The sequence below is a fragment of the Terriglobus tenax genome, assembly GCF_025685395.1.
Taxonomy (GTDB): domain Bacteria; phylum Acidobacteriota; class Terriglobia; order Terriglobales; family Acidobacteriaceae; genus Terriglobus; species Terriglobus tenax.
Genome location: NZ_JAGSYA010000004.1, coordinates 281,214 through 742,586, shown reverse-complemented (window position 1 = coordinate 742,586; position 461,373 = coordinate 281,214). Strand labels below are relative to the sequence as shown.

Genomic DNA, 461,373 nt, shown 5'->3' with positions numbered 1-461,373 from the left:
GGAGGCCTGGTTGGCGTAGATGCGGTCACAGGCGGAGGCGATGTAGTAGGCGCCGGAGGCACCGACGGACTCGATGCTGGCGATGATCTTCTTGTGTTTCTCCTGCCGGACGCGCAGGACCTCGTGATAGATCTCCTGCGATGCGGCTGCGCCGCCGCCGGGGGAGTTGATGTGCAGGATGATGACCTTCACGTCGTCATCGTCGGCCATCTTACGGAGCTGCTCGTTGAACTTATCGGCGGAGAGAATCACGCCGCCCAGGTCAATGACGCCGACCTTTCCGCCGGAACCGCTACCGCCGGAGGATTCCGTGTCGCCGCTCTTCATCATGGCGTAGATAAAGAAGGAGAAGAGGCAGACCAGGACGACGGCGGCACCGCCGATGATGCCCAGCCAGAACCACGGCGAACGGGGCCGGTGCGGCGGGGGTGGCGCAGCGTAATAGCTATACGGAGATTGTGCAGGCGGAGGCGGCGGCGCATAGCGGTAGGCCTGTGCTGCCGGGGCAGGTTGGGACTGCGGCTGCGGTGCTTCCTGGGGCGGCTGGGGCTGGAACTCATCCTGCATGATGAGGTTGAGTGTACACCGCAAAAGTCCGTCTTAAGACGTTTCGCCTGCGTCTAAAAGGAGGAGTATGATGAACGGCGGCACCCCTGTTCCGCGCGAGAGTGAAGAAGTAGATGCAGCACCCGAAGATCAGTATTGTGATTCCGGCCTATAACGAACAGGCCCGGATTGAGCACACGCTCGACCGGGTACTGTCCTGTGTGAACGACCGTGGCTGGGATGCCGAAGTGCTGGTGGTTGACGATGGCTCCACCGACCAGACCACCGAGATTGTAAAGCGCTGGATGGAACATCATTCCCGCCTGCAGTTGATCCACAACCAGGGAAACCGCGGCAAGGGCTACAGCGTTCGCAACGGACTGCTGCAGGCCGCCGGCGAGATGGTGATGTTTACCGATGCCGACCTGTCGGCTCCCATGGAAGAGGCGGAGTTGCTGTTTGCCTCACTTGAGGCCGGGGCGGATGTCGCCATCGGCTCGCGCTGGCTGGAGCGCCAGCGGCAGACGATCCATCAGCCGCTCTACCGCCGCTTCTTTGGACGCTGCTTCAACGCGATGACCCGGCTGGTGATGGGTCTGCCTTACAAGGACACGCAGTGTGGCTTCAAGGCCTTTCGCCGCAGCGCCGCGCAGGTGATCTTCCGGCTGCAGCGCATTGAGCGCTGGGGCTTTGATCCGGAACTGCTGTTTATTGCGCGCAAGCTGAAGTACAGCATCCGCGAGGTGCCGGTGACCTGGGGCCATGATGAGCGGTCGCAGATGAGCTACCTGAAGGACGGCGCGAAGATGCTGGAAGAGCTGGCGATCATCCGCTGGAATTCGCTGGTGGGCCGCTATGACAAAGACATTGCCGCGATGAAGGACACCAGCAGCATGGTCACGCCTCCGGTCGAGCGGCCGGTCCAGGCGGAAGCGGCGCGGCGGTAGATTTAACTTTTCAGCGGATAAAAGAAGAAGGGCTTTAGACCTGGGCTTTTTGCAAAGTGCCAGGGCTAAAGCCTTTCCATTTTCGAGGGCTATTTCAGTGGCCTGAAGGCCCCTGTTTAATCCGTCAGAAGATCTGACTAAACTTGCTCAAATAAGAGTATGGCTTAGCGCGACTTGCGCCAGCGGTTCAGGGCGAACAGGAAGTAAGCGGCCTGGATTCCGATGACAAAGCTGTAGATGAGGATGAGGTGGCGATGGGCCATTAGAGGATCTCCTCCTGCAGTTCGGCGAGGCGTTCACGACGGGCGCTGACGTAGCGGAAGCCGATGACAAAGCAGCCCCAGAGGAACCAGCCGAGCAGGTTCCAGTAGAAGGCGGGCTTCATGGACGGGTCCATGCCGGAACCGTCTCCGCCGCCGAAGACGGGGGATGGATGCTGCGTGCGCCACCAGCGGATGGAGAAGTAGACGATGGGCACATCGACAGCGGCGAAGACCGAGAGGACCGAGGACAAGGTCGAGGTCTGCCCGGGCTGTGCGAAGCGGCGCAGCAGAAGATAACTGACGTAGAGCAGCCAGAGGATGAGGAAGGTGGTCAGGCGTTCGTCCCATGTCCACCAGATGCCCCAGGCGACGCGTCCCCACAGGGAACCGGTGACCAGACCGATGGAGCAGAAGACGACGGTGACTTCAGCGGCGGCGAGGGCCAGTGCGTCCCATGCGGCGGCTTTGGCGGTGTCCTTCGTACGGAAGAAGAGGTAGCCGAGCGCTCCAGCGAGGTTCACGTAGGGGAAGCAGAGCGCGATGATCGCGTTGGGTACGTGATAGTAGAACGCGCGCGAGATTTCGCCCTGCAGGGCGTCTTCCGGAACAATGAAGAGCGCAAGGCGGAAGCCATAGATCAGGACGCCGATGGTCGCGAGCAGGTAAAGAATCGCGAGGGGTTTCTTAAGGGCTTGCACAGTGCTTTTAGTGTATCGAATCGCTACGGAAAGGCTGTGCGGATATCGATTCGAGCAGCCGGCGGCCAGTCTACTCGGCGGAGAGGATGGAATCGAAGAGCAGCAGGGAGACTGTGGTGTAGGCGGCGTCGTAGGCCGCCAGAATGCGAAGTCCCGTGGTGGGTTCTGCATCGCCGGTCAGGATGCCGGTAGCGGCCTGGATCATGGCCAGCAGGGCGGGCAGAGCAATGGGGAAAAGAATAAGCGGCAGAAGAAGTTCGCGGCTGCGGGAGCGGAGGCCCAGCGCGGCGAAGAAGGTGCCGTTGACGGTAATCGCCCACGTCCCTAGAGGAAGCAGAAGAAGCAGGGCAGAGGCCTGGCCGAGAATGTGGAGATTGAAGAAGAGAAAGAAGATGGGGGCCAGGATGGCCTCGATCACGGTAAGGAAGAGAAAGTTGGCGATGGCTTTGCCCAGAAAGAGCGCCGAGGGCGCGGAGGGCGACATGCGCTGGGCGTCCAGGACGCCGTTTCTCATCTCGCGGGACCAGGACTGGTTCAGGGCGGTGGTGGAGGCGAAGAGGAGGCCGGTCCACAGCAGGCCGCCGGCGATCTGCCGGGCCAGCGTTGGCTGCGATGTGGGGTCGAAGGCCAGTGAAAAGACCACGACGATCAGCAGGGTGAAGAAGGCCATACCCAGCAGGGCATCGCGGGAGCGCAGTTCAAGGCGGATTTCCCGTTGAAGGTGCAACCAGGTAGTGCGGAGATAGTTCATGGCTGCACCGGAGCTTTCGTGAGGTCAACGACCTCGGCTTCGCTGGCGCGCAGGTAGTCTGCGGGCGAGAGCAAAATCTGCATGCCGCGCTGGCCGGCGGAGACGGAGATGGTGTCCCACAGCTCCAGGGTCTCATCGGCAAAGGCGCGGAAGGCCTTCTTTGCGCCCATGACGGTGACGCCGCCGCGGATGTAGCCGGTCAGCGGCTCGACGTCTTTGAGCGAGGCCAGTTCGGCCTTTTTTTCTCCCGCCGCTGCGGCCAGCTTCTTCAGGTCAAGTTCGGAGTCGCCCGGGACGACGGCGAAGACATACTCACCCGAGTGCAGGCGAGAGAGCAGCGTCTTGAAGACCTGTTCCAGCGGCATATCGATCTTCTTGGCGACGGAGATGGCGGTCAGGTCCGCCGGATCGACCTCGTAAGTGCGAATCTCATATGGAATGCCAAGCTGATCGAGGATGCGTGCGGCATTGGTTTTGCTGACAGGCTTCATGCGGAGACGGTGGCCTCCATGGAGACGAACTCCCCGGCCTGAAGACGGAGCACGTGGTCGCAGAGCGGCATGGCTAGCTCGGCCTGGTGGGTGGTCAGCACAATGGTGCGCGCGTTGCCGTTGGCCAGCGGCCAGGTGCGGAAGTCCTTGAGCAGATCGAGCATCTGGGCGACGGACTGGACGTCGAGGTTCGAGAAGGGTTCATCGAGCAGCAGGAGTTCGGGATCGGCGGCGAGCACGCGGGCCAGCGAGACGCGCTGGCGCATGCCCTGCGAGTATTCGCTGACCGGCTTCTTCAGGTGCGGGTCGAGACCGACGGCGCGCAGGGCCATCTCCGGCGAGCCGGCACACTCGCAGTCGCCGGCGCCCTTGCGCAGGCCGGTGTAATAGGTCAGGTTCTCCATGCCGGTCAGCTCGTCATACAGCATGGTGGCGTGGCTCATATAGGCAACACGCTTCTGCTGGCGATTGGCTTGTCCGCCAAGCACGGTGAGCTTGCCACGCGTGGGTGTGGAGAGCCCGGCCAGCATCCGCAGAAGTGAGGACTTGCCAGCGCCGTTCTCGCCCAGGACGAGATAGACCGCGCCTGCTTCGAGCGAGAGGGAAAGATTCTTCAGCGCGGCGAAGCGGCCGTAGAGTTTGGTGACGTTGGTGAGTTCCGCTGCTGACATGCGCTAAAGGAAAGTATAGGGGTTCGCCGGGCAGGTGTGGTTAGCTTGGAGGCACGAGGTCGCGAGAATGAAGATTGCTGCAGGCGTGTTGTTGTGTGTGGTGAGTGTGGCCGGTATGGCCCAGACGGCGGAACAGAAAGAAGCGCGCGCGATCTTCAAAGAGCTGATCGAGATCAATACGACGCACACGCATGGCATCACCCAGGCATCGGAAGCATTGCGGAAGCGTTTTCTGGCTGCGGGGTTTGCGGCTGAGGGTGTGAAGCTGCTGGGGCCGACACCCACGACGCAGAACCTGGTAGTGCGTTATCCGGCCAGGGCAGGAGGCACGCTGCAGCCGATGCTGATCATCTGCCACCTGGATGTGGTGGAGGCGAAGAAGGAAGACTGGGCGGATACCGATCCGTTCGAGTTTACGGAGAAGGACGGATACTTCTACGGTCGCGGCACGATTGATATGAAGAACTCGGACGCGGCGGCGGTGGCGGCGTTTCTGCGCATGAAGCGCGAGGGATATGTGCCCGGTCGCGAGATCATTCTGGCACTGACGGACAACGAAGAGGGAGGCGGCACGATCAACGGTGTGGAGTGGCTGCTGAAGAACCATCCCGAGGCGATGAAGGCGGAGTTCGTGATAAATCCGGATGCGGGCGGCCTGATGACGGACAAGGGCAAGCCGTTTCTGCTGGGTGTGGAGGCCACGGAGAAGACCTATGCGGATTACATGGTATCTACCACCTCGCCGGGAGGGCACTCGTCGGAGCCGATGCCGGGCAACGCGATTTATCGGCTGGCGAAGGCGCTGGAAAAGATTGAGAGCTACGAGTTCCCGTTTGAGTTGAACGAAGTGACCCGCGCCGAGTTTGCGGCGACGGCGAAGCTGGAGAAGGGGCAGGACGCGGTGGACCGGCTGGCGGTGCTGAAGACTCCTCCGGATGCCGCGGCGGTGAAGCGGTTGAGCGCGAAGCCGTCGATCAATCCCAGTCTGCGGACAACCTGTGTGGCGACGATGATTCACGGAGGACATGCTCCGAATGCACTGCCGGGCAGTGCGGAGGCGAATGTGAACTGCCGCATTCTGCCGGGGCATACGCAGGAGGAGGTGCGGATGGCGCTGATCAGGGTGATTGGGGATAAGGATGTAACGGTGAAGTACAAGAGCGATAACGGTGTAGTGAGCGATACAGCGCCGGATCGGAAGAGCACACCGCCGCCACCGCCAATGCCTGCTGTGTTTGGGCCGCTGAAGGAAGTGACCGAGCAGATGTGGCCCGGGTTGCCGATTGTTCCGGGAATGGTGGCGGGTGCGAGTGACTCGATTTACACGACCGCGGCGGGCATGCCGAGCTACGGCATTGCGGGGATGGGAATGGACCGCGATGAGAACCGCGCGCATGGCCGAGATGAGCGCATCAAAGTGGTGGATTTTGATGCGGGTGTGGAGTTCTTCTACCGGTATCTGAAGGCTGTAGCGAAGTAGTTCACTCCGGTCGAGCAAAAAAGCAAAGGCAGCCGGGCTGACCGGATGGGTGGGTAACGCGCCTGTAACGGAGACGCTTTAGCGTGAGTACACTGCTTCTTTTCCCGAAAGGTCTCTCCAGAAATGATCGTCTCTCGTCGTGCGTTTCACCAGATGGCTGCTGCTGCTGCAGGTGGGCTTATAGTTACTCCCTCAGCGCGTGCACTGACTCCTGCAAAGCCCGGAACCTTCCGCTTCGCCCTGATTACCGACACGCACATCATTGATGACTTCTATCGCGGCCCGGAGGGAAGTCCGGAGGATACGAAGACGATCTTTGAGGCGAATGGGAACCTGCTGAAGACACGGGAGACGATTAACGCGATTACCCCGGCGGTGGAGCAGGTCTTTCACGCCGGCGACTTCTTCCATAATTATCCGTCGGCGGATTACGACTTCTACTTCAAGAACAAAACGCGCATCGATATTGCGTACGAGATGGTGCAGGGTTTCAAGGCGCCGGTTCACATTGGCTTTGGCAACCACGACTACGACGAGCACCAGACGCCGGGCGTGTCGCGCGAGATGTCGAACCGGCTGTTTGAAGCCAAGCTGAAGACCAGGCCCTACTACGCGGTGGACTACAAGGGTTTTCGCTTCCTGCAGCTGAACAACTTCCTGGGCGAGACCTGGGGGCCGAAGGCGACTCCGAAGATGAAGCAGCTGGGATCGCTGGGCGAAGAGCAGTTGAACTGGGCGGAGGCGCAGCTGGCCGAGCGCAAGCCGACCGTGATTTTCATCCACTATCCGCTGTGGCTGCAGTCGCCCACCGAGGTGAAGGACTATGGCCTGCACCCGATGCTGCGCAAGTACCAGGACAATATCCAGATGGTGGTTGCCGGTCACTGGCACAAGTGGGTGGACTTTGCGCATACCTACGGCCCGCGCCATATTGTGTCCGGAGCGACGCGGTATGACCCGAATGCGTTCATGCTGTTTGAGGCAGATCCGAAGAGCGGCAGGATTGCGTGGCTGGACGAGTCGCGAACGCAGTGGTCCACGCATTACTCCACCCCGTTCAAGGGGTAGTTGGACGGCGCTTCTGGAACATGATGGAACCGGAAGCGCCAGTCTGCGTACTCCGCTGCATGAAAACAACGTGGTGGGTAGGCCTGGCGCTTTTATGCACTGTGGCTGTGCCGCATGGCGCAGCGCAGGACGCAGATGTGCCGCATCCGCGAGGCGTTCGTTGGGCGAAGGTCACGGACGCGGCGGCAGTGGACGGGCAACGGCTTGAAGCACTCTATGCCGGTCTGGAAAAGGACGAACACCGCGATCTGAAGGGCATCGTTATTTTGCGGAACGGGCAACTGGTGAGCGAGCGCTATTTCAATGGCGACTCAGCGGCTTCCTTGCACGATATCCGTTCGGCGACCAAGAGTATTACGTCGTTGCTGATGGGGATGGCGATCGACAAGAGACTGGTTCACGGTGTGGGTGATTCGATTGCCCAGTACCTGCCCGGCCTTCCGAAGGACGGAAAAGAGAAGATCACCATCCAGGACCTGCTGAATATGCGGTCTGGCCTGGACGCGGACGATGACGACCCTGCAACGGCCGGCAATGAAGACAGGCTGGACGAGTCGCAGGACTGGATGAAGACGGTGTATGCCGTGCCGTCGCGAGGCAGGCCAGGTGAGCTCTATCTGTACTGCTCTCTCAACGCGTTTCTGACGGGCGCGATTGTTGAGAATGCGAGTGGTATGTCATTGGACACCTTTGCCCAGGCGAATCTCTTCCGTCCATTGGGCATTTCCAGGTACGAATGGCGGCATGTGCCGGTCAACCGGACGACAGGTCAGGGAAATCTCTCTATCACCGCACGGGATGCGGCCGCTATCGGGGAGATGGTTCGCAAGGGCGGCAGGGTGGATGGCAAACGGATCGTTGCCCAGAGTTGGATTACGAGGAGTATTGCGAGCCAGGTGGCGATCGGAAAGAGTGATCCGTACGCGGATGCCTATGGCTATATGTGGTACACGCGGGCGGAGCCGGTTGGCGACCAACGCGTCGAGGTCCATTTCGCGTCCGGCAATGGCGGGAACAAAATCTACATCGTTCCGTCGCGGCACATGGTCGTAGCGATTACGTCCAGCGCCTATGGACACGGATATGGCCAGCGGCGCTCGCAGGAGATTCTGCTGAAGGTTCTTGCTGCAACCCGGTAGGAAGCGGTGCTTACTGCGCCGGAAGAATCGCCGCGGTGGTCTTGGGGGCTGCACCTGCCGGTGCCTGTCCCGGCTGGGCGGGGGCGTACTTGCTGGCGCACTTGGCCTGGATCTGGGTGGCGTGGAAGACGCCGTCGCGGCCGTAGGTGCCCATGGCGAGCGCCTGGGCGTCGTCCTTGAAGGTGTCCGGCAGCGGTTCCATGCCCTGATAGCTGACGCGGATGGTCTTATCGAGCTCTACCAGCGTAAAGTCTGCGTGGGTGCCGGAGCGGGTGACCGAACCGGGCTGCACGTTGCCGGCCACACGCAGGTGGCGTGTGTAGGCCTTGTTTCCCAGCTTTTGCAGCTCGCTGATGGTGACGTAGTAGCTCTTCGAATCTCCAATGCCGGAGACGGCAAGGTAGACGACGGCAGCAATCACAACAGCGCAGGCAAGACCGATACGGGTAGTGCTGTTCATAGCAAAATCATTTTACCGCTTTCCTGGAGTTGCTGTTTACCGTTTCCCCGGGGTTGCGGGGCGGTGCTTCGCGGCGTGGGCGGGGGTATACTCGGAGTTTAATACCTAGTCACTTGCAGGAGAGGTTCACAAGACGATGAGCGCAAACGGAAACGGCCATCACGGACACGCGAACGGCAATGATTACACGGTCCCCAAGCCGCGGGCGGAGTGGATTGTGAACCGCAAAAAGGAAGCGGAGCGCACTGGCGACTGGAACATGAGCCAGATGCACTTTGCGCGCAAGGGCCTGGTGACGGAAGAGATGAGCTACGTCGCCCACAAGGAGAAGCTCTCCGCCCAGTTTGTGCGCGATGAGATCGCCAAGGGAACGATGATTATCCCGGCGAACATCAACCACCCGGAGCTGGAGCCGATGGCCATCGGCGTGGGTTCGCTGTGCAAGATCAATGCGAATATCGGCAACTCCGCCATTACGTCGAACGTGGACGAGGAGCTGCGCAAGCTGCACACCGCCGTCCACTATGGGGCGGACACGGTGATGGACCTCTCCACCGGCGGCGATATTCCGATGATTCGCGAGGCGATTCTTCGCCATTCGCCTGTGCCGATTGGCACGGTGCCGCTGTACGAGGCCCTGAGCCGCGTAAAGAAGGTTGAAGACCTGAACATCGATCTCTACCTCGAAGTCATCGAGGAGCAGGCGCAGCAGGGAGTCGATTACTTCACCATCCACGCCGGTGTTCTGATCCAGTACGTGCCCATGGTGTCCAAGCGCATCACCGGCATTGTCAGCCGTGGCGGCGCCATTATGGCGCAGTGGATGACCAGCCACCACAAGCAGAACTTCCTGTATGAGAACTTCGACCGCATCACCAAGGTCATGGCGAAGTACGACGTCAGCTACTCGCTGGGCGATGGTCTGCGCCCGGGCTCAGTGGCGGACGCTTCCGACGAGGCACAGTTTGCCGAGCTGAAGACGCTGGGCGAGCTGACCCGCCAGGCGTGGAAGGACGACGTGCAGGTGATGATCGAAGGTCCCGGCCACGTGCCGATGGACAAGATCAAGGAGCAGGTCGACAAGGAAGTGGAGATGTGCGACGGCGCTCCGTTCTACGTGCTGGGGCCGCTGGTTACAGACATCGCTCCGGGCTACGACCACATCACCAGCGCCATCGGCGCGGCGATGATCGGCTGGCACGGCGCGGCGATGCTTTGCTACGTCACTCCGAAGGAACACCTTGGCCTGCCCAACGAGAAGGACGTGAAGGACGGCATCATCGCGTACAAGATCGCTGCCCACGCGGCCGATATTGCACGTCACCGGCCCGGCGCTCGCGACCGCGACGACGCCATCTCGCACGCGCGTTACACCTTTGACTGGGACAAGCAGTTTGCACTCTCACTCGATCCGGATACGGCTCGTGCGATGCATGATGAGACGCTTCCGGATGACTACTACAAGGAAGCGGCCTTCTGCTCCATGTGCGGACCGAAGTTCTGCAGCATGAACTGGTCGAGCAAGGTGGACAAGTACAACGAAGAAGTCCACGGTCTGAAGAAGCCGGAGCTGACACAGATCCTGACCGACCAGATGGCTCTGCGCAGCTAAACACCAGCCTGCAAGGCAAAAAAAGAGGCCGCTCCGGATGGGGCGGCCTTTTACCGTTGTAAAGACGTTCTGGAGTGTTTAGATATCGTTCTCCGGCTCAGTCTCAGGACGCACGAGAAGTGCGGGAACCCAGACCAAGGCCAGTATCACGATGCCGAGGATGAGGGTGTGAGACATGGCCGGGATACTCCTTAAGGTAAGGATTGGCCATATTCACTGCGATCTGTATCCCCAGGTGGCGGCAGAGCGATGACACGAAGGTGGCATTGCTATTGCGCGGTGGCGCGCTGCAGGTAAGTCTTCGGCTGGTCGTCTTCGCTGCTCCATACAACATAGGTGGCTCCGTCCTGCGCGATGGCAGCGGCGGGATAGCGTCCTCCGGAGAGGACGGAAGGCAGGGTGGCGGCGCGGGAGAGCGCGCCCTTTGCGTTCACGCTGTACAGGTAAGGCACCAGCGGCGACCATGTGCCGGTCTGACCGGCGGCGCGTCCGGAGAAGGAGATGGCGATGGAGCCATCCTCCCGCTGCGAGAGATAGGGGTGATTGGCGGAGAGAATGCCTTCGCTCACCTGCCGTGCCGGGCCGAAGGTGCGGCCACCGTCGGTTGAAGCGGCGAAGCGGATGCCGGGCTTCTGCTCGGAGGCGGTGTACCAGCTCACCAGAGGCTGGTTATTCTGCACAGCGACGACCGGGCCGGACTCCGGGCAACCGAAGAGCTTCCAGCGGTCGGTGGAGACACGAACCGGCTCGCCAAAGTGCTGGCCGCCGTCGTGCGAAGTGACCAGGGCGATGTCGCGCTCGTTGTCGTCATAGACATGGCGATAAGCGACATAAACAGTGCCGTCTGGCGCAATGGCCGCGGCGGGGCGGCAGCAGGGGCAGGAGGTGGTAGCGACCCGCACATTGGGCTGGAAGCTCATGCCCTTGTCGGTGGAGCGGGCCAGGTAGACCGAGAAGGTTCCGGGAGCGGATGCCGGGGCGCGGCCGTCCAGCCACACGGCATAAATGTCGCCGTTGGGAGCGACGGTAAAGCTGGCAAAGCCCGTGTAGCTGGTGTCGGTCGCGGGTTTATCGACGGGCGAGGCGATGTGCGGCGGATGCGACATGGCGGGCATGGACCGCGCGAACTGCAGCGTGGTGGCTCCTGCGGCGTCGCGCTGCTGCCACAGGGCGTAGGCGTACATGCCGCGCGCAGCTACCTGCGGAGCGTTTTCCGCGGAGGTGGAGATGGTGGTGCCGTCCGGGTTCAGCACTGCTGGCTGGCCCCAGTGGTCGCCGGAATCGTTGCTGACAGCGAGAGCAAGCTTCGAGGCGCCGCCGGAGCGGTCGACGCCCAGCAGGTAAAGATCGCCATTGACGCCGGAGGCCACCACTGGACGCACCAGCGTGAGGGGCAGGACGTGAGCCTGCGGCTCAAAGTGGAAGGGCGAGGCGACAGGGGCGGTTCCCGCACCGTGCTTGCACGCGGTTGCGGCAAGGCAAAGGAACAGGGCTGAGGGCGGCCCGATACGGCGATACATCATGGTTACTGCCCGGCTCCTTCCAGGATCTGCGCGGCCTTGTTCAGAGACTCCGTCAGGGTGCCGAGCTGGATCTGCGCGGTGGCTGCATCCGGCCTGGTATTGATGCCGCCTTCCATGGCCTCGTTGACGCCGGGAATGACCACGGCGGCGTAGCCGGTGTACTCGCCCGGAGCGTAGATCAGGTGCTTGTACCACGGACGGTTGGGCAGGCCCTGCGGCGGGGCGAAGGCCCCTTCTACGGAGCGGAGGCTGTCGTTCAGCGCCTTCAGGTTGCCGGTGAAGCTGTTCTGCCGCGTGCGGATCGCCGAGCCTGCATTCTCGAAGCGCCTGGCTGCGGCGGCTGCCGCAGCAAAGTTCAGTGTCAGGCCGTCAGTAAGAGCCTTCTTCTGCGCGGTGGCAATGTACTCGCCCACGGAGCGCCCATAGGCCTGGTAGTCGTAAGGAAGAACGTCCGCATCGGCCATGTGCAGAATCTCAAGACCGAAGACGCGGGCCTGCTGCTGTTCATAGACGAAGTTCGGGTCAGCGTTCTTGATGAACCATGCATAGTTATCGAAGACCGAGTGGTAGACGCCATAGCGGCCGCTGGAGCCAATGTCGGTCGACGGCACGCCGATGTGCTGGATGAAGGGCGTGTAGTCGGAGCCGGAGCCAAGCGCGTCCACCTTCACATCGTTATCCACTGACGTAACCACATCGCTGGCGCTGGTGGAGGAGCCACGGCCAAGGCCTTCGGCCTGGTCGCGCTTCCACTGCTCGTAGACGGTGCCGCCCTTGGGGCTGGGTACCTGCTTGGTTGCCTCGCGTACGAACTGCTGCAGCGAGGGCACAGAGGCCGCGCCGAAGTTTGGGCCGCTGACGCCCACATCGGTGTTGAAGTAGGCGACGGCGTGCTGCAGCTCGGCGGCGTGGTCTTCCACCCACTCGGTGGAGCCGATAAGGCCTTCTTCTTCCGCGTCCCAGCTGCCGATGACGATGGTGCGCTTGGGCTTCCAGCCCTGCTTCAGCAACTCTCCCAGGCCGTGGACAGTTTCAAGCATGGCGGCGGTGCCGCTGTTAGGATCGACCGCGCCGTAGACCCAGGCATCGCGATGGTTCCCGGCGATGACCCACTCATCCGGAGCATCGGTGCCGGGGATCTTGCCGATTACGTTCCAGATGGTGCGAACGGCGTAGTCCTGTTCCAGGTGCATGTGGACCGTCGCACCTTTGCCTCCCAGGTGGTAGGTGAAGGGCAGGGCCCCCTGCCACGGACGGGGTGTCTCCGGCCCGCCCAGCGACTGCAGGATCGGCCATGCGTCCTGGTAGCTGATGGGATTGGAGGGGATGCTGGGCTGATCGTCCTGCAGCTTGTTTGCGGTCAGGCGGGCAGAGTCGGGCAGCTTCTCGGTGGAGGCGACGCCCGGCGTCTCCGGGTCGCCGGTGTACTTGGCGATGAACTGCACGCTGCCGCGCTGCACGGCGTTGTCCGGGCGGAAGGCCCCGACGGGGTACTTGTCACCGCGCACCCAGCCGTCATCGGCAGGGTCAGAGTAGATGAGCACGCCGGCGGCGCCCATCTGCTGCGCGATATAAACCTTCACGCCGCGGAAGTTCTGCCCGTAGCGCACCAGGGCAATCTTGCCGTGCATGTCGATGCCGAGTTCCTTGATCTTGCGGAAGTCAGCCAGCGTGCCGTAGTTGCAGTAGATGACCTCGCCGGTAACGTCACCCGAGGGGGAGGAGCCGTTGAAGGCGGGCAGAACGCGCGGATCGTCCTGGAAGGGGTCGCCGTCGACGTGTTCCTTCGTCGGGCCGGACATGATCTTTTTACCCTTGTGGTCAAAGGCCTCAATACTGATCTTTTTTGGCTTATTGAGCAGGACGCGGTAGGGGACGATCTCGGTCTGCAGACCCGCTTCTTTGAACTTGCCGGCGACGTACTGCGCGGTCTTCAGGTCTTCGGGGGAACTGGCCCAGTGGGGCTCGGCGGTCAGGATTTTCAGGTGCTGGCCGGCCAGCTTGGGGTCCGGCACGGCAAGGAAGGTGGTATCCCACTTCTGCTGCTGCGAGAAGTCACGATATCCGAAGACGGACGGAGACTGAGCAGCGGCGGCGACGCTGACGAAGACAAGAGAGACGGCTGCGGCCTGGGTGCGATGCACTCGTGAGGGTCCTTCCTGTTGTTAAAGCTTTGTGAAGGACAGAGTACCGCACCTCGGCCGGTTGTGCCGGACTACGGGGCAGGAAGCAGAAAACAGGGCATGACCGAAGTCATGCCCTGTTAGCGCGAAAAAGTTCTCATGCAGGTCTCTTCACCGCGCTGCGTTTCGGTCGAGAGGGTGGTATGCCCTACGAGGCCGAAACCGGCTGCGTGCAGAACTTGCAGCGGGTGGCGGTCATTGGAATATCGCTCTTGCACTCCGGGCAGGCCTTGGTGTCGGCCGGCGGCGGCGGGTTGAACTTCTTCAGCAGATAGGTCGTGGGAACGACGACGAAGAAGTAGACAACGGATGCGATCAGCAGGAAGGAGATGGCGGCATTGAGGAAATTGCCATACTTGATGATGCCTGTTCCGACGTGCCACTCAAGATACGAGAAGTTCGGTTTCCCCACGGTGGCCGCGAGCAGCGGAGTGATGACATCCGTGACGAGAGAGGTAGTAATGGCGCCAAAGGCCGCACCGATGATGACGGCGACGGCAAGATCGACGACGTTGCCGCGAAGAATAAAGTCGCGAAATCCTTTGAGCATGTGCTGGTCTCCTTACCCGTGGTTCGATGCGCGCTGTGTCAGCGCGAACTTGTTAACCAATGGGCATAAGGATACAGAAGAAAGAAGAGCAACAGAGTGAGAACCATCAGGTCGGCGTAGATGATCAATAACACTCCGCCGTGGTACCAGGACCATGTGCGTTGCATGCAGCGGATACAGTCCACGGTTCCGATCAGCGCCACGAGATTGGGCAGGAGCAGCCACAGGGTCGCGCGATTGTTGGGGAAATCGGAGAGCCACGCACCTGCTACCAGCGCCGCGATGGGGAGGATGAGTCCGCGCAACAGAGACTTCCGGCGAAGGTCGAACAAGGCGGGTACTGCCATAGATCTATGGTACCGCCGCGGAGAAAGGCTTGATTAGGACGAAAGTGCGTTTTGATGCCATCACCACGCGGCGCGGGTCAGCCAGTGGGCATACGGGTAGACGAGGAAGAGCAGCAGCATCATGATGACCATCAGGTCGGCGTAGACCAGGAACAGGACGCCGCCGTGATACCAGTCCCAGCGGCGCTTCATGCAGCGGGCGGTCTCCCACGTGCCCCAGCAGGAGCCAAGAAGGGGAAGGATGATCCAGGGCGACGGACGGCTGTTCGGGAAGCCGGAAAGCAGAATCCCTGCCGTGAAACTCGCCATGGACAACAGCGAGCCTCGCAGCAGGGATTTGATACGGGGCTGGAACAGGGCAAAGACGGTTGCCTCACTCCGGGTATAGCTAATTGGCTGGTACGGCAGACTCCGCATCACGCATCTCCTTCATGGACACCTCATAGGGTGCCCGAAGGACGCCGCGCTCCGTTATGATCGCCGTCACATACTTTGCAGGGGTGACGTCGAAGGCCGGGTTCTCAATTCCGGCTCCGTTGGGGGTCATCTGCTTGCCGTTTGAGTGCGTCACCTCGTAGGCCGAGCGCTGCTCAATCGGAATCAGGTCGCCATGGGCGGTGTTCATATCCACCGTCGACCACGGAGCGGCCACGTAGAACGGGATCCCGTGTTCCTTGGCCAGAACGGCGACCGAGTAGGTGCCGATCTTGTTGGCCACGTCGCCATTGGCGGCAATGCGGTCCGAGCCCACAATGACAGCCTGGATGCGGCCCTGACGCATCAGTGCGCCTGCCATGTTGTCGCACAGCACCGTGGTGGGAATATTGTCATACAGCAACTCCCACGCCGTTAGACGGGCACCCTGAAGGTAGGGCCGGGTCTCGTCGGCCAGAACGTCAATCTTGTGTCCGGCCTCAACTGCCGCACGAATCACTCCCAGCGCGGTGCCGTAACCGCAGGTGGCCAGGGCCCCGGCGTTACAGTGGGTCAGAACAGTACCTTCCTTTGGCAGCAGAGCGGCGCCGTGCGCGCCCATCCGCTTGCAGGCGGCAATGTCTTCGTCGTACATGGCCTGGGCTTCGGCGATGAGGGCAGACTTGATCTCGGGGATGGTGATGCCGGGCTTAGCGATCAACGCCTTGTAGACATCGTTCATGCGGTCGATGGCCCAGAAGAGGTTGACGGCGGTGGGGCGCGTTGCGGCCAGCACCTTGCTCATCTCTTCGACCTCGGCGGTCAGGGCACCGAGAGTGGTGGCGGAACTGCGGTCAACGCCAAGCGCAATGCCCATGGCGGCGGAGACGCCGATGGCAGGTGCTCCGCGAACGATCATGTCGCGGATGATGGTGGCGACGTCCTGGTAGCTGGTGGCGGTGACGTAGATTTCATCGAGCGGCAGCTTCGTCTGGTCGATGAAGCGGACGCCTTCGGGGGTCCATTCGAGGGTAGGAATCATCGCCTTTTATTCTATCGAAGGTCGTCGGCGTGGAGGTAAGATGCCGATGTGAACTCCCAGACGATCCTGACAATAAGCCGCACTTGGTGGTTTGCTCCCACACTACATGTCGTATTGTTTGCAATTGCTTTTCTGGGAGCAGGTACCTCAAGAGCCTTACTTGGATGGGCCGAAGGGATGGCTTGTCTGCATCCTCTTCTTCGTAGATATTCCCGTTGCACTCGTGGCTTTTTCGGCCATGTGGGATGGGAAGTTGGCGTTCGGAATCTTGTTGTGGGGGATTGGCGGGAGCGCCTGGTGGTTGTTTCTGGGCTGGGTGATTCGCTTGATCTACGATTCGATCCAGACTCATAAGAAAATGAGTCTGGATATCTAGAAACTGCTACTGCAACGCCACATGCGCTGCCCGCACATCATTCGCAGTGAAGGCCGCGATAAACGGTGCTCCCGCAGCTGCGGCTTCGATGTTGGCGCGTCCGCCCTGCTCGCGATCCACCAGACAGAGGATGCCGATGATCTCCATGCCTGCGGCTTTGACGGCCTCAATTGCGGTGATGGTGCTGCCGCCGGTGGTGCAAACATCGTCCACAATCACAACCTTCGCACCCTGCTTCAGGAAACCCTCCACCTGGCGACCCGCTCCATGCCCCTTGGGTTGCTTGCGGACAAGAAAGCCGTTCAGCAAGGGATGGCCGGGGTGATCTTTGGCGTACCAGGCGGAGGCGCTGGCGGTGTTGGAGACGACCGGGTCAGCGCCCATTGTCAGCCCACCCACAGCCTCGGCCTCCGGAAAGTTCTCGCGGATCAGGTCATAGAGCACCAGGCCGGTCAGGCGGCCACCCTCGGCGTGCAGCGTAGTGATGCGGCAGTCGATGTAGTAATCGGACTTCGCTCCCGACGACAAGGTGAAGTCGCCCAGGCGGAAGGAGAGGGTGGCGATCAGATCTAGAAGGTCTTGCTTTTCGGAGGCGGCGTTACGGTCGGTCATCTCAGGATTGATTTTAGTCAGGATGAGAAGGAAAAACAGGAAGGAATGCTTACTGCTGCAGCTTATCCAGATGCCGGTAGCCGCCGGTCGCAATGAAGGTCAGCAGGAACAGCGTGCCGTTGTAAGCGGCGTGCAGCAGCGTGGAAGCCGCCAGCGAGCGCAGGCGGACGCGGACGGTAGTCAGCACGCAACTGACGCAGAACAGCAGTGCAACGGCGCCCCAGGTGTCTGCCAGTTGCGAGGCATGCAGGGACGCGAAGCCAATGCTGGTGACGATGCCTGAGAAGAGAATGGCCTGCAGGCTGAGGGTATCGGTCGATTCCCAGTGGGCGCGGGCGGTATCGGACCGCTCCATACGCAGCCAGTCAAAGGCGATGGCGACGCCCGGCAGAAGGTAGCCGCGGAAGATCATCTCCTCAAAAAACGGGGCGATGGTCGAGCCGAAGATCGTGATCAGCCACAGGTCCAGCGGATTCTTGAAGAAAGCGTTCATCGGGGCCGTGTCCGGCACGGTGACAAAGCGCTCCGCAAGGCCGGCAGCGGCGGAAAGGCCAACGCCGCCCAGCAAAAGCAGGCGCCAGTAACGGCGCACAGCGGCGAAGTTCCACTGCAGTACGTCGAAGTAGGGCCGCTGCCAGAAGCGCGGATAGAGGAAGAAGGCCCAGGAGAAGGTGCCCGCGTAGGCGATGCCCATGGCGTAGACCGAGATGCGCGGCAGGTTGGCGATTTTCTCCAGAGCGTCCTTCTGCAGCTTGTGGTCGTGCAGGCCAACAAGGAAAACCAGCGCCGAGGTGGCGACGAGCAGTAGTAAAAAGGCGGAGGCGGCAAAGACAACGCCATAGCCCAGGTGCGGCTGCCGCCGTATTGGCTGGCTGGACTGCAACGCCTCTTCCAGGCGGCGAAAGTTCTCTTCCGCGCGCTCCTGGTCGATCTCGAAGCCGTTGTTGTTCTCGCTCACTTCTTCGCCTTCTTAGCCGGTCTGGCGGGTGTTTTTGTTTCCACGAAGTAGCGGCTCAGGAACTCCGCGGTATGCGAGCCCTTGACCTTCGCCACCTCTGCCGGGATGCCGGCAGCAACCACCGTACCACCGCCGGAACCGCCTTCGGGACCCATGTCGATAATCCAGTCGGCGTTGCGGATGATGTCAAGGTTGTGCTCGATGATCAGCACCGTATTGCCCAGGTCGGCCAGCTTGTGCAGCACGTCCAGCAGCTTGCGGACGTCGTCAAAGTGCAGGCCGGTAGTGGGCTCGTCCAGCATGTACATGGTGCGGCCCGTCTGCCGCTTGCTCAGCTCGCGGGCCAGCTTCATGCGCTGCGCCTCGCCGCCAGAGAGCGTCGTGGCCGACTGCCCCAGGTGAATGTAGCCAAGGCCGACATCCACCAGCGTCTGCAGCTTTACCTTCACGTTGGGAATGTCTTCGAGGATGGGCAAAGCGTCTTCGATGGCGAGTTCCAAAATGTCCGCGATGGAGTAGCCCTTGAACTTTACGGCCAGCGTCTCCTGGTTGTAGCGGCGGCCGTTGCAGACCTCGCACAGCACATAGACGTCCGGCAGGAAGTTCATCTCAATGCGCCTCTGACCGTCGCCCTGGCAGGCCTCGCAGCGTCCGCCCTGTACGTTGAAGCTGAAGCGGCCGGGCTTGTAGCCGCGTTCGCGACTTTCGGGCAGCATGGCGAACAGGTCGCGGATGGCGGTGAAGACTCCGGTGTAGGTGGCCGGATTCGAGCGCGGGCTGCGTCCAATGGGTGACTGGTCAATCTGGATGACCTTGTCGAACTCCTCAAAGCCCTTGATGGACTTGTAAGGCTCGGGCTCCTCGCGGCTGCCGTAGAGCTCCTTCGCCAGCGCGCGGTAAAGAGTGTCGTTGATCAGCGTCGACTTGCCGGAGCCCGAGACGCCGGTGACCACCGTCATGATGCCGACAGGGACCTTGGCCGTGACGTCCTTCAGGTTGTGGCCTTTTGCTCCGTCAATCGTGACCCATTTGCCCGTCAGAGGACGCGGCTCGGTGCGGGCGGAGATGGCGATCTGGTTCGACAGGTAGAGCCCCGTGAGCGAGTGCGGGTCCTCCATCATCTGCTGTGGCGTGCCCTGCAGCAGCAGGTGGCCGCCGTTCTTGCCGGCGCCGGGGCCGATGTCGATGACGTAGTCGGCCTTGCGGATGGTGTCTTCGTCGTGCTCCACCACAAGGACGGTGTTGCCCAGGTCGCGCAGGCTTTCCAGCGCGGTGATCAGGCGCTGATTGTCGCGCTGGTGCAGACCGATGGAGGGCTCGTCCAGCACATAGAGCACACCGCGCAGGCGGGAGCCGATCTGCGTAGCGAGACGGATGCGCTGACCTTCACCGCCGGATAGGGTCGCCGCGGAGCGATCGAGGGAGAGATAGCTGAGGCCAACGGCATTCAGGAACTCGAGGCGCTCGATGACTTCGCGTTGCAGGCGGTCGGCGATGATCTGCTCGCGGCCGGTGAACTTGAGGGTGCGCGCAGTGTCGAGCGCGATGTCCAGCGCCATGGAGGTGAAGTCGGCGATGGACTTGCCATCGACACGAACGGCGAGCGACTCCGGGCGCAGGCGTGCTCCTTTGCAGGCGGGGCACAGCGAAGCCGACATGTACTGCATCATGTATTCGCGGTAGCCGTCGGACTTGGTCTCTTCCAGCGAATCGCGCAGGTAGCTCAGGATGCCGTGGAAGCCGGTACGGCTGGTCTCGCCCTTTGGAGGACCGTACAAAAGCAGCTTCTGATGCGCGTCTGAAAGCGACTCGAAAGGCTTCTTCAGGTCGATCTTGTACTTCTCCGCCGCCAGCTTGATGAGCTTGAGCAGGTATTGCGAGGCAGAACCCGGACCCATGGCGCCGTCGAGCAGGGGCTTGGACCAGTCGGTGATGGTCTTGGCGGGGTCGAAATCGTAGATGCTGCCCAGGCCGTGGCACTCCGGGCAGGCGCCGTAGGTGGAGTTGAAGCTGAAGCTGCGCGGCTCCAGCTTGGGCACATTGATGCCGCACTCCGGGCAGGCCATGGACGAGGAGTAGAGCGTCTCGTCCATGCCCGCGATGCCGATCAGAACCAGACCGTTGGCCATCTGCAGAGCCTTGGCGACGGAGGCCTCCAGGCGGCGGGTGTCCGGCTTTCCGTCCGCGCCAAGCTTCAGAATGACGCGGTCGACGATGGCCTCGACGGTGTGGTTTTTGCGCTTCTCCAGGCGCATGCCCTCGGTGATCTCAGTAACTTCGCCGTCGATGCGGGCTCGGAAGCCCTGCTGGTCCAGCGCTTCGAGTTCTTCGCGGAACTCGCCCTTGCGTCCGCGGACGATGGGGGCGAAGACGGTGATGCGTTCGCCGGGGGAGAGGGCGACGATGCGCTCGACAATCTGGTCGGCGCTCTGTCGGCTGATGGGGCGTCCGCAGTTGGGGCAGTGCGGCTGGCCGACCGAGGCATAGAGCAGGCGCAGGTAGTCGTAGATCTCCGTGATGGTGCCAACGGTGGAGCGCGGCGAGCGCGAGGTGGTCTTCTGCTCGATGGAGATGGCCGGGGAGAGTCCCTCGATGGCGTCGACGTCCGGCCGCTCCATCTGGTCCAGGAACTGGCGGGCGTAGGCGGAGAGCGTCTCGACGTAGCGGCGCTGGCCCTCGGCGTAGATGGTGTCAAAGGCGAGTGAGGACTTGCCCGAACCGGAGAGGCCGGTAACCACCGTCAGCGTGTTGCGAGGAATGGAGACGGAGATGTTCTTCAGGTTGTGCTGGCGGGCACCGCGGACCGTGATGTGAGTAATGCTCATAGGCAAGCAATCGCGGGCTGGCCGCAAAACTCTAGAGTACATCCTTTGTCACCCCCGGTAGGGCGACGGGTGAGGCAACACGGCGCGGAAAGACTGTATCTGAAGCATCAACAGATGCCGCTAAGTCATGCTTGCGCAATGCGGATGTGTTGAAATAATAAGAACGCCGGGCAGTGATCCCGGCGGGGAGTTGGCGTGGTGACATCAGTCATGATTCTGAGTGCGGTTCTGGCATCGCTGGCGGCAGGTGTTCTGCTGGCTTATGGTGTTTGCCAGGCGCTATTCGCCATCTTCCGTGTCCATGCGCGTTCGGTGGCGGCCACACGGGTCGCCTCGGCGCCGGCGCGGACGATTGCGGGCTAGTGATTTTCCAAGGTATTCGATCAGAAAGAGAACGGGAGCCCTTAGGGGTTCCCGTTTCTTATTTGCCGTTCTGCTGCTGGCGCATCTGCATCAACTGCTGCAGTAGCTGTTCAGGAGTCTTCACACCGTTGGGCGACTGTTGCTGATCCTGTTGCTGGTTGTTGTCGCCGTTGTCATTGCCATCGTTCACCTGTTGAGACGGCTGGGAGCCATCGGCCTGCGCTGGCGGGCCAAAGGAGCCGATGGGAACACCACCCTGCTGCGGTGGAGGCGGCGAAGCAGGCCTGGGAACATTGTTCTGCTCCGGTGGCGTGGAACGGATGAAGGAGTCTTCCTGGTCGCGGCGCTGGTTGGCGGCGAAGACGCTGGGCGGCGTGGGAGAGCCTTGGCGAGCGCTGAGCGTCAGGTGTGCGGCCTGCGTGGCCGTCGCCTCCTGGAAGAGCATGTTGCTGGTTGTGCCGTCGAGCAGTTGGCGCAGTACCGCGCCCGTCTTGGCCGGGCCATAGCTTCCGAAGATGCGTTCTTCGTTGACTCCACCGGTAATGTTCATGCCGGTCTTGCGGGCGATCTCGCGCAGGGTCTGGTTCAGGCTGGAGTTGTCCGTGGTTACAGTGAGGATGCCATTCTGATAGGTCACCTGCGGCGGAGTGGTAGCGGGCGCAACCGGTGCCGGTGCGGTGGGAGCCAGGGCTGTCGGAGGCGTGGCCGGCAAGGCAGCCGAAGGCTTCTGCTGGGCGTGGAGTGCGAGGCCGGACAGAAGGAGGCAAACTCCGAAGACGATGGTTTTGCGCTGCATACAAAGGATTAGACGCTGGTTGAGCCGGAAACGAGCGCAGACTGCGTCTATCTCAACTAGACTAATCAATGCCGCGAGGGGTTGGCAGGTGCAAAGCCCCGGAATTTCGCGGCCGGGGTTCCGGAATGAAGCGTTTGTCTGCCGTGTTTGCTGTTCTGTTAGCTGCCGGTCCGCTGGCGGCGGAGACATGTACCACCCAGTCGCAGATGCAGGCCATTGACCGCGATGGAATTGCGCAGGCGGCGCGGACGCTGGCGCTGGCGATGCAGGCCAACGATCCGGCGGCAATTAAGGCTCAGAGCAGCGCAGATCTGGCGAGCAACTTCGCCGCGGTGGCCTCGCTGACCGGCGATACGTCTCCAAAGCTGAAGGGATCTCCTCTGGCGGTGGAGAGCGTGTGGCTGCTGGATGCGACCGGCCTGAAGCCCAATACGGACGGCTCACCCGCGACCGGGCAGTTTTTCTGCACCCTGAATCAGAGTTCGACAGAAACGGATTTCATCATCGACGGCCTGCCGGCAGGCAAGTACGCCTTTGCCATTGTGAATGCCGGGGGAGCGAACCCGTGGCGTATCAGCATGCTGCTGCGCAACGAGGGCGGATGGAAGCTTGCGGGTATCTACCCCAAGGCGACGACCTCCGCAGGCAAAGACGGGCTGTACTACTGGACGACGGCGCGCACCATGGCCAGGCAGAACCAGCCGTGGAACGCATGGCTGTATTACCAGCAGGCTGCGGAACTGCTGCAGCCCGTTGGGTTTGTAGGCAGCACGCACCTGGAAAAGCTGCGTACGGAGGCCTCTGCCGCCGCGCCTCCGGTGGTACAGAAGGGGCTTTCCGCGGAGCAGCCGCTGGTGCTGCGCGCTACGGATGGCAGCGAGTACCGCATTACAGGTTTTGGCTTCAATGACAGCGTCAGCAAAGACAAGGTGGACCTTGTGGTTCATCTGAAGGTAGAGACGATGGGCGACTCCGTGGCGGCCCGCAAACGGAATACCGAGGCTGCACGAACGCTTGTCCTCGCGTATCCTGAGCTTCGTTCAGCCTTTCATGGAGTCTGGGTGTCGTCGGAGGCCGCAGGTGCGTCTGCCTTTGCGACGGAAGAGCCCATGGAAAACCTGCGCTGAGCGGGTACGGGCCACGGCCACGTTTTGAAGGAGCAAGGTAAAGCAACGAATGAGCCGCGCCGAAATCAAATCGCTCGCACAGGCAATTCGCGAGCGTCGTGCAAGCCAGAGCTTTGACGGCGAACCCATGCCGCAGGATGATCTGCGCAAAATTTTAGAGGCCGGTCTGCAGGCTCCCAGCAGCTATAACCTGCAGCCCTGGCGCTTTGTAGTGGTGCAGCAGCCGGAACAGAAGCGCCGCCTGCGCGGAGCCTGTTTCAACCAGGCCAAGGTGGAAGAGGCAAGTGCCGTGATTGTGGCCTGCGGCGATGTGGATGCCTGGCGCAAGGACCTGGACGATGTGATTGACTCCGGCCTGAAGGGCGGCATGAGCGAGAGCTTTGCCGCGGCCTCGCGCGAGAGCATTCCGCAGTACTTTGCTGAGTTCAACTCTGACCAGATGCACGGCTGGCTGAACAAGCAGGTGATGATCGCCTTTACCCACATGCTGATGATGGCTGAGGTGCTGGGCTACGATACGGCTCCGATGGAAGGCTTTGAGCAGGACAAGGTGCATGAGGTGCTGCGCCTTCCCATGAGCTACTGGGTCGTGGCGTTGCTGGCGGTTGGAAGCGCGCATGGGCAGGAGAAGTTCAATGGGGGACGTTTTCCGTTTTCGCACACGGTCTTCTGCGAGGAGTTTGGCAAACCGCTGAAATGAGCGATAACCGCGAATATCCCAGCGCCCCCATCGTCGGAGTGGGGGCGATTGTCTTTCAGGACAACAACGTTCTGCTGGTGCGTCGTGGCCGCGAACCGCTGAAGGGCGAGTGGAGCCTGCCGGGTGGCCGCCTGGAACTGGGCGAGAGCCTGCAGGAGGGCGTTGCCCGCGAGGTCAGAGAAGAGACCGGCCTGACCGTGGTGCCGCTCAGGCACGTTGAGACCCTGGACCGGGTTGTCCGCGATCGCGACGGGCGGGTTCTCTATCACTATGTGCTGGTGGACTACCTGTGCGAATTGCGCGGCGGTGTGCTCGAATGCGATGACGATGCCATGGATGTCGCCTGGGTGCCGGTTGCTAACCTTCGCAGCCCTGAGATCGCAATCGCGGAGTTCACGCTGACGGTACTGGAGAAGGCCTTGCTGTTACGCTAGTGCCGCGCGTTGCTGCGCCTGCTGCTTGTGCTGAGAGGGAACGATGGGAGCGGTTAAGGAAAGCATCTTTGAGATTCCGCTGCTGCGGGAGTATTGGGAACATCTATCCGAGAGGCGCCCGGCGCCTGCCTGGGATCTGCAACAGGCGTTGTTCAGTGCGCTTGGGGTAAACGGGCTGGAGGTCAGCCGGTTCGTCCTGGAGAAGCGGCCTGCCTTCGATGCGTTTGAACAGTGGATTCTCGATGGCCATAACGGCCAGATGGACGAGGGCGAGTTGGAGCGCCTGCGCCGCGCGCTTGCCGGTGAGACCGTCGGATCGGCTGCGGGAAACCTGGACAATGTCGAAGGGCTTTCTGAGGAGGACCTGCGGCACTGGGATGAGTACGGCTATGTGATCCTGCGCAATGCGGTCTCGCCGGAGCAGGCCGCCGCCGCCGCGGCAGCCGTGTATGAGCATCTTGGGGCCGTCCCGGATGACCCCGGGAGCTGGTACCGCAATCCGCAGGGACATAGCATCTGGGTACGCACGCTGATGAATCCTGCGTTTGTGGCGAACCGGAAGACTCCGCGTGTGGTGAAGGCGTTTGCGCAGCTCTGGGGACGCGAGGACCTGTGGCCCACCATCGATCAGGGCGGCCTGAATCCCCCGGAGAAGCCGGGATGGCTGTTTCCGGGGCCGCATCTCCATTGGGATTATTCGCTGGCGCGGCCGCACACACTGGATATCCAGGGAATTCTCTACCTGACGGACACACCGGCGCACCAGGGAGCGTTCTGCTGCATCCCGGGGTTTCATCGCACGCTGGGCGACTGGCTGGATGCACTGCCGGAGGGAAGTCATCCGCGCGAGGCAATTCTCGGTCATGCGGGAGCGCAGCCCATCGCAGCCGGCGCTGGCGACCTGGTGATCTGGCACGCAATGCTGCCGCACGGCAGCAGCCCAAATAGGGGCGTGCTGCCAAGGGTGGTGCAGTACCTGTCCATGCGGCCCACGCGGTGGGAGCGTACGGAGACGTGGCTGTAGGCGCTATTCGACCGGCTTGACGGTGATCGCTGTCAGGTTGCGGACCCAGCGCGCCGGGCGTTTTTCTTCCGTGCTGATCAGTTTGAAGGCTCCGTCCTTGTCGATCGGTTTGCCGTCCACCTGGTCGGCGATCAGCACGTCACCCGTGTGATTGGCAGGATCGGTTTCGGCCAGGGAGTAGAGCACGCGGTAGTGGTCAGCGCCCTCGGCAATAACGCCAAGCAGGTAGAGTTTGCCGCGCAGCTTTTCGCCGGTGGGGGCATCAACCTGCTTCAACAGATCGGAGAGTGGCACGCCGGAGTAGCTTTCCTTGGCCTTGGCATGCTCGTTGAAGACCTCGGCGGTCTTGTGCGGCATGGCTTTCAGATCTTCGGGCGATAGCTTCAGCACTTTACCGCCGGGGCCGGTGATGGTGAGCGAGGTGGAGGCGCTGGCGGGGGCATGCGCCATGGGCTGTGCACTTTGCGCCAGGACGGGAAGGGAAGCAAGAGTGAGGACGAGGGCAAGGCAGCTGTCGCGCATGGTGGTTACCAGCCTAGCCCACCTGTGTCATATACTCAAAGCATGTCCATCGTCAGCAACGCAGCCGCGATCGCCAAAGGTATGAGCATCACCCTGAAGGAAATGTTCCAGCCCACCGAGGTTGAGAACTACCCTGACGGGAAGGGGCCGATGCGTGGCGCGCAGTTCCAGGAGCGTTTCCGCGGCAAGCACCAGCTGCAGCGCGATGAAAACGGCCTGGAGAAGTGCGTTGCCTGCTTCCTGTGCGCTGCGGCATGCCCGTCGAACTGCATTTTTATTGAAGCGGCGGACAATACGGAAGAGAAGCGCATCAGCTCGTCGGAGCGTTACGCGAAGGTCTACAACATCGACTACAACCGCTGCATCTTCTGCGGTTACTGTGTCGAGGCATGTCCGACCGACGCCATCACGCACGGTCACGGCTTTGAGCTGGCCAGCCTGAATGCGACCAGCCTGGTGATGCGTAAGGACGATCTTCTGGTGCCCTCGCAGATCCTGCCGGCGCGTGCGGCATCGTCGACCGAGAAAGCTGAAGTTCTCGCTTAGGACAGCGTAAAATAGGGGAAGCGATTCCCCATATGTCTGCACCTCACAAGAAAACGATTCTCCATTTCTGCAAGCGGGACATGCTGCGTCCCCTGCGGGACCAGATTCTGCGTCTCTCCGGCTATGACGTCGACTCCGTTATGGATCTGGCCGAGGGGCGGGTTGCGTTCTGGCAAAGGCACTATGACCTGGTGCTGATCGATGTCGAAGGCGAAAGCGGCGTGCATGACGCCGAAACGCTGTGCAGCGAGATCAAGACAGCCCAGCCGGAGCAGATGGTGGCCTTTGTCTGCAACTGGCGCGTAGCTCTGATGACCGACTGCCCGGATGAGATCCTGCGGACGGAGTTTGACCCGGCGCGGTTCGTCGAGGGCGTAAAAGAGATGGTCCAGCCCGAGTAGAACCTCCATGAGGTCCGGCGGGAGCCGATTTCCACATGTTTGATGCCATTCACTGCGCCCAATCCCCATTGGCTGCACTCCAGGTTGTGCCGCCGGGCAGCGCGGTGATACAAACAATACATTCAAGCTGGGTCGCAAGGTCCAGCGCGAATTTCATGAAGAGTGGTTGAGGGACGAGCCCTGTGACGCCACGACAACCGGACAGAACAAAGGCGTACCGGTGTCAACTCTCTCCTGGCGACAGGGAACATGAGATTCGGAGTAAGGAACGTTTTCAATTCCTTCCCCGTGCCTCCTCGTTCCAGGGTCTGAGGCCAGCTTCCAGAGAGACAACGTCACCGGACCGGACTTCCTCCGCCATGGGGAGTAAGAACGTATGTCCGATGGTGCGTGTGTCACGTACGTATTGAAGTGCAAGAGCTGCGGCAAGAACTATGGCAACCAGCCGCTGTCTGCCTGTGACGAGTGCTTCTATCCGCTGGAGCTGGAGTATGACCTGGATGCCGTGAAGGGCAAGGTCACCCGTGAGTCCATTTCCTCTGGCCCGGCCAGCATCTGGCGCTATCGCGCTCTGCTTCCCATTCCCGAGGGCTTTCAGCCCGACCTGCCGGTTGGCTTTACGCCGCTGGTGAAGGCAAATAACCTGGGCAAGCGCCTGGGTGCGGCGAATCTGTATGTCAAGAACGACGCGGTGTGCTTCCCGACGCTGAGCTTCAAGGATCGTGTTGTCGCCGTGGCGCTGGCGAATGCCCGTTTCTTCGGCTTTGAGACGGTGGGCGCAAGCTCAACCGGCAACCTGGCCAACTCCGTGGCGGCGCAGGCGGCGCGCCTTGGACTGAAGAGCTGCATCCTGGTGCCGGCTGACCTGGAGCCGGCGAAGATTATCAACACGCTGGTGTATGGCGCGCGCCTGGTGCGGATCGATGGTAACTATGACCACGTGAATCGCCTGTGCTCGCAGATTGCCGATGAGTACAACTGGGGCTTTGTAAACGTGAACCTGCGGCCGTACTATGCCGAGGGCTCAAAGACCGTGGGCTATGAGATTGCCGAGCAGCTGGGATGGAAGCTGCCGGATAACGTTGTCGTTCCGATGGCCGGCGGCTCACTGATTCGCAAGATCAAGAAGGCCTTTGACGAGCTGGTGTACCTGGGGCTGGTCGAGGCAAAGCATGTGAAGTTCTTTGGAGCGCAGGCCACGGGCTGCTCCCCGATCTCGCACGCGGTAAAGAACAACCTGGACCGCCACGAGCCGCAGAAGCCGGACACGATTGCCCGCTCACTGGCGATTGGCAACCCGGCTGATGGCCCGTTTGCAGCAAAGCTGTGCCGCGAGAGCGGTGGCTGGGCTGAGGATGTTTCGGACGTGGAGATTGTCAGCGGCATGCAGGAACTGGCGGAGACGGAAGGCATCTTCACGGAGACGGCCGGCGGCGTCACCACTGCCGTGACGGCGAAGCTGATTGCCGAGGGCCGCATCGACAAGGACCAGACGACGGTGGTTTGCATTACCGGCAATGGCCTGAAGACGACCGACGTGCTGACCAGCCGCTATGACTTTGGACGCGCAGTAAAGCCGAAGCTGGCCGAGTTCGATGCGTATCTGAAGGAGATCAACGGGGTTGCGGCGGAAGAAGCCGAACTGGTAGCCCGGTAACAGTTGTTAGCTCTTAGTTGTCAGGAAAAGCAGATTCCTCCGCTGCGCTGCGGAATGACAAATAAAAGCGCATGAGAAGAAGGGAAGTACGCGATGTCTATAAAAGTATTGTTGCCGACTGCGTTTGTTCGTCACACGGATGGTGTTAAGAAGGTTGATTCGACCGCTGCCAATCTGCCCGCACTGGTGGAAGATCTTGGCGTGAAGTTCCCGGCGCTGGGATCGCACATCAAGGACGAGAGCGGCAAGCTGCGCCAGTTCATCAACGTGTATGTGAACGATGAGGACATCCGCTTTCTCGGCGGAGAGTCGCATACGTTTGAAGATGGCGATGAGATCATGCTGATCCCGAGCATTGCCGGTGGGTGCTGCTAGTTCACAGTGCTCGGTTGTAAGTTGTCAGAAAAGCCCGCCGGTTGGCGGGCTTTGTTTTTTGTTCCCTATCCCATAGGGATCTGCTATATCTTGCGAAGCGGATTTCTCCGCTTCGCTCCGAAATGACAAACAGAAAAGCTACAGCGACCTGAGTCTCCGGCAGGCCTCATCCAGAGCATCATCCTTCTTCGCATAGCAGAACCGCAGCAGGTTCTCGCCATGTCCGGGGCGGAAGAAGGCGGAGCCTGCGACGGCGGCTACGCCAACCTGCTTCAGCAGGTTACGTGCCTTCTCTTTGGCGGTCGTACCTTCAACGCGGGTGACGTCGGCGAGGATGTAGTACGCGCCCTGCGGGATGGTCGGTGTTAGACCGGCGTCTGTGAGGGCGGTGACGGTCTTGTCGCGTTTGGTGGCATACTCGGCCAGCATGTCAGTGTAGAAGCTGTCAGGCAGGTCGCAGAGGCCAGCGGCGACACCATGCTGCAGCGGCGCTGGCGCTGAGATGAAGAGCAGATCGTGGAAGTAAGCAATCGACGGCGTCCAGCGCTTGCTGGCGTGCAGGTAGCCAAGCCGCCAGCCGGTCACAGAGAAGGTCTTCGAGAAGCCGGCGATGGTGATGGTGCGTTCGGCCATGCCAGGCAACGTTGCGGGCGAGATGTGCTCGCGGCCGTCGTAGAGGAAGTACTCATAGATCTCGTCGGTGATGACGAACAGGTCGTTGTCGACGGCGATCTGCGCAAGAGCTTCCAACTCGGTGCGTGTGAAGACCTTGCCCGAGGGATTGCCCGGCGTGTTCACGATAATGGCGCGCGTCTTTGGCGTGATGGCAGCGGCGAGGGTTTCGGGATCGAAGTCCCAGCGCGGCGCGGAAAGCGGGACGATGACCGGCTTCAGGTTCAGACCAATGAGCATGTTGACGTGGTAGCCGTAGAAGGGCTCAAAGACGATGATCTCGTCGCCGGGATCAAACAACGCCATGCAGGTGGCGAGCATGGCTCCGGTGGTGCCGGTAGTGACCAGGATCTCGCCGTCAGGATCAGCGGTAAGCGCGTTGTAGTGCGCGAACTTGCGGGCGATGGCGTGGCGCAGGCTGTCGATGCCGTCCATGCGGGCGTAGATGTTGAAGCCGTTGCGCATGGCCTCCACCGCGCCTTCAATGACGGGATGCGGCGGGTCAGTGTCGCAGACACCCTGGCTCATGTTGATGCCGTCGATGGCGTTGCAGGCGATGGTCATCGCGCGAATCTCAGACTGCACGATGGACGGCGCCAGCTTGCTGAGACGCAGGGACGAGGTGGTGGAAGCGGTAGGCATCGAAGGCAATCTCCGGCAGAGGATTGCCTTCGATGATAACAAGGGGAAGAGAGGCGTCCCATCCATCGTTTTGCGATGGATGGGACACCCAGAGCCGGAATGATTTTAGACGCCGCGCGTCAGCAGCAGCACCAGGACGATGAGAACGATCAGGCCGAGTCCGCCGGTGGGGTAATAGCCCCAGCCGCGGCTGTAGGGCCAGGAAGGAAAGGCACCGAACATCAGGAGAAGCAGAATAATCAGCAGGATCAGCATAGGGAACCTCCGTGAAAGCGCGTGACTGAAATCGTGCGTCGGGAAAAGTAGATGCGGCGCGATCGATTTCGGCTGCCCGGAGACGTATCCGCCAGAATGCACAGACGGCGAGGCAACGAAATTGCCGGTTTGCGCCTCCTATTTCTCCGTAAGGCGCACTACGATGCGTACCTTGTCGCGAAAGGAAATACGATTATGTTTCTGCTTCTGGCAATCATTCTGGTTCTTGCATGGCTCGGCGGTTTCACGCTGATGCATGTCTCCAGCCTGCTGATCCATCTGCTGCTGATCTTCGCGGTGATCTCCCTGATCATGCACTTTATCGGCGGGCGGAAGACCGCATAGAGTTTCTTCCGTAATCGAATGAGGGCGGATGTGAACATTCCCGCACTCTTTCATGGGGAAGAGAAAATGACAAAGGCCCAACGCTCGCGTTGGGCCTTTGTCATTGATGTTGCCGACGAAAGCTTACTGGTGGGTGACCACGGTCTGTACGCTTCCGGTCAGAGGGACGCCGATGGCTTCCGGGGTCTCTTCCTTCAGTTCAGGCAGCTTGCCTTCGAGCGCAATCTGCAGCACCTCGTCCATGTTCTCGACAAAGTGCAACTTCATGCTGCTCTTCAGCAGCTCCGGCAGGTCGGCCAGGTCCTTGCGGTTGTCCGCGGGAAGAATGGCTTCAAAGATGCCGGCGCGATGGGCCGCGAGCAGCTTCTCCTTCAGTCCACCGATGGCAAGTACCTTGCCGCGCAGCGTGACTTCGCCGGTCATGGCGACCTCGCGGCGGACAGGAATCTTGGTCAGGGCCGAGGAGAGCGCCGTGGCCAGCGTGATGCCTGCCGAGGGGCCGTCCTTGGGGATAGCGCCTTCGGGAACGTGGACGTGGATGTCGATGTTGCGGTAGAAGTCCTTACCCAGGCCGAGGTGGTGCGCACGCGATCGGACGTAGCTGAGAGCGGCCTGCGCCGACTCCTGCATCACGTCGCCAAGCTGGCCGGTGGTGGTCAGCTTGCCCTTGCCATCCAGCACCTGGACTTCCGTCTGCAGAATGCTGCCGCCGACTTCGGTCCATGCAAGGCCGGTAACCAGGCCGACTTCGCTCTTCTCGTGCACCTGCGAATCGCGGAAGCGAGCCACGCCGAGGAAGTCCGCAAGATTGTCCTTGGTGACCTCTTCCTTGTGCTTCGGTCCGTTCTTCACCACGCGACGGGCGACCTTGCGGCACACGTTGCCGATCTCCCGCTCCAGGGAGCGGACGCCGGCTTCGCGCGTGTACGAGCGGATGATCTCTCTGAGCGCATCGTCGGAGAAGACGATCTGCTTTTCGGTCAGGCCGGTACCTTCCAACTGCTTCTTCAGCAGGTACTGCTTGGCGATCTCCAGCTTCTCAATCTCGGTGTAGCCCGAGAGGCGGAGGATCTCCATGCGGTCCTGCAGCGGGCCGGGGATGGTGTGCAGCACATTGGCCGTAGCAACGAACAGGACCTGCGACAGGTCGTACTCCACGTCGAGGTAGTGGTCCTGGAAGCTGTTGTTCTGCTCCGGGTCCAACACTTCAAGCATGGCCGAGGCCGGATCGCCGCGGAAGTCCGAGGCCATCTTGTCAATTTCGTCGAGCATGATGACCGGGTTCTTGGTTCCGGCCTTCTTCATCGACTGGATGATCTGTCCGGGCAGGGCGCCAATGTACGTCCGGCGATGGCCGCGGATCTCAGCCTCGTCGCGCACGCCGCCCAGCGACATGCGGACGAACTTGCGGCCGGTGGCCTTGGCGATCGACATGCCAAGCGAGGTCTTGCCGACGCCCGGAGGCCCGACGAAGCAGAGGATCGATCCCTTGGGATTCTTGACCAGCTGACGCACGGCCAGAAACTCGAGGATGCGGTCCTTGATCTTGTCCAGGCCATAGTGGTCCAGGTTCAGCACCTTCTCGGCGTGCTCAATGGAGCGGATCTCCTTGGACTTCTTCTTCCACGGCACGGCCAGCAGCCAGTCAAGGTAGTTGCGGCTGACGGTGGACTCGGCCGACATGGGTGGCATGGCCTCGAGCTTCTTCAGCTCCTGCATCGCCTTGTCGAAAGCTTCCTTGGGCATGCCGGCGGCTTCGATCTTCTTCTTCAGATCGTCGAACTCGTTCTTCTCGCCGCGGCCCAGTTCCTTCTGGATGGCCTTGATCTTCTCGTTGAGGTAGTACTCTTTCTGCGCGCGCTCCATCTGGCGCTTCACGCGCGACTGGATGGTGCGGTCCATGTTCAGCTTCTCGATGGCGGTCTCAAGCGTATCGGCAACGCGCGACAGGCGCTGTTCCGGAGCGAAGACCTCCAGCAGCTCCTGCTTCTCGTCAATTCGGAGCTGCAGGTTGGCGGCGATCATGTCGGCCAGCTTCGCGGGCTCGTCCAGGCGGACGCTGGCGGCCATCGTCTCGTAGTTGAGCGACTGCTGCAGCTTCACGTACTGCTCAAACAGGGAGTGCACCTTCTGGACCAGCGCCTCGACCTGCGGCGTCATCTCCAGCAGGGCGCTGCCGGTGCGAACGGAGGCGACGAAGAATCCATCCTCATCGTTCAGTTCGGTGGCACGGGCGCGTTCCACGCCTTCCACCAGAACCTTGATGTTGCCGTCTGGCATCTTCACGCTTTGCACGATGTTGCCGATGGTGCCGACCTGGTAGATATCGTCGGTGCCCGGGTCGTCTACCGTAGCGTCATGCTGCGTTGCCAGAAAGATACGGCGGTCGCCGTTGAGGGCCTCTTCCAGAGCGCGTACGCTCGACTCGCGTCCGACGACAAACGGCGTCATCATGTGCGGGAAGATGACCATATCGCGGATGGGCATCATGGGCAGCTTTTGCACTTCGCTGCTCAGGGCTTCTTTTGAGCTCATATCTGTCATTCCTCCCATTAGACGCCCCAGCGTGCTGCTTCGATGCGGGGCGGCTCCGCCAACTTTCCGATGATTGTAATTCGCTTTGCCAGGCTATGCGGGGCGAGTGCACGATTTGCGCCGGCAAAGAAAATCGCCGTAGCCCAAACTGAGGCCACGGCGATGGTGTCGTTGCGTGGAAGCGCGGAACTAGCCTGCTTTTTCCAGCGGAACGGAGGTCGAAAGATCGCGGTTTTTCACCATTTCGGCGGTGATTTCGAAATCCTTGATCTTCTTGTTGCCCGGAACGTTGTACATCAGGTCCAGCATCAGCTCTTCCAGGATCATGCGCAGGCCTCGGGCGCCTACTTTGCGGGTGAGAGCCTCATGCGCGATCGCCTGGGCGGCTTCCGTGGAGAAGGTAACCTTGACGCCCTCGTACTCAAACAGCTTGGAGTACTGCTTCAGGATCGCGTTGCGCGGCTTGGTCAGAATCTCGATCAGCGCGGCCTCGTCCAGTTCGTCCAGAATGCCGAGAACCGGCAGACGACCGACGAACTCCGGGATCAGGCCGTACTTCAGCAGATCCTGCGGCTCGGCCTTGCGGAGCAGTTCGGTATCGCGCTGGGCGCGGATCGGGGTGATCTCGCCGTTTGCGGCCTCCGGTTCCGCCAGGGTCTTGAAACCGAGCGCTTTTTTGCCGATGCGACGTCCGATCACACGCTCCAGGCCGACGAATGCGCCACCGCAGATGAACAGAATGTTCGTTGTATCAACAGCGGTGAACTCCTGGTGAGGGTGCTTGCGTCCGCCTTGCGGAGGAACGTTGGCGACGGTGCCTTCCAGGATCTTGAGCAGCGCCTGCTGCACGCCTTCGCCGGAGACATCGCGGGTAATGGATGGGTTCTCGTCCTTGCGGCCGATCTTGTCGATCTCGTCGATGTAGATGATGCCGCTCTGCGCGCGCGCCACATCGCCGTCAGCCGCCTGCAGCAATTTCAGGATGATGTTCTCAACATCCTCGCCCACGTAGCCGGCTTCGGTCAGCGTGGTCGCATCGACGATGGCGAAGGGAACATCCAGCATCTTGGCCAGCGTCTGCGCCAGCAGCGTTTTGCCGGAGCCGGTGGGGCCAACGAGCAGGATGTTGGACTTCTGCAGCTCCACTTCGTTACCGCGCGTGCGGTTCATCTGGATGCGCTTGTAGTGGTTGTAAACCGCGACGGCAAGCTTCTTCTTTGTAAGGTCCTGTCCGATGACGTACTCATCAAGGAAGGCCTTCACTTCGTGCGGCTTGGGCAGGTGTGCTGGTGCGGCGCCCTGCTGCTTCTCACCACGGTCGTCCTCAAGGATTGAGTTGCAGACGGCGACGCACTCGTCACAGATATAAGCGCGCGGGTAATCCGAGGGGGATGAGATCAGCTTGGCGACGGCGTCCTGCGACTTATGGCAGAACGAGCAGCGGAGGGATTCGTCTGAGCCCCGTGACGTTTTCATCGGTAAGGCTACTCCTGGTTACAAACGGGACGTGCTGGAAATCTTGCTCCAAGTTTACACCCGTTCCCATGTCCCTTATGAGAGGGGTATCGGCCGCGTTTCCCACATCTGTTGTGATGTGAGAACGCCCGGGGAGTTTGTCCCCGGGCGTTTCAATGTACGCCGATTGTCCCGGCAATTCAAATCAGCTGCGTGTGCGATCGATGATGTCGTCGATAATGCCGTAGTCCTTGGCCTGTTGTGCGCTCATGGTGAAGTCGCGGTCGGTATCGCGTTCGATCTGCTCGAAGCTCTGACCGGTGTGGCTCGCCATGATGATGTTCATGCGCTCACGCAGACGCAGGATCTCGCGGGCATGGATATCAATCTCCGTCGCCTGTCCCTGAATACCGTGGCCCATGATCAGCGGCTGGTGGATCAGGATGCGCGAGTTGGGAAGAGTGAAACGCTTGCCCTTGGTTCCGGCCATCAGGAGAAACGCGCCCATGCTGGCCGCCTGGCCGATGCACAGTGTCTGCACGTCGTTCTTGATGTACTGCATCGTGTCGTAGATCGCCATGCCGGCGCTGACGGAGCCGCCCGGCGAGTTGATGTACAGCATGATGTCCTTCTCCGGGTCCTCGCCGGAGAGAAACAGCAGCTGAGCAATGATCACGTTCGCGATCTGGTCATCAATCGGAGTTCCCAGAAAGATGATGTTGTCGCGAAGCAGACGGCTGTAAATGTCGTAGGCGCGCTCGCCACGACTCGTCTGCTCAATCACCATGGGTACAAGTCCCATACTTCTCCTCTTCTCACCTGTAGCGGCGCCATTGGCGCGGGTTGATTGCGCTTACGAAGTCAGCTTCTCGTAGAGCACGTTTCCGGTCTTTTCGCGACGAAGTTGTTCCCGGATTCTATTGAGGCCGCCATCCGCCGTCAAACGCTCCTTCAGCGCTTCCAGCGGCTCGCGCGACTGGATCGACAGGATCAACAGCTCACGATCCACATCCTCATCGCTGACCTCAATATTCTCGGTTGCGGCAATCTTGTCCAGGATCAGCGAGGCCTTCACTTCGCTGACGGCCTGGTCGCGCTGTGCCTCGCGCAGGCGGCCGAAGTCCAGCTTGCGCATGTCCTCAGCCTTCATGCCCTGCTGCGCCAGAGCGCGGAGACCGCGATCCAGGCGGGCATCGATCTGCTGCTGCACAAAGGACTCGGGAACCGGGAAGGTGAACTTGGCGATCAGCTCTTCGACCAGCTTCTCCTTGGCCTCGCCCTCGAGCGCGCTCTTCTTGCGGTCGGCAACGTGTTCACGCAGCTTGGCGGTGAACTCATCCCAGGTCTCGTAGTCGCCCATCTGCTTGGCCAGCTCGTCGTTCTGCTCCGGCAGGGTCTTCTTCTTGATCGCCTTGACGGTGACGTCGTAGGCGACGGTCTTGCCGGCCAGGCGGGGCTCGCCGAACTCGGCGGGGTAGTCGACCTCGAGGGTCAGCTCGTCGCCGGGCTTCTTGCCCTGCAGGGCATCGCTGAAGGCGGGCAGGGTGTTCTTGCCGCCCAGCTCCACGGGAACATCCTCGCCGGTGATCGGCTCAGACTGCTCGGCGTTCTCCAGACCCTCTTCGCCGACGGTCTGCGCCACAGGCTTGACGGTGCCGGTGAAGCTGATCTCGGCCAGGTCGCCCGTGGTCAGCGTGCGGTCTTCGGTGACGGGCTCGATGGTGGCCTGCGAATCCAGCGTGCGGTCCAGCTCGGACTGATACTCTTCCTCGGTCACTTCCACGTTCGGCTTCTCCACCTTCACGGTGTCGTAGCCGGTGATGTCCAGCTCCGGCAGAACTTCAAAGGCGGCCTTGAACTTCAGCGGCTGGCCTTCGAACAGGGTCAGCTCCACGATCTGCGGCTGCGAGACCGGGTTGACCTTCTGCTCTTCCAGGGCGGCGCGGAAGCGCTCGCTGACCAGCGACTCCATCACTTCCTGGCGAACATCCTGCGCGAACTTGCGCTTGATGACCGCGGCCGGAACCTTGCCGGGACGGAAGCCCGGAATGCGAGCCAGCTTCTGGAACTTGCGGACCACCTTATCGAACGCGGCATCCACGGCTTCAACCGGCGCTTCGACCTGGATCTCACGCGTCAGCTCGGGGTTCAGGACCGGGCCGTGGTGGTGATGCGCGTGGTCATGGTCATGATCGTGGTCGTGCGTGTGCTCATGCGCAGCAGCTTCGGTGGTCGGGGTCTCGCTCTGGGGCGTCTCCGCCGGGGTCAACTCATTGGTCTCAGTAGGGGTCAAAACAGTGCCTTCCAGGGTTGAAAATCTCACGTCGTGGCGCGGGTCATAAGGACCGGTCGGCGCACAGAAACGACTCTCTCTATCCTATGGCCGCGCCGGAGCCGGGTCAAACGGCGAGGGGGCTGTTCCGGGCTTTGCCTGTGCAGAAGGGGAGAACAGTTCCAGGCGGACGCGCCACTGCATGGTTTTTCCAGGAGCCAGCATCAGGTCGTCGGCTTTGTCGTTATCCAGGGGTTTGCTGGCGAGGTCAGTCAGGTTCGCGACCGGGGCAATCACGATCCAGGGCTTATCGGTGGGTGCCGAAACGAGGATTCCGTTCACCGAGGTCGACATGCCGACAATCTTCAGGCCGTAATCGGCCGCAGGATCACGGATTTCCACCGTAGGACCATTGTCGAAGAGCGCAGGCCTCAGGTGAACCAGGGTGGCGTCGATATCCTGCGCTCCGAGCTCGCTTCCTCCACGAAGGTTCAAGCCGGTTTCAGCCTTGATCTCGTTTCCGGAAGTGGCTGACGAGCCTTTGGAGGCGGTATAGGGCCGCATTGAGACGGACATGGGTAGCCGCAGACGGGCCTGCGCCCGCTTTCCGCTCGGAATCGCAAACCGCGGGTACCAGCCAAGGCTGACCGGGACAGCTTCCTGGCCATTATTGGTGGCGGTCATCACCAGGTCGATCGCACGTCCGCTCAGCAGCGTGGAGACGGTGAACTCGAGTTTTCCGGGCCAGCGGCCATGGAAGCCCTCGCTCTCAAAGGTCGCTTTGAATTCGCTTCCGTCCGGCATGTTGTTGAACTGCGTCTGCGTCGCCGCAAGGGGGCCAAGCAGGCCAAAACGAGCCAGGGGCGGAGCGGATGGACGGTCCGGATCGCCGACGACGGGCAGGGTGACCGACTTGCCGCGGGGGCCAAGGGTCACGGCGTTTCCGTCTGCGCTCACTGTTCCGGAAAGAGGGTTGGCGAAGGGTGCCATAAAGACCCCGCCCGCCAGCGCGCTGGCTGCTCCCTGGCTGCTGATGCCGGTGCCCGACATGCTGGCGGAAAGTTTATCCAGGGGCGGAACGCTGAGAATCTCTGTCTCCCCGCGACCGGGAAGGTAGGCCTTGATGGAAACCACGTCCATGCCTCGGCCCGGAAGAACGGTCATCCCGGTAAACTCCGGAACTTCGCCGCTGTAGGTCTGCAGGCGCTTCAGAACGATCGCTTCTTTGCCGCCAAAGGTAGGAGGAGGAGGGGCCGTGGTTGCTGGAGCGTCGGAACTGGTCTGCTTGCATCCTGCCACGGAGAGCAACATCGCACCGCAAAGGACAAGCAAAACTCCTGACCGCATACGGTCCCAAACGGGCTGGGGGCAGGCAGCGTCTATCCGCAAATCTTCAGGCAAAGGTTGCACTCCTCATGGTATGGCCAATCTTCCCGCTAGTATACGCAGCGCCGCGACTCGTGCCGTCCCCGCTATCCTGTTAGAGCCATGTCTTCACGCGCGCCCCTCACGGTGCTGGATCAGGTTGTGCAATCGATCATCGACTGCGAACAGTGCGAACGGCTCCGCACCTACTGCAAGGGAATCGGCGAAACCCGTCGTCGCGCCTACCGCGACCAGGAGTACTGGGCCAGACCGGTGCCCGGGTTTGGTGACCCAGGCGCACGCATCCTGATCCTCGGTCTTGCTCCGGGAGCCCATGGAGCGAACCGCACGGGGCGGCCGTTTACGGGCGATGGTTCCGGCGATTTTATGTACCCGGTGCTGCATTCCCTGGGGCTTGCCTCGCAGCCCACGGCGGTGCATCGCGACGACGGCATGAAGCTGAAGCACAGTTACATTGCGTCGGTGGTGCGTTGCGCGCCTCCGGGGGACAAGCCGACACCGCAGGAGATCCGCAACTGCTCGCCTCACCTGACGGCGGAGATTGCTGCTCTGACGCAGGTGAAGGTAGTTGTGTGCCTGGGGAAGATTGCCTTTGACGGCTACCTGGCGCACCTGGTGAACGCGGGTGAGCTGCCCAACAAGCGTGGCTTCATCTTTGGCCACGGCGCGGAGTACACGTTGCCCAGCGGCATCCGACTGCTGGCCAGCTACCATCCATCGCTGCGCAACACGTTGACCGGACTGTTGAATGCGGCCATGTTTGCGAAAGTCTTTGTGCGAGCCAGGGAGCTGGCGGGGCTCTAGCGCCGCAGCGTGGTGATGCTATGCCGCGTCAACGTACTTTTCCGGGTAGGCCTCGGCCTGGGCGTAAGTTGCATGCTTTCCAGGCTGGGAAGGTTCGCATCCGCGGGGCCCTTACCGGATTTCTCCTGGGTGCAGCGAGTGGCAATGATGACGGGGAGCAGAATCAGCACGAGATAAACTGCCACCTGCACGAGGTCGAGCATGGTTGCACTTTACTTTGCCGGGTTGGCTGTTGCCAGATGGTTCTGCGTGGGAGGCACTCGCGCGGATATTGGCGAGAAAGATGCTAACTCTTGTCGCTGCTACGCAAGGCGACGAAGGCCGGGCCGATCAGCATGAGAAGGAAGATTGCGCCAAGAATGAGGTCGTGCATCATGGTGGTGGATCCTTTCGGGCTGGGTTTCCCGGTGAGTCTGATTGTCGGTTGCAGGCTCAGAATCAAGGCTGTCGCACTGTGCCGCCATCCCACCTTTGGGGCACACCCGCCCCAAACGCATTCTTTGCGGATATTTCTTTAGAACCAACCCCTGAGAAGCTTCATCCATCACACTAAGCAGAGAGAATGGGATTTAAGACGTTCCCGCATAATTTGCTAGAGAGGGCAATGGATATGAGCGCGAAAGGTATCTGGATCGCTTTTGGAGTAGGTGTCGCGGCAGGCGCAACGGTGGCGCTGCTGTATGCTCCGCAGTCGGGAGAACGCACCCGCCGCCAGCTGAAGAAGGGAATTGACGAGGCAGGGGACTACCTGGAAGACGCAGCCGATTCGCTGAAAAAGCAGGCTGACAAGGTCGCCAAGGAGTCCCAGAAGCTGTACAAGAAGACCCGCTCGCAGGTGGAAGATGCGATTGAAACCGCTGGCGATGCCGTGAACTCCGCGGTGAAGTCCGTACAGACCCTGATGTAAACACACTTTGCTTCCGCAGTTGAGAAAGCCCCGGTTATGCCGGGGCTTTCTTTATTCCGGCGGCCCGACCGTGACGACAAAGTACGAGACGCGTGTGTCGCCCGCGTTCGCGACAAAGTGCTTGTCTCCGGCCACGCACAGGCCCACATCGCCCGCCTTCAGCAGGTGGGGTGTGCCGTTGAGGTTCAGCTCCAGCGTGCCTTCGGTCACCAGCCACATCTCGCTGTGCAGGTGCGTGCCGACTGCCTCATGCTCCGATCCCGGCTCAATCGAGGTGTAATGGCTCTCCAGACGGATATTGCCGGCCTTGAGCATTCCCGCGCTCAGGATAGGGCCGGAGGTGCGCCCCTTCTGTGGCGTGGGCTTGAGCGTGCCCTGTTTGTAGCCGCCGCTGGTCAGTTCTTTCAGCTCCGCGGCACTGGCGGTTTCTGTGAGGGCCAGGCCGGCCATCAGGGCGGGCAGCAAGGTTCCAAATTCCCGTCGGTTCATGATTTTCTCTCCGGTCAACCACGCTAGCAGAAAAGCAAAAGCCCCGGAGTTCTCCGGGGCTTCTGGTCTGATGTCGACGCAATGTGGTTACAGGATGGAGAGTGCTTCACCGGAAAGCTTCTCTTCGCCTTCTGACGAGACCGGGCGGTAGAACAGCTTGTCGCCATCCAGGTAGACCTCGAGGAACGCCGGACGCGCCGTGATGTTGCCGGCGATCAGCGCCTCTGAGAGCGGGTCCTCAATGTAGCGCTGCAGTGCGCGGCGCAGAGGACGTGCTCCGTAGGTACGGTCGACCAGGGTCTTGTCGAGAATCCACTTTTTGGCCTCGTCGTTGACCGAGATGGTGATCGCCTTGTGCACCAGGTTGGTGTTCAGCTGCTGCACAAGCAGTTCCAGGATCTGCATCAGGTCGCTGTCCGAGAGCGCCGTGAAGACGATGATCTCGTCCAGACGGTTGAGGAACTCGGGGTTGAAGGTGCGCTTCACCTCGTTCTTCACCAGCTCTTCCATCTTCTCGAGCACGACATCTTCCTTGCTCGACTGGAAGCCAAGACCTTCACGCTTCATCAGGTGCTTGGCGCCAATGTTCGAGGTCATGATGAGGATCGTGTTCTTGAAGTCGACCGTGTTGCCGAGACCGTCAGTCAGCTGGCCGTCTTCAAACACCTGCAGAAGCAGGTTGAAGACGTCCGGGTGAGCCTTTTCGATCTCGTCGAGCAGGACGACGGAGTAGGGCGAGCGCTTGACGCGCTCCGTGAGCTGACCGCCCTCCTCGTAGCCCACGTATCCCGGAGGCGAACCGATCAGCTTGCTGACGGAGTGCTTCTCCATGAACTCCGACATATCGAAGCGGATTAGTGACTTCTCGCTGCCGAAGAGGAACTGGGCAAGCGTGCGAGCCATTTCGGTTTTACCAACGCCGGTCGGTCCAAGGAACAGGAAGCTTCCGATGGGGCGGCCGGGGTTCTTGAGGCCTGCACGCGAGCGGCGAATGGCGCGGGCGAGGGCGCTGATGGCCTTCTCCTGCGAGATAACGCGCTTGTGCAGCTCGGCTTCCACTCGGAGCAGCTTCTGCGTCTCTTCTTCCTTGATGGCCGTAATCGGCACGCCGGTCCAGCGGCTGACCACGTCCTCAATATCTTCCTTGGTCACGATGCCGGCCGAGGAGTCGTCGAGGTGGTACTTATCGCGCAGGGTGCGCAGGTTCTCGCGCTCCTTGCGTTCTTCGTCGGAGTAGAAGCGCGCCTTCTCGAATTCGTGGTTCGCAATGGCATTTTCCATGCGGTGCACGATGAACTTGATGCGCTTCTGCACCTCGGTGATCTCGTCGGGCAGTGAGGTCTGCTTCAGCTTCACGCGTGCGCCCGCCTCGTCGATCAGATCGATGGCTTTGTCGGGCAGGAAGCGGTCCGGAATATAACGGTTCGAGTGCGAGACGGAGAAGTTGATCGCCTCGTCGGTATAGCTGACGGCGTGGAACTTCTCGTACTTCTCCTTGATGCCCATGATGATCTTGATGGCATCTTCCTCGTTCGGCGGCGGAACCTTGACAGCCTGGAAACGGCGCTCAAGCGAGCGGTCCTTTTCGATGGACTTGCGGTACTCCGCGGGGGTGGTGGCTCCGATGCACTGAATCTCGCCACGGCTGAGCGCGGGCTTCAGGATGTTAGCGGCGTCGAGCGATCCCTCGGCAGAGCCGGCGCCTACAAGGGTGTGCAGCTCGTCGATAAAGACGATGGAGTTCTGGTTCTCCATCAGCTCTTTCATGATGGTCTTCAGGCGCTCTTCAAACTGGCCGCGATACTTGGTGCCGGCCACGATGAGCGACAGATCGAGAGACAGGACGCGCTTGTCTGCCAGGAAGCTGGGGACTTCGCCGTCGGCGATCTTCTGGGCCAGGCCCTCGACGATGGCGGTCTTCCCCACGCCGGGTTCGCCGATGAGCACCGGGTTGTTCTTGGTGCGGCGGCACAGGATCTGAATGACACGGTCGACCTCGCCGTCGCGGCCGACCAGCGGATCAAGCTGCTGGTCCATGGCGGCCTGGGTCAGGTCGCGGGAGAACTCCGCCAGCATGGACTGTTCGCGCTGCTGCTGCTGTCGCTGTTGCGGCTTCTCCTGGGTGGTGCGCTGCAACTCCTCGCGGATGGCGGGGAGGCGCAGACCGCGCTCCTGCAGAATCTCCGCGGCGAAGCACTTTTCTTCGCGAAGGAGACCGAGGAGCAGGTGCTCCGTGCCGATGTGCTTGTGCGATAGGCGCTCCGCCTCTTCGGCGGCGTAGGCCAGCACACGCTTGCATTCGTTGGAGAGAGGCAGGTCGACCGAGGTCGAAACCTTCTCGCGAATGGTGGTATGTCCTTCAATCTGCTTGCGAATCGACTCGACAGAGGCGTGCGACCGCAGGAAGCGGTTGGTCAGCGCCTTGTCCTCGCGGAGCAGGCCCAGCAGCAGGTGCTCCGTCTCGATGTAAGGTGACCCGAACTGACTGGCCTCGTACCGGGCGAAAAAGATCACCCTGCGCGCTTTTTCCGTATACCGTTCGAACATGTTCCCCCTGCAGCCCACCAGACGTCCCGGCAACTTTCCGCCGGAATATGCGGTGCCTTCGGTACGTTTGACCGTCCCTGCTACAGATTTGATGCAGGGACACTCAGGTTGGGTGCCGCTCAAACGCCGGATCACCGCCCACAACCACTACTTCCAGTAGTGTATCCGTTCACCGGAAACCCTACTGGCTGGAAAACTTACCGCCAAACATACCAGCAAACGGCTGCACCATCCACTGTGAAAATCATGGCACCGAAATGCTGTTCGAACAGTGTTTCCCGTCACAGGAATATCTGGCTGTTGCAGGGTTGGACGAGTCACCACGGCAGAATGTGACCAAAAGATAGCTGGATTTGATTTGACAGAAAATTCACTCCAATGGCACCATCTGGTCATCACCACAATACAAAGAGGTTCCTGAGGGAGCTTTCGCCGTCCTGGCGAAGTGTCTTCCCGGAGACCCGAAGCTGTGCCCCGGGCCCATACCGGACTGTTGTGACCGCTGTACGGAAGTAGGCCGTGTCCTTTGGCAGGATGCGGTGCCGTTTCGAGCATTAGGCCAAGCAGTAAGTTGTTCCCAGCTTTTATCTGTACAAACGAATTTTTTTGCGTGAGGGCATCAGCGCCTTCGCCCCGTGGTGTATCTGGCCTCTGCGGCGCGAAGAAGCGGGTTTTCACGCTTTCGCCGACGCGCGTCCGCGCAGCGCCACAGCCGAAGTGTCTGGCTGGGAGCATCCGCAGACGTGTCTTAACGCTTCGCCAGGAGGATCCCGACGTGTCTGTGCATCCGTTTCGATTCCGTATCTTACTTGCGATACTTGCTGTCGCTTTGATGAGTACCTCTGCGCTGTTGGCGCAGACTAACTATGGTGGTGTCCGCGGTCTTGCTACGGACGCGACAGGAGCTGTTGTCTCCGGCGCCAGCGTAACGCTGACCGATGAAAGCACGAACATCTCGCGTACCGCGGTAACCACCAGCGCGGGTGAATACACCTTCACCGCGGTTGATCCGGGCACCTACACGGTGACGATCGTGGCTCCCGGATTCACCAAGCTGAGCAAGACGCACGTTACGGTAACCATTGGCGTCACGTCGACGGCGGACATGCCGCTGACGACCGGTTCCACGGCAGAAACGGTGGAAGTCACCGCCGAAGTTCCGCTGATTGATAACGCGTCGGCCTCCAACGGCCAGACCTTCGACCAGCAGAAGCTGCAGACACTGCCCAACATGGGCCGCAACCCCTTCCTCTTCGCCAAACTCGATACCAATGTGACCTTCACCGGCGATCCGCGCTTTGTGCGCTTCCAGGATCAGTCGGGATCGTCGCAGATCTCCATTGCCGGCGGCCCCACGGGCACCAACAACTACCTGCTGGACGGCGTGCCGATCACTGACTCGACCAACCGCGCCGTAATCATTCCCTCGCTGGAAGCGACGGGCGAAATGAAGATCCAGGCCAACACCTTCGACGCCGAAATGGGACGTACCGGCGGCGGCATGTTCAACACGTCGTTGAAGTCGGGTTCGAACACCCTGCACGGCAGCCTGCTGGGTCTGACCCGCCAGACCAACTGGACGGCGAACAGCTGGGCCTACAACCGCACGCCCTATGTCGTGAATGGTGTAACAGTCGCTCCGCAGACTCCGCGCGGCGCCGCTGAGTGGTACAGCTATGCCGGTTCGCTGGGGGGACCAGTGCGGATTCCGTTCCTCTACAACGGCAAGGACCGGACCTTCTTCTGGGTTACGGAAGAGGGCTACCGCCAGCGTTCGCCTCTGTCAAGCACCGGCGCTCACTTCCCGACAGCACTGGAGCGCACCGGTGATTTCAGCTTGAGCGGCGTCACTCTGTATGACCCATATGCGGCTCCGATCACGGTGACCACAACGACCAACGGAGTCACTACGACTACGCAGCAGCGTGCGGTAATTATCTCCAGCGGCGGTGTACAGAACCGAATCCCAACGTCTTACCTTTCGCCTGCAGGCTTGAAGATTGCCAATGCGCTTCCTTTGCCCACGACGATCTCTCAAACCGGTAACAATACCTTCGGAAACGATACTCTCGGCGACCGAGCCGATGAGTTCAGCCTTAAGCTCGATCACCAGATCACCAAGTGGTGGGGAGCTTCAGCTTCTTACCTGCACTACGGATCGAAGGAGCCTTCGGGCAACGTGTACCAGATCCCGTATTCGACTGCGAACCTGCTGTACCGTAAGGTCGATGCGGTCAACGTCACTAGCGTCGTAACGCTGAGCCCCACGATGATTCTGAACGCCGGATGGGGCTTCAACCGCTTCCCGAATGAAACTCGCCGTATCCACACCGGCTATGACCAGACGCAGTTGTTTCCATCCGCGTATGTATCGCAGCTCTCTTCGAAGACATTTCCAACAATCACCACCAATGGAGGTACGACCAGTGTTCTTGGCGGCAGCGACTCCGGTCCCTCGAATTACTGGTCGCGCAGCTTTGTTGTGGGTCTCTCCAAGAGCTACGGCAAGCACACCTTCAAGACCGGTTATGTCTTCCGCTCTATCTCAAACATCATCTGGAGCACCAGCTCGGGTGGCGGTACCTTTGTCTTCAACGGAGGGTACACAAACCTCACAAACACATCGAGCACCCTCACGGGAGCGAGAGGCTCTGATGTGGCTGATATGCTCATGGGACTGCCCACCACCGCCTCTCTTGGCGTCACACCGGGCTCCTTCCAGTTCAATACCAAGTACAACGCGGTCTATTTTCAAGATGACTTTCGTGTAAACCAGCGCCTTACGGTGAACGCCGGCGTCCGCCTGGAGATGGAACCCGGCTTCCATGAAGCAAACAATAAGCTGACTATTGGTCTTGACCCCCTGGCTGTCTATAACTATGGTGCGCTCTCCGGTCTTCGCGGCGGTGTGCAGTACGCAGGCATCAATGGCGCCAAGACTTATACCAGCAACTACAGCTCTCTGAAACTTGCTCCTCGTATCGGTGTTGCTTACGGCATCCTGCCGAAGATGACGGTACGTGGCGGCTTCGGTATCTTCTTCGCACCGTCCAGCTTCAGCCCATCAACCACCTACTCGCCGGGCTACGCTCCGTCGGCGTCCTATTCGGGTCCTTCGGGCGTCGCTGCTCTTCCGGTCAACTCCCATCCTCTGGACAATCCGCAGAATCTGTATAGCGCTTCGGCGCTGGTTCCCTCGGGTAACTCGCTGGGATATGCTGCCGGCATCGGCGGTTCACTCAGCTTCATTGACCCGGCCCGTCGCTCACCGTTCGTCTATCAGTACTCGGCCGATCTGCAGTACGAGCTGCCTGCTGGCTTCGCTCTGAAGATCGGTTACGTGGGAGCCCACGGTCGTAACCTGGCCAACAGCTTCAACTACAACCAACTCTCAACCCAGACGCGTGCAGCCAATGGCTATAACTATGTTTCTGGACCTTCGGCAGGCGTTACGACTGCAGCTCGTAATCCAGGAGTCGGCGGATGTGCGGCGACGGCGGTTAATGGGTGCGCAGGTGTTTACAGTGACACATCAACTGGTCTCGGAACCCAGGTAACGAATCCTGTCTATTCCTCCGGTGGCAACAATATTCTGAACCAGACCACCGTGCGCCGTGCTCAGACCCTTCGTCCGTTCCCTCAGTTCACGGACATCACCTACGCTTCCTCGCTGGGCGGTACCCGCTACAACTCCATGGCCGTCAAGCTGCAGAAGCGCTTTACCAACGGTCTGAACATGATGGCGACCTATACCTGGGCGTCTTCGTGGGACAACCTGTGGGGCGCGAGCAGCTCGCTGACCAACTCGGGAGCAGGTCCGCAGGACACTGGCAACCTAGCACAGGAGTGGGCACGTTCCACGACTGGTTCGCCGCGGCGCTTCACGCTGAACGGAAGCTATGAGCTTCCGTTCGGACGTGGACGCAAGTACCTGGCTTCCAGCCGCCTGCTCGATATTGTGATCGGCGGATGGAACTACAACCACGTCATGATCCTGCAGTCGGGTTCTCCCCTGGCTGTAACCCAGACCAGCACCAGCAACGATGCTGGTTATGGCGCGCAGCGGCCGTCGTTCGCTCCAGGGGAAACACCCTACAGTGTTTGCCAGGGTGCAACTCTGCTGCAGCGTCTCGACCCGAAGAAGTTCTACACAACAGGCGCCTATGCGTATGGCAACGTGCCCCGCACGCTGCCCTGCCAGGGACCGGGCTACTTCAACAACGACATCTCGGTCAACAAGGCATTCCACGTCACCGAGCGTGTCAAGGTGGAGTTCCGGGCGGAAGCTCTGAACGCCTTCAACACGGTGCAGCTCGCGGCACCTGGTTCCAGCAACATCACCAACAGCAGCTTCGGAAACATCAACTCGCAGATCGGCTTCAACCGCCTGATCCAGATGGGTGGAAAGGTCACATTCTGACGCTTCTGTAGCCAACCTCAACCAGAACAGCCTCCGGTAACCGCCGGAGGCTGTTTTGCTTTAGCTGCCGCGTAGGCTGTGTAAAGATGGTTCCACCATGGGGCTTCTGCTGAAGAACGGTGAGATTGTGACGGCGACCGAGCGTTATGTCGCCGATATCTATATTGAGAATGAGACCATCACCCGCATCGGTCAAAAGCTGGATACGCCAGATGGTACCGAGGTGATCGACTGCACGGGCAAGTTTGTCTTTCCGGGTTTTATTGATCCCCACGTCCATATCTATCTGCCGTTCATGGGAACCTTTGCGCGCGACACGTATCAGACGGCCTCGGTCGCCGCGCTGACCGGTGGAACCACAACGCTGATTGAGATGTGCTGCCCATCGCGCGGAGAAGACGCTCTGGAGGGCTACAAGCTCTGGAAGTCGAAGGCCGAGGGACAGTCGGCGTGCGACTACACCTTCCACATGGCCGTAAGCCGCTTTGATGAGCAGACGGAGGCCCAGCTTCGTGAGATCGTCGCGGACGGCACAGCGAGCTTCAAGATCTTCCTCTCCTATAAGAACTTCTTCGGCGTGACCGATGACGAAATGTATCAGACGCTGAAGCTTGCCGCGGAGCTCGGCGTGACTGTCACCGCGCATTGCGAGAATGCGGAGCTGGTAGGGCGTCTGCAGCAGCAGCTTCTCGCCGAAGGCAAGACCGGACCGGAATGGCATGAGCCCAGCCGTCCGGAGACGGTGGAGATGGAAGGCACGACGCGCTTCTGTACCTTCCTGGAGACAACGGGGGCGACGGGGTATATCGTGCATCTCTCCTGCGAGCCGGCGCTGAAGGCTGCGGTCGACGCAAAGAAGCGCGGTGTGAAGGTTTCGGTGGAAACCGTGCTGCCGCACTTTCTGTTGGACAAGACGATGGCCGAACGTGAAGGTGTGGAGGGGATGAAGCATGTGATGTCTCCTCCACTGCGCCACAAGCGCAACCAGAAGGTGCTTTGGAAGGCGCTGGAGCAGGGCGAGGTCGATACCGTCGGCACCGACCATTGTCCGTTCACAACGGAGCAGAAGTGGATGGGCAAGGATGCCTTTACCGCCATCCCGAACGGCATCCCCGGCATCGAAGAACGTGTGCCACTGATCTATACCTATGGCGTCAGCCGCGGAAGCCTTGGGCTGCACCGTTTTGTGGACGCGTTGAGCACGCGCGCCGCGAAGCTCTTTGGGCTGTATCCGAAGAAGGGAACCATTGCACTGGGTTCGGACGCTGACCTGGTCGTCTATGACCCTGCGTATTGTGGTGTAATCTCCGCCAAAACGCACAAGACGAATACCGACTACAGCGGTTTTGAAGGCTTTGAAGTCGATGGCCGCGCGTCTGTCGTGACGGTGCGGGGACAGGTACAGGTCCGCGACGGTGAGTTTGTTGGCACGATTGGCCGGGGCGAATTCCTGCGCCGCAAGCCGGAGGCCGTGCATGCCGATTGATCCGAAGCGCATGGTTGCGGACCTGAACGAACTGCGTGCGCTGACCGGCGATAGCAACGGAGCGCAGCGCGTCGCGTGGACTCCGGTGTGGCTGAAGGCGCGGGAGTGGTTCTACGGCAAGCTGAAGAGCCTCCCGGTCACGCAGCATCTGGATGCAGCCGGCAACAACTGGGTAACACTGAAGGGTAGAAGTGAGAAAGCTCTGGTGCTGGGCAGTCACCTGGACTCGGTGCCGAACGGCGGCTGGCTGGATGGCTGCCTGGGCGTATTGTGCGGGCTTGAGGTGCTGCGCGCGCTGAGTGAAGATCACGACGGCAATCCGCCGTTCACCGTGAAGCTGGTGGACTGGGCCGATGAAGAGGGCGCGCGTTTTGGCCGCAGCCTGTTCGGTTCATCGGCCTTCGCCGGCACGCAGTCGATTGAAGCCGACCGCGTGCGCACGGACCGCGATGGCGTCACGCTGGAAGCTGCCCTTCGACAGTGTGGTGTTGAGGTAGAAAAGGTGGGCGATGCGTCGGTGGAACGCGCGAACCTTGCCGCCTATCTGGAACTTCATATTGAGCAGGGCCCCGTGCTGGAACGGCTCGGGCTGCCGCTGGGCGTGGTGCTCGGAACCAAGGGTGTGGAGCGGCATGCCATGACCTTTCATGGCCAGGAGGCGCACTCCGGCTCAACCCCGATGGGCGATCGCCGCGATGCCCTGGCGGCCGCCGCGAAGCTGGCGCTGGAGATTCGCTCCATTGCGGGCAAGCATCCGGATGCTGTCTGCACGATGGGCAGCGTAAAGACCTTCCCGGGAATCGTCACGGCGGTCGTAGGCCGCTGTGAAGCCACGCTGGACCAGCGCGATCTGGATGCCGGAGTTCTGGCGCAGATGTACGCCGAGGCGAAGTCCGCCAGCGAGCGCTTTGCAGCGGAAGAGAAGTGCACGGTCGAGTGGTCGCGCATCTGGAGCATTGAGCCGATCCCATTTCATCCGGAGCTGGTGAATCTGTGCGACGAGGCCGTTCGAGAGGTGGCAGGGACATCGCACCGCCTTCCTTCCGGCCCTCTGCATGATGCCGCCGAAGTAGCGCGGCTTGGCATTCCAACGGTGATGATGTTCGTGCAGTCGTTGCACGGCATCAGTCACAACAAGATTGAGGACACGAAGGTGGAGCACCTGGAACTGGCCTGCCTGGCCTTTGACCGGCTGGCGCGCAAGACTCTGGCATGGATGGCAAGTGCGTGAGATTCGAACTCTTCATCGCATCGCGATATCTGCGGGCCAAGCGGCGGCAGGCGGTCATTGGCGTCATCACGGGCATCTCGGTCGCGGGTGTCGCGGCGGGCGTGGCCTCGCTGATTATCGCCCTGGCCATTACCAACGGTATGCGGCGCGACCTGCAGGAGCGCTTGCTGGGTTCCACCGCGCATGTGGAGCTGATGCGCATTGCTTCGGACGGTATTCAGGACTGGCAGCCACTGCTGGCGAAGCTGAGGCAGCAGCCACACGTTACGGCCGCAGCTCCCGGTCTGTATGGGCAGGTGCTGGTCTCGCGTGGAGCGAAGTCCGGCGGCGCTCTTATTAAAGGAGTGGTCCCGGCCGACGAGCGCACGGTCAGCGACCTGCTGCAGCAGGTGAAGCAGGGGTCGGCGCAGGCTCTTGAGAAGACCGGACCGCTTGCCGTGCCGCCCATCGTCATCGGCAAAGACTTGGCGGAGACCATCGGTGCCGGTGTAGGGGATACGGTGCTGGTCACCAGCCCGCAGGGAGAGCTGACGCCGATGGGCCTTGTCCCGAAGTACCAGCGGTACACAGTGACGGGCATCTTCCACTCGGGCTTCTACCAGTACGACTCCAGCTACTCCTTTCTGCGGCTGGCCGACGCGCAGCGGCTCTTTTCGGAGCCGGACCTGGTCTCGGTCATCAGCTTCAAGGTGGACGACCTCTATAAGGCAGATCAGGTGGGACGCGAGATTGAATCTGCCGCCGGGCAGGGCTTCCAGACCACCAACTGGATGGAGCAGAACCGCGAGCTTTTCCGTGCGCTGAAGCTGGAGCAGGTGGTCACCTTTATTGTGCTGGGGCTGATTGTCTGCGTTGCCGCGCTCAATATCCTGATTGCGCTGACCATGATGGTGATGGAGAAGACCAAGGACATTGCCGTCCTGATGAGCTTTGGTGTGCGTGCCGATCAGGTACGGCGTATCTTCCTGCTGCAGGGGCTGCTGATCAGCGTGCTGGGCACAGTGATCGGACTGGTGCTGGGCTATGGCGTGTCGTTGATCGGCGGCCATTACCGTTTCATTCATCTGGATGCCTCGGTCTATTCCATCGACTACCTGCCGTTTGCTCCGAGCCTGCTGGACGGCCTGATTGTGGCTGGGGTGTCGCTGGGAGTTTCGCTGCTGGCGACGATCTATCCCTCCACCTCGGCGGCGCGGGTGCTGCCTGCGGAGGCGTTGCGCTATGAGTAATGCGATGTTGAGTGTGCGAGCGCTTTCGAAGTCCTACAGCACGGGCCGTGGCCGCCTGGAGCTCTTCCGCGAGCTTTCGTTTGAGGTAGCCACGGGCGAGATGATTGCGATCGTCGGCGAGTCCGGGGCGGGGAAGTCGTCCCTGCTGCATCTATTGGCCGCTCTGGATAAGCCGGATGCCGGCGAAGTGTACCTGGGTGGCCGTCGCGTGGATCAGTTGACCCTGCGCGAGCAGGCGGAGTTCCGCAACCGCGAGATCGGCTACGTCTGGCAGTTCCACTACCTGCTGCCGGAGTTCACCGCGGAAGAAAATGTGGCTATGCCACTGCTGGCGCGGGGAGTCGCCCGGGCCGCTGCATTGGCTACTGCCCGCAAGTGGCTGGCGGAGGTGGAGCTGGCCGACCGCGCTTCGCACCGCACCGGAGAGCTTTCCGGGGGCGAGCAGCAGAGGGTCTCGCTGGCGCGGGCCCTGGTCACCGAGCCCAAGCTTCTGTTTGCCGACGAGCCGACCGGTGATCTGGACAACCGTACCGCGGAGGTCGTCTTTGGCCTGATCCAGCGTCTGCACCAGGCGCATGGGCTTACCTCCGTCCTGGTGACGCATAATCTTGAGTTCGCCGGACGCTGTGACCGCCTGCTGCGGCTGCGTGACGGCGGCCTGAATCCGGACACAATTTAAGTCGGGAACGGCTGCCGGCTGGGGTAAGGTTGTTCCACGGGTCGCACGGAGGGAAAGAGATGCTTCTGTTGCAGGCGTTTGCAATTGGACTGGTGGCAGGCATGCGCACCATGATGCCGCTGGTGATGCTGAGCTGGGCCGTGAACCTGGATATTCTGCCGCTGAAGGGTACGAGCCTGGCATTTCTGGGCCGTCCGTGGGCAGTCGTGTTTTTCACCGTGGCGGCTTTGGCGGAGCTGGTAGCGGACAAGCTGCCGGTGACCCCCAGCCGCAAAACGCCGCCGCAGTTTGGCGCACGTATTATTACCGGCACCTTCGCCGGCATTGCGCTGGGGCTGGCGAGCGGTTCCGTGGCGCTGGGTCTGTGTGGTGGCCTGGCGGGCGCCATTGCGGGCACGCTGCTGTTTGCCTGGGCCCGCGGCAAGCTGGCCGGGGTGTATGGAAAGGATCTTCCGGCGGCGCTGACGGAGGATGTGGTCGCGATTGCGCTGGGATTGGTGGCGAGCGGTCTGCTGCGCTGATCTTCCCTGTAAATTTGCGGCATTCGGCGGCTTGCGCCGCCTGATTTATACTTGTTGCTTGCCCTGCCAAATGCCGAATAACGGCGCGTAGCAAATTCCGGGCAATGCGCCTCAGACCAGAGGCTGCGTGTGAAGTGAAGGTTTAGTCACCAGGCATGATCCGCATTCTTCAAAAAGACAATCGCCTCACGAAAGCTCTCTTCGCCATCATTATTGGCGCCGCCGTTGTCACCATGGTCATTACCCTGGTTCCGGGTATCTTTGACAACGATGCAACCACCAGCGGTGTGTACGCCAGCGTCCGCCGTCCTGGCATCTTCGGCCGCCTCGGTGAGTCGGAAGACATTCCCACCGCACAGGTCAACTCAATTGCCGAGCGTCAGCTCCAGTCACAGCGTCTGCCGGACTTCGCTCTGCCGTTCATGGCACAGCGCGTGGCCCAGGGCCTGATCCAGCGCGCCGTCCTGAAGCAGGAGGCGAACCGCCTGCACCTGGAAGTAACGCAGCAGGACGTTCGCAACGAGCTGCGCACGCGCTACGCCCAGATCTTTTTCCCCGGCGGCAACTTCATCGGAGAAGAGAAATACAAGCAGCTGATCACCTCGCAGGGCATCTCGGTGCAGGATTTCGAGAAGGACGTTCGTGACGGCCTTCTGCTGGATCGTCTGCAGTCGATGATCACCGGCGGAGTCTCTGTCAGCGACAACGCCGTGCGCGAGGCGTATCGCAAGCAGGGCGTGAAGGTGAAGTTCGACTACGCAGTGGTTGACGGCGAGGAGATCAAGAAGAGCCTGAATCCCTCCGACAGTGAACTGGAGTCGTTCTTCAAGAACAACGCTGCCCGCTATGCTTCGGCCGTACCTGAGGCTCGCAAGCTGAGCTACATTGCCTTCGACGCCTCGAATCTGCCCGGCGGACGCCCGCAGATCTCCGACGCGGACATCCAGAGCTACTACAACCAGCACCTGGCCGAGTACAAGGTTGAGGCGCAGGTGAAGGTTCGCCACATCCTGATCGCCGTGCCGCAGGGCGCGGATGCCAAGACGGATGCCGCAGCCAAGGCCAAGGCCGAAAGCCTGCAGAAGCAGGTAAAGGGTGGAGCGGACTTCGCCAAGCTGGCCAGGGAAAACTCGGACGACCCGGGCAGTAAGGAAAAGGGCGGCGATCTGGGCATGGTTCGCAAGGGCCAGATGGTTCCCGAGTTCGAGAAGCAGTCGTTCTCGACGGCTGCCGGTCAGACCTCCGATGTCTTCAAGACGCAGTTCGGTTACCACTTCCTGCAGGTAACGGAGAAGCAGGATGAGCGCACCCGGCCGCTGGCCGAGGTGAAGGACTCGATCCGTCCGCTCCTGGAGCAGCAGAAGGTGGGCGGCGCCATGCAGGACTTCGCTAACAAGCTTTCGGCTGAGGCCGCCAAGCAGGGCCTGGCTGCTACCGCATCCGCGCACGGTCTGAAGGTTCAGACCACGGATTACCTGGGCGCCGACGGCGTCATCGCCGGTGTTCCCGATGGTTCGTCCATGCTGAGCAAGGCTTTCTCCGTCAAGAAGGGCGACGCTCCGGCTTCGGTTGCAACCGGCGACGGCTTCGCGGTCTTCCAGGTGGACGACATCCGCGCGGCGCATGCTCCAGCCTTTGCAGACTGGAAGTCGCATGTTGCCGATGACTTCAAGTCCGAGCGCGCTCCGCAGGTCGTGAATGCCAAGCTGAAGCAGCTTGCTGATCGCGCCAAGGTGCTCAACGACCTGAAGAAGGCCGCGGCTGAGGAGAAGGTCACCGTCAAGACCAGCGAACTGGTGGGCGCAACGGGTACGGTTCCGGATATCGGCAGCATGAGCGGCCCGGCATCGGTAGCCTTTACCCTGCCGCAGGGCGGTGTTTCGGGTCCCATCAACCTTGGACCCAACGGCGTTGTCCTGGTCATCCTGGACAAGCAGGAGCCCTCGGCTGAGGAGATCGCCAAGAACTTCACCAAGACCCGTGATGCCATGCTGAACCAGCAGCGTCAGGAGGTCTTCGCCGTCTACGTCACCAAGCGCGTGGAGGAGTATGAGAAGGCCGGCGCCATCAAGCTGAATAAGCAGGCAGCCGCACCGGTTCAACCGTAAACCAGGAAATAAATCACCGAGAAGGGCCGGGAATTCTCCCGGCCCTTTCGCTTTTCGTTGGGATTTCATCCGCCAAAGCGGCATGATGAAGGCGGGGTGCATCAGATTGAGTGTGGACCGTACACAGAGAATTTCAGGAATCCTGCTTCATCTCACATCGCTTCCATCGCTGGGCGGTATCGGCGACATGGGGCCTGCTGCCTATGCTTTTGTTGACTTCCTGCACGGCGCCAAACAGCGCCTGTGGCAGGTGTTGCCGCTTAGCCCGGTAGGCTATGGCAACTCGCCGTATGCGGCGCTGTCGGCCTTCGCGGGCAATCCTCTGCTTATCAGCCTGGAGAAGCTGGCCGAAGACGGCTGGCTGCCGTGGGAACGCCTGCAAGGGCTTACTCCGGCGGGCGGCCCGGTGGACTTTGGTGCCGCGGAGCAGAAGCGCCATCTGCTGGCGGAAGCCGCCGCTCATTTTCTGGATGCGCCGAAAGGCCAGGCATGGCAGCTTTTTGAAGGCTTCTGCGAAGAGCACAAGGACTGGCTGAACGACTGGGTGATGTATGCCGTCCTGCGTCTGCGTTATGACTATGCCTGCTGGAATGACTGGCCGCAGGAGCTGGCTACGCGCCAGCCGGAGGCGCTGGCCCGGTTGCGGGCAGAGAGTGGCCGCGAACTGGCCATTGAGCAGGTGATCCAGTTCTTCTTCGCCCACCAGTGGGGGCAGTTGCTGGCCTACTGCCATGAGCGCGATGTGCGTGTGATGGGCGATGTCGCCATCTTTGTGAACTACGACAGCGCCGATGTCTGGACACATCCGAAGCAGTTTGCCCTGGACAAGGATCTGCGCCCGGTAGAGGTCTCCGGTGTGCCGCCGGACTACTTCTCCGAAACGGGGCAGAAGTGGGGCAACCCGCTGTATGACTGGGAAGCGATGGAGAAGGACGGCTTCTCCTGGTGGGTGGATCGCGCCCGCCGCGCAACGCAGCTCTATGATCTGATCCGCCTCGACCATTTCCGCGGGTTTGAGGCCTACTGGTCGGTTCCCGCAAAGGATGAGACGGCGATCAACGGCCAGTGGGTGGAGGCTCCGGGCGATGCCTTGTTTACCGTGCTGCGGCGTGAGCTGGGTTCGCTGCCGTTTGTGGCGGAAGACCTCGGCATGATCACGCCGGAGGTCGACGCGCTTCGTATGAAGTTCGACATGCCGGGCATGAAGATTCTGCAGTTTGGCTTCGGCGATCGCGGAGCGCATGGCTACCTGCCGCACCTCTATGAAGAGAACTCGGTGGTCTACACCGGCACCCATGACAACAACACCACGCTGGGCTGGTGGCTGGAAAACGTTGGCGACGAAGAGAAGCAGCATGTGCAGACGTACCTTGGCGGCTTCACCCACGATGCGCAGATCGTGTGGGCGATGATCCGTGCGGCGGAGGCATCGATCTCGCGTATTTGCATTTTGCCGCTGCAGGATGTGCTGCACCTGGGCAGCAGCGCACGCATGAACACGCCGGCGCTGCCGGACGGCAACTGGAGCTGGCGTTACGAGCCGGATGCTCTGCACCCTGACTTTGTCAGACAGCTTGCGGCGTTGATGGAGATGACCGACCGCGATGGATGGGTGGACCCTGAGACACTGGGGCCTCCGGAAGAGCAGGGCACCGAGGATTGACGTAGACTGTTGGTGAGAGATTCACCAGGAGAAGTCAAAGACATGCCTCTGTCCGGCGAAGCCATCCGCACCATGAACTACGTTGACGATATTGCTGTAACCCTGCGCCGGATTCTGGCCGTGCTGCCGACGCTGAATGCGGAGGAAAAGCAGCGCCTGGCGGACCACTTTGCCAAGTCTGAGCCGAGCTTTGAATCTGTTCTGAGCGCCGTCAAGGCCAAGTAAGATGCAGCCGTTACGTGTGGCCGTGATTGGAGCCGGACGCCTGGGACCCAGCTTTGCGCTGGAGTGCGCCCGCGCCGGCTTCTCCACGGTGCTGGAAGACGTAATGCCGCACAAGCTTCGCCGTGCCGGGGAGCAGATTGAGCAGGCCGGGCTCGAAGTAGAGCTGGTCAGCACGGTGGAAGCTGCAGTCCGCGAAGCCGATATCGCCATCGATTTTGTGCCCGATGAACTGGAGTCGAAGCTCGAGATCTTCTCACTGATCGACCGCATGGCTCCCCCAAAGACCATTATTTGTACCCCCTCCGATGCGCTGAGCATCAGTGATCTGGCCAGTTGCACCTACCGCTCGGAGCGCTGTGCCGCCCTGAAGGGGCTTGGCGGCGGCGATGTCACGCTGGTGCGCGGAACTGACTCCTCTGACGAGACCATTGCCCTGGTTCAGGGATTGCTGGAACGCCTGGGCCGCACCGTCCGTCTCGAAACGGACACCATGGCTCCCATGCTGACCAAGAACCTGTAAACTACGGAACTCTTTTACTGGGATTTGCGTAGAGTTTTTTATTCGTCCTTGGTATGGGTTTATTCGGTGACATTGTCGGGCAGGTCTTTCGTGCTATCTGGGCGCACAAGCTGCGTTCGTTCCTCACCATGTTCGGTATTGCCTGGGGCGTCGCCTCGCTGCTTCTGCTCATCGGCATGGGAGAGGGCTTTCGTTCGGGCCAGCAGCGGCAACTGAAGAGCCTGGGTGAAAACATCATCATGATGTGGGGAGGCACGCTGCTCTCCAACCAGGGAAACCTGCGGCCCTATAAGCTCACTCTGGAAGACGAAGCCGAGATCCGTACCCAGGCGCCGGATGTGGCCAATGTCACCGGCTTTTTGCAGCGCGGCGACCTGAAGCAGCAGAGCCAGTTCCAGAGCGCCGGCGGCACGGTGATGGGCATTGAGGCCAACTATCCCACGGTGCGCGCTCTGCCGCTCGGCAAAGGCCGTTACCTGAACGAAGCCGACATGAAGGAACGCCGCATGGTGGCGGTGATCGGCAAAAAGAGTGAGACACTGCTGTTTCCCAACGGCGGCAACGGGCTGAACGAGTTCATCACGATCAACGGCTACCGTTTCCAGGTGGTCGGCGTGGCGCAGTGGATCGGCCGCGGCAACCGCGACGGCGATAATCAGCGTGTCTATATCCCCTTGTCCGTAATGCAGAACATCTTCCCGATGAAGGGCGAGAACATTCCGCAGGACGCGTTGACCTCGATCCAGTACCAGCCTTTCGATCCTTCGCGGAACACGGAAGCCAAGACCGAAGTGCGGCGCATCGTCGCGGAAAACCATAATTTTGACCCCACCGATGAAGAGTCGATCGAGGAGTGGGACACCATCAAGAGCCAGCAGACGGTCGGCAAGATCTTCACCGCCATGGATGTCTTTCTGGGCGGTGTTGGCATTGTCACGCTGGCGCTGGGCGCGGTGGGCATCGTGAACATCATGCTGGTCACAGTCTCCGAGCGCACGCGCGAGATTGGCCTGCTGAAGGCGCTTGGAGCGACGCGCTCCAGCATCCTTGGCCAGATCATGATGGAGGGGCTGGTGCTCACCGGTGTCAGCGGTTTTGTTGGTATCACTGGCGCGGCGATCTTCATGGGCGTACTTGGATTGATGATGGGCGACAGTCAGATCGGCTTTGACCCGCCACGGATCGTTCCGTGGTCGGCTGCTCTGGCGATGGGGACCTTGACGCTGTGTGGCGTGCTGGCCTGCCTGTACCCGGCGCATAAAGCGTCGATGCTGGAGCCGGTCGAGGCTCTGAGGAAGGATTAGCCCATGTTGCGAGATATCTTTGGACAGGCCGTGGAAGCGATGCGCCATAACCTGCGGCGCACCATGATCACGATCATCGGCATGGCATGGGGCATTGCCACCGTGGTGCTGCTACTGGCCTATGGCAACGGCTTCGGCAAGGCGATTGAGGCCATATTCTCGCAGTGGGGAACCAACATCATGGGCACCTTCCCCGGCAAGACCAGCGAGCAGACCGGCGGTTCCAAGGCAGGCGTCATCATCAAGTTCCACCTGGACGACGTGGAGCGCATCATGGAGACCGTCCCCGGCGTGCTGCGCGCTACACCCGTGCTCTGGAAGCAGGTTCCCGTAAAGAACGACCTGCATATCTTCACCTGGGAGACCGACGGCGTGATGCCGGAGATTGCCGACGTGCAGAAGTGGGAGATTGCAGAAGGTCGGTTCATCTCTGCCGACGATGTAAACGCTCGCGCCCATGTGGCCGTGATTGGCCCGGAGGCGAAGGACAAGCTCTTCGGGGGAGTGGACGTGCTGGGGCAGACCATCCGCGTCAGCGGCATCGGTTTTCAGATCGTCGGAGTGTTGAAGCCGAAGATGCAGGAGGGCGACGACAACGTCAACCGCATCATCAATATCCCGTACTCGACGATGTCCGATATCAAGGACATCAAGTACCCGGACGGCATCTGGATGAGCTACCAGGGCAACCATACCCAGGTGGCGCAGGCGCTGCGTAAAACCCTGGGGCAGAGCCATGGCTTTAAAGCCACGGACAAGACCGCCATCTACGTTGCCGACATCATGGAACAGCTCGCGCAGTTCCAGATCATCACCATCGCGCTGCAGGTACTGCTCACGTTCATCGGAGCGCTCACGCTTGGCATCGCAGGCATTGGCCTGATGAACATCATGCTGGTGAGCGTGCAGCAGCGGACCAAGGAAATTGGCGTAGAAAAAGCACTGGGCGCGCGGCGGCGTGACATCCTGCTGCAGTTCCTGTCCGAGGCCATGGTGATTACCGGTGTCGGCGGAGCGGGCGGCATGCTGCTGGCATGGCTGGTCAGCGTCTGCGTGCCGCGCATCACCTTCTACTCGGCCATTGCCAAGGGCGGAGAGGCGGCGGACATTCGCCTGATTCTCTCCCCCACCATTGTGATCGTCTCGACCAGCATCCTGGTTTTGGTCGGTCTGGTGAGCGGTCTGGTGCCGGCGCTGAAGGCTTCGCGGCTGAACCCGATTGATGCCCTGCGGTACGAGTAGGGAACACGTTCGCTAACGCTCTAGCTCCCAATCCCGGTAGCAGGCCTTGATGGATCGCATGGATGGCAAATAGACCTTGGGTAAATTGAGCTGCTGAAAATATCTCTGCGTAGCGTTTTCGATTTTTGGGTGTAACCATCGCGATGTGATGAATCATTGCCAGCTTAATGCTGTCGTGCCCCCCATCCAGTGCGCCAATCCAATTTTGTTCAAACAGCGTCCGTCGACCGTATCGAAACAGACTCGCAAGCGTAGAGACATCCAGCAGGATCACCCCGGTGGCGCGTTGCAAACGTTCGGGAAAATACCTGGAGTAGTTTCCGTCCATCACCCATTGGTTGCCGCTGATTGCTTTGTCATGCAATGCCCGGAACTCATCTTCAGGACGTTTTTGCCAATTGGTGTACGGAGCATGATGGAGTTGATCCAGGTGAATCGCCGTGAGCCCGCGTTTGCGTGCAATAGCATTGGCGAGCGTCGATTTTCCGCTGTTCGATGGCCCCCAAATACAGATGCGTTCACCCAGGTCTGATAACTGCATGGAGATGCGATATACGTTCGCTTCTTATGGAGGTACAGTTTACTCGTCAGCCTTCGGCCGCTTGTACGGCGAAGCCATGCGAGCGCGGGCCTCGTTGACAGCGCCCTGCGTATTGTCGTTGGTCTGGATAGCCAGGCGGTACTCGTTGACGGCGCGGTCGCGCTGCCCGGTTACGTCAAAGATGTTGCCCAGCTTGATGTGGCTCCACACTTCCACCCACTTCGGGTCGCCGTCGCCGCGCAGGGAATCGCGGAAGGAGTTGGCTGCCGACTGGTAGTTCTTCTGCAGGAAGAAGATTTCACCGATACGGTAGTTGGCCAGCGAGGAGTTCTTATTGGCGTCCAGCGCCTTCTGATACTCGTTCAGCGCGGCAATCAGGTCACCCTGGGCGGCCTGCTGCTGTCCGCGCAGAACGGCAACGCGGACGGCGAGGTCGGGCGTGGACTTCAGCACCCAGTTGTCAGGATCGATGGTGACGCGGCGCGGACGACCGAAGGTTTCCACCGTGTACTGTGACTCGGAACCGGAGACGTCAATGCGGCGGATCTCCGTCTTGCCGTCGGTTTCAATGCGAAGCTCAATCGGCATCCGGAACAGGTCCAGGTCCTGCGTAATCTGGCCGATGGTGCGGAAGCCCTTGGAACTGCCCAGGCGGAAGACGGTGTACTTATTCTGGAAGGCCGGAGCACCGGTGCCGTCAATCCACTGCGCGAAAAATGCCTCGAGCGTGGTCGCCTGGGGATTCATCTTTCCGGCCAGCGATTCCATATCGTCGGATCGGACGCTCTTGTCCGTATAGACCGACAGCAGGTTGCGCAGGAACTTGGTGAAGTTCTCGTCGCCAATCTCCCAGCGGAGCATGTGGTAAACCATCGCGCCTTTTTCCAGCGACATGGACTGGAACTGCGGTGAGAACGGGTCCAGGCGGCCAATCGACGAGATCGGCACCGTGTCATAGGCCAGTGCACCGGCGGAGATGTCCGGGATAGCCGTCTGCAGCGAGTTCTTGCCGTTGGCGTCTTCCATGTACATCAGCTCGGCATAGCGGGCCATGCCGTTGGTGATCCAGGCGTCGTTCAACGTAGCGGGGGAGATCTCCGAGCCCCACCACTGGCGAGCCAGCGTATTGGCCAGCAGGCGATAGCTGTTGCGGTCGGGCCAGCGGCTGCCTGCAATGGCCGCCAACTCCGGGCCCCACGACGAGCTGACGGCATCATCCGGCAGTTCCACCAGGTTCACGCGCGTCGATTCGGGCCGGCCGAAGGTCGACTGCATGAACTCGAATTCCTTGGAGGCGGTTTCGCCATAGGCGGTGGCGTCGGTCGTGTGCTTTTCCGTGGTGTAGGTGCGGATATTGCCGACGGTCTTCTCGGTAAACTTGCCTGCGATGACCGTGCCGGGCAGGCCGGGCCTGGTCCAGTTGAAGTCGAACTGCGTTTTGCCGCCCGCAATGTCTTTATGGCTGCCCGCGCCGCTGGCCACGACTGTCTCGCCCTTGGGCACAACAATGTGCATCTCGGCGGTAAAACGGTCGGTGTACAGGCCGCTCATGGGGAACCAGCGCCCCGGGTACAGCAGGATGGAGATAGGGTCGGCCACGGCGGCCATCTTGATGCCTTCCACCGGGCTGGTATCGGCGTCCTTCAGAATGCCGGCGTACTCAAAGATGTAAGTGGCGGAGGTCCCCTTCGCCAGCGGCCTGGCTGGCGTAATGTGAACCGTTGAATCGGTGGCGACTCGGTCGGCGGAGAGGGACGCGCCTGTGCTGTCCGTCAGCTTCGTGATCTTCAGTCCGTTGTTCAGCTCCAGCGTCACGCTGGAAAGATCCTCCAGCGCTGTAAAGGTCACCTTCGCCGTGGCGGTCAACTGGTTCTGGGACGGGTCAAGCTCGGCAGTGATCACGTACCCGGTAACGTCGACCTGGGGGCGGAGAGGAGCAGCGTAAGCGCTGACAGAAAGGGCGGCAAGTGCAAGCAGAGAACGGACGCGGCCGGACATTCTTTTCGATATCCCTCTTCGAGATGGTACTCCCATCAGGGAATTAGACGCAGTTTGCGCCAAGTAGTTGGAGCACAGCCATTTTTACCCGGTCAATGGCGGTTTCACCGGGCTTTTGCGCCTCAAGTCCACGGCGCAGCGCATGCAGGTCCTCGCGGACGTCCGCGAGCTTTGCCGGGTCCGACAGCCAGGATTGCAGCAGCACCGCCAGCTTTTCCGCGGTGAAGTTCTCCTGCAGCAGCTCCGGCACGATTCTGCGGCCGGCAATCAGGTTGGCCATGGCGATGGGCAGGTTGCCATGCTCGTCGACGGGTGCGGGAATCTCTGGCGGGTAGGAGACCAGCTTCTTCGCCAGCCTGAAGGTGAGCGGAGAGACCTTGTAGACCACCACGAACGGATTGCCGATCACCGCCGCCTGCACGGTCGCGGTTCCACTGGCCACCACGCTGACCGCGGCATGGTGCAGCGCCTCGCGGGCATCGGAGACAAGGTGGACGGCGGGATAGTTGGCTTGTTGGAGGACTTCCTGGACGTCCGCAGGCTTCAGTGTTGAGGCCACCGGTAAGAGGAACTCATAGCCATCGTTCTCTGGAGAGAGCAGCTTCGCCGCCTGCAGCATGGTGGGCAGGTTGGCGTGCAACTCTTTCCGGCGGCTGCCGGGCAGCAGGGCGATCCAGCGTCGATTGGCATCCAGGCCATGCTGTACGGCGTACTCTGCACGCGTGGAAGAGGGCAGCGGCAGCTCCGCCAGCGGATGGCCGACGAACTCGGCATCCACACCGCGTGCCTGGTAGAACGGTTGTTCGAAAGGGAAGATGACCATCATCTTCGTGATGCGTTCCTGCACCCAGCGCAGCCGGCTCTTCTTCCATGCCCACAGCTGTGGACTCACAAAATAGACCACCGGAACGCCCTGGCGGTGCAGCTCTTTCGCCAGACGGAAGTTCACATCAGGGAAGTCGATCAGCACGGCGATGTCCGGTTTCTGCTCGCGGATGGCGCGGATGAGCTGGCGGTATTTTGCGTAGATGGTGGGGATGTGCCGCAGGATCTCGGTAATGCCCATGTGCGCGACGTCTTCAGCGCGGACGACGCGCTGTTGTCCGGCGGCCTCCATCTCCAGCCCGCCCAGGCCGAGGAAGCGCGCCTGGGGCAGTTGAGCTTTGAGGGCCGAAATCAGTTGTGCGCCATAGTGGTCGCCGCTGGCCTCACCGGCAGAGACAAAGATCGTCGGATTGGAGTTGGCAGCGATGCCTTAAGCCTACTAGGCTAAGGCGGCGCTGTGCCACCCCGTGCAACGCTGCGTTAATCTTGGGGCTGCATAGTGGTGTGCATGATGAAGCGTACGATTGCCTGCATGATCCTGATGAGCGGTGTCGCCATGGCTCAGAACGACCCTTTCCTGACGTTGATGAAAAAGGCCGGCGAACACGCGAAGGCCAGGGGGGCAAAGCATACGCCCGTGCTCTCGCCGGTGGACTCCACCGTTCTTGGCGCCAAGGCCACGGTGCATGTGGATACACTGCACGCCGCCGGCTTCCAGGTTGTGCCCTGGACGACCAATGACGCCGAAAAGATGAAGGCGCTCATCGACCTGGGCGTCGACGGCATCATTACCGATCGCCCGGACATTCTGCACAAGGTCATCCTGGAACAGCGCGCCGCCGGCAAGGCCCTGAAGGGCTTTGATAACTCCGCTCACCGCGGTGGACGCGGTCTGCGCCCGGAGAATACGCTGCCTTCCTTTGAGAGCGGCATGGACGAAGGCGCGACGACGCTTGAGACCGACACGGGCGTGACCACCGATGGTGTCTCCCTGTTGTGGCATGACCAGTTTCTGAACCCGGAGAGCTGCCGCAAGGCGGATGGCTCGGCGTACACCATGGAAAACCGCGCATATATCAACACGCTGTCGATGGCCGAGGCGCAGAAGAGCTTCATCTGCGACAAGCTGCACTTCGGCGGTGACCAGAAGAACGATCTGGCCCTGTCGCCGGTGGCTGTGGCCTTTGCGAAGCTCGAAAAGATGCCCAGTCCCTACTCGCCAACCAATGCCGCCCAGCTCTTCCGCTTCGTGAAGTTCTATACGGAGTACTACAAGTCCGGCGCGGGTAAGAGCACGCCCCACGCATCTGAGCGCGCCGCGACCGGCGCAAGTGTTCGTTTCAATCTTGAGACCAAGATCATGCCCGACCGTCTGCCCCCCTCGGTGGCCGGAGCACAGAACACCAACGTTCCTGCCGACCTGTACAAGAATCACTCCGTCGGCCCACAGGAGTTCGTGAAAGCGCTGTGCGGTGCCATTGTCAGTGAAAAGATGACCGCTCGTGCCGAGGTGCAGAGTTTTGACTTCCGCACGCTGCAACTGGTGGAAGAGCAGTATCCCGAGATTCCCACCTACTACCTGACCAACAACGCGAAGCTGCTGAGCAGCGATTTCGTTCCGGAAGGTCTTCGTCTTTCGTTAGACGAAACCAAGTAGTCGACATGAGTCGCAGGCCGCGCCCGCTGGTTTACATGGGCGCGGCTTTTTCCTGTGGAAAGCCCGGTCTGCAACACTTTCTTCACAATGCAGTCATCGGGCTGCAATGTTTACTGCCTAACTTCCCAGACATGCGATCCATAGCGAGACTACTTCTTGCGGTATACGTGTGTTTTGGTTTGACGTTGATCTCCCACGCGCAGTATGAGAACGGCAGCATCCTCGGAACGGTTCGGGATGCCTCTGGGGCTGTGATTCCCAACGCAACAATTACTGTTACGAACACCGCGACCGGTGTTGTCTCCACGCGCACCACCAATGACAGCGGCGACTACGAAGTCCCTGCGCTGCGCGTCGGTACGTACAAAGTAGAAATCGCACGCGAAGGCTTTTCTTCGACCACGGTCCCCAGCGTCGCCGTCAGCATTGCTGCACGTCAGCGCGTGGATGCCACACTGACCGTCGGCGGAACCTCGCAGGTGGTGGAAGTGACCGCTGCCGCCCAGTTGCTGGAGACCGACACCAGTCAGCGCGGCCAGATTGTCACCAACTACCAGACGGCTGCCCTGCCGCTGGTGAGCCGCAACTACTCTGACCTGATCGGTCTTTCGACCGGCGTCCGCGCCGCGGCGAACAGCCTGTCCTCCACCTCGAACACCGGCCTGGTGCGCGAGGGTTCGTTCAACGTGAACGGACAGCGTTCCATCTTCAACAACTTCCTGCTCGACGGTATGGATAACAATGCCTACGGCTCGTCGAACCAGGGCTTCTCGAACCAGATCATCCAGCCCGCGCCAGACTCCGTTGCACAGTTCCAGGTCGTCACCAACAACCAGACTGCCGAATATGGACGTGCCTCCGGCGCCGTCATCAACGTTGCCTTCGCGCAGGGAACCAACAAGCTCCACGGCCGCGTGTATGAGTTCGCCCGCAATACCGCGTTGAACGCAACCGGATTCTTCCGTCCGGCCGGTGGGCAGAAGCCGCAGTTCAACCGCAACCAGTTCGGCGGCAACATCAGCGGTCCGATCCTCAAGGACAAGCTCTTCTTCTTTGTCGATTACGAAGCCTTCCGCCAGGTGCGCAAGCAGGCTGCAACGGCGACGCTGCCGCAGATCAGCCAGTTGAACGGCATCTTCTCGCGCACCGTGATCAATCCCTATAACGGGACGCAATACGCTGCCGGTACCAGCATCCTGAACGACCCGAACATCTCCACCGCTTCCCGCACCATTGCCGGCTTGATGCGGAACCTGAATCCGGGTACGGCGCTGACGAACAATTACTCCACGTTGCAGCGCTCGCGTAACTACTCGGACAAGGGCGATCTTCGTCTCGACTTCATTCCGGACCAGAAGAACTCCTACTTCGTGCGCGTCAGCGTCCTGAAGCAGAATGCGATCGATTATCCGATCTTTGGTCTGCCGCTGGACGGTGGTTCGAACGGCGCACAGCGTATCTTCAACAAGCAGATTGCGGTTGGATACAACCGCGTGATCGGCTCCAACCAGTTGCTCGATGTGCGTCTTGGGTTGTCGCAGACCACCGCCGGCAAGTACTCGCTCTCCATCGGTACCAACCCCGGCTTCACCTTCCCTGGCCTGCCGACCGATCCTACCGTTGCCGGTGGTATTCCCTCTATCTCCATCACAGGCTTTACCGGCATTGGCCGTCAGTCGACGAATCCGCAGTTCCAGAACCCCATCATGCTCGATCCGAAGGTCAACTATTCGTGGGTAGTGAAGCGTCACTCACTGAAGGTTGGGTATGAGTACCAGAAAATCTGGATGAAGGTGCAGGACACCAATCCGCTGTACGGCGGTTTCAGCTACGCGGGCGGCTTCAGCCGCGATGCCTCTACCGCTTCGGCGAACTCTGACAACTACGTGGCCGACTTCCTGTTCGGTGCGACCAATATCTACACGCTCTCCAGTTACTTCGTTGCCCGCCTGCGCAACCAGTCCAACTTCGCTTATTTCCAGGACGACTGGAAGGTCAGCCCGAAGCTGACGCTGAACATGGGCGTCCGCTACGAGTACACGACGCCTTACTACGACGCTCTGAACCGTCAGTCGAACTTTGATCCCTCAACGCAATCGATGGTCACGGTAAACCAGAGCGGCAACCGCTACGGCTACCAGCCGGACAAGAACGACTTTGCTCCGCGCTTTGGCTTCGCGTATGACCTTGGCCACCAGACCGCTCTGCGCGGCGGCTATGGCATCAGCTACTCGCACTATGACCGCGCCGGTTCGGGTAACCTGCTGGCCATCAACGCTCCGTATGCACTGTTCGTAACGGTTTCTCAGACGCCCCGTACCAATGGCGCGGCGAACCCGAACTACGTTCGCATGGACCAGGGCTTCCCGCAGGGAACCCTGAGCTTCAACCCGGTTACAGCGAATGTTACCTACATCGACTCCAACCGCTTCCGCGACAGCTATGTGCACAACTACTACCTGGATGTGCAGCATGTGCTGCCGTACGGCGCTCTTGTGGATGTGGCTTACGTTGGCAACCGCGGCCTGAAGCTGCTGCAGTTTGCGAACTCGAACCAGAAGAACCCGGCAAACAACTTTGCCCGTCCCATCCCGACGTGGGGCGACATCACCATCGCGCTGCACTCTGCCTACTCCAACTACAACTCGCTGCAGGTGCGCTACGAGCAGCACAGCAAGGCCGGCCTCACGCTGTTGAACTCCTTCACGTGGTCGCACGCGATGGACAACGCGGGTGCATCGCTCGAATCCAACACGCCGTCGCCGCAGAACTTTTACGACCTGCGCGCGGACTACAGCCAGTCGGAGTACAACCAGCCCATCTACAACGTCACCTCTCTGGTCTACGAACTGCCCTTCGGCAAGGGACGCCGCTGGATGAACTCCAGCAGCTTCCTGGACGAGGTGCTGGGACAGTGGCAGATCTCGGCCATCAACACGGCGTCGAGCGGCTTCCCCTTCCAGATCAACTACACCCCGGCAGCGGCAACGCAGGTATCGGGTATCGCGGCCAGCTTCCGTGGTGCGAACCTGTACCGTCCGAACCGTGTTACGGGCGTACCTCTCACCAGCCTTGATAAATCGCGGTCGACCGGTACGGCGCTGCAGTACACCAACCTTGCCGCAATCCAGCTGCCTGCGGCTGGCGGCAACCCCTTCGGCAACATGGGCCGCAACCCCGGTCGCGGACCAATGTTCACCTCGCTCAATCTCGCCATCAACAAGCGCTTTGCCACACCGCTTGAGAGCCTGAAGGTAGAGTTCCGCGGCGAGCTGTACAACGCCCTCAACCGCACAAACTTCACCACTCCCGGCAGCGGCATCAGCGCAAGCGGTGCTAACCTGGCAGGCGGCACCATCACCAGCACCTTCGACCCGCGTATCGTGCAGTTCGGTGCGAAGATACTGTTCTAACAAGTGGCAAGGAAGCAGGGCGGCAGATGCGGGTTCCGCGTCTGCCGCTTTTGTTTGTATGTATGCTTTGTACGAGAGGATTTTCCAGAATGCGTTGGTTCGGTAAAGCAGTAGCGGCAATGGCCATGACGGTGTGTGTTTCGGCAGTGGCTGATGAGTATCACGCCAAACCCAAGCTGGTTGTCATCCTGGTGCTGGACCAGATGCGTGGCGATTATCTTGACCGCTATCGCGACGACTTCAAGACCGCCAACGGCTTCAACCTGTTCCTGAAAAAGGGCGCTCACTTTACGGACTGCTATTACGACTACGCCAACACGCATACCGCGCCCGGTCACTCCACCATCGGTACCGGAGCCTACACCGATGGTCACGGCATCCAGGCTAACCAGTGGTGGGATTTCTCGCGCTCGACCGATCATGTCTACTCCTCCGTCGACGACGATGATTACAAGGTCGTTGGCGCCCCTACCGGATCTCCCATCACGCCCGGCCAGTCGCCGCGCAACCAGATGGCCTCCACACTTGGGGACGAGATTGTGCTGGCCACGCATGGCCAGGCAAAGGTCTTCGGCATCTCGCTGAAAGACCGCGCCGCGATTCTTACCTCCGGACATGCCACGCAGGGTGCTTTCTGGATCGATGCAAAATCCGGCAAGTTCATCACCTCCACCTACTGGATGCAGGAACTGCCCGCCTACGTGGCAAAGTTCAACACCAGCGGCAAGACCGAGGAAGCCATTAAGGAAGTGGGCGGCAAGGGGCTGAACTTCTACAGCGAGGTCGGTTCCACCACGACCGGCGTGCGCTATGAACTGGAGTTTGCCGAATCTGTCATCGAAGCCGAGCAGCTGGGCAAGCATGCCGTCACCGACATGGTGACCATCAGCCTGTCGTCGACCGATATTCTCGGTCACGCCGTCGGGCCGAACGACCCGAAGCAGCGTGCGCTGCTGGACGGAGCGGATATTGAACTGGACAAGTTCTTTACCTGGCTGGACAAGCATGTGGACGGTGGCATGGCCAATGTGTGGGTTGCCATGTCGGGCGACCACGGCGTTGCTCCCGCTCCCGGCGAAACGCAGAAGCTGGGCATGCCGGCCAATGCATTCTCCTACGCTGGCCTGATCGATGCCATGAACGAGGAACTGACGAAGAAGCTCTCGCCGGGTGACCCGCAGAAGTTCCTGCTGCAGGGCGGGGAATACGCCTGGTTCCCGCTGGACCAGCGGGTCTTTGAGAAGCTGAAGATAAGCGAAGTAGACGCGGAAAACATGGTTGCCGCCATGCTGCCGGAGGTGATGGCGAAATCGCAGCCGGGCCTGCCGGGTTCCAGGCCCGCATCGAAGCCCCTCATCCGTCAGGTCTTCACCAAGGTCCAGATGGCCAAGGGTGATCTGCCCAATAACGATCTAGGCCGCCTTCTGCAGCACAGCTACTCGCCCAACGGCGGATGGCAGGTCTTCGCCATCTTCGGTGAGTACCAGATGCCGGGTGCGGCCACGGGTACGACGCACTACTCTTCTTATTCGTATGACCGTCACGTCCCGCTGGACTTCTACGGTTCGGCCTTCATTCCCGGCACCTATCATGACCGCGTCGCGCCGGTGGATATTGCCGCCACCTTCGCGTCGCTGCTCAGGATCAACCAGCCCTCAGCCTCTGTCGGTCATGTGCTGACGCAGGCCATTAAGCCCGAGATTGAGGCGCCATCTAGGACAAAGTGAGGATGCGCGGACAGGGAGACTCTTGATAGGCTTCTAGCCGTGATTACACGGCGCAGCTTTTTAGGTTCTCTGTCCGCGGTCTCCGCAGGTCTTGCGGTAGCCGATGCTCTCCCCCTCAAAGCGTTCGCAAAATCTGCCTCGTCCAGCGACGTTACCAGGTATGTGAAAATCGCCATCGGTACCGGCGGTCACGGACACACCTACCCCGGGGCCTCCATGCCGTGGGGCGCCGTGCAGCTTAGCCCGGACACCGGCGTCAAGGGCTGGGATCACTGCTCCGGCTATCACTACGACGACAAGACCATCCTCGGCTTCAGCCACACTCACCTCAGCGGCACCGGCGCGTCGGACATGCTGGACTTCCTCGTTGTTCCGCACGTCGGCCCGGTCAAGCTGGCTGCATCGGACTACCAGCAGGCCTTCTCGCACGACGACGAAGTCGCCCGCCCCGGCTACTACTCCGTCAAGCTGAAGGACTCCGGCATCCTGGCCGAGCTGACCGCGACCGAGCGCTGCGGTGTGCACCGTTACACCTTCCCGCAGTCGGATTCGGCCACCCTGATGCTCGACATGACCCACCTGATCGACGGCGACCCTACAAAGATCAACTGGGCCAGGCTGAAGGTGGAAGGCCGCCGCACCCTGACCGGAGGCCGCAGCACGCAGCTCTGGTCGCCCGGTCGCGAGATCTACTTCGCCATGCAGTTTTCCCGCCCGGCTGATGCCGTGCAGATCTTCGTCGACGATAAGCCCGTCGCGGGCGACACCTCCTCGCAGCCGCGCATCAAGTGCGTTGCCCGCTTCAAGACCAAGGCCGGCGAGAAGATCCTGGTGAAGACCGGCATCTCCGGCATCAGCACAGAGGGCGCCATGGCCAACCTGAACGCCGAGGTTCCCGGCTGGGACTTCGACGCCGTTCAGCACAAGGCCCATCAGGCATGGGAGCAGGCGCTTGGCGCCATCCAGGTGGAGAGCAGCAACACGCGCCACAAGGAGATCTTCTACACGGCGCTCTACCACACCATGCTGGCGCCCACGCTCTTTGACGACGTCACCGGCAAGTACGCCGGCATGGACGGCAAGGTGCACGATCTGCCCGCCGGCATGCGCAACTACTCCACCTTCTCGCTGTGGGACACCTACCGTGCTCTGCACCCGCTCTACACGCTCATCGCCCCGCAGAAGGTGCCTGACCTGGTCAACTGCCTGATCCGCGAAGGTGAGCAGAGCCCCGGCGGCGTTCCCATCTGGCCGCTCCAACAGAAGGAGACCTTCTGCATGGTCGGCTACCACTCGGCTCCGGTTGTGGCGGAGGCGCTGGTCAAGGGCTTCCAGGGCATTGACGCCAAGGCGGCATACAAGATCTTCCGCAAGCGCGCCATGGAAGACGACTACCGCGGCCTCGGCGGCTATCGCAAGTACGGCTATGTGCCCTGCGATGTCAGCGACGAGAACGCCTCGAAGACGATGGACTATGCCTACGACGACGCCGCCGTAGCGGCCATCGCCAAGGCGGCGGGAGAGACGCAGGAGTCCGAGATGCTGCTGAAGCGCTCGCGCAATTACAAGAACCTGTACGACAAGGAGTCGGGCTTCATCCGTCCGCGCTACTCCGATGGCCACTGGGCCGGCCCCTTCGCTCCCAACGCCATCAACGTCAGCCGCAAGTGGCGCGACTACACCGAGTCCAACGCCTGGGTCACCACCTTCAGCGTGCAGCACGACCCCGAAGGCCTGGCCGAGATGCTGGGCGGCAAAAAAGCTCTCGAGAAGAAGCTGGACGACCTGTTCTCAGCCGACCCGACGCAGCCCGCGGACATGCCGCCCGACGTCGCCGGACTGGTGGGCCAGTACGCCCACGGCAACGAACCCAGCCATCACATCGCCTACCTGTACAACTACGCCGGAGCACCGGAGAAGGCGCAGAAGCGCCTCCGCAGCCTGATGGAGACCATGTACGACAACCAGCCCAACGGCATGCAGGGCAACGAAGACTGCGGCCAGATGTCAGCCTGGTTCATCCTCAGCGCCCTCGGCATCTACCCCGTCGACCCGGTCAAAGCCAAGTGGGACATCGGCACGCCAATCTTCGACAAGGCCACGATCCACGTCGGAGAAGGGAAGACGCTGACCATCGAAGCCAAACGCAAATCCGCCGAAGACGCACTGGTCAAGCAGGTCCACTTCAACGGCAACAAGCACGAAGAGCTAACCTTCGACCATGCGGAGTTGGTGAAGGGCGGCAAGATTGTGTTTGAGATGGCGTAAGCAACCACTGATCGTGACTGGCTTTACCGGACGGTGAGGCCAGCACCCGTCAGGGCATGGCTTTAGCCGTGCCGCTAGAGATGCAGCTACAGCGGGCTTTAGCCCCTGAGGGGAGTATTACCGCAGGGGCTGAAGCCGCAGCTTTTTGTCGCCGCTATAGACACGGCTAAAGCCGTGTCCTGACGTGAGGCTCGATTTGACGCCCTACCCTCCGCATGGTGCGATGAAAGAGTGAAAGCAGCACTTCAACTTCCGGTCGATCTCATCCTGCCGGAGGTCCTCGAACATCTCAAAGCCTCTTCCTCCCTCGTCATTGAAGCCGCACCCGGCGCAGGCAAAACCACGCGCATCCCACCCGCCCTCCTGAATATCGTTCCCGGCGAGGTTATCGTGCTGGAGCCACGGCGCATCGCGGCCCGCATGGCCGCTCGCCGCGTGGCGCAGGAAATGGGCCAGCCCCTCGGCGAGACCGTCGGCTACCAGGTGCGGTTTGAAGAGGTATCCTCCGCGAAGACCCGCCTGCGCTTCGTCACCGAAGGCGTCCTCACCCGCCGCCTCCTCTCCGACAGCGCCCTCACCAACGTCAGCGCCGTGGTGCTGGACGAATTCCACGAGCGCCACCTCGATGGCGACCTCGCGCTGGCCCTGCTGAAGAAGCTGCAGGCCACGACGAGGCCCGACCTGAAGATCGTCGTCATGTCGGCCACGCTGGACGCCGCGCCCATCGCGCGCTACCTGGACAACTGCCCCATTGTCACCAGCGAGGGCCGCGCCTTTCCCATCACCATCGACTACGCCGGTTACTCCGCCACCCCGCTGGAACAACAGGTCGCCCGCGCCGTGGAGACCCTGCTCTCCGAGGGCGAGACCGGCGACACCCTCGTCTTTCTTCCCGGCGTCGGCGAGATTCGCCGGGCACAACGGGAACTGGAACCTCTGGCCCGCCGCCGCGACCTGCTGCTGACGCCGCTCTACGGCGAACTCACCCCCGCCGAGCAGGACCTCGCCGTCACCAGACAGCGCCAGCAGAAGATCATCCTCTCTACCAACGTGGCCGAAAGCTCGGTGACGGTGGAAGGCGTCACCGCCGTCATCGACAGCGGCGTGGCGCGCATCGCCGGGCACTCGCACTGGACCGGTCTGCCGGTGCTGGAGATTCAGCGCATCAGCCAGGCATCGGCCAAACAGCGCGCAGGCCGCGCCGGACGCACGGCTCCTGGCCGCGTCATCCGCCTGTACGCCGAGGAGGACTTCCGCCGCCGTCCCGAGGTAGCCACCCCGGAGATTGCCCGCGAGGATCTGAGCGGCCTTCTGCTGGGCCTGCGCGCCATGCATGTTCGTGCCGACGAAATTCCATGGCTCGATGCGCCTCCCGAAGAAGCGCTTGCTGCCGCGAATGCACTGCTTGACCGTCTGGGCGCTACCGGCGACTCGGCAAAGCAGCTTGCGCGTCTTCCGGTCGAGCCGCGCCTAGCCCGTGTCGTACAGGAAGCCATCATGCGCGGTGTAGGAGAGAGCGGATGCGCGCTGGCTGGCCTGCTGGCTTCCGGCGTTCGCATCGAAAAGGGGGACATCCTCGAGGCGCTCGACCAGCCGATGGACGACCGCGTCCGCCGCCAGGTCGACCAGCTCAAGCGCACGGCACGTCCTCCAAAGCAGGCGAAGCACGATGACGACGCGTTGCTGATCAGCGTGCTCGCGGGCTTTCCGGATCGTGTTGCCCGCCGCCGCACGGGCAACACCGTACTGCTGCCGGGTAACCTCGGCGCGGAGGTGAACGGGCATCCGCGACCGTATGAGTTTCTGGTCGCGCTCGACGCGGAAGACCGCAAGGAGCGCGGTGCTCCGCTTATCCGCCTGACGGCGCGCATGGAGCCGGAGTGGCTGATCGATCTCTTCCCGGAGCGTGTGGAGGAAAAGCGCGAGGTCGTCTGGAACCGCGAGGGCGAGCGCGCCGAGGCCATCAGCTCGCTGAGCTACGACGGCCTGGTGCTGGAGGAGTCACGCGGCCCCGCCACTGCGGAAGAGGCCGCCGCCACACTGGCTCACGAAGCCATTACGCTCGGTGTGGAACGTTTCGTCGATCCCGAAGCTCTGGCCGAACTGCAGGCGCGCGTCGCCTTCGCCGGCAACGGCGAGCTGCAGATCGAACCCGCCCTGCGCGAGCTCTGCTACGGCCTGACGCGATTCAGCGAACTCCGCAAGACCGCCGCAACCGGCCTGCTGCCGCTGCTGGAGCAACGCGCCGGGCGGCTGGATGATCTCGCCCCCGCGAAGCTGAAGCTCTCCGGCGGTCGCTGGGTGAAGGTGCATTACGACCAGGGAAAACCGCCATGGATCGAGTCGCGCCTGCAGGATTTCTTCGGGATGAAGGAGACCCCGCGCATCGGCCGCGAGAAGACGCCGGTAGTTGTCCATCTGCTGGCGCCCAACCACCGCGCGGTGCAGACAACAACGGACCTTGCCGGCTTCTGGCAACGCCTCTATCCGGAGGTGCGCCGCGAGTTGATGCGGCGCTACCCGCGCCACCAGTGGCCGGAAAATCCGCTTTAGGTCGCCCGTACCCTGTCATTTCGACCGAGCAGGGCGGTTTTATCGTCCCTCCACCGCGGCACTATGCGCCTTCGGTCGGAATGACAATGGCTATTAGCTGGCTGGTTCGTGCTGCCAGTAAACCTGGCCACGCGCATTGATCACAAACCAGTAAAAGAGCGTCCCCACCAGCAGGAATCCGCTTGCGATGGAGAACGCCGCTCCAAAGCTGTGCGTCGCCGCCAGCGTCACGCCCGTCAGCCAGGCTGAGAGTGTCGCGGACAGGTTGGCGAACAGGTTCTGCAGGCTGGTCCACTTCGCGGCGGCCCTGGGGCCTGCCAGCAACTGCGTCAGCGCCCAGTTGTTGCTGGTGAAAAGTCCTAGCCCGAAGCTGGCCATCATCATGGCGCTGATGCTGACGGTCTGCTGGTTCGACGCGACTACGACGATCAGCGAAATGGCTGCGACCACGCAGCCGATGCAGACCGTGCTCTTGCGGACCATCACCGGGTTGCGTCCGCTTTGCACCAGCCGGTCAGAAGCAACGCCCGCCACAATCGAGGCCAGCGACAGGCACCAGAAGGGCAACGAACTGATCCAGACCAGTTGCGCCGCCGTGAAGTGGTAGCGCTGTTCAAAGTAGTAGGGCAGCCAGCTGACGAACATGCTCCAGGCATAATTGCTGCCAATGTGGCCAATGGCTGCGCCCCAGAACTGCCGTTGCGCGGCCACCTGCAGGTAGCTGGGCGACCAGGCGCGTTCAGCCTGCTTCGCGACCTTGATGGAGTGCGTCGCCAGGAACCACGGCGGAATCCACAACATGCTGCCCAGGCCAAGCACCAGGAACATGGCCCGCCATCCATGCGAGGCGACGATGGCCGTTCCGGCCATGATGCCCAGCGCCGGGCCGATCTTGGTGCCCACATCGATCAGGCTGTTGGCCGTGCCGCGCAGCGACTCCGGAAACAGCCGTGTGATCAGCGCTGACGTGGCAGGGAAGCTGACCGACTCGCCACAGCCCAGCACCAGCCGCAGCGCGAACAATACGGCAAAGCTCGAAAAGGTGATGCCAAACAGGTGGAGGTCGCGCGTCAGTCCGGTGGCCGCTGTAGCCAGTGACCAGATGGCAAAGGCGAAACCGAAGACCTTCGCCGCGTCGAACCACTCCAACAGCTTGCCGACGGCCAACTGCATCAGCGTGTAGGAAAAGAAGAAGGCTGAGCTCAGCAGACCCAGCTGCCGCTCATCCAGCCGCAGATCACGCTTCAGGCTGGTCAGTGCAATCGACAGGCTGCCGCGATCAATAAAGCAGATGCCCATGGCCGCGACCAGCAGCAGCAGGACCTGCCATTCTTTCGATCGCTTCAGCACGGAGTTATGGCCTGCCTTTCACGGCAAGTTGCAGCATGGTCTCCGCCACGCGGTCGTAATCGTGACGCAGCACCGTGCCCTCAAAGAGAAAGTTGCCCGTCACCGGTTCCACGCCCAGCGCGCGAATGGCTTCCAGGTCGGCGGCAATCGGCGTCTGTCCCTCGCGGGCGTACTGTTCCAGCAACTGCGGGCTAATGGGCGCAGTGTTCACAAGCGCGTAGTCGAACAGGCGCCGCTCGCCGGAGTGCTGCATGATCTTCTGGATATGTTGCGAGGCGGTCAGCCCCAGCGATTCATTGGCCTGCGTCATCAGGTTGCAAATGTAGATGCGCGTCGCCCTGGAGGTCTCAATCGCCTCCGGAATGCCGCGTACCAGCAGGTTGGTAATCAGCGAAGTGTACAGCGATCCCGGCCCCAGGCTGATCAGGTCTGCCTGTTGAATGGCGGCAAGTGTTTCCGGCAGTGGATGCGCCTCCTCGGGCTCCAGGTACAGCTCCTGGATACGGCGCTTGCTGGCGGTGATGCGGGTCTCGCCATGGACATGGCTGCCGTCGTCCATCAGCGCGGCAAGCGAGACATTGGCCGTCGTCACCGGATAGATCCGTCCGCGCGTGGCCAGAATCTGCGAAGAGTGCTGCACCGCCTGGGCGAAGTCGCCGCACAGGTCGTCCAGCGCGGCCAGAAACAGGTTTCCCAGCGAATGGCCCTCCAGTTCACCCTGTCCGAAGCGGTACTGGAACAGGCGGGAGAGCATGTGCTCGTCCTCGGAGAGAGCAACCAGGCAGTTGCGCACATCGCCCGGGGGGAGCATGTTGAAGTCCTCGCGCAGACGGCCGGAGGAGCCGCCGTCGTCCATGACCGTGACAATGGCCGCAAGGTCGGAGAGACGGCATGGGCCACCCGGGCAGGCCGGAGCGGGGGCTCCGGGCAGGGCGACATACCGCTTCAACCCGCGAAGCAGGGTAGAAAGCCCGGTACCACCGCCAATGGCAACGCCTCTCAGGGAAATGGGGGGAGCAAACGACATTCCCGCCAGTGTACGGGAAAGAAGGAAGCACCCGAACCATCCTTCTGAGAATCTGCGGCATCCCAGAATGGAACAAATTGTGTCTAGTAACTTCCTGGATACGCTCCTTGAGTTACTTTGGTTTGTTTGCAATGATGACTTCTGGCTAATAAGCTTGATCAGCTCTGACCGTCGAAGGATTCCAGAAAAGAACGGCAGAAGTGGCATGAGATGGAGCGTCGTTCATGAAAGACCTGATTGTTTTAGTTGCCTGCCTCGGCGTTGTCCTGATTCCCGCCGCAATGTTGTCGTTCCGTGGAGGGAAAGCAACGCAGGAAGACTGACTCCCGGCTGTGGTAGCATCGGGCCACCGTGAAAAATCCCCATAGCGCCCCACAGCGTCTGACGCCGTCGCAGAGGAATGCGTTCATCGCATGCTTCCTGGGCTGGTCGCTGGATGCCTTTGATTTCTTCATCTTCAACTTCTGCATCACGGCCATTGCCACCGACTTTCACGTCAAACGCGCCGTCATCGTGGAGGGCACCTTCTGGACGCTGGCCATGCGCCCGCTGGGAGCGCTTCTGTTCGGTGCGCTTGCGGAACGGTGGGGCCGCCGTAAGACGTTGATGCTCAACGTCATCAGCTTCTCCATCTTTGAAGTGGCAAGCGCTTTCGCGCCAACTATCGGGGTGCTGATGGTGACGCGCGCCCTGTTCGGGATCGCGATGGGCGGCGAATGGGGCGTCGGCGCGGCGCTCGCCTTTGAGTCCATCCCGAAGGAGCGTCGCGGCTTCTTCTCGGGCCTGCTGCAGGAGGGCTACGTGACCGGCAACCTGATCGCCGGCCTGGTCTACGCCCTGATCTTCCCGCACCTGCACGTCGGCGGCGCGCTGGCTCCGTGGCGCATCATGTTCCTCATCGGCGCTGCTCCCACGCTGCTGGTCTTCTACATCCGCAGCAAGGTCGAAGAAAGCCCCGCCTGGGTGGCCAGCCGTGGCCAGACGACGGCTGCTCCCTCCAAGGGCCTTACACTGGCGGACATCAAGACCTACCTGCCGTCGCTCGTCTTCCTGGTGCTGTTGATGACGGCCTTTACCTCCTTCAGCCACGGCTCGCAGGACCTGTACCCGACCTTCCTGCAGGCCGACCGCGGCGCCAGTGACTTCTGGAAGGGCATGATCTCGAATGTCTCCAGTATTGGCGCCCTGGCGGGTGGCATCACCTTCGGCACTCTGTCAGAGAAGATCGGCCGCCGCAAGGCCATCATCCTGGCCGCATTGCTGGCGATCCCCATGATTCCGCTCTGGGCATGGACGCATCACTTCGTCCTCATCGCGCTGGGCGGCTTCCTGATGCAGTTCGCCATCCAGGGAGCGTGGGGCGTGGTGCCGGCTTACCTGAATGAGATGGCTCCGTCGGCTGTACGCGCCACCTTCCCCGGACTCGCCTACCAGCTTGGCAACCTGCTCTCCTCCAGGAACGACGTCTTCCAGGAAAAGATCGCCGAGATCCATTTCGGCGGCGACCTGACCGTGGTTCTCAGCGCAACCGTGGCCATTGTCGCGGTAGTCCTGGCCATCATGACCGCCCTGGCCAAGGAGCGCAAAGGTCTGGATATGTCGCAGGCGCTTTAATGCTTCTTTGCAGCAAACAGAACGGCCCGGCATCACCGGGCCGTTCTGTTTTGAAGTGAGACGTTACTTCTTCGGCTTGAAGCTGCGAATCACCTTCAGCAGCTCGTCGATCTGGGCATCGTTGAAGCTCGATCCGAACTTGGGCATGCTTCCGTTGCCGTTCTTGATCACGTCCTTGATCTTGTCGTCGGTCATGCTCTGGATTTCGTCCGAGGTCAGGTCCTTGACCTTGAGCATCTTGCCCATGTCAGAGCCCTTGCCGTCGGCGCCATGGCACATCTCACAGCTCTTCTTGAAGTTCTCTTTGCCGGCGGCCGGCGGATCCTGGGCCAGGGCGGCGGTGGAAAGGGTTGCGGCGAGGGCGACGAGAGAGAGTGCGCGACACAGGGAAGACACGATGACGTAGGCTCCGTGAAAGAACATTGGCTTGCGTTTGGGGTTATCCGCATGACCTCGGAAATGCAGTGCGGATGCAATGGAACGATACACGTTTCGATTGTTGGTTCGCTAGTCGCGACGCTACTTTGGCGGAACGTGTAAGCTGCCGCCATGGCAATTCGTGTGCAGTTCTGGGGCGCGGCCCGTACGGTTACAGGTTCTTCTCATCATCTGGAGTGTGCAGGACAGAACATCCTTCTGGACTGCGGACTCTATCAGGGGCATCGCCAGGAAGCCCGCGAAATCAACACGAACTTTGCCATGGAACCTGCTGATATCAATGCAGTTGTTCTTTCTCATGCGCACATTGACCATTCCGGAAATCTTCCCGGGCTGGCGCGCCAGGGATACCGCGGACCGATCTACGCCACCCCGGCGACGATCGACCTTTGCGACCCCATGCTGAAGGACTCCGCCCACGTGCAGGAGATGGATGCCGAGTTCATTCGCAAGCGCACCCGTCGCCGGTTGTCCGTCGGGCAGGATCATCCGGAAAAGCCCGTGGAGCCGCTGTACGGTACGGAAGATGCCCAGGCGGCGCTCGGACTGTTCCGTCCGATGCAGCTCCATGAGCGCAAAACGCTGGAAGGTTCTTCGGAAAGCTCCGGCTTCAGCGTTACACCGTATGGCGCGGGGCACATGCTGGGCTCTACCTGCGTGCTGGTGGAGGGAACCGAGCAGGGCAAGACGGTCCGCGTACTCTTCTCCGGCGACGTCGGGCGGAACTCCCTGCCCATCATTAAGGACCCTGAAACGGCGCCAGCCGCCGATTACCTCATCATGGAGAGCACCTACGGCAACCGGCTTCACCAGCCGATGGGACCGGTGAAGAACAAGCTGGCCGCGCTCATCAACCGGACGATCAAGCGTGGCGGACATATTGTGATGCCCGCCTTTGCCGTCGGACGGTCGCAGCAGGTGGTGATGATGCTGCACGAGCTGGTGCGCGAAAAGAAGATTCCGGCGATTCCGGTCTTTCTGGACAGCCCGCTGGCCACCACGGTGACGAAGGTCTTTCAGCAGCACACGGAGGAGTGGGACAACGAACTGACCGCCTTCGCCGAACTGACCGAACCCTTTGCCTGGCAGCAGATGACCTACACGCAGACGGTGGAGGAGAGCAAGGCGTTGAACCTGATGCACGTGCCGTACATCGTCATCTCCGCCTCCGGCATGTGCGAGGCCGGCCGTGTGCTGCATCATCTGCGCAACTCCATCGGCGACCCGCGCAACCTGATCCTGATGACCGGCTTCCAGGCGGAGAACACCCTGGGCCGCCGCCTGGTTCGCAAGGAGGAGGAGGTTCGCATCTTCGGCGAGTGGATGCGCCTGCGCGCCGAGGTGGACTCCATCGGCGAACTCAGCGGCCACGCCGACCAGCGCGAGCTGCTGGACTGGATGGAGCCGGTGGCGAAGACGCTGAAGAAGGTCTTCCTGGTGCACGGCGAACCCGATGCTCAACAGGAACTGAAGCTGGAGATTGAGAAGCGGTACAAGCTTCCGGTGGAGTGTCCCGCGCGCGGCGACGAATACGTGCTTGAATAAGAAGTACCTGTCGGTTTGAATAGAAAGCAGAGGTCCACCGCGTGCCGCGCATCCATTTTCACCAACAACTTGCCGCGCTGAAGGACAAGCTGCTGGCCATGGCCGCGCTGGCCCACCAGGTGCTGGAGTACTCGGTCACTGCCTACGTCAACGGCGACATGCAGCTCTGCGAGCATGTGCTGGAGATTGAGGCCGCCATCAACGCCGCCGAACGCGAAGTGGACGAGATGGCCTACGAGCTGCTCAGCCGCGAGCAGCCCATGGCCATCGACCTGCGTTTCATCCTGTCGGTCATCAAGATCAATGGCGACCTGGAGCGCATCGGAGACCAGAGCGTGAACGTGGCCCAGCGGGCCCGCTCGCTGGCCGGGTTGCCGCCGGTGGACCTGCCGGTCAACATGACGCGCATGGGCGAGCGTGCCGGAAAGATGATCCGTCTTGCCATCCAGGCTCTGGTGGAAGGCGATGCGGTGGTCGCCGACCAGGTGCTGGCCATGGACGACGAGATGGACCTGATGAACCGCGAGGCGCAGGATCTTCTGGTGGAGCTGATGATGCTGAAGCCGGAGACGACCGATCACGCCCTGAATGCCATCATCATTGCCCGTAACCTGGAACGCACCGGTGACCACGCGACCAACATCGCGGAAGACGTCATCTTCTGGGTGCGCGGGTCGGACGTGCGGCACAAGATGACGCTGGCTGAAGCCGAGTAAGCATCTCTGCAGACATCAAAAGCCAAAGGGGTGCCCTCCTGGAAAGAGCACCCCTTTGTTCTGTAGCTGACAGATCTACTGCTCTGATTCGCCCCATTCCAGATCCTGCGGCAGCTTGAAGTCCAACGGAAGTGTGCGCTGCTGCTCCCAGGCCCGGAAGGTGGTTTCCAGAATCGCCATGACGGCGAGAGCGTCCCGCGCGGAGACCGGTGCGGGGGAGTGCTGGAGGATGGCATCGCGCACGCCTTCATAGAAAGGCAACTGGTTGCCGCGCGGGACGGGCCATTCCGTGGTTTCTCCGGTGCCGGCGTAGAACACAGCCGGTTGAGGATCGATGCCGAACTCCGGCGCAAGGGGAGACATGCCTGCCTGCAGCTGCGCCTCCTGCGTATCCATGCCGTACTTCACCCAGGTGCCCAGCGTTCCGTGCAGCACAGAGCGGGGCAGCGATCCGGAGGCGATGTTCGTGGCTTCGAGAACCACGCGTTTGTCCGGGTAGTGGAGGATGACGTGTACCCAGTCGTCCGTCTGTCCACCTTCGCGCAGTACCGCGAAGGACGCGGTGATCTGCTGCGGAAGACCGAAGAAATGTACGGAGAGGTCAATCAGGTGTGGCCCAAGATCGAACCAGAGCCCTGCGCCGGCGCCAGGAGTCTCCCTCCACCTTTGTCGCACCGTGGGACGATACCGGTTCATGCGGCAGTCAAACTGTGCCACACGGCCCGTTACGCCCTGTCGCAGAGCCTCCTTGATTCCTAGAACTTCGCTCTCCCAGCGGCGGTTATGGAAGACGGTCAGCAGCCGGTCGTTGCGCAGTGCCGCGGCGCGCAGCTTCTCCGCCTCGGCTAGGTCGAGCGTAAAGGGTTTGTCAACCACGACATGCTTGCCCGCTTCCAGCGCCGCCAGGGCCAGTGGAAAATGCTCGGTGTTGGGCGTGGCAATCACCACCAGGTCTACCTGTGGGGCGACCACCAACTCCTGCGGAGAGCACACGCGCACGTCGCCCAGCGCCGCTCGCACCTCCTCTGGTCTGGAGGTGGCGATCGTACTGAGACGCAGGCCGGGGACTGCCTGAATCAACGGGGCATGTAAAACGCGACCCGCGTATCCGTAACCGATAAGACCGACGTTGACACTCTCACTCATCTCTTCATCATCGCGCATCATCCAGGTTGGTTGACCGGACAGACGTCCTAGAGGAGAGAAGCAGCGTGCCCTGAATTGCCGGGAAACTTGACTCATTTCCTCCACCCCGCTAGCCTTTAAGCCATGCAGACAGTGCAAAATGCGTGTTGTTGTACGGCCGTTGGCCGCTGCGCGTAATTGTCTCTGAGCAAGTTTTTGAGCAGCCAGCGCCCGCGTACTCTTCGCGGGCTTTGTACTTAACAGCAGCATTGCGTAAACACCTCCCAATCAAAAGGATTCCAGCAACGCCATGATGTCGCCCGATGCACCGCAGACCGCGCCCGTAAAAGAGACCAAGGCCCAGAAGTCTGAACGCCTGAAGATTGAGAAAAATCCGTGGGACAACTGGTCTGACGTGGAAGGCTACGCCAAGGGCGGCCGTGAGGCCGTGGCCTCGGAGTGGGCAAACCTCTACTTCAAGTGGTGGGGCATTTACACGCAGGGTGACGGCATTGGAGCCGTTGGCGGTGTTGGCGGCGAGGGCAAGGCCAGCGAGTACTTCATGATGCGTATCGCCGTCCCTGGCGGCTTCATGACCAGCAAGCAAGCCCGCGTTGTGGCTGACCTGACCAAGAAGTACGCGCGCAACCTGTGCGACGTCACCACGCGCCAGGCCATCCAGCTGCACTGGCTCACCATCGAGTCGCTGCCCATCATTGTCGAGGAGCTCGAGAAGGTCGGCATGTCTCCCAAGGGAGCCTGCGGCGACGTGGTCCGCAACGTGACCGGCTGCCCGCTGGCCGGCATTGATGCCGAAGAGATTACCGACGCCAGCGAGATGGCCAAGGCCGTCGCGGCCGAGCTGAATGGTAACTCCGACTATTACAACCTGCCGCGCAAGTTCAAGATCAGCGTCAGCGGCTGCCCGGTCTGGTGCACCTACCCGGAGATCAATGACCTGGCGCTGACCGCCATCAAGCGTGGCGATGAGATTGGCTACAGCCTGCGCGTCGGCGGCGGCCTGTCGAAAGAGCCGCACATGGCCGTGCGCCTGCCTATTTTCCTGAAGCCCGAGCAGTGCATCCCCGCCATCCGCGGCGTGCTCGAGATCTACAAAGAGCAGGACGCCCTGCGCCAGGACCGCGCCAAGGCCCGCATCAAGTACATGTTCAGCAAGCTGGGCTGGACGGCCGAGAGCTTTACGGCAGAGCTGGAGAAGCGCGTCGGCTTCAAATTCGATCCCGCCGTTGAGGAAGTGCAGCCTGAGGATGTTCTGCGCGATCACTGCGGTATCCGCAAGCAGAAGCAGGAAGGCCTCAGCTCCGTTGGCATGACCGTTCTGCGCGGACGCCTGAGCGGTGAGCAGCTTGAGAAAGTCGCCGACCTCGCCGACGAATACGGCAACGGCGAAGTCCGCACCACCATCATGCAGAACCTGCTGATCCCCAACGTGCCGACAGAGAAGGCCACCGCTCTGGCCGAAGAGTTGGGCAAGCTGGAGTTGCGCGTTGAGGGCTCAACCTTCTGGCGCGGCACGGTGGCCTGCACCGGCACCGAGTTCTGCAAGCTGGCCATCAGCGAGACCAAGGGCTTCGCCAAGTGGCTGGTCGGCGAGATTGAAGACCGTATGCCGGAGTTCGATCAGCAGATCCGCATCAACGTCACTGGCTGTCCCAACAGCTGCGGCCAGCACTGGATCGCCGACATCGGCCTCGAAGGCAAGAAGGTGAAGGTCGACGGCCAGATGGTTGACGCCTTCCAGTTCGCAGTGGGCGGAGCCGTGGGCAAGTACCAGCGCCCGGCGCGCACCATCGGCTATCGCGCCGCCGCAACCGATGTCCCTGAGGCAATCGAGCGCCTGCTGCGCGGCTATCTGGCCACGCGCGAGACGGGTGAAAACCTGCGCGCCTACTTCGCACGCACGCCGGACGAGGTGCTGCGCGGTCAGCTCGCTGGCGCTGGACCGGCCGAGATCGGCGAGTAAGCTACCACTCTGGGTTCCCCATCCACGCAACGCGTGGGTGGGAATCACTTAGCAAGGAAACACCATGAGCAGTCTCTTCCCCATGTTCCTGAAGCTCGACGGCCGCCGCTGCCTTGTCATCGGCGCAGGCCGCATCGCGGATGGAAAAGCGGAAGGCTTGTTGCGCGCGGGAGCTACCGTTACCGTCATCGCTCCGGAAGCCAATGACAAAGTGCACGCACTTGCAGCCGCGGGCCGCATTACGTGGCTTGAGCGTGAGGTACAGCCGGGAGATACGGCTGGCTACTTCCTCGTCGTCGCCGGAACCAACGTCGCCGCCGTTAACCGCGCCGTTGTAGACGAGGCCCGCGCCGCCGATATCCTGGTCAACGCGGTCGACGATCCGCCCTACTGCGACTTCTACTACGGCTCCATCGTCGAGCGCGGTCACTTGCAGATCGCCATCTCAACCGCTGGAGAATCTCCCGCGCTGGCGCAGCGTCTCCGCAAGGAGATCGATGCGCAGCTTCCCGCCGATGTCGGCGATTGGCTGGCGCAGGTCGGCCAGCTCCGCCGCGAAGTGATCGAACTGGAGCCCGAGCCCAACGAAGACCGTAAGTGGATCCTCCACAAGCTGGCCCAGCGCGAGACCTGCGGCAAGGACGACTGCCCCTCGCGCATCATCGCGCGCGAACACGCCGCCGAGGTGGCCCAGAAATGACCTCCGCACAGAAGGGCGTTGTCTATCTCGTCGGTGCAGGCCCGGGTGATCCGGAGCTGCTGACCGTCCGTGCGCTGCATCTGCTGCAGACCGCCGACCTGGTGCTGCATGACGATCTGGTGCCCGACGCCGTACTCGCTCTTATCCACGAAGGCGCTGCAATCGAATCCGTCGGCAAGCGCTGCGGCCGCGCCCGCATCACGCAGCAGGGCATCAACGCCATCCTGATAGAGGAGGCACGCAAAGGCCTCTCCGTCGTTCGCCTGAAGTCCGGCGACCCCATGGTCTTTGGCCGCGCCGCCGAAGAGCTGGACGCTCTGCGCGCAGCGGGCATTGAAGCCGTCGTCGTGCCGGGAGTCTCGGCCGTCTTCGCCGCTGCCGCCACGCTGCAAACTCCGTTGACAGACCGTCGCACCTCGTCGCGGCTTATCCTCGCAACCGGTTCGCATGCCGAAGGCAAAGAGGCTCCGCCGCTATGGCAGGGAACATTGAATGACGAAGCAACGCTGGCCGTCTATATGCCTGGCCGCGACTTCGCCGGCACGGGCGCGCAGTTGCTGGCGAACGGCATGGATGCGTCCATGCCAGTGGTTGCGGTCTCGCGTGCTGGCCAGCCGGAGCAGAGCATAGTGACTGGGCGCGTCGGCACCATGCACACGCTGCATCCGGGCCACGCTCCGGTGTTGCTGCTCATCGGACGCGCGCTGGAGGCAATCGTTTCAGGGCAGATAGCCCGCGAAGCCCCGTCAGGGCAGATAACTATAGATCAGGGCCTTCGCCCGCTTCTCGCGGAACTCGGTTAGTCCCGGCTCCCACATCGCCGTGATGTCGTGCGGGTCCTTGCCTGCCTTGATCGCATCGACTGTAGCCTGGTTCACGATCAGGCGGTTGGCGCGGTCCAGCCCCATCTGTTCCGGGTAGAAGTGATAGAGCGCGGAGAGTATCTCCAATCCCAGCGCAGGCCCGTCCAACCGCGTGCGGTCGGTCACAGTCATCTTCACGCCGGGAATCGACTGCCCATGAAACGGATACTTGTGTTCGTCCTCGGTCACCTTCATGGTCACCGCTTCAAACTGCACCTGCGTGATCTTGCGCGCGTTCAGATACGCGACCACCTCATCCGCCTTGATCCACGGAGCGCCGAACTGCTCAAACGGTGCGTCGGTGCCACGCCCGATGGACGCTGACGAGGTTTCGACCAGTCCCAGCGCGGCGTAGAGCGTCACCGCATTCATCGTCCGCAAATTAGGGCTGGGGTTCTGCCAGGGCAATCCGGTCTGGTCAAACCACAGGCCGCGGATGTAGTTCTGCACGCGGATCACGGTCAGCGGAGCCTCGAGCGGCTTACCGTCCGCACCAAGCTTGTTCTGGTTGAAGTACTGCGCCACCTCGCCCAGCGTCATGCCGTTCTGCGAAGGCAACCCGGCCATGTAGTTGGTGTAGGCATCGTGCCCCGCATCCGACAGCGGCCCGCCAACAGTTGTGCCCGCAGGCATCGCCGGACGATCCAGGATCACGATGTCCAGCCGGTGGTGATACTGCTTCTCCTCGTTGGCCGCGGCTTCCAGAAAGTAGCCAACCTGCGCTTCATAGGTGTAGTAGCGAAAGCCCGCGTCCTGCAGGTCGATAAAGACCGCGTCCAGGTTGGCAAGGTCTTCATGCTTCGGATGCCGTGCGGCGACGGAACTATAAAGCGAGACGATGGGAATGCCGGTGGCTTTGTCCTTGCTCGACTCGATGCCTTCGCGGTCTTCCGCACCGTTGATGCCGTGTTCGGGAGAGAAGAGGGTAGTGAGCTTGAAGCCGGGAACCTTCGCGCTTGTGAGGATGTCGATGGTGCGCTTGCCCGTGCGGTCGGTACCGGTGTTGTTGGTGAGCAGGCCGATGTTGAGATGTTTTTCGTGATGAGCGGCGAGTGTCTTCAATTGGGCGAAGCTCTCAGCTTCGAGCGAATCGATACCTGGAAGAACAGGCTCTTCGTATCTCACATAATCTGATCTGATTTCAGAACGAAGTGTCTTTGGTGCCGGGGGGACAGTTGGAATCTCGCCAGACGCGCTTGAGACAACGACATCGTCGCAGATTGTTCCGCGAGGGCAGCGACTAGTTTCGGAAATGCGATACAATCCAAGCGCCTTCGCCGCAGCCGTAGCAATCTTCCCCCGCAATGGCGTCACCGGAGCGCGCCCCCTTGGATGGATCGCATTCGCCAGCAGGATGACGTACGTATTCGAGCGCGGGTCCATCCACAGGCTCGTTCCCGTAAAGCCCGTATGCCCAAAGCTGCCGACAGGGAACAGGTCGCCGCGCGGACGCGAGTAAGGCGAATCGATATCCCACCCATACCCGCGCAGATACTTTGCTCCCACCGGCTGCTCAGGCTGCGCCATCAGCCTCAGCGTCTCGGTCTTCAGCGGGAAGTTCGACGGACGTCCGGCTAGCTTGTCCAGCAGAGCCTGTGCGTAGAGGGCAACGTCAGCAGCGGTGGAGAAGACTCCGGCATGGCCAGCGACTCCACCCATGCGGCGTGTCGTTGGGTCATGCACCGTGCCGCGCAGAAGATGGTCGAAGTTGGGATTCACCTGCGCGTTCAGTTCGTCGTCGTGCGCGGTGGGAGCGGTGTTCGCGCTATCGATGGTGTACCAACCGCTTGGATTGCAGATAACTGAGACCGGGTAGCCATCCGCCGTTCTCAGTTCACGAGCAGCACCGCTGACGATAGAGGGGCCACAGGCGCGGTCAAAGCCGTGAAAGCGCGTATGCGTCATCTTCAAAGGCGAAAAAACATGCTCGTACGCATACACATCCAGGGACTCACCGCTGAGCTTTTCCACCAGTGCACCGGCGGTGATGAAGTTGATGTCCGAATAGACAAACTTCACGCCAGCCGGGCCAGCAGGTACAGACTCCATCGCCCGCCTGATGCCTTCGGCTTTATCAGGCTTTGCCAGTCCCCACGGATCTTTCAACGACACATCCGGCGCAAGGCCTGAGTAGTGCGTCAATATCTGCCGGATGGTGATGTTGCCTTTGCCGTTCGCTGCAAACTCAGGCAGATACTTCGCTACCGGATCATCGAACTGGAACTTGCCCTGCTCGTACAACTGCATCATCGCCGTCGAAGTGGCGATGCACTTGGTCAGCGATGCCATGTCGAAGATCGTGTCCTCGGTCATAGGCTCGGCGACGGTGGAGCCGTTGGGGCTCACCTCGCCTGCAACCTTGCGGTCGCCATAGGCCTTGTGGAAGACAACCTTTCCACCGTGACCGATCAAGACCACGCCACCGGGAAGCTGGTTGGCCTTGATGCCATCGGCCATCAGCGTATCGATGGAAGAAAAATCCTGCGCACATAGGGGAAGCGCGGTGACGACGAGAGCAAGTGTGGTAGCCAGGAACTTACGCATGTGGTTGCCAATCAAGGTATATGAATTTGGTGTCATCCTTTGCTGCGTTCAGAATGACACGTTTGTGACTTACTCCAAACTCGTACGAGAAGAGATCATGCTCACCATCGAGCCAACGCCCACCGTCACAGCCGACCCAATCAACACGTACCACGTATACGCAATCGGCGGCAGCCAGGAGATGGAAGGCAGCAGCTTGATGCTGATCAGCCACAGCGTCAGGTTCACCGCGAAGCCGCATATCATGCCTGCAATCGCTCCGGCCTGCGTGGCGAACTTCGTCAGTGTGCCCAGAAGGAAGACGCCCAGCAGCGCGCCATAGGCGACCGATGCGATCGACAGGCCCATCTCCACCACATGCCCCTTGCCGCCCACAAATACGGAATACACCGCGATAGCGAAGAGCACCACCGCCCACACGCCGGTCGACACACGCGAAAGGCTGGTGCGCTCCTTGTCGGTCGCGTTGGGACGAAGCCGCATGTAGAAGTCGACGACGGTGGTCGATGAGAGCGAGTTCAGCGCGGCCGACAGGTTTGACATCGCCGCTGCAAGAATCGCTGCAATCAGCAGACCGGCGATGCCGGTGGGCATCTCGCGCACGATGAAGCTGGGGAAGATGCGGTCAGCCGAGGTGAAGCCCGGTGTCGCGCCTCCAATGGGCATGCCGTAGAAGACCCACAGGCCCGCACCGATGATGAGGAAGAGCAGGAACTGCACGAAGACCACGCCGCCGGAGGCCAGCAGGGCCAGTCGCGACTCCTTCAGGTCTTTTGCAGCGAGCAGGCGCTGCACCATCAGCTGGTCAGTGCCATGCGATGCCATGGTGAGGAAGGTGCCGCCCAGAATGCCCGCCCAGAAGGTATATGTCTTCACCAGTGAGAAGCTGAAGTCGAGCATGTGGAACTTGCCCGCAGCGCTCGCGACCTCGTGAATATGCGACCATCCGCCGGGAACGTGCGTGCCCAGTGTGATCAACGCCACCAGCGTTCCTGCAATGTAGAGCGTCATCTGCACCACGTCGGTCCATATGACGGCGGTCATGCCGCCTTCAAAGGTATAGAGCAGCGTCAGCGCGGAGATGATCGCGATCGACAGAATGTCGTTGGTGCCGATGGCAAGGCCCACAACAATCGAGATCGCAAAGACGCGAACGCCTTCTGCTGCGGCGCGTGTGATGAGGAACAAGCCTGCGGTGACGGTTTGCAGCGTCGACCCGAAGCGGTTGCGGATGAGCTGGTAGGCAGTGAACAACTCGCCATGGAAGTAGCGCGGCAGGAAGAGAATGCAGATGATCAGCCGCCCGATCATGTAGCCGATGACCAGCTGCAGGAAGCCGAAGTTCGATGTAAACGCCACACCCGGAATGGAAACAATAGTCAGCGTGCTGGTTTCCGCCGAAACAATCGACAGCGCGATGGCCCACCAGGGAATCGTCTTGCCGCCCAGGAAGTAACTGGAGAGCGACTTGTCCTGCGACCGGAAGCGCAGGCCGAACAGGGTGATGCCGATGAGGTACGCGGCGACGATAGCTAGGTCGATCGGATGGAGGCGGGTCATCTGAATTTGAGTGTAAGGGTAGCGTATGATCACTGGCTATGGCGTTTTATCTCGGAATGGATGCTGGCGGTTCCCGCACCCGGATTGCTGTCGCGGATGACACACGCGAACTGGCCCGGGTTGAGGGCGAGAGCGTGAAGACGTTGCGTGTCTCCGAAGGCGACGCCGAGGCGCGTTTTGGTGCGCTGTTAAGCCAGTTGGAAGCGCAATCTGGAGTCAATTTACGCGAAATTAAGCGCGTTTGCGTCGGATTAAGTGGAGTTTCTGTGCCGGCGGTTTGCCACTTTGTGGCAAATACGCTTTCACACCATGTCGGCGGAGAGGTGGAGATCATCGGCGACCAGGTGATTGCGCTGGATGCTGCCTTCCATGGCGGCGACGGCATCCTGGTCATTGCCGGAACGGGATCGAACGTCGGCGGACGATTTGGCGAGCAGATGTTCGGAGCCGGCGGATGGGGGCCGATGCTGGGTGACGAGGGGTCGGGCCACTGGATCGGTCTGGAGGCGTTGAAGGCTGCGCTGCGTGCGCGCGATATCTCCGGCGAGGAGTTTCCGGTGCTGCGCGAGGCAATGCGGGTTTGGGGCGTGGAAAGTCTCGGTGACCTGGTCGCTGTCGCGCATCGTCCGGGGACGCGGTTTGCCGCGCTGGCTCCGGTAGTGGTGGCGTGTGCCGCGCAGGGCGATGCGATTGCGGGTGAGGTGTTGGACCGCGCGGGGGAAGAACTGGCAGTGCAGGTGGTGGCGGTCTACAGCAAGATGAGGTTGGCGGGTTTCCGTGCGGAGCGTTGCGGTGTGGCGTATACGGGCAGCGTGCTTGAGAAGATCGAACGTGTGCGGCAGCGGTTTACCGAGGTGCTGACGACGCGGGTGATGGGCGGCGGATTGTTTGTGGTGGGCGCGGTCGATCCGGTGGATGGCGCGTTGTGGCGGGCTCGGTCGTTGGCCTCGAACCCTGCCTAGCGTTTTACCCCAGCGACGAAGTAGGCGCCCAGTGGAGTACGCAGATTCTGAGACGCCGCCCATCGAGGCCGGCGTCGGTTTTTTGGGGAGATGGCTACGGCACGGCTGAAGCCGTGCCGTAACGAGATGGATCGCTCTCCCATTCATCGCTTTGCGATGAATGGGGCACCCGGCAACCTGAGTTGTGGTTAGTTGAGGAACTGGCCGTTCAGGCAGGTGGCCTGCAGTTTGCCGTCTTCGGTGAAGAGGTTGAAGCTGGCGGGCTGGCCTTCAGCGAGGGTTGGAGCTTGGAGGCCAAGCATGTGGGCGGGGTTGGTGCTGGCCAGGCCGATGGCGGTTGCCAGGGAGGCTCCGGTGAAGTGCTTCAGGTTCTCGATGGCCTTGTCCAGTGTGAGCACGCTGCCGGCCAGGACGCCACGGGCGGTAGCGCGGCCGTGGGCGACGGTGACCTCGAAGTCGCCCAGCATGTAGGTGCCGTCGGGCATGCCGGTGGCGGACATGCCGTCGGTGACCAGGATGCCGCGGTGTGGGCCCTTGGCTTTGAGCCAAAGGCGGATCAGCTCCGGTGCGACGTGGATGCCGTCGCAGATGATCTCGGCGAAGAGGTCATCACGGTCGAGCACGGTGCCCAGGATGCCAGGCTCGCGGTGGTCCAGGGCGCGCATGGCGTTGAAGGTATGCGTTGCGGAGACGGCTCCGGCCTCGATGGCAGCTACTGTCTCTGCCCTGGTGGCGGTGGAGTGGCCAACGGAGATGCGTACGCCCTTTGAGGTGGCGTGGCGGATGACTTCGATGGCTCCGGGAACCTCGGGAGCGATGGTCATCAGGCGGATGTGCCCGCGCGAAGCTTGGTAGAAGCGGTCGAAGATCGCGATGGAAGGCTCGAGGATCAGCTCATCCGCGTGGACGCCGCGCTTGCCGTGGGAGACGAAGGGGCCTTCCAGGTGAATGCCTACAGGTCGTGCCTGGCGTGAGGCAGTACCGCCTTCGATGATGTCTGCCAGACCTTCCAGGGCGTGCAGCGTCGCGTCCACCGGTGCGGTGACAGTGGTGGGCAGATACTGGCCGACGCCGCGGCTGGCCAGAAAGCCGGAGACAGCGGAGAGCGCCTCCGGGGTGCCTTCCATGATGTCGTGGTTCGCCGCGCCATGCAGGTGAATGTCGAAGAGCGTCGGCGTAAGGGTCGCGCCGGGGAAGTGCCGTGTATTGGCCGGAGCTTCGGCATGGTCGCGGCTGGTGATGGCTGCGATGTAGCCGTCCTCGAGGGAGAGAAGGGGGTTTTCAACGATGCCCTTCGAGGTAAGGGCGCGTGCGGCACTGAGAGTCGTAATCACTTCGTTGACTATGCTAAACCCGCAGTCTTCGGCGCGGGTGGAGCAAGTGTCTCTTGTCCTAATAGATGTGCCGTGTTAAGCGCAGACAAGAACGCCGGCCATCGCGGCCGGCGCTCTTGTTTCCTGGGTGGATTTTCAGGGGTCGAGGGAGAGGGTTACTTCGTTGCCGGTGGCGGAGCGGGAATGCCAAGGTCGCTGGCCGGCGGGATGGTGTGGTCGTTGGTCCATTGGCGCTGGGCTGTACGGACCTTGTCGATGCGGGAGAGCCAGAGCTGGATGGTGAGGTCGTAGCGCTCCAGGTTGTTGCGCAGGAAGTAGGGGCGGTTGGACTTGAGCCATGCGGCCTCGTACAGGTCGCGCAGCAGGGAGTAGTTGTTGCGCAGGTCCTGGAGCTTGCCGTTGACGGCATTGATCAGGTTCAGCTCGTGGGCCACTTCGATGCGGTCTTCGCGCACCTTCGATCCCTGCAGGCTGTAGGCGTGCTGGTAGCCGAGCGCCATCTCGTCGGCGATCTGGAACTTCAGGCCGATGAGGTCAAAGCGGCGAGCGCCGAGTTCGAGTGCGTCAATGGCATCGGTCTCACGCAGCCCCGGATTCATGTTGCGTGCCTTGGCGATCAGCACCATGGCGGCCTCGGCGTGCAGGCGCAGGTCGCGCAGCACGGGGCGAAGCTGTACGGCCTGCTTCTGTCCGTCGGCGGACCACGGGTCGATCCAGAAGAGCAGGTCGCTGCCGTCGGACTTGTAGTCGGAGTCCTTCAGCAACTGGTGGCAGAGCATCAGCTCCTTCTGCGCCTGGTCAATGGAGCCGGTGGAGTCGCCGTGGAAACTGCGGCCAAAGCTGGACTGGAAGGCCGGGATGGAGGCCTGTCCCTGGTGCCATGCGGCTTCGGCGCCGAAGAGGATGCCGTACCAGTCGTTGTTGGGGATGGCTTCGCCGTCGTCGCGCCAGATGGTGTTGAGCTGGCCGGTGGCGCCAAGGCGCTGGCCAGCGGCGGTAAAGCTTTGGATGTTCGACAGGCCATAGTTGTAATTGGGATAGGGGCGCGACCAGTTGTTGATGCCGGGTGCAACCCATGTCTCAAAACCCGCGTTGGTGAAGGGCGTAATGTACTGGTCGAAGCTGGGGTGCGGGTTGTACTCCCAGGCTACGGCGAGCGTGTCCTTCTTGAACTGCGCGGGCATGGCCTTCAGCAGCGCGGGTTCCTTGTAGGCGATGTCTCCCCAGAAGAGCAGGCGGCGATTGAGCGGCTTCAGATCGGTGACGATCTTCTGCATGAAGTCGAGGTAGACGGGGCCGAGGCCACGCGCGTCGACTTCGGGCTTGGTGGCTCCGCGGCCCAGGTCGACGGTCTCGTCCGCGCCGATGTGGAGGAAGGGGCCGGGGAAGATGTTGGACAGCTCGGTGAACATCTCGCGGATGAGCTGGGTGGAGCCGATGGAGCCGGGAGCGAGGACGTGTCCGTGCGGTGTTTCCGCAAGTGGTGTGTACTGCTCGTAGTTGAGCAGGTAGTGCAGATGGCCGAAGGCCTCCTGCTCGGGGATGACGAGGATGTGCAGCCTGGCGGCATAGGCTTGCAGCTCGCGTGCTTCGGCCTGTGTAAGGTGGCCACCGGGCGGCTGCATCAGCGGATGCCCGGTGTACTGCATGGTGTGCTCAAAGTAAGGCGAGTAGATGTTGACCTTGTAGGCCGCCAGTACGTTGAGCTGGTGCTTCATGAAGTCGAGCGTGGGGAAGGGGCCGCGGGAGAGGTCGTCATGCAGGCCGCGGTACTTGAGTGCCGGCCAGTCGCGGATGGTGGCCGTATGCAGTACTGCCTGCGTCCCGTTGCCTTCGATCATCTGCTTGGCGGTTTGCAGGGCGTAGAAGACGCCGCTGGCGGTGAAGCCGGTGAGGGCGATGCCTTGCTTGTCCGGGATGATGGCATAGCCTTCGGGTTTGATGGCATCAGTGGGTTCCTGCGGAGAGCCCTTGGGCAGCGCGTCGGTATAGATGGACTTTGCGTTGGAACTGGTACCGTAGCGTGTGACGAAGATATGGACCGGAGCGCTGGTCTGTACTGGAATGGAGCGTGCGGCAAGAAAGGCCTTGAAGTCTTCCACCGCAAAGGTATCGTCTGCGTCACAGGGAGAGGCGCAGGTGACTTCGATGCCCTGCGTAAGGGGATAGGTCTCTGCCGGTGCGGCTTCGCGCGGCATGGGAATGATGGCGAGCTTCGCGGGGGAGGTATTCGCGGAGGACTGAGCCGTGAGCGACGGAACAAGCAGGGAAGCGGTGCAGCCGAGCAGGAGCGCTGCTGTAAGACGATGTGCCATGCAGACCAACGTACAACAGCAAGGTGGAAATGAAAACGTTGGGAATGCGACGATGGGTGATCGATCAAAATTTATGACCGAAGGGAAGTCCGCATGCGGATTTGGCGTATCTGGCTGATGGGCGTTGCCCTGCTGCTGAGTGGTGGCGGAGCAATGGATGTTGAGGCACAGGAGGCAAAGGCTGAGAGTGACGAGGTGAAGGCGCTGCGGGAAGAGATGGCTGCCATGCGCAAGGAACTGCAGGCGCAGATCGACCTGTTGAAGACCCAGCTTATTGCGAAGAGCGCTCCTGCGGTTGTGGCTGCGCCGACGACGGCGGTCGGCCGCGATGTGGAAGAGTTCCAGGAAGCGGTTGGACCGTTGCCGGTGAAGCCGAGTGTGAAGGCCGCGACGGCTCCGGTACCTTTGCCTGGTGTTTCCGCCTCGGGTGCTCCGGCTGCCACGGTGGCGGCCTCGACCAAGTCAGCCGCAGGCACCACGCAGCCGCCGGTTACGACGGATGGGCCGGGAAGCTTCCGCTTCAAGGGCGTGCAGATTACGCCGGGCGGGTTCTTCAGCCTGGACTCGATCTATCGTTCGAGGGCGATGGCGAATGAGGTCAATACGATCTTCAGCCAGTTGCCGTATTCGGGTGCGGGGCTGGCGCATGTCAGCGAGTGGTTTGCCAGCGGACGCCAGTCGCGTTTTCAGTTTCTGGCGGAGGGCAATACGAAGTTCGGCAAGCTGACGGGATACTTTGAGACAGACTTTATCGGCGCGGGCATTACGTCGAATAACAACCAGTCCAACAGCTATGTTCTTCGGCAGCGGCAGCTGTGGGGACAGGCCAGTTTCAACTCCGGGTGGAGCTTTGCGGGGGGGCAGATGTGGACGCTGGCGACGGAGCATCGTCGTGGCGTGGAGCCTCGCTTTGAGAGCCTGCCGACCGTGATCGACGCATCGCAGCACATTGGCTATACGTGGGGCCGGCAGGGTTCGGTGCGTGTGACGAAGAAGCTGGGAAGCGCGGTGCAGGCGGCGTTTTCGCTGGAGCAGTCGCAGGCGTTGTTCAGTGCGACGAATGCGCCGAACAACTTCTTCCTAGGGTCTCCGGGGGTTCCGCTGGGAGCGTTGAATCCGACGTTTAACTACACCAATAACCCGGCGCCGGATGTGCTGACGAAGGTGGCGTACGATCCGGTGAAGGGTGGCGTGTGGCGGGGCCATTATGAACTGGGCGGCATGGTGCGGTTCTTCCGCTCGCGGTACTATCCGACGGGTTCGGCGACTCCGCAGAGCGATACGAAGGCGGGCGGATCGTTCTTTGCAAGCGCGCGTGTGCCGGTGACCCAGAGGTTGGAGATTGGCGCCAAGGTGCTGGCTGGCCGCGGCGTGGGCCGCTATGGTGCGGCGACTCTGCCGGATGTCACGGTGCATCCGGATGGAACGCTGGCTCCTTTGACCGGAGCGCAGGGATTTCTTCGCGCGGAGTTCAAGGCGACCAAGAACCTGGACCTGTTTACCTACCACGGGTGGGAGTACATGGGCCGGCTTTACTATCGCGCCGGCGATGGCACGCTGGTGGGCTACGCTCCGCCCAGCATGGTGAACACCGGCTGCGAAACGGAGGCTGCGCCGACAAGCAACAACGGCTTCAGCCCGGGGACTCCGTCGAACTGCGTGGGCGCTACCCGCCTGCTGTCGGCGCATTCGTTTGGGTATACGTACCGCTTCTATGAAGGTCCGGCGGGCAGGTTCCAGATCTCGGCGCAGTACAGCCATTTGAGGCGGAATGGCTGGACCGGTGTGGGCGGAACGCCGCAGGGGATCAACCACTTTGTGTATACGAGTGTGCGGTATTACCTGCCCTAAGGGCAGTTCTCAGTTGTTAGTTGTCTCAAAGCAAAAAGGGGCGCGAATGCGCCCCTTTTTGCTTTGAGAAGCGGATGACAAAAGACAAGAAAAACAAAAGCGTTCGTGTTTTGAGATATCCCATCCATGCTTCGCATGGATGAGAGTTACTGCTTCAGGCCTTCGAAATAGCAGCGTTCGGTCATGGCGCAGTAGACGTGTTCGAGCGCGAGATGGCATTCCTGGATGTGGGCGGTGATGGTTGCCGGGATGATGACGGTGTAGTCGCACAGGCCCACCATGCGGCCGCCGTCCTTGCCGGTGAAGCCAATAGTGATCATGCTGAGCTTCTTGGCTTCTTCAATGGCGGTAAGGATGTTGGGTGAGTTGCCGGAGGTGGAGATGCCGAAGAAGACATCGCCCTTCGAGCCCAGGGCTTCCACCTGGCGGGAAAACAGGCGGTCGAAGCCGAGGTCGTTGCCGATGGCGGTCAGGTTGGAGCTATCGACCGTCAGCGCGATGGCGCGCATGGCGGCGCGGTCGTGGACCAGGCGGCAGACAAATTCCGCTACAAGGTGCTGCGCGTCGGCGGCGGAGCCTCCGTTGCCCGCGACCAGAAGCTTGCCGCCTTTCAGCATGGAAAGGGCGGTGGCCTCGGCGGCGGCGGCAACGGTAGAAAGAATGGATTCGTCGGCCAGAACCTTCTGGATGGTGGCTGCGGTGCCGTTCAAATGTTCGCGAACGAGGGAAGTCATGTGCCTAGTTTCAAGGGCATAGGTGTGCTGCGCAAGTTAATCCTCGTAACGACGGTTTTGCCATGTCTTGATAGGCTGTTTGTTGTGAGGATGAACAAATGCTGAACGAAGCACGTTTGTTCCCGGCAGAGCCGGGTGTACGCAAGATTGCCGAAGCGCTGTATGAGACGGTGAAGAACCTTCCCATCATTTCGCCGCACGGGCACACGGACCCGCGCTGGTTTGCCGAAGACTCGGCCTTTCCCGATCCGACAGCCCTGCTGATCCAGCCGGACCATTACGTCTTCCGCATGCTGTACTCGCAGGGTGTGAAGCTGGAGAGTCTGGGTGTGCCCCAGGTGGACGGCAAGCAGAAGGCCGATTCGCGTGAGGCCTGGCACATCTTTGCCAAGCACTACTACCTGTTCCGCGGAACGCCGACCCGCATGTGGCTGGACTATACCTTCGAGAAGCAGTTCGGCCTGACCGAGCTGTTCAGCGAGAAGAACGCGGACCTGTTCTACGACACCATTGCGGCCAAGCTGCAGACGCCGGAGTTCCGCCCGCGCGCGCTGTTTGAGCGCTTCAACATTGAGACGCTGGCGACGACCGATTCGCCGCTGGACTCTCTGGAGTATCACCAGCAGATCAAGGACTCCGGCTGGAAGGGCCGTGTCATCCCGACCTTTCGCCCGGATGCCGTTGTCGACGCCGAGTATGCCGACTTCCAGAACAACCTGAAGAAGCTGGGCGAGCTGACCGGAGAGGACACGACCCACTACAAGGGCTACCTGGCAGCCCTGCGCAAGCGCCGCCAGTTCTTCATCTCACTGGGTGCGACGGCGACCGACCATGGTCACCTGACGGCGATGACCGCCGACCTGGGTGAGGCCGCGGCCAGCGCGCTGTATGCGAAGATCTACGCGGGCACGGCGGACCACAAGGAGATCGAGCTCTTCCAGGCGCAGATGCTGACCGAACTGGCCGGCATGAGCGTGGAAGACGGCCTGACCATGCAGCTGCATCCGGGCTCTGTCCGGAACCACAACAAGGTGGTGTACAACAAGTTTGGCCGCGACAAGGGCGCCGACATCCCGTCTCCGACGGAGTATGTGCGCAACCTGCGTCCGTTGCTGGATAAGTACGGCAACGCTCCGGGTTTCACGCTGATCCTGTTTACGCTGGACGAAACGACCTACAGCCGCGAGCTGGCACCGCTGGCCGGACATTATCCGAGCCTGCGGCTCGGCCCGTCGTGGTGGTTCCATGACTCGCCGGAGGGCATGATGCGTTTCCGCGAGCAGGTGACGGAGACGGCCGGCTTCTACAACACGGTCGGCTTCAATGACGACACCCGCGCCTTCCTGTCGATTCCGGCACGCCATGATGTGGCCCGCCGCATTGACTGCGCCTTCCTGGCGCGGCTGGTTGCGGAGCACCGCATCGGTGAGGACGAGGCCTTTGAGGTGGCGCAGGACCTGACCGTGAACCTGGTGCGCAAGGCCTACAAGCTGTAGCCTGATCAACTGGAAGTGAAGGGGCTGGCGATTTCGTCAGCCCCTTTTGCTTTTTGTCCCACGGTGGAAGCAAAGGCAAAGAGAGGCAAAAGCGAAATGCAGGTCTTTTTGCGGCACACCTTCCAAGTGCAACAGGTTCGTTGATATGCTGGTTGCTAGCAAAATTGGTTCGACCAGTTTGGGATTGTGAGGATTTAGTTCGATGAGTGACGTATTGCGGATTCCGCGGTTTTCGATCGGTACTGGCGACCGGTTCGCCCACCAGGCAAAGGCTCAGCTGCAGGCCTGCGTGAACGCGGCCAAGGCCGGTGTGGAGGTTGTTCCGGTGTGGAACAAGTCCAACCGCGAGCACACGATCATCGGCAGCGAACCCACGCAGACCCGCGCCGCGGCGGATGCCGCTGTGAAGGCGCTGGGCTGGGACAAGCCGTACTTCCTGGACGCGGACCACATCAACCTGAAGACGATGGGCCGCTTTGTGGCTCCTTGCGATTTCTTCACGATCGACGTTGCCGACAACATTGGTGAAGCGGCTGCCCCGGCGGATGTGGATGCCTTTGTTGCGCGCCACCCTGAGCTGGTGGGTACGGTCAGCATCCCGGGCATTGCCGAGCCGTTCAAGACGGACGAGGCGTTTGTGAAGGGCGTTGCCAACAAGTTCCTGGCAGCTGTGCAGGAGGCGGGCAAGATCTATCGCGCCGTGCTGGAAGTGAAGGGCGAGGGCAAGTTCGTTCCGGAGATCTCGATGGACGAGACCGACCTGCCGCAGACCCCGGTGGAGCTGCTGATTATCCTGGCGGCGATTGCCGATGAGAAGGTGCCGATCCAGACCATTGCGCCGAAGTTTACCGGCCGCTTCAACAAGGGCGTGGAGTACGTGGGCGATGTGGCCAAGTTCACCACCGAGTTCGAAGAGGACCTGGCGGCGATTGCGTTTGCCGTGAAGAACTACGGCATGGAGCCGAACCTGAAGCTGAGCGTCCACTCGGGATCGGACAAGTTTTCCATCTACGCTCCCATTCACCAGGCGGTGACCAGGACCGGCGCTGGCGTTCACCTGAAGACGGCCGGAACCACCTGGCTGGAAGAGGTGATTGGCCTGGCGGAGGCCGGTGGATCGGGCCTGGAGATTGCCAAGGAAGTGTATGCGGAGGCCTTTGGCCATGCCGATGAACTGATGGCTCCGTATGCCACGGTCATCGACATCAAGAAGGAAGAGCTGCCGACGGTTGCTGCCGTAAATGGCTGGACCAGTGAGCAGTATGTGGGCGCCCTGCGCCACGTGCAGAGCAATCCTCTGTACAACGCAAACTTTCGTCAGCTGATCCACGTGGGCTTCAAGGTGGCGGCGAAGATGGGACCGAAGTACCTGGAAGCGCTTGAGGCGAACGAGGAGATCGTGGCCAAGAACGTGACCGAGAACCTGTGGGAGCGCCACATCAAGCCGGTGTTCCTGGGCCAGTAATAGAGTGGTAGTGCAAAGAAGAGCGCGGCAGGGATGTGCCGCGCTCTTTGCTTGAGGCAAAGAATGATTCTGGTGTTGATGGGAGTATCGGGTTCGGGCAAGTCAACAGTGGGCACGCTGCTGTCTGAGCGTTTGCACTGCGTCTTTGCGGATGCGGATGACTATCATCCGGCGGCGAACAAGGCGAAGATGGCCGCGGGCCATGCCCTGAACGACGATGACCGCCAGCCGTGGCTGGAGCGGTTGAATGAAGTGATGCGTGGCTGGCACGAAGCGGGCAGCAATGGCGTTCTGGCCTGCTCCGCACTGAAGGACAAGTACCGTGTGACGCTGCGGCAGGGAATGCCCGAAGGCACGGTGCAGTTTGTGCTGCTGGATCTGCCGAAGGAAGCGATTGCGGAGCGGCTGGCGGCGCGCAGCCACGAGTTTATGAACCCCGGCCTGCTGGACAGCCAGCTGGCGACGCTGGAGCGTCCGACGGACGCGATCATCGTGAAGAACGACCGCCCGGTGGAGCAGGTGGTGGACGAAATTCTAAGCAAGGCAACGAAGTAGGGAGGAAGAGATGGGTCACAAGCTGTTTGATCTGACGGGTAAGACCGCGGTTGTAGTGGGTGGAACTTCAGGCATCGGCCTGGCGATGGCGCTGGGACTGGCCGAGGCGGGCGCGGATGTGGTGGCGAGCTCTCGCCGTCAGGAGCAGGTGGACGAGGTAGCCGCGAAGATTGAGGCGCTGGGCCGCAAGACGCTGCGTATTGCCACGGACGTGAATGATCGTGAGACGCTGCAGGTGCTGGCGGACAAGACGCTGGAGACCTTCGGCAAGGTCGATATCCTGATCAACTGCGCCGGCAAGATCAAGCGTGAGCCCACGCTGACGGTTCCGGAAGAGACCTGGAACGACATCTTCAATACCAACGTGAACGGCACGCTGCGCGCCTGCCAGATCTTCGGCAAGCACATGCTGGAGCGCGGCTACGGACGCATTGTGAATATCGCCTCGCTGAACACCTTCGTGAGCCTGAAGGAAGTGACGGCGTATGCGTCGAGCAAGGCCGCCGTGGGCGCGCTGACGCGTTCGCTGGCGGTGGAGTGGTCCTCGCAGGGTGTGACGGTGAACGCGATCGCTCCGGGTGTGTTCCGCACGGACCTGAACGCGAAGCTGCTGGATGAGTCGCCGCGCGGGCAGGAGCTGAAGATGCGTACGCCGATGGCTCGCTTTGGCAAGACCGAGGAGCTGGTGGGTGCGGCGATCTTCCTGTCGAGCGATGCGGCTTCGTTTATCACCGGAGAGATCCTGGTGGTGGATGGCGGCTTCCTGGCGAGTGGTGTGAACCAGTAAGAGTGTTTAGAGACGAGAAAACGGAGCGCCCTTGGGCGCTCCGTTTTTGTTTAGGGAACGATCCCATGTCCGAATCCGGGCATGGGCACCCGGAGTTGCGGTTCTTTTAGCGGGCCAGCCAGCCGCCGTCGACGTTCAGCACGGTCCCGGTGATGTAGTTGGCCGCGGGGCTGGAGAGGAAGACGGCGGTGGAGGCGATGTCTTCGGGGTCGCCCCAGCGGCCGGTGGGGATGCGTTCGAGGATCTGACGGTTGCGGGTCTCGTCGTTGCGCAGGGCCAGCGTGTTGTCGGTGGCGATGTAGCCCGGCGCGATGGCGTTGACCTGAATGCCTTTTGGCGCCCACTCGTTGGCCAGGGCCTTGGTGAGCTGGGCTACCCCGCCCTTGCTGGCAGCGTAGGCGGGGACGCGGATGCCGCCCTGGAAGCTGAGCAGTGAGGCGATGTTGACGATTTTTCCGGGTGCTCCGCGTTCGATCAGCGCACGGCCTACGAGCTGCGAGAGCTGGAAGACCGAGTTCAGGTTGATTTGGATGACCTTCTGCCAGTCTTCAAAGGGGTAGTCGACGGCCTCGTGGCGGATGATGGTGCCGGCGTTATTGACGAGGATGTCGACGTGTCCGAACTTCGCGATGACCTGGTCGAAGAGGTGCTTTGCGCCTTCGGTGGAGGAGAGGTCAGCCTGAAAGGCCGCGGCGTTGCCGCCGATGGCGGCTGCTGTAGCCTCTGCCGGGCGTGAATTGCCATGGCAGGCGACGGTGGCGCCGGCCTGAGCCAGTGCCTGGGCGATGGAAGCGCCGATGCCTGCGGAGGCGCCGGTGACGAGAGCGATCTTGCCATCAAGACGGAAGGAGTCGAGGATGTTCATCTTTTTTGACGATAGCATTTTGCAGGTGGCGTGGCCTGCCGATCGCTTGAAACAGGAGACAGGCCACAGGTGTCAGCGTGGCAGCGGCTTCAGGTTGACGGTGTGTCCGGAGTTTGCAGAGGTTCGTGCGGCGTCGAGGATCTGCATGACGGTCACATTGGTGTCCAGGGAAGTCAGGTCTCCCAGGTCCTTCACCTCCCCGTGCAGCACCGCGGCAAGATACTTCAGCGAAGTCGATTCCTGAGCGGGTAAAGCAGGTGCGGTGGGGGAGCTTTCCTCCTTCTCTCCCTGGAAGCGTGTTCGCAGGCCGGACGGGCCTACCGTGAGCGCCATGCCCTGTGTGCCGTAAAGCTCCATATCCTTGCGTGCGAAGCTCCAGTTCCACGAAGGCATGAGGACGGCTTGCATTTTGGGGTAGCGCACGATGATGGTGGCATCGTCATCGACCTTGGGATAGATGCCGGGCTTGTCTGTCTGTGTCACCGCTGTGACCGAAAGCGGTGTCTGGCCGTGCATCAGGACGGTGATGAGGTCCGCGCCATAGCATCCGAAATCAAAGAGCGAACCTGCGCCATTCTTGACCGGATCGGTAAGCCACGGGAGCCATTCCGGACCGACTCCGATCTCCCTGGGGCCTTCGTGGCCGTCGTGAACCACGACTTTGCGGACGTCGCCGAGTTTGCCGTCTTTGGCGAGACGCAGTGCCTGCGCATTGGAGGAGTACCACGTCGTCTCGTAATTGACCAGGACATGCACACGGTACTTGCGGGCAGCATCGCGAATCGCCAGTGTGTCCGGCATGGTGGTCGCGAGCGGCTTCTCCACCATGGATGAGATGCCGTGCTTCGCGGCCGCTTCAATCACGCGCCGATGATCGAGGATGGTCGTGTAGACCAGGACCGCGTCTGGATGCGTGCTGTTCAGCGTTTCTTCCAGGTCTGTATGAAAGAGGGAATGGTCGAGCGAAAATTTCTTCTCGTACCGTGCGGCCAGTGCGGTATCCGGTTCCACGATCGCAACCAGCGTCGCGTCCTGCGATTTTTGAAAATCCCGCAGAAAACCCTGAACGTGTCCATGCACAAGGCCAACGATCACGACCCGGATGGGAGCTTTTGCAGACTGAGCCTGCAACGTGGAGACGGCCAGCAGAAGGAGGAGGAGAGAGCGGCTCAGCTTCAACACGATGGGTTCCTTTTTCCCCGTCTGCCAGTGTCAGGTGGCCAATGGAATCCGGTCAAGCGAGGAGAGTTCGAGGAAACCGGCCCTGCTTGTTCTCGATGAAAACCGGGAAATGGTAGAACCAGTTCTGGTATGGTGGGGTGGTCTAAAAAAGGATTCCGGTCATGAAGCGTACAGGATGGGCAGCGTTGGCGCTGTGGATGGTGATCCCTGCCATGGCGCAGGAAGCGACGGTCGACCCCGCAAATGTGCTGGCGGCGCGCGGCAAAGAGTTTCTTGAGATGGCAAAGGCCGCGGACAGCGGCAGCTACAGCGAGACGCTGAAAGACTATGGCAACCACAAGGTGATGCTGGCCGCCCGCGCGAAGACAGGTACGCCGGAGTATCACACCGAGTGGGCGGACATCTTCGTCGTGCTGGAGGGCGAGGTGACCATGGTGGTGGGTGGCACGCTGAAGGACCAGCATGCGATTGAAGGCAAGCCCGGCGAGCTGACCGGCTCCGGCATTGAAGGCGGAACGAAGATCGTTCTGCATAAAGGAGATGTTTTCCACCTTCAACCGAAGTCGCCGCACCAGGCCCTGCTGACTCCGGGTAAGACGCTGCTCTACTATGTGATCAAGGTGAAACAGGAATGAAGCTGCTGCAGGTTGCGGATGCTGTGCGCTACGAGCGCATGACGACGGACGAGATTCGGGAAGCGTTTCTCGCGGATGGATTGGCGGTACCGGGCTCGCTTGAGCTGACATACATTGACCTTGACCGTACCGTGGTGGGCTTTGCCGTTCCCACGGCAGGTGCGCTGGAATTGCCGTGTCCGGCGGAGCTGCGCGCGGAGTATTTCTGCGAGCGCCGCGAGCTGGGCGTGCTGAATGTGGGCGGCGCGGGCGTGGTGACGGTCGACGGCAAGGAGTTCGCGCTCGACAAGCTGGACGTACTGTACGTGGGCCGCGGGGCAAAACAAGTGAGCTTTGCAAGCAAGAGCGCCGAGACTCCGGCTGCGTTTTACCTGCTGAGCTATCCGGCGCACGCGGAGTGGCCGACGGCGATGGTGAAGTTTGCCGATCTGAAGCCGGTGGAACTGGGATCGCTGGAGACCTGCAACCATCGCAAGATCTACAAGGCGATCCACCTGGAAGGCCTGCGGAGCTGCCAACTGGTGATGGGCTTTACGCTGCTGGAGCCGGGATCGAACTGGAACACCATGCCGCCGCATACGCACATGCGCCGCAGCGAGGTGTACATGTACTTTGACGTGGACCCCGCGCACCGCGTTCTGCACCTGATGGGGCCTGGCGATAAGACGAAGCACCTGGTGCTGGCGGACCGCGAGATTGTGGTTTCTCCGGGCTGGTCGATCCACGCCGGTGTGGGCACCAAGAGCTATGGCTTCTGCTGGGGCATGGGTGGTGAGAACCAGCGCTACGACGACATGGATGCACTGACAATTGCAGGCCTGAAATAAATGATTCTTTCGATCAAACCGGTGCAAGAGACCGGACATGACCTGGTGTCGCTGGGTGAGGTGATGTTGCGCTTCGATCCCGGCGAGACCCGCATTGCCCGCACGCGCAACTTTACGGTGTGGGAGGGCGGCGGCGAGTACAACGTGGCGCGCGGCCTGCGCCGTTGCTTCGGCATGAAGAGCGCCATTGTGACGGCACTGGTGGATAACCCCGTGGGACGCCTGGTGGAAGACCTGATGCTGCAGGGCGGAGTGGACCTGAAGCATGTGCTCTGGTCGAAGTTTGATGGTATTGGCCGCGAGGCGCGCAATGGCATCTACTTCCTGGAGCGGGGCTTTGGGCGTCGTGGCGCCGTGGGCATGATGGACCGCGGGCATACGGCGATTGCGCAGTTGAAGCCGGGCGATATCGACTGGGCGGCGATCTTCGCGCATACGCGGTGGTTTCATACCGGCGGCGTGATGGCAGCGCTGAGCGAGGACTCCACGGCGCTGGTTCTGGAAGCCATGCTCGAGGCCAAGCGTCATGGTGTGATCGTTTCGTTTGACGCCAACTACCGTCCTTCGCTGTGGAAGGAACGCGGCGGCCGCCGTGGATCGGTGGAGGTGAACCGCATGCTGGCAGAGCATGTGGATGTCTTCTTTGGTCATGAGGGCGATCTGAGTTCTGACCTGGGGCCGGCATCGCAGGGACCGGCCTGGCATACAGCGGAGAGCTTTGCTGAGATGGCCGGGCGCGTGGTGAAAGACTTCCCGAACATCAAGGTGCTGGCGACGACGATGCGCAAGGTGCATTCGGCCAGCAGCAATGACTGGGGAGCGTTTGGCTACGCGAACGGCACCGCGGTTGAGGGGTTGCGGTTTGACCGGCTGGACATTCTGGACCGTGTCGGCGGCGGCGATTCGTTCGCCTCAGGTCTGATCTACGGCTTGTTATCAGGACGTGACCTGAAGTGGTCCATTGATTGTGGAGTGGCGCATGGTGCGCTGGCCATGTTGACGCCGGGCGACAGCTCGATGGCAACACTGGCCGAGGTTGAGGGAATGATGTCCGGCGCGGGTGCCGGCGTACAGCGCTGAGCAAGCGCGGGAGAAGAGGATTTATGTCGTCGAAGCAGGAGATTCTGAGCCAGATCAAGGAAGCATGCCTGGTGCCGGTATTACGTGCCAGCAGCCCGGAGAAGGCAGTGCGTTTGGCGCGCGCCGCGGCCGAAGGCGGCGTCTTCGTAATGGAAGTGACCATGACGGTGCCGGACGCTGTCAGCGTGATTCGCACGCTGGTCAAGGAAGATCCGGAGATGCTGATTGGCGCGGGCACGGTGCTTGACCCTGAGACCGCGAAGGCCTGCATTGCCGAAGGCGCGAAGTTTATCGTGAGCCCGGCGCTGAACCTGCGCACGGTGGAGTACTGCCGCGAGATGGACATTGCCGTGTTTCCGGGATCGCTGACGCCGACCGAGATTGTGACGGCGTGGCAGGCGGGCGCGGATGTGGTGAAGGTGTTTCCGGCTGGAGCGATGGGCGGAGCCAAGTATCTGAAGAGCCTGAAGGCTCCGCTGCCGCAGATTGAGATGATTCCCACGGGCGGAGTGACCGTGGAGACGGCACATGAATTCCTGGCTGCGGGTGCGTTTGGCCTGGGCGTCGGCGCGGACCTGATGGATGAGAGCAAGCTGGATAATGGCGGTGTGACGGCCAAGGCTCGTGAGTATATGGCCGCGGTGAAGGCTTTTCGCGAGAAGAAGTAAGTCTGTTCTTTTGATCGTTGTAGTTGTATGAAGAGACGGGACGCCGGCCATTGAGGCCGGCGTTGGTTTTTACATCAATCTTTGCGGCACGGCTGAAGCTGTGCCCTGACGAAAGACAAAAGCAGATTCCTTTGCTGCGCTGCGGAATGACAAACAAGAAAGGCAAAGGCGGTCGAGCTTTGTTCGATGCCAACATCTGGCTTTGCCCGATATGGGGCACACCCGGGTTGTGGCTGGGATGACAGGTCGTCAGACGCCCGGCACGCGTCGGGACCAGAGCAGCGGTTGCCGCATGGGATAGATTCTCAGCACGGCCAGGTTGTCGAGATCTTCCGGGTCGGGTGACAGAGTCTTCCAGATGGCGGTGTATTCGGGGCGCTGGTAGGCGCGGCCTGCAAGGTAGAGCGAAAGCGGACGCAGAGGGTGCTGGCGGAAGTTCTGCGCATCGGACCGGTAGCGCCACCGCATCTTGTCTTCCAGCGAGGGGGCGAGGAAGGCGACGGCGGATCGCAGTCCCTTGCCGTCGCTGGTCTGGAAGGTCCATTGCGATTCGAAGGGGGTGGAGAGCACCTCGCAGGCCAGCGAGAGGCTCTCCAGGTGAAAGATGGAGTTGGCATAGGGCGCGGGGCTGGCCAGGGCTGCCGGGAAGTTGCCGTCGAGCGATAGCAGAGACAACAGGACATCGCGGAAGCGCCGCAGGCAGTAGCCGGAGATGGTGGCGATGTTGGCGAAGCGGGCGTATTCGGCCGCCTGTGCCACCCAGCCGATGCCGTGGATGGAGCGGGTGTCTCGTTCTCCCTGGCCGAGCACGGAGTCATACATCCAGTGTGCGTAGTCGCCGATCCATGCTTTCAGGCCCTTGAGGTCGGCTTCGGAGAGGTCTTCCGACGCGGAGAGGAAGCTGAGGGCGCGGACGACCTCGACCAGGAAGATGGTTTCCAGGATGCCGGTGGCGCGTCCGGCGGCGACGCCAGGGATAGCCTGCGCGTAGTTGAGTGAGGGGTTCATGCGCGTCTCCGGTGCGAGGAACCAGGCGCGGAGATGGGCGATGGCGGCGGTGGAGTACTTCGCGTCCTTGGTGATCATCCACGCGGAGACGAGCGCGGGGATGATCTGCGCCATGCGGAGCACTGCGTCGCCGTGCGCGTGGAAGGCATCGGAGTTTTGTTCGCCGGGGTGGCGTGTCCAGGGCCTGGCGGGGTCTGATCCGGGGAACCATTCTGGATCTTCGGAGTAGAAGTCGTTGGCTGTGCCCGTGGAGCGCGGTGCGGGGAAAGCCGTGATGGTGGTGGGCTTGCGCGTGAGATAGACGCCGGCCACACGCAGGATGCGGTCATGGTCGATGGCAGCTACGTCAGGCCGCGTGCCGCCAACGGGCGCGCCGAGAGAACCGGGTGTCTGCGCGTGCAGGGAGAGCCCGAAGGCGCCTGCGGTGGCGAGGAAGTGGCGGCGGTCCATGGCAGGAAGCATACCCGATATCGGAAGCGAAGATCAGGGCAGGTTGAGGAGGCTGCGGTAGACATCCTCGGTCTGGTCGATGATGTGTTTCCAGTCCATGTGGTCGAGCACGTACTGCCGATTGAAGCGCGACATGGCGGTGCGGCGGGCAGGGTCGTCCAGCAGCGTGTTGATGGCGGTGGCTAGCGCGGGAGCATCAGAGGGCGGAACCTTGATGCTGCCCTGATCCGGGACATAGTGGCCAAGCCCGCCGGCGCGTGTGACGATCAGCGGTCTTCCGCAGGACATGGCTTCGAGAGCGGCCATGCCGAAAGGCTCGCCGAGTGAAGGCATCAGGAAGAGAGTGCAGTCGCGGTAAAGAGCAATGGCCTCCTCGCGCGGCTTCCATCCCAGTGGATCAATGGCATGGGCTACGCCAAGCTGCTGCGCCAGTTGCATGACCTGGCTCAGTTCGGGGCTTTCGCCCACCAGCTTCAGGCGTGCTCTGGGATGTTTTGCGAGCACAGCGGGCAGGGCTTCTATGAGCGGATAGATTCCCTTGCGCCGGTTGGGGTTGGCGAGGAAGAGCAGGGACGGAGCGTCCTGCTCCGCCCGTGCGCTTTCGACCATGTCATAGCCGGCGCGTGGTGTGAACTGGCTGGCGTCAATGCCGTAGGGGATGTAGTGCAGCTTGCCGTCCAGCAGCTCCGGCAGGGGCAGAAGATCTCGGCTGGCCGGTGAGCTCAGCAGCAGGGCATCCGCGTGAAGCTGCTGCAGGGCCGCCATGGAGTCGCGCACCACGCGTGCGATGCGGCTGCCCGCGATGGAATTCGGATCTGCCGGCCAGCGTGCGGAATAGATGCCGAGCGCAAGGGGAAGATTACAGCCCAGCAGCGCCAGCGAGATGCCGGAGTAGACCGGGTTCACCTGGTGGACCAGGTCGAAGTCGACGGTCTTGCGCAGGCGCTGGAACAAGGGCCGCAACTGGCGCATGTAGCGCAGGCGCGCGGAGAAGTTGTCTTCCTGGATGGGCAGCAAGTGCAGGTGCAGATTGGGCGGCACGCTGCCCTTCAGGTCAATCTGCTGGCAGACGGCGTGGAGGGTATGGCCACGTTCGGCAAGGCGCGTCAGGTAGCTGTGCGCGATCAGGCCGTCGCCGTGCGGGCGGTAGTCGGTGAAGAGCTCCGACGAGTGCGGGACGAAGATATTCAGTGGCCTCATGCGTGGGCCTCGCGGCGCAGGATGCGCGAGAAGAGGGCGATGAGATAGCGGATGTCTTCCGCGGTGGCGACGACACGCGGCATGGGCAGTTTGAGGAAGATGGGGAAGCCCACCATGACCAGAAGGAAGCGCGTGGTGGTGGAGAGCAGAAGCGCGATACCGGCGCCCAGCAGTCCATACTTCGGTGCCAGAAGCAGAAGCATGGGCACGGTGAGCAGAAGGCCGACAATCTGGAGGAAGGTGATCACACCGGGGCGTCCCAGCGCCATGAAGGCCTGGGAGAGGACGGTAGTGGCTCCTGCCAGGATGACCTCAAGAACGAGCACACGCAAGACCTGTGTTGCGCTGCGGTACTGTGCTCCGTAGAGCAGCGTGAGCGCCTGTGGTCCAAGGATGATGATGCAGGTGCCGGCGGCTGCGGTCAGAAGGGTGGAGAGGCGTGTGGAACGCGAAGTCATCTCGCGTACGGCATCGGGTTCCTGCGCGACGGCGCGCGGGAACAGCACCATGACCACGGAGAGATGGAAGGCGTTGAGCATGCGGGAGAGGGAAAGCGCGACGACATAGATGCCGAAGCTCTCCGGCGACAGCAGGCGGACAACCAGCGCCTGATCCACGTACAGCGCCATGGTGCCGCAGAGGTCAATGCCGTAGGAACGGATGCCGTAGGAAAGCAGCATGCGGCAGGAAACGAACACATGCACAAAGCGCGGGTGGAAGGCCTTCCATAGCAGCGCCAGCATCCAGAAGGTGGGCACAACCCCGACCACCACGTAGGAGAAGGCCGCGCGCAGCGGCGTCATGGTGTGGGTCAGCCGCAGAACCACCAGGCAAACCAGCGTGAGCAGTGGCGAGGCGACCAGCATCTTGTTGCTGGCGACAAAATTGCCACGACTTTCAAGCGCGGCGCGACCCGCCAGGCCCAGCGACTGCAGGGGAGCGCTGATGACGAAGATGCGGGCCCAGAAGATGGTTTCCGCGCCATATTGAGGGATCCAGTATGGGAGGAACAGGACACCCACCACGATGGCCAGCAGGCTGGTGACAAGGGAGATCAGCAGGCCGGAGGCCATGAGCGAGGAGTGTTCTTCCTCACGGCTGCGCAGTTGATAGGTCAGCGAACTGGGCAGGCCAAGCGTCAGGGCAGAGGCGAGAAAGATGGGCCACAGGATCAGCGTGGCCAGAATGCCGCGGCCTTCCGGAGCAAGCGTACGTGCCGTAAGGATTCCGGTGGCCGCATTGACCATGAGGATCAGCAGCTTGGCGCCCACGGACTGAGCGACGGCGGCTGCGGAGGAGAGTTTGCGCTGCGGTTGCGGCGTCGTAATTTTGCTGGCAGAGATTGTCATGCAATAGGGGCAACACGATTTGCCGGACGCAGTGGAGATCGCCGCGCAGGCGTTGGTGGTACGTGATCCTGGTTCCAGCGCTCGGCGGCAAGCGCAACTCCGGCGAAGGTCCAGAAGAAAGTGCCTGTGGAACCTACAAACAGGTTACTGCCGATGATCTGCGCAAGGAAGGCAATGCAGATGACCTTGGCGGTCCAGGCGAAGGTGTCGTCTTCCGCACGCTGTGTCTTGTGCAGTATGAACCATCCCACGCCGGTCAGATAGAAGGCCGTTCCCAGCCATCCCAGCGAGAAGAGCATGGTCAGGATACCGGAGTCGACGACAAGATTGCCGATGACCTCCTGGTTGCGCAGGCCGTGGCCGAAGGGATCGCTCTCCACCTTCTTGATGAGCGTGGCATACATGTCCTGACGCTCGTTGAAGCTTTCATCGCGGCCAAGGTGGTTGAAGGTGGAGAAGCGCTGCTGAAGGAACGGCCCAAGCAGAGGGCTGGCGGCCAGGGGAATGAGAGCTAGGCCGATGAAGATGAGCGTGGACATGCTCTTGAGCATGACCTTGGCGCGAACGCCCTTCAGCAGGATGACCAGGCCGATGATCCAGGTAAGCCATGCCGTGCGCACCACGGTCAGCAGAAGGGCGAGGAAGCCGGCCACGGTAAAGATGGATTTGCCACGTTGTGGAGCGATGAGCAGAAGCAGAAGGCCGGCAACCAGCAGGTTGGCGAAGGGGCCGGCGGAGTTCATGGTCGACCAGATGCGGTAGCCCATCGGCTCGGGCGTTCCGAACGAAGGATCGATCAGGCCCTGGGTGATGTTCTGCAGCCAGTAGTTGTCCCACTCGGGGGCTGTAAAGAACTGGTAGATGCCATAGGCGCTGAGCACCAGCGTTCCCCAGGCAAAGGTGGAGAAAAGAGCGCTGCGATGCTGCGGATAGCTCTTCCACTGCGTGGCGACGTGGTAGCCCAGAAGGATAGGCGAGCCCCAGTTGAACAGGCCATAGACCACTTCCATGGAGGGATGCAGAAAGAGTCCGACGATCAGGCCATACAGTACCGCGCCACCGCAGAGGGCGAACGGGAAGATGGAGGTCTTCTCTTTCACGCCGGGACGAAGGATCGTGATGATCGAGATACCGGAGGCAAGCAGGGGAGCCAGCAGCGTGAGGTTAGGTTCAGCCCAGCCCGCGCGGTAGTCGACCATGCGGCGGACAAAGGGCGTGACAAACCAAATCCAGAGAGTGAACTGCAGGTAGAGCACGGGACGCTTGAGCAGCAGGTTGACCGCAATCAGAACAGTAAGAGCCGGATACGCAAGCCGCAGAATGGAGCCTGCGCCCGCGGCGAAGAGTGCGAGCAGCACAGCCGCGGAGGCTGCGGCCAGGACGGCGGTCGAGGTCAGCGATGCGGACGGCAGCTCGGGTTGTTGCTGTTCCGGCTCAGCCGGCCGTTCCAGTGTCGCGTTGAGGATCATGTGCGCGGCTCCCTGGAGAACTGCGCGAGGGTGCGGCGATACAGATCTTCATGAGCGGCCACCAGCTTGCTTTGCGGAAAGCGCTCGATCATGCGGCGGCGGCCTTCGGCGCCCATCTGCTGACGGAGCGCGGGGTCACGGGCAAGGCGATGGATGGCAGCGACGAGCGTGGAGGCATCCTCGGGCGACCCGAGCAGGCCGGTCTGCTGGTCGTCGATGATCTCAAGAAAGCCATCGAGCGCCGGAGCGACGGCTGGAATGCCGGTGGCCAGGGCTTCCGCGACGGCAAGGCCAAAGGGCTCGACCGAAGAGTTCAGCGCGACCATGTCCATGGCGTTGAGCAGCGCGGGGACGTCCTGGCGTGCGCCCAGCCATGTGACCTGCGGGGTGAGGTTGTGTTGCGCGAGAAACTGCTGGAGTTGTTCGGCATAGGCCTGGTTCTCGGCGGTGAACAGAGCTGCTCCGACGAGGAACAGCCGGACGTTGGGCATCTGTTGGCGCGGCGCGGCGAAGGCCTGCACCAGTTCCAACTGGCGCTTGCGGGGTGTGATCTGGCCGAGAATGGCAACGGCCACTTCGTCCGGTGCAAGCTGCAACTCGGCGCGCAGGCGATCGCGCGCGGCGGCGTCTGGGGCAAAGCGTTCGGTGTCGACGCTGTTGTGGATCACCGTGATGGGGAGATGCCGGATCTGCTTCTCTGCATCGTCGTCACGGAAGCTCCGCTCGCTGGCGTGTGAGACCGCGATGGCCGAGATGCGACGGTTGCGGTATGCCATGCGGCGGATCAGCTTGCCCAGAACATTGCGCGGCAGCATGTCGTGCAGATGCCACAGTACCGGGATGCCGGTGCCGATGTTGGCGAAGGTGGTGATCAGCGCGGCGCGGATTGTGTTGGCGTGAATCAGTGCGGGACTGGTCTGAAGGATCGCGCGGCGGTAGCCAAGAACGCTGGAAAGGGATGACACAATGGAACGCGCGAGCTTGATGGGGTTGGAGCTGAAGCGCGAGTTGATGGAAGGAAGCGTGATGACGGGAACATTGAGAGCAGCGCAAGCGCCCTGCAGTGGGCCTTCCGGGCAGGCGAGCACGGGCCGGAACTGTGTCCGGTCAAGGTCGCGCAGCAGGTCCTGCAACACACGTTCCGCGCCACTGACGGGCGCGGTGTGGTTCATGTACAGGATGGTGGCCGGTTGGCGGGCTGCATTCATGCGTCAGGGAATACGATCCAGCGGGTTCATGTAGACCCCCACGTTGGCCAGCTTGATGAAGCGCGAGATGCGCGAGATGCGGTCGCGCGGCACCATGATCATGTCGCCGGACTGCAGCGGCATATCGTTCTCCAGGTACTGCGTCTTGTCCAGTTTACCGAGCTTGAGGATGTGGACCTCCGCGAGATCGTTATTCACCTTGCGGAAGAGGATCACCTGGCCCGCCCTGGCGTTCTCGGTCCATCCGCCGGCAAGCATGATGGCGGCCAGAGCGGTGGAACCTTCCTGGAGATCGACCTTGCCGGGTTTGGCGACCTCGCCCGACACCACGGCGAAGGGCTTGTGGAACTCGCGCAGGACGATGGTGATTTCAGGATCGTTCAGACGTTCGGCAACGGACTTCAGGATGGTGTCGTGCACGTGGTCGACGGTCATGCCTGCAATGTGGATGTTGCCCACAAGGTTCAGGTTGATGAAGCCGTCCGGCTGCACGGTGACCGTCTGGTCGAAGCTGGGGCTGTAGCGGTAGTGAATCTCAAGGACGTCGCCGGGCAGAATGCTGTACTGCGGATGCTTCTGCAGCGTGGGCGTCTGCGCGCCGAGCACGGGAAGAGCGAGGAAGAGGAGAAGAAGCGTGCGAAGGGCTTTCATGTCCGTTACACTCCCATCGCTTCCAGCCGGCGGAAGATCCATCCGGGCACGGGGTAGTTTCGCTTGTTCAGAATGTGGCCGAAGATGTTGCCGCCAGCGGCCTGTATGGTGCGCTCGGTGTAAAGAATCTGCCGCTTCTGCGTGCGGTCGGCTTCGATGACGATGATGACGCCATCCACCAGCGGAGCAAGGCCGGTGACAAAGTGTCCGTCCTTAACGGAGGGGCAGTCGACCAGAACGTAGTGAAAATTGGCGCGCAGTTCGTACAGCACTTCCGAGCGACGGTTCAGGCGGTCCATCTTTTCAATCGATTTCTGAAAGTCCTCTGAGAGCGGCAGTCCGGTTCCTTCTTCCAGGGCGCTGGCCTGCACACGAGCGGCGGTTTCGCCAAGACGTTCTGCGAGCATCTCTGTGATGTAGGTAACGCCCGCGCCGGAGTGGGGTGCTGTGATGGCGATGACGAGACCCCTAGGCAGATTTGCCGTGGCCTGGCGCTGCACAAACAGCTGGTCCACCAGGCCATCGCAGGCCATTGCCAGGCGTTCGTCCAATTTTCTGGGTCCGGATGGCATGATTAGAGCCGCTCCTTACGGTGGATGAGGAGCGAAGTGTTGGGCGTTCGCGGCAGGGTTGGCGGCATCAGCGTGGCCTCGTAAATCCTGGAGGCTACCGGCAAGGTTGCCAGCACGGGATGGCGGGAGAGCGACTCAAGCTCACGCGGCGTGGAGATAGTGGTGCGCGTCATCTCCGCAAAGTAGACGCAGGCCAGCGCGATGAAGACAGCGGAGGCCAGTCCCAGCGCCAGGTTCGTGAGCGGCTTCGGTTTGACCGGCATGTAGGAGAGCGTGGGGCTTTCCGCAATGGCCACGTTCAGCAGCTTGCGCTCGTCCATGGCATCTTCAATCTGTGCCTGGTCACGCTTCTGCATGTAGAGCGTGTAATTCTCTTTCAGGTTCTCGGCGCGGCTCTGCAGCAGGTTGAAGGGAACCGTAAGACCCTGTACCTCGCCCATCTTTTTGTTGAGCGAAGCAATCTGCTGGATCAGTGCGTTCTTCTGCTGCACGGTGGCGGCATGCTTGATCTCGTCCTGCACATAGACCGTGCGAAGCTGCTGCCAGGTAGGATCGACATCGCTGGTCAGCTCTTCGGCGCTGCTGCCGATGGCATTGTTCAGGGCCTCGCGCGTCTGCATCAGCTGCTGGTCGATCTCCTTCACCAGGCGATCGTCCGAACGGAACTGCGTGAGCAGCGCGGTGCGCTTGTTCTCAAGCTCGACCACCAGGCTGGAAAGCTGCTGGATGGACTGCTGGTTCGGGACGGTCTTCCGGGTTGTCACCTGCCGCTGCGGCGTCTGAGACAACTTGCGCGAGTCGGCCTTCATACGTGCTTCCAGTTCATGCAGGCTGACGTCGGTGTCGCGCAGGTTCGTCTGCGCGGTGGCAATGTCTTTCTCCAGCGATGTCTGCTGGTCAGCGGTGGTAACCAGTTGGTGCTGCTGCTGGAACTCCACCAGCTTCTGCGTTGCTTCATCCCAGGCCTTGCGGTAGCGGTCGGCTTCGTTGGAGAAGAAGTCTGAAGCTCCCGGGGGACGCTGCAGCTTGCGGTGCTCCGCCAGGTAGGCGGTGGAGAGCCGCTGCAGGGTCGCCTGTGCCATGGCGGGGCTATCGGCCGTCAGCGATACGTTGATCACGTTTGACTTGCGTGTGGGCTCGGCGCTGAGGTGACGCTGAAAATCCGAGACCAGCTTTTCGTGCTGGCGCACCTCCTCCGGGCTGCGGGTGGAGGCGTAGCGGGGGTCCCAGGCAGGATCGGCCACCGGCTCGAGCACGTCGCGCGAATACAGAATCTCGAGCTCGGAGTTGATCTGCTGCTCGGTTACGTCGTTGGCGGCGGTCGTGGCCGCGGTCTTCTCGGCGGAGATGATGACGTTGCCGCGCGAGTTCTGCACAAGGAACTTCATCTCCGACTGGAAGACGCGATGGGTCAGCGCTGTAATGACGATGGCAAACATGGTCACCAGCGGAATGATGGTGAAGATCATCTTCTTACGGCGGAAGGCGATCTCGATCACATCTCTGAGAGAGAAAGAGCTCTTGGGTTCTGTCATGGACGGCCTGCTTTCCCGCTGCCCGCGGCAGCAAGTTCAGGGATTTCCAGGGCAGGAATTGGGTCAGGGGACAACTGGGCAAACTCCTTGGAGGCACTGCGCACTACGTCCAACAACCGGCGGCGGAAGACCGTGGTGTCGTAGCCCTCTGCGTGGCTGCGAATGCGCTGTGGGTTAAAGGTCATCGACTCAAAACGCAGGATGGCTTCGGAGAGCGAATCGGCATTGGCTTCGCGGAAGAAGACGCCGGTCTCACCATCGAGAACGGTCTCCATGGCTCCGCCACCGTAAAAAGCAATCACAGGGCGGCCGGAGGCGTTGATCTCCAGGGGCACCATGCCGAAGTCCTCTTCGCCGGGGAAGAGCAGGGCGCGGCAGCGCGAGGCATGGCGGTTCACCACCTCGTCCGGGGCGCGGCCAAGGAAGGTCACGGTCGGTCCGGCCATGGCTTCCAGGCGTGCGCGGTCAGGGCCATCGCCGATGACGACCAGCTTGCGGCCAAGCCGCGTGCAGGCTTCCACCGCAAGATCGATGCGCTTGTACGGCGTCAGTCGCGTGAGAACGAGGTATGAATCATCCACCTCTGCCGAAAGCTGAAAACGCGAGGTCTCAATGGGAGGAGGAATGACGATGGACTCTCGTCCGAAGGCGAAGCGGATGCGTTCGGCCACGGCGTGCGAGTTGGCGATGAAGATATCGGGCTGTCGTGCGGCACGCATCTCCCAGGCCTTCAGCGGCTTGAGCAACAGGTTCAGAAGGGTGCGCTTCCAGGCGCTGAAGCCCTCGCGGGCAACGTAGTCCGCCGTGCGCCATACCCAGCGCATGGGTGTGTGGCAGTAGCAGACATGCACCGCACCCTTCCGCTTACGGACGCCCTTGGCATAGCCAAAGCAGGAGGTGACGATCAGGTCGTATGCGTCGAGCTTGGCTCCTTCTACCGCGAAGGGATAAAGCAGGAAGTAATAACGGAAATACTTCGCTTTGCCTGGCAGGGACTGCATCCACGTGGTGCGGATGCCTTGCTGGCGGGCATAGGCAGACAGGCGCTCCGGCGCGTACAGCGTCGACCACAGGTCGGCGGGGGCAAGCGTGCGGTGAATCTCTTCCGCGACCTTCTCCGCGCCGCCAGCCTGTGCGAAGTTATCGTGGAAGACCGCGATCCGGAATGGGGCGGTGCCGTGGTTCATGAGGCTCCACGGCCTTTGACGACGGCCGGAACGGTCAGGGCCAGAATGCGCAGGTCCAGCATCAGGGTCCAGGTATCGATGTAGCGCAGGTCAAGTGCGATCCATCCATCGAAATCCAGGTTCGAACGGCCGGAGACCTGCCACAGGCCGGTCATCCCCGGCTTGACGGAGAAGCGGCGCATCAGGCTCAGCTCCGAGAAGCGGTTGACATCGCGGGTCGGCAGCGGACGAGGGCCGACGAGGGACATCTCGCCGCGCAGAACGTTGAACAGTTGCGGCAGTTCGTCGATGGAGGTCTTACGGATGAAAGCGCCGATGCGGGTGACACGGGGGTCGCTCTTGATCTTGAAGACCGGGCCGGAGGTCTCGTTCAGGTGCTCCAGCTGTGCCTGCAGCTTTTCGGCGTCCACCACCATGCTGCGGAACTTGTACATGGAGAAGGGGCGCTTATTCAGGCCGTAGCGAGTCTGCTTGAAGATGACCGGGCCCTTGCTGGAGAGCTTGATCGCGATGGCGACCGCCAGGAGGATGGGCGAGATGAGCAGGATGCCGAGCAGCGATGCCGTGAAGTCAAAGGCGCGCTTCAGGAAACGGCGGCTGTCATGGTGCACCATGCGCAGCACAATGCGGTCTTCGTCGCGATGCAGGTTCTTGGTGACGGAGGTCGTAAAGATGTTGGACAGGTACTGCGACTGCACGCCCGCGGCCTCGCACAGGTCGATTGCGCGCTGAATCTCCTCATACTGCGACTTGAGCGGGAGGGCGATGAAGACCTCATCGACCGGCTGGCTCATCAGCAGATCATGCAGCGTATCCATACCGCCCAGGTAGGTCATGGGCATGTGATCGTCGGCAAAGGGTTGCGGTTCTGAATCCACGTAGCCGAGCAACCGGTAGTCCCACTCCGGATGCCCTGGCAGTCCCTGCACAAGCTTTTGCGCCAGCGAACCGCTGCCGATGATCAGAGCGGTGCGGACCTGGCGCGTGTAGCTGTGGATATACCCGGCGAAGAGGGTCGCTATGCCTCTGCAGGCATAGAGCGAGGTGATGGTGAGGATATAGAACAGGGCCGTTGGGCGGACGATGCCGCCGCCGGTCGAGCGCGCCATCAGGGCAAGCGAGGCTACCGGCGTGCACAAAAGTGAGGCCAGGAAGATGCGGCTGGCAAGATGGCGGAAAGAAACGGCACGGTAGACGCCGGAGGCCCACAGCACCAGCCTCCAGGCCATCAGGCACGCGACCAGCAGGCCAAGATTGCGCAGAGAGATGCGCAGGCCCAGAAAGGTGCCGAGGTTTGAGCGGTCAATCGAGGTGGGGTAGCAGGCAACCGCCGTAACGGCAAGGCTGAAGGTCAGCAGGGCAAGATCAAGCCAGGCAACGACAGAGCTGGAAAAGAGACGCGCTGCCGCCTTGCGTTCAGACATGCTGAAGCCCGGGGCCGGACGCCCGGAGGCAGGACGGACGGCAGTATGACCGCCGGAGTACACTCGCGGTGTTGTCGACATTCAATCGATTCCTCATGGCAGCTCGGGGGAGCCTTCTCAACTTAGGGCAACGAGTGCCGTGCAGTACTTTCAGATTGACGGGAGACCACTCTCCGCCACATTAGCTTGAGTTGAGATTAGCACCGCAACTCTTTGATTTATATTGACTTGCCTTACAACTTTGGTGGAATGCCAGGGCGGTTTCCAAGCTCAGGCTAAACGGTAACCAGGCCTCAGGGTTACCCTCATTGTGCTCCGGACAACAAGGGAATCCGGCGATCTGCGTAAAGTTTGCAGTGGTATCAATAAGTTGCATTCCGAACAGAAGAGAATCGCCTTTTTCCCGTCAAAACGAAATAGAAGCCGTCCTTGGGTTGGGCATCCAGCGGTAACCTTACTTTCGTTACATTTTGTGCAGAAGCAATGTCCCGATAGGCGAGAGTGTCTTCTTCGGAGCCTATGTCTCCAATCGCAAGGAAAGGGACGGAGCGAGGCGTTCCTGGGCCATTTTCAGCAAGCGTATCTTGCGCTTCCGGTTATAGATACGGGTGGCTCCGGCAGTCTTTCGGTGAGTGGTATTGTGATGAAGGAAATACCCCGGAAAGTTGAGCGGGACCTGTGGCCGAGGGAAGCGACAATGGGCCATTCAGAATTCCCTGGAGTGACGGCATATTGATGCGAGTTGTCCGCTGGCTGATCGTCCTTGTGGCCCTGTTCTTTGCATTCCAGTTCATCAGCCTGTACCTGAGCTGGCAAAAACAGGCAATTCTCGGCGCTGTTCTGGTCGTCACGGCCCTTGTGATGAACCGTGTCTCGACCTCGAAGGTGGTCACCATCAGCCTGATGCTGCTCTCGGTGACGGCGACCACGCGCTATGGCTGGTGGCGTATCGGCCAGCTGGTCGACTACTTCTCCGACGAAGCAAACAATCCCTACAAGATCGATTCGATCCTCATGCTGATCCTGCTGGGGGCCGAGGTCTACACCATCCTGATCATGGTGCTGGGCTATATCCAGACGGTGTGGCCGCTGCAACGCCGCCCGGTGCCGCTGCCGGCCGATGAGGCGGAATGGCCGGACGTCGACCTGCTGATTCCCACCTACAACGAGCCGCTCTCGCTGGTGCGCTATACCGCGCTTGCGGCGCTGAACATTGATTATCCGCCGGAGAAGCTGCACGTTTATATCCTGGATGACGGTGTCCGCGACGAGTACCGCCAGTTCTGCGAAGAAGCAGGTATCGGCTACAAGGTCCGCGAAAAACATACCCACGCCAAGGCCGGCAACATTAATACGGCGCTGGAGACGATGGACTCGCCGCTGGTGTCGATCTTTGACTGCGACCACGTGCCTACGCGCAGCTTTCTGCAGATGACCGTGGGCTGGTTTCTGAAGGACGAAAAGCTGGCGATGCTGCAGACGCCGCACCACTTTTATTCGGCCGATCCGTTTGAGCGGAACCTGCAGCAGTACCGCACGATTCCGAATGAAGGCGAGCTGTTTTACGGCATTATCCAGGACGGCAACGACCTGTGGAACGCCACCTTCTTCTGCGGCTCCTGCGCGGTGATTCGCCGCAAAGCCCTGGATGAGGTGGGGGGCATTGCCACGGAGACGGTGACCGAGGATGCGCACACCTCTCTGCGTCTGCAGAAGCTGGGCTACAACACCGCGTACCTGAATATTGCGATGGCCGCCGGACTGGCGACCGAGACCCTGGCAGCGCACGTGGGGCAGCGTATCCGCTGGGCGCGCGGCATGATCCAGATCCTGCGCATTGACAATCCACTGCTGGCGCGCGGCATGAAGTGGACACAGCGGATGTGCTACTTCAATGCGATGGCGCACTTCCTGTACGCCATTCCGCGACTGGTCTTTCTGTGCGCTCCGCTGATGTACATGATCTTCAGCCGGACGATTATTCCCGGCTACTGGGTTGCGATTCTGGCGTATGCCCTGCCGCACCTCATCATCTCCAGCATGACGAACTCGCGCGTGCAGGGAACGCACCGCCACTCCTTCTGGAATGAGATTTACGAGACGGTGCTGGCGCCGTACATCCTGATGCCAACGACGCTTGCCCTGCTGAATCCCAAGCTGGGCAAGTTCAACGTGACGGACAAGGGAAGCACATTGATGGAGACGCGCTTTGATTCTTCGATCGCCGCGCCTACCAGCTGGCTGCTGCTCTTCAACCTGATCGGCCTGGCGATGGCGCCCTATCGTTACCTGGTGACCGATCCGACCCATCCTGGAACGGTACTGAGCAACGCGGCGTGGATCCTGTTCAACATCATTATTCTGGGCGTGGCTGCTGCCTGCGCCCATGAGCAGAAGCAGCGCCGCAAGGCTGTCCGGATTGAGGCGAAGATCGCCATCCGTATGTGGATGCCGGACGGCACAGAATGTTCCGGCAACACCTACGATATCTCCGTAGGCGGAGCGTCGATCGTGCTGGATGGCGGTGTTCAGCCGCAGAAGGGCGACATTGTTGAGATGTCCTTCCCTTTGCAGACGAAGTCCCGCACGGTGAAGGCAAGGGTGCTGGCCATCCTTCCGGACGAAATCCGCGTGGCCTTCTACCATCCCTCGGTGGTGGAGCAGGAGACGCTGGCGCGTGTGCTCTACTCGCGTGCCGACTCGTGGGTCAGCATTGAACGCGAGGTCGAAGTCGACCGCCCGCTCATCAGTTTCCTGCGCGTGACCCGGCTCTCGATGACGGGCCTGTACCAGGTGACACGCGGCCTGTTCTCGTCCAAGAACGTCATCCTGTTCGCGGTACTGCTGCTGGGTGGGCTTGCCCATGGACAGACCAGCGATCAACAATTCGCGCCTCCGCAGGTGCAACTGCCGTCGCAGACCTACCGTCCTCCGTCGGTGGGGAATGAGCCTTCTGCTCCTGTGCCGGTTAAGAAGACCGCCGTCCCGAAACGTGTGACACCGGCTTCGGTTGCTGCTCCTCAGCCTGCAGCCGCAAAGCCCGCGGCTGCCGCACCGGTGCAGACTGCCCCCGTGGTTGCTCCTGCACCCACCTCCGTGAATGCATCCTTGCTGGCGGCTCCTTCTGCTTCCGTGCCTGTTACCGGGAAGGTCATCCAGATAACGCTGAAAGAAATGGGAGTGGATGGCGCTCTCGAACTACGCGGACCGCATAACTACTATCCTGTCGGTTTCTCGCTGCCGTATACCTTTGTGGCGCGGCGGGCGGTGCTGAAGGTCAGCTACAAGCTGGCTCCGAGCGTTATTCCGCACGCGGGCATGCTGCGTGTTTCGGTGAACAACACCAACGTGGGCGATCTTCCGGTGGTGAATACCGGTGGTTATGCGTATGCGGAATTGGAGTTGCCGAGCGACGCCCTGATCCGCAGCAACGGACTGACCTTCGAGTTCACCAGCAACGGTGTCTTCCAGACCGAAGCACAGGCCAAGGCAACGGCGCAGGGATGGATCGGAGCATCGTCCATCGTTGAGGTGACGGGTGACACGCTGCCATTCCGCAACGATATCAGCTTGTTACCCATGCCGTTTCTTGACCGCGATCTGCAGACGCCGACGAACATTCCGTTCGTCTTTCTCTCGCAGCCCGGCCTGAAGACATTGCAGGCTGCGGGTATTGTGGCTTCGTGGTTCGGCACGCAGGTGGGGCCACGTCCCATTCGTTACACCGCTTCCGTGGAGCAGTTGACCTCCGGCAATGCGGTTCTGTTTGCCGAAAACGCATCGAAGCTGCCGGAGAGCCTGCGTCCCGCACAACCGGAGCCCGGCCCTTATGTGGCCATGCGGGCGAACCCGTATGACGCCAACGGGACCGTGCTGATCATTGCCGGCAACGATGAAGACCAGTTGCTGGCCGCCGCGCGCGGGCTTGCCCTGCGCAAAGGCGCGCTGACTACCAAGGTTGTAGACCCCGGACAGGGAGAAGGCGATACGCTCCGCATCAACGATGCCACGCTGCCGGCGACGCGCGGCGTGGATGATGCTCCACGCTGGATGCCGACGAACCGGCTGATCAGCCTGGCGGACTATGCCAGCAAAGATCAGTTGAAGACCGACGGCTCTCACCCCGTGCCCATCTACTTCCACGTTCCGCCGGACCTGTTCTACGGCGAGGTGCAGAACCTGCGGATGCTTGTGAGCTATCGCTACAACTCCGCCGTGATCGCGCCGGGCTCGGCGCTGCGGACCTATGTCAACGGCACGCTGGTGAATGAAGCTCCCCTGCAGCAGGGCGGCGGCGTGCTTGACCGTCAACGGCAGATTGTGGTGCCGGTGGCCGCCATGCGGCCGTTCGGTAATACGCTGCAGTTCAGCTTCGACTTTATTCCGGTGAAGACCGGGGCCCCGACGCAGGGCGAGATCCTGGCAAACTCCGCGCTCGATATCCGGACGCTGCCGCACTACGCCAGCCTGCCTGATCTGGAACTGTTCGCTAACGCGGCTTTCCCGTTTACGCGGCGTGCCGATCTCTCGGAGACAACCGTCATTCTGCCCGCGTCACCAACGGCGAATGAGATCTCTCTCTACCTGCATCTGATGAGTCACTCCGGTTCGCAGACGGGCTATCCGGCGCTTCGCCTGGAGGTTGCCGGTCCTGACGCCGTGCTTGGCAAAGACCGCGATTACCTGGTGCTGGGCAGTGTGCAGAGCCAGCCCGTCTTTCAGTCCCTGGGTACCTCGCTTCCCGTCACGCTGAGTGCAGAGGGTATCCAGGTGCGGGAAGAGCAGGGAGCTCTGGCGCAGATTAAGGACCAGTGGCAGCGCCTGATCGGGCGTCTGGTCACGCGCGAGGTTCCCTCGAATGAAGGTGGCCGCATCGACGCGATGATCGAAGGTGTGGAGTCGCCCGTTTCCCCCGGCCGCTCCATCATCCTTGTGGCGTTGCGCGATGATGGAGCGGCGGTTCCGTTTGAAGATGTCTTCGTGGAGCGTTCGCAGTCCAGCGATATCGGCAGCTCGGTCAGCCTTCTGCGCGGCGGCAGGTTTGAGTCGTATGGCATGAACAGCCGCGTGTATCACGTCGGCAATCTGTCGCCCTATCGCATCATGCGAATCTGGATGGCGCAGTACTTCATCTCGCTGGTGATTGCGATGGTGGCGTTCAGCCTTGTGCTGGCCGTGTGGCTGCGGCAGTTTATTGCAGACCGTGCCCGTGCCCGCCTGGCGGTTGGCTACGAGGTGGTGGAGCGCTAAGGCTCCACCACCTTGCAGACTGCTGGCGATGGTTCCTGCTTAGGGGAGGGCTTTCGCAGGCTGGTGTTCATCAGCACCAGGCCTGCAATCACCACCAGCACACCGGCATAGGCCATGGGCGCAATCTGCTCATGCGCCACCAGGCCCCAGAAGATACCCCACACCGGCAACAGGTAGGTCACCGCAACAACATGTGTTGCCGGAATATGGGCCAGTAGATTGAAGTAAAGGTAGAACGCAAGTCCGCTTCCGATAAAGCCAAGCACCAGGATGGCCAGCAGCGGCTGCAGCGCGAAGTGCGAAGGATGCCGCGTCAGCGCCGCAACCGGAACCAGCATGCAGGCCGCGAGTGCAAGCTGAGAAGATGCCAGGCCCACGGGATCAAGCCCCTGTAGTTTGGCCTTGGCGATCGTTGTTGCGATGGCATAGCCAAGCGTGGCCAGCAGAATCACCACGATGCCCAGCACGAGACTGCCCTGATTTTGAGCCGGATCCGAGGCGCGGCTGTAAACCACCAGCGATACGCCGGCGAAACCGATCAGCACGCCGAGCACCGTGGCGATACCCATGCGCGTCCGATGGACGGCCATGCCCAGCAGCATGGTCCAGATAGGAACGGTGGCGTTCAACACGGCGGCGGTGTTGCTGGGGACGGTCTGCTCTCCCCAGGCAAAGAAGCTGAACGGAATCGCGTTGTTGAACAGAGCGACTGCCAGAAGCCACGGCAGCATCTTTCGCGGCGGAAGCCTGTTGCCACGGATGGCCAGTAGAACCAGGAGCAGTACCGCACCCGAACCGGAACGCAGCATGCCGACCCAGACCGGAGGAAACACGGTCGCGGCGATCCGGATCATCAGGAACGAGATACCCCATGCTGCGGAGAGCAGAAAGATCTGCGCGATGTGCTTTGGCTTCATAGCAATCAACCTTCTCAGGGAATGGCAATCGCGTCCAGCGAATTGATATGATCGGTTGCATCGAAATTCCTGATAGGAGCGAAAGATGCTTGACCTGAAGCAGGTGCGGACCTTTGCGGAGGTTGCGCGGGAGAAAAGCTTTACCCGCGCCGCCAACCAGTTGCATTACGCGCAGTCCAGCGTGACGGCACAGGTGCACGCGCTTGAAGGCGAACTCGGCCTGCCGTTGTTCAACCGCCTGGGACGGCAGGTGGAACTGACCACGGCGGGCACGCAGTTTCTGGCGTATGCGAACCGTCTGCTCTCACTTGCGGAAGAGGCGCGGACCTCTGTTCAGAAGAGCGGACAGGTCGTGGGTCCCCTGGTGATTACGGCATCGGAGAGCTTGCTGACCTATCGTTTGCCCGATCTGCTGCGAAGCTTCCAGTGCAGCTATCCTGGCGTGCAACTCACGCTGCAGACAACGACGCAGTGTGCCTCCGTCAGCCCGCTGGAGCCGGGCATCGACATCGCGATCACGATTGATGAGCCGATTGAAGTGCCGCAGTTGCTGGTCAAGCGCGTGCGCCGCGAACCCATGCTGGCGCTGGTCGCGAAAGAGCATCCGCTGGCTGGCCAGAAGAAAATAACTGCCAGCCAGATTGCGGAGCACCAGATTCTGCTGACCGAGCGCAGTTGCAGCTATCGCGCACTGTTTGAGCGGACACTGTCGCAGGGCGGCGGCCGCGTCAGCAAATCATTGGAGTTCGCCAGCGTCGAGGCATTGAAGCAGTGTGCGCTTGCACGCATGGGGATCGCGGTACTGCCGGAGATTGTGGTCGCGGATGAAGTTGAGAAGGGAAGCCTGGTGGCTTTGCCATGGCCGGAGAAACGGCTGTATGTGTATACGCAGGTCGTACGCCATCGCGACAAATGGTTTTCGCCGGTGATGCAGGCCTTCTGGACGATGGCGATGGAGATGCTTTCAGAACGGTGAAAGCATCTCCATGCTCGCATGAGAAGACGGACCCTCGAAAGGACGAGCTAAAGAATGCCCCGCCGCACGGTATGTGCAGCGGGGCGTTGCTTTAGAACGCGTAACGCAGGCTGAACTGGAGCTGGCGTTCTGAGGAGTAGGTGTTGCCCTTGCCAGTTACACGGCCGAAGGTGCCGCTGGTGGGCGAGACATCCGGGTTATCCCAATTCGGGTGATTCAGGTAGTTGAAAGCCTCGGCCTTGAAAATCAATTGATGATTTTCATGGTCAGGAATGATATGCATTGCCTTCTGCAGCGCTGCACTGAAGCTGTTGAAGCCGGGGGCATAGATATTGTTGCGCGATCCGCGGCCAGCGAACGTTCCTGCTGCAGCCGGCTGGAAGACAGCAGTCTCAAACCACTGGGCCGTTCCCTTGGGACCGGCAAACTGGTGCGGAAGCTGCGGATCGCGTGTGTGAACGTAGAACTGGTTACCGGAGCCTGCTCCAACGCCTGCCTGGTCAAGGTTGCGCGAGACCGAAAGCGGACGTCCGCTCTGCGCCTGGATGATTCCTGAAAACTGCCAGTTGCCGAGGATGGAGCGTGCAGCCCAGTTGGTCGCGTGTGTGCCGTAGGGGATATCCCAAACGTAGTTGGTGACCAGCACATGATGAATATCAAAGTCGCTGGGACCGTACATGTTGGAGTTGTTGAATGCATTGGGAAGGCTGGTTCCGTTGGACGAGCCGTAATCCAGGCTCTTGGACCAGGTATAAGCCACTCCAAAGAGGAATCCCTTGGTCAGGCGACGCTTAAGGTTGGCTTGCATGGCGTGGTAGAAAGAGCCTCCACGGTTGTTCGCTTCGATGATGGTGGAGAAGCCTTTATACGGACGCAGAGCATCGGTATTGACTCCCGGATTGGCCTGTAGCGTTCCCGGCTGTAACTGGTTGATGTTGGCAAGCTGCTCCAGGTGGTAACCGCGGCGGCCAACATAGCTCAGCGTAAAGGTGCCGATGCCCGGAAACTCATGCTCGGCGGTCAGGTTCCAACCCCAGGCTTCGGGACTGGGATAGATGTACGACTGTGAGGTGAAGGCCAACGGCGTTGCGTTGGTGCCAATGCCGCCCGGGTTGTCGACCGAGCCGCGCGTTACACCGGAAGCAGGCTGGAACGGAGCATTGCCACCGACGTGTACCGTGTCGCTGATGCCAAGGCGCTGCACGTAACGGCCGCCGCCTGCACGGATCACCGTTCCCGGCGAGATCTGATAGGCAAAGCCAAAGCGGGGTTGAATGTTGGTGTAGACCGTCGGGTGGTATCCCGAGCCGTAGCCTCGGAACAGGCGCTGATAGCCACCGTTCAGGATGTTGTCCGGAACGTGGCCTTTCGCCTTATCCGGGAATCCTGTGCCGGGGATGACAACACCATTCAGAGGATCGCCGCCCGTGACAAATCCAGTGGTTGTGCTAACTGTCGGGGCAAGGGAAGGGTTGTAGTCTTTGGGGCTAAAGAAGGCCTGGTTTCCCCACAGCGCATGGTAGGGCATCATCACGCTGTAGCGAACACCAAACTCAAGCACAAGCTTGCTGTTGGTCCTCCACTGGTCCTGAGCAAAGCCCTCCACCATGTTGCCACGGAAGAGCGTATACGAACGCTGGCCAATTTCGCCATAAGTATCGAACAATCCCAGGGCTACGTTGGCAACTGCAGCATTGGACGTAGGCACATACGAAGTGCTGGTGCCTCCGCGCTGATCAGTAAATACGAACAGGCCGTTCTGATTGTTCGTCGTTCCTGGGCGGGTGTTATCGACGCTGATCTGGTCGTAGTTATTCTCGCCAGCGTATTCCCACACACCGCCAAACTTCAGCGTGTGATTGCCGATGACCTTGGTCAGGGTGTCACCAACGTCATACACGATGCCGCCCGAGCGTGAGGGGTAAGGCCCCCCGTCCAGCGTGCCGAAGTTTGTCAGTTGCACGGTGGGAATCTTGTTCGGCAGCGTCTTGGTGGATGCGGAGTAGAGATACGGATAGTTGATGCCGTACTTGGTGCGGTCGTAGCGGCCAAGCGACGTATCGATGTTGATGTTGACGTGGTCGGCCGCACCGGAGACAAAGGCATCGTTTACCAGAGTGGGGCTGATGGTCCAGGTGTAGCGCAGCACGGCAATCTGGTTCGGACGGGTAAAGATTCTCGGATTCAGATTGAAGTTGCCGAAGTGGGGCTCGTAGTCGTTGTAGTTGTAGTTCAGCAGGCTGAAGCGCAGATGGTGCGCGTCCACGGGGCTGAAATCGATAACGATGCTATCCTTGCGCTGCTTCTCAATGTATCCAGCAGAATCCGTCCAGTTGTTGGCGTTGTTCGACGTGTTTGCCGCGGGATAAGCATTCAGAAGCCCGATACCATTGGTGCTGAGTTGGCTGGGTGGAATGATGTTGTTTACATAAGGAACACGGGTCACCGGATCAGCAAGTTGTACCGGGGTGTTGTAAAAGATATTCGTGGTCAGAAGCTCACTGAAGTTGCCTTGACGCATCAGCGCGGTGGGAACACGTTGCTGCGCGAAGTCATCGTGATTGTAGCGAATCCACTCCTGCCCCAGAAGGAAGAACAGGCGGTTGCGGCCCGTGTTGAAGTGGCCGGGAATCATCACTGGTCCATTCAGGTTCCAACCAAACTGGTTAAACCGGAAGGCCTGTCGCTTGGTGCCTGTGTTATTGCGTGACCAGGTGTTGGCGTTGAGCACGGTGTTGCGGAAGTATTCAAAAGCGCTGCCGTGAAAGTTGCTGCTGCCGCTCTTGGGAATGATGCGTGTCTGTCCGCCGGAGGTGCGGCCGTACTCAGCCGGATAGCTTGTGGTGAGTACCTGCACCTGCGATGTGGAGTCGACATCGGCCACGCCAACGCTGGTGCCGTTGGAACGGGTACGAACCATGGGCGCGCCGTCGAAGGTGATCAGGCTCTCCTGCGAACGTGCTCCGTTGACGTTGATGCCGTTATCCAGTCCGAAGGAAAAAGCAGCCATGGAGTTGTTGCGCACCACGCCGGGTTCAAGCTGGGAAAGATAAAGCGGGTTGCGGCCATTGAGCTGGATGCTTTTGACCTGCTCCTCGGTAATCAGCTGACCAACCGATCCGCTTTCGGTCTGGACTGCGTTGGCGCCGGCTTCCACGGTGACGGAGGCGGATGCTTCGCCGACCTTCATGGAAATATCGAGACGGCGTCCGATATTTGGGTCCAGGCGGACGTCGCTGAACTCCATGCTTTGAAAACCGCTGGCTTCCGCACGCACGGTGTAAGTGCCAGATGCCAGGTTGGTGATGGTGAAGTTGCCGGCATCGTTCGAGGTGGCATGAACTTCGGCGCGGGTTGCGGTATTGCGAAGGGTAATGTTGGCCTTCCCGACAACGGCGCCCGATGCGTCCGTGATCGTTCCGGTAAGAGAGGATGTGTCTTGGGCTTGGAGCGGGTTATTTGCCAGAAATAGAAAAAAGAATACGACGAGAAACACACGAACAGGGAATTCGTGAACTTTCATCTTGCCTCCTAAATATGAAACAGCATCATTCTTGGGCGATGAATATGATTGCGCTATCACAGCGTCCATCTATGTATGCGTTCGGGAGAAGAGTTGTCAAGATAGGTTCGGTAATTTTATTGTGGATTGTCGCCGTCCATCACCCGCGAACGGTATGATAGCTCTCTCAGATACGAGGCACTGCTTGCATCAAGATTCGAAGAAAAAGCGGTCCACGTTGCAGGATGTAGCCAAGGCTGCCGGCGTATCTCCCATGACCGTTTCGCGGATGATCAACGGTCATCCTTATGTAACACCCGAGACGGCGAAGAAGATTCGCGATGCGATCCGTAAGCTGGAGTACAAACCGAACCACGCGGCACGGGTACTGACCGGGCAGTTGTCGCGTTCCATCGGTCTGATTGTTCCGGATATCTCCGACACATTTTTTTCCGTCGTAAGCCATGCCGTGCAGGAGACAGCGCGCGAACACGGATACCTGGTATGGCTTGCAGCATCGGAAGACGACCTTGCGATTGAAACCGCACAGGTGGAGGCCATGGCGCACCATCCTGTGGATGGCATTCTACTCGTCCCCGCCCAGAGCCGCGCTCCGTATCTTAAAGAGCTTGCAGGCAGCAGCACTCCGGTTGTCACCATTGACCGGCCCATTGAAGTGGCAACAACAGATTCTGTGGGTGTGGAGAACCGCACAGGCGCTGCCATGGCAACAAGTCACCTCGTGGAACATGGGTACAAGCGCATTGCCTGTGTTCAGGCAAACGGCCATCTGCTCACCATGAAGGATCGCGTCGCAGGCTACAAGGACTGCCTTCGAAGGTCGCGGCTCCCATACTCCCGCGTGCTGGAATTGAAATCGAGAGAGAGCGCTTATAAAGCCTTGAAAGATTTATTGAGTGGAGACCGCCGTCCCGATGCTCTGTTCACGGCCAACAACGCCTCCACCATCTGGGTGATTGAAGCCCTGCGCGATCTTCGCTTGAAAATGGGAACAGACATTGGCCTGGTGGGGTTTGACGATGTCGATTTCTTCACCCTGATCACTCCCGCGGTTACAGCCGTACGGCAACCGGCCGCGGAACTGGGAAATGTTGCAACGCGGCAGCTGCTGCGACGCATCAACCGCGAGTTCACCTCGCCGAGCGTTCGTACCATTCTGCCCGTATCGCTCACTATCCGGGAGTCGTGCGGCTGCAAAGCCGGGCGGAAGGCTTGATCGAGCGCACCGGCACCCGGTACACTTCGCATCCGTCAGTCTTTACCGCTTCAAATGCGAATTCAACATCAAGGGGAAACGAATGAACGGCTGGTCCCGCAAGAGCTTCTGTTTCGCAGCATTGGCCGTTGTGGCCAGCCTTCTCATGAGCAGCGCTCTTGCGGCGCAGACGCCGCTGCGCACGCTGATTGTTGGCGTGGACCATCGCAAGGCTGTTTCCCTGAACGGCCCATGGCACTACCTGGTGGAGCAGCCGCCATCGCGGGAACTCTACGACGGAGAGGGCAGGATTCGTGACAATGGCTATGCGTTGAATACGCATCCAAACATCAGCTCAGGGCCCCATAACTCGGAGTATGACTTCAGCACGGCGCCCGTGATGAACATTCCGGGTGACTGGAACACACAGGACCCGACCCTGTTTCGTTTTGAGGGCGTGGTGTGGTTCCAACGAGATTTTTCCTTTCAGCCCGCGCCCGGTACGCGCACTTTTTTCCATGTCGGAGCAGCAAACTACCGTTCCGTGGTCTGGATCAACGGCAAGCGTCTGTGCAACCACGAAGGCGGCTTTACCCCATTTGATTGCGACGCGACCGCTTTGCTGGCACCGGGGAACAACTTTGTTGTTGTGGCCGTGGACTCAACGCGGCATCAGGACGACATCCCGAGCGTCAGCTACGACTGGTTCAACTATGGCGGCATTACGCGTGATGTTTCGCTGGTCACGGTGCCGTCGTCCTTCATCGACGATTATGACGTTCACCTGAAGCATGCATCGAGCTTCTCCGCAGCCGATACCCCTGTTCTGGCCGGTTATGTTCACATGGAAGGCGCAGGTGCCGGAAAGCAGGTGACGATCCGTATTCCCGAAGCTCGGGTATCAGCCGAGGCAGTGACAGACGCCGACGGCAAAGCCTCGTTCGAGGTGCGAGCCGCCGGTCTTCAGCTCTGGAGCCCGCAATCTCCCAAGCTCTACAATGTTGAGTTCCGCTCAGGCAACGATGCCATTACGGATGCAATTGGCTTCCGTGATATTCGCGTAGACGGTACGCGCATTTTGCTGAATGGGAAATCGATCGCTTTGCTTGGCGCGAATATGCACGCGGAAGCGCCGGTGCGCGGAGGGCGCGCGAACACGGAGGAAGATGTCAAAAACATCTTCGGCATGCTGCATCAAATCCATGCAAACTTTGTACGGCTTGCCCACTACCCGCATGATGAGCGGATGCTGCGTATGGCGGACCATGAGGGCATCCTGGTCTGGTCAGAGATTCCACTGTGGCAACGAATCTCATTCAGCAAGCCGGAGGTCTATGACAAGGCCGTCGTCATGCTGCATGAGATGATTCGCCGCGACCGGAACAAGGCCGCCATCATCTTCTGGTCTGTCTCCAATGAGACGCCGAACAATGCCGACCGCACGCACTTTTTGACCAACCTTGCCAATGAAGCGCGGCACGAGGATCCCACGCGGCTAATTACTTCTGCCCTGATCGGACCGAAGGTGAGTGAAGATCGTGTCGTGCAGGAAGACCCCCTGATGCCCGCCCTGGATGTTGTGGGGCAGAACCAGTACATCGGGTGGTATGAAGGAACGGCAGAGGAGGCAGACCGCAAGACATGGGTCCTTCCGCAGAAGCCGTTCATCATGTCGGAGTTTGGCGCGGAGGCAAAGTTCGGAAATCATGGCGGCATCCATGACCGGTGGACGGAAGAGCAGCAGGTGAACGTGCTGCGTCACCAGTTCGACATGATCCGTAAGATTCCGCAGATGCGCGGCGTTACGCCGTGGGTGCTGATGGACTTCCGCTCGTCGACGCGCAATATCCCCCGCCTGCAGGATGGTTACAACCGGAAGGGGCTTTTCTCGGAAAAGATGGAGCCAAAGCAGAGCGTCCCGCTGGTGAAGCATGCTTACACGGAGGATCCCCCGGTAAAACCCGAGTAGCTGGCCGGAAGGGTATCGCGCAAACAATCTTTCCGTTTCCTGAACGCTGTGTAATTTAGCGTTTGACAATTCCTTCAAAGATGCAACAAAATCTCCGGCGACCTCAGAAGACTCGAGTCGAAGTTCCCTAATTGACTGAGGTCGTTCGGCTGGCCCGTGGGACAAGGCCGGCTCTTTTTGGAGGTGGCTGATGCGAAAGATTTTTCTCAACCTGGTTGCAGGTTTCCTGCTGCCGCTATGCCTTGTGCACTGCGAAACCGCGATGGCGCAGAGCAGCTTCGGGCAAATTACGGGAACCATCACAGACGTAACGGGAGCTGACCTTCCCGGCGCAACCATCAAAGTTACGGAACAGAACACCGGTGCGGTCCGCACGGTGCAAAGCGATGCGGCGGGTGGCTACATTCTGACCAACCTTCCGATCGGAACCTACACCCTGGCCATTTCGCACGAGGGGTTCAAGACGAGCCAGCAAAGCGGTGTCACCATTGTGGCGGACGCGAAGCTGACGTCGAACTTCAGCCTTTCGCTTGGCGGGACAACGGAAGTGATTGAGGTGCAGGGAGGCGCGGTTGAAGCGCTGAACACAACCTCCGGAGAACTGGCGCGCGTCATCGACTCCAAGCAGGTGGAGAACCTCGCTCTGAACGGCCGCAACTACACGCAGCTACTCACGCTTATCCCCGGAGCGGTGGTCACCAATCCTGACATCTTCTCTGTCACAACCTCGCTGGCCTCCAACAACCAGACCATCAACGGCAATCGTTCCGATTCCAACAACCTGACCGTTGACGGCGCCTATAACCAGGTGGCCGGCTCCAACGGATCGCTGATGAACAACGTCGGTGCCGATTTTATCGGCGAAGTGAAGATCAACACTTCGAACTCCTCGGCCGAGTATGGACGTACCCAGGGGCCAACCTTCAACATCGTTACGAAGAGCGGAACGAATGCCTTCCACGGAGGAGCGTTCGAGTTCCTGCGGAACAACTACCTGGATGCCACCAACTACATCGCACGCAAGAAGACCCAGCTCATCTACAACGACTTTGGCTTCTTCATTGGCGGCCCCATTATTCGCAACAAGCTCTTTTTCTTTGTCGGCGAGGAGTGGAAGAGACTTCGCCAGCAAGCCGTTGCAAGTAACTTCACGGTACCCAGCACGGCCATGCTGAATGGTGATTTCTCCGCGCTCTGCTCCTCCGCGGGCGGGTCCTTCAATGGAGCCGGTGTCTGCTCGGCGCCCACCAATTCGTATGGGCAGCTGTATTACCCGGGAACGGCGAATCCGGTTCCGTATAACAACGTGGCCAGCCTGATGACACCCGATGGCAAGTCGATTGCCGGAATTTACAAGGCGATCATTGCCGGTGGACTGAGCTATCGGGATGCGTTCGTTGCCAACAACCTGACGCTGGCGCCTTCGAACCCGCTGAACTTCCACCAGGACCTGGTCCGTTTCGACTTCGTCATCAACCAGAGCCACTCGCTGTTTGGGCGCTGGATTCATGACCAGAACACGCTGATCGATCCTTTCGGCACGTTCTCTAACAGCGGCATTCTGAATACAACACCGACCACCCGCAACCGTCCTGGACAGAGCTATCTGTTGAGCGAGACCTGGACGATCCGTCCGAACCTGATCAACCAGGCACAGGTCAACACAAGCTGGGCAGCCCAGCGTATCCCCCCGTATGGCAATCTCTGGAAGAGGGAAACCTACGGCTTCCAGTATCAGAAGCTCTATACGAATGTCGGACCGTATCCGAACGGCATTCCCATCATCAATATCTCGAACTTTGCCGGATTCCAGGGACCGAACTTTGCTCTTCTGTCGCCATCCACGGACATTCAGGTGGCGGATAGCATCACCTACATCAAGAGCAATCACAACATGAAGTTTGGTGTGGCGTATATTCGTGATCGCGTCGATCAGAATGGCCGTTCCAACTATACGGGCACGGTTGGCTTCAACCAGAACGGCACGGCGACAGCAGCTTCCTCAAACTGCCGGCAGACCAACGCCAACACGACCTGCTATTCCATGGCCGATGCATTCCTTGGAAACTTTCAAAACTACTCGGAAGCCAGTGCTGACCCGGTCGGTCATTTCCGCTTCAACCAGATCGAGTGGTTTGCGCAGGACCAGTGGAAGGTCACCCGTCGGCTGAGCCTGGAGTATGGCGTGCGCTTCCAATGGCTGCAGCCCTTCTACGCGCAGGGCAATAACATGACCAACTTTGATGCGTCGGTCTATAACCCCGCCAATGCAGTCACCGTTTCCTCCAGTGGCACAATCACCAACCCCGGTGTGGGCAATCCTTACAACGGCCTGGTCCGTGTTGGCAGCGGAGTGCCCGCAGACCAGCAGAAGCGCGTGCCCAATGTGAATACCGCCCTGTTCTCGCAGATTCCTGCGGGTGCGCCGCGCGGCTTCTACAGCATGAAGGGAGCGGTCGGTCCACGCTTTGGATTCGCCTATGCCGCCGATGACAAGACGTCGATTCGCGGCGGTGTTGGTCTCTTCTTTTACCGTGCGCAGGGCAACCTGGTCTTCAGCCAGCTCAATCTGCCACCCTTCCTGCAGAACACGCAGTTCGCCAACGGCAACCTTGCAACGCTGGGTTCGCTCTCGGCAAGCAATACCGGACTGCAGGCGTCCATCAGCGCGGTAGATCCGCGCAACAAGAATCCCTACACATGGCAGTACAGTCTTGGAGTGCAGCGGCAGTTGCCGTGGCAGATCCTGGTGGAAGCGAACTATGTAGGCAGTGTTTCGCGGCATCAGCTTCGCCAGCCAAACGTCAACATTCCGGACGTTGCCAGCACTTTCGCCAACCAGAACCCAACCTCCGGGCCAACGCCGCAGTCGATCGCATCACTCAATCCCTATAAGGGATTCAATGCGATCAACTCGAACCGCTTCGACTCCAACTACAACTACAACGCGCTGCAGTTGTTTGCCTCCAAGCGGAAGGGAATTGTGACAACAACTCTCTCCTATACGTATTCGAAGGCGCTTGGCGACTCAGCCGGAAACAACATCACGCTGGAAAACTGGCAGAACCAGGCCTATAACTACGGCCCTCTGTCGAACGACCGGCGTCATGCCTTTGTCGCCAGCTTCGTCCTGCAGGCTCCTGAACTGAAAGGGCACTCCTTCCTGGTGCAGGAAGCGGCAGGCGGATGGCAGCTCAGCGGTGTAGCGCGCCTGCAAAGCGGAGCGTATTACACGGTGCAGCAGACCTCAACCATTCAGCTCGGTACGGTTCGCGCCGATTATGTACCGGGAGTCCAGGTTTACAACAATCATGCCGGCATCTGCGGCTATCTGAACAACGGCACGGGAGGAACCTGCAATGCCTCCTCCAAGGCCTACATTCAGACGGCGAAGACGCAGGCCAATCACTATGGAAATGCTCCGGTGGGCGGTGTCGTGGGACCAGGACTTGCACAAATGGATGCCACGCTCTCGAAGTACTTCCCCATTACGGAGCGCGTGCGTATCAAGGCTCAGGTGGATATGTTCAATGTCCTGAACCGGACGAACTTCAACGGCCTGAACCTGAATGCAAGCAACAGCAACTTCGGCACCATCTCATCCGCGTTCCCTCCGCGGCAGATGCAGCTGGGCGCCCGAATCCTCTTCTAGGAACTTCCTTTCTTCACGGGAGAGGCAGGTGCTCTCCCGTGAAGAAAGAAGGAAGTGGAGCGAAGCAGCTTATTGCACTTGCAGAACCACGGCAGACTCAGCCGGGATACTTAGATCAAGCATCCCTCCGGTCAACGTGGCGGGGGCGTTTCCCATCAGCGACTCGACAGAGGCCGCTTGAGCAATCGCTGTATCGCCGACCGGGATATGCAGATCCTGATTGCTCGCCGCGCGGTTGATGGCAACGACGATTCTGCGGCCCGCGCTTCCATGCTGCCCGCGCACAAAGACAAGCGTATCTTTGCCGGCGAACAGAATCTGTTCCTCGCCCTCCTGGAGTTCGGTGTGACCGCGGCGCAGCGCCGCAAGCTGTTTGACCCACGCATGCATCTCTTCCTGCTCCTGCGTCCTCCCGGTGGGAGTAAATGCGCTATGCAGGTCGCCGGCAAAGCCTCCAGGAAAATCTCTGCGGTTATCGGGGTCTTCACCGCCGGTCATGGCGATCTCATCGCCAGAGTAGATCTGCGGCATGCCGCGCATGGTCATCAGCATGGCGAAGGCCAGCTTCATGCGTTGCAGGCTCGCACCTTTCTCGCCTAGAAAGCGCGTCGTGTCGTGATTGCCCAGAAACGGGACGAGACGATCCGGATGCGGATAGAGCGCATCGAAGCGCAAGGTCTCTGCCAGTTTTGTCATCGGCTCGCCCTTGAGGAAGACATCCCGCAGCGCAAAGTAGCTGGGAAAGTCGAAAGGCGTGTCGAGGCCTGTATCCACGCCATTGCGTGTGATGCCGCCTGCAAAGGAAGAGACGATGGTGGCATCGGGATTGAAGACCTCACCCACAGTAGTGAGCCTGGGATACAGCGTGTGCAGCTGCGCATGAAAGCCTGTCCAGAACGCGCGGTCCACATAAGGAAAGGTATCGATGCGCAGGCCATCGGCGCCTGTCGTCTCGGTCCACCACACGGCATTCTGTGTCAGGTACTGAGCTGCGGCAAGGTTCTGCTGGTTCATGTCCGGCAGGATGTCCGCGAACCAGCCTTCGGTTACATCCTTCCGGTCGCGCCATGGAGCATGCGGATCGGTCAGCGGTTTGAAGTCGCCCTGCGCCACGCGATGCTTTGCCTTGGTTCCGTGGAACCAGTCCGGCTCGGGCTCATCGTCAACCCACGGATGCCTTGGGCCTACATGGTTGGGCACCGTGTCCAGCACCAGTTTCATACCGCGCTGGTGCAGTGCCGCACTCAGCGCTTTCAAGTCATCCATGGCGCCATAGTGTTCATCGACGGCGTAGAGATCGGTCGCGCCGTAGCCGTGGTAGCTGTCCTCTTCACGATTCTGGTACACCGGCGTCAGCCACACGGTCGTGATGCCAAGCTCCTGCAGATAATCCAGGTGCTGCATCACGCCGCGCAGATCGCCGCCATGCCAGCCGCGAATCTTGTCGCGACCGCCAGGGTCATCGTTCTTCGGATCGCCATTCGCGAAACGATCCGCCATGATCAGGTACATCACATCCTTCGAGGAGAATCCCGCAAATCCATCGTTTGTCTCGCGGCGCTTCAGGAAGGGATACCGCGCAGTTGCTTTGCCCGCACGGTTGCTGACGGAGAGGGTGATCTCTTCCGGCTTCTGCGGTGAAGCAGTAAGCCATAGCTCTGCCCAGTGCCCGTTGGCGGATGTCTTGACATGGTCGACGCGCAGGCGTGCATCGCTGGTCGAGAACGCAGCTCCGTCCAGGTGTTCTCCTTTTACCAGGAGCATCGCCTTCGGCATGTTGGCCCACCAGTTGGGTGGGTCGATCTTTTCAATCTTCGGCGCGCTGGTCTGCGCGCAGGCGGCGGCGGCACACCATACGATGCCTGCCGCCAAAGCCCGAATCTTCCTGTTCACATCCGCCTCCAGCGTTTGCGTGAGAAACGAACGGCACCGCGAGCGCGGTGCCGTTCCATACGAATCAACCCCGGTTAGAAGTTGATGTGTCCAGCAAACTCAATCTGGCGCTCAGAGTACTGACGGATGCCGTTGATGGTCCCAAAGTCGGCATTGGCAGCGTTCGTCTGCGGGTTGTTGAACTGCGGGTGGTTGAAGACGTTGTAGGCCTGCGCGCGGAACTCTGCCTTCACGCGGTCCGTGATGGAGAAGTTTTTGAACACGGAGAAGTCCACCTTGTTGTAGCCCGGGCCGGTGAACTTATTGCGGCTCAGCGTGCCGATGCGGGTATACATGCCGGAGGCATTCACCGGAGGAGCCGTCACAACCGCGTTGAAGTATGTCTGATTGCCGGTGTTGACGCTGCCGGTAATCAGCTTGCGACCGACCTTCTGGAAGGAAACCAGGTCGGGACGCATATCGATCTTGCCGCTGGTCAGGTCAAGATCGATGGGCGTGCCGCTGGCGAAGGACAGGATGGTGTTGGTCTGCCATCCGCCAATCACCTCATCCAGGGCGCGGTTCATATTGCGGCCAAAGGTGCGGCCGCGTCCGAACGGAAGCTGATACAGCGCACTGGCGGTGAAAACATGCCGCTGGTCCTGGTCGCTGCTGCCGTAGTTCGCAAGCAGGTTCGGTCCGCCGGAGTTAATGAAGACGCGTGCGCCGGCGCTTGACGTGCCACTGTTGAAGGCGCCGTTCGAGTTATCCAGCGTATGCGACCACGTGTAGGCTACCGTTGCCAGAAGCCCGGCAGATAGCTGGCGGTTCACAAAGACCTGCAGTCCGTTATAGTTTGCGGAACCGCCTGCCAGTCCATAGGTAATGGTTCCACGGGTCGGATACAGCCCCGCGGTCCCGTTGCCGCCAATGACAGGCGAGTTCAGGTTGAACCATGTCATCAGGTGGTCGCTCTTGGTGCCGACATAGGCGACGTTGACGCTGGTTGCGTGGCCAAGCTGCTGTTGCAGTTGCAGGTTCCAGCTCTGAGCGGCGCTGTTCTGGCTGTTCTTCGGCTGGGCAATCAGCCCAACATTCGTCGGGTTATTCAGATTCACTGAGCCCGGTCCGAACTGCGGTAGTGGCAGCGCGTTGGTTGCAGCCGTGCTGTTGTTGTTATTCAGCGGCCCCTGCCCCATGAAGGTAATGCGGTAGCCGTCCGAGGCGCGGTACTCGCTATATCCGTTGTAACCGGGGTTGTTGCTGAGCTGGTTGCCTACACCGCCGCGGTCGACGAAGTAGAAGATGCCATAGCCGCCGCGCAGTGAGGTGCGTCCATTGCCGAAGACGTCATACGCAAAGCCGATGCGCGGAGCGAAGTTATTCTTATCCGTATCAATCAGGCTGCGCGAGTTGCCGTTGGTTCCGGCCACACGCAGAATACCTGCGGCAACGTCGTAGTTCGACTGGTTGTTGTTCTGCTCGTAGGGGTAGGTGTACAGGTCATAGCGCAGGCCAAGGTTCAGCGTAAGGCGACGGCTGATCTTCCAGTCGTCCTGGGCAAAGTAGCCTGTCTCCCAGCTGAAGGTCTTGAAGTATGTGCTGGCAGAGCCGATGCGGTAGTCCGTAAAGCCAGCCACCAGTTCGCTGGTCTCATAGCCGGTGAAGCGGCCTGTTCCCGGATAGTTCACGCCGCCAATGATGAAGTATCCCTTGGCATTGTTGCCCTGGAAGAAGTCCACCTCGCGGCGAATGACATTGGCGCCGAACTTGAAGGCATGGTTGCCATGCGTCCAGCTCAGCGCATCGGCGTACTGGAATGTCTTCTCCGGCACGTTGTAGGGGCCGCCGTCACCAGTATATTCAATCTGCGTATTGCTGCCGCCGATCAAAGCTCCGCCTCCCAGCAGGGCATTGCGGTTGGCATTCACAATGCCAAGGTTCTGTGACACCGGTGTTCCAAACATCGGTGGAATGTAGCCGAACTGCGGCCGCACGTACGCGAAGCGGAACTCGTTGACCAGGTTCGGAGTGAAGATGCGGGTATAACCACCGGCCGCTCCGCGCGGATGGCTGACGTTCGCGCCCGAAGCGAAACCGGCGGGCAGATTCGTAAACTCGCTGTTGACGTCGAAGTTGTCCTGGCCATAGCTGTAGCGGACAAAGACCGAGTCCTTCTGCGAGATATGGAAGTCGAGGCGGGCATCAAAGTCGTTGAAGTTCCGGATCTGGTTGCGCACCACGTAGTAGTTGTTGATCAGGCCTCCCCGCGAGGGCAGGGGGTAGGCATTCAGATAGTTGATGGCAGCTCCCGTACGACGCGCCGCCGGAATCACATTGTTGGCGAAGGGGAGGCAGGTCGTCGGGTCGTAGATTGCACCAACAACCTTTACCGTCGCGCAGCCGGTCAGCGAGGCATCGGGAACCGTGGTGACATCCTGGCCCAGCAGTTCACCAAAGTCGCCGGTACGCATGCGTGCGGTCGGAACCGTATGGAAGCCCACGTCCTGTGGTTGCTTCAGGCGCAGCGCCTGGTAGTCGCCAAACAGGAAGATCTTGTCCTTCCAGATCGGTCCGCCGGCGGCAAAGCCGAGCTGCTTGCGCTGGAACGAAGGCTTGGCTGCTGTCGGGTTGAAGTAGTTCGGGTTGGCATCAAACGCCGCAGCGCGGTAGTAGCCAAAGACCGATCCGTGAATGGCGTTTGTGCCGGACTTGACCGAGGTATTAATGATGGCGCCACCGGCCCGGCCAAACTCCGCGGGAGCCACGGAGGTATCCACGCGAAACTCCTGGATGGCCTCGGGCGGGGTGAAGAAGACAATGCCATTCACCAGGGACTCGTTGTTATCGGTGCCATCCAGAAGGAAGTTGTTGGCCTGCTGCCGCATGCCGTTGGCGGAGATTGCCGCGCCGCCGCTATCGCTGTAACGAAAGCTTTCCGAGTTGCCGTTGCGGCCGGAGGCATCGCTGGAGAAGGCACCGCGCGTCACTCCGGGAACCAGTGTGGCCAGCTGTGTGAAGTTGCGGCCATTGATCGGCAGCTCCGTCACCTGGCGGCCTTCGATCACCGCTCCCGTGGAGGAGGTAGAGAGATTGACTACCGGGGCCGCGGACGTTACGTCAATCGTCGTGCTCTGTTCCCCGGGAGGAAGATGGAAGTCTGCCGTGGCTACCTGAGAAACCTGCAACACCAGCGTCTGGGAGTTCTTGGCGAAGCCGGCCATCGTGGCCTCAACCTTGTAGTTTCCGCGAACCACGGCTGAGAAGTTATAGAAGCCTTCGCCGTTGGTGGTCGCCGTTTGGCTTGCGCCGGTGTCTGTGTTCGCCAGGGTAACCGTCGCACCGGGAATCACCGCGCCGGTTGCGTCGGTTACGGTTCCGGTTACACGCCCGGTGTCGGACTGTGCCAGCAGCGAGCCGGGGAAAAGCAGCGCCAGGCATAGAACCATGGCGAGCCATCCGGGGATGCCCATTCTTATAACCGCAGGGCTATGTGTCGATGTCATATACCGCCTCCAAAAGGCCGCCTGTCTCCGTCTGTATTGCGGGGGAGTTTCAGGCTGCGGCGAGAACCTTGTCGCTTTCATGCATCTCTTCGCAATCCACGCCCGGCCCTTTTTCATTCAATTCTTCTTCATCTGGTAACTGGTTATTTTTGTTGCGCTTATAGGGATGCGATTAACATCCCGAGGGCTCCATGGAACACCACTTTCTTATCGGTGATACAGTCATTTGCGCGAGGTTAGTTGAGAATGCAGTCCCCGGTCGAAAGCCCAACCCGGGTATCTTTTGGGCTCTATGAAGCCGATCTTCAGTCTGGCGAGCTCTGGAAAGCTGGCCACCGAATCAAAATCCAGAGTCAGCCCTTCAAGGTGCTCAGCATCTTATTGGAGCGCCCTGGCGAGGTCGTCTCCCGCGAAGAGCTCCAGGAGCGCCTGTGGGGCAAGGACACCATTGTCGACTTTGACCACTCCCTCGGTACAGCCATCAACAAGATCCGCGAAGCCCTCAGCGACTCGGCTGACAACCCCCGGTTTGTCGAGACGCTGGCCCGGCGGGGATACCGGTTTATTGCTCCGGTAAGCTACGTCGCGCCTACGGCCACCAAGCCGGCGGTTGCTCCGGCAACGACCGTTACGGTGGTTGAAGCGCCGGCTTTGACCGCTCAAGATGCTTCCAAAAGGGTGCTTTTTCGTACCAAAAGAGCGCAAAACCTGCTCATTTGGGGGGCCGTAACGGCTGTTTTAGCGGCTGTAGGACTCGGGTTTTACTTCGTTTTTTCTCCCAGATCTGCCGAGCCAGACCGCATTACCCAGCTGACGCACGACGGCCGCATCTCCCCCGGAGCACCCGCGATGGAGAGCTTTCCTTCGGCCGTAACGGACGGGGTCCGTATCTTTACCGGCCAGATCGAGAACGGTCGCACCATCCTGTCGCAGGTCTTCGTCAATACCGGGGAGACCACGCCGCTTTCCGTCCCCAGCGAACTGGCTGCGCCGTCGCTTGGCGATCTTTCGCCGGATGGATCCAAGTTGTTGCTGCGGAGCCATTTATCGCCTGAGTCGGAGCAGCCGTTGTGGGTTATCCCCACCGGTGGCGGATCGGCTCTGCGCGTCGCGAATATCAAGGCTCACGATGCAACGTGGATGCCGGATGGTTCCGGTATTTTGTATGCTGCCGGCTCGCAGCTCTTCATTACGCATCTGCAGGATGGGACATCGACTCCGTTCGCAGACCTTCCGGTAGGCCGCGCCTTCTGGCTGCGCTGGTCGCCGGATGGCAAGGTATTGCGGTTTACCGTTCTGGATCCCATCGCGCACACCCAGTCACTCTGGGAGCTTGATGCGAACTCCCGGATTCCAAAGCCTTTACTGTCCAACTGGTCAAAGCCGGCGGCGGAGTGCTGCGGCGTCTGGACACCGGACGGAAAGTTCTACATCTTCCAGTCTTCGCATGACGGGAACACCGATCTGTGGCGGTATAACGGTCATTCCGAACCGACCCGGATTACCAACGGTCCGCTGGACTTTCAGGCTCCCGTGGCTGCCCGGAATGGACACCGCATCTTCTTCCTCGGACTGGATTCCCGTTCTGAGCTGCAGCGCTTTAACCATGCCCAGAAGGAGTTTCTCCCGGAACGAACCTTTCTGACCCACGCCAGCCGTGTCTCCTATTCACGCGATGGGCAGTGGGTCGCGTGGACCGATCCGCAGGGGCGTTTATGGCGTGCCCGGCTGGACGGCACGGAGAAGATTCAGCTTACGCCGGATGCCATGCAGGTCTTCCTGGCGCAGTGGTCGCCGGATAACCAGCAATTGGCACTGATGGCCCGGCAACCCGGAAAGGCATGGCAACTCTATTCGATTCAGGCAGATGGAGGCAGTCCCACGCCCTTGTTGCAGGAGAACCGGAACGCCGCTGATCCGTCCTGGTCGGCCGATGGAAAGCTGCTGGTCTTTGGCCGAGTGACCGACCTGATGGGAATGGAGAGCACGCCGCGGAACCTGCAGATTCTGAACCTGGCGACCCATGCGACCCAGCCCATTCCGAACTCCGAAGGCTACTTCAGTCCCCGCTGGTCGCCGGACGGACGTTATATTGCCGCCATCAGTCTGGATCAGCGCCGGCTGGTGCTCTACGACGTTGCCGCCCGCACCTGGAAGACGCTGGCGATGACCTCAGTGGCTGATCCGGTGTGGTCTTCGGACAGCAAGGCGATCTACCTGCATGCCTTCATGGCAAACACCCAGCCCATCTACCGGGTTTCGGTTCCCGAAGGGAAACTGGAGGAGGTAGCCAGCCTGACCAGCTTCCGTACAGGAGACATTGCCGACTACTTCTTTTCAGGAATTACACCGGATAACGTGCCGCTGGTTCGCGCCAGAATGGCTACGGGGAACCTGTACATGCTGGATCTGGATGGTAAGTAGCCGTTCATTGCTTCCGTTTACTTATTGATTCTGCGTGGTTTAGCGGATGAACCAGAATTGAAGGAAAGATGCACGCTGAAGCATTGCGGCGAGGCATGAGACTTCCTTCTTCTTGGCACCATGCGCACACGTGTCCTGCCCCTGGCTGTACTTCTGCTCGGTTGTCTTCCGGCCCTCCCCCAATCCGCGCAGGGTAAACCTCTGCTCAACGGAGCGGAGTTTTCTGCCGGGGGCACCGTGCTGCGCATCATGGCTTTGCGAGAGGATGTGCTGCGCGTGCGGATGTGGCGCGAAGGCCATGAGCCGGAGGATGCTTCCTGGGCGGTGCTGCCCACTGCTCGAACGGCGCAGGTAGCTGTGACTCCGGCAGCCGGCGGTTTTGAGACAGGCGCTTTGCGGGTAACGGTGGATGCGCAACTCCGCCTGACTGTGGCGGACAAGGCCGGGCATGTTCTGCAGCAGGACAGCGAACCGGTGACGTGGACCGGGAACCGCTTCCGCATCCGCAAGAAGAAGTCTCCGGACGAACACTTCTTCGGCCTGGGGGATAAGCCGGGGCCGCTGGATCGCGCCGGGCAGGCCTTCGTGATGTGGAACACGGATAGCTTCGGCTGGCAGGAGTCGACCGACCCCATCTATAAGAGCATTCCGTTCTTCATCAGTTTTCAGTCCGGGGCGGCGATGGGCGTTCTGTTCGACAACACCTGGCGCAGCTTCTTCGACTTTGGCCGTGAACTTCCGGACGCGTACTCTTTCGGCGCTCCCGATGGGCCAATCGACTACTACCTGCTGTACGGACCGGAGCCGAAGCGCGTGGTGGAGAGCTACGCGTGGCTAACCGGGCCGACGCCGCTGCCGCCGCTGTGGAGCCTCGGCTTCCAGCAGTCGCGTTACAGCTATGAGCCGGAGTCGCGGTTGATGGAGGTTGCGAACAAGTTGCGCGCCGACCACATTCCAGCGGATGCGCTGTACCTGGACATCGACTTCCAGGAGAAGAACCGGCCATTCACGGTGGACCAGATCAAGTTCCCTAAGTTCTCCCAGATGGTGAGCGACCTGGCCCGTCAGCAGTTCCACCTGGTGGTGATCACCGATCTGCATATCGCCCACCTGCCGAACGCCGGCTACGCGCCATATGACAGTGGTGCAGCGGGAGATCACTTTGTGAAGAATCCCGATGGAACAACGTATGTTGGTCCGGTGTGGCCGGGGCCGTCCGTGTTTCCGGACTTCACGCAGGAGTCGACACGCGCCTGGTGGGGCACTTTGTACAAGGACTTCGCCACGCAGAAGGTTGCCGGCTTCTGGAATGACATGAACGAGCCGGCGGTCTTTACCTATCCCACGAAGACTATGCCGGATGATGTACAGCACCGCATTGACGAGCCCGGGTTTGCCCGGCGCACGGCGACACATCTTGAGATCCACAATGTTTTTGGCATGGAGAACTCGCGTGCAACCTATGAAGGGTTGCTGAAGCTGATGCCCGATCAGCGGCCGTTTGTACTGACGCGCGCCAGCTATGCTGGTGGACAACGGTATGCCGCGACATGGACCGGCGACAACAGTTCAACATGGAACCATATGCGGCAGACGGTGCCGCAACTCCTGAACCTTGGACTGAGCGGTTTCTCCATGAGCGGAGCCGATGTGGGAGGATTCGCCGGTTCGCCCTCGCCCGACCTGTTGACGCGGTGGCTGCAGCTTGCGGCCTTTCAACCGATTGATCGCGACCATGCAGCCAAGGGAACGCGCGATCATGAGCCATGGGTCGATGGCCCGCAGCATGAGGCGATTCGCCGCCGCTTTATTGAAGAGCGCTACAAGCTGATGCCATACCTGTACACCGCGGCAGAGGAGACATCGCGTACGGGCGTGCCGATCATGCGTCCGCTGTTTCTGGAGTTTCCGCATGCAACGGTCGATGGACATCCGCTGGACCTGGATGCTGGCGGAGGCGAGTATATGTTCGGGCCCGATCTGCTGATTGCTCCGTCGCCGTCACCGGAAGAGGTAGCGCCGTACGAGGTTCATCTGCCGCCGGGTGTCTGGTATGACTACTGGACCGGAGCGAAGCTGGACCGCCGCACTGCCGTGGCCGCACGCGATCTTGAGATTCGCGATACGGCTGCACAGGCGAAGCCGGTGATGGTAACGCCGAAGCTGGAGGAACTGCCGGTGTACGTACATGAGGGAGCCATCCTCCCGTTGGCTCCGCTGATGCAGAGCACCAGCGAAACGCCGAAGGGAGCGCTCACGTTGCGTGTGTATCCCGGCGATCATTGTGCAGGTTCGCTCTACCAGGACGATGGAAGCACCTTCGCCTACACGCGTGGTGCGTACCTGAGAATGAGCTTTACCTGCGAGCAGCGAAGCGACGGAACGGTAAAGGTGCATCTGGGCAAACGCGAGGGAAGCTTCCAGCCATGGTGGAAGCAGATTCGTGTGGAAGTGATGGGCGGCCCGCAGGGACCACGGATGCAAACCGTGAATGACAATGGCCAGGAGACGGATGTGGATGTCCGCTAACGCGGAGGATCAGACCTGCTCCGGAAAACGGCCTCCGATGGCCGCGGTAATCTCCTTGGCTGCCCGCTGAACGGCAGCGACCACATCGGCGCGCGAGACCGATGTCGCGACGGGTTCAACGTACGGAACAGTCAGTGCTCCAACGGCTGAGCCGCGATCATCAAAGATGGGGAAGGTGATATTGAGGATGCCGCGGATCTGGTAGCTCTTGCGCTCCTCAAACCCTGTACGGCGGATGCGGGCCAGGTGGGCATGCAGGTCCGCCGGGAGAGCCTTACCGGTGACCCGCTTCCACTCGGCCAGTGTCGTCTCCAGCCGGATGCTGTCCAGGTGCGCAAGTATGACGTATCCCGACGATGCTTCCATGATGTCGATGCTGGTGCCGAGCTTGACGTAGAAGCCGACATTGGTTGGAGCGTTGACCTGGGCAAGGATGACAATTCGGCCATTTTCAATCACACCCATGTGGCAGCTTTGCAGTGTTTCCTGCGAGAAGCGCTGCATGACGGGTGTGGCTTCGGCGATCAGCCGCGCCGTGGGTGGGTGCTCCTGCACCAGTTTGAAGAGCTTGAGCGTGAGGGCATACTGGTCGCCCCGCAACTGTGAGATGTAGCCTCGCTCTTCCAGGCAGACCAACATACGGAAGATCTCGGAGACAGTGCGGTCCAGCCTGCGTGCGATCTCGCTCTTGGTCAGCCCGGCGGGCTCATGCGCCAGCAGTTCCAGAACATCCAGACCTTTCTCCAGGGCTGGCGTCGCATAACTCACTTTCGTCGTCTTCTTCGGCGTACGCGTCATATCGAAATCATAGGGGCTGCGTGGTGTGTTTACGTCAGGGAGCGATCGAGATGCGTATAGCCGCCATCCACCACGATGTGCTGCCCGGTGGTGTGAGAGGACTGCGTGGGCGAGAGAAGAAAAGCCGTCGTCGCTCCAATCTCCTCAATCGTCGTCATGCGATGTCCCAGCGGAATGCGGCTTTCAATGCGATGCAGTTCTTCTTCAGGATTCGGCAACGTCTTGAGCCAGCGGCCGTAGAGTGGCGTCATCACCTCTGCCGGCAGCACGGCGTTGACGCGCACGCCAAAGGGAAGCAGTTCGGCAGCCCACTCGCGTGTGAGCGCCAGTTGTGCACCCTTGGCGGCGGCGTAGGCCGATGTATTTCCCTGGCCGGTCAGGGCGACCTTCGATGAGATATTGACGATGGACCCGCGCGCCTGTTTCAACAGGGGGAGCATGTAGTGCGCCAGAGCGTAATAGTGCAGCAGGTTCTGGCGAAGGCTCTCCATGAAGCGCTCCGGAGAGCCGGAGGCAAGTCCCACTCCATCATTGACGCCGGCGTTGTTGACCAGGCCATCCAGTTGTCCGTAGGTGGATTGAATCTTCTCCACGGCGGCAAGGCACTGGTCCATCTCCGCCAGTTGTGTTTCGATCAGCTCGACCGGCAGCGACTTTGCCTGCAACTCCGCGATGCAGCGCGTTACGTTTTCGGAAGCGCGGCTGAGTACGACAACACGGGCTCCTTCTGCCAGGCAGGCGCGGGTGATGCCTTCTCCGATGCCGGCGCCGCCGCCGGTTACAGCGATCACTTTTCCTTGAAGTCCTAAATCCACTGCTCGCCCTGCTTTCCTGTTAGCGAAGGTTCACGAAGCCGCCGTCGATGGGGTAATCGACACCGGTGATGAAGCTGGCGGCATCACTGCATAGATAGAGTGCGAGCAAAGCAATCTCTTCCGGTTTGCCCATGCGTCCGATAGGCTGCGCCGCGGCAAGCTTCGCCATCTGCTCGGTCTCGCGGCCTGGATAGTTCTTTGCCAGAAAGCCATCGACAAACGGTGTATGAACGCGGGCTGGTGAGATGCAGTTGCAGCGGATATTGTCGGCAAGAAAGTCGCGCGCTACGGAGAGTGTCATGGAAAGCACGGCGCCCTTCGTCATGGAGTAGGCAAAACGATCAGGCAGACCGCTGGTTGCGGCAATGGAAGCCATGTTCAGAATGACGCCACGACCGGCCGCTCGCATCCGCTCTACCGCGGCCTGCATCACCAGGTACGTTCCACGCACATTCACACGATAGAGCCGGTCAAGGTCCTCCGGCGAAGTGCTGCTCAATGTACCGATATGCGCGATGCCTGCGCTGTTGACCAGCACCTCGGTTGTGCCGAAGGCGTCGATCTTCCGGAAGACATCGGCAACGTTGTCCGCGTCTCCAACATCGCAGGCGAAGCCTGTAACACCTTGCCCCAGGGATGCGACGACGCGTTCAACCGCGTCGCCATTCAAGTCAAGGACAACCACGCGCGCGCCGGCCTGGACAAAGCGTTGCGCAATCGCCAGGCCGATACCGCTGGCGCCACCGGTGACGACGGCCGTGCGTCCGCTCAGAAGGAATTCATCCATGATCGTTCTTTCTCCCGCGCAATGGTTGTAGCAGAGAAGCACCATGCAGGGCGACTGTATTGCGCTTCCGCATGCATTACGAATGAAAGCATAATTTCATTGACAAAAACAAGCTGTGATCCCTAGACTTCACGACATTGCGATGCCCATTCTTTGTGGGCGAGAGGTGACCACGATGCTTCGGGCCGGAATTCTGAACCCCTCCCTCAACTCGCTGCTGGCGCGTGTGCGTCACACCAACACGCTGGTGATCGCGGATCGTGGTTTTCCTTACTGGCCTTTGCTTGAGACCATCGACCTTACCCTGGTCGATAACATTCCCACGGTGCTGCAGGTATTGGATGCACTTCTGCCGAACTTTGTCATTGGCAAGGCATGGATGGCGGCCGAGGCTCGCGAACATAATCCTGCGCATGTCCTTCAGGGCTTCGAGACGCGTCTTGGCAATCTTGTTTTCGAGCCACATGTGGAGTTGAAGAGGCGTGTGCCTCATGCCATCGGTCTGATTCGCACGGCCGATACGACGCAATACGCCAACCTGGTCCTGGAGTCGGCGTGATGCGGATCGATGCGCATCATCATCTCTGGCACTACAGCACGGCAGAGTATGCGTGGATCAGTGACGCGATGAGCCTGCTGCGCAAGGACTATCTGTTACCGCAGCTTGAGAATGTTATGTCAGCATCGCACGTGGCCGCGGCTGTCACCGTACAGGCCAGGCAAACGCTTGAAGAAACACGCTGGTTGCTGGGGCTTGCAGAGCAGACAGATCGTATTGCGGGCGTGGTGGGATGGGCGCCGATAGCCGGCGAAGACTTTGCCATGCAGATGGAGCCGCTTCTCGCCAGTCGCAAGCTCGTGGGTCTGCGGCATATTGTGCAGGCGGAGCCTGCGGGTTTTCTCGACCAGCAGGCGTTTCATCGGGGTATGCAGCACATCACCGCGTGCGAACTTACTTACGATCTGCTGGTCTATGCGCATCAGCTGGAAGAAGCGATTCGCTTTGTGGACCGGCATCCTCGTCAGCGTTTCGTGCTCGATCATTGTGGCAAGCCCAATCTTCGCGATGGGGCTTTCGAGCCATGGAATTCGCAGATACGCGAACTGGCAAAACGGGAGAACGTCTGTTGCAAAATTTCTGGCCTGGTGACGGAAGCGGACTGGACAAACTGGACAGCAGACTTGCTGCGTCCTTATGTCGAAACCGTGTTGGATGCTTTTCAGCCAAAGCGGTGCATGGCTGGTTCCGACTGGCCGGTTGTTCTGCTGGCATCAACCTATAGCGGGTGGTGGACACTTCTCGGACAGTTTGCTTCAGAGCTGAGCGGGCATGAACAGGCCTTGCTGTTTGGCGGCTCAGCTTCTGCGTTTTACGGACTCACGACCCTGGACCGGAGTGCGGCATGCAGATAACTCCGCCGGCAGCGAATGGTGGACAGGGGAAGGGAAGTATCTTCCCGCCGGGGCCGAAGCGCGCCTTCCTGCTGGTGACGGTGCTGTTCTTTCTCTGGGGGATGTCCAATAACCTGACGGACATCCTGGTCCAACAATTCCGCAAATCGTTTGAGCTGACGCCGACCCAGGCGCAGTTAGTGCAGACCTCTGTCTTTATGGGGTACTTCTGCATGGCGATTCCAGCGGCTCTGCTGATGGAACGCAAGGGGTACAAGGGCGGTATGCTGGCGGGGCTTATCCTGTTTGGCGTCGGCACGATCAGCTTCTGGCCTGCAGCGCTGGCGGGACGCTACTCTCTCTTTCTGTGCGCGCTGTTTTTTGTCGGTTGCGGCTCCGCCATTCTTGAGACAGCATCGAATCCCTACATTGCCCAGGCGGGTACGCCGGAGACAGCGGAGCGAAGGCTGAATTTCTCGCAGGCCTTCAATCCGCTGGGGACCATCACCGGCGTGCTGATGGGGACGTACTTCATCTTCTCCGGGGTTGAGCCGGCGGCGCAGCAGGTGGCTGCGATGAAAGCGGCTAACACCTACGCGCTCTATCTGCATACAGAGATCATGCGTGTTGTGCCCGTGTATGTGGGGCTGGGCTGCCTGGTTTTTCTATGGGCCTACCTTATCTGGCGGACTCCGTTTGAAAGCGACGCATCGCGGAGCGAGGCAACAGAGGCGGTGCGCTTCCGGGATGTTCTCTCAGCCAAATACCTGTGGTTCGCGGTGATTGCACAGTTCTTTACGGTGGGCGGACAGGTCACCACCTGGTCGGCGTTAATCCCGTATCTGAAGCAATACACCATTCTGCCGGAGCGTACAGCCGCACATTTTCTAACGGCGTGCCTGGTTGCCTTTGCCATTGGGCGCGTTGTTTCCACCGCGCTGATGAAGTGGGTCAGGCCGCTGACGCTGGTGGCATGCTATGCGGTGCTGAGCGGCTGCGCGATCGGGCTGGCGATTCTGCACCCTGGCCGCATTGGCGCTGTGGGCCTTGTGCTTAGCAGTTTCTGTATCGCGCCCATGTTCCCCACCATCTTTGCCTCCGGCGTTGAAGGCCTGGGACGCGCCACCAAGCTGGGTGGCTCCATGCTGGTGATGTCTGTGGTGGGTGGGGCGGTGCTGCCGCCGGTTCTTGGACTGGTAGCCCGCGCTCGCGGCAGCTATGCGGAAGCCTACAGTATCACCGCCTTCTGTTATGTCGTGGTTGCCATCTATGCGGTGGTGGCGTTGCGAAGGCCAAAGACATTGCTGACCAACCCTGAATAACAAAGCGAACACAAAGAGGAGCTGGCTAACTTGAACGACATTCGCATTGAACGGATACGCACCATCGATCTTCGCTTTCCCACATCGCGCGAGGCAATCGGCTCCGATGCGGTGAACAAGGATCCGGACTATTCCGCTGCTTATTGCATCCTGGAAACCAACACCGGTCTCGAAGGGCATGGACTCACCTTCACGCTTGGCCGTGGCACGGATCTTGTGGTGCAGGCTGTAGAGTTCCTGGGACGCAAGCTGGTGAATCGTTCGCTTGCTTCGATCGTGGAGAATATGGGAGCGTTCTCGCGTGAATTGACGGGAGAGTCGCAGTTCCGCTGGCTTGGCCCGGAAAAAGGTGTCACCCACCTTGCAACGGCGGCTGTGTTGAACGCCGTATGGGACCTGTGGGCGAAGGCCGTTGGAAAGCCCGTGTGGCAGTTGCTGGCTGAGATGGAGGCGGAGCAGATCGTCTCCTGCATCGACTTCCAGTACATCGACGATCTGCTGCCGCAGGAAGAGGCGCTTGCCATGCTGCAGCAGAGCGCGAAGACGATGGCGGAGCGCAAGGAGATTCTTCTGCGCGATGGGTATCCCGCGTATACCACCTCGGTGGGCTGGTTTGGATACAGCGAAGAAAAGATCCGCCGCCTGGCGCGTGAAGGGCTTGCCGATGGCTGGACACATTTCAAACTGAAGGTCGGCGGCGATGCTCTGGAAGACCTGCGTCGCGGCCACATTGTGCGGGAAGAGATTGGCTGGGAGAACAAGCTGATGGTCGATGCCAATCAGCGCTGGGGAGTTCTGGAGGCCATCCGCAGCACCAACCAGCTTGCGGAGCTGAAGCCTTGGTGGATGGAAGAGCCCACCAGTCCGGATGACATTCTTGGCCACGCGCGTATCCGCCGCGAGTGCAAGCCCGTGCGTATTGCAACAGGGGAGCACTGCCATAACCGCGTGATGTTCAAGCAACTGCTGCAGGCCGAAGCGATTGACGTCTGCCAGATTGACAGCTGCCGCGTTGCAGGCGTGAATGAGAACCTCGCCATCATCCTGATGGCGGCGAAGGCCGGTGTGGTGGTGTGTCCGCATGCCGGTGGCGTAGGGCTTTGCGAATACGTGCAGCATCTGTCGGCCTTCGACTATCTGCGCGTCAGCGGCACCATGCAGGACCGCGTGATCGAGTATGTCGACCACCTGCACGAGCACTTCCTTGATCCTGTCCGCATTGAACGTGGCCGCTACCGTATGCCGGTAACGCCGGGATACAGCATCCAGGTCAAGCCAGAGACGCTGGAGCAGTACGCCTTCCCCGCGGGAAGTGTCTGGAGTGAATAGCAGCTACCCCTCTAGCTGCTGATAGACGCAACTTGCCCGGGCCACACCGGTTGAGGGCAAGGGCTTTACCTCTTTCGAGTAAATCTGTCCGTCGCTGCGCCACCAAAGTACGGAAGGAGCAATCTCCTTCGGTAACAGCGCACGATACGTGCTCTTTCGCACGGCAAAAAAGTGCTTTTCCCTTCGAGGAAAGCGCGGACAGATAACACGCGGGAGGTTCGGCAATGCCTCGCCTCCCTCTACTTTGGAGAGGGTTCCTGTGACATACGCAACGAGTTCGTCCCGGCTATGGATACGGCTTTGGATCGCAGCATTTCTGACTGCCTTCTGCGTTGCCGCAAGCCACGCGCAGCAGACCGCAACGATCAGCGGCACCTTGTATGATCCGCACCATGCGGTGATCTCCTCCGGGGTTGTATCGCTGCGCAACACGACTTCGAATGCCGAACGCACTGTCGTTACGGATGAGGAAGGACATTTTTCTTTTCCGCTGCTGCCTTCGGGGAACTTCAACCTTGAGGCTTCAGCAACAGGCTTTCGCACGGCGGTGCGGCACGATCTTGCCTTGACGGTGGGTCAGTCGGCGGCGCTCGATCTCACGCTGGTTCCTGGTGAGGTTACGCAGCAGGTAGAGGTAGACGCCACCTCATCGCTGACCGGTGTTGGCATGGACGAGACTAACGGCCTTGTTACTGGCCAGCAGATTCGCAATCTTCCTTTGAATGGCCGCTCCTTTGACCAGTTGCTGATTCTGAATCCCGGTATCGTCAACTTCACCAGCGAGCGGACCGGCGGTATTGGCACCTCGAACTCGGTGGTGGGCAACCAGTTTGCCGTTTCGGGCCGCCGCCCGCAGGAGAACCTCTTCCTGGTGGACGGTGTGGAGTACACCGGGGCCAGTGGGTTAAACCAGACTCCGGGTGGCACCAGTGGGCTGCTGCTCGGTGTGGATGCCCTGCGCGAGTTCAACGTGCTGACCAACACGTACAGCGCGGCCTATGGCAAGCGGCCTGGAGCGCAGGTGTTGATGGTGGCTGACTCCGGTTCGAACGCACTGCATGGCTCGGCGTATGAGTTTCTGCGTAACAGCGCCATGGACGCTCGCAACTACTTTGACCAGGGAACAATCCCCGAGTTCCAGCGCAACCAGTTTGGAGTGCAACTGGGTGGACCGCTCAAGCGCGACCGCTCCTTCCTGTTCGGGAACTATGAGGGCTTCCGGCAGAATCTTGGGATCAGTGCCGTAACCCTGGTGCCGGATAGCAATGCGCGGCAGGGCTATCTGCCATCAGCCAATGGCTTGCTCACTCATGTCGGCGTCTCCGCGGCAACGGCTCCGTTTCTGTCGTTGTGGCCCGTGGCGAACGGGCCCGAGCTTGGCAACGGCATTGCGGAGTCCTTCAGCCATCCGAAGCAAAGCATCCGCGAGAACTTCGCCATGACCCGGCTGGACCAGTTCCTTACCGGTAAGGATTCGCTGAGCGCGACGTATCTTGTGGATGACAGCGCCGACAATACACCCACCGCAAACCCTTTCACGCTGGATGTTGAAAGTCTGCGCGAGCAGGTGGCCAGTGTGCGCGAAACGCGCGTGGTTTCCACGAAGGTGATCAACCAGGTGACGGGCGGCTACTCCCGTGCGCACTATTTCTTCACCAGCGCCACGACGGCGCAGGGTGTTCCGTCCTTTGTCGCCGGTAAGCCCGTGGGCGTGGTGACGGTCGGCGGCAGCGCAACACCGAACACCTCCAGCTCTATCACCTCCGCCGGCACCAATACCGGAGCGGATCACTCCTCGGTGCGCAACCTGTTTACCGGGGCAGACACCTTTACCTACGCCCTTGGGCGGCACTCCCTCAGTGCCGGTGTGTGGGTGCAGCGTGTGCAGTTCAACGATGATCTTGCGCTGAGCCAGTGGGGACAGGCCGCGTTCTCGTCGCTGCAAAACTTTCTTGAAGGCACTGTCACCACCTTTACCGCGGTACCGTCACCCACCAGCATGAACTGGCGTTCGGTTGAAGTGGCCGCCTTTGTTCAGGACCAGTACAGGGTTGCGCGCCGTCTTTCGCTGACGCTTGGCTTTCGCTATGAAGGCGATAACGGATGGAACGAGGCGCACGGACGCGCTTCCACCTTTGTTACGGCGCCGGATGGCATCCTGCTGACCCAGCCACGTATCGGTTCCTCGGCCTTCACCACCAATCGAGCGAAGTTCCTGCCGCAGCCGCGCGTCGGTTTTGCATGGAACGCCCTGGGCAACGGCACGACGATGATCCAGGGTGGCTTCGGTATGTACAACGACCTGCTGGATGCCCTGGGATATCGCACTGACCAGAATGCTCCCTTCAACACGACCGTCACGCTGAAGAACGTCGCACTGGCCAGCCTCCCGATTGTGCCCGGTCAGGCCGTGCAGGGCGGGCTTGTCGCGCCGAATGGCGTGCAGCAGGATATGTACACGCCTACGGTGCTTTCCTACGCCCTGAAGGTTCAGCAGATCCTCACACCGGGTACGACGCTCACGCTCGGTTATGTCGGTTCGCATGGTTATCATGAGACCTCCAGCGCCAACCTGAACCAGGCATTGCCTACGCCTTGCCCCTCTGCGGGCTGCCCGGAGGGGCTGGCGCCAGGAGCGATCTATCACGCACCGAATACGCCGCTGGCGAATCCGGAGCTGGGCAGTGGATGGGCCTGGATCTCCAGCGCGACCAGCATGTATAACGCCTTGCAGGTGGATCTCAGGAAGCGCATGAGCCATGGCCTGGATATACGCGCGGCCTATACCTGGTCGAAGTCAATGGATGATGAAGACTCTCTGAATGCCAGCGGTGCGGCCAATTCACCGGGGCTGGCGACCGATGCCCGTAACCTGAAGCTGGACTGGGGACGTTCGAACTTCGATGTCCGCAACGCGGCTACCGTCAGTGCCGTCTATGCGATTCCGGTAGGCAAGGGGCGCGCTTTCCTGGGACAGGCGCAGGGATTGGCGGAATCGCTTGCGGGCGGATGGAATCTGTCGGGCATCTTCAACTACCAGGGCGGATATCCGTTCACGCCGTCGCTGAGTTTCAACCCGTCCAACAATGGCGATACCAGCAATCCTGTCCGTCCGTCGCTGAACCCGAACTTCCGCGGTTCCATCATCACGGGCAATCCACGGCAGTACTTTGACCCGACGGCCTTTGTTGTTCCGCAAAACGGGACCTATGGCAATGTGCAGCGCAACAGCCTGACCGGGCCAGCGGCTACGACGCTGGATGTTTCCCTGTACAAGACATTGCAACTGCTGGAGCGGTTCAACCTGGAACTGCGCGGCGACGCTTTCAACCTGCTGAACCATACCAACTTCAACACACCCAACCTGGTGGTGTATTCCTCGGCGAACGCTGCGCCTTCCAGTACGGCGGGGCTCATCACCAGCACCTCCACCACCTCGCGCCAGTTACAGGTTTCGGCCCGGGTTCGCTGGTAAGGCTACTCCGCCGGCCAGTACAGAAGCGCCGGGAGCAGCGGAAAGTAGAGCGCCAGCATGATGGGCGTCTCTGCGCTGCTTTCGGCGCGTTTTGTGCGCGCATATTGCGTCATTTTTGGGGCGTAAATGCGTTTTTGGGCGCTTAAAAACGCATTTAAATCGCCTCCAGAGAGCGTCGAAGACTTGAAATCGACGATCCAGAGCGTCGCCTCGCCAGGCGCCAGCGGCGCCGGACCGGCCACAAAGGTGCGGTCGGTGCGCAGGCGGCGGCCGGTTTCATCCTCCAGCGCAAACTCGGTTGCGGCTGCCGTGTGTGGCTCCAAAAGCCAGCGGCCCTCGGGGTCAAGCAGCATCTTCTCCAGCGCTCGCACGACCTGCTGCGAGGCCTGCGCAAGTTCGTCCGGTGGTGTGCCTTCCATGCGGAGGAGGGCGTGCGCGCGGGAGTGCCACTGGCTCACGTCGGGCTCTACGCCGCGGGCGATGGAGTCGGCGAGCGACTCCACCAGAAGGTGAACCACGTTGCCAAAGGAGCGGGCTTCCACGTCTCCCTGCGGACGCTGGTACGTAGAAACGGCTGGCTGCTCCGGAGGGGTGATTTCCGGGGCCGTGAGGAAGGCGGTGGGGTTGAAGTCCGTGGGCAGGCGCATGGGGCCACCCTCGGCTGCGGCGGCAAGGGTCAATCCTTCTTCCTCAGGCAGAGGTGCCGGGAAAGGAAGAACTGGTGCGAGCACTGGGGCAAAGTGCGCCTGAGCTGCCGGCCATGCCGCGTCCAGCAGCGTTCCGGTCTGCGGCTTTACCTCGCCCTTGGCACCGGTATGGGTCACGGCAAACAGGTGGAGGCTTTTTCTGGCGCGTGTCGCCGCAACGTAGAAAAGTCTTTTTCTTTCAGATGCTTCCCTGGAATTGTGAATGTTGTTGATCCAGGAAGTGAGGAGGTTCGACTTCGTCTCGCTGTCGGCAATGGGCGAGAGCAGGATCAGGTGATCGTGCGATTCCAGCTCCAGCCAGGTGAGCGCGCGGGAGCCGTTGCTTCCGGACCTGCGTTCGAGCGCGGGGACGAAGACGGTGTCCCATTCCAGTCCCTTGGACTTATGGATGGTCAGAAGGTCGACGGCCTCCGGGTGGTGTTCCGGGGTGGCATACAGCTTCTTCAGCCGCTCGGGCAGGGTGCTCAGGGAGGCGCCGGTGGTCTCCAGCGCATCGAGCAGGCGGAAGTAGGCTTCCGCATTGGCGAGAGCGTCCGAAGTGAGGCCGAGATCGCCGCCGAGGGAGCGCCAGGTGCGTTCGACCCAGCGGGCGGTGGACTGTGTGCCGCGTTCGGCCAGCGCTGCTTCCAGAACAGCCCAGACGCGGCCGGCACGTTGCGCGGCTTCAGCGGGCAGAAGGGGAATGCGCTCGGCGAGCAGACGCGGTACAGGATGGTTCCTCAGGGAGTGGTCGTCCTGGCCGGCGATAAGGTGGAGGTCTGCCAAAGAGAGGCCGCACCACGGGGCGCGCAGGATGGCGAACCATGCGGGACGGTCGGCCGGGTGCAGAAGGGCGCGGGTCAGCGCCTGCAGGTCGAAGATCTCGATGCGCTCGGCCAGTGAGTCGATTTCGACGGCGCGGTAGGGAATGTGTTCGGCCCGGAAGGCGGCGATGACATCGAGCAGGTGCTTGCGGTCGCGGACAAGGACGGCCTTGGAGCCCGCTCCGGTGCGGACAAGGGTAGCGATGGTACGGGCGAACTCCCGGGTCTGCTCGCGGGCCTCACGTTTGCCCTCGGGTGAGCTCTGCGCGAAGCTGCTGACGTAGCCGTTCCACTGGAAGGCATTTTTGGTTTCCGGCGCAAGGTGGGGAGCGGCAGCTGTGTAGGTAATCTCGTCTCCGCTGAAGATGGGCGTGAAGTGGCGGTTGAAGGCCTCCACCAGGTGCTGCTGCGAGCGGAAGTTGGTGGTCAGTTGCACGACGTGCAAGGGGAGAGTGCCGAGCCTGCCGGTCTTCATCGTTTCGAGGAAGCGTTCGACGCGCGCCTGCCGGAAGAGGTAGATGGACTGCTTGGGGTCGCCGACGAGGAAGATGGTTTGGCTGACGCCGTCCCAGCCTTCGGTCAGCTTTTCGAGCAGGTCGTACTGCGAGGTGGAGGTGTCCTGCACCTCGTCGACGAGCAGATGTTGCAGCCGCATGCCGAGACCGGCGGCAAGGGTGGCGGCGGTGGCATCGTGGTCCAGAGCAGCGCGGGCGGCGAGTGAGAGCTCCGAGAAGTCGCATTGTCCGCGCTCGGCAAAGAGCAGACGGAGCTCAACCATGGCGGCGCGCAGCAGACGGAAGAGCGCCTTGGCGACCTGCCACTGGTCGTCGGGATACGTGGCTTCCGGCAGGCGAAGGATGTTTTTGAAGAGGGGCAGAAGGGCGTCGTTACGTGCGACGTCCGCCAGCAGATATTTGAACTGCTGCTGCAGCGCCGGGGAGGCATCGACCTTCATGTTCTTGCGGTTGAAGGTTGAGCCGGAGCGCCAGGCCTTGCCTTCGCCGGTGGTGAACATGGTGGCGAAGGTCTTCCATTGTTCAAGCGCGTGCGGCTCCAGATCCGGATGACGGGCTAGGCCAACGCACAGGACATAGGGGTTCGGGATGGAGGCGTAGGAGGGCTCCTCGCCAAAGGCAGCCGCCATGCGCGCGATGCGATGGGCGAGGTCGTCGCCGAGCGTGTCGCGCAGGCGCGTCAGCTCCGTGCAGAGGATATGCCGGATAGCTGCTTCCAGGCGCGGGCGGACATCGTTGTCGAGTGCCTGTTCGCTGAGGTCGCCGGTCAAGGGAACGATGTGTCCCCACTGTTCGCGCAGGGCCAGCATCTCCGCGATGAGGGCTTCGCAGCCGGAGAGGTTGCCGTCGCGGTGCAAGAGGAGCGTGCGGATGTCGGCGTTCAGTTGCGGGTCGTCGCCGCCGAGCAGGCGCAGGGTACGGGCTGCGGCTTCGCGGTAAAGAGCCGAGGCGTCATCGACCGGCTGCTGCAGAGCGCCTGCCCCGGCAAGCACAGGCATGGAACGGGCCAGTTCCGTGCAGACGGAGTCGATGGTGCGGATGTTGAGGCGGCCCGGATTGCTGAGCAGGCTCCAGCCGAGCTCGGCGTCGCGGGTGAGTACCTCCGTGGCGGTGCGGTGGATCTGCAGCTTGTGGTCGAACTCGTCATCGGCCTGCGGTTCGGGCTGGGTACGTGCGGACTCCAGAGCCTCGAAGACCCTGGCCTTCATTTCAGCCGTTGCCTTGCGGGTGAAGGTGATGGCGAGAATCTGCTCGGGCTGTTCGACGGAGGAGTCGGCGAGCAGCTTGAGGTAACGAAGGATAAGCAGGCCGGTTTTTCCGGAGCCTGCAGGGGCCTCAACAAGGATGGAGGCGCGTGTGTTCAGCGCGGCCTGGCGCTGGGCAAAGTCGGTGGGCCGCTTATTCATCGCCGTCCTCCGTCTCGTCTTCGTCTGTTTCAAGCGTGGCCGGGTTCAGGCGGCAGAGCAGACGCTGTTCGCAGTACTCGCAGGTCTTGGGGTAGTTCTTCGGGTTGACCTCGGCGTGGCCTTCGTGGAACTCCTGGGCCAGACGCAGAAGGGTCTGCTTCCAGTTTGCGAGCGTTTTGGAGAAGGGCTCATCGGGCTGCGCTTTGCTGGGCTTCGGAAGTACGCCTTCGGCTGTTTGAAAGCCGGTAAGCTGCATCTCCTTGCCGGTGCGCAGGGTGGCGAAGGCAACGGCCGCGACCGGCTCGTCGGAGAAGAGGGAGGCGTAGAGCGGAAGCTGCGGCTCGTCGGGGCGATCACCCAGCCAGGACCTGGGTGTAGCTGCGCCGGTCTTGTAGTCGATGAGCACCAGGCCGTCTTCGACGCGGTCCATGCGGTCGGCGCGCAGGTTCAGTTCCAGAGGTCCAAAGGCGACGCGGTCGCGCTTCTCTTCAAGCGCAGCGACGGTGAAGGGAGCACGTGTGGCTTCGATCTCAAGCCAGGTGTGCACCAAACGGCGCAGGCGTTCTCGCTGAACCTGGAGGTAGGCGTGGTTCCAGTGCGAGTTGTCGGTGGCGATGGCGGCAAAGGCTTTCGTGATGGCTGCATCGACCTGCGCGCTGAGATCTTCGGGAGAGAGCTGTTTGAGGCTCTGCTGGTCGCCGACGAGGCGCCAGAAGTGTTCAAGCACGGCGTGCGTGAGATTGCCGCGGGAGCGCGCGGTGAGGCCCGGGGCGTCATCGTTAAGGGCGCGGGTAAAGAGGCGGCTCTCGGCGAAGGCGCGGAAGGCGCATGCTGCCTGGTTGCGTAGAATATGACTGCCGCCGCGTAGGGGTGTCTGCGGAGCGGGAATAGGTTCGGAGTCGTCGATGGCCTCGAGCACGACAGGTGCGGGTGGCGGCGGTTGCGGAACCGCGTTGACCACAGGCAGATGCGTGAAGAGCGGTGATGGCAGAAGCTCGCCTTCGCCAAACGCGCGTGCGTAGGTGACGGTGACCTGTGGGGCGCTGGCAAGGATGCGTGTTGTGATGCGCTCGGCCTGGACGAGGTCGGTGGATGCGTCCGCACCGGGCATGGCGTTGACGCGCTGCAGAGGGTAAGGCAGCAGCGGATGTGCCGAGGCTGGCGCGGGCCATGCCGTACTGGTGGCATTCAGAAAGAAGATGGCGTCGAAGGTAGAGCCGGCGGACTCAAGCGCGCCCATGATCTGGATGGAAGCGTTGCTGGAGCGCAGGGAAAAGAGCGTGCTGTGCGCGGCTTGTTCCAGTGTGCCGAGCATGGCGGCGAAGGAGAAGCTGCCGCCATTGAAGTCGAGGCTGGTGAGGTCGTCGAGCAGGTCGTTCCAGCGCTCGATGAGCTGAAAGCCGGTGGAGTCCGGAGCGCGGTCGCCGGGCCAGCCGCAGGCTGCAAGCAGGTTGCGGATGTGCGTGGACCAGGCGGAGAAGCTGCGCTGGCGCGTGTTGGCGCGACGAAGGGTTTCGAGAACTTCGACGAGCTGTGGCAGCCTGCCGGGCAGCCTGGCGTGCAGCAGTGTGAGCACGCGCTCGACGGAGAGCGTGGGCTCAACCAGTGCCTGGTCGCGAAGGACGCGGGCATCGAAGTCGGCGCGTGAAAGGAAGTCCTGCGTGGCGCTTTTCAGAAAGGGAGAACGCAGAAGGCCGGAGGCGTCTTCGAAGGGAAGAGGGCGGCCTGTCCAGCGGATGAGTTGGAGCGCGGCGCGGATGGCAGGGTCCCTGGCCAGCGGCGTACCGAGAGTGAACTCAAACGGTGCGGGCGACTGGTTTCCGATGCGGTTGAGCCACGGCGCGACGGTGTTGCGGAAGGCTCGCTCGAGGATGGGGCGCTGGTTCTGCACATCGGGCACGATGACGGCGATGCGCGCGGCGGGCTGCGACTGGTGCAGATCGCGCACCTGCTGGGTGAGGTAGAGCAGCTCTTCTTCGGGGCTGTTGGCTGCATGCAGAGCGGCATACGTGGTGAGCTGTGGCGCGGATGTCTCCGTAAAGCTGGCACGGGCCTGCAGGGCTTCCAGCAGTGCCTGCTGGGCGCGGGTCAGGCCATCGAAGCCGTGGAGCAGATGCTCGGGTGCGAGCCTCAGGCTGGCTGCGTGCTGTGCGAGCGCGGGTTCCAGTTCGGCGGCGGACAGGCAGGAGTCGGCCCGGCAGGTGCGTTCAAAGACGTGGAGCCAGCGCAGGAAGGCCTGCTGGTCGGCGTTTAGATCGTGGAACTCAAGATTGCGGCGGGCGCGATGGCGATGCAGCAGGGTGTGGGCTCGCTGGGCGAGCGGAGCGAGCGAGGCAGCCGATTGCAGGGTGGCGAGGCGCTCGTCGTCGGAGATGATGCGGCGCCAGAGCTCGGACTCCTGGAGCGGATTGAGCAGGAGGCGCTGCTCGTGGCCGTCAATGAGGAGTTGCTGCCAGAGGGTGCGTGTCCAGGCGGACCAGGGAAGAATCTCAGGAGCTCGCCAGACGCGGAGGCCAAGCGAGCGCTGGTGCTGGGCGTACTCGCGCGTGAGAGCGCGGGCGGCACGCTGGTTGCCGGTGAGGATGGTCGCGCCGCGCTGGAGCGCTTCAAGGATCGCGGGGTTGGACACTTGTTTTAGTTTAAGGCTGAGGGTTGTGGAGAAGAGGCGGCTAGTTGGGGCTGGGCTCTTCGATGTGATCGATGATGAGCACTTTGCCTTCGCCTTTGGTGGATTTGAGACGGAGGCCAAGCTCCTGCTGCAGGACGGTGCTAAGGGAAAGCTCTTCGCTTTCCGACGCGGAGGCCGGGGCGTTAGCAGGCCGTGTGACTTCTGAGGGGATCTGGAAGGAGATGTCGTAGAGGCCGGGCTGGCTGGTGTGATCGAGGACGGTACGGTGCAGAAGGTCTGACAGGATGTTTGCCAGTGCGGTAATGGTGATGGCCTGTCCGGTGAAGTGGTTGTTCTCGATTATCAGGAGGCCGGGGCCGGTGCGTCCATCGGGGCCTTTGACGCCATCGGCGTAGGTGGCGCCGGGTTTGGCTGGCTTGAGCTTGTCGATGTCGGCGAGGGTGAGTTCGTAGACGGAGAGATTTCGTGTTTCAAGGTGAGATTTGAGCTGGAACCGGTCGCGCAGCATGGTCTGCAGGCGTGCTTGCGTCTCGGCGCGGTTCATGCGGGGGATGCTGCCGTGCTCGTCGGGCAGAACCTTGGCCTGGATATCGAATTCTTCGGAGTCGAGCCATGAGGGGCCGCCGAGGACCAGGTCTTCGCGAAGCGAGTACGACCTGGCGATCAGGTTGCGGAGGGCCGTGTGCATGATGGAGACCTGGTCAGGAGTGCTGCGTGCGAGTCCCATGCCGCCGTCCGCGGTATTGCTCTTCTTGATGGTGACGATGTCGAAGGACTTCTCTGACTGGCCGTGGAGTGCGGATGTGAAGAGAAGGCAGGAGGCGCAGATCAGATGCCGGATATTCGACTGCATGGTTAGCTGCTCCGGGATGATGTGGATGAGCCATCCTCTCATGGGGGCGATGTAAAAGGTTTCGCTTCGCGAGATACTCCATTCTTCGCGATGAAGCCGCGAAGAATGGGGCAACGGAAAATCAAGAAAAGCAGGTTCCTTCGCTTCGCTGCGGAATGACAACCAAAAAGGCAGAGGGGTTAGCGCAGGGCCCAGGCGATGAGGGTGGGGCTTTGGGTGGCTGTTTGTTGTTCGTACTCGGCGTTGAGGTCTTCTTCGAGAGAAAGGAAGGTGGGGTCGACTTCGGCGGCGGCGATCTCTTCGGGCGTTGCGGTGGTGAAGCAGAGTTCGCAGACAGCGAGGCCATCGTCCTCAGTACGCATCGGTGGTCCAAAGGTGCGGCAGGGGATGGGACGGGCTTCGTAGAGGTCGCAGGTGCCGGTGGCGGGGTCGAGGACGGGGCAGGGTTCGTCGTTGGCGAAGTCGTCGAAGGCAGGGTCTTCGGTGTCGAGCAGGCCGGTTGTGGGGTCTCCGGGGAAGGTGGGTGTGAGGCGTTGGACGGCTGCTTCGACGCGTTGCTGGATGGTGGCCCGCTTTGGGGAGAGTTCGTAGGCGGAGCGGAGGCGATGGGCGTCGAGGGCGGAGATGGGGAAGACTCCGATGCAGCACTGGTGGCAGCCGGCGTGGCAGGTGAGGTGGGCGCCCGCTTTGGCGGCGGAGGCTGCGAGGGCTGCGGTGGTGATCTGGATGAGGTCGGAGTCAGTCATGAAGACGGTTGTGAGGTGTGAGTTCTAAGTTTAATGCAGAAAGGCCCGGCGTTGCCGGGCCTTCGTTATGAAGCAGATTCCTCCGCTTCGCTGCGGAATGACAAACAAGAAAAGCGAGGTCACTACTTCCTAGTCAGGGTGGCGGAGGGGAAGACCTTGATGGCTTCGCCCTTGGAGGCCTTGACGGTGAAGTCTTCCGCGGTGACGGTGGCATCGGAGATGCGGAAACCTTCGCCGCCTTCGAGGTGGACGTTCTTCAGGATGACGTTCTTTACCGGGGCTTCGGGCAGGCCGATGATGACGCCGGTGGTCCTGGCGTTGGTGGCGGTGACGTTCTCAATGGTGATGTCGTGGAAGAGAGGCGTCAGGCGGGTGACGGGCTGGGCCGAGTCGCCCTCGGGCGGGAGGACTTTGGGGTAGTACTCGGAGATGAGGATGGCCATGCCGACGTTTTTGATGTCGATGTCCTTGAAGACGATATTGCTTACGTCGGCGCCGCGGTCGCGGTTGGCCTTGATGCGGAGGGCCTGGTCGGTGCCGTCGAAGTGGATGCGCTCGGCGCGGATGTTCTGAGCGCCGCCGGCGATCTCGCTGCCGATGGAGAGGCCGTGGCCGTGCATGAAGGTGCAGTCAGTGATGGTGATGTTTTTTGACGGCGCATCGGGGCCGGGGGAGTTGACCAGTCCGCTCTTGATGGCGATGTTGTCGTCGCCCACATCGGCGTAGACGTGGTCGATGATCATGTTCGAGGTGGAGAAGGGATCGATGGCGTCGGAGTTCGGCGAGTGCTCCGGAGCGAGGATGCGCAGGTTGCGCATGATGACGTCGTCGCAGTAATAGGGAACGATCTGCCATGAGGGCGAGTTCTGGAAGGTAACGTCTTCCATCTTGATGTGCTTCGAGTAATTGAAGACGGCGAGGCGCGGGCGGAAGACAGTGCCTTCGCCGACGAATCCGGCGTTCTTGGTCTGGCGGGCTTCAATCCACCAGCTCTCGCCGTTGCCGTCAATGATGCCGCCGCCGTTGATGGTGATGTTCTCGGCGTGGTCAGAGGAGAGCAACGACTGGCGGCCGGCGGCGCGGAGGACTTCCATCTGAGGGTAGTCGGCGTGGTCGGGCGAGCCGAGCAGGGTGGCGCCCTTTTCGACGCGGAAGGTCAGGTTGCTTTTCAGCACGAGCGGGCCGGAGACGAAGGTGCCGCCGGAGAGAACCACGGTGCCCTTCTTCGCGGAGCAGTCATCGATTGCCTTCTGGATGGCGGCGGTGTTCCTGGTCTTGCCGTCCGCCTTGGCTCCGTACTTGACGACGTTGCAGACCGGGGCTGCGTAGGCGGCGGAGGCCATCAGAATTGGTAGGGCCAGGGCAACAAGGTGCTTCGACATAAGGGGTGAACCACTTTCGGGAGATATGGATGTTTCCGGAGGAAAGGGTATCTGCTGTGGGAGAGGAGAGTCAATCAGTGGACTGACCAATTGTGCGAAGTGAACCTCCCTCCGTGCCGAAACTGGAGAGAGGTTCACGGATCAGAAGCTATATACCAGGCCGACGGACGGGACCATTCCCTGGGCGTACTTGTTGGTTCGGATGCTTTCAACCTTGAAGTCGGGAGCTTTGTAGAGGAAGGTTTTGGCCTGCCCCCGGATCGCGAGATGGCGGGAGACGGGGATATCGACTCCGCCGCCGAAGACGATGGCGGGTTTGAACTGCGGATCGATCAACTCGGTGTCGCGGGGATGGAACATGAGGCCGCCGCCACCGGCAAGGAAGTAGGACTTCATGCGTTTGGTGAGGGGGTTGGGGAGGTTGATGACAACCGCTCCACTGGCAGCATGGAGATTGGTCCTGAGCTCATACGAGGAGTTGGAGGTAAGGTACTTTTGCGAATTCCGGAAGAAGTCGTAATCGGCTTCCACCCCCAGCCAGCGGTTGATGTTGAAGCGATAGGTAAAGCTTCCGCCACCGGAAGAGGTGGGCTTGTAGGTTACGCCAGCGTCGGTGATCTTGCGGGTGAAGATACCGCTGCCGAGAACGGCGACTTGTTGTCTGGGCATGGAGATGGTCGCTTCAACGGCCTGCGCACGTACGAAGCCCGGGAATGCCAGGATGAAGAGCAGGCTGCCAATGAGTCTATTCATGAATTCAGCTCCTTGTCGTTGCCGTGAAAGGGGAGCAGGCAACGTCTCCTTAATATATACCTACCGGTAGGTATATATTTTAAAATACATACTTCCCTCTTGGCGCGCGCTGGCTGAAGGTTTTTCTGTTTTAGCGAAGGCTGCGGCCGTTCCTGAAAGAACGGGGTGAGGTGAGAAGCAGGTCCTTACAGGATGACAAAGGACGAGAAAGGCAGTAGCGGGAAGCAGGTCCCGCTACTGCGCTTCCTACGAGATGACAAAACAGGGGAGATTCCGCAGAGCGTTCTGCAAAGAAAATGCCCGGCTCTCCGAAGAGGAGCCGGGCGTTTGGTTTTGGTTTTGGTTTATTGCTTGCCTGCGGCTACCAGGTCGAAGCGGTCGAGGTTCATGACCTTGGTCCAGGCGTGGGCGAAGTCCTGGGCGAACTTCGCGTGGGCGTCGGTGCTGCCGTAGACCTCGGCCAGGGCGCGGAGTTGGGCGTTGGAGCCGAAGATGAGGTCGGCGCGGGTGGCCGTCCACTTCACAGCGCCGGACTTGCGGTCGCGGCCTTCGAAGGTGTCCTTGGCGTCGGTGGCTGCCTTCCAGACTGTGCCCATGTCGAGCAGGTTGAGGAAGAAGTCGTTGGTCAGCGCCCCAGGGTTGCTGGTAAAGACGCCGTACTTCGTTCCGCCGAAGTTGGCACCCAAGACGCGCAGTCCGCCGATGAGTACGGTCAGCTCCGGTGCGGTGAGCGTGAGGAGTTGTGCCTTGTCCAGCAGAGAGACCTCTGCCGGCGCTTCGGCGTTGGGGGCGTAGGAGCGGAAGCCGTCGGCGGCCGGCTCGAGCACGGAGAAGGATTCGATGTCGGTCTGCTCCTGCGTGGCGTCGGTACGGCCGGGAGAGAACTTGACCTCGATGTTGAGGCCGGCGTTGCGGGCTGCCTGTTCGACAGCTGCGCTGCCGGCGAGGACGATCAGGTCGGCCAGTGAGATCTTCTTACCGCCGGTCTGGGATGCGTTGAAAGCGGCCTGAATGGCTTCGAGCTTGGTGAGCACGATGGCCAGCCTGGCGGGTTCGTTGACGGTCCAGTCCTTCTGCGGCTCCAGGCGGATGCGAGCGCCGTTGGCCCCGCCACGCTTGTCTGACCCGCGGAAGCTGGAGGCAGAGGCCCAGGCCGTGGAGACGAGTTGCTGCACGGTGAGGCCGGAGGCGAGGACCTTCTCCTTGAGTGCGGCGATGTCCTGATCGTCGACGAGGACGTGATCAACGGTGGGGACGGGATCCTGCCAGATCAGTACCTCGGAAGGGACTTCGGGGCCGAGGTAGCGGGGGCGGGGGCCCATGTCGCGGTGGGTGAGCTTGAACCAGGCGCGGGCGAAGGCGTCGGCGAAAGCGTCGGGGTTCTCGTGGAAGTGGCGGGAGATCTTCTCATAGGCCGGATCAACGCGTAGAGCGAGGTCGGTGGTGAGCATGTTGGGTTGCTTGGCGGGTTCGCCGTGAGCGCCGGGGACGGTGCCTGCGCCGGCATCGCCCTTGGGCTTCCACTGGTGCGCGCCGCCGGGGCTCTTGGTCAGCTCCCACTCGTACTTGAACAGGTGGTCGAAGAAGTCGTTGCTCCACTGGGTAGGCTTGGTGGTCCAGGTGACTTCGAGGCCGCTGGTGATGGCGTCGCCGCCAATGCCGGTGGCATAGGCGCTGGTCCAGCCGAGGCCCTGTTCTTCGATGGCTGCACCTTCGGGCTCGCGGCCAACGTTCGGAACCGGTGTGCCTGCTCCGTGGGTTTTGCCGAAGGTATGGCCGCCGGCGATCAGCGCAACGGTCTCTTCGTCGTTCATGGCCATGCGACCGAAGGTGACGCGGATGTCGCGTGCCGCGGCGAGCGGGTCGGGTACGCCTTCAGGGCCTTCGGGGTTGACGTAGATCAGGCCCATGGTGGTGGCGCCGAAGGGGTTGGCCAGGTCACGCTCGCCGGAGTAGCGCTTGTCGGTGCCCATCCAGGTGGTCTCCGCGCCGAAGTTCACGTCGAGGTCGGGTTCCCATACATCGGCGCGTCCACCGGCGAAGCCGAAGGTCTTGAAGCCCATGGTTTCAAGGGCGACGTTGCCGGTAAGGATGAGCAGGTCTGCCCAGGAGATCTTCTTACCGTACTTCTGCTTGATGGGCCACAGAAGGCGGCGTGCGCGGTCGAGATTGACGTTGTCGGGCCAGCTGTTGAGGGGAGCGAAGCGCTGCTGTCCGCGACCGCCGCCGCCGCGGCCGTCGAAGGTACGGTAGGTTCCTGCGCTGTGCCAGGCCATGCGGATGAAGAGCGGGCCGTAGTGTCCGAAGTCGGCCGGCCACCAGTCCTGCGAGTCCGTCATGAGGGCGGCGAGGTCCTTCTTCAGGGCCTCGTAGTCCAGGCTCTTGAACTCCTCGGCGTAATCGAAGCCTTCGCCCATGGGGTCAGAGAGCGAGGAGTGCTGGTGCAGCAGGTTCAGATTGAGTTGATTGGGCCACCAGTCGCGGTTGGTGGTGCCGGAGCTGCTGCCGCCATGGGGAAACGGGCACTTGGACTCAGAGGACATGAAGAACTCTCCTTACATTTGGTTCGTTGTGTTGCAGGCTTGGAACAAGCCACATAACGGATGACGAAGATGACTCTAGCACTGACAGATGCCATAACTCCAATACATGATTCGCATGCGGCGTATAGTTTTTAACTATGGAATTTCACCAGCTGCGCTATGTGTGTGCCATCGCCGAGACGGGCAGTTTCAGCCGCGCCGCGGAGCGCTGTCAAGTGGCCCAGCCGTCGCTGTCGCAGCAGGTGCTGAAGCTGGAAGAGGACCTGGGCGCGAAGCTGTTTGACCGGCTGGGACGCAGCATCCGGCTGACCGAGGCGGGACGTGCATTTCTGCCGCATGCGCGCAGTGTGCTGGAACAGATGGAAGCCGCGCGCGCAAGCGTTACGAGCAAGGAGACGGACCTGCGGGGAAGTGTCGGGGTCGGTGTGATCCCAACCATTGCGCCGTACCTGATGCCGCGCTATACAGCGTTGTTTACGCGGCGCTATCCGGAGGCGAAGCTGCGCATTGTGGAGGAGACGACTCCCTTGCTGGTGGAAGCCCTGCGCGATCTGTCGATTGATGTTGCGATCCTCGCGCTTCCGCTGCGCCATAAGGACTTGGAGACGATTCCTATCCGTACCGAGCCGCTGTTTGCGGTGCTGCCGAAGGAGCATGCATTGGCGAATGCAGAGGCAGTTTCTTTGAAGGAGTTGCGCGAGGAGTCGTTCGTGATGCTGCGCGATGGCCACTGCTTCCGTGACCTTAGCCTGGCGGCCTGCCATAGCGCGCGGATCAGCCCGACGGTGTCCTTCGAGAGCGGACAGTTCAGCAGCCTGCTGGGAATGGTGGCCGCGGGGCTGGGGGTGACGCTGGTGCCGGAGATGGCGATCGACCGCAGTGCGAACTGCTGCTACGTGCCGTTGAAGGAGAGCCGGGCGATCCGGACGGTGGTGGCAGCGGTGCTGCGAGGGAGAAGTTTTAATCGCGTGCAGCAGGCATTTCTGGCGGGGATACGGAAGCGGGAGAAGAAGGCGAGTTAGCTCCAGCGGTATCCGGTCAACGTGGTCGACGAGAAGGAGCGGTGGGGACGGGACAGGGAAAAGCAGATTCCTCCGCTGCCCTCTACCCCAGCCGGCAAGCTGGCCGGGATGACACCTCCAAGAAGGTGCAACGGAGAACGGGAGGAATCTGCTGTGGGCTTATGCGTGTTCGGCCAGGACTCGTTCGAAGATGGTATCGACATTGGCGAGCTGGCGTTCGAAGGTGAAGGCCAGGGCGATCTTTTCCTGCGAGAGGCGGCTGGTGATTTCAGGTTCGGCGGCGATGCGCTGCTTGAAGGTGGGGCCTTCGCCCTCGTTCTGCCAGGCGGCCATGGCGTGCGACTGGACGAGCTTGTAGGCGTCTTCGCGCAACAGGCCGGATTCGGCGAGGTCGAGCAGGAGCTGGCCGGAGAAGACGAGGCCGCCGGTGAGCTCGAGGTTCTTCATCATGCGCGCGGGGTAGACCAGCAGCTTGTCGATGAGGTTTGAGGTCTTCTCCAGGATGTAGTCGAGGGCGATGGTGGTATCGGGCAGGATGACGCGCTCGGCGGAGGAGTGGGAGATATCGCGTTCGTGCCAGAGAGCAACGTTCTCCAGAGCGACCTGGGCGTTGCCGCGGATGACGCGGGCGAGGCCGCAGATGTTCTCTGCCGTGATGGGGTTGCGCTTGTGCGGCATGGCGCTGGAGCCCTTCTGCTTGGCGGAGAAGAACTCCTCGGCCTCACGGACTTCCGTGCGCTGCAGGTGGCGGCAGTCGGTGGCAATCTTGTCGAGCGTGCTGGCGATGACGGCCAGCGTGGTGATGTAGGCGGCGTGGCGGTCGCGCTGGAGCACCTGGGTGGAGACTTCCGCGGGCCGAAGACCGAGCGAGGCGCAGATGCGCTCTTCATGCTGGGGCTTCAGGTGGCCGAAGCTGCCGACGGCTCCGGAGAGCTTGCCGACGCGCATGTCCTCGGCTGCGGCGTCGAAACGGCGCAGGTTGCGGTGCATCTCGGCGTACCAGAGGAGGAGGCGGAGCCCGTAGGTGGTGGGCTCGGCGTGGACGCCGTGGGTGCGGCCGATCATGGGGGTGTGCTTGAACTCGAGGGCGCGGCGCTTGAGCACGAGGATGAGCTTGAGGATGCCTTCGCGGAGGATGGCGTTGGCACTGGCAAGCTGCAGTGCCTGGGCGGTGTCCACCACGTCAGTGGAGGTAAGGCCGTAGTGCAGCCAGCGGCTGGCGGGGCCGACGTTCTCGGCGACGTTGGTGGTGAAGGCGATGACGTCGTGGCGGGTGTCCAGCTCAATCTCGCGGATACGGGCGACGTCGAATTTTGCCTTCTCGCGCAGCTCGAGGGCGGCCTCTTTGGGGACGATGCCGAAGTCGGCGAGGGTATCGGTGGCGGCCAGCTCAACCTTGAGCCAGGAGGCAAACTTGTTCTCGTCAGACCAGATCTTGCCCATCTCGGGGCGGGTATAGCGCGCGATCATTGCTTGGATTCTCCGGTAAAAGAACAGTTTACTAAGTTCTCGGGTGTCAGTTCTCCGATGTCAGGAAAGACTGAGACGGTTAGCGGTATGGAGTGGTACTGAGCCCATCCCGACGTAGTGGGAACTGCGCATGGGGAGTTGTCCATAAATACATCGTGATACGATATATATGTGCTGAAGATTGATTTGAACCGGGTGGAACTGCTGGCGGAGTTCCGCTATGTACTGCGCAGTTTTTTGAGCTTCAGCGAAGAGGCGGCTGAGCAGGAAGGAATCCGGGCGCAGCAGTACCAGTTGATGCAAGTTGTGGCCGCGGCCAGGGAGCCGGCGACGATTGCGTACGTGGCCGAACGGATGTTTCTGAAGCACAACTCGGCGGTGGAACTGGTGGGACGCGCGGTGGAAGAGGAGCTGCTTCTTCGCAAGCGCGACCTTCTGGATGCGCGTAAGGTGGTGCTGAAATTGACGCCGCGCGGAGAGCGGGTTCTGGCGCGACTGGTGGAGCGGCATCTCACCGAACTGGAGCGGGTAGGGCCTGGTGTCCGGCAGGCCCTGGAGAAGGTATTGACCAAGTGAGCAAAAGTGGTGCGAGTACGCTGAGGGATTACTCAGCCGACAGCCGCATGATTGTGGTCAGCGTGTTGGCGGCTGGCCTGGGTGCGGTGTGTGCGGTGCTGGCGTGGGTGCTGATCCGGCTGATTGGGCTGGCAACGAACCTATTTTACTTTCACCGCTGGGCGTTTGTTGAGGTTGAGCCCGCGGACGCTCCGATGCACTGGTGGAGCATTTTTATCCCGGTGGTTGGTGGATTGATGGTTGGCGCCATTGCCCGCTACGGGGCGAAGAATATTCGCGGCCACGGTATGCCGGAGGCTGTGGAAGCCGTGGTGTTTGGCGGCGCTAAGGTTGACCCAAAGGTTGCGGTGCTGAAGCCGGTGGCGACGGCGATTTCGATTGGCAGCGGTGGCCCGTTCGGCGCGGAAGGCCCGGTGATTGCCTCCGGCGGGGCCGTGGGCAGCGTGCTGGGTCAGCTGCTTCCGCTGACGGATGCGGAACGCAGCGTGATGCTGGTGGCTGGTGCCGCGGCGGGTATGGCGGCGGCGTTTTATTGTCCCCTGAGTGCGGTGCTGCTGGCAGTGGAACTGCTGCTGTTTGAGTGGAGACCGCGCAGCCTGGTTCCGGTGACGATGGCATGTGTGACAGCGGCTGCGGTGCGACGTCTGCTGCTGGGCGCGGCACCGATCTTCGCCATGCCGCCAACGACGGTGGTGATGCATCACCAGGCGCTTGTTGGAGCGTTGGCCGTGGGTGTGGTGATGGCGTTTCTGGCCATTGGGCTAAATACCGCAATTCATTGGTGCGAAGCGCAGTGGGAGAAACTGCCGATCCACTGGATGTGGTATCCGGCGCTGGGTGGCCTGATTGTGGGTGTGGGCGGATATTTCTTTCCGCGCGCGCTTGGCGTGGGCTACGGAACGATTACCGACTTTGTGAACCAGGACTGGACCTGGACGCTGGTGCTGGGCGTGCTGACGGTGAAGGTGGTCATCTGGGTGGGGTCGCTGAGTTCGAACACCGCGGGCGGCATCCTGGCTCCGCTGCTGATGATTGGCGCGGCGTCGGGGGCGGCGATGGGGCATTGGCTACCGTGGATCTCCCCCGGAGCGTGGGCGGCTGTGGGCATGGTGAGTCTGCTGGCGGCGTCGATAGGAGCTCCGCTGACCAGTGCGATGCTGGCGGTGGAACTGACGCATAACGGCGGCCTGACGCTGCCGGTACTGCTGGCCTGCATGACGGCCTATGCTTTGAGCGCCCTGCTGCAGCCGCGCAGCATGCTGACGGCGGGGCTGAGCCGCAAGGGCAAGCACCTGTCGCGGGAGTATGGGGTCGATCCACTGGAAATGGTGACGGTGGGCGAGGTGATGTCCCTCGTGGAGGGCCCGCTGGACGCGCCGGAGATGTCGATTGGTGAGGGTGAGACGCTGAAGGCTGCGGCGGAGAAGATGGCGCTGAGCGAGGCCGAGGTGATTCCGGTGGTGGATGTGGCGGGGAATGTCGTGGGGCTGTTGCGGATGATGGACCTGCTGAAGGCGCGGGCGAAGTCGGCCCAGCGCGAGGGCGACCGGGAACGGGTTATCCGGATGAAGTGGCCGCTGGGGCGGTGATGAAAGATTGTAAGTTTGGGGGACGCCGGCCATCGAGGCCGGCATTCTTGTTTCTTAGGGGATTTCTTCGGCACGGCTGAAGCCGTGCCCTGACGGTTTTTTGCTTGAGAAGCAGATTCTTACAGGATGAGAGCTGTATCGTAAATATCTATAAATAGCCCACTTAGCATTTTCAGTAACCCGGTACAACTCCTGCACAATTACGAAGAATCTGACATTTAGCGGAAAAACCTGCACAGAATATGCACAGAACGCGTCTTAGTTCATAGGAGGCGGATATGGCATTCGTCACCGACAAAGCCGAACTCAAGCCGGGGCTGGTGATCTTCCGGCGTGGCGACGTGGAACATCGCATGTGGTACTGCCGGATGAAAATTCCGAAAGCAGACCGCTACAAAACCGTCTCCCTTAAAGACAACCGATGTGGAAGTGGCGCGGGAACGCGCCTTCGACCAGGATGCCGATATCCGGTTCCGGCTGAAGCATGATGTCCCGGTGTTCAACCATCCGTTCCGTGAGGTTGGCAGAGAGTATCTGCTGACGCAGGAGGCGCGTGCGCATCGTGGGGAGATCAGTGCTGCGCGACCCAAGAAAATTCGCGCCGTCATCGAAGGAGCCTTGGACAGGTATGTCGGTTCCACCCAGGTGCATTTTGATCGGGGATGAGCTATGGGGCGGCTATCCGGCGTGGCGACGAGTGAACGGAGCGGGACGTCTTAAGCGAAATGGCGTCCGCGAGGTCAGCGGAGAACTGGCCCAGGAGTTTGCGGAGAAGGAGGCCGAGCGCCGAACAAAAGTACAGAACGCTCTGGGCATCAGGGTTCTGAAACCCATCGAGGTTCAACCTTCCGAGAAGGCGGTTCCCTTTATCAGTGATTCCACCATCCGCTTCGAGATGTCGATCTTCGGCGCTGTGATGAACTTCGCGATCAAGAAGCGGTACGTTCCCGCGAGCCAGCGTTACGACGAGCGCCCGAAACTCAAGACGATGCGGAGGGATGAGTTCATTTTGGAGGAGTACCGCAAGCTCCATACCGTAGGCAGGAGATGGATCGCTGAAGCGGACAAGCCATCAAGCACCTGGTATCGCACTGTCACATACAACATGATCTTGATTTCCTGTAATACCGGCATGAGGCCAGCAGAGATGAAGAACCTCCGCTGGCGTGACATCATGCCCGCGAAAGACCGCGAGGGACGGGAGATTGTTGTGCTATTCGTGCAGGGCAAAGGGAAATCCAGGAAGCTTGTTGCTCCGAAGAGTGTTGGAGATTATCTGGAACGTATCCGCTCGATATCCAAAGCAACAGAGCTGGAAGATCGCGTCTTTACTACGGTGAACGGCAAGCCTGCCAAGAGTCTCTATGTTTCTTTGATTGCCGATCTCCTGGACAAAGCAAACCTGCGCGAAGGCACGCAGGGCGTGCCGAGATCGACCTATTGCTTTCGACACACGTATGCCACTCTCCGATTACAGGAGGGCGTGGATGTGTATTTTCTGGTTGAACAGATGGGAACGTCCGTCTAGATGATTGAACAGCACTATGGCCATGTGAACACGATCAAGCACGCGGACCGCGTGCTACAGGGCATGACGGGATGGGAGCTTCCACATGGTGACGACGCCAAAGCGAAGGCGTCGAAGGCTGCAGAGACGCACGATAAGAGCAAGAGAGGTCAGCGACATAGGCCGCGCTGACCCGGTACGTTCTAAGCCGTTCTTGCCGAAGCCGCTGGCGGAGGCTGGCTTAGGAAGCTGCTAATTTGCCGCTGCCCCGCTGGGGCGTTCTTAGCGGCAATCGCCTTCAGGTGTATGCCGTGTGGCTCCATCTGGATATGCCTACATTTTCAATTTTGGTAACGATGAGTGTGATTCTGAACACTGAATCACAAAAGCTATATAGGGGCCAAAATCATTAATCAACCGATTAACTTTTCATGCACGAAGGTCTAGCGACCTTTGGTGTCTTGCGCTTCGCTAGGGAAGCTCTTACCGTCAGCCAACCGGCTAAGTGACTGACGGCGGATCTCTCCTGACGGAGGGCTTTCAGCCCCATTCCTTTTACCGAAATTTTACTGGGATGGGACGTCATGTTGCTATCTTCTGTGCCGAGAAGTCTCTACTTTTCTTTCCTGCTTTTGCCCGTTTTGGCATCCGCTCAAACGACTGTAACGACGGGTGGAGGAACAGCGAACCAAATTCCTAAGTTCACGAGCGGATCGCAGATCGGCAATTCCGCGATTACGGAATCGAATGGCAATGTAGGGATTGGAACAACTACACCTAGTGCTCGCCTTAGTATTCTCGGCTGGGGAGATCCGCGTCAGTATAACGCCCTCCGGTTCGACACTGACTATGGGCCGGTAAGTTGGGGCATGACCGCTAATGCACTGAATGGATGGGGAACGACATTTTGGTCGTGGCAACCCGACACGAGTAACAATGGCGCTAATCTTGCTTTTGCAACTGGAAATGGGACTTCCATTTCTCCGAACAGCAATATCCTTTGTTACGTCATCGGGAACCAGCGTTATGAAGGTCCGGGCGGATGGACGTGTTGGCATTGGAGCGACGAGCCTTAATTACGCTCTGAATGTAAATGGAGAGATCAATGCGTCATCGGTTCAAAACGCGGGCTCATACACAAACAGTCTTAGTTTAGGCGTAGCTGACAACAATAATATCTATGGTGTCTATATTACCGCGCGCGGCAGGGACTTTTCAGTGGCCGACCAGTACGGCTTTCTGGGATTGGCTGCGGACTCGCGGAATGCTTCGCCCTCGTCGGGAAATATAGCTTTTTATCAATACGACGGGACCAATTGGAACTCGCGGCTGCAGATTATAAAAAACGGTAACGTGGGCATTGGCACGACCTCTCCGGGATCCAAACTCGAAGTCAATGGAAGCCTGAAGCTGACCGCTGGTACGGGCGCGTCGATGACCTATCCCGATGGCACGGTGCAATCGACAGCCTGGAATGGGACAACGTGTGGCGGTGATTATGCGGAGTCGGTGGATGTTGCTGGTGATCGTAAGGCGTATGAGCCTGGGGATGTGCTGGTGATCAATGCCGATGCTCCGGATAAGTTTCTACTCGCTTCCGAGCCGTATTCGCAGCTTGTGGCTGGGATCTATTCCACCAAGCCAGGACTGACGGGGCGTCGCCAAGGCTCGCCAAAGACTGGCGAAGAGGTCCCGATGGCTATGTTGGGCAAAAGTAAGTGCGGAGAATGGGCCGATTCTTCCGGGCACATTGCTGGTGTCTTCGTCGAAGCCGGGTTATGCGATGAAGGGCTCTGACCCGACCAGGATGATGGGCGCGGTGATTGGCAAGGCGATGGGCAAGTTGGATTCAGGTACGGGCATGATCGAAGTCCTGGTATCGCTGCAATAGTGTTCCGCAGTTTGTTTTTTTAGGAGATGAGATGCGTGGACTATTTAGAGCTATGTTCGTGGGCATTACATGTGGCATGTGTTCATTCGCAATTACACAGACGGTGACAACAAGTGGTGGGACACCGAATGTGATCCCAAAGTTTACGAGTGGATCGCAGATTGGGGATTCTCATATCTCAGACTTGAATGGCAACATCGGGATCGGAACGCTTACCACTGGAAGCACGCTCACTGTGCTAGGCAGTTCGTATTTTGATAAGTCATCGATGACCGCTGGTGGGCTCTACAACTTTTATTCCGTCGGGTATTCCGCTGTAAATCCGTTTCCATCGCAAGGCGTCAACACCGACTGGTCAGGATTGATGCTTCACCAGATATTCGGCAATGGATCTTCTCATCACTTCGGATTCAGCATCTATACGGACAATCAGATGTCTCCCACATATGCCAAGGCAAGAATTGATGCCTGGAGAGATGGCAATGGGGTGGCCCCGGACCTCGAATTCGCTACAGACTCAGCGCCTCGGATGACGCTTACCGCTATCGGGAATGTGGGCATCGGAACAACTTCTCCATTGGCCAAGCTAGATGTAGCGGGCAGCGTGAAGATTAGCGGTACTGGGGCGTCGATGACTTTCCCTGACAATACTGTGCAGTCGACAGCATGGAACGGAACCACGTGCGGTGGGGACTATGCGGAGTCGGTGGATGTCGCTGGTGACCGTAAAACGTACGAGCCTGGGGATGTTTTGGTGATTGATCCTGAGCATGAGAGTGGGTTCCTGAAGTCGTCTGAGACGTATGCCACGGGCGTTACCGGTGTGTTTTCGACCAAGCCAGGGTTGACTGGGCGTCGCCAGTTGACTGCGAAGAGTGACGAGGAAGTGCCGATGGCGATGGTCGGTATTGTTCCGACGAAAGTCAGTGCAGAGAACGGAGCGATCAAGCCAGGAGACCTGCTGGTGTCGTCGTCGAAGACGGGCTATGCGATGAAGGGCACGGACCGGTCGAAGATGCTGGGCGCGGTGATTGGCAAGGTTGTGATTTTGATGCAGTAGGCGCCTGGTGATATCTGGACAGAACGGAGAAGCAAATGAAGAGATTATTGGTTGTAGGTGCTGCTTTGGCTATGTCACTCGGGTATGCACAAGCGCAGACGACATATAACGCCGACTCTTATAACTTGAGTAGCAGCGGCGGGAATTTCACCAATGGAAACGGTGATAGTGCTTCATTCACCACCGTCAATAGCGAAATCAATAGCTGGTGGGGCCTGGGAATCAAGTCCAGCTGTTGCAACAGCTACAGCGGCTACGGAATTGTCTTTGATGCCCGTACCGGTTCCATGTTCACGCAGGGCAATATCGGCGTCGGAACCGCAACTCCGATTGAAAAATTGGAAGTTAATGGAAATGTAAAAGCGGGTGGCCTTATTGCGTCTGACCCCAATTATCCAGCGATTAGAGCGTCCCTGAATGGAAGCAGCCTTCCTAGTTTGAATTTCACGCGATGGACGGGAACTGCATCTATTCAACACAACGCTTTCGTGGGGCAATTCATTAATTCCTCTCTTGGTGAATATGATCTTGGAATTGGGACCGGCGTGTCTTCCTCAGGAAATCAGTCGGCAACCTCCAACGCGATTATTGTGACGTTGGCAGGCAACGTTGGCATCGGCACACCTGTTCCTGCCGCCAACCTGGATGTTCAAGGCAATATCAAGCTGAGTGGGGGTGGGGCTCATCTCGTTTTCCCTGATGGGAGCACCCAGTCTGTCCCTTGGAATGGAACTACATGTGGTGGAGATTATGCGGAGTCGGTGGATATCGTTGGTGATCGCAAGAGCTATGAGCCCGGTGATGTGCTTGTGATCGATGCCAAAATTGAGGGGAGCTTCGTGAAATCGACCGAACCCTACTCAACGGCGGTGATGGGAATCTATTCGACGAAGCCTGGCCTTACGGGACGCAGGCAGTTGACAGCTAAGAGTGAAGAAGAGATCCCGATGGCGATGATTGGCATCGTGCCGACGAAGGTGACAACGGAGAACGGGCCAATCAAGCCGGGTGATCTTCTGGTGACTTCGTCAACGCCGGGATATGCCATGAAAGGTACAGACAAATCAAAAATGATGGGTGCTGTGATTGGCAAGGCTATGGGGCATCTGGATTCAGGTAAAGGTGTGATCGAAGCGGGAGTAACGCTGCAATGAGCGCTTTATGGGGAAACCACCTATAAGCGGCCAAGCATGAATGAAAAACAGATTCAGAAAAACGGATCCAATAGTTAACCCGAGATTTTTTTGAGGAAACGCGATGAAACAACTTATTTGTGTCCTAGGAATGGTTTGCGTAGTGACCTGCTCGTCCGCACTTCGAGCGGACTGCTGGCCCAAATCAATCCCCAAGCCCTCAAATGGGCGGAGCCTGCCTCCATCGCGCACTCCTTATCGTAGTGTCGATGCATTGAAGCTCATCAAGCAAGTAGAGGCTGCACTCGGAGCCAACCAAAGTAAAACGGTCGACTCGGGTGCAATGATCCTCGATTTAGAAGTAACTGATTTGTTGGGCGGAACGAAGTTTCAAAGAACTTTAGCAGTCTCTGGCCGCTCATTTTGGGTGGCGTCAAGTGACTCGAAGCACCATGTGTTGCTTAGCCGCGACGGAACGGCTCGAACCAAAGAAGACGGCAAAGATGTTGCTTATGGAGGAGCATTTTTGCCTGCTGCGCTCTTCAACCCCATGGATCCTTTGGCTACCTTTCGCGAGAAAATTAACGACCCTGCCTACGAAGTAAGTGATCTTGTCTACGATAGTACAGAGAAGCCCACAACTGCCTCGGTTACATTCTCATGTGTCGATCCCGTCTGGATGCAATCAGTGACGAAACAGCGTTGGACCTTTGACTTGAAGACGCTTCTACCCCGTTCAGTCACATTTGGTGACCCTCATCAAAAAAGATCAGATGCAACGGTTGAAAACATGTATCTGTATGAGCAATTCAGGCAACATGGTGGCCGACAACTTGCCGAAAAAGTCAAACTGCTCGTAGGGCCACGCCCTATCGAAGAAATCACGCTAGTGCGCTTCGATGATTCTCAGCAGGACGCCGATGACCAGTTCACTAAGGAGATGCTTAAGTGAAGATATTCCGGTTACTTTTGCTTCTTATCTTTTGCCCTGGGTATGTACTGGCCCAACCTACTGCGCTATCATGGGGCCTACACCTAGATAATCATCTAGATAGTGATATCGATTCAGTGACGGATAGCGGAGGTGTAGTCATTCATATTCCCCTCTTGTCAATTCCACAAAAGGGAAACCTCCCGCCCCTTAAGATCGACCTTGTTTCTAATAATCTGTCAGCAACATTTTATCAACCCGTTTACTGGGTGGGAGGAGATGCGACATACCTTGTTAATCTGAGAGGTGACTATACTGGGCCGGGGGTATTTCCGCTAGATAATATAACCCTACACGATGAGCAACAGTATACCGAAATTGCCAATGACGGCGAAAATTCGTATGGCTACTTGAGTCAATATATTGCCGATCAATATGGTACTAGACACCTCGTTCAGCCTCCATCCGATGGCTCAAATGGTCTAGCACTTTCAGTGGATGGCTCTGGGTATACCTACGGTTGGGCGAACGGCGGCCCTTTTATTAGTAATGGCAGAGGTGTTCGCTGGACAACTACGTGCAACAGTTCAGGTTATTGCAGTATTGGCTATCCATACATTACAGATTCGAATGGAAATCAAATCGTAGCTACGTATAGTGGAAGCGACCCGCAATATTGGACCGATTCCTACGGCAATCATATCGATAGCCCGTGGAGCAGAAATACTGGATGTAAAAATTTAAGCTACAATCTCAGCCCAACTACAAGCTCACCTTACTCGTTTTGTTATGAATATGTGAGCGCAACAGGGGCTGTCAATACAGGCGGTGGTCCAGCAGGTCATGTCAGCGGCAATTTCCTTAGCCTTACAAGTGTTTCGACTCCAGCCGGAAATTATACTTTTTCTTTCGATTCATGGGGCTCACTTAGCAAAGTGACACTACCGTCGGGTGGTAGCCTTTGTTACCAATGGATTACGACTTCGAATGATTCCGATACCAAAACGATCGAAAGAAGAATCCAAAAGCGAATATTGGATCCATATGGAACAGATTGTGACTCGGCGACCATAAGCCTCCCGACATGGACTTATTCTTATACCCCAACAACTTATGGACGAGTTGCCGCAGAGTATCGCATCGATAATCCAGATGGAACATACGAGACGCGTTGGGGTATCAATTCTGGAAGTGACCACAAGTTCTACAACGCGTCTGGAACTTTAGAGAAAGAAGTTCAGATACAGCATCCTAGCTGGGCGGCCTGGGACGGCGATGCTGTATACAGTCCCACAGCGATAACCACGACTACTCTACGCAATGGTTCGCAATTCAAAACTTGTATCACGTATGCAGGCGATACAGATCCATGTTCAAGTGATCCAATTGCCGGAGATGTTCAGAAGATGGTTTATTTGACGCATTGGTATGGGAATTCGCAAGTAGACGCGGTTCCAGCGCATATTAGTGGAATTATGAGACAAGATGAGTATGCTTCTGCCAATAGCACATCTGGGAATCTTCTCAGGCGAACAGAATATCAGTATAAGTGGCAGCAAGATGGGAACTACTTCGACGCGAACATATTCGATTCACCTGTTAGCAAACTGATAATAGACTACTCTTCTGTCTCGCCAAAGGGGGCCAAGACCGTCTATCAATACGATGAAACCGGGCGAGGACCGAGCGGAGCGCATGGCAATCAAACGACCGCTTCAACCACGATTGATCTCCCTGGTTCGACTACGATAGATACCCATGTTAACTACGGTACCGACGGGATGCCTATATCCAGCGTTGACGGAAATGGTAAAAGCACAACCTACAGCTACCAGTGCTCAAATGCATTGCCATATCAGGTGACAGACCCGTTGGGCCATATGACACAGTCAAGCTACAACTGCGCGTCAGGAAAGCTAACGGAGCGGAAGGACTCGAACGATCTCGCAGCTAATAGAGATGGCACTAAGTTCACGTATGACACATTAGGAAATCTACAGAGGACAGATCGGCCGGATGGCAGTTTCTCGTCAAGCGTATTTACCTATGGTCCTATGCCAACTGTAGCTCTGAGCAGCAGCGGCCAGAATGGTTCGACGCTCTCAAGCACCGTCTACTATGACGGACTGGGGCGCCAGACTCAAGCAGTGACGAACACTCCCGAGGGGCAGATAGAAGTAGACCGGAAATATGATCTTTCTGGACGTCTGCAGTCCATGTCAAATCCATTCAACAATACAGGAGGGACAGCTTCTCTCTGGACATCTTATCTCTACGATGTTCTTGGTCGAGTAACAGACCAATGCCAGCCAAGCAGTTCTGATACATGTATTCCTTCATCTGCGACAACATTCATTCATACCGATTACAACCGGATTCGCCATAATGCGAATGGGGGTGTTGTTGCTCCTGCGTCGGGTGATGCGGGTATTGTCGAAATTAAAGATGAGTCAGGACGTGTCGTCAGACAAACGAGCGATGCCCTCGGACGATTGATTCGCGTGGAAGAACCTAGTCCGGCGATTAGTGGATCGACTTTATCTACGGTTTACCAAACGCCCTCGCTTGACGATGCAGGGTCATTCATCACAACATCGTATCAATACAACGCTCTTGATGGACTGGTAGGCGTTGTTCAGTCGGGCACTTATGGGCAGTCTGGTTCTACTGAAGTGCCAAGGACCCGTAGCTTCTCCTACGATTCGCTCGGACGACTTGTGTCTTCATTGAATCCAGAAGTCAGCGGCAATAGCACTAGCCTCAGTTCCTCCTGCAGTGGATCATTTCCACGATCTGTGACTTGCTATGAGTATGACTCGAACGGGAACCTGAAGAAGAAGACGAATCCAAGCGGAATAGTCATCACGTATGCGTACGACGACATTAACCGTCTGACATCTCGCACCTACTCAGGAGGGCAATCCACACCCACAGATTGCTACAGCTATGAGGATTCAAGTGTGAGTGAGAGCAAGGGCCGGCTCACTTCCAAGTGGACGCAGGCTCCAGGATCAGGTGGGTGCTCCTCCAGTGTTCAGGCGCTGTCAAAAAACAAAGTGCTGGCCTACAATATTGCTGGTCATATTACCAGTGAGTCGCGCTGCATTTGGACGAATTGTTGGATCCCAAACAAGGATCACACCCTGAACTATACCTGGGACCTCGCGGGCAATCTCTGGACACAGACAAATGGTTTCCCTGTAGGGGACGATGCATATATCAAACTGACATACACCTTTGATAGTGCAAATCGCAATACCAAGGTTGCGAGTAGTTGGTCAGATGCGAATCACCCTGGAACATTGTTCAATGTCAATTTATTCACTCCTTCCGGAGCTGTGAGCAACGCTGACGTTGGAACCAATCTATCAATCGCACAGTCTTACGATTCTCGTCTTCGCATCTTCAGCATGACAGCAGGTGCAAAATGAAGCGTTTGAGAGGATGGATATTCAACTTCCTTGTTGTTATGGCCATTATTGCAATGTCGATCGGTTGCTCGGCCGCCACGACATCGGTGCTCACCATTCAAGGTGCGCAAAGTGGAAGTCCGTACGATCAAGGAGTGGCCCGGATCACAGTTTATGCGTCCAATGGCAACTATGTTGCGAACTTTGCATACGGCCAGTTTTCAACTCGTGAATCGATTGCAGCAGGACTGGCAGCAACTATCGCCAAAGACTGCAATGCTCCAGTTAAGGCAAAATCACTGGGTAACCAGGTAAGACTGGTGGCGCGAGGGATGAACATTTCCTTCACGGCAGTGGGACAGTTATTCCCAGACCAACTTCCGACCAGCGTATTCGCATTCGATGCGACCAGTTATCTGACGGACACTACAACGCAATTGGCTACCAGCGCTAACCCCGTCTCCCCTGGAGGTTCGTTAACCTTTACCGCGACCGTCACGAGTGGCGCGACTGGCAGTGTCACATTTTTCGACGGTACCAACCAGTTAGGTACAAGTGCGCTTTCTGGCATACATGCCACGATCGTGACCTCTTCCCTGACAGCAGGGGAGCATTTGATCAAGGCTCGCTACCAGGGGGACAGCAGCTTTGCAGGCAGCGATTCGAATGAAGTGGTTCAGCGGATTCAAGTACCAAGCAATGTTGCGTCTGGGACTGTGCTTTATAACTACAGCATTACGGATGGCAACTCCGGTTCTGGGTATGAAAGCAACGGGAACGTTTTGTCTTATGTGGACTCGGTGAATGGCAGTTGGAAGATGAGCTATGACGCCTTGAATCGCCTTACATCGCGATCGAGCGGTTCCGGATCCATGATCCGGAAAGATGATTTCGGGTATGACTCATTCGGGAATCGGAACTGGTTGCGAGTTTCACGTCCAGTAAATGTTTCGTCGATATTTATCACTTCCTATGACGCCCGCAACCACGTTGCCCCTGTAAGCTATGGCGCACCAAACGGGCTCCCGTACGATGATGATGGAAACGTTAGGGTCTTTGGCAACCAGGCCTTTCTATATGACGGTGCTGGTCGAATATGTGCTGAGAAATCGCAACCGGTAAATGGTCTCACGTCAATGTATGGTTACCTGTATGACGCCGAAGGGCAACGTATAGCTAGAGGTACAATCGCTGTTTTCAGTTGTGATCTGACTACCAACCAATTCACTCCTGTGAGCCAGTATCTGCGCGGTGCTAACGGAGAGGAGGTGACAGAGTTGGATGAGCACGATGAGTGGGTCCATACGAATGTGTATGCTGACGGGAAACTTCTTGGAACGTATGCGGATGATGGACTTGGCATACACTTTGCGCTGAGTGACTGGCTTGGAACGAAGCGCATGCAGATCGCTCCTGATAACACGATAGAGTCCACTTGGATTAGCGGTCCCTGGGGTGAGGATCAGTCGTGCGTAGTATGCTCAGTGGCGGACGCGACAGCTAAACATTTCACCGGCAAAGAACGCGATGCAGAAAGCGGCCTAGATTACTTCGGCGCTCGCTACTATGGCTCTACGATGGGCCGCTTTTCAAGTCCCGACCCAGGCTGGTTCTTGTCGGCCGATCTGGAAAATCCGCAGACGCTCAATCAATATGCTTATGTTCTCAATAATCCGTTGGGGTTGGTTGATCCCGATGGGCTAGACGGCGAGAAGCCTTGCAATCAGGCTCCAGTGAATCAGAACGGCGGGGTTACGCCTATCGACCCGAACTGTTTGGCCACCGGTAAGCCTGCTCCTGCTCCAAATCCAGCCCCTGCGCCAACTCCAACTCCAGCTCCAAACCCCGCCCCGACCCCTGCTCCGGCCCCGACTGATCCGAAGACGGGCGATCCGTTGCCTCCTCCGACACAAGACGTTTTCGGAAATCCGATTCTGCCCCCCGGAACTATATGGGTTCCTGGCGGCGGTAGCCAAGGCGGAAGTAGGGATGTGAGATGGAAACCCTCCCCGAGCGTTCCGGGGCAAAGCCAACCGAATGGGAGCTGGGATCCAAATTATGGGGGACACTGGGATATTAATAATGGGCTTGGAGGTAGAGGCAGGTTCACTCCAAACGGAACTCCAGTTGACCACTATGGAAGACCACAAGTCAGACCAGGTCCGGCTCGTCCAGTGTTCAATCGCCAAATTATTGGCGGGATTTCCGTGGGCCTCGGCGGATATATTACGTATCGGGTTATTAGGATGTTGCCATCTTTGCTTCCTCCCCTTTGGGAGACCATTCCTGCGAATCTTGCACTCCCATAGGTTGCTTGCAGTTCAATGTAAAGGAGATATTATGCGCTTAGTAACGGTTGGTGAGTGTTCGGCTTGGCTGCAGGAACGAGGAATAGGACTGAGCTCCGGGAATTATCCACTTGTGCGTTCAGCGGAAGTTTTGGAATTTCCAATTTCCGGTGATTCTGGAGAAGCTGTCGCTCTTTCATACATGTTTGGCGACATGGAAAGAACCACTTCTGGTGGTGGCCTCTTGGCAATCAGAGAGTGGAGCATTGGCAGCCCAGGTCTAGATGCTATAGGCCATGAAGTAGTGAAGCGCATGTTGGGTGTAAGCATTCATGATGCGGGTTCGGAACAGCCTCCTTGGATCGTTCTAGACGCCTCCGAAGCAGCGATGATGCCGTCACTCTTGCTCCAAGCAACTATTTTTGGGTGGGACGCTTTCTACGTGCCCAATTCTGGTGCTTTCGTAATATTCATCAGTCACGATGAAGTTGCATACGTGGCCGCGCAGAATTTTCCTCTCAGCGAAGATGTGCGCATTCAGTTTGATCGACTCAGCATTGGAGCAGTGGCAACACCGTATTACCTTTCACAAACGGAAAATGAAGTAGCAAATCATACTTCTACGATGCGGCATTAAGTATTAGGCGTTACGACGATGAGCTCTGGTTCATCTACGACTCAGCCTTATGTGTTATGCATTTGTGCAAATTTGGTATCTCGTTCTTCCGGCAAAGAAAGAGACTCCGAATCAGGACTTGACTACTTTGGGGCGAGATACTACGGTTCGGCAATGGGGAGGTTTATGAGTCCGGACTGGAGCGAAAAACCGGTTTCTTTGCCCTATTCTAATGTCCATAATCCTCAAACTTTGAATCTCTATTCTTATATAGAAAATAACCCGCTTAGCAGATCTGATCCGGACGGCCATTGGCCAACACCATCTTACGGAGGAACCTGGAGACATTACGACATTGTCAATGATTCGTTTCCTGGTCTTTCGGCTCGCCAAAGAGGAATCATTATTAAGGGAAGCGCTCGTGTAGATGAGGAACAAAATCGATTGGGGTCTCCCAAACACGGTATGACTCCAAAGCACAAAAGCAAGACTGAAGCAAAAGCCGAGGCAGAAAAGTATGTCGCAGACAGTGAGTCCGAGGCCCGGAGACTACAAGCGGCCTATGTAGCAGCAGGTGGCGCTGGTATTTCAGATGATGCTTTGTCAGCTTTTGCTAAGGCGTTCCACGAGCGGACTGATGAAACATCTCCGGCTCATGCTGATTTTCAAGACTGGCGAGGATGGCAGGAAGGATCATTCCTAGAGCAGACTCTAGAGATTTATGAAGGGGTGATGCATGCACTTCGCGAGTCGCAGGCTAACCAGTCTCAGAAACGCCAATCTATAAGGGCCGCACGAAAGACGTTTAGAGAAATTTTCGGAGACGAACTATATTGGCAGGCGGTTACACCGCCTGAAGATAAGAAGTAGGAACGATTTTAATGCGTAAACGTTTGACGATTGGGATTGCTCTCGCTGTCGGAACCCTTACCCTTGTCGTTTTTGGGAAGGTCTTTCACTTTGGATGGATTCATCTACTTTTAGCATTCATATTGGCTCCTGGAGGATTGCTTGTCATGTTGCTGGACGTTACGCCAAGGGACGGGTTGCTACTAGCTTTGTGCTATATTTTGGGAAATTTGGCGTTTTACGGTTTGTTTGTGTTCGGTATCTTTAGGATAAGATATTTCACGAAGCGTAAACCTTAGCCACGTGATGGTTTTGCGAAAGCGTTCGCAGAAGGGGTGCCCGCCCTAGTTCGCGGAGATTTCCCGGCTCGCAGCCTTCCACTTCAACTGCGAAGTGGGCGAATCATAGAATCTCGATCCGGTAGATGTGCTGCACGGAGCTGTGAACTTCATACCCTTATTCGATTTTGCTGTCTGTCGTATCTGTTCTAACGCACTTGGCCCGCTGATCCGGCTCTGAGTCCGGCGCGCGTTTTGTTGGCCCAGATTCCCCTTGGCTAGCCCCCTTCCCTCCATCTCCTCCGCCGCCGGTTGCCCGGCCTTGTTCGGAGACTTCCTCAGTACTATGGGTCTGTCCGACTTCCCGTGTTCGTTCATCATCGGCTCCAGTTCTTGAACTTGCGGATGCGTTACATGAGCACTGGCTGCTCGTGGGTGAACCTGGACCTCCCAGCTTCCATGCAAGATGTGTCCCTACGTGCCAGGGGCAAAGACCGCGCAGATCTCCTTTGAAGCTTGCGAAAGCGCTCCTCGGGATATTGCCTTCCACACCGTGTCAGAGCGTCGGCGTCCTGAAGTTCGGGGTATTTCGCGGCCCGATAACCTGGCCCGTGACTCCCTCTGGCTACGCTTCGTATCGAGTCTTGCGACCGTGCCCGCATGACTTGGAGCCGATGTGGCTCGCTAGGCGCTCACCGTACGGCTCTTGCATCCGCTACATCATTCCGGCTTGATGCGTAAGCATCATGTCCCTCCAGTTTGTGTGCTACTGCCCTTGAGGAGCACGATGCTTACGCATCGGGTTGGCGTTACGACGCGTCACCCCCAAATGGGAACTGTAGCCCTCACCAACTACCTGACCGCAATGAGCCGCTTCCATAACTATTCCTTCGGGAACGTCCTCGAAATCGCGCGACAAATGCCCGCAGCCACAAAAGTAGCCGGGTTCTGGACGTGGAAGAACATGGGGCGTTCGGTGAAGGCCGGACAGAAAGGTATCCGCATTCTTGCCCCCATCGTTGGCGTTCGCCGTAAGAAGGATGAGGAAGCACAGAAGGACATCACGAAGCAAAACGAACTTGTCTTGCTTGGATTCCGCGATGCCTATGTTTTCGATATTTCGCAGACCGAAGGCGTAGACCTGCCAACCCTGCGCGAAGTCTCCGGCGACCCCGGCGAGCACTTGGAACGGCTGGCCGCTTTCGTGCGTTCGCGCGGCATCCAGCTCACCTATAGCGACGACCTGCATGGCGCGTTAGGCGCAAGCTATGGCGGACGCATCGCGATTCTCTCCGGCCAGTCGAAGGCCGAAGAGTTTAGCTGTCTTGTCCACGAAACGGCACATGAACTTTTACATCGCGCCGAACGCCGCACTGCCACCACCAAGACGGTACGCGAAACAGAAGCCGAGGCCGTGGCTTTCGTTGTCGGTAAGGCCGTTGGGTTGGTGACTTCCACCGCTAGCGCGGACTACATCGCCTTGTACCATGGCAATGCCTCACTGCTGGCCGAATCGCTCGAAGTCATCCAGCAGACCGCATGCCTCATCATTGCCGCACTGGAGCCGCCCATCACGGAGAACGAAGAGAGCCAGGCTCCTGAAGAGATGGCAGCATAAGAAAACACACAACGCGGACGACCAATAGAGGGAGGCGGCGGACTTGCCGCCTCTTTACCCATGCCCAAAAATCGCGGGGAGAAACCTTGCGGGTTTCTCCCCGGCCCTCATCCAGCAACCGGCCTTCGCTCGCCGGACTGCGCGCCCGGACTCAAGTTCCTCCTCCGGGACCTGCCCCTGTACTTCATGAGGTACCGAACGGAAATTTCCTTGCTCAAGCACCCGTATGTGCGACAGGAAGAACTGTCATCCAGACGAAAGGATGCACAAATCGTCTGCACACTTTCTACACAGCCCCAGATAGCCAGTTTAAGCCGATTTGATTGAAAGATTTCTGAAATCTTTCTCACCCGCTCAGGATGACAAAGGACAAGAAAGGCAAAAGCGGTCGCGCTTTGCGCCATGTCCCACTCATCCGCTTCGCGTATGAATTCGCCATGGCGCCCGGGAGTTTATTCCTGGACGCCGAAGAGTTCGGCCATTTCGTCGTGGAGGAAGCCTTCGCCGGGGCGGTAGGGCTGGATCCATTTGCCGTTGAGGACGAACTGCGGGATGGCGCGTTTGCCGACGTTGCGCAGGACCTCGTCGGAGGCGCCGGGGGTGGCCTCGATGTCGATCTCGGTGAAGGGGATGTTGTGCTTCGTGAGGAAGCGCTTGGCCTCGCGGCAGTCGCGGCACCAGGCTGCGGAGTAGACAGTAAGCTCCATGGATTCAGTGTACTCGCCCGGGGCGGTTGCCGGTAGCCGGGTTGGGGCGCAGAATAGTGCCACGCGGAGGTGCATATGAACGCTCGTCGACTCGTGGTACTGGGCCTGGCAGCAGCCATCACGTTGCCCGCGATGGCGGTAAAACCCGGAGAGATGGCCCCGGACTTCAAGGGGACAGACTCGAATGGTAAGACGCAGTCGGTCTCACAGTACAAGGGCAAATGGGTGGTGCTGGAGTGGCACAACCAGGGATGTCCGTATGAACAGAAGCACTACCTGAGCGGCAACATGGAGTCCTTGCAGAAGGAGTGGACGGGAAAAGGCGTGGTGTGGCTCAGCATTATCTCGTCCGCGCGCGGGGAGCAGGGTTATGTGACTCCGGCGGAAGAGAATGAGTACATCCGGAAGATGAAGGTGGCGGCCACGGCGGTGGTGCTGGACCCGGCCGGGAAGATCGGCCATGAGTACGAGGCGAAGACGACACCGCACATGTTCGTGATCAACCCGGAGGGGAAGGTGGTGTACATGGGAGCGATCGATGATCAGCCTTCGCCGGATCCTTCGACGCTGAAGGGCGCGCGGAATTATTTGAATGAGGCGCTGACGGCGGGGATGGCGGGCAAGCCGGTTGCGGTGGCGGCAACGCGGCCGTATGGGTGTTCCGTGAAGTACGCGGAGTAGTGGATGGTGTGATAGTTGAATGGTGAACGGCGGCCTTTGGGCCGCCGTTCTTTGTTTGAAATGCAGGTCCCTCCGCTACGCTTCGCTCGGGATGCACCTCGTGACTATGCGCTGAGCTTGTACTTGGTTTCTGCGATGCGGTAGATGGGGCGCCAGACCAGGCGGTTGATGGTGACGACGATCAGCGCCATGACGATGGTGGCCCAGAGCAGGATGGGGAACTGGCCGGCGTCAGTGGCGGCGGAGATTTGTGCGCCAAGGCCGAAGGTGGACATGGTCTGGTTCTTCAGCCGGAAGTACTCGGCGACGATGCTCGCGTTCCACGCTCCGCCGCTGGCCGTAATGAGGCCCGTGACCAGGTAGGGGAAGATGGACGGCAGGATGATGACCTTCCATTTCTCGATGGTAGAAAAGCGGAAGAGTTCGCCGACCTCGCGGAGATCGCTGGGAATGGCGATGGCTCCGGCGATGACGTTGAACAGGATGTACCACTGCGTGCCGAGCAGCATCAGAGCGATGGAGCCGATGCCGAGTCCGCCACCTGCCTTGATGAGCGCCACCAGAAGCACGGGGAAGATGGCCGTGGCGGGCACGGAGGCGGCGATCTGCGCCAGGGGTTGCGCGATGCGTGCCAGGCGCGGGTGCAGGCCGATGGCGACACCTGCGGGGATGGTCCAGGCGGACCCAATGAGCAGGGCGGCAAAGACACGCAGGAAAGTGGCTCCGGCGCCAAGCAGGATCTTGCCGAGCTGTGCCGGATGGATGTCACGGAGCAGAACGACGGCGTGCATGGCGGCGAAGGCAACGATGCCGATGAGAAGTACCGCTGCCGCGATGCGGGCGATGCGTTGCAGCTTTGTATGCTGCACGGGATGGAGTTGATGTTCAATCCGCCGCTTGTAGGAGTTGCGGTAGAAGAGCTCGCTGATGGGGCGAAGCGTGCGATGGTGCAGATGGCGCAGGGCAGAGGAGTGCTGCAGCAGGTGCAGCAAGGGCGAGGAGACGCGGTTGTTGCTCTCCGTCTGTTCGAACTTGAACTTGTCGCTCCATGCGATCAGGGGTCGCCAGATGATCTGGTCCGTGGCGACGATGATGGCGATCATGGTAAGCAGGCCGTAGGTGATGGCTTTGAAGTCGCCGTTGGCCGCTGCGGTCTGTAGGTAGCTGCCGAGGCCGGGCAGGCGGAAGTCGCGGCTGCCGAGCACGAACATCTCGCAGGCCATGAGAAAGAACCATCCACCGGCGACCGAGACCATGGAGTTCCAGATGAGGCCGATGGTGGCGAAGGGCAGTTCCAGGTTGAAGAAGCGCTGGAGCGGCGAGAAGTTGTAGATGTGGGCGGCTTCCGTCAGCTCGCGCGGAATCGACTTGAGCGAGGAGTAGAAGCTGTAGGCGATGTTCCATGCCTGTCCGGTGAAGATGAGGATGATGGCTCCCATCTCAATGCCGAGCTGGTGGCCGGGTACGAGCGCGACCATGGCCAGCATGACTCCGGGAAGGAAGCTGAGCACGGGGATGGACTGCAGGATGTCCAGCGCGGCCAGCATCAGTCCTTCAAGCCGCGGCGTATAGGCAGCGATGTAGCCGTAGATAAGCGCGAAGGCCAGCGAGAGCAGATAGGCAATGCCAATGCGTACGACCGAGAAGAAGGCATACATGGGCAGGGCATGTGGTGACAGCGAGATATTGAAATCCGTACGAGGCGAAGAGTTCCAATAACGCGCGATCTGCACGACGGCATAGAAGGCGGCCAGCAGAATGCCCGCGACGCAGAGGTCGAGAAAGACTGGCCAGCTGCGACGTACGACGACGGAGCGTGCGAGGGTATCGCGGCGGAGGTGGAAACCGGCGGGGAGCTGAATCATCGTCCGGCCTCCCGCTTCTCCTCCTCCTCGATATCAGAGAAGTCGCCTTCGGGTTCCGCGAGTGCGGCTTCTGGAAGGGTGAAGCGGCGGCGGGTGGAATCGAAGTCGAAGATCTCGGCGTAACGGCCCCAGTTGATGGCGGTTTCGAGCTGCCGGGTGGTTTCTTCTTCTGAGAAGACTTCGTCGAGGGTGTCGTGGAAGAAGTCTTCCGGGACGGTGTGGTCCGACTTGGAGTTCAGGGCGCGGACAATCTGGCGCAGCAGCAGAACGTTCTCAACGGCGGCCTCGCGGAAGATCTCCTTCTGACGGAGGATCTCGGCGTTGGCGTATTCCGCTCCAAGCGGTGTGATGGCGGCGTCTCCCTCGGTGACGGTCAGGAACTTGAGGATGGACGAAGCTTCAACGATGGGGAGCAGGTCATCGATCTCAAAGGCGAGGTCGTCGGCCAGACGGTAGATGTCGGCCTTGCCGCCGTGATCGAGCAGGAACTCAAGCAGACCGGCGATGCCCCCGGGACGTGCGTGGGGCAGCATCTGGTACTTCATCTCGCGCTGGTCGCGAACACGCTTGCCGTTGATGTTGGGCAGCGCTGGAGCGGGTGCTTCCGGCTGCGTGAGCACCTTGTAGATGTAATCCACCAACTGGGTGAAGGCGGCGGCCTTGCGGTCACGCGGATGCGGCAGGTTCACACGGAAGTCCGTGCGGATGTGGCCGGGGTTGCGGCCAAGCACGATGATGCGGTCGGCCAGCAGAACGGCTTCTTCAATGTTGTGCGTAACGATGAAGATCGACTTGGTGGGGATGGTCTTCTTGTGCCAGAGCTCGAGCAGTTCCGAACGCAGGTTCTCGGCCGTGAGTACGTCAAGGGCGGAGAAGGGTTCATCCATGAAGAGGACTTCCGGCTCAACAACGAGAGCACGGGCAAAGCCGACGCGCTGGCGCATACCGCCGGAGAGTTCCTTGGGGTAGGCGGCCTGGAAGCCATCGAGACCGACGGTGTCGAGAATTTTGAGGGAGCGTTTACGGCGGGTACCTGCTTCGACGCCGCGAGCCTTCAGAGGTGCCTCAATGTTTTCGAGCACGGTCAGCCAGGGGAAGAGCGCGAAGGACTGGAAGACGATGCTGACGTTGACGTCGGCGGTCTGAATGGGCTTCTCGTGCCAGTAAACCTGCCCGGCAGAGGGGGTGGAGAGGCCGGTAAGCATGCGCAGCAGTGTCGACTTGCCGGAGCCGGAGGGGCCAAGCAAGGCAATGATCTCTCCGGGAACAATGGAGAGGTCGGTCGGCGAGATAACCTGGATGCGGTTCTCGCTCGGTTGGGAATAGTATTTCTCGACGCGCTCAGCGCGAATGATAGCTTGCTGCATGCTTTTATGTACTTGGATGTTGAGGTTAGGAAAGCCGTTTGTTGCTGAAAATTCACAACTTGGAAGCGGCAACTCTGCGGACAGCGTATCATTGTTTGAGAGAGCGCGTCAGACGCTTTGATAGATTTGCGTCGTAGGAAGCTGCCGGTTGAATTTTTTGACTTGAGGTAAGGAATCGTCCCCATGACAGAGACCACAGGGAATCAGTCCCGCGCCAAAGTTCTGGTAGCTGATGACGAGCAGGTAATCGCGAATACGCTCGCCATCATCCTGAATCAGGCTGGTTTTGAAGCGAAGGCCGTGTATAGCGGCGAGAAGGCTGTTGAGGCACTGGACTCATTCCGTCCGGACATGCTGATCAGCGATGTGATTATGACCGGTATGACCGGTATTGAAGCAGCCATTGAGACGCGTGCGCGTCTTCCGCAGTGCAAGATCCTGCTGTTCAGCGGACAGGCAGCCACTGCCGATCTGCTGGATAAGGCACGCAGCCAGGGCCACGAGTTTGAAATTCTGGCAAAGCCGGTGCATCCGACCGACCTGCTGGCCAAGCTGCGCGGCTAAACGAACAAGACATTTTTCTGTAGAAATCTCTCGTCTTTGATGAGGAGACGGATTGCGGCCTTCGGTCATTATTCTGGCGTATAACTCCGCCGATTCGCTGCCAGCTACGCTGGCCAGTGTCTCTGCGCTGACAGATGACATCCATGTTGTCGATTCGGGCAGCACAGACGGCACTCCGGAGCTGGCAAAAGCCGCTGGTGCGCAGGTGCTGCACCATGCCTTTGAGAGTTATGGCGCACAGCGCAACTGGGCCATTGCCAACTGCCCGATCAAGTATGGCTGGCAACTGCACCTGGATGCCGACGAACGGCTGACTCCGGAGCTGGCCACGGAGATTGCCGCGTTGCCGGAACAGAGCACAACCGATGGCTTCTTTCTGCCGCGTTATCTGCAGTTCCTTGGCCGGATTTTGCGGCACGGAGGCATGTCGCCCACCTGGCACATGCGTTTGTTCCAGTCCGGCAAGGGAAGCTGCGAGGTGCGCGAGTATGACCAGCACTTCATCTGTACGGGCACCACATCGCAGTTGAAGTACTCCATGATTGACGACATCCGCATGCCCCTGACGGAGTGGACCTACCGGCATAACCGGTGGTCCGATGCCGAGGTGCGTGAGCAGTTGAAAGGCGAGACTGCCGGCCGCGTTGGCGCGAAGATGACGGGCAACGTGATTGAGAAAAAGCGCGCCCTGCGCGAGATGTACAACAACCTGCCGTACTTCGTGCGTCCCTTCGGCCTGTGGTTCTATCGATACGTGGTTCGCCTGGGATTTCTGGATGGTATGGAGGGGTTCATCTTCTACACGCTGCAGACCTTCTGGTTCCGCTTCCTGATTGATGCCAAGCTATGGGAAGCGCGCAACGCCAAGCAGTAGCAGACAGCTAGAGAAAATAAAACGGGCCTTTCAGGGCCGGTTTTACTTGACCTCGTGCAGGAAGTTTCTGCGGTCCTTTACCTTGACCGCGGGCGAGCCTGCGTAGACTCCCCATGCTTCCAGGTCGCGGGTTGCGGTGGAAGCGAGGCCGAGTACGGCTCCTTCTCCGACGTTGACGCCTGGGCTGACATTGGCGCGGGCGCAGATCCAGGAGTACGCGCCGAAGTGCATGCGGTAGCTGAGCAGGGGGAAGTGCCGGTCGTCGTAGTCGTGCGTGGCGCCGCAGATGTAGCCCTGTTGCGAGACGATGACATGTTCGGCGAAGGTGATGACGGAAGGGTTATAGACCTCGGAACCATCGCCCAGGGTGCATTGCTCTCCGCAGACGAAGTTCCACGGAGCCCATACCTTTGAGCCGGGATAGAAATGGCAGTTAGGGCCGACCTTTGCTCCAAAGAGGCGAAGCAGCATGCTGCGCCAGGCATGGAAAGGGCGTGGCGAAGTGCGGTAGAGCAGCAGCCACGTGATGTTCCACACCAGGCGTAGAAGGCGGTTGCCGAGCGAGAACGAGGGCCGAAGGTAGGGGTCTTCGTGGCCGTCCGCCGCAACCGTCAATGTCGATTTGTAGTCGATCTGCCGTGCCATGTCTGTTCCTGAAAGATTACTTCGCTTTTGCTTCTTCGAACAGGCGGAGGATTGTCTTCGCGTTCTCCCGCATATCGTAGCGCGTGCTGAAGGTGCTGGAAGCCTGCTGGTACATGCGCGCCCGGTCTTCAGGCGAGAGCTCGCGCCAGCGGTTGAAGAGATTGAGCGTTCCCTGCAGGGTATCCTGCTCCACGATGCCAGCGTAGTCGGCCTTGATGTCGCCGGCAATGTTGACCTGATCCGAGAGGAGCACAGGCTTGCCGCAGGCGAGCGCCTCGGCAACGGCGATGCCGAAGTTCTCCTGGTGCGAGGGAAGGATGAAGGCCTCGCTGGCGTAGAAGGCTCCCCACTTCAGATCCCCCTTCAGCATGCCGGGCCAGTGAACGCGGCTGGTGAGTCCGGCCGAATTGACCATGGCCTGCAGCTCAGGGCGCCAGTTGACCTGGTCAGGACCGGCGACGACGAGGTGGAGATCCGGATCGAGATGCGCGGTCTGCGTGAAGGCTTCGATCATCAGGTCGACGCCCTTCTTCGGGTGGATGCGGCCAAGGAAGAGCAGGAAGCGCTTATCCCGCAGCTCGGGCGCATGTTCGAAGAAGACGCGCTGGGCATCTTCCTTGCTGATGCGGGGATGATCTGCGCCGTAGGGAACGATGTGCGGGGTCCAACTCCATACAGGGAAGGTTTTTTCGGCCAGTTCCTTCTCTGCCCTGGAGGTGAAGAGAACGTAGTTGGCTGCGCGCAGAACCCAGTATTCGGTAGGGAGCCAGTAAAGCAGCTTCTTGAGATGCTTGAGCGGGTATGCCGACTTGAAGTAGGGGTCAAGCATGCCGTGGGGGAAGACGACGTAGGGCAGATGGCCGGCGAGTGCTCGGTATGCTGCAAAGCCGCCATAGTTCCAAAGGCCGTTGACCACGGCACCATCGAAGCGGTGGCGATTGGCCTTCATCCACGGGATCATTTTGGAGGTATAGCCGTAGGTTGAGTTGACGGGGCCGAGGGCGTGCACAGGGAAGTCGAGCCCCTTGAGGTAGGGGGCATTGGGGTCGTCCTGGGTGACGACCTCTCCGTGGTAGCCCAGGTCCCGGTAGCGGATCAGCGTGCGAACACCCTCAATGGGGCCGCCGGCCTCCGGATTGATCGTCCGAATGATGTGCAGAATGCGCATGAAAATGAAGACTCAGAGAGTACCGTTGGCAGAAAAAATCAGGCGATGAAGTTTCCTGTGACGTGGGCAAGAGCTTGCCGTAACCCACGCACATCTTCTTCAAAGCTCCAGTGATTGATACGTTCCAGTGCTGCGTGGCCCATGGCTGCTGGTGTCTCCGGTGTCGCAAAGACACGGCGTAAAGCATCGGTAAGAGCGTCAATATCGCCAACAGGGAAGACGCAGCCTTCGACCCCATCGGTTACAAGGTCGGGCTGACTGCCGACATCGGTGGAGACGACGACGGCGCGCCCAGCGTTCATGACTTCGTTGACGATCAGGCCCCAGGGCTCATGCCGCGAGGGAAGAACGAAGACGCTGGACAGGTCAAAGAAGCCTGGCAGCTCTGCCTGATTGCGGAAGCCGGCAAAGCGAACGCTGGTGCAGCCTGCCTGCTTGACGCTGGCTTCCAGTTGGGCGCGTTGCTCGCCATCGCCGACGATGACAAGGTAGGGATGCGGATCGACGCCTGGTGCAGGAGCAAGGCGAAGATAGGCTTCCAGAAGGTGATCGCAGTGCTTGCGGGTCTGCAGCTTTGAGGCGAAGAGGATGACCGGACGGGAGGGGTCCAGGTTGAACTCCTGCTGCAGCCTGGCGCGGCCTTCGCGTGCGGGCAGGGCACGCTGCTGGAAGTAGCTGTTATCGACCGCGTACGGGAAGAGGAACTGCGGCGTATCGTCGCCGAAGTAGTAAGTCCAGTACTGGCTGTTGAGTGTGCCGATGGGCAGAGTCGCATCCACCAGGTTCTGCAGGGCGCGGAAGAAGACCTTTTTGGCGGCGAGCTTCCAGCCCGCACGCGGGCGGTCCGCCAGCCATGGCTCGGCGCGGAGCAGGACGGGAACGTCAAGCGCCTTGGCGGCAAGCATGGCCTGGATGGCGTTGAGGCTGGAGTAACCGTGCGTCCACAGGACGTCCTGCTTGCTGAGCCGCGACAGGAAGCCACGGTTCAGGGGGCGCAGATGGCCAGGAGAGCCGACGTTATCGAGAATGCGGGGAAGGAACTCGTACTTGTATCCCTCGAGCAGAGGGACATCCCACTTGACCTCAACGCCGAAGCCCTGGTCTTTGTAGCCACGGACGGAAAAATCCGAACCGAAATAGACGGTCAGGTCAATATCCGGCTCCTGCGAGATACGGCGGAGCAGGGGGGCCTGATACTGGATCGGGTGCGTGACCAGGTACGCAAGACGGAGCGTGCGTCTGGAGGACACTTCATGACCACCTATCATGCGGTAGGTTAACTCCTTTTCCGTGTAATAACTGCCACGAGACTTACCGACTGTTGAGGGTGATGTAGGACGAGAGCTGAGCAATGCCCATGAGAGTGGCGATGCCACCCGCGCGAATGGCGGCTTTGAGGGCACTGGTCGGCAGATAAAGGATGTCGTCTGACTGCAGTACGGGGTCCGGATCCTTGCCTGCAAGGACACGGGACATATTGACCTTGACTTCGACCCGATGGGTTCCCTGCGTGCGAATAATACGGGTATCCGCACGGTTGCCTTCGTAGTTGGGGCCGCCGGCAATGGTAATTGCCTGCAATACGGTAAGCGGTGTATTGCCGGTCAGAGGAATCGCGCTTTGCGTCCGGAAGGCTCCCAGGGCATACACAACACCGGTCCTGGAGACGATGACGGTGTCCCCGGCAAAGAGGGGCACATTGGCCATGGTGCTGGCGACCGGATCGTTGCCGAGGTCGACGTTCATGGGAACATCCTGGCCGGGGCGCAGAATGGTGATGACATGGCTGGAGGTGGGAGTAAGGCCACCCGCCACAGAGAGAGCGTCCAGAAGACGTCGCTTACCTACAACCGGGACGATGCCGTGGGTTTCGCCGGTGACGGTCACGACCTGGTTAGGAGACTCGGTCACGAGGAGGGTGACCTGTGGGTTGCGGTACATGCCGGCCGCAACGAGACGTTGGGCGATGGCATCAGCTCCCTGGCGCAGGGTGAGTCCCTGCACATGCACGACGCCCGCCAGCGGAAGGGCAATTGCGCCGTCCAGAGAGACGCGCGCTACCGGACTGTAATCATCCGTGCCGGTGACGCCGAAGATGTGTACGGTCAGAAGATCGCCGGGGCTGAGGACGGGCTCGCGGTCTGCCGGGAACAGGAGCGCGGGATCGGTCGTGATCTGCAGCGGCCGATTGACTCCGCTCTCATTGCCAGGCGCGGGGCCGGAGAACTGGGCCACAGCAGATGGCGTGGTTGCGAGAGCGAGGGTCAACAGAGCGGCGGCGGCGATCTTCGCGTTCATCGAGGGCGCTTTGAGAAACGGCATGGTCAGTTTCATGCGTCACCGTCCTTGCGCTTCTTGGGTAGAGTTGCTGTTTCCCATGTTTCCGAATCGAGATTCGCATAGGAGTAGCCGGAGTATCCGTAGTAGCCGTAATACTCAGGCGAGTTGATATCGACGGCATTGAGGATGAATCCGGTGACGTGAATGCCGGAGCGGATGAGCAGGTCACGCGCGCGCCGGACGACCTGCTTGCTGGACTTGCCGTGCCGGATGACGAGAACGGCGGCATCGGTCTGACGGCCGAGGATGACGCCGTCGGTCACCGACAGGATCGGGGGCGAATCGATCACCACGTGCGTGTACTTCTCCTTGGCTTCCTGCAGCAGGCTCTGCATTCCATCGGAGCTGAGCATTTCGGTGGGGAAGGGAGGAACCGGTCCGCTGGGCAGGATGTCCAGATTCGGTACATCGCTAACCTGCTGCACCGCCTCTTCCAGTGTGGTGGCGCCGGTCAGAACGGTCGAGAGACCGACTTTGCCGTTCAGTCCAAAGCGGTGATGCACGCTGGGACGGCGAAGATCGGCGTCGATGAGCAGGACCTTGGTTTCACGCTGGGCCAGGATGCAGGACAGGTTGGTGGCGCAGGTGGTCTTGCCTTCAGACGGGGTTGCGCTGGTGAACAGGATGGTGCGCGGCGGGTGCGGCGAGGTTGCCAGCAGGATGGAGGTACGCAGCGACCGGAAGGCCTCAGCAAACTGCGACTTGGGCATGGTGAGCACGCCCATGTTGACCTGCGTAACGCTCATGCCCGAAGGCAGTTCGCTGACGGTGCGGCGGGAGCGTGGAATGATGGCCAGCGCCGGCAACTCCGTGAGGGCTTCCACTTCGGCAATGCTGCGCAGGCCGGTGTCGAGGCTCTCGAGGAGGAAGGCCACGATGATGCCGCCGAAGAGGCTGAAGATCAGCGTGACGATGATGATGCTGGTCTGCGACTGCAGCGAGGGAGCAGCAGGAATCAGCGCCTGGTCAACGACATCGATTTCAAGCGATTCCAGTCCAGCCTGAATGCCGGCTGCACGAAGCCGCTGCAGAAGGCTGTCATAGAGCTGACGTCCGGACTCGAACTCGCGCTGGCGCAGGGTGTATTCCACCAGCTCATCGCGCAGCTTGTACGCGTCCGCCTTCTGGGAGTCGAGTGCGGCCTGCGTCTGTTCTTCGGCTGCCTTGGCGGCGAGGTAGGTCTGCTTTGCCTGGTTGAGCAGGCGTCCCTGCTCGACGTTGATCTCCGAGGTCAGTTCATCCATCTGCGCCTTGAGCGCCTTGACCTGCGGGTGGCTGGGACCGAGCTGCGTATTCAGTTCGGCATAGTGAGCACGCGCCGTGGCGAGTTCACTGCGGAGATTGTTGAGCGGTCCTGGCTGCACGCCGGGGGTGGCATCAATCAGGCCTTCCATGCCGGCCGGGTCCGTGGAGGCGAGAGCACGGTAGCGGGACTCGGAGATGATGCGGGTGATACGGGCATCGCCGGCGGCCTTGGTGAGCGTGTCAATCAGCGAAGTGATTTCGCTCTGGCTGCCATGAGTGGGATCGAGGCTGAGTCCCACGGAGCCGAGGCGGCGCTGCAGCTCGAGAAGCTGTTCCTGCGATGTCTCTACCTGCTGTTTCAGGTCGTCGAGCTGACCAGTCAGCCATTGGCTGGCGTGCTGCGCGGAGTTGAAGCGGGTCTGGTAGCTGCGCTGGATGTAGTCCTTGATCAGCGTGTTGACGATGTTGGCTGACAGATTCGCATCAAGGCTGCGATAGGTAATCGTGATCAGGTCCGTGCGCTGGACGGGAGCGACCGAAAGGCCGCTTTTCAGGCGGGCGAGCGTTGCCTGGCGAATCTTCGGTGTGTCGAGAGACGTGGTTGGGATAGGAGGACGGACACCGAGGAAGGCCGGCTCGTTGTTAAGATTCAGCTCACGGGCAACCGTCAGCAAAAGGGTCTCGCTGGTGAGGATGGAGGATTCTGTTGTGAGGTGGTTGCTGGAATCAAGCCCCGCAGCGGCTGCGGTGGTGAGGCGGTACTCGTTGGACGACCCCGAGCGGACCTCAATGCGACCGGTAGCGACGTAGAGCCGTGGCTGCGATGCCGAGCGGTAGATGCCGTAAGCGAAGCCAAAGATGATGGCTACAAGCAAAACCCAGCGTCGCTTCCGAAGTACAAGAAGAGCTTCTGAAAGCGTCGCATCGGAGGAGGATGCGGGCGCACCGGCGCGGTAGTCCGTCGCTGGAGGTGCAGGTGGCTGAGGATTTTGCGGACCCATGTGATGACAGTCTAAACGAGGCGGCCAGTTCGGGGAATTTGAAAAGTATCTTCAAATCAAATGTTTCGGGACATTGAAAATCCAGAACTATGCCCTAGACTGGAGCCAGTAGATCAAAAACTTACAGGGAGCCTATGGCGCAAAACGTTCGCATCGCAGTAGTCGGTTCAGGGTATGTGGGTCTGGTGGCGGCGGTCTGTTTCGCTGAAATCGGGCACTCGGTCGTTTGTGTAGACAACGACGAGCGCAAGGTGAAGGCATTGCAGGGCGGCGACACGCTGATCCATGAAAATTACTTGCCCGAGCTGCTTGGCAAGTACAGAAACAACAGGGTCACCTTCACGACAGACCTGGGCGAAGCCACCAAGAATTCCGATGTGATTTTTGTTGCGGTAGGAACTCCGCAGAGCGAGACCGGTGATGCCGATCTGTCCTATGTGGAAGCGGTAGCGGCTGAGATTGCCCGTTCGGTCAATGGCTACAAGGTCATCGTGGAAAAGAGCACGGTACCGGTCTATACCAACGAGTGGATTCGCCGTGTAATTGAGCGCAATGGCGTGGATAAGCACCTGTTCGACGTGGTGTCGAATCCCGAGTTCCTGCGCGAAGGTACTGCGGTGGAAGACTTCCTGCACCCGGACCGTATCGTGGTGGGCTCTGACAGCCCGCGTGCGGCTGAACTGCTGAAGGCCATTTATGCACCGTTGACGGAGGGCGCTTACTACAAGCAGCCCGACCAGATTCCTGGCGTATGCAATACCGAGAATCTGCCGCCGCTCCTTCTGACTTCGACCAAAAGCGCCGAGATTATCAAGCATGCCTCGAATGCCTTCCTGGCGCTGAAGATCAGCTTTATCAACGCTGTAGCGAATATTTGTGAAGAAGCGGATGCAAATGTGGAGCAGGTGGCCAAGGGCATGGGACTCGATGCCCGTATCGGTCCGAAGTTCCTTCGTCCGGGTATCGGGTACGGTGGTTCCTGCTTCCCGAAGGACGTTTCGGCGTTCCGTTCGGTGGCGGAGCAGATGGGTATCGGCTTCGACCTTCTGGCCGAGGTTGAGAAGATCAACGACAAGCAGAAGAAGCGCTTTATCGCCAAGGTGCGTTCGGCGCTGTGGACGCTGCGCGGCAAGAAGCTTGGTGTGCTTGGCCTGGCATTCAAGGGCGATACGGATGACATCCGCGAGAGTCCGGCGATTGATCTGGTGCAGTCTCTGCTGGCGGAAGGCTGCTCGATTACTGCCTTCGATCCGGCTGCGATGGACCGTGCCAAGCTTGAGATTCCCGAGGGGCCGAACTGCAAGTACGCGAGCGATGTGTACGAAGCAGCCAAGGACGCCGATGCCTTGCTGATCCTGACCGACTGGGCAGAGTTCGGCAAGCTGGACCTGGCGCTTCTGAACAAGTCGATGCGTTACTCCATCATTGTGGACGGCCGCAACCTGTATGAGCCCGAGGCGATGGCGGAGGCTGGTTTCCACTACACCAGCGTTGGACGTCCGTCGGCCCACCCGGCCCACTAATTTACGAACGCAACGCGTACAAGGAGAAGACCCAAAGCATGGGCAAGCGCCGCATTGTTGTCACCGGAGCCGCAGGATTTCTAGCATCGCACCTGTGCGATGTTCTGCTGGCCGAAGGGCATGATGTGCATGGCATTGATAACCTGGCGACTGGCAAGATGGCGAACCTGGGCCATCTTGCCAATGAGCCACGGTTTACCTTTGCCGAGCAGGACATCTGCCAGAGCTTCGATCCCGGTCCGTTCGATTTTCTCTTCAACATGGCGTCGCCGGCCAGTCCGGCCGACTACATGCGTCTCGGTATCGAGACGCTGCAGGTTGGCTCGGCCGGAACGTTGAACACGCTGGAGCTGGCAAAGAAGTACAGCGCCGGGTACCTGCATGCGTCCACGTCGGAGTGCTATGGCGATCCGCTGGTACATCCGCAGGTGGAGACCTATTGGGGCAATGTGAACCCGATCGGTCCGCGCAGCGTGTATGACGAAGCCAAGCGTTTCAGCGAGGCCGCTGTTGCCGCTTACAACCGCTATCACGGTGTGAATACGCACCTGGTGCGTATTTTCAACACGTACGGACCTCGCCTGCAGGCGAATGACGGTCGTGTGATCTCGAACTTCATGATGCAGGCGCTGCGTGGCGATGCGTTGACCATCTATGGCGACGGTCTGCAGACGCGCAGCTTCTGCTATGTGAGCGACCTGATCGCGGGTATCGTCAAGCTGGCGTGGAGCGACGAGCATTTGCCCACCAACATCGGCAACCCGGTGGAGTGGACGATGATCGAGTGCGCGAAGGAAGTGCTTGCCGTGACTGGATCGAAGAGCGAGATGATCTTCGAGCCGTTGCCGCAGGACGATCCGAAGCAACGCAAGCCGGACATTACCAAGGCGAAGACCCTTCTGGGGTGGGAGCCGAAGGTGATGCTGCGGGAAGGCCTGACGCGCTCTCTGCCGTACTTCCAAAGCTGTGTCGAGGCGGAAAAAGCTTCGGCGTAAGGTAAAAGAGAAACGCCCCGCACAGGATGATCCTGCGCGGGGCATTTTTCTTTTCAGAGCAGCTACCGGACGCCGAGACCCTGCTTCAACCGCGGGTACCATGTGAGCTGGAACTGAACGAGCGTGTTGGACTGCTGGCCCTGCTTGTAGATGGGCGCCTTCCAGCGTTCATGCTGCAGGGTTGCATTCAACTCGACTTCCCTTGAGAGCCGTTTGACCAGATTGACGGCAAACTGGTTCTGCGTCGTGCCACCGGGAATGAAGTCCTTGGTGTTCTTCTTGTTCATGTAGGAGAGCTGAAGCCACTCGTTGCCGGAGAAGTGCCAGGTCAACCACGCATTGCCGCCCTTGGCCTCGCGTCCGAGCGGGTCGCCCATGATGAAGCCCTTGTTGGTGTATCCCTGGCGCTGCACGATCTCGTAGTACATGAAGTAGCCGCCGGTGCTGTTAATCACAGGAGGGTCCGTGTAGGCGCCTTCTAGGCGGAGATCGAGCTTGGGCAGATACGGCAACTGTGCCAGGTAAAGACCTGAGCGGATGGCGGAACGATTTGGTGCGCTGATGGGTGTGACATCATCATGGACCATCGCATCCACATAGAGAGTGGCCACGTGCTTTGGCAGCGGCGGACGCCACGAGGCGGTGAAGGTGCTGAAACGCGCGCCCGGGTCGGAACGAGAGTACTTCTCTTCGTTATTGGTGTCCTGGAAGTGAAAGAAGCTCTTGAAGAAGGTATGCAGGGTGACGGGGGTATGATCTTTTCCGCCCCAGATGGCTGTACGTGTCAGGCCGAACTGGAAGTTTTTGGTCGGGGAGAAGCTGAAGGCCGTGGAGTGCACCCAGGGAGAGTTGGGGTAGGTGTGTCCTTTCAGGCTGCCGACGAAGAAGTCGTAACGCAGAGGGCCCAGAATACGCCGGACGAACGGGATATACATGGGTTCAACGCGGTTGATGCGGAAGGAGTAGATGTTCTCCGCATTGTTGCTCCAGGAAAAGTTACCACCGACGCCGGGGCCGTTCCACGCATCTGACTTACCCAGTGAGAACTCGTGTTTCAGCAGGTGGACGGAGAGATTCGCTTCCTGAATACGGAAGGTATTGGTAGCCGCGATGGGGCCTTCAGGAATGGTCGCCTGCCGCGCGTTGTAGCCGGCGTACGGGGTATTCACGAGGTCGCGATCGGAGAAGAATGCCGACAGGGCACGGCTGTAGCCCTCACCGGAGGGAGCGTGCTGGTACTCGCCGCGTATGTTGAGCGAGAAGCGGCCGACCTCAGTCACCGTGGAGAAGCCGGTGACGTTGTTGAAGCCGCTCTGATAAGGGCGGGCATAGTCGTTGCTGATGGTCTGGCCCAGGTGATAGCTGTCCCGCAACACGGGGCCGTTGATGTATCCGACGCGCGTGTAGGCCGAGTAGAGTCCGTTGACCGCGCCTATGCCGTTTGTGTTAGCGGAGAGCTCGGGGTCGAACTCGTGCAGCAGGGAATCAAGGATGGCTCGCGCCTCTTCGTTGTCGCTGGCGCGAATGTCCTGCTCGGAGTCGACCAGCATGTTGATGGCGCTGCGGCGCGTCCATGGGCGCAGGCTGATGAAGGCGGAGTCGAGATAGCCGAAGGAGTAGAGGCGCAGCATCGCCGGGTAGATCCAACTGTCGACCGGGATGTATACGGAGCCGAGGAAGTCGATCTTGCGCAGCGTGGCCGGCGGGCCGTACTGGTTACGCGCGGTGAAGGGATGCTTCTCGGTGGGCCGGGGAGCGACCACCGGAGGTGGAACGTTCTGTGGCTGCGGCATTGCCGGTGGAGTGGACTGCTGGTCCGGGTTATAAGCCGGGCGAGCGGGAGTGCCTGTCTGCTGCTGACCATAGGCCGGCTGCTGCGCGGGCAGATTAATCTGCGCCGGATCTGCCTGTTGAGCGAGCGCTGGCTGTAAGGTGATGAAACTGAAAGCGATGGTGGGAAGAACCGGGAGACGGCGCATGCTGCTCCCAGTGTACCCGCGCTTAGCCGCGTGCCAGCAAGCCCTTGGACTTAAGATATGAGCGCATCCTATCGAGCGGATCTTCCTTGTCGACCTGCTGGAAGCTGATCCAGGTCGGCAGGTGGAGCGTCCGGGCACGGGTAAAGGCTTCCTGAGCGACGCGATAGCAGGCTACAACGTCGTTGACGTCGACCGGAATCACCGGGATTTTGTGCTTTACCGCGGCGGGGTGGGCCTTGTGGCCGGGAGCCTGGACGTAGACCACCGGCAGCTCCCGCAGTGCGGTCATCTCCAGGAAGCGGCCATAGGATGCGGGCAGGGCACTGTCCAGGTAGAGAACGGCCACCGAGCCGGGTGTAAAGTGCTTGTTGGCGAAGGCAGCGCCGTGGGCCGCAGCGAATTTCTGGTCGGCGTCGAGCGCTGGCGGCAGCAGGTTGCCACTGCTCTGCTGCACGATCGCGACAGCTAGGCCGAGCGTTGCGGAGGCCGCAATGGTGTCCTGCGGGCGCAGATGACTGGCTGTGGCGGCAATGCCTGCTTCCAGGCCGCGTGTCTTCTTGCTGCCCGTGCGCAGGTCGCGCATGGCGTTATAAAGCTGCTTCAGACGCTGATTGGGAATGAGAGGGTTCTCGAAGGTAGCGGCGGACATTTTTCTCGATCTGTTTCTCTGCAAGGTAGCACACACGGTGCCGAGTGCAAGGGGCAAGGTTCAAGGTGCAAGAGAAGAGCCCGGCCATAGCCGGGCTCTTCGTGGTGAGTGAGCAGATTAGGCGCGAGCCGCGTCCTTCTTCTCGGTGTCGATACCCAGGTCGGCGAAGGCTTTGACGGCAGCCTTGGCCTTGACCTTGCCCTCGCGGACGAGCTTGGAGAGCGTGGCAGCCACGATGTCCTTGGCGCTGACTTCGAAGTGAGCGCGCAGGTGCTCGCGGTTGTCCGAGCGGCCGAAGCCGTCGGTGCCGAGGGTGACCAGGCGCTGGCCGAGCCAGGGAGCCAGGGCATCCGGCATGACCTTCATGTAGTCCGAAGCGGCGATGACCGGACCCTGCGCGTCGCCGAGGGCTTCCAGCAGGTATGGCTTCTTCTCGTTCTCGGAGGGATGCAGGCGGTTCCAGCGCTCAACCGCGAGAGCATCGCGACGAAGCTCGATGTAGCTGGGGACGGACCAGACGTTGGCCTGAACCTTGTACTCGTCGGCCAGGATCTGCTGCGCCTTCAACACTTCATTCAGGATGGTGCCTGAACCGAAGAGCTGGACGGTGGCGTTCTCCGCCGGCTTGAAGAGGTACAGACCCTTGAGGATGCCGTTGACGTCCAGGTTGGCCGGAGCCTCGGGTTGAACGTAGTCCTCGTTGTACATGGTGATGTAGTAGAAGACGTTCTCCATCTTCTCGTACATGCGCTTCAGACCGTCCTGGATGATGACGGCCATTTCGAAGGTGTAGGCCGGGTCATAGCAGAGGCAGGTAGGAACAGTGCTGGCCAGAACGTGCGAGTGGCCGTCCTGGTGCTGCAGACCTTCACCCAGCATGGTGGTACGACCGGCGGTGCCGCCCATCAGGAAGCCCTTGCCGCGTGAGTCCGCGAAGGCCCAAGCCATGTCTCCGATGCGCTGGAAGCCGAACATCGAGTAGTACATGTAGAAGGGAATCGAGGGGATGCCGTAGTTGGAGTAGGCTGTGCCGGCAGCGGTAAAGCTGGCCATGGAACCGGCCTCGGTGATGCCTTCCTCCAGGATCTGGCCGTCTTTCTCCTCGCGGTAGCTCAGCAGCATGTCGGAGTCATGTGGCGTGTACTTCTGGCCTTCGCAGGCATAGATGCCAACCTGCTTGATGACCGACTCCAGGCCGAAGGTACGTCCCTCGTCGGGAACGATGGGCACAACATACTTGCCGAAGTTCGGCTCCTTGAGCAGAAGGCGCAGCATGGAGACGAAGCCCATGGTGGTGGAGACCTCGCGTCCCTTCGATCCGCCCATCCACTCCTTGAAGAAGTCGAGTTCGGGCGCCTTGAAGGAGAGCTCGGGAACCTCGCGGACGGGCAGATAGCCGCCTAGCTCCTTGCGGCGAGCCTGCAGGTACTGGATCTCTGGAGCGTCCTGTCCGGGGTGATAGAGGCCGGCGTTGTGAGCGGTCTCCTCGGAGACCGGAATCTCAAAGCGCTTGACGAAGGCGGCCAGGCTCTCGTCGGTCAGCTTCTTCTCCTGGTGGCTGGCGTTGCGTGCCTCGGTGGAGCCGAGGCCGTAGCCCTTGACGGTCTTCGCCAGGATGACGGTGGGTCCGCCGGTGTACTCCACGGCGCGCTTGTAGGCGTTGAAGATCTTGGCGGGGTCATGTCCGCCGCGATGCAGGCGGGCAAGCTGCTCATCGGTCAGGTCGGCGACCATCTCCAGCAACTCAGGGTACTTGCCGAAGAAGTGCTGGCGCAGGTACGCGCCGCCCTTGGCCTTGTAGGCCTGGAAGTCGCCGTCGACGCACTCTTCCATGCGCTTGAGCAGAAGGCCCTTGTAATCCTTGGCGAAGAGAGCATCCCAATCCGCGCCCCAGACTACCTTGATGACATTCCAGCCAGCGCCGCGGAAGACGCCTTCGAGCTCGTCGATGATGCGCTTGTTGCCGCGGACCGGGCCGTCAAGACGCTGCAGGTTGCAGTTGACAACGAAGATCAGGTTGTCGAGCTTCTCGCGGGTGGCCAGGCCAATCGCGCCGAGCGAGTCGACCTCATCCGTCTCGCCGTCGCCCAGATAAGCCCAGATCTTGCGATCGGTCTTCTGGATGAGGCTGCGGTTTTCCAGGTAGCGCATGAAGCGGGCCTGGTAGATGGCGTTCAGCGGGCCGATCCCCATGGAAACGGTGGGGAAGTTCCAGAACTCGGGCATCAGCCAGGGGTGTGGATAGCTGGACAGGCCGGGGGTGTCGCGCAGCTCGTGGCGGAAGTTCTTCAGGTGCTGCTCGCTCAGGCGGCCTTCTAGGAAGGCGCGGGCGTAAACACCGGGCGAAGCGTGGCCCTGGAAGTAGATAAAGTCCCCGGGTTGCTGGCTGCCGTCGGCTCCGGTCGTCTTGCCCTTGAAGAAGTGGTTGAAGCCGACTTCGAGCAGGGTGCAGAGCGAGGAGTAGGTGGAAAGGTGGCCACCGATGCCGGCGTCCTTCTTATTCTGCCCGTGCACCATCGCCATGGCGTTCCAGCGGATGAGGGCTTCCACGCGGCGTTCCTGATTGCGGTCGCCGGGGTAGGGCACTTCATCGTGGGCGGGGATGGTATTGCGGTAAGGGGTGGTCAACTCGCCGGTCGCGGCGACCCCGGCCTCGGCAGCGCGCTGCTTGAGGGCGGTGAGAAGGTCGGCTGCGGGCTCGGCGCCTTCGGCAACGACGAGCTCGTCAAATGCCTCAATCCACTCGGAGACTTCAGCCAGGAAATCGGCGTTTGCGGTCGCCGGAGCGTTATCGAGCTTGGTGGACATTCAGGGGCACCCCTATAAGAAGAAGTTTGGGCGGATATCAGCCTGCCGACTAACACGATAAACCGTTTCGCCTACGTGCGTCACCGTATCTGGGCGATGATCGCACGGTTGTGCGAAGTTTGAGGGAGGATTGTGGAGCTGGGGGACGGAAGAAGCAGATTCCATCCGCTGCACTACGGAATGGCAAGGGAAATCTGAGCGGACCTGGTGTTGTCATCTCGACCGGAGGGTTCTACTCCGGTCGAGATGACAAGGCACGTTCTTTAAGTGGAGTAGTCGGCGTTGATGCTGACGTACTCGTGGGTGAGGTCGCAGGTCAGGAAGCGGGTTTCCGCCTGGCCGGCGTTCAGCTCCATATGGATGGTGTACTCGCGCTGCAGCATGACGGCGTGGGCGGAGGCCTCGTCGAACTTCGGTGAACGGGTTCCGGCCTCGAAGACCGGCTGGTCGCCGATATGGATGTAGACCTTTGCCGGGTCAAAGGCTACGCCCGCACGTCCGGCGGCGGCCATCAGGCGGCCCCAGTTGGGGTCTCCGGAGGACCATGCGGTCTTGCAGAGCGGCGAGGTGGCGATGGTCTTCGCGATAGCCTGTGCGTCGGCCACGGTGGCTGCGCCGGTGATGTGCAGGGTCACAACGTGGGTGACTCCCTCGCCGTCATCGACGATCTGGAAGGCGAGATTTTTCGTGACCAGGTTGAGGGCGTTCTGGAAGAGCTCGGAGGTATTTTCGTCCAGCGTGAGTTCGCTGGCTCCGGAGGCGAGCAGAAGAACGGTGTCGTTGGTGGAGGTATCGCCATCAATGGAGATGGAGTTGAAGCTGGCCTCGACCGCTGGAGCGAGAGCCGTACGGAGCTGTGCCGGGGTGGCTGTGATGTCGGTGAACAGGTAGACCAGCATGGTGGCGTGCGGCGGTCCAACCTGCGGGCCGATCATGCCGGCACCTTTGCAGACTCCATAGATAGAAGCCGATTTGCCGTTGTAGGTAATGGTGGCGCGTGCGGACTTCGGCCGGGTGTCCGTGGTCATGATGCCGCGGCGGAAGTCGTCGGCGGCCTGCTCGGTGTCTGCCAGTGCGGCAAAAGCGGTGGGCAGAGCTGCGGTGATCTTTTCCACGGGCAAAGGGACGCCGATGATGCCGGTGGAGGAAGGGAAGACCTCTTCAGCGGGGCAGTTGGCCAGGGCGGCGAAGGCTTCACAGGAGGTGGCGCAGGCGTCCAGACCATGCTGTCCGGTAGCGCAGTTGGCGTTGCCGGAGTTGATGAGCACGGCGGTTACACGGCCACCGGTGGTGGTCATATGTTGCCGGCCGACGAGGATCGGCGCTGCGACCATCTGGTTCTGGGTGAAAGATGCGGCTGCGGAGGCGCCTTTCGGCGCGACGGCGATGGCAAGGTCCGGTTTGCCGGAGGCCTTGATGCCGGCTTTCGTGGCGGACCACAGAAAGCCGGCCGGGAGTGCGGAAGGCTGCGAATCGTTCATTTCTCGGTTGAGTTTACCTGCAATTCCAGTCCGCTTCGGTGAAGGGGATGGAACGTTTTTCCTCGCTGGACTGGCGGGCCAGCTCCAGGCAGCGGATGATGCGCAGGCCGTGGATGGCCGGGATGGTCAGTTCGGCCTTGCCGTTGATGGCGTCGCGCACGTTGGCAAAGAAGAGGCGGTAGTCTCCGGTTTCAGAGACAACGGTCTCGGAGAGGGTGGAGTTGGACGTAGCCGGATCGGCGGTGATCAGCGTGCCGTAGGCGGATTCCGGCTCGCGCAGCCACTCTCCGTCGACGGTGGGGCGCTGACCGGCGAGCAGTGCGGGTTCCTGCGGGTCAAGGCCGTACTTCACAAAGCTGCCTCCGGTGCCATGCAGAAGGAAGCGAGGCGAGGGCGAGGCGGCGATCATGCTGGAAGAAAGATGGACGGTCAGCCCGGGGTAGTCGAGGCGCATGTCAAAGGCGTCGTCGATCTGTGAGCCGTCCCGGTCATGACGGACGGAGGCGGTGACGTAGTCGGGCTTGCCAAAGAGCGCCAGCGGCTGATCGGCAAGGTGGGGTCCGAGATCGAAGAGGATGCCGTTGGCCGGGTTCGAGCCTTCCTTCCAGGTATTGGCGCGTAGGCCTGGACGGAAGCGATCGAAGTGAGCGCGGAAGGTGACTAGGCGGCCGAGACGGCCGGAGTCCAGGACCTTCTGGACGGTGCGGAAGTCGGCATCGAAGCGGCGGTTCTGGAAGGGCGCAAGGACAAGATTTTTGGAGGCGGCCAGGGAAAGAAGCTGGTGAGACTCCGCCGAGGTTGTGGTGAGCGGCTTGTCGACAACGACATGCTTGCCGGCGGAAAGTGCGGCGTGGGCGAGCTGGAAGTGGGAGTCGTTGGGGGTGGAGATGACGATCAGGTCCAGATCCTGCAACTCCAGGAGGGCGTCGACCGAGTCAACGATGCGGACATGGGGATATTGTTCTGAGGCTGAGGGGAAGGGCTGCTTCCATGGACCGCGCTGGACGACAGCGGTCAGATCCATGCCGGGGGTTACGGAGACAAACGGGGCGTGAAAGACGCGGCCGCCAAGGCCAAAGCCGATGAGTCCTGTACGAATCATGGGTATAAGGGTGCAGCGGACAGGCAGCCGGGTGCAAGGGGCTGGGACCAGGATTTCCGGGGCCTGCGGCAAAATGCAACTTTTTTGAAGCTTTATGCGACGGGGGTTGCATCCAAAGGAAGAACAGCCGTTTCAGTCGTTTGGAAGGCCGGCGGACAAAGACCGGTAGCAGTGTGATGTTCGGTTGCGGTTAGCATGGGGACAATGGCGCAAAGAAAGATTTTGGTTTTGCCGGCGATGCTTCTGGCGGGTGCTCTCGGTGCGCAGTCGCGCAGCGGGATAGCACCGTCGGGCGGAGGCGATACATCGCCCGGATCTGGCGCTGCAGCCGTACAGGCGGCGCAGGGAGTGCTGGCGCAGCAGTCGCAGGGCGCTGGTTCGAGCGGACAAAACAACTTCAAGGGCTCAGTGGTTGAGGGCAAGGCGACGGACGGAGTTCTGGACCTGAGCCTGTCGGACGCCATTCAGCGCGGACTGAAGACCAACCTGGGGCTGATTCTCGAGACCTCGTCTGTGAAGGAAGCCAGTGGCAAGCGGCTGCAGGAACTGCAGGCTCTGCTGCCGACTGCCCATGGAGAGGCGACCTATAACGTGCAGCAGGTGAATCTTGCGGCGTACGGTCTCAGTTTTCCTGGCTTCAACCCGATTGTCGGGCCGTTCCAGGTCTTCGACTTCCGTGCGTACCTGTCGCAGTCGGTGGTCAACGTGCAATCGCTGGAGAACTACATCGCGGCCAAGCACAATTTTTCGGCGTCCAAGCTGACGGCAGAAGATGCACGCGACATGGTGACGCTGACGGTGGGCAACGCCTACCTGCTGTGCGTGGCCGATGCGGCCCGCGTGGAGAGCGTACAGGCGCAGGTGAACTCGTCCAAGGTAAGCCTGGACCAGGCCACGGCAGCGCATGATGCCGGTACCAGCCCGAAGCTGGATGTTCTGCGGGCCCAGGTCGACTACCAGAACCAGCAACAGCTGCTGATCTCGGCGAAAAACGATCTCGCCAAGGACATGCTGGCGCTGGCGCGGACGATTGGTATGCCGCTGGAGCAGCAGTTCCGACTGACGGATACCTCTCCGTTTCAGCCGATGGAGAACCTGAACGCCGAGGCGGCGTTTCAGCAGGCGCTGAAGACCCGCAAGGACCTGGCGGCTGCCGAAGAGACGCTGAAGGGCGCCGGTGCGGAAAAGACAGCAGCCTGGGCGCAGCAGCTTCCGGCGGTTTCAGTCAGCGGCGACTATGGCGTGATTGGGCCGACGCTCTCGCACCTGGATGGGACGTACACGGTGAGTGGAAACGTGAAGGCTCCCATTCTGCAGATTGCCAAGACGAAGGGTGATGTGGAAGTGGCGGACGCAAGCCTTCAGACGGCGCGGGCGCAGCTCTCGGACAAGGTGCAGCAGGTGAACCAGGATATTCGCACCTCGATCCTGGACATTCAGTCGGCGGCCAAGCTGGTAGAGGCAACGCATACCAACGTGGAGACGGCGAATGAGGCTCTGCTGGAGGCGCAGGAGCGCTTCAAGGCAGGCGTCAGTGACAACCTTGCGGTATCGCAGGCGCAGTCGCAGGCCGCGCAGGCAAACGATCAGTACATCAGCGCGCTGTATCAGCACAACCTGGCCAAGCTGGAGCTGGCCCGTGCTCTTGGCGTAGCGCAGACAAACTACAAAGATTACGTGGGAGGAAAGTGACCGTGGCGGACGGACAACAGAATCAGGAACAGCAGAAGGTTCAGCCGCAGGCTGTGCAGGAGCGCAGCGACGACACGGCGCCCGAGCAGCCGGAGAAGAAGGCCAAGCGGCGCGTCATCGTGATTGCGGTGCTGGTACTGCTGGCGCTGGCAGCCGGCTTGTTCTACTGGCGCAGCACCTTTACCGAAGACACTGACGACGCGCAGGTGGATGGCGACCTGTACCAGGTCAGCTCGCGCGTTACCGGACAGGTGATCAAGGTCTACGTCGAGGACAACCAGCAGGTTGAGGCCGGCAAGGTGCTGGCCGAGATCGACCCGAAGGACTACGAGGTTGCCCTGCAGCAGGCTGAGGCTCAGCTTGCCAATGCACAGGCGGCCTATGAACAGGCGACGGTCAATGTACCGATCACCAGCCTGAACACCCGCACCGAAACCTCGACGACGGGATCGGACGTGCAGTCAGCTATCGCTGCTGTTGCCCAGTCCCAGAAGCAGGTTGCTGCTGCTGCTGCCCGTGTGGAGCAGGCCAAGGCCAACTCCACCAAGGCCGACCTGGACGTGGAGCGTTACACACCGCTGGTACAGAAGGACGTGATCTCCAAGCAGCAGTATGACTCGGTGATTGCGAGCGCAGCGGCGCAGAAGGCGCAGTTTGTGGAAGCACAGGCCTCTCTGATTGCGCAGCAGGAAGCTGTCCGCCAGGCTCAGCAGAAGCTGGCACAGTCCCAGGCGAGCGCCACTCAGTCCGCGAAGAATGGACCGCAGCTGGTGAAGGTGCAGGAGGCCCGCGCAAGCGCGGCCGCAGCCGAGGTGAAGAACGCTCAGTCGAAGGTTGACCAGGCGAAGTTGAACCTGAGCTACACGAAGATCGTGGCTCCGACGACCGGCATTGTGAACAAGAAGAACGTGCAGGTAGGTATGAACCTGTCCATCGGGCAGAACCTGCTGACCATCGTTCCGCTTGAGAACCTGTGGGTAACGGCCAACTTCAAGGAAACGCAGCTGGAACAGATGAAGCCAGGCCAGAAGGTGGAGATCAAGGTCGACGCTTTAGGTGGACGCACGTTTGAAGGTAAGGTGACGCAGATTGGCGGAGCCACCGGTTCGCGGCTTAGCCTGTTCCCGCCGGAGAACGCGACCGGTAACTACGTGAAGGTAGTGCAGCGTATTCCGGTACGCATTGATTTCACCAACCTGAAAGAAGAGAACAAGGACCTGGCACTCCGTCCTGGTTATTCGGTTGCTCCGGAAGTAAGGGTCAAGTAGAGGCAATCCATCGCGACCAAAGCCGCATCCTAAGGGAGCAAAAGAGATTCCCTAAAGGAGAACCAAAGATGGCTGTCGCAATGAAGAAAGTCGGAAGCAAGGACCTGATTACTCCGCATTGGCATGAAAAGGCCCGGGAGATCCAGAAGTACGGCTCAGTCGTACAGGATCTCCCGATTGGTCTTGATGCGGACGTCCGCGAGGAGATGTGCGCGAAGCTGAACCAGCTTCTGGCCGACTCGATTACCCTGCGCGACCTGTACAAGAAGCACCACTGGCAAGTAGCCGGACCGACCTTCAACCAGCTCCATCTGCTGTTTGACAAGCATTTTGAGGAGCAGGTCGACATCGTGGACGCGATCGCTGAGCGGATTCAACTGCTGGGCGGCGTCTCCCTGGCGATGGGAGTGGATGTGGCTGAGGTGTCGCGGATTCAGCGCCCGCCGCGTGGCCGCGAGGAAGTGCCGGTGCAGATCGGCCGCCTGCTGGAGGCGCACCGCATCATTATCGAGGACTGCCACAAGCTGGCCGAAGCCGCCGACAAGGCGGGGGATGACGGCACCAACGACCTGGCGGTGAGCGATGTGCTTCGCCCCAACGAACTGCAGAGCTGGTTCCTCAGCCAGCATCTGGTCCAGATGCCGCTGATTGTTGCTGAGTAATTTCATACCTTGTTGCTGAGTAATTTCATACCCGGAACGGCGTAAACTATGAGAGCCTGTCCCTATCAGGGCAGGCTCTTTATGCTGGTTTGCACCTTCCTTGCCTGCCCGTACATCTAGTGATTTAGGATCAACACCTCCCCCGGGGCCATTTCCATGCCAATCGCCATCGAGTTCTTCGTGCAGTATGCGTACGTGATCCTGTTCACGTGGGTGCTGCTGGAGCAACTTGGCATCCCCATTCCGACCACACCGGTGCTGCTGACGGTGGGCACTTTGTCCGCGGCGCACAAGCTGCATGCGTCCATTGCGTTGGCGGGAGTGGTGGCGGCGTGCCTTCTGGCGGACTCGCTGTGGTGGTGGCTGGGGCGCCGTTTCGGCGGCAAGGTGGTAAAGCTGGTGTGCCGGCTGAGCCTGGAAGCCAGCGCCTGCGTGAAGAAGACCGAGGGCTACTTTGGCAAGCGTGGCGGTGTAACGCTGCTGTTCGCCAAGTTTGTGCCGGGGCTGAATACGCTGGCTCCGCCGGTTGCCGGACAGACGGGCATGCCCTACCCGAAGTTCTTGCTGATGGACGGCCTGGGTGCGCTGGGCTGGGGAAGCGCGTATATCTTTGCCGGCCGGTTTTTCGGCGACATCGTCAAGAAGAATGCCGAGCTGTTCCACCTGCTGGGTAAGTTTGCGGGTGTCCTGTTTGTGCTGCTGGTGATCGGGTTCTTCGTGCAGAAGCTCTGGCGTCAGCGGAAGTTCCTGCTCAGTGTGCGTGAGATGCGTCTGGATGCCCGCGAGTTGAAGGAAATGATTGAGCATGCGGTCGAGGAAGGCACGCAGGCACCGTATATCGTCGACCTGCGGCACCCGCTGGACTACCTGCCTGACCCGCGCGTCCTGCCTGGAGCCGTACGGATTCTGCCGGCGGAACTGGAGCGGCAGCATGACCAGATTCCGCGTGACCGCGATATTGTGCTGTACTGCACCTGCCCCAGCGAAGAGACCAGCGCAAAGGTGGCGCTGAAGCTGCACAAGTTCGGGATCTACCGCGTACGGCCGCTGAAGGGCGGCTTCGATGGGTGGAAAGAGGCCGGATATCCGCTGGAAGAGTACGCGGAGCCGGAGTCGCCTTCCACCACGCCGAAGCTTGCGGTGAGCGCCTGAGAGAGTTGCGTGTTGTGAGTGATGTGTTGGGCCTGGTTTCCTCGCAACATAAAGCTCGCAACTCATAACTGCTTAGCTTCCCATGGTGAAGTGGATGGTGATGGTGGTCTGCACTTCGGTGGGTTCGCCGTTGAGCAGGTAGGGCTGGTAGCGCGCGGCCCGGATCGCCTCAAGTGCGGCATTGCGCAACATCTCCGGACCGCTGACTACCTGCAGGCTCTCGACCGAGCCTGACTTCGAGATCACCGCCGAGACCACGACATTTCCTTGTACGCCCGCGGCCCGCGCAATGGCCGGATAGAGCGGCGTGATGGGCTTGAGGAGGAGACCGCGCGTGACGCCTTCCGAGACTCGCTGCACGATGGGTTTGGGCCTGGGGATGACGGTCACAACGGCAGGCGTTGAGCCGATGTTAGAGAGCACCGAACCGATGACGCTGGGGCCGGTGGGACCGCTCATATTTAGGCCGGAACCCGCAATGACTGTACCTGGAGGTGTTGGGTCAGGTGTCTCGTTGATGTTGGTCGGAATGGTTGGAGGCACGTGAAGCGCGTTGTCCACCATCGGCGTGGGGCGGCTGCTGACAGCTTGCTGCTGTGTGACGATCTGCGGCGCCCTGGTCATCATCGGTGGCTCAATGGAGAGTAACTTTGTGGCTGACTTTGGTAGCGCTTCCGGATAGATGAGCGGGTAAACGATGCAGCCTGCGCCGATGAGGATCTGCAGGCCGACGGAGGCGATGGCGGTGTAGCGGCGGGTGGTGCGAATGCGTCCGGTGGACTCGATGAGGGCGGATTCAAGCATGGTGGCACTCCTTTGCAGTGAGTGCGCATCCAGCGAGGAATGCGTACGCAGCCATAGACACTGCTACGGAGCGATTTGTTCCTTGTACTCGCGGGCAAGCATCGACATCAGGACGAGGGAAGCATAGCTGCCGTTGTGAAAGTGGGCCTCCCGCAGAATGCCTTCCTGCTGAAAGCCAAGTGAGCGGTAGAGCGACTGCGCTCGGGTGTTTTCTTCGGCGACATCGAGCCACAGGCGGTGCGCACCGTACTGCGTGAAGGCCAATGCGATTGCCTCCCGCAGCACGGGGCGGCCAAGACGCTGGCTGGGGTTGCGGACGGCGATGCGGCGCAGTTCGACGTTGTGGTGTGGCGATTGCAGGCCGGTGAGGATGACGTAGCCGGCCACTTCTCCTTCATCGCCGCGTGCGACCAGGTAGGCGAAGTTCGGGTTCTGGAGAGCCGCCAGGTGCTCAGCCGGAGGCTGCACTGTGATGAACTGTGGATACAACGATTCAATGGCGCAGAGAGATTCGATGTCATCATGCCGGGCAGGTTTCAAGAGCATGTTTTCAGGCTATCGCACGGTACGATAGAAGGGATACGAGGTGAAGGCAGTGGCGTTTCAGGACTTGCGGGAATGGATCAAGGCGTTGGAGAAGGCAGGGGAGCTGGTGCGCGTGCGCGAGGAGGTCGACCCCATTCTGGAGATGGCCGAGATCGCCGACCGCGCCGTAAAGAGCGACGGACCGGCCCTGCTATTTGAGAACGTGAAAGGCTATCCCGGGTCGCGCGTGCTGATGAACCAGTTTGGCTCGGAGAAGCGCATGCTGATGGCGCTGGGTGTTGCGTCGCTGGACGACGTGGCCAACCGCATTACCACGCTGCTGCAGCCGCCCATGCCCGGCGGGCTGATGGACAAGCTGAAGATGCTGCCGAAGTTGGCCGAGGTGGGCAGCTTCTTCCCGAAGGTGATTTCGAAGAAGGACGCGGCGTGCAAGGAAGTGATCCACCGGGAGAACTTCAACGTGCTGGATTTTCCCGTGCTGAAGACCTGGCCGCAGGATGGCGGGCGGTTCATCACGCTGCCCCTGGTGACGACCAAAGACCCGAAGAACGGCAAGCGCAACCTGGGCATGTACCGTATGCAGGTGTATGACGGGCAGACGACCGGCATGCACTGGCAGCGGCAGAAGAACGCCGCCGAGCATGTCCGCGAGACGCTGCGCGCGGCTGCCGGTTCCAGCACCGAGGCCGTGAATGTGATGGCGCTGACGCAGGGCGGAACGGCTGCTGCTGCGGATATCAGCTCGGTCCCGCAGCAGGTGCTCACCAAAATTCGCGGCAGCCGCATGGAGGTAGCTGTGGCCATCGGGTCAGATCCGGCGACGACCTTTGCGGCGATTGTTCCGGCGCCCCCAGAGGCCGAGGAATACCTGATCTCCGGTTTCCTGCGGCAGCAGCCGCTGGAGCTGGTGAAGTGCGAGACGGTGGACCTGGATGTTCCCGCCCACGCGGAGATTGTCCTGGAAGGCTATGTCGACCTGACGGAACTGCGCAGTGAAGGTCCTTTCGGGGACCACACCGGCTTCTACACCATGAAGGACGACTATCCGGTCTTTCACATTACGTGCATCACGCATCGCAAGGACCCCGTGTATGCTGCAACCATCGTGGGCAAGCCGCCGATGGAAGATGCATGGATGGGCAAGGCGGTTGAGCGCATCTTCCTGCCACTGATGAAACTGACTTGTCCGGAGATTGTGGACGTGAACCTTCCGCCCGAGGGCGTCTTCCATAACCTGATGATCGTGTCGATCAAGAAGAGCTACGCCGGGCAGGCGCGCAAGGTGATGAACGCCATCTGGTCGATGGGGCAGGCGATGTTCACCAAGATTGTGATTGTGGTGGACGAGGACTGCGATGTGCAGGATATTGGCGAGGTGACGCTGCGGGTCACCAACAACATTGACCCGGAGCGCGATATTCAGTTCACGATGGGACCGCTGGACTCGCTGGACCACGCGTCGCGTTTGCCGAACTATGGCAGCAAGATGGGCATTGATGCGACGCGCAAGTGGGCCGCGGAAGGCTTTACGCGCGAATGGCCGGAGATGCTGGAGATGCCGGCCGAGGTGAAGTCGCGGGTGGATGGAATCTGCCGCAAGCTGGGGTTCAACTAACGCATGTTGCGCACGTTCGGACGCATTGTTGGGGGGCTTGTGCTGGTGATGCTCGTTCTGGGCGCGGTGTTTTACCTGCGTCCGCTTTGGGTAAGCGACCAGTTGCTCCGCTTCAAGATGTGGCGGCAGGGCGTGAAGAACGGCTACGTCACGCTGGAGGGTCACCGCATTCATTATGTAGAAGCCGGCCCGGCGAACGGAAAGCCGCTCCTGTTGATTCATGGGCTGGGCAGCCGCATTGAGGACTGGGCGGAGCTGATTCCGCGCTTTGCCGGGGCGGGATACCACGTCTATGCGCCTGATCTTCTGGGATATGGCCGCTCTGAGCAGCCCAGGGACTCGGACTACTCGATCGGTGTTGAAGAACAGGTGGTGGTTCAGTACATGGACGCGATGCAGCTGCGGCAGCCGGATGTACTGGGCTGGTCGATGGGAGGCTGGATCGCCATGCGGATTGCGGTGGATCACCCGCTGCGCGTCCGCCGGCTAGGCGTCTACGACACGGCGGGGCTGTATTTCCCGGTCGACTTCTCCTTCGACAGCTTTACTCCGAAGAGTGTGGACCAGGTTGCGGATTTGCTGCGTGTGCTGGAGCCGGTCCCGGCGAAACTTCCGGACTTCGTCTCACGCGATGTGGTGCGTAAGGCGGCCAGCAGCGGCTGGGTCACGGAGCGGAGTATTCATGCCATGACCATCGGCCGGGAGCTGATGGACTTCCGCCTGGACGGGCTGAAGCAGCCCACGCTGATTGTGTGGGGTAAACAAGACCACCTGATTCCGCTGGAGACGGGCGTTCGGTTGCAGCAGCTGGTGCCGCAGGCGCGGCTTGAGGTGGTAGATGGATGTGGCCACCTGGCTCCGCGGGAGTGCCCGGTACCGGTGTTCGAGGCGACGAAGGAGTTTCTGGCCTCGGAGCCTGCGACGGCGGGCGGGCGGCGTGAGTGGCCCCGATAAAGCTGTGAGTTCGGCGTTGCGAGTTGTGCGTTGATGTATGGAGTGTTCGAGGGGGGCTACACCTCTTACACGCGTACCTCACAACTCAGCTTATTCCTCGCCCTTCCACTCGTAGGCGCCGGGCTGCGGCAGGCCGATGTGTGCCAGAACGCGGTGCACATAGTTGCGTGCGATGTCTTCGACGCTTTGCGGATGGTTGTAGAAGGTGGGGATGACCGGGTAGATGGTCGCTCCGGCCTCGGCCGCGAGCTGCATGTTGCGCAGGTGGATGCGGTTGAAAGGCGTTTCGCGCACGCAGAGGATGAGCGGGCGGCGTTCCTTCAGGGTTACGTCGGCGGCGCGTTCAATCAGGTTGGAGGCCATGCCGTTGGCGATGCCGGCGAGGGTTCCCATGGAGCAGGGCAGAACGATCATGCCGTGGGTGAGATGGCTTCCGCTGGCGATCGACGCGCCGATGTCGTCCTGCGTGTGATGAATGACTTTCTCAGACGGGTGACCGAGCAGCTTTTCGACGAGCTGGCTGCGTCCTGCAAGCTGCAGCTCTTCGGCGAAGACACGCAGCGCGGCGTCTGAGGCCAGCACGTGAATGCGGCGCACGCGTGTGTCCGTTTGCAACAGGCGCAAGGCTTCGCGTGCGAAGATCGCACCGCTGGCCCCGGTGATGGCAAGGACGATAACCCGTTCTTGTGAAACGACTTGGCTCACATCCATCATTATGGCAGGCAGCGCGTTTGATGACCGCACAGCGACTTTTCCAGCTTTTAGCTGTCGAATAAATTACACGCTGTTTTTCTTTTGCATCCAACAAGTTAGAGACATGAAATCGATTTGGAGATATTTCCGTTGGAGCCTTGGTGTGGCTCTGTTCTTGGGAGGAATTGCAGCGCGCGGTAGCGTTGCGCTGCTGGTGGAGGAGCCGTTTGGCCGTTTTGGGGCCATGAATCCGACCGGCCATGCCGCAATCTACCTGGATCGGGTGTGTGCCGAGACTCCGGTGAGTCTGCGTACCTGCCACCCTGGAGAACTGGGCGTAGTGATCAGCCGCTACTACAAGGTGAACCACTATGACTGGGTGGCGATTCCGCTGATTCCGTACCTGTATGCCGTCGAAGACAAGAGTGAGATTCCGATTGCGGTGACCGGGCAGATGGAGGCGGATCTGCGCGATGCGTATCGCCGCCGTTTTCTGCGGGAAATTGTGCCGGACGCCGAGGGTGGACATGCGCCGGTGGGTGACTGGATCCAGATGGTGGGCGCGTCCTATGACCGAAGAATTTATGGCTACCAGGTGAGTACGACACCCTCGCAGGATGCCGAACTGATTGCTACCTACAACGAGGCGCACAATCACAGCCATTTCAACCTGCTGTTCCAGAACTGCGCTGACTTTTCTCGGAAGCTGCTGAATCTCTACTTCCCGAAGGCCGTGCACCGGAATTTTCTGGCCGACGGCGGCATTACGACGCCCAAGCAGATTTCGAAGTCGTTTGTGAAGTATGCCCGCAAGCATGACGAACTGGAGCTGCGGACCTTTGTGATTCCGCAGGTTCCGGGTGATATTCCGCGCAGTTCAAGGGTGAATGGCGTGGCGGAGTCGCTGGTGAAGTCAAAGAAGTATCTGCTGCCGCTGGTCTTTTTCCGTCCGGAACTGACGGCTGGCATTATTGCGGCTTACGTTGGGAATGGCCGGTTTGAGCCACCAAAGGATGCCCGGGTCTTCCGGCTGGAAGAGGTCGAGGAGCTGGCGAGGGAGAATCCCACGGTGCCGATGCCGGATCCGGCGGCGGGCAGCCGGTAGAGAATCTACCCCTCCGTCCTCTTGAGGCAGAGAGAGAGTAGAAGCAGGCCAAGGGCGGCGGCGAGCGGCAGGGCAAAAGCTGTGCGCAGAGAACCGGTCTGTCGCGAGACGATGCCCATCAGCCAGGGAAGCAGGGCTGCTCCAAGGCCGGAGCAGGCCAGGATGATGCCCGCCTGCCGCGGCGAGGGCCTGTGCGCCAGGATGAGCGCGAAGGTGACCGGGAAGACCGGGCCAAGGAAAAAGCCGATCAGGATGGCGACGGCGGTGATGCCTGCCGCGCTGTGGAGGAAGAAAAGCGCCGCTGTACTGAACGTGAGCAGCAGCAACGAGGCACGCTGCAGACGGTAGTCCCGTATGCGCAGAAGTGCAGCGGAGGAGAGCGGGCGGGCGCAGGTCAGAGCGATCCAGAAGGCCGAGGTCACGGCCTGGCTGGCGGCCAGGGAGCGGCCTCCATAGCGGAGCATGTAGGTGGTGAGCCAGACGTTGAGACTGGTCTCGAAAGCTCCGTAGAGAGCCAGCAAAAGAGCAAAGAAGAGAAAAAGGGAGAACGCGAGCGGCTGTGCCGGTGGCTCACTTGCCGCGCTTGCGGTTTCCTCTCCAGAGGAAGAGTTGAGCCCGGTCAGCAGCAGGGCAGCGGCCACGGCGAACAGAGCGGCGAAGCCGAGCAGCACCTGGCGCAGGGGCAGGTGCGGTGTCAGCCAGGAGGCGAGCAGTGGGGAGAGCAGGGCTCCGGCGCTGAACAGGAAGTTCAGCAGGGTGAGCGCCGAGGCACGGTTGCGGGTGTAACGCGCTCCGGCGATGACGTTGGAGGAGGCGATCATCTGGCCGATGCCCCAGGCTCCGGCGAAGAGTACGGCCAGCATGAGGGGAAGTGCGGGGGCGACGGCGAAGAGGCCAAGGCCGAGGCCGGCGGCCAGCGATCCGATGGCGAAGCTGCGTTGGGGGCGGGCGAGCACGGTGCTTCCGCCGACGGTGGCTCCCAGAAACTGGGCCAGGGGAAGCAGACCGACGGAGGCGTCAGAAAGCTGGTGCTGTGCCGCGAGCAGGGGCAGGATGGGGCCGAGAAGAGCGGTGCCAAGGCCGGTCAGCAGGAATCCGAAGGAGAGCAGGGGAAGGGACGGTGCCGGGGCGGGGGAGCGCACCTCTTCAGTGTGTCATGCAGGCCGGGGACTATCATGGAGGACGTGAGAAAGATTTCTTTGCTGATGCTGCTGGCCGTAGCGTTTGTGATGGCTGGATGCAAAAAACCGGAGAAGCTTGCCACCACGACGAAGACCTTCGACGTGCGGGGTAAGGTGATGGAAACCAACCCCTCTCGCGGCGAAGTGACGCTGGACCATGAAGCGATTCCCGGTTTCATGGAAGCGATGATCATGCCGTACAAGGTGAAAGATCCTGCGGTGCTGAGCGAACTGCACCCAGGGGACCGCGTTACGGCCAAACTGTTTGTGGAGTACGACGGAGAGGTTTACAAGAACGCCAAGCTGGACCAGATTGTGGTGATTGCACAGGGCAAACCGGATTACAAGCCCACGATGCAGTTCCACGCGCCCACCAAGGGTGATGCGGTTCCGGACTTCAAGCTGACCAACCAGGACAGCAAGGCGATCCACCTGGATGAGTACAAGGGCCGTGTGCTGCTGATCACGTTTGTGTACACGCGTTGCCCCCTGGATGACTATTGCCCGAAGATGAGCCGGAACTTCGCCGAGATTGAGAAGACGCTTACAGGGGACAAGGATGCTGCGGCGAAGACACACCTGCTGAGCATCAGCTTTGACCCGGCCTTCGATTCGCCGAAGGTTCTGAAGAGCTACGGCGAGATCTATACCGGCAAATCAGCGGGCAGGGCGGACTTCCGCCACTGGGAGTTTGCCGTGCCGTCGCAGGGTGATCTGACGGCGATGGAGCAGTTTTTCGACCTTGGTGTGACCTCCGGAGACAATAAATCGCTCACTCATTCGTTATCCACGGTAGTAGTGGACAAAAGCGGACGTGTGGCGGACTGGTATCCGGGCAACGACTGGACCGCGGCACAGGTTGTGGCGCGCATGAAAGAACTGGCCCAGGCGGCCTGAGAAATAAGGAAGAATACATGGCGAACATAACGATCCGTTTTGGTTTTCTGCTGATTCTTGTGGGAGTGATCTTTTTTGTCCTGACCGGACATACCGCCGTGACGTCCCTGATTCCGGCGTTCTTTGGCGTTGCCCTGCTGGTGCTTGGTTTTGCCGCGCGGACTGAAAACACGAAGCAGCGCATGATGGTGATGCATGTGGCGGTCACCATTGGTCTGCTGGGCTTCCTGTTTCCGGCGATCCGTGCTCTGAAGGCGTACCTGGCGGGGCCGATCCTGCGTCCGCTGGCGGTGCGGGAAGAGGTGCTGATGGCAGTGATCTGCTTCATCTACACCTTGTTGTGTGTACGGTCGTTTATCGCGGCGCGGCGTGCGCGCCTGGTGTAATTCAACTGGTTGTGAGGTGTAGCCGTGGCGGGTGTGGACTACTGCGGCAACAGCGGAGTGGAACGGAATATGGGCGGAATGTCCTCATTTGGAGGCCCGCGGATGCGCGCGGCCGATGCGCCGGTACGCGGACATAAGGCAGGTGCCGGCGGCGACAAGAAGCCGAAGCCACCTCTGAAGAAGGTGCTTCCGCAGGTAATGGAGCTTTTCCGGCCGCGACTAGGGCTGGTGACGCTCGGTTTTCTGCTGATGATCGTCAACCGTGTCTGCGGTCTGGTTCTGCCTGCCTCCTCGCGTTACCTGATCGACAACGTGATGTACAAGGGGCAGGTGGACCTGCTGCCGAAGATTATCGGCATTGTGGCCGCGGCGACGATTGTGCAGGGCATTACGACCTATGCGCTGACGCAGCTGCTCTCCACCGAAGGCCAGAAGCTGATTGCTGAGCTGCGCGCGCGCGTGCAGCGGCATATCGGCAAGCTGCCGGTGGACTTCTATGACAAGAACCGCACGGGCACGCTGGTGGCTCGCATCATGAGCGATGTGGAAGGTGTCCGCAACCTGGTGGGCACGGGCCTGGTGGAATTTGTGGGCGGCATGCTGACGGCGGTGATTGCGTTCATCGTGCTGGTGCGGCTGAGCCCGCGGATGACGCTGCTGACCTTTGCCATTCTGCTGGTCTTTGCGACGATCCTGATGCGCGCCTTCAAAACGATCCGGCCGATCTTCCGCGAGCGCGGACGCATCTCGGCCGAGGTAACGGGACGCCTGACGGAGTCGCTGGGCGGTGTGCGCGTGGTGAAGGGCTACCACGCCGAGGCAAGCGAGGCCGGCGTGTTTGCGCAGGGCGTGCAGCGGCTGTTGAACAACGTGCTGAGCTCGTTGCGGGCACAGTCGCTGATGACGCTGTCGTCGACCGTGGTGCTGGGCGTGGTCGGAGGCCTAGTGATGTACCTGGGCGGACGTGAACACACGGCGGGACGGTTGAGTGTTGGCGGCTACGTGGAATACACCATGTTCCTGACCTTCATGATCGCTCCGATGGTCTCGCTGGTGTCGATTGGAACGCAGTTGACCGAAGCAGCCGCTGGCCTTGACCGCACGAACGAAGTGCTGGCGGAGCTGGAGGAAGATGCGATCGGTGTGCGGAAGGTCTCAATGGGAACGATCGACGGCGATGTGGTCTTTGACCATGTGAGCTTCGCCTATGACGAAGGCAAAACTGTTCTGCACGACCTGAGCTTTGAGGCAAAGCCGGGTACGTCAACAGCGCTTGTGGGGTCTTCGGGTTCCGGCAAGTCGACCATCATCAGCCTGGTGTGCGCCTTCCATACGGCTCAAAAAGGACGTGTGCTGGTTGACGGGATTGATCTGGCAGAGGTGCAGCTGGGAAGCTACCGCTCGCAGCTTGGCGTGGTGCTGCAGGACTCGTTCCTGTTTGATGGGACCATTCGTGAGAACGTGAAGTTCTCACGGCCTGAAGACACCGAGGAGCAGTTCCTGCATGCCTGCCGCATTGCACGTGTGGATGAATTTGCCGAGCGCTTTGAAGAAGGCTACGACACCGTGGTGGGCGAGCGCGGCGTGAAGCTGAGCGGCGGCCAGAGGCAGCGGCTGTCGATTGCGCGTGCGATTCTTGCGGACCCGCGCATCCTGATTCTGGATGAGGCGACCAGTTCGCTGGACTCCGAGAGCGAGGCACTGATCCAGGAGGGGCTGAATTACCTGATGCGTGGGCGTACGACCTTTGTGATTGCGCACCGCTTGTCGACGATCCGCAAAGCCGACCAGATCCTGGTCATTGAGCAGGGAAAGATTGTGGAGCGCGGCGATCACGACACGCTGCTGGCGCAGAACGGTCGTTACCACGAACTGTACACACGGCAGCATGGGTTGGAGATGAACATGTTCCTTGCGCCGGGTGAAGGAGATGTGGTGGAAGAGGAAGCCAAAGCGTAGCGAGTTATCGTGGGCAAAAGAAACGGGGGCATCTTCGCCCCCGTTTCTTTTTGTAGGCAGAGTCCTGTTTACGGCTCGTCGTTGTAGATGCTGATCAGCGGTTTGCCCCCTTCGACCAGACGGGCACGGTACATGCCGGGGGTGTTGAAGCTCCAGGCGAGCTGGCCGTCGGGTGTGAGGGCGATGATGCCGCCGTCGCCCTTCAAGGCAGAGAGGCGCTTCTGGATGACCTCATCGGCGGCTGCCTGCAGCTTCATGCCCTTGTATTCGACCAGGGCGCAAATCTCGCGTGCGACGGTGAGGCGGATGAAGTATTCGCCGGTGCCGGTGGCGGAGACGGCGCAGCTGGTGTTGGAGGCATAGGTGCCCGCCCCGATGATGGGCGAGTCGCCCACGCGACCGTAGAGCTTGGCCGTGGTGCCTCCGGTGGAGGTGCCTGCGGCGATATTGCCATCCTTGTCCAGCGCGACGACGCCGACGGTGCCGTACTTATGCGTCTGGTTCTCGTCGGGCCATGCAGCGGCGGGCAGCTCATCCGGCTGTAGTTCGGCGATGGGTTCCTTCGGCTCCGGTGGAGCGCCCGCGGGGCGGGGCGGAACGGGCTTGCCTTGTGCCTTCAGGGCCTTCACCAGCTGCTGCCAGCGGCGCTCGGTGAAGAAGTAGCTGGGATCGACTTGTTCGAGGCCGCGGTCTTTGGCGAAGTCGTCGGCTCCGCTGCCGATGAGCATGACGTGCGGCGACTTCTCCATGACGGTACGCGCCAGTGTGATGGGATGACGCGTGCGAGTGACGCCTGCGACAGCTCCGGCGTTGAGCGTCTTGCCGTCCATGATGGCTGAGTCCAGCTCGTTATGTCCGGCGGCGGTGAAGACGGCTCCGCTGCCTGCATTGAAGAGCGGATCGTCTTCCAGCAGCTTGATGGAGGCCTCGATGGCATCGAGCGAGGAGCCGCCTTTGGCGAGCACGTCGGCTCCGGTCTGAAGGACGTGCGCCAAGCCTTCGCGGTAGGCCTTCTCTGCCTCCGGGGTCATGTTGCTGCGTTCAATGACGCCTGCGCCACCGTGAATCACGATGGCCCATTTGTGCGGCGCCTGAGGTGCTTGTGCGAGTGTGGTCATGCTTGTGGCTGCCAGGGTAAGGGCGGCAAAAACGGTTGTGCGGATCACGCTTTTTCTACTCCCAGTTGCGTCAGCAGGAAGGCGTAGTCGAAGGCGATCTCCTTCAGGTAGTCGTAGCGGCCTGAGGCTCCGCCGTGGCCGGCGTCCATATTGGTCTCGAGCAGCAGAGGAGTGTCGTTCTGCTTCAGCGTGCGCATCCTGGCGACGTACTTTGCGGGCTCCCAGTACATGACCTGCGAATCGTTCAGGCTGGTTTTCACCAGCATGGCCGGGTAGGAGGCGGGCTGCAGATTGTCATACGGCGAGTAGGCACGCATGGTGGCGAAGGCTTCGGGCTCGTTGGGATTGCCCCATTCCTCGTACTCCCCCACGGTCAGCGGCAGCGTGTCATCGAGCATGGTGTTCATCACGTCGACAAAAGGCACGTGTGAAAGCACGACTGAGAAGAGATCGGGCCGAAGGTTGGTGACCGCTCCCATCAGCAGACCACCAGCGGAGCCGCCTTCGATGGCGACGCGCTTCGGGTCGCCGTAGCCTTCGGCGACGAGGTGCTCGGTGACGGCGATGAAGTCGGTGAAGGTGTTGCTCTTCACCTGCATCTTGCCGGCGTCGTGCCAGGCGTCGCCCAGATCGCCTCCGCCGCGAATGTGAGCATAGGCAAGGACGAGACCGCGATCCAGAAGCGAAAGGCGGTTGGGATTGAAGCCGACGGGAAGCGCATAGCCATAGGAGCCGTAGCCGTAGACGTAGAGTGGGTTCTCTCCGGTCTTCATAAACTCGTCGCGACGATAGACGAGGGAGACTGGGATCTTTGTGCCGTCCTTCGCCGTGGCCCAGACACGCTCCGAGGCGTATTTCGAGCGGTCGAAGTTGCCCGGGACCTCCTGCTGCTTCAGCAGCGTGGAGATATGCGAGGTGACATCGTAGCTGTAGACCGACGCGGGCGCGACCAGCGACTGGTAGCTGTAGCGGAAGGTTGCGGCGTTGAACTCGCGATTGACGTGCAGGCCGGCGGAGTAGGTGGGCTCCGGGAAGGTGACCTCTTCGGACTCCGGAGTGAGCTTGTCGCCCTGCCAGCCGAAGACGCGCAGACGGGGCAGGCCCAGAACGCGGTCCGAAGCGACGGCGAAATCCCGGAAGAGGTCGAAGTCTTCGAGCGGATGCTCTTTGTCCTCGGCAATCTCTTCCAGCCAGTGCTCGCGGCCTGGGGTTTCTACGGGTGCGGAGACGAGACGGAAGTTCTTGCCGGTGTCATTCACGCGAATGTAGAAGCGGCCATTGCGGTGGTCGGCGTAGTACTCCTGGTCGTTGATGCGCGGAGCCAGGAGAAGGAACTCGCCGGGGTTGTCGGCGGGGGTGAAGCGGGCTTCGGTGGTGGTGTGACTACCGGCTTCCAGAAAAATATACTTGCGGTCGCTGGTGCGGCCTGCACCCAGGTTGAATCGTTCGTCAGGCTCCTCAAAGAGGAGGGTGTCGGTAGCGGTGTCGTCGCCGAGGGCGTGGCGGTAGAAACGATGGTGACGCTTGGTCTGCTCGTCTTCGACGGTATAGAAAAGCGTCTTCGAATCGCTGGCCCAGACCAGCGAGCCGGTACGTGGCGCTGTGTCCGGCAGGTCTTGACCAGTGGTGAGCGAGCGGATGTGAAGGGTGTACTGGCGGAAGCCGGTGTTGTCCGTGGAATAGGCCAGAAGAGTGTTGTCGGGCGAGACGGCGAGGTCGCCAATCGCCATGAACGGCTGCCCTTTGGCCAGCTCGTTGACGTCAAGCAGAATTTCTTCCGGCAGGGAATCGTCGTAGAGAGCGTTCGGGTCGCCAGGCGTTGGAGAGACCTTGCGGCAGTAGATGGGGTACTGCAGACCTTCAACGGTACGGGTGTAATAGAAGTAGCCGTTTGCGAGGTAGGGCACGGAGACGTCGGTCTCCTTGATGTGCGAGAGCATCTCGCGGTACAGCTTCTCCTGCAGCGGCTTGGTGGGCTCCATGAAGCCGTGCGTGTAGGCGTTCTCGGCCCTCAGGTAGTCGATCACTTCTTGTGAGTCCTTGTTGCGGAGCCAGAAGTAGTCATCTTCAAGGACTTGTCCGTGAATGTGGGTCGGATGTGGTTCGCGGCGGGCTACAGGAGGTTGCATAGGTCGTTTCTGCTCCAAAGAAGCAGGATACAGGCAACCACACCGGCCTGTTGCCACCCTAATGAGGAAGGGAGTATTGTCCCTGTCCGCAGTGAGAAAAGGAGGGCCTGAGGATGCGTATTTCGGGCTTGGTTCTTATGTTTGGTTTGAGTGCGGCGACTTTGGCCGCACAGCAGGACACCAGCGGGAATGTTTACAGCAGCAATCCCAGTACTGCACAGCAGCAGCAACAGCAGAAACCGGCTGGTGTGGGTGTCTCCAACGCAACGCCGGAAGGTTCTATCCCGATGGGAGATACCGGCGAGCGAATGCGCGACCGCTACTTCCTGAAGACAGCTGCGCAGGGCAGCCGGGCCACCGTGAAAATGAGCCAGCTCGCGCTGGCGAAGTCGAGCAACGACGATGTAAAGGCCTTCGCGCAGAAGGTAATGACAGACCACGCCGTGCTGGCCCGCACCTGGAAGCCGCTGGCGCAGGAGATGGGCGCAGCTCCATCGCGCGAGATGTCAAAGAAGGACGAGAAGCGGTATGAGAAGCTGAGCGGCCTCTCGGGCGACGCCTTCGACAAGGAGTACATGGCTGCGATGGTCGAGGACCACCAGGGCGACCTGAAGCTGTTCCAGGACACGATGAACGGTACGGCGAACAACTCTTTGCGCGACGCTCTGGACCGCACGATTCCTGTCATCCAGGATCATATTGCGCAGGCCGAAGAGATCTCCCGCAAGAACGGGTATGTTGCAATGAAGTAAGTTAAGGGTAGTAGGGCAAAGGCGGGCACTGACGCCCGCCTTTGTTTTGCCTGCGGAACCTTTTGCAGGCTGGAAGCGTAGAATGACGGTAGATATGGGCCGATTGGCCAGATCGTGGATGTGGGCGCTGCTGCTGGTTCTGCTGGCGCCCGTTATGGCAGTGGGTGAGAAGGTTAGCGACCTCCCCAGGCCGACGGCGTACGTGACCGATCTGGCGGGAGTTCTGTCGGATCAGGCCCAGGCCGAGATCAATCAGTATGCAGGCGAGGTAGACCGGCAGGCGCATGCGCAGATTGCCGTCGTCATCGTGAAGTCGCTGGACGACCGTCCGATTGAGGACTACGCCAACGACCTGTTTCATACCTGGGGCATTGGCCCGAAAGACCCAAAGTACAAGGATCGCGGCATTCTGCTGCTGTTTGCCACGCAGGACCGTAAGCGCCGGATTGAGGTGGGCTACGGCCTGGAAGGCATTCTGCCTGACGCCAAGACCGGTGATGTGGGCCGCGACATGGTTCCGCTGTTGCGCCAGAACGACTGGGACGGCGCGGTGAAGCTGGGCGTAACTGAGATAGGGCAGGTGATTGCCTCCGACGCGGGTGTGTCGATTGCGGCTCCGGAGCAGCCGGTGCATACCTATCGCCGCGAGACGGTAAAGCGTGATGGAGGAATAGGCATCGGTGGGCTGATCGTCGGCTTTATCGTACTGATGGTCATCCTCAGCATTCTTCGTCGTCTGTTTGGCGGCGGAGGTCCCCGGGGAGGCTCCGGCGGCGGCGGACTTGGCGGAGCTCTGCCATGGCTGGTCCTTGGTGAGATCCTGGGCAGCAGCGGCGGACGTCGCGGGGGAGATGGCGGCTGGGGCGGAGGAGGTTCCTCCGGTGGCGGTTTTGGTGGATTTGGCGGTGGTGACTCCGGCGGCGGTGGTTCCAGCGGAGACTGGTAACGGGTTGGTTGCAGGCGTTTGAACAACAAGTTTTGTAAGTTCGCCGGAGACAGCTCCGGAGAAACAGGAGAGAGACAACATGAAGGGTTTTCTGATTGGGCTTGGAGCCATTTTGGTGATTGCGGTGCTGGCCTTCGGAAGCTACACGAGCTCCAAAAACAAGATGGTCGCGAAGAACGAAGAGGTCACGGCGGCCTTCTCTGAGATCGACGTCAACCTGCAGCGCCGCGCGGACCTGATTCCGAACCTGGTGGCGACGGTGAAGGGCTATGCCAAGCAGGAGCTGGATGTCTTCACTGCGATCTCCAACGCCCGCGCCGGCCTGCTGACGGCCCGTACGCCGGATGAAAAGCTGGCGGCGAACGATCGTTTGAGCGTTGCACTGCTGCCGCTGACGCGGATGCAGGAGACGTATCCGGATCTGAAGAGCAACGAGCAGTTCATGCGTCTGGAGGATGAGCTGAGCGGAACGGAGAACCGGATCGCTGTGGCTCGCCGCCGGTATAACGACACGATCAAGGACTACAACGTGTATATCCAGCAGTTCCCGAACTCGATCTGGGCGGGTATTGCGGGCTTCACTCCGAAGACGGGCTACTATGCTGCCGATCCGGCGTCGAAGACGGCTCCGAAGGTGGATTTCGGCAAGTAGATGGATGGTTGGATAGTAAAGACTAAAAGCAGAAGGGCCGCCCGGATGGGCGGCCCTTCTCTTGTTCCGTTGATGTTAGAGGTACGAGACCATCCAACTATCCAGCTTACTTGGTGAAGGAAGCTACAGCCGAGGCTTCGTCGTCCTTGACGTCGAAGACGGTGTAGAGCTTGGTGATCTGGAGCAGGTCGTGGACCTTCTTGGTGAGGTTCAGCAGCTTCAGCTCGCCACCGGCATTCTTGACGGTGGTAAAGGAGCTGACGAGCTCGCCAATGCCGGAGGAGTCGATGTAGCTGACGTCGCCCAGGTTCAGCAGGATGCTCTTATTGCCCTTAGCGAGCTGGTCGCGGATGGCGTCACGCAGAACGACGCTGCCTTCTCCCAGGGTGATGCGGCCGCTCAGATCCAGGATAGTGATGCCGTCTACCTGGCGGGTGCTGACTTTCATGCTCACGGTGGTGATTCCTCCTAGTTAGTTGCCCGCCGGTGCGGGAGTACGGTGTTTGATCAGGGTCAGTTCCGTCCCAGGATGGGTCTGGCGGAAGTGTACCTCATCCATAAAAGCGCGGATGAGGAAGATGCCTCGTCCGGAGCCACGCAGGATATTCTCTGGCGCGAGCGGATCAGGAATCGTTTCAGGGTCGAGTCCTGGCCCCTGGTCGGCAATCTTGATGACCAGGTCTGACGAGGTAGTTTCAAAGGACGCGCTGACATGCTTGTCGGTGCCGTAATTGTTGCCATGAAGTACGGCATTGACTGCCGCTTCACGCACCGCCATCGCAATGTTGGGGATGTCGTCCTCGGAAAATCCAGCACGATGAGCAAACTGCTCGGCCTCGGACTCGAGCCGGTTCACGGTATCGAGGGTCGAGTCGAGGGTGAAGCTGACGCGGCTTGTGGTCGAGTCGGCCAAGTTACTCCTACAGGCTTAGGATGCTTTTTTCAGAAGCGCCGACGCCTGTGGGGAGCCGGAGTTTCCTCCAAGGTGCTTGCAAAGGCAGTTTGCTTGCCACGACGGGAAAAGTCAAGGAATTGCGGGAGAGGATAGAAAAGCCACTGCCTGTGCAGCTTAAGAATGCAGCGGCAGGGAACTGTCGTGCGGTGAGCTTCGTACTCGGCTGTACAGCGTTAGGATGGAGTTTTGGAGGAGGCAGTATGCGATCTGGCATGAAAGGCCTGCTATTGGCTGTGGCAGGAATTACCGGACTTGGAGTAGCGCAGGGACAAACGGAGCTGAAGCCGCTGGAGGCCATGCCCTACTCCCCCAGCCTGAGTGTGGCGGACATGGATAAATCCGTTGATCCGTGCACGGACTTTTACCAGTACAGCTGCGGTGGATGGATGAAGAACAACCCCATTCCCGCCGATCAGGCAGGATGGAGCGTCTACGGCAAGCTGGCGCAGGACAATATGCAGTTCCTGTGGGGCATCCTGGTGGACGCCTCGAAGGCCACGAATCGCAATGCCAACCAGCAGAAGATCGGCGATTACTACTCCGCCTGCATGGACGAGGATGCGATCAACAAGCGCGGACTTGCTCCGCTGAAGCCTACTTTGGCGAAGATTGATGTCCTGAAGACCCGGCAGCAACTAATTGCCTACATCCCAACTCTCCACCACCAGGAGATTGGCAACTTCTTCTTCGGCTCGGGCTCCGGACAGGACCTGGGTGACTCGTCGCAGGTAATCGCCTTCGTCACGGCTGGAGGACTTGGCCTGCCGGACCGCGACTATTACACCAAGACGGACGCCAAGAGCGAAGAGACACGCAAGAAGTATGTCGCCTACATTGCACAGCAGCTGACGCTTGCCGGTGAGAGTAAGGCGGCTGCCGAGGCGGACGCCGCTGCGATCATGAAGATTGAGACCGCCCTCGCCAAGTCACAGCTGACCCGCGTTGAGCGCCGCGATCCGTATAAGGAGTTCCACAAGATGCCGGTCGCGGAGTTGGCGAAGCTGACGCCCGCGATTGACTGGAACCGCTACTTCACGGCGCAGAACGTGCCGGGGGTGACGTCGCTGAACGTGAATCAGCCGGAGTTTCAGAAGGCTCTGCAGACGGAGCTGACGACCGAGCCGGTGGAGGCGCTGAAGGCGTACCTCCGCTTCCACGCGATTACGGCTGCCGCTCCATCGCTGTCGCATGACTTTGAGCTGGCGCAGTTCGACTTCTATTCGAAGTACCTGCGTGGCGTGCAGCAGCAGCAGCCCCGCTGGAAGCGCTGCACCCGCCAGGTGGACAACGTGCTGGGAGAGGCGCTGGGACAGGAGTTCGTGCGTCGCACCTTCGCTCCGGATACCAAGGCCAGGACGGTGAAGATGACCGATGAGATTGAAGAGGCCATGGCCGGTGAAATTAAGACGCTGAGCTGGATGAGCGATGCGACCAAGACACGGGCACTGGAAAAGCTGCACATGGTTCGCAATAAGATCGGCTATCCGGACAAGTGGCGCGACTACTCAAAGCTGGAGGTGAAGCCCGACGATTATTTTGGCGACGTATTGCGTGCGGGACTGTTTGAAGACGCGCGGCAGTGGGCCAAGGTGGGCAAGCCGGTGGATAAAGACGAGTGGGACATGACGCCTCCGACGGTGAACGCCTACTACAACCCGCAGATGAACGACATCAACTTCCCGGCGGGCGTACTGCAGCCGCCGCTGTATGACGCCAAGTCCGACGATGCGCCGAACTACGGCAATACGGGTTCGACCATTGGCCACGAGCTGACCCACGCCTTTGACGATGAAGGCCGCCAGTTTGACGGTGCGGGCAACCTGAAAGACTGGTGGACGAAGGAGGATGCGGAGGGGTTTGAGAAGCAGATCAACTGCCTGCGCGACCAGTTTGCGACGTACACCATCGTGGACGACATCAAGATCAATTCCAAGCTGACAAGCGGTGAGGATGTGGCTGACCTGGGAGGGACGCTGATTGCCTACATTGCCTGGCAGAAGGCGACGCAGACCCAGCGACTGGCTCCGGTGGAGGGTTTTACTCCTGACCAGCGGTTCTTTATTGGCTTTGCCCAGTGGGCGTGCGAAAACCAGCGTCCGGAGAATCTGCGGGTGAGTGCGATCACCAACCCGCACTCGCCGGGCTATGCACGCATCAATGGCATTGTGACGAACATACCGCAGTTCGCCACGGCGTTTGGCTGCAAGAAGGGCCAGCCGATGGTGAAGGAGACGGTCTGCAAGGTCTGGTAAGGGCGGGCAGCAGGCAAAAGAAGGGCGGTTGCTTTCGGGCGGCCGCCTTTCTCTTTTTGGTTCTGTTACATAGCGGTAGTGGTGTGCGTCTGTCTGCTTGAGTAGACTGCGAACAGGAATGCATACGCCAACCCAGTTCCGGACCAGCGCCGCGGCCATGATGGGCCTGCCGGTGAAGAATGCTCAGGGAAGCGTCCTTGGCCGTATTCGAGACTTTGCCGTGGATCCGGCAATCGACACCGGACATGTGGCTGGCCTGCTGATCCGCCGTTCTGGTAAGGGCAGGGCGCTGGGACTGGTTCTGGTGGAGGCGCTTGAGCACCTGGAATCCGGGGAGTTGAGCCTGCGTGCCGGGGCGGAGGTAAGCCCGGTGGGGATTGAGCATGACTACCTGCTGCTGGACCGCGATCTTCTGGACCAGCAGATCATCGATATTCACGGGCACAAGGTGGTTCGCGTCAACGATGTGGACCTGAGCTGGGAGCGCAGCGTGGAGGGTGCCTCTCCCCGGCTGCGTATTGCCGAGGTAGAGGTTGGCCTGCGCGGCGCTCTGCGACGGTTGATGAAAGGGCTGCCACGGCCAGTGGTTGCGTTGAGCGAACGCGCCTCGGCAAAGATCATTCCGTGGGAGTTTGTGGACATGATCGAGCGCGATCCGGCTCGCCGCGTTCGCCTGAAGATTGAGCAGAACCGGCTGGCCAAGATGCATCCGGCCGATATCGCGGACATTCTGGAAGAGCTTGCTCCTGCAGAGCGTGAGGCGGTCTTTGCCAGCCTGGATGAGGAGATTGCGGCGGAGGCGCTGGAGGAGGTCGATCCGAAGCTACAGAAGGCACTGATCGAAGGTCTGGATTCTGAACGTGTGGCCGACATTGTGGAGGAGATGGACCCGGGCGCCGCGGCGGATCTGCTGTCAGAGCTATCTGATGAGCGCTCCGAAGCCATCCTTGGGGAGATGGACCCGGAGGAGCGGCAGGAGGTGGAAGAACTGCTCGAGTTTTCGGAGAAGTCTGCTGCCGGCCGCATGACCACCGAGTATGTGAGCGTGGGTTCAGAAGCAACGGTTGCCGACGCGATTGCTGCGCTGCGGATCTTTGAAGGCGATGTGGCGACAGTGACCGAGATCTATCTGGTGGATCCCGAAGAGTTGTTCATGGGGGTCGTGAGGCTGGCGCGGCTGGTGCTGGCGGAAGGGGATACACCGCTGAAGACCCTGACGGAGAACAGGCTGGTGTTTACAAGCACGGATGCCAATGCGAAACACGTAGCCGAGCTGTTCGATAAATACAACCTGCATTCGTTACCCGTTCTGGACGAGGAGAAGAAGCTGGTGGGCATCATTCTTGCCGAGGAAGTTATTTCATTGCTGCGCGAGGACCGGTAATTGAAGATTCTTTATGTCGCGCAGATCTCGAAGAATGACTCGACACAGCATCGCCAGTGGGCGCTGGAGCGCGCCGGACACACCCTGTTTCCCATCAACCTGTATGACTACGGGATGAAGCAGCCCTTTCTGCGGAAGGTGGAGTACCGGCTGTCTTTGGGGCCTGAGGTGATACGGCTGAACCGTGAGGTTCTGAAGCAGGCGAAGGCGCACCGGCCCGAGGTGATGTGGGCCGACAAGGCGGTGTGGTTGTGGCCCTCGACGCTGCGCGCCCTGCGCAGGATGGGGATTGTCACGGTCAGCTACATGATCGATAACTTCTTCGGCCCACGGCGCGATCCGGGCTGGAGGCTGTACCGGAAAGACATTCCGGAGTACGACCTGCACGTGACGCAGCGGGACGCGAATGTGACTGCCTACAAACAGGCAGGCGCACGGGACGCGCTGAAGATCCAGACGGCCTATGAACAGTCGTTGCATTTTCCTCCGCCGGAGGGCTGGGGCGACAAGGATCGCGACCGCGAGGTGTCATTCATTGGTACCCCCTATGACCAGCGTGCGCAGATTCTTACGCGGCTTGCGCGCGAGTTCGAGGTGCCGGTAACGATCTCCGGAACACCTGGCCACTGGAAGCGTGCGCTCGATCCGCAGGCCATGGAGTCGCTGTATCGGGAAGGCGAGCTTTACAGCGAGGACTACCGTAAGGCCATCTGGCGGTCGAAGATCAACCTGAGCTTTCTGACGCACTCCAACCAGGATGAGTTCGTCCACAAGAGTTTTGAGATCGCCGGATGTGGCGGCTTCCTTCTGGCAGAGCGTTCAATGGGACACCTGGAGCGGTTTGTCGAGGACGAAGAGGCGGTCTTCTTTGAAGGGTTTGATGAACTGCTGGCAAAGATCCGTCGCTGGCTGCCGGATGAAGAGGGACGCGCCCGTATTGCCGCCGCCGGTCATCGTCGGGCTGTTGCTGGCGAGTACCATAACGATGGGCAGGTCAAAAAGATTCTGGAACGGTTGGAGTCGATCATCCCGAAGGTGAAGGCGGAGGCTGCGGGATGAAGAAGTTCAGTCTGCGCGCAAGATTGTTGATGTTTCTTGCGGTGCTTGGGCCGGGATTTATTACGGCCAACGTGGACAATGACGCCGGCGGCATCCTGACCTATTCGCAGGCCGGTGCCCAGTACGGCTATAAGCTGCTGTGGACCATGATCCCGATCACGCTGGCGCTGATCGTGGTGCAGGAGATGTGTGCCCGCATGGGCGCGGTGACGGGCAAAGGCCTTTCCGATCTGATCCGTGAAGAGTTCGGTCTGCGCATGACCTTCGTGATGATGGTGCTGCTGGTCATCGTCAACTTCGGCAACGTGATTGCCGAGTTCTCCGGTATTGCGGGCAGTCTGCAACTCTTCCACGTCAGTAAATACATCAGTGTGCCTATCTGCGCGCTGCTGGTGTGGGCTCTGGTGGTCTTTGGCGACTACAAGAACGTGGAGAAGATCTTTCTTGCGGCCAGTGTCTTCTATATCGCCTACATCATCGCCGGCGTGCTGGGACGTCCTGACTGGCATGCGGCCATGGTGGAGACGGTAAAGCTGCCGGAGCGTTCGATCTGGCGCGACCGCAACTACATCTACATGACGATTGGTGTGATTGGCACAACGATTACGCCGTGGATGCAGTTCTACCTGCAGTCGTCGATCGTGGAAAAGGGCGTCAGCGTGCGGCAGTACCGCGCCTCCAGGCTGGACGTGATCGTTGGTTCCATCTTTACCGATATTGTGGCCTGGTTCATCGTGGTGGTCTGCGCGGTGACGCTGTACACACACGGTATGCGCGATATCCAGGTACCGGCCGATGCCGCCGAGGCGATGAAGCCGGTGGCGGGCGACTATGCCTTCATCCTGTTTGCGGCGGGCCTGTTCAACGCCAGTTTGTTTGCCGCGTCCATTCTGCCGTTGTCGACGGCCTACACGGTCTGCGAGGGGCTTGGCTTTGAGAGTGGCGTGGATAAACGCTTTAACCAGGCGCCGTTCTTCTACTGGCTGTACACCATCCTGATTGTTGCGGGTGCGGCGGTGGTGCTGGTGCCGAACTTCCCTCTGGTGCCGATGACAATTCTGTCGCAGGTGCTGAACGGCGTTCTGCTGCCCATTGTGCTGATCTTCATGCTGAAGCTGATCAACAAGAAAGAGCTGATGGGCACGTGGACCAATAACCTGTGGCTGAACCTGGTGGCATGGACGACCGCGATTGTGGTGATTGGCCTGACGGTTGTGATGATGTGGAACACGATCCGGGGAATGTTCTAAGGGGCAGAGAGGCAAATTTTTCCGCTTCGCTGCGGAAGGACAAGCAAGACAAGTAAAAGCGCGTGCAGCTAGATCAGCTTGCCGGCGGCCAGGTCCTGGATGAGGGTAAGGTCGGCGGCGAGGAAGTCGAACTCCGGCAGCTTTGCCAGCGTGGTCCACTGCATAGCGTTGAAGATGCGGTTTTCGAGCTCGCCTTTGAAGTCATGGACGGTGAAGAACTGCAGGTCAACCGCTCCGCCGTTGCGGTAGTTGTGGCGCAGGCGGGTGACGCGGGGGCCAATCTCGGCCTCGATGCCCAGCTCTTCATTCAGTTCGCGGCGCAGGGCGGCTTCCGGGGATTCGCCGGGTTCGATCTTGCCACCGGGGAACTCCCACTTCAGAGCCATGGCCTGTTCCGGGCGCCGCTGGCAGACCAGGACCTCGCGGCCGGTCTCGGTCTGGCGCAGGATCAGCGCGGCGACGACCAGGCGCACCTGTTTGGTGGGAGCCTGGGCTCCGGTACGGCGGCGGTTTTTCTTCACAGCTCGGCTCACGTACACACAAGGTTAGACGTCTGAGGCGCTTTTAAGCCTCAGACTGTTCGAACGGCAGCCGGATAGTAAACCGGCCATCCTTTGCCATGGCTGATTTCAACCAGTGCTGCCGAAGGGTTGACAGGGTAGGCGCGCTTTGCAATTTCAAGCATCGCTGCGTCGTGAATGGAGTTTCCGAAGACTGCATCCGGGGTGTGGTGGCCGACGCGGCGCAGCGAAATGGCCTTGTTTTCGTCGGAGGGGACATCCCGCAGGGTACGGGTAGCAACGCCGTCTTTTACCTCGACGCAGGCGGCCAGAACGCGCTCCGGAGGGATGCCGAAGCGGCGGACGCCTTCTTCCACCACCCAGTCGCAGGTGGAGGAGACGGCCCAGATCTCGACGCCTTTTTTGCGCAGGTCGCTGACCAGGTCAAACATCTCCGGGAAGATAAAAGGCTCGATCTCCGAGCGGAAAAACTCGGCGGCGGAGGCGCGGATAGCCTGCTCGGTCAGGCCCTCGTAAACCTGCACCATTTCGCCGCAGATGGTGATTTCGTCCACTTTGCCATCGTGATATTCGGCGTGACGGCCTTCAATCCAGGCGCTTTGCTGTGGTGAGAAGAGGCCGGTTTTGGTGCTCCAGCGCATAAAGCCGGAGCCGGAGTCAGGGTGCCACAGAGTTCCGTCGCAGTCGAAGACGGCGACTTTGGGTGCGAGTTCGCGAATGGAAGCAAAAAGCTGGTCCGTGCTGAGCGATACGGGCATCTGTCTATTTTCCCATGCTGCGCTGCTGACGATGTTGGTTCCCCGGGGTGAAGCGCCTGTGGGAACGTCTGATAATTGCAGCCATGAGCGATGCAGCCGGCACACCGGCCATTCTGCGCGAGTACATGACCTATCTGCGGGTGGAGAAGGGGTTGCGACCGCTGTCCTGCGAGAGCTACCAGCGTGACCTGGAGCAGCTTGCCGAGTTTCTGGAAACAACCCACACGCCGCTGCCGGAGGCCAGGCAGGAGCAGGTGAGCGCTTTTATGGAAGACATGCGCGGGCGGCATGTCGAGTCGCGATCCATCGCAAGAAAGCTGAGTTGCTGGCGTGGATTCTACCGCTGGCTGCTGAAGGATAAGCGCATTCAGCATGACCCGACGGTGAACCTGGAGACACCGGCTTCGTGGAAGGTGTTGCCCAAATCGCTGGCGGAGTCCGAGGTGGACGATGTGCTGACACGAGCCGCGCAGATGGCAAACCATCCGCAGGCAGAACCGCAGGCGTTGCGTGACTACGCCATCCTGGAGCTGCTGTATGCCGGGGGGCTGCGCGTGAGCGAGGTGACCTCACTGCGCGAGGCGGATCTGCACCTGGACCAGGCGCGGGTGCAGGTACGCGGCAAGGGCGATAAGGAACGCATCGTGCCGCTCGGCGTGCCGTCCATCAAGGCGCTGGAACGGTATTTGCACGAGGCTCGTCCATCGCTGTGCGGCAAGCAGTTTGAGCGGGCTTTGTTCCTGAGTGTGCGTGGCAGGCCGCTGACCCGCGACCTGGTGTGGTCCATGGTGAAGAAGTGGGACAAGCACGCCAGTCCACACATGCTGCGGCATAGCTGCGCCACGCACATGGTGGAGCACGGAGCGGACCTCCGCAGTGTGCAGACGCTGCTGGGCCATGCCGACATTGCCACTACGCAGGTTTATACGCACGTGGCGCTGGGCCGGCTGAAGCAGGTGCACCGGCTGCATCATCCCCGGGCGAAGCGGCGGACGGAGGCAGTCTCGTGAGCTTTCAGGATCTGACTGACGAGTTTCTGCGGGTGGTGGAGAACGAGCGTGGTGCCTCGCCGCATACCATCCGTGCGTACCGCCGCGAGCTGAAGGACTTCGCCGCCTATCTGTCGGAGAGCTTTGGCGAGCAGGGAAGCATCGCCCGGGTGGAGCATACGCACATCCGCAACTACCTTGCCGTGCTGTTCGATCGGGGGCTGGGCAAACCTTCGGCGGCGCGTGCACTGGCGGCGATCCGGTCATGGTTCAAGTGGCTGGCCAGGGCGGGGCATGTGCAGCAGAATCCGGCTGTTCTGGTCTCCACGCCCAAGTTGCCGAAGCACCTTCCGCGCGTCCCCAGCGTGGAAGAGGTGAATCGTGTTCTCGACTCGATGGAAGGCGACGAGGAAGCCATTGGCTGGGCGGCAAGGGAACGTGCGATCTGGGAGCTGCTGTACGGCTGCGGTATCCGCAACTCGGAGCTGGTGGGCATTGACATGCACGATATCCAGTGGCGGAACGAGGCCGTACTGATCCGTGGCAAGGGGAAGAAGGAGCGGTTTGTCCCGCTGGGCGATGCAGCGGCGGAGGTAATCCGTGCCTACATGCCGGAGCGGGAGCAGCGGCTGCAGAAGGCGGGCAAAGGAGCTCTGGTGGAGGATGGGCCTCTGCTGGTGAATGCGCGGATTCGTGGCGAAGCGCGGCTGACGACGCGCAGCATCGGGCGGATTGTGAAGGCGATTGCTGTCAGTAAAGGGCTGCCTGCGGATGTGCATCCGCACACGCTGCGCCATGCCTTTGGAGCGCACATGCTGGAGGAGGGCGCCGACCTGCGGGCTATCCAGGAGATCCTGGGGCACGAGCGGTTATCGACCACGCAGCGATATACGCAGTTGACGGTGAACCAGGTGCAGCGGGTCTATGACGAGACCCATCCGCGCGCAAAGTAGTACATTGGCGCGTATGCGTATCTTTCCTGTTTGTCTGTTGCTGGCTTGCTCCGCAGTGACGCTGGCGCAGGCACCCACGCCCGCATCCCAGACCAATCCTGACGATGTTGTGGCCCGTCCTACCCCGAAGTATGACGCTGTGCAGCAGCCATTAAACCCCGCGCTGCCGACGGTGTTTCTTGTGGGCGACTCGACCGCGCAGAACAAGGCGGACCTTGGCTGGGGCGACCACTTTGCGCACTATTTCGATACGACGAAGATCAATGTGGCGAACCGTGCCCGCGCCGGTCGCAGCAGCCGGACCTTTATCCATGAAGGCGCATGGGATGCCGTGCTGGCTCAGGTGAAGAAGGGGGATTTTGTCCTGATTCAGATGGGCCACAACGATGGGGGCGATCTGGATGGACCTAAGCCGCGCGGTACGCTGAAGGGAATCGGCGAAGAGCAGAAGGAAGTAACCCTGCAGGATGGTACGAAGGAAACCGTGCATACCTTCGGCTGGTATCTGCGGAAGTATATTGCGGATACGCGGGCGAAGGGTGCTACGCCGATCCTGTTGAACCTGACGGTCAGGAACATCTGGACCGATGGGCGAATTGAGCGGGATATGGGGTACGACGGCTTTATCCGGCAGACGGCGATGGCTGAGCACGTGGCCTTTGTGGATATGGCGACGATTGAGGCCAATAAGCTGGAAGCAATGGGGCAGGAGAAGACGAAGCTGCTGTTCCCGATTGACCATACGCACACCAGTGCCGAAGGTGCGGAGTTGAATGCAAGTTGTGTGGTTCAGGCACTTTGGCAGTCTGGTTCAGTTTTGACGCCATTCCTGAAGCTGCAACTCTAGCTGCTGTGTGCGATGCTAGGCCTACGCTAAAGCAAGGGCAATCGCTTTCGTCTAAACTGATACATGGGCGAAGTGTGCCCGAGGGACAACCAGTTTGATCAATACTGTTCTCGCGAAAGTCTTCGGCACCAGCAACGAGCGTGCCGTGAAGAAATTGCTCCCGGTGGTGGAGCAGATTAATGCCCTTGAGCCGTCGATTGCGGCGCTCTCGGATGAGGCGCTCCGCGCCAAGACGGTGGAATTCCGGGAGCGGATTGCTGCCCGGATCAATCGGATTGAAGACCGCGACGCGGTGTATGCTGCGGAGTCGGCGGCCCTGGACGAGATTCTGCCAGAGGCTTTCGCCGTGGTGCGCGAAGCCGGCAAGCGCGCCGTTGGCATGCGTCATTTTGACGTACAGCTGATCGGCGGCATGGTGCTGCACTCGGGCAAGATCTCCGAAATGCGTACCGGTGAAGGTAAAACGCTGGTCGCCACGCTGCCGTGCTATCTGAATGCACTGGCCGGCCGCGGCGTACACGTGGTTACGGTGAACGATTACCTGGCCAAGCGCGATGCCGAGTGGATGGGCAAGATCTACGGCTTCCTGGGCCTGAGTGTCGGTGTCATTGTGCATGACCTGGACGATCGCCAGCGCCGCGAGGCCTATGCCGCGGATATCACCTACGGCACGAATAACGAGTTCGGTTTCGATTACCTGCGCGACAACATGAAGTTCGAGCTGACCGACCTGGTGCAGCGCGGGCACTATTACGCGATCGTCGACGAAGTCGACTCGATCCTGATTGACGAAGCGCGCACACCGCTGATTATCAGCGGCCCCACGGACCAGACGACGGACAAGTATGCCCGCGTGAACGTCATTATTCCTCAGCTGGAACTGGGTGAGTTGACCGAGACGCTGGAGACCAAGACCTACACCGGCGACTACGTGGTGGACGAGAAGCACAAGGCCATTACCGTCACCGATGAGGGCTGGGAAAAGATTGAAGGCCTGCTTGGTATCGGCAACATTGCCGACCCCGAGAACTGGGACCTGAAGCATCACGTCGAAACGGCGATCAAGGCACATACACTCTATCGCCGTGACGTGGAGTACGTTGTCCGCGACGGCGAGATCATCATCGTCGACGAGTTCACGGGCCGCATGATGCCGGGCCGCCGCTGGTCAGACGGTCTGCATCAGGCGATTGAAGCCAAGGAAGGCGTGGCCATCCGCAAGGAAGACCAGACGCTGGCCACTATCACCTTCCAGAACTACTTCCGCCTGTACAAGAAGCTCTCCGGCATGACCGGAACGGCGGAGACAGAAGCGGCCGAGTTCGACAAGATCTACAAGCTGGAGATCGTGGTCATCCCGACGAATCGCCCGATGCTGCGCATCGAGCACCAGGATGTGGTCTACCGTACGGCGAAGGAGAAGTACTTTGCCGTGGCCGACGAGATTGCCCGTCTGCACGCCACGCAGCAGCCGGTGCTGGTAGGCACCACCTCGATTGAGAAGTCGGAGCTGCTGTCGAACATTCTGCAGCAGAAGGGCGTGCGTCACGTTGTTCTGAACGCCAAGTTCCACGAGCGCGAGGCGGAGATTGTCGCGCAGGCCGGACGCCTGGGTATGGTGACCATCGCCACCAACATGGCAGGCCGTGGTACCGATATTCTGCTGGGCGGCAACGCCGAGTTCATGGCTCGCCAGGAGCTGGTGAAGAAGAGCCTGGCGCGTGCGGTCAGTGCGGCGGAGGGCGCTATCTCGCCGACGGCAGGACCGGGCATGACCCGCTTCCTGTACCAGGGGCAGGAGTTTGAGACCGGGCAGCAGCAGTGGGATGCGGTGTACGCCGAGTACGCGGCGAAGGCCGCGGCGGAGCGTGCCAAGGTGTCCGAGGCAGGTGGCCTGTTCATCATCGGCACGGAACGCCATGAGTCACGCCGCGTGGATAACCAGCTGCGTGGACGTGCCGGCCGCCAGGGCGATCCGGGTGCGTCAAAGTTTTACCTGTCGCTCGAAGATGACCTGATGCGCATCTTCGCGCGTGAGTGGGTTTCCACGCTGCTGCAGCGCCTGGGTATGGAAGAGGGTGTGCCGATTGAAAGCGGCATGATCACCCGCCGTATCGAAGCCGCGCAGAAGGCCGTTGAAACGCAGAACTTTGAAAGCCGCAAGCATGTGCTTGAGTATGACGACGTCATGAACAAGCAGCGCGAGGCCGTCTACGGCCTGCGTAAGGGTCTGCTGGAAGGCGTCGAGCAGAAGGAACTGATTCTTGATGACTACGTACCCACGGCGCTGAGCGCTGCGCTTGATGCGCATGCACCGGCCGATGCTCATCCGGATAACTGGAAGACCGAGGAGCTGTTCGCGGCGCTGGCCGATGTCTTTGGGCCGGGGCTGGACAAGGAGGTCGACGCTTCGCAGCTGAACCGTCACGAGCTGGGCGAAGCCATCTACGAGAAGCTTCGCGCACGGTACGAGTTCAAGGAGCAGATTCTGCAGCCGCAGGGCATGCGTTATCACGAGCGCGTGATCATGCTGAGTGTGCTCGACAGCCTGTGGAAGGACCACCTGCTGGCGATGGACCACCTGAAGGAGGGCATCGGCCTGCGTGGATACGCGCAGCAGGACCCCCTGGTTGCCTACAAGAAGGAGTCCTTCGAGATGTTTGAGGCGATGATGCTTCGCTTCCAGGAGGACACGCTGCGTACGCTCTACCGCATGCAGATCATCGGCCCGGACGGAACGCCGATTGAGACGCTGGAGCAGATGGAAGCATTGCGCCCCGTACAGGCGCCGGACTCGGAAGGAGCTCCGGTGCTTGAGGCCGAGAATGCCGTGCCGGAATCGCGGGATATCCCGATTCCGACGCGTGCTCCGCAGACGACCATTGACGAGTTGGAACGGGAGTTCCAGCGCCGCAAGGAGCGCGAGCTCGAGATGGCGCGCCAGGCGGGCGGTGATGGTTCCGCAGAGCCTGTTACGCAGATCCGGACCGGTGAGAAGGTTGGCCGCAACGATCTGTGCCCCTGCGGCTCGGGCAAGAAGTTCAAGAAGTGCCACGGCGCTGAGGTCTAAAACCTCAGCGCTTTCTTTTTAGCGCGCGATGTCGTCCAGCAGCAGCTTGGCCTTGGTGGTGAGGTTGGTTGCACCTTCCAGATCTCCCGCCTTCAGGGCTTCGCGCGCCTTCAGCAGAAAATCTTTGACCTGATCAACGGCCGCCTTATGCGAGCGGACCAGAGAGCCGGAAAGTCCATCCAGACGCCGTTGCGTGGCGGCGATGAACTCGCCTGCCTGCTGGCGGGATTGCGTTGAGATTTCGCCTCCGGTGGAAAGCTCTCCGATGACGGATGCAGGGTCAGGCGCAGGCGTGCCAACGCTGGCCGTCTGTGTTGGAGAAGGTGTAGGTGTGGGCTGGGCCGGCTGCTGAGGCCGGCGGCGCGGTGTACGACGCGGCTGCTGCGGCTCTTCCTGGGCAGGCTCCTCTTCCTGTGGGGGAGCGGGTGCCTGCGCCTGTGCCTTTAACTCATCTTCGCGTACCGAGGGCGGCGGTACCTGGATAGGCGGAGCGGTGGGATGAGCCGCTGTTGCGGCCTGCACGGTTCCAGGTGAGTGCTTGCAGCCCTGCGGCACAAGGCATGCCCCGGCGAGCGCCAGCCATAGAAGACGCTGGCGGTTCATGCGCGGTTCCTTTCCGCTAACGTGTGGCTGACAGGCAGCAGAACAGTGAACGTGGTCCCGTGGTCCGGTGCGCTCTGGTTTGTATTGGATGCAACGTCGATAGAGCCGCCGTGCAACTGCAGCATGCGATAGGTCATAGCCAGCCCAATGCCGCTTCCTTTTGGCTTGGTCGTGAAGTACAGATCGAAAACCTTTGGCAGAAGTTCGCCGGGAATACCGACGCCCTCATCCATGATACGCAGTCTTGCGGTGCTGTTCTCACGGTCGAGCACAATGCGTAACGTGCCGCCGCCGGGCATGGCCTGTGCGCCGTTCAGAACGATGTTGAGCAAGGCCTGCTGCAGCAGTTCGGCGTCCACGTGGACGGTGACGGGGAGCGCGGGAAGCTCTTCGATCAGCATGACTTTCTGCTGCGCCAGGGCGTCTGTCGTCAGCGCACCAACCTTGCGGACGAGGCTGCGCAGGTCGTGGTCTTCAAGCCGCAACTCAACCGGGCGTGAGAAGTCGGCCAGTGTTTGCACGACGCGATCCAGCCGCTGCATCTCCTGCGCCAGGATGTCGACGTGTTTCTGTGCGCCGTTGTCGCTGTGCTGTGCCAGCTTGCCGCGCAGCAGCTCCAGGTGCACAACCATGGCGTTGATGGGGTTCTTGACCTCGTGACCGACGCCGGAGGTAAGACGGCCGATGGCGGCCAGGCGGCGCGAAACCTCGATCTCCTGTTCAAGCTGCTTGGCGGAGTGTGCGTCACGCAGCGTGAGCAATGCGCCAAGGCGCTCGCCGTTGCCGGCGTGTTCGCCGTGAATGAACTCAAGCGAGACCTTGACCTCGCGGCCGTCTTCCAACTCCACCAGCTCTTCCATCAGGTTAGTGTGGGTGGCGAAGCAGTCACGCACCGCGAGACCGATGGCGGTGTGGCGATCGAAGATCTCCTGCGCGGTATGGCCGAGGATGGCATTGCGGTCGCGGCCCAGGAAGCCTTCGACGGCTTCCGACACCATGACGGCGTGATGGTCGGCGGTGAACAGAATGACGCCGTCGCGCAGTGTCTCCAGCATCTGGTCCAGGTTGCTCTGCAGGGTGCTGTATACCTGCTCGGTGGTGCGCAGCTTCTCTCCCAGGCGATTGATGCTTTGCGAGGCCCGGACTACGGCATCCGGCTGGCTGGCTTTTGCCTCAATGAGGGGAGCGGAGGAACTGGCCAGCATGAGCTGTTCCAGTTGCTGGTTGATGCGTTCCAGGGGATGCAGGGCAAAGCTTGAGAGCAGGGCAGCGATAAAGACGCACGCGCCCAGCGCCACCAGGGCGAAGATGGCGGCGGCACGCAGCCATGGAGCATAGCTGCTGCGCAGAAAGGTAGAGCGGATGCCGAGGTGCACGGCGAGGAACGGCTGCCCGTTGCGGTCCAGCGGGAGGGTGACGTCCAGAACCTGCGGATGTCCGAAGACGGTACGAGCCTGTTCCAGCACGCCGCCCTGGTTGATGAGGTGGAACGGTGTGCGGTAGGGGAGCTGCTGGCTCAGCATTCCAGGGTCTGTGGAGGTGAGTACCATGCCGTGCGCACCGGTGACGGAGACATCCTGCACCGTCGGTGAGTAGCGGATGATGGCATTCATCTGATCCGTCAGCGGCTGATAGCTACTGACGGCATCGGCAACGGCAGATTGAAAGGCCTCGTCGGAGGTATCAGCGGGAGGATGCTCGCGCAGTCCATTGATCAGGGCCTGCCGCATGCTGAGCGTGACCTCACGCGCCAGCACGTCATTGCTGTCGCCGGTCTGCGAGATGCGCTGGCGCAGCAACTCCCCCAGGAAGAGGATGCACAGCACCAGCACAACGGCGAAGGTCAGCGCTGTAAAGGCGAGGACGAGCTTGGTTTTCAGTCGCATGATCGATCCGCGAGGAGCTACGCTTCGTGCAACAGGCCGGCGCTGGCGTATTCCTTCAGCTTATTCTGCAGCGTCTTGGAGCTGATGCCGAGAATCTCCGCAGCACGGGTCTTGTTGTTGTTCGTTGACTCCAGCGTCTTAAGGATAAGCTGCCGCTCGGCCTCATCGACCGTGGTGCCAACTTCCAGTTCGACAATTTCATTGGAGCTGACGGATTCGCGGTAGGGAGCGGCTCCCTGGGATGTCGGTCTTTGAAAGGCCGTGTGATTGGGAGGGATGAAACCCAGTTCTCCGAAGTTTGCGGGCAGATGCTTCAGTTCCAGCGGGCCGTTGCCTGCCAGGATGACGGCCCGCTCGATGGTGTTGCGCAACTCGCGGACGTTTCCCGGCCAGGGGTAGTGCATCAGCTTGTCGAGTACAGCGTCGGTCAGACCGGAGACCGAGCAGTGGTGACGCGCGTTCATGTCTTCCACCATGCCCTGCGCAATCAAAGGCACATCGCTCATGTGCTCACGCAGCGGTGGCATGTGGATGTTGAAGACGTTCAGGCGGTAGTACAGGTCGCCGCGCAGTTCGCCTGCGGCGACGGCGAGCTGAGGCTCCTTGTTGGTGGCGGCAATCACGCGGACGTCGACCGGCGTCTCGGTCTTTGCGCCCAGCCGGCGGAGCTTGCGGTCTTCCAGGACGCGCAGAAGCTTGGCCTGGGTCGCCGCCGGCATCTCGCCAATCTCGTCCAGCAGTAGAGTGCCTTCCTCGGCCAGCTCAAAGCATCCGGCGCGGCGTTCCTGGGCCCCGGTAAAGGCGCCCTTCTCGTGGCCGAAGATCTCGCTTTCGATCAGCGTCTCCGGGATCGCGGCGCAGTTTACGGCGACAAACGGCTTGGTCTTGCGGGGGCTCAGTTCATGCAGGGCGCGTGCGGCAAGTTCTTTGCCGGTGCCGCTTTCGCCTGTAATCAGAACGGAGACGTTGGACGGAGCAATGCGCTCGATCAGCTCGAAGATCTCCTTCATCCTGGGCGAAGAGCCGATCAGGGGACCGAGTACTCCGGTCTCCTTCAGGCGGCGGCGGGTGATCTCCAGTTCAAGCTCGGCACCCATCTGGCGGCTGGCGTTCTGCAGAATGGTACGCAGGCGCACCGGGTCAATGGGTTTCTGCACAAAGTCATACGCACCGGCGCGCATGGCATCGACGGCGGACTCAATGGAGCCCTGCGCGGTGACCATGATGACGGCGATCTTGGTCTGGAGCTCGGAGATGCGGTCCAGCAACTGCAGGCCGTCCATGCGCGGCATGCGCAGGTCGGTTACGACGATTGAGGGCGACCACTGCTGGACCTTTTCCAGGCCCTCCAGTCCGTCGCCGGCCACTTCCGTACGATACCCCCAGCTGGCTACCAGTTCGGCCAGTCCGGTGCGAGCATTTGGCTCGTCTTCAACGATAAGAACCTTGTTCACCAAAATTTGTCCTAACTAGAAGTGTACGAGGGGTTAGATGCAAATTGTTCGTCTGTGCGGAAGCTGGACCGGGAAAGACGACCGCAAGGTATCCTTTTCTGTATGGACTGGGAAATTTCCGTCGCAGATTACGCAAAGTTGAAGCAGCAGCCGGGGGCCCCCGTGTTGGTAGATGTTCGTGAGCCGCTTGAGGTGCAGATGGCGAGCATTGAGGGCGCCGTTCTGATGCCAATGGGCGAGGTAAAGGCGCGCGCCCACCAGGAGCTTGACCCTGACTCGCATATTGCCGTTTTGTGCCACCATGGAGCGCGCTCTTTGTCGGTGACGGCCTGGTTACGCCGCGAGGGCTTTGAGAAGGTGCAATCGATTGCCGGTGGCATTGACGCCTGGTCGCGCGAGGTAGATCCCACCGTTCCTCGCTACTAAAGTCCAGCGGGTGTTTAGGATGGAACCATTCGAAATGGCCCTGCGGGGCCGTTCGTGAATGAGGGATCATACGCCGTATGCCGAACACAGCACTTGCCTTTGCAGAAAAGAACCGGGAGAAGGCTCTTGAAGAGCTGAAAGCCTTCCTGCGCATTCCTTCCGTCTCCACGCTGCCGGACCACGCCGGCGATGTGCGCGCGGCGGCAGGTTTTCTGGCCGATGAGTTGAAGCGTATTGGGCTGGAGAATGTCCGGCTGATTGAGACCGCCGGTCACCCCCTGGTCTACGGAGACTGGCTGCATGCCGAGGGTAAGCCGACTGTGCTGCTCTACGGGCATTACGATGTGCAGCCGCCCGATCCGCTGGACGAGTGGCTATCGCCCCCGTTTGAGCCGGTGGAGCGCAACAACAACCTGTATGCCCGCGGAGCGGTAGACGACAAAGGACAGCTCTGGATGCAGGTGAAGGCTCTGGAGGCCCTGTTCCAGGGCAGTGGCGGCAGACTGCCGGTCAACGTCCGCATGATCAGCGAGGGCGAGGAAGAGGTCGGCGGCGAGGGAATCTCAGAGTACGTGCAGAAGCATCCGGAAGCCCTGAAGGCCGATGTTGCACTGGTCTGCGATACCGAGATGTTTGCGCCGGAGCTTCCGACGTTGTGTGTTGGCCTGCGCGGCATGATCTACACCGAACTGGAGGTGCGCGGGGCGAAGTCTGACCTGCACTCCGGCATGTACGGCGGAGCCGCGCCGAACCCGTTCATGGCGCTGGCAGAGATTCTGACCGGGTTGAAGGACGCCGACGGGCACATCCTGATCCCGGGCTTCTACGATGACCTGCAAACGCCTGCCGCGGAAGAACTGGCTGCCTGGAAGAGCCTGCCATTCGACGAGGAGCACTACCGGCTGACGGAAGTGGGTTCCCCGGAGTTGGTTGGCGAAAAAGGCTATTCGGTACTGGAGCGCATCTGGGCGCGTCCGACACTGGAGGTCCACGGGATGCCGGGGGGCTTCATCGGAGCGGGCGCAAAGACGGTGATTCCTGCAAAAGCGCTGGCAAAGGTCAGCATGCGGCTGGTGCCGAATATGACCTCGGCTAAAGCCTATGAACTGTATGCGGCCTATGTGCAGAAGCTGGCGCCGAAGGGTGTGACCGTCGAGACACGGCTGATTCATTCCGGCGAGCCGGTTGTTGTGAGCACGGACAATCCGTTCATCCATAAAGCCGTGACCGCAATGCATGAAATCTGGAAGAAGGACACGGTCTTTGTGCGCGGCGGTGGCTCGATCCCGATTGTCGGAGAGTTCGAGCGCTATTTGAAGCTGCCGGTCATCCTGATGGGCTTTGGGCTGCCGGATGACGGTCTGCATGCTCCGAATGAGAAGTTCCATATCCCGAACTTCTACCGGGGAACGGATTCCATCATCCTGTTCCTCGAAAATTGCGGGGCCTGATGCAGCTTGCGGGATGTGTTCTGGCTGGCGGCCATAGTTCGCGCATGGGGCGGGACAAGTCTCTGCTACGGATGAACGGCCGGTCGATGCATGCAGTGGCTCTGGACAAGCTGTCCGGCTGCACGGAAGCGCTGTATACCTCCGGCGAGAGTGTCGATCCGGAGGAACATCGTTCGACGGTGCTCAAGGACCCCTATGGCTGCGGTCCGCTGGGTGGCATTGTGGTGGCACTGGAGGCTATTGAGGCCGAGTGGGTGCTGTTCCTGCCGATCGACATGCCGCTGGTGCCGCAGGCGTGGATGGAGCGCCTTGCCGCACTGACCCGGACGACTGAGGCCTCGGCGATTTTGACACGCACAGAGGACGGGGAGCAGCCGCTGGTCGCGGCGTATCGCACGGCTCTGCTGCCGGATCTGAAACAGGCTGTAGAAGCTGGACGTTACAAGGTGACAGCAGCGCTGCCCGCCTTGGTGCAATGGCAGGATGCGACCGGATTTCCGCCGGAACAGTTTCGCAACCTGAATACCCCTGGAGAAGTTTCCAGCCTTCGCGCGCTGGGTTTTGACATCTCATAGGATGAAGGGCAGAGAGGCTCGATGGGCGACAAGGAAGCAGGCAAGTTTGAAATGATTCCGGGTATTGAGGAGCCGCTGACGGCGGACGTGTCTCCGGATGTGGCCGAGGTCGTTGAAGAGTTTATGTCGGAGGCGGCGGAGCAGAATGAGGCCGCGAAGGAATCCTCCGAGGCTCTTCCGGGAAAACCTTTGCCCTATATCTCGTTTGAGAACGTCTCAAAGTCCTTTGGCGACCTGCACGTGCTGCGCGAGGTGAATTTTTGCGTCCTGCCCGGGGAGACGCTATGCATCCTGGGGCGAAGTGGTGTGGGGAAATCCGTTTCCTTGCAGATCCTGATGGGGTTTCTGAAGCCGGACGCGGGGACGGTTCGTGTGGCGGGGGAAGATATCTGCGGCTTTACCGAGCGTGACATGCAGAAGATTCGCCGCAAGGTGACGATGGTCTTCCAGAACGGGGCGCTCTTCGATTCGGTAACGGTGGGCGAGAATGTGGCCTTCCCGTTGCGCGAGCGTGGCGACCTGGGCGAGGAACAGATTCAGCAGGTGGTCAAGGGGCTGCTGGAGATGGTGGGCGTGGCGGGTATGGAAGACCTGCTGCCATCGGACCTGTCGACCGGTATGAAGCGGTCGGTGGCCATTGCCAGGGCACTTTCCTCCCAGCCGGAGGCAATTCTGTACGATGAACCGACCACGATGGTGGATCCGTTGATGGGGCAGTTGCTGGGCAACCTGATCGAGCGTTTAAAGCGTCAACTCCACTTGACCAGCATCGTTGTTACGCACGATATGCGGTTCGCCAAAAAGCTGGCGGACCGCATTGTGTTTTTGCACGAGGGCCGGGCGCTGTTTTTCGGGACGATGGAGGAGATGGAGAAATCAGAAGATCCGATACTGCGGGAGTTTTTTTCTTTGGATGAGCTGGTTCTGCCGCAATAGCGCGACTTTCATCCGGGTGTTGTGTTATGTGCTAGAGAAGTCTGGACTTATCGTGATATTCCGATGTGCTTTTGGGTTGTTTAAGACCCTATCCAGAGGTATGCTGTCACCAACAGGAAAGAACTACAGAATCTCTGTACTCACTTCACCTTCAGGCTCTTCGGTGCATTCTGAGGGCTCATAACTCTTTTATTTGGCCAGGATTGGGCGATTTGAATGGCGGCACCTGAATATCTGCAGCAGGCAGTAGTGTCAGGCAAACGACGCGGAGGCTCTGCTTCGAGCAGAGCAGGCCGAGGGGCGGTGCTGAGCAGCTCGGCTCCGGCTCTGCTGTGGGCCTCGGTCGACTTCCTGACGGCCATCGTGTGCGGTATTGTTGCTTTCCGGATTCGATTTACGGCGCCTCGCGGACTTCCCAGCACCACGCTTTACCATGACATGCTGGCGCTGGCGATCAACCAGCAGTTTTTCTGGTACCTCTGCTCGTTCGCGGTCTGTGTGGTGTTCTTTTCCAGGCTGCACGACCTGTACGCGACGATTCAGCACCACAGCGGGCTGCATGAACAGCGGATGACGTACGAGTCCGTGCTGACGGCCGGTCTGCTCTTCTGCGGTTTGCTGTATCTGACCCGCGGCGCGGAGATTTCCCGCGTTGTCGTTCTGTTGACCGTTGTTTTTACGGCGGTGGCTCTTTCTGTCCGCCGCGGTGCTTGGCGCAGGATGGTCTACTCGCGCTTCCGCGAGGGGCTTGAGGTCCGCAATATCCTGATCATCGGCACTGGCCGCGTGGCCCAGGCGCTGCGGAACCACCTTGAGACGCTGCATCACTTCGGCTTCCGGTTCAAGGGCTTCATCTCTCTGACCCAGCTTGACGGGTCGAATACAAACACCGAGATTGTCGGCGATATCCGCAATATTGTTCCGCTGGCCCGCAGCATGTTCGTGGACGAGGTCTTCTTCTCCGTTCCAGCGGAGCGGAGCATCGTGATGGGCGTAGTGGAAGACGCACGCGCCGCAGGAATTGATGTGCGCGTGGTGCCGGACCTGTACGACGGTCTCGCCTGGAATGCTCCGGTCGAGTTTATCGGTCAGTTCCCAACAATTCCTCTGCATCGTCGTGAGTTCCCGATTGGCGCGTTCATGGCCAAGCGCATTCTGGATATCGCTGTCTCGTCTCTGGGGTTGCTGGTGCTTTCGCCGCTGCTTCTGCTGATCACGCTCTGTGTCCGCCTGGACTCCAAGGGGCCGACCTTCTACCGTGCCGAGCGCATTGGCCGTAAGGGTCGCAAGTTTGCCTGCTTCAAGTTCCGCACCATGGTGCCGAACGCGGATGAGCTTAAGAAGAAGATGGCGCACATGAACGAGCGCGACGGCATTCTGTTCAAGATCAAGCATGACCCGCGCATCACGCGTGTGGGCCGCGTCCTGCGCAAGTATTCCCTCGATGAGCTTCCGCAGCTTTGGAATGTGCTGCGTGGCGATATGAGCCTGGTAGGGCCGCGTCCTCCGCTCGCCTCCGAAGTGGAGAAATACGAGCTCTCGCACCTGCGCCGCCTGGATGTTTTGCCCGGTATTACCGGCCTATGGCAGGTGGAAGCGCGTCAGGACCCGTCCTTCGACAGCTATATCTCGCTCGACACGGCTTACGTGGAGAACTGGACCTTCGGGCTCGATCTGAAGATCCTGATTCGCACCATCAGCGTGGTCTTCACCGGCACCGGAACCTAGGGCTGGCGGTACACTGAAGCTGTGAAGATTGCTCTGGCGCAGATCAACCCTACGATCGGGGATTTCTCCGGCAACCTCAATAAAATTCTCGACTTCACGCGGCGTGCGGTCGATGCCGGGGCCGACCTTACGGTCTTTCCGGAGCTGGCCATCTGCGGCTACCTGCCGGCAGACTTCCTGGAGAAGGAAGCCTTTGTCGCCCGCGCGGGTGAGGTGCTTGCGCAGCTTGCTGAGCAGACTGCCTATACCTCGATCCTGGTTGGCGTTGTTGTGCCTTCAGGCGTCATCACCGGCAAGCATGTACGCAATGTGGCCGCGCTGCTGACAGGGGGACGTGTCAATTTTCTGCAGCAGAAGATGCTGCTGCCCTTCTATGACATCTTTGACGAGCAGCGGTACTTTGAGCCGGCCCAGCAGCAGAGCATTGTTACGCTGAACGGTCAGCCGCTGGCGATTACAGTCTGCGAAGATGCGTGGAACGACAAGATGTATTGGCCTCGTCGCTTCTACCCGGTCGATCCGGTGGAGGAGTTGATGACGAAGTGGCCGCAGGACACGAACGCTCCGCACATCATTCTGAATATTTCTGCCTCGCCCTACTGGAAGGACAAGCGGCAGGTCCGCAGCCAGATGTTGTCCGCACTGGCGCGCCGTCACAAGGCCGTGGTGGCCATGTGCAACCAGGTCGGCGGCAATGACAGCATCCTGTTTGACGGCACCTCGATCGCGTTTGATCCGGAAGGGTGCGTGATCGCGAGAGGAAAGTCGTTTGAAGAAGACCTTGTGCTCTTTGACACGGCTGACCGCAGCACGCCATGCGTTCCAGTGGTCGAAGACGATGAGATTGCCGGCGCCTGGAATGCGTTGGTGATGGGCACGCGCGACTACGTGCGCAAGTGCGGTTTCAGTAAGGTGCTGATCGGCCTGAGCGGTGGCATTGACTCGGCGCTGGTGGCTGCCATTGCGGTTGAGGCCTTTGGTGCGGAGAATGTGATTGGCGTTGGCATGCCGAGCGAGTTTTCGTCTTCCCATTCGGTCGACGATGCACGCGCACTGGCTGAAAACCTGGGTATACGGTTTGAGTTGCTGGCTATCCGCGAGATCTACGACCAGTTCACCAGCGTGCTGCATCCGCTATTCGCGGGAACACCGTTTGGCCTGGCGGAAGAGAACATCCAGCCGCGCGTCCGCGGCACGCTGCTGATGGCGCTGTCGAACAAGTTCGGCGCCCTGGTGCTGACCACCGGCAACAAGAGCGAGATGGCCGTGGGCTATTGCACGCTGTATGGGGACATGGTGGGTGGCCTGGCGGTGATCGGCGATATGGCCAAGACCCGCGTCTATGAGCTGAGCCGCTACGCTAACCGCGAGCGCGTGGTGATTCCACTGTCGACGATCGAGAAGCCGCCATCGGCCGAGCTTCGGCCCGGTCAGCTGGATACCGATTCGCTGCCGCCGTACGAGGTGCTGGACCCGATTCTTGAGGCTTACGTCGAACGTTACGAGAGTGCAGCGCAGATTGCCCGCGAGCAGGGTGTTGACCTTTCCCTGGTGGAGCAGGTCTTACGGCTTGTCGAACGCAGTGAATACAAGCGGCAGCAGGCCGCGCCGGTGTTGAAGGTGACGCGTAAATCCTTCGGCAATGGACGTCGCTTTCCGATTGCAGTAAAGGTTCAGGTATAGAAAGGTAATCCATTGAAAATAAAAGCAATAGGCTTTGTCCTTGCGGCAGCGCTCTCTGGCAGCGTGGCCATTCTGGCACAGACGGCGGATGCACCCTCGGCTGCGAAGGCAGATCCACTACCGCAGCCGAGCCCGAAGTTCTTTACAGCCGATACGCCGAGCGTGGCGACGGTGGATGCTTTCCTGAAGGCTCAGTGGGGCTATGACGCCAACCGCATCTGGCGCGTGATGGCTATCCAGAAGACGATGGCCCCGGGCGTCAGCCGTGTGGTGGTTTTTGTGACGCAGAAGGGGCAGGTGAACCAGCAGCCGCAGTCGTTGCAGTTTCTAACGACACCGGATGGAAAGTTTGCTCTGTCCGGCGACCAGGTGATGCCGTTCGGTGAGAAGCCGTTTGCCGCTCTGCGCTCGTCGCTGCAGCAGAAGGCCGATGGCCCGGCCAAGGGCGCTTCCGGCAAGGATTTTCTGCTGGTGGAGTTTGCCGATATGCAGTGCCCGCATTGCAAGGAGTCTGAGAGCACCTTTGACCAGTTGGTCAAGGACTTTCCCAGCGCTCGTGTGGTCTTCCAGAACTATCCTCTGACAGAGATTCACCCTTACGCGTACAAGGCGGCGTCCTATGGTGTTTGCGTCGGGCAGAAGAGCAACGATGCCTTCTTCACCTTCCTGCATGAGGTTTTTGCCAAACAGGAGGCTCTGACGCCGGAAGCTGGCGATCAGACACTGGCGTCAGCGGTAACAGCGGCAGGGCAGGACCCGGCTGCGGTGGCGGCATGTGCGGGGACCGCTGCTACCAAGGCGAAGGTGGATGCGCAGATCAAGCTGGCGGAAGATTCCGGCGTGGACCAGACACCGATGCTGTCAGTCAACGGCCACCTGATTCCGCTGGGCAACCTTCCGTACGAAGTGCTGAAGCAGATTGTGGCGTTTCAGGCTGTGCAGGACGGCATTCCCGCGGGAACACCGTCCAAGTAAGCCATTATGCACAGGCAGATTCTTCACGCTTCGGGGTGGCCACATGGCCGCCCCGAAGTATTTTGCGGCCACGGTAGAGGTAGCTCTTGAGCGCGGGAATGGAGTGTCCCTCGCTCTGCGCGATCTCGTTCAAGCTCATCTCTGACAGGTAGTGCATGGTGACGGTGGCCTTCATGTTGGCGGGCAAAAGATCCAGCCGGGCCATGGTGCGGCTCAACATCTCGCGTTCCATGCAGATGTGTTCAGGGGACTCGTGCTCGGTGGTGGTCAGAGATTCGACGGCAAAGCGCATCTCCGGCTCCGTGTCGATGGAGCCAGCCTGGCGTACGCGGCGGCTGCGCAGCATCTGCAGCGAGTGGTTGCGGACGATCATGCAGAGCCAGCCGAGCAGGGCTTTTTCGTCAGCAAGCTGGCCGATACGATTCATGGCCTTGTAATAGGCTTCCTGCAGTGCGTCTTCGGCATCGGCCTCGTTGCGAAGAATCGAGTGGGCGATGCCTTTGAGCAATGAGCGGCGATTCAGATACATGTCCGTGAGGGCAACGATACGTCCCGTCGGACAGGGAGTCGAGTACTGATCCATCTAGCTTCTCCAGGGTGGGCGACTGAAATCGATCGTCGCGGCCATGAGAGAGCCCATCTGGGCAATGGGCAGGGCGAGCTAGCGAAGGTAGGACGGCGGAGGGCGGAAGAAAAGCTGCGGCTGCTTCGGAATGGAGACCGGACGCGGCGGCGTGATGCGGCTAAGGACTACACGCAGCACAGGCTGCGGACGCATCAACGCGGCCAGCCAGGGAATGACGGCCATCATCAGCGCGGCAACGGCCATTCCGCGCATGGGGCCTTCCGCAGTGGTGCCCATCTTGGCATGCGTCAGGCACTGGCAGTCGTCGTGGTACAACGACATTTTGTATGCCGTTCCCCATGCAAAGACGGCAACTACGATGACCAGGCACAACAGCGCGAAGATCCAGGAGACCCGCATAACGGGCTTTCCGTGGGCTTTCGACACTGGGCGCGGCCTGTGCAGATGCATGGGTAAGGTCAGTATAGACCGCCTGTCAATCTCTCATGACCCGGCGGCGAGATAAATAAATCTAATCAGAAAGACGGCTGCAAGTAGATAAAGTAACCAATCCGAGGTGCGCGCCTTTCCGCTGAACAACCGAAGTGCTGCAAATGCAATCACTCCGAAGCCCAATCCGGTGGCGATGGAGTAGGTGAGCGGAATGGTGATCAGCGTGAGAAATGCCGGGATGGAGACCATCGGATCGTGCCAGTCCAACTCGCCAATGCTGCCAAGCATCAGCGCGCCGACGATGATGAGCGCGGGCGATGTGGCGGAGACAGGGATGGCTCCGACAAGCGGTGCGACGAAGATCGACGCAAAAAAGAGCAGACCGGTCGTGATGGCGGTGATGCCGCTGCGTCCACCGGCGGCGACGCCGGCGCTGGACTCAATATAGGAGCAGACGGTGGAGGTTCCGGCCAGCGATCCTGCGACGGTGGAGATGGCGTCGGCAAAAAAGATGCGCTGCACGCGCGGAATGACGCCGGAAGCGGGAATCAGGCCGGTCTTCTGCGTGACCGCCAGAAGCGTGCCGATGTTGTCGAACAGATCGACAAAGAGGAAGACGAAGATGATCTCGAAGCCGCTGAGCTTGAGAGCTCCGGCAATATCGAGATGGAAGGCGGTCTGCCGGATGGCGGCCAGACTGGCATGACCCGGGTGCCACTGTACCTGGTGGAAGACAAAACCGGTGAGCATGGTTCCCACGATGCCGATCAGGATGGAAGCGCGCACGCGCAGCACCTGCAGAACGGCGATGAGGATAAGGCCGAAGAGCGAGAGCGCCGTTTGCGGAGCGCGCAGGTTGCCGAGTGTGACCATTGTGGCTGGATCGCTGACGATGATGCCCGCATTGCGCAGACCGATGAAGGCGATGAACAGGCCGATGCCGCCCGCAACGGCTGCATGCAGCTCACGCGGTATGGCGGAGATGAGCAACTGGCGAATGCCGCCCAGCGTGAGCAGAAGAAAGATGATGCCGGAGAGAAAGACCGCGCCAAGTGCCGTCTGCCATGGCACCCCCATCTTCAGGCAGACGGTGTAGGTGAAGTAGGCGTTCAGGCCCATCCCCGGCGCCAGCGCGAGAGGGTAGCGTGCCATGGCACCCATCAGGATGGAGCCGAAGGCTGCGCACAGGCAGGTGGCAATGGTGACAGCGGCGATGGGCATGCCGGTCTGCGACAGGATGGCGGGGTTGACGAAGATGATGTAGGCCATGGTGACGAAGGTCGTCACACCGGCCAGAATCTCCGTGCGCCAGCTGGTGCCCAGCTCCTGAAACTGAAAGTAGCGTTCGAGCGCGGCGCGCATGCGGGCAGCAGTACCTCTATCAAGGAACGTTGTGGTGCGATGCGTTCATCATAGCGGAGGCTGCAAGGCTTTTCGCTGTTATTGCGCTGGATGCAGAGGAGATCCGGGTGTAGACCATATTCCTGCAGCCGCCAGCAACTTACAATGCACAAAGCTGCGCCCATCAGAGAGCGCCGTTTGAGGGAAGAGTGAAATGGATCGTCGAGAGCTTCTGAAGGGCAGTGCCGCTGCCGTTGCTTCCATCCTGTCGCCTGTTGGAGCCGAGGCTGCGGTGAAGTCCGTTGCAACTGCCGGTAAGGTCGAGCGATGGGGCGTGTTCGAACTGGAGCTGAACGGACCGTCCCATGGAAATCCGTTTGTGGACGTAACACTGACGGCGCACTTTACTCAGGAGCATCGTACGGTTGCGGTGAAGGGTTTCTACGATGGCGATGGTCTCTATCGCGTGCGCTTTATGCCGGATGCGGAAGGGGTGTGGAGCTACACAACGGCCAGCTCTGCAGCAGAGCTGAACGGTAAGACAGGTCACTTTGCCTGCGCCCCGGCAAGCGAAGGCAACCGCGGGCCGGTAACGACCGCCAACCGTTTCCATTTCATTTATGCGGATGGATCGCCATACTCTCCCTTTGGTACGACGACCTACTCCTATTTGTTTGCGACCGACACGAATGCCGCTGTATCGCTGGAAGGGATGAGGGGCTATTTCAACAAGAGCCGTGTGTGCGTGCTGCCGAAGCCGCTGGGCAATAACGGTCCGGAGCTGTTGCCGTTTCCGCGCTCGGGGGAGGGGAAAGATGCAACGAACGACTACACCCATTTCAATCCTGCTTACTTCCGTCTGGTTGAGAAACGCATTCTGGAACTGCAGGGAGCTGGTATTGAGGCGGACTGTATCCTCTTCCATCCTTATGATGCGTGGGGCTATAAGGCCATGCCGAATGGTGCGGATGACTTCTATTTGCGCTACGTGGTCGCACGCTTTGCCGCATACCGGAATGTGTGGTGGTCTATTGCCAACGAGTATGACCTGGTGAAGACCAAGTCGATGCCCGATTGGGACCGCTACTTTCGCATTGTGCAGGCGGAAGACCCGTACGGCCATCTGCGGTCGATCCATCACTCGCAGGTCATCTATGACCATTCGCGGCCGTGGTGCACGCATGCCAGTCTTCAGAGCTGGGACTTCGAGAAGTCCGCCGCGCGTCGCGAGGCATGGAACAAGCCGATTGTGTATGACGAGATTCAGTACGAGGGTGATGTTGACCGGCGCTGGGGCAATCTGGCGGCGGAAGAGATGGTGCGCCGCTTTTGGCTGGCCACGGTGCGCGGCAGCTATGCCTCCCATGGCGAGGTGTTTCGTGCAGAAGAGACGGGGCCGCATGCGCATGAGCCGTCGTGGTCCGATGCCGGCCGCTTGCGCGGAGACTCGGCGGCAAAGATCCGCTTCCTGCACGAGGTGATAGCGAAGTACGCCAGGACCGGCCTCAACGAATTTGAGAACTCGTATTATCTTTCCGCCGGGAAAGAGGGCGAGCTGTACCTTTGGTACTTCGACTACCACCGGCCATCGCGGTATGACTTTCCTTTGCCCAACACGGCGATCTTCGAGGCGGTGCTGCTTGATCCCTGGGAGAGGAAAGAGACGAAGCTGCAGGGAAGCTTCACCGGAAAGTCGCGCGTCGATCTGCCGGGGAAGCCCTATCAGGCAATTCTTTTCCGCAAGACGGCGGAGGTGAAGGGCAAGCCGACCGGGCAGGTCGCAGGACCTGAGGTTATGGATTAGCGGGAGGATCGTGATGCGTGAGCAAACGCTTCGGCAGGCTGGCTGATGTGTTTATTCTGCGTTTGCCGCTAACACTGGCCTTCGGGATGTCAGCAGATAGTAGACGACTGGCGTAACGATCAGGCTCAGGACCATGGAGATGACGAGTCCTCCAATCACCGCGATGGCGAGCGGCTGCAGCATCTGTGATCCTGAACCGAGAGCAAAGGCCAACGGTAACATTCCGCAGATAGCGGCTGTTGCTGTCATTAGGATGGGCCGGAGACGCCGTTGAGCGGCGTGCATCATGGCATCGCGAGCTGAAACACCGTCGCCGCGATAGCGCTCATCGGCATCAAGCAGCAGAATGCCATTTTTGGCGACAATGCCGATCACCATGATCAGGCCGATGAACGAAGCTACGTTGAATGTGGTGCCGGTTACAAACAGGGCGAGCACCACGCCTGCGATGGAAAGAACAGAGGAAGTGAGAATTGCAATGGGAGCCGAGAAGTTTCGGAACTCAAGCAACAGCACTCCAAAGACAAGCGCGAGAGAGATGATGAGCACCTGCAGTAACTGACGAAAGGACTGCTGCTGCTCTTGATAGGTGCCGCCATATTCCACGCGAACTGTGGGCGGCAGGTGCATTCCATTCAGGGTTCTCTGCACATTCGCAATGGCGCTTCCAAGATCCGCGCCTTCCAGTTGTGCGGTTACAACAGCCAGCAACTGAAGGTTTTCCCTGCGAATCTCGTTTTGAGGAGGGAGTTGTGTGACCTCCGCCAATGACCCCAGTGTTGCGAGTTTGCCTGAGGCGCTGTTGAAGACCGTATTCTGGATCGTATCCAGAGATCGTCTCGATTCATCTCCAAGCCGGATGCGAACCGTATAGGGTCTGCCATTGGCGATCAGGGGATCCGGAATGTTCACGCCGTCGAGCATGGACGTTGCGTCCTCCGCCACCTCCTGTGGAGTGAAGCCCATCTTTCCGGCGATCGTGGGGTTGACCTGAAAGTTTGTGGCAGGCCCGCTGATGGTGTTGTCGATACCGTTCTCAACGCTGACCACTCCCGGAATTTTGCTGATCGCATCGCCCACACGTGGCGCCAGTTCCGAGAGCAGAGCCGGATCGTTTGCAAAGAGCTTGATCTGGATCGGCTCTGGTGCATTGGAAAGATCGTTGATCATATCCTGCAGCACCTGAACGAATTCAACATCCAGTTCCGGCTCGGTCTTTTTGAGCTGGGAGCGTGCATCCGCAATGATCTCGTCGATTCCGCGGCTGCGTTTGGCTTTCAGCTTGACGGTGAAGTCGCCGCGATTTGCTTCGGTCACTGCGGCGAGTCCCATCTGAAGACCGGTGCGGAGTGAGGTGCTTTCGACCTCCGGCATTGCATGAAGAACCTGATCAACATGGGACAGGACGCGATTGGTTTCTGTGAGTGAACTGCCGGCCGGCATGATGTAGTCGAGAATGAAGCCGCCTTCGTCCATGGAGGGAAGCAGGTCGGAACCGAGAGACTGATATCCGAAGTAAGTGCCAACAACAAGGACCGCGCAGACTCCAAGAAGGATGAAAGGCCTGGCTAATGCCAACGAAAGTCCCTTCTCATGCCATGCAAGCACCCAGGTCATGAATCGGCCATGCTCTTCGTGTTGCTTCGGATTGCCGGTACGTTCCTTCAGGAACACGAGGCTCAGAGCAGGTGTCCATGTGACCGCCAAAAGCAACGAGGTGAGCAGGGCAGCGGTCATGGTGATTGCCAGTGCCCGAAAGAAGCTTCCCGTAACGCCGGTCACGGAGATAAGCGGCAGAAAAACAACGACAGGTGTAATCGTCGAACCTACAAGCGGAACCGAGATTTCCTTTAGGGCCAGACGTGCCGCTTGGCCCCTGTTTTCTCCGTTGTCGCGATGCAGGACGATGTTTTCAACAACGACGATTGCATCATCGATGACCAGGCCGATCGCCGCCGCCAATCCGCCGAGGGTCATCAGGTTGAAGCTTTCCCCAATGATCCAGAGAAAGAGGACAGTGATTGCCACCGTAACGGGAATGACCAGACCTGCTACCAGGGAGGAGGTCCAATCTCCGAGGAAGACGAAAAGAATGAGGCACGCGAGCACAAGCCCGATGAGGATGGCATCTCGAACGCTGCGGATACTTTCGCGAACCAGCTCAGACTGGTCATAGAAGGGCTTGAGCTGTACGCCTTCCGGAAGCGTCTTCTTGAGCTGTTCCATCTGTATTGCTACTGCATCTGCCACGGCCACCGTGTTGCTTGACGGCTGGCGGGTAATGTTCAGCAGCACCGCAAGATGGTTATCGGCGGTCACGTTGGTATACACAGGCAGAACGCCCGGCTGTACGGTCGCTACATCGGCTACGCGCACAGCAGCGCCATTCGCCGTGGCTTTTACGACCAGGCGGCCGAGTTGGTCCGCGTCATGTGCCTGCGCGCCAACCAGTCCCAGGATGAGTTGATGGTTCTCCTCGTAGAGGCCCGGGGAATCAATAATGTTGGATGTCTGGATGGCGTTGGCCAGATCCATGATGGTTACGCCGGCGGTCTGCATTCTTGCCATATTCGGCACGACGTGGAACTCCGGCACCTTACCGCCCTGCACGGTCACGGTGCTTACACCGGCGACACGGTTAAGTGGTGGCTTCAGTTGATAGGTTGCGAGTTCCCACAGTTGCGTTTGTGAAAGCCGGTCCGAAGTGAGGCTGTAGCCAAGGATAGGGAAGGTCGCAAATGTCAGGCGGTTCGTGGTGATGACTGCCGTGGCAGGAAGCGTCTGCCGGGCTTTTCCCAAAGCAGCATCGACGAGCTGGAGAGTGCGGAACATGTCGACGTTCCAGTCGAAGAAGAGGCTTACCTCGGCTGATCCACGGCTGGTGGTGGAGCGGACGGTCACCAGGCCGGGCACGGCGTTTACGGCATCCTCTACCGGTTTCGTAATCGTTACCTGCATCTGCTCCACAGGCATGACGCCGTTATCGATTCCAACCACAACCCGGGGAAAGTTGGTATCAGGAAAAACAGAGATGGGAACCTGCTGCGAAGCATAGATCCCTACGAGCGAAAGCACGATGAGGAAAAAGAAGATGGGGCCGCGAAAACGTGCGATCCAGAAGGGCTTTTCGATCTGTTCAGATGGAACGGCAGAGCTCACTTCTCGCCTCCCGCGTCGGGCTTGCCGATCTGCACCTTGGTGCCTTCATCCAGACCATAGGCGCCGGTGGTGATCACCATCTCGCTGCCTTTCAAGCCCGTAGTGATCTGAACATCCTGGCCGTCGGTAATCCCAAGCTGTACGGCTGTCTTGCGCGCGGTGCCGTCCGATGCAATCACCATGACCGATTTCGTTCCGTCCTGCGCGGTCAAAATAGCGGTTTGTGGAACCTTTACTGCCTTGAGAACAGTTCTGCCGGTGATGGACGTACGGACGGGAGTACCAGCCTTGTACTTGCCGGCAGCGTTCTCGACACGCAGCCACACCTCAACTGTTGTGCTTCCCGGATCAAGTGCCGGGCTGATGAGAGATACCTTTGCCGGGATGGGTTCATCCACGCCCTGCATTTTGACCTGCGCTTCGTCTCCGAGACTTAGCCGCTGCGCAACTGTCTGGGAGAGATGCACCTTCGCCAGCAAGGATGAGGTGTCCATTACGGTGATGAGCGTGCTGCCCGAGTTTGCCGTCTCCCCGGCGAAGAGAGGCCGGTCTGTGACAATACCCGAGATGGGGCTATGGATCGCCGAGTAGGAGACCTGCGCCTCCGCGGCAAGATACTTGCCTTTTGCAGAAGAGAGTTGCCCCTCTGCCTGTTGCAGCGTAGCGCTGCGGCTTATCCGCTGCAGGGAGTTGAAGTGGTTCAACGCGATGTCATAGGCTGATTGCACCTGGGCCAGCGCGGCGACCGCGGTGTCGTAGTCTCTGCCAGCGATGGCGCCTTCCTCCAGCAGTTTCTTACGCGCCGCGACAATCTCCTGCTGCAAGCGCAGTTGTGCCTGTGCCTGCGCTACATCAAGTTGAGCCTTGTTGTAGTCCTCCGGCACCTGAGCTTTGGTCTGCATTTCGTAACCCGCCTGTGCAGCGGTGTACTGTCCCTTGTTATCGAGAGCCTGCGCTGCAAGATCGCTGTTTTCCAAAACGGCCAGAAGTTGTCCTTCTTTGACCTTCGATCCGCGCTGTACGTAAAACTTTCTTACTGGCGCTGTGATCTTTGGGGAGATAGCCGCCTGCGCAAGCGGTGACAACGTTGCATCGGCCGAAATATGCTCTGCGATCTCTCCCACTTCCGGATGCTCTGCCTCCACGGTGACAAGAGTCTGTGTCTCATCGGCAGTCGTTTTCCTGCATCCCTGAAGGTCGAATGAAAACAGGAGCAGTGCTGCAACAAAGGGAAGTTTTGGACTGCGTTTCGAATTCATCGCGTATTGGTTCACAGGGCTCCCGTCAGAATTTGCAAGGCTGCTAAAGCGGTTTCATAACGGACTACGCCGTCGGCTTGTGCCGTCGCTGCTGAAAGATAAGCGTTCTGCGCGTCTACCACTTCCAGGGCGGTGGACTCCCCGGCCGTATACCGAAGCTTGGTAAGGCGAAGACTTTCGGCCGCAGTGCGCACGCTCTGCTCTAACAGGTCAAGCTGGTTTCTTGATGCGGCTGCCTCGGTGTAGCTTTCCTCGAGAGTGGCGATCAGGCGTCTCTGCGCTGCTGTCAGGGACACCTTCGATACGTCTCTTTTGATCTCGCTCTGCTTCACGCGTTTCTGGGTGGAGAACCAGTCCCACACAGGAATATCGAGCGTTCCACTGATGGAATAACCAAGGTTTTTAACGTTTTCAGGACCGCGCTTTGCAAACTGCGGTGCGTCAATGCCGTATGTGAAATTGAGACCGAGGTCCGGCATATAGGCCGCGCGGGCTGAGGCGACGCCTGCATTGGCGGCTCGCAGATCGGCGAGTGCGCTCCGTATCTCCGGATTGCTGGTTGACGCCAGCTTTTCAACCTCATCCTTTGTCGGCAATATGGGGGGAGCCCCCGGTGCGTCTGTCGCATACGCTGTTCGCGGGTCCGGGAAAAGAAGAACACCCAGTTCCAGGCGTGCCCGCTGTGCGGTTACCGTCGCGTCGCTCAAATCTCGCTGCTTCTGCTGCTGCTGCAGTTGAGCTTTGACAACGTCGGCGCGCGCCACTTCCCGTACGGCCTCGCGTTTCTGCGTCAGGTTGGTGAACTCCTGTGCTTCGGCCAGTGCTTCCGTAAGCAGGCGCTGCTTGCTTTCAGAAGAAGCGACCGAGTAGTAGAGCATGACGACCGTGGAAACCAATCCGCGGCGTGCAACTTCAGCCTCGGCCGTAGCGCGTGCAGCATTTGCCGATGCAACCCGCGCATCTGCAATCTGCTTCAGGCCGACCGTTTCGTTGATGACAGCCTGGCTGGTGTATTCGTGGATCGAATTGTTTGCGATGAAGATCGGAGACGCCTGCGTTCCAGCCTGCCCACCCTGGTTGGTCTGCCCATTTGGCTGCGTATATAGCATCTGGTTGTGATAAGTCACAGACGGCAGCAACGCCGCTTTTGCCAGATAGCTGTCAATGCCTGCGATTCGTTGCTGCGCTGCCGCGGCGGCGAATACCGGTTCGTTGGCCCGTGCTCGCTGGATCGCATCCGCAAGCGTCACATGAGGATCCGGAGGGTTCACCTTCGCATCCTGTCCATGCAGAGAAGTCCCGAAAACAGGAGCGAAGACGAGTACCCCCGTCCGGATAAATCTATGGAAAGCTCTGGTTTGCGTTCCGAACATGAACAGCAGGCTACCGGAACAACCTTAAGGGGCACTGAAATTTTTCCACGGGACCGGTCCGTTCATCACCCGTTCGCAAAGCCGGCTTAAAGTAAGTCGGCAAGATGACCTGCTGGAGACCTCACCATGGGCGGTAATGCACCGCTGAATCCTGGCCTGCCGCTGGAGAGAACCTCCGCGGAGCTGGAAGAAGAGGTTGATCCAGCGGTCTGGAACCGGGTTTTCAGCTACGCCCGCTCGCTGGTAAGCAGCAGGGCAGAGGCTGAGGATCTGACACAGGACGTATTTGTGGTTCTGTTCAAAGAGCGCCGCGCCGGACGACCGGTGGAACAGGTAGGGGCCTGGATGCGTACTGTTGCGCGGCACCTGGCTTACAGGCGCTTTCACCGGCAGCGCCCTGACCTGCATATCTCTCTGGACGCCACGGCTGGGGACAATCAGAGAAGCCCCTTCGAACTGGAAGATACCGCTCCATCGCCCGAGCGGCAGGTAATCGACAAACGCCTGCTGCAGCTGAGTGCCAGGATCATCTACGAATTTGCGGAGCGGGACCGCGAATGTATCCTGATGTACTTCCGCGGATATGATTTTCTGCAGATCGCGACGGTCCTGGGTGTTTCTCGCTGGACCGCGCGCAGGCTTACCTTGAAGGCTCTGAGAAGATTTCAGGCGAGGATGCACTCATCGCAAACGGAATGAGGATACGCCATCTTACAGAGGAAGCCCTGCTCGAGGTGATTGCAGAGAGATTGCCTGATGCAGACAGGTGCCTGGCGGAGCAACATCTGGAGAGCTGCGAAGAATGCTCCGGACGGCTGCAACGTCTACGGTTTGCGCACGCGGTCTTCGAACGGCTGGCCGAAGTAGGCCTGAATGAGGCGGCGGGGAGGGGACTGGCTCCCCTGGCGAAACCTGCCCCGAGGCCTCATCTTGTGTGGGGTTCCGCAGCTGCTGCCGTTGCTGCGTGTGTGTTGGGCGGCGTTCTATTTGTGCATACGATGCCGGAAGCGCGCGCCAGCGAGTTGCTCTCAAACGCGATAGCGCATGAGCAGCCGCAGGGCTATGGGGTGCGTATCCAGGTGGGAGAACGGGTTTGCATGAGTGCCTCGCCCGGCAAGAAGATGGTGGTAAGCCGCGCGAACGGCTGCGATCACGCGTTGCAACGCATTAGCGCCACGGTGTGGGGGAAGGGAAATCCGCTTTCGGTCAGGACGTATGCGTCGTGGCGTTCTTCTCTCAAGCACCACAAAGACACGGTCGAGAAAAAGGGTTCCCAGTGGCAGATCGAGACGGCGACGGATGAAGACGCCGTGCATCTGGCGAGCCTTGAGATGCGCGCGACTGATTATCACGCGACACGGTTGACACTGGATTTTGCGGACGATGAAGTAGTCAGCATTACAGAAAGTGCCATGCCACTGCAGGGTGTTGCGCTGGATGAAGTGGCGCGTAACGAATCGCAGCCGTTGGAGCAGCAGGCAGCAGGCCTCTCGGATGGACTCGAAGTGAATGCCTGGGCAGCACTGCACCGTCTGAACGCCGACACGGGCTGGGAGGCTACGGTGCTGCGGAACGGTTCTCAGGTGAGGGTGAAAGCGCTGGTTGATGGCGAAGCGCGAAGGCAGGAGCTTGCCAGGGGGCTGAGTGCGTACCCCGGTCTGGCGCTCGATATTCACTCCTCGGCGTCCTCAAGCGGTTATGAAGACGCGGTGTATCCACGCAGGTCGAAGCCTTCAGGCGATGCTCCGGGATTAGCGGAAAGCTGGCTGGAAACCAGGTTCACGGACACGGACACGAGGATGGAGTTTAGCAACAAGGTGCTGAACCTGTCGCGTCACATCCTGGGCCGCGCTTTCTTTGCGGACCATCTTAGGAGCCGGCGTGCGGCAATGACCGAGGATGCATACACACGCGAGATGTCAGAACTACTGCAGGCAGAGCAGCAGGAGTTGGAGAAAATGCAGCAGGAACTTGCGATGACACTGGAGCCTTTGATGGGAGAACAGCCTGCGATGCATGCTCGTGCGTTGAGCTTTGCCGAGGCCCGGCATCTGGATACGGTGCTCGAAGATCTTCTGCTGGGTTCCAGCGGAGCCGACGAACAACGCATGCAACAGCGCATCACAGAGCTGCGTCGCTTGCTTTAGAGCACAGCCACGGTGTTCACTGTCTTTTCATCAAAGTAGTTGCTCCTGGCAGCGAAATCCCGGCTCCTTATCATCAACGGACATTTGTAACCGGCATCGATCGTGTATCGCGGAGAGCATTGCTCTGGAGCGGGACGTGGTTTTCTGGGACAAAGTGTTCAAGGAGAGTGTGGATGACGTTGCACAAACACGGAGGCTGGTGGGTGATGAGGCAGAGTCGAGCCCTTAGGAGCATGATGTGCTTTGCGGTTGTATTGGGCTTGGTCCCGGTGGTGATGGCTCAGGCAGACGATGCGCCCAAGCCGGAGTTTGTCTCCTCGGCTCGCCGCCTGCTCACGGCCCCCGAACTGAAGGACGCTCCCGACGAGTGGATCGTGCGATCGCAGCAATGGGTGGACTACATCCTGAAGCAATATCCGCCATCGGTTCCTGATGCGCCCGTACGCCATGCGGCATTAATTCGTATGGATGACATTCTGCATATTGAATCCGCCCCGCATAAGAAAGTTGTGCAGCAGTTCTATCAGCAGCGCATGGAGCAGGCGATTCAAGAGATTGAGCAAACCCAGGTGACCCAAGGCATGCGGGTATGGAAGCTCTATAGCCACGGGTTCTTTGTGCGTACCAGGTCTGTTTCCTTCTCCTTCGATATTGTTCCGGGCGGCGGCGATCCCGCGTTTGCAATCTCGGACGACCAAATTCGCAGGCTGGCCGCTCAGTCCGATGCAACGTTCATCAGTCATTGGCACCAGGATCACGCGAGCAAGGAAGTGGCGCGTGCGTTTCTCGCAGCAGGCAAGCCGGTCGTAGCTCCTCCAAATTTGTGGGACGATGATGCGGAGTTCTCCACCAAGCTTACCTATGCGAAACGGGGAAGCAAGGCTGAACCTCTGAAGCTTGCGAACAAACAGTCTGTCTTGCAAGTGATCGCATATCCCGGACACCAGGGGCCGAAGGTTTTGAATAACGTCTACCTGGTGAAAACGCCGGAAGGCCTGTCCGTAGCGCAGACGGGCGACCAGTGGGCGACCGAGCGAAACGATGTGGACTACAACATCTTTCGCGAGATGGGAACGCACCGCATCGACGTGCTCATTCCTAATGTGTGGACCATTCATCTACCGGAGATCATCGCGATGGTCCAGCCAAAGCTGGTGATTCCGGGCCACGAAAACGAAATGGCGCACGTGGTACCGCATCGTGAGGACTATACGCAGTCATACACGCGTTTATCTCCGGTCACTGTGCCGTACCTGATCATGGGCTGGGGAGAGAGTTACCAGTACTCCCGGCCTGGAACTTCTCCCAAACACTAAGCAACGTTTCATTTTCAAAGTGAGGAACTCATGAACGTGCAGCATAAGTCTGTGCGCTGGGAGGCATTTTTGTCTCTACAGCGGCTTGCACCACTCTTCTTTCTGTGTGCGTGTCTGTTGTTTTCCCTGTCGGCCAGTGCGCAGAGCGGCATTATTACTGGCGTCGTGAAGGATGCTACGGGCAGCAGTCTTTCAAACGCTTCGATTGTGGTGCTCAACGAAGGTACTGGTGTGGAACGCAATGCGGCGAGCGATAAGAGCGGCTACTACAGCGTGCCGGCGCTCCCGCAGGGAACCTACGATGTGCTGTTTCACGCCGATGGTTTTCAGGACATGGAACGCAAAGCGATTCACCTGGAGCAGGCGCAGGTATACCGGCTGGATGTGGCTCTGTCGGTGAGCAAGGTGGCGACCTCGATTGTGGTCACTTCGGAGGCTCCTGCACTGGATCGCGAGACCACCGCAGTGAATACCGTGATGGAGAGCAGGACCATTCGCGAGTTGCCGACCAACGGACGCAATGCCGTGGCATTTCTGAACCTGGTGCCGGGTATCCGCGGCATGAGTAACCTGGGTGGATTTGCGCCGAGCGCGTATAGCGATGGTGTCGCTTCCATCAGCGGAGTCCCGCCGTCGGGCAGCACGTGGCTTTTTGATGGCATTGCCGACGAGAACCAGACCTCGGGCGGTCCGGCGGTGTCGCCTTCCGTGGACGCAACCGCGGAGATACATATTGTGACCAGCACGCCCAGCGCGGAGTATGGCCGCACGGGTGGTGGCGTTGTCTCCTACGTAAGTAAAAGCGGCACCAATGAGTTTCATGGCAGCCTGTGGGAGTTTGCTGAGAACAATGCCTTCAACTCGAACGATTATTTCAGCAAGCGTTCCGGTGTTAAAGTGGCTCCCTTCAGCCAGCACCAGTATGGCTTGACGGTCGGCGGTCCTGTGGTGAAGAACAAGCTGTTCTTCTTCTTCAACTGGGAAGGCTTCCGGCGTTCTACGCAGAGCCGATCTCTCTATACAGTGCCGACCGATCGACAGCGGCAGGGCGACTTTTCACAAACCTTCGACGCAACGGGTGCACTGGTGACGATCTATGATCCTTTGTCGACCGGTGGTCCCAATAATACGCGTACGCCGTTTGCAGGTAACGTGATTCCGTCAAACCGGGTGAGCCCAGTAGCCAAGACGGTGGCATCGTACTACCCGGCACCGAATGTGGCGAGCGCAACGGGCGTCAACAACTTTCTGACTTCGGCCAACACGTCTTATCAGCGCAACGCCTATGGCCTGCGCATGGATTACTATCTGACGCCGACCCGGCAGGTGGCAGGGCGCTACACGCAGGATACGACTCCAACGAACTGGCCTCAGCCCTTCGGCGACGACAACATCGCAACGCCAGGTACCAGCAAGACGACGTATGTGCGTAACAGCGCTTTTCTCAGCTACTCCGATGTGCTGCGTCCTACCTTGTTGATGGAGTGGCGGGTTGGGTTCAACCGCTTCGGCATCGACCGTATTCCGGTGAGCAGAGGCTTTGACGCAGCTACGCTGCGGTTTCCTTCCTCTCTGAACACGCAGCAGCAGTTTCCTATCTTTCCTTACTTCGGCTTTACAACGGTCTCGGGAATCGGATCACAGCCGGGAGACGCTGCATCGCAGCGCGGCTATGCTCACTCGCTGAGCGGATCGCTGAGTTACATTCACTCCAGGCACGATATCAAGACCGGCTTCGAGGGACGGCTCTACCGCTGGGATTCGGTGCAGGGTCCGGGACTGCTGCGTTTCGACTTTGATCGAAACTGGACCAAGGGGCCGAGCGCAACCGCGGCCGCGACCAACGGATATGATTTTGCTTCCTTCATGCTGGGTAATCCCGCCAGTGGAACTTTGTACCGCTACCAGAATTACCTCTACTCAACGTACTACTATGCGGGTTATGTGCAGGATAACTGGAAGATCCTGCCACGGCTGACGCTGAACCTCGGTTTGCGCTGGGACCATGAGACCGCAACAACAGCGCGCCATAACAACATTGCCAACTTTGACCCTGACCTGACGACAACCTATCAGGGACTGCAACTGAAGGGCGGGATGGAATATCCAGGCGTGAATGGTCTGTCGCGCGGCAGCCGCGATACGACGTGGAACAACTTCGGTCCACGCGTGGGACTCGTCTACGAACTGACACCAGCGACTGTATTTCGCGCGGGCTTCAGTATCAGCTATCTACCGATGACGGGTAACTTCGTTCGCCTGAGTGATACAGGCTTTTCAAGCGCTACAGCCTATACGGCATCCCTCGACGGCGGGCTGACGCCAAGTGGATCACTGAGCAATCCGTTTCCGCAGGGCATCGTGGCACCGACGGGGAGCTCGCTTGGCGCATTGACTGGACTGGGTACCAGCATTACGGGCAATCCGCGCGGGCAGGTAAGTGGAACCTCGCAGCAGTGGAGCCTGAATGTGCAACAGCAGTTGGCCTCGTGGACTGTCCAGGTTGGCTACACGGGAACGCACGGCCTGCATCTGCCGGCCAGCTACGCTTACGGTCATCTGAACCAGTCGTACTTGTCTCAGGGATCGGCGCTGACGCAGTTGGTGGCGAATCCTTATGCCGGTATTATCACGACGGGTGCGCTGGCGAGTCCTACCATTGCACGGGGAACGCTGCTGCGCGATTTCCCCCAGTTTACCGGTGTAACTTCCACACTGAACTGGGGTGGCTCGAACTATCAGGCGGGCACACTCCGCGTGCAGCGTAAGTACAGCACGGGGTTGTCGCTGCTGGCGTCGTATACCTGGTCGAAGTACCTGGACAACACGCTGGGCAACGGAGCTAATACGTTCGCAGATTCGGGCAGCAACTCGGTACAGAACTGGGACAATCTGAAGGCGGAGAAGGCGATCTCGACCAGCAGCCAGCCGCACAGGATGGTTGTTTCGGCGGGGTACGAAATTCCGGTTCCAGCAACTGCATCGCGGTGGATACGCTCAACCGCCGGTGGGTGGCGCGTGAATGGCATTCTTTCGGCCTATAGCGGCAACGTGATCGCGGTAACAGCCAACGCTCCCCTGTACGGCGGCAGCAGGCCAAACCTGATCGGGGATCCCGGTATGGCGCACCCAACGGTCAACGCATGGCTGAACAAGAATGCCTTCCAGGCAATTCCAGCGTATACCTTTGGGAATGCTCCCAGAAACCTGCCACGTACCTTCACGCAGCCGACAGTGAATCTGGATGCGTCTGTAACCAAGACGCTGACCTTTCAGGATCGCTACAAAGCCGAGTTTCGAGCGGAGGCGTTCAATGCTCTCAATTCGACGACGTTCGGTTCTCCGGGCAGTGTCTTCGGCAATGCGGACTTTGGCGTGATTTCGTCACTGCGTTCCGGTACAGCACCCCGCGTATTGCAGTTCGGTATCAAAGGCTACTTCTGAGGAGTTTCGACCGGGGTAGTTTCTTCGATAGGTAGCTACGGCAACATTCGGCCGGGCAGGAGAAGCATGCACTGGAGAAGTAAGACAAAGGGGAGATGCCATGAAGTGGCATCTCCCCTTTGTGCTCTCGTCAATTTGCCCATAAGGAAACCGGGTACCTGAGAGGCTGAAGAGGACAAAGCATATGCCGAGCTCTTCCAGCCTCGCCAGAATAAGAATTATTCGTTCTGCACGGCTGTGATCTACGGGACGTTGCTTGTCGCAGCCAGCCGTTTTGTAATGGCATAGCACTCACACGCGGACTGTTCGAGCCCCCTGCGATTCACAATGCGCATATTGCCTCGACTGTAATGAATAAGCCCTGTACCTTGCAGGCGCTTTGCCGCACGGCTGACCGTTGTCCGGCGCGTTCCCAGAAGTTCCGCCAGGAATTCCTGTGTGATCGGAAAGGCATTCGATTCGATCCGATCCTGCATCATCAAGAGCCAGCGGACGATGCGGGGTTCTACCTCATGATGCCGATTGCAGGCTGACAACTGTTCGAGAATGAATGTTCGAGATTGCACATAGGAGAGGATGACGGAGCGCAGCGGCTGATAGTCCTGGAAGTGGCGCTGGAGCTCCGCAAGCGGGATACGTGCTGCACTGCCTTTCACCTGAACGAACGCCCGCGTGGACGAATTGCCGATTCCGAGAAGATGAGTCGCTTCGACAAGTCCTTCACGTCCGACAGAAAAGACCTCTACACCGTCGCCTGTCTTGAGGGAACCGACCACAGAGACAGCTCCAGACAGGACAAAATGAGCATATTTCGGCGTTTTACCAGCCTCATAGAGAATGCGAGAGACAGGCAGATCGACCTCTTCCATGCTGGCGATCAGAGCCTTGCGATAGACGTCAGGCAGACTCTGCAACAGACGGTTGGTTCGGCGGTTCACAGGCGATCCCTTCGTCAGTTCGCAAGGGATTGCCTGAGGTGAGGCCTGCATGCGTGTCTGATGAGCCGTTTGGGCTCTTAGATCAACGCTAGGCAGGTACAAGGCTTCTGTCTGTGCCTTATCTCACTTAGGTGAAAGGGAGCGCCAGAGCGCTAAATCTGCAGCCATTGGCTCTGGACTGCATGGAAAGCCTGCCATTCACTTCTACGTGATGAAGTCGGTGTCGAATTCAGTGAGGTTTTTAAGGTGGTTTCGAACGACACGGTAGCATTCGCAAGACTCCGCTTCGAGTCCAGCCTTGTTGAGAATACGAAGCGTACCGCGGCTGTATTCGATGAGGCCTTTTTCCTTGAGATGGGCAGCCGCGATCGACACGGTAGAACGGGTGCTTCCCAACATTTCTGCTACAAACTCCTGGGCCAGTTCGAGCGTTTCGCGCTGTGCACGCTCGGAGCATATGAGCAGCCAGCGGGCCAGACGCTGTTCATACGTATGTGTCGAGTTGCAGGCGGCATTCTGCATGGAGAGGGTAAGTTGCGCCTGTACAAATCGCAGCGTCAGGGTTTGAAAGTGGCTGTTTCGTTGGAATTCTCTCCATGCATCTGTGACGATGCAGGCGTATCCAGAGCCGCCGAGTTGCATGAACACGCGGTTGAGACTCTGCTTTGCACCCATTAGCGCTGACACACCAATGACCGACTCATACCCGAACATGCTCACCTCTACCTGGGAGCCGTTTTCAAAACTGGTCGTCATGGAAGCGATACCTTCTTCGAGGAAGTACAGATTCTCAATGCGGTGGCCGATAACGGCGAGGTTGCGTCCACGAGGAAGATCAACGTGGCGAAGTGCCAACCTCTGTATCGAGTCCGCAGGAAGATGACGGAGCAGCGTATTGGTGAAGGGACTGTCCAACATTTTTTGCGGATGCCTGGAAACTCAGATTTGAAAGCGGTCACAACTCTTCAAGGAATATCCATAAAAGATCCGACGCACGTGGTTGGCATACATTATGTGCCTTGTGTCACATAAATGAAAGGGCCCACTTGATAGCGCCCAAACGCGCACAGGCATTGGTCATAAGTGTGATTTCGCACATACGGAGGGAACGAGGATTGCGAAGGTTCTTGGGGCTGGGAAAGTATTTAATTGCGCTTAAGTTTGATTTCCCACAGACGCAAGGTTCGGTTGTAAACCCCACCGCCAGTAAATAACGGTCATCGCTTGGATAAGAGGAGTATGCTCGGTCTAGCAGTCATCTTTTTTATTTCTCGCCTTCAGCGGTCCATTGCTTTGCTCCAGACGAGCACCTTTCAAGTAAGCAGCAGGACTACTGGAGCGCTACATGCTAGCTGATCCTCCCCACGATAAGAATCGTTCTCCCCGCAGAGTCGCTAAAAGCGTTCTCTCCGCCATCAGACCATCTGAACCTGATGCAACAGGATATTCCGTCGAACTCACGTCCTCATCCTTGAAGGATGAATCTACGACGAAGAGTGCCGATAGCCCTGAGCAGTCATTTTCTTTAGCTTTTGCAAGAAGACAATCCGCGTGAGCCTACCCACGGTTTTTCTGCGGAATGGAACAACCTTGCCGCAAGAGGTCAGTCTTACACTGGCATCCTTTTGCGATGGATGGATGGAGATTGCTGCTTCTTCGGCAGAGGCTGTAGACAACGTAATCCGTCAAGCCGGATGGCATTTCGTCTGGTTGACCGACTCTGGTTCGCGGGTAGCCTTTGGGCTGTCAAAAGAAGCTGCATGCAGGAACGCTGCGGTTCTAGTGCTGTCCCAGATTGGAGAGCGCTTCAATACCGCTGAACTGGGCCGGGTAAGCGTCACAAAGTATCCGGGATTCTATGTGGCGAAGGTAGTACTGCACACGCGGCAGATTCAGCGCCATGCATCGCTCGGGCTGGTCGATGAAATGCTCCTGCGCGAGGTCATGGCATAGAGACGGAATAGAGCAGCCTGGAAGTCCAGGAGGCGGCTTCACTTTCCTCAAAAGGGCAATACCGGTTCATGAAAGCTGGCTCGTATGAGTTCCTCGCATTCTCCAATGCCGCTGGAAGGCGGAGCGCTGCCCCTGCCTACGCGTATCGCGTTGATCGGGAACCATCTACCGCGTCAGTGTGGCATCGCAACATTCACGACGGATCTCAGCGATGCGATCACGCGGGAATACCCGGGCCTGGGGACTTTTGTCATTCCTGTGAATGATCCGGACTCTGCTTACCTGTATCCGGATCGTGTGCGGCTGGAGATCTTCCAGGAGGACGAGTCTTCCTATGAGCGTGCCGCGGAGTTTCTCAACTTCCACGGAAATGACCTGGTTTGTTTGCAGCATGAGTACGGCATCTATGGAGGCGTGGCAGGCCGGTACATACTCACGCTTCTGCGAAAGCTGAAAATGCCCTTGGTGACGACACTTCATACGGTTCTTCGCGAGCCGGACGATGAGCAACGTGCAGTTCTCGATGAGATTGTCTTTCTCTCGGACCGCGTGATCGTGATGAGCGAGTACGCCGCCGGTTTATTGCGCGCTGTCTATGGTGTGCCGGCAGAGAAGATTGACCTTATCCCTCATGGAGTGCCGGATCTTCCATTTTCAGATCCGAATTATTTCAAGGATATGTTCGGGACCGAGGGCAAGCAGGTTCTGCTCACATTTGGTCTGCTTTCGCCGAACAAGGGCATTGAGAATGTCATCCGTGCGCTTCCTGAAATTCTTAAAACGAATCGCGACGTAATTTACGTCGTCTGCGGCGCGACGCATCCGCATGTCTTGAAATCTGCGGGAGAGCGCTATCGGAATAGTTTGCAGCGGCTGGCGGAAGAGCTCGGAGTCTCTTCTCACGTTGTCTTCAACAATCGTTTTGTCAGCTCAGAGGAACTTTTCGAACAGATCGGCTCTGCGGATATCTACATCACGCCTTACCGCCAGGAAGCGCAGGTCGTTTCTGGAACACTCGCAATTGCGCTGGGGGCGGGGAAGGCGGTTATCTCCACTCCGTATTGGCATGCCAGGGAGTTGTTAGCAGAAGACCGCGGCCTGCTGGTTCCGTTCGACGATCACCAAGCCATAGCGGAGGCAGTGATCGATTTGTTGCGGGATGATGCGGTGCGTCATGCGATGCGCAAACGTGCGTATCTGTACTCTCGACGGACGACATGGCAAAAGACGGCCCAGGCCTACGTGGAGTGCTTTCAGCATGCTCGTATCGAGCGCATGCTGCGGCCACGCCCTGCGCTGCCAGATCTATTCGCTGTGAAGACGATCAACCAGGTTCCTGACTTCAATAGCGGCCATCTGCAAACCATGACCGACGATACCGGCATATTGCAGCATGCCATCTTCTCGCTCCCTAACTACAGCGAGGGCTACACCACAGATGACAATGCACGGGCACTGATTGTTGCAATGCGCCTCAACAGCTCACCGCTTACCCGTTGTGAAAGCTATAGCGCTTTGGCGCGACGGTACCTTGCCTTTCTGTGGCTTGCTTTCAACGAGCAAAGCGGCCGGTTCAGAAATTTTCTGAGCTATGGCAGAGAGTGGTTGGAAGACGTTGGCTCTGAAGATAGTCACGGCCGGTCATTATGGGCGCTGGGCATTGTGCTTGCGAGTACCGAGGATGCCGGGTTCCGATTGGCGGCAGGCCGCCTTTTTGAAGCGGCATCGGCGACGGCGCTCTCGTTTACAAGCCCTCGTGCGTGGGCGTTCTCCATACTTGGTATGCAGGGCTATCTGGATAAGTTTCCAGGTGACCGTCATGTGCAGAGCTACCGCAATGAGCTTGCCAATCGTTTGCTGACGATTTATGAAGCTACTCGTTCCGGGGAGTGGCACTGGTTTGAAAAGACCCTGGCCTATTCCAATGCCAGGCTTCCCCAGGCGTTGCTTGTCGCGGGATCAAGCAGTGGCAACCAAAGAATGGTGGATGCTGGTCTTGAGTCTCTGCGGTGGCTGCTTTCGGAACAGCATCACGGCGGCGAAACGACTTTTGTTCCCATTGGATCGCGTGGGTTTGCGTTTGCTGCTGGGATGAAGGCGCGTTTTGACCAACAACCGGTGGAAGCATGTGGTGCGGTTTCTTCATGCTTGCTTGCCTACCAGATGACGGGTCAGCCGCACTGGCTTGAGGAAGCGCAGTCTGCCTTCCGCTGGTTCCTGGGAGAGAACGATCTTCAGGTCCCCCTTTACGACTCCTCGACCGGCGGCTGCCGCGATGGACTGCATCCGGATCGGGTCAACGAAAATCAGGGCGCTGAATCGACACTGTCCTTCCTGATGGCTCTTCTCGACATGCAGGACTTTCAAGTAACAACCTGTTCCAAAACACAACTAGAAATGAGTGTTTCCCGTTGAGCCAAGTTGCTTCGCACATTGCGTTGCCGCCTGATGTTCCCGCTTCATTGAAGCCGGCGGCGGAAGAACCGCTATTCACTCGCTACGAGAATAACCCCATCCTGAGCCGTGAAAACTGGCCGTATCCTATCAACAGCGTTTTCAACGCAGGTGCCGTAAGGCTGCTGGATGGGGACACATTGTTGCTCTGCCGCGTTGAAGACAGGCGGGGTCTATCGCACCTGTGCGCTGCTCGCTCCACGAATGGAGTGGATGGCTGGCGTATCGATGCGGAGCCCACCCTGATGGCCAATCCGCGTGAGAATCCAGAGGAGATATGGGGGATTGAAGACCCAAGAATTACCTATGTCCCGGAACTCGAGAAGTATGCCGTTGCCTTCACCTCTTTTGCACGTGGAGGCCCTGGAGTCTCTCTCGCGCTGACGACTGATTTTCGCAGCTTTGAACGTCTGGGAGTCATCATGCCTCCGGAAGATAAAGATGCTGCGCTGTTGCCAAGGAAGGTCGGGGGGTTGTGGGCCCTCATCCATCGTCCGATGACGAGCTTTGGAGCTCACATGTGGATCTCTTATTCGCCGGATCTGCGGCATTGGGGCAGCCACAAGATCATGTTGGAGGCGCGACGCGGAGGCTGGTGGGACGCCAACAAAATAGGTCTATGCTCACCGCCTATCGAAACGGACAAAGGATGGCTTGTGCTCTACCACGGGGTGCGGACGACGGCGTCAGGCAGCATCTATCGCCTGGGGCTTGCTCTGTTTGATCTTGAAAAGCCTGACATATGCCTGCAACGGGGAGATTCCTGGATGTTTGGCCCGGAAGCTCCCTACGAACGAGGCGGCGATGTGAAAGATGTTGTCTTTCCATGCGGTCAAACCATAGATCACGATGGCGACACGATCAGACTCTACTATGGTGCGGGTGACTCCTGTGTTGCTTTAGCGACAGGCAGTATCCGTCGTCTTCTAAAGTGGCTGGAAATAAACTCCTGAGTCCCGATGACATTTGGCTAAGTCGAATCGGCCAACAGCGTTTGTTGGCCGACTGACACCTCATCGGCACTCGTCATGACGCCGAGAAGTAGAGCGCTGAAATCGACCGTGCGCAGGTGTGTCTGGAAGCAGCTTATCCCGTGGAGGTCTTAAGCGGCTAATCTCTTAACGGCAGCCAGAAGCTTTTGGTAAATCTTTAAGTTGTTTGGGATTTTTGGAGGCGCGGGTCGGAATCGAACCGACGCATAAAGGTTTTGCAGACCTCTCCCTTACCACTTGGGTACCGCGCCGTTGCTGTAGAGGGGACAGCAGTGGAGGGAATTATTGGAGCGGGAGACGGGATTTGAACCCGCGACATCTTCCTTGGCAAGGAAGCACTCTACCACTGAGCTACTCCCGCCCGTTCCAAGTACAAATATATCGGCTGATGAGAAATGAATCAAGTCCACCAGCAACTTAGTTGTTGGAAACCTGGAACGGAATCTGAGGTCCGGCGTTTCCTTTGCGATGGTTGCGAACGATATGCGGAGTCAACAAGATAATGAGGTCGCTCTTGCCACGCGAGGTCTGTTTATTCGTGGTTCCCCCAAAGCCGGGAATCTGGCTCAATCCGGGTAAACCGCTGACTGCGGAAGACTCCTGATCGGACATGGCGGAGACCACCATGATGGTGTCGCCATCATGCGTCGTTACATCCGAGGCATACTGGCGGCTTGCAAGCACCGGGATGCCGTTGAGCGAACTGCCGGCCAGTGCCTCAATCTTCAGGTCCATCTTGACGTGGACCTCTCCCGTTCTCTGGATGGTCGGCACGGCCTTGAAGGTCAGTCCAAGGTCTTCATACTGGATCTGAGGAATCGCGCTGCTCAGGAGGCTGGTTGTGGAGGAGTTGGTGCCCAGATACTGCGCCAGCAGGGAAGAGGCTGTCGACGAACTCGTGAGGTCAGAGTACAGCGAGGTGGCAATGGGGTACCGTGTGCCGGCGCGGAAGGTAGCTGTCTCACGATCGTGGACGCGCATCATTACATCGTCCAGCGCGCGCGAATCTGAAGAGGTGAAGCTGAGGTTGAGAACCGGCGTAACTCCGGCTGAGAGTACGGTGGTTGTCAGGCCGCCGCCGAGGATTAGAAACGAGTTTGTGATCAGGCTTGAGTTGGCAACGCCCGCGGCCAGCAGGTACAAGGCAATCTGTGTCTGCGTGGTTGATGAGTTAAAGATGCCCGCGGCATAGAGCTGGTCAATCAGGCTCTGGTTGGACGAGATAAGGCTTTGCGCCTGCGACAGCAGGTTGTAGGCGTTGATCTGTGTCGGCAGCACAATGCCCACATTGCGCGTGCGCGAGGTGTCCAGCGCATAGATCTTCAGATCGAAGACTACTTCGCTGCCGCCATCCAGCAGATCGCTCAGAATGGCATTCATCGCGTTGATGGATTGCTCGGGAGCGCGCACGACGAGGTTACCGGAGTTGACCTGGACGGTGGCCTGACGGATATCGAAGACCTGCCGTACCACGTTGCCCAGCTCAGTCATCTGCTCATTGGTCAGGCCGGCGAGATAAACCGTTTCCTGGTACAGATGCTCATACTGGTCGTGGTTCTCCAGCGTGTCCGCCGCAATGAGGAGGGTGTGCTCGTCGATTGGTGTGACGAAGGTATGGAAGAGCTGGCCGACGATCTCAAGGCTTCGTTCGTAGGTCAGGCCATCGAGATCGATCTTGGTCTGCTCACTGCCCACGCCATTGCCGAAGATAACGTGCAGCCCGGTCTGGTTTGCAATGGCTTGGTAGGCTTCGCGGGCGCCGCCACGCAGGTGCAGATTCACCAGACCCGGCCGGTGAGCCACAACGATGGGGCCGGCAAGCTGTTGCAGGTCGGTAGACAGATTTGGGACGGGGTCAACACGCGGCGCTGTGCTGGTGGTGGCGAAATGCTGCGTGACAATCGGGTTGTCCGGCGCAAGCGCGCGCGCCTGTTCCAGCAACCGTGCGGCATCGGTCAGGTTTCCGGAAAGTCCCGCCCTCGCCGACTGCTGCACCAGGCTGCTGACATGGTGTTCGCGGGCGGTCAGCAGGGCGGCGGCGTACTCCGGTTTTGCCGGGTTCAGCCGGAAAGCCTTGGCGAAGGCCTTCTCTGCCGCTGGAAGGTCATCGCGATCCAGGGCGCGCGCGCCCGCCAGATAGGCATCATCCGCCTGGCGGGCCTGTTTGGCAGAGACTGGCTTTGGCTGCGTCTGTGCGCTGATATGCAGCCAGGCCGAGCCCGCAAACAGAACTGCGGCCACGGCACTGCGAAGAGGTGTCATCAATCGGTTAGACGAAGGAAAACGGCTAGCGTGCGCCGGCAATCACATTGAACGCGGGACGCTCTACGCCGCGCTCGCTCCGTACCGGGCGGCGCAGGCCGTTGCGGATAGCATGCGAATCCATGTTCAGTTCGGTCAACGTGCGGGACAGGGTATTGCGGTGCATGCCCAGCTCTTCCGCGGCCTTGCACTGGTTGCCACGGTGACGTGCCAGCACTTCCAGGATGTAGCGCTTCTTGAACTCCCGCACAGCGTCGTTATAGCTAATTCCAGCGTTGTGCATCTGCGCGACCAGAGTTTCAAGTTCTCGCTTCATTTCATCCTCAATTCAAAAAAAGTTGCAGGCGTTTCCCTTACCGGCGCCGGGAGAGCGTTGACGCTTCATCCCTGAGTTGCGAGGCACCGTTGACTACGCGCTGCTGAAAATCACCAGGCACGATGAAGGATACCCCATGCGATGCCGTTAGGAAATAGGGAGCTAGGTGCGACTGGCGAAACAGGGTTGATTCCGGCAAAAATGCCGCAACCGACATCACAATTGCCGTAACTGCCAGACATCCCCGCAAAAATCCGAAACACGCCCCACCCATGCGGTCGGCAAGGCCCAGCCCAACGGCCTCGCAACCCTTGCGGACCGCCCAGCCAAGCAGGGTAGCCGCAAGCATGACGGCAAAGGCAATCAACAGAAAGCCCGCGGTTTCAGCCGCTGGTTTGGCCGCTATCCATTTGGAAAGCATGGCGGCGGCACGTTGGTAGTACACACCGGCCAGAACAATGCCCAGCGCGATGCCGATAAGAGAAAACAGGGAACGCACAAGACCGCGCAGGAAGGCGGCGATTACCGACCATGCAAGCAGCGCGACAATGGCGTAGTCCACCGGAGTCATCCCTCTCTATTTTGAGGGCGTTCCGGTCTCCCCGGGTGTTGACTGTTTGGCTACACTTCCAGGGCCAGGCCGGTAATGCGCTGGTAGGCCTCAAGATATTTGGCCCGGGTATTGGAGATTACATCCTCCGGCAGCGACGGCGCTGGTGCCTGCTTGTTCCAGTGGATCGACTCCAGGTAGTCGCGCACATACTGCTTGTCGAACGACGGCTGCGCTCCGCCGGGGGAGTACAGATCGGCCGGCCAGTAACGGGAGGAGTCGGGCGTCAGCACCTCGTCGGCCAGGGTGATGGCACCATCGATCACACCAAACTCGAACTTGGTGTCAGCCAGGATCAATCCCTTGGACTCGGCGTGAGCCGAAGCCCTGGCATAGATAGCCAGGGTCAGGTCGCGCAGCTTCACGGCGGTTTCCCGGCCAACGGTGTTGATCACTTCCTCGAAAGAAATGTTCTCGTCGTGGCCCACGTTGTTCTTGGCTGCGGGGGTGAAGATCGGCTCCGGCAGGCGGTCGGACTCACGCAGTCCCTTGGGCAGCGGAATGCCGCAGATCATGCCGGTTTTCTGGTAATCCTTCCAGCCGGAGCCGGAGATGTAGCCGCGTACCACGCATTCCACCGGGAACATTTCGGCGCGCTTGACCAGCATGGAGCGGCCGGCAAGCTGATCCGCGTGCTGCGGCAGCGGCGCAGGGTACTGGGCCACATCCGCGGTAATCAGGTGGTTCGGGACGAGCTGCTTCAGATGGTCAAACCAGAACAGCGAAAGCTGCGTCAGCACCTTGCCCTTGTCCGGGATGCCTGAGCCGAGTACATGATCAAAAGCCGAGATGCGGTCGGTCGCCACAAACAGCAGTTCGTGGTCGTTGACGGCGAGAATGTCGCGTACTTTGCCACGCGCTGTCAGCGGCAAAGGAAGATCGGTTTGAAGTAAAGCCTGATTCATAGGGAAGTTTGAGTGTATCAAGCAGGCGGCTCTAGGGCGTGAGGTGGCGGCTCTGGCCGCTGTGATAGCTGCCCGTGGTGTAGCGCCGCTCGGCGATGGCCGCCTCGAGTTCGGAGTTGAACTCCGCTCCCAGCAGAATGGTGAGCGCGGTGAGATAGAACCAGATCAGCAGAATGATGACTGCACCCAGTGACCCGTAGGTGAGCGAATAAGTGTTGAAAAAGTGCAGGTAGGTTCGAAGGGCGATGGAGGCCAGCAGCCAGCAGCTGATCCCTAGGGCTCCGCCAGGAGTCAACCACCGCCAGGTGCGCACCTTGAAGTTTGGTGCAAAGTAATAGAGGAGCGCGATGGTGAGCGCAAGGAACAGGCCGCCAACCGAGTAGCCAAGCACCCGCGCGATCCAGCCCAGCAGGTGTGGCCAGCCAAGAGTGGCTGTCAGCCAGTTGCCGAGCAGGTCGCCGCCGAAAAGAGACGACAGGGCGAAGGTCAGGATGATGGAGATAACCACCGTCAGCACCACGGCCGAAAGCCGCGCCTGCAGGTAAGAGCGCGATTCCTGGATGTTGTATACCGAGTTCAACGCGTCCTGCAGGGCGGAGACACCGACCGACGCGGTCCACAGTGCGGCCAGCAGGCCAATGGTGATCTTGCCCTTGGTGGAATGTGCAGCGGTCTGGTTAAAGGTCTCCAGTACCAGGCTGAAGGCCTCTGGCGGAAGCACCTTGGCCACGTACTGCAGGATGTCTAGGTAGAAGCCGGTTGCCGATTTTGCCGCGATGCCAAGAACAGAGCTGGCCGCGATAAGAGCGGGAAAAAGAGCGAACAGGAAGTAGTAGGCAAGCTGCGCGGAACGGCCCAGCAGGTCGTCCTTGAGGAAGGACTTTGTGGTGCGCCGCAGCACCACGCGCAGACTGATGCCTTCCAGGTTCCACAGCGACCGCAGCGGAGAGCGGTTCACCAGCTCCCACACATACTGCGGCGCTGAGGGCACCTTCGGTTCGGGTTGGGTGTCAAACAGCATCCATTCTTGGATGGCTGTGGGACGGGAGGGTTTGGATGGTAATCCCCGATTACTTTACGAGAATGGCTTGTCCGGTGTGAAAGGCGGCATGGCTGGCGCGGCTGAGCAGGACAGCCAACCGGTTGCGCAGCGGATCCTTTGCAAAGTCGTCGGCAGAAACCGCGGTGTGAGGCTGCAACCATTCGTCCGGCGTCAGCTTGTCGAACGCCTCTGCGAGCGCGGCATTCACTTTTTTGAAGACCTCGCGCAGTTCGGCAGGCGTCAGCAGGTCTGGTACGGTGCGGTCAGGCTGGTTCAGATAAGGCTCATCCAGCTCCGGGTGAAGCCGTTCACCGATCCCCAGCAGGGGAAACAGGCGGTCATGCACAGCTGCCAGATGGCCTACCAGGTAGACCACACGGTTCTTTCCAGGGGCAATCTGCTGCAGCAACTGTTCATCACTGAGCCTGGTGATCGAAATCTCAATCCGGCTGATGATCAGTTTCCAGTGGGCGATGGCGGTAGCGACAAGCAGGGCTTCGTTCGACATAAAAGTGAGTCCTCGTGGAGAAGTGTATCTCTTCGATGCTTGTCGAATTGTGGCTGGTGCAGAAAAAGAAACGGGCCTCGCCGGGAGGCCCGTTTGGGAGGCTGATCCGTGCAAACGGGTTATGCTGCGTTCGAGTTCCTGTCGGCGCGGTTCAGGTTCACGCTGACAATGCGCGAGACACCCGGCTCCTGCATGGTGACGCCGTAGATCATGTCGGCCTCCTGCATGGTGCGCTTGTGGTGAGTAATGACCACGAACTGGGTGTTCGAGGACATTTCAGCGACCAGCTTGGCGAAGCGGCCCACGTTGGTTTCGTCCAGAGGGGCGTCGACTTCGTCCAGGATGCAGAACGGAGCAGGAGCGTAAAGGAAGATGCCGACCAGCAGACTGAAGGCTGTCAAAGCCTTCTCTCCACCGGAGAGCAGAAGGATGTTTTGCAGCTTCTTGCCCGGGGGCGACGCGATGATGTCGATGCCGCTCTCGGAGATGTTGTCCGGGTCGGTCAGCTTCATCATGGCCTGTCCGCCGCCGAACAGCTTGGTGAAGGTGAGCGAGAAGTTTGTGTTGATCTTCTCGAAGGCCTCTTCAAACTTGGTGCGCGAGACCTCGTCGATTTCCTTGATGGACTGCTGCGTATTCTCGATGGAATCCAGAAGATCCTTGCGCTGGCCTTCCAGGAAGCCGTGACGCTGCTCGGTCTCGGCGTACTCTTCGAGCGCCATCATGTTGACCGGGCCCATGTTCTCGAGCTTCTGCTTCAGCGTACCGGTCTCCTCGTTCGCCGCGGAGAGTTCGTCGCCGCTGATGCGCAGCGTCATCTCATCGGAACGAAGCTCGGCGGCTTCGACACCGAGGTCGGCCATTGTCTGCGCTTCCAGGTGCTCAATGTCGGAGCTCAGCTTGGCCGCCTGCGCGGTCAGAGCGCTGCGCTTTTCGCGCAGGGCATCGGTCTTAGAGCGCAGAGACTTGAGCTTCTGCTCCAGCTCGGTGAGCGACGCACGCAGAGCTGTTGCCTCGGAGGTCAGCGTCTGCTGCTCGGCGATTGATAGCTCACGCTGTTCGGAGAGAACCGTCTTCTGCTCGGCCAGCTGTAGGTTCTCTTCCTCGCGGCGCTGCTTCTCCGTGCCGCCGGAAGCCAACTGCTGTTCCATCTGGATCAGGCGCTGCTGCTGGCCGTTGAACATGCGCTGGTTCTGCTCGAAGGCGGCAGTTGCGTTGCGGCGGCGTTCTTCCAGGCCGGCAAGCTGTGCGGATGCGGCTGCGGCTTCTGATTGCAGCACCTCGCGGCGCAGGCGCAGGTCGTCCATCTGCGCGGTGAATTCGGCGATGCGGCCCTCTGCGGTGGAGCGCTCGCCCTCATACCTGGCGGCCTCCTCCTGCTTGCGGGTGATTAGATCCTGCTTGGCGTTGCGTGCCTCGCGGTTGCGCTCGACGGAGAGCTGCCAGTCCGCCAGGCGGCGCTCGATGCGGGCCACTTCGGACTCCATCTGGCGCAGGGCCGCACCCTGGTTGGCGCTCTCGCGCTCGGCCTCGCGACGCTCGGCCTGCTTGTGCTCCAGCGATTGTGAAAGCTCAACGATCTGGCGTGCCAGTGTCGCGGCGTGAATTTCGGTCTGCGACAGCTCAGCTTCGAGTGCCTCCAGCCTGGTCTGAATCTCGCGCAGTTCGCGCTTCAGGGCCAGCGGACCTTCACCGCTCGGACGTCCACCGGTGACCGTCACATTGTGGAAGGTCTCGCCAGTAGGCGAGAGGAAGAAGGCGTTCGGGTTCTGCAACGCCAGGTTGCGGGCGGTAGCGGAGTCCGGCGTCACGTACCCTTCGCGCAGCTTGGGAAGCACCACCTCCAGCGACTTGCCGAAGCCGTTCAGCACGCGGATGCAGTCCTTCAGCGGAACCACGCCCTCGTGTCCCGCGGTGTTGGCCGTTGAGGCCATGCCGTTGGAGAATGCGGCGCCTGCTTCGGAGTCCGGCGGATGGACCAGGAAGGTTGCGCGGCCCTCGACATCGGACTTCAGCATCTGCATACCCTGGTCGGCGGCGTCCCAGCTCTTGACGACGATGTAGTTCAGCTCGTCGCGCAGGAACTCGTCGACCACCTGCTCGTACTGCCCATCCACTTCCAGGAAGTCCGCCAGTGTGCCCACAGGAGCAGCGCCACCGGTGGCGGCATTGTGGCGGAAGATGTTGCGGACAGTATCGGTCGAATAGCTGTGCTCGCGGATCAGGGCTTCGAGCGAGTTGCGGCGGCCCAGCAGGGTTGCCACTTCGGCGCGAAGCTGGTCGCCGCGACGCTTGGTCTGGGCCTCTTCCGTGCGGCGAGCCTCCAGGTCAAGCCGGAGCTCTGCAATCTCGGCTTCCAGGCGCTGCAAGCGCTCGGTGGCGGATTCGAACTCAATGGAGACCTGTCCGCGGCGCTGACCCAGCGACTCGAGTTCCTGGCGTGCGGTCTCAGACTCGGCGCTCAGGCGTTCGGCCTCGCGGTCCAGCCCTGCAAGCGACTCGGCGGCCTGCGCTTCTTCTCTGTGCGCCTGTCCTGCCCGCTGCATCCACTGAATCGACTGCTGGCGGAAGGCCTCAGCCTCTCGCTCCGAAGAGCCTACGGCGCGAACGGCTTCCTGGGCCTCAGCCTGCTTCTGCTGGGCCAGCTCACGTGCTCCTGCAGCTTCGGCGGTGGCAGATTCCAGGAACGACTGCGTCTCGGCGCGCTCGGCGGTCAGTGTCTCCATCTGTTGGCGAATCTGCGCCAGTTCGGCATTGCCGGTTTCGAGGCGGGTTTCCAGCTCCGCAACACGGTCGGTGTTCGAGGCGATGCGGGCGACGACGCGCTCCAGTTCCACGGCCGTCTGGTTGGCGCGTACGCCAGCCTCGCGGATGGCGGCGTCCAGTTCATAGCCACGGGCGCGGCCGGTGCTGGCCTCGGCGTCGGTGGTTTCAATCTCGGCGGCCTGCGTGTCGATGGTCTCAGTCAGTTGCGCAATCTGCTGCGCCGTGGCGGCCTGCTCGGCGTCCATCTGCGCCAGCTTGCTGGCCAGAACGACGCGCAGCTTGGTGCGCAGCTCGTCTCGCAGGGCAACGTAGCGCTCGGCCTTGGCGGCCTGGCGCTTCAGGCTGGCCATCTGGCGGGTTACTTCGTCGAAGATGTCATTGACGCGTGCCAGGTTCTGCTTGGCGGCTTCAAGACGCAGCTCGGCAAGTCGCTTCTTGGTCTTGAAGCGGGTGACGCCGGCGGCTTCTTCCAGGATGGAGCGGCGATCCAGAGGCTTCGAACTGAGAAGCTGGCCGATGCGCTCCTGGCCGATGATCGCGTAGTTCTCGCCCGACAGGCCGGTACCCAGGAAGACATCCTGAATATCGCGCAGGCGGCAGATCTTGCCGTTCATCAGGTACTCGCTCTCGCCGGAGCGGAACAGGCGGCGGGTCACGGTAATTTCGCCGGCACGCACGGGGGCGCGGTTGAACTTGCGGCGGCGGATCTTCAGGACAACATTGTGCGCAGCCTCGGCGTCCTGCATGCCTTCGAGCGGCTGCTGCGGGTGCGCTTCGCCGTCGATTACCTGGCCGGGCTGCGCTTCGAGCACAGCCGCTTCCGTCTCCGCGGCATTCTGCTCGCGCAGGGCCGTCTCATCCCAGTCACCATCGGGTTTCACCGCGGCAGGCTCAGCAGGAGCGTCTTCCGGATGTTCGTCCTCGATCTCGATCTCGGGCACTTCACCGGGGGCCAGCAACTGGCCATCGTAGACCTCGGGGTCAACCAGCGTGAGGGAGACCTCGGCCATGCCGGTGGGTTTGCGGTCACGGGTTCCGGCGAAGATGACATCTTCCATCTTGGTTCCGCGCAGACTCTTGGCCGACTGCTCACCGAGTACCCAGGTAATGGCGTCTGAGATGTTCGATTTGCCGCAGCCGTTGGGGCCGACAATGGCCGCAATACCGTTACCGGCAAGCTGGACCTCAGTACGGTCACAAAACGACTTGAAGCCGAGAATCTGGATGCGCTTCAACTTGAGCATGGGCGGGGTTGCCTCCAACCGTAACGGGCCGTTCGTCTCCAGAGGAATGCGACGAGCGAAGGGCCTCAGTTCAAATTTTCACCACTCCGGGGCCGTGAATCAACACGGACAGCCCAAGATTTTGTGGATAAGAGGGGAATAACCCTACAAATAGGTGTCCGCTACGGATAACGTCTGGCTTCGGCGGCTTCGATTCCATGAAGACGGAAAATGGAATCGCGAGGTTACGCTTTTACCCTGTTCCCGTCTTACACTCTGTCAATGAGGCGTTACGGTAAGGTCATACCACCGTGACAGCAGGAGACATGCGGTCCTTCTCCAGTATTTCCGGTCGTTCCTGTGCTCTTGCCAGAGAGCAACGGGCTTCTTATAATCCGCATCAACCCCCTATGGACGGGAAAACACGGCGCAGCGAACAAAATCGCTGTTATTTCGTGGATTTCCGGTCATCGGGAAATTCTCCCTGCTGTATCTTCATTGAACATCGCACATTCGATTTTTCACAGTAATTAGGAGCCTTAAATGAAGAAGGTTTTGTTCGCCTCGTTCCTGGCGGCCGCTGCGGTCGCGGTCTCCCCTAACGCCCTGGTGGCAGCAACCGCCAACGTGGGCCAAGCCCAGGGTGGCGGCGTGCAGATGTCGCAGGAAGAGTACAAGGCGTATAACGACGCTATCGCCACGGCCGATCCAAAGGCCAAGGTCACCGCGCTTGAGGCTTACCTTGAGAAGTACCCGCAGAGTTCCGTGAAGGAGAGCGTGCAGGAACTGATCATGGGCACCTACGGCCAGCTCAACGATCCGGCCGGAATGCTGGCCGCCGCTGACAAGCTGCTGCAGACCAACCCCTCGAACCTGCGTGCTCTGACCACCGAGATGAGCCTGCACAAGGGCATGGCCGATCAGAAGACGGAGCCGGCGGAAAAGCAGGCTGAGCTGGATAAGGCCGCTGACGCCGCCAAGAAGGCTCTGACTGCCACCAAGGGCAAGGACATGGATCAGGCCACCTGGGATGCCATGATCAAGCAGGCTACTCCGTACCTGTACAGCGCGATTGCTTCGGCTGCGCTGAACAAGAAGGACACCGCCACCGCCATCGACAACTACAAGAAGGAACTGGCTGCTGTTCCTCCCGAGCAGACCGCCGCTCCTGGCCCTTTCCTGCAGGACACCTTCTTCCTGGGCCTGGCTTACATGCAGTCCACGCCCGCTGACTATGTGAACTGCACCTGGTACACCACCCGCTTTGTAGAACTGGCTCCGGAGCCTTACAAGACCCAGTACGCTCCTACCGCCAAGTACTGCTACGTCAAGTACCACGGCAAGGCTGATGGCTACGAGACGGTTCAGGCCGCGGTCAAGACCAACCTGAATCCTCCGGCTGGCTTTGCGATCACTCCGGCTCCCAAGCCTTCCGACATCGTGCATGACACCATTGCCGCTACCCCGGACCTGTCGACGCTGGCTCTCAGCGATCGTGAGTTCATCCTGGCCTACGGCGTGAAGGAAGACTCGGACAAGATGTGGGCGGTTCTGCAGGGCAAGGACGTCAAGATTCCGGATGTCGTTGTTGTCGAAGCGACCGAGACCAGCATCAAGGGTTCGGTTTCTGAGGACGCTGTTCAGTCCAAGGCTGCTGACTTCACCTTCAACCTGAAGGAGCCGTTGACCAAGGTTCCTGCGGTTGGCGATAAGATCACTGTCTCCAGCACCTATGACTCCTACACGCAGAGCGCCGGCCAGGCTGTTCCCGTCATGATCGTGATGAAGGACGCCACGGTGGAAGCCCCGAAGAAGGCTCCCGCCACCAAGGCTCCGGTTCGTCGCGCTCCGGCCCGCAAGAAGTAATTGCGGTAAAGACAAGAAGGGCAGCCCCGAGGGGCTGCCCTTCTGCTTTTTTGACTTGCTTCAGTGTGTCATCCCGACCGGAGCGAAGCGCAGTGGAAGGATCTGCATTTCTGATCTCAGCCGCGTGCCCTGGTCAGATGGCACACCTTATCCAGCAGCGAGCTGTTTGGCGCGCTCGGTGGCACGCTTCACGGCCTTGATGAGCGTGACGCGCAGACCACCCTCTTCCAGCTCCAGGATGCCATCCACCGTGCATCCGGCGGGTGTGGTGACCTGGTCCTTCAGAAGGGCAGGGTGGTAGCCGGTTTCCAGCACCATGCGGGCAGAGCCGAAGACCGTCTGCGCGGCCAGCAGTGTTGCCACGTCGCGCGGCAGGCCGACGTTGACGCCGGCCTCGGCCAGCGCCTCGATGATGATGTACACATAGGCCGGGCCGGAGCCGGAGAGGCCCGTCACGGCGTCCATGTGCTTCTCGTCGACGATGACCGAGCGGCCCACGGTGTTGAAGATCTTCTGCGCCGTCACCAGATGCTCTCCGCTGACAAAACGGCCGGGGCACAGAGCGGTAACACCCGCCGCCAGCATGGACGGCGTGTTGGGCATGGCGCGGATGACCGGGATGTCCATCCCGGCAGCCTCTTCAATGGCGCTGGTCTTCACCGATGCGGCAAAGGAGACGATCAGTTTCTTCGGCGTCAACGCCGGCTTGATCTGCTCAATCAGCGCCGGCACCTGCGTCGGCTTGACGCCGAGCAGGATGATGTCAGCGTCCTTTGCGGCAGCCAGGTTGTCGGTGGTGACCTCCACCTGGAACTGCACGGAGAGTGCCTGCGCGCGTTCCGGGTGGGCCACCGTCGCGATGATCTGCTCCGGGTGCAGCAGGTTGTTTTTCAGGAAGGCCTGCAGCAGGATGCCGCCCATCTTGCCGGCGCCAAGGACAGCAACCTTGATGCCGGGCAGGGAGGGCGGCCCGAGGGTAGGAATCTCGATTTTGAGATCGTCGTTTGCCATAAGAGTGTCTTGCTTAGTCGATGAAGTCGACCTTGGCCTTGTGCGGAATGATGCCGCGCTCGTAGCCCAGGTCGAGCAGCTTCTTGATGGCCACGCGGCCATCATCGCCGTAGTTGAGCGTGCGCTCGTTCACGTACATGCCGACAAAGCGGTTTGCCAGATTGGTGTCCAGGTCGCGGGCAAACTGCATGGCATACTGCAGAGCTGCCTCGCGGTTATCGAGGGCGTGCTGAATGCTGTCGCGCAGCGCCTGCGTGGTGACCTTCATGACCTCTGCTCCCAGCGAGCGGCGGATGGCGTTGCCACCCAGCGGCAGGGGCAGGCCATCGGTCTCCTCGCGCCACCACTGGCCCAGGTCCAGGATCTTGTGCAGGCCGTTGTTGCCATAGGTGAGCTGGCCTTCATGGATGATCAGGCCGGCATCGAACTCTCCGGCAGCGACGCGCGGAATGATCTCGTCAAAGGGAATGGTCTCGGCTTCGACTTCGGGAGCGAAGAGCTTCAGCGCCAGGTACGCAGTGGTCAGCGTTCCGGGAACCGCGATCTTCAGCTTCTTCACCTCGTCGAGGGTCATCTTCTTCGGAGCCACGATCATGGGGCCGTAGCCGTCACCCACGGAGCCGCCGCACGCCATCAGAGCATAGTTGTCCTGCAGGTACGGATAGGCATGGAAGCTGATGGCGGTAACGTCGTAAAAGGCCTCGTCCATGGCCTTGCGGTTCAACGTCTCAATGTCAGTCAGCGTGTGGGTGAACTTATAGCCAGGCACACGAATTTTGTTCGTCGCCAGGCCATAGAACATAAATGCATCGTCGGAGTCGGGAGAGTGCGCGATGTTGATCTCGCGAATGGTGGGACTACTCATACAATCGGATGACCTCTGGAAAGGATACAGCGGTTGAAGGTGCAGGCTTACTTCTTAGACAAGGTTACTGTGCGGCGCGACGCGGTATGGAACGCGGCCGTTGGTACGGGTCGCTCAGGTCGCCTGGGTTATCAGATGACCAGCGCTTGCCGTGCGATGGATTTCTAGCGGGGGTTCCGCCCGTTTTGTGTGCGATGTTCGACACGCGAGGGCGGTGTGTGAAAAATTTTTCTGCCATCAGATTGCCCGGATTCTCACCGGCGCCGGCTGCTTTACGGATGTGCCGCGCAATCGCCCAGGACGCTCCCAGAAGGGCGCACACGGAGAGTACGGCGGCAGCAAAAAGAATCTGCATGGACACGCTCAAGGATACCAAAGCCAGCTAGGCAGGATGTACGTTTGCCTGCAACCACGCCAGGTACTCCATACTGCCGCCACCGAGTGGCACAACCAGTAACTCCGGCAATTGATAGCCATCAGGGCGGCTGGCGTGAAAACTCTTCAGCCTGCTCTCGATGGCTGCGAGATGGGTATCGAGCGATTTGAGCGTCAGTTGAAACTCCTCGCCGCGCTCGATTGCGCCCTGCCAGTGGTAGATGGAAAGCACCGGCCCGCCAATGCTGACACACGCCGCCAGGCGCTCCTTTACAAAGCTTTCCGCAAGCGTTTCGGCGGCTTCGCGGGAGCCAATCGTTGTCAGGATGAGGACTGGTTTCGCCATACCCATGGAGTATTCCACGTTCGTCCTGTATCCATCCGGATTCCTGGCAAGAGTATTTGCTTGACCTTGCTTAACCAGCGTCGATACTTCTGAATTGCATGCAGAAATCTTCCCCAGGTCTCTGGAGCCGCCTGCTCATCGCAGGTGAAAGGCTCTATTCAGGACGCCGCAAGATGGCAACCATCGCCGCTGCGGGTCTTGCAATTTCGCTGGGGTATCACGTCATCTTCGGCCAGAATGGTCTGACCATGTACGAGCAGAAGAAGCGCGAAGCCAAAGAGCTGGATGTAGAGCTGAAGCGCCTTCAAAAAGAGAATGAGCTGATGGCCGGACACGTCGAGCGTCTGCAGAACGATCCCAGCGCGATTGAGCACCAGGCAAGGGAAGAACTGCACTACACGCGCCCGGGGGAAGTCATTTATACACTGCCCTCCGCTCCTGCCAAAAAGTAGCCTCTGCAAGTAAGATTGAGTCGTTCCAGGACATGGCAGCGCCGGCGGTCGGTGAATCTCTGCATTTAAACCTGGAGCAAGGAGAGGCGTTCTGCGGGTCTCACTGTTTATCACTTGCTATAACGACACGCTGTTCCCGGGCACGGGCAAGGCGGTGGTACGCGTGCTGGAGCGTCTGGGCCATACGGTGGACTTTCCCGCCGGCCAGACCTGCTGCGGCCAGATGCACTGGAACACCGGCTACCAGAAGGAAGCGCTCCCACTGGTGCAGCGCTTTGTCGACCAGTTCCGCCATGCGGAGGCCGTTGTCGTTCCCTCCTCAAGCTGCGTTGCCATGATGAAGGACCACTACCCGCTAATGGCGGAGCAGATGAAGGATGAGAAGCTCAAGGCTGAGCTCGACGTGCTGCTGCCGAAGGTGTGGGAGTTCTCGCAGTTTCTGACCGAGTGCTTGAAGCTGCAGGATGTTGGCGCGTTTTATCCGCACAAGGTGACCTATCACGCCAGCTGCCACGGCCTGCGCAATCTCGGCATCAAGGACGGGCCGATGGAGCTTCTGCGCCATGTGAAAGGCCTTGAACTGGTGGAGATTGAAAACCTGGACCGCTGCTGCGGTTTTGGCGGCACCTTTGCCGTAAAGAATCCCGAGACCTCGACCGCCATGCTGGAAGAGAAGCTCGGAGCGATTTTCAAGACTGGCGCGGAGGTCTGCACCGCCTGCGATAACTCTTGCCTGATGCACATGGAAGGCGCCCTGCATCGCCAGAAGGCCGGTGTGCATACCATCCACCTGGCGGAGATTCTGGCCGGAGAGGAGAGCGCGCAATGAGCCGTATTCCTCTCGATCCGGCCACCTCGCCCTCTTTTCCCAAGGCGGCAAAGAAGTCTCTTGGCGACCAGCAGTTGCGCAGGAACGTACGTCACGCCACCGACGTGATCCAGGCCAAGCGCAAGAAGATGGTGGAAGAGCGCGACGACTGGCAGGACCTGCGTGAGAGCGGCAAGCAGATTCGCGAGCACACGCTGCGCTATCTGGACCAGTACCTGGAAGAGTTTGAGCGCAACTGCACCGCCGCCGGTGGCCATGTCCACTGGGCGCGCGATGGCAAGGAAGCCTGCGCCATTGTGACGCGGCTTGCGAAAGAGGCCGGAGCCAGCGAGGTCATCAAGATCAAGACGATGACCTCGGAGGAGATCCACCTCAACAATGCGCTTGAGGCTGAAGGCATCATGGCGGTCGAAACCGACCTGGCCGAGTTGATCATCCAGCTCGGCGAAGATCAGCCCTCGCACATCGTCGTTCCGGCGCTGCATAAGAACCGCCACCAGATTCGCGAGATCTTCAAGCAGAAGATGGGGCTTGAGAACCTGGGTGAGACGCCTGCCGACCTGGCAGAGGCTGCACGCAGCTACCTGCGGCACAAGTTCCTCACCGTGCCCACGGCGGTGAGTGGCGCCAATTACCTGATCGCCGAGACCGGTGGTGTCTGCATCGTGGAGAGTGAAGGCAACGGCCGTATGTGCCTTACTCTGCCGGAGACGCTGATCACGGTCGCAGGCATCGACAAGGTCATTCCGCGCTTTCAGGACCTCGAGGTCTTCCTGCAGACGCTGCCGCGTTCCGCCACCGGCGAGCGCATGAATCCGTACAACTCCGTATGGACCGGCGTGCATGAGGGCGATGGCCCCAGGAACTTCCACGTCGTCATCATGGACAACGCCCGTACCGAGGTGCTGGCTGACGAAGAAGGCCGCCAGACACTGCACTGCATCCGCTGCGGAGCCTGCCAGAACGCCTGCCCCGTCTACCGTCAGACGGGAGGTCACGCTTACGGCTCGGTCTACGCCGGGCCTATCGGTGCGATCCTGACACCACAGTTGCAGGAGCTGCATCATGCCGAGAGCCTGCCCTATGCCTCGTCGCTTTGCGGAGCCTGCTACGAGGTCTGCCCGGTGAAGATCAACATCCCCGAGGTGCTGATCCATCTGCGCCACAAGGTGGTGGAGAAGCACACCAGGGGCATCGGCAAGCTGAATCCTGAAGCCGTAGCCATGAAGGTGATGGCCAACCTGTTCCGCAGCGAGGCCCGTTTCCGCGCCGCGCAGAAGTTCGGCCGCAGCGCGGAGAAGCCTCTGGTCAACCGTGAAGGCTGGATCGGCTGGCTGCCCGGCATGCTGGGCGGTTGGACGCAGGCCCGCGATCTGCAGGCCATGCCGTCAGAGACCTTCCGCGAATGGTGGGAGAAGCGCGACAAGAAGGAGGCCCGGTAATGTCGGACGCCCGCACTGAGATCCTGGAGAAGATTCGTGCCGTCAAGCCCGCTGGCTTTGGCGATCGCGCCACTGCGTGGCAGCACGTCGAGCGTGACTTCCTGACCGGCTCCCAGCTTGGCCGCGACGAGATTCTGCACCTGCTGGAAGACCGCCTGCTGGATTACGACGCTACTGTGCTGCGTTGCGCTCCGGATGCCATTGCTGTGGAAGTGCAGGCGCTGCTCGAAAAGCGTGGCAAGGCAAAGATGGCGATTCCCGAAGGCCTTGAGGCTTCCTGGCTGCCACAGGGCTTTGAGTTCGTCGTCGACCACCAGCTGCCCTATGACCAGCTCGACAAGGTCGACGGCGTCATCACCGGCTGCACGGTCGCCATTGCGGACACGGGCAGCATCGTCGTCCGGAACACGGCAGGGCAGGGCCGCCGCGCCATCACGCTGGTGCCGGACTATCACCTGTGCGTCGTCTTCGCGAGCGCCGTGGTGAAGACCGTGCCGGAGGCAATGCGCCAACTGCAGCCCTACAACACCTCCCCGATCACCTTCTTCTCCGGCCCATCGGCTACGGCCGACATTGAAATGACGCGGATCAAGGGCGTGCACGGACCGCGTTTTCTGGATGTGGTTCTAGTGCTCGACTAACTCAAACTCGTGTCATCCCTCCGCTCCGGTCGAGATGACCAATCTTCTAAAAAGCCGCCCGTGAAGGCGGCTTTCGTTTTTTGCGTTAAACCTCTTGGTTCCTGGCGGTCTAAAAGAAATATTTCAAAAAATCTTCTCTGCGCCACTGGTTGACCAGCACACAGCCTTCACATGGGGCTGTTTTTGCACTTTTGGAACAGTTTCTGATTCGAAGGGAACAGCGTTCTCGAAGAGCATCTTCGCGTCCCGCAAGGGGAATCCCCAAAACCGGGTCTCGAAGCCGATTTTTCTATCCACTCGTCAGTGGTCTGACCAATTTTGCACTTTTTACACGGCAGTCTTTTTCGTTTGTGAACCACAAACCATACCACCAGACCACTTGGGGTTTTGCGGAGGCTAAGGCGAAGATTCGCCAGTGTTTTCCTGTGTAGAATCACCCTGTCGCGCCAAGCGCACAATCCGCGAAAGCGAATAGAAACAGGGGAAACGATGTCAGGTTTAAAGTTCTTGGAAGATCGTTGGGACGACTCAGTCGCGTCGAAATTGGATGAACCGGAGCTCCTCCGTTACCGCTCCAACCTGCTGGGTTCCGACCTGCGCATCACCAACTTCGGCGGCGGCAACACCAGCTCGAAGATCGACCAGGTCGATCCGCTGACCGGCGAGACGGTCAAGGTGATGTGGGTGAAGGGTTCCGGCGGCGACGTGGGCAGCATCAAGCGCTCCGGCTTTGCCACCCTGTACATGGACCGCCTGCTCTCCATGGAGAAGATCTACCCCGGCGTTGCCCGCGAAGACGAGATGGTCGCGATGTATCCGCTGATCACCTTCGGCAACAACCCGGTCGCGGCCTCCATCGACACCCCGCTGCACGGCTTCCTGCCCTTCCCGCACGTTGACCACCTCCACCCCGATTGGGGAATCGCCCTGGCCGCCTCTTCTAACGGTAAGGAGAAGATGGAGGAGTTCAACAAGGAGTACAACCACAAGCTGGTCTGGCTGCCCTGGCAGCGCCCTGGCTTTGAGCTGGCCATGATGCTGAAGACCGCGGTGGAGGCAAACCCCGGCTGCGACGGCATCATCCTGGGGGGACACGGCCTGTTCACCTGGGGTAACACCCAGCGTGAGAGCTACCTGAACACGATCACCATCATCGATCAGATTGGCCAGTTCATCGAGAAGCACGCCATCGCCAAGGGCAAGCCGTCCTTCGGTGGAGCCATCTATTCCACCCGCGAGGACAAGGCTGAGATTGCCAAGGCCATCTTCCCGGTCATCCGTGGCGCGGTCAGCCGCAAGCAGCGCTGGATCGGCACCTTCTTTGACGGAGCGGATGTGCTGGAGTTCGTGAACTCCGCGCAGGCCAAGAAGCTGGCCCACCTGGGCACCAGCTGCCCGGACCACTTCATCCGTACCAAGATCCGCCCCATGTACCTGGAGTGGAACCCGGCCGGCGATCCGAAGGAGCTTGAGGCCCTGGTGGACTCGACGCTCGCCACCTACCGCGATGAGTACGCCGAGTACTACAACGCGCACGCCCTGCCGGATTCGCCCAAGATGCGCGATGCCAGCCCGACCGTGGTTCTGGTTCCCGGCGTCGGCATGTTCACCTTCGGCAAGAACAAGACCGAGTCGCGCCTGACCGGTGAGTTTTATACCAACGCCATCCACGTGATGCAGGGTGCAGGTTCGCTCGGCTCGGGTGTGGATTGCGTCGATGTTCCGCAGGCGGGTCCGGCTGCCGGAGCCAGCGAGTTCACGGTGTACGAGAACTACGTTGCTCTGCCGCCCAGCGAGGCCTTCCGCATCGAGTACTGGGCTTTGGAAGAGGCCAAGATCCGTCGCATGCCTCCTGAGAAGGAGCTCAGCCGCCGCATCCTGCTCGTCGTGGGTGGTGGTTCGGGCATTGGCCGCGAGGTTGCTCTGCTGGCCGCTGAGCGTGGCGCGCACATCGTCGTGGCCGATCGCGCTGTCGAAGGCGCTGCCAGCGTGGCGGAAGAGTGCAAGGCCATTGCCGGTAAGGAAGCTGTCATCTCCACCGCCATCGACATCACCGACCGCAAGGCCATCAAGTCCGCTTTGGATGAAACGGTTGCCAAGTTTGGCGGTGTCGACATCATCGTGAACACGGCGGCTATCTTCCCATCCTCGCCCGATGGCATCATCAGCGACGCGATGTGGGGTACCACGCTCTCCATCAACGTCACCGCGAACTTCCTGCTTGGGGACGAAGTGCAGAAGGTTCTTGCCAAGCAGAAGCTTGACGGCAGCCTGGTGCTCACCAGTTCCGCCAACGCGGTTGTGCCGAAGAAGGGAACTGAGGCGTACGACGTTTCGAAGGCTGCGCTGAGCCACCTGGTGCGTGAACTGGCCGTGACCTTCTCTCCGCTCACCCGTGTGAACGGCATCAGCCCGGCGACGGTGGTGAAGGGATCGACGATGTTCCCGCGCGACCGCGTGAAGGCTTCGCTGGCCAAGTACAACATCGCGTTTGAGGAATCGAACACCGATGATGAGCTTCGCAACAAGCTGGCTGCCTTCTACGCCAAGCGCACGCTGACGCATGTGCCGATTGACCCGAAGGACTGCGCCGAGGCGATTCTGTTCATCGGTGGACCCAAGGCTCCGGTGACCACCGGACACCTGATCCCGGTTGACGGTGGCCTGACGGAGGCTTACCTCCGTTGAGACGCACCGCACCCAAAACCCTTCGCCCCTCAGATACCCGCGCCCTGGTTGCAGTCGACCTCGGCGCGGGTAGCTGCAGGGTCTCACTGCTTCGGTGGGTCGAGAACAAGCCGCAGATTTCGCTGGTGCATCGCTTTGCGAACGCACCGCGCGAGGTGGATGGCGGCCTGCACTGGGACCTGAAGATGATCACCGAAGGCCTGGAGACCGGCCTGCGCAAGGTGGCGGAGATCGCCACCGAGGGCGTCCGCTCCATCGCCGTCGACGGATGGGCCGTGGACTACGTTCGCATCGACACGGCAGGCAATCCGCTGGGTGACCCGTTCTGCTACCGCGACGAACGCACCATCAAGTCGGAGAAGTCCGTGCATCGCCGCTGCAGCCCCGACCAGATGCGCGAGCTCACCGGCATCCAGCTCATCCGTATCAACACGCTCTACCAGCTCCACGCAGACCAGCTTGCCGGCCTGCCTGAGGGCGACCAGTGGATGAATCTGCCGGAGTACTTTCTCGCCCGCTGGGGAGGGTCGCGCGTGGCCGAGCTGACCAACGCGACGCACACGCAGATGGTGGAACTGTACCGTCCACAGTGGTGCCACGAGATTTTTACAGCGGTTGGCCTCGATCTCGCCTCTGCGCCGAAGATCGTTCCCCCCGGAACGGATCTTGGAGTGGTGCGGGGGCCTCTGGCGGAATTGCCCGCATTCAAGGGCACACGCCTGATTGCTCCGGGCTGCCATGACACGGCCTCTGCCATTGCGGGTATCCCTGCATCGGGTCGTGACTGGGCGTACATCAGCAGCGGCACATGGTCGCTGGTGGGAACGCTGCTGGAACAGCCGCGTAACAGCGATGCGGTGAAGGCGGACAACTTCACCAACCTGGGTGCTGTCGGGAGCCGCATCTGCTTCCACAAGAACGTGAATGGTATGTGGCTCATCGAGCAGTCGCTTGCTCACTGGGCCGCCGAAGGCAAGCCCTGGAACATCGCTGACCTGGTGAAGGCCGCCGAGCAGATCGGTAAGCCGGATGCCTTGCTTGACGTGGACGACGAAGATCTTCTGCTGCCCGAACGCATGCCGGAGCGCATCAACGCGCAGCGTGCGAAGAAGGGCCTGCCTGCACTGGATCCGACCTCGGCCGGCGCTCCGGTGATGGCGAACCTGATCTTCTACTCGCTGGCGGCTCGCTATGCCAAGGTGCTGGACCGCATCTCGCTGCACAGCGGCAAGAAGTTCAAGCGGCTGTACATTGTGGGCGGCGCCAGCCAGAACGAGTTCCTGAACCGGCTCACGGCAGAGGCGACGGGACTCGAAGTCCATCGTGGTGCGGTGGAGAGCTCGACGGTGGGCAACTTCGCTGTGCAGATGGCGTGTCTTGAAGGTATGGGCGACAAGATCACCGGCGTCTTTGCCGAGAGCGTTGTCGACTGGGCCGGCCTCTTCTGCAAGGCCGTGTAGTTATCTCCTTTCCTCGTTGCCCCATTCTTTGCGAAGCAAAGGGTGGGGTATCGGGCGAAGCGAGAGAGCGCCGGCGGAACTTTCCCACCTTGCCTGCCGTAAGGCACCCTCATGCCTCTTACCCGCCGCAGGTTTCTCGCAAACTCATCGCTTGCTCTACTCACCTCTGTTCTAAAGGCTGAACCCACCAGCAGCTTTGCAGAGACCGTGCAGAGGTACGTCGATGCGCAGCACTTCAGCGGCGTCATCCTTCTGGGAAGAAAGCAACATATTGCGGAGCAGTACGCCTTAGGCGATGCCCGTACCGAGCCGAAAATTCCTGTCACCGTCGATACCATCTTTGAAGGCGGGTCCATCTCCAAGTGGATCGCCTCGATCGTCGTTCTGAAGCAGGTGGACGCCGCCAGGCTGTCGCTCGATGTACCTATCTCGACGTATCTGCCCGCTTTCCGCAAAGACAACGGGGAAAAGTTGACGCTGGCGCACCTGATGAGCCATCAGAGCGGTGTTCCAAATCAGGTCATCCCTGCGTTCCGTGCCGACCGTACCCTGCAGGCTGATCCGGATGAAGCTGTGGCTCGCTGGGCCAGCGGTGACCTGCAGTTTGAACCCGGCTCGCAGTGGGATTACTCGCACTCCAACTGGCTGCTGGTGCGCGCCGCGCTGGAGCACGCCACCGGAAAGACCTACGAAGAGCTTGCAGGGGAGACCCTGTGGAAGCCGCTACGCCTGAAGCACAGCGGCATCTTCCATGGAGCATCCATGGATGTTCCCGGCATGGCCGAGAGTCGCAAGGCCGATGGCACGGCTGATCCATCGACTATGCCGTCGTTCATGGCCATGGCTGGAGGCTTCTATACCAACGCGCCCGAAATGCTGCGGATTCTTGATGCGGTCGACAGCGGGAAGATTCTGAGTCATACCTCGACCGAGCGGCTCTTCACCATCCGCATGCCACAGCAGCACTATGCCCTCGGCGGCCGCGTTCGGATGCGCACGCTGGCGGAGAAGGAGCGCGCTGTTCTCTGGGAAGACGGTTCCAACCGCAGCTTCCGCATGCTGGCGGTGCGTGTGCGCGGAACGGGGGAGAGCGTGATCGTCATGAACCACCGCGGTACCGATCAGCCGGCGATGGGCGACTTCGCGGATGCCGGGTTGCAGTGGCTTTCGTGAAACGCTTTCGTCCGCGTTGATTCCAGTTGCAACAATCGCCTGTAAACGGGCATGGTGGTGAGCGAGAGGATTTCGTCCCTACATGCTTCGTTCTGCTTTGTTCAGTCTTGCCCTGTCCGCAGCCGCTGTTGCTCTGCATGCCCAAACTGCTCCTCCACCCTCGGCCGTGGCGTATCCGGCGGGCGGTGCCGTAGCTGCCAAGCCGGGAGACCCCATGTTGCTATGGCCCAATGGCGCTCCCTCTGCGCAAGGGGATGCCGACGACGATAGGCCCACGCTGACGGCCTATATTGCTCTGCAGAACCCCACGAAGACGGCGGTGATCGTTACTCCGGGGGGTGGCTACCAGCACCTGTCCATGGAGAAAGAGGGTTCACTCGTCGCGCAGTGGCTGAATGCGCAGGGTGTCACGGCATTTGTGCTGAAGTACCGCCTGGGACCGAAGTATCACAACCCCGTTGAACTCGGTGACGCCCTGCGCGCCATCCGCACCGTGCGCTCCCGTGCCGCGGAGTGGGGTATCGACAAGGGCAAGGTGGGCATGCTCGGCTTTTCGGCTGGTGGACACCTTACGGCCTCCACGAGCGTTCTCTATGACGACGGTCTGCCTACGGGGGACGCCATTGACAAGGAGAGCAGTCGGCCGGACTTCGTGGTGCTCTGCTACCCGGTCATCCGCCTGGATGCGCCCTACATGCACTCCGGCTCGCGCAAGATGCTGCTGGGCGATACGCCCGATGAAGCCCTGGTCGAAAAGATGTCCCTGACGGCCCTGGTCAACGCGGACACGCCGCCGGCCTTTCTGTACACCACCACCGACGACAAGACGGTGCCGGTGATGAACAGCGTTCTCTGGTACAGCGCCCTGGTCAAGAACGGTATTCCGGCGGAGCTTCATGCCTTCCAGCATGGAACCCACGGCAGCGGCCTTGGACAGTTTGACCCCGCTTTGAAGGAGTGGCCCACCCTGCTGCTGCACTGGCTGCAGGCCAACGGATGGGCCGCAAAGCCATGACGATTGAAGAGATGCTGGCAGGCAGGCCGGAGGGCCTGCCTCGTGCTCTTCGGGCACTGTGGCATGACGCCAAAGGCGATTGGAATGCAGCCCACGAAGCCGCGCAGGTTGAGGAATTTGGCGACTGCGCCTGGGTGCATGCCTACCTGCATCGCAAGGAAGGCGATGAGTGGAACGCCGGCTACTGGTATCGCAGGGCAGGGAAGCCGGTCTTCCGCGGGCCGCTCGAAGAAGAATGGCGCTCCATCACCGAGTCTCTGCTCTCGTAACCGGGTCTAGCTTTGTGGCGTCTTCACAATTGTGTAAAGTAGAGCCAATCACAGAAACATCAGCTCACCCTTTCCGGCCGTTCTGGCAGCCGCAGGGCACAGCTACCGGCAAAGCAGCCCCTCTTGGGCTTTTGATTAGAAGAACAGGTGATATGTCCATGCATCTTCGTCGTGTGAAAGTGTATCTCGCATTGCTTCTTGGCCTGGCATTCTGTACGGCCCCGGCCTTTGGGCAGGCTGCGACTCCCAAGATTGACTCTGGCGACAACGCCTGGATGCTGGTCAGCTCCGCCCTGGTGCTGATGATGAGCGGCCCGGGCCTGGCGCTGTTCTACGGTGGGCTGGTGCGCAAGAAGAACGTGCTCGGCACCTTCATGCAGACCTTCGCCATGATGGCCGTAATCACGGTTCTGTGGGCCGTAGTGATGTATTCGCTGGCCTTCAGCCATGGCAATGCTTTTATTGGCGGCTTCGACCATATTTTCCTGAAGGGGGTAGGACTTGAACCAAGCCCGTACGCTCCTACTATCCCCGCGCAGACCTTCATGGTCTACCAGTTGATGTTCGCCATCATTACGCCTGCGCTGATCACCGGCGCGTTTGCCGAGCGTATGAAATTTTCGGCCATGCTGGTCTTCAGCATCCTGTGGTCGCTGTTTATCTACTCGCCCATGGCGCACATGGTCTGGGGGGAAGGTGGCCTGCTGAACATCGCCGGAGGTAAGTTCCCATGCCTGGATTTTGCTGGCGGAACGGTTGTTCACGTCACCTCCGGTATCTCGGCCCTGGTTACGGCTCTTTACCTGGGCAAGCGCATTGGCTACCCCAAGGAGCCTATGCCGCCGCACTCGCTGGTGCTCAGCTTTATCGGCGCCTGCCTTCTGTGGGTGGGCTGGTTCGGTTTCAACGCAGGTTCGGCGCTGGGTTCGGGCGCCTTGGCGACCTCGGCTTTTGTGGCGACGCACTTTGGCGCGGCTGCCGCGGCGATCGGCTGGCTGCTGGCGGAATGGATCCGCAATGGCAAGCCCTCGGCCCTGGGCGGTATCTCCGGCGCTGTCGCCGGACTGGTTGCAATCACTCCGGCTGCGGGTTTCGTGACCCCGATGAGCGCCATGGTGATCGGTTTCATCGCCGGGATCTTCTGCTTCTATATGGTTGTGAAGGTGAAGATGCTCTTCGGGTATGACGACTCGCTGGACGCCTTTGGCGTGCACGGCGCGGGTGGAACTCTGGGTGCGGTGCTGACTGGACTGTTTGCCAACAGCGTCATCAACCCCGTCTTTGGCCAGGGCAAGGCGACCGGTCTTCTCGAGGGAAACCACGGCCAGCTTGTTAACCAGTTGATCGGTGTTGCCCTGGCATGGGGTATCTCCATCGTCGGTACACTCATCCTTCTCTTCATTGTTGATAAGCTGATTGGTCTGCGGGTTTCGCCCGAGGATGAGGCCACCGGACTGGACCTGTCGCAGCACGGTGAAGAGGGTTACCACGCAGAGGCTTCGGCGCACTAAGCTGCGCCCATGGAAAAAGGACTGAAACGATGCTGAAGATTGAAGCGGTAATTCAACCCGGAAAACTGGATGCGGTCAAAGACGCGTTGGTCGAGATTGGCGTGCAGGGCATGACCATTCTTGAGGCACGCGGACATGGCCGCCAGAAGGGCCACACAGAGTTCTATCGCGGCCGCGAGTACTCCGTGGACCTGCTGCCAAAGGTCAAAATCGAGATCGTCGTTACGGACGAAATGGCCGAGAAAGCAATCAACGTGATCATCGGCGCGGCGCAGACCGGCAAGATCGGTGACGGCAAGATCTTCGTCACGAAGGTCGAGGAAGTCATTCGTATCCGCAATGAGGAGCGCGGCGAGATCGCTATCTAGGGTTGCTGCGCACAACATGACCCTGACTTCGCTGTATGCTGGAGCTTCATACACGGCATACAGCGAATGTCTTTTAAGTCACAGCCCGCAAGCAAGGCAACGTCCCCGGTGCGCGAGATCTACGAGCACCAGATGGAGACCCTCCGCCAGGTATTTGAGAAGCTGCCCGATGGCGCTCGCATGGTTGCCGCGCGGTCCTCGGCGGTCGATGAGGTTGTCCGTCAACTATGGGAGGCCACCGGCCTGGCCGATTCCGCGGCGCTCATCGCTGTAGGCGGCTATGGCCGCCAGGAACTCTATCCCTGCTCCGATGTCGACCTGCTTGTCCTGCTGAATGACGCAAAGCCGGGCAAGGCCGTTGCCGACGGCGTCCGCTCCCTTTCGCAGCAGATGTGGGATTGCGGTATCCGTCTTGCGCCGGTGACGCGTTCGCTGACGGAGTGCGAGCGTTTCGATCCAAACAATGTCGAGTTCGCCATTGCGATGCTGGATCACCGTTTTCTGGCCGGAAGCCAGCAGCTTTACCGCGACCTGAGCGAGAAGCTGCTGCCTCGTCTGTTCGCGAAAGAAAGTCCGGCCCTGCTGGCGCAACTACAGCAAATGACCGCCGATCGCCACACGCGCTACGGCAACACGCTGTTTCATCTGGAGCCGAATATCAAGGAGTGCCCCGGCGGCCTGCGTGATGCGCATGTCTGCGGCTGGCTGCCGCGCATCCTCAAGCTTGCCGCCGACGGCAAAGGCAAGCCGGTACCGGAGTTTCCGGTCGCAGATGATGCCGAGTTTGGCGAAGCGGTGGACTTCCTGAAGACCGTCCGCGCCTTTTTGCACTACCGCCATGACCGTGATGACAATGTGCTGGACTGGCAGGCACAGGATAGCGCGGCCGCGGCGCGCATTGGTCTCTCTGGCCAGGGCAAGGCGGATGCCGCGTACTGGATGCGGAATTACTTCCGTCATGCGCGCAGCATTGAGCGCCGCACCCTGCAGTTGCTGGACGAGGTGCCGCAGAAGAAAAGCCTTGCCGCTCTGGCGCTGGGGCTGAAGCCCGGCGGCAAGCAGGCAACGCATGGCTTTCGCGTGGAGCGTGGCATTGTCCTGCTCGACAGACCGGAGAAGGGAATCGATCCCGCGCACGAGATGGAGACAGTGCTTGCCATCTTTGAGGCGATCGCGGCGCAGGGACTTCGTTTGAGCCGCAACTCGGAGATGCGGCTGGCCGATGCCTTGCCGATGCTCTCGGCCACGCTTGAAGATGGCCCGGCTTTGTGGCGCCACCTCAGCGCGATTCTGACGGGCCCATTTGCCGGGCAGGCGCTGCGTACCATGCACGCGCTGGGCATTCTGGAGCTGATGTTGCCGGAGTTCCACGGCATCGACGCCCTGGTGATTCGCGACGCCTACCACCGCTATACGGTCGACGAGCACACCTTTCTGCTGATTGACACGCTGCATGGCCTGCCGCGTGTCGTCGAAGGCCCCCTGGTTGACTGGGCAAAGCGGTTCACCATTATTCGTGACGAAATTGAACACACCGCGGTGCTGTACCTGGCCGCACTGTTGCACGATACCGGCAAGGGACGCGCCGGTGACGACCATGCCGTGGAGAGCACCCGTATGGCGCAGAGTGTCTGCTCGCGCCTCGAGTTCGACTCGCACGAGACCGACCTGGTGCTTTCGCTCATCCGCAATCATCTGGAGATGTCGAATGCCCTGCGCCGCGATATCTTCGACCAGGAGACGGTTCGTATCTTCGCCTCCAAGGTCCCCACTCCCGAGCAGCTTCGCATGCTCGTGGTCTTCACCTATGCGGATATTCACGCCGTTCACCCGGACGCCCTGACACCCTGGAAGGCCGAGAACCTGTGGCGGCTTTATATGGCGACCTCCAACTACCTGGACCGCAGCGTGGACGAGGACCGTGTCGACACAAAGATGGAGCGCGAACTGGTGCGCCGTGTCACAGCCCTGCAGCCGGCTAAGGAGATATCTATCCGCGAGTTCCTGGATGGCTTTCCGCAGCGCTACCTGCACACGCGCACCCCGGAGGAGATCCGGACGCACTTCCAGATGGCCGAGAAGGCACAGGACGGCTCGATCCAGCTAAGCCTGCAGCAGAGCAGCGCGGACTGGGAACTGACGCTGGTGGCCAGGGATCGTCCAATGCTGTTTGCCGCCATGACCGGCGCCCTGACCGGTTGGGGCATGAACATTGTCACTGCGGACGCGTTTTCTGACGCGAACGACATCGTCGTGGATACTTTTCACTTCACCGATGGCTTCCGCACGCTGGAGTTGAACCCGGACGAGCGCGGTCCATTCCTGGACAGTGTGCGCAAGGTAGCGTCCGGCGAGATTCCTCTGGAGAAGTTCCTCGCCGGACGTCGCCGGACGCGCCGCCGGGCTCCACTGGTCACGGTGCAGACGGCCATCAGTTTTGACGACATCGCCTCCTCGCACAGCACGCTGCTGCAGGTCGTGGCGCAGGATGTTCCCGGCCTGCTGCATGCGCTGAGCGAGGCGCTGGCAACCTTTGGCTGCAGCATTGAGGTGGCTTTGATCGATACCGAAGGCGATACCGCCATTGACGTCTTTTACCTGACGCATGAGGGCGGCAAACTCAGCCTCGCGGAGCAACAGGGACTGAAGGAGATCATCACGAAGGCGGTTGCTGAGAATGCGAGCTAGCGTGCTGGCAGGGTTGCTGCTGGCAACCGCGACAGCCATCGGTCAGTCCGGCCAATGCACGGTCTCTTCCTTCGAAGGGGAGGTCGAGGCCGGGCAGACCTACCGTCATCCCATCAACAGCAGCCTGGAACTGGTGATGGACCCTCTCCCGTCGGGCTGGCTGCTGCGTGTCCTGCCGTCAGGTAAGCTGCGCCCGGCGCATGACTATGCCGAGCTGGCAACTCCGCCGTACCAATCCGTGACACCGCTGGCAGTTTCCACCGATTTCAGCTTCCGAGCGCAGGATGCGGTTGCCTGGAACCCGCGCAGTTTCCGTTTTGCGACCACGCCTGAGAGCTTTCAGCGGCTGCTGGCTGTCTACAACGCCTACATGGGGGCCCCGGATGCGGCTTCCAGGCGGGCGGTCGAGAGCAAACTGACGGTACTCATTCCCCAGAGTGCGGCCGGTGAGTTGACGATTCTGGACGCAAAGATGATCGCCGGAACGGCGAACCAGGCTGGCCTGGCTGCCATGGTGGCCTCTCACCTGGCGGAGACGGCCCATACTGTTGTCCAGCCGAATGGAGAAAAAGTCTCTTCTTTGGGAAAAATCACCTGGTTTCGCTTCCGGATATCACTTTGGCTGCCGTCTACAACCAAGGGAAATGCAGTTCCTTGCCGGTGAGAAGCAACGTACTTCGTTTTGTAAGCATCTTGAAAACTGTAGCGTTAAGTGTCAGCAATCCCATCTGCGTAGTCCAATCTGCGTAGTTCGTTCGATATATTGAGAGTATGAGCACTCCAGCGCAGGAATCCTCGAGCAATGGCCGCCCTATGAATGGGCCGCAGAAGAACGACCGTTATCTGTTTGGCAACCTGGACAGCTTCGGCAAGAATCGCGACAAGCTTGAGGAGGTCTCCTGGGGCTATGACCAGCCGGAAGGTGTGGTTCTGGCGTCCATGGATGCAGCCATCAACTGGGTTCGTAAGAACTCGGTATGGCCGATGACCTTCGGTCTGGCCTGCTGCGCCATCGAAATGATGTCCATGGGGGGATCGCGGTATGACATCGCCCGTTTCGGCGCCGAAGTGTTCCGCCCCTCGCCCCGCCAGAGCGACCTGATGGTGATCGCCGGCCGTGTTTCGCAGAAGATGGCGCCGGTTATCCGCCGCCTGTATGAGCAGATGCCTGAGCCCAAGTGGGTCATCTCGATGGGTGCCTGCGCAACTTCAGGTGGCGTGTTCAACAACTATGCGCTGATGCAGGGTGTTAACCAGGTTATTCCGGTGGACGTCTATGTTCCAGGATGCCCACCGCGTCCTGAGCAGCTGATTTATGCCATCACCCTGCTGCAGGAAAAAATTCAAAAGGAGAGGGGATCGCTGAAGAAGGCGTTGAACCTCGCCTGACGAAAAATCCCGCATGCTGTCGCTGGAAAGCACAGCAAGGCGGGGTAGTAAGTTGAGTACCGCCCGGATTTTGTAGATGGACTGGAACTTAGGTGCGCTACACTTTTGGGGGAATTCGTAAGCCACTGAGACAGTAAGCATTGAGCTCAGGCCACAACAGCAAGTATTCGCGGAGGAAATAAATGTTCGAAAGCCCAGTTCGCAGTATCGGTAGACTTCTACTCGCTGCCTGCGCTGTCAGCCTTGGGGTCACCGGGCTGCAGGCGCAGACGGCCGCCCCGGCGGAGCCCAACCCGTCGCGCGCCGACGTTTTCTTGGGTTACTCGTACTTCGGTACGCATAGCCCGCTGAAGCCGGCCAACATCCAGTACACCTCGATTGATCTGGGTGCGATCGGCAGCGGCGCCTACTACTTCAACAAGTATGTCGGCGGTGAGGTCGTTTTCGCAGCCCATCCCGATGGCAAGAACGACGGGCTTTACACCATTTCGGCCGGTCCGATCTTCCGCTACCCTGCAAGCAGCTTTACGGTCTTCGGCCACGGTCTGGTCGGCGCCGCCAAGCTGGGTGGACCCAACAACAGTGGCACCCCGTTCTACCACAATCCCTACCAGTGGGGCGTTGCCCTGACGGCTGGCGGTGGTATGGACTATGACACCCCTCTGTTCAATCACAAACTGGGTATCCGCCTGTTCCAGGCTGACTACCAGTATGTGCACGCCAACTTCGGACCGTACACCGCGCCTCCGACGAATGGTGCAATGGGCGGCCGCGCGAACCTGAGCGCTGCTCAGCTGAGCACCGGTATCCTGTGGCACATCGGCAGCATCATCCCGCCGCCGCCGGTTACCTACTCCTGCGTCGCTTCGCCTTCGACTGTTTTCCCGGGTGACCCCGTCACGGTGACCGGCACTGCCGCGAACCTGAACCCGAAGAAGACCGCGACCTACAGCTGGACCAGCGATGGTGGCACCGTTTCCGGTACCTCCAGCACTGCGAACGTTGACACCAAGACCCTGAACCCCGGCAGCTACACCGTCAAGGGTCATGTGGAAGAGGGCAAGAAGGCCGGCCAGTTTGCCGACTGCTCAGCTCCCTTTACCGTCAAGGCCTTCGAGCCGCCGACCATCAGCTGCTCGGCCAGCCCGTCCAGCGTTCGTCCTGGCGAGTCGGCGACCATCACGGCTAACGGCGTCAGCCCGCAGAACCGTCCTCTGACCTACAGCTACAGCTCGACCGCTGGTTCGGTCTCGGGTAGCGGATCCTCCGCCACTCTGAGCACCGCAGGCGCCGCGCCTGGCACCGTCACCGTCACCTGCAACGTGGTTGACGACAAGGGCCAGACCGCTGCCGCTACCACCACGGTCAGCGTAATCGCTCCGCCGCCGCCGCCGGCTCCGAAGACCTCGAGCCTGTGCTCGGTGAACTTCGAGCGCGACAAGAAGCGTCCGACCCGCGTTGACAACGAGGGCAAGGCCTGCCTCGACGACGTGGCTCTGAACCTGCAGCGTTCGTCCGATGCCAAGGTTGCTCTGGCCGGTTCGGCCGCCTCCAAGGAGAAGAAGGGCGAGAAGCTGGCTTCTGAGCGTGCTCTGAACGCGAAGGAGTACCTGGTGAAGGAGAAGGGCATCGACGCTTCCCGCGTTGCTACCTACAGCTCCACCACCGACGGTAAGACGGTCACCACGACCCTCATCCCGGCCGGCGCTACCTTCTCGACCGATGGTCTGACCGAAGTCACCGAACCGGTGAAGCCGGTTGTGAAGCACCACGCGAAGAAGAAGTAACTCAACCCTGTAACGGCCAAGGGCTGACTGGTATTCACCAGTCAGCCCTTGGTGTATCTAAGAGAAAATAAGTTAATGAGAAAGTCCTTTGGCGGACTGATCCGCGTTGCCGCATTCGCCCTTCCGCTTCTCGCATCTGCAAGTCTGCGTGCTGTCAACTGGTTCCCCTTTGGCCCGGACGGCGGTGACGCGCGCGCTCTTGCCGCGGATCCGCATGACCACAAGCATGTGTACCTGGGTACGGCTGTCGGCTGGATGTATGACAGCCACGACGGTGGGCGCACCTGGAAGCGCCTGGCGCGGCTCAGCAATCGCGATGACCTGGTGATCGACAACATCGTTGTCGACGCGGCGCAGCCGAATGTTCTTTTTGCCGGTGCATGGGTGTTGGGCAGCACGGACGGCGGTTTCTATATCAGCCGCGACGCGGGGAAATCATGGACCGAGGTTCCGGCGCTGCATGGGCAGTCGATTCGCTCCTTGTCCGCTGCTCCCTCTGATCCGAATACGCTCGTTGCCGGAACGCTGGAAGGCGTCTTCCTGAGCCATGACACCGGTCTGACCTGGTCGCAGATCAGCCCGGTTGGCAGCACGGAGCTGCATGAAGTCGAGTCCATCGCCATCGACCCCAAGGATCCGAACGCGATCTACGCAGGTACATGGCATCTGCCCTGGAAGACGACCGACGGTGGCAAGCACTGGAAGAACATCAAGCAGGGCATCATCGACGACTCGGACGTTTTCTCCATCATCGTCCATCCGACCTCGCCGTCGACCGTCTATGCCAGCGCCTGCTCAGGCATCTACAAGAGTGGCAACGGTGGCGACAGCTTCACCAAGATTCAGGGGATCCCTTCCACCGCGCGTCGCACGCGCGTGCTGATGCAGGATCCCAAGCATCTTGAAACCGTCTATGCCGGTACGACAGAAGGCCTGTGGCGTACTGCTGACGGTGGAACGACCTGGCGCCGGACCACCGACCCCTCGACCATCGTGAACGATGTCTTTGTCGATGCGGAGAATCCGGATCACGTGCTGCTGGCAACCGACCGAAGCGGCGTTCTGGTCAGCGATGACGGCGGTTTCTCTTTTCGTCCTTCAAACTCCGGTTTTGCCGCCCGCCAGGTGACGGCATATGTGGGCGACTCTGCGAATCCCGCAAAGCTTTACATTGGTCTTATCAATGACAAGGATTCCGGCGGGGTCTTCAGCAGCGCCAACGGTGGTCTAACCTGGTACCAGCTCAGCTCCGGCCTGAACGGCCTGGATGTCCTGGCGCTTGCGCAGGCTCCGGATGGCACCATCGTCGCCGGAACCTCGCATGGCATCTTCCGGCTGCAGGGAGTTGTGTGGCTGCCCAGCAGCACGATTGCGGGCACAGCGGCCGTACGTACGGCTCCTCCAGCAGCACCGGCGAAGGCCGTCAAAGGCAAGCGGCCTGTTCCTGTGCGGCGCCCGGTTGCCGTTCGCCCCGCTGGCTCCGCCCGCGTGCTGGATGCTCCTGTCTCTTCGATTGTCCGCTCTGGCAACACGATGTACGCCACCACGACGCTGGGAGTGCTGCAGAGCAATGACTCCGGCAACACCTGGCTGATGACGCCTCTCACCGGCGATGACTTCCGCTACTCCGGTGCTGCTCCCGGAGGCTACGTGGTGGTCGCCGGTCTGCATCGCATCGCTTATCTGAACCCGGCAACGCAGCAGTGGACTGATACAACGTTCCCGAACCTGACGCAGATCGCCTCTATTTCGACGGATGACAAGGGGCGCATCTGGGCCGGTGGACGTGAAGGAATCTTCCGCTCGAATACCGGCACAAGCTGGCAGAGCATTGGCGATCTTCGCCTTGCCGACGTCAACAGTATCTTCTACGACGACGCTGGCAAACGCATGCTAATCACGGCCAACAGCGCCACCACGCTCACCTATGCCGTCCGTCTTTCGGATGATCATGTCAGCTTCTGGGACACGGGCTGGCACCTCCGCCTTGTGCGTCCGGTGGGCGACCATCTGGTGGGAGCGACCTTGTACGACGGAATTGTCGTACAGCCGCGCATGGTGGAATCTACGCTGAAGTAACTACCCGTCGCGAGGATTAGAATAGGAGGTGCGATGACAGTCACCTCCATCTCCTCGCGGTCGCAACACGCCTTTCAGACCGACGACCCACGTCTTGAACCCATTGCCGATAAGGTTCTCTCCGGCACGCGCCTGGACTACGAGGATGGGCTCGCCCTCTACCGCAGCGGCGACATTCTTGCTGTTGGCTGGCTGGCCAACTATGTGCGCGAGAAGCTGCATGGCGATATTGCCTACTTCAATGTCAATCGCCATATCAATCCCACCAATGTATGTGTGGCTAGCTGCCGTCTGTGCGCCTTCGGTCTCAAGAAGGGGATGGAAGGCACCTACACCATGGCTCTGGAAGAGGCGTGGGAGGCTGCCGGTCGCGGCTATTCCGAAGCCGTAACCGAGTTCCATATCGTCGGTGGTCTGCACCCCGACCTGCCCTTTGAATACTTCATGGACCTGGTCAGCGGCCTGAAGGAGCGCTTCCCCAAGGTTCACATCAAGGCTTTCACCATGGTGGAGGTCGCCTTCCTGGCCAAGCGCGGCAAGATGACCATTCCCGAGGTGCTGGAGCGCATGAAGGCTGCTGGCGTCGACTCCTGCCCCGGTGGCGGAGCCGAGATCTTTGCCGACCGCGTGCGCCACATCATCTGCGATCATAAAATCGATGGCGGGGAGTGGCTTGAGACCGCACGCATGGCCCACAAGGCCGGCCTGCGCTCGAACGCCACCATGCTCTACGGCCATATTGAGAACGAGGAAGACCGCGTCGATCACATCCTGCGCCTGCGCGCCGTGCAGGATGACACCGGCGGCTTCCAGACCTTCATTCCTCTGGCCTTTCACCCGGACAATACGCCGCTTGGCCATATTCCGCGCACCACCGGCATGCTGGATATCCGCCAGATCGCGGTAGGCCGTCTGCTGCTGGACAACTTCCCGCATATCAAGAGCTACTGGCAGATGGTCACGCCGAAGATGGCGCAGATCGCTCTTCGCTTTGGTGCGGACGACATTGACGGCACCGTGGTGGAAGAGAAGATCTACCACGAAGCCGGAGCCACTACGCCGCAGGGCATGCGCCGCGCCGACCTGGAGCGCTTGATTCGCGAGGCTGGCCGCGTTCCTTTCGAGCGCGACACCATGTACCGCGCCGTCACGCGCAGCGAAGACAGCTTCACCATCGCCGTCTAGCCCGCTATTTTTCCTTGTCATCTCGCAGCGAAGCAGAGAGATCTGCTTCGCTGCTCTGTTTTGCGCAACGTCCGTTCAGCCATAAGGACTTCTTCATCCTGCATAAGGCATATGTCGTCTCACGAACGATATGCTGAAGCTGTGATGGTTGAAGCAAACGTTGAGCCCTTTCTCCTGTTCGAGCATGTGAACGTCGCGCGCGGCAGCAGCCGTGTACTGCACGACATCAACCTCAGCATTCGCCCGGGCGAAAACGTTGTCATTCTTGGACCCAATGGCTGTGGCAAGTCCACGCTCATTAAGACGATGACCTGCGAAATCTATCCGTTGGTGGAACCCGGGATGCGGGTGCGCATCTTCGGACGGGAGCGCTGGGACCTGCAGGAGCTTCGCCGACGCCTTGGCGTGGTTGCACCGGAGCTGCCTGGCAAGCCTACGCTCAAGACGACGGGTCTGGATGCGGTGGTTTCCGGCTTCTTTTCGAGCTCCACGCTGTGGCCCAACCTCACCATTACAGACGAGATGTACGAGCAGGCCCGCAAAGCGCTTCAGCTGGTTGAAGCCGAGTACCTGGAAAAGAAGTTCGTCGGGCAGATGTCTGCCGGCCAGCAGCGCCGCGTGATGATCGCGCGGGCGCTTGTGCGTTCGAATGAGATGGTGATGCTCGATGAGCCTTCGAACGCTCTGGACATCGCATCGCAGCGCAGCCTGCGTACCACGCTGCGTCGGCTGGCGCAGCAGGGAACCGGCATCCTGCTCATCACGCACCACATTGAAGATATTCTGCCGGAGATCGAACGCGTCATCATGATGCGTGACGGCCGCATCGTTGCCGATGGCCCGAAATCAGAACTCCTTACCGGCGCACGGCTGTCGGAACTCTTCGAGACCGAGGTCGAGCTGATGGAGCGCAACGGCTTCTACACCATGGTCTAGCCCTGACAATCTAGTGCTTTTCGCCGCTGAACGGAATCTGGATCGGCACAAGGTCTGAGCTTGGAACATGGCGAGGCCCCAGAACGGCTACCCGCGGGATCGGTCCGCGAACCATGGCAACCTCATCGCATGCCTGCAGGCGCGGGCAGTTCTGGCAGTCCTTATAGATCTTGTCCGGCAGGGCCGCGCGGTCCATGGTGATGCGAAAGCCGAAGTGAAAAAAGAAGTCCGGGATGCGGGTGAACAGGCATACCGAGGGTACGCCGTGCTCGTCCGCCTCTTCCAGCAGCGCGCGAAGAATGCGCCCGCCCGCGCCCTGTCCCTTGGCTTCCGGCTTTACAACGATGGAGCGGACCTCCGCCAGGTGCGGACCGTAGAGGTGCAGGGCTCCGCAGCCCAGGAATACGCCGCTCTCGCTCTCGGCTACAACAAAGTCGCGAACGTTCTCGCAGATTTCGGCATAGGTGCGACGCAGCAGCGTGCCGTCGCCCGAGAGCGAATTGACGATGTCATAGATGTTGTTCGCATCCTGCAGGCGCGCCTTACGCACCTGTGCGCCATTGACGCGCGGACGCGTCGACACCGTCGATTCACTGATGACGCTAGACATGCACCTGCTCCCCGAGCGAAGTCAGGGCCGCGACCTTTTCCCGCGCCAGTGCCAGTGACGCAGCCACCTGTACCGTCGCCGTACCGCCAATCACATCATGGCAGTCCACCGTGGCACGCAGGGTAATCGCTTCGTGAAAGTCCACTCCGAACTCCTCGCCGAATTGCTTCATCTCGTCCAGGGTCAGGTCGTTCAGCTCACAGCCCTTATCTAAAGCATAACGGACGGCATTGCCAATCTTCTCATGAGCCTTGCGGAACGGAACTCCCTTGTGCACCAGGTAGGTTGCCGCCGCCATTGCGTTCAGGTAGCCATTGGAGGCCGCCGCCTGCATCCGGTCAAACCGGAACTCCAGTGCGGCGGTAAACGGAGCCATCAGCGGCAGCATGCCGGCCAGTGTCCCGGCCACCTCAAAGGTGGCCTCCTGCGTCTCCTGCATGTCCTTGTTGTAGGCCAGCGGAAGCCCCTTGATGATGGTCGCAAAGGTCGTCGCCGCACCCAGCAGGCGCCCGCTCTTACCGCGCAGCAGCTCAGTCAGGTCAGGGTTTTTCTTCTGCGGCATGGCCGAGGAGCCGGTCGAGAACGCCTCAGGCAACTCGATAAAACCGAACTCCTGCGTGGCGTACAGTGTGATCTCTTCCGCGAAGCGCGACAGGTGCAGCCCCAGCGCAGCGGCGCACTGTGAGAACTCCAGCGCAAAGTCGCGGTCGCTGGTTGCGTCCATGCTGTTGGCCGTGGGAGCATCAAAGCCCAGCGCCTCGGATGCGATGCTGCGATCCAGAGCCAGCGTGGCTCCGGCGATCGCGCCTGAGCCCAGCGGGCAGAAATTCATGCGTTTGCGTGCGTCAGCAAAGCGCGAAGCGTCCCGCAGAATCATCTGGACATAGGCCTGCAGCCAGTGCGCTACGAGAACAGGCTCAGCCCGTTGCAGGTGGGTATAGCCGGGCATCACAGCCGTTCCGGCCTTGGCCGCAAGATCCAGCAGGGCATTGGCCCATGCCGCCAGATCCGTCAGCGCCTGGTCAATCGCATCGCGGACGAACAGGCGAAGGTCGGTGGCAATCTGCTCATTGCGCGAGCGGCCGGTGTGCAGCTTCAGCGCCAGCGTGCCAATGTGCTTTGTCAGCTCCAGTTCGACAAAGTGGTGGACATCCTCGGGAGTCTCAGAGGTGAGATCGAGCGTCCCAGCGGCAAAGTCCTTGCCAATGCGCTCCAATCCGCCGAGGATCTCGCTCAGTTCGGCATCCGTCAGAATGCCGGCGGCGGCGATCGTCTTCGCATGGGCCGAGGAGGCACGAATCTCCTGCGGAATCAGGCGCCAGTCAAAAGGAAATGACCGCTGCCACTGCTCGAAGTCGCGATTGAGCGGCTCACGAAACCGCCCAGACCACATTTTCACGTTCCAACCTCTTTCGTTCTTCAATGCGGACGCCGGCACTCGTGCCGGCGTCCTGGTGTGATACGGCGTCTGTCTTAGATGTTAGACGAAACGCTTCTTGGCCTTGGGGATACGCTTGGCACCGCCCAGCAGCATCAGCAGGATGGCCTTCTGCGCGTGCATACGGTTCTCCGCCTGGTCAAAGACGATCGACTGCGGCCCGTCCAGCACGGCATCGGTCACCTCGGCATTGCGGTGGGCGGGCAGGCAGTGCATGAATACGGCCTGATCGTTGGCGTGCGACATCAGCTCTTCGTTTACCTGGAAGGGCTTGAAGATTGGAGCGCGCTTGGTGGCCTCGTGCTCAAAGCCCATGGAGGTGCAGACGTCGGTATACACCGCGTCGGCCCCGGCAACAGCCTTCACCGCGTCCTGCGTCAGTGTGATGCTGCCGCCGGTCTGCTCGGCTATCTCAATCGCCTTGTGGATCACGTCCAGCTTCGGTCCGTAGTTCTTCGGTGTCGCCACGGTGCAGTGCGCGCCAAGCTGAGCAGCCGCCAGCATCAGCGAATGGCACACATTGTTGCCATCGCCCACGTAGGTGAACTTCAGCCCCTCGCAGGTGGAGAACTTCTCTTCCAGGGTCAGAAAGTCTGCAAGCGCCTGGCAGGGATGTTCGTAGTCCGACAGAGCATTGATGACAGGCACCTTGGAGCAGGCAGCCATCTCGGTGATGGTGTCGTGCGAGTAGGTACGCAGCACCATCACGTTCATCCAGCGCTCCACATTGTGCGCCATGTCGGCCAGGCTCTCGCGTTCGCCCAGCGGGCTCTGCGTCTGGTCCACGAAGATGGCGTTGCCGCCCATCGTGTTGATGGCTGCTTCAAAGGTAAGGCGCGTGCGCAGGGATGCCTTTTCAAAGAAGAGCACCATCTGCTTGTTTTCAAGCGCGGTCTTGAAGTCATCCGGATTGTTTTTGACGGCGTGCGCCAGCTCCATGATGGCGGCCATCTCTTCCACGGTCAGGTCGGCGATCGAACACAGATCGCGGCCCTTCAAACGCTTGGCGGCCTCGCTGAATGCGCTGTCGCTCTGGATTCCTAACGATACTTTTGGCACTGGTGCTCCCTCACTTCTTGGGCTCATGACGATGGTCTTGCTATCCATGGGTGGCCTCGCCGGCCAGCACCGGAGTGCGGGCTTCCTTGGTCTGCCTCAAAATCTCGTCAAGAGCACTGACTGCAATGTTGACGTGCTTCTTTTCGATCAGGAACGGCGGCAGGAACCGCAGAACCGTCTCACTGGTGCGGTTGATCAGGATGCGGCGTTCCATCATCTGCTTCGCCACTTCCTTGGCGAGCTCCGCATCGTTAATCTCCGCGCCGACCATCATACCGATTCCACGGACCGAGATGATTTCCGGATGCTTCGCAGCCAAGGCGTTCAACTGCTCCAGGAAATAATCGCCGATGTTGGTGACATGCTCCAGCAGGTTCGACTTCTCGATCTCCTCGATGACAGCGGCAGCCACAGCGCAGACCAGCGGGCCACCACCGAAGGTGGTGCCGTGCAGGCCAGGCTTCATGGCGCGTGCCGCCTCTTCCTTCGCGAGCATCGCTCCCATAGGTAGGCCGCCCGCCAGCGGCTTGGCCAGTGTGGTGATGTCCGGCTGGATGCCGAAGTGCTGGTAAGCCGTCCACTTGCCGGTACGTCCCATGCCGCTCTGGATCTCGTCGGCCATCAGCAGGGCCCCGGTCGAGTCGCACAGCTCGCGTGCAGCCGCGAAGAACTCCTTCGAGACCGGATGAATGCCACCCTCGCCCTGCAGGACTTCAAGGCAGATGCCGCAGACGTCGTTCGAGAACTTCGCCTTCAGGTCTTCAATGTCGTTGAACCGGACAAACTCGACATCCGGCATCACCGGCATGAAGGGCTCGCGGTACTTGTCCTTGTGCGTGGTGGCAACCGAACCCATGGTGCGGCCATGGAAGCTGTGCTCCAGCGCCAGGAACTTCGTTCCAATCTGCTTACCTTCGCTGCGCAGCAGGCCGGCGTGGGCGCGTGCCAGCTTCAGAGCGGCTTCCCAGGCCTCGGTGCCGGAGTTGCAGAAGAAGACCCGGTCCATCCCGGTGATCTCCGTCAGCTTCAGCGCCAGCGTCGCCGTGCCCTCGTGGAAGAAGAGGTTCGAGGTATGCAGCAGCTTCTTCGACTGTTCGGCGATGGCAGCCTCAATGGCCGGATGAGCATAACCCAGCGCCGAGACGCCGATACCGCTCAACAGGTCCAGGTAGTCGTTGCCTTCGCTGTCGCGCAGATAAACGCCCTTGCCGCTGACAAACATCACGGGATTGCGCTCGTAGGTCTCAAGCAGGAACTTCTTCTCAGCCGCCTGAATCGATGCAAGGTCCATTTCCGTCACTCCTTCGGGGTTGTTCATCTACGCCACCATCACTTCCGTACCGTCATTCACACGAGAATTGACGATGTCCGGGAGCACACTCGCTGCCTCAGCCGGCAAAATTCGCACACGCTTCACACCGCCCAGCAGGGCATCCTTGCACGCCTTCAGCTTGGGCAACATGCCGCCGGAGATCACCTGGCTCTTTTCCAGCTGCGGAATCTCCTTGAGCGACAGCCATCGCATCACGGCTCCGTCCGCACCCTTCACGCCGGGCACGTCGGTCAGGAAGACAAGAGCATCGGCCTTGGTTGCAATGGCTGCGGCCGATGCCATCTCATCGGCGTTTACGTTGTAGTACTCACCGTCAAAACCTAAAGCAATGGATGAGATAACAGGGATGGCATCCATTTTCCAGATGGCTTCCAGCCACTTGGGATCGGTCGCGGCGATTTCGCCTACAAAGCCAAGGTCCGGGTTGGTCTTCTTCTTGCGCGCGCGGAAGACGTTGCCGTCGCCGCCGGCCAGACCAACAGCCTGCTGGCCAAGCTGTCCCAGGGCGGCAACCAGGGACTTGTTCACGCGTCCGGCCAGAACCATGAGCGCGGCATCGCGGGTCTCCGCGTCGGTCACACGCAGTCCATGGATGAACTCGCTCTTCTTGCCCATAGCGGCCAGCGTCTTGGTCAACTGCACGCCGCCGCCATGCACCACGGCCACCTGGTGGCCATCCTTGGCCAACTCCACGATTGCGCGAGCGCAATCCATGCGCAGCTTTTCATTTTCCAGGCCAGCGCCACCCAGCTTTACGACAAATTTCACAGCAGGCCCTCCTCTTCGTTCCAGCCGCACATCACGTTCATGTTTTCCACGGCCTGTCCGGCCGCGCCCTTCAACAGGTTGTCCAGGCAGCTCACCAGAACCATGCGCTGTCCGTCGGCCGCCAACTCAAATCCAAGATCGCAGTAGTTTGTTCGTACGATGTACTGAATCTGCGGCAGGTTTCCGGCCTTATGCACCCGCACCAGCGGATGTCCAGCGTAGAAGCTGCGGAAGATCTGCTCGACCTCGGCCTTTTCCATCTTCCGGTTCAGCCGCAGGTACATCGTGGACAGGATGCCGCGGGGAATCGGCAGCAGGTGCGGCGTAAACTGCAACGTCTCGGCCGGAAGACCGACCTGCTCCAGAATCTCGCCCGTGTGCCGGTGGCCAAAGACTGCATACGCGCTCAGGTTGTCCGCCGCGTACATGAAGTGCGTCTTCGCGGTGGGAGCTTTGCCCGCACCGCTGACGCCGCTCTTGGCGTCGCACACAATGCCGCGATCCAGGTCGATCAGTCCGGCGGCAGCCAGGGGCTTCAGCGCCAGGATGATGCTGGTCGCATAGCATCCGGGGTTGGCCACCAGGCGCGCCGCGCGAATGGCGTCATGGTGCAGCTCCGGGCAACCAAAGACGGCTTCCTCGTCCAGCTTTGCGGCAACCGCGGTGTCCGCGTCCTGCAGCTTGTAGACAGCACGGTTGGTGGCTTCCTTCAGGCGCCACGCTCCGCTCAGATCAATCACTCGCAGACCGGCTTCCAGCAGCGAGGGAACCCACTCGCGCGACTGCTCATGCGGAGTCGCCAGGAAGACAATCTCGACACCCGCGGCTTTCAGTTCGCTCCAGGAAGGGTAGGGAACAACCGGGTGCTCCTGCTCGTCGAACGCATAAAGATGCGGTTGCAGGTCACTCAGCATGGTGGCCTCGCGGCCAATAAAGATGGGCTTTGCTTCCTGCAGGCGGGGGTGCCGCAGCAGAAGCCGCGCCAGTTCGCCACCGGCATAGCCGCTTACACCGGCCACCGCCGTGCGAACGCCGCCCGTCGTTGCCACTGTCTCCGTCTTTGTCTCTGTCGCCGTCGTCATCGCTCTTACCTGATCAATCCCGCAACCCGTGCGGACACTGTCTTTGCTTCTTCGATGTCACCGCAGATCACCAGAACCGTATCGTCGCCGGCAATGGTGCCTACAACCTCTTCCCAATCCTCATAATCCAGGGCCGCCGCTACCGGCTGCGCTCCGCCCGTGGTGGTAATCACCACAACCTGGTTCATCGCCTGGCGTACTTCCAGGCCAAAGCTCTTCAACAGGTCGTCAATCTCCGGGGAGCGGTCATCCTCGGCTACTGCCGCATTTGCCAGCGTATAACCATTGGGCCCTTTGTACAGATTCAGCTCGCGCATATCGCGGGACAGTGTCGCCTGTGTGACATTGAAGCCGCGTTTGGCGAGCTTGCGTCGCAGCTCATCCTGGCTGGTGACCGTGGTGGACACCAGAAGCTCTCGAATTGCGCTGTGCCGTAGCTGTTTCATTTGAATTACTATTCACCCATCTGCCGCATTCGCCGGCTTTAGCAGCACAAAAACGTAGCACCCCTTTTTGACGGCGGGCGCTACGTTGGTGATGCATAAAAATACAAGATCATGTATAAATATTCATAACCGCGATGTCAAGCAGTTTGCGGCCTCGCTTTCAGGTCGGTGTCTAGGACTCTGGACGGATGTCCGGGTTTTGGATATCGGCGTAGAATGAAACCTCGGATTTCCTGCAGTGCTGCTGTTTTCAGGCGAAGTTGACGCGCCAGCGCGGGCGTCTACCTGCAGGTGTCCCCGAATGACAGGAAGGCTTTACCCAGGTTCATCGCTATGAAGATGTCAGTGCCCTCGCTTCTCGACTCTCGCTTTGACCACGACTCCTGCGGCGTTGGTTTCGTCGCCCAGGTGTCCGCCACGCCGTCGTATGACATTCTGGCCAAAGCTCTCACCGCTCTCGCCCGTCTCGCCCATCGCGGCGCCGTCGCGGCAGATGGTAAATCGTCAGATGGCGTCGGCATTATGGCCGCGGTTCCGCGCGCCCTTCTGCAGGACGAGCTGAAGCTCGACCTGCCTGCGGAGAAACCGCTGGCTGTCGGCATGTGCTTCCTGCCGGCCGATTCAGCCAAGGCGGAAGCTGCCATTGTCCGCGCGCTGGAGCTTCAGTCGTTTAAGGTGCTTGCCTGGCGCGATGTTCCCACGCGTCCGGAGACGCTGGGCGAGATCGCCCTGTCGACCATGCCGGTCATCAAGCAGGTGATTGCCACGACGGACGACCTGACTGAGGTCGAGCGCCGCCTGTACCTGGCTCGCAAGACATTCGACGGTGTGCTCGAGTCCGGAGAGGCTGACGGCTATCTTTGTTCGCTCTCCACGGAGACCATCGTCTACAAGTCGATGTGTACGGGCCGCCTGCTTCCGGAGTTCTTCCCGGACCTGGCGAACACCGCTTTTGTGACCTCGTACGCGCTCTTCCACCAGCGCTACGCCACCAACACCACGCCCACCTGGCACCGCGCACAGCCTTGTCGTGCCCTGGCGCATAACGGCGAAATCAACACCGTCTGGGGCAACCGCGCCCGCATGGCCGCCCGCGATGCCACATTGCCCGACGAGTGCAAGCCGATTCTGACCAAGGGTGGATCTGATTCCACCTCGCTCGATGAAACCGTCGAGCTGCTTCGCTACAACGGCCGCACCCTGCCGGAAGCCATGCGCATGCTGGTGCCGCCTGCCTACACTTCGAAGCCCTCTTCCTTCCTGCAGTACCACGTCGATATGGCCGAGCCATGGGACGGCCCCGCTGCTCTTGGCTTTGCCGATGGCAAAGTCGTCGGTGCTGCGCTTGATCGCAACGGCCTGCGCCCTTCGCGCTATGCCGTTACCAGCGAGGGCATCGTCGTCGCCGGTTCGGAGGCCGGCCTGGTCGACCTCGATCCCAATACCGTGATTGAGTCCGGCCGCCTTGGACCGGGTGAGATGTTCGTTGTCGACCTGGTTGCGAAGAAGGTCCTTCACAACGAGGAGCTGTTCGAGCAGTTCGACGCCGACCCCCTCTACTCGCAGCTTCTGGCTGAGCAGACGCCGCTGGTCAAGGCCGACATCGCCGACACCCCGGATATCAAGACGCTGCTGCCCACGCACCTCGGCTTTGGTTACACCAAGGAAGAGGTCCGCATGATCCTCACGCCGATGGCGACCGAGGGTAAGGATCCGGTCTGGTCCATGGGGGATGACACGCCGCTGGCCTTCCTGGCCAAGGCTCCGCGTCCTCTGTATGCGTACTTCCGCCAGCGTTTTGCGCAGGTCACCAATCCGGCTATCGATCCGCTGCGCGAGGCCTGCGTGGTCTCGCTGCACACGCGTCTCGGACCTTGGTCGCACATGCTGGACAAGCATGCTCCTCTGCCGGGCCTGTCGCTCTTTTCGCCCTTCCTTTCGCTGGGACAGGTTGCCGCTCTGCGCGAGCACAAGTACGACCATGCCGCGAACCTGAAGACCGTTGAGCTGCCGTGCCTCTTCGCTGCGGACACCACGCTCGAAGCCGGCCTGGAAGCCGTCGCGCAGCAGGCTGTCACTCTGGTCCGTGAAGGTGCGGGCATCCTTCTGCTTACGGATCGCGGAGCCTCCGCGACCGCTCTGCCCATCCCCATGGCAATGGCGACGGCCTATGTGAACGAAGTTCTGGTCAAGGCTGGCTTGCGTGCCAAGGTCGGCATCGCGGTGGAGGCAGGTGACTGCCGCGATATCCACCATGCCGCTGTGCTCATCGGTTACGGTGCGGGCGCGGTCTGTCCGTGGCTTGCGCTTGAAACAGGACGCGCTCTTACTCCCGCCGGAACCGACCCCTACGAGTCCGAGAAGAAGATGCTAAAGGCTCTCGACGCCGGTCTCGCGAAGATCATGTCGAAGATGGGCGTCTCGGTGGTCGATTCCTACCGCTCGGCCCACCTCTTTGACATCCTCGGCCTGCACGACAACGTCGTGAACAAGTGCTTCCCGGAGACCCCGTCGCCTATCTCCGGCATCACTTTTGCCGAGATCGAGCAGCAGGTGCGTCATCTCTGGGGAGCAGTGCAGCCCACCGACCTTACCGATCCTGGCTGGGTCAAGTTCCGCCGTGCTGACGGCACTGAGCCCCACGGCTGGGCTCCCATGCTGGTCAAGGAACTGCAGACCGTCGTCGGCTCTGCGCGTAACGTGGCTGCCGCTGCCGATCCCACGGCTGCCTTCCAGATCTACTCACAGAACGTCGCCAGCCGCGAACCCAGCTTCCTGCGCGACCTTCTGGAGATCAAGCCCAACGGTGCAGAACTGCCACTGAGCGAGGTCGAAGCTCCGCAGAAGATGTATCACCGCTTCATCGCCTCGGCCATGTCGCTTGGCTCGCTGAGCCCCGAGGCCCACTCGACCATCACGCTGGCCATGAACACCCTGGGTGGCAAGTCGAACACCGGTGAAGGCGGCGAAGACCCTGGCGTCTACAAGCCCAGCCCGGTCGTTTCCAGCTTCCGCACACCGGGCGGCGGCATGGTGACCATGGCTCGCAACGAGGGCGAAGGCGGCGTTGCCGTTGCCGAGCCCATCACCGAAGCCCCGGCGGTCCACAGCCGTTTGAACAACAAGATCAAGCAGGTAGCCAGCGGCCGCTTCGGTGTCACCGCCGAGTACCTGACCAACGCGGAAGAGATCGAGATCAAGGTCGCGCAGGGCGCCAAGCCCGGCGAGGGCGGACAGTTGCCCGGCCACAAGGTCAGCGGCCTGATCGCACGTCTGCGTCACGCGCAGCCCGGCGTTCCGCTCATCTCGCCTCCGCCGCATCACGACATCTACTCCATTGAGGACCTGGCGCAGCTCATTCATGACCTGAAGCACGTCAATCCGCGTGCTGCTGTGGGAGTCAAGCTGGTTTCCTCCTGCGGCGTTGGAACCGTTGCGGCCGGCGTGGCCAAGGCCTATGCCGACTACATCGTGATCGCCGGCAATAACGGCGGCACTGGTGCAGCCGCGCTCTCGTCCATCAAGTACGCTGGCAACCCGTGGGAGCTTGGCCTTGCAGAAGCCCAGCAGGTGCTGATCGAAAACGGTATGCGCGGGCGCGTCCGCCTGCGTACCGACGGCGGCCTGTCGACGGCACGCGACATCCTGGTCGCGGCGCTGCTCGGCGCGGACGAGTTCGCCTTCGGCACCGCCGTGCTCGTGACCCTGGGTTGCGACATGGCCCGCCAGTGCCATCTGAACACCTGTCCGACGGGCATCGCGACGCAGAAGCCCGAACTCCGCGCCAAGTTCCGCGGCAAGCCTGAGCACGTGGTGCAGTTCTTTGAGCAGCTTGCCACCGACCTGCAGCAGCTTCTGGCCCGTTATGGCCTGCCCTCCATCGAAGCTGCCATCGGCCGCACCGATCTGCTGGAGCAGGTTCGCTTTGACGGTGGCCTGGACCTGAAGCCGATGCTCGCCGTTCCCGCGGAAGGCACTGCCGTCCACTGGGAAGGCCATCGCAACGACCGTCCTATCTCGAAGCCTGCCGTGGACGAGGCATGGGTCATTCCTGCAGTGGACGCCGCCAAGGAGGGCAAGCCCTACCGTGTGCACTCTGACGTAGCCAACCGCGACCGCGCCATCGGTGCCCGCATCGCCGGGGAACTGGCGCTGCTGAAGTCAAAGGCCGAGGCTCCGCTGGCTCGTCCGGACATCACGCTGAACCTGACCGGTATCGCCGGCCAATCCTTCGGCTGCTTCGCCGTCGACGGTATGAAGCTGATCCTGGAAGGCGCAGCCAACGACTTTGTGGGCAAGGGCCTTGCCGGTGGCGAGATCATCCTTCGCGCCCGCGGTCTGGCCGCGCAGGACTCCGGCCACCACGTCATTCTGGGCAACGTCGCCCTCTACGGAGCCACCAGCGGCACGCTCTTTGCCGCCGGACGCGCCGGGGAACGCTTCGCCGTCCGTAACTCGGGCGCAACCACGGTTGTGGAAGGCATTGGCGACCACGGCTGCGAGTACATGACCGGCGGCATGGCGGTCATCCTCGGCAAGACCGGAATCAACTTCGGCGCCGGTATGACCGGCGGCATTGCGTGGGTCTACGATGCCGACGGCAGTTTCCTTGCAACCAAGCGCTGCCACGAGGAGTTTCTTGCGCCTGAAACCTTTGAGCAGGCCGGCGAACACGCCCAGATGCAGCTCCATGAGCTGATCGAAGCGCACGTCGAGAAGTCCAACAGCTCGCTGGCAAAGTCCTTGCTGGCCGACTGGGAGAACGCCTCGAAGAAGTTCGTCCGCCTGGTTCCCAAGCCGCAGGCATAATGCAGTCAAAAGCAAAAGCCCCGGGGCATTCCGGGGCTTTTGCTTTCTTGTTGTCATCCTCTAAGGATCTGCTTTTCTCTCCCCGGCGAAGACCGTAACTTCATCTCACCAAACCAATTCCCCTCGTAGCAAACAACCGATAAACAACCTTCTGTATCATTCATTCGGCAATGATCTTAGACCTGCGTACTCTCAACGACCTCTTCCTCCGCACCGCCACCAAGGGCGATGCACGCGTCATTCTTGCCCAGGCCGCTGACCTGAGCTGGCAGCCCATCACCTCGGCGCAGCTGTACGCCCGGGTCAGGACGCTTTCGCAGGCGCTGCAATCCTGGGGAGTGAAAAAAGGCGATCGTGTTGCCCTCATCGCGGAGAACCGCTGGGAGTGGGCCGTGGCGGACTTTGCCATCATGAGCATCGGAGCTGCCGGTGTGCCGCTGTTTCCCACGCTCACGCCGGACCAGACCGCCTATATGCTGGCGGACTCCGGCGCGAAGGTCGCCATCATCTCGACGAAAGACCAGTACGAAAAGCTTGGCAAGATCAGCGAGCAGATTCCTGCGCTCGAGCGTGTCGTCGTCATGGATGCCGGAGAGTTTCCAGGTGCCGACTCACTTCCATCGCTGCTTGCCGATGCCGACAAGGACACCGCGCGCGACGATGCTTTTGAGGCGATGCTCAACAGCATCCAGCCTGAAGATCTGGCCAGCATCGTCTACACCTCCGGCACCACGGGTGATCCCAAGGGCGTCATGCTCTCGCACCAGAACATCGCGCAGAATGCGAATTACACGGTGGAGCACATCACTCTCAGCACGGACGACGTTACTCTCTCGTTCCTGCCGCTCTCCCACATCACCGCGCGCATTCTGGACTACGAGATGTACGCCCACGGCTGCACGCTGGCCTACGTCGGCAAGGTGGAGCGCCTGCCCGCCGCCATGCAGATGCTGAAGCCCACGATCCTGGTCGCCGTGCCGCGGGTCTACGAGCGCATCCGCCACTCGGCGGAGACCAAATCGCTGGCTTCGCCATTGAAGGCAAAGATCTTTGCGTGGGCCATCCGCACCGGCCTGAAGCATAAGGAAGAGGTCTTCGCCGGCAGGACACCCTCCAGCCCGCTTTGGAAGCTGGCTAACAAGCTTGTCTTCAGCAAAATTGCAGAGGCATTCGGCGGCCGCGTCCGCATGTTCTTCGCCGGTGGAGCTCCGCTCGGCCTGGATAACGCCAACTGGTTCGCCGCGGCCAATATCCGCATCCTTGAGGGCTACGGGCTCACCGAGACCTCTCCGGTCATCGGCCTGAATGTGCCGGGCTACTACAAGGCCGGCTCCATCGGGCGTCCGCTCTCGAACCTGGAAGTCCGCTTCGCCGACGATGGCGAACTGGAGGTCCGTGGCCCCTCCGTCTTCAAGGGTTACTGGCAAAAGCCCGAAGCCACGGCGCAGGCTTTCACGGAAGACGGCTTCTTCACGACCGGCGATATCGCCGAGCAGGATGCGAAGGGCTTCATCACTATTACCGACCGCAAGAAGGAGCTGATCAAGCTCTCCGCGGGCAAGTTCATCTCGCCTCAATTGGTGGAAGGCAAGCTGAAGGCATCGAACATTATCGGAAACGCGGCGCTCTTTGGCGACAAGAAGAAGTTCATCTCCGCGCTGATTACACCCAACTTCCCGAACCTCGAAATCTGGGCCAAACAGCAGGGAATCGAGTTGCCCAGGGACCGTAAGGCGATCGTGGAAGACCCGAAGGTAAAGGATGCCTACAAGTCCGTCATCGCAGAGGTGAATGGCACGCTCGCATCCTTCGAGAAGATCAAGAAGTACCGCATTCTTCCGGATGAGTGGACGCCGGAGTCCGGGGAACTGACGCCCAGTATCAAACTGAAGCGGCGCGTCCTCAGCGAGAAGTACAAGGACGTGATCAACGAGATCTACTCCGTCGAGGCGGACTAGCTCCTGCTCTGGGTGCCCCATTCATGCGAAGCATAGTGGGGAATCGAGCTTTTCTTCCTTGCATCGTGGTCCAGGAAAGAATCCGCTTCTCTTGCCTCCTCTCGGGTCATTGTCCTTTGATCGGTGTGGCCAGGAACAGACAGGTCAGGGCTTTAGCCCTGACAATTAAAACAAAGAACGCCGGTCTCGATGGCCGGCGTCTTCGTCTCTTCAGCAAGCGCAGTAAAATCCCACCATGCAATTCCGCACTCTTCTGCCGTTTCTGCTCGCTACTTCGCTGCTGGCCCAGCGCCCCACGCAGTCTGATCCTCTGAGACCGCCCACCTGCCCGGGGCGCGCTCCGTCCTCGCACCCCACGGCGCAACAGTTGATGGAGACCCGGCAGCAGGCCGCGCACGATCCGCATTACCTCATCGCGGAGCCGCCGGTTCCCAACTTCGCGCAGGAACGCTACAAGCTGGCTGACTACTATGACTGTGCTCCCGGGGCTGGCTGCTACTGGGCGGACATTGACGCCCAATACAACCGCGCCATCGCCGTACTCGATCAGGCCATCGCTACAAAGAAGCGTGGCGAGAAGCTCGCCATCGTTCTCGATATCGACGAGACGACGCTCTCGGCTTACTGCGAAGAAAAGCGCGAGGACTTTGGCTACATCGGCAGCATGTTCAACCAGTGGGTGGTCTCGCCGGAGGCATCGTTGCCCTTCGCAGGCACGCTCCGCCTGGTGGAGAAGGCGCAGACCGCGGGAGTGGAGATCTTCTTCCTGACCGGACGCCCGGAAGACCAGCGCGCCGCGACGGCGCGGAATCTTGAAACCGCCGGCTTTCACAACTGGAAAGAGCTGTACCTGCGCGAGCCCGGTATGTACACATCAACGATCGAGTACAAGTCCGCTCAGCGTGCAAAGATCGTAGCTGCAGGCTATCGTCTGGTTCTCAACATCGGCGACCAGTACAGCGACCTCTTCGGCACGCCGCAGGCCGAGACCAGCGTCAAGCTGCCCAATCCCTTCTACTACCTGCCCTAGAAAGTTAAGAGATGTGAGTTGCGTGTGTTGTGAGTACGGGCTTGCCGCTCAGAACACGCAACTCACACCTCACAACTGGCTTTAGTATCCGGCTGCTGGCACCGCAGCCACATCGCTCGGGTTCGCCAGCTCATTCACAATGCGTACGGAAGCCGAGGCGCCAATACGTGTCGCTCCGGCATAGAGCATCGCCTGCGCATCGGCCAGGGAGCGGATGCCTCCCGATGCTTTCACGCCGCTGCGGTTGCCGGCAACGCCGCGCATCAGTTGAATATCATCGACGGTCGCGCCGCCGGTGGAAAAGCCGGTTGAGGTCTTGATGAAGTCCGCGCCCGCTTCAATGGCAAGCTCGCTGGCCCGCATCTTCTCTTCAAAGCTCAGCAGGCAGGTCTCGAGGATGACTTTGAGGATCGCACCGTGGGCATGCACCACCTCGGCGACGGTGTGGATGTCCTGTTTCACGGCATCAAATTCGCTGGACTTGAGCAGGCCGATGTTCAGCACCATGTCGACATCGTGCGCGCCCAGCGCTACAACGCGTGCGGCCTCTTCCTTCTTGCTGGCGGTCAACGTCGCGCCCAGGGGGAAACCGATCACGACGCCGACCGGAACTCCCGTGCCCTTCAGAGCAGCCGCGGCGGTCGCCGTCCAGTAAGGATTGACCATGGCGCAGGCAAACTTGTGTGTAGCGGCTTCTTCGCAAATGCTCAGCACCTGGCTGCGCGTTGCGTCAGGCTTCAGCAGTGTGTGATCCAGTACGGCGGCTAGCGCAGCCGGGGAGGAAAGTGCCTGCGTGGCAAAGCCAGCGGCGTCAAACGTGGTCGGGTTCGGGACCGAAATGCTCATGTCGCTCCTGCTCGCGGCCCAGGTGGGCCCTCCAGCATTCTAAGCCTCCCGTCCTGCGGAGGGTTAAGCCGCAGGTCAACAGGGCATCTCCTGGGCAATTGGCCAGACCATTCGCATCATTCCGTTGAACTACAATCAGCTTTGTTGGAACACCAAAAAAGACGAGGTTTGGATGGAGATACAGAGAACGCAGTCGCTGTCGGGCGGACCCGAAACGACAAATATGAAGGCCCTGTCCACGGCGACCGTACTGTTCTTTATGTGGGGTTTCCTCACCTGCCTGAATGACATCCTGATCCCGCATCTGAAAATGGTCTTTGAGCTGAGCTACGCGCAGGCCATGCTGGTGCAGTTCGCATTCTTCTCCTCGTACTTTATCTTCGCCATCCCGGCGGGCAAGCTGGTGGACTCCATCGGCTACAAGCAATCGATGATCGCCGGCCTGCTGACCATGGCCGTGGGAGCCCTTCTGTTCCTCCCGGCTGCCTCGCTGGCCACCTTTGTGCTCTTCCTGGGAGCGTTGGTCGTTCTTGCTGCTGGAATCACCGTTCTGCAGGTCGCCGCCAACCCTTACGTCGCAAACCTGGGTCCGCAGCGAACAGCCAGCAGCCGTCTGAACCTGGCCCAGGCCTTCAACTCGCTCGGCACCACGGTTGCCCCCTACATCGGGAGCGCCCTCATTCTCGGCACCGTTGTGGAAGCCCCAAAGCTCGGCAGCCTGTCGCAGGCTGCTTTGCAGCAGTTCCGTGCACAGCAGGCTTCCACGGTGCGGATGCCGTACCTGGCGATCGCCGGGCTGCTGGTGCTGCTGGCTGTTGCTCTGGCGCTGATCAAGCTGCCTGCGATGGGCGGCCTGACCCAGGACTTCCGCCCCTCCGAGCGCGGCTCCTCCTGGGGAGCGCTTCTCGCTCACCCCCAGCTCCTGCTCGGTGCGCTCGGCATCTTCGTCTACGTTGGCGCTGAGGTCTCCATCGGCAGCCTGCTGGTCAATTACATGCACCTGCCGCAGATCAGCGGCTTCAGCGAAGCCACCGCCGCCAAGTATGTTTCGCTCTACTGGGGAGGCGCCATGATCGGCCGCTTCATTGGTTCGGCCGTTCTCCAGAAGATCAAGACCTCGTCGGTACTGACGCTGGCCGCCGCCATCGCCTGCCTGCTGGTGGTTACCAGCATGATGACCACCGGACACACGGCGATGTGGGCCATTCTGGCGGTTGGTCTGTTCAACTCCATCATGTTCCCCAGCATCTTCACGCTTGGGATCGCCAACCTGGGTGAGCTGACGAGCAAGGGATCCAGCCTGATGGTCTGCGCTATCGTGGGAGGAGCCATCATTCCGCTACTGACAGGCGCCATTGCAGACCATATCGGCGTACAGCGCGCCCTGGTCGTCGCCGTCGTCTGCTATCTCTACATCGTCTTCTTCGGCGTGAGGGGAGACCGCAGCACCACGGAGTACATCGGGTAATATGGCCGCCAGCCGCAAGTCGCTCTTCGCTCTGGCTGTCTCGGCCTTCGGCATCGGGACGACCGAGTACGTCATCATGGGTCTACTGCCGGAACTGGCGGCAGACTTCCATGTCTCCGTGCCGCGTGCCGGCATCCTTGTCTCCGGCTACGCGCTCAGCGTCACTATCGGTTCACCCATCCTGGCCGTGCTGCTGGCAAAGATGGACCGCAAGCTGGCGCTGATGTGGCTGATGGGCCTGTTCCTTCTGGGCAACGTCGGCTGCGCCATGGCGCCAACCTTCTCTCTGTTGCTGCTGGCCCGCATCATCACGGCTCTGTGCCACGGAACCTTCTTCGGTATCGGCAGCGTCGTTGCCTCGCGCATGGTCCACCGCAGCGAACGCGCACAGGCGGTCGCTCTTATGTTCAGCGGCCTGACGCTTGCCAACGTGCTGGGAGTTCCTGCGGGCACGGCGCTGGGACAACTCTTCGGCTGGCGCTCCACCTTCTGGGCCCTGATTCCCATCGGCCTTGTCGCGGGTGCAGGCCTGTGGTCGCTGGTGCCATCGCAGATGCCTGACCGTGTCCACGTAAAGGACGAGGTGCGCACGCTGTTGAAGCCGCAGGTGATGATCGTTCTGCTGCTCAGCACCATCTCCTCCACCTCGTTGTTTGTGGTCTTCACCTACATCGCTCCTATCCTGCGCGATGTGACCGGTCTCTCGCCGCACGCCGTCGCCATGGTGCTGGTGCTCTTCGGTGTGGGGATTACTCTGGGCAATCTTCTGGGTGCCCGTTTGAGCGACTGGAAGCAGCTTCCCAGCTTCCTGGGCTGCTGCGCGGTGCTCATCTGCCTGCTGCTGATCATGCCGACGGCGCAGCGGTATCCCGCCGGCTCCATCGCCATGATCTTTGCCTGGGGATTTGTTCACTTCGCGATGGGCAGCCCACTGCAGTCCCGCATCGTGGACCAGGCCCGCGGAGCACCGAACCTCGCGGCCACCATGAACCAGGGCGCCTACAACCTGGGCAATGCATTGGGAGCCACCATCGGCGGTATCGCGCTGACTGCCGGCATGGGCTATGGACACCTTGGCTATCTCGCCGCCGGCATCGCGGCTGTGGTCTTCGTCCTGGGAGCCTTTGAACTCAGGGCCGATCGCAAACGGCCAAGGCTTACCACCAATTCTGATTTCATTCCGATGGGTCACTAAACAGCAAAAGCCTGCTCAACGAGCAGGCTTTTGCTCTTCGTACCCGGGTGCCCACCCTGGCTAGGCTAGGGCGGAGTTGGATGGTTGTGCGAGGGTATTTCTGTTAGAGCGCCTTCCGGTAATAGACTACGCGCTCTGTCTCTTCAAATCCCCAGGTTAGATGTGCCTTCTGGGACTGAATGTTCTCAAGCCCTGAATCAGAACAAATCTCTACATAGCCGCGCATCTTCAGGTCTTCTTCAATAGCCCGCACCAGTTGGCGTCCAATGCTTTTCTGGCGATAGTCTGGCTCAATCCAGATGCCTTCGAGGAAGGGAACGGGCTGCTGAGTGCTGCCGTTGGCATACGAGCGGATGCTGATCTCGGCAAAGCCCACCGAGGCGTTATCGCAGACGGCCAGATAAGCCGCCTGCGTCTGATCGATGAGTGCCTGTTCCAGCTCCGCTCGATGCTCTTCGACCGAGGTGTCCGGCCAGAACTGGTGGCGCATCTCCGCCCATGCTGCAATGTCGTCATAGACGGCGCGTCTGACTTCGATTTCCAAATCAATTCCTTCCTAGTGACCCGCATCCTCGGGATACAGGCGGATGTCCGGCACTCCGCGATACCGCTCGGCGAAGTCCATGCCGTAGCCGATGATGAAGTGATTCGGAATCTTGAAGCAGACATACTCTGCCTCAATCTGCGCCACGCGACGGGCGGGCTTGTCGATGCAGGTGGCAATCTTCAGGCTGGCCGGCTTGTGCTGCAGCATCAGCTTGTGCAGGTAGCTCAGCGTCAGGCCGGTGTCCAGAATGTCTTCGACGATGATGACGTGCTTGCCCTCGATCGGGTTGTCGATGTCCTTGATCAGCTTGACGGCGCCCGAGGAGACCCGGGCGCGGCCGTAGCTGGAGACCGCGACAAAGTCGAAGGTGTTGTCGACCGTGATTGCCCGCGCCAGGTCGGCCAGGAACATCGCCGCGCCTTTCAGCACGCCGATCAGAACGATCGACTTGCCGGCATATTCCTCAGAGATCTGCCTGCCGAGTTCGGCAATGCGCTCTTTGATCTGTTGTTCGGAGATCAGGATCTCCATCTTGTCAGGAGGAATGAAGGTGGGCTCGGCGGGATTCGGTGTGGACATAGATGAATCCGAGCTTAGCGGGCATCGGGGCGGGGAATCAAGCGCCATGAACCGTATACTTGAGGAGATATGTTCCCGTATCTGCATCTCGGCCCGCTGACGTTGGGCACCTTTGGTCTGCTGCTCTGGCTTGGCGCCGTGGTTGCCACCGTCGTCCTTCATAAAAACTTCCAGCGCTGGGGCCTCGATGCCGATGCGCTCAACGTGGTCGCCTTCGTGACCATCGCGGGTGTTCTGGGCGCCAAGGCCTACCATGAGCTGCAGGATCCGGCCGAACTGGCCGATTCCATGCGGCGCATCATGTTGCCCGGATGGCACCATCCCGTGGAGATTCTGACCTACCTGCTGAAATGGTTCCAGGCCGGTTTTGCCTGGTTTGGCGGACTCTGCGCGGGCATTGCCATGCTGCTGTGGCAGGGAAGCCAGGCAAAGTTCCCCAACGGCCAGCGCGTCGGCGGCGTGCGTATGCTCGACCTTGCCGCGCCAGCCGCCGCCATCGGCTATGGTGTCGGCCGTCTGGGCTGCCTGCTCTCCGGTGACGGAGACTACGGCATGAAGACGAACCTTCCCTGGGGAGTCCACATCCGTAATGACGCCCTTGATCCGCCGACCCCCAACCCGCCGGACCTGAAGGTACATCCCACACCGCTCTATGAGCTGGGCTACTCGTTCGTCTTCGGTCTATGGCTGTGGCACCGCGGTAAAAAGAACCTGCCCATTGGGCAGCTCACCGGCGAGTACCTGGTACTGACCGGCATGGCCCGCTGGTGCGTGGAACTGATCCGGATCAACCCGCGCATCCACTGGGGCATGAGCAACGCCCAGGTAGCCGCGCTCGGTTCGGTCGTTGCAGGTGCGGTGCTTATTCTCTGGTCGCGCGCCAGGAATAAGCGCTGGGAACAGCAGCCCGAGGCTATCCCGCAGGAAGCCTAACGTCCTGCAAAACGGCCCTCCACGCTTCGTTGCAAAGCGTGGAGGGCGTTTGCTTTTAGGTCAACCTCGATTTGGGGTGCCCCATTCATCGCGCAGCGATGAATGGGAATCGGATGTCGTTGGAGCACGGCTGAAGCCGTGCTCCAAAATCTCGAAGAGAACAACTAAGAACGAACAACTCCCTCACAGCCGCTTCAGGTAAGCCTTGGCTTCTTCCAGCTCCGGGAAGAGCTTCTCCTCAGCCTGGAACTCCCGCGAGTGGACGCACCGGCGGCCGGACTTCACCCGCACCGGGTGCTTCAGATGCAGCATCTCGTGGTACATCAGGTACTCAATCGCGCTCCGCGGCGTATCCGGCCGGTCGAAGACGCGGCTGATCATGATGGTGTTATGAGCCGCGTCATAGTGGCCCAGCAGGCGGCGCGCATGGTGTCCGCTCCAGGTCAGCACCGGTCGGCCCATCAGCCCGTGGAAGAAGCGATGATTCAGCGCCTCAAAGACCTCATCCAGGTCGTAGTAGTGTCCCCTGGCAGTCAGAATCTTCTTCCGTCCGCGCGTCTGCCGGATGTGCTCAGCCAGCCGCGATACCGGCTCGGACTGCGTGTAGCGGCGATAGCGGTCCGCATGCAACCGCTCAATCGGCTTACGGTACAGCTTGGCGATCAAAATGTGAGCGATGGCCTGTAACACCGGCTCCGGCGCGGCTTCCAGCAAATCGGAGAGGGAAACATGCAATCTGCCGTCGCGCAGGCGGATGGTTGTATTCAACGACGTGAACCGCCGAAAGCGCACGTGGAACTCCGGCATCGGCGCGCGGGGGCGCAGTACGCGGTACTCCGTCTGAAAGAGTTGGACCAGCTCCGGAAACACTTCTTCTAACTTAGCGCAGCTTGCCGTTGAAATGGTGTCAGCGTGGCACCACAATGGGTTCCGGCGGGGCGTCCCGTTTCTCCGGCACCTTGTGGGTCTTCCACCATTCCGTCTGCCCGTCGATCATCTCCCTGGCGGAGTCATGCAGGTCCTGCGTGGCTTCCAGAGCCAGTTTGCGGGTCAGCGTATAGGCGGTGTGGTCCGGCGGAGTCTTCAGTACGGTCGCCCAGCGCTCGGTAGCGGCCAGCAGCTTGGGCAGTACCTTGCGCAGGTCCGGGTGCTTCGGTTCATAGTCATCCAGGTTGTCATCCAGCTCATCGGCAATGGAGGTGAACTGCTCCATGTAGTCGTGGATGTCCTCGGCCTGTCCCGGAGCCTTCGGTTTCTTGATCAGCTCTTCAATGCGGTTGATGCGTGCTTCCAGGGCTTTCTGAAAGACGGTGATCCGTATCGCGGGATCAATGGCGGCTTCGCGGATCTCTTCCACCTCGGCGTCCGACAGGGCAGACGGCGCCCTTCGCTGTGCGACGGCACAGCAGGCAGAAGCAAGAAGGAACAGGCACACCACGCGACGAAGCATGTCGGGATTGTAGGAGCAAACTGGAGAAGATGTCAGCAAAATCGATCAGGAAAGGTGGCGATATCGGTAGGTCATATAGCCGTGAATGCACAGCGTGGGGAAACCTATACTGTCTCTTCCCGCACACTCCGCGGAACCAGACCATGACCAAGCACCTGCGCCCGGCCCTCCTCCTCGCCTGCTTCGCCGTTACGGCATCGACGTTTGCCCAGACCAGCTTTCAGCCCAACCTGATGCCGTTGCCGTCTGAGATAACCCAGGGCTCCGGCGCGCTTGTGCTGAAGTCCACCTTCAAAGTGGAGACACCACGCACCCACGATGCCCGCCTTGAGGCCGCAATTGCCCGCGCAGTGCGCCGCATGGAGACCGCCGCGGACCTTCGCCACGAAGGCCGTGGCGTCTTCGGCACGACCCCCCTGGTGGTCAGCGTTGCCGCACCCGGCCAGGCCGTCCAGAGCTTGACCGAAGACGAGAGCTATTCGCTGACAGTGACCAGTGAGAAAGCCATGATCGAGGCCAACACCGACGTCGGAGCCATGCATGGCCTTGAGACACTGATCCAGCTGGTCCAGCCGACTCCGCAGGGCTACGAAATCCCAGCCGTCACCGTGCATGACTCACCGCGCTTTCCGTGGCGTGGCCTGATGATCGATTGCGGCCGTCACTTCGAACCCATTCCCGTCATCGAGCGCAACATCGACGCCATGGCCGCTGTGAAGTTGAATGTCTTCCACTGGCACCTGACTGAAGATCAGGGCTTCCGCATCGAGAGCAAGCTTTTCCCGAAGCTCACGACAAAAGGCTCCGATGGTTTTTTCTACACGCAGGATGAGGTGAAGGAAGTTGTCGCCTACGCGCGTGCTCGCGGTATCCGCGTGGTGCCGGAGTTTGAGATGCCCGGCCACTCTGCCGCCTGGCTTTATGCGTACCCGGAGCTGGCCAGCGGAACGGTGCCGGACGAGATCCGCCGTGAGTTCGGCATCAGCAACACGGCACTCGACCCCACGCGCGAAGAGACCTATGTCTTTGTCCGCAAGCTGCTCACAGAACTGACCGCACTCTTCCCGGACGCCTATGTCCACATCGGCGGTGACGAAACGCCGGCGCCGGACTGGAAGACCAACCCGCGCATCCTGGCCTTCAAGAAAGCCCATAACCTGAAGGACAACGATGCGCTGCAGGCTTATTTCAACACCCGTGTGCTCGCCATTCTTACCTCTCTCCACAAGCGCATGATGGGCTGGGACGAGATCCTGACCCCTGAGCTGCCGAAGGACATCGTCGTGCAGTCCTGGCGTGGCGCGGCCTCCCTCGCCAAGGGAGCCCGGATGGGCTACGAAGGCATCCTCTCCGCGCCCTACTATCTCGATGGCATGCGTCCCGCCGGCGTGCATTACCTGGCTGACCCCGTTCCCGCCGACTCCACGCTTACGGCAGAGGAGAAGAAGCGCATTCTTGGCGGCGAAACGCCCATGTGGGCCGAGCACCTGAACGAGCGCGATATAGACTCCCGCATCTGGCCGCGCGCCGCCGCCATTGCCGAGCGCTTCTGGTCGCCGCAATCGGTTACCGATGTGGACGACATGTACCGTCGACTCGCCGTGGTCTCGCTGGAACTGGAGTCCGTTGGCCTGACCCACCTGCAAAGCGGCGATGCCCGTTTGCGTGCCATGGCGCACACGGAGCAGATTGACGACCTGCGTACTGTGGCCTCCGCCATGGAGCCGGTCAGCTTCGGTGAGCGCTCGAAGACGCAGCACACCGACCAGCTCACCGCGCTCGACCGCTTTGTCGACGCCGTGCGTCCTGACCCGGCCTCACGCCATTGGAGCGAGCTGACTACAACAGCCTGTCTGAAGAAGGACGCTGTCGCCTGCGCTCAGCTCACCGCATGGTTCCAGCAGATCGACCGTGCTATTCCACACGCAAAGGAACAGGCCGCCGCCTCGCCGCAGATGCAGGACGTGCTGCCCCGCCTGGACCAGATGCACGCTCTTATGGTCATTGGAGAGCAGGCCGCTGACGCCGTGGAGAAGGGAAGCACTGCCTCTGGCAAGGCCGACTGGCAGGCAACGCTGAATGAGGCAAAGAGGCCTGCCGCCCTGGTACGTTTCACCTTTCTGGATGCGCTCACGAAGCTGGTGGAAGCCGCGAAGTAAAGCAAGAGAAAAGGCCGAAGCTCGATAGAAAGAGCTTCGGCCAATTGGAGGGATGGCACAGCTTCGGCTGTGCCATTTTCTGCACGCAACAGAGGTCGACCGCCTCAGAAGACTAGTGCCGGAAGATGACCGCCAGCAGCTCCGTATGCACGGTCTGCAGTCGCTTCAATGTGTTCTGCACCATGCCGCGATCCTCACCCGAGGAGGCATGCATGATGTCGTTCAGGCGGTGGTCGGTCTGCCGTAGCAGGATCTCCGCTTTCTTCAGCTTCTTGGCATCGTCGGCAACACCCATCTGGATGCGCTCTGCGTAGACGGAAATCTTTTTGATCGTTGTGGCAGCCTGGTCGACATCTCCAATAGAGAGCTGACGACTGGCCAGTTCCGTCATGCGGCTTACCAATTCTGTGTAAAGGAAGCACTGCTCACGCGGTCCCGCAATGGAGGCTTTGTTTTCCAGTTGCTGAATGATGGCTACATCGGCATCCACAGCTCCGGCCGCGCGGGCGACAGGAGGCAACAGAAAGCTGCCGGCCGCGAGCAAGGGAAGCGCGGCGTGACGGAAACCGGGGCGATAGAAGGCATTACAGGCACTACGAACTGTGAACTGCATACGGCACCCCTTTCGGAAGTGCTCACCTGCGTTTCAGAGCGGCAAGTCGGTGGCGGGCCTGCCACTCCTGGTCCGGATACTTTCCTGTAGAGACAGAGAGAAACTGCTGATACAGTGCAACAGCTTTGTCCGTCTGGTGCAGGCTGTCATTCGCCGTTGCCTCCAGAAACAGAGTGGACGGCGAAGTTGGAAGGAGTGTAGCCCTGTTCGACAGTGCCTGCAACACAATTTTTGGCTGATGATTTTCTGAAGCAGCAAAGGCCAGATGTCCCCATGCTTCGCCTAAATCCTGCGGGCTGGGCCACTTATCGGCGGGAATGGAAACCGCCTTCTCCAGCACCGGTTGCGCCTCATCAAACTTTTTCTCCAGGACGAGTGCCGAGCCAAGGTCGTCCAGCAGGGTCGGGTCGTCCGGAGTCGCCGCCAGGGCCGAACGCAGCATTGGCTCCGCCTTTTCCGGGTTGTTGGCCTGCGTGTAAAGGTGCGCCAGCAGACGTTTCAGATTCGCGTCGCCGGGGTTGGCAATCTGCAACTGCTCCAGCAGGGGAGTCGCTTCGGCTGTCTGACCGTGCCGCATCAGGAAGCGGGCGTAGCTCACCACTGCCTCCGCGCTCCTGGTGTCGCCGGCCAGCAGCTTCTTGTACTGTGCCTGTGCTCCGGCGGTGTCTCCGGCCGTGTCGGCCAGTTCAGCGGCCATCAGGGTGTCGTCAGGGGTGGCGGGAGTCAGCTTCAGGGCGGCCAGCAGCCATTCCCGTGCCGAGGCCGGATCCCGGGTCACATCAATCTGGGCCAGCGCCCGGAAGGCGCGCGCTTTCAGAACCTTCGACTGGCTGGCATCGGCCGGCTGCAGTGTCAGGGCCAGCTTCAGGGTTTCGCGGGCTTCTGCCATGCTGCCCTTGCGCGCCTGAACCAGCCCGAGCGCGAGAGTCGATTCAAACTGTTTAGGGTCAATCGCGACAGCGGCCTTATAGCTTGCCTCGGCGGCATCGTCCTTGTCCTGCGCTTCCTGCGAGAAGCCAAGCTGGTAGAGCATGCCGGCGTTCTTCGGATCCTGCTTCACCAGATCGGCCAGCAGGCGTTCCGCCTCGGTGTAATTCTGCGCGTCCAGCGCTGCCTGCGCCTTCTTGTACTGGTCAGCTGCTGCGACGTCCTCGTCTGCAACGGAGCGGGTTCCTGGCGGAAGCTGCTGTTCTGATGGCTGGATGGCTGGTTGGCTTGACGGCAGGTTGCCAAATGCACTCAGACTCGCCGTAAGAAGCACGCAGCCCGCCCAGAATCCGGGCGCCCCATGCATACGCGCAGCGGATGAGTGAGAGTTCGAGCGCCAAGAAACCATCGTCCTCTTCCAAATCATCCTCATGCTCCTTTGACGTTTGCCTTCAGAACCGGCGCCAGCCACTGCCCGGTCAGGCTGGCGGGGTTGGAGGCAATCTCCTCGGGCGTTCCTTCGGCCACTACCTGCCCACCGCGATTGCCGCCCTCCGGACCCATGTCGATGACCCAGTCGGCTGACTTGATCACGTCCAGGTTGTGCTCAATCACCAGCAGCGACCCTCCGCCCTCAATCAGCTTGCGGAAGGCGGCCAGCAGCTTGGCCACGTCGTCAAAGTGCAGGCCGGTCGTCGGCTCGTCCAGGATGTACAGCGTGCGCGACGATGCCTTTTTCGTTGCGGCTGCCTCGCCGCGCTGGGCAGAGATCGCCGAGCGTGCCGTGGCCAGGTGCGCCGCCAGCTTCACACGCTGTGCTTCGCCGCCAGAGAGGGTTGTCGCGGATTGCCCCAGGCGCACATAGCCAAGACCAACCTCGTCCAGCACCGCCAGCCGGTCCACAATCTTCGGATGTCCGGCAAAGTAGCTCAGCGCATCGCGCACGGTCATGTTCAGCACGTCGTGGATGTTTTTGCCCTTGTACTTGATCTCCAGAACACCGGCCTTGTAGCGCGTCGCGTTGCACTCATCGCAGGGGAGTTCGACGTCGGCCAGGAACTGCATCTCCACCGTCACTGTGCCGTCGCCCTCGCACACATCGCAGCGTCCGCCCGGGACGTTGAAACTGAAGGTTCCGGCGGCATAGCCCTTGCGCTTGGCGTCAGGCTGCGAGGCGAACAGTTCGCGGATCGCGTCGAAGGCCTTGATGTAGGTCACAGGGTTCGAGCGGGGCGTGCGCCCGATCGGCGACTGATCCACCAGAACTACCTCACTCAGGTGGTGTGCACCTTGCAACTCGCGGTAGAGGCCCGTCGGGTCGCTGCCCTCGGCCTGCCCCATCTGCTGCATCAGCGCGCGGTACAGCACCTGGTGAATGAGGGTGGACTTACCTGAACCGCTCACGCCGGTGACCACGCACAGCAGGTTCAGCGGAATCTCGACATCCACACCGCGCAGGTTATGAATGCGCGCGCCGGTCAGCTTCAGCTTGTTGCGGCCCGGCTCGCGGCGCGTTGCCGGGATCGGAATATGCGCCTTGCCCGAGAGATACCTGCCCGTCGTCGAATCCGGGTTCTTCGAGACCTCGGCCACGGTTCCGGCAGCGAGCAGGCGTCCGCCCAGCTCGCCCGCACCCGGCCCCATGTCGATCAGCCGGTCAGCCGCGCGGATCACGTCAGGATCGTGCTCGACGACAAGGATAGTGTTGCCTAGATCGCGCAGCTCTTCCAGAATCTTGATCAGCTTAGCCGTATCCCGCGTGTGCAGGCCGATGGACGGTTCATCCAGCACATACAGAGCGCCCACCAGGCGCGAGCCCAGCGAGGTGGCCAACTGAATGCGTTGTGCTTCGCCGCCAGACAGCGTGGAGGAAAGCCGGTCCAGCGTCAGGTAGTCCAACCCGACCTGTTCCAGGAAGCCGATGCGCTGGCGGACCTCTTCCAGAATCTTTCCGGCAATCTCCGTCTGCGAGGGGGATAGTTGCAACCCGTCAAAGAACTCGCGCGCACCGGTGATGGTCAGTCCGGCCGCTTCGCAGATGTTCTTGCCGCTCAACAGCACCGCACGCGCCTCGGCGCGCAGCCGCTGCCCATGGCAGATAGGGCACGGAGCGTAGCCACGGTACTTGGACAGGAAGACACGGACGTGCAGCTTGTACTTCTTCTTCTCAAGCTCGGCAAAGAAGCCGCGAATACCGGGGAAGCCAGAGCCACCGCGCTGGATCGTCTCCTGCTGCGCTGGGGTCAGGTCAAACCAGGGGACGTCCGTTGGGACCTTGTTTGCTGAGGCAAAACGCTTCATTTCGCCGTGAAATGGGCGATATTTGGGCTTTTCCCAGGGGTCAATGGCGCCACCGGCAAGCGTTTTGGACGGGTCGGGAATGATCAGGCCCGGGTCGAAGTCGATGGTGTTTCCGAAGCCCTGGCAGCGTGGGCAGGCTCCGAAGGGATTATTGAAGCTGAACAGTCGCGGTTCCGGTTCGCGATAGGCTCGGTGGCAGTCCACGCACTCAAAAGCTGCTGAAAAACGAAGCACTTGCGGGGCGGATTCGTCGCGAGGAGCGGTCTGGAAGAAAATTTCGCCGGCCTCGCGATAGCCGGTCTCAATGGCGTCGACGATACGGGCGCGAACCTCCGGGGAGACGGCAAGGCGGTCGGCCAGAACGTAGATCGGCTGGGTAAAGTCGAGCTCCAGAAGCGATTCCGGTGTGGAGAACTCGACAATGCTGCCATTCTGGAAGAGGCGGTTATAACCGCGCTTCCGAAGCTCAAAAAGGCGCTCTTTCTGCGCTTCCGTGGGGTCTGGAGCGGCGACCGCGAGCGTCTCTTTTGCCACCTTTGAACTTTTCTTTGCCACTTTTTTTGCCGGCTTGGCAGGCGCGGCTTCGTCTGCGGCAGGAGCAAACTCCTGCATGGGTTCCAGCAGGATTTCCCGTCGAAGGATGGGGAACAGGGCATAGAGCCGGGTTCCTTCGCCCAGCCCGATCACTGCTTCGGCAATTTCATCGACGGTGTCACGGCGTACGATGCCGCCGCAGTGCAGGCAGGTGACGGTGCCGCAGCGGGCGTAGAGCAGCCGCATGTAGTCATAGATCTCAGTGGCCGTCGCAACGGTGGAGCGCGGGTTGCGCGTGGTGTTCTTCTGCTTGATAGCGATGGCGGGCGCGAGACCGTCCATGTGATCGACATCGGGTTTCTCGATGCGCTCCAGGAACTGGCGGGCATAGGCCGAAAGCGACTCGACGTAGCGGCGCTGGCCCTCGGCGTAGACCGTGTCAAAGGCGAGCGACGACTTGCCCGAGCCGGAGACGCCCGAAATCACTGTCAGGGCGTTGTGGGGAATGTCGACATCGACGTTCTTCAGGTTGTGTGTGCGCGCTCCGCGTATGACGATCTGCTCGTTCATGGCCAAGCTTCTATTGTCGAGCATCCGGAGGCTGAGGGAAAGCTCAGTGCCCCAACTCCCGGTCAAAGAAGTCTGCCATGTAGCCCCACGCCTCGCGCGATTCCGGTAAGGAGTTGTTATTCCAGAAACAGTGCGGCAAGCCTTCAAAGACAATCAGTTGCGACCGGTTTCCCGCTTTCAGGAACGCACGGCTCAGGGAACTGGTATCACTCAACAGAAGGTCGCGCTCGCTGGTGATAAACAGCGTCGGCGGCATGTTGCGCAGGTCGGCATAGATGGGCGACAACACCGGATCGTGCCGGTCTGTCGTCCCGACATATTCGGCATTTTGGGTGCCATCCGGAACCGGGACATACCCGCGCAGGCCGTCGGTGTTGTACAGCGATCGCGAATCGCCTCCCTCGGCCATGCTCGCCGTGGCGGAGAACGGTCCCAGGGCTGCGGGCATCGGCAGCTTCAACTGCTTTATCTTCACGGCAGCCTGCAGCGTAAGCCCTGCGCCGGCACTGCTGCCGAAGATCCCGATGCGGCTCGGCTTGTAGTTTTTGAGCAGTTCCTTGTAGACGGCGATGACATCGTCCACGCCGGCAGGGAACGGATGCTCCGGAGCCAGCCGGTACAACACGCTCACCACGCGGACGCCGGTCAGGCCGGCGACGGGAATCGACTCCGAGTATGAACCTGAATCGGCGTTGTAACCACCGCCATGCAGGCAGATGAGTACGCGGTCCTTGTGCTTCAGGGTGACGGGCACAACCTCGCGCACCGGGACTTCTGCGATGGCGCTGTCTTTCACGGTGACGGGGAAAAGCTTCAGCAGTTCATCACGATGACGTGCCTGCGAAGCGTCCAGACCGGAGCGCCGCTGCTCGATGGTCTGCGGGACGTTGCCATCCTCCGTCAGCGGGCGGCTGAGCCATGCTTTGGCTTCCGGGCTCAAGCTTTTTGGCAGTGGGATGACACGCTGCATGCGCACCGTGCCGCCGGCTTCCGTGATTGCGTGGTTCCCGGTAATTCTGGCGGCGGGATTTTCCTGGGCTGCAGCGATGAAGCTGATGGATGCGAGGAGCAGAGCGAGACGACGGATCATCGATGGATCTCCGGCAACCACTATCGCAGGTTTTGTGGACGCCGGCCATCGAGGCCAGCGTTGGTTTTCTTTGGGCGGGAGTTTGTGGCACGACTGAAACCATGCCCTGACGAGACGGGTCGGATGTCCATGCCGGGCTTTGTCAGATATGGGCACCCGGTTGGTGGTTGTTTGAGAAGCGGATCCTTCCAGGAGGACAAAGGACAAGAAAGGCCAGAGGCGAATGCAGGTCTCTCCGCTGCAGCGCTCTGCGCCTTCGGTCGGGATGACGGACAAAGGAAGAGGTGCCCACATCTGGCTACGCTGCGGAATGACAGACAAAAGGCAGGGCGGAGAGGGGCGCGTTATTTTGCCGGTTCTTTTGTGAGTCCTTTCAGGCGTTCTTTGCTGATCTTGAGGACGACACCCGCGTTGCGGTCAGCGATTTCGCTGATGCGATACTCGGCGGCGGTGCCGAAGACCATGCCGACTTCGCTGGGTGTGAGTTTGTACTCGTCCATCAGCCAGCCGGCCATATTGGCCGTGGCTTCCTTCAGAGCTTCGTCCACGGAGCCGTTTTCCCCCATGGCCATGATGTGGGTCGCGTTTTCGATACGAGGTTCCGGGGGATGCTTGCCGGGAATGATGTCCACGGTCAGGGTTACATCCATGGAGGTCTCCAGCGCGTCGCCGGTGGTTTCGCCGTCGCCCTGCACGGCATGTGCATCGCCGAAGTAGAGCAGAGCCCCCGGCACCTGGATCGGGAGGTAGACCGTGGCGCCCTCCGTGATCTCGTTGAAATCCATGTTGCCGCCGTAGTAGCCGTCATCGCCGGTACCTGGAGCTGCGTTCGACGGCCGGGTGGCGACGGCGATGCAGCCCAGCATGGGACGCACGGGAACGGTGTAGTTCTTCATGTGCTCACCGGGATTTTCCGGCGAGGCCAGGCCGCGCTCTAAATCCAGGTGCCAGCGCACGCCTTTGCCCGCGTCCTTCATTTTGGTGGCTAGTTCACCATCCATGCCGCGGGGCACGATGCCGTCGCCGCTGATGGCGTAATCGCGGTTGAGCTTCAGCTTGTTGATGTGAACGACCAGAGTGTCTCCAGGCATGGCACTGACCACGTAGAAAGGGCCAGTCTGCGGATTGCCTCCGAGCGAGCGCTCTAGGCCCCTGGCATCACTACCGCCTGCATCCACCGTCCAGGTGTGGATCGTGTCTCCGGGGTTGATGCGCAGCACCGGATCGTAAAGAGCGGAAAATTGTTTGCGAAAGACCGTGGGTTCGAACTCATGCGTTTTCGGCTGTCCGGTGGGTCGCTCGGGATTGCGCTCGGCGGTGAATTTGCGCACATAGGGCTTGTGGTCCGGGTCGCCGCCACTCTTCCAGATCACATTGCCTACGATCTTTCCGTCCACGACGGTTGCCGTCAGCTCTTCCGATCCGCCGACCGTGTCCTTGGCGAGGAAGTAAAGCTTGCCGCCGGTATAGGTACCATCTCCCTTGTCTCCTGAAAAGTCGACGGTCAGCTTCTCGCCCTCCTGCTTCAGTTCCATCTGCCAGTAAAGCGGAGCTCCGAAGAAGTCCACGGTCGCGGTCCACTTGCCCGTCAGCCCTTTGTCCTGAGCCAAAACTCCGGTTGCCGCCGTCAGCAGACACAACATCGCAACACGCTTCATGCACCACTCTCCTGTTGGATCACAGATCTTCGGTTAGACAGCCATACGATTGTGCCGTTTGGGAAGTTTCCTGTCCACGAAATTGTTCGTAGGTTCAAGGCGGCCAGGGCGACTTTCATCCCGCAAGCGGGAACTGATACAACTGGGTCACAGTGTCCAACCAGGAAACGCAGCAGCCAAAGTTTGTTCAGGGCCTCGGGCTCTTTTCTGCCACCGCCATTGTCATGGGCTCCATGATCGGCTCCGGCATCTTCATCGTAGCTGCGGATATTGCACGCGGCACGGGCTCGCCCGCGCTTCTGATCGGCGCGTGGCTGGTGACGGCGGTGATGACCATCATTGGTGCGCTGAGCTATGGCGAGCTTGCCGCCATGATGCCCAAAGCCGGCGGCCAGTACATCTACCTGCGTGAGGCCATTGGCCCGCTGTGGGGCTTTCTGTATGGATGGACGCTCTTCCTGGTTATCCAGACCGGAACCATCGCGGCCGTCGGCGTCGCCTTTGGCAAGTTCCTTGGCGTCTTCTTCCCATCGATTGCTGCCGACCACTGGCTGATCCACATTGCCCATGTTCCGCCGATTCCTGTTGGCCCCATGGTGCTGGGCAACATGGATATCGGCCTGTCGACGGCAAACCTGACAGCGATCCTGATCATCACGCTGCTGACCGCTCTGAACTCGATGGGCGTGCGGCTGGGCGCGCTGATCCAGAACATCTTTACCTCGGCCAAGATCTTTGCGCTGGCCGCAGTGGTGCTGTTTGGCCTGCTGGCGCGCAATGCCACGGCGATTGCGGCGAACTTCTCCAACGGCAACTTCTGGAAGGGCGCAGGCTGGAATGATCTGCATGCCGTGCAACAGGGGGCGTCAGGCCCCACGGTACTGATTGGCCTGGTAACGGTGCTGGCGGTGGTGCAGGTGGGCTCGCTGTTCTCGGCCGATGCGTGGAACAACGTGACTTTTACGGCAGGTGAGGTCCGCAACCCGAAGCGCAACCTGCCGCTGTCGCTGGTACTTGGTACCGGGACGGTGCTGCTGCTCTACATCCTTTGCAACTTCATCTACCTGGCGGTGCTGCCGCTGCATGGCGATCCGCAGGGAACGACGATCATGGCCCGCGGCATTCAGTACGCCAGCCAGGACCGCGTCGCGACGGCGGTGATGGAGCAGGCGTTCTCTGGCTACGGTTCGCGGATTATGGCGCTGGCCATCCTGATCTCGACGTTTGGATGCGCGAACGGCATGCTGCTCTCCGGAGCGCGGGTGTACTACGCGATGAGCCAGGATGGGTTGTTCTTCAAGGCAGTCGGTAAGCTATCGCCGAAGACCAACACTCCGACGGTTTCTCTGTGGGTGCAGTGGTTCTGGACCTGCCTGCTTTGCCTTTCGGGCAGCTATGGGCAGTTGCTGGATTATGTGATTTTTGCGGCGCTGGTTTTCTACATCCTGACGATCGCGGGCATCTTTATCCTGCGCAAGAAGCAGCCGGATACGCCGCGCCCGTACAAGGCGATTGGATACCCGGTGCTGCCAGCGGTCTATATCGCGATGGCCGCGTGGGTGAGCTATGTGCTGTTGCGCTATAAGCCGCAGTACACGTGGCCGGGGCTGATCCTGGTGCTGCTGGGCGTGCCGGTGTACATGGTGTGGAAGCGGCAGGCAGCCGAGGCGTAATTACTGGCCCACGGCCTGCTCCAGGGCGCGGAAATAGGCGTCCTGTGTCTGTGGCTCATCCCGGCATCTCCGGTGCAATTCTGGAGGTGCGCTGCAACGGATTCAGCTCTTCAAAGAAGGATCCTTTTACGCGGTATAGCTCCCGGATAACATTGTGTTTTGATTCCAAAAATATCTTTAGGTCTGAGTTACTTTTCAGATTCCATACGGCCATCCACAGGCAGGCGGCCATCTACTCTGGCTGCACCATGCCTACCCGCCGCGTCTTCCTTGCTTCCTCTGCCGCACTGCTTGCCACACGCAGCCTCTTTGCCGCCTCGGCTCAACCTGATCTGAAGGCGATGGAGCCGTTTCTTGCGGAATTAGAGACGAGTCATGGCGGACGCCTGGGCATTGCCGTGCTGGATACGCAGACAGGAGCCCGCGCAGGCTATCGCGCTTCGGAGCGCTTCCCGATGTGCAGCACCTTCAAGATGTCCCTGGTTGCGGCGGTGCTGCGCCGCGCAGACCAGGGACAGGAACAGATGGATCGGGTTGTGAAGTACAGCAAGAGCGACCTGTTGAGTTATGCCCCCGTAACGACGAAAAACCTTGAGACCGGGATGACGGTTGCGGCGCTGTGCGAGGCAGCGATTACGCTTTCTGACAACACCGCGGCGAACCTGCTGTTGGCCACCGTGGGAGGCCCGGAAGGCTTTACGAAGTGGCTGCGTTCCATCGGGGATGGTTCTACACGTCTGGATCGTATGGAGCCGGCGTTGAACTCCGCCGTCCCCGGCGACGAGCGCGATACGACGATTCCCGCAGCCATGTTGGCGACGCTGGAAAAGCTGACGCTGGGGAACGTGCTTTCCTCCGCGTCACGGAAGCAGTTGAATGAGTGGCTGCTCGCCACACAGACGGGGTTGAAGAAGATCAAGGCCGGTTTGCCGGAGAGCTGGAAGGAAGGCGATAAGACCGGCGCTGGTGATTACAACACTACCAACGACATTGCCATCCTCTATCCGCCGGGCCGCAAGCCTGTCCTGATCACGGTCTACTACACGGACAGCAAGCTGCAGACGGAGCAGAGCAACCTGGTCTTCCAGGAGATTGGAAAGAAGCTGGCATCGCTGTACGCTTAGGGGCTGTTTCTATCGTGGCGTACCTCAGGGGCTAAAGACGGTTCTTTATGCACCTTTTGGCACGGCTGAAACCGTTCCCTGACGAAAGCAGTCGTGAAAAAGCCCAGGGCTGCAGCCCTCTTGTCTGGCTTGTTCTTTCAGTGGCCTGAAGGCTTCTGCCTATTCGCTTGAGAGCTTTAGTTCTCAAGCAAGCACTTCCAGGGCGTTAGGGAAACAGCGTCTGTCGATATGGCTTAGTGGGCCTGGGATTCGGGGGCCAGGTCAAATGGGGGATCGGCTGCGGTTTGCTGCGTCAGCAAGCCGTTCGGGGTGGCCAGCCGCAGGAGACGGGCGATCGCACTAAAATATAAGCAGGGAAGACAGTGCCGGGGGGCCCGGACGGGTCTTCTCCCCCAAATGCCCGCTATCGGGTATTCTCTTCACATCCCAGCAATACAGAAGCACTAAGGAGCTGTCGCCGCTACATGGCTAAACTACTCGCCACCAAATCAATGGAGTCCCTCATGGAAGAGTCCCATGAGGAAGGCTCCGAAACACTCGTCCGAGCGCTCGGACCGTTTCAGCTGACTGCGCTCGGCATTGGAGCGGTCATTGGCGCCGGTATTTTTGTACTTGCCGGCATTGGCGCACACTCCGCGGGGCCAGCACTGACGCTGGCCTATGTATTGTCTGGCCTTGGCTGCGTTTTCGCGGGCCTTTGCTATGCCGAGTTCGCCGCCATGATTCCCCTGGCCGGCTCGGCCTATACCTATGCCTATGCCACCCTGGGTGAGATCTTCGCCTGGATTATCGGCTGGGACCTTACGCTGGAGTACGCCATGGGCGCCAGTACGGTCTCTTCCGGCTGGTCCAATCACTTTATCGAGTTTCTGGCGATCTTTAATATCAAGATGCCGCTGTGGCTGGCCTATGACCATTGGACCGGCCTGCGGACAGCGACCGATATTGTTGCCCGCAAGATGCTTGCCCTGCAGCATCCGGAGCTGATTCCCGGCACCCAGACCTTCGCTGCCGCGCTCGCAGCTCTGAAGGCCGCCGCTCCTGCTGACCTTACCTCACAGGCTCATGCCCTGCTGGGTGCGCCGACGATCTTCGGCCTGGAGATTGGCTTCAACCTGCCGGCGTTCATTATCGCGCTGATCATTACGGCGATCCTGGTCATCGGTATTTCGGAGTCAGCCAAGTTCAACTCCGGCATCGTGATGATGAAGGTCGCGGTGGTGCTTTTCGTCATCCTGCTGGGCATGAAGTATGTCGACAAGGCCAACTGGGGACATGACTGGCACACCTTTGCGCCTTTCGGTACGGGCGGCATCGGACTTGCGGCCGGACTGATCTTCTTCAGCTACATCGGCTTTGACGCGGTCTCGACGACGGCGCAGGAGGCCAAGAACCCGCAGCGTGACCTGCCGATCGGTATCATTCTTTCGCTGGTGATCTGCACCATCCTGTACATCGGCGTCGCTGCCGTGCTGACGGGCATGATTTACTGGCCGGAGATTAACATCGAAGCCCCGGTGGCACGCGCCTTCCTGGACCACAATCTGGGCTGGGCGGCGGACATCATCACGGTCGGCGCGCTGGCCGGACTGACCTCGGTCATGCTGGTGATGCTGCTTGGCCAGTCGCGTGTTCTGTATGCCATGGCCAAGGACGGTCTGCTGCCGACGAAGTTCTTCGGCGCCATCCATCCGAGGTTCCGCACCCCGTGGAAGGGAACCATCCTGGCCGGTCTGCTTGCCGCCGTGGTTGGCTCCATTACGCCGATCGATGACATCGGCAAGATGGTGAATATCGGCACGCTGCTGGCGTTCGTGATCGTCTGCATCGCCGTCGTGGTGCTGCGCAAGACCGACCCGAGCCGCGAGCGTCCGTTCCGTGCTCCGCTGGTCTGGCCCATCCCGGTGGTGCCGGTACTGGGTGTGCTGTTCAATGGCTACATGATGTACAAGCTTGGCCTGGCGAACTGGATCCGCCTGATTGTCTGGCTCATCATCGGCCTGGTGGTTTACTTCGGCTACTCCCGCTATCACTCCAAGGTGCAGGCGAAGATTGCCAACGAGGTCGCAGCCGACTAACGCTGCGTTCTGGAAACGGGAATGGGGACGGCTTCGGTCGTCCCTTTTCTTTTCAGTTGGGGCGAGAGTTGGGTGGCGGCTCCGAGGCGAAGAGCTGTTCCTGCAGAGATTTTTCCGGTGCCGGGACGACAGGCTTTTTCTTGGAGGGGGTGGTCACGACCGCCAGAAGATCCATGCTTTCAATCGCGCTGCGCGGAACGAAGATCCGCTGCACATTCGAACGGACATCCGGGGGAGTGAACTGGATGCCCTGATCCTCCACCGCGGTATCGAGCAGGCTGAGGTCGAGTGGCGCCAACCCCTCCAGAATGTCTTCGTCGCGCAGTTTTAGCCGGAGAAACAGGCCCTCGGTGCGGGGTTTGGCAAGAAACGTCTTACGGAGATTTCGCTCCGGATCACGGTCATTCAAGTTGAAATCGCGGACGTAGAGAACCATCTTGACCTCTGCCATTGGGACCGGCGTCACCCGCCCGGAGAGGTCGAGGAGTTCCAGAGCAGCCTGCTGAACAAAGCCGGAAGAGGGCAGATAGCCAGCGAGGGTGTCACGGCTAAAGCGGCGGACCAGCACTTTTTTTCGCCCGGCAGACATGTATGGCATTGTCTCACTGGGTTCATAAAAAGCAGTACGAATGTAGCAAAAGCGGAACCTATATGTTACATTTGGCTTTTGCGTCGCCTTACTTGCCGATGCTAAGCGGTTGATTCGGCATGAGTTAGAGACGAATCCGAAAGCCTGGAGCGTTACCCTCCCACGTATGGCCGACTACATCTACCTCCTCGAACATCGTCTTTCCGCGAATCAGAAGAATGCCCTGGACGCGATCCGGGCTGTAGCCAAAGAGCGGGGGATGACGCTGTTTCTGGTAGGGGGCGCAGTACGCGACCTTACCGCCGGAACATCTGTCCGCGACCTTGATGTTGCAGTTCAAGGAAATGCCCTTAAGTTGAAGAAAGATATACAGAAAGCCGGTGGCGTGTTCTCTGGCGAGTATGAGCCGACACAGTCGCTTTTCTTCGACTTTCCGGGGTCTGTCCGGGTGGAGATTGGCAGCACGCTGAGCGTGACCTATCCGAAGCCGGCCAAGCCGGTTTATAAGCCCGCGAACATTCTGGAAGATCTGCGTCGCCGTGACTTCACGGCCAACGCCATGGCATTGAGCCTGAACGACGGATCGTGGGGGTTGTTGATGGATCCGCTGAACGGTGTGGCGGATATCGAGAATCGCGAACTTCGGCTGGTGTCGAATTACGGATTTATCGAGGATCCCTCGCGGCTGATCCGTGCCTCGCGGCTTTCTTCCCGCCTGGGCTGGCTGCTGGAGGAACGCACGCGCACTCGCTATGAGACGGCCAAGGAAGAGGGCTACATCTCGACCCTGCCCGCATGGTATCGCGGCTATGAACTGGAAGAGATTGCCTATGAAGAGGACGCTCTGCGTGTTCTTCGCCACCTGGAAAACGATGGCTGGATGACGGCGCTGATGCCGGCCTGGAGCTCGAAGGTGGTGAACGCCGCCGGTCTGGAAGAGCTGCGCGACAAGGTTGGCACTCTGCAGTTGCAGGGAATCTTCCCGGATGCTTCGGCTGTTGGCTTCCCGCTGTTGACGGCCAAGCTGGCGGCCAAGGATCTGACGGCGTTGAAGCAAAGCTTCCCGCGGCAGGCGTTTGTCGAGGCGATTGACAGCATGGAGTCGCAGGGCAAGGCTCTTGCGGCCGAGTTCACCAGCAAGACGTATGCGGCACCTTCGGCGGCGTGGAAGCTGCTGCATGCCGCCAAGCCGGAGACGGTGCTGCAGATGGTCTTCGGTGTGAAGTCCAGTGCGGTGCAGAACAAGTTCAAGGCCTTTACGGCGGAGTGGCCGCAGGCCCGGTTGAAGATTCCGTATGCGTTGATGCAGGAGATGCGCATTACGCCGGAGCTTCCGGGCTACGACGAACTGGTAGAGAAGCTGTTCTTCGAACTGATGGATGGCAAGCTGACGACGACCGAAGAGATGAAGGCTTATCTTGAGCCCTACTCCCCGCCCGCGCCGCCGCCGCCGGTGAACCTGCGCCGCCCGCGCGCTGCCAAGAAGGAATCGAAGCGTGGGAAGAAGGCCAAGGTGGTGGAAGAGGAGCCGTTGGATGAGATTGCAGCGGTAAGCGACCCTGACGATGAGGCAGAGGACGAGATTCTCTCCGTCGATATCGACGCGGATGACGCGGACGAGATTGAGCCCGAGCCAGTGAAGGAAAAGAAGCCTGCACCGGTAAAGAAAGCTGAGCCCAAGAAGCTGGCGGAAAAGCCTGTACCAGCGCCGGTGGTGAAGAAGGCCGCACCCGCAGCCGCTCTGGCGAAGAAAGCTGTTCCGGCTGCGCCTGCGAAGAAATCTCCGGCTCCGGCGAAGGTTGAGGCGAAGAAAGCTGCGCCTGCTCCGGTGAAGAAGTCTGCACCGGCACCTGCGAAGAAGGCGGTTCCGGCCAAGAAGGTTGTGGTCCCGGCGAAGAAAGCTGTTCCTGCGAAGAAGACGGTTGCGGTGAAGAAGTCTGCTATTCCGGCGAAGAAGGTTGTTCCGGCCAAAAAGCCGGTGGTGGTGAAGAAGGCCGCGAAGCCTGCCGCTAAGCCGGTGAAGAAGGCTGTTGCGAAGAAAGCTGCTCCTGCGAAGAAGAAGCGGTAGGGGATGACAGCCGGAAGCCGGTTGGAGTAAGGTTTCTGGCAACGTAGACTCCGCTGCCGCGGTAGTGGCCGGAGCCACTGATACGTGGAAAGGGCTGCCTGGTCTGGCAGCCCTTTTCTGTTTGGTTTGGCAAAGGCACACGGGTAATTCAAGGGGACGCCGGCCATCGAGGCAGGCGTTGGTGTTCTTCGCCTGCGGAATGACAACCCAGAAAGACGGGTCGCGCGTGGCGCGATACCCCATCCTTTGCTTTCACCCCCAGCCCCGGGGACCCCGATTCCCAAAGAATGGGGCAACGGGAGTGGTGGCTTGGTTTAGAGGACGGGTTCGTCGGTGGGTGGGTTGTCGAGCGGTGACTGAGGACGGAAGATCTCGATCAGCAGGAGGCCCGCGCCGATGCAGATGGCGGAGTCGGCGATGTTGAAGTCAGGCCAGTCGTAGTGGACGATGCGGACGGCGAGGAAGTCGACGACGTGGGCGTAGACGATGCGGTCGTAGAGGTTGCCGATGGCTCCGCCGAGGATGAGGGCGAGGCCGAAGCTGGTGAGCGATGGACGGCGACCAACACGGTAGATCATGCCGAGAATGATGAGCGTAACCACGGCGGAGAAGGCGATCAGCGCCATCTTGACGGTGTTGCCGGAGGAGTCGGCGAACATGCTGAAGGCCGCGCCGGTGTTGAGCACGTGGCTGATGCGGAAGACGTTGGGGATGATGATCTTGCCGGGGCCGAGGGTGATGTTCTTTTCCACCCAGAGCTTGGTGAGGCGATCAACGGCGATGACCGCCGCTGACACCAGGAGGAGCCAGGGGCGGAGATCGCGGGTGTTATTGCTGGAGGTGGCCATTATGCGGGCTGCTCCTCGGTCTTTTCGTAGGGCTCGTAGCCGACAGCGTTGAGCGCGGTGGCGCAGCGGGCGCAGACGGTGGGGTAACGGGAGTCGCTGGCTACGTCGTTGGTGTAGCGCCAGCAGCGTTCGCATTTGGTGCCTGTGGCTCTACGCGTACCGATTTCCCAGCCTAAGAAATGGAGCGCTTCAATCCGACTTTCATCGGTTACATCCGTAATCGCCAACGACACATTAGAGACATTGAATAACTCTGCTAGAGAAGGAAGATACTTCTTGAAAAGATTTTGGTCTGCAATTGGAAGCGCAGAAAGTTCGACTTCAGCATCGAGGCTTTTGCCAATGGCCTTCATCTGGCGGACTCGCTCCAAGAACAGTAGTACTTCATTGCGAACGGCCAAAAGCTGGGTCCACTCTGACAAGAGTGCTATGGCACTAACAGGAGCCAAATCTTCCGGCTTCGGGAAGTGGGCGATGTGGACGCTCTTTTCGCGGCCTTCGAGTTTGGGGAGGTACTCCCAGACTTCGTCGGCGGTGAAGGAGAGGACCGGGGCGACGAGGCGGACGAGGGCTTCGGTGATCTTCCAGAGAGCCGTTTGGGCGCTGCGGCGGCCGGGGGCGTCGGGGGCGAAGGTGTAGAGGCGGTCCTTCAGGACATCGATGTAGAAGGCCGAGAGGTCGGAGTTCGTGAACTCGTTGATGGCGTGGTAGGCGCGGTGGAACTCGAAGGCGTCGTAGCTGGCGCGGACCTTGCGGACGACCTCGGCAGCTTTGGCCAGCATGTACTGGTCGAGTGGTTCGAGGGCGTTGAAGTCGTTGACTGCGTTGGTGGCGGGGTCGAAGTCGTAAAGGTTCGCCAGCAGGATGCGGAAGGTGTTGCGCAGCTTGCGGTAGATCTCTTCGGCGAGGCGCTTCATGAGCGGGACGGAGGCGATGACGTCTTCGCGGAAGTCAACGGAGGCGACCCAGAGGCGGACGATGTCGCCGCCGAGCTGGTCCATGACGGCGACGGGGTCGACGCCGTTGCCGAGGGATTTCGAGAAAGCGCGGCGCTGTTCATCGAGCGTCCAGCCGCTGGTGGCGACGTACTTGTACGGAGCCTGGTTGCGGATGGCGACGGCGTTCAGAAGCGAGGAGTGGAACCAGCCGCGGTGCTGGTCTCCGCCTTCGGTGTACATGTCGGCGGGGAACTGGAGCTCGGGTTCCTGCTCGAGGACGGCGTGCCAGGAGGAGCCGGACTCGAACCAGACATCGAGGATGTCCATCTCTTTTCTAAATGCGGTGTGACCGCATTTAGAGCAAGCAGTACCGGAGGGCAGAAGCTCTTCCGGTGAGTACTTGTACCAGGCGTCGGCGCCTTCCTTCTCGAAGAGGGAGACGATCTTCTGGTTGAGGGACTTGTCGTGGATGGGGGCGTCGCAGCTCTGGCAGAGGAAGACGGCGATGGGCACGCCCCAGATGCGCTGGCGCGAGATGCACCAGTCGGGGCGGGTGGCGATCATGTTGGAGATGCGCTCTTCGCCCCATGAGGGGTCCCAGGTAACTTTTTTGATCTCGTCTAGAGCACGCTGGCGGAAGGTGGTGTCGTTGCCGGCTTCGTCCTTGACGGGCGTTTCCATGCCGATGAACCACTGCTCGGTGGCGCGGTAGATGACGGGCTTGTGGCAGCGCCAGCAGTGCGGGTAGCTGTGCTGGATGGTGCCTTCGGCGAGCAGCGAACCGTTGTTGCGGATGATGTCGAGGATGATGGGGTTGGCCTTGAAGATGTGCAGGCCGTCGTACTCGGGCAGACCGTTGCGCAGGCGACCGGCGTCGTCGACGTTGCAGGTCTGCGGCAGACCATACTTCGCGCCGGTGTAGAAGTCGTCCGGGCCATGCGCTGGGGCTGTATGCACCGCGCCGGTGCCCTGCTCGGCGGTGACATAGTCGCCGAGGACGCCGAGGATGCTGCGCTCGGGGAGGAAGGGGTGCTGGAAGGTGGTGTTCTCCAGAACGACTCCCTTGAAGCGTGCGATCTCTTTGGCCTCGGGCAGGTTGCAGGAGGTCTTTACGGCTTCGGCCAGCTCGGCAGCGACGACGTAGACTGCGCCGTCGGTGTTTTCAAGAGCGACGTACTCGAACTCAGGATTGAAGGCCACGGCGAGGGACGAGGGAAGAGTCCACGGGGTGGTGGTGTAGATGATGGTGTAGACGTCGCGGCCTGCGAGGGATGCGTCGAGGGCAGCGGCGTCGGAGGTCAGCTTGTAGCGGACGTAGATGGAGGGCGAGGTGTGCTGCTCGTACTCGACTTCGGCTTCGGCGAGGGCGGTCTTGTCATGCCAGCACCAGTAGACGGGCTTGAGGCCTTTGTAGACGTAGTCGCGTTCGAAGAAGTCGTAGAAGGTCTCGACGATGCGGGCTTCGTAGGGGAAGGACATCGTGAGGTAGGGATCGTTCCAGCGGCCGAGGACGCCCATACGGAGGAACTGCGAGCGCTGCAGGTCGACGTACTTCTGCGCGTAGTCGCGGCACTGCTGGCGGACGGTGACGGCGTCCATTTCGAGCTTCTTGCGGCCGAGCTGTTCGTCGACCTTGATCTCGATGGGAAGGCCGTGGCAATCCCACCCGGGGACGTAAGGAGCGTCAAAGCCGGCCATGGTCTTGGTCTTGACGACGAAGTCCTTGATGCACTTGTTGAGTGCGTGACCCAGGTGGATGGCTCCGTTGGCGTAGGGCGGGCCGTCGTGGAGGATGTACTTTTCTTTGCCGGCGCGGGCGGTGCGAATCTGGCCGTAGAGATCCTGGTCGGTCCACTTCTGCAGGCGGACGGGCTCGTTCTGCGGGAGGCCGGCCTTCATGGGGAAGGCGGTCTGGGGCAGGTTCAGGGTGGACTTCAACGGCTTCTGCGCGGACGAATCTGACATGCTCATTCCTGATATGTGCGGGGTGGTAACCGCAAAGTTCCATTTTACTTGGATTGAAGGGGTGACGCTGTGTACGCGGACTTGATTCCGCAGCGGGAAAACTCTTTACACCTGAAAAAAGCTGGGTCACACTGTCTTCGGAGCCAGACGCTGAGCGCGATGTGTGGCTAAACCGGCGAAGAGACCGGAGACTGTTTCCACACGCTGCGCGCAACTTGATTGAGAAGGGTGCGGAGGCAGGAGCCCGCATTCCGGGTATCAGCGCATGGCCGATCCAGACTTCAGCACACAGTTGCAGAAGAGTGAAATGGGCGTCTTCCGCTCGTTGTTGAGCAGCCTTCACGACCTCCTTTTTCCTGAAAAGCTACCTCCGCTTGAGCTTGTCTCCAGCCCTGTCCCGGTCGCGGACCCGATGGCTGTGAAGAGAGATGCCCGCCCCACTGGTGTTGCCGTCGGCCTGCATATTGCTGGCATACTGTTTGTTTTCTGGGTGCTGAAGACGAACATCGCGCCTGCCTTTCCAAAGGCCGTGCTGCGTAATCCAATGGACACCTCTGATGTTCTTCCGCCCGCAGTGCTTCGCGCTTTAGGCAGTGTTGGCGGTGGTGGGGGCCATGTCGGCCAGATTCCAGTGACCCAGGGGGCTCTGCCAAAGTCTGCTGAGCAGCAGATTGTTCCGCCTGAGAATCATCCGCCGCTCAGCGACCCGAAGATCAGCATTCAGCCGACGGTTGAAGTACAGAACCTGAAGATGGCCAACACCAACATGCCGAACTTCGGTATGCCGAATGCACCGGTGGTTGGCGTGTCTTCGTTGGGTAATGGACGTGGGCCGGGCATTGGGACGGGAAATGGGCCTGGCGTTGGGCCGGGTGAGAACGGCAACATCGGCGGACACCTACGGCATGTCGGCAACAGCGTGCTCGCACCGGTCGTCATCTACGACCCCGCGCCGGAGTTCAGTGAAGAGGCGCGCCGTAACAAGTTTCAAGGTCAGGTCACGGTGGTCCTGGTGGTTGATGCGCAGGGACATCCACAGAGGGTGCGTGTTCCCAGGCCCGTGGGTATGGGGCTGGATGAAAAGGCAATGGAAGCCGTCAATCGCTACCGCTTTAAGCCCGCAACAGAGAACGGGATACCTGTGGCGGTGGAGATTGCTGTCGTGGTCGACTTTGAAATCTTCTAAAAACAAGTGTGCGGCTACTGAAACGGCTGCAACCTTTCTGTGGCAATTGCGTATACCCGGTTGTGGTTCCATACGTCCAAAGAAAGTGACTCCACGGCCACGGAAACGACTGTAAACTGGGACTGGAGCCAGACGCTGAGCGCGACCGCGTGGCAAAACCGGCACAAGACCGGGGAACGAGCCCACCAACGGCGCGAGATTTTGGAAGAAGGGTGTGGGCGCCGTTCGGGCCCGCAGGCCAGGGTTAGCAGAACAGCTTATGGCGAATACTGTTTTGACGCCACCGGAACTCGATCCTAAAAATGACGCAGAGCCGATCTTCGGCACTGAGTTGCAGAAGACCGAAGAGAGTGTGTTCGCCTCGCTTTGGGCCAGCATCAAGGATGTCTTCTTCCCGGAAAAACTTCCGCCGCTGGAGCTGCAGTCCAAGCCCGTTGCGGTGGTGGACCGCATGGCGGTCAAGCGTGATCCGACCTCGACTGGCATCGCGGTGGGTCTGCATATCCTGGTCTTCCTGATCATCTTCTGGATCGTGAAGAACAAGGTCGTACAGATCATGGCCAAGCCGATCGTGACCTCCATCGACATGTCGAAGGTGCCTCCACCCATCTCCATGAAGAAGGCTTCGGAGCGGATGGGCGGCGGCGGCGGGCAGCGCGGGCCGACTCCGGTGACCAAGGGTGCACTGCCGAAGTTTGCCGAGCAGCAGATTGTTCCGCCGAATAATCATCCCCCGCTGAGCGAGCCGAAGATTAATATCCAACCGACGGTTGAGGTCCAGAAGGACCTGAAGATGTCGAACGTGAACATGCCGAACTTTGGTATGCCGAACGCGCCGACGGTGGGCGTGGCTTCGCTGGGCAATGGTTCAGGCACGGGCATTGGCTCTGGCCGCGGATCGGGCATTGGACCGGGCGAGGGCGGCAACTATGGTGGCGGCATCCGCCACGTTGGCAATGGCGTGCTGGCGCCGCAGTTGATCTATGGCCCGGAGCCGGAGTTCAGCGAAGAGGCCCGCAAGGCCAAGTTCCAGGGCGAGGTTATCGTCAGCCTGGTGGTGGATACGCAGGGACGTCCGCAGCGTGTGCGCGTTCCGCGTCCGGTGGGCATGGGATTGGATGAGAAGGCGATTGAAGCCGTGAAGCAGTATAAGTTCAAGCCGGCCACGGAGAATGGCGTTCCGGTTGCCGTGGAACTGGCGGTCGCGGTGAACTTCCAGATCTTCTAACGAAGGTTATAAAGAGAACGGCCCGGGAGCTGAGAGCTTCCGGGCCGTTTTGTTTGTTGAGGTACTCTCGCTTCGCTCGATACCCCACCCTTCGCAAAAGCGCGAAGCATGGGCAACGACTCCCTAGCGGCGGGTGGTTTCGAATAGGAACCAGCTACGGCGCTGGGACTGGTCGATCCAGTTTTCAAGCAGGCTGGCGGTGGCGACATCGCCGGCGTCGTCGCACAGGTCGTGGGCTGCACGCATGCTCAGGGTCAGGGCCTTTTCGTCCTCGTGGAGCTCGCTCAGCATGTCTTCGGGAGTGACGAAGTTTGCGTCGTTGTCGGCGATGCGCTGCAGGCGGGCGATGTGGCCGATGGAGCGGATGGTGGTTCCACCGATCTTGCGGACGCGCTCGGCAATCTCATCTGTCATGGCTTCGATCTGGCCGGCGTGGTCGTCGAGCAGAAGGTGGTAGTCACGGAAGTGCGGGCCGCTCATGTGCCAGTGGAAGTTTTTGGTTTTCAGGTAGAGCGCGAAGACATCGGCGAGAAGGGCATTGAGGGCTCCCGAGATGTTGACGACCGCTTCCTTGTCCAGGTCGGAAGAGAGCGTGAGGGGGGACTGCTGACGCTTTTCGAGGTCTGTAGTGGATGCCATAAATTCCTCCGTACGGTGTTTGGCTGTTCAAAGACTATGGTGACTGATTTTACTGAGTTTGCGTGTGATCCCCATTACAGGCAGAAGAACGCGCTACGGGTTGTAGTTGAGATCGGAGCCTAGCCAGCGCTCGGTCTCAGTGATGCTTTGACCTTTGCGGCGACTGTAGTCGGCGACCTGGTCCTGGCTGATTTTTCCAAGACTGAAGTATTTTGACTGCGGGTGGCCGAAGTAGATGCCGCTGATGCTGGAGCCGGGCCACATGGCGAAGGACTCGGTGAGCGTGATGCCTGTGGCTGCTTCCGCATCCAGCAGACGCCAGATGGTGCCCTTCTCGGTGTGGTCGGGGCAGGCGGGGTAGCCGGGAGCCGGGCGGATGCCACGGTACTTGCCGTGAATCAGGTCATCGTTGGAAAGCGATTCGCCATAGCCGCACTCCTTCCGTACGCGCTCATGCAGGCATTCTGCGAACGCTTCGGCGAGGCGGTCCGAGATGGCCTCGGCCATGATGGCGGAGTAGTCGTCGTTGGCGGCGCGGTAACTCTCGGTGAGTTCCTTCTGGCCCATTCCGGCGGTGACGGCGAAGGCGCCGATGTAGTCCTTCAATCCGGTTTCCTTCGGTGCGATGAAGTCGGACAGCGACTGGAAGGGCTTGCTGGCGCCACGGTCGGTTTGCTGGCGCAGGAAGTAGAGGTGGTCCAGCACGGTGGAGCGCGTCTCGTCGGTGTACAGCTCCACGTCATCTTCGACGGCGTTTGCGGGGAAGATGCCATAGACGCCGCGGGCGGTGAGCAGCTTTTCGCGGATGATGTGGTCAAGCATTGCGTTGCCGTCAGCGAAGAGCTTGGTGGCTTCCACGCCGTAGGTGGCATCGTCGAGGATGCGGGGATAGAGCCCCTTCAGACCCCATGCGTGGAAGAAGGGAGACCAGTCGATGTAGTCGCGCAGGGTTTCGAGCGGAAAGTGATCGAGCACGCGGACGCCGGTGAACTCCGGCCTTGGCATATCTGCTTCGCGCCATTCGATGGCAGGACGCTTTGCCCGTGCCGCCTCGAGAGAGACGTAGGTTTCGCGCGGCGCGGAATGCATTTTGCGCAGCGCTTCATACTCGGCGTTATGCTGCGAGATGAAAATGGCGCGGCCGTCTTCGCTGAGAAGGCTGGTGGTAACCGGAACGGCGCGGCTGGCATCGAGAACGTGTACAACCGGCTGGCTGTAGTGCGGTGCGATCTTAATGGCGGTGTGCGCGCGGCTGGTGGTGGCTCCGCCAATCAGCAACGGCACCTTGAACTCCTGCCGCTCCATCTCGCGGGCCACGTGGACCATCTCATCGAGCGAGGGAGTGATGAGGCCGCTGAGGCCGATGACGTCGGCGGATACAGCTTTGGCCTTCTCCAGGATTTTTTCGGAGGAGACCATTACGCCGAGATCGATGACCTCGTAGTTGTTGCAGGCGAGTACGACGCCGACGATGTTTTTGCCGATGTCGTGGACGTCTCCCTTGACCGTGGCCAGGACGATCTTGCCCTGGGTTCGTACGGTCTGCCCGGCGGCTTCGAGTTCGGCTTTCTCGGCCTCCATGAAGGGTGTAAGGTACGCGACGGCGCGCTTCATGACGCGGGCGGATTTGACGACCTGGGGAAGGAACATTTTGCCGGCGCCGAACAGGTCGCCGACGATGCCCATGCCATCCATGAGAGGGCCTTCGATGACGAGCAGAGGACGGCCGAGCTTTGCGCGAGCCTCTTCGGTGTCCTGCTCGATATACATGTCGATGCCGCGGACGAGGGCATGAGACAGACGTTCTTCAACGGTGCCGTTGCGCCACTCTTCCGTCTTTTTCTCCGCAGCGGATTCGCCGCTGCCGGAGGCTTTCAACGCTTCGCCAAAGTCGACGAGACGCTCGGTGGCATCGGGTCTGCGATTCAGCAGGACATCTTCGACCAGGAGCTTCAGCTTGGGCTCGATGTCTTCGTAGACTTCCAGCATGCCCGCGTTGACGATGCCCATGTCCATACCGGCAGCAATGGCATGGAACAGAAACGCGGAGTGCATGGCTTCACGCACCTTGTTGTTGCCGCGGAAGCTGAAGGAGATGTTGGAGACGCCTCCGCTCACCTTGGCATGGGGCAGGTTCTGCTTGATCCAGCGCGTGGCTTCAATGAAGTCCACGGCGTAGTTATTGTGTTCCTCAATGCCGGTGGCTACGGTGAGGATATTGGGATCGAAGATGATGTCTTCGGGAGGGAAGCCAACCTCATCCACGAGGATGCGATAGGCGCGCTCGCAGATACGGATCTTCTCTTCATAGCTGGCGGCCTGTCCCTGCTCATCGAAGGCCATGACGACCACGGCCGCACCGAACTTCATGATGTGGGCGGCGTGCTGGCGGAATTTTTCCTCGCCTTCCTTCAGCGAGATGGAGTTGACGATGCCTTTGCCCTGCAGGCACTTCAGGCCGGCTTCGATGACCTCCCACTTGGAAGAGTCGACCATGAAGGGTACCTTGGCGACCTCTGGCTCGCTTGCGAGCAGCAGAAGGTAGCGCTTCATGGCGGCGACGCCGTCAATCATGCCCTCATCCATACAGATGTCGAGGACGTTGGCGCCGTTCTCAACCTGCTGGCGGGCGATGCTGACCGCTTCCTCGTAGTTCCCTTCCTTGACCAGGCGCGCGAACTTAGGAGATCCGGCGACGTTGGTGCGTTCGCCGATCATGATGAAGATGCCGGGCTGTTGGGTAAAGGGCTGCGAGCCTGACAGCCGCAGAGGCTTGAAACTCATACGTTCTGTTCCACCAGATCCTGTTGGAGTGGGCGAGGCGCACGTCCTTCCAGGGATTTTGCGATAGCGGCGATATGTTCCGGCGTGTTGCCGCAGCATCCGCCGGCGATATTGATCAGGCCGTCCTGCGCGAAGCCGCCGAGGTATCGCCCCATGTCCGCGGGCTCAAGATCGAAGCCTGTTGGGGAGAGCGGATTGGGCAGGCCCGCGTTCGGATAGCAGGAGATGGCGACATCCGCCTTCGAAGAAAGCTCGGAGAGGAAGGGATACATGAGGTCCGGCCCGAGCGAGCAGTTCAAGCCGACAGAAAGCGGTTTGACGTGACGTACGGCGTTCCAGAAGGCTTCCGTTGTCTGGGCGGAGATCATGGTTTCGCCGCCGCGTCCGACGGCGGCCGAGATCATGATGGGTACGTGTTTGCCCTCGGCGGCCAGGACATCCTGAATGGCGACGAGAGCGGCCTTTGCGTTGAGCGAGTCGAAGATGGTCTCAACCAGCAGCACATCAACGCCGCCTGCCAGCAAGGCGCGAACCTGCTGGGCGTAGGCCTGCGTGACCTGGTCAAAGGTCACCACGCGGAAGCCGGGATCGTCGGCGTCTGGGGAGTTTGAGAGGGAGACGGTGAGCGGACCGATGGCTCCCGCGACAAAACGCTGGCGTCCATCGTCGTTGGCAACGCGGTCAGCCCACCGGCGGCACTGCAACGCGGACTGCTCATTGATCTCCCAGGCAAGGCCGTCGAGGAACTTGTCATCGACGATCTTCTGGTAGAACTCGGGGTCCTTGCGGCCACCGTGCTCACGGGGGTCGTCGACGAAGAATTCGCTTTGCGAGATGCTGGTGGCGCCGAAGGTATTGGTCTCAATGATGTCGGCGCCAGCTTCCAGAAAACGGCGGTGAATGTCCTCAATCATCGCTGGCTGGGTGAGCGAGAAGATGTCGCCGTTGTTCAGCAGATCCTTGGGAGCGTCTTTGAAGCGCTCACCGCGAATGTCCGCCTCCGTCATGCCATAGGTGCGAATGGTGGTTCCCATTGCGCCATCAATAACGGCAATGCGGTTTTCTAAAACCTTCCGGAGCGGATGGATGTCATGGGTCGGCATAGGGATTGGATGAGCCGCGGGTGGATTGCGACTCTTCCCATGATATCAACCACTGATGGTTCAACCATATAAGGACACTGCCAGGCGATGTTCAGGGAACAGGGGCCATGCGGGTACGGTCCTGCGGGGCGGATCCTCCCTGGTCAGCCTGTTGGGGGAACCGGTACCAGCGGGGCGGATTATTCAGCGTCCTGTGTATGGTGTGCAGCAGATCGCTGTTGCCGGTGTCGCCGCTGAGCTCCCAGATCATGACGCCGCCGAGCCCGCGCCTGGCAGCGTAGGCGGATTTATAGCTGAGGGAAGCCTTGTCTTCGAAGGTGAAGAAGGTTTTGCCGTCGTATATCCAGGGTGCGCGTGAGACTTCATCGCGATAAAGAACGTAATCCCCCTGCATGGAAGCGAGCCGGTTGTAGGGGTAATCGCCGCGGATGCCTTTGCCCGGCTGAAAGAGGCCGTGATTGTCCCCTTCGGGGACGGTCCAGCCGTATCCATAAAAAGGCATGCCCATCAGCAGCATGTGTGCGGGGACACCGGCGGCGATGTAGTCGTTCATACCGCGGTCAATGCTGTTGCCGCCGGGATGCACCGGGTTATGGAAGAGGGGCGCAATGAAGCCGGAACGTTGCATCCAGGGGCCGACGTAGTCGTAGTTCATGACTCCGACCTGGTCGATGTAGGGAACAATGTCCTTGAGATTTGTGCCGCCGAGCATCCGCGGAGAAGGGCCGACGGCGATGGAGAGCCGCAGACCAGGGCGCACGGCATTCATCTGCTGACGGAACTCGCGCAGGAGTTCTCGGAAGTTTTCGGCGTCTTCCTTATGTGGAGACTCCCAATCGATATCGAAGCCATCGAAGAGGCCGGGAATGACGACCCCATCCGCGAAGTGGCCACGGATAAACGTATCAATACAGGAGCGGACGAAGGCTTTACGCTGTGCCGGCTGGGCATCGGCTGCGAAGTCGGGTGCTCGGCCTTCAAGGGAAATGAGGACCTTCAGGCGGGGATGCTTCTGCTTCAGCTCCTGGATCTGGTGGAAGTAGCCATGGAAGCGCGAAGAGGGATCATCGGCGATGCCGCTGACGCTGTGCTCGGCCGTATACGTGGTGTTCAGATCGGCATTGGGGTCGGCCACGGAGCAGTGGCCATCTTTGACGAAGCCTTGGGCGTAGTTGATCTGATCAAGCAGGGCAGCGCCGCCGCTGGTGTCCAAGGCTTTTACCGAGTATGGCGTATCCGAATACAGCTGCCATTGCGGGAAATAGCCCACGACCACGGGACGAGGTGCGGATTTCTTTCGCTGTGCAGGTGCCGCAGCCGCTGCGAAGGGAAGAGTAGCAGTAAGAAAAGCGCCGGCAGCGCAAAGGATGTGAGAAATACGCACTCTTTCATCAGACGGCAGAAGCAGGATTTCGGCAACCGCCAGTGGTTAAAAGAAGAGCGGCCCGCGTTGATGAGACGCAGGCCGCGAATGGAAAGCAATGGAGGGGTTAGAACTCGTATTTGGCCGCGAACTGTATGAGGCGCGGTTGATACGAAGGCAGGGTCGAGGTAATGGCACCGAAGGTGGTGGTGGAACCGAGTCCTGTGACAGGATTGCTGAAGTTGGCCTGGTTGGCGATGTTGAACGCTTCGGCGCGAAGCTGCAGCTTGGTTTCACGATAGACCGTGAACTCCTTGAACAGGGACATGTCCCAGTGGCGGAAGTGCGGGCCGTGGTAGGGATTGCGACGTTCATTGCCGAGCGTGCCAGCCGCCTGCGCAACGAAGGCCGAGGCGCGGAAGAACTGCAACTGCTTCGCAGAGGGGTTGACGGGGACAATATTGCTGAAGGGGTCGCCAACAACATTCGGACGATCCGCCGATCCGCCCGGGCTGGTGCCGCTCTGGTTTGCCGCATTCAGGATGGTGAATGTCTGTCCGGTGGACCAGAGGTAGAGGACGTTGGTGCGCCAGCCGCCCAGGAGAGCGCCCTTGAATCCGTGGGCACCCTTGCCGAAGGGCAGGGCGTAGTTGCCGGTTACGACGATGCGGTTGCGGACGTCGAGATCGCCGTTGCCGTAGTCAGCATACTTCTGGGTGGCCAGTACCTGGCCTACACCGTTGCCGCTCTGACCATTGATGTTTGGAGCGTTGTCGAGCAGGTGTGCCCAGGTGGTGTTGACATTGAAGCCGAGTCCGTTGGAAAAGCGGCGTTCAAACACAGCCTGCAGCGAATGGTATGACGATGCGCCAGAGGCATAGCTGCGGGTGATGGTGGTGACACCCGGCATGGTCCCGTAGTAACGGCGCAAGGTCTGCGTGCCGGTGGTATTGCCCAGCGGAGCGCGGTTGATGTCAAAGCCGGTGGAGAGGTGACGGCCAAGCTGGCCGACGTAGGAGACCGTCAGGGTGTTGCCCTTGAAGTCCTTCTGCACTGTGAGGTTCATCTGCTCCAGGTAGCCGGAACGGAAGCCGAAGTCGACTGTTGCCGGGATGGAGCCGACCAACTGGCCGGGGGTAGTGGCGGGGTTCTGGTTGGGCAACGGCATGCCCTGATAGAAGCGGGTATAGGAGGTGTTGCAACCGCTGGTACCAGCCGCCGCCTGCACCGAAGAGCAGTTGCCGTAGATGGAGATGTTCGGTGTGTTCTTCAGGTTGACCGGGGACATGTAGTTGCTGGGGAAGAATGCGAGGCCGAAGCCTCCGCGGATGACCAGGCTTGGCGTTGCCGTGTACGCAAAGCCGACACGTGGCGCCAGGTTGGAGTAGTCCGTTCTTACACCAGCGGTTTTGCTGACGCCATTGACGCCGGCCTGCACGATGACACCGTTGGCTTCATCGAAGTTGGAGATATGGTTCTTCTTTTCGGTGAAGGGCGTGTAGATGTCATAGCGGAGACCGATGTTGAAGGTCAGGTTCGAGCGGACGTGCCAGTCATCCTGGACATACACACTGGGTTCCCAGGTCAGGTAGGTGGGCGGGTAGAGGTTGTTGTTGCGGGTAGCTGCTGAGAAGATACCCATCAACAGGCCGGGTGCGCCCATGCGGAAGGTCCAGCTTCCTTCTCCCTGGTTATCCTGAATGTTGAGGGCGATGCGACGGATACCCGCTGCGCCAAAGCGGAAGCTGTGGTTTCCACGGTTGTAGAAAATGTTGCCGTTGAGCTGGTAGCTGTTGTCCTTGTTTTGCAGCGGAACGAAGTTGCTGCCGCCTCCAAGGCCGGTGAGGCCCGTTGGAAGGGCAACTGCCAGGCCCGAGGTAAGCTGGCTGACGTTGACGTTCGGCTGGCCCAGCTTGGTGTTGGGATTGACGCCGTAGTTGAGCGGATAGGATGCGTTGTCGATGTGCGTCCATGCCGCGCCGACGTTCATGATCATGTTTGGAGAGAAGGTGTGGGTGTAGATGAGCGCCGTGTTACGGGCGATCTGCGGGGCCTGACCAAATCCGTTGCCCGTCTGGGGATCAATTGCAAACCCGTTGGCACTGGAAATGGGGAGTGCACCTGGCGAAAACGTGAACAGGTCGTTGACGATGTACTTGCCGAAGATCTGGTTGTCGTTGTTCAGGTGGTAATCGACGCGGACATCGTAGGTGGTGGAGAACTGCGACTGGTTCCGGGTGCCTACGTAGCCTGCATTGCCGGAGTTTGGCCGGGGATAGAGCTTGAAGTAGGCCAGACCGACCGGATCGATGTAGCTGCTGGGGATGATATTACCGGCTACCGGAGCACGCAGATACGTGGGCGAAGCCGGGTTGGGATCATAAACGCATCCCGTGGTGTGGTTCTGGGTCGGGTCAGTAACGGTGGCAGCGATTGTCGCGCAGCCGCTTGCGGGGATGGCATCGGAGAAGTTCCCAGGGTTGGCCTGCTGGAATGCCGTGGGTACAGTGAGCGAGCTGGGCAGTCCACCCTTGATGAGACGGAAGAACTCCGCATCGCCGTGGAAGAAGGCCTTGTCCTTGAAGATTGGTCCGCCGAGCGAGCCGCCGAACTGGTTCTGGCGCAGGCGAGGCTTTGGCGCAGATGCGCCGAACTGGTAGGCGTAGGCGTTCAGCTTATCGTTGCGGAAGAACTCATAGAGCGAGCCGTGGAAGTTGTTGGTGCCGCTCTTGGTGATGACGTTGATCAGACCACCACCCGCGCGGCCACCGTCGGCCGAGAAGCTGTTGGTGAGAATGCGGACTTCCTGGATGGAGTCGATGGATGGGCGTACGCCGATGGTGCCGATGACGCGCTCGTTGTTGTCAAGACCGTCGACAAGCTGGTCGTTGAGCACTTCGGATTGGCCGTTGATCGAGATGGACGAGGACTGGCGACGGTCGTCGGGACGGTTACCGCTGTTGATGCTGTTTGGAGCGCCTTCCGTGGCGCCGGGCATTACCTGGACCAGGTTGATGAAGTTACGTCCGTTGAGCGGCAGGTCCTGCACAGCGCGGTCGGTAACGTTGCTGCCGACCGAGGAAGCATCGGTCTGGAGTACGGGAGCGGCGGTGGAGATCTCCACCGTTTCATTGACGGCGCCCACAACCAGGGCTGCGTCGGCACGGCGGCGATCGCCGGCGGCGACGGTGACGTTCGGAATGCTGACCGTCTGGAAGCCCTGCAGCTTGATGCTGACGTTGTAGGTGCCGGGGATCAGGTTGGGAACGGTGTAGGCGCCGGAGTCCGTGGTCTTCACGCTGACCGTGATGTTGGTCTGGGTGTTCGTTACACTGACGTCCGCGTTGGAAACATTGGCCCCGGAAGGATCGGTGACGGTTCCAAGGATTGTGGCGGTGGTGTCCTGAGCGATCATGCGCGGTCCTGCCAGCATCACCATTGCCGCCAAAAGCAGGGTGATGAGCAGAGATCTTGTTTTACCGCGCGAGGTCGCAGAAGGATGGTCGGTAGCAACTGGCCGAAAGTCTTGCAGGTTCATAATCAAGTGCCCCCATATGGGTAGGTTTTTTTGGCGCGAGAATAGAAACACCGCAAGTGGACCATGCGCAAGCATATTTTTTATTGAGACGCATCAATATGGGCCAGATGGGGCTAAATGTGTCGCTTATTGCTTCATTTTGAAACTAAAAACCAGGCGGGAAGTCCCACCTTCACTCTGCTGGGGTTCATGCGACAGCTTTTGATCGGCAAGACTTTGTTGCGGCTTGCTACAATTCCGCCGTCTCTCAAATAACTTTCTGGCACAAACTGAACTGATATGGGGATCTTTTACCGATGAATGGATTCAATCGCAGAGACTTCTTCCGCACCGCAGGAGCGATGGGCATGATGGGTGGCCTGGCGGAGATGGGGCTGACCCAGCCTGCAGGCAACGGACCGGTGGTGCATGAGGTGGCTGCACCGTCGATCGGGGCGGATGAGGCTCCGAAGCACAGCATCAACTTTGCCGTGTGTGGCATGAGCCATGACCACATCTACGGCATGACGGATGCCATTATTCGTGGCGGTGGCAAGCTGGTGGCCTGGTATGGCGCGGAGCCGAACAAGGTAGCCCGTTTCAAGAAGCGCTATCCCGATGCGAAGCAGATGATGAGCGAGGATGCCATCCTGCACGATCCTTCCATCCAACTGGTACTAAGTTCCACCATCGCGAATGAACGCGCTCCGTTGGGTGTACGTGCGATGAAGGCGGGCAAGGACTTTCTTTCGGACAAGCCGGGTATTACGACGCTGGAGCAACTGGCCGCGGTGCGTAAGACGGTGAAGGAGACCAAGCGTATCTACGCCATCATGTACAGCGAACTGCTGGAGGTGAAGGCAGCCATCAAGGCAGGGGAACTGGTGCAGCAGGGCGCGATTGGCCAGGTGATCCAGACGATCAATATCGCTCCGCACCAGATTGTGCAGGGTGGCGCGGCGAATGCCGGCAATGGCGGTGCAGATCCGCGGCCGGACTGGTTCTGGGTGCCGGAGCAGTATGGCGGCATTCTGTGCGACATTGGCTCGCACCAGGTGGAGCAGTTCCTGTACTACACGGGCAGCACATCGGCCGAAGTGGTGGAGTCGCAGATCTCAAACATTGCGCATCCGGAGCATCCGAAGTTCCAGGATTTCGGTGACATGGTGCTGCGCGGCAACAAGGGATTTGGCTATGTGCGTCTGGACTGGTTTACCCCGGACGGCCTTGGAACCTGGGGCGATGGACGGCTGTTCCTGCTTGGCACCAAGGGATACATCGAAGTTCGCAAGTACACCAATGTTGCCGTGAACAAGGCGGGCAACAACCTGTTCCTGGTGGATGGCAAGGAGCAGCGGTACATCGACTGCAACCAGGTGTCGTTGCCGTTTGGGCCGCAGTTTGTGGCCGATGTGGTGAATCGTACGCATATCGCGCAGGACCAGGAGCAGGCTCTGCTGGCGGCGGAACTGGTGATCAAGGCACAGATGCAGGCCAAGTGGGTGAAGCTTGCTTAAGGAGAGAGGGATGTCGACACGTCGTGAAGTCTTGAAGATGGGCGGCCTGGCCGCAGCGGGCCTGATGGCTCCGCGGATAGCGATGGCCAAGGGGGCAGCTCCGGTCAAGCTGGGAATTGCGAGCTACACCTTCCGCAAATTTACGCCCGATCAGTTGATCGGCTTCATGCATGAGATCAAGACGCCGTACCTGAACCTGAAGGACGTGCATCTTCCGATGACTCCCGCGGATGCCGCGCCCAAGCAGGCGGCAGTGTATCGTGCGGCGGGGTTGCAATTGCGTGCTGCGGGAACGATTTACTTCCTCAAAGATGAGGATGAGGACATCCGGCAGAAGTTTGAGTATGTGAAGTCGGCTGGCATCCCCGTGATTGTGGGATCGCCGACGCATGAGGCGCTGGGCCGCGTGGAGAGTTTTGTGAAGAAGTACGACATCAAGCTGGCGATCCATAACCATGGTCCTGAGGACAAGGAATGGCCGTCGCCGCATGACATTCTGAAGCACATCGGCAAGATGGACAAACGCATGGGATGCTGCGTGGACGTGGGCCATGCTCTGCGCGCCGGCGATGATATTCCGTCGACCCTGCGCGAGGTTGGGCCGCGACTGTTCAACATGCATGTGAAGGACCTTGCCGATCCACATAAGAAGGAGAGTCAGTGCGATGTGGGCGATGGTGTGATGCCGTTCCGGAAGATCTTTGAGACCATCATCGCGATGAAGTATGACGGCGATGTGGACTTGGAGTATGAGATCAACGGCGACAACCCGCTGCCCGGTGTGCTGAAGAGCTTTGCCTTCATGCGCAAGACATTAAGCGAAATGGGATACAGCGCCTAGCGCGCAAGGAAACGTATGCTGACACGTCGCGAATTTTCAAAGATGGTAACGACCGCTGCCGCAGGCGCCGCGGTTGCGTCGAGCGCTAAGAGCTATGCGCGTATTGTGGGTGCGAACGACCGTGTGAATTTTGGTGTGATTGGCCTGAACGGCCGCGCCTATGCACATCTGTCGTCGCTGCAGGCGAATAAGGCGAATGCTGCGATTACGCATGTGGCGGATGTGGACTCGGTGATTCTGCAGAAGTATGCCGGGGAGGCGGAGAAGGCGATGGGTGCCGCTCCGAAGTCAGAGAAGGACTTCCGCAAGATGCTTGAGGCCAGGGATGTGGATGCCATTACCATTGCCACGCCCGAGCACTGGCATACGCCGATGGCGATCATGGGCATGCAGGCGGACAAGCATGTGTATGTGGAGAAGCCGTGCAGCCACAATCCGTATGAAGTAGAGCTGCTGGTGGCTGCCCAGAAGAAGATGGGCAAGGTGGTGCAGATGGGCAATCAACAGCGCTCGTCACCACACTCGATTGAGATTATCGAGAAGATCCATGGCGGCATTATTGGCCGCGCGTATTACGGTAAGGCCTGGTACTGCAATACGCGCAAGTCGATGGGGACGGGCAAGGTAGTTCCAGTACCGGCGACGCTGGATTGGGAGCTGTGGCAGGGACCTGCTCCGCGTGCTCCATACAAGGACAATATTCATCCGTACAACTGGCACTGGCTGCGTGTCTATGGCACGGGCGAGACCTTGAACAACGGTACACACGAGGTAGACCTGTGCCGGTGGGCGTTGAAGGAGGTTTGGCCGAAGCGCATTGCCGCGCAGGGTGGACGCTATCACTACAAGGACGACTGGCAGTTCTATGACACGCTGGTGACAAGCTTTGAGTATGAAGACTCGATGATCTCGTGGGAAGATACCAGCTCCAACGGTATGCCGCAGTATGGCCGTGACCGCGGTGTTGCCATTCATGGCACCGAAGGTACGGTGATCCTGGATCGTGATGGTTACGAAGTCCATGACCTGAAGGGCAAGCTGCTGCAGGAGTACAAGATTCCGAAGGACAAGAAGACGTCCAGCGCGGATACGGTGGGACGCGACTCGATGACGGACCTGCACTTTGCCAACTTCATTGATGGCATCCGCAATGGAGCGAAGCTGCATTCGCCGATTGCGGACGCGAGTACTTCGGTGGCGATTCTGCTGATGGCGAACATTGCGTGGGAGTTGAATCGCGAGCTGAAGCTGGATACGAAGACCGGTGCGTTTCTCGGCGATGCTGAAGCGACGAAGATGCGCAAGCGGGAATATGAAAAAGGATGGGAGCCGAAGATCTAGCAATCTGCGTGGCTTAAATGAGAGAGGGGGCTTCGGCCCCCTTTGTCATTGCGCGATTGGAAGACTTCAGCGTGCTTTGCTGGTGGCCCAGGTCCACTTCACGGGCGACTGCATCTGCTTGTAGCGATCTTCCAGATAATTGTTCCAGGTATTGAAGTCAGGCATGTCGTCCTGGGACCAGCCGGAGCCCGCGTAGTAGTCGATGGTGCCGCCGGAGCGCACGGTGAAGAGCAGAAGACTGTCTCCGGGAGTTTTGCCCTGCATCGGAACGCCGGCAAAACGGAAGGGCTGCTTGCCGCTCAGCATAACGGCGGTGGTGAAATGTCCTGCGGAGGCGGTCTGGGGTGTGTCCCATGCGGAGATAGCGCCAATGGCGGGAAGCTGTTTGATCTCCGTGCCCTTGTGCATGGCCAGGCCCGCGGCCGCTTCCACGGTGCCGCCACCCGCAAAGGTAAAGGTGGAGCGCATGTGGTTCAGCCGTGTGCCTGCGTCGAGCGTGACCCGCTTGCTCTCGGTAACAGTCTTATCGCCCGCTTGCCAGGGAGCATAGTCGAGGATGAAGTCAACGCGGATGGGCCCCTTGGCAAGGATGCGTGAGTGGGTAAAATTTTTGGAGTTGGCCAGCTTGCCATCCACCCAGATGCCAACGCCGCCCATGCCACGCGAAGGACCGACCTCGTAGGAGTCAAGGCCGTCGCCGTTGTCGTGGTGGTAGCTCAGGTTGGGGTTGTGCTGCTTCTGGCTATCTTTGTCACGGTTGTACCAGGTGTTGCTGACAAAGTCAGTCACGCGCTTGGACCATACGTCGATGCCTGAGGTAATTTCGCCCGTGGCCTGCAGCGCAGGGCCATAGACACGGTGGGCCACCTTGTCATTCTCCCAGACAAAGTCATCGGCACGCTCCGGAACATCGCGCGCGGTGACCTTGGAGGAGAGTGGAACTGCGCCGGGCTCCACCGCCAGCTCAACGCTGGTGGTGGAACCGGGAGCAACATCGGTAAGGATCAGGAAGCGGTCAGCGGGGCCTTCCGCATGCGAGGAGTAGATCTGTGTGAGCAGACGCTTTCCCGTTGCGTGATTACGCGCGACCAGGTCATCGATTGAGTTAAGGTGTCGCTTCACGTCGGTAAGCGGCAGGTCCAGCACTTCATCGCGGCGGGCCGTTGTCCCGGGGGTGGTGAGCAGAAGGCTTGCGGAGGGCTTACCCTTGCCTGCATAGCGAACCAACTCCGAGCCGGCCAGCAAAAAGGCTCCTACGCCGTAGACGTAGCTGGATGTTGTGGTGAACTGTCCGGGCGCGGCACCAATAGGTTGGATGGAACCGAGACGTCCGTTGGCGAAGACGTGCTTCACCATGGCGGCCCACGCCTTCTCCACGACCGGACCATACTTGGAGCGGGGAAGAATGCCTTCGTTGATGCCCCAGGTCATGGCGTAGGTAAAGAAGCCTGAGCCGGAGATCTCATCCAGGTCGTATGATGTCTGATCCAACAGGCCAGTGCGCCACAGACCGCTTGGCTGCTGCAGACCGGCGATACGCTCGGACATCTCCTTAAAGAGCTGGATGTATTGCGCACGCGATGGATCATTCTTCGGCAGGGCCTTCAGAACGTTTGCTGTGCCGGCCAGAACCCAACCATTGCCTCTGCTCCAAAAGAGCTTCTTGCCATTGGCCTCAGTCTTCTTCAGGAAGCTGCCATCGCGGAAGAAGAGCTTCTCTTCCGGATCGTAAAGATGTTCCTGGGTGAGCTTCCACTCCTGGTTCATCTTGTCAATGTAGCGATGGTCGCCGGTGATCAACGACATGCGCGCCAATGCAGGCGGGGCCATGTACAGAGCATCGCACCACCACCAGAGGTCCTTCGCAGGATCGTCCGTACGTTCGATCAGACGATCAAAGGTGGCGCGAGCATCGGCGATGCGCTTGGGATCGGCCTTCTCCTGGTAGAGCAGCTCGTACGCTTGCGCAATGACTTCGTCATCCGCATGAAAGGGACGGTTGGCCCAGAGCTTCCACTGGTATTGGTCAAAGAGCTTGACGGCGCGATCGTGATATTTGGCATCGCCTGTAATGTCGGAGGTTGCCAGCATGGCGAGGTAGAGTGGGCCGTAGGTCCAGTCCTGGTTGTACTTGCCTTCAGAGTAGGCCAGTTGCCAGTCAGCTACCTTGCGCATGGCCTTCTGGATGTCTGACCGCTTGATGGCGCCGGAGAGGTCTGTTGCAAGAGGGCCACCATCCGGAATGGTGTCACCGGCCGCGGCGGATATCTGCGCGCCAGACATTGGTTTGTCCTGCGCGAGCAGTGGAGTGAGGAAGGCCGCTGATAGTAGAGCAGCGCCTGTGGTGATGCGGAGGAGCTTCAACGTGTTTTCTCCAGTGTGAGGAATGCGGATTCCATGCCGTCGGCGTGCACGCCTGCAACCACAGCGCCAGTGTGTTGCAGACTGATTTCTGCACGGCCGTTATAGAGCTGTACGACACGCGACCCGTTGGGCGTACCAAGGTTATCAAGCAAAGTACCGTTCCCGGCAAGAGAGAAACGGACAACTGCGCGTGAGTCGAGGCAAAGAACTCCGGCAGTATCCTGAAGACGGGCTTCGACGGTAGTGTGGTCCGAGGTGTCGCTCACCGTGCGTAGCGATAGCTTCGCTGGTTTTGACCATGCTGTGGTCTGATAGGTGAAGCGGACGGAATCTTTGACGAGACTGTTGCCTAGGCGGCCTTCGGCGCGAAGCTCATTTTCGCCTGCACGGAAGGCCGCGTCCCAGCGAAGCCCACTGCAGGGGAAGTCATCCGGTGTGCGCTTTTTTTTGCCCAGTGATTTTCCGTTGAGCCACAGCTCGACCTCCGCGCAGTTAGAGTAGATGCGCACCAGCCGCTGTTGGCCGGCCTTGCCCCAGCGTACGGGCCAGTTGTGGCCGTAGATGCGGAGCATGGGCTCTTTTGCCCAGTAGGACTGGAAGACGTAATAGCCTTCCTTGGGTGTGAGGTCGCGGGTTGTGAGGCCTTTCTGGTTGACGCGCGGAACGGGGTTCTCAACGCGCAGTGGTGTCGTGAAGTCTTTGAAGATCCACTGTGCGGTTCCGGTCAGCCAAGGAAGTGACTCCTGCGTTTGCAGGTACCAGTCAAAGAGATCGCAGGCGTAGGTTTCGCTCCACTCACCATCGCGGGACATGCGGGGTGTGCCCCCGGTGAGTTTGTAATCGAAGCCTTTTTCTGCGGTGCCGTGCCCTGTGAGGATATGGGCGAGCATGGGATCTGCGTCTTCCGCGTGGCGGCCAGCGTGACTGTCCGCGCCCCACTCGGCGTGGAAGAAATAGGGAGTTGCCTTGCGGGCTTTCTCGAGTGCATCGCGATACTCCACATAGCTGCCGCTGTACCAGCCAGCCCAGATGGAGGGGGAGTAGACATCGGGGATGTCTTTGGCGAAGTCGCAACGGCGGAAGGAGGTGTAGCGTGAGGGATCGAGCTTATGGACCAGGTCGCGAAGCTCGGTCATGTACGCGCGAATCTGGTCATGTTCTTCGCCATGGGGTTCACCGGGCCAGTCATCTTCATTGCCAAGTCCCCAGAACAAGACGGAGGGATGGTTACGATGCTGATCGATCATCGTGCGCATCAGGTCAAGACCGCGTTGACGGAAGAGCGTGCTGACGACACCGCTGCGGCACCAGGGAACCTCTTCCCATACGAGCAGACCGTATTCGTCGCAAAGATCGAGGACAAGCCGTGACTGCTGGTAGTGGGCCAGCCGGATGAAGTTGGCACCCATGGCATGGATGAGCGCGAACTCTTTGCGCAGGATCTCTTCGGGTGTTGCCGCAGCATAGCCAGCGTGGTCTTCGTGACGCTGGGTTCCACGCAGCAGGAGGCGTTCGCCATTCAGATAGAAGGGGCCGTGTTCTTCAAAACGTGTGTGACGGATTCCGAAACGATGAGTTGCGGAGGTTTTGCCGGAAGCGGATTCGAGTGTGACCTCGCAGCGATAGAGCTGCGGTGTGGCTGGTGACCAGAGCTGGGGTGTGTCGATCTGGAAAGAGGCTAGTTCCACTTCGCCGGTCCATGCGGCGCGCTGGAGGGTTTTGCTGTGGATGCGCTTGCCTGCGGGATCAAGGATCGTAACGAGGAGGTCGAGGTTTGTGCCAGACTGCTGCGGTGCATAGAGCCGGGAGGTAACGGCGATGTGCGCGGGCTTTCCAGGCTCAAAGCTGACGGTGGTGTGAACGGCTTCAAAAGAAATGGCCGGAACATACACAAGCCATACGTTGCGATAGAGGCCGCCGTAGAGCGTGAAGTCGCTCAGGTCCGAAGGCATGCGTTCCATATCGCGACCATTGTCGCAGAGTACAGCGAGCGGAATATCTTTGCCTTTGTTCAGGCGAGCGCAGGCCTCGGTGATATCGACCATGAACTCGTCATATCCACCGGTGTGATCATGGACGCGTTCTGTGCCGAGGTACACCTCAGACCGCTGACCTGCGCCTTCAAAGTGCAGCAGCGTGCGGCCATTGGGATAGGGGTTCCTGACGCTGAGTCTGGTGCGATACCAGCCATCGCCACGATACGCGGGGATATCGGGGTCGCAACCGTCGTAGCTATTGAAGCAATGGGGAAGCGAGACCTTCTGCCAGGTCACGAGTTCTTCGCTGTGCCAGACCTGGAACCTGGGATCGAGGGGGCCACGGTAAAACTCCCAGTCGCCGGAGAGCAGTTGGGTTGAGACTGCAGCGGCATCGCTGTTTTGCAGGGCAGAGGCGAGCAAAGGAGTCTTCATCGCTCCGAGGCAGGCAGCGCCTGCAAGAAAGGATCGGCGTGTGATGGTCATTTGTTCTCTTCTCGCGCTTAAGATTTGTGGCGCGTATGTTCCGGGAACCAGAGCAGCGGCTGGCGGACTGGATAGTTGCGGATGATCTCTGCGTCGACGGGGTCGGGGTTCAGCGTCTTCCACAACGCCAGGTATTCGGGGCGGCTGCAGGAGAGTCCGCAGAAGAGCAGACCGGGTGAGCGCACGGGCAGAGCATCGAAGTGCTCCACGTCTTTCTTGTAAGGCCACGCGGATTTGTCTTTGAGGTAGGGATAGAGGAACTGGGATGCTTTGCAGATACCACGGCCGTCCTGCAGATTGAAGTCGAACAGGTTGTCACCGCTGTCTTTGAGCGACTGGCAGAGCATGGCTGCGACATCGAAGTTGAAGATGGAGTAGCTGTAAGGCTTGGTGCGCGCCAACTCTTTTGGGAAGCTGCCATCCGTACCGAGCTGATCGGGAATAAAGATCGTCTTATATTGTTCGGCGACTTCGCGGCGAGTCTGCTGATCGCCGATCAAGCGCGCGAATTCGGCTGCCTGAAGTGCCCAGCAGACGGCATGGTTGTTCAACGTCTTCTTTTCGGCGATGCCTTTTTCGCTGGTCTTCAACCAGTGCAGGTACTCACGAAACCATGTGAAGAGAGCTTCACGTTCGGCTGCGTTCATTTGTGGCGCGATGTGCGCGGCGGCGCGCGCGACCTCGACCAGGTGCAAGGTGTCGATGATGCCGTAGTTGCGACCTGTGGTAACGCCGTGAACGCCTTGTGAGAACTCAAGGTTGGTGTTCATGCGCGTTTCCGGCGTGATGAACCAGGCGCGCAGGTGGTTTGCAGCGTGTGTGGCGTAACGCTTGTCCCCCGTCAGCAGCCAGGCGGAGGTGAGTGCAGGCATCTGGATAGAGAGCGCAATCATCGCCTTGCGATGGCCGTTGAAGTTGTTCGGATTGCTTTGGCCGTCGCGATTGACATAGGGACCGTCGGGGTTCGCTGGGTTGGGCCAGAAATAGTCGGCTTCCGAGAAGAAGTCGTGGGGACCGCCTGGAGTTTTAGGGGAGGGAAAGGCGGTAATCGTGGCTGGTTGAAGCGGCAGATACTTTTTCGCAGCGGTGAGGATACGCTGACGGTCAGTACGTGCAACCAGGTCGTAGCCGGAGGTTGCATGCTGGGCCCGCAGCCGGGCCGCCGGCAGCTCAAGCAGAGCTGCGGCGGCGCCGGTGCAGAAGATACGACGGGATACTTCGATGGTTTGCTTGCTCACGTTTTCTCCCGTGGGTTAGAAAAGGATGCGTCCGCCGATCTGGATCTGACGGGGAACACCGGAGGCGCCGGTGATCTTGCCGAAGTTGCCAGAGTTCAGCGATGTCGTCGGGTTGCCGAGGTTGACCAGGTTGAAGACATTATTGACTTCAGCACGGAGCTGGAACTTTACCGCTTCGTACACTCCAAAGTCACGGAAAAGCGCAGCGTTGACGACGCGATATCCGGGGCCGAAGAAGTTGTTGCGTCGGGTGGTTCCATCCAGACCAGCTGGACCGACGCCGGCGGGGCAGGTAGCGGTGCTGCCGGTGTAGGAGCAGAAAGCAGCTGGGTTGAAGTAGGCAGCGATTTTGTCCGCACGCGAACGGCCGCGGGTGATGCCTACGTCGGCCTTGCCGGAGAGGTTGGCGCGGTCGGTGGTGTAGCCGTCGAAGTTGTTGTCAGTGCCGGTGGTTACGGTGAAAGGAGTACCGGCGTTGAACTGCGCGATGCCGGAGATGGTCCAGCCGTTGATGGTTTCACGGACGTAGCGCGGCGAACCGGTGAAGAGAACCGGCTTCCAGATCGCCGAAATGTTGGCCTGGTGCCGGATGTCGGTATCGCTGCTGCCGTACTCGTCCTGCATGCGGTTGAAGTCCTGCGCGGTGCCGATGACCGCTCCACTGTTATTGACCGAGGCGGTGGAGAGCGTCTTGGACCAGGTGTAGAAGGCTTTCACGGAGAACTGGTTGCTGAGGCGCTTCTCTCCGGTGATCTGCAGGCCGTGGTAGTTGGCGCGCTGCTTGGACTGGATGACGTTGATGATGCCGAAGCCGAGCGGATTGTACGGACGGCGGGAATCAAAGTTGTTGGCGTTGCTGGTGGTGACTCCGTTGACCGGGTTTGCCGCCGTGGCGTAGACCGGGTAGTTGACGTCGGGAGCGAACGGTACATCGTGGCTGAAGGAGCCAACGTAGCTCATGCTGACAGCGAGGCTGTTGGTGACCTGCTGCTGGATGGAGAAGTTGGTTTGATAGACGTAGGGCCACTGGTACGCCAGGTCAATACCCTGGACCTGTGCCGGTGTGATGAAGGGGCGCGGGTTCTTCGGGTCATAGACGTAGGGGTACGGGTTACCGTTCGGGAAGGAACGCGGATCGCCGTAGATGTCCGTCATCGACTTGATGAAGGCATACCGGTTGCGGACGGCGAAGGGCTGGAAGTTGGAGACGCCGTTCCACTCGTTGCCGGAGACAGAGCCGAAGAAGAGTCCGAAAGCTCCGCGAACCGCGGTGCGACCGTTGCCGAAGGGGTCCCAGGCAAAGCCGACGCGCGGCGAGACATGGTGCCAGCGGGTGGAGACGATGCCGCGGTTGATGCCTTGATCGCCAACCACCACAAGGCCGGTGGGAGCGGTGGGATAGACGGTCGACTTCTGGCCGGGGATGAAGGCTGACTGGCGGTTCTTCGGATCGGTGGGCGGGGTCTGCACATCCCAGCGCAGGCCAAGGTTCAGGGTCAGGTTGCGGAAGATGCGGTAGTCGTCCTGCAGGAAGACGCCGGTGAACCACGAGTTGTCCGCAGCCTGCACGGGCGAGTCCTGGTTCATGGTGGCAGGCAGACCGGCGACGAAGTCCGAGATCTCTGCGCCGGTGCGTGCGGTGGTGCTGCGCTGGAAGGCGAAGACTCCGTAGTTATTCAGGTAGGTGTACTGCAGGTCCTTGTTGAGCGAGGTTTCCGCGCCGAAGGCCAGCGTGTGCTTGCCGCGCGTGAGGCTGAGGACGTCGCGGAAGGAATAGAAGTTGGTGCCGGTAACGGGGCCGCTGATGGCCTGGGTTGCGGTGAAGTAACCGCTGACGGCCAACTGCGGAAGCATGGGAGCGCCCTGGATGCCGAAGCTGGAACCGAAGTCCGACAGAGAGAGCTGAGGCGTGTTGATGCGTCCGCCGATCATACGGGTGTAGTTGAGCCAGACCTGGTTGACGACGTTGGGCGAGATAGCCCAGGTGTCAGACAGGTTGCCGTTCTGCTGGCGGTAGACAAAGTTCTGACGCGACCAGTCAATGTTGCCACCGGGGCTCTGCTGCTGGTTGCCGGCGGTGTTGAAGTACATGCCCTGAATGCGATGCTGGCCGATCTGGTGGTCGATCTTGAGCAGGAACTCGTCGGTGTTCAGGGTGTTGGCGATGGTGCCCTGCCAACGATAGGTGGTGCGACCGGTGGCGGTATCGACGCCGGTGGCGTTGGGCAGCGGGATGCGTGCCAGCAGACGCTGCACGGTGGGGTCGATCTGACTGGCGGCAAGCACATTGCCCGGGCGCGGCGTACGGGTAACGGGGTCGCAGACAACGAAGACGATGCTGGAGGTATTGCTGGTGCAGGTTGCCGGGGTGCCGGAGGTGGGCAGGTTTTCGCCGAAGTTACCGGCGCGCTGCGCAGCGGTGGGTACCAGGGCGCCGTTCAGGATACTGGAAGTGATCTGGCGAAGTCCGGCATAGGAGCCAAAGAAGAAGGTCTTGTCCTTCCAGATGGGGCCGCCGATGGTGGCGCCGAACTGATGCCGGTGCAGCGGAGCCTTCGGTCCGGGAGCGCTGAAGGCCGGAGCGGCGGCGAAGTTGGTCTCGCGGTGGAAGTAGAAGATGGAGCCGTGAACCTTGTTGGTGCCGCTCTTGGTGACGACGTTCACCAGGCCGGAAGACATGCGGCCGTAGAGAGCGTTGTAGTTGTTGGTCTGGACGTTGAACTCCCGCAGGGCGTCCGGGTTGGGAAGAACGTTTCCGGTGTTGCGGATGAAGGTCATGTTCAGACCGCCGTCGAGGTAGTAGCTTACCGAGCCGACGAAGTTGTCTGTACCACCGTTGATGTAGACCACCTGCTGCGGGTAGCCGAGGGTGTTGACGTTGGAGCTGGCCTGGACGCCGGGGGTGAGGGTCAGCAGGTCATAGACGTTGCGGTTGACGATGGGGAGGTTGTCGACCTCGACGTTGGTGACGGTGCGTCCAAGCGAGGAGGTGGTCGTTTCGACCAGTGGAATCTCGTTGGAGGTGACGTCGATGGTCTGCGAGGCTTCACCGATGGAGAGGGCGGCATCGACGTGGATCTCGGCATTCAGGGTAAGGACGACACCCTGTTGCTGCCTGGTCTGGAAGCCGGCGGCCTCAATTTTTACGGTGTAGGTTCCGACGGGCAGGAAGTCGAGCCGGTAGGCTCCGTCCGCGCCGGAGGTCACCGTGCGGGTGAACTGCGTTTCCTGGTTGGTGGCGGTGACCTGGGCCGAGGGGATAACCGCGCCGGTGGAGTCCTGCACATTACCGACGATGGTGGCGGTGGTGAGCTGCGCCTGCGCCATACCAGCGACCAGCAGCAGAAGCAGCAGTAGTTTGCCGAACAACTTCATACGAACCTCCTAAAACGCCCTGGCGTTTCTATGTGCGCCGTGTGCCAGAGCCTCCGCCACGCTGCGGAGCTTTACCCTTCCTGTCCTTAAAAGGCATGTAGGCAAAGCAGGGCCCACCATCTTTGCCGCAAAGAACCGATGGCAAGTGACTCACGGTTTGTATCCGGAGTGGAAGATTTAAGTCTTTTTGAAACAATGGGATAGGTATTTTGTTGCAGCTTGTTTCAAACGTGGGACGAAGGTGTATTCGTTGCAGTATGATGGCTGCTGCCTGGAATATGAGCATTTTGAAGACAGACAGGGCGGTGTGGCACCCGGTAAACGGGCAGGACCGTGAATGGGTTCAGCAGGAGCTTGAGTCGATTCTGGCCAGCACGCATTTCTGCAACAGCAAGCGCTATCCGGCCCTGTTGCGGTATGTCGTCGAGAGTGCCCTGACCGGCCGGGGCGACCTGAAGGAGCGGACGCTCGGCATCGAAGTCTTCCAGCGGCCACCGGATTACGACACCAACGCCGATACGATCGTCCGGTTTACCGCAGGCGAAGTTCGGAAGAGGTTGTCGCTTTATTACCACGACCACCCGGATGGCCGTGTCCAGATCACCCTCCCGTCGGGATCGTATACACCGGAGTTCCTGATTGCCGACGAGCCGGCAGCCGGCGCAATCCTTATTAAGGAAGAAGCATCGGCTGTTCCAGTGACCCAGGTTTGGGGTGCGGAGGCCGCGGCTGTCGACAGGGGAGACCGGGTCTCCTTGCGGGACAAGCGACGACCTGTCTGGATAGCAGGAATCAGTCTTCTGCTCCTGGCTGCGATTGCGGTGACTGGATGGCGTTTTCGTCCTCATCCGCCGGATGTGCTGGACCAGTTCTGGCGGCCGGTGGTGGGTGAAGGACAGAGGACGCTGATCTGCCCGGGGGGAGTGGTCTTCGCTCCGAACAATCTTTCCGGAGTCGTGACAGCAGGGAAGGACACACAGTACCCCTTTGTCTCGATGCAGATTGCGACTGCCATTGGACAGCTTGGCGGTCTGCTGCAGCGCGAAGGTGCCATGTACGAGGTGCGTTCGTCGGTCGGGCTGCCGTTGAATGAGCTCCGCGACCGGCCGGTGATCCTGCTGGGGGGCTACAACAACGATTGGAGTATCCGGCTGCTTTCCGGGTTGCGCTATCACTTCAGCGTGAATCCGGAAGGCGTGATTCTGGATAGCCAGGATGCAGGGAAACACTGGCAGCGTGATACATCGCTGTCCTATTCCAGCGCCGATGATTACGCGCTGGTTGCGCGCTTCCGCAATCAGACCACCGGCAGCGTGATCGTCGTCCTGGCAGGACTTGGACGAAATGGAAGCGAAGCTGCTTCTGAGTTTGCAACGAATCCTCACTACCTGGAGTGGTTAAGCCAGCGTCTTGGCAAAGACCTCAGCCAGAAGAATATTGAGGTTGTTCTGAAGACCAGCGTGATCGATGGAAAGACGGGTGCGCCATCGGTCGAGGCCTTCTATAGCTGGTAGCGGGAACTCGCCGGGCTTTGCTTCATCCTGATTCTTCAGCCTGCTTTAAGGGTGATCTGCGAGGATATGCTGAGTGGGGAGCAACTGTGCGTCTGCTGATTGTTGAGGATGAAAAGCGGCTTGCGGAGAACATCATGCAGGCGCTGCGCGAGGCCGGGTTTGCGGTGGACCATGCAGCCGACGGAATTACAGGATCGCAACTGGCGACGCAGGACGTCTTCGATGCCATCATCCTGGACCTGATGTTGCCGGGAAAGAGCGGTAAGAAGGTCCTTTCCGATATCCGGCAGATGAAGCTGCATACCCCGGTGCTGATTCTTACGGCGATGGAAGGGAAAGAGACGACCGTCGATCTGTTGAACAACGGTGCTGACGATTACCTGGCCAAGCCTTTCGACCTGGGAGAACTGCTGGCCCGGGTGAAAGCGCTTATCCGGCGCGCCAAGGGCGTGCCCTCTGCCGTTATTCATATCGCGGACGTGGAGATAGACACAGTGCGCCAGGTTGTGAAGAGATGTGGCCAGGAGATCGACCTTTCTCCGATGGAGTACCGCATTCTGCAGTACCTTGCCTATCGTCCGAGAGCGGTTGTTTCCAAGCGAGAGCTTCTGGAGCATCTCTACGATTTCGAGTGGGAGCACCACTCCAATGTGATTGAGGCGCACATCTCAAACCTGCGCCGGAAGCTGAACCAGGCAGGGAATGAACCACTGATTGAGACGCTGCGGCACCGCGGCTACCGGTTGAGCCAGGAAGCTTCGTCGTGAGGTGGTCCAACTCTATTGCGAGACGGCTGATTGCGGCCGTGCTGTTGCTGGAAGGGCTTGCCGGGGTTTTCCTGATTGTTGCCGTCACCGTGAACGAGCGGCAGAACCAGTACAAGACCTTCGATGCCAATTTGCGCGCATCCGCGAACTCATTGTTCGGCGCGGTGCAGGAGGCTGGGGACACGGGCAATGTTTCGCTGAACCAGGAACGCATCAGCCTGGGACCCCATGCGATTTACCGGGTGATGGATGACCGTGGGCAGGTGCTAGGCATGGCTGGTGTGATGCCGGATGAGGTCCCGGTCGACGGTTCTTTTCTGAACAGAAAGGTCCATCGGCGGGCTTATCGTTTCTTCGCATTGGCGGGGGAGCGCGTCGTGGATGCCGGGGCTCCGGGGAGTGTGGTGCGGCGCGTCAACATTGTGTATGGGCAGCCGGTTGACCGCATCTGGCACGAGGTCTTTGAAGCGACGCGATTTTTTGCCGGAGCCACGGCCCTGCTACTGGGCCTGACGGCGATCCTGCTGGTATGGATGGTGCGTCGGCTCCTGTCGCCGATCCTGTTGCTTGCCGGAGAAGCGGATAAGGTGACCTCTGTCCACTGGAGCTTTACGCCTCCGGAAACGGCCATGCAATATGAAGAGCTGCGCCCGCTAGGAGCCGCGATTGAGCGGACTGTGGGACGTTTGCAGCGATCGTTTGAGCAGCAGAGACGCTTCACGCGGGATGCGGCGCATGAGCTTAAAACAGACCTCGCCATTGTGAAGTCATCATTGCAACTGCTTACCATGCGGGAACGTACGGCCGAGGAATACGCCAAGGGCCTTGCGATAGGGCTGGATGACTTTACCCGGCTGGAAGAGACGGTTCAGAAGATGTTGATCCTGGCACGGCTGGAACAGCCTGCCGATGCGATTCCGTCTTCGTGTGCTCTGCACCAGGTACTGCAGGACACGGTGACGCAAAGTCACGCGTTTGCCGCGATGAAGCACATTGCGGTGTCGCTTTCGCCGATTGCTTCTGTTGTTGTCGGCCTGGATTCTCGGGATGCTGCACTCTTATGTTCGAACCTGGTTGTGAATGCGCTGCAGCACAGCCATGACAATAGCCAGGTGGAAGTAAGTCTGCGTCGTGATGGAGAGACAGCCATACTGACGATTCGAGACCATGGAGAGGGCATTCGCGAGGAAGATCTCGCGCACTTGTTTGAGCCCTTCTACCGTGGAGATGCGTCGCGCAGCCGCAAGAGCGGGGGGACCGGCCTGGGACTCTCAATCTGCAAAGCTATTTGTGAACGGGCGGGGGGCAGCATTGAGATTGCCAACCATCCGCGCGGCGGCGCAGTGGCGACGGTGTGTCTTCCTCTCACGGAGAGACAGGCCGAATAGAGAACCGGTGGCCTGAGTCTCTCCGTGAGGAGAGGATCTATTCGTCGGCGACGACGGTCTGCTGCTGCTCTCCCAGGCCCGCGACTCCAAGGCGCATCACGTTACCGGGACGCAGATAGACCGGCGGCTTCTGGCCAAGGCCAACGCCGGGAGGCGTGCCAGTGGAGATGATGTCGCCGGGGTGGAGGCTCATGAAGCGGCTTAGATAGCTGACCAGGTGAGCGACGCCGAAGACCATGGTGGCGGTGGTGCCGTTCTGGTAGCGATGGCCGTCCACCTCAAGCCACATGGAGAGCGCCTGCGGGTCTGGCACTTCATCGCGGGTCACAAGCCAGGGTCCTGTTGGGCCGAAGGTGTCCGCGCTCTTGCCCTTGACCCACTGGCCGGTGCCTTCCAACTGGAACGCGCGCTCGGAGACATCGTTGATGACGCAATAGCCCGCAACGTAGTTCAGCGCTTCAGCTTCGGAGACGTACTTGGCTTTTTTGCCGATGACGACGCCCAACTCGACCTCCCAGTCCGTCTTCACGGAGCCGCGGGGAATGATGACGTTGTCGTTGGGGCCACAGATGGAGGAGCCGGCCTTCATGAAGAGCACGGGTTCCGCAGGCACAGCCATGCCGGACTCAGCTGCGTGATCAGAGTAGTTCAGACCGATGCAGAGAAACTTGCCCGGCTGTGCGACACAGGAGCCGAGGCGAACGTTACCCGGAACCAGCGGGAGAGATGTCGTATCCGCTGCCGCAATCTTCCCGATCCCCTCCGGCGTGAGGTATTGCCCGGCAAGGTCGGGGACGATGGAAGAGATGTCGCGGATGTTGCCGTCACTGTCCAGAATGCCCGGACGCTCTGCGCCAGCGGCGCCATATCGTAGAAGCTTCAAGATCGTTCTCCTTGGTGATGATAAGAGTACTTGGTTTACGCGATGGCTGCGAGCATGCCGGCGAGGCGTACATAAAGCTCAATGCAATCGAGCAGCTCCTGCCTGGAGATCCGCTCGTTCGGCGTGTGTGCAACGTGGATGGAGCCGGGACCGAGAAGGAAGGGCTCGCCCCACGCCGTGAGCGAGGGGATATCCGTGGTGAAGTTGGCGATCATGGTGGGGATATCGCCCAGCGCGCGCATGCGCACGAGGGGGACCTCAAACGAGTAGGAGATATCGACGCGGGAGGCAACGGTGGACTCGATCAATTGCTTCATCGCCTCCGCCGGACCGACGAGACGGATCAGCAGGTGCGCCTCGGCTTCATCAGGAACAACGTTGGGCGCACGCCCTCCGGCGATCAGGCCGATGTTCAAGGTGGAAGGGCCGATCGTCTCTTCCACGGGAAGCTCAAGCTGCTGGATGTCGTGCAGCACCTCTACGAGCTTGGCGATGGCGGACTCCCCAAGCTCTGGATAGGCGGAGTGGGCCATCTTGCCGTGAGCGCGCAGGTCAACGCGGAGCGATCCTTTTGAGGCAAGGGCCAGGCGGCTATCGGTGGGTTCCCCGTTGATCAGGTAGCGTGAGCCGCGTGGCTTCCTATTCGCAACCTTGGCTCCGGCGGAGTCGCGTTCTTCTCCCACCAGGAAAAGGAGTCCTGTTGGGATGTCCTGTGCAAGAAGCTGCTGGGATGCGCAGATCTGCGCTGCAATGATGCCTTTGGCATCGCAGGCTCCCCGGCCGTAAAGGAAGTCATCGTCTTCACGGAAAGGAACATGCGGCGGAACAGTGTCCATGTGGGTGGAGAAGACGATCTCCGGATTTGTTTCTGGAGGCACGGCGTAGACATTGAAGCGTGGCAGCGTCCCGGCTCCGGGAACAAGGGCGGGGTCCGGCTGTGGAACGGGCATCGTCTCTACGGCGTAGCCAAGCGCGGTCAACGTCTCTACAAGGAACTTTCCGACGGCGTTCTCATGAAAGGTGGGCGACTCAATTTCAATCAACTGGCGCGTGAGTGCGAAGGGGTCGACCTGCGAAAGGGAATCGTGCATTACTTGTCTTTCTGTGATGTTGGATAGCTGAGTGCCGTGAGCGCGCCGTGGTGGCGAAGGCTTACCTGGGATGCCTGCATCAGGCGGAAGACTTCAAGAGTTTCTTCCGAAGATACAGGCGGCTTGCCTGTCTTCATAAAGAGAACCACCTGCTGCAGCAACGCTGGATAGCTGACCTTGAGGTCTATGCGTTCTGGCTGGTTTGCGCCTTGCTGGAACAGAAGTGCGCCGAAGCTATAGTCAGGCCGGATGAGATGAACGGTTGCGGTGCGTCCGTCCTGCCAGATGCAGTGGAGCGTGTCCGCATCGCCATGCTGGGTGCGGGAGACTTGCGTTACGCCGGGACCCAGCAACGCGTACATGGCTTCGAGCGTGTGAATGCCATACCAGGCGAGATCCAATGTATAGCCCTGGTCGGGTCTGCCGAGATCGCCGGGGCCCCACAGTTCGGCTGCCTGCAGAGAGACGGGGGGAGTTGTGATGGAGTATCGCAGAGCGGAGGCGGTGAACCACGCAACATGTTTCCTGGCCGCGATACGTGAGAGCCGGAGAGCGTCTGGCAGAGAGCCGCCGAGAGGCTTGTCGAGAAAGACAGGCTTGCCGCAGGAGGCAGCCTGCTCAAACTCGCGCACACGCGATGCTGGGTCAACGCTGAGGATCAAAATGCCGTCGACCTTTGGGCAGAGTTCAGCAATCGCTGTTACAAAAGGGATGGAGAGCTCGTGCGAGAGCGTCGTCGAAATCCGTTCGATGCGGTCGCGGCTCAGCGTCAGCGCGGGATTGCCTCCTCGATACGCGGCAACTACATGCGCGCCGGCGGTGTGGTTTGGAGCCGAGGCGTCATTGAAGGTGCGCGTGAACTCTACGGCATGGGTGGAGTCCGTGCCGACGATGCCAAGACGCAGATCCTGTGCACCGCCACAGACAGATGCTCCTGTAAGAAGCGCGACAAGCAAACGCCTGATCATGCCACGTCCTTCTCAAAGAGATACATGTGATCCGTGGACAAGCGGCAATAGCGGCTGCTGATAGAAGATGTCTGCAGTGCAACCCGGAACATTTCCGGATCAGACTGGTTGCATGCCATCAGGTCGTAGTGCGTCGGAATGACGGTATCGGGGGTAATGGTCTCAATGATGCGCGCGGCTTCGGCGTGCGTCAGGTTATGGAACCCTCCGTTGATGCAGATGGCGCAGATATCGACTTCCGCAGGCAGCAGCTTCTTGAGGTGCTCAGCATAGGCCGTGTCTCCTGTGTTGTAGAAGGAGGGGCCGGCGTTCGGCTGGATCAGCACGCCAATATGGTTCAGGTCCGTAGTATCAGTGGGGAATGCAAAGATGCCTTTTACGTTGACACCATCCACTGTTACTTCCTGATTGGGATGGAGCAGGAAGATGCGGCCGGCATCGTATCCAGCGTGAAGGAGTCGCTGCTCTGCGTCCCAGGGAGCAAGAAAGGCCGGCGCACCAGGCAAGCATGCGACGGTCTGGAGATCCAGGTGATCACCGTGAGAATGCGTGAAGATCACAGTGTCCACGGTAAGGTGCTCCGCGGCGATCGGTGCCGGAAAGGTGCGTCGCAAATCCAGCGGATGAGACGGATTCTCTTCCGCAACACTGTCGCTCAGGTACGGATCAATCGCGATCAGTGCGCCGCCGGAGGTTTTGAGTACGAAACCATTCTGACCAAGAAACCAGACCAGAAGGCCGTTCCGCGGTACATCGGTGTTGCGGAGCAACGCCATGCGGTCTGCGCTGTCAGCGGGCAAAGGTGTATGTGTGCAGCGTAGCCGGTTCATGGATGCACCGCCTTCTGTCGCGCAATATGCAGGATTGATGAATGGAAAATCAAGGTTCGTGAAAATCTCCGTTGACAACGGATGACATCGACTCTAAGGTCATTGTATCTCAAGTAGAACAAATTCTACCAAGTAGAACACAGTGATCTTAGAAGAAAAAATTCAGAACGAAGCAGAGCTTGAAGAACGGCTCACACGCCCGAATGCCGCGGACATTGCAGCAGCCATGCAGCTCAACGGTGACGTGCTGGTGCTTGGCGCCGGCGGCAAGATGGGGCCAAGCCTGGTGGTGCGTATGAAGCGCGCCATCCAGGAGGCAGGGGTGAAGCATCGCGTCATTGCGGTGGTTCGCAAGGATCGGGAAGGTGTCTTCAGTGCGCACGGTGATGGCGTGGACCTGATCGAGACGGACCTGCTTGATCCGGAAAGCTATGCCCGCATGCCGGATGCAGCGAACGTGGTCTTTATGGCTGGCCGAAAGTTTGGCTCTGTTGGCGACCAGCCGATGACGTGGGCAACCAATGTCTGGGTGGCTGGACTCGCGGCCAATCGCTTCCGCACTTCGCGCATGGTTGCGTTCTCGACAGGCAATGTCTATCCGTTTATGCCGGTCGACAAGCCTGGCGCGAATGAACAGACGCCGACGGATCCTCGCGGTGAGTACGCGCAGTCGGCGCTGGGACGCGAGCGGATTTTCGAGTACTTCGCAAATGCATACGGAACGCCCACGTTGATCTATCGCCTGAACTATGCGGTTGACCTTCGTTATGGAGTGCTGGTCGACATTGGCCAGAAGGTGAAGGACGGCGTGGAGATTGACGTGACCACGGGCCATGCCAATGTGATCTGGCAGGGCGATGCGAATTCCTATTGCCTGCGTTCGTTTGCGTTGTGCAGAACGCCGGCGCGGATTCTGAATGTCACTGGTCTTAAGACAATCTCAGTCCGTGAAGCGGCAGAAAAATTTGGGAAGCGTTTCGGTGTAACTCCGCGCTTCAAGGGCGAAGAAGCCCCCACGGCTTTGCTGAGTGATGCGCGTCTGTGCACGGAGCTGCTGGGGCCTTCTGAGCTGAACGAAGACGAACTGTTTGAGATGACCGCCGACTGGCTTGAGATTGGCGGAACAACTCTGGGCAAACCCACCAAATTTGAGAGTCGCGATGGACGTTTCTAAGGCCAACTGGAAGTTGAAGCTAAGCCAGGGCGCCGTGATCCCTGCCCACCCTCTGGCTCTGACGGTAGAGCGCAAGCTGGATGAGCGCCATCAGCGGGCGCTTGCGCGTTATTACCGGGCTGCGGGAGCAGACGGTGTAGCTGTGGGGGTGCACTCCACGCAGTTCGAGATTCGAGAGAAGCAGTATGGGCTCTACCAGCCCGTCCTGGAGCTTGCCGCGGACACATTGAAGGGCAGCGATTTGATCATGGTCGCTGGTGTCTGCGGCAAAACAGATCAGGCGTTGGCCGAGGCGAAGATTGCTAGCGACCTTGGCTACAACGCTGCCTTGCTGAGTCTTGCAGCCATGGGGGATGCGCCGGTCGATGAGATTCTGGCGCATGTCCGGGCAATAGGCGCGGTGATGCCAATCATCGGTTTCTACCTGCAGCCTGCGGTGGGTGGACGCATCTTCCCGTATGAGTTCTGGTGCAGGTTCGCGGAGATTGAGAGCGTGATTGCAATCAAGATCGCGCCCTTCCATCGCTATGCCACGCAGGACGTACTGCGTGGTGTGATTGCCAGCGGACGCAGCGAAGAGATTACGCTCTACACCGGCAACGATGACCATATCGTGTTGGACCTGCTTTCGCCGTTTCAATATGGGGGCAAGACTGTCCGGATGAAGGGCGGTCTGCTGGGGCACTGGGCTGTGTGGACGGAGCGTGCCGCGGCTCTGCATCGCGAGATCAAGGATGTTGTCGCCCAGGGTGGAGCGATTGATGACCAGTGGTTGATCCGCAATGGAGAAGTGACCGATATGAACGCGGCCATCTTCGATGTTGCAAATCACTTCCACGGATGCATTGCGGGGATTCACGAGGTTCTACGCAGGCAAGGCCTGATGCAGGGCCGCTGGTGCCTGAATCCGAAGGAAGAGCTTTCCCCGGGGCAGATGGAAGAGATCGATCGCGTGATCGCTGCATATCCGCACCTTGTGGATGATGGCTTTGTGAAGCAGAACCTCGACTCCTGGCTCTCGTAAGAAGCAGCCAGCAAAATTTTTCGACCGGGGAAGGCAAAATGTTTGGTTCGATAGCAGATCGCGTAGTGTTTACAGCGTATTTGCTCTTCAATGTTCTCCTCGGTCTTTGGGTCGCGCGGCGCTCGTCCTCGGGTACGCGCGGCTACTTTCTTGCAGGTGAAGAACTGCCCTGGTACGCGATTGGCGGTTCCATTATCGCCGCGAATATCAGCACCGAACACTTCATCGGAATGGCCGGTGCTGCGTATTCGGTAGGTTTTGTTGTAGCGCAGTGGGAGTGGGGAAACTGGTTCACGCTCTCTGTCCTGCTTTGGGTCTTTCTTCCGTACTACCTCCGCGGTGGCGTTTACACCATGCCGGAGTTTCTGGAACGGCGCTTCAATAAAACCTGTCGATACCTGTTCGCGGTTGCGTCCCTTGTGCTTTGGATCGTTGCACAGATGGCGGTTGTGATTCTGGCCGGAGCGAAGGCGTTGAACGGCATGTTCGGCATTGACCCCATGTACACCACCATCGGGTTAGCGGTACTTGCGGGCAGCTATACGATCTACGGCGGTTTGAAGGCTGTTGCGTGGACTGATTTTATTCAGTTCCTGATGTTGACCATCGGTGGCACGATTGTTGCGGTTGCCGGTGTTCATAAGGTTGGGGGGATGCAGGCGCTGATGCATGCGGCACCCCATAAGTTCCGCATTCTGTATCCGGCCACTGATCCGAACTATCCGTGGTTCGGTGTTTTCACACTCTTCCTATCGATTGGCATCTGGTACAACTGCACCAACCAATTCATCGTGCAGCGATGTCTTGGCGCCCGCACGGAATGGGATGCGCGCGTCGGTGTGATCTTCGCCGGCTTTATGAAGCTGGTGATCCCGTTTCTCGTGGTTGTCCCCGGCATCGTCGCTTACAGGCTATTCCCGGGTCTGGCTGACCCGGATGAAGCGTACCCTCGCCTGGTACGGGCAGTCGTTCCGGCGGGGCTTGGCGGTATTGTGATGGCCGGTATTGCCAGTGCTTTGCTGTCACATCTTGCGTCGGTACTCAACTCTTCCAGCACCGTTTTCACGATGGATTTGTACCGCCCGCTGGTGCGACCGAATGCAAGTGAGAAACACCTGGTTCGTGTTGGTGCTCTTAGCTCCTTTGTGATTCTGGTGATCGCCGTAGCCATATCGATCTGGCTGGCGCGTGGACAGTATGGCGTCTTTTACCTGATCCAGGATGTTGGTGCGTGGGTCGCTTCACCGATCGCAGTAGTGTTCCTGCTTGGTGTGATGTGGCGTCGCGCAACATCGGCCGCTGCAACGACGGTGCTTTTCTTCGGTTTTCCGTATACCGCTTTCGTTCAATACATCCTTTTCCCCCATGTATCGTGGCTTCGCCCGTACAACAACTATCTAAACCGTACGTTCCTGGTTTGGATAAGTTGCCTGGTTCTCATGTTCCTTGTATCGCTATGCACCCGCCCTTCCCCCAAAGAGGTTGTGGATTCCGTGGTGTGGAACAAGAGCTATCTGCGGCTGCCAGCTGCGGAGCAGATGTTGAATCGTGGTCTGCGAAGTCCCATGCTCTGGTGGGCTCTTCTCGTGATCGCGGCACTTGCGCTGTACAGCTACATGACGTGGTTTCAATTCCATAGTCCGTACACCTCAATTGGTTAGTGGGGGAAGGGAGAACGAATGCAAATGACGAAGAGCGTACCAGCGGTCGAGCGGGCGTTCGCCATGCTCGAAGCTCTTGATTATGCAAAAAGCGGTATGAACATTGCTGATCTCAGCAGGAAGCTCGCGATTCCGCGCAGCACGGCACACACGATTGCTCTTACGCTGGAGCGATGCGGCTACCTGACACGCGATGCCTCGCAACGCAACTGCATGCTGTCGACCAAGGCATACATGCTTGGCCGGGATGCTGTGCGGCCGGATCGTATGGCCGTTGCCGCGCTGCGGCCAATGCGCCGGTTTTCGACGCAAACACTGCTGACAAGCCACCTCGCCATCCTTGATCAGACACAGGCTGTCTATATCCAGAAAGTACAGGGGCCGGGACTGGTCAGCATGGAGACGTATCCGGGTAAGCGGACGAACCTGCATTGCACCGGGGTTGGCAAAGTATTGTTGGGATACGCCTCCGAGGGCTTCCGTACGAAGGTTCTGTCGCGCGGCGTCTTTGCACGTTATACCCGGAATACCATCACGATGACCAGCCTGCTGCGGGAAGAACTGCGTCGCGTGGCAGAGCAGGGCTATGCGCTGGATAACCAGGAAGAAGAGCTGGACATCCGCTGCCTTGCTGTCCCCATGTTCAGTGTTCGCAATGAATTTCTCGCGGCACTGAGTGTCTCTGGAACAACACAGCAGATTCGCGACAACCTAATTCCCGCGCTGGTGGCACGGTTGCATCACACCGCACGGATTATCGCCGAACGTTTGCAGAGTGGTGTTGACGATGCAGAATAGCGTACTGTTGGCCGGAGTTGGCCGGTGTGACATTACGCCGGCCCCTGGAACTCCGCAAGGAGGTTGGGGAGCCCAGACGCATGAGCGTGGTGTGGGTGCGGATATGCCCATGATCGTTACTGCGCTTGCCTTACAGCAGGACGACACGCGTGTGCTCATCATCGACGCAGATGCGATTGGCTTCGATACGGATTGGACGACGAAGATCGTAACTGCGGTGGAGCAGTTGACCGGTGTACCGGCGAATGCCATCCGGTTCTCCTGCAGCCATACTCATGCGGGGCCGAATACCTTTCGCCTGAAGAACATCGGCGATGGCCTGGATATGGCCATCAGCTATCTTGAGGGTCTTCCGCTGCGTATCGCCGGTGCGGCATGGCAGGCTTTACAGCAGATGGTCCCGGTGCGTGTTGCTGCGGGCAAGGGACAGGCATTCATCAATCGCAACCGCCGGGTTGTTGCGCCGGATGGCGGGACTGTCGTTGGAGTCAACGAAGATGTTCCTGCGGACCACTCGCTTGGAGTCATCCGGTTTGATTGCGAAGACGGTGCGGCGTTTGCCAGCGTGGTGCACTACGCCTGTCATCCGACGACATGCGGCTGGCAGAATGTACGATTTTCTCCGGATTATCCCGGGCCGATGCGGCAGACTGTGGAGCGTGAGATTGGTGGCGTGTGCGTCTTTTTGCAAGGCGCGGCAGGCGATCTTGGACCGCGTCGTGGATTTACGGGCGATCTTTCGATCTATCACCAGCTTGGTCATGAGCTTGGGCTGGCAGCGGCTGCTGTTGCCGGTGCACTTGCCACACAACCGCAGACGGCACGCTTTGAGTCGGTGATGCCATCCGGCGCGAACATCGCGCAGTACAGCTATGAGTCGCTTCCGCAGGTGCAACCGAAGCTTGCGTTTCGCTCGCTTGCGATGCAGTTGCCCATTCGCAGACAGGAAGCTGCAGAGAAGATTGCGGCTGACCTGGATACGTTGTGGGCGCAGGTACAGGAGTTGCGCATCGCAGGGAAGACGGAGGAGATGCGCCGTTTACAGGCGCGCGCGACGCAGATGGGCTGGCGGCTTGGCAACGCAAATCTCTACAGCGAAAAAACACACACACCATGGCAGTTACAGGTGATTTGTATCGGGGAGATTGCCCTGGTCTCCATGCCGGGTGAGCCGTTCTCATCAATTGGGACACGAATCCGAGAGCAGGCACCTTCGTCGTTCACCTTCGTGTCGGGCTATTCGAATGGCGGGTTCGGCTATATCCCCGATCGAGAAGCGTATGTGACCGGTGGGTACGAGGTGGCGGCGACACCTTTCTCAGAAGATGCGGCGGACGTTGTTGTAGCGACGACGCTGAAAGTAATGAACGAACTATTGGATGAAGTGAGGCACGTGTGAAGATTACGAAGATTTCAACCCTGGTTGTGAATGCTCGCATGCGCAACTGGATTTTTGTGAAGGTAGAAACAGACCAGCCCGGCCTGTATGGTTGGGGCGAAGCGACGCTTGAGTGGAAGACGAAAGGCGTGGTTGGCGCGGTAGAAGATTTGAGCGTGTTGCTCATCGGCCAGGACCCCCGTCGCATTGAGCACATCTGGCAGATTATGCATCGCCAGTATTTCTGGCGTGGTGGCATCACGAACTACTCGGCGATGAGTGGCATTGACCAGGCTCTTTGGGACATCAAAGGTAAGGCCCTGGGCGAACCGGTCTGCAACCTTCTGGGTGGGCCGGTGCGCGATACGCTTCGCTTCTACGACCACCTGGGCGGCGGCCTGCTCGAAAACATGTATAAGACGATTGATCCGAGCGAGTTTGCCGAGCGGATTCAGATCAGCGTGGAAAAGGGCTTCACTGCAGTGAAGGCCATGCCGATCCCGGTGTCGGAATACATCGAGAGCGCATCAACGCTGAAGCGCGCAGCAAAATGCGTTGAGGCGATGCGCAATGCTGTTGGTGACGATTTCGACATCATGCTGGACCTGCATGCGCGTTGTACGCCTGCTGCTGCGATTCAGTTCGGCCGCATGCTGGTGGACTATAACCTGTACTGGTATGAGGAGCCCTGCTGGCCCGAGCACATTGACGGACTGGTGGAGGTCGCGCGTCATCTCCCCATGCCTATCGCAACCGGGGAGCGCCTGGTCGGCCGCTGGGAGTTCCGTGAACTGTTTGAGAAGCGTGGCTGCTCGATCGTGCAGCCGGATGTCTCGCACTGCGGTGGTATCAGCGAGGCTCGCCGTATTGCGGCGATGGCAGAGGCCTACCAGATTTCGGTTGCCTGCCACAATCCGCAGGGTCCGGTCAGCACGGCATCTTCTACGCACGTTGGTTTCGCTACACCGAACTACCTGATCCAGGAGATGGTGCGCGCGGATGTGCCGTGGCGCAACGATATTGTGACCGAGTTCATTCCCCTGGAAGCCGGCCAGTGCACGGCGCCGACCAAGCCGGGACTGGGTATCGACATCAACGAGAAGGAAGCAGCGAAGTATCCCTTCCAGCCGGAAGTCACCATGGCTTATAACCATCGTGATGGTTCGGTGGCAGACTGGTAGAACGATGCCGAACTCACTTGCAGGAAAAGTGGCAGTGATTACAGGAGCGGCGCGCGGCATTGGCCGTGGCGCCGCCCTTGAGCTTGCACGCCGTGGTGCGGACGTGGCTATTGTTGATTGCGGCAATGAAGAAGCTGCCGCAGAGGCAGTCGCCGCGATACACGGTATGGGACGGAAAGCGATTGCAGTACGCGCGGATGTCTCCCGAGAAGAGCAGGTGCGGACCGGGCTTGCCGACGTTTTGGCTGGGTTTGGTCGCATCGATATCCTGGTGAACAATGCGGCCGTCAGCGTACGCAAGCCGTTTCTGCAGACATCGCTTGAGGATGCACAACGTACGATGCTGGTCAGCCAGTGGGGTGTGTATCTCTTCTCCTACTTCGCGGCTCAGCAGATGGTGAAGCAGGCAAGCGGGGGATGCATCGTTATGATCAGCTCCGTGCACGCAGAGCGGCCTTACCCGAATGCTGCGGCGTACAACATGGCAAAGGCGGGGGTGAATCATCTTGCTGCATCACTGGCGCTTGAACTTGCGAACGAACGCATTCGTGTGAACACGATCGAGCCGGGATGGGTCGATACGCCCGGAGAGCGGGTTCATAACTCAGAACAGGAGATTCTCGATCGCGCCAAGACGCTTCCGATGGAAAGGCTCGGAAGTATCGATGAGGTCGCGAAAGCCGTGGCATTCCTATGCTCAGACGATGCCAGCTACATCACCGGAGCAACGCTTCGTGTCGACGGAGGCTTCGCGCTGAAGTTCTAGGTCGACACGATGCGTTGCAGACGAAACGTAGACACGTTCCAGAGGGATCCGTGTCAGTTGACGGGTTTTGTCTGGGGGTGAAGGTAGCTGATGTTTCGCAGGTCCTGCGAAATGAGATGGCCGGCGTCAATCACGGATTCAATCAATAGCTGCTTGCGTTTGGTCGAGCAACGCGCCGTAGGTGTGTTGACACTGATGGCGCCGCAGACATTGCGAGCCGAATCAAACAGAGGAGCTCCGACAAGCAGGGCCCCTGCTACTGTTTCTTCATCGTTCAGCGAATAGCCGTTCTTGTGGACGAGTGCGAGCTCCGATTTCAGCTGCAACACTTTGGTCTTGGTGCGATCCGTGTATTGCGGCAGTTTGATGTCGGGAACCAGCATCGAGAACTCATCCGGGGCGAGAAATGCAGCTACAGCCTTGCCAAGTGCCGTTGCGTGGATGGGGCAATCATCTCCAATCTGAAATGACAGACGAAGCGGATGCGATGTCTCCAGTACGTCAATGAGCACGACCGATTGCGGGCGGCGCTCAGCCAGTGCAACAGACTCATCCAGTTGGTCGCGCAGACGTGAAAGATGGGGCCGCGCGACATCGGCAAGCCGTAGCCGATCCGTGTTTCGCCGCGCCAGTCCGCTTGACTTCAGCGTAAGCCGGTAGATGCCGCTGGCATCCGTCTGCTCCACGTAGCCAGCTTCCTTCAACGTGAAGAGGATGCGGAAGACCGAGCTTTTTACCAGGCCAACTTCCGCTGCAATTTCTTTCAATGCCTTGCCGTGTTCGCTGACGGCCAAAGACTCCAGAACGGCAAGTGTCTTTACGACGAGATCGATGTGATTCTTAGCGGCCATGTCTTTCCGTGGACCTATTTTTCTTTTGAAGATTACAGGTTCTGCCTGCGAGGAATTTGTGTATTCTTGGTGTACAAAATAAAACGTATTCTACTAGTAAGAATATCGCAAGAGAGAGTCATGGAACTTTGACCAGATTTTCATCTCTTGTCCAGTATTTCGGATGTTCCTGGCCGAGGTCTTGTTTCGATTTATCGGTCGAGCCATCCTTTGGAATCCCACTTAGCCACACTCCCGGAGAACGACCGATGAAACGTTTGATCGCTCTATGTATCTGTTTGTTGTCAGTCTCTGTTGCACTCTGTCAAAGCACCACCGGCACACTGCTCGGTACGGTTTCCGACGCCGAAGGCGTGGTCGTTGGAGCCCGTGTTGAGGTCATCAATCAGAGCACGGGAGTGACGACTGTCGTAACGACGAACCGCGCAGGCGAGTATTCCGCGACCAACCTGGTAGCAGGAACCTATACCATCCGCATTGCCGCGCAGGGCTATAAGGCGGCGGAGATCAAGGACGCTCACCTCGTCCTGAACCAGGTTCTCCGCAACAATGTCGCGCTGAATGTCGGCGGCGTGACGGAGGTTGTGGAAGTGAAGCCGGATGCCGGCGTGACGACCACAGACTCGCCCTCCATCGCGACGGTTACCGACTCCAAGGCACTGGTAGAACTGCCGGCAAATGGCCGTACCATCTCTGCGATCATTGCCACCGCGCCGGGCAACAGCGGTGACGGCTCGGACTCCAATCCCAAGATCTCGGGTTCGCAACACTGGGGTGGTACCAGCTTCCAGGTAAACGGTGTAACCTACGATGACCGTGGCAACGGTGGCGGTTCGTATGCTTACTCAACGTCTCTGACGACGCAGCCATCGCTGGACTCAATTCAGGATGTGAAGATCGAGAGCAATGCGGCTAAGGCCGAGTATGCCAGTTCGGTTGCGGTTGTCATGACCACCAAGGGTGGCACGAACAAGTTTCACGGCACGTTGTTTGAGTTCAACCGCAATAGTGCTGTTGCCGCAAATGAGTACTTTGCCAAGACGCTGGGAACGGCGCGCCTGCCGTTCAACCGCAATGAATTTGGCGGTACCTTTGGTGGTCCGATCGTCAAGAATCACACATTCTTTTTCGTATCGGCGGAGCGCTTTTCACAACGCCAGCAACGCCAAGGTATCTTTACTGTTCCAACAGATGCCCAGCGCACGGGACAGTTCACGACGGCGATTCGCAATCCGTATACACTGACCTACTTTGCGAATAACAAAATTCCCGATTCGATGTTGAATCAGAAGTTCCAGACCATTCTTCAGCTTGTGCCGCGTGCAAATACAACGTTCGCAACCTCCAACCTGAAGCAGCCGCGCGCCACGAATCTGGACTTGAATCGGTATTCCGGTAAGCTGGAGCACGTTTTCAACCCGAAGAATCGCATCGCGTTTGACGCGAACTGGGCGGAAAGTGGTCTTTATTTCGTCAACCTTGGTTATCCGGTCCAGTATGGAAACTATTCCGACGCCGGCTTCCAGACAAAATCCGGAGCACTTACCTATACACGCATTCTTTCAGCGTCTATGACGAATGAGCTTCGTGTTTCGTATTACACAATGCGATCCACTCGCCTTGGTCAAAATACTAGTTTTGATGGAACGCAGCTTTTCCCTGGACTGTATCCGCACGAGATCGGCGGTATCCCTATCTTCAGCATTACTGGATATACACGCATCGGAGATTCGGGTGGTTCGCGCTCAAATCCGCAGATGACCCAGCAGTATGGAGATACCTTCATCTGGCATCGTGGTCATCACACGTTCAAAACTGGAGCCGATCTTCAGATCACGAAGGTATCGACGAACCCCGGATCCAGCACGACGACGCTTGGCTACTTCAACTTCCTGTCAAGCCGCTATACGCTGAACGGTCTTGGGAACGCACTGATGGGGCTTCCAACATCAACGCTTCGCTCTACCGTTTCTCCTTCGAATGTGATCCATCAGAATCGCTATGGCTTTTATGCTCAGGATGATTGGCAGATTACACAACGCCTGTCTGTTTATTATGGACTGCGCTACGAGTTACAGACCCAGCCAACGGAGCGTTTTGGTGGATGGACGAACTTTGACTTTGCGAGCGGCAGCCTGGTCGTTCGCTCTGTAAACGGCCAGTTGCCCAGCTCTGCGAATTCCACGCTCCTCTCTTTGTATCCCTATAAAACATCGGAGCAGGTGGGCTGGGGTTCGGATGTTCTTGTTTCCGATAAAACAAATTTTGCGCCCCGTATCGGATTTGCCTTCCGTCCTACAAATTCGACGGACCTGGTTCTGCGCGGAGGCTATGGCATTTTCTACAACATGCCTGCGATTTATCAGGGAATCTACCAGCTTGGCGTCAGCAATCCGCCTTTCAAGCTGACGCAGCAGTACAACGGTGGCACAACCCCGACCATCTCTTTGGACGACCCATTTGCAACGTCTCCTGTTGTCACTGCGAATCCGGTGCTGTACTCCGTGGACCGGAAGCTGCACAACACCTACTCGCAGCAGTGGAACCTTTCGCTGGAACAGAAGCTGCCTGCTTCAATCGGATTTCGTATTTCGTATGTAGGCAATCGGGCGATTCACGCTCCGTACGTGAACTACGAAATGAACCGTCCACGCGACCTGGCTGCTCCCAGCAGCAGCACACAAAGCAACCAGGACTTTCTGCCATACCAGCCATACAGCAATATTTACGGTATGCGCTTTACTGGAACCGGCTTCACCAACCAGTTGCAGATCCAGGGGACTCGCCGCTTCAAGAGCTCGCTTTATATGCAGGCAAACCTGAGCTGGACAAAGTCGATCGACGACGTACCGGATACAGGCTCTCCTCAGGATCCTTATAACCAGCGTGGTGATCGTGGTAATGCCGACGGTGTGCGCCGTGTGACCTTCTACTTTACCGGTGGCCTTGACCTGCCATTTGGTCCAGGGAAGATGTTCCTTAACAATCGAGGCAGCGTGATCTCCCGCGTGGTTGAAGGATGGCGCGTGACGAGCGTAACCCGGCTTTTGAGTGGCGCGCCCTTCTCCATCCTGTATCAGAGCACAGCAGTAAACAGCTATGCTTCGCGCGCGAATATGAGTGTGAATGGTGGCGATCCGTATGCCGTGGCCAACCGTAGCATCACGAATTGGATCAATACAGCTGCATTTTCTGCCCCGCCAACCTATGGCTATGGCAATAGCGGTCGCAATATGCTGTTTGGACCTGGGCAGAAGGTTGTCAATATGAGCCTTGCCAAGACCACTAAATTGCTGGAAGGAACTTCTTTCGAACTGCGCGCGGATGCCTTCAATCTGACGAACAGTACGAACTTTGCTAACCCCGCTAACACGCTTAATGTGGCTGGTTTTGGTGTTATCTCGGCTACGACGATCGATCCTCGCCAGCTGCAGTTTGGTGCAAAGCTGCTCTTCTAGTCACAATTACCTGCCGCTGGCTGCTTCTGCAGCCAGCGGTTCTTTCTTCCCCAGGCGATCCAGAAGGGACTCGTTGTATGTCTACGCATCTATCCTCAGCGGTCATGGCAGACCCGCGCGAGTTGAGCCGGCGTTATCTTGCCGGCGGTATTGCCTCGATTAATCGTCAGGCTGATCCTGACATTGTTTTCAGCCGCGCCCAAGGGGCCTACCTTTGGGATACGAATGGCAAACGATACATTGACTATCACGCGGCGTTTGGTCCGTATGCGCTTGGTCACAACGACGCAGCGGTCAATGACGCTGTAAAGCGCGTGCTGGAAGAAGGCGACAGTCTTTATGGAAGCGGGACGACCGAACTGGAAGGCCGCCTCGCTGAACTGATCTGCGGCTGCGCGCCATTCCTTGAGTCGGTTGCGTTATTGAATACCGGCAGTGAAGCCACCTATCAGGCCATTCGCCTGGCGCGCGCCTACACGGGCCGTGACCACATTATTGTGATGCAGGGCGGCTATAACGGCTGGCATAACGATGTTGCCTGCAACCTGATGACGCCACTTTCCGAGCTGGGGGAAGAGCGCAAGGGGGAGGAGTATCCCTTCCTGCCGATCAGCGCCGGCATTCCTGTGGCTCATCAGCAGCTTGTGCACCCGGTCGGCTTCAACGATCTTGAAGCCATCCGCACGGTTGTTGCCCGTCACAAAGTTGCCGCGATCATCCTTGAGCCGATTCTTCAGAACATCGGCATTGTCAAACCATTGGAAGGCTATCTGCAGGGTCTGCGTTCCATTGCTGACGAGCATGGTGTCGTTCTGATTTTCGATGAGGTCAAGACTGGTTTTCGTCACGCACTGGGTGGCTATGCTTCGATTGCCGGAGTGAATCCGGATCTTGCGGTTTACGGGAAGGCGATCGCGAATGGCTATCCTGTTGCTGCTCTCGGCGGCAAGAAGGTGATCCTTGACCTGTTCGTGGATAAGGACGCGAAGCGCCGTGTGCTGCTCGCCGGAACCTATAACGCTCATCCGGTCATGGTGGCTGCCGCCATTGCGACCATTGAGCGTCTGAAGAGCAATGACGGCGAAGTTTATCGCGAATTCGAGCGCAAGGGGGCCTGGCTGCAGGCTGAGATCGAGGGAATTGGCAAGACATTGGGCAAGCAGATTCTTGTTGGACGGCAGGGCTCGGCCCTGTGCCCGTACTTCATGGATCACATGCCGGTGAGCTGGCACGATCTTGCGGCAAATCATAACTTTGCCGTGGATGGCGCGATTCGTAAGGAAGTGATTGCCGACGGCATCTATACCTTCCCCATCCCGGTCAAGCAGTGGTCCATCTCGGCTGCTCATACCGACCAGGATCTGGAAGAAACGGTAAAGGTGCTGAAGAAAGTCTTCGCATCGGCGAAACTATAGCTACACGTTTGCAGGAGTTGGGTATGTTCCGATGGTTGGCGGCCGGATTGTTCTGTAGTGCCGCTGTCATATTGGCTACTGCGGTTTCGGGATCTTTCTCGTCCGTCCATGCGGGCGTGGAAGACCCGGGCCGCAATCCCATGGCAGCCGAAAATGTACAGCGAGGGGAGAAGCTGTTCACCTCCAACTGCGCCTTTTGCCATGGTCCAACAGCAAAAGGATCGACAACAGGGCCGAGCCTGATTGATTCGTCTCTGGTGCGCCATGACAAGGATGGAGACCTGATCGGCGGCGTGCTGCGTGAAGGCCGGCCCGATAAGGGCATGCCTCAGTTTGCGAGTCTTGCGACTTCCCAGGTATCGGACATCGTCGCTTATCTGCATGCGCGTGTTCTGGCAACGGACAGTCGTGAGACTGCGGGACCAAAGAGTGGATATCAGCTAAAACAATTGCTCAGCGGCGACGCCGTTGCCGGTAGGAAGTACTTCGAAGGCCAAGGTGGTTGTACGAAGTGCCATTCTGTAACCGGAGACCTGGCCGGAGTTGCAAGCCGCTATCAGCCGACGGAGCTTCAGGCGAAAATTCTTTATCCCCGCGGCAAAGCATCCACCGCCACGGTAACGCTTCGCGACGGCACCGTGGTGCAGGGGACGCTCGCTCACGCGGACCCTTTCTACATTGCCGTGATTGACGCAAACGGTGCGTATCACTCCTGGGAGCGTTCCCAGGTAAAGGCCGCGATCCATGATCCCCTGGGCGGTCATCTGGAGCTTCTCGGAAAGTACACCAATAAGGATGTCCATGATCTGTTTGCCTATCTTGAAACGCTCAAGTAAGCGATGCATTGTTCTGCTTACGGTGTTGACAGCAGCCGGGGTGGCGCCTGCTCAGCAGGGGGTTGCCACGGGAAGCGTGCCGGCTGTACGCGATCAGTGGACGACCTTCAATGGAGATTCGTCCGGTAAGCGCTTCAGCACGCTGCAACAGATTCATGAGAAGAACATCCATTCTCTTACGCTGAACTGGGCCTTCCAAACGCATGGACCGCAGATGAAGGGAACGCCGTTGATGATTGACGGCGTTCTTTATCTGACTCTGCCCGATCATGTATGGGCCGTTGATGCGAAGACCGGCGCGAAAATCTGGGAGTTTGTGCGCCCTTCTGAAGGCAACCATATTGGCAATCGTGGCGCTGCATACTACAAGGGACATCTCTATATCGGAACGCCGGATGCACATCTTGTCTGCATCGATGCGCACACCGGCAAGCAGGTTTGGGATATCGAGGTAGCGGATGTTAAGTTTGGCTACTACATCTCTCTTGCGCCGCAGATAGTAAAAGACATGCTTCTGGTGGGCACCTCCGGTGACCAGGCGGATGTACCGCACGCGGTGCATGCCTACAACTGGGAGACGGGCAGGCAGGTATGGCAGACCAGCAGTACGCCACGTGCAACTGGGGCTCCGGGGGCGGAGACGTGGCCCGACACAAAGACCATGTTGCGCGGTGGCGGAGCCATGTGGATGAGCGGTACGTATGATCCTGATCTGAATCTGGTCTACTGGGGATCGGCGAATCCGCACCCCGTGTTGGCAGGGCCGGTTCGCAAGGGCAATAACCTGTTCACCGACACGATTCTTGCCATGGATGCCGATACGGGCAAGTTGAAATGGTATTTTCAGGCGAATCCGCACGACACGCATGATTGGGATGCGGTGCAGACGCCGGTGCTTTTTGACGCTCCGTACAAAGGACAGCAACGTAAGTTGCTGGCGCAGGCGAGCGGGAACGGATACTACTTCCTGCTGGATCGCGAGACCGGCGAGCACCTGGTGACCGCTCCGTTTGTAACGCAGGATTGGGCGAAAGGGATTGATGACAAGGGAAGTCCGATTCCCGATCCTCAGCATGAGCCGCAGCCAGATGGTGCGCTGACGGCCAGCGCAGGTTTTGGCGGCACGGACTGGATGTCGCCCAGCTATGACCCGCTGACAAAGCTGTTTTATGTGACGGGCCGCGAAGGATATAGCTTCTGGTACCTTGCGCTGGATGAGAATGGGCTCGCGGCAGATCACCAGGGCGGCGGTTCGATTGCCCTGTACTCGAAGTACTACACCATCGCGATTGACTATGAGACAGGCAAGGTCAAATGGCGTCGGGAGAGTGGGGAAGGTTTCGGCTTCCCGGGCATTCTTACCACGGCGGGTAACCTGCTCATCACCGGCGACCTGGATGGGAATGTTCTAGGACTGAACCCCGTAGATGGTAAGGTGCTATGGCATAAGCGCCTTGGAGCTACCATGAACAGCTCGCCGATGACCTACATGGTCGACGGCAAACAGTATCTGTTGACCTGCGTAGACGGAGTTGTCTACGCGTGGACGTTGCCAGACAAGTAAGAAGGAGTGGGCGTGGAGAAGGGAAGTCGCATCTTTCGTGGTTGGTGGGTCGTCATGGCCGCTGCGGTCACATACGGCATCGCCCAGGGCATTCCTTATTACAACGTCAGTTTCTTCTACGACTACTTCCAGCGCTCCTTTGGCTGGAGCCGTTCGCAGATCACGCTGGGCTTTCCGCTTGCGGCGCTGCTGACCATCTGGGTTGGTCCGGTGCTGGTGCCGCGCTTCAGTCAGCGCAAGCTGATTCTGTTCGGTACAGTTGCAACGGCTGCATCGCTTGCCGGCTTCGCCTGGATGAACGGATCGCTCGCTCTCTATTTCTTTCTGTGGGCGCTGTACACGATTGGCTACCTCACCTCAGGTCCTATCCCACACCAACTGATTGTCTCGCACTGGTTTGGCAAGCGCCGTGGTACCGCGATGGGCATCCTGTACCTGGGAGTGGGTGTGGTTGGCTCGCTTGGGAGTTACCTGGTCAAGCCGCTGACGGAAGCTCATGGCTACCGTTACGCACTGATGGTGCTGGCTGCCATCATGTTTGCGGGCTGGCCGTTGGTGCTGCTGGTGCTACGCGACAAACCAAGCGACTGCGGTCTGACGATGGATGGCGAGCCAGAAAGCAAGAGGCAGAAGCTCTCTGAAGCGCTTACCGTCAATGGTCTGCTGGGACGCCTTACCTTCTGGCTTCTGCTGATTGGAAGCATCTGCTCCATCGCGTCCGTCGGCGCCATCAGTCAGCATATGAAGTTCATCTTCCTGGATGCTGGCTTTGCCAAAGGAACGCAGCTTGATGCAGCCTGGCGTACAACGTCGATCCTGATTCTTGTTTCGAGCACGGTAGGCCGTCTGTTAGTTGGCCTGTTGGCGGACTGGTTTTCCACCAAGCTTGTGATGATCGGCAGCTACGCGCTTACTGCGGCCACAGTGATTCCATTGCTGATGCTGCAGCCTCCCCATGTACCGTACTTCTTTGCTGTTCTGTTCGGCATTGCGATGGGAGCGGATTACATGCTGATTCCGCTGATGGTGGCCGAAGAATTCGGTATCTCCACGCTGGCTCGCGCCATGTCTATCATTCTGCCTCTGAATACGATCGCTCAGACCTGGTTCCCATACCTGATCGCGTTGCTGCGGGAGCATTCACGCAGCTATACACCGGCGCTTGTCTGCGTGGTGCTGGTTGCTGCCGTTGGAGCATTGGCCATCGTGGCGTTACCGAAGCGGTCGCAGGTTACAACTTAAGAATCCAGCGTTTGCGATAAGCCAGCAGTGCAAACCCGGTGACAATGGCGAGGAATGAGACAGCGAATAGAAGTGAGTCCGTGCGTGGTGTTGTCTTTCCAGCAAACAACGCCTGAAAGATAGCGTCATGCCAGGACAAGCCGCTTGCAAGACGAATGCGATAAAGAATGGCGCCTGTACATTCTGACAGCAGGTAAATCGCGAGCGCATTCTGTCCGAAGGCCAAGGGAAGGGTGAGCCCGCGGCGGAGCCGGTGCCGATCCATGAGCCAGTAAAGCAATGAGAAGATCAGGAAGTCGACTCCTGCGCAAAGCAGGCAGAAGGCTGTCGTCCAGAGCTTCTTATTAATCGGTTGCCAGGTATCCATCAGCAGGCCAGCCGTGAACAGGACTACGCCGTTAGCAGGCATCAACCTTAGGGCTGCAGCCCCTTTACATTGCAGCAGGCGTGCGGCCAGCATGCCGAACAGTGTTGTCGCCAGCGCAGGAAGTGTACTAAGAATTCCTTCGGGGTCCCAGGTTACTGTGCCGGAGTAGTTATGCCGGCCAAGAATGATACGGTCAATGAAGTGTGCGAGGTTTCCCTCGACGCTCAAATCTCCCGGCAGGTATCCAGGCGCGGGGACCAGCTTCAATACAAGGGCGTACGTCGTCAGAATGCCTGCCAGTACAGCAAGCTGTTTGCGAGCCGGCAAAGGGAAAAGCAGACTGACACCGAGTGAGCAGAGGGCGATGCGCTGCAGCACGCCCATGATGCGGAAGGTCTCGAGGCGCCAGTCAGAGATGGCATAGATGCCAGTTCCAAGCACGAAGAGCAGCAGGCAACGCTTGGCCATGGGCACCATCATGGAAGACCATGCGCGGCCCTTTTCTGCTTGCCGGGTAAAAGAAAGCTGTACAGAAAACCCTACGATCCATAGGAAGGTGGGGAAGACAAGGTCGGTGATTGTCCAGCCGTGCCACGGGGCATGGTCAAGCTGTGAATAGATGTCGTTGCTGCCGGGGTTACCCACCAGGACCATAAAGGCCATGGTGAGTCCCCGGAAGACATCCAGTGAAAGAATGCGCTCAGCGCCCGTCGTAGCCGGTCTGTTCTTCATAACGGCGGCGATACTCCTGCTTATAAGCGTCGACGATTTTCTCATAGCTCATCGTTGCGTCTATTGACCGCTTCTGCCAACGCAGCTCTACCGTATGGGAACCTATGGGCAAGATAAGCTGACGATTCGTCACGGTAACAGGTCTGTCATCAACGGTGGCCGTTACTCCATCAAGGAACCAGGGAAGATGTGCCACCACCTGCTTGAGGCGGTTCTTCTGCGTTGCATCGACGGTATAGATCAGCCTTGCCGAGCTGGCGCCTGTGCCAGTCAGCGTAAAGCTCACGGAACCGAAATAGGTTGCGGCACGTTCCACGCGGATGGATTTGTCCTCGCCAATCCACTCCGGGGATACTGCAGACAGCAGGTGCAGTTCATTGCCGCGCTCGCGCACCATCATGTTACGCAGCAGGTTACGGTACTCCGCCGCGAACCAGCCGTGCGGAGCAAGATTGCCACTGAAGTCACGGTCACCCCATGGCCGGATGGAATACTCGAAGCCGGCGTTTGTGGAACTTGTGTGCAGCAGCACAGCATAGAGTTCGCTGATCGCCTGCTGGTCCTCGCCGCGCACCAGCTCTGTCAGCGTGTTTTTGATCGTCAGGTAGTGGTGAAGGTACTCGCCCTGCCCATCCTGGTGATAGGTCATGATCCCTTCCTGGTAGCGCGACTGCGTGTCCTTCAGCGTCGCTGTGACCATCGGATCCAATGGATTCAGCTGTTCCTCTGGTGTAACCGAAAGCAGGTTGCCCCAGTCCGTTCCGCCGGCTCCCGGATCAAGCGAGGGAGGGATCTTTCCTCCGGCAGCTTCGCTTGCCTTCCTGAGCTGAACCATGAAGGCCGTGCGCAGGTTTAGTTCCAGTTGGTGGAAACGCTTCTCATCATCAGGATGTCCTAGCTCACGAGCAAACATCTGTGCGGACTGCAGACCGTTCAGCGCCAGAAAGTTGTATCCGGTCAGGTGTCCCGGGACAAACTCGTTATCGCGGACGTCCGTAGACGGCATAATGTGCAGCGGCTCTTTCTGGAGAGCGCCTTCCAGCCACTGCACAGCGTGCAGAATACGCGGGTAGACCTCCGCGGCGAAGGCTTTATCGTGGGTCATACGATAGTGCTCGCCATAGGTCCATAACGCTTCTCCCCATCCGTCGTACTGTCCCTCCTGGGAAAGGAAGTTTCCGTTCTCCCGCTGCTTGGTCGCGAAGAAATCCAGAACCTGACGTCCAATTTCGGGATAGCTGGATGTGTCATACATGCGGACAAAGTCGGCCGAGTCTCGCAGGTAGAAGCCGTGATAGTGCAGTTGATTGATGGTCTGCACATACTGGTTGCCAACCTTGTTCAGGGAGAGAAGGTCGTTCACCAGGCTGGTGCGGAAGGTGTCATTGACCTTCCGTTCCGGAGTTTCAATCACCAGGCCGCGATCCAGCAGCTTCTTCCAGAAGTCCGCGACCTGTTGCTTTCTTTCATTGAAGCTGCTTGCCCTCAGAATGGCCAACTCATCGCTGTTCTCTGCCAGCGGTGCAAGCGGCATCTTGAAGTCGAGGTCCCGGGTTTCGCCGGGCTTCAGATTGACGGTGAACTGCGCGGTCGCCACAGGCGTTGACGGAGTCAGCGTAGTGGCGATGCCCACCGGGCCCAGGTCAAGCAGGTTATAGAACTCACGGAAGTATGGCCGCAACAAGGGCGAGGAGTCAGCAGGGAACAGATAGATCGCCTTGCCGTCCTGCAGGTATGCGTCGTCTGCAGTGCGATAGCTGGCATCGGCGCGGAAAGGGGCGCCTTGCTGTTGCGGATCGCCGGGCTGCTTGCCTTCCACGGGCCGCTCAAAGCGGTTATCGCCGGACTGATACGGCGTGGTCTGCTCCGCCTGATAGCGCCATGCTGTGGTCAGGAAGGCGCGCTTCGATGTTGATGAGGGATTGCTGACCGTCACGCGAACAAAGTTGGCTACATGTGTTCCATCCTGTTCTTTGCCAAGCGAAGCGGCGAATGCCGTGAAGTGATATTCCACGCCGTCATGCTGCTGGCTGTAATGCACGATGGGTAGATAGCCCTCTTCCAGTGTGCGGATGCGAGACGACAGTGGCTGGCGATCAATGCCAAGGAAGAACATCAGTTCGCCGTAGCCGCTGTAGAGATAGCCTTCAGGTGTAATTTCGGTCCCTGCTGTTGCATGCATGACGGAGATCTGGTCCGTTGAGCGTGACGCATAGCTGAAGGGCTTACCGGGTTCGTCGATGGAAGGCGAGACCATGCGCAACGGCACAACTACCTTACCGGGAGCAACAGGCTGCTGGGCGGCAATGGCTGACGCAAAAATTGCACACACGGTGAATGCAAATATCCGCATTTGAGAGACCTGCCAATCGGCGCGCTGGGAGTGTGAGCGCACTAAGTTCTAATGTGTAGAATATGTTCTACTAATACAAAAGCGTCTGTCAATTTCCCTCGGAGCCTGCTTTTATGTCCTTATCCATGGGCCGCATTCTTCTCGTATTCTGTCTGGCATCTGGTACCGGATCTCTCCTTCGTGCGCAGCAGGGTGCGTCAATGACGCAGCCGACGACAGGCGAGATCTCTGAGATCCAGCGCAAGAGCCTGCAGGATCTTGCCAATGACATTCCGCAATTGCAGAAGTATCGTGAGGCGAATCGTGCACTGGGCGCGCCGGAGAGATCTAAGCCCCGCATCGTCTTCTTTGGGGATTCGCTGACCGAAGGCTGGGGGATGACACAGCGCAATGGCAGTCATTTTTTTCCGGATAAGTCCAATTACATCAACCGCGGCATATCCGGGCAGACGACGCTGCAGATGCTGGTGCGTTTCCGCCAGGACGTGCTGGACCTTCATCCTGCCGTGGTGCTGATACTGGCCGGGACTAATGACCTCGCGGGCAATATGGGGCCATCCTCCCTGCAGATGATTACGGACAATCTTCAGTCCATGGTGGAGCTGTCGCTGGCGAATCATATCCAGCCGGTGATCTGCAGCGTGCTTCCTGCAAAAGCATTCCGCTGGCGGCCTGATATTCAGCCCGCGGAGTCTATTCGTACGCTGAACCAGTGGCTGAAGAGCTACGCCACATCGAAGAAGCTTGTGTATGTGGACTACTACAGCGTTCTGGCGACGCCGGACGGCGCCATGCAGGATGGCATGGCATGGGACGGGGTTCATCCGTTGGACGCCGGCTATCAACGCATGAAGCCGCTTGCCGAAGATGCCATTGCAAAGGCCCTGCTGCAGCCTAGCCCGTAGGGAACCACATGCTGCTCTGAATCAAGCACAATAGTCCTATGAGTGTTTCTGAGCAGGGCAAGGTCCGTCTTCCATTCGACAACAGTTATGCGCGCCTGCCCGAGAGGTTTTACGCTCGCGTGGCGCCTTCTATCGCTCCCGCTCCGGCACTCATCAAACTGAACGTGCAGCTTGCCGCGGCGCTGGGCCTGGATGCCGAAGCGCTTGCGAGTCCCGAAGGTGTGGCAATCCTTGCCGGCAGCCGCGTTGGCGAGGGATCTGAACCGCTGGCGATGGCATATGCCGGCCACCAGTTCGGGAACTTTGTCCGGCAGTTAGGCGATGGCCGGGCGAATCTTCTGGGCGAGGTGATCGGCCTTGACGGCGTCCGTTACGACATTCAGCTTAAGGGATCAGGACGCACGCCTTTTTCGCGCAACGGCGACGGGCGCGCCGCGCTCGGTCCCGTCCTGCGGGAATACATTGTGAGCGAGGCCATGGCCACCATGGGGGTGCCTACGACGCGCTCGCTCGCCGCTGTCGCAACCGGGCAGGCAGTTTTCCGCGAGAATGTTCTGCCGGGAGCCGTGCTGACTCGTGTTGCGACCAGCCATCTGCGCGTGGGGACTTTCCAGTACTTCTTTGCTCAGAGAGATGTCGAGGGCACTCGCACACTCGCCGATTACGCCATTGCACGCCATTATCCAGAGGCCGCACACGCGCAGCGCAGATACCGTGCGTTTTTGGATGGCGTGGTCGCTCGACAGGCAAGACTGGTGGCGCAGTGGATGCAGCTTGGTTTTATTCATGGCGTGATGAACACGGACAATACCTCCATCTCAGGCGAGACCATTGACTACGGCCCATGCGCTTTTATAGAGGCTTATCACTCGCGCACTGTCTTCAGTTCCATTGATCACCAGGGTCGTTACTCGAACAGCAACCAGCCACATGCCATGCACTGGAACCTGGCGCGTCTTGCAGAGACCTTGCTGCCGCTTCTGATGGAAGAGGAAGGAGGCGATGAAGCAGGACTGGCTTCGGCCTATGCGGCGCTTGAGCAGTTTGGAGTGCAGTTTGAAGCTGCATTGAATGAAGGTATGCGCAAGAAGATCGGCCTGGCAGCAGAACGCGAGGGAGATACAGCCCTGGTGGAAGATCTTCTGAATCGCATGGAGGAGAACCGCGCCGACTTCACACTGACCTTCCGCGGGCTGTGCTCTGCGGCTGCAGGCACCGGCGACGATGTTCGAAAGATGTTCGCGGATCCTGCAGCCTTCGATACCTGGGAGGTTGCGTGGCGGGCACGGTTGGCGCAGGAAGAGATGCCTTCGGAGGAGCGTGCTGCGCGCATGCGGCGTACGAATCCTGTCTACATTCCTCGCAACCACCTGGTGGAGGCGGCACTTCGTTCGGCCACAGACGACAAAGACTTCCAGCCGTTCGAAGATCTCCTGGCAGTGCTTGCGAATCCTTACGAGGAAAGGGCAGGACTGGAGCGGTACGCCCTGCCTGCGCGTCCGGAAGAGTATGTCAGTAAGACTTTCTGTGGCACCTAGATCGGTAATTTAGCTAGACACAATCTGCTGTAGCAACACGAAAATAATCTCCGTAAGCATGACCAGGGAGATCGGGTTGGTGTCGAACTGATAGTTCAATGCGAACCCATCCAGCAGGCCGGAGATCACCTTACGGGTGGTGGTGTTTTGCAACTGGGGGATAAAGTCCGCGACCTCGCGTGCTACATATTGCTCAATCATCCGGGAGTGGAGGGCGGCAAGGCGTTTCCGCTTCGGGTGGCGTACGGCGTATGTTTTGAACTCAATATGAAGCAGGGCTGCTTCACGGTCGTTGACGCACTCTGCCAGGTGCTTGCTGAAAGCCTTCAGACGCTCCATCATGGAGGTACAGTGCTTGAGGGTGTCGCGTAGCAGGTTGCTGTCTTCCTCGAGACTTTCTTCAAAAATTGCGAAGAAGATGTCCTCTTTGTCCTTAAAATTCGCGTAGATCGCGCCGCGGGTTTTGCCCGCCAGGCGAGCAATATCCTCCAGCCGGGCATGCTCAAAGCCGGATTTTGCAAACACTGTACGTGCTGCCTGTAACAACTCCGCCCTTGTTTTGAAGGCACGTGCCTGCTTGGGAGCAGGGATTCGGTCGGAGCGATGATTTCCTGAATCTTTCATGGCAGCTACGAAATCTATCAAATGATACACGCATGTATGTATCGGCAGACCTGGTACTAAGAACCCCTCCAGAAGGTGAAGGTAAATGATGAACCTCAACAAAAGACGGATTCAGCGGGCGTCGCTTCCGGTATTTGCTGCATTTGGCACGTTTTGGCTCGCCGGCTGTGAAAAATCCACCCAGGCTACGGGAGCTCCCATGGGACCGATGCCGGTCTCGGCCATTGTTGCCCGCGGAACCGACGTGCCTTTGACGGGCGAGTGGGTCGGTACCCTGGATGGCTATGTCAATGCACAGATCCAGCCCCAGGTCAGCGGTTACCTTATCCGCCAGAATTACCGCGAAGGTTCTGAGGTTGCCAAGGGACAGGTGCTGTTTGAGATCGATCCGCGGCAGTTCCAGGCCTCGCTCGACCAGGCCGAGGGACAGCTTGGACAGGCCAAGGCCCAGATGCAACTGGCCCAGATCAACGTGAAGCGCGACACGCCACTGGCTGAGGCCAAGGCTATTGCCCAGAGCCAGCTCGACAACGAGCTGCAGCAGTTGGCTCAGGCAGAAGCCGCCGTGAAGACGGCAGAGGCCAGCGTTGAGAATGCCAAACTGAATCTTGGCTGGACGCAGGTGCGTTCGCTTATCTCCGGTGTTGCCGGTCAGGCCGCCACGCAGGTAGGCAACCTGGTCAGCCCGCAGTCGGTGCTCACGTCGGTCTCGCAGTTGAACCCAGTGAAGGTCTACTTCTCGGTGAGCGATGCCGAGTACCTGGCGCTGACGCATCACAGTGCGACTGGCAACAGCGATCTGCTGAGCGGCGCTTCAAAGATTCCCCTGACGCTGGTGCTCTCCAATGGAGAGACCTACACGCAGAAGGGACACATCGTCTTTGTAGACCGCCAGATGAACGCCCAGACCGGTGCAATCCGCGTGGCCGCGGCGTTTGCCAACCCTGGTAATATTTTGCGTCCGGGCCAGTTCGGCCGCATCCACGCAGAGACCCAGGTTCGCCACAACGCGATCGTGGTTCCGCAGTCGGCTGTGGCCGAACTACAGGGCACGCAGCAGGTCTATCTGGCAGGTGAGGATGGCAAGGTTCACGTTTCCAATGTCAAGCTGGGACCGCAGTACGGCAACAACTGGGTGATCGAAAGTGGCGTTCCCGCCGGAGCCAAGGTCATTACCGACAACCTGCAGAAGCTGCGTGAAGGCGCTCCGGTTGCCGCCAAGGTAACCGACTTCCAGCCAACCGCATCCACACAGCCGGCCGGGAGGTAAACCGTGTCAAAGTTCTTTATCCGACGGCCCATTGTGGCCATTGTGATCGCGATCATTACCGTGGTGATCGGCCTGGTATCGATGTTCACGCTGCCTACGTCGCAGTATCCGAACATCGTTCCACCCGAAATCCTGGTCCAGGCGACCTATCCTGGAGCCGACGCAAAGACTCTGCAGCAGGCAGTGGCTACGCCGCTGGAGCAGCAGATGAACGGCGTCGACAACATGATCTACATGTACTCGGTGAATGCGAACAATGGACAGAGCTCGCTCTACGTTGACTTCGACGTCAAGACGAACGCAGACACCGACCAGATCCTTTCCCAGCTTCGCGTTTCGCAGGCACAGTCGCAGCTACCCTCCGAGGTGAATACCTCGGGTGTTATCGTGCAGAAGGCGCTGACCTCGCCGCTGATGCTGGTCAGTCTCAACTCGCCAGACAAGCACTATGATGCCCAGTTCCTGACTAACTACGGCATCATCAACCTGCAGGACGAAATTTCCCGTGTTCCGGGGGTTTCGCGCGTGCAGATCTTCGGCGGACAGTATGCCATGCGCATCTGGGTCCGTCCGGACCAGCTCGCCAAGCTCGGCGTGACCGTTCCGGAGGTGATCAGCGCTCTGCAGACGCAGAACAACGTGCACCCGGCTGGCCAGATCGGTGGCGAACCGGTTCCGAATGGACAGATGTTCACCTACACCGTTCGCTCCCAGGGTCGTCTGACGACCTCAGAAGAGTTCGGCAACATCGTTGTCCGGGCTAATGCTGACGGCTCTATCCTTCACATGAAGGACGTCGCCCGCATTGAGCTTGGTACGCAGATCTACAACCTGACGGCCCGTTACAACAACGCGCCTTCGGGTGCGATGGCGATCTACCAGCTTCCCGGATCGAACGCGGTGCAGGTAGCCGCTGGCGTTCGCAAGCGCATGGATGAGCTGGCGAAGAACTTCCCGCAGGGACTCACCTACGATGTTCCGCTGGACACGACCCTGGCCGTGACCGCGGGTATTCGAGAGATCACTGAGACCCTTGTGGAAGCTCTGATCCTCGTCATCATCGTTACCTATATTTTCCTTCAGGGATGGCGCGCTACCCTGATTCCATTGATGGCCGTGCCGGTATCTTTGATTGGTACGTTCATCATCTTCCCGCTGCTGGGCTTCTCCATCAATACGTTGTCACTCTTCGGTCTGGTGCTTGCCATCGGACTGGTCGTCGACGACGCCATCATCGTGGTGGAAGCGGTCGAGCACTTGATCGAGCAGGGGCTGTCGCCACGCGACGCGACCTACAAGGCCATGGAAGAGGTGTCGGGGCCGGTAGTGGCCATCGCGCTGATTCTTGCGGCGGTGTTCATTCCGACGGCGGCAATTCCGGGTATTACGGGACGCCTTTACCAGCAGTTTGCCATCACGATCGCCATCTCGGTGCTTATCTCCGCGTTCAACGCGCTGACGCTCAGCCCCGCTCTGGCGGCCCTATTGCTGAAGCCGAAGAAGGAAGGGAAGCCCGGTCCGCTGCAGCGGTTCTTCAATGGCTTCAACCGTATCTTCGGACGCACAACAGATACCTACGTCTCCACCTCGGGCCTGCTGTTGCATAAGTCGGCCTTCACGATGATCCTGCTGGCGGTTGTCGCCGGCGGAGCCATTCTGCTTGGGGCGCGTCTGCCCAGCGGATTCATTCCGGAAGAAGACCAGGGCTACCTCTTCATGGCCCTTCAGCTTCCGGACGCATCCTCTCTGCAGCGTACGGACCAGGCAGCCCAGCAGATCACCGACTCGCTGATGAAGATCCCAGGGATCAAGGGCGTCATCAGCGTCAACGGCTTCAGCCTGCTGACGCAGACGCAGAGCACCAACACGGCCTTCTTCTTCGTTTCGTTGAAGCCGTGGGAAGAGCGTAAGTCTGCGGAAGAGCAGGTGGCCGGCATCCAGGCCAATATTCAGAAGTCAATTGGTGGCCTGAACGACGGCATTGCCTTTGCTTTCCCGCCGCCAGCGATTCCGGGTATCGGTACCTCGGGCGGTGTGACGATGATTCTGCAGGACCGCTCCGGCAGGGACGATCCCATGTTCCTGACAAAGAACCTTGGAGCCTTCCTGGCGGCAGCGCAAAAGCGTCCTGAGATTGCGGCGGTTATTCCGTCGTATCTGCCGGCAGTGCCGCAGCTCTATGTCGATGTGGACCGTGAACGCGTATTGCAGCAGCAGGTCAACCTGGCCGATGTTTATTCCACCCTGCAGACTTTCATGGGGGGATACCTGGTGAACTACTTCAACCGTTTCGGCCGCCAGTGGCAGACTTATGTGGAAGCCGAAGGCGAGTCGCGTACGAAGATCCAGAACATCGATCAGTTTTATGTCCGCAGTGCAAATGGCAGCCAGGTACCGCTGTCTTCTCTGGTGAAAACCAAGCAGATCACCGGTCCTGAGTTCATCCTTCGCTTCAATGAGTATGGTGCGGCGCAGTTGAACGTTGCCGGTAAGCCGGGCTACAGCTCGGGGCAGGTGCGTAAGGCACTGGAAGAGGCCTTCAAGGAATCGATGCCCGAAGGCATGGGCTACGACTACCAGGGCATGACCTTCCAGGAGCGTCAGGCAGAACAGGGCGTACCTTCATGGGCCGTCTTTGCTCTGTCCATCCTGTTCGTCTTCCTTATCCTTGCGGCTCTGTATGAAAGCTGGACGCTTCCTTTCAGTGTTCTGCTCAGTACGCCGGTCGCAATTCTGGGAGCGTATCTTGCGTTGAATATGCGCGCGTTTGAGAATGACATCTTTGCCACGATTGGTCTGATCATGCTGATCGGTCTTTCAGCAAAGAACGCCATCCTGATCGTCGAGTTCGCAAAACTGAACTACGAGAAGGGGCAGAGCATCTCAGAAGCAGCATTGAACGCGGCACGTCTGCGTTTCCGCCCCATTGTGATGACGGCACTTGCCTTCGTCTTCGGATGCCTCCCGCTGTGGGTTGCAACCGGATCGGGCGCATCTTCACGAAAGATCCTGGGTACGGTCGTGATTGGCGGAACGGTTCTGTCCACCATCATCGGCGTTCTTATGATTCCGACAACCTTCAGTGTGGTCGAATACCTCTCGCTCCGTTTCCTCAAGGGCAAGAAGGATACGACCATGGACAGCACGCATCCGGCGGACGATCCGCACGATTCGGATGGCCCCACACAACCGGGCCTTCAGGCCGATGGAGGGCACGCATGAAATCCACCCGTCAGAAGGTAACGTTCCAGCTGGCAGCAGGAGCCATTACGATGGCCCTGCTGGCCGGCTGCAACGTTGGACCAAAGTACAAGCGTCCTGCATATCAGGCGCCGGAAGCATTTCGCGGTGCCGACGAAGCGCAGATAGCCACCAACGCCCAGGCCTCAATTGGCGACAAGACCTGGTCAGAGGTCTTTCAGGAGCCTGAACTCCAGGCCCTGATCAAGGAAGCGCTGGGCAACAGTTTCGATGTTCGCATCGCGGCGCAACGCATTCTTGAACAGCAGTCGCAGGTAAAAATTACCCGCGCAGGCCAGTTTCCGCAGGTCACGGCTGGAGGCTCCGCTATTGGAGCCGATATCCCGTCTTCCTTCGGAGACATTACCAGCCCGCTATCTTTTGGCGGCTTCAATCTGGGCGCGACCTGGACTCCCGATTTCTGGGGGCTCTATCGTAAGCAAACTGAAGTGCAGCGTGCACAGCTCCTGGGCCAGCAGTGGGCGGAGCGTGCTGTGCGCGTCACACTGGTGCAGCAGATCTCGGGAGCGTATCTCCAGCTGCGTGCCTATGATCGTCAGCTGGAAATTACAAAGCAGACGGTGAAGACGCGGGAAGATTCGCTGAAGCTGACTGAGCGCCTGACACAGGGCGGCTCGGCTCCGTTGTCAGACCAGCGCCAGGCGGAGCAGTTGCTCTACACCGCGACTGCGCAGATTCCTTTGCTGGAGCAGCAGATTGAGCAGCAGGAGAATGCCATCAGCATCCTGCTGGGACGTAACCCCGGTCCGATCGCACGTCACGCTGACAACGTGTTGGCGCCCGTGCCGCAGGATACTCCCGTGGGCGTACCATCGCAGCTGCTGGAGCGCCGCCCTGATATTCAGCAGGCTGAAGCCCAGTTGATTGCTGCCAACGCCCAGATCGGTATCGCACGCGCGCAGTTCTTCCCGCAGCTCTCCATTACGGGAAGCGCCGGCGTGGGCGGTGACAGCTTCGGCAGCATCTTCAGCACCAACAGCAAAACCATCTATGGCATGGGTACGCTTACGCAGCCCCTGTTCATGGGTGGCAAGCTGAAGGGGCAATTGCAGCTGTCCAAGCAGCAGCAGGAAGAGCTGGTGATCAGCTACCAGAAGTCCATTGCCGGGGCTCTGCGTGATGTCTCCAATGCGCTGATTGCGATGAATAAGACCCGCGCAAGCCGTGAGCAGCAGCAGAAGCTGGTCGCCTCCGCTCAGGATGCTGTCCGTCTCGCACGGATGCGCTACCAGGGTGGAGCCGCAGGTTATCTCGAGGTACTGACCAACGACGCCAACCTCTACAGCTCACAGCTGAACCTGGTGACCGCACAGCAGAACGAGGCACTCACCCTGGTACAGCTCTACGCCGCACTGGGCGGAGGCTGGAAATAACGCAATCTTTGCTGGTTCCCTGAATAACCGGCAAGGAACCTACAAACGACCGCATTCTTGATCATCTGCTGTGATCCATCAAAGGACACAGCAATGAGCCGGATGCGGTCGTTTTATTCTGCTCGGAAGACTCTTAGCTGCAGACAGATGGGCACGCATCAACACCCAAACACGAATGCTTGAAATCTCAAGCCTGGACAACCTTGTGTTGAAGGACTTCGCCTCGGGAAACTTCTAAGCCCGGAGCGTCGGCGTCAGGCTGCGGAGCATGCACAGCAGCGGCATGGTCTAACGGAGCGACGAGCGTGCCGTTAGACCAAGCAGCCACGCGGCACGCAGCGTTATCGGCCGACGCAAGGGGCTGATGAAGATCAACTGACACGCGCGATCATCACACTGGGCTGCTGGTGCGTGCTGGCTGGAAGGTCGGCTGCTTGTAAGGCGGGCTCTCCAGCGCAAGTGGAAAACAGCCGTAGCGGAGCAAAATGCCTGCAGCAGGAAGTCTCACGCCTTACAATTCCCGGCACACCAAACCCTTGGCGGCCTTAAACGCTAAGCTGTTGAAAAGGAATGGCGGAGAGACAGGGATTCGAACCCTGGATACCTTGCGGTATACACGCTTTCCAAGCGTGCGCCTTAAGCCACTCGGCCATCTCTCCGGCGCGGGGGAAGCAACTCTTTGAAAATATCATACTTGGCTGTGGCTTACATAGGTGCCTGCGCAAGTACTGCCTCGTAATAGCGCTCATACAGCGGAATGATGTTCGAGGTACAGAAGCGCTGCTGTGCGGTTTGCCGTGCGGCACGCGACATCTTTGTGAGGCCCTCACTGTTCGTAAGCAGCGCAATGGCTGCCTCGGCCATCCCGTCCGTATCGCCTACCGGGAAAAGCATACCGGTGATGTTGTGATCGATCAGTTCCGGCACACCACCTACGCGGGTAGCAATTGCGGGCACACTGCAGGCCATCGCTTCCAAGGCTGCCAGGCCAAAGGATTCCATTTCAGAGGGCATCAGCATCAGGTCCGCCAGTGAGATCAGGTCTTCCACGCTGTTCTGTTTACCCAGGAAGTGAATACGGTTCTTGATTCCGTAGCTGACGGCGAGCCGCTCGGCTTCGCTGCGGTCCGGACCATCGCCAATCAGCATCAGGCGGGCCGGTATGGCACGTGCGATCTTTGCAAAGGTGTGCACCACGTCCGTAGCGCGCTTTACCGGTCGGAAATTGGACAGGTGTACCAGCAATGCTTCGTCCGGAGCGGCATACTTCGGACGATCGCGGTTGTAGACCTCTTCGCGCCGTACATACACATCGCAATTGACGAAGTTGCGGATCACCTCAATGTGCCGTGCAATGGAGAAGGCGCGCTCCGTCTCCTCCTTCAAATGCTGCGAGATTGAGGTGATGCCGTCGGACTGTTCGATTCCAAACTTGGTGATGGGCAGGTACGAGTGGTCCTGCCCGACGAGCGTGATGTCGGTGCCATGCAGCGTCGTAATAAAGGGCAGACGGATGCCGCGCGCGGCCAGCATCTGGCGTGCGAGCAACGCACAGACGGAGTGGGGAATGGCGTAATGCACATGCAGCAGGTCGAGCTGATAGAACTCGGCCACCTCCGCCATGCGCGTGGCAAGAGCCAGGTCATACGGCGGGAACTGGAAGAGCGGATAGTTGGTGACCGGAACCTCATGGTACCGGATATTGGCTTCGCGGCCTGTCAGGCGGAAGGGCTGCGAGTAGGTAATGAAGTGCACCTCGTGCCCGCGCGCGGCCAGCTCAATACCAAGCTCTGTGGCAACGACGCCGCTGCCACCGTAAGTGGGATAACAGGTAATACCAATCTTCATGCCTTGTCCCTATCGTTTCGTTAGCAGGTAGAGTGAGAGAAGCCATCACGCTGAACGCGGGCGGCTGCGAGATTGCCAAAGTGCATAGGTTGGATGTCCCTACGCTGCCGCAGGATGCGGGGAAGCGTCTCCAGCAACGCGCGTAGTTCTATCTCTCGTTCGCTCTGCAGACGTGTCCGTTGCGATGCCAGAACAGTATCCCGGTATCCAGGATGACAGGCAATCTCCCATATCCCTTCGGGAAGGACTTCAAGCCATCTCTCGATTGTTACGGAGTGAAGTGTTCCGGTTGCCGCAATGCCGATGCAGGCATCGGGCGCGGCCATGGTATGCGCAACAGCATCGTTCCAGAAGGAACGCCCCGAGCGATATCGCATAGCCCGCGTCTGGAACTGACGCAGCCATGGTGCCGCGGAAAGCCGCATACTCCATTCCTCTTCGAAGGGATTGCGAAGACAGTCCAGACCACACGCTTCCATGGCGCGCAGCAACGGTCTGCGGACACGGGAGAAGGCGTGCATATGCTTATGGGTGTCGACATGCGTCACCTGCAGGTCAGCCTGTTGGAGTTTTCTGATCTGCGCTACAGCTTCCCGTTCGATGTCTTCTTCGCGAATGCGGCCCATGGCAAGGTCGCGGACGAACAGCGAGAGCGTCGGGCGAAAGGTCAGCCGATCAGAGCCCAGTAAAGAGGGAACCATTTCCGGAGAAAGAACCGGATTTCCGTCCAGCAATACGACGTGGCATCCCACACCCAGACCTGGCCGCTGTTTTGCCAGCGCCATGGCTTCTTCGAAGGCTGCGCCGTTGGCCATCAGTGTCGCGGAGGTCAGTGCTCCGGCATCGTACAGCTCGGCAATGGCGAGGTTGATGCCAGGAGCCTGGCCGAAGTCGTCTGCGTTAATGATCAGTTGCTGCACAAGCTTGAGTTTAATCGTTATGGCTGTGTCTTGCTCAGGCGGCGATAGTAGTCGGCCACCGCGTCCTGGTATGCAGGGGCGGCTGTCTTTGGTTTTGAGCTACGTATCTGACCCTGATCCAGCGCCGCACTCTGCCGCAGGCGCAACTCGATCTTGTCAGCCTGGGCCAGCACCTCGGTGCTCATGTGCTGCACCATCTCAGGATTGCCAGGGAAGCGCCGTGGATCAAGGCTCTGCATCTGCCGCTGCAGGTCGTCGATCTCTTTCTTTGCCTGTTGATCGTTGCCAGCGGCTTGGCGCAGGTTGTTAAGGTCACGCATCCCCTGCGCGATAATCTGCTGCAGGTCGGCGGGGTTGTTCGTATCGCCCGGGTCTCCGGCACGGCGCGAACGGTCGAACTGATTATTGCCGGTATTCACATTGCCCCACGCTGCACCGCCATCGTAGCCGCCACCGCGGTTGGAGGAGTTGCCCAGGTCGCCACTGTTTGCGCGCCCGCCGCCTGCGCCATTGCCGGCCTGCGATGTCTGCTGGCCGCTTTGATTCCCGCCGCCTTGCCGGCCCTGTCCGCCTTGTTGTCCGTTCTGGCCAGACTGTTGCCCATTGCCTTGCTGGCCACTTTGGCCCTGCTGTGGTCCGTTGCGGTTGCCGGTCTGTCCATTGCCATTGCGGTTGGAAAGCGATTCGATGCGGCTACGGAAACGATCCAGAGCGCCCAGGGCGGCGGTCTGGTCTCCCGTATTCTGCCGCTGCTGACGCGGATCACCGCCGGAGCCAACACCATTGGCCGCCTGTCGCACCTGCTGGTTCAGTTTGTCCATGCCCGCGCGGATGCTCTCTTCCGTACCGTTCGATTCCGGGTTGATGCCCCGGCGAAGCCAGTCGGCCGTGCGCTGTACGCGGTTGTCCAGACCATCCTGATCGGAAGCGTTCAGAGCATCCCGCAGCTTACCGGACACGCCGGGCTGTGTTGGTGCTAGTTGTCGCGCCGTGCTGCGAAGGCTGTTCTGCAGCCGCGAGAAGTCTTCAGACAGTTTCTGCCGGTCGTCGGCAATGCGGTTGCGCGCGTTGGCTCGCTCCATCATCTCCTGCATGGTGGTTGCAGGACCTTTGCTGTTTTGCTCGGCGACAAACTGGCGGATACGGTCAGATTGCGCGCGCTCCTCTTTGGCAATGCGGTCAGACTCCTGTGCCAGCGAGTCCAGCTTGCCGCTGGCCTGTTGCTGCTGAGCTCCTCCCATCAAGCCGGTCGCCTGACGGAGCGACTCGGCTGCGCGGCGAGCTGCTTCATTGGCCGCCTGTTGTGCGTTGGGCTGGCCGGCCTGTGGAGTGGCCGCACGTTTCATCTCATCATTGGCACGCCGCAGACGATCGAGTGCTTGCTGCACGCGGGGATCATCCCCTCTCTGCGATCCGCCCTGGGAGCCTGATTGCTGTCCCCTTTGCTGGCTGCTCTGTTGACCCGACTGCTGTCCGCCCTGTTGGCCCGGCTGCGAACCTGATTGCTGCTGGCCATTTTGCTGCTGCCCGTTCTGGTTCTGAGCGAGTTGCTCCATCTGCTTTTGCAGTTGCTCGGCTTCCCGGCGCAGCATCTCCTGTTGCCAGCGCTGCTGGAAGCTCTGCTGCGGATTGCTGCGCTCGTTCTGTGCCAGCTCTTCCTGCCGCTTGGCAAGCGCATCAAGCTTCTGCAGAGCTTCATCGACCTTCTTTTCTTTCTCTTCCTGCGGCGATGCGGTCTGTGCGCTCTCATACTGGTTCTTTGCCGTATCAAGCTCCAGGTCAAGCAATGTTGCGAGATCGCGACCCATGGAGCCTCCTCCACCGCCGCCACCACCTCCGCGCTGGCCAAAGGCAACCTGGATCTGGCGGAAGGTAGCCTCGGCACGCAGCAGGAACTGGAGCGCCTTCTGCTCGTTGGCAATTGCATCTTTCCACTGTTGGCCGCGCAGCTTATCGGCGGCGGGCACCATGGCCTTCGAAGCTTCCTGCATGTCTTTCTCAAACGAGGTAAAGGTCTCATTGGCCGCGGTCATGTCTCGGCTTTCCAGGCGGCTGGAAAGAGCATCCACCTGCTGCCGGAGCTTACTCTGTACATCGGCCAGGAACTTCGACTGGTCCTCGCTGGACTTCGGTGTGGAGGTCTTATCGTTCTGCTGTTTCCATGTCTGTGCGATCAGCTCTTTCTGCCGGCGGGAGATCTCCCCCTGGTTCTGTTGCTGTCCGCCGCCCCCACCGCCGCCTCCGCCACCAGCCTGCGATTGTGAGAACTCGCGCTCAAAGGGGTCGGCCTGGATAAAGCTGATATCGGTCTTCGCCTCCGCGTGGCCGTCTTTTGCCGTGGCATAAAGGCTGACGACATCGCCAGGTTGCATCTTGTAGTTTTCCAGACTGATGGTCTGCGAGCCATCGGCCTGGCGAAGTCCATTGGCCTTAAGCATGGGTACTGTCTGTTCAGGGCCACCGTTCACGGAGTAGTGCAATGCCATGGCATTCAGGCCGAACTCTGCCGAACCCTTTACCTTGATCGTGACCTCTTCAATCGGGCTTGCATGATAGTCGTTTGTTGGCTTTTCAATTGCAACGGTAGGAGGCTCTGCCTTGTTCGTGGCAACAAAGTAGTCTTCTGTCAGGCGCACCTGCTGTCCATCGTCGATGCCGGCAATGTGGTACGCGCCATCCTTCTGCATCTTTATCGTCGTACGATACGTATTGCCTTCGCCTCCGCTCAGCTTCAACAAGGTTCCGTCATCCAGTGCAAGTAGGCCATTGTGCAACGGCTTGTCCGTATGGATCTCAAGCTCCGCCTCGGTGCCTTCAATCGCACGAAGATCGCCACCATGTTCATCGATCTGCGGTTTCATGCCTGTCCAGGCTGGATACTTGTAATTCACCTTGATGGCGGTAATCTGCGGCATGTCGACAACGCGCAGTGTGTAGTGGCTGCTGGAAAGTGGTCCCGCGCTGACGTAGTACTCCACATTTTCAGGTAACGCGGTGAAGAGAAACTGGTATCCGGGAGCGCCCTCCAGCGGTCGCATGGGCACCGGCTCCCATCGGGCCGAGCTCTGGTAGCGCGCAAAGAGCTGCACCTTGTCTGTCTGAATGCCCGTGAGTTGCGCGGTGATCAATTGGTCGGTATTGCGGCGCAGCGCAGCATTTCCAGGCAACACGCGCAGGTCATACAGTGGAGCAACATTCTTCTTCGGGCCTGTCCATAGCAGAGACGCTCCATAGCCCAGGTAGCCCGGGCCGGCGGCGATCATCCAGATCAAAAGACCGAGCGAGGCCGCACCGGCGCCCATCAAGGTATAGAAAGTCCGTTGCGGTACAAGGTCAGTGGGATGCGCGGTCTCGGCAATGGCCAGCGTGTCGGCGGCCAGCAATTCAAAGAATGGACCTGAGTTCGTCTCCTGTCGCTCAGAAAAAGTCAGAAGACGGTCGTCGAAGGCAGGGAAGGCCTGTTCCGCCTGGCGAACGGTAGCTTTGCGCGTGAGTCGCAGCAACGGAATTACGAGTGCGATCGTGGCAGCTACTACGATGGCCAGCAACATGCAGAGTCGGGCTGTAGTCAGCCTGCTGAGAGGGAAGGCATACGCATTCAGGATGAGAATTGCAACAACGGTAACGATGAGCGCCGTTGCTGCGACGACAGCTGCGCCACGTACGGTAGCAGCCACGCGCAGACGGCGTTCCATACTGTCAATGTAGGCGTTGAGCTGCTGATGACGGCTCATGCTTCCTCCCTTTGCGTACCCAGGTACTGCCCGGCCACAATAGACTCCGCCAGAGCCAGCAGGAAGAGGACGACCATAGCGTACCACCACAGGCTGACGCGTACCGTGCTATTTTGTACGGGATTCGAGGCCGTGTTTCCGTTGCCGGTGGCACTTCCTGCCCAGAGTTGCTGGACATCGGGCGGAAGAATCTCAAGGTTACTTTCGCGTGTGTCAGCATTTACGCCAATCAGGCCATCACGACCGTTTGCAAAGCGCACGCGATAAAAACCCGCGGAGGTCAATCGCAGTGTCTGCGCGGTACTGGCTTCCGCAAGCGTAAGTGGCCGCGTACCGTCCGGTGCGATCACGTCTACACTGGCGCCCTGCGAAGCTCCCGCCGCGGCAGAACGCAGCGGGACAAACTCATCCACGGAACGCGCACCGCTCAGTCGTTCTGTTCCGGAAAGATAGCGTGTCGTCAGATCAAGGAAAGGAACAAACGCAGGCGAAAGTGGCAGATCGTTCGTCAGGTTGTCGAATCCTGAAGCGAAGACAAGTACGTGACCCTCGCCAAGTTGACGGTCAAGCAGCAGGGGAGTGCCATCCGTCAGCTTGATGAGAACCCTTGCGTCGTTTGCATCCACGCTTGCGGCGAAAGAGAACCGCGCGTCGCTCCATCCTGCTGTTTCGCGCAGCACGGGATGCGTGCGGTCCATATCGCCGATCCCTATCGGATCCCCGCCACGGGCATAGAAATGCGGCTGCGCGGTCGCCGTGGCCAGTAAAGAAAGCTTGCCCTGACGTCCCGCATTCGTGCCGACGGACATCAGCACGTTGCCGCCGCCTTGTACGTACTTCCTCAGCGCGTTCTCAAAGGCTGTGGGCAACGTGGAGACATCCGACAGAATGACGAAGGCATATTTTGAGGGATCGGATTCGGTGACGGCGTCCGCGCTCATCGGCTGCAGCAGATACGCTCCCTGACTTGCTGCTGCAATGGCCGCACTCACGTAAAGCGGGGTTCGTGTATCGAGCGCCGGGCGGACCATCAGGATGTGTTCGGGGTCGGAACGGCGCACCGCGAATCGCCACAGGTCATCCGCGGAAAGAGCATCTCCGCCATCGAGGGTCACGGAGCATTGGCTCAAGCCGTAAGGCACTTCCAGCCCAGTGAACTCGACCGTGGTATTGCCATTCTCTTTCAGGGTGACGGTCTTTGAAGAGACAGCTTTGCCATCGATCATCAGTGAGACCTTCTTGCTGGCTGCCCTGGTGTTGTACCCGGCAATGACGGCACGCACGCGCGCTGTCTTGGTATCAGCGACCTGCGAAGGTGCGTCCACGCTGACGATGCCCCAGTTTTCTTCTGTTCTGTCTGCAACGGAATGCAGCAGGAGCTTTGCAGACTCAGGCAGTACCATCTCCGCAAAGTTCCCGGGCACGCTGGAGCGCTGCATGTCGCTGAACAGGTGAAGATCAATCGGAATGTGTGTGGCCTCTTCCAGAGCTCGTACGCCCCGGCCGAGGTCGCCGAAGTTTGAGCGGCCATCCCCGGGCTGAATGCTGTTGATGGCAGAGCGGAGTGTTTCGTCGTCTTCAATTGCCTGGGTAAGGCCTTCCATCTGCCCACCGAGCGCCATGACCTGTGCCTTCTGTCCGGGACGCCGCGAGCTAAGCGTGCTGAGCGCCTGCTGCTTCGCTTCCAACAGGCGTGTTCCGCTGCGCATGCTCAGAGAGTGGTCGACAACGATCAGCAGAAGACGGTCATTGGCTTTTGCCGCGGGCCTGCGAACAAACGGCGCGGCGAAGGTCAATGCCAGTAGAAGAACAACCAGCGTTCGCAGCGCAAAGAGCAGGAGGAACTTCAAACGGCGATGTTTGGTTGAGCTCTGTGTGCCCCGCTCGAAGAACATCAGGGAACTGAACGGTAAAGGAATGCTCTTATGGCGACGCAGCAGATGCACATAGACCGGCAGACCTATGGCGAGTGCTCCCGCAAGAAACCATGGCGCGAGGAATCCCATCAGGCAGCGGCCGCCTTTCTCAGCGACAGGTACGCCTGCAGCGTGGCGTCCAGCGGCTGGTCGGTCACCAGCAGGCGATAATCCATGCCCGCGGCGCGGGCTCTCGACTCGACAGCGGCAAGATGTTCATTCAAGCGACGGCGATACTCATGCTTCGCGTAATCCGGGATGACCTCCATTACCTGGCCGGTTTCCATGTCCTCCAGAACGGAGGGCCCGCGAAGCTCGGGCTTTAGTTCTTTCGGATCGAGCACCTGGAACAGGGTGACTTCGCTGCCTTGATAACGCAGCGGCTCGATGGAGGTAATCATCTCTTCGGGATCGCCAAAGAAGTCGGAGAAGACCATCACCATGCCGCGACGTCGCAGCAACTCATGTGCGTGCCTCATGGGATTGTTGAAGTTCGTGCGTGCTGCCGGTTCGGCACGGTCCAGCACGGCCAGCACGCGATACAGCTGGCCTTGCCGGGTGGATGGGCGAACAGACTCTCGTATGTCGTCGTCAAAGACAATGATGCCGGCGGCATCTCGCTGATACTTGATCGACATGTACATCAGCGCGGCAGCTGCATAGCGGGCATAGTCCATCTTGCTGACCTTGTGCGAGCTGTACTTCATCGAGTTGCTGGCATCCAGGAGCACGGTCATCTGGCTGTTGGTCTCGCCACGATACCGCTTCAGATAAGTGCGCTCTGTACGGGCAAACAAATTCCAGTCGATGTGGCGCGGGTCCTCGCCCGGAGTATAGGCGCGGTATTCGGCAAATTCCTGGCTGAAGCCAAAATCGGCAGAGCGGTGCAGGCCGGCGACAAAGCCGTCCACCACCGTACGCGCAAGCAACTCCAGGTTGCCAATGCCGGCCAGAACCGCGGGATCGAGGAATCGCTGCATCATGCTTCCTTGGGTGCAGGCAGGTGAGCGATGAGACGGCGCAGGATCTCATCGGTGTCGATGCGCTCGCTCTCGGCATGGAAGTTGAGCAGGATGCGATGGCGCAGCACGGGCGTGGCCAGTGATCTCAAATCGTCATACGTCACGTGATACCGCTTGTTGGCCAGTGCGCGCGCCTTGGCCGCAAGTACCAGGAACTGTGCGGCACGAATGCTGCCGCCGTAGTTGACATACTTCTTTACGAAGTCCGGAGCGTTGTCACTCTTGAAGCGCGTGGCTCGGACAAGGTTAACCGCATAGCGCGCCAGCGACTCCGCAATCGGAACCATGCGGACAAGCTGCTGCAGTTCGAGCAATTCTTCGGCAGATGTAACGGCTTCGATCTTCGGTGCAAGCGTCGCCGTGGTCATATCGACGACCTTCACCTCGTCATCTGCGGACAGGTAGTCAAGCACGGTGTTGAACAGGAAGCGGTCAAGCTGTGCTTCCGGCAATGGATAGGTCCCTTCCAACTCAATCGGATTCTGTGTTGCGAGTACGAAGAAGGGCGAAGGCAACTGGTAGACGTGGCCACGCACCGTGCAGGAGCGTTCCTGCATCGCTTCAAGTAAGGCCGCCTGTGTCTTGGGGGGAGTGCGGTTGATTTCGTCAGCCAGCACCACGTTGCCGAAGATCGGGCCCGGGACGAAGGTCCAGGTGCGGTGTCCGGTCGCCGGGTCTTCTTCGATAATGTCGGTGCCCGTGATGTCTGACGGCATCAGGTCAGGTGTGAACTGAATGCGCTTGAAGGTAAGCCCGAGCGCTTCCGCTATCGTTTTGACCGTCAGCGTCTTCGCCGTGCCGGGCATACCGGTCAGCAGGCAGTGCCCGCCAACGAACAGCGCGGTAAGAATCTGATCGAGTACCTCATCCTGGCCGACAATGACCTTGCGCACCTGCGCCAGGATGCCGTCGCGTACGGCATGAAATCGTTGAATCCGCTTTTCCAGTTCGGCTGCATCCAGGCTATTCAGTGCGGTCTCCATCCGGTCCTCGTCCCTTAGTTGGTCTTCGGCTGCGCCGTTGCGCTGCCGTCATGCAGTTGAAGCAATAACAATTGAGCTGGCCGGTAGGAGGGGGCAGCTTCCAGCGCTGCCAGCACGGCTTCTTCGGCTTTGCCGCGATCACCCTTCGCCATGTAAGCCTGCGCCAGGGAGTACTGCGCACCAGCAGTATCCAGTGGATGTAGAGCGATCACAGCGGAGTACTCCCGCACCGCGCCGTCATAATTCTTGAGCGAGAGCCACAAGCTGCCAAGCCGGCGGTGCAGGTCGTCGTCTCTGGTGGGATACACATAATTCAGTCGTTCCAGCGTGGCTGCAGCGGCGGACTTATCTCCGGCTTCTTCTTCCAGAGTTGCCAACTGTTTCAGGGTAGACGGGTCGTGACCGCCCATCTTTTCATACGCCAGCAGCGTCTTTGCGGCGCCCATCTTATCGTTGCCGCTCATCTGTGCCGTTGCCAGGAGTTCATACGCACTGGCATCGCCGATGTATTGCGGGTACAGTGCGATCACCTTCTGTCCATTGGCGGAGACGAAGGCGTAGTCTTTTGACTTTGCGTGTTGTGCCAGCTCGGTAAATTGCTTACGCCAGGTGTCGAAATTCTTCACAACTTCGCCGAGCTGCTTGTCCAGCCACACTGCGTAATCTTTGTCGAACTGTTCGGCAGATTCGCCAAGAGTGGTCTGAATCACCTCTGGCGTGGGCATCAACTTCGTATATGCATGTACGATCTCCAGCAGCTTGCTTTCACCCCATCGCTCACTGATGTAGTCGCAGATGCTTCCACCCTGGAAGTAGCTGACGATAACCTGCGACGGGTACTGCGGATAGATAAAGCCGCGGTCAAGCTCTGCCACGGGCAGCAGCTTTTTGTCGCGAATGGCCAGCAAGATCTCCGGCGTAACGCGGTCGCCCCATTCTGGCGATGCCTGCGTCTCTTCATGGACGGCAAGGGCCTCGGTGAACCAGCGCGGTACACGATGGTTCGTAGCAGAGAGTACATAGACGTGGCTCAGTTCGTGCCATAGCGTGCTGGCCCAGTGGAACTCGCCCGGTTTGCGGCCGGAGGGGCTATCCATCGCTACAACCTGGCCAAAGGTCACACCGAGAGCGCCCAGCCCCGGCATTCCCATCGTGCGCACGGCAAAGTCCTCGTGGTCGGGGTATACCTCAAGCTGTACTTTGCCTTTCAATGTGATCTGGTACTTTTTCTCGTAAACCGCCATGGCGCGGTGCATCTCGGCTGAGAAGTAAGGCTGAAGCAGTTCTGCTTCTTTCTTGTTGAGCTTCAGGATGGTTGTGTCATCGGTGAATGTCTGGAAATTCTTGTAGCTGTCCAGAAGACGCAGGCTGTTTACTGTCGCAGCGTCGCGATAGCCGTTTTCATAGGCAAGCTGCAGCTCCTTCTCCGGCTCTTCTTGCTGCCCAAGACGCATCAGGTTAATGCCAAGCTGTGCATGTGCCGCCCATAGGTTCGGCTGTAGGGCAATTGCTTTGCGGTAGTAGGTGACACCATCGTCGTAACGGCGGTTCTGCACCAGGTGATAGCCAATGCGCGCATAGCCGGTGCCGTATTTCGCATTGACGGCATTGATTTTAGTGAGCCATGCATCCGGTGGCCTGTCAGCCAGAAGTTCTATCGCAGCATGGACCGCCATGGCATCGAGTGCATCGGGTGATAGTGCGATGGCTTCATCGGCCTGCTTGGCGGCGGTTTCCCGGTCAGAGTTTTCCAGCGCCATATCGGCAGCCAGTTCGTGGGCTTCGGCAGATTTTGGGTTGAGCTCCAGAGCCTTCGCAAGGTACTGTGGAGCGCGCCCATCAAATCCGTTGGCACTGACCAGCGCCAGACCATAATAAGCGGACGCGTTGTTCGGATCTTTGGTGAGCGCTTCCTGGAAGAGATTCACCGCTTCGACATCGTTGAAGCGTTCATGAAAAAGTAGACCCCAGCGCACGCGAACCGCTGGCCCACTGTTTTGTGAAGCGATCGCCTCGCGGAATTCGGCATTTGCCTGCTCGTAGTTTCCCAGTCCCCAGAAGCCCTCGGCGCGCATTGCAGGGTCATTCGTGTGCGTAAGTTGCGTGTAGCAGGCAAAGGTGTCCTTGCCATGCTTCTCCATGGAACGGCACTCCTGCCACGTTATTGCGTGCAGCGCAGGCGCAAGTGCAAATACCAGGAGGAGGCTCTTCATTTCTCAAGCTCCTGTTGCACTTTGGCCAGTTCCAGCAGGGTCGCTGTCAGCGCCTGTTTGTATTCTCCAGGCTCCATGACTGCCTTCTCATACTTCAACTGGTCCACCTTGCGCTCCAGTTCTTCTTTCTTCGCAAGCAGGGTCTGGTGTGCAGGATCATTCACAACCGCCGCATTGCCACCATCCATACGCAACACTGTGAAGCTCCCCAGAAGTGAGCCTTCGCGCGAGCTTTGCGTGATGGTCCGTACAGCTTCTCCCTTTCCCATGTCCTCGAAGACAGCGTGTTCGGTGGCCAACCGCTTTTGCGAACTATAAAATTCCGCTGTCTTGCGATCGGCGTATGTGAAAGCTTCCAGCGCCGAAATAGCGCCACTCTTGTCCGTATCGCAGGCCGGGTCCTGGAGTGCCTGAAGCCAGTAGCGGGCGAAGACGGTTGCGTTCTTTTCTGTGCCTGTCTTCGTCGCTGTAATCACAGCGCGCCCTGTACGTTGCAAGGCCAGGAGCGATCCGCCGCTGGCGCTTGTTGTATTCACGACAAGCTGGCGCCTGGCGGCAATCTTATCGAGCGCAGAAGCCAACTCTGTCGCGGAGATGTCAGGCCCCACAAGGTTGAACTTGTACTCCTCGCCATCGAACGATCCGTGTCCGATCAGCACAAGCACCAGGTCATCTTCGGGCTTCGCTTCCCGTGCGGTTTCGTTGAGTGCGGCAGTCAGTTTTGCTTTGGTGGCATCGGCTCCGCTCAGGGTGATCACGTGCGCTGCAGCCGATCCGCGATACACCTTGTCAATATTCTTTGCATCCGCGGTAAAGCGTTGCTCGTAGTCCGGCTCACCGCCCAATCCGGCCACCGTGATGTAATACACCGCCGCGCGGCAGGGAAGCGAGAGCACCAGCAGAAGCAGGGTAACGCTAATATGCCTCATACGACGCCCCATTTCCTGCGAAGCAGCCACTGCGTGCTGAGCAGGCCAAGCAGCAGTAGATAGTTGATGGGCATGTCCCACAGCGGTTTGGTGTCGCGCACCGAGATTCCAGCCTCGGAGTAGGAAATGTCGCGAGGCAAAGTGCTCAGTTCTGACTGCTTCCAGTAACGACCGCCAGTTGTGTTGGAAAGGCGTTCCAGCAGTTCGCGATTCTGTTCGGTGTGAAAGCTTTCCGCGATGCCATCCTTGCGTTCCAGCGTCACAATATCTGAGCCGAGCGTTTCGCCTGCACGCGATGCCGTGACCTCAACGGCATAAGAGCCGGGTTTGTCCGCAGTCCACTCCGTGCGGAAGCTCCCGATCTCGCCAGGGACAGCAGGCAGTGCCATCATGGAAGAACTTCCATCCGGACCGACAACGCGCGCCATCACATCGGCATCGGGTGCTGGTTGATATTGTTTGTCACGCACGGTGGCAGAAAGAACAACATGTCCTTCATCCAGAAGAGTCTGCGCAGGAACGCTGGCAACCACCGGCCCCGGAGACTCGGCTGCAACATAACGCAGCAACTGTTTCCAGAACTGGCCATGCGATCCATCGCCGACAGGCATGCTCATCTGCCAGCGCCAGGTACCCGCCGTTGCCATCAAGGCTGTCCGCCCGCGGCCATAAGGCTGTGTCACCAGCATGGGCATCTTGCGGTGTTGATCCGTCATCTCCAACAGTACGGTTGCTCCGGGCTTCGGTGTGCCTGCGTCCTGGTAGTCGGCGGTGTAGGGAAGCTTCTTCCAGCGCGCCGCATTCGCGGCAGCATCGTCTGCGAGCCGTGTAACAGGCGACTCTGCTCCAACCTGTGTCAGCAGCGGATACGCTGGATCGCGATGAAAGGTCTGCTTGGTCCTGGGTAAAAAGGTTGGGATCAGGTCCGCTGCTCCAGAACTGGCCCAGCCACCATCGGCAAGTGAGAAGCGGCCGCCAAGAAAAAGCGCACCGCCGCCTCGACGGTCGACAAACTCGCGTAACAGCTCCTGTTGCGATGGCGTAAAGTAGCCGCTCTCAACCGAGCCGATGATGATGCCGGAGTAGGCAAACAGATCTTCTGGGCGCGTTGGAAAACCTTCGGCCAGTTCGTTCGGATCGCTCAGGCCTTGCCGGTAGATCTTGTTTTCCGTGGTGCGCAGCATCGAGACCATCTGCAACTGCGGATCGTCGTCCGCCGCGCGGCGAATGAACTTGAACTCCCATCGCGGCTCGCCTTCTACAAAAAGAATCCGCCGCTTGTCGCCACTCACGTTCACCATGCGGCTCAGGCTGTTATTGAGGGTGTTGTTTTCTCCAGGCATTGCCGCCAGTGAAAACTCAAAGCTCTTGGCTCCCGCCGCGCCTGCGTCAAAGTAGAGCGTCTCTGTATGGGTTTCACCGTTTGCCGGAAGAGTAATCTCGCGTCCGGCAAGCGCTTTGCCGCTATCACGCACGGTCAGCATTGCTGTTTGTCCTGCGAATCCACGCTGATGAAAGCGCACCGTGGCCACCATGCGGGACGAAGCCAGGGCACGTGATGCAACGCTGACACCTTCCATCTCCACATCATGTTCTGCGGTTTCGCTGCCAAAACCAACGGTGTGGACCGGTAGGTGACGATTGCGCAGAGCATCCAGCGTGGCGATGTCGATTCCGCCTGTGCCTTCATCCGCGCCCGTAGCGTTCTCCGCGCCGTCGCTCATCAGCACAACTGCACCTACCGGCAGATCTCGTGTCTGCGTAAGGAACTGCCGCAAGCCCTCGCTCAGGTGGGTAGAGACACCCTGTGGTTGTAGTTTGCCCGGATCAGGCGTCTCCGCAAGGGACGCACCAATGTGATATACGCGTGTCTGGAAGCGCTTTTTCAGCCCATCCAACATGCCGCTCTGTAGCGCGGATACCGCGGCCTGTTCACGGCTCTGGTTGTTGCCGGCATCCGCTTGCGCCATGCTTCCGGAATCGTCTACCAGTACGGCGATGATGTTCTGCTGGGCACGCAACTCCGCGACATTCAGGGCCGGCTCCCACAGCAGAAGCAGCAGCAGCATCAGCATCGCGGCCTGCAGAGCCCAGATCACAACTGACCTCCACGACTTTAACTTCGGTGCGGCATCTTTCCAGCGGTACCAGATCAGGCCCGCAAGTGCCGATGCTCCCAACACCATGGCCAGCACCAGCGCCCAGTGTGGCCAGGAGCTCAACAGGATCAGACGCCCGCGGGCGAAGGCCGTGTAGGGATACTTGAAGAAAAACTCGAACATGTGCCGCGGAGCCTGTCGACCTGTCTTGGGATTCGTTCAAATCAATGCGTCATGCCATACACGATGTAATTCAGACCGACGCGAAACGCCTGCGCGGCAAACTTCTCAGGATAGTCAGGATCATCGGCCCATTCCCACGCATCGCCCAGGTGCATGTTGTGGCAGATTGCAACCATGATGCGTCCCTTGTCGTCACGAATGGCGCGCCACTTCGGCGTGTAGCCATCCTTCTCATAGGTTCTGTGCGTACGAATGTAGTGCTCGCCCGGAACCTGGATGCGATCATCCATGTCATACAGCACGTGAAAGATCTCATCGCCGCTCTGCAGGTCTTCTACCGGACGGTCGGGCAGCACCTGCCGCATGCCCGCCATAAAATCTTCCCAGTCCTGCGATCCATGGAAGTCGTCCACCATCAGGAAGCCGCCCTTGTTCAGGTAATCGCGCAGGCGCTTGGCCTCGGCATCGGAGAAGGTCCAGGTCTGTGCCTGCACGGCATAGACCCACGGATAGTCGAAGATGGCATCGGAGTTCAGGTCGACGACCTGCTCATAGGGGCGGCCCTCAATGCGGGTCAGGCGCTTCATCGCAACCAGGAACTGGCGGTCGGCCTTAGGATAATCGCGCGACCACGCCGCGCGTCCCCAGCCCCATCCATATCCATTGCCGCCGGAGCGCGCCGTATAGGCGAGGCGGGACCAGACAAACTCAGCCTTCTGGGCCTGCCGCTGTTCCGAGTCGTCAAAGCCAAAGTACGCCGTCCGTTGGTACGCCCGTACCACCGAGCAGCACGCAAGGACGACGGCGGCAACTGTGGTTCCGGCGAGCAGCTTCATCCTGCGACCCTCCTGAGATGGCTCCCAGTCTACGTGCGTGTAAGGCTTGCAGGATAGACGGAGCGACCCCGGCAGTTGTTTCCATCAAATTTTCGTCTTTTCGTTGTGTTCTTCGTCTTACCGAAATATGCGCTTTGCGGCTTGCCTGACAAATTCCTGCCGTGAGACGATCACGGTCACGCGAGGTCTGGTGTGAAACGGAGAGATTTTTTACGTTCCGGCGCTATGGCGCTGACTGCTCCAGCCTTGCCGGGACTTGCGCAAATGGCGCAGATGCCGATGCCTGCCCATTCTCAGCCTCCCCAGGGACCGCCGGCAGATATTACCCTGACCATCGAACCCGTAACGGTCGATCTTGCCCCGGACCGCATCCTGTCCACCATCGGCTATAACGGCACTTCGCCTGGGCCAGTCCTCCGTATGAAGCAGGACAGGCCAGTCACCGTCGATATCGTCAACCGGACGGACACACCGGAGTTCCTTCATTGGCACGGTTTCCTCATTTCGCCCGAGGCCGACGGAGTCGAGGAGCAGGGCTCACAGCCGATTGCGCCACGGGAGACACGTCGCATTCAGTTCACGCCAACTCTCGCCGGCTCCCGCTGGTATCACACCCATGCCATGGCGGAGTCCGACCTGCACAAAGGTGCCTATACCGGTCAGTTTGGCTTTGTCTATATTGACCCCGCCTCAGGAGATCCGGGGCACTACGACCAGGAGCACTTTCTCGCCCTGCGCGACTGGGAACCATTCTTCTCCTCCACCATGGAGGACGATGACGACGAGGACGGCAAACCCGCCGTCCAGCCCGAGAAGCCAACCCGCGACCTGCCGGGCGCGCCTGGGCTGGAGGTCAGTTCCATGACCTACTCCATCAATGACAAGGCGCTTGGAGCGGGGCAGCCCATCCGTGTAAAGCAGGGCGACCGCGTCCTTTTCCACCTGCTTAACGCCTCGGCCATTGAGAACCGTCGCATCGCTTTCGCGGGGCACAAGTTCAGGATCATTGCCATGGACGGCAACCCGGTTCCAACACCCCACGAGGTTGACGCTATCTTTCTCGGTGCCGGGGAACGAGTTTGCGCCATGGTGGAGATGAATAACCCAGGCGTCTGGATCATGGGAGCCACTAACGAGATGATCCGCAACGCAGGCCTCGGCATTGTTGTGGAGTACGCCAACCAGCATAAGAAAGCTCTTTGGACGCCGCCAGGCCCGGCAAGCTGGGACTACACGCTCTTCGCAAAACCCGGTGCGCCGGCGCAGAAACCGGACGCCGTCATCGACATGGTCTTTGAGAAGGCTCCTGGCGGCTTTGGCAAGTTCAATGCATGGTTTATCAACGGCAAGCCCTATCCGCACGAACGGGAATTTCTCCTCGAAAAAGGGAAGCGCTATCGCCTGGTTTATCGCAACCGCACGGACGACGCCCACCCCATGCACCTGCACCGTCACCAGACAGAACTGGTCGAGATCAATGGCAAGTGGACCCACGGACTGATCAAGGACACAGTGGTCGTTCCCTATTTCGGCCGCGCTTCGGTGGACTTTGTTGCCGACCAGCCAGGTCTATCACTCTTCCATTGCCACATCCAGAACCACATGGACTACGGATTCAAGGCGCTCTTTCGCTATAGCTGACAAAAGCCTTGATGGCAGCCTGCTTTGTGGGCCAATGTGAAGGAAGTTTGTTAGGGAGGAGATTCCCGCCACTCTGGATTTGAGTGGCGGGGACGACGGGGCTCGAACCCGCGACCTCTGCCGTGACAGGGCAGCGCTCTAACCAACTGAGCTACGTCCCCAAGAAGTTTTTCAACAACTTGGCTATATGTCACATAGAATCAGGCGTTTCGCAGGATTCGCAAATTTCGCACTGTTTCTACTGTTTCGCTTGTTTGGACTGAATTTCGAGCCCTTTTGGACACCAAATCCGCCTCAAGCAGCAATGAATTTAGTGTAGCAGATTTGGTGTCCATATCCCCTCTCACCGACTCTTAATTTTCCCGAAACCGACCTCCTGACCGGATACCGCCCGTCCGCTCTTCCGTGCTCCCCGCTCAGAGCCTCAGCTTCAATTCAGCGGCGATCTTTCCAGATTGGACGAATGCAATGCAGCGGTATGTCCGACTGCGGTGTGATAGTCAGCGTAGAACGCAATCGAACAGCTCGCGCGAGCAATGCCGACGCGTGACGTTGACCACCTCGTTCGTCGCCATGACTCTCCGGGCCGTTAGCTCTTTGCCATCGGTCTGCAAATCCCACCCCGACCTGTCAACGCAAAGCGCAGGACCCTGAGTGTCGAGGCTGCGAACGAATTCGCCAAGCACAAATCAAGCGCTGGGCGGCCCAGAAAAAGGTCGCAGCAAAGAAAGGCTAAGGCTTCTGCTTTGCGAAGCCACACCGATTCATAACTGCGTTGAATCAGGCAAGCTAGCCTTGCACGGCACGCAGATGCGAAATACTGTTCCGCTGGGCTTCCTTGGGGGAGGCCAAGACCGCATCTGGATCGAGCCGCCATACTTTTCAATAATCGTTCGGCTCACCCAAAGGTCCAATCCCGTCCCTTTCTTAGGCTTCGTAGAAAAGAAGGGCTGAAAGACGTTTTCTCGAATCGCTTCAGGAATTCCGGGGCCGTCATCGGCGATGAGTACACAAGCCCTTTCGTGATTCGAGGCGGCGGACACTCGTACCGTGAGCTTCCCATCTTTCGGCAATGCGTCGATCGCATTGACGATGATATTTGTGAAGACCTGTCGCAGCTCACCAGATCGGGCCCACATACAAGCCGCCCCTCGGTACTCCTTCTGCACCCCCGGCACTGATCTCGGAATGAACTGTCTTTCTCGGCCATACTCACCCCCCTGCTAGACGCCGCAGAACGTAAGTATTCATGCTCCCAATGGAAAAAATGTAGAGCCGCCGGGCCGAGCACGCAAGGGGGGAAGGCTGGCCGCGAGGCGGTTGATTTCCGATAACGCCGCTGTTGTCATGACGTAGCGCAGGCAGAAAAAGGGAAAGTGCAGGAAGCGGGAACCTCGTCCTACCGCACAGCCGGCAAGCGAAGTTGCAACCACGCGAGTGACGGTTGCAGGGAAAACCGAAGCAGTCTCGCTGTCAAAATCTATTTCCTTCGATGCCCCGGTCGCCTCTACAACTGGAGTCGGGGTCCAAACAATGCGGAACCAACAGGAAGTTGATGCGTAATCGTCACAAAGAAAACTTGCGCATCGCAGGAGCGCTGACCATTTCGGTCATACTGTTTGTGACAGCGAGAGATCGTCTGCCAACCGCCTTCAACCAACGAGGCACAAGCATGGAAACGATTAACACGGTTCATCGGATCACAGTTATGTTCTCAATCGTCGTTCCACTAGCAATTGTCCAAACTTTTGCTTTGCCGATGGCGGCTCAAGAAAAAAGCGCGTCCCTTGGAGGGCGCGTGACCGATGCGAATGGACTTGCGCTAGTTTCGGAAGTTCGCGCTTATCAGGAGATCACCGAAGAAGGCTTCCGCACTCTCAAGATTGCGTGTAGCGCGATCACAAATACAGATGGCATCTTCTCATGTACGGGATTACCTTCAGGCCGGTATATCGTCCAGATTCTTCCTGCGACGTCAAAGGCAGTAAAAGCTCCGACACCCGATCAGATTGTTCCATCCTCCTTCTATTTCCCGCATACAACTAATGTTGATTCGGCAGAACACATCACGTTGCATGTCAATCAATCTGAATGGGTCAGTGCCGTGGCTCCCTTCGCTAGTGTCACCTCGGTGACGGGCCTGATCTCCGATAGACCTGCGGGAGCCATGCTCAATCTCAGCTCTGTATCAGACACTTTGCAAATCGATACTGGCATCCACTTCAGATATGATCCCGCGAACGGAAGATTCATTGGAAAGAATGTGCCGTACGGCCATTATGTCCTGACGGCAAAATGGATATCTGCCAACTTGCCCCAACAAGCGGAAGTTTCATTCGACGTAGGCGAGGTTCCCATTGAGCATTTATCGCTAGAGGCGACGCCTACCGTTGTAGTCTTTGGTCAACTCGAAGGATTCGATGATGATGATCTGCATCTGCGGCTTCAAAGCCTAGAAGGCCGCACACGTGATTCCGTCACGACGGCTAAGAAGGGAACGTTTCAATTTCAACCGGTACCGGTGGGCCGCTATGTGATATCGGTTGACTCCCCGCACACTGTCTACGTGGATCGTGTCACCATGGGTGGCAAGGAAACGGATGGAGCCGTGGTCACATTCACGAGCGGTGCCAAAGCTAATCTGAAATTAACTATTGCAAGCCCGACACAGAACGCCGATGGTTCAGTCGAGTCATGTAGGGCTCCAACTGGTTGTGAGGTGATTGCAGTTGAAGCAAGCTCAGGCGAAGTTAGGACGACCAAGACAGACCGCACGGGCAAATTTCATATCGAAGGGTTGAGACCGGGGGATTACCGCTTCTACGCCTCGATCGATGATGGTGCCATAGCTTACCGCGATACAAAAGATTTCCAGAAATTTGAGAAAGATAGCACTGAGCTTCACATCCAAGCGAACGGCTTCAACGAAGCCTTACGCTTGCATCCGATTGACAATAAATGAACTCAAGATCTTGGCTTAATCTTCACAATACGTCCTTACACACCTTCACCGATTCACGTGCTATATTTTCTTCGCAGGCTATGGGATTCAAGATGCAGCTCGCGAGGAAGACCCTCGACAGTGCGGCAGAGAAATAGCCTCTCTCGTTACCTTCCATCTCTCCCGATCCATGTTGGTAATCGCTCCCCTGGACGAACAAAATGATGGAACCGCACCAGCCTTGCAATGTGATGAGACTCATTGGCGGTGGTAAGCCCTCCCCCGAAAGCAATAGACGAATCTCTGCGACTTTTCCGAAGTCAAGCATGCCGATGCACGTATGGATGTTTCTTTTGGAGACATTCCGCGTTTTCCATATATGCGTTTGTTCCACTCCCTCCTCTTGAAGTTCCGTTCGCGACACGAACTGAATTTCCAGAACTTAAGGCGTCACATGCCTGAAAAGGAACTATATGCGTATTCAAAATCGACTCTGGTTAGGGGCACTTGCATTTGCCTTTATCTTCACTTCAAACGCACTAGTCGCACACGCTCAATATTTTCCAACCTTCGGCACTTCTTATGGAAGCTACGTTGTCGGGCCGGGATCTAGCCCCCAAGGGGTAGCCGTCACAACAGCTCCTGGATCAACGCAGGCAACACAACTCGTAGCGGCGTTCAACATGGGAAATATCATTACGCTCACGTCCCAAGACGGCGTTAGCTGGGGAACCGGCGGAACAATCTTCGCAAGCGAACACTGTGACGCCACAGCGCATGCAAATCATTGCAGTCCCGCAATCGCGACCTATCACGGTAATCCATACGTTGCGTTGTGGAACACGGACAACAACCTAGAGGTTTGGAGGGGGCAGCTAGTGGGAGGAGGAAACAATGCCTTCACTTGGTCGCAGGTATATAACCAAAATCCGGGTTATGGAGGAATGAGTTCATCTCCCCAGATGGTCGTCTTTGCTGACCAGCTCTTCATCATCTATGGTGTCAACTCCCTGCAAGCTAACAACGGGCAGATCATCCATAATGCATTGCAAGAAACGGTTCTCGATGCGAATGGCAACTGGAATACGACCAACGCAGGGCTGGGAGCTCAAACCTTCGCTGCACCAACTCAAGTAGGGCTGTCCGAAAAGAACGGCACGCTTTACATGGTCACACAGCAAAACAACTCTCAACGACATCTCTACTATTGGTCTAGTCCTGATGGATATAACTGGTCAGGGGCAGAGTACTCCTCGCTCTACGTAGACAGTGGTCTTTCTATGGTTACGTATAACAACAACCTGGTATTCGCAACCAAACAGAACAACTCGCAAGACCATCTATTCCTCTTCTCATCGCCCAATGGCTCCACCTGGTATGCATCGCAACAGTCGCCGTTAGTGCATACGGAGACTACGCCGTCGATGACTTTATGGAATGGAGGAATTGAACTCCTTTACATAGATCACTCAGGAAATGGGCTGTTCTACAGCACTTTTGCTCCCTTCTGACATTGAGTAACTTTCTGCGAGGCGTCTTTCATCGCTTGGAAGATGCCCCGCACTTCCATTGAGGAAATGCTGAATATATTCAGCAATCATCTCGTTACGGTGAGAACCAACGTTGTCAGAAGAGCCTCCGTTCAAGACGATTCCTCCACCAAACAAGTCAGCATAAGTTCCATCAGGAGGATGGCAACCACCCCCGTTGATCGCAATGTTTCGGCGAAGGATGTTGTTCGTCAGGCGTGGCGCTCCAAAGTGCACGCCGATGCCACAGCCGCTGTTATTGGTGATGGTTGAATTCTCGACCGTTGGGGAAGCATGATCGATGTAGATCCCGCCCGCATCGAACTTACTCGTTGAGGCTCCTCCCTCTACGGTCACATTGCTCAGAAGTGAATCCCTACCCTCGCCATTGTGAAAAAGAACCACAGGGCCGGCCCCATTCCCTTTGAGGATGACACCGGCTGCATCTCCTCGTAACGTAATCGCTTTGCCTCTGAAGTCGAAGGAGCCAGCATATGTTCCGGGTGAGACCTTGATGACGTCGCCATCTTTCGCGCCGTCAATGGCTTGCTGAATCGTAGTTGCATCCATAGGGACATTCCAAATCCGTTGGGCGTGACCGATCTGGGGTGTCCCCATCATTGACAAGAAAATACCAACGAATCTGCCGTAGAATCTCAGTGGGGAGAACAGCATGTATTAATGACGTTCACCGCACCGATGTCGTTAGCTACCCGATTCCTCGCGCCGGACAACAATGCATGACGATATTGCATAATTGGCGATACATGGCGGGCTTTTTGATTTTCGAAGAACTTGTGGATGTCGATTAAAAAATCTACGAACCACATTCCTCACGCATCCCTCGCTTTCAACCCAACTTGACGACCACCTCTTGAGACGCTGAGCATGAAACGCCAAGTTTTTGTAACCGCAGCAGTAGTCCTACTTTGCCTGTGCGCTGTCGCCGGTAGCATTATCAGTCTGCGATGGCCCCTCATGGGCGACACCACCTACATGCATTACGCGGTTCGCCTTATCCATGCCGGGATGCGACCCTATGCCGATCTGGTGGAAATGAATATGCCCGGCACGTATCTCCTGGAGTCGATCGCCGTATCCATCTTCGGCTCCACTGGGCTTGGATGGAGAATATTCGATCTTCTCATCTCGTGCATCGCTGCTTTATGCATAACCCATCTTGCACCGACAAGGATGGCGGGATTAGCTGTTTCGTCCCTTCTCTACTGCATACATCTGCAGGACGGTGTCATGATGGGAGGTGAGCGGGACTACTCTCTTACAGTTCTGCTCCTTGCTGCTACCGCTTCGTTACTTTCTGAATCATCTTACGGCGCAGTCGGCTGCGGGCTACTCATTGGCGCAAGCGTCTGCATAAAGCCGACGGCACTCGTGTTTGTTGTTCCCATTGCCGTTTGGTTGTGTTTTTATTCGAGGAAATACCTTTCTCTCTTTTTGATCAGTATTCCCGCAGTGCCAATACTATGCGCAATATGGCTTTGGCATCTGCACGCACTAGAGGCGTTTCGAAATGCGCTCACCGGACTCGTCGCCTACCACGCATCAATTGACAACCAACCAATCTGGTACCTCATAACTCACGCTTCCTCGCCTGTCGGCTTTCTTGTCCTTCTTTGGCTTATTGGAAGCTTCATCGAGCGGAAAGTCACACACACGCAGTTGCTGGTGCGTAGCTTAGCAATTTGCGGATGGATTACCTACGCAGTTCAGCGTAAAGGTTTCAGCTACCAACGTTATCCCTTTGTCGCATTCTTTCTGCTTGTACTCGCAATGGAACTTCCACCATGGTTCCGTGAGCGACGTTCGCTGAAGACTATAGCCGCTCTCATGCTCCTCCTGTCTGTCGGCAGTGCTTTTCTAGCGATCTACCGCGTCGCCTCATATGATCAATATCCCCCTGAAACTCTGCTCGCATCCGACATTGCGCACTTCAACACAACGGGGAAAGCACAGTGCATGGACACTGCTGGCGGGTGCATTGCAGCTATGGAGAAGCTCACCCGCATCCAATCTACGGGCCTTATCTATGACTGCTATTTGACACGCGCTAACAATCCAGTAGGGAATGAGTTACGTCGCAAGACTTTAGCTCAGTTCGAGGCTGATCCTCCACAGACATTGGTTATGACAAATTCTGTCTGCCTCAATGAGCCTCGTTCTTTTCTCAAGTATCAAGAGTGGCCGGAGTTCGATCTCTGGCTAGGCAGGAATTACAAACTCGTGCTAGAGCGCAATCCAACCCGCCTGGAACACTACTGGTCCCGCAGAACATTACCCTTCGCATGGCGGATCTATGTTCATAGTCCATCGGTCGAACCGTCGCAGTAGCAAAAGGGAAAGGTGCAGGAAGGGGAACGAGACTGTTACGAAACTCGTCGACGATTGACGATTGATGTTTCGGCCCCTGGCTCCTCACGACAAGACGGCTCAGCGGCACTAATCAGTCTGTGGGGTGGACAGAGCCTCCGATGGAATTTCTGGCGAATCTGAGGTCGCCGTTGGCACTCCCGCGTCCGTACGATGATGCAATGAGATTCCTTATTGCGGCAGCTTTGTTTTGTGCGAGTTCCTCGTTAGCGCAATCTGTAGGAGGGCTGACACTTCGTGCGCTCTATGCCCATCGCGGATCGCTTGCAGCTCGACGGCCTTGCGTCTGGCTTCGGCGACCGCATCCTCGCGCTGGACCGCCGCGCGGCACCGCTTGCCGCGTTCGCGCCACTCGATGTAGTAGGCGCCCTCTGGATGCGTTTCGACGGTGCCGTTGATGCGCACCTTGTCCTTGAGACGAGCATTCGGCTCAGGGACGACAGGGGCGAAACGCCACTCGTTTCCAACTTTGATTTTCTTGATGAGATTGACCCGGTCCGCATAGTCGGGTGCATTGAGCAGAGTTCCGCGGGGCTTGAGAGCAGGCATCCATTCCTCCTCTTCTCACGACTTAAGCCTAGCAGAAAAAAGTCAGAATATGGACACCAAGGAGGTAAGTGCTTTGTTCTCAGTGTTCCAGTTAGAAGGCAGCGCTCTAACCAACTGAGCTACGTCCCCAAGCTTGCAAGAGCAAGTTGGATGAAGGTTTCGGAAGAACCAGATCCGCGGAAACTGGCTGGTACATCCTATTGGCTGATTCTGAACTCCCGTGGGAGGAACTGTGGAAAGGTCGTCATCCCGGCAAAGGAGAGGTATTGCCTAGCCAGGCGGAGAGCAAAAGAATCGCCAGCATCAGACCGGCCTCCGTTTGAACCGTCAACCGGAACCGACTTGCCGAGTCGTCGGTCAACGGCATCGCCAGAGTCCTGCGATTCACGACTCCTAAAGCCAATGCAGCTACCACCAGCAGAACCTTGACCGCGAGAATCGCTCCCCATCTGGAATGGAGCAGGGCTTTAGCTTCTCCTTCAACACCCAGCCACGTATTCCATAGACCACTCAGGAAGAGGAACCCCAGAGCCATGGTGGACTGGAACGAAAGGCTGCGGCCGCAACGGTATTGTTCCTCCGCCGAGACAAGCCTCGGAAAGACAATCCATCCTGCTACCAGAACACCGCCAGCCCACACTGCGGTTGAGAGCAGATGGACCCACTGCGAAAGCTCGCGAAGCGTGTAATCGCCATCCGAAGCCGCATGCCCCGCAGCCGCCCGGAAGACAGAGAGCGCCAGGAAAAAAACACCGCATCCCGACAAGCGATACCGGCGGGGCAAGGGAAGCAGTGCGGCGAATGCAAGCAGGATTGCCATAATGCCTTGCGGGAACAGGATGCGGCCGGCGTGGGTTTCCAGCACATCGCCAAATGCAGGCGGCAGTTCCGCAAAGCGGGTGGCGCCGGTCATAACCGCTGTCAGGATCGCCAGGTGGAGTGGCTGCATCAGGGCAATCAGAATGCCCGATACGCCACAAACAAGAAAGAGCCTCCTTGCACACGGCAAAGGAAGCTCTTTCCAGAGAAGCGCTGCGAGCGCTCCGCAGATCAGGCTGAAAGCAAGGTCGACAACGGCGCTGCTGCCTACATGAAGAACGAAAAGCTGGCCTTCCGAAAGCACGCTACTTCACCGTGAACTTATACTCGCCCTGCATCTTGTGGCCGTCCGGAGCGACGGATACCCAGTGCACCAGGTAATCGCCTGGTGCAAGCTTCGGCACGGCCAGCGACAGGGTCTTGGTATCGCCGGGATCACCGACGGATTTTTCCTTGCTGATGGCCGTGCCCTTCTCATCGGTCAGGGTCAGGGAGCTGAACTTCGGCTCAACTGCTTCCGAGAAGGTGACGACGATCTTCGCAGGCGCGGGACCGGTGGAATCAGAGGCCGGCACCATGATCTTCGGGTGGGCATGCGCAAAAGCTGCCGGAACGCAGCTAAGTGCGGTGAAAGCAAATCCGAGAGCGTACTTCTTCAGCTTCACTGAGGTGTCTCCTGTTAACTCGCAAGCATCGTAAATTCGGCGATATAGAGCTGGTTCCCGGCGCCGCGGAACTGGAGCCACAGCTTGTATGTTCCAGCTTCCTTGATCGCCACGTGCAACATCATCTCTCCTGACGAGGGTGCACTATCGGGCAACTCAGGCATGGGTTTTGACATATCCATGTCTCCATCCATCGCCATGGGGTGAACATGGACATAGCTCAGGTCCTTGTCGTTCAGAAAAACCGCGTGTGCCGGAACTCCCAGGTAAGGGTGCAGATCCTTGGCTGGCTTGCCGTCCTTCAGAATCTCCACGTCAATCATCTCCATACGGCCGGCATGCAGCCGCACGGTGGAAAGATCTACCTCGTAAGGACCGACCTTGACCCCCATCCCAGTGGAAGGAAGCTTGCGTGCAGCCGTCTGAGTCTGCCCCACGGGAAGCTCAAAGCGGAATACCTGGTGATTCAACTTGTTTGGTTCGCCATCCGCGTAGACGTGATACAGAGCCGCGTGGGGGAACTTCTGGGTAATGACAAAGTGTCCCGTTGGCGATAACTGCGGGTGGATGTGCAGAAATGTCTTGAAGTCATCACTGACCAGTACAACGTGGAGCTTCTGGGTCATCTCCACCTGGAACTGCTTGATGGGGGCAGCGGACTTCGGCATAGTCATCCAGAAGTCGAGCTTCTGCTCAAGCTGACCGCCGGCGGGCGTCGCTTTCAGATAGCCGTCAGTCTGTGCAGCTTCGCCCTGCAACGCGGAAACACCTTTCAGCGTTTGTGCCTGCAGGGAAGCGGCACACATGGATAGACCAAGAACAAGCGCAACAGACGCAAATCTCATACAGGCCCCGGGTAAGGAACAAAGAAATGAAAGTTGATGCGAAAAATGTGGCGCGAAATGCGTATAGGTTTTAGCGATTGGGCGCGGTATAAAAACCGCGATTGTGCTGTGACTATAGCGCAATCACCGGACAACGCCAAATCGAATTCTTCTATCAACGAGGTTGATCGAGAAACCGAGTTTGCTGATAGAAGAACTTTCCTTGACACGATTTCTTCTCTCGCCATACGCTTGCTTCATCAAGACGACAACTTCGCCCTGCCCGATTTTTCCATGCTGTTTCTTCGCGCTCGCATGGTAGGCACAGGTGTCAGCGGTACGGGTTTTCATTCAGGAAGAATTCCGGCGAAAGACTCGGAATCAAGTACTCAGAAGTCCGCAGTCCACATCGCAAGCACACAGAAGAAAAACATAAGACCGTCCTTGCGTTCCCGCAAGACGGGTAAACCTCTATCTGCAAGATGATCAGGAGTTTTTAGAAACCATGCGATCCCGGTTGATGGCTTTGTGTCTTATCGGTCTCCTGGCAGGACCGATTGCGTGCAATAAGAAGGAAACCAAGACGGCTTCTACGTCCACTAAACCCAAGCTTGGCATCAACCCGAACGGCACGGGAGGCAAAGGGCCCGATGAGAGCCAGGCCCCTCCTGAACTGAAGAAAGTCTTCGACTATATCGACACGCACATCGATGAGCACGTCGAGAACCTGCAGAAGTGGATCCAGCAGCCATCCATCTCCAACTCGGGCGAGGGCATTCCCGAGTCGGCTGAAATGGTGAAGGGCTTCTTTGACAAGCTCGGCTGCCAGACAACCCGCGTTATTGACGTGGGTATCACCGAGTACGGTACTCCTGGCAATCCGGTCGTTTACGCCAAATGCGATGAGGGAGCTCCGAAAACCGTCGCTATCTACTGGCAGTACGACACCATGCCCGTCACGCAGCCGGACCTCTGGGTTGCGCCTCCGTTTGAAGGCCGCATCGTTCCCGGCAAGGACGCTGGCCTGCCGAACATCCCGCGCGTTCTGGTCGGTCGTGGCGCCACCAATTCGAAAGGGCCGGAGATGGCCCAGCTCAACGCTCTGATGGCCTACAAGCAGGTGAACGGCAAGCTGCCGGTCAACCTCATCTTCATCGCGGAAGGCGACGAAGAGCGCATGGACATCGGTCTGCGTAAATTTTTCGCGGACCACTCCGACCTGCTGAAGGAAGCCGATGCGCTCTACGCCGGTGGCCCTTCGGAAGGCTGCGTCTACGTCGAGCTGACCACCAGTGGCAGCAAGTGGGGTCGCGGTCCTACCGTCAGCGACGTGCACGGTGTGATGAAGCGTACGACCGATAGCCCCGCATGGCGTCACATCCACATGCTGGCCTCGCTCACCTCCATGGACGGCAATACGCCTCTGATCGATGGCTTCTTTGAGAACATGGAGAAGCCCACGCCGGAGCAGATGGAAGAACTGAAGAAGCGTGGCGCCAACATGAACCTGGAGCAGATGGCCAAGTCGCAGGGCGTTGCCCGCTACATGTCCGACGATCCAGTTCAGGTTCTGAAGGACGGTCGCTTCGGCACCAGCTTCAACCTCGATGGCATCTGGGGTGGCAATATGTACGCCGGTGGCGCTGGCGCCATCCTGCCCAACAAAATCACCTCGAAGCACAACTTCCGCTACGTGCCTAAGATGAACGGTCTGGACATCGTGAAGAAGCTTCGTGCACAGCTCGACAAGAATGGCTACAAGGATGTTGAAGTCAAGCTGATTGGCGATGTGCCGTGGTCACGCGGATCTTCGGCGAACACCGATATCTCCAACGCTCACAAGAAGGCTGGCGAGTTGCTCGGTCTTGGCGGCGACCGCAACGGCGCCTTCATGATGGCTTCGCACTATAACCACTTGGGGCAGGACAAAGCGCTCGGCGTCGCCGAAACTGAAGCCACCGGTGGCTATTGGCCCTCGTACCTCTTTGCGGATGGCGAGGTCGGCCAGAAGGTCGGCACCATCTCCATCCCGATGGGTATGGGCGCTCGTGGTGGCCAGGGAGGTCGCGCCCATGCAGCCAACGAGTACTACGCGGTGGAGGGTTCGCGCTGGGACAACGGTATGGCCGGTGCTGAGAAGCTGGTCGCCGCCAGCATCTACTACTACTCTCAGACCACGACGGTCACGCCAAAGCCGAAGACCACCGCGGCTTCCAAGTAAGTCTCAACCGGTAACAGCCTTCAGCAGCGTCTCAGGACGCTGCTGAAGGCACATGTACAGAAAAGAGACATCGTCATGAATCCTGTGATTTCCGTTCGTAACCTTACGAAGACGTACCAGGTCGGCGAGCACCAGGTGCATGCTCTTCGTTCTATTTCGCTCGACGTGTATCCCGGCGAGTTTGTATCGGTCATCGGTCCATCCGGCTCCGGCAAGTCGACGCTGATGCACATCCTCGGTTGCCTTGACCAGCCAACCGGCGGCGAATACTTTCTTGACGGTCGCGATGTCGCTCGCCTCAGCGATGATGAAATCTCCCTTGTCCGTAACAAGCAGATCGGCTTTGTCTTCCAGGGGTTCAACCTGCTCACACGCACCTCGGCGCTGGAGAATGTCGAACTACCGTTGCTCTACGGCAACACAAATATCTCTGCCGCGGAACGTCGCAAGCGTGCCATGGGAGCTCTTGAGTCTGTCGGTCTTGGTGCCCGTTGGGATCACCACACCAACCAGCTCTCCGGTGGTCAGCAGCAGCGCGTTGCCATTGCCCGCGCCCTGTTGAACAGCCCCTCTATCCTGCTTGCCGATGAGCCCACGGGCAATCTCGACAGCAAGACCTCCATTGAAGTGATGGAGATCTTCCAATCGCTGCAACGCGAGCGTGGTATTACCATCGTGCTCATCACGCATGAAATGGATGTGGCTGCCTATGGCTCTCGCATCATCACCTTCAAGGACGGCAATGTCCTTTCGGATGTGGCGAACGACAGCCGGCGCCATGCCAGCGGAGAACTGGAGAGCCTGCCCGTAGCAGTTGAAGGAGCAAAGTAGTGGCATTACCCAACACGCTCGTAATTGCCTGGAAAGCTCTGCGCCGGAACAAGATGCAAACGGCGTTGACCATGCTTGGCATGACGATTGGTGTCGCTACGGTGCTCACCATGATCGCGCTGGGCAGCGGAGCCCAGCGTGCAATCCAGGATCAGGTCAAGGCGGCCGGCATGAACATGCTGGTCGTCACCGCCGGGAACTTCCAGACCCGCAAGGAAAAACCACCCGACGACGCCATTGAGATGGGACAACTGCGTCACTCTGAATCAGGGATGCAGCCGCATCTGCGGTTAGCCATGTTCCATCCCGAAGATGATCCTTTCGCCGTCCACGATCACCCGACCTCGCGGCAGCGCCTGGGTGATTCAGAGGCTGGCCTCGGCGCCGCGGCCACGCTCACGCTGGACGACGCGGAAGCCATTCGCCAGATCAAAGGTGTGCAGTACTCCGTCGAAGGCGTGCATGAAAACGTCCACGTTACCAGCGGCGACACACGCTGGTTTACGCGCGTTCATGGGGATGGAAACGCGCTGCCGGAGATTCGCCGTTCCTGGAAGTTCACCCACGGCAGCTTCTTCAGCGCTCGCCAGCAGCGCAACAAAGACCAGGTGGTCGTGCTCGGTAGCATTGTTGCGAGCAAGATCTTTGGTGACAAAAATCCAGTCGGTGAAACAGTCACGCTGTGGAAGCAGCCCTTCAAGGTGATTGGGGTTGTCACAAGCTCCAGTTGGATGGTGACGCCGGAGGCTGGCGACGACCAGTTCGACGCTGTCTATATTCCCGTCACAACCATGCAGAGTCTGCTCAACCTCTCCAAACTGAACGACATTACCGTGACCACGGAATCGACCGGAGACGTAACGCGGGTTTCAAAAACAATCACAACGCTGCTGCGGACACGCCACGGCATCGATGCCAATCATCCTGACGATTTCACTGTCAACAGCCAGGCAAGCAAAGCGCTTCTCAAGGGCGGCCTGCGTCCGGATGTTGCACAGGCGGTCACCGGAAATGTCTCGGGGCTGGAAAAAGTCACCTTGGATCAGCTTGGCAAAACACTCGACAAGTCCAGCAAAACCATGACAGCTCTGCTCGCCAGCATTGCGACGGTTTCTTTGATCGTTGGCGGCATCGGCATCATGAACATCATGATGCTCTCCGTGACGGAACGCACGCGGGAGATCGGCATCCGTCGGGCCGTCGGTGCGCGTGAAAGCGATGTGCTGATGCAGTTTGTCTACGAGTCCGTCACCCTCAGTGTCGTGGGCGGCCTTCTCGGCATCCTGATAGGTGTCATTGCGTCCGCATCTATCTCGCACCTTGTGCAGTGGTCTACAAGCATTTCGCCCATGTCTATCCTTCTGTCGTTCGGCATCTCCGCGGCCGTCGGTATTTTCTTTGGCTACTATCCTGCCCGCGAAGCTTCGCGCGTGCCACCGCTCATGTCTTTGAGGTTTGAATAATGGTTCTGCAAAAAAGCTTCAAGATCGCAGTCAAGGCATTGAAGACCAACAAGCTCCGCACCGGGCTTGCCATGCTTGGCATGACCATCGGCGTAGCCGCTGTGCTGACCATGTTTGCTCTCGGAACCGGCGCGCAGCAATCTGTCTCCAAAGATGTAAAGTCCGCCGGAACGACCCTCATCAATGTCCGCGCCGGCAACTTCACACGTGGCGGCGAGGACTCGAAGATTGCAACGGGTCTTGGCACGGCAACAACGCTGCTACCGTCCGATGCGGAGGCCATCCTGACCCAGGTCCCGGGAGTGGCCCATGTCTCACCGCTTACGCGCATGCGTGGCTGGGTGAATAACGGAAGTGAGAAGAGCTACACCGAAATCTACGGCGTTAGCGCCGACTACGCCGAGATGTACGACTGGGGCTTCGACAAAGGAAAGTTTTTCAAGAAGGGCGCCGTCGAAGATGCCGAGAACGTTGTCGTGATTGGAACAGCCCTGCGTGACGCTCTCTTTGCCGACGCGAACCCGGTCGGGGAAGAGATAGAAATCCACGGAGAGAAGTTCAAGGTCAAAGGCGTCTTCACCACCAGTGATGAGCAGCAGGCGCAGATGGCGGTCATCCCATACACCAAAATGCAGAAGCTGCTTGGCATCAACTATCTGTCGAACATCATGGTCTCGGCGGAAGAGGCAGGCAAGGCCTCCGATGTCGCAGGTGGCATCACGCCCCTGTTGCGTTCCCGCCACAAGCTCGACGCATCTTCGAAGACAGCAGGCCAGCGACCCATGAATTTGGGTGGTCTTCAGGGAGCCAATATGGGCGGCAGTACTCCCGATGACTTTACGGTAAAGACGCAGGCTTCTGAAGCCTTGACGAAGGGGCTCAACACCTCTGTCGCCGCCTTCATCCTGGCAAATATGCCGCAGATGGATCAGGTGAATATGCAGGAAATGTCCGGAACCCTGAATCGCGCTGGCCAGACCATGACGGCGCTGCTGGCTGCCATCGCTACCATTTCGCTGATCGTTGGCGGCATCGGCATCATGAACATCATGCTGGTCTCCGTAACCGAACGCACGCGAGAGATTGGTATTCGCCGCGCAGTGGGAGCTCAATCCTACGATGTGCTGATGCAGTTCCTGGTGGAGGCAGTCACGCTGGGTGTCGCGGGTGGATTCCTCGGAATCATTCTCGGCTTGATTGCGTCCTTCGCGATTACACACACGCTGCAATGGGATGCTACTGTCTCTCCCGCCGCGGTCGCCCTGGCCTTCGGTATCGCTGCGGCGACAGGTGTATTCTTCGGCTTCTATCCGGCCCGTCGCGCCTCGAAGCTTAATCCGATTGATGCACTAAGGTTTGAGTAAGAGAGAGTAATGCCGGATATTATTTCGCTTCGTAAAAGTACGACCATTGCATGGCGGGCTCTGCGGCGCAACAAGTTGCAGACCATCCTGACGATGGTCGGTATGACGATTGGCGTAGCGACAGTTCTCACCATGATTGCCCTGGGCAGTGGTGCACAGGCTGCTATTCAGGACCAGGTCCGGGCTGCTGGCATGAACGTCATCGTTGTTACCTCGGGCAACTACAAGATGCAGCAGCAGTGGACCAGCCAGGGAGAATCAGAAGAGCCGGCGGCCTATGTACCGGATCGATATCGCGCGCGCTTCCGCGATATTGTGTGGCATCCAGGAAAGAACGTCGCCCTGCGCCGTATTTTTCAAGCCGGGAGCAATCCGCAGCAGCAGCTTGCTCTCAGCGGAGAAAACGCCGCGGGACTCGGCGCCTCCGACAAACTCAGTCTGCAGGATGCACAGGCGATCTCTGAGTTGAAGGGGGTGCAGTTCGTCTCCACTGGTCTTGCGGATAACGCAATGGTCAAAGCAGGAGACACGACCTGCTACACACGCATGCATGGAGAAGGGAAGGACCTTCCCTCCATCAAACGTGCCTGGGTCTTTCCTCACGGACGATTCCTCAACAAAAGCGATATTGTCGGCGCTGCGAACGTAGTCGTACTCGGAAGCATCGTCAGCGCCAAACTCTTCGGCGACGCAAACCCGGTGGGCAAAGATGTTCTGGTGCGCGGTAAAAGCTTCCGGGTCATCGGCATCGTTGGCAGCGGCAGTTGGATGGTCCCGGCGTCTGCAGGAGACGATCAGTTTGACGCGGCCTACATCCCCGTTACCTCGGCGCAGCAACTACTGCAGAGACAAAACCTCGACTCCATTACGATCTCAACTGTATCCACGGGAGACGTTACCCGGCTCACAAAAGCAACCACCACCTTGCTGCGCCAACGTCATGGTCTCGCGTACGAGGCCCCCGACGACTTTGTCGTTTCCAGCCAGGCTCGCAAATCGTTGGCGCGCGGAGGCATGAGAACCGATATTGCCCGTGCTATTACCGGCAACGTGACCAATCTTGATAAGGTCACCCTGGAAGAACTGGGCAAAACGCTCGATCGGGCCAGTCGCACCATGACGGCCCTGTTGGCCAGCATCGCTTCCGTCTCGCTGATTGTCGGCGGCATCGGCATCATGAACATCATGCTGCTTTCGGTGACGGAACGTACCCGGGAGATCGGTATCCGGCGAGCTGTAGGCGCTCGTTCTGACGAAGTGATGCTGCAGTTTCTGATGGAGGCCGTTACGCTTAGCCTCACGGGCGGTGTTCTCGGTATCCTGTTCGGCGTGCTTGCCTCCGGCTCCATTACAAAAATGGTGGCATGGTCGACAAGCATCTCGCCGCTTGCGATTGTTCTTTCGTTCGGTGTCTCCGCAGGAGTCGGCATCCTGTTCGGGTACTATCCTGCCCGCGAGGCCTCGCGGGTTACCCCCATGACCTCGCTCCGTTACGAATAGTCTCAAGATGTACAGAAGCCCGCGAAGCAACGTAGCTCCGCGGGCTTTTGTGTGTGTTGCGTCGTTACTTGCTGACAGGCTTGGTAAGCGTGGGATACTTGATGCCCAGCTGGTCCAGATAAGTTGCGTACTTCGTGGAGTCGTAATAGAACTTCTGCATCTCAGGACGATACTTCTCCATCGTTGTCTTATTCATGAAGGTCGCTGGCTTGTCTTCCGGACGAACCAGCGGTGTGTAATGAACCGTCTTGGTTTGTACGTTCGTGAAATAGTCCTTTGCGGCAGCCACAAGTTCTGGCTTGGTCATCAGGTCGTACAGTGTCATGGCCTGCACCTTGGCACCGGCAACAACACCCTTATGTGCAATGGGTGTAGCCATCGCAATTGCGTTGGCCCAGTTGTGCCCTGGCAGATTAGGAATATTTGCCGGATACGAAAGAACGATCGTCGGCACATTCCACGAGACATCGCCAATATCGTCCGACGGTCCGCTCTCCGAGCTTGATGCTGGTGAAGGAGGACGTGGTGTCCGTAGTTCCGTATCAAGCCCGTTTTCCGGAGCGCCAATCTCATGCTGCAGCGCCTTGGCCAGCGCCTGATCATCCGCCGACCAGGTTGGCAGGCCGACAACCTTAGCATTTTCATTCAGATCTTCGGCGATCGGTTTGTTGTAGTGCCCTGGCCATGCAGATCCCAGGATCGTCTCATCCCATGTGGTCTGGGTCATCGTGGCTGCACCCTTCGCCATCCGGTCACCGTCATCCCACAGCCCCTTGATGTGCTCATAATCAAGCTCGCGGAAGTAGTACCAGACTGCGGCAGACTGCGGCACAACATTCGGCTGGTCGCCGCCATTGGTAATCACATAGTGTGAACGCTGCTGTGGGCGCAGATGCTCGCGATGAAAGTTCCATCCGGAATCCATCAGTTCCACCGCATCCAGCGCGGACTTGCCGCGCCACGGAGCAGCCGCCGCATGCGCCGACTCACCATGGAAGTTGTACTGCAGTGAGATCAGGCCGGTCTGTCCGCCTTCTCCCCAGCGCGCTCCCAGGTTCGTGCCCACATGCGCAAACAGAACCGCATCGACATCTTTGAAGTAACCTTCGCGAACATAGTAGGCCTTGGTCCCAACGAGCTCTTCGGCTACTCCAGGCCATATCTTGATCGTGCCGGAAAGATGGTTCTTCTGCATCTGTTCCTTCACGGCCAGTGCCGCCAGAATATTCAACGGAACGCCGGAGTTGTGTCCCTCGCCATGCCCGGGAGCTCCCGCCACCAGGGGATCATGCCACGCAACGCCCGGCTTCTGCGATGCCTGCGGAATACAGTCAATGTCAGAGCCAAGCGCAATGACCGGCTTCCCTGAGCCCCACGTCGCCATCCATGCCGTAGGTATGCCAGCAATGCCGCGCTCAACCTTGAATCCATTCTTTTCCAGAATTCCGGTCAGATACTTCGATGTCTCAAATTCCTGGAAGCCAAGTTCCCCGTAAGAGAAAACGGTATCGACCATGACCTGTGCGAGTTTGGCATCCTTGTCTACATGCTGAACAAGAGCGGCCTTCTCGGGAGTTAAAGAACTCTGGCCGGGGGCATAGGCCCCGGCCAGGAAAGGAAGAACTGCGAGAGTTCCAAGTCTGAGTTTCACTTCTACGTTCTCCGGGTAGGTAGTGGTTGCTGGTTAGTACAGAATACGCAAGCTGAACTGCAAATCGCGAGGATCATATGCGTTTGTGATCTGGCCGAAGGTACTGTTGCCAAACGCCGTCGCATTGCTGTACGGATTGAAGAAATTCGGATGGTTGAACAGGTTGAAAGATTCCGCACGGAACTGTCCGGACAGCTTCTCGTAGATCTTGAAATTACGAGCTAGCGTCAGATCCAGCTGCGTCAGCTTCGGACCAATCACCTGGTTCCGTCCGGCCGTTCCGAAACGATGTGCGGTATAGGTTGGGTTAGCCGTGTAAGCCGCCGTGTTGAACCACTGCGCTACAGTCTTTGGGCCGGCGTTTGGATCCTGACCGGCAACCAGGTCAGGACGATCCGAACCACCGAAGTATCCGCTGCGGTTTGACGTGGCGTTGGTGATCGAGAAGGGCCGGCCTGTCTGGTACTGGAAGATGCCGGAAACCTGCCAGTCGCCAAGAATGGCTGCGCCAAGCCCGGAGGTCACCCATGGCTTTCCTTTGCCAAACGGAAGCTGATACACCGGGCTGAATGACAGGCGATGGGCAACATTGAAGTCTGACAGCCCGCGCTCTGCTTTGAGGTTGTAGATGTTCTGCGCGCCGCCGGACGAATTCGATGCCGATCCGATGCCGCCGCCGCCGTCAATCGATTTACCCCAGGTGTAAGAAAGAATGAAGGTCAGGCCATTGGTGTAGGACTGCTTCAGGCTGTTCTGCCACGAATGAAACTGCGAGTTCGAACGAGTGTCCTGGTTGCTGACCGACGAGTAGCCCGGGAAGGGGCGATCCGTCTGCGCCGGTGCGGTCGACTTCGTATACGTAGCCGGGTTGATCGCGTTGAGGTTGATCGAGAGCGGGAGTTTCGTACCCTTCGATCCGAAGTACGTTGTCTCAAGAACGATGGACTTGGTTACCTGCTGCTGAATGCCAAGGCTCCACTCGGTCAGGTAAGGGGTGCGGTAGTTCTGGTTGATCGACTGCGGGCTATAGGCCGCGGCGCATCCATTCAACGGCTGTCCAACGGTCTGTGCCGTAGTGCAAGGTGGTGCCCCGGTCGCTCCTGAGGGGAATGGATTGGCAAGGTTGATCACGTTCGTGCGCGTGGAGGTATAGGTCACGTTATTGCGGAACGGATAGCCGGTGCCGAAGTTCAGGAACTGGTTGTAGAGCAGCGGCGTGTTGTAGAACACACCCGCCGCACCTTTGACCACAGTCTTGTCGCTGGGCAGCGGCTGCCACGAGAAGCCGGCGCGAGGCGCCCAGTTGTTGTAGTCGTAGTTGTAAAGATGCTTGTAGGTATTTGGCCCGGAAACGATGAAGCTCTGCGAGGCAACATCGAGCTTCGAGGTCGTGTACTTCGGGGAGTACACCGGTGAATCCAGCTCATAGCGCATGCCCAGGTTCAGCGTGAGCTTGGGCGTAATCCGCCAGTCATCCTGGAAGAAGAAATGCGATCCCAGAAAGTTCAGGTAAACCACTGGAGCTGTTGGAGCGATGCCGGTGGAATACGTAATGCCCAGCAGCAGGTCGGCCATTGAATCA

The 461,373-nt window shown here is 59.7% G+C and carries 345 protein-coding genes, 4 tRNA genes, 2 pseudogenes and 1 riboswitch (2 of these 352 running past the window's edge); of the genes and pseudogenes, 184 read left to right on the top strand and 167 right to left on the bottom strand.

Annotated elements, in window-relative coordinates; genetic code table 11:
• Nucleotides 1–591 carry the 5' portion of a signal peptide peptidase SppA gene (sppA, locus tag OHL13_RS08595; protein WP_263409720.1) on the bottom strand. It extends 492 nt beyond the left edge of the window, so the window shows 591 of its 1,083 coding nt (coding positions 1–591); the start codon lies at nucleotides 589–591; the stop codon falls past the left edge of the window.
• Between the two features lie 89 nt (nucleotides 592–680).
• On the opposite strand from sppA, the gene OHL13_RS08590 reads away from it, so the two are divergent.
• Nucleotides 681–1,493: a dolichyl-phosphate beta-glucosyltransferase gene (locus OHL13_RS08590; RefSeq protein WP_263409719.1), complete on the top strand. Its 813-nt coding sequence runs from the start codon at nucleotides 681–683 to the stop codon at nucleotides 1,491–1,493.
• Nucleotides 1,494–1,755: 262 nt separating this feature from the next.
• Here OHL13_RS08590 and OHL13_RS08585 read toward each other — a convergent pair whose 3' ends face one another.
• From OHL13_RS08585 to OHL13_RS08570, 4 genes are all read right to left on the bottom strand, one after another.
• Entirely contained in the window at nucleotides 1,756–2,454 is a 699-nt protein-coding gene (locus OHL13_RS08585) for a cytochrome c biogenesis protein (protein WP_263409718.1), read from the bottom strand.
• A gap of 70 nt (nucleotides 2,455–2,524) precedes the next feature.
• On the bottom strand, nucleotides 2,525–3,205 hold the full coding sequence (locus tag OHL13_RS08580) for a heme exporter protein CcmB (protein WP_263409717.1): 681 nt from the start codon (nucleotides 3,203–3,205) through the stop codon (nucleotides 2,525–2,527).
• Nucleotides 3,202–3,696 carry a Cys-tRNA(Pro) deacylase gene (gene ybaK / locus OHL13_RS08575; RefSeq protein ID WP_263409716.1) on the bottom strand — a complete coding sequence of 165 codons (495 nt, stop codon included), beginning with the start codon at nucleotides 3,694–3,696 and terminating at the stop codon, nucleotides 3,202–3,204. Before ybaK ends, OHL13_RS08580 begins: the two co-directional genes overlap by 4 nt.
• Nucleotides 3,693–4,367 (bottom strand): ABC transporter ATP-binding protein, encoded by a 675-nt coding sequence (locus OHL13_RS08570; RefSeq protein ID WP_263409715.1) that lies wholly within the window; start codon nucleotides 4,365–4,367, stop codon nucleotides 3,693–3,695. The genes ybaK and OHL13_RS08570 overlap by 4 nt, the downstream gene beginning before the upstream one ends.
• A gap of 67 nt (nucleotides 4,368–4,434) precedes the next feature.
• Between OHL13_RS08570 and OHL13_RS08565 the strand changes: the two genes are divergently transcribed.
• The 3 genes from OHL13_RS08565 (at nucleotide 4,435) to OHL13_RS08555 (ending at nucleotide 8,054) form a co-directional block, all read left to right on the top strand.
• Entirely contained in the window at nucleotides 4,435–5,847 is a 1,413-nt protein-coding gene (locus OHL13_RS08565; protein ID WP_263409714.1) for a M20/M25/M40 family metallo-hydrolase, read from the top strand.
• 123 nt (nucleotides 5,848–5,970) lie between these two features.
• The gene (locus tag OHL13_RS08560; protein ID WP_263409713.1) at nucleotides 5,971–6,915 is read left to right on the top strand and encodes a metallophosphoesterase family protein; all 945 of its coding nucleotides are present in this window, start codon (nucleotides 5,971–5,973) and stop codon (nucleotides 6,913–6,915) included.
• Between the two features lie 59 nt (nucleotides 6,916–6,974).
• On the top strand, nucleotides 6,975–8,054 hold the full coding sequence (locus tag OHL13_RS08555; protein ID WP_263409712.1) for a serine hydrolase domain-containing protein: 1,080 nt from the start codon (nucleotides 6,975–6,977) through the stop codon (nucleotides 8,052–8,054).
• Nucleotides 8,055–8,064: 10 nt separating this feature from the next.
• On the opposite strand, the gene OHL13_RS08550 is transcribed toward OHL13_RS08555, so the two are convergent.
• The gene (locus OHL13_RS08550; RefSeq protein WP_263409711.1) at nucleotides 8,065–8,514 is read right to left on the bottom strand and encodes a cytochrome c maturation protein CcmE; all 450 of its coding nucleotides are present in this window, start codon (nucleotides 8,512–8,514) and stop codon (nucleotides 8,065–8,067) included.
• Nucleotides 8,515–8,650: 136 nt separating this feature from the next.
• On the opposite strand from OHL13_RS08550, the gene thiC reads away from it, so the two are divergent.
• Nucleotides 8,651–10,126, top strand: coding sequence for a phosphomethylpyrimidine synthase ThiC (thiC, locus tag OHL13_RS08545; protein ID WP_263409710.1), 1,476 nt, complete (start codon nucleotides 8,651–8,653; stop codon nucleotides 10,124–10,126).
• A gap of 269 nt (nucleotides 10,127–10,395) precedes the next feature.
• Here thiC and OHL13_RS08540 read toward each other — a convergent pair whose 3' ends face one another.
• The 9 genes from OHL13_RS08540 to uvrA (OHL13_RS08500) form a co-directional block, all read right to left on the bottom strand.
• The gene (locus OHL13_RS08540) at nucleotides 10,396–11,649 is read right to left on the bottom strand and encodes a sialidase family protein (protein ID WP_263409709.1); all 1,254 of its coding nucleotides are present in this window, start codon (nucleotides 11,647–11,649) and stop codon (nucleotides 10,396–10,398) included.
• Nucleotides 11,650–11,651: 2 nt separating this feature from the next.
• Nucleotides 11,652–13,793 (bottom strand): M28 family metallopeptidase, encoded by a 2,142-nt coding sequence (locus OHL13_RS08535; protein ID WP_263409708.1) that lies wholly within the window; start codon nucleotides 13,791–13,793, stop codon nucleotides 11,652–11,654.
• Between the two features lie 187 nt (nucleotides 13,794–13,980).
• A complete protein-coding gene (gene mscL / locus OHL13_RS08530; RefSeq protein WP_263409707.1) occupies nucleotides 13,981–14,382 on the bottom strand; it encodes a large conductance mechanosensitive channel protein MscL in 402 nt (133 codons plus the stop codon).
• Nucleotides 14,383–14,420: 38 nt separating this feature from the next.
• Nucleotides 14,421–14,729 carry a permease gene (locus tag OHL13_RS08525; RefSeq protein WP_263409706.1) on the bottom strand — a complete coding sequence of 103 codons (309 nt, stop codon included), beginning with the start codon at nucleotides 14,727–14,729 and terminating at the stop codon, nucleotides 14,421–14,423.
• Between the two features lie 60 nt (nucleotides 14,730–14,789).
• Nucleotides 14,790–15,146 carry a permease gene (locus OHL13_RS08520; RefSeq protein WP_263409705.1) on the bottom strand — a complete coding sequence of 119 codons (357 nt, stop codon included), beginning with the start codon at nucleotides 15,144–15,146 and terminating at the stop codon, nucleotides 14,790–14,792.
• Nucleotides 15,118–16,185 (bottom strand): S-methyl-5-thioribose-1-phosphate isomerase, encoded by a 1,068-nt coding sequence (gene mtnA / locus OHL13_RS08515; RefSeq protein WP_263409704.1) that lies wholly within the window; start codon nucleotides 16,183–16,185, stop codon nucleotides 15,118–15,120. Before mtnA ends, OHL13_RS08520 begins: the two co-directional genes overlap by 29 nt.
• Before the next feature lie 382 nt (nucleotides 16,186–16,567).
• Complete coding sequence (gene pyrE, locus OHL13_RS08510; protein WP_263409703.1) at nucleotides 16,568–17,173, bottom strand: orotate phosphoribosyltransferase; 606 nt, start codon at nucleotides 17,171–17,173, stop codon at nucleotides 16,568–16,570.
• 49 nt (nucleotides 17,174–17,222) lie between these two features.
• Nucleotides 17,223–18,131 carry a CPBP family intramembrane glutamic endopeptidase gene (locus tag OHL13_RS08505; protein WP_263409702.1) on the bottom strand — a complete coding sequence of 303 codons (909 nt, stop codon included), beginning with the start codon at nucleotides 18,129–18,131 and terminating at the stop codon, nucleotides 17,223–17,225.
• A complete protein-coding gene (uvrA, locus tag OHL13_RS08500; protein WP_263409701.1) occupies nucleotides 18,128–20,956 on the bottom strand; it encodes an excinuclease ABC subunit UvrA in 2,829 nt (942 codons plus the stop codon). The genes OHL13_RS08505 and uvrA (OHL13_RS08500) overlap by 4 nt, the downstream gene beginning before the upstream one ends.
• 195 nt (nucleotides 20,957–21,151) lie before the next feature.
• Between uvrA (OHL13_RS08500) and OHL13_RS08495 the strand changes: the two genes are divergently transcribed.
• Nucleotides 21,152–21,319: a hypothetical protein gene (locus OHL13_RS08495; protein ID WP_263409700.1), complete on the top strand. Its 168-nt coding sequence runs from the start codon at nucleotides 21,152–21,154 to the stop codon at nucleotides 21,317–21,319.
• A gap of 58 nt (nucleotides 21,320–21,377) precedes the next feature.
• Here OHL13_RS08495 and OHL13_RS08490 read toward each other — a convergent pair whose 3' ends face one another.
• Complete coding sequence (locus tag OHL13_RS08490; RefSeq protein ID WP_263409699.1) at nucleotides 21,378–22,115, bottom strand: hypothetical protein; 738 nt, start codon at nucleotides 22,113–22,115, stop codon at nucleotides 21,378–21,380.
• A gap of 125 nt (nucleotides 22,116–22,240) precedes the next feature.
• Here OHL13_RS08490 and OHL13_RS08485 point away from each other — a divergent pair, with 125 nt between their 5' ends.
• Genes OHL13_RS08485 through OHL13_RS08470 form a run of 4 tightly spaced genes read left to right on the top strand, consistent with a single transcriptional unit; the run spans nucleotide 22,241 to nucleotide 25,400 of the window.
• The gene (locus OHL13_RS08485; RefSeq protein WP_263409698.1) at nucleotides 22,241–23,242 is read left to right on the top strand and encodes a hypothetical protein; all 1,002 of its coding nucleotides are present in this window, start codon (nucleotides 22,241–22,243) and stop codon (nucleotides 23,240–23,242) included.
• A 49-nt stretch (nucleotides 23,243–23,291) separates the two neighbouring features.
• Nucleotides 23,292–23,942 carry a nitroreductase family protein gene (locus OHL13_RS08480; RefSeq protein ID WP_263409697.1) on the top strand — a complete coding sequence of 217 codons (651 nt, stop codon included), beginning with the start codon at nucleotides 23,292–23,294 and terminating at the stop codon, nucleotides 23,940–23,942.
• Nucleotides 23,939–24,376, top strand: a complete 438-nt coding sequence (locus OHL13_RS08475; RefSeq protein WP_263409696.1) for an NUDIX hydrolase — start codon at nucleotides 23,939–23,941, stop codon at nucleotides 24,374–24,376. The genes OHL13_RS08480 and OHL13_RS08475 overlap by 4 nt, the downstream gene beginning before the upstream one ends.
• 43 nt (nucleotides 24,377–24,419) lie before the next feature.
• Nucleotides 24,420–25,400 carry a phytanoyl-CoA dioxygenase family protein gene (locus tag OHL13_RS08470; protein ID WP_263409695.1) on the top strand — a complete coding sequence of 327 codons (981 nt, stop codon included), beginning with the start codon at nucleotides 24,420–24,422 and terminating at the stop codon, nucleotides 25,398–25,400.
• Nucleotides 25,401–25,403: 3 nt separating this feature from the next.
• Here the strand turns inward: OHL13_RS08470 and OHL13_RS08465 are convergent, their stop codons facing one another.
• A complete protein-coding gene (locus OHL13_RS08465; RefSeq protein WP_263409694.1) occupies nucleotides 25,404–25,922 on the bottom strand; it encodes a molybdopterin-binding protein in 519 nt (172 codons plus the stop codon).
• Nucleotides 25,923–25,964: 42 nt separating this feature from the next.
• Here OHL13_RS08465 and nuoI point away from each other — a divergent pair, with 42 nt between their 5' ends.
• From nuoI to OHL13_RS08445, 4 genes are all read left to right on the top strand, one after another.
• Entirely contained in the window at nucleotides 25,965–26,468 is a 504-nt protein-coding gene (gene nuoI, locus OHL13_RS08460; RefSeq protein WP_263409693.1) for an NADH-quinone oxidoreductase subunit NuoI, read from the top strand.
• Between the two features lie 80 nt (nucleotides 26,469–26,548).
• Complete coding sequence (locus OHL13_RS08455; protein WP_263409692.1) at nucleotides 26,549–26,869, top strand: response regulator; 321 nt, start codon at nucleotides 26,549–26,551, stop codon at nucleotides 26,867–26,869.
• A gap of 150 nt (nucleotides 26,870–27,019) precedes the next feature.
• Nucleotides 27,020–27,125, top strand: a riboswitch (SAM riboswitch).
• Between the two features lie 120 nt (nucleotides 27,126–27,245).
• Entirely contained in the window at nucleotides 27,246–28,526 is a 1,281-nt protein-coding gene (gene thrC / locus OHL13_RS08450; RefSeq protein ID WP_263409691.1) for a threonine synthase, read from the top strand.
• A gap of 93 nt (nucleotides 28,527–28,619) precedes the next feature.
• On the top strand, nucleotides 28,620–28,901 hold the full coding sequence (locus OHL13_RS08445) for a MoaD/ThiS family protein (protein WP_263409690.1): 282 nt from the start codon (nucleotides 28,620–28,622) through the stop codon (nucleotides 28,899–28,901).
• 138 nt (nucleotides 28,902–29,039) lie between these two features.
• Here the strand turns inward: OHL13_RS08445 and OHL13_RS08440 are convergent, their stop codons facing one another.
• Both OHL13_RS08440 and OHL13_RS08435 read right to left on the bottom strand, forming a co-directional pair.
• Nucleotides 29,040–30,215 carry a pyridoxal phosphate-dependent aminotransferase gene (locus OHL13_RS08440; protein WP_263409689.1) on the bottom strand — a complete coding sequence of 392 codons (1,176 nt, stop codon included), beginning with the start codon at nucleotides 30,213–30,215 and terminating at the stop codon, nucleotides 29,040–29,042.
• A 105-nt stretch (nucleotides 30,216–30,320) separates the two neighbouring features.
• The gene (locus OHL13_RS08435) at nucleotides 30,321–30,470 is read right to left on the bottom strand and encodes a DUF3309 domain-containing protein (RefSeq protein ID WP_263409688.1); all 150 of its coding nucleotides are present in this window, start codon (nucleotides 30,468–30,470) and stop codon (nucleotides 30,321–30,323) included.
• Nucleotides 30,471–30,665: 195 nt separating this feature from the next.
• On the opposite strand from OHL13_RS08435, the gene OHL13_RS08430 reads away from it, so the two are divergent.
• A complete protein-coding gene (locus OHL13_RS08430; protein ID WP_263409687.1) occupies nucleotides 30,666–30,815 on the top strand; it encodes a lmo0937 family membrane protein in 150 nt (49 codons plus the stop codon).
• 123 nt (nucleotides 30,816–30,938) lie between these two features.
• Here the strand turns inward: OHL13_RS08430 and lon are convergent, their stop codons facing one another.
• The 5 genes and pseudogenes from lon to OHL13_RS08405 form a co-directional block, all read right to left on the bottom strand.
• Nucleotides 30,939–33,350, bottom strand: a complete 2,412-nt coding sequence (lon, locus tag OHL13_RS08425) for an endopeptidase La (protein WP_399255466.1) — start codon at nucleotides 33,348–33,350, stop codon at nucleotides 30,939–30,941.
• Nucleotides 33,351–33,539: 189 nt separating this feature from the next.
• Nucleotides 33,540–34,826 (bottom strand): ATP-dependent Clp protease ATP-binding subunit ClpX, encoded by a 1,287-nt coding sequence (gene clpX / locus OHL13_RS08420; protein WP_263409685.1) that lies wholly within the window; start codon nucleotides 34,824–34,826, stop codon nucleotides 33,540–33,542.
• Between the two features lie 184 nt (nucleotides 34,827–35,010).
• Nucleotides 35,011–35,610, bottom strand: a pseudogene (gene clpP / locus OHL13_RS08415) (ATP-dependent Clp endopeptidase proteolytic subunit ClpP); the annotation flags it as partial.
• 48 nt (nucleotides 35,611–35,658) lie between these two features.
• Nucleotides 35,659–37,098 carry a trigger factor gene (gene tig / locus OHL13_RS08410; protein WP_263409684.1) on the bottom strand — a complete coding sequence of 480 codons (1,440 nt, stop codon included), beginning with the start codon at nucleotides 37,096–37,098 and terminating at the stop codon, nucleotides 35,659–35,661.
• 84 nt (nucleotides 37,099–37,182) lie between these two features.
• Nucleotides 37,183–38,376, bottom strand: a complete 1,194-nt coding sequence (locus OHL13_RS08405; protein WP_263409683.1) for an aldose epimerase family protein — start codon at nucleotides 38,374–38,376, stop codon at nucleotides 37,183–37,185.
• Between the two features lie 189 nt (nucleotides 38,377–38,565).
• Between OHL13_RS08405 and OHL13_RS08400 the strand changes: the two genes are divergently transcribed.
• Both OHL13_RS08400 and OHL13_RS08395 read left to right on the top strand, forming a co-directional pair.
• Nucleotides 38,566–39,267 carry a uracil-DNA glycosylase gene (locus OHL13_RS08400; protein ID WP_263409682.1) on the top strand — a complete coding sequence of 234 codons (702 nt, stop codon included), beginning with the start codon at nucleotides 38,566–38,568 and terminating at the stop codon, nucleotides 39,265–39,267.
• Between the two features lie 610 nt (nucleotides 39,268–39,877).
• On the top strand, nucleotides 39,878–40,174 hold the full coding sequence (locus tag OHL13_RS08395) for a YtxH domain-containing protein (protein ID WP_263409681.1): 297 nt from the start codon (nucleotides 39,878–39,880) through the stop codon (nucleotides 40,172–40,174).
• 51 nt (nucleotides 40,175–40,225) lie between these two features.
• On the opposite strand, the gene OHL13_RS08390 is transcribed toward OHL13_RS08395, so the two are convergent.
• Both OHL13_RS08390 and OHL13_RS08385 read right to left on the bottom strand, forming a co-directional pair.
• On the bottom strand, nucleotides 40,226–40,663 hold the full coding sequence (locus OHL13_RS08390; protein WP_263409680.1) for a cupin domain-containing protein: 438 nt from the start codon (nucleotides 40,661–40,663) through the stop codon (nucleotides 40,226–40,228).
• An 87-nt stretch (nucleotides 40,664–40,750) separates the two neighbouring features.
• A complete protein-coding gene (locus tag OHL13_RS08385) occupies nucleotides 40,751–43,210 on the bottom strand; it encodes an ATP-dependent Clp protease ATP-binding subunit (protein ID WP_263409679.1) in 2,460 nt (819 codons plus the stop codon).
• An 832-nt stretch (nucleotides 43,211–44,042) separates the two neighbouring features.
• Between OHL13_RS08385 and OHL13_RS08380 the strand changes: the two genes are divergently transcribed.
• The 12 genes from OHL13_RS08380 to OHL13_RS08325 all read left to right on the top strand — a co-directional run bounded on the left by OHL13_RS08380 (nucleotide 44,043) and on the right by OHL13_RS08325 (nucleotide 59,838).
• On the top strand, nucleotides 44,043–47,630 hold the full coding sequence (locus tag OHL13_RS08380; RefSeq protein ID WP_263409678.1) for a carboxypeptidase regulatory-like domain-containing protein: 3,588 nt from the start codon (nucleotides 44,043–44,045) through the stop codon (nucleotides 47,628–47,630).
• Between the two features lie 97 nt (nucleotides 47,631–47,727).
• Entirely contained in the window at nucleotides 47,728–49,116 is a 1,389-nt protein-coding gene (hydA, locus tag OHL13_RS08375) for a dihydropyrimidinase (RefSeq protein WP_263409677.1), read from the top strand.
• Nucleotides 49,106–50,347, top strand: coding sequence for a Zn-dependent hydrolase (locus tag OHL13_RS08370; protein WP_263409676.1), 1,242 nt, complete (start codon nucleotides 49,106–49,108; stop codon nucleotides 50,345–50,347). The genes hydA and OHL13_RS08370 overlap by 11 nt, the downstream gene beginning before the upstream one ends.
• Nucleotides 50,344–51,576 (top strand): ABC transporter permease, encoded by a 1,233-nt coding sequence (locus tag OHL13_RS08365; RefSeq protein WP_263409675.1) that lies wholly within the window; start codon nucleotides 50,344–50,346, stop codon nucleotides 51,574–51,576. Before OHL13_RS08370 ends, OHL13_RS08365 begins: the two co-directional genes overlap by 4 nt.
• Entirely contained in the window at nucleotides 51,569–52,255 is a 687-nt protein-coding gene (locus tag OHL13_RS08360; protein WP_263409674.1) for an ABC transporter ATP-binding protein, read from the top strand. Before OHL13_RS08365 ends, OHL13_RS08360 begins: the two co-directional genes overlap by 8 nt.
• Nucleotides 52,256–52,314: 59 nt before the next feature.
• Entirely contained in the window at nucleotides 52,315–52,776 is a 462-nt protein-coding gene (locus OHL13_RS08355) for a DUF4126 family protein (protein WP_263409673.1), read from the top strand.
• Between the two features lie 155 nt (nucleotides 52,777–52,931).
• On the top strand, nucleotides 52,932–54,884 hold the full coding sequence (locus OHL13_RS08350; RefSeq protein WP_263409672.1) for a peptidylprolyl isomerase: 1,953 nt from the start codon (nucleotides 52,932–52,934) through the stop codon (nucleotides 54,882–54,884).
• A gap of 112 nt (nucleotides 54,885–54,996) precedes the next feature.
• Nucleotides 54,997–56,547: a 4-alpha-glucanotransferase gene (gene malQ, locus OHL13_RS08345; protein WP_317889914.1), complete on the top strand. Its 1,551-nt coding sequence runs from the start codon at nucleotides 54,997–54,999 to the stop codon at nucleotides 56,545–56,547.
• Nucleotides 56,548–56,589: 42 nt separating this feature from the next.
• Nucleotides 56,590–56,772 carry a hypothetical protein gene (locus OHL13_RS08340; RefSeq protein WP_263409671.1) on the top strand — a complete coding sequence of 61 codons (183 nt, stop codon included), beginning with the start codon at nucleotides 56,590–56,592 and terminating at the stop codon, nucleotides 56,770–56,772.
• A 1-nt stretch (nucleotide 56,773) separates the two neighbouring features.
• Nucleotides 56,774–57,292, top strand: a complete 519-nt coding sequence (locus OHL13_RS08335; protein WP_263409670.1) for a 3-hydroxyacyl-CoA dehydrogenase NAD-binding domain-containing protein — start codon at nucleotides 56,774–56,776, stop codon at nucleotides 57,290–57,292.
• 53 nt (nucleotides 57,293–57,345) lie between these two features.
• On the top strand, nucleotides 57,346–58,596 hold the full coding sequence (locus OHL13_RS08330; protein ID WP_263409669.1) for an ABC transporter permease: 1,251 nt from the start codon (nucleotides 57,346–57,348) through the stop codon (nucleotides 58,594–58,596).
• Between the two features lie 3 nt (nucleotides 58,597–58,599).
• Nucleotides 58,600–59,838, top strand: a complete 1,239-nt coding sequence (locus tag OHL13_RS08325; protein WP_263409668.1) for an ABC transporter permease — start codon at nucleotides 58,600–58,602, stop codon at nucleotides 59,836–59,838.
• A gap of 580 nt (nucleotides 59,839–60,418) precedes the next feature.
• Here the strand turns inward: OHL13_RS08325 and OHL13_RS08320 are convergent.
• The gene (locus OHL13_RS08320) at nucleotides 60,419–62,377 is read right to left on the bottom strand and encodes a M1 family aminopeptidase (RefSeq protein WP_263409667.1); all 1,959 of its coding nucleotides are present in this window, start codon (nucleotides 62,375–62,377) and stop codon (nucleotides 60,419–60,421) included.
• Between the two features lie 43 nt (nucleotides 62,378–62,420).
• On the bottom strand, nucleotides 62,421–63,557 hold the full coding sequence (gene lpxB / locus OHL13_RS08315) for a lipid-A-disaccharide synthase (RefSeq protein ID WP_449649499.1): 1,137 nt from the start codon (nucleotides 63,555–63,557) through the stop codon (nucleotides 62,421–62,423).
• A gap of 153 nt (nucleotides 63,558–63,710) precedes the next feature.
• Between lpxB and OHL13_RS08310 the strand changes: the two genes are divergently transcribed.
• The 5 genes from OHL13_RS08310 (at nucleotide 63,711) to hrpB (ending at nucleotide 74,820) form a co-directional block, all read left to right on the top strand.
• Nucleotides 63,711–64,859 carry a glycerophosphodiester phosphodiesterase family protein gene (locus tag OHL13_RS08310; protein ID WP_263409666.1) on the top strand — a complete coding sequence of 383 codons (1,149 nt, stop codon included), beginning with the start codon at nucleotides 63,711–63,713 and terminating at the stop codon, nucleotides 64,857–64,859.
• 179 nt (nucleotides 64,860–65,038) lie between these two features.
• On the top strand, nucleotides 65,039–68,272 hold the full coding sequence (locus tag OHL13_RS08305; protein ID WP_263409665.1) for a TonB-dependent receptor: 3,234 nt from the start codon (nucleotides 65,039–65,041) through the stop codon (nucleotides 68,270–68,272).
• Nucleotides 68,273–68,361: 89 nt separating this feature from the next.
• Nucleotides 68,362–69,999: an alkaline phosphatase family protein gene (locus tag OHL13_RS08300; RefSeq protein WP_263409664.1), complete on the top strand. Its 1,638-nt coding sequence runs from the start codon at nucleotides 68,362–68,364 to the stop codon at nucleotides 69,997–69,999.
• A gap of 39 nt (nucleotides 70,000–70,038) precedes the next feature.
• Nucleotides 70,039–72,267, top strand: coding sequence for a GH92 family glycosyl hydrolase (locus OHL13_RS08295; RefSeq protein ID WP_263409663.1), 2,229 nt, complete (start codon nucleotides 70,039–70,041; stop codon nucleotides 72,265–72,267).
• 231 nt (nucleotides 72,268–72,498) lie between these two features.
• On the top strand, nucleotides 72,499–74,820 hold the full coding sequence (gene hrpB / locus OHL13_RS08290; RefSeq protein WP_263409662.1) for an ATP-dependent helicase HrpB: 2,322 nt from the start codon (nucleotides 72,499–72,501) through the stop codon (nucleotides 74,818–74,820).
• A 93-nt stretch (nucleotides 74,821–74,913) separates the two neighbouring features.
• Here the strand turns inward: hrpB and OHL13_RS08285 are convergent, their stop codons facing one another.
• The gene (locus tag OHL13_RS08285) at nucleotides 74,914–76,170 is read right to left on the bottom strand and encodes an MFS transporter (protein WP_263409661.1); all 1,257 of its coding nucleotides are present in this window, start codon (nucleotides 76,168–76,170) and stop codon (nucleotides 74,914–74,916) included.
• 4 nt (nucleotides 76,171–76,174) lie between these two features.
• Nucleotides 76,175–77,197, bottom strand: coding sequence for a gluconeogenesis factor YvcK family protein (locus OHL13_RS08280; protein ID WP_263409660.1), 1,023 nt, complete (start codon nucleotides 77,195–77,197; stop codon nucleotides 76,175–76,177).
• A gap of 351 nt (nucleotides 77,198–77,548) precedes the next feature.
• Here OHL13_RS08280 and OHL13_RS08275 point away from each other — a divergent pair, with 351 nt between their 5' ends.
• Complete coding sequence (locus OHL13_RS08275; RefSeq protein WP_263409659.1) at nucleotides 77,549–78,811, top strand: MFS transporter; 1,263 nt, start codon at nucleotides 77,549–77,551, stop codon at nucleotides 78,809–78,811.
• Nucleotides 78,812–78,874: 63 nt separating this feature from the next.
• Here the strand turns inward: OHL13_RS08275 and OHL13_RS08270 are convergent, their stop codons facing one another.
• A complete protein-coding gene (locus tag OHL13_RS08270; protein WP_263409658.1) occupies nucleotides 78,875–79,207 on the bottom strand; it encodes a c-type cytochrome in 333 nt (110 codons plus the stop codon).
• 153 nt (nucleotides 79,208–79,360) lie between these two features.
• On the opposite strand from OHL13_RS08270, the gene OHL13_RS08265 reads away from it, so the two are divergent.
• Together OHL13_RS08265 and phoU are read left to right on the top strand one after the other, a co-directional pair.
• Complete coding sequence (locus OHL13_RS08265; RefSeq protein ID WP_263409657.1) at nucleotides 79,361–80,794, top strand: MBL fold metallo-hydrolase RNA specificity domain-containing protein; 1,434 nt, start codon at nucleotides 79,361–79,363, stop codon at nucleotides 80,792–80,794.
• 41 nt (nucleotides 80,795–80,835) lie between these two features.
• Nucleotides 80,836–81,510, top strand: a complete 675-nt coding sequence (phoU, locus tag OHL13_RS08260; protein WP_263409656.1) for a phosphate signaling complex protein PhoU — start codon at nucleotides 80,836–80,838, stop codon at nucleotides 81,508–81,510.
• Between the two features lie 75 nt (nucleotides 81,511–81,585).
• Here the strand turns inward: phoU and OHL13_RS08255 are convergent, their stop codons facing one another.
• Nucleotides 81,586–82,656 carry an oxidoreductase gene (locus tag OHL13_RS08255; RefSeq protein WP_263409655.1) on the bottom strand — a complete coding sequence of 357 codons (1,071 nt, stop codon included), beginning with the start codon at nucleotides 82,654–82,656 and terminating at the stop codon, nucleotides 81,586–81,588.
• A 289-nt stretch (nucleotides 82,657–82,945) separates the two neighbouring features.
• On the opposite strand from OHL13_RS08255, the gene OHL13_RS08250 reads away from it, so the two are divergent.
• The 3 genes from OHL13_RS08250 (at nucleotide 82,946) to cobA (ending at nucleotide 86,122) form a co-directional block, all read left to right on the top strand.
• The gene (locus tag OHL13_RS08250) at nucleotides 82,946–84,619 is read left to right on the top strand and encodes a nitrite/sulfite reductase (RefSeq protein ID WP_263409654.1); all 1,674 of its coding nucleotides are present in this window, start codon (nucleotides 82,946–82,948) and stop codon (nucleotides 84,617–84,619) included.
• Between the two features lie 64 nt (nucleotides 84,620–84,683).
• The gene (locus tag OHL13_RS08245; RefSeq protein ID WP_263409653.1) at nucleotides 84,684–85,319 is read left to right on the top strand and encodes a precorrin-2 dehydrogenase/sirohydrochlorin ferrochelatase family protein; all 636 of its coding nucleotides are present in this window, start codon (nucleotides 84,684–84,686) and stop codon (nucleotides 85,317–85,319) included.
• Nucleotides 85,316–86,122, top strand: a complete 807-nt coding sequence (gene cobA, locus OHL13_RS08240; protein ID WP_263409652.1) for a uroporphyrinogen-III C-methyltransferase — start codon at nucleotides 85,316–85,318, stop codon at nucleotides 86,120–86,122. The genes OHL13_RS08245 and cobA overlap by 4 nt, the downstream gene beginning before the upstream one ends.
• Here cobA and OHL13_RS08235 read toward each other — a convergent pair.
• Complete coding sequence (locus OHL13_RS08235; protein ID WP_263409651.1) at nucleotides 86,066–88,762, bottom strand: serine hydrolase; 2,697 nt, start codon at nucleotides 88,760–88,762, stop codon at nucleotides 86,066–86,068. The two genes, cobA and OHL13_RS08235, sit on opposite strands and share 57 nt — an antisense overlap.
• 33 nt (nucleotides 88,763–88,795) lie before the next feature.
• Complete coding sequence (locus OHL13_RS08230) at nucleotides 88,796–90,286, bottom strand: sodium:solute symporter (RefSeq protein WP_263409650.1); 1,491 nt, start codon at nucleotides 90,284–90,286, stop codon at nucleotides 88,796–88,798.
• 38 nt (nucleotides 90,287–90,324) lie between these two features.
• On the opposite strand from OHL13_RS08230, the gene OHL13_RS08225 reads away from it, so the two are divergent.
• Nucleotides 90,325–91,248 (top strand): N-acetylglucosamine kinase, encoded by a 924-nt coding sequence (locus OHL13_RS08225; protein ID WP_263409649.1) that lies wholly within the window; start codon nucleotides 90,325–90,327, stop codon nucleotides 91,246–91,248.
• 188 nt (nucleotides 91,249–91,436) lie between these two features.
• On the opposite strand, the gene nagA is transcribed toward OHL13_RS08225, so the two are convergent.
• A complete protein-coding gene (gene nagA, locus OHL13_RS08220) occupies nucleotides 91,437–92,582 on the bottom strand; it encodes an N-acetylglucosamine-6-phosphate deacetylase (RefSeq protein ID WP_263409648.1) in 1,146 nt (381 codons plus the stop codon).
• A gap of 155 nt (nucleotides 92,583–92,737) precedes the next feature.
• Entirely contained in the window at nucleotides 92,738–94,897 is a 2,160-nt protein-coding gene (locus tag OHL13_RS08215; protein ID WP_263409647.1) for a beta-N-acetylhexosaminidase, read from the bottom strand.
• A 93-nt stretch (nucleotides 94,898–94,990) separates the two neighbouring features.
• On the opposite strand from OHL13_RS08215, the gene OHL13_RS08210 reads away from it, so the two are divergent.
• Nucleotides 94,991–96,748, top strand: a complete 1,758-nt coding sequence (locus OHL13_RS08210) for a coiled-coil domain-containing protein (RefSeq protein WP_263409646.1) — start codon at nucleotides 94,991–94,993, stop codon at nucleotides 96,746–96,748.
• A 146-nt stretch (nucleotides 96,749–96,894) separates the two neighbouring features.
• Here the strand turns inward: OHL13_RS08210 and OHL13_RS08205 are convergent, their stop codons facing one another.
• A complete protein-coding gene (locus OHL13_RS08205; protein WP_263409645.1) occupies nucleotides 96,895–97,482 on the bottom strand; it encodes a D-sedoheptulose-7-phosphate isomerase in 588 nt (195 codons plus the stop codon).
• Nucleotides 97,483–97,580: 98 nt separating this feature from the next.
• On the opposite strand from OHL13_RS08205, the gene uxaC reads away from it, so the two are divergent.
• The 4 genes from uxaC to OHL13_RS08185 all read left to right on the top strand — a co-directional run bounded on the left by uxaC (nucleotide 97,581) and on the right by OHL13_RS08185 (nucleotide 101,785).
• Nucleotides 97,581–98,978 (top strand): glucuronate isomerase, encoded by a 1,398-nt coding sequence (gene uxaC / locus OHL13_RS08200; protein ID WP_263409644.1) that lies wholly within the window; start codon nucleotides 97,581–97,583, stop codon nucleotides 98,976–98,978.
• 202 nt (nucleotides 98,979–99,180) lie between these two features.
• A complete protein-coding gene (locus OHL13_RS08195; RefSeq protein WP_263409643.1) occupies nucleotides 99,181–100,443 on the top strand; it encodes a tagaturonate epimerase family protein in 1,263 nt (420 codons plus the stop codon).
• Between the two features lie 63 nt (nucleotides 100,444–100,506).
• Nucleotides 100,507–100,998: a gluconokinase gene (locus tag OHL13_RS08190; RefSeq protein WP_263409642.1), complete on the top strand. Its 492-nt coding sequence runs from the start codon at nucleotides 100,507–100,509 to the stop codon at nucleotides 100,996–100,998.
• A 10-nt stretch (nucleotides 100,999–101,008) separates the two neighbouring features.
• On the top strand, nucleotides 101,009–101,785 hold the full coding sequence (locus OHL13_RS08185; protein ID WP_263409641.1) for an SDR family NAD(P)-dependent oxidoreductase: 777 nt from the start codon (nucleotides 101,009–101,011) through the stop codon (nucleotides 101,783–101,785).
• A gap of 106 nt (nucleotides 101,786–101,891) precedes the next feature.
• Here the strand turns inward: OHL13_RS08185 and kduD are convergent, their stop codons facing one another.
• Nucleotides 101,892–102,650: a 2-dehydro-3-deoxy-D-gluconate 5-dehydrogenase KduD gene (gene kduD / locus OHL13_RS08180; protein WP_317889913.1), complete on the bottom strand. Its 759-nt coding sequence runs from the start codon at nucleotides 102,648–102,650 to the stop codon at nucleotides 101,892–101,894.
• Nucleotides 102,651–102,722: 72 nt separating this feature from the next.
• The gene (locus OHL13_RS08175) at nucleotides 102,723–103,832 is read right to left on the bottom strand and encodes a Gfo/Idh/MocA family protein (RefSeq protein WP_263409640.1); all 1,110 of its coding nucleotides are present in this window, start codon (nucleotides 103,830–103,832) and stop codon (nucleotides 102,723–102,725) included.
• A gap of 161 nt (nucleotides 103,833–103,993) precedes the next feature.
• On the opposite strand from OHL13_RS08175, the gene OHL13_RS08170 reads away from it, so the two are divergent.
• From OHL13_RS08170 to OHL13_RS08155, 4 genes are read left to right on the top strand one after another with little or no spacing between them, the layout of a single operon-like run.
• The gene (locus tag OHL13_RS08170; RefSeq protein WP_263409639.1) at nucleotides 103,994–104,467 is read left to right on the top strand and encodes a cupin domain-containing protein; all 474 of its coding nucleotides are present in this window, start codon (nucleotides 103,994–103,996) and stop codon (nucleotides 104,465–104,467) included.
• Nucleotides 104,464–105,294 carry a 5-dehydro-4-deoxy-D-glucuronate isomerase gene (kduI, locus tag OHL13_RS08165; protein WP_263409638.1) on the top strand — a complete coding sequence of 277 codons (831 nt, stop codon included), beginning with the start codon at nucleotides 104,464–104,466 and terminating at the stop codon, nucleotides 105,292–105,294. Before OHL13_RS08170 ends, kduI begins: the two co-directional genes overlap by 4 nt.
• The gene (locus OHL13_RS08160) at nucleotides 105,295–106,374 is read left to right on the top strand and encodes a sugar kinase (protein ID WP_263409637.1); all 1,080 of its coding nucleotides are present in this window, start codon (nucleotides 105,295–105,297) and stop codon (nucleotides 106,372–106,374) included. It begins immediately after the preceding gene.
• 23 nt (nucleotides 106,375–106,397) lie between these two features.
• Nucleotides 106,398–107,042 (top strand): bifunctional 4-hydroxy-2-oxoglutarate aldolase/2-dehydro-3-deoxy-phosphogluconate aldolase, encoded by a 645-nt coding sequence (locus tag OHL13_RS08155; protein ID WP_263409636.1) that lies wholly within the window; start codon nucleotides 106,398–106,400, stop codon nucleotides 107,040–107,042.
• Between the two features lie 249 nt (nucleotides 107,043–107,291).
• On the opposite strand, the gene OHL13_RS08150 is transcribed toward OHL13_RS08155, so the two are convergent.
• From OHL13_RS08150 to OHL13_RS08105, 10 genes are read right to left on the bottom strand one after another with little or no spacing between them, the layout of a single operon-like run.
• Nucleotides 107,292–108,512: an alginate lyase family protein gene (locus OHL13_RS08150; protein WP_263409635.1), complete on the bottom strand. Its 1,221-nt coding sequence runs from the start codon at nucleotides 108,510–108,512 to the stop codon at nucleotides 107,292–107,294.
• A gap of 21 nt (nucleotides 108,513–108,533) precedes the next feature.
• The gene (locus OHL13_RS08145; RefSeq protein ID WP_263409634.1) at nucleotides 108,534–109,700 is read right to left on the bottom strand and encodes a glycosyltransferase family 4 protein; all 1,167 of its coding nucleotides are present in this window, start codon (nucleotides 109,698–109,700) and stop codon (nucleotides 108,534–108,536) included.
• Complete coding sequence (locus OHL13_RS08140) at nucleotides 109,697–111,049, bottom strand: lipopolysaccharide biosynthesis protein (protein WP_263409633.1); 1,353 nt, start codon at nucleotides 111,047–111,049, stop codon at nucleotides 109,697–109,699. The genes OHL13_RS08145 and OHL13_RS08140 overlap by 4 nt, the downstream gene beginning before the upstream one ends.
• The gene (locus OHL13_RS08135; RefSeq protein WP_263409632.1) at nucleotides 111,046–112,518 is read right to left on the bottom strand and encodes an O-antigen ligase family protein; all 1,473 of its coding nucleotides are present in this window, start codon (nucleotides 112,516–112,518) and stop codon (nucleotides 111,046–111,048) included. Before OHL13_RS08135 ends, OHL13_RS08140 begins: the two co-directional genes overlap by 4 nt.
• Complete coding sequence (locus OHL13_RS08130; protein ID WP_263409631.1) at nucleotides 112,515–113,726, bottom strand: glycosyltransferase family 4 protein; 1,212 nt, start codon at nucleotides 113,724–113,726, stop codon at nucleotides 112,515–112,517. The genes OHL13_RS08135 and OHL13_RS08130 overlap by 4 nt, the downstream gene beginning before the upstream one ends.
• A gap of 3 nt (nucleotides 113,727–113,729) precedes the next feature.
• Nucleotides 113,730–114,377 carry a polysaccharide biosynthesis/export family protein gene (locus OHL13_RS08125; protein ID WP_263409630.1) on the bottom strand — a complete coding sequence of 216 codons (648 nt, stop codon included), beginning with the start codon at nucleotides 114,375–114,377 and terminating at the stop codon, nucleotides 113,730–113,732.
• A 5-nt stretch (nucleotides 114,378–114,382) separates the two neighbouring features.
• A complete protein-coding gene (locus OHL13_RS08120; protein ID WP_263409629.1) occupies nucleotides 114,383–114,949 on the bottom strand; it encodes a P-loop NTPase family protein in 567 nt (188 codons plus the stop codon).
• 2 nt (nucleotides 114,950–114,951) lie between these two features.
• Nucleotides 114,952–116,484, bottom strand: coding sequence for a GumC family protein (locus OHL13_RS08115; protein ID WP_263409628.1), 1,533 nt, complete (start codon nucleotides 116,482–116,484; stop codon nucleotides 114,952–114,954).
• Complete coding sequence (locus tag OHL13_RS08110) at nucleotides 116,481–117,671, bottom strand: glycosyltransferase (RefSeq protein ID WP_263409627.1); 1,191 nt, start codon at nucleotides 117,669–117,671, stop codon at nucleotides 116,481–116,483. The genes OHL13_RS08115 and OHL13_RS08110 overlap by 4 nt, the downstream gene beginning before the upstream one ends.
• Nucleotides 117,668–119,176, bottom strand: a complete 1,509-nt coding sequence (locus OHL13_RS08105; RefSeq protein ID WP_263409626.1) for a sugar transferase — start codon at nucleotides 119,174–119,176, stop codon at nucleotides 117,668–117,670. Before OHL13_RS08105 ends, OHL13_RS08110 begins: the two co-directional genes overlap by 4 nt.
• Nucleotides 119,177–119,830: 654 nt before the next feature.
• Between OHL13_RS08105 and bcsA the strand changes: the two genes are divergently transcribed.
• Nucleotides 119,831–124,345, top strand: coding sequence for a UDP-forming cellulose synthase catalytic subunit (bcsA, locus tag OHL13_RS08100; RefSeq protein WP_263409625.1), 4,515 nt, complete (start codon nucleotides 119,831–119,833; stop codon nucleotides 124,343–124,345).
• Here the strand turns inward: bcsA and OHL13_RS08095 are convergent.
• The gene (locus OHL13_RS08095) at nucleotides 124,342–125,262 is read right to left on the bottom strand and encodes a DMT family transporter (protein ID WP_263409624.1); all 921 of its coding nucleotides are present in this window, start codon (nucleotides 125,260–125,262) and stop codon (nucleotides 124,342–124,344) included. The genes bcsA and OHL13_RS08095 overlap by 4 nt on opposite strands.
• 85 nt (nucleotides 125,263–125,347) lie before the next feature.
• Between OHL13_RS08095 and OHL13_RS08090 the strand changes: the two genes are divergently transcribed.
• Entirely contained in the window at nucleotides 125,348–126,238 is an 891-nt protein-coding gene (locus OHL13_RS08090) for a LysR family transcriptional regulator (protein WP_263409623.1), read from the top strand.
• Nucleotides 126,239–126,329: 91 nt separating this feature from the next.
• On the opposite strand, the gene OHL13_RS08085 is transcribed toward OHL13_RS08090, so the two are convergent.
• Nucleotides 126,330–129,761: a TonB-dependent receptor gene (locus OHL13_RS08085; RefSeq protein ID WP_263409622.1), complete on the bottom strand. Its 3,432-nt coding sequence runs from the start codon at nucleotides 129,759–129,761 to the stop codon at nucleotides 126,330–126,332.
• A 217-nt stretch (nucleotides 129,762–129,978) separates the two neighbouring features.
• Between OHL13_RS08085 and OHL13_RS08080 the strand changes: the two genes are divergently transcribed.
• From OHL13_RS08080 to OHL13_RS08070, 3 genes are all read left to right on the top strand, one after another.
• The gene (locus OHL13_RS08080) at nucleotides 129,979–130,977 is read left to right on the top strand and encodes a LacI family DNA-binding transcriptional regulator (protein ID WP_263409621.1); all 999 of its coding nucleotides are present in this window, start codon (nucleotides 129,979–129,981) and stop codon (nucleotides 130,975–130,977) included.
• An 82-nt stretch (nucleotides 130,978–131,059) separates the two neighbouring features.
• Nucleotides 131,060–132,925, top strand: coding sequence for a glycoside hydrolase family 2 protein (locus OHL13_RS08075; protein WP_263409620.1), 1,866 nt, complete (start codon nucleotides 131,060–131,062; stop codon nucleotides 132,923–132,925).
• A gap of 190 nt (nucleotides 132,926–133,115) precedes the next feature.
• Nucleotides 133,116–136,577: a TonB-dependent receptor gene (locus OHL13_RS08070; RefSeq protein ID WP_263409619.1), complete on the top strand. Its 3,462-nt coding sequence runs from the start codon at nucleotides 133,116–133,118 to the stop codon at nucleotides 136,575–136,577.
• 69 nt (nucleotides 136,578–136,646) lie between these two features.
• On the opposite strand, the gene OHL13_RS08065 is transcribed toward OHL13_RS08070, so the two are convergent.
• On the bottom strand, nucleotides 136,647–138,470 hold the full coding sequence (locus tag OHL13_RS08065; RefSeq protein ID WP_263409618.1) for an alpha-amylase family glycosyl hydrolase: 1,824 nt from the start codon (nucleotides 138,468–138,470) through the stop codon (nucleotides 136,647–136,649).
• 74 nt (nucleotides 138,471–138,544) lie between these two features.
• A complete protein-coding gene (locus tag OHL13_RS08060; protein ID WP_263409617.1) occupies nucleotides 138,545–141,955 on the bottom strand; it encodes a TonB-dependent receptor in 3,411 nt (1,136 codons plus the stop codon).
• 246 nt (nucleotides 141,956–142,201) lie between these two features.
• Between OHL13_RS08060 and OHL13_RS08055 the strand changes: the two genes are divergently transcribed.
• Nucleotides 142,202–144,379, top strand: coding sequence for a winged helix-turn-helix domain-containing protein (locus tag OHL13_RS08055; protein ID WP_263409616.1), 2,178 nt, complete (start codon nucleotides 142,202–142,204; stop codon nucleotides 144,377–144,379).
• 120 nt (nucleotides 144,380–144,499) lie between these two features.
• Entirely contained in the window at nucleotides 144,500–146,908 is a 2,409-nt protein-coding gene (locus tag OHL13_RS08050; protein WP_263409615.1) for a glycoside hydrolase family 31 protein, read from the top strand.
• Between the two features lie 9 nt (nucleotides 146,909–146,917).
• Here the strand turns inward: OHL13_RS08050 and OHL13_RS08045 are convergent, their stop codons facing one another.
• Genes OHL13_RS08045 through OHL13_RS08035 form a run of 3 tightly spaced genes read right to left on the bottom strand, consistent with a single transcriptional unit; the run spans nucleotide 146,918 to nucleotide 149,308 of the window.
• On the bottom strand, nucleotides 146,918–147,706 hold the full coding sequence (locus OHL13_RS08045) for an IclR family transcriptional regulator (RefSeq protein ID WP_263409614.1): 789 nt from the start codon (nucleotides 147,704–147,706) through the stop codon (nucleotides 146,918–146,920).
• Between the two features lie 29 nt (nucleotides 147,707–147,735).
• Complete coding sequence (locus OHL13_RS08040; RefSeq protein WP_399255441.1) at nucleotides 147,736–148,497, bottom strand: L-fucose dehydrogenase; 762 nt, start codon at nucleotides 148,495–148,497, stop codon at nucleotides 147,736–147,738.
• Nucleotides 148,498–148,540: 43 nt separating this feature from the next.
• Entirely contained in the window at nucleotides 148,541–149,308 is a 768-nt protein-coding gene (locus OHL13_RS08035; protein ID WP_263409612.1) for an SDR family NAD(P)-dependent oxidoreductase, read from the bottom strand.
• A 175-nt stretch (nucleotides 149,309–149,483) separates the two neighbouring features.
• Here OHL13_RS08035 and OHL13_RS08030 point away from each other — a divergent pair, with 175 nt between their 5' ends.
• The 5 genes from OHL13_RS08030 to OHL13_RS08010 all read left to right on the top strand — a co-directional run bounded on the left by OHL13_RS08030 (nucleotide 149,484) and on the right by OHL13_RS08010 (nucleotide 156,826).
• Nucleotides 149,484–149,867 (top strand): RbsD/FucU family protein, encoded by a 384-nt coding sequence (locus OHL13_RS08030; protein ID WP_263409611.1) that lies wholly within the window; start codon nucleotides 149,484–149,486, stop codon nucleotides 149,865–149,867.
• On the top strand, nucleotides 149,867–150,721 hold the full coding sequence (locus OHL13_RS08025) for an amidohydrolase family protein (RefSeq protein WP_263409610.1): 855 nt from the start codon (nucleotides 149,867–149,869) through the stop codon (nucleotides 150,719–150,721). The genes OHL13_RS08030 and OHL13_RS08025 overlap by 1 nt, the downstream gene beginning before the upstream one ends.
• The gene (gene fucP, locus OHL13_RS08020; RefSeq protein ID WP_263409609.1) at nucleotides 150,712–152,022 is read left to right on the top strand and encodes an L-fucose:H+ symporter permease; all 1,311 of its coding nucleotides are present in this window, start codon (nucleotides 150,712–150,714) and stop codon (nucleotides 152,020–152,022) included. The genes OHL13_RS08025 and fucP overlap by 10 nt, the downstream gene beginning before the upstream one ends.
• Nucleotides 152,023–152,052: 30 nt before the next feature.
• Nucleotides 152,053–153,351: an enolase C-terminal domain-like protein gene (locus OHL13_RS08015; protein WP_263409608.1), complete on the top strand. Its 1,299-nt coding sequence runs from the start codon at nucleotides 152,053–152,055 to the stop codon at nucleotides 153,349–153,351.
• Between the two features lie 259 nt (nucleotides 153,352–153,610).
• Entirely contained in the window at nucleotides 153,611–156,826 is a 3,216-nt protein-coding gene (locus OHL13_RS08010; RefSeq protein ID WP_263409607.1) for a carboxypeptidase-like regulatory domain-containing protein, read from the top strand.
• Between the two features lie 2 nt (nucleotides 156,827–156,828).
• On the opposite strand, the gene OHL13_RS08005 is transcribed toward OHL13_RS08010, so the two are convergent.
• From OHL13_RS08005 to katG, 7 genes are all read right to left on the bottom strand, one after another.
• Nucleotides 156,829–160,257 carry a UvrD-helicase domain-containing protein gene (locus OHL13_RS08005; protein ID WP_263409606.1) on the bottom strand — a complete coding sequence of 1,143 codons (3,429 nt, stop codon included), beginning with the start codon at nucleotides 160,255–160,257 and terminating at the stop codon, nucleotides 156,829–156,831.
• Nucleotides 160,250–162,886, bottom strand: a complete 2,637-nt coding sequence (locus OHL13_RS08000) for a PD-(D/E)XK nuclease family protein (protein ID WP_263409605.1) — start codon at nucleotides 162,884–162,886, stop codon at nucleotides 160,250–160,252. The genes OHL13_RS08005 and OHL13_RS08000 overlap by 8 nt, the downstream gene beginning before the upstream one ends.
• Nucleotides 162,887–162,926: 40 nt before the next feature.
• Nucleotides 162,927–163,781: a TIGR03435 family protein gene (locus tag OHL13_RS07995; protein ID WP_263409604.1), complete on the bottom strand. Its 855-nt coding sequence runs from the start codon at nucleotides 163,779–163,781 to the stop codon at nucleotides 162,927–162,929.
• 137 nt (nucleotides 163,782–163,918) lie between these two features.
• Nucleotides 163,919–164,485: a YkgJ family cysteine cluster protein gene (locus tag OHL13_RS07990; protein WP_263409603.1), complete on the bottom strand. Its 567-nt coding sequence runs from the start codon at nucleotides 164,483–164,485 to the stop codon at nucleotides 163,919–163,921.
• Between the two features lie 122 nt (nucleotides 164,486–164,607).
• Complete coding sequence (locus OHL13_RS07985) at nucleotides 164,608–165,867, bottom strand: glycoside hydrolase family 28 protein (protein WP_263409602.1); 1,260 nt, start codon at nucleotides 165,865–165,867, stop codon at nucleotides 164,608–164,610.
• Between the two features lie 141 nt (nucleotides 165,868–166,008).
• Entirely contained in the window at nucleotides 166,009–166,620 is a 612-nt protein-coding gene (locus tag OHL13_RS07980; protein WP_263409601.1) for a porin family protein, read from the bottom strand.
• Between the two features lie 344 nt (nucleotides 166,621–166,964).
• A complete protein-coding gene (gene katG / locus OHL13_RS07975) occupies nucleotides 166,965–169,163 on the bottom strand; it encodes a catalase/peroxidase HPI (protein ID WP_263409600.1) in 2,199 nt (732 codons plus the stop codon).
• Nucleotides 169,164–169,300: 137 nt separating this feature from the next.
• On the opposite strand from katG, the gene OHL13_RS07970 reads away from it, so the two are divergent.
• Nucleotides 169,301–170,185, top strand: coding sequence for a LysR family transcriptional regulator (locus tag OHL13_RS07970; RefSeq protein ID WP_263409599.1), 885 nt, complete (start codon nucleotides 169,301–169,303; stop codon nucleotides 170,183–170,185).
• A 159-nt stretch (nucleotides 170,186–170,344) separates the two neighbouring features.
• On the opposite strand, the gene purB is transcribed toward OHL13_RS07970, so the two are convergent.
• A complete protein-coding gene (gene purB / locus OHL13_RS07965) occupies nucleotides 170,345–171,655 on the bottom strand; it encodes an adenylosuccinate lyase (RefSeq protein ID WP_263409598.1) in 1,311 nt (436 codons plus the stop codon).
• 171 nt (nucleotides 171,656–171,826) lie between these two features.
• On the opposite strand from purB, the gene OHL13_RS07960 reads away from it, so the two are divergent.
• The 14 genes from OHL13_RS07960 (at nucleotide 171,827) to OHL13_RS07895 (ending at nucleotide 189,401) form a co-directional block, all read left to right on the top strand.
• On the top strand, nucleotides 171,827–172,231 hold the full coding sequence (locus tag OHL13_RS07960) for a MarR family transcriptional regulator (RefSeq protein WP_263409597.1): 405 nt from the start codon (nucleotides 171,827–171,829) through the stop codon (nucleotides 172,229–172,231).
• Nucleotides 172,228–173,820, top strand: coding sequence for a chloride channel protein (locus tag OHL13_RS07955; RefSeq protein ID WP_263409596.1), 1,593 nt, complete (start codon nucleotides 172,228–172,230; stop codon nucleotides 173,818–173,820). The genes OHL13_RS07960 and OHL13_RS07955 overlap by 4 nt, the downstream gene beginning before the upstream one ends.
• Before the next feature lie 278 nt (nucleotides 173,821–174,098).
• The gene (locus OHL13_RS07950) at nucleotides 174,099–174,308 is read left to right on the top strand and encodes a hypothetical protein (protein ID WP_263409595.1); all 210 of its coding nucleotides are present in this window, start codon (nucleotides 174,099–174,101) and stop codon (nucleotides 174,306–174,308) included.
• 140 nt (nucleotides 174,309–174,448) lie between these two features.
• Nucleotides 174,449–175,348, top strand: a complete 900-nt coding sequence (locus OHL13_RS07945) for a tyrosine-type recombinase/integrase (RefSeq protein ID WP_263409594.1) — start codon at nucleotides 174,449–174,451, stop codon at nucleotides 175,346–175,348.
• The gene (locus OHL13_RS07940; protein WP_263409593.1) at nucleotides 175,349–175,519 is read left to right on the top strand and encodes a hypothetical protein; all 171 of its coding nucleotides are present in this window, start codon (nucleotides 175,349–175,351) and stop codon (nucleotides 175,517–175,519) included.
• Between the two features lie 744 nt (nucleotides 175,520–176,263).
• Nucleotides 176,264–177,124, top strand: a complete 861-nt coding sequence (locus tag OHL13_RS07935; protein WP_263409592.1) for a hypothetical protein — start codon at nucleotides 176,264–176,266, stop codon at nucleotides 177,122–177,124.
• Between the two features lie 725 nt (nucleotides 177,125–177,849).
• The gene (locus OHL13_RS07930; RefSeq protein ID WP_263409591.1) at nucleotides 177,850–178,278 is read left to right on the top strand and encodes a hypothetical protein; all 429 of its coding nucleotides are present in this window, start codon (nucleotides 177,850–177,852) and stop codon (nucleotides 178,276–178,278) included.
• A gap of 35 nt (nucleotides 178,279–178,313) precedes the next feature.
• Nucleotides 178,314–179,432: a tail fiber protein gene (locus tag OHL13_RS07925; RefSeq protein ID WP_263409590.1), complete on the top strand. Its 1,119-nt coding sequence runs from the start codon at nucleotides 178,314–178,316 to the stop codon at nucleotides 179,430–179,432.
• Nucleotides 179,433–179,685: 253 nt separating this feature from the next.
• Nucleotides 179,686–180,363, top strand: coding sequence for a hypothetical protein (locus OHL13_RS07920; RefSeq protein ID WP_263409589.1), 678 nt, complete (start codon nucleotides 179,686–179,688; stop codon nucleotides 180,361–180,363).
• Nucleotides 180,360–183,773, top strand: coding sequence for an RHS repeat protein (locus tag OHL13_RS07915; RefSeq protein WP_263409588.1), 3,414 nt, complete (start codon nucleotides 180,360–180,362; stop codon nucleotides 183,771–183,773). The genes OHL13_RS07920 and OHL13_RS07915 overlap by 4 nt, the downstream gene beginning before the upstream one ends.
• Nucleotides 183,770–186,061: an RHS repeat-associated core domain-containing protein gene (locus OHL13_RS07910; RefSeq protein ID WP_263409587.1), complete on the top strand. Its 2,292-nt coding sequence runs from the start codon at nucleotides 183,770–183,772 to the stop codon at nucleotides 186,059–186,061. The genes OHL13_RS07915 and OHL13_RS07910 overlap by 4 nt, the downstream gene beginning before the upstream one ends.
• 31 nt (nucleotides 186,062–186,092) lie before the next feature.
• On the top strand, nucleotides 186,093–186,677 hold the full coding sequence (locus OHL13_RS07905) for a hypothetical protein (protein WP_263409586.1): 585 nt from the start codon (nucleotides 186,093–186,095) through the stop codon (nucleotides 186,675–186,677).
• 18 nt (nucleotides 186,678–186,695) lie between these two features.
• Nucleotides 186,696–187,526 carry an RHS repeat-associated core domain-containing protein gene (locus tag OHL13_RS07900; RefSeq protein WP_263409585.1) on the top strand — a complete coding sequence of 277 codons (831 nt, stop codon included), beginning with the start codon at nucleotides 186,696–186,698 and terminating at the stop codon, nucleotides 187,524–187,526.
• Between the two features lie 1,044 nt (nucleotides 187,527–188,570).
• On the top strand, nucleotides 188,571–189,401 hold the full coding sequence (locus tag OHL13_RS07895) for an ArdC family protein (RefSeq protein ID WP_263409584.1): 831 nt from the start codon (nucleotides 188,571–188,573) through the stop codon (nucleotides 189,399–189,401).
• Between the two features lie 452 nt (nucleotides 189,402–189,853).
• Here OHL13_RS07895 and OHL13_RS07890 read toward each other — a convergent pair whose 3' ends face one another.
• Nucleotides 189,854–190,108 (bottom strand): glutaredoxin family protein, encoded by a 255-nt coding sequence (locus OHL13_RS07890; RefSeq protein WP_263409583.1) that lies wholly within the window; start codon nucleotides 190,106–190,108, stop codon nucleotides 189,854–189,856.
• A gap of 75 nt (nucleotides 190,109–190,183) precedes the next feature.
• Here OHL13_RS07890 and OHL13_RS07885 point away from each other — a divergent pair, with 75 nt between their 5' ends.
• Nucleotides 190,184–190,789 carry a redoxin domain-containing protein gene (locus tag OHL13_RS07885; RefSeq protein WP_263409582.1) on the top strand — a complete coding sequence of 202 codons (606 nt, stop codon included), beginning with the start codon at nucleotides 190,184–190,186 and terminating at the stop codon, nucleotides 190,787–190,789.
• Nucleotides 190,790–190,893: 104 nt separating this feature from the next.
• Here the strand turns inward: OHL13_RS07885 and OHL13_RS07880 are convergent, their stop codons facing one another.
• On the bottom strand, nucleotides 190,894–192,654 hold the full coding sequence (locus OHL13_RS07880; protein ID WP_263409581.1) for an ABC transporter permease: 1,761 nt from the start codon (nucleotides 192,652–192,654) through the stop codon (nucleotides 190,894–190,896).
• Nucleotides 192,651–194,021, bottom strand: a complete 1,371-nt coding sequence (locus OHL13_RS07875) for an ABC transporter ATP-binding protein (protein WP_263409580.1) — start codon at nucleotides 194,019–194,021, stop codon at nucleotides 192,651–192,653. The genes OHL13_RS07880 and OHL13_RS07875 overlap by 4 nt, the downstream gene beginning before the upstream one ends.
• 183 nt (nucleotides 194,022–194,204) lie before the next feature.
• On the opposite strand from OHL13_RS07875, the gene OHL13_RS07870 reads away from it, so the two are divergent.
• Nucleotides 194,205–194,585: a response regulator gene (locus tag OHL13_RS07870; protein ID WP_263409579.1), complete on the top strand. Its 381-nt coding sequence runs from the start codon at nucleotides 194,205–194,207 to the stop codon at nucleotides 194,583–194,585.
• 52 nt (nucleotides 194,586–194,637) lie between these two features.
• Nucleotides 194,638–195,459: a glycosyltransferase family 2 protein gene (locus tag OHL13_RS07865; RefSeq protein ID WP_263409578.1), complete on the top strand. Its 822-nt coding sequence runs from the start codon at nucleotides 194,638–194,640 to the stop codon at nucleotides 195,457–195,459.
• A 42-nt stretch (nucleotides 195,460–195,501) separates the two neighbouring features.
• Here the strand turns inward: OHL13_RS07865 and OHL13_RS07860 are convergent, their stop codons facing one another.
• The 5 genes from OHL13_RS07860 to OHL13_RS07840 form a co-directional block, all read right to left on the bottom strand.
• Complete coding sequence (locus OHL13_RS07860) at nucleotides 195,502–196,104, bottom strand: LbetaH domain-containing protein (protein WP_263409577.1); 603 nt, start codon at nucleotides 196,102–196,104, stop codon at nucleotides 195,502–195,504.
• 16 nt (nucleotides 196,105–196,120) lie between these two features.
• The gene (locus tag OHL13_RS07855; protein ID WP_263409576.1) at nucleotides 196,121–197,272 is read right to left on the bottom strand and encodes a glycosyltransferase; all 1,152 of its coding nucleotides are present in this window, start codon (nucleotides 197,270–197,272) and stop codon (nucleotides 196,121–196,123) included.
• A 38-nt stretch (nucleotides 197,273–197,310) separates the two neighbouring features.
• The gene (locus OHL13_RS07850) at nucleotides 197,311–198,522 is read right to left on the bottom strand and encodes a glycosyltransferase family 4 protein (protein ID WP_263409575.1); all 1,212 of its coding nucleotides are present in this window, start codon (nucleotides 198,520–198,522) and stop codon (nucleotides 197,311–197,313) included.
• Nucleotides 198,523–198,583: 61 nt separating this feature from the next.
• Nucleotides 198,584–199,606, bottom strand: a complete 1,023-nt coding sequence (locus OHL13_RS07845) for a polysaccharide biosynthesis/export family protein (RefSeq protein ID WP_263409574.1) — start codon at nucleotides 199,604–199,606, stop codon at nucleotides 198,584–198,586.
• Nucleotides 199,603–201,858 (bottom strand): GumC family protein, encoded by a 2,256-nt coding sequence (locus tag OHL13_RS07840; RefSeq protein ID WP_263409573.1) that lies wholly within the window; start codon nucleotides 201,856–201,858, stop codon nucleotides 199,603–199,605. The genes OHL13_RS07845 and OHL13_RS07840 overlap by 4 nt, the downstream gene beginning before the upstream one ends.
• 134 nt (nucleotides 201,859–201,992) lie before the next feature.
• Between OHL13_RS07840 and OHL13_RS07835 the strand changes: the two genes are divergently transcribed.
• Together OHL13_RS07835 and OHL13_RS07830 are read left to right on the top strand one after the other, a co-directional pair.
• Nucleotides 201,993–203,381 (top strand): UDP-glucose dehydrogenase family protein, encoded by a 1,389-nt coding sequence (locus OHL13_RS07835; protein ID WP_263409572.1) that lies wholly within the window; start codon nucleotides 201,993–201,995, stop codon nucleotides 203,379–203,381.
• 38 nt (nucleotides 203,382–203,419) lie between these two features.
• Nucleotides 203,420–204,376, top strand: a complete 957-nt coding sequence (locus OHL13_RS07830) for a UDP-glucuronic acid decarboxylase family protein (RefSeq protein WP_263409571.1) — start codon at nucleotides 203,420–203,422, stop codon at nucleotides 204,374–204,376.
• Between the two features lie 62 nt (nucleotides 204,377–204,438).
• Here the strand turns inward: OHL13_RS07830 and OHL13_RS07825 are convergent, their stop codons facing one another.
• The 5 genes from OHL13_RS07825 to OHL13_RS07805 all read right to left on the bottom strand — a co-directional run bounded on the left by OHL13_RS07825 (nucleotide 204,439) and on the right by OHL13_RS07805 (nucleotide 212,395).
• Nucleotides 204,439–206,355 (bottom strand): capsule assembly Wzi family protein, encoded by a 1,917-nt coding sequence (locus OHL13_RS07825; RefSeq protein ID WP_263409570.1) that lies wholly within the window; start codon nucleotides 206,353–206,355, stop codon nucleotides 204,439–204,441.
• A gap of 22 nt (nucleotides 206,356–206,377) precedes the next feature.
• Nucleotides 206,378–207,004, bottom strand: coding sequence for a thiamine pyrophosphate-dependent enzyme (locus OHL13_RS07820; protein ID WP_263409569.1), 627 nt, complete (start codon nucleotides 207,002–207,004; stop codon nucleotides 206,378–206,380).
• Between the two features lie 117 nt (nucleotides 207,005–207,121).
• Complete coding sequence (gene aceE, locus OHL13_RS07815) at nucleotides 207,122–209,812, bottom strand: pyruvate dehydrogenase (acetyl-transferring), homodimeric type (RefSeq protein WP_263409568.1); 2,691 nt, start codon at nucleotides 209,810–209,812, stop codon at nucleotides 207,122–207,124.
• Nucleotides 209,813–210,075: 263 nt separating this feature from the next.
• Nucleotides 210,076–211,293: a bifunctional glutamate N-acetyltransferase/amino-acid acetyltransferase ArgJ gene (gene argJ / locus OHL13_RS07810; RefSeq protein ID WP_263409567.1), complete on the bottom strand. Its 1,218-nt coding sequence runs from the start codon at nucleotides 211,291–211,293 to the stop codon at nucleotides 210,076–210,078.
• A gap of 13 nt (nucleotides 211,294–211,306) precedes the next feature.
• On the bottom strand, nucleotides 211,307–212,395 hold the full coding sequence (locus OHL13_RS07805; protein ID WP_263409566.1) for a Gfo/Idh/MocA family oxidoreductase: 1,089 nt from the start codon (nucleotides 212,393–212,395) through the stop codon (nucleotides 211,307–211,309).
• Nucleotides 212,396–212,632: 237 nt separating this feature from the next.
• Here OHL13_RS07805 and OHL13_RS07800 point away from each other — a divergent pair, with 237 nt between their 5' ends.
• The 4 genes from OHL13_RS07800 to OHL13_RS07785 all read left to right on the top strand — a co-directional run bounded on the left by OHL13_RS07800 (nucleotide 212,633) and on the right by OHL13_RS07785 (nucleotide 217,169).
• The gene (locus OHL13_RS07800; protein WP_263411627.1) at nucleotides 212,633–214,087 is read left to right on the top strand and encodes a TolC family protein; all 1,455 of its coding nucleotides are present in this window, start codon (nucleotides 212,633–212,635) and stop codon (nucleotides 214,085–214,087) included.
• A 2-nt stretch (nucleotides 214,088–214,089) separates the two neighbouring features.
• Complete coding sequence (locus tag OHL13_RS07795) at nucleotides 214,090–215,355, top strand: HlyD family secretion protein (RefSeq protein WP_263409565.1); 1,266 nt, start codon at nucleotides 214,090–214,092, stop codon at nucleotides 215,353–215,355.
• A gap of 68 nt (nucleotides 215,356–215,423) precedes the next feature.
• Entirely contained in the window at nucleotides 215,424–216,017 is a 594-nt protein-coding gene (locus OHL13_RS07790) for a Dps family protein (RefSeq protein WP_263409564.1), read from the top strand.
• Between the two features lie 156 nt (nucleotides 216,018–216,173).
• Nucleotides 216,174–217,169: a VTT domain-containing protein gene (locus OHL13_RS07785; protein ID WP_263409563.1), complete on the top strand. Its 996-nt coding sequence runs from the start codon at nucleotides 216,174–216,176 to the stop codon at nucleotides 217,167–217,169.
• 72 nt (nucleotides 217,170–217,241) lie between these two features.
• Here OHL13_RS07785 and OHL13_RS07780 read toward each other — a convergent pair whose 3' ends face one another.
• Both OHL13_RS07780 and OHL13_RS07775 read right to left on the bottom strand, forming a co-directional pair.
• On the bottom strand, nucleotides 217,242–217,973 hold the full coding sequence (locus OHL13_RS07780; RefSeq protein WP_263409562.1) for an energy transducer TonB: 732 nt from the start codon (nucleotides 217,971–217,973) through the stop codon (nucleotides 217,242–217,244).
• Nucleotides 217,974–218,036: 63 nt separating this feature from the next.
• Entirely contained in the window at nucleotides 218,037–218,519 is a 483-nt protein-coding gene (locus tag OHL13_RS07775) for a GNAT family N-acetyltransferase (RefSeq protein WP_263409561.1), read from the bottom strand.
• Nucleotides 218,520–218,568: 49 nt separating this feature from the next.
• Between OHL13_RS07775 and OHL13_RS07770 the strand changes: the two genes are divergently transcribed.
• Together OHL13_RS07770 and OHL13_RS07765 are read left to right on the top strand one after the other, a co-directional pair.
• A complete protein-coding gene (locus tag OHL13_RS07770; protein WP_263409560.1) occupies nucleotides 218,569–220,134 on the top strand; it encodes a UbiD family decarboxylase in 1,566 nt (521 codons plus the stop codon).
• Nucleotides 220,135–220,137: 3 nt separating this feature from the next.
• On the top strand, nucleotides 220,138–221,088 hold the full coding sequence (locus OHL13_RS07765) for an alpha/beta fold hydrolase (protein WP_263409559.1): 951 nt from the start codon (nucleotides 220,138–220,140) through the stop codon (nucleotides 221,086–221,088).
• 90 nt (nucleotides 221,089–221,178) lie between these two features.
• Here OHL13_RS07765 and OHL13_RS07760 read toward each other — a convergent pair whose 3' ends face one another.
• Complete coding sequence (locus OHL13_RS07760; protein WP_263409558.1) at nucleotides 221,179–221,793, bottom strand: UbiX family flavin prenyltransferase; 615 nt, start codon at nucleotides 221,791–221,793, stop codon at nucleotides 221,179–221,181.
• A 151-nt stretch (nucleotides 221,794–221,944) separates the two neighbouring features.
• Here OHL13_RS07760 and OHL13_RS07755 point away from each other — a divergent pair, with 151 nt between their 5' ends.
• Complete coding sequence (locus OHL13_RS07755) at nucleotides 221,945–222,886, top strand: hypothetical protein (RefSeq protein WP_263409557.1); 942 nt, start codon at nucleotides 221,945–221,947, stop codon at nucleotides 222,884–222,886.
• 5 nt (nucleotides 222,887–222,891) lie between these two features.
• On the opposite strand, the gene OHL13_RS07750 is transcribed toward OHL13_RS07755, so the two are convergent.
• The gene (locus OHL13_RS07750) at nucleotides 222,892–224,028 is read right to left on the bottom strand and encodes an MFS transporter (protein WP_263409556.1); all 1,137 of its coding nucleotides are present in this window, start codon (nucleotides 224,026–224,028) and stop codon (nucleotides 222,892–222,894) included.
• Between the two features lie 42 nt (nucleotides 224,029–224,070).
• Here OHL13_RS07750 and OHL13_RS07745 point away from each other — a divergent pair, with 42 nt between their 5' ends.
• From OHL13_RS07745 to OHL13_RS07735, 3 genes are all read left to right on the top strand, one after another.
• Complete coding sequence (locus OHL13_RS07745) at nucleotides 224,071–224,964, top strand: SCO family protein (RefSeq protein WP_263409555.1); 894 nt, start codon at nucleotides 224,071–224,073, stop codon at nucleotides 224,962–224,964.
• Between the two features lie 17 nt (nucleotides 224,965–224,981).
• A complete protein-coding gene (locus tag OHL13_RS07740; protein WP_263409554.1) occupies nucleotides 224,982–225,350 on the top strand; it encodes a hypothetical protein in 369 nt (122 codons plus the stop codon).
• A gap of 78 nt (nucleotides 225,351–225,428) precedes the next feature.
• Nucleotides 225,429–227,309, top strand: a complete 1,881-nt coding sequence (locus tag OHL13_RS07735) for an ABC transporter ATP-binding protein (protein ID WP_399255421.1) — start codon at nucleotides 225,429–225,431, stop codon at nucleotides 227,307–227,309.
• Nucleotides 227,310–227,377: 68 nt separating this feature from the next.
• Here OHL13_RS07735 and OHL13_RS07730 read toward each other — a convergent pair whose 3' ends face one another.
• The gene (locus OHL13_RS07730) at nucleotides 227,378–228,475 is read right to left on the bottom strand and encodes an isoaspartyl peptidase/L-asparaginase family protein (protein ID WP_263409553.1); all 1,098 of its coding nucleotides are present in this window, start codon (nucleotides 228,473–228,475) and stop codon (nucleotides 227,378–227,380) included.
• Nucleotides 228,472–230,556 carry a S9 family peptidase gene (locus OHL13_RS07725; RefSeq protein ID WP_263409552.1) on the bottom strand — a complete coding sequence of 695 codons (2,085 nt, stop codon included), beginning with the start codon at nucleotides 230,554–230,556 and terminating at the stop codon, nucleotides 228,472–228,474. Before OHL13_RS07725 ends, OHL13_RS07730 begins: the two co-directional genes overlap by 4 nt.
• 113 nt (nucleotides 230,557–230,669) lie before the next feature.
• On the opposite strand from OHL13_RS07725, the gene OHL13_RS07720 reads away from it, so the two are divergent.
• From OHL13_RS07720 to OHL13_RS07710, 3 genes are all read left to right on the top strand, one after another.
• Entirely contained in the window at nucleotides 230,670–231,308 is a 639-nt protein-coding gene (locus OHL13_RS07720) for a DUF4142 domain-containing protein (RefSeq protein WP_263409551.1), read from the top strand.
• 94 nt (nucleotides 231,309–231,402) lie between these two features.
• On the top strand, nucleotides 231,403–232,254 hold the full coding sequence (locus OHL13_RS07715) for a TPM domain-containing protein (RefSeq protein ID WP_263409550.1): 852 nt from the start codon (nucleotides 231,403–231,405) through the stop codon (nucleotides 232,252–232,254).
• Nucleotides 232,255–232,333: 79 nt separating this feature from the next.
• Entirely contained in the window at nucleotides 232,334–232,906 is a 573-nt protein-coding gene (locus tag OHL13_RS07710; protein ID WP_263409549.1) for a LemA family protein, read from the top strand.
• A gap of 106 nt (nucleotides 232,907–233,012) precedes the next feature.
• Here the strand turns inward: OHL13_RS07710 and OHL13_RS07705 are convergent, their stop codons facing one another.
• Nucleotides 233,013–233,360, bottom strand: coding sequence for an STAS domain-containing protein (locus OHL13_RS07705; RefSeq protein ID WP_263409548.1), 348 nt, complete (start codon nucleotides 233,358–233,360; stop codon nucleotides 233,013–233,015).
• A gap of 18 nt (nucleotides 233,361–233,378) precedes the next feature.
• Complete coding sequence (locus tag OHL13_RS07700; RefSeq protein WP_263409547.1) at nucleotides 233,379–233,819, bottom strand: ATP-binding protein; 441 nt, start codon at nucleotides 233,817–233,819, stop codon at nucleotides 233,379–233,381.
• Between the two features lie 242 nt (nucleotides 233,820–234,061).
• On the opposite strand from OHL13_RS07700, the gene OHL13_RS07695 reads away from it, so the two are divergent.
• The 4 genes from OHL13_RS07695 (at nucleotide 234,062) to OHL13_RS07680 (ending at nucleotide 239,806) form a co-directional block, all read left to right on the top strand.
• Nucleotides 234,062–236,113: a M13 family metallopeptidase gene (locus tag OHL13_RS07695; protein WP_263409546.1), complete on the top strand. Its 2,052-nt coding sequence runs from the start codon at nucleotides 234,062–234,064 to the stop codon at nucleotides 236,111–236,113.
• A gap of 118 nt (nucleotides 236,114–236,231) precedes the next feature.
• Nucleotides 236,232–237,497, top strand: coding sequence for a magnesium transporter MgtE N-terminal domain-containing protein (locus tag OHL13_RS07690; RefSeq protein WP_263409545.1), 1,266 nt, complete (start codon nucleotides 236,232–236,234; stop codon nucleotides 237,495–237,497).
• Nucleotides 237,498–238,556, top strand: a complete 1,059-nt coding sequence (locus OHL13_RS07685) for a CgeB family protein (protein ID WP_263409544.1) — start codon at nucleotides 237,498–237,500, stop codon at nucleotides 238,554–238,556. It begins immediately after the preceding gene.
• Nucleotides 238,553–239,806 (top strand): Nramp family divalent metal transporter, encoded by a 1,254-nt coding sequence (locus OHL13_RS07680; protein WP_263409543.1) that lies wholly within the window; start codon nucleotides 238,553–238,555, stop codon nucleotides 239,804–239,806. The genes OHL13_RS07685 and OHL13_RS07680 overlap by 4 nt, the downstream gene beginning before the upstream one ends.
• Before the next feature lie 68 nt (nucleotides 239,807–239,874).
• On the opposite strand, the gene OHL13_RS07675 is transcribed toward OHL13_RS07680, so the two are convergent.
• Nucleotides 239,875–240,327 carry a (deoxy)nucleoside triphosphate pyrophosphohydrolase gene (locus tag OHL13_RS07675; RefSeq protein WP_263409542.1) on the bottom strand — a complete coding sequence of 151 codons (453 nt, stop codon included), beginning with the start codon at nucleotides 240,325–240,327 and terminating at the stop codon, nucleotides 239,875–239,877.
• A gap of 50 nt (nucleotides 240,328–240,377) precedes the next feature.
• On the bottom strand, nucleotides 240,378–241,085 hold the full coding sequence (locus OHL13_RS07670; RefSeq protein ID WP_263409541.1) for an HAD family hydrolase: 708 nt from the start codon (nucleotides 241,083–241,085) through the stop codon (nucleotides 240,378–240,380).
• Between the two features lie 83 nt (nucleotides 241,086–241,168).
• Here OHL13_RS07670 and OHL13_RS07665 point away from each other — a divergent pair, with 83 nt between their 5' ends.
• From OHL13_RS07665 to secA, 4 genes are all read left to right on the top strand, one after another.
• Nucleotides 241,169–242,095 carry a tyrosine recombinase gene (locus OHL13_RS07665; protein ID WP_263409540.1) on the top strand — a complete coding sequence of 309 codons (927 nt, stop codon included), beginning with the start codon at nucleotides 241,169–241,171 and terminating at the stop codon, nucleotides 242,093–242,095.
• Complete coding sequence (locus tag OHL13_RS07660; protein ID WP_263409539.1) at nucleotides 242,092–243,027, top strand: tyrosine-type recombinase/integrase; 936 nt, start codon at nucleotides 242,092–242,094, stop codon at nucleotides 243,025–243,027. Before OHL13_RS07665 ends, OHL13_RS07660 begins: the two co-directional genes overlap by 4 nt.
• A 13-nt stretch (nucleotides 243,028–243,040) precedes the next feature.
• Nucleotides 243,041–243,874, top strand: coding sequence for a rhamnogalacturonan acetylesterase (locus OHL13_RS07655; protein ID WP_263409538.1), 834 nt, complete (start codon nucleotides 243,041–243,043; stop codon nucleotides 243,872–243,874).
• Nucleotides 243,875–243,968: 94 nt separating this feature from the next.
• Nucleotides 243,969–246,944 carry a preprotein translocase subunit SecA gene (gene secA, locus OHL13_RS07650; RefSeq protein ID WP_263409537.1) on the top strand — a complete coding sequence of 992 codons (2,976 nt, stop codon included), beginning with the start codon at nucleotides 243,969–243,971 and terminating at the stop codon, nucleotides 246,942–246,944.
• Nucleotides 246,945–246,962: 18 nt separating this feature from the next.
• Here secA and OHL13_RS07645 read toward each other — a convergent pair whose 3' ends face one another.
• Genes OHL13_RS07645 through OHL13_RS07635 form a run of 3 tightly spaced genes read right to left on the bottom strand, consistent with a single transcriptional unit; the run spans nucleotide 246,963 to nucleotide 250,887 of the window.
• Complete coding sequence (locus OHL13_RS07645; RefSeq protein WP_263409536.1) at nucleotides 246,963–247,547, bottom strand: hypothetical protein; 585 nt, start codon at nucleotides 247,545–247,547, stop codon at nucleotides 246,963–246,965.
• Nucleotides 247,544–249,433, bottom strand: a complete 1,890-nt coding sequence (locus tag OHL13_RS07640) for a sensor histidine kinase (RefSeq protein WP_263409535.1) — start codon at nucleotides 249,431–249,433, stop codon at nucleotides 247,544–247,546. Before OHL13_RS07640 ends, OHL13_RS07645 begins: the two co-directional genes overlap by 4 nt.
• A gap of 17 nt (nucleotides 249,434–249,450) precedes the next feature.
• On the bottom strand, nucleotides 249,451–250,887 hold the full coding sequence (locus OHL13_RS07635; RefSeq protein WP_317889912.1) for a sigma-54-dependent transcriptional regulator: 1,437 nt from the start codon (nucleotides 250,885–250,887) through the stop codon (nucleotides 249,451–249,453).
• Nucleotides 250,888–250,989: 102 nt separating this feature from the next.
• On the opposite strand from OHL13_RS07635, the gene OHL13_RS07630 reads away from it, so the two are divergent.
• From OHL13_RS07630 to OHL13_RS07600, 7 genes are all read left to right on the top strand, one after another.
• A complete protein-coding gene (locus OHL13_RS07630) occupies nucleotides 250,990–251,313 on the top strand; it encodes a rhodanese-like domain-containing protein (protein WP_263409534.1) in 324 nt (107 codons plus the stop codon).
• 77 nt (nucleotides 251,314–251,390) lie between these two features.
• Nucleotides 251,391–252,764, top strand: a complete 1,374-nt coding sequence (locus OHL13_RS07625) for a dipeptidase (RefSeq protein WP_263409533.1) — start codon at nucleotides 251,391–251,393, stop codon at nucleotides 252,762–252,764.
• Nucleotides 252,764–253,339, top strand: a complete 576-nt coding sequence (gene mobA / locus OHL13_RS07620) for a molybdenum cofactor guanylyltransferase (RefSeq protein WP_263409532.1) — start codon at nucleotides 252,764–252,766, stop codon at nucleotides 253,337–253,339. Before OHL13_RS07625 ends, mobA begins: the two co-directional genes overlap by 1 nt.
• 21 nt (nucleotides 253,340–253,360) lie before the next feature.
• The gene (locus OHL13_RS07615) at nucleotides 253,361–254,275 is read left to right on the top strand and encodes an ABC transporter ATP-binding protein (protein WP_263409531.1); all 915 of its coding nucleotides are present in this window, start codon (nucleotides 253,361–253,363) and stop codon (nucleotides 254,273–254,275) included.
• Between the two features lie 216 nt (nucleotides 254,276–254,491).
• The gene (locus tag OHL13_RS07610) at nucleotides 254,492–256,003 is read left to right on the top strand and encodes a sugar transferase (RefSeq protein WP_263409530.1); all 1,512 of its coding nucleotides are present in this window, start codon (nucleotides 254,492–254,494) and stop codon (nucleotides 256,001–256,003) included.
• Between the two features lie 21 nt (nucleotides 256,004–256,024).
• Nucleotides 256,025–257,686 (top strand): NAD+ synthase, encoded by a 1,662-nt coding sequence (locus tag OHL13_RS07605; RefSeq protein WP_263409529.1) that lies wholly within the window; start codon nucleotides 256,025–256,027, stop codon nucleotides 257,684–257,686.
• A gap of 12 nt (nucleotides 257,687–257,698) precedes the next feature.
• Nucleotides 257,699–258,661: a DsbA family protein gene (locus OHL13_RS07600; protein WP_263409528.1), complete on the top strand. Its 963-nt coding sequence runs from the start codon at nucleotides 257,699–257,701 to the stop codon at nucleotides 258,659–258,661.
• Nucleotides 258,662–258,665: 4 nt separating this feature from the next.
• Here the strand turns inward: OHL13_RS07600 and OHL13_RS07595 are convergent, their stop codons facing one another.
• The 3 genes from OHL13_RS07595 to OHL13_RS07585 all read right to left on the bottom strand — a co-directional run bounded on the left by OHL13_RS07595 (nucleotide 258,666) and on the right by OHL13_RS07585 (nucleotide 261,041).
• Nucleotides 258,666–259,244 carry an RNA polymerase sigma factor gene (locus tag OHL13_RS07595; protein ID WP_263409527.1) on the bottom strand — a complete coding sequence of 193 codons (579 nt, stop codon included), beginning with the start codon at nucleotides 259,242–259,244 and terminating at the stop codon, nucleotides 258,666–258,668.
• A gap of 78 nt (nucleotides 259,245–259,322) precedes the next feature.
• Nucleotides 259,323–259,646: a hypothetical protein gene (locus OHL13_RS07590; RefSeq protein ID WP_263409526.1), complete on the bottom strand. Its 324-nt coding sequence runs from the start codon at nucleotides 259,644–259,646 to the stop codon at nucleotides 259,323–259,325.
• Nucleotides 259,647–259,730: 84 nt separating this feature from the next.
• Nucleotides 259,731–261,041 carry an NCS2 family permease gene (locus OHL13_RS07585; protein WP_263409525.1) on the bottom strand — a complete coding sequence of 437 codons (1,311 nt, stop codon included), beginning with the start codon at nucleotides 261,039–261,041 and terminating at the stop codon, nucleotides 259,731–259,733.
• A gap of 193 nt (nucleotides 261,042–261,234) precedes the next feature.
• Between OHL13_RS07585 and OHL13_RS07580 the strand changes: the two genes are divergently transcribed.
• Nucleotides 261,235–262,824, top strand: coding sequence for a DUF5060 domain-containing protein (locus OHL13_RS07580; RefSeq protein ID WP_263409524.1), 1,590 nt, complete (start codon nucleotides 261,235–261,237; stop codon nucleotides 262,822–262,824).
• Nucleotides 262,825–262,875: 51 nt separating this feature from the next.
• Here the strand turns inward: OHL13_RS07580 and OHL13_RS07575 are convergent, their stop codons facing one another.
• The 3 genes from OHL13_RS07575 to OHL13_RS07565 form a co-directional block, all read right to left on the bottom strand.
• On the bottom strand, nucleotides 262,876–265,983 hold the full coding sequence (locus OHL13_RS07575) for an efflux RND transporter permease subunit (RefSeq protein ID WP_263409523.1): 3,108 nt from the start codon (nucleotides 265,981–265,983) through the stop codon (nucleotides 262,876–262,878).
• The gene (locus tag OHL13_RS07570) at nucleotides 265,980–267,107 is read right to left on the bottom strand and encodes an efflux RND transporter periplasmic adaptor subunit (protein WP_263409522.1); all 1,128 of its coding nucleotides are present in this window, start codon (nucleotides 267,105–267,107) and stop codon (nucleotides 265,980–265,982) included. The genes OHL13_RS07575 and OHL13_RS07570 overlap by 4 nt, the downstream gene beginning before the upstream one ends.
• A 146-nt stretch (nucleotides 267,108–267,253) precedes the next feature.
• Nucleotides 267,254–268,513, bottom strand: a complete 1,260-nt coding sequence (locus tag OHL13_RS07565; RefSeq protein WP_263409521.1) for a TolC family protein — start codon at nucleotides 268,511–268,513, stop codon at nucleotides 267,254–267,256.
• A 228-nt stretch (nucleotides 268,514–268,741) separates the two neighbouring features.
• Here OHL13_RS07565 and OHL13_RS07560 point away from each other — a divergent pair, with 228 nt between their 5' ends.
• From OHL13_RS07560 to OHL13_RS07545, 4 genes are all read left to right on the top strand, one after another.
• The gene (locus tag OHL13_RS07560; protein ID WP_263409520.1) at nucleotides 268,742–269,314 is read left to right on the top strand and encodes an RNA polymerase sigma factor; all 573 of its coding nucleotides are present in this window, start codon (nucleotides 268,742–268,744) and stop codon (nucleotides 269,312–269,314) included.
• Between the two features lie 299 nt (nucleotides 269,315–269,613).
• A complete protein-coding gene (locus OHL13_RS07555) occupies nucleotides 269,614–270,762 on the top strand; it encodes a hypothetical protein (RefSeq protein WP_263409519.1) in 1,149 nt (382 codons plus the stop codon).
• A gap of 233 nt (nucleotides 270,763–270,995) precedes the next feature.
• Entirely contained in the window at nucleotides 270,996–272,078 is a 1,083-nt protein-coding gene (locus OHL13_RS07550) for an MBL fold metallo-hydrolase (RefSeq protein ID WP_263409518.1), read from the top strand.
• Nucleotides 272,079–272,114: 36 nt separating this feature from the next.
• The gene (locus OHL13_RS07545; protein ID WP_263409517.1) at nucleotides 272,115–275,522 is read left to right on the top strand and encodes a TonB-dependent receptor; all 3,408 of its coding nucleotides are present in this window, start codon (nucleotides 272,115–272,117) and stop codon (nucleotides 275,520–275,522) included.
• 242 nt (nucleotides 275,523–275,764) lie between these two features.
• On the opposite strand, the gene OHL13_RS07540 is transcribed toward OHL13_RS07545, so the two are convergent.
• Both OHL13_RS07540 and OHL13_RS07535 read right to left on the bottom strand, forming a co-directional pair.
• Nucleotides 275,765–276,460, bottom strand: a complete 696-nt coding sequence (locus OHL13_RS07540) for a Crp/Fnr family transcriptional regulator (protein WP_263409516.1) — start codon at nucleotides 276,458–276,460, stop codon at nucleotides 275,765–275,767.
• A gap of 204 nt (nucleotides 276,461–276,664) precedes the next feature.
• Nucleotides 276,665–277,315: a Crp/Fnr family transcriptional regulator gene (locus OHL13_RS07535; protein ID WP_263409515.1), complete on the bottom strand. Its 651-nt coding sequence runs from the start codon at nucleotides 277,313–277,315 to the stop codon at nucleotides 276,665–276,667.
• Nucleotides 277,316–278,098: 783 nt separating this feature from the next.
• On the opposite strand from OHL13_RS07535, the gene OHL13_RS07530 reads away from it, so the two are divergent.
• The 3 genes from OHL13_RS07530 to OHL13_RS07520 all read left to right on the top strand — a co-directional run bounded on the left by OHL13_RS07530 (nucleotide 278,099) and on the right by OHL13_RS07520 (nucleotide 281,820).
• Nucleotides 278,099–278,413 (top strand): hypothetical protein, encoded by a 315-nt coding sequence (locus OHL13_RS07530; RefSeq protein ID WP_263409514.1) that lies wholly within the window; start codon nucleotides 278,099–278,101, stop codon nucleotides 278,411–278,413.
• Nucleotides 278,414–278,497: 84 nt separating this feature from the next.
• Complete coding sequence (locus OHL13_RS07525) at nucleotides 278,498–280,828, top strand: glycosyltransferase family 4 protein (RefSeq protein ID WP_263409513.1); 2,331 nt, start codon at nucleotides 278,498–278,500, stop codon at nucleotides 280,826–280,828.
• Nucleotides 280,825–281,820: a glycoside hydrolase family 130 protein gene (locus OHL13_RS07520; RefSeq protein WP_263409512.1), complete on the top strand. Its 996-nt coding sequence runs from the start codon at nucleotides 280,825–280,827 to the stop codon at nucleotides 281,818–281,820. The genes OHL13_RS07525 and OHL13_RS07520 overlap by 4 nt, the downstream gene beginning before the upstream one ends.
• A gap of 215 nt (nucleotides 281,821–282,035) precedes the next feature.
• On the opposite strand, the gene OHL13_RS07515 is transcribed toward OHL13_RS07520, so the two are convergent.
• From OHL13_RS07515 to smc, 9 genes are all read right to left on the bottom strand, one after another.
• Nucleotides 282,036–282,110, bottom strand: a tRNA-Cys gene (locus OHL13_RS07515).
• A 35-nt stretch (nucleotides 282,111–282,145) separates the two neighbouring features.
• Nucleotides 282,146–282,220 (bottom strand) — tRNA-Gly (locus OHL13_RS07510).
• A gap of 56 nt (nucleotides 282,221–282,276) precedes the next feature.
• Entirely contained in the window at nucleotides 282,277–284,121 is a 1,845-nt protein-coding gene (locus OHL13_RS07505) for a type II secretion system protein GspD (RefSeq protein WP_263409511.1), read from the bottom strand.
• A gap of 25 nt (nucleotides 284,122–284,146) precedes the next feature.
• Nucleotides 284,147–284,437, bottom strand: a complete 291-nt coding sequence (locus tag OHL13_RS07500) for a helix-turn-helix domain-containing protein (RefSeq protein WP_263409510.1) — start codon at nucleotides 284,435–284,437, stop codon at nucleotides 284,147–284,149.
• Between the two features lie 37 nt (nucleotides 284,438–284,474).
• Nucleotides 284,475–284,999 carry a CvpA family protein gene (locus tag OHL13_RS07495; protein WP_263409509.1) on the bottom strand — a complete coding sequence of 175 codons (525 nt, stop codon included), beginning with the start codon at nucleotides 284,997–284,999 and terminating at the stop codon, nucleotides 284,475–284,477.
• A 59-nt stretch (nucleotides 285,000–285,058) separates the two neighbouring features.
• A complete protein-coding gene (locus OHL13_RS07490; RefSeq protein ID WP_263409508.1) occupies nucleotides 285,059–285,952 on the bottom strand; it encodes a phosphoribosylaminoimidazolesuccinocarboxamide synthase in 894 nt (297 codons plus the stop codon).
• A 31-nt stretch (nucleotides 285,953–285,983) separates the two neighbouring features.
• Nucleotides 285,984–286,973, bottom strand: coding sequence for a YihY/virulence factor BrkB family protein (locus OHL13_RS07485; RefSeq protein WP_263409507.1), 990 nt, complete (start codon nucleotides 286,971–286,973; stop codon nucleotides 285,984–285,986).
• A gap of 49 nt (nucleotides 286,974–287,022) precedes the next feature.
• The gene (locus OHL13_RS07480; protein ID WP_263409506.1) at nucleotides 287,023–287,502 is read right to left on the bottom strand and encodes a DinB family protein; all 480 of its coding nucleotides are present in this window, start codon (nucleotides 287,500–287,502) and stop codon (nucleotides 287,023–287,025) included.
• A 119-nt stretch (nucleotides 287,503–287,621) separates the two neighbouring features.
• Nucleotides 287,622–291,512: a chromosome segregation protein SMC gene (gene smc, locus OHL13_RS07475; protein WP_263409505.1), complete on the bottom strand. Its 3,891-nt coding sequence runs from the start codon at nucleotides 291,510–291,512 to the stop codon at nucleotides 287,622–287,624.
• Between the two features lie 522 nt (nucleotides 291,513–292,034).
• Here smc and OHL13_RS07470 point away from each other — a divergent pair.
• Nucleotides 292,035–293,357, top strand: coding sequence for a hypothetical protein (locus OHL13_RS07470; protein WP_263409504.1), 1,323 nt, complete (start codon nucleotides 292,035–292,037; stop codon nucleotides 293,355–293,357).
• 147 nt (nucleotides 293,358–293,504) lie between these two features.
• Here OHL13_RS07470 and proC read toward each other — a convergent pair whose 3' ends face one another.
• The 3 genes from proC to cutA form a co-directional block, all read right to left on the bottom strand.
• Nucleotides 293,505–294,368, bottom strand: coding sequence for a pyrroline-5-carboxylate reductase (proC, locus tag OHL13_RS07465; protein WP_263409503.1), 864 nt, complete (start codon nucleotides 294,366–294,368; stop codon nucleotides 293,505–293,507).
• Between the two features lie 13 nt (nucleotides 294,369–294,381).
• Nucleotides 294,382–295,233, bottom strand: a complete 852-nt coding sequence (locus OHL13_RS07460; RefSeq protein WP_263409502.1) for a menaquinone biosynthesis family protein — start codon at nucleotides 295,231–295,233, stop codon at nucleotides 294,382–294,384.
• Nucleotides 295,234–295,615: 382 nt separating this feature from the next.
• Complete coding sequence (gene cutA, locus OHL13_RS07455; RefSeq protein ID WP_263409501.1) at nucleotides 295,616–295,954, bottom strand: divalent-cation tolerance protein CutA; 339 nt, start codon at nucleotides 295,952–295,954, stop codon at nucleotides 295,616–295,618.
• A gap of 173 nt (nucleotides 295,955–296,127) precedes the next feature.
• Here cutA and OHL13_RS07450 point away from each other — a divergent pair, with 173 nt between their 5' ends.
• From OHL13_RS07450 to OHL13_RS07365, 18 genes are all read left to right on the top strand, one after another.
• Nucleotides 296,128–296,406 carry an FtsB family cell division protein gene (locus OHL13_RS07450; RefSeq protein ID WP_263409500.1) on the top strand — a complete coding sequence of 93 codons (279 nt, stop codon included), beginning with the start codon at nucleotides 296,128–296,130 and terminating at the stop codon, nucleotides 296,404–296,406.
• Nucleotides 296,407–296,461: 55 nt separating this feature from the next.
• The gene (locus tag OHL13_RS07445) at nucleotides 296,462–297,235 is read left to right on the top strand and encodes a (Fe-S)-binding protein (RefSeq protein ID WP_317889943.1); all 774 of its coding nucleotides are present in this window, start codon (nucleotides 296,462–296,464) and stop codon (nucleotides 297,233–297,235) included.
• The gene (locus OHL13_RS07440) at nucleotides 297,232–298,677 is read left to right on the top strand and encodes a LutB/LldF family L-lactate oxidation iron-sulfur protein (RefSeq protein ID WP_263409499.1); all 1,446 of its coding nucleotides are present in this window, start codon (nucleotides 297,232–297,234) and stop codon (nucleotides 298,675–298,677) included. Before OHL13_RS07445 ends, OHL13_RS07440 begins: the two co-directional genes overlap by 4 nt.
• Complete coding sequence (locus OHL13_RS07435; RefSeq protein WP_263409498.1) at nucleotides 298,677–299,318, top strand: LutC/YkgG family protein; 642 nt, start codon at nucleotides 298,677–298,679, stop codon at nucleotides 299,316–299,318. Before OHL13_RS07440 ends, OHL13_RS07435 begins: the two co-directional genes overlap by 1 nt.
• Before the next feature lie 489 nt (nucleotides 299,319–299,807).
• A complete protein-coding gene (locus OHL13_RS07430) occupies nucleotides 299,808–302,006 on the top strand; it encodes a bifunctional rhamnulose-1-phosphate aldolase/short-chain dehydrogenase (protein WP_263409497.1) in 2,199 nt (732 codons plus the stop codon).
• Nucleotides 302,003–303,466 (top strand): rhamnulokinase, encoded by a 1,464-nt coding sequence (locus OHL13_RS07425; RefSeq protein ID WP_263409496.1) that lies wholly within the window; start codon nucleotides 302,003–302,005, stop codon nucleotides 303,464–303,466. Before OHL13_RS07430 ends, OHL13_RS07425 begins: the two co-directional genes overlap by 4 nt.
• A 111-nt stretch (nucleotides 303,467–303,577) precedes the next feature.
• The gene (locus OHL13_RS07420) at nucleotides 303,578–304,639 is read left to right on the top strand and encodes a serine hydrolase domain-containing protein (RefSeq protein WP_263409495.1); all 1,062 of its coding nucleotides are present in this window, start codon (nucleotides 303,578–303,580) and stop codon (nucleotides 304,637–304,639) included.
• An 82-nt stretch (nucleotides 304,640–304,721) separates the two neighbouring features.
• Nucleotides 304,722–305,654, top strand: a complete 933-nt coding sequence (locus tag OHL13_RS07415; protein WP_263409494.1) for an alpha/beta hydrolase — start codon at nucleotides 304,722–304,724, stop codon at nucleotides 305,652–305,654.
• The gene (locus OHL13_RS07410; RefSeq protein WP_317889911.1) at nucleotides 305,636–305,923 is read left to right on the top strand and encodes a hypothetical protein; all 288 of its coding nucleotides are present in this window, start codon (nucleotides 305,636–305,638) and stop codon (nucleotides 305,921–305,923) included. Before OHL13_RS07415 ends, OHL13_RS07410 begins: the two co-directional genes overlap by 19 nt.
• A gap of 158 nt (nucleotides 305,924–306,081) precedes the next feature.
• Nucleotides 306,082–307,434 carry an ammonium transporter gene (locus tag OHL13_RS07405; protein WP_263409493.1) on the top strand — a complete coding sequence of 451 codons (1,353 nt, stop codon included), beginning with the start codon at nucleotides 306,082–306,084 and terminating at the stop codon, nucleotides 307,432–307,434.
• A gap of 29 nt (nucleotides 307,435–307,463) precedes the next feature.
• Nucleotides 307,464–307,802 carry a P-II family nitrogen regulator gene (locus tag OHL13_RS07400; protein ID WP_263409492.1) on the top strand — a complete coding sequence of 113 codons (339 nt, stop codon included), beginning with the start codon at nucleotides 307,464–307,466 and terminating at the stop codon, nucleotides 307,800–307,802.
• Nucleotides 307,803–307,868: 66 nt separating this feature from the next.
• Nucleotides 307,869–310,490: a [protein-PII] uridylyltransferase gene (glnD, locus tag OHL13_RS07395; RefSeq protein WP_263409491.1), complete on the top strand. Its 2,622-nt coding sequence runs from the start codon at nucleotides 307,869–307,871 to the stop codon at nucleotides 310,488–310,490.
• Complete coding sequence (locus OHL13_RS07390) at nucleotides 310,480–311,154, top strand: hypothetical protein (RefSeq protein ID WP_263409490.1); 675 nt, start codon at nucleotides 310,480–310,482, stop codon at nucleotides 311,152–311,154. The genes glnD and OHL13_RS07390 overlap by 11 nt, the downstream gene beginning before the upstream one ends.
• Nucleotides 311,155–311,261: 107 nt before the next feature.
• On the top strand, nucleotides 311,262–311,879 hold the full coding sequence (locus OHL13_RS07385; RefSeq protein ID WP_263409489.1) for an NADH-quinone oxidoreductase subunit B: 618 nt from the start codon (nucleotides 311,262–311,264) through the stop codon (nucleotides 311,877–311,879).
• Between the two features lie 182 nt (nucleotides 311,880–312,061).
• On the top strand, nucleotides 312,062–313,666 hold the full coding sequence (locus tag OHL13_RS07380) for an OmpA family protein (RefSeq protein WP_263409488.1): 1,605 nt from the start codon (nucleotides 312,062–312,064) through the stop codon (nucleotides 313,664–313,666).
• A 75-nt stretch (nucleotides 313,667–313,741) separates the two neighbouring features.
• Nucleotides 313,742–315,745 (top strand): beta propeller repeat protein, encoded by a 2,004-nt coding sequence (locus OHL13_RS07375; RefSeq protein WP_263409487.1) that lies wholly within the window; start codon nucleotides 313,742–313,744, stop codon nucleotides 315,743–315,745.
• A 33-nt stretch (nucleotides 315,746–315,778) separates the two neighbouring features.
• Nucleotides 315,779–316,930 (top strand): aminofutalosine synthase MqnE, encoded by a 1,152-nt coding sequence (gene mqnE / locus OHL13_RS07370; RefSeq protein WP_263409486.1) that lies wholly within the window; start codon nucleotides 315,779–315,781, stop codon nucleotides 316,928–316,930.
• A 144-nt stretch (nucleotides 316,931–317,074) separates the two neighbouring features.
• Nucleotides 317,075–317,866 (top strand): ABC transporter ATP-binding protein, encoded by a 792-nt coding sequence (locus OHL13_RS07365; protein ID WP_263409485.1) that lies wholly within the window; start codon nucleotides 317,075–317,077, stop codon nucleotides 317,864–317,866.
• A 10-nt stretch (nucleotides 317,867–317,876) separates the two neighbouring features.
• On the opposite strand, the gene OHL13_RS07360 is transcribed toward OHL13_RS07365, so the two are convergent.
• From OHL13_RS07360 to OHL13_RS07330, 7 genes are all read right to left on the bottom strand, one after another.
• Complete coding sequence (locus OHL13_RS07360; protein WP_263409484.1) at nucleotides 317,877–318,476, bottom strand: GNAT family N-acetyltransferase; 600 nt, start codon at nucleotides 318,474–318,476, stop codon at nucleotides 317,877–317,879.
• A complete protein-coding gene (argH, locus tag OHL13_RS07355; protein WP_263411622.1) occupies nucleotides 318,469–319,869 on the bottom strand; it encodes an argininosuccinate lyase in 1,401 nt (466 codons plus the stop codon). The genes OHL13_RS07360 and argH overlap by 8 nt, the downstream gene beginning before the upstream one ends.
• Before the next feature lie 87 nt (nucleotides 319,870–319,956).
• A complete protein-coding gene (argF, locus tag OHL13_RS07350) occupies nucleotides 319,957–321,021 on the bottom strand; it encodes an ornithine carbamoyltransferase (protein ID WP_263409483.1) in 1,065 nt (354 codons plus the stop codon).
• Entirely contained in the window at nucleotides 321,014–322,264 is a 1,251-nt protein-coding gene (locus OHL13_RS07345) for an aspartate aminotransferase family protein (protein ID WP_263409482.1), read from the bottom strand. Before OHL13_RS07345 ends, argF begins: the two co-directional genes overlap by 8 nt.
• 27 nt (nucleotides 322,265–322,291) lie before the next feature.
• Entirely contained in the window at nucleotides 322,292–323,074 is a 783-nt protein-coding gene (argB, locus tag OHL13_RS07340; RefSeq protein ID WP_263409481.1) for an acetylglutamate kinase, read from the bottom strand.
• The gene (gene argC / locus OHL13_RS07335) at nucleotides 323,071–324,156 is read right to left on the bottom strand and encodes an N-acetyl-gamma-glutamyl-phosphate reductase (protein ID WP_263409480.1); all 1,086 of its coding nucleotides are present in this window, start codon (nucleotides 324,154–324,156) and stop codon (nucleotides 323,071–323,073) included. Before argC ends, argB begins: the two co-directional genes overlap by 4 nt.
• 5 nt (nucleotides 324,157–324,161) lie before the next feature.
• Entirely contained in the window at nucleotides 324,162–324,602 is a 441-nt protein-coding gene (locus tag OHL13_RS07330; RefSeq protein WP_263409479.1) for an arginine repressor, read from the bottom strand.
• Between the two features lie 333 nt (nucleotides 324,603–324,935).
• On the opposite strand from OHL13_RS07330, the gene OHL13_RS07325 reads away from it, so the two are divergent.
• From OHL13_RS07325 to OHL13_RS07315, 3 genes are all read left to right on the top strand, one after another.
• A complete protein-coding gene (locus tag OHL13_RS07325) occupies nucleotides 324,936–329,411 on the top strand; it encodes a glutamate synthase-related protein (protein ID WP_263409478.1) in 4,476 nt (1,491 codons plus the stop codon).
• A 170-nt stretch (nucleotides 329,412–329,581) separates the two neighbouring features.
• Nucleotides 329,582–331,369, top strand: coding sequence for an AMP-dependent synthetase/ligase (locus tag OHL13_RS07320; protein ID WP_263409477.1), 1,788 nt, complete (start codon nucleotides 329,582–329,584; stop codon nucleotides 331,367–331,369).
• Nucleotides 331,370–331,604: 235 nt separating this feature from the next.
• Entirely contained in the window at nucleotides 331,605–332,399 is a 795-nt protein-coding gene (locus OHL13_RS07315) for an HAD family acid phosphatase (RefSeq protein ID WP_263409476.1), read from the top strand.
• 81 nt (nucleotides 332,400–332,480) lie between these two features.
• Here the strand turns inward: OHL13_RS07315 and deoC are convergent, their stop codons facing one another.
• Nucleotides 332,481–333,245 (bottom strand): deoxyribose-phosphate aldolase, encoded by a 765-nt coding sequence (gene deoC / locus OHL13_RS07310; protein WP_263409475.1) that lies wholly within the window; start codon nucleotides 333,243–333,245, stop codon nucleotides 332,481–332,483.
• A 223-nt stretch (nucleotides 333,246–333,468) separates the two neighbouring features.
• Between deoC and OHL13_RS07305 the strand changes: the two genes are divergently transcribed.
• Both OHL13_RS07305 and OHL13_RS07300 read left to right on the top strand, forming a co-directional pair.
• Nucleotides 333,469–334,713 carry a sugar MFS transporter gene (locus tag OHL13_RS07305; RefSeq protein WP_263409474.1) on the top strand — a complete coding sequence of 415 codons (1,245 nt, stop codon included), beginning with the start codon at nucleotides 333,469–333,471 and terminating at the stop codon, nucleotides 334,711–334,713.
• A 1-nt stretch (nucleotide 334,714) separates the two neighbouring features.
• Nucleotides 334,715–335,908, top strand: a complete 1,194-nt coding sequence (locus tag OHL13_RS07300; protein ID WP_263409473.1) for an MFS transporter — start codon at nucleotides 334,715–334,717, stop codon at nucleotides 335,906–335,908.
• A gap of 103 nt (nucleotides 335,909–336,011) precedes the next feature.
• On the opposite strand, the gene aac(6') is transcribed toward OHL13_RS07300, so the two are convergent.
• A complete protein-coding gene (gene aac(6'), locus OHL13_RS07295; RefSeq protein WP_263409472.1) occupies nucleotides 336,012–336,452 on the bottom strand; it encodes an aminoglycoside 6'-N-acetyltransferase in 441 nt (146 codons plus the stop codon).
• Nucleotides 336,453–336,464: 12 nt separating this feature from the next.
• Nucleotides 336,465–337,034 (bottom strand): hypoxanthine phosphoribosyltransferase, encoded by a 570-nt coding sequence (gene hpt / locus OHL13_RS07290; RefSeq protein ID WP_263409471.1) that lies wholly within the window; start codon nucleotides 337,032–337,034, stop codon nucleotides 336,465–336,467.
• A gap of 69 nt (nucleotides 337,035–337,103) precedes the next feature.
• Between hpt and OHL13_RS07285 the strand changes: the two genes are divergently transcribed.
• Complete coding sequence (locus OHL13_RS07285) at nucleotides 337,104–337,967, top strand: prolipoprotein diacylglyceryl transferase (RefSeq protein WP_263409470.1); 864 nt, start codon at nucleotides 337,104–337,106, stop codon at nucleotides 337,965–337,967.
• A 183-nt stretch (nucleotides 337,968–338,150) separates the two neighbouring features.
• Here the strand turns inward: OHL13_RS07285 and OHL13_RS07280 are convergent, their stop codons facing one another.
• Together OHL13_RS07280 and OHL13_RS07275 are read right to left on the bottom strand one after the other, a co-directional pair.
• The gene (locus tag OHL13_RS07280; RefSeq protein ID WP_263409469.1) at nucleotides 338,151–338,837 is read right to left on the bottom strand and encodes a M48 family metalloprotease; all 687 of its coding nucleotides are present in this window, start codon (nucleotides 338,835–338,837) and stop codon (nucleotides 338,151–338,153) included.
• Between the two features lie 37 nt (nucleotides 338,838–338,874).
• Nucleotides 338,875–339,417 carry a hypothetical protein gene (locus OHL13_RS07275; protein WP_263409468.1) on the bottom strand — a complete coding sequence of 181 codons (543 nt, stop codon included), beginning with the start codon at nucleotides 339,415–339,417 and terminating at the stop codon, nucleotides 338,875–338,877.
• A gap of 143 nt (nucleotides 339,418–339,560) precedes the next feature.
• On the opposite strand from OHL13_RS07275, the gene OHL13_RS07270 reads away from it, so the two are divergent.
• Nucleotides 339,561–341,576, top strand: coding sequence for a beta-N-acetylhexosaminidase (locus tag OHL13_RS07270; RefSeq protein ID WP_263409467.1), 2,016 nt, complete (start codon nucleotides 339,561–339,563; stop codon nucleotides 341,574–341,576).
• Nucleotides 341,577–341,688: 112 nt separating this feature from the next.
• On the opposite strand, the gene OHL13_RS07265 is transcribed toward OHL13_RS07270, so the two are convergent.
• From OHL13_RS07265 to OHL13_RS07245, 5 genes are all read right to left on the bottom strand, one after another.
• Nucleotides 341,689–342,189, bottom strand: a complete 501-nt coding sequence (locus tag OHL13_RS07265; RefSeq protein WP_263409466.1) for a hypothetical protein — start codon at nucleotides 342,187–342,189, stop codon at nucleotides 341,689–341,691.
• Between the two features lie 22 nt (nucleotides 342,190–342,211).
• The gene (locus OHL13_RS07260) at nucleotides 342,212–343,450 is read right to left on the bottom strand and encodes a tetratricopeptide repeat protein (protein ID WP_263409465.1); all 1,239 of its coding nucleotides are present in this window, start codon (nucleotides 343,448–343,450) and stop codon (nucleotides 342,212–342,214) included.
• 95 nt (nucleotides 343,451–343,545) lie between these two features.
• The gene (gene uvrA / locus OHL13_RS07255; RefSeq protein WP_263409464.1) at nucleotides 343,546–346,521 is read right to left on the bottom strand and encodes an excinuclease ABC subunit UvrA; all 2,976 of its coding nucleotides are present in this window, start codon (nucleotides 346,519–346,521) and stop codon (nucleotides 343,546–343,548) included.
• A 43-nt stretch (nucleotides 346,522–346,564) separates the two neighbouring features.
• Nucleotides 346,565–347,611 (bottom strand): alpha/beta hydrolase, encoded by a 1,047-nt coding sequence (locus tag OHL13_RS07250; RefSeq protein ID WP_263409463.1) that lies wholly within the window; start codon nucleotides 347,609–347,611, stop codon nucleotides 346,565–346,567.
• 344 nt (nucleotides 347,612–347,955) lie between these two features.
• On the bottom strand, nucleotides 347,956–349,269 hold the full coding sequence (locus OHL13_RS07245) for an acetamidase/formamidase family protein (protein ID WP_263409462.1): 1,314 nt from the start codon (nucleotides 349,267–349,269) through the stop codon (nucleotides 347,956–347,958).
• A 224-nt stretch (nucleotides 349,270–349,493) separates the two neighbouring features.
• On the opposite strand from OHL13_RS07245, the gene OHL13_RS07240 reads away from it, so the two are divergent.
• The 3 genes from OHL13_RS07240 (at nucleotide 349,494) to OHL13_RS07230 (ending at nucleotide 354,144) form a co-directional block, all read left to right on the top strand.
• Nucleotides 349,494–350,942, top strand: coding sequence for an APC family permease (locus tag OHL13_RS07240; protein ID WP_399256068.1), 1,449 nt, complete (start codon nucleotides 349,494–349,496; stop codon nucleotides 350,940–350,942).
• 248 nt (nucleotides 350,943–351,190) lie between these two features.
• A complete protein-coding gene (gene bla / locus OHL13_RS07235) occupies nucleotides 351,191–352,066 on the top strand; it encodes a class A beta-lactamase (protein WP_263409460.1) in 876 nt (291 codons plus the stop codon).
• A gap of 464 nt (nucleotides 352,067–352,530) precedes the next feature.
• Entirely contained in the window at nucleotides 352,531–354,144 is a 1,614-nt protein-coding gene (locus OHL13_RS07230; protein WP_263409459.1) for an amino acid permease, read from the top strand.
• 52 nt (nucleotides 354,145–354,196) lie between these two features.
• Here OHL13_RS07230 and OHL13_RS07225 read toward each other — a convergent pair whose 3' ends face one another.
• Nucleotides 354,197–354,742, bottom strand: a complete 546-nt coding sequence (locus tag OHL13_RS07225; RefSeq protein WP_263409458.1) for a DUF6982 domain-containing protein — start codon at nucleotides 354,740–354,742, stop codon at nucleotides 354,197–354,199.
• A gap of 250 nt (nucleotides 354,743–354,992) precedes the next feature.
• Between OHL13_RS07225 and OHL13_RS07220 the strand changes: the two genes are divergently transcribed.
• Complete coding sequence (locus OHL13_RS07220) at nucleotides 354,993–356,801, top strand: tRNA nucleotidyltransferase/poly(A) polymerase family protein (RefSeq protein WP_317889910.1); 1,809 nt, start codon at nucleotides 354,993–354,995, stop codon at nucleotides 356,799–356,801.
• Between the two features lie 314 nt (nucleotides 356,802–357,115).
• On the opposite strand, the gene lspA is transcribed toward OHL13_RS07220, so the two are convergent.
• Together lspA and ileS are read right to left on the bottom strand one after the other, a co-directional pair.
• Nucleotides 357,116–357,649 carry a signal peptidase II gene (gene lspA, locus OHL13_RS07215; RefSeq protein ID WP_263409456.1) on the bottom strand — a complete coding sequence of 178 codons (534 nt, stop codon included), beginning with the start codon at nucleotides 357,647–357,649 and terminating at the stop codon, nucleotides 357,116–357,118.
• Nucleotides 357,649–360,552, bottom strand: a complete 2,904-nt coding sequence (gene ileS / locus OHL13_RS07210; protein ID WP_263409455.1) for an isoleucine--tRNA ligase — start codon at nucleotides 360,550–360,552, stop codon at nucleotides 357,649–357,651. The genes lspA and ileS overlap by 1 nt, the downstream gene beginning before the upstream one ends.
• Before the next feature lie 265 nt (nucleotides 360,553–360,817).
• On the opposite strand from ileS, the gene OHL13_RS07205 reads away from it, so the two are divergent.
• Together OHL13_RS07205 and OHL13_RS07200 are read left to right on the top strand one after the other, a co-directional pair.
• A complete protein-coding gene (locus OHL13_RS07205) occupies nucleotides 360,818–361,738 on the top strand; it encodes an energy transducer TonB (RefSeq protein ID WP_263409454.1) in 921 nt (306 codons plus the stop codon).
• A 259-nt stretch (nucleotides 361,739–361,997) separates the two neighbouring features.
• Entirely contained in the window at nucleotides 361,998–362,966 is a 969-nt protein-coding gene (locus tag OHL13_RS07200; protein ID WP_263409453.1) for an energy transducer TonB, read from the top strand.
• Between the two features lie 123 nt (nucleotides 362,967–363,089).
• Here the strand turns inward: OHL13_RS07200 and OHL13_RS07195 are convergent, their stop codons facing one another.
• From OHL13_RS07195 to OHL13_RS07175, 5 genes are all read right to left on the bottom strand, one after another.
• Nucleotides 363,090–363,605 (bottom strand): Dps family protein, encoded by a 516-nt coding sequence (locus OHL13_RS07195; RefSeq protein WP_263409452.1) that lies wholly within the window; start codon nucleotides 363,603–363,605, stop codon nucleotides 363,090–363,092.
• Nucleotides 363,606–363,698: 93 nt separating this feature from the next.
• Nucleotides 363,699–366,389 (bottom strand): methionine synthase, encoded by a 2,691-nt coding sequence (metH, locus tag OHL13_RS07190; protein ID WP_263409451.1) that lies wholly within the window; start codon nucleotides 366,387–366,389, stop codon nucleotides 363,699–363,701.
• A complete protein-coding gene (locus OHL13_RS07185; protein WP_399255386.1) occupies nucleotides 366,386–367,423 on the bottom strand; it encodes a homocysteine S-methyltransferase family protein in 1,038 nt (345 codons plus the stop codon). Before OHL13_RS07185 ends, metH begins: the two co-directional genes overlap by 4 nt.
• Before the next feature lie 160 nt (nucleotides 367,424–367,583).
• The gene (locus OHL13_RS07180) at nucleotides 367,584–368,876 is read right to left on the bottom strand and encodes a glycoside hydrolase family 18 protein (protein WP_263409449.1); all 1,293 of its coding nucleotides are present in this window, start codon (nucleotides 368,874–368,876) and stop codon (nucleotides 367,584–367,586) included.
• A gap of 106 nt (nucleotides 368,877–368,982) precedes the next feature.
• Nucleotides 368,983–372,393, bottom strand: a complete 3,411-nt coding sequence (locus OHL13_RS07175; RefSeq protein ID WP_263409448.1) for a TonB-dependent receptor — start codon at nucleotides 372,391–372,393, stop codon at nucleotides 368,983–368,985.
• A 296-nt stretch (nucleotides 372,394–372,689) separates the two neighbouring features.
• On the opposite strand from OHL13_RS07175, the gene OHL13_RS07170 reads away from it, so the two are divergent.
• The 3 genes from OHL13_RS07170 to OHL13_RS07160 are packed head-to-tail and all read left to right on the top strand — an operon-like array spanning nucleotide 372,690 to nucleotide 376,071.
• Entirely contained in the window at nucleotides 372,690–373,889 is a 1,200-nt protein-coding gene (locus OHL13_RS07170; protein ID WP_263409447.1) for a Gfo/Idh/MocA family protein, read from the top strand.
• A gap of 10 nt (nucleotides 373,890–373,899) precedes the next feature.
• Complete coding sequence (locus OHL13_RS07165) at nucleotides 373,900–374,730, top strand: sugar phosphate isomerase/epimerase family protein (RefSeq protein ID WP_263409446.1); 831 nt, start codon at nucleotides 373,900–373,902, stop codon at nucleotides 374,728–374,730.
• Nucleotides 374,731–374,745: 15 nt separating this feature from the next.
• Complete coding sequence (locus OHL13_RS07160) at nucleotides 374,746–376,071, top strand: Gfo/Idh/MocA family protein (RefSeq protein WP_263409445.1); 1,326 nt, start codon at nucleotides 374,746–374,748, stop codon at nucleotides 376,069–376,071.
• 66 nt (nucleotides 376,072–376,137) lie between these two features.
• Here OHL13_RS07160 and OHL13_RS07155 read toward each other — a convergent pair whose 3' ends face one another.
• Genes OHL13_RS07155 through OHL13_RS07140 form a run of 4 tightly spaced genes read right to left on the bottom strand, consistent with a single transcriptional unit; the run spans nucleotide 376,138 to nucleotide 385,510 of the window.
• Nucleotides 376,138–378,435: a glycoside hydrolase family 88 protein gene (locus tag OHL13_RS07155; protein ID WP_263409444.1), complete on the bottom strand. Its 2,298-nt coding sequence runs from the start codon at nucleotides 378,433–378,435 to the stop codon at nucleotides 376,138–376,140.
• Nucleotides 378,432–380,897: a glycoside hydrolase family 2 TIM barrel-domain containing protein gene (locus OHL13_RS07150; protein WP_263409443.1), complete on the bottom strand. Its 2,466-nt coding sequence runs from the start codon at nucleotides 380,895–380,897 to the stop codon at nucleotides 378,432–378,434. The genes OHL13_RS07155 and OHL13_RS07150 overlap by 4 nt, the downstream gene beginning before the upstream one ends.
• Nucleotides 380,898–380,914: 17 nt before the next feature.
• Nucleotides 380,915–382,135: an alginate lyase family protein gene (locus tag OHL13_RS07145; protein ID WP_263409442.1), complete on the bottom strand. Its 1,221-nt coding sequence runs from the start codon at nucleotides 382,133–382,135 to the stop codon at nucleotides 380,915–380,917.
• Between the two features lie 15 nt (nucleotides 382,136–382,150).
• A complete protein-coding gene (locus tag OHL13_RS07140; RefSeq protein ID WP_263409441.1) occupies nucleotides 382,151–385,510 on the bottom strand; it encodes a carboxypeptidase regulatory-like domain-containing protein in 3,360 nt (1,119 codons plus the stop codon).
• A gap of 257 nt (nucleotides 385,511–385,767) precedes the next feature.
• Here OHL13_RS07140 and OHL13_RS07135 point away from each other — a divergent pair, with 257 nt between their 5' ends.
• From OHL13_RS07135 to OHL13_RS07125, 3 genes are all read left to right on the top strand, one after another.
• On the top strand, nucleotides 385,768–387,024 hold the full coding sequence (locus OHL13_RS07135) for a hypothetical protein (protein ID WP_263409440.1): 1,257 nt from the start codon (nucleotides 385,768–385,770) through the stop codon (nucleotides 387,022–387,024).
• Between the two features lie 86 nt (nucleotides 387,025–387,110).
• The gene (locus OHL13_RS07130) at nucleotides 387,111–387,791 is read left to right on the top strand and encodes a response regulator transcription factor (RefSeq protein WP_263409439.1); all 681 of its coding nucleotides are present in this window, start codon (nucleotides 387,111–387,113) and stop codon (nucleotides 387,789–387,791) included.
• Nucleotides 387,788–389,179 (top strand): sensor histidine kinase, encoded by a 1,392-nt coding sequence (locus OHL13_RS07125; RefSeq protein WP_263409438.1) that lies wholly within the window; start codon nucleotides 387,788–387,790, stop codon nucleotides 389,177–389,179. Before OHL13_RS07130 ends, OHL13_RS07125 begins: the two co-directional genes overlap by 4 nt.
• A gap of 37 nt (nucleotides 389,180–389,216) precedes the next feature.
• Here OHL13_RS07125 and OHL13_RS07120 read toward each other — a convergent pair whose 3' ends face one another.
• Genes OHL13_RS07120 through OHL13_RS07105 form a run of 4 tightly spaced genes read right to left on the bottom strand, consistent with a single transcriptional unit; the run spans nucleotide 389,217 to nucleotide 392,951 of the window.
• Nucleotides 389,217–390,062 carry a fumarylacetoacetate hydrolase family protein gene (locus OHL13_RS07120; protein ID WP_263409437.1) on the bottom strand — a complete coding sequence of 282 codons (846 nt, stop codon included), beginning with the start codon at nucleotides 390,060–390,062 and terminating at the stop codon, nucleotides 389,217–389,219.
• Nucleotides 390,063–390,097: 35 nt separating this feature from the next.
• Nucleotides 390,098–391,153, bottom strand: coding sequence for a M20/M25/M40 family metallo-hydrolase (locus tag OHL13_RS07115; protein ID WP_263409436.1), 1,056 nt, complete (start codon nucleotides 391,151–391,153; stop codon nucleotides 390,098–390,100).
• Complete coding sequence (locus OHL13_RS07110) at nucleotides 391,153–392,121, bottom strand: Gfo/Idh/MocA family oxidoreductase (RefSeq protein ID WP_263409435.1); 969 nt, start codon at nucleotides 392,119–392,121, stop codon at nucleotides 391,153–391,155. The genes OHL13_RS07115 and OHL13_RS07110 overlap by 1 nt, the downstream gene beginning before the upstream one ends.
• Complete coding sequence (locus tag OHL13_RS07105) at nucleotides 392,118–392,951, bottom strand: MBL fold metallo-hydrolase (RefSeq protein WP_263409434.1); 834 nt, start codon at nucleotides 392,949–392,951, stop codon at nucleotides 392,118–392,120. Before OHL13_RS07105 ends, OHL13_RS07110 begins: the two co-directional genes overlap by 4 nt.
• Before the next feature lie 142 nt (nucleotides 392,952–393,093).
• Here OHL13_RS07105 and OHL13_RS07100 point away from each other — a divergent pair, with 142 nt between their 5' ends.
• The 7 genes from OHL13_RS07100 to OHL13_RS07070 all read left to right on the top strand — a co-directional run bounded on the left by OHL13_RS07100 (nucleotide 393,094) and on the right by OHL13_RS07070 (nucleotide 400,933).
• Nucleotides 393,094–394,125: an NAD-dependent epimerase/dehydratase family protein gene (locus OHL13_RS07100; RefSeq protein WP_263409433.1), complete on the top strand. Its 1,032-nt coding sequence runs from the start codon at nucleotides 393,094–393,096 to the stop codon at nucleotides 394,123–394,125.
• Nucleotides 394,112–395,149 (top strand): dihydrodipicolinate synthase family protein, encoded by a 1,038-nt coding sequence (locus OHL13_RS07095; RefSeq protein WP_263409432.1) that lies wholly within the window; start codon nucleotides 394,112–394,114, stop codon nucleotides 395,147–395,149. The genes OHL13_RS07100 and OHL13_RS07095 overlap by 14 nt, the downstream gene beginning before the upstream one ends.
• Before the next feature lie 65 nt (nucleotides 395,150–395,214).
• Nucleotides 395,215–396,810 (top strand): SLC5 family protein, encoded by a 1,596-nt coding sequence (locus tag OHL13_RS07090; RefSeq protein ID WP_263409431.1) that lies wholly within the window; start codon nucleotides 395,215–395,217, stop codon nucleotides 396,808–396,810.
• A 24-nt stretch (nucleotides 396,811–396,834) separates the two neighbouring features.
• Complete coding sequence (locus OHL13_RS07085) at nucleotides 396,835–397,608, top strand: IclR family transcriptional regulator (RefSeq protein WP_263409430.1); 774 nt, start codon at nucleotides 396,835–396,837, stop codon at nucleotides 397,606–397,608.
• The gene (locus OHL13_RS07080) at nucleotides 397,598–399,007 is read left to right on the top strand and encodes a hypothetical protein (protein WP_263409429.1); all 1,410 of its coding nucleotides are present in this window, start codon (nucleotides 397,598–397,600) and stop codon (nucleotides 399,005–399,007) included. Before OHL13_RS07085 ends, OHL13_RS07080 begins: the two co-directional genes overlap by 11 nt.
• The gene (dgoD, locus tag OHL13_RS07075) at nucleotides 399,004–400,167 is read left to right on the top strand and encodes a galactonate dehydratase (protein WP_263409428.1); all 1,164 of its coding nucleotides are present in this window, start codon (nucleotides 399,004–399,006) and stop codon (nucleotides 400,165–400,167) included. The genes OHL13_RS07080 and dgoD overlap by 4 nt, the downstream gene beginning before the upstream one ends.
• Nucleotides 400,168–400,171: 4 nt before the next feature.
• Nucleotides 400,172–400,933 carry an SDR family NAD(P)-dependent oxidoreductase gene (locus OHL13_RS07070; RefSeq protein WP_263409427.1) on the top strand — a complete coding sequence of 254 codons (762 nt, stop codon included), beginning with the start codon at nucleotides 400,172–400,174 and terminating at the stop codon, nucleotides 400,931–400,933.
• A 53-nt stretch (nucleotides 400,934–400,986) separates the two neighbouring features.
• On the opposite strand, the gene OHL13_RS07065 is transcribed toward OHL13_RS07070, so the two are convergent.
• Nucleotides 400,987–401,784, bottom strand: a complete 798-nt coding sequence (locus OHL13_RS07065; RefSeq protein ID WP_263409426.1) for an IclR family transcriptional regulator — start codon at nucleotides 401,782–401,784, stop codon at nucleotides 400,987–400,989.
• Nucleotides 401,785–402,032: 248 nt separating this feature from the next.
• Here OHL13_RS07065 and OHL13_RS07060 point away from each other — a divergent pair, with 248 nt between their 5' ends.
• The 5 genes from OHL13_RS07060 (at nucleotide 402,033) to OHL13_RS07040 (ending at nucleotide 410,299) form a co-directional block, all read left to right on the top strand.
• A complete protein-coding gene (locus OHL13_RS07060) occupies nucleotides 402,033–405,242 on the top strand; it encodes a TonB-dependent receptor (protein ID WP_263409425.1) in 3,210 nt (1,069 codons plus the stop codon).
• Between the two features lie 77 nt (nucleotides 405,243–405,319).
• Entirely contained in the window at nucleotides 405,320–406,657 is a 1,338-nt protein-coding gene (locus OHL13_RS07055) for an aspartate aminotransferase family protein (RefSeq protein WP_263409424.1), read from the top strand.
• Nucleotides 406,658–406,680: 23 nt separating this feature from the next.
• A complete protein-coding gene (locus OHL13_RS07050; protein WP_263409423.1) occupies nucleotides 406,681–407,493 on the top strand; it encodes a cytochrome c in 813 nt (270 codons plus the stop codon).
• 22 nt (nucleotides 407,494–407,515) lie between these two features.
• Complete coding sequence (locus OHL13_RS07045; RefSeq protein WP_263409422.1) at nucleotides 407,516–409,057, top strand: acido-empty-quinoprotein group A; 1,542 nt, start codon at nucleotides 407,516–407,518, stop codon at nucleotides 409,055–409,057.
• A gap of 12 nt (nucleotides 409,058–409,069) precedes the next feature.
• A complete protein-coding gene (locus OHL13_RS07040) occupies nucleotides 409,070–410,299 on the top strand; it encodes an MFS transporter (RefSeq protein WP_263409421.1) in 1,230 nt (409 codons plus the stop codon).
• Here OHL13_RS07040 and OHL13_RS07035 read toward each other — a convergent pair.
• Nucleotides 410,289–411,398, bottom strand: a complete 1,110-nt coding sequence (locus OHL13_RS07035) for an acyltransferase family protein (RefSeq protein ID WP_263409420.1) — start codon at nucleotides 411,396–411,398, stop codon at nucleotides 410,289–410,291. The two genes, OHL13_RS07040 and OHL13_RS07035, sit on opposite strands and share 11 nt — an antisense overlap.
• Nucleotides 411,367–413,751, bottom strand: a complete 2,385-nt coding sequence (locus OHL13_RS07030) for a glucosidase family protein (protein ID WP_263409419.1) — start codon at nucleotides 413,749–413,751, stop codon at nucleotides 411,367–411,369. The genes OHL13_RS07035 and OHL13_RS07030 overlap by 32 nt, the downstream gene beginning before the upstream one ends.
• 200 nt (nucleotides 413,752–413,951) lie before the next feature.
• Between OHL13_RS07030 and OHL13_RS07025 the strand changes: the two genes are divergently transcribed.
• Together OHL13_RS07025 and OHL13_RS07020 are read left to right on the top strand one after the other, a co-directional pair.
• Nucleotides 413,952–414,656, top strand: coding sequence for an SGNH/GDSL hydrolase family protein (locus OHL13_RS07025; RefSeq protein ID WP_263409418.1), 705 nt, complete (start codon nucleotides 413,952–413,954; stop codon nucleotides 414,654–414,656).
• 38 nt (nucleotides 414,657–414,694) lie between these two features.
• Entirely contained in the window at nucleotides 414,695–416,194 is a 1,500-nt protein-coding gene (locus OHL13_RS07020; RefSeq protein ID WP_263409417.1) for a protein adenylyltransferase SelO, read from the top strand.
• A 9-nt stretch (nucleotides 416,195–416,203) separates the two neighbouring features.
• On the opposite strand, the gene OHL13_RS07015 is transcribed toward OHL13_RS07020, so the two are convergent.
• A complete protein-coding gene (locus OHL13_RS07015) occupies nucleotides 416,204–416,818 on the bottom strand; it encodes a TetR/AcrR family transcriptional regulator (RefSeq protein ID WP_263409416.1) in 615 nt (204 codons plus the stop codon).
• Between the two features lie 199 nt (nucleotides 416,819–417,017).
• On the opposite strand from OHL13_RS07015, the gene OHL13_RS07010 reads away from it, so the two are divergent.
• The 4 genes and pseudogenes from OHL13_RS07010 to OHL13_RS06995 form a co-directional block, all read left to right on the top strand.
• Nucleotides 417,018–418,088 carry an efflux RND transporter periplasmic adaptor subunit gene (locus tag OHL13_RS07010; RefSeq protein WP_263409415.1) on the top strand — a complete coding sequence of 357 codons (1,071 nt, stop codon included), beginning with the start codon at nucleotides 417,018–417,020 and terminating at the stop codon, nucleotides 418,086–418,088.
• A 3-nt stretch (nucleotides 418,089–418,091) separates the two neighbouring features.
• Entirely contained in the window at nucleotides 418,092–421,310 is a 3,219-nt protein-coding gene (locus OHL13_RS07005) for an efflux RND transporter permease subunit (protein WP_263409414.1), read from the top strand.
• The gene (locus tag OHL13_RS07000; protein ID WP_263409413.1) at nucleotides 421,307–422,722 is read left to right on the top strand and encodes an efflux transporter outer membrane subunit; all 1,416 of its coding nucleotides are present in this window, start codon (nucleotides 421,307–421,309) and stop codon (nucleotides 422,720–422,722) included. Before OHL13_RS07005 ends, OHL13_RS07000 begins: the two co-directional genes overlap by 4 nt.
• A gap of 187 nt (nucleotides 422,723–422,909) precedes the next feature.
• Nucleotides 422,910–423,121 (top strand): annotated as a pseudogene (locus tag OHL13_RS06995) (IS3-like element ISCARN86 family transposase); the annotation flags it as partial.
• A 172-nt stretch (nucleotides 423,122–423,293) separates the two neighbouring features.
• On the opposite strand, the gene OHL13_RS06990 reads toward OHL13_RS06995, so the two are convergent.
• The 11 genes from OHL13_RS06990 to OHL13_RS06940 all read right to left on the bottom strand — a co-directional run bounded on the left by OHL13_RS06990 (nucleotide 423,294) and on the right by OHL13_RS06940 (nucleotide 439,405).
• Nucleotides 423,294–423,381, bottom strand: a tRNA-Ser gene (locus tag OHL13_RS06990).
• A gap of 46 nt (nucleotides 423,382–423,427) precedes the next feature.
• Nucleotides 423,428–424,570, bottom strand: a complete 1,143-nt coding sequence (gene bshA / locus OHL13_RS06985) for an N-acetyl-alpha-D-glucosaminyl L-malate synthase BshA (RefSeq protein WP_263409412.1) — start codon at nucleotides 424,568–424,570, stop codon at nucleotides 423,428–423,430.
• Between the two features lie 20 nt (nucleotides 424,571–424,590).
• Nucleotides 424,591–425,490, bottom strand: a complete 900-nt coding sequence (locus OHL13_RS06980; RefSeq protein WP_263409411.1) for a ChbG/HpnK family deacetylase — start codon at nucleotides 425,488–425,490, stop codon at nucleotides 424,591–424,593.
• A gap of 17 nt (nucleotides 425,491–425,507) precedes the next feature.
• Nucleotides 425,508–429,224 (bottom strand): DUF4175 family protein, encoded by a 3,717-nt coding sequence (locus OHL13_RS06975; protein WP_263409410.1) that lies wholly within the window; start codon nucleotides 429,222–429,224, stop codon nucleotides 425,508–425,510.
• Entirely contained in the window at nucleotides 429,221–431,230 is a 2,010-nt protein-coding gene (locus tag OHL13_RS06970; RefSeq protein WP_263409409.1) for a BatA domain-containing protein, read from the bottom strand. Before OHL13_RS06970 ends, OHL13_RS06975 begins: the two co-directional genes overlap by 4 nt.
• A complete protein-coding gene (locus tag OHL13_RS06965; RefSeq protein ID WP_263409408.1) occupies nucleotides 431,230–432,123 on the bottom strand; it encodes a DUF58 domain-containing protein in 894 nt (297 codons plus the stop codon). Before OHL13_RS06965 ends, OHL13_RS06970 begins: the two co-directional genes overlap by 1 nt.
• A complete protein-coding gene (locus tag OHL13_RS06960; RefSeq protein WP_263409407.1) occupies nucleotides 432,120–433,145 on the bottom strand; it encodes an AAA family ATPase in 1,026 nt (341 codons plus the stop codon). Before OHL13_RS06960 ends, OHL13_RS06965 begins: the two co-directional genes overlap by 4 nt.
• A 14-nt stretch (nucleotides 433,146–433,159) precedes the next feature.
• Nucleotides 433,160–435,358, bottom strand: coding sequence for a tetratricopeptide repeat protein (locus OHL13_RS06955; protein ID WP_263409406.1), 2,199 nt, complete (start codon nucleotides 435,356–435,358; stop codon nucleotides 433,160–433,162).
• The gene (locus tag OHL13_RS06950) at nucleotides 435,355–436,287 is read right to left on the bottom strand and encodes a hypothetical protein (protein ID WP_263409405.1); all 933 of its coding nucleotides are present in this window, start codon (nucleotides 436,285–436,287) and stop codon (nucleotides 435,355–435,357) included. Before OHL13_RS06950 ends, OHL13_RS06955 begins: the two co-directional genes overlap by 4 nt.
• Complete coding sequence (locus tag OHL13_RS06945) at nucleotides 436,284–438,569, bottom strand: hypothetical protein (protein ID WP_263409404.1); 2,286 nt, start codon at nucleotides 438,567–438,569, stop codon at nucleotides 436,284–436,286. Before OHL13_RS06945 ends, OHL13_RS06950 begins: the two co-directional genes overlap by 4 nt.
• Nucleotides 438,570–438,610: 41 nt before the next feature.
• Nucleotides 438,611–439,405 (bottom strand): DUF4159 domain-containing protein, encoded by a 795-nt coding sequence (locus tag OHL13_RS06940; RefSeq protein ID WP_263409403.1) that lies wholly within the window; start codon nucleotides 439,403–439,405, stop codon nucleotides 438,611–438,613.
• A 225-nt stretch (nucleotides 439,406–439,630) separates the two neighbouring features.
• Between OHL13_RS06940 and OHL13_RS06935 the strand changes: the two genes are divergently transcribed.
• Nucleotides 439,631–441,046 carry a multicopper oxidase family protein gene (locus OHL13_RS06935; RefSeq protein WP_263409402.1) on the top strand — a complete coding sequence of 472 codons (1,416 nt, stop codon included), beginning with the start codon at nucleotides 439,631–439,633 and terminating at the stop codon, nucleotides 441,044–441,046.
• 84 nt (nucleotides 441,047–441,130) lie between these two features.
• Here the strand turns inward: OHL13_RS06935 and OHL13_RS06930 are convergent.
• Both OHL13_RS06930 and OHL13_RS18715 read right to left on the bottom strand, forming a co-directional pair.
• Nucleotides 441,131–441,207: transfer RNA gene (locus OHL13_RS06930), tRNA-Asp, on the bottom strand.
• Nucleotides 441,208–441,810: 603 nt separating this feature from the next.
• Nucleotides 441,811–442,185 (bottom strand): sensor histidine kinase, encoded by a 375-nt coding sequence (locus OHL13_RS18715; RefSeq protein ID WP_399255373.1) that lies wholly within the window; start codon nucleotides 442,183–442,185, stop codon nucleotides 441,811–441,813.
• Nucleotides 442,186–442,601: 416 nt separating this feature from the next.
• On the opposite strand from OHL13_RS18715, the gene OHL13_RS06925 reads away from it, so the two are divergent.
• Together OHL13_RS06925 and OHL13_RS06920 are read left to right on the top strand one after the other, a co-directional pair.
• Nucleotides 442,602–444,008 carry a carboxypeptidase-like regulatory domain-containing protein gene (locus OHL13_RS06925; protein WP_263409401.1) on the top strand — a complete coding sequence of 469 codons (1,407 nt, stop codon included), beginning with the start codon at nucleotides 442,602–442,604 and terminating at the stop codon, nucleotides 444,006–444,008.
• Nucleotides 444,009–444,460: 452 nt separating this feature from the next.
• Entirely contained in the window at nucleotides 444,461–445,498 is a 1,038-nt protein-coding gene (locus tag OHL13_RS06920; protein ID WP_263409400.1) for a hypothetical protein, read from the top strand.
• Here OHL13_RS06920 and OHL13_RS06915 read toward each other — a convergent pair.
• The gene (locus OHL13_RS06915; protein ID WP_263409399.1) at nucleotides 445,457–446,086 is read right to left on the bottom strand and encodes a DUF1565 domain-containing protein; all 630 of its coding nucleotides are present in this window, start codon (nucleotides 446,084–446,086) and stop codon (nucleotides 445,457–445,459) included. The two genes, OHL13_RS06920 and OHL13_RS06915, sit on opposite strands and share 42 nt — an antisense overlap.
• A gap of 408 nt (nucleotides 446,087–446,494) precedes the next feature.
• Between OHL13_RS06915 and OHL13_RS06910 the strand changes: the two genes are divergently transcribed.
• Complete coding sequence (locus tag OHL13_RS06910; protein ID WP_263409398.1) at nucleotides 446,495–447,865, top strand: hypothetical protein; 1,371 nt, start codon at nucleotides 446,495–446,497, stop codon at nucleotides 447,863–447,865.
• A 210-nt stretch (nucleotides 447,866–448,075) separates the two neighbouring features.
• Here the strand turns inward: OHL13_RS06910 and OHL13_RS06905 are convergent, their stop codons facing one another.
• From OHL13_RS06905 to OHL13_RS06890, 4 genes are all read right to left on the bottom strand, one after another.
• Nucleotides 448,076–448,453 carry a hypothetical protein gene (locus OHL13_RS06905; RefSeq protein WP_263409397.1) on the bottom strand — a complete coding sequence of 126 codons (378 nt, stop codon included), beginning with the start codon at nucleotides 448,451–448,453 and terminating at the stop codon, nucleotides 448,076–448,078.
• A 244-nt stretch (nucleotides 448,454–448,697) separates the two neighbouring features.
• Entirely contained in the window at nucleotides 448,698–449,402 is a 705-nt protein-coding gene (locus OHL13_RS06900; RefSeq protein WP_263409396.1) for a CopD family protein, read from the bottom strand.
• A gap of 175 nt (nucleotides 449,403–449,577) precedes the next feature.
• Entirely contained in the window at nucleotides 449,578–449,937 is a 360-nt protein-coding gene (locus tag OHL13_RS06895) for a copper resistance protein CopC (protein ID WP_263409395.1), read from the bottom strand.
• A 14-nt stretch (nucleotides 449,938–449,951) separates the two neighbouring features.
• Nucleotides 449,952–450,782, bottom strand: coding sequence for a hypothetical protein (locus tag OHL13_RS06890; protein WP_263409394.1), 831 nt, complete (start codon nucleotides 450,780–450,782; stop codon nucleotides 449,952–449,954).
• Nucleotides 450,783–450,818: 36 nt separating this feature from the next.
• On the opposite strand from OHL13_RS06890, the gene OHL13_RS06885 reads away from it, so the two are divergent.
• The 6 genes from OHL13_RS06885 to OHL13_RS06860 all read left to right on the top strand — a co-directional run bounded on the left by OHL13_RS06885 (nucleotide 450,819) and on the right by OHL13_RS06860 (nucleotide 458,140).
• The gene (locus OHL13_RS06885) at nucleotides 450,819–451,247 is read left to right on the top strand and encodes a hypothetical protein (protein ID WP_263409393.1); all 429 of its coding nucleotides are present in this window, start codon (nucleotides 450,819–450,821) and stop codon (nucleotides 451,245–451,247) included.
• 19 nt (nucleotides 451,248–451,266) lie between these two features.
• Nucleotides 451,267–452,982: a M20/M25/M40 family metallo-hydrolase gene (locus tag OHL13_RS06880; protein WP_263409392.1), complete on the top strand. Its 1,716-nt coding sequence runs from the start codon at nucleotides 451,267–451,269 to the stop codon at nucleotides 452,980–452,982.
• Between the two features lie 75 nt (nucleotides 452,983–453,057).
• A complete protein-coding gene (locus OHL13_RS06875; protein ID WP_263409391.1) occupies nucleotides 453,058–453,813 on the top strand; it encodes an ABC transporter ATP-binding protein in 756 nt (251 codons plus the stop codon).
• Nucleotides 453,813–455,276 (top strand): ABC transporter permease, encoded by a 1,464-nt coding sequence (locus tag OHL13_RS06870; protein WP_263409390.1) that lies wholly within the window; start codon nucleotides 453,813–453,815, stop codon nucleotides 455,274–455,276. Before OHL13_RS06875 ends, OHL13_RS06870 begins: the two co-directional genes overlap by 1 nt.
• Nucleotides 455,276–456,640, top strand: a complete 1,365-nt coding sequence (locus OHL13_RS06865; RefSeq protein ID WP_263409389.1) for an ABC transporter permease — start codon at nucleotides 455,276–455,278, stop codon at nucleotides 456,638–456,640. Before OHL13_RS06870 ends, OHL13_RS06865 begins: the two co-directional genes overlap by 1 nt.
• A 9-nt stretch (nucleotides 456,641–456,649) precedes the next feature.
• Complete coding sequence (locus OHL13_RS06860; RefSeq protein WP_263409388.1) at nucleotides 456,650–458,140, top strand: ABC transporter permease; 1,491 nt, start codon at nucleotides 456,650–456,652, stop codon at nucleotides 458,138–458,140.
• 64 nt (nucleotides 458,141–458,204) lie between these two features.
• Here OHL13_RS06860 and OHL13_RS06855 read toward each other — a convergent pair whose 3' ends face one another.
• Nucleotides 458,205–459,791, bottom strand: coding sequence for an amidohydrolase (locus OHL13_RS06855; RefSeq protein WP_263409387.1), 1,587 nt, complete (start codon nucleotides 459,789–459,791; stop codon nucleotides 458,205–458,207).
• Between the two features lie 33 nt (nucleotides 459,792–459,824).
• Nucleotides 459,825–461,373 carry the final stretch of a TonB-dependent receptor gene (locus OHL13_RS06850; RefSeq protein ID WP_263409386.1) on the bottom strand. The gene runs 1,847 nt beyond the window's last position, so 1,549 of the gene's 3,396 nt are visible here — the last part of the coding sequence; its start codon lies beyond the right edge, outside the window; it ends in the stop codon at nucleotides 459,825–459,827.

What these genes read in the sequence shown, in the direction of transcription:
- OHL13_RS07800 (WP_263411627.1), top strand. Translation starts at nt 212,633, where the DNA reads ATGCTTCTGGCGGGTGCTCTCGGTGCGCAGTCGCGCAGCGGGATAGCA.
- OHL13_RS07325 (WP_263409478.1), top strand. Translation starts at nt 324,936, where the DNA reads ATGAAGATGTCAGTGCCCTCGCTTCTCGACTCTCGCTTTGACCACGAC.
- OHL13_RS07585 (WP_263409525.1), bottom strand. Translation starts at nt 261,041, where the DNA reads ATGCGCGCCGCGCTCGAACGCTACTTTCAGTTTCAGGAGCTGGGCACC.
- fucP (WP_263409609.1), top strand. Translation starts at nt 150,712, where the DNA reads ATGCAGATAACTCCGCCGGCAGCGAATGGTGGACAGGGGAAGGGAAGT.
- hpt (WP_263409471.1), bottom strand. Translation starts at nt 337,034, where the DNA reads ATGTCCACACCGAATCCCGCCGAGCCCACCTTCATTCCTCCTGACAAG.
- OHL13_RS07415 (WP_263409494.1), top strand. Translation starts at nt 304,722, where the DNA reads ATGCTTCGTTCTGCTTTGTTCAGTCTTGCCCTGTCCGCAGCCGCTGTT.
- OHL13_RS08230 (WP_263409650.1), bottom strand. Translation starts at nt 90,286, where the DNA reads ATGACCCGCCTCCATCCGATCGACCTAGCTATCGTCGCCGCGTACCTC.
- mscL (WP_263409707.1), bottom strand. Translation starts at nt 14,382, where the DNA reads ATGCTCAAAGGATTTCGCGACTTTATTCTTCGCGGCAACGTCGTCGAT.
- thrC (WP_263409691.1), top strand. Translation starts at nt 27,246, where the DNA reads ATGTCCGATGGTGCGTGTGTCACGTACGTATTGAAGTGCAAGAGCTGC.
- OHL13_RS07300 (WP_263409473.1), top strand. Translation starts at nt 334,715, where the DNA reads ATGGCCGCCAGCCGCAAGTCGCTCTTCGCTCTGGCTGTCTCGGCCTTC.
- lspA (WP_263409456.1), bottom strand. Translation starts at nt 357,649, where the DNA reads ATGGCCACCTCCAGCAATAACACCCGCGATCTCCGCCCCTGGCTCCTC.
- OHL13_RS08330 (WP_263409669.1), top strand. Translation starts at nt 57,346, where the DNA reads ATGGGTTTATTCGGTGACATTGTCGGGCAGGTCTTTCGTGCTATCTGG.
- OHL13_RS07270 (WP_263409467.1), top strand. Translation starts at nt 339,561, where the DNA reads ATGACCAAGCACCTGCGCCCGGCCCTCCTCCTCGCCTGCTTCGCCGTT.
- OHL13_RS08185 (WP_263409641.1), top strand. Translation starts at nt 101,009, where the DNA reads ATGGGTCACAAGCTGTTTGATCTGACGGGTAAGACCGCGGTTGTAGTG.
- OHL13_RS07855 (WP_263409576.1), bottom strand. Translation starts at nt 197,272, where the DNA reads ATGCGCATTCTGCACATCATTCGGACGATCAATCCGGAGGCCGGCGGC.
- OHL13_RS07195 (WP_263409452.1), bottom strand. Translation starts at nt 363,605, where the DNA reads ATGGCATCCACTACAGACCTCGAAAAGCGTCAGCAGTCCCCCCTCACG.
- OHL13_RS08130 (WP_263409631.1), bottom strand. Translation starts at nt 113,726, where the DNA reads ATGAATGCAGCCCGCCAACCGGCCACCATCCTGTACATGAACCACACC.
- OHL13_RS08550 (WP_263409711.1), bottom strand. Translation starts at nt 8,514, where the DNA reads ATGAACAGCACTACCCGTATCGGTCTTGCCTGCGCTGTTGTGATTGCT.
- OHL13_RS07555 (WP_263409519.1), top strand. Translation starts at nt 269,614, where the DNA reads ATGCCGGAAGCGCGCGCCAGCGAGTTGCTCTCAAACGCGATAGCGCAT.
- proC (WP_263409503.1), bottom strand. Translation starts at nt 294,368, where the DNA reads ATGGCAAACGACGATCTCAAAATCGAGATTCCTACCCTCGGGCCGCCC.
- uvrA (WP_263409701.1), bottom strand. Translation starts at nt 20,956, where the DNA reads ATGAGCATTACTCACATCACGGTCCGCGGTGCCCGCCAGCACAACCTG.
- OHL13_RS08440 (WP_263409689.1), bottom strand. Translation starts at nt 30,215, where the DNA reads ATGCCTACCGCTTCCACCACCTCGTCCCTGCGTCTCAGCAAGCTGGCG.
- OHL13_RS08110 (WP_263409627.1), bottom strand. Translation starts at nt 117,671, where the DNA reads ATGAACCACGGCACCGCCCCATTCCGGATCGCGGTCTTCCACGATAAC.
- OHL13_RS06940 (WP_263409403.1), bottom strand. Translation starts at nt 439,405, where the DNA reads ATGAAGCTGCTCGCCGGAACCACAGTTGCCGCCGTCGTCCTTGCGTGC.
- OHL13_RS07245 (WP_263409462.1), bottom strand. Translation starts at nt 349,269, where the DNA reads ATGAAGCGTGTTGCGATGTTGTGTCTGCTGACGGCGGCAACCGGAGTT.
- OHL13_RS07140 (WP_263409441.1), bottom strand. Translation starts at nt 385,510, where the DNA reads ATGAAGTTGTTCGGCAAACTACTGCTGCTTCTGCTGCTGGTCGCTGGT.
- lon (WP_399255466.1), bottom strand. Translation starts at nt 33,350, where the DNA reads ATGAGCTCAAAAGAAGCCCTGAGCAGCGAAGTGCAAAAGCTGCCCATG.
- OHL13_RS08195 (WP_263409643.1), top strand. Translation starts at nt 99,181, where the DNA reads ATGAGTGACGTATTGCGGATTCCGCGGTTTTCGATCGGTACTGGCGAC.
- OHL13_RS07230 (WP_263409459.1), top strand. Translation starts at nt 352,531, where the DNA reads ATGGCTAAACTACTCGCCACCAAATCAATGGAGTCCCTCATGGAAGAG.
- OHL13_RS08340 (WP_263409671.1), top strand. Translation starts at nt 56,590, where the DNA reads ATGCCTCTGTCCGGCGAAGCCATCCGCACCATGAACTACGTTGACGAT.
- OHL13_RS06890 (WP_263409394.1), bottom strand. Translation starts at nt 450,782, where the DNA reads ATGAGATTTGCGTCTGTTGCGCTTGTTCTTGGTCTATCCATGTGTGCC.
- OHL13_RS07110 (WP_263409435.1), bottom strand. Translation starts at nt 392,121, where the DNA reads ATGATCAGGCGTTTGCTTGTCGCGCTTCTTACAGGAGCATCTGTCTGT.
- OHL13_RS07220 (WP_317889910.1), top strand. Translation starts at nt 354,993, where the DNA reads ATGACGCTGTTTCTGGTAGGGGGCGCAGTACGCGACCTTACCGCCGGA.
- OHL13_RS07945 (WP_263409594.1), top strand. Translation starts at nt 174,449, where the DNA reads ATGTCGGTTCCACCCAGGTGCATTTTGATCGGGGATGAGCTATGGGGC.
- OHL13_RS08400 (WP_263409682.1), top strand. Translation starts at nt 38,566, where the DNA reads ATGTCTTCACGCGCGCCCCTCACGGTGCTGGATCAGGTTGTGCAATCG.
- metH (WP_263409451.1), bottom strand. Translation starts at nt 366,389, where the DNA reads ATGAGTTTCAAGCCTCTGCGGCTGTCAGGCTCGCAGCCCTTTACCCAA.
- OHL13_RS08255 (WP_263409655.1), bottom strand. Translation starts at nt 82,656, where the DNA reads ATGAGTGAGAGTGTCAACGTCGGTCTTATCGGTTACGGATACGCGGGT.
- OHL13_RS08070 (WP_263409619.1), top strand. Translation starts at nt 133,116, where the DNA reads ATGCGAAAGATTTTTCTCAACCTGGTTGCAGGTTTCCTGCTGCCGCTA.
- bla (WP_263409460.1), top strand. Translation starts at nt 351,191, where the DNA reads ATGCCTACCCGCCGCGTCTTCCTTGCTTCCTCTGCCGCACTGCTTGCC.
- OHL13_RS08310 (WP_263409666.1), top strand. Translation starts at nt 63,711, where the DNA reads ATGATGAAGCGTACGATTGCCTGCATGATCCTGATGAGCGGTGTCGCC.
- OHL13_RS07385 (WP_263409489.1), top strand. Translation starts at nt 311,262, where the DNA reads ATGAGCACTCCAGCGCAGGAATCCTCGAGCAATGGCCGCCCTATGAAT.
- OHL13_RS08085 (WP_263409622.1), bottom strand. Translation starts at nt 129,761, where the DNA reads ATGAAAGTTCACGAATTCCCTGTTCGTGTGTTTCTCGTCGTATTCTTT.
- OHL13_RS07725 (WP_263409552.1), bottom strand. Translation starts at nt 230,556, where the DNA reads ATGCAACCTCCTGTAGCCCGCCGCGAACCACATCCGACCCACATTCAC.
- OHL13_RS07840 (WP_263409573.1), bottom strand. Translation starts at nt 201,858, where the DNA reads ATGGGTCCGCAAAATCCTCAGCCACCTGCACCTCCAGCGACGGACTAC.
- OHL13_RS08030 (WP_263409611.1), top strand. Translation starts at nt 149,484, where the DNA reads ATGCTTCGGGCCGGAATTCTGAACCCCTCCCTCAACTCGCTGCTGGCG.
- ileS (WP_263409455.1), bottom strand. Translation starts at nt 360,552, where the DNA reads ATGTCAGATTCGTCCGCGCAGAAGCCGTTGAAGTCCACCCTGAACCTG.
- uxaC (WP_263409644.1), top strand. Translation starts at nt 97,581, where the DNA reads ATGCTGAACGAAGCACGTTTGTTCCCGGCAGAGCCGGGTGTACGCAAG.
- OHL13_RS07645 (WP_263409536.1), bottom strand. Translation starts at nt 247,547, where the DNA reads ATGAACCGCCAGCGTCTTCTATGGCTGGCGCTCGCCGGGGCATGCCTT.
- argJ (WP_263409567.1), bottom strand. Translation starts at nt 211,293, where the DNA reads ATGAACGATTCGCAGCCTTCCGCACTCCCGGCCGGCTTTCTGTGGTCC.
- OHL13_RS08155 (WP_263409636.1), top strand. Translation starts at nt 106,398, where the DNA reads ATGTCGTCGAAGCAGGAGATTCTGAGCCAGATCAAGGAAGCATGCCTG.
- OHL13_RS07525 (WP_263409513.1), top strand. Translation starts at nt 278,498, where the DNA reads ATGAGTTCCTCGCATTCTCCAATGCCGCTGGAAGGCGGAGCGCTGCCC.
- OHL13_RS07435 (WP_263409498.1), top strand. Translation starts at nt 298,677, where the DNA reads ATGTCGGACGCCCGCACTGAGATCCTGGAGAAGATTCGTGCCGTCAAG.
- OHL13_RS06925 (WP_263409401.1), top strand. Translation starts at nt 442,602, where the DNA reads ATGCGTAATCGTCACAAAGAAAACTTGCGCATCGCAGGAGCGCTGACC.
- OHL13_RS07175 (WP_263409448.1), bottom strand. Translation starts at nt 372,393, where the DNA reads ATGAACCTGCAAGACTTTCGGCCAGTTGCTACCGACCATCCTTCTGCG.
- OHL13_RS07720 (WP_263409551.1), top strand. Translation starts at nt 230,670, where the DNA reads ATGCGTATTTCGGGCTTGGTTCTTATGTTTGGTTTGAGTGCGGCGACT.
- OHL13_RS08485 (WP_263409698.1), top strand. Translation starts at nt 22,241, where the DNA reads ATGAAGCGTTTGTCTGCCGTGTTTGCTGTTCTGTTAGCTGCCGGTCCG.
- OHL13_RS08170 (WP_263409639.1), top strand. Translation starts at nt 103,994, where the DNA reads ATGAAGCGTACAGGATGGGCAGCGTTGGCGCTGTGGATGGTGATCCCT.
- OHL13_RS08005 (WP_263409606.1), bottom strand. Translation starts at nt 160,257, where the DNA reads ATGAATAAGCGGCCCACCGACTTTGCCCAGCGCCAGGCCGCGCTGAAC.
- OHL13_RS07890 (WP_263409583.1), bottom strand. Translation starts at nt 190,108, where the DNA reads ATGGAGCTTACTGTCTACTCCGCAGCCTGGTGCCGCGACTGCCGCGAG.
- OHL13_RS07940 (WP_263409593.1), top strand. Translation starts at nt 175,349, where the DNA reads ATGATTGAACAGCACTATGGCCATGTGAACACGATCAAGCACGCGGAC.
- OHL13_RS08325 (WP_263409668.1), top strand. Translation starts at nt 58,600, where the DNA reads ATGTTGCGAGATATCTTTGGACAGGCCGTGGAAGCGATGCGCCATAAC.
- bshA (WP_263409412.1), bottom strand. Translation starts at nt 424,570, where the DNA reads ATGAAGATTGGTATTACCTGTTATCCCACTTACGGTGGCAGCGGCGTC.
- OHL13_RS07930 (WP_263409591.1), top strand. Translation starts at nt 177,850, where the DNA reads ATGACTTTCCCTGACAATACTGTGCAGTCGACAGCATGGAACGGAACC.
- OHL13_RS07580 (WP_263409524.1), top strand. Translation starts at nt 261,235, where the DNA reads ATGGATCGTCGAGAGCTTCTGAAGGGCAGTGCCGCTGCCGTTGCTTCC.
- OHL13_RS07135 (WP_263409440.1), top strand. Translation starts at nt 385,768, where the DNA reads ATGATGGCTGCTGCCTGGAATATGAGCATTTTGAAGACAGACAGGGCG.
- OHL13_RS06880 (WP_263409392.1), top strand. Translation starts at nt 451,267, where the DNA reads ATGCGATCCCGGTTGATGGCTTTGTGTCTTATCGGTCTCCTGGCAGGA.
- OHL13_RS07845 (WP_263409574.1), bottom strand. Translation starts at nt 199,606, where the DNA reads ATGAAACTGACCATGCCGTTTCTCAAAGCGCCCTCGATGAACGCGAAG.
- OHL13_RS07490 (WP_263409508.1), bottom strand. Translation starts at nt 285,952, where the DNA reads ATGAATCAGGCTTTACTTCAAACCGATCTTCCTTTGCCGCTGACAGCG.
- OHL13_RS08430 (WP_263409687.1), top strand. Translation starts at nt 30,666, where the DNA reads ATGTTTCTGCTTCTGGCAATCATTCTGGTTCTTGCATGGCTCGGCGGT.
- OHL13_RS07250 (WP_263409463.1), bottom strand. Translation starts at nt 347,611, where the DNA reads ATGATCCGTCGTCTCGCTCTGCTCCTCGCATCCATCAGCTTCATCGCT.
- hydA (WP_263409677.1), top strand. Translation starts at nt 47,728, where the DNA reads ATGGGGCTTCTGCTGAAGAACGGTGAGATTGTGACGGCGACCGAGCGT.
- OHL13_RS07200 (WP_263409453.1), top strand. Translation starts at nt 361,998, where the DNA reads ATGGCGAATACTGTTTTGACGCCACCGGAACTCGATCCTAAAAATGAC.
- OHL13_RS08045 (WP_263409614.1), bottom strand. Translation starts at nt 147,706, where the DNA reads ATGACGCGTACGCCGAAGAAGACGACGAAAGTGAGTTATGCGACGCCA.
- mqnE (WP_263409486.1), top strand. Translation starts at nt 315,779, where the DNA reads ATGACAGTCACCTCCATCTCCTCGCGGTCGCAACACGCCTTTCAGACC.
- OHL13_RS08470 (WP_263409695.1), top strand. Translation starts at nt 24,420, where the DNA reads ATGGGAGCGGTTAAGGAAAGCATCTTTGAGATTCCGCTGCTGCGGGAG.
- OHL13_RS08570 (WP_263409715.1), bottom strand. Translation starts at nt 4,367, where the DNA reads ATGTCAGCAGCGGAACTCACCAACGTCACCAAACTCTACGGCCGCTTC.
- OHL13_RS07375 (WP_263409487.1), top strand. Translation starts at nt 313,742, where the DNA reads ATGAGAAAGTCCTTTGGCGGACTGATCCGCGTTGCCGCATTCGCCCTT.
- OHL13_RS07905 (WP_263409586.1), top strand. Translation starts at nt 186,093, where the DNA reads ATGCGCTTAGTAACGGTTGGTGAGTGTTCGGCTTGGCTGCAGGAACGA.
- OHL13_RS08135 (WP_263409632.1), bottom strand. Translation starts at nt 112,518, where the DNA reads ATGATCCTCAACGCGACACTGGAACGGCCGGCTGAGCCGGAACAGCAA.
- OHL13_RS07065 (WP_263409426.1), bottom strand. Translation starts at nt 401,784, where the DNA reads ATGGCCGCTAAGAATCACATCGATCTCGTCGTAAAGACACTTGCCGTT.
- OHL13_RS06960 (WP_263409407.1), bottom strand. Translation starts at nt 433,145, where the DNA reads ATGGAGACCGCACTGAATAGCCTGGATGCAGCCGAACTGGAAAAGCGG.
- OHL13_RS07655 (WP_263409538.1), top strand. Translation starts at nt 243,041, where the DNA reads ATGCGTATCTTTCCTGTTTGTCTGTTGCTGGCTTGCTCCGCAGTGACG.
- OHL13_RS07970 (WP_263409599.1), top strand. Translation starts at nt 169,301, where the DNA reads ATGGAATTTCACCAGCTGCGCTATGTGTGTGCCATCGCCGAGACGGGC.
- OHL13_RS08205 (WP_263409645.1), bottom strand. Translation starts at nt 97,482, where the DNA reads ATGACTTCCCTCGTTCGCGAACATTTGAACGGCACCGCAGCCACCATC.
- OHL13_RS08580 (WP_263409717.1), bottom strand. Translation starts at nt 3,205, where the DNA reads ATGAACTATCTCCGCACTACCTGGTTGCACCTTCAACGGGAAATCCGC.
- OHL13_RS07305 (WP_263409474.1), top strand. Translation starts at nt 333,469, where the DNA reads ATGAAGGCCCTGTCCACGGCGACCGTACTGTTCTTTATGTGGGGTTTC.
- OHL13_RS08395 (WP_263409681.1), top strand. Translation starts at nt 39,878, where the DNA reads ATGAGCGCGAAAGGTATCTGGATCGCTTTTGGAGTAGGTGTCGCGGCA.
- OHL13_RS07895 (WP_263409584.1), top strand. Translation starts at nt 188,571, where the DNA reads ATGCTTACGCATCGGGTTGGCGTTACGACGCGTCACCCCCAAATGGGA.
- OHL13_RS07715 (WP_263409550.1), top strand. Translation starts at nt 231,403, where the DNA reads ATGGGCCGATTGGCCAGATCGTGGATGTGGGCGCTGCTGCTGGTTCTG.
- OHL13_RS08300 (WP_263409664.1), top strand. Translation starts at nt 68,362, where the DNA reads ATGCGTTGGTTCGGTAAAGCAGTAGCGGCAATGGCCATGACGGTGTGT.
- OHL13_RS07530 (WP_263409514.1), top strand. Translation starts at nt 278,099, where the DNA reads ATGGAGATTGCTGCTTCTTCGGCAGAGGCTGTAGACAACGTAATCCGT.
- cutA (WP_263409501.1), bottom strand. Translation starts at nt 295,954, where the DNA reads ATGGCGAAACCAGTCCTCATCCTGACAACGATTGGCTCCCGCGAAGCC.
- OHL13_RS07870 (WP_263409579.1), top strand. Translation starts at nt 194,205, where the DNA reads ATGACAGAGACCACAGGGAATCAGTCCCGCGCCAAAGTTCTGGTAGCT.
- OHL13_RS08060 (WP_263409617.1), bottom strand. Translation starts at nt 141,955, where the DNA reads ATGACATCGACACATAGCCCTGCGGTTATAAGAATGGGCATCCCCGGA.
- OHL13_RS06885 (WP_263409393.1), top strand. Translation starts at nt 450,819, where the DNA reads ATGCGAAAAATGTGGCGCGAAATGCGTATAGGTTTTAGCGATTGGGCG.
- kduI (WP_263409638.1), top strand. Translation starts at nt 104,464, where the DNA reads ATGAAGCTGCTGCAGGTTGCGGATGCTGTGCGCTACGAGCGCATGACG.
- OHL13_RS07030 (WP_263409419.1), bottom strand. Translation starts at nt 413,751, where the DNA reads ATGCGGATATTTGCATTCACCGTGTGTGCAATTTTTGCGTCAGCCATT.
- OHL13_RS06975 (WP_263409410.1), bottom strand. Translation starts at nt 429,224, where the DNA reads ATGAGCCGTCATCAGCAGCTCAACGCCTACATTGACAGTATGGAACGC.
- OHL13_RS07105 (WP_263409434.1), bottom strand. Translation starts at nt 392,951, where the DNA reads ATGAACCGGCTACGCTGCACACATACACCTTTGCCCGCTGACAGCGCA.
- OHL13_RS08095 (WP_263409624.1), bottom strand. Translation starts at nt 125,262, where the DNA reads ATGAAGCCAAAGCACATCGCGCAGATCTTTCTGCTCTCCGCAGCATGG.
- OHL13_RS07185 (WP_399255386.1), bottom strand. Translation starts at nt 367,423, where the DNA reads ATGGGAACCACCATTCGCACCTATGGCATGACGGAGGCGGACATTCGC.
- OHL13_RS07740 (WP_263409554.1), top strand. Translation starts at nt 224,982, where the DNA reads ATGGCGAACATAACGATCCGTTTTGGTTTTCTGCTGATTCTTGTGGGA.
- OHL13_RS07240 (WP_399256068.1), top strand. Translation starts at nt 349,494, where the DNA reads ATGGGCTCCATGATCGGCTCCGGCATCTTCATCGTAGCTGCGGATATT.
- OHL13_RS18715 (WP_399255373.1), bottom strand. Translation starts at nt 442,185, where the DNA reads ATGTGGGCCCGATCTGGTGAGCTGCGACAGGTCTTCACAAATATCATC.
- OHL13_RS07500 (WP_263409510.1), bottom strand. Translation starts at nt 284,437, where the DNA reads ATGAAGCGAGAACTTGAAACTCTGGTCGCGCAGATGCACAACGCTGGA.
- OHL13_RS07410 (WP_317889911.1), top strand. Translation starts at nt 305,636, where the DNA reads ATGGGCCGCAAAGCCATGACGATTGAAGAGATGCTGGCAGGCAGGCCG.
- ybaK (WP_263409716.1), bottom strand. Translation starts at nt 3,696, where the DNA reads ATGAAGCCTGTCAGCAAAACCAATGCCGCACGCATCCTCGATCAGCTT.
- OHL13_RS07615 (WP_263409531.1), top strand. Translation starts at nt 253,361, where the DNA reads ATGGGCGACAAGGAAGCAGGCAAGTTTGAAATGATTCCGGGTATTGAG.
- OHL13_RS08215 (WP_263409647.1), bottom strand. Translation starts at nt 94,897, where the DNA reads ATGGCACATCGTCTTACAGCAGCGCTCCTGCTCGGCTGCACCGCTTCC.
- OHL13_RS07115 (WP_263409436.1), bottom strand. Translation starts at nt 391,153, where the DNA reads ATGCACGATTCCCTTTCGCAGGTCGACCCCTTCGCACTCACGCGCCAG.
- OHL13_RS08335 (WP_263409670.1), top strand. Translation starts at nt 56,774, where the DNA reads ATGCAGCCGTTACGTGTGGCCGTGATTGGAGCCGGACGCCTGGGACCC.
- OHL13_RS07440 (WP_263409499.1), top strand. Translation starts at nt 297,232, where the DNA reads ATGAGCCGTATTCCTCTCGATCCGGCCACCTCGCCCTCTTTTCCCAAG.
- OHL13_RS07995 (WP_263409604.1), bottom strand. Translation starts at nt 163,781, where the DNA reads ATGAGAGGATGGCTCATCCACATCATCCCGGAGCAGCTAACCATGCAG.
- OHL13_RS07875 (WP_263409580.1), bottom strand. Translation starts at nt 194,021, where the DNA reads ATGCAGCAAGCTATCATTCGCGCTGAGCGCGTCGAGAAATACTATTCC.
- OHL13_RS06920 (WP_263409400.1), top strand. Translation starts at nt 444,461, where the DNA reads ATGCGTATTCAAAATCGACTCTGGTTAGGGGCACTTGCATTTGCCTTT.
- OHL13_RS08380 (WP_263409678.1), top strand. Translation starts at nt 44,043, where the DNA reads ATGAGTACCTCTGCGCTGTTGGCGCAGACTAACTATGGTGGTGTCCGC.
- OHL13_RS07505 (WP_263409511.1), bottom strand. Translation starts at nt 284,121, where the DNA reads ATGACACCTCTTCGCAGTGCCGTGGCCGCAGTTCTGTTTGCGGGCTCG.
- OHL13_RS07790 (WP_263409564.1), top strand. Translation starts at nt 215,424, where the DNA reads ATGGCTGTCGCAATGAAGAAAGTCGGAAGCAAGGACCTGATTACTCCG.
- OHL13_RS07160 (WP_263409445.1), top strand. Translation starts at nt 374,746, where the DNA reads ATGCTGACACGTCGCGAATTTTCAAAGATGGTAACGACCGCTGCCGCA.
- OHL13_RS08050 (WP_263409615.1), top strand. Translation starts at nt 144,500, where the DNA reads ATGCGCACACGTGTCCTGCCCCTGGCTGTACTTCTGCTCGGTTGTCTT.
- OHL13_RS08090 (WP_263409623.1), top strand. Translation starts at nt 125,348, where the DNA reads ATGCTTGACCTGAAGCAGGTGCGGACCTTTGCGGAGGTTGCGCGGGAG.
- OHL13_RS08235 (WP_263409651.1), bottom strand. Translation starts at nt 88,762, where the DNA reads ATGACACCAAATTCATATACCTTGATTGGCAACCACATGCGTAAGTTC.
- OHL13_RS07095 (WP_263409432.1), top strand. Translation starts at nt 394,112, where the DNA reads ATGGACGTTTCTAAGGCCAACTGGAAGTTGAAGCTAAGCCAGGGCGCC.
- OHL13_RS06900 (WP_263409396.1), bottom strand. Translation starts at nt 449,402, where the DNA reads ATGCAGCCACTCCACCTGGCGATCCTGACAGCGGTTATGACCGGCGCC.
- OHL13_RS08435 (WP_263409688.1), bottom strand. Translation starts at nt 30,470, where the DNA reads ATGCTGATCCTGCTGATTATTCTGCTTCTCCTGATGTTCGGTGCCTTT.
- OHL13_RS07820 (WP_263409569.1), bottom strand. Translation starts at nt 207,004, where the DNA reads ATGTCCGCCGCTACCTTCGAGAACCCTCTCATTCCCAATCAGCGTCTG.
- OHL13_RS07080 (WP_263409429.1), top strand. Translation starts at nt 397,598, where the DNA reads ATGCAGAATAGCGTACTGTTGGCCGGAGTTGGCCGGTGTGACATTACG.
- OHL13_RS07910 (WP_263409587.1), top strand. Translation starts at nt 183,770, where the DNA reads ATGAAGCGTTTGAGAGGATGGATATTCAACTTCCTTGTTGTTATGGCC.
- OHL13_RS07765 (WP_263409559.1), top strand. Translation starts at nt 220,138, where the DNA reads ATGTTGCGCACGTTCGGACGCATTGTTGGGGGGCTTGTGCTGGTGATG.
- OHL13_RS07320 (WP_263409477.1), top strand. Translation starts at nt 329,582, where the DNA reads ATGATCTTAGACCTGCGTACTCTCAACGACCTCTTCCTCCGCACCGCC.
- OHL13_RS07330 (WP_263409479.1), bottom strand. Translation starts at nt 324,602, where the DNA reads ATGAAACAGCTACGGCACAGCGCAATTCGAGAGCTTCTGGTGTCCACC.
- OHL13_RS07365 (WP_263409485.1), top strand. Translation starts at nt 317,075, where the DNA reads ATGGTTGAAGCAAACGTTGAGCCCTTTCTCCTGTTCGAGCATGTGAAC.
- OHL13_RS07785 (WP_263409563.1), top strand. Translation starts at nt 216,174, where the DNA reads ATGCCAATCGCCATCGAGTTCTTCGTGCAGTATGCGTACGTGATCCTG.
- argC (WP_263409480.1), bottom strand. Translation starts at nt 324,156, where the DNA reads ATGACGACGGCGACAGAGACAAAGACGGAGACAGTGGCAACGACGGGC.
- OHL13_RS07590 (WP_263409526.1), bottom strand. Translation starts at nt 259,646, where the DNA reads ATGCGGGTCTCCTGGATCTTCGCGCTGTTGTGCCTGGTCATCGTAGTT.
- OHL13_RS08520 (WP_263409705.1), bottom strand. Translation starts at nt 15,146, where the DNA reads ATGCGGAGTCTGCCGTACCAGCCAATTAGCTATACCCGGAGTGAGGCA.
- OHL13_RS07015 (WP_263409416.1), bottom strand. Translation starts at nt 416,818, where the DNA reads ATGAAAGATTCAGGAAATCATCGCTCCGACCGAATCCCTGCTCCCAAG.
- OHL13_RS07990 (WP_263409603.1), bottom strand. Translation starts at nt 164,485, where the DNA reads ATGACTGACTCCGACCTCATCCAGATCACCACCGCAGCCCTCGCAGCC.
- OHL13_RS07345 (WP_263409482.1), bottom strand. Translation starts at nt 322,264, where the DNA reads ATGGACCTTGCATCGATTCAGGCGGCTGAGAAGAAGTTCCTGCTTGAG.
- uvrA (WP_263409464.1), bottom strand. Translation starts at nt 346,521, where the DNA reads ATGAACGAGCAGATCGTCATACGCGGAGCGCGCACACACAACCTGAAG.
- OHL13_RS07780 (WP_263409562.1), bottom strand. Translation starts at nt 217,973, where the DNA reads ATGCTTGAATCCGCCCTCATCGAGTCCACCGGACGCATTCGCACCACC.
- OHL13_RS07225 (WP_263409458.1), bottom strand. Translation starts at nt 354,742, where the DNA reads ATGCCATACATGTCTGCCGGGCGAAAAAAAGTGCTGGTCCGCCGCTTT.
- OHL13_RS07400 (WP_263409492.1), top strand. Translation starts at nt 307,464, where the DNA reads ATGCTGAAGATTGAAGCGGTAATTCAACCCGGAAAACTGGATGCGGTC.
- bcsA (WP_263409625.1), top strand. Translation starts at nt 119,831, where the DNA reads ATGCGAGTTGTCCGCTGGCTGATCGTCCTTGTGGCCCTGTTCTTTGCA.
- OHL13_RS07610 (WP_263409530.1), top strand. Translation starts at nt 254,492, where the DNA reads ATGGCGGCACCTGAATATCTGCAGCAGGCAGTAGTGTCAGGCAAACGA.
- OHL13_RS08190 (WP_263409642.1), top strand. Translation starts at nt 100,507, where the DNA reads ATGATTCTGGTGTTGATGGGAGTATCGGGTTCGGGCAAGTCAACAGTG.
- purB (WP_263409598.1), bottom strand. Translation starts at nt 171,655, where the DNA reads ATGATCGCGCGCTATACCCGCCCCGAGATGGGCAAGATCTGGTCTGAC.
- OHL13_RS08525 (WP_263409706.1), bottom strand. Translation starts at nt 14,729, where the DNA reads ATGGCAGTACCCGCCTTGTTCGACCTTCGCCGGAAGTCTCTGTTGCGC.
- OHL13_RS07380 (WP_263409488.1), top strand. Translation starts at nt 312,062, where the DNA reads ATGTTCGAAAGCCCAGTTCGCAGTATCGGTAGACTTCTACTCGCTGCC.
- OHL13_RS08480 (WP_263409697.1), top strand. Translation starts at nt 23,292, where the DNA reads ATGAGCCGCGCCGAAATCAAATCGCTCGCACAGGCAATTCGCGAGCGT.
- OHL13_RS08490 (WP_263409699.1), bottom strand. Translation starts at nt 22,115, where the DNA reads ATGCAGCGCAAAACCATCGTCTTCGGAGTTTGCCTCCTTCTGTCCGGC.
- OHL13_RS08160 (WP_263409637.1), top strand. Translation starts at nt 105,295, where the DNA reads ATGATTCTTTCGATCAAACCGGTGCAAGAGACCGGACATGACCTGGTG.
- OHL13_RS06965 (WP_263409408.1), bottom strand. Translation starts at nt 432,123, where the DNA reads ATGATGCAGCGATTCCTCGATCCCGCGGTTCTGGCCGGCATTGGCAAC.
- OHL13_RS07360 (WP_263409484.1), bottom strand. Translation starts at nt 318,476, where the DNA reads ATGTCTAGCGTCATCAGTGAATCGACGGTGTCGACGCGTCCGCGCGTC.
- OHL13_RS07430 (WP_263409497.1), top strand. Translation starts at nt 299,808, where the DNA reads ATGTCAGGTTTAAAGTTCTTGGAAGATCGTTGGGACGACTCAGTCGCG.
- OHL13_RS07860 (WP_263409577.1), bottom strand. Translation starts at nt 196,104, where the DNA reads ATGGCACGGCAGATCGACTACAAATCGACATTGACGGTTGCGGCGGAC.
- OHL13_RS07480 (WP_263409506.1), bottom strand. Translation starts at nt 287,502, where the DNA reads ATGTCGAACGAAGCCCTGCTTGTCGCTACCGCCATCGCCCACTGGAAA.
- OHL13_RS07035 (WP_263409420.1), bottom strand. Translation starts at nt 411,398, where the DNA reads ATGAAGAACAGACCGGCTACGACGGGCGCTGAGCGCATTCTTTCACTG.
- OHL13_RS07390 (WP_263409490.1), top strand. Translation starts at nt 310,480, where the DNA reads ATGCGAGCTAGCGTGCTGGCAGGGTTGCTGCTGGCAACCGCGACAGCC.
- OHL13_RS08075 (WP_263409620.1), top strand. Translation starts at nt 131,060, where the DNA reads ATGAACGGCTGGTCCCGCAAGAGCTTCTGTTTCGCAGCATTGGCCGTT.
- OHL13_RS07835 (WP_263409572.1), top strand. Translation starts at nt 201,993, where the DNA reads ATGGCGCAAAACGTTCGCATCGCAGTAGTCGGTTCAGGGTATGTGGGT.
- OHL13_RS07450 (WP_263409500.1), top strand. Translation starts at nt 296,128, where the DNA reads ATGGCAACCATCGCCGCTGCGGGTCTTGCAATTTCGCTGGGGTATCAC.
- smc (WP_263409505.1), bottom strand. Translation starts at nt 291,512, where the DNA reads ATGCTCAAGTTGAAGCGCATCCAGATTCTCGGCTTCAAGTCGTTTTGT.
- OHL13_RS07285 (WP_263409470.1), top strand. Translation starts at nt 337,104, where the DNA reads ATGTTCCCGTATCTGCATCTCGGCCCGCTGACGTTGGGCACCTTTGGT.
- argF (WP_263409483.1), bottom strand. Translation starts at nt 321,021, where the DNA reads ATGGATAGCAAGACCATCGTCATGAGCCCAAGAAGTGAGGGAGCACCA.
- OHL13_RS08350 (WP_263409672.1), top strand. Translation starts at nt 52,932, where the DNA reads ATGATCCGCATTCTTCAAAAAGACAATCGCCTCACGAAAGCTCTCTTC.
- OHL13_RS07470 (WP_263409504.1), top strand. Translation starts at nt 292,035, where the DNA reads ATGAAGAAGGTTTTGTTCGCCTCGTTCCTGGCGGCCGCTGCGGTCGCG.
- OHL13_RS07070 (WP_263409427.1), top strand. Translation starts at nt 400,172, where the DNA reads ATGCCGAACTCACTTGCAGGAAAAGTGGCAGTGATTACAGGAGCGGCG.
- OHL13_RS08590 (WP_263409719.1), top strand. Translation starts at nt 681, where the DNA reads ATGCAGCACCCGAAGATCAGTATTGTGATTCCGGCCTATAACGAACAG.
- OHL13_RS07020 (WP_263409417.1), top strand. Translation starts at nt 414,695, where the DNA reads ATGAGTGTTTCTGAGCAGGGCAAGGTCCGTCTTCCATTCGACAACAGT.
- OHL13_RS07805 (WP_263409566.1), bottom strand. Translation starts at nt 212,395, where the DNA reads ATGATTCGTACAGGACTCATCGGCTTTGGCCTTGGCGGCCGCGTCTTT.
- OHL13_RS06915 (WP_263409399.1), bottom strand. Translation starts at nt 446,086, where the DNA reads ATGGATGCAACTACGATTCAGCAAGCCATTGACGGCGCGAAAGATGGC.
- OHL13_RS07710 (WP_263409549.1), top strand. Translation starts at nt 232,334, where the DNA reads ATGAAGGGTTTTCTGATTGGGCTTGGAGCCATTTTGGTGATTGCGGTG.
- OHL13_RS08140 (WP_263409633.1), bottom strand. Translation starts at nt 111,049, where the DNA reads ATGACAATCTCTGCCAGCAAAATTACGACGCCGCAACCGCAGCGCAAA.
- OHL13_RS06905 (WP_263409397.1), bottom strand. Translation starts at nt 448,453, where the DNA reads ATGCCTGCTCTCAAGCCCCGCGGAACTCTGCTCAATGCACCCGACTAT.
- OHL13_RS08390 (WP_263409680.1), bottom strand. Translation starts at nt 40,663, where the DNA reads ATGAACCGACGGGAATTTGGAACCTTGCTGCCCGCCCTGATGGCCGGC.
- mobA (WP_263409532.1), top strand. Translation starts at nt 252,764, where the DNA reads ATGCAGCTTGCGGGATGTGTTCTGGCTGGCGGCCATAGTTCGCGCATG.
- aceE (WP_263409568.1), bottom strand. Translation starts at nt 209,812, where the DNA reads ATGTCCACCAAGCTCGATAACGCTCCGGCGACCGCAAACGCCGATTTC.
- clpX (WP_263409685.1), bottom strand. Translation starts at nt 34,826, where the DNA reads ATGAAAACGTCACGGGGCTCAGACGAATCCCTCCGCTGCTCGTTCTGC.
- OHL13_RS07665 (WP_263409540.1), top strand. Translation starts at nt 241,169, where the DNA reads ATGAGCGATGCAGCCGGCACACCGGCCATTCTGCGCGAGTACATGACC.
- mtnA (WP_263409704.1), bottom strand. Translation starts at nt 16,185, where the DNA reads ATGATTCCTACCCTCGAATGGACCCCCGAAGGCGTCCGCTTCATCGAC.
- OHL13_RS08210 (WP_263409646.1), top strand. Translation starts at nt 94,991, where the DNA reads ATGCGGATTTGGCGTATCTGGCTGATGGGCGTTGCCCTGCTGCTGAGT.
- OHL13_RS08225 (WP_263409649.1), top strand. Translation starts at nt 90,325, where the DNA reads ATGGCGTTTTATCTCGGAATGGATGCTGGCGGTTCCCGCACCCGGATT.
- OHL13_RS08250 (WP_263409654.1), top strand. Translation starts at nt 82,946, where the DNA reads ATGATGTCGCCCGATGCACCGCAGACCGCGCCCGTAAAAGAGACCAAG.
- OHL13_RS08565 (WP_263409714.1), top strand. Translation starts at nt 4,435, where the DNA reads ATGAAGATTGCTGCAGGCGTGTTGTTGTGTGTGGTGAGTGTGGCCGGT.
- OHL13_RS07025 (WP_263409418.1), top strand. Translation starts at nt 413,952, where the DNA reads ATGACGCAGCCGACGACAGGCGAGATCTCTGAGATCCAGCGCAAGAGC.
- OHL13_RS06860 (WP_263409388.1), top strand. Translation starts at nt 456,650, where the DNA reads ATGCCGGATATTATTTCGCTTCGTAAAAGTACGACCATTGCATGGCGG.
- OHL13_RS06945 (WP_263409404.1), bottom strand. Translation starts at nt 438,569, where the DNA reads ATGTTCGAGTTTTTCTTCAAGTATCCCTACACGGCCTTCGCCCGCGGG.
- OHL13_RS07775 (WP_263409561.1), bottom strand. Translation starts at nt 218,519, where the DNA reads ATGCTCTTGAAACCTGCCCGGCATGATGACATCGAATCTCTCTGCGCC.
- OHL13_RS07150 (WP_263409443.1), bottom strand. Translation starts at nt 380,897, where the DNA reads ATGACCATCACACGCCGATCCTTTCTTGCAGGCGCTGCCTGCCTCGGA.
- OHL13_RS07595 (WP_263409527.1), bottom strand. Translation starts at nt 259,244, where the DNA reads ATGGATCAGTACTCGACTCCCTGTCCGACGGGACGTATCGTTGCCCTC.
- OHL13_RS07055 (WP_263409424.1), top strand. Translation starts at nt 405,320, where the DNA reads ATGTCTACGCATCTATCCTCAGCGGTCATGGCAGACCCGCGCGAGTTG.
- OHL13_RS08115 (WP_263409628.1), bottom strand. Translation starts at nt 116,484, where the DNA reads ATGACAGAACCCAAGAGCTCTTTCTCTCTCAGAGATGTGATCGAGATC.
- OHL13_RS08560 (WP_263409713.1), top strand. Translation starts at nt 5,971, where the DNA reads ATGATCGTCTCTCGTCGTGCGTTTCACCAGATGGCTGCTGCTGCTGCA.
- OHL13_RS08465 (WP_263409694.1), bottom strand. Translation starts at nt 25,922, where the DNA reads ATGCGCGACAGCTGCCTTGCCCTCGTCCTCACTCTTGCTTCCCTTCCC.
- OHL13_RS07560 (WP_263409520.1), top strand. Translation starts at nt 268,742, where the DNA reads ATGGGCGGTAATGCACCGCTGAATCCTGGCCTGCCGCTGGAGAGAACC.
- OHL13_RS08025 (WP_263409610.1), top strand. Translation starts at nt 149,867, where the DNA reads ATGCGGATCGATGCGCATCATCATCTCTGGCACTACAGCACGGCAGAG.
- OHL13_RS08385 (WP_263409679.1), bottom strand. Translation starts at nt 43,210, where the DNA reads ATGTTCGAACGGTATACGGAAAAAGCGCGCAGGGTGATCTTTTTCGCC.
- OHL13_RS07050 (WP_263409423.1), top strand. Translation starts at nt 406,681, where the DNA reads ATGTTCCGATGGTTGGCGGCCGGATTGTTCTGTAGTGCCGCTGTCATA.
- OHL13_RS08125 (WP_263409630.1), bottom strand. Translation starts at nt 114,377, where the DNA reads ATGAAAGCCCTTCGCACGCTTCTTCTCCTCTTCCTCGCTCTTCCCGTG.
- OHL13_RS07935 (WP_263409592.1), top strand. Translation starts at nt 176,264, where the DNA reads ATGGCGCTAATCTTGCTTTTGCAACTGGAAATGGGACTTCCATTTCTC.
- OHL13_RS06935 (WP_263409402.1), top strand. Translation starts at nt 439,631, where the DNA reads ATGGCGCTGACTGCTCCAGCCTTGCCGGGACTTGCGCAAATGGCGCAG.
- OHL13_RS06950 (WP_263409405.1), bottom strand. Translation starts at nt 436,287, where the DNA reads ATGAGGCATATTAGCGTTACCCTGCTTCTGCTGGTGCTCTCGCTTCCC.
- OHL13_RS07640 (WP_263409535.1), bottom strand. Translation starts at nt 249,433, where the DNA reads ATGCGACTGAAAACCAAGCTCGTCCTCGCCTTTACAGCGCTGACCTTC.
- OHL13_RS07170 (WP_263409447.1), top strand. Translation starts at nt 372,690, where the DNA reads ATGAATGGATTCAATCGCAGAGACTTCTTCCGCACCGCAGGAGCGATG.
- OHL13_RS07630 (WP_263409534.1), top strand. Translation starts at nt 250,990, where the DNA reads ATGGACTGGGAAATTTCCGTCGCAGATTACGCAAAGTTGAAGCAGCAG.
- OHL13_RS07735 (WP_399255421.1), top strand. Translation starts at nt 225,429, where the DNA reads ATGTCCTCATTTGGAGGCCCGCGGATGCGCGCGGCCGATGCGCCGGTA.
- OHL13_RS07830 (WP_263409571.1), top strand. Translation starts at nt 203,420, where the DNA reads ATGGGCAAGCGCCGCATTGTTGTCACCGGAGCCGCAGGATTTCTAGCA.
- OHL13_RS08265 (WP_263409657.1), top strand. Translation starts at nt 79,361, where the DNA reads ATGGCAATTCGTGTGCAGTTCTGGGGCGCGGCCCGTACGGTTACAGGT.
- OHL13_RS07985 (WP_263409602.1), bottom strand. Translation starts at nt 165,867, where the DNA reads ATGTCGAAGCACCTTGTTGCCCTGGCCCTACCAATTCTGATGGCCTCC.
- OHL13_RS08540 (WP_263409709.1), bottom strand. Translation starts at nt 11,649, where the DNA reads ATGATGTATCGCCGTATCGGGCCGCCCTCAGCCCTGTTCCTTTGCCTT.
- OHL13_RS08320 (WP_263409667.1), bottom strand. Translation starts at nt 62,377, where the DNA reads ATGTCCGGCCGCGTCCGTTCTCTGCTTGCACTTGCCGCCCTTTCTGTC.
- argH (WP_263411622.1), bottom strand. Translation starts at nt 319,869, where the DNA reads ATGTGGTCTGGGCGGTTTCGTGAGCCGCTCAATCGCGACTTCGAGCAG.
- OHL13_RS08055 (WP_263409616.1), top strand. Translation starts at nt 142,202, where the DNA reads ATGCAGTCCCCGGTCGAAAGCCCAACCCGGGTATCTTTTGGGCTCTAT.
- OHL13_RS08370 (WP_263409676.1), top strand. Translation starts at nt 49,106, where the DNA reads ATGCCGATTGATCCGAAGCGCATGGTTGCGGACCTGAACGAACTGCGT.
- OHL13_RS06910 (WP_263409398.1), top strand. Translation starts at nt 446,495, where the DNA reads ATGGGCGACACCACCTACATGCATTACGCGGTTCGCCTTATCCATGCC.
- OHL13_RS07690 (WP_263409545.1), top strand. Translation starts at nt 236,232, where the DNA reads ATGCATACGCCAACCCAGTTCCGGACCAGCGCCGCGGCCATGATGGGC.
- OHL13_RS07550 (WP_263409518.1), top strand. Translation starts at nt 270,996, where the DNA reads ATGATGTGCTTTGCGGTTGTATTGGGCTTGGTCCCGGTGGTGATGGCT.
- kduD (WP_317889913.1), bottom strand. Translation starts at nt 102,650, where the DNA reads ATGAACATCCTCGACTCCTTCCGTCTTGATGGCAAGATCGCTCTCGTC.
- OHL13_RS07405 (WP_263409493.1), top strand. Translation starts at nt 306,082, where the DNA reads ATGCATCTTCGTCGTGTGAAAGTGTATCTCGCATTGCTTCTTGGCCTG.
- OHL13_RS08145 (WP_263409634.1), bottom strand. Translation starts at nt 109,700, where the DNA reads ATGAGGCCACTGAATATCTTCGTCCCGCACTCGTCGGAGCTCTTCACC.
- OHL13_RS08035 (WP_263409612.1), bottom strand. Translation starts at nt 149,308, where the DNA reads ATGGATGAATTCCTTCTGAGCGGACGCACGGCCGTCGTCACCGGTGGC.
- OHL13_RS07695 (WP_263409546.1), top strand. Translation starts at nt 234,062, where the DNA reads ATGCGATCTGGCATGAAAGGCCTGCTATTGGCTGTGGCAGGAATTACC.
- OHL13_RS08555 (WP_263409712.1), top strand. Translation starts at nt 6,975, where the DNA reads ATGAAAACAACGTGGTGGGTAGGCCTGGCGCTTTTATGCACTGTGGCT.
- pyrE (WP_263409703.1), bottom strand. Translation starts at nt 17,173, where the DNA reads ATGACCGACCGTAACGCCGCCTCCGAAAAGCAAGACCTTCTAGATCTG.
- OHL13_RS07925 (WP_263409590.1), top strand. Translation starts at nt 178,314, where the DNA reads ATGAAGAGATTATTGGTTGTAGGTGCTGCTTTGGCTATGTCACTCGGG.
- OHL13_RS06955 (WP_263409406.1), bottom strand. Translation starts at nt 435,358, where the DNA reads ATGAAGAGCCTCCTCCTGGTATTTGCACTTGCGCCTGCGCTGCACGCA.
- OHL13_RS07085 (WP_263409430.1), top strand. Translation starts at nt 396,835, where the DNA reads ATGACGAAGAGCGTACCAGCGGTCGAGCGGGCGTTCGCCATGCTCGAA.
- OHL13_RS07880 (WP_263409581.1), bottom strand. Translation starts at nt 192,654, where the DNA reads ATGATTCAGCTCCCCGCCGGTTTCCACCTCCGCCGCGATACCCTCGCA.
- OHL13_RS08360 (WP_263409674.1), top strand. Translation starts at nt 51,569, where the DNA reads ATGAGTAATGCGATGTTGAGTGTGCGAGCGCTTTCGAAGTCCTACAGC.
- OHL13_RS07315 (WP_263409476.1), top strand. Translation starts at nt 331,605, where the DNA reads ATGCAATTCCGCACTCTTCTGCCGTTTCTGCTCGCTACTTCGCTGCTG.
- OHL13_RS08475 (WP_263409696.1), top strand. Translation starts at nt 23,939, where the DNA reads ATGAGCGATAACCGCGAATATCCCAGCGCCCCCATCGTCGGAGTGGGG.
- OHL13_RS07165 (WP_263409446.1), top strand. Translation starts at nt 373,900, where the DNA reads ATGTCGACACGTCGTGAAGTCTTGAAGATGGGCGGCCTGGCCGCAGCG.
- OHL13_RS06865 (WP_263409389.1), top strand. Translation starts at nt 455,276, where the DNA reads ATGGTTCTGCAAAAAAGCTTCAAGATCGCAGTCAAGGCATTGAAGACC.
- OHL13_RS07275 (WP_263409468.1), bottom strand. Translation starts at nt 339,417, where the DNA reads ATGCTTCGTCGCGTGGTGTGCCTGTTCCTTCTTGCTTCTGCCTGCTGT.
- OHL13_RS06970 (WP_263409409.1), bottom strand. Translation starts at nt 431,230, where the DNA reads ATGGGATTCCTCGCGCCATGGTTTCTTGCGGGAGCACTCGCCATAGGT.
- katG (WP_263409600.1), bottom strand. Translation starts at nt 169,163, where the DNA reads ATGTCCTCTGAGTCCAAGTGCCCGTTTCCCCATGGCGGCAGCAGCTCC.
- thiC (WP_263409710.1), top strand. Translation starts at nt 8,651, where the DNA reads ATGAGCGCAAACGGAAACGGCCATCACGGACACGCGAACGGCAATGAT.
- OHL13_RS08445 (WP_263409690.1), top strand. Translation starts at nt 28,620, where the DNA reads ATGTCTATAAAAGTATTGTTGCCGACTGCGTTTGTTCGTCACACGGAT.
- OHL13_RS07680 (WP_263409543.1), top strand. Translation starts at nt 238,553, where the DNA reads ATGAAGAAGTTCAGTCTGCGCGCAAGATTGTTGATGTTTCTTGCGGTG.
- OHL13_RS08120 (WP_263409629.1), bottom strand. Translation starts at nt 114,949, where the DNA reads ATGCCATCCGGACCCAGAAAATTGGACGAACGCCTGGCAATGGCCTGC.
- OHL13_RS07420 (WP_263409495.1), top strand. Translation starts at nt 303,578, where the DNA reads ATGCCTCTTACCCGCCGCAGGTTTCTCGCAAACTCATCGCTTGCTCTA.
- OHL13_RS06875 (WP_263409391.1), top strand. Translation starts at nt 453,058, where the DNA reads ATGAATCCTGTGATTTCCGTTCGTAACCTTACGAAGACGTACCAGGTC.
- OHL13_RS07010 (WP_263409415.1), top strand. Translation starts at nt 417,018, where the DNA reads ATGGGACCGATGCCGGTCTCGGCCATTGTTGCCCGCGGAACCGACGTG.
- OHL13_RS07485 (WP_263409507.1), bottom strand. Translation starts at nt 286,973, where the DNA reads ATGCTGTTTGACACCCAACCCGAACCGAAGGTGCCCTCAGCGCCGCAG.
- OHL13_RS08105 (WP_263409626.1), bottom strand. Translation starts at nt 119,176, where the DNA reads ATGTCGACAACACCGCGAGTGTACTCCGGCGGTCATACTGCCGTCCGT.
- OHL13_RS07625 (WP_263409533.1), top strand. Translation starts at nt 251,391, where the DNA reads ATGCCGAACACAGCACTTGCCTTTGCAGAAAAGAACCGGGAGAAGGCT.
- OHL13_RS07885 (WP_263409582.1), top strand. Translation starts at nt 190,184, where the DNA reads ATGAACGCTCGTCGACTCGTGGTACTGGGCCTGGCAGCAGCCATCACG.
- OHL13_RS07460 (WP_263409502.1), bottom strand. Translation starts at nt 295,233, where the DNA reads ATGAGTAGTCCCACCATTCGCGAGATCAACATCGCGCACTCTCCCGAC.
- OHL13_RS07825 (WP_263409570.1), bottom strand. Translation starts at nt 206,355, where the DNA reads ATGCGCCGTCTCCCGGTTCTTCCCACCATCGCTTTCAGTTTCATCACC.
- glnD (WP_263409491.1), top strand. Translation starts at nt 307,869, where the DNA reads ATGTCTTTTAAGTCACAGCCCGCAAGCAAGGCAACGTCCCCGGTGCGC.
- OHL13_RS08355 (WP_263409673.1), top strand. Translation starts at nt 52,315, where the DNA reads ATGCTTCTGTTGCAGGCGTTTGCAATTGGACTGGTGGCAGGCATGCGC.
- OHL13_RS07900 (WP_263409585.1), top strand. Translation starts at nt 186,696, where the DNA reads ATGAGCTCTGGTTCATCTACGACTCAGCCTTATGTGTTATGCATTTGT.
- OHL13_RS08280 (WP_263409660.1), bottom strand. Translation starts at nt 77,197, where the DNA reads ATGTCGTTTGCTCCCCCCATTTCCCTGAGAGGCGTTGCCATTGGCGGT.
- nuoI (WP_263409693.1), top strand. Translation starts at nt 25,965, where the DNA reads ATGTCCATCGTCAGCAACGCAGCCGCGATCGCCAAAGGTATGAGCATC.
- deoC (WP_263409475.1), bottom strand. Translation starts at nt 333,245, where the DNA reads ATGAGCATTTCGGTCCCGAACCCGACCACGTTTGACGCCGCTGGCTTT.
- OHL13_RS07980 (WP_263409601.1), bottom strand. Translation starts at nt 166,620, where the DNA reads ATGAATAGACTCATTGGCAGCCTGCTCTTCATCCTGGCATTCCCGGGC.
- OHL13_RS07670 (WP_263409541.1), bottom strand. Translation starts at nt 241,085, where the DNA reads ATGCCCGTATCGCTCAGCACGGACCAGCTTTTTGCTTCCATTCGCGAA.
- OHL13_RS07265 (WP_263409466.1), bottom strand. Translation starts at nt 342,189, where the DNA reads ATGCAGTTCACAGTTCGTAGTGCCTGTAATGCCTTCTATCGCCCCGGT.
- OHL13_RS08245 (WP_263409653.1), top strand. Translation starts at nt 84,684, where the DNA reads ATGAGCAGTCTCTTCCCCATGTTCCTGAAGCTCGACGGCCGCCGCTGC.
- OHL13_RS07000 (WP_263409413.1), top strand. Translation starts at nt 421,307, where the DNA reads ATGAAATCCACCCGTCAGAAGGTAACGTTCCAGCTGGCAGCAGGAGCC.
- OHL13_RS07205 (WP_263409454.1), top strand. Translation starts at nt 360,818, where the DNA reads ATGGCCGATCCAGACTTCAGCACACAGTTGCAGAAGAGTGAAATGGGC.
- cobA (WP_263409652.1), top strand. Translation starts at nt 85,316, where the DNA reads ATGACCTCCGCACAGAAGGGCGTTGTCTATCTCGTCGGTGCAGGCCCG.
- OHL13_RS08455 (WP_263409692.1), top strand. Translation starts at nt 26,549, where the DNA reads ATGCTGCGTCCCCTGCGGGACCAGATTCTGCGTCTCTCCGGCTATGAC.
- OHL13_RS07060 (WP_263409425.1), top strand. Translation starts at nt 402,033, where the DNA reads ATGAAACGTTTGATCGCTCTATGTATCTGTTTGTTGTCAGTCTCTGTT.
- OHL13_RS08150 (WP_263409635.1), bottom strand. Translation starts at nt 108,512, where the DNA reads ATGCTTCCTGCCATGGACCGCCGCCACTTCCTCGCCACCGCAGGCGCC.
- OHL13_RS07950 (WP_263409595.1), top strand. Translation starts at nt 174,099, where the DNA reads ATGGCATTCGTCACCGACAAAGCCGAACTCAAGCCGGGGCTGGTGATC.